This is a genomic window from Sphingopyxis sp. Root154, assembly GCF_001427105.1.
GTDB lineage: Bacteria > Pseudomonadota > Alphaproteobacteria > Sphingomonadales > Sphingomonadaceae > Sphingopyxis.
In genome coordinates this window covers 477,865-932,567 of sequence record NZ_LMGI01000002.1, presented here as the reverse complement: position 1 = coordinate 932,567, position 454,703 = coordinate 477,865, and the positions used below count along the sequence as shown (strand labels likewise).

General features: G+C 64.9%; 433 protein-coding genes, 3 tRNA genes, 1 pseudogene and 2 riboswitches (1 of these 439 running past the window's edge). Of the genes and pseudogenes, 265 read left to right on the top strand and 172 right to left on the bottom strand.

All coding sequences use genetic code 11. The annotated features are described in order from the left end of the window. Positions 1–1,876 carry the 3' portion of a GH92 family glycosyl hydrolase gene (locus tag ASD73_RS10155; protein WP_056371986.1) on the top strand. 446 nt of this gene lie to the left of the window's left edge, so only the last 1,876 of its 2,322 coding nucleotides appear in the window; its start codon lies off the left edge, out of view; it ends in the stop codon at positions 1,874–1,876. Here the strand turns inward: ASD73_RS10155 and ASD73_RS10150 are convergent. After that, positions 1,873–3,462 carry a Na+/H+ antiporter gene (locus tag ASD73_RS10150; RefSeq protein ID WP_056371984.1) on the bottom strand — a complete coding sequence of 530 codons (1,590 nt, stop codon included), beginning with the start codon at positions 3,460–3,462 and terminating at the stop codon, positions 1,873–1,875. The two genes, ASD73_RS10155 and ASD73_RS10150, sit on opposite strands and share 4 nt — an antisense overlap. A 381-nt stretch (positions 3,463–3,843) precedes the next feature. Here ASD73_RS10150 and ASD73_RS10145 point away from each other — a divergent pair, with 381 nt between their 5' ends. The 3 genes from ASD73_RS10145 to ASD73_RS10135 all read left to right on the top strand — a co-directional run bounded on the left by ASD73_RS10145 (position 3,844) and on the right by ASD73_RS10135 (position 7,353). Next, entirely contained in the window at positions 3,844–4,620 is a 777-nt protein-coding gene (locus ASD73_RS10145) for an SDR family NAD(P)-dependent oxidoreductase (RefSeq protein WP_056373468.1), read from the top strand. Further along, complete coding sequence (locus ASD73_RS10140) at positions 4,614–5,405, top strand: enoyl-CoA hydratase/isomerase family protein (RefSeq protein WP_156377413.1); 792 nt, start codon at positions 4,614–4,616, stop codon at positions 5,403–5,405. The genes ASD73_RS10145 and ASD73_RS10140 overlap by 7 nt, the downstream gene beginning before the upstream one ends. Positions 5,406–5,511: 106 nt before the next feature. After that, positions 5,512–7,353 carry an arylsulfatase gene (locus ASD73_RS10135; RefSeq protein ID WP_056371980.1) on the top strand — a complete coding sequence of 614 codons (1,842 nt, stop codon included), beginning with the start codon at positions 5,512–5,514 and terminating at the stop codon, positions 7,351–7,353. Here ASD73_RS10135 and ASD73_RS10130 read toward each other — a convergent pair. Continuing rightward, entirely contained in the window at positions 7,273–8,211 is a 939-nt protein-coding gene (locus ASD73_RS10130; protein WP_056371978.1) for a formylglycine-generating enzyme family protein, read from the bottom strand. The two genes, ASD73_RS10135 and ASD73_RS10130, sit on opposite strands and share 81 nt — an antisense overlap. Beyond that, positions 8,211–8,837 (bottom strand): TetR/AcrR family transcriptional regulator, encoded by a 627-nt coding sequence (locus tag ASD73_RS10125; RefSeq protein WP_056371976.1) that lies wholly within the window; start codon positions 8,835–8,837, stop codon positions 8,211–8,213. The genes ASD73_RS10130 and ASD73_RS10125 overlap by 1 nt, the downstream gene beginning before the upstream one ends. Positions 8,838–8,958: 121 nt before the next feature. Between ASD73_RS10125 and ASD73_RS10120 the strand changes: the two genes are divergently transcribed. Beyond that, positions 8,959–10,605 carry a sulfatase-like hydrolase/transferase gene (locus ASD73_RS10120; protein WP_056371973.1) on the top strand — a complete coding sequence of 549 codons (1,647 nt, stop codon included), beginning with the start codon at positions 8,959–8,961 and terminating at the stop codon, positions 10,603–10,605. A gap of 9 nt (positions 10,606–10,614) precedes the next feature. Here the strand turns inward: ASD73_RS10120 and ASD73_RS10115 are convergent, their stop codons facing one another. Continuing rightward, positions 10,615–12,240: a winged helix-turn-helix domain-containing tetratricopeptide repeat protein gene (locus tag ASD73_RS10115; RefSeq protein ID WP_082521470.1), complete on the bottom strand. Its 1,626-nt coding sequence runs from the start codon at positions 12,238–12,240 to the stop codon at positions 10,615–10,617. Between ASD73_RS10115 and ASD73_RS10110 the strand changes: the two genes are divergently transcribed. Both ASD73_RS10110 and ASD73_RS10105 read left to right on the top strand, forming a co-directional pair. Further along, positions 12,239–13,186, top strand: a complete 948-nt coding sequence (locus ASD73_RS10110; protein WP_235534299.1) for a class I SAM-dependent methyltransferase — start codon at positions 12,239–12,241, stop codon at positions 13,184–13,186. The genes ASD73_RS10115 and ASD73_RS10110 overlap by 2 nt on opposite strands. 158 nt (positions 13,187–13,344) lie before the next feature. Continuing rightward, on the top strand, positions 13,345–14,187 hold the full coding sequence (locus tag ASD73_RS10105) for an amidohydrolase family protein (RefSeq protein ID WP_056371970.1): 843 nt from the start codon (positions 13,345–13,347) through the stop codon (positions 14,185–14,187). On the opposite strand, the gene ASD73_RS10100 is transcribed toward ASD73_RS10105, so the two are convergent. Then, complete coding sequence (locus ASD73_RS10100) at positions 14,184–15,284, bottom strand: YeiH family protein (RefSeq protein WP_235534294.1); 1,101 nt, start codon at positions 15,282–15,284, stop codon at positions 14,184–14,186. The genes ASD73_RS10105 and ASD73_RS10100 overlap by 4 nt on opposite strands. A 157-nt stretch (positions 15,285–15,441) precedes the next feature. Between ASD73_RS10100 and ASD73_RS10095 the strand changes: the two genes are divergently transcribed. The 4 genes from ASD73_RS10095 (at position 15,442) to ASD73_RS10080 (ending at position 19,820) form a co-directional block, all read left to right on the top strand. Then, a complete protein-coding gene (locus tag ASD73_RS10095) occupies positions 15,442–16,446 on the top strand; it encodes a LacI family DNA-binding transcriptional regulator (RefSeq protein ID WP_056371968.1) in 1,005 nt (334 codons plus the stop codon). A gap of 95 nt (positions 16,447–16,541) precedes the next feature. Then, a complete protein-coding gene (locus ASD73_RS10090; RefSeq protein WP_056371966.1) occupies positions 16,542–17,795 on the top strand; it encodes an MFS transporter in 1,254 nt (417 codons plus the stop codon). 58 nt (positions 17,796–17,853) lie between these two features. Continuing rightward, positions 17,854–18,756, top strand: coding sequence for an aldo/keto reductase (locus ASD73_RS10085; protein ID WP_156377412.1), 903 nt, complete (start codon positions 17,854–17,856; stop codon positions 18,754–18,756). Then, positions 18,753–19,820, top strand: coding sequence for an LLM class flavin-dependent oxidoreductase (locus ASD73_RS10080; protein ID WP_056371964.1), 1,068 nt, complete (start codon positions 18,753–18,755; stop codon positions 19,818–19,820). Before ASD73_RS10085 ends, ASD73_RS10080 begins: the two co-directional genes overlap by 4 nt. Before the next feature lie 193 nt (positions 19,821–20,013). On the opposite strand, the gene ASD73_RS10075 is transcribed toward ASD73_RS10080, so the two are convergent. From ASD73_RS10075 to ASD73_RS10065, 3 genes are all read right to left on the bottom strand, one after another. After that, positions 20,014–21,180: an iron-containing alcohol dehydrogenase gene (locus tag ASD73_RS10075; protein ID WP_082521469.1), complete on the bottom strand. Its 1,167-nt coding sequence runs from the start codon at positions 21,178–21,180 to the stop codon at positions 20,014–20,016. A gap of 35 nt (positions 21,181–21,215) precedes the next feature. Then, positions 21,216–23,225, bottom strand: coding sequence for an alpha-glucosidase (locus ASD73_RS10070; RefSeq protein WP_056371962.1), 2,010 nt, complete (start codon positions 23,223–23,225; stop codon positions 21,216–21,218). A gap of 68 nt (positions 23,226–23,293) precedes the next feature. Beyond that, complete coding sequence (locus tag ASD73_RS10065; protein WP_156377350.1) at positions 23,294–25,624, bottom strand: TonB-dependent receptor; 2,331 nt, start codon at positions 25,622–25,624, stop codon at positions 23,294–23,296. 698 nt (positions 25,625–26,322) lie between these two features. Here ASD73_RS10065 and ASD73_RS10060 point away from each other — a divergent pair. Next, positions 26,323–27,219, top strand: coding sequence for an AraC family transcriptional regulator (locus ASD73_RS10060; RefSeq protein WP_056371959.1), 897 nt, complete (start codon positions 26,323–26,325; stop codon positions 27,217–27,219). Here ASD73_RS10060 and ASD73_RS22755 read toward each other — a convergent pair. Then, positions 27,216–28,136 (bottom strand): LysR substrate-binding domain-containing protein, encoded by a 921-nt coding sequence (locus ASD73_RS22755; protein WP_056376017.1) that lies wholly within the window; start codon positions 28,134–28,136, stop codon positions 27,216–27,218. The two genes, ASD73_RS10060 and ASD73_RS22755, sit on opposite strands and share 4 nt — an antisense overlap. A gap of 101 nt (positions 28,137–28,237) precedes the next feature. Here ASD73_RS22755 and ASD73_RS10050 point away from each other — a divergent pair, with 101 nt between their 5' ends. Next, positions 28,238–29,002 carry a phytanoyl-CoA dioxygenase family protein gene (locus tag ASD73_RS10050; RefSeq protein WP_056371956.1) on the top strand — a complete coding sequence of 255 codons (765 nt, stop codon included), beginning with the start codon at positions 28,238–28,240 and terminating at the stop codon, positions 29,000–29,002. 11 nt (positions 29,003–29,013) lie between these two features. Then, complete coding sequence (locus ASD73_RS10045) at positions 29,014–29,613, top strand: NADPH-dependent FMN reductase (RefSeq protein WP_056371954.1); 600 nt, start codon at positions 29,014–29,016, stop codon at positions 29,611–29,613. A gap of 54 nt (positions 29,614–29,667) precedes the next feature. Here the strand turns inward: ASD73_RS10045 and ASD73_RS10040 are convergent, their stop codons facing one another. Beyond that, entirely contained in the window at positions 29,668–32,718 is a 3,051-nt protein-coding gene (locus ASD73_RS10040; protein WP_056371952.1) for a TonB-dependent receptor, read from the bottom strand. 221 nt (positions 32,719–32,939) lie between these two features. Between ASD73_RS10040 and ASD73_RS10035 the strand changes: the two genes are divergently transcribed. The 9 genes from ASD73_RS10035 to ASD73_RS09995 all read left to right on the top strand — a co-directional run bounded on the left by ASD73_RS10035 (position 32,940) and on the right by ASD73_RS09995 (position 45,743). Continuing rightward, complete coding sequence (locus ASD73_RS10035; protein WP_200934929.1) at positions 32,940–35,078, top strand: chondroitinase-B domain-containing protein; 2,139 nt, start codon at positions 32,940–32,942, stop codon at positions 35,076–35,078. Then, positions 35,075–37,237, top strand: a complete 2,163-nt coding sequence (locus tag ASD73_RS10030) for a heparinase II/III domain-containing protein (RefSeq protein WP_056371949.1) — start codon at positions 35,075–35,077, stop codon at positions 37,235–37,237. The genes ASD73_RS10035 and ASD73_RS10030 overlap by 4 nt, the downstream gene beginning before the upstream one ends. Beyond that, positions 37,234–38,517: an MFS transporter gene (locus ASD73_RS10025; RefSeq protein ID WP_056371947.1), complete on the top strand. Its 1,284-nt coding sequence runs from the start codon at positions 37,234–37,236 to the stop codon at positions 38,515–38,517. Before ASD73_RS10030 ends, ASD73_RS10025 begins: the two co-directional genes overlap by 4 nt. 13 nt (positions 38,518–38,530) lie before the next feature. After that, on the top strand, positions 38,531–39,283 hold the full coding sequence (locus tag ASD73_RS10020) for an SDR family NAD(P)-dependent oxidoreductase (protein ID WP_056371946.1): 753 nt from the start codon (positions 38,531–38,533) through the stop codon (positions 39,281–39,283). Continuing rightward, on the top strand, positions 39,283–40,122 hold the full coding sequence (locus ASD73_RS10015; protein WP_156377348.1) for a rhamnogalacturonan acetylesterase: 840 nt from the start codon (positions 39,283–39,285) through the stop codon (positions 40,120–40,122). Before ASD73_RS10020 ends, ASD73_RS10015 begins: the two co-directional genes overlap by 1 nt. A gap of 114 nt (positions 40,123–40,236) precedes the next feature. Beyond that, entirely contained in the window at positions 40,237–43,101 is a 2,865-nt protein-coding gene (locus ASD73_RS10010) for a TonB-dependent receptor (protein WP_200934928.1), read from the top strand. A gap of 82 nt (positions 43,102–43,183) precedes the next feature. Then, on the top strand, positions 43,184–43,930 hold the full coding sequence (locus tag ASD73_RS10005) for a FadR/GntR family transcriptional regulator (protein WP_056371942.1): 747 nt from the start codon (positions 43,184–43,186) through the stop codon (positions 43,928–43,930). After that, positions 43,930–44,727 carry a hypothetical protein gene (locus ASD73_RS10000; RefSeq protein WP_056371939.1) on the top strand — a complete coding sequence of 266 codons (798 nt, stop codon included), beginning with the start codon at positions 43,930–43,932 and terminating at the stop codon, positions 44,725–44,727. Before ASD73_RS10005 ends, ASD73_RS10000 begins: the two co-directional genes overlap by 1 nt. After that, positions 44,724–45,743 (top strand): sugar kinase, encoded by a 1,020-nt coding sequence (locus ASD73_RS09995; protein WP_056371938.1) that lies wholly within the window; start codon positions 44,724–44,726, stop codon positions 45,741–45,743. Before ASD73_RS10000 ends, ASD73_RS09995 begins: the two co-directional genes overlap by 4 nt. Before the next feature lie 221 nt (positions 45,744–45,964). Here the strand turns inward: ASD73_RS09995 and ASD73_RS09990 are convergent, their stop codons facing one another. Continuing rightward, positions 45,965–48,169, bottom strand: a complete 2,205-nt coding sequence (locus ASD73_RS09990) for a response regulator (RefSeq protein ID WP_200934927.1) — start codon at positions 48,167–48,169, stop codon at positions 45,965–45,967. A gap of 42 nt (positions 48,170–48,211) precedes the next feature. On the opposite strand from ASD73_RS09990, the gene ASD73_RS23040 reads away from it, so the two are divergent. The 6 genes from ASD73_RS23040 to ASD73_RS23545 all read left to right on the top strand — a co-directional run bounded on the left by ASD73_RS23040 (position 48,212) and on the right by ASD73_RS23545 (position 54,355). Then, complete coding sequence (locus tag ASD73_RS23040; protein WP_200934926.1) at positions 48,212–48,688, top strand: hypothetical protein; 477 nt, start codon at positions 48,212–48,214, stop codon at positions 48,686–48,688. Next, positions 48,685–49,413, top strand: coding sequence for a DUF72 domain-containing protein (locus ASD73_RS09985; protein ID WP_056371935.1), 729 nt, complete (start codon positions 48,685–48,687; stop codon positions 49,411–49,413). The genes ASD73_RS23040 and ASD73_RS09985 overlap by 4 nt, the downstream gene beginning before the upstream one ends. Continuing rightward, positions 49,410–50,375: an NAD(P)/FAD-dependent oxidoreductase gene (locus tag ASD73_RS09980; RefSeq protein WP_056371933.1), complete on the top strand. Its 966-nt coding sequence runs from the start codon at positions 49,410–49,412 to the stop codon at positions 50,373–50,375. The genes ASD73_RS09985 and ASD73_RS09980 overlap by 4 nt, the downstream gene beginning before the upstream one ends. 80 nt (positions 50,376–50,455) lie before the next feature. Further along, positions 50,456–52,603, top strand: a complete 2,148-nt coding sequence (locus tag ASD73_RS09975; protein WP_156377347.1) for a catalase — start codon at positions 50,456–50,458, stop codon at positions 52,601–52,603. Between the two features lie 12 nt (positions 52,604–52,615). Continuing rightward, positions 52,616–53,848, top strand: coding sequence for an NAD(P)/FAD-dependent oxidoreductase (locus ASD73_RS09970; protein ID WP_235534293.1), 1,233 nt, complete (start codon positions 52,616–52,618; stop codon positions 53,846–53,848). Positions 53,849–53,962: 114 nt separating this feature from the next. Beyond that, entirely contained in the window at positions 53,963–54,355 is a 393-nt protein-coding gene (locus ASD73_RS23545; protein WP_443027959.1) for an SDR family oxidoreductase, read from the top strand. Here ASD73_RS23545 and ASD73_RS09960 read toward each other — a convergent pair. After that, positions 54,304–55,296, bottom strand: coding sequence for a M14 family metallopeptidase (locus ASD73_RS09960; protein ID WP_200934924.1), 993 nt, complete (start codon positions 55,294–55,296; stop codon positions 54,304–54,306). The genes ASD73_RS23545 and ASD73_RS09960 overlap by 52 nt on opposite strands. Then, on the bottom strand, positions 55,272–56,405 hold the full coding sequence (locus ASD73_RS09955; protein WP_056371926.1) for an aminotransferase class I/II-fold pyridoxal phosphate-dependent enzyme: 1,134 nt from the start codon (positions 56,403–56,405) through the stop codon (positions 55,272–55,274). The genes ASD73_RS09960 and ASD73_RS09955 overlap by 25 nt, the downstream gene beginning before the upstream one ends. A gap of 375 nt (positions 56,406–56,780) precedes the next feature. On the opposite strand from ASD73_RS09955, the gene ASD73_RS09950 reads away from it, so the two are divergent. Further along, positions 56,781–58,670: a CocE/NonD family hydrolase gene (locus tag ASD73_RS09950; RefSeq protein ID WP_056371924.1), complete on the top strand. Its 1,890-nt coding sequence runs from the start codon at positions 56,781–56,783 to the stop codon at positions 58,668–58,670. A 454-nt stretch (positions 58,671–59,124) separates the two neighbouring features. On the opposite strand, the gene ASD73_RS09945 is transcribed toward ASD73_RS09950, so the two are convergent. Next, positions 59,125–59,211 (bottom strand) — tRNA-Leu (locus ASD73_RS09945). 320 nt (positions 59,212–59,531) lie between these two features. Here ASD73_RS09945 and ASD73_RS09940 point away from each other — a divergent pair. The 15 genes from ASD73_RS09940 (at position 59,532) to ASD73_RS09870 (ending at position 75,991) form a co-directional block, all read left to right on the top strand. Beyond that, on the top strand, positions 59,532–61,094 hold the full coding sequence (locus tag ASD73_RS09940; RefSeq protein WP_056371922.1) for a hypothetical protein: 1,563 nt from the start codon (positions 59,532–59,534) through the stop codon (positions 61,092–61,094). A gap of 82 nt (positions 61,095–61,176) precedes the next feature. After that, positions 61,177–63,885 carry a TonB-dependent receptor domain-containing protein gene (locus ASD73_RS09935; protein ID WP_056371920.1) on the top strand — a complete coding sequence of 903 codons (2,709 nt, stop codon included), beginning with the start codon at positions 61,177–61,179 and terminating at the stop codon, positions 63,883–63,885. A gap of 274 nt (positions 63,886–64,159) precedes the next feature. After that, positions 64,160–65,041: a type II secretion system protein N gene (locus ASD73_RS09930; protein ID WP_082521465.1), complete on the top strand. Its 882-nt coding sequence runs from the start codon at positions 64,160–64,162 to the stop codon at positions 65,039–65,041. A gap of 6 nt (positions 65,042–65,047) precedes the next feature. Then, positions 65,048–67,261 (top strand): type II secretion system secretin GspD, encoded by a 2,214-nt coding sequence (gspD, locus tag ASD73_RS09925; RefSeq protein WP_056371918.1) that lies wholly within the window; start codon positions 65,048–65,050, stop codon positions 67,259–67,261. Next, complete coding sequence (locus tag ASD73_RS09920; RefSeq protein ID WP_056371916.1) at positions 67,258–68,751, top strand: GspE/PulE family protein; 1,494 nt, start codon at positions 67,258–67,260, stop codon at positions 68,749–68,751. The genes gspD and ASD73_RS09920 overlap by 4 nt, the downstream gene beginning before the upstream one ends. Next, positions 68,744–69,958 (top strand): type II secretion system inner membrane protein GspF, encoded by a 1,215-nt coding sequence (gene gspF, locus ASD73_RS09915; RefSeq protein ID WP_056371913.1) that lies wholly within the window; start codon positions 68,744–68,746, stop codon positions 69,956–69,958. Before ASD73_RS09920 ends, gspF begins: the two co-directional genes overlap by 8 nt. Before the next feature lie 3 nt (positions 69,959–69,961). Continuing rightward, the gene (gene gspG / locus ASD73_RS09910; protein WP_056371911.1) at positions 69,962–70,441 is read left to right on the top strand and encodes a type II secretion system major pseudopilin GspG; all 480 of its coding nucleotides are present in this window, start codon (positions 69,962–69,964) and stop codon (positions 70,439–70,441) included. Next, positions 70,416–70,898 carry a GspH/FimT family pseudopilin gene (locus ASD73_RS09905; protein WP_056371909.1) on the top strand — a complete coding sequence of 161 codons (483 nt, stop codon included), beginning with the start codon at positions 70,416–70,418 and terminating at the stop codon, positions 70,896–70,898. The genes gspG and ASD73_RS09905 overlap by 26 nt, the downstream gene beginning before the upstream one ends. Further along, positions 70,888–71,265, top strand: a complete 378-nt coding sequence (gspI, locus tag ASD73_RS09900) for a type II secretion system minor pseudopilin GspI (RefSeq protein ID WP_082521464.1) — start codon at positions 70,888–70,890, stop codon at positions 71,263–71,265. Before ASD73_RS09905 ends, gspI begins: the two co-directional genes overlap by 11 nt. After that, entirely contained in the window at positions 71,262–71,873 is a 612-nt protein-coding gene (gspJ, locus tag ASD73_RS09895) for a type II secretion system minor pseudopilin GspJ (RefSeq protein WP_056371907.1), read from the top strand. Before gspI ends, gspJ begins: the two co-directional genes overlap by 4 nt. Beyond that, positions 71,870–72,877, top strand: coding sequence for a type II secretion system minor pseudopilin GspK (gspK, locus tag ASD73_RS09890; protein WP_056371905.1), 1,008 nt, complete (start codon positions 71,870–71,872; stop codon positions 72,875–72,877). The genes gspJ and gspK overlap by 4 nt, the downstream gene beginning before the upstream one ends. Before the next feature lies 1 nt (position 72,878). After that, positions 72,879–74,024 carry a type II secretion system protein GspL gene (gene gspL, locus ASD73_RS09885; RefSeq protein ID WP_056371903.1) on the top strand — a complete coding sequence of 382 codons (1,146 nt, stop codon included), beginning with the start codon at positions 72,879–72,881 and terminating at the stop codon, positions 74,022–74,024. Further along, on the top strand, positions 74,021–74,503 hold the full coding sequence (gspM, locus tag ASD73_RS09880; RefSeq protein WP_056371901.1) for a type II secretion system protein GspM: 483 nt from the start codon (positions 74,021–74,023) through the stop codon (positions 74,501–74,503). The genes gspL and gspM overlap by 4 nt, the downstream gene beginning before the upstream one ends. After that, positions 74,500–75,216 carry a type II secretion system protein N gene (gene gspN / locus ASD73_RS09875; protein ID WP_056371899.1) on the top strand — a complete coding sequence of 239 codons (717 nt, stop codon included), beginning with the start codon at positions 74,500–74,502 and terminating at the stop codon, positions 75,214–75,216. Before gspM ends, gspN begins: the two co-directional genes overlap by 4 nt. Positions 75,217–75,223: 7 nt before the next feature. Next, positions 75,224–75,991, top strand: coding sequence for a prepilin peptidase (locus tag ASD73_RS09870; protein WP_056373454.1), 768 nt, complete (start codon positions 75,224–75,226; stop codon positions 75,989–75,991). On the opposite strand, the gene pal is transcribed toward ASD73_RS09870, so the two are convergent. The 15 genes from pal to ASD73_RS09795 all read right to left on the bottom strand — a co-directional run bounded on the left by pal (position 75,978) and on the right by ASD73_RS09795 (position 85,529). Beyond that, positions 75,978–76,496 carry a peptidoglycan-associated lipoprotein Pal gene (gene pal / locus ASD73_RS09865; RefSeq protein ID WP_171013523.1) on the bottom strand — a complete coding sequence of 173 codons (519 nt, stop codon included), beginning with the start codon at positions 76,494–76,496 and terminating at the stop codon, positions 75,978–75,980. The two genes, ASD73_RS09870 and pal, sit on opposite strands and share 14 nt — an antisense overlap. Positions 76,497–76,596: 100 nt before the next feature. After that, on the bottom strand, positions 76,597–77,967 hold the full coding sequence (tolB, locus tag ASD73_RS09860; protein ID WP_056376015.1) for a Tol-Pal system beta propeller repeat protein TolB: 1,371 nt from the start codon (positions 77,965–77,967) through the stop codon (positions 76,597–76,599). Positions 77,968–77,972: 5 nt separating this feature from the next. Further along, positions 77,973–78,776, bottom strand: a complete 804-nt coding sequence (locus ASD73_RS09855; RefSeq protein ID WP_235534291.1) for a hypothetical protein — start codon at positions 78,774–78,776, stop codon at positions 77,973–77,975. Between the two features lie 27 nt (positions 78,777–78,803). Next, entirely contained in the window at positions 78,804–79,313 is a 510-nt protein-coding gene (gene tolR, locus ASD73_RS09850; protein ID WP_056371892.1) for a protein TolR, read from the bottom strand. Further along, positions 79,313–80,011, bottom strand: coding sequence for a protein TolQ (gene tolQ, locus ASD73_RS09845; protein ID WP_056371890.1), 699 nt, complete (start codon positions 80,009–80,011; stop codon positions 79,313–79,315). The genes tolR and tolQ overlap by 1 nt, the downstream gene beginning before the upstream one ends. Further along, on the bottom strand, positions 80,005–80,484 hold the full coding sequence (locus tag ASD73_RS09840; RefSeq protein WP_056371888.1) for a YbgC/FadM family acyl-CoA thioesterase: 480 nt from the start codon (positions 80,482–80,484) through the stop codon (positions 80,005–80,007). Before ASD73_RS09840 ends, tolQ begins: the two co-directional genes overlap by 7 nt. 101 nt (positions 80,485–80,585) lie before the next feature. Further along, positions 80,586–81,614 carry a Holliday junction branch migration DNA helicase RuvB gene (gene ruvB, locus ASD73_RS09835; protein ID WP_056371886.1) on the bottom strand — a complete coding sequence of 343 codons (1,029 nt, stop codon included), beginning with the start codon at positions 81,612–81,614 and terminating at the stop codon, positions 80,586–80,588. Next, entirely contained in the window at positions 81,607–82,038 is a 432-nt protein-coding gene (locus tag ASD73_RS09830; protein ID WP_235534283.1) for a GFA family protein, read from the bottom strand. Before ASD73_RS09830 ends, ruvB begins: the two co-directional genes overlap by 8 nt. Next, on the bottom strand, positions 82,035–82,637 hold the full coding sequence (gene ruvA / locus ASD73_RS09825; protein ID WP_056371883.1) for a Holliday junction branch migration protein RuvA: 603 nt from the start codon (positions 82,635–82,637) through the stop codon (positions 82,035–82,037). Before ruvA ends, ASD73_RS09830 begins: the two co-directional genes overlap by 4 nt. Positions 82,638–82,794: 157 nt before the next feature. Then, the gene (gene ruvC, locus ASD73_RS09820; RefSeq protein WP_056373450.1) at positions 82,795–83,268 is read right to left on the bottom strand and encodes a crossover junction endodeoxyribonuclease RuvC; all 474 of its coding nucleotides are present in this window, start codon (positions 83,266–83,268) and stop codon (positions 82,795–82,797) included. Continuing rightward, positions 83,265–84,011, bottom strand: coding sequence for a YebC/PmpR family DNA-binding transcriptional regulator (locus ASD73_RS09815; RefSeq protein ID WP_056371881.1), 747 nt, complete (start codon positions 84,009–84,011; stop codon positions 83,265–83,267). The genes ruvC and ASD73_RS09815 overlap by 4 nt, the downstream gene beginning before the upstream one ends. Positions 84,012–84,070: 59 nt before the next feature. Continuing rightward, on the bottom strand, positions 84,071–84,562 hold the full coding sequence (locus tag ASD73_RS09810) for an arsinothricin resistance N-acetyltransferase ArsN1 family B (RefSeq protein WP_156377345.1): 492 nt from the start codon (positions 84,560–84,562) through the stop codon (positions 84,071–84,073). Continuing rightward, positions 84,559–84,879, bottom strand: a complete 321-nt coding sequence (locus ASD73_RS09805) for a YbjQ family protein (RefSeq protein ID WP_037514654.1) — start codon at positions 84,877–84,879, stop codon at positions 84,559–84,561. The genes ASD73_RS09810 and ASD73_RS09805 overlap by 4 nt, the downstream gene beginning before the upstream one ends. A 23-nt stretch (positions 84,880–84,902) precedes the next feature. Next, positions 84,903–85,145, bottom strand: a complete 243-nt coding sequence (locus ASD73_RS09800; RefSeq protein ID WP_037514655.1) for a DUF2312 domain-containing protein — start codon at positions 85,143–85,145, stop codon at positions 84,903–84,905. Positions 85,146–85,199: 54 nt separating this feature from the next. Beyond that, positions 85,200–85,529: a DUF1244 domain-containing protein gene (locus tag ASD73_RS09795; protein ID WP_056371879.1), complete on the bottom strand. Its 330-nt coding sequence runs from the start codon at positions 85,527–85,529 to the stop codon at positions 85,200–85,202. 119 nt (positions 85,530–85,648) lie between these two features. Between ASD73_RS09795 and pyk the strand changes: the two genes are divergently transcribed. The 7 genes from pyk (at position 85,649) to ASD73_RS09760 (ending at position 94,964) form a co-directional block, all read left to right on the top strand. Next, positions 85,649–87,103, top strand: a complete 1,455-nt coding sequence (gene pyk / locus ASD73_RS09790; protein ID WP_056371878.1) for a pyruvate kinase — start codon at positions 85,649–85,651, stop codon at positions 87,101–87,103. A gap of 198 nt (positions 87,104–87,301) precedes the next feature. Beyond that, complete coding sequence (locus ASD73_RS09785) at positions 87,302–88,075, top strand: arginyltransferase (RefSeq protein WP_056371875.1); 774 nt, start codon at positions 87,302–87,304, stop codon at positions 88,073–88,075. Positions 88,076–88,160: 85 nt separating this feature from the next. Then, complete coding sequence (locus ASD73_RS09780; RefSeq protein ID WP_056376013.1) at positions 88,161–88,556, top strand: DUF3060 domain-containing protein; 396 nt, start codon at positions 88,161–88,163, stop codon at positions 88,554–88,556. A gap of 249 nt (positions 88,557–88,805) precedes the next feature. Next, positions 88,806–91,241: a cyclic nucleotide-binding domain-containing protein gene (locus ASD73_RS09775; RefSeq protein ID WP_056371871.1), complete on the top strand. Its 2,436-nt coding sequence runs from the start codon at positions 88,806–88,808 to the stop codon at positions 91,239–91,241. Continuing rightward, positions 91,241–92,122, top strand: a complete 882-nt coding sequence (locus ASD73_RS09770) for a hypothetical protein (protein ID WP_056371869.1) — start codon at positions 91,241–91,243, stop codon at positions 92,120–92,122. Before ASD73_RS09775 ends, ASD73_RS09770 begins: the two co-directional genes overlap by 1 nt. Before the next feature lie 15 nt (positions 92,123–92,137). After that, positions 92,138–94,072 (top strand): cytochrome c3 family protein, encoded by a 1,935-nt coding sequence (locus tag ASD73_RS09765; protein WP_056371868.1) that lies wholly within the window; start codon positions 92,138–92,140, stop codon positions 94,070–94,072. 43 nt (positions 94,073–94,115) lie between these two features. Continuing rightward, complete coding sequence (locus ASD73_RS09760; RefSeq protein WP_056371866.1) at positions 94,116–94,964, top strand: metallophosphoesterase; 849 nt, start codon at positions 94,116–94,118, stop codon at positions 94,962–94,964. Here the strand turns inward: ASD73_RS09760 and ASD73_RS09755 are convergent. The 8 genes from ASD73_RS09755 to ASD73_RS09720 all read right to left on the bottom strand — a co-directional run bounded on the left by ASD73_RS09755 (position 94,961) and on the right by ASD73_RS09720 (position 113,517). Next, entirely contained in the window at positions 94,961–95,905 is a 945-nt protein-coding gene (locus ASD73_RS09755) for a D-2-hydroxyacid dehydrogenase (RefSeq protein WP_056371864.1), read from the bottom strand. The two genes, ASD73_RS09760 and ASD73_RS09755, sit on opposite strands and share 4 nt — an antisense overlap. A 7-nt stretch (positions 95,906–95,912) precedes the next feature. Then, the gene (locus ASD73_RS09750) at positions 95,913–96,269 is read right to left on the bottom strand and encodes a hypothetical protein (protein WP_056371862.1); all 357 of its coding nucleotides are present in this window, start codon (positions 96,267–96,269) and stop codon (positions 95,913–95,915) included. A gap of 38 nt (positions 96,270–96,307) precedes the next feature. After that, positions 96,308–97,753, bottom strand: coding sequence for a cysteine--tRNA ligase (cysS, locus tag ASD73_RS09745; protein WP_056373446.1), 1,446 nt, complete (start codon positions 97,751–97,753; stop codon positions 96,308–96,310). Positions 97,754–97,799: 46 nt separating this feature from the next. Further along, the gene (locus ASD73_RS09740; RefSeq protein WP_156377344.1) at positions 97,800–105,551 is read right to left on the bottom strand and encodes a hypothetical protein; all 7,752 of its coding nucleotides are present in this window, start codon (positions 105,549–105,551) and stop codon (positions 97,800–97,802) included. A 29-nt stretch (positions 105,552–105,580) separates the two neighbouring features. Beyond that, positions 105,581–107,404 (bottom strand): ShlB/FhaC/HecB family hemolysin secretion/activation protein, encoded by a 1,824-nt coding sequence (locus tag ASD73_RS09735; RefSeq protein ID WP_082521463.1) that lies wholly within the window; start codon positions 107,402–107,404, stop codon positions 105,581–105,583. Between the two features lie 183 nt (positions 107,405–107,587). Continuing rightward, positions 107,588–108,346, bottom strand: coding sequence for a hypothetical protein (locus ASD73_RS09730; protein ID WP_056371858.1), 759 nt, complete (start codon positions 108,344–108,346; stop codon positions 107,588–107,590). Next, positions 108,333–110,423, bottom strand: a complete 2,091-nt coding sequence (locus ASD73_RS09725; RefSeq protein WP_056371855.1) for an adenylate/guanylate cyclase domain-containing protein — start codon at positions 110,421–110,423, stop codon at positions 108,333–108,335. The genes ASD73_RS09730 and ASD73_RS09725 overlap by 14 nt, the downstream gene beginning before the upstream one ends. Before the next feature lie 4 nt (positions 110,424–110,427). Continuing rightward, complete coding sequence (locus ASD73_RS09720; protein ID WP_056371853.1) at positions 110,428–113,517, bottom strand: CHAT domain-containing protein; 3,090 nt, start codon at positions 113,515–113,517, stop codon at positions 110,428–110,430. Between the two features lie 210 nt (positions 113,518–113,727). On the opposite strand from ASD73_RS09720, the gene ASD73_RS09715 reads away from it, so the two are divergent. Genes ASD73_RS09715 through grxD form a run of 3 tightly spaced genes read left to right on the top strand, consistent with a single transcriptional unit; the run spans position 113,728 to position 114,681 of the window. Beyond that, positions 113,728–114,054 carry a DUF1476 domain-containing protein gene (locus ASD73_RS09715; protein ID WP_056371851.1) on the top strand — a complete coding sequence of 109 codons (327 nt, stop codon included), beginning with the start codon at positions 113,728–113,730 and terminating at the stop codon, positions 114,052–114,054. A 10-nt stretch (positions 114,055–114,064) separates the two neighbouring features. Then, entirely contained in the window at positions 114,065–114,298 is a 234-nt protein-coding gene (locus ASD73_RS09710; protein ID WP_037514674.1) for a BolA/IbaG family iron-sulfur metabolism protein, read from the top strand. Between the two features lie 50 nt (positions 114,299–114,348). Continuing rightward, positions 114,349–114,681 (top strand): Grx4 family monothiol glutaredoxin, encoded by a 333-nt coding sequence (gene grxD, locus ASD73_RS09705; RefSeq protein ID WP_056371849.1) that lies wholly within the window; start codon positions 114,349–114,351, stop codon positions 114,679–114,681. Between the two features lie 72 nt (positions 114,682–114,753). On the opposite strand, the gene ASD73_RS09700 is transcribed toward grxD, so the two are convergent. Continuing rightward, positions 114,754–115,203: a globin domain-containing protein gene (locus ASD73_RS09700; protein WP_056371847.1), complete on the bottom strand. Its 450-nt coding sequence runs from the start codon at positions 115,201–115,203 to the stop codon at positions 114,754–114,756. 35 nt (positions 115,204–115,238) lie between these two features. Then, positions 115,239–115,637, bottom strand: coding sequence for a group III truncated hemoglobin (locus tag ASD73_RS09695; protein WP_056371845.1), 399 nt, complete (start codon positions 115,635–115,637; stop codon positions 115,239–115,241). Positions 115,638–115,739: 102 nt separating this feature from the next. Between ASD73_RS09695 and ASD73_RS09690 the strand changes: the two genes are divergently transcribed. Next, a complete protein-coding gene (locus ASD73_RS09690; RefSeq protein WP_056371843.1) occupies positions 115,740–116,177 on the top strand; it encodes an Rrf2 family transcriptional regulator in 438 nt (145 codons plus the stop codon). A gap of 7 nt (positions 116,178–116,184) precedes the next feature. Here the strand turns inward: ASD73_RS09690 and ASD73_RS09685 are convergent, their stop codons facing one another. Both ASD73_RS09685 and ASD73_RS09680 read right to left on the bottom strand, forming a co-directional pair. Further along, on the bottom strand, positions 116,185–116,886 hold the full coding sequence (locus tag ASD73_RS09685; RefSeq protein WP_056371842.1) for an anti-sigma factor family protein: 702 nt from the start codon (positions 116,884–116,886) through the stop codon (positions 116,185–116,187). Continuing rightward, on the bottom strand, positions 116,883–117,371 hold the full coding sequence (locus ASD73_RS09680; protein WP_056371840.1) for an RNA polymerase sigma factor: 489 nt from the start codon (positions 117,369–117,371) through the stop codon (positions 116,883–116,885). Before ASD73_RS09680 ends, ASD73_RS09685 begins: the two co-directional genes overlap by 4 nt. A 138-nt stretch (positions 117,372–117,509) precedes the next feature. Between ASD73_RS09680 and ASD73_RS09675 the strand changes: the two genes are divergently transcribed. From ASD73_RS09675 to ASD73_RS09605, 15 genes are all read left to right on the top strand, one after another. Continuing rightward, a complete protein-coding gene (locus tag ASD73_RS09675) occupies positions 117,510–118,751 on the top strand; it encodes a S8 family serine peptidase (protein WP_235534463.1) in 1,242 nt (413 codons plus the stop codon). Between the two features lie 92 nt (positions 118,752–118,843). Continuing rightward, positions 118,844–119,695, top strand: coding sequence for a hypothetical protein (locus ASD73_RS09670; RefSeq protein ID WP_056371836.1), 852 nt, complete (start codon positions 118,844–118,846; stop codon positions 119,693–119,695). A gap of 426 nt (positions 119,696–120,121) precedes the next feature. Then, positions 120,122–120,490, top strand: a complete 369-nt coding sequence (locus tag ASD73_RS09665; RefSeq protein WP_056371834.1) for a BlaI/MecI/CopY family transcriptional regulator — start codon at positions 120,122–120,124, stop codon at positions 120,488–120,490. Beyond that, entirely contained in the window at positions 120,487–122,154 is a 1,668-nt protein-coding gene (locus ASD73_RS09660; RefSeq protein WP_056371832.1) for a M56 family metallopeptidase, read from the top strand. The genes ASD73_RS09665 and ASD73_RS09660 overlap by 4 nt, the downstream gene beginning before the upstream one ends. 153 nt (positions 122,155–122,307) lie before the next feature. Beyond that, the gene (locus tag ASD73_RS09655; protein ID WP_056373442.1) at positions 122,308–123,225 is read left to right on the top strand and encodes an MBL fold metallo-hydrolase; all 918 of its coding nucleotides are present in this window, start codon (positions 122,308–122,310) and stop codon (positions 123,223–123,225) included. Beyond that, complete coding sequence (locus ASD73_RS09650; protein ID WP_056371830.1) at positions 123,226–124,005, top strand: hypothetical protein; 780 nt, start codon at positions 123,226–123,228, stop codon at positions 124,003–124,005. Beyond that, complete coding sequence (locus tag ASD73_RS09645; protein WP_056371829.1) at positions 124,002–124,649, top strand: DUF4230 domain-containing protein; 648 nt, start codon at positions 124,002–124,004, stop codon at positions 124,647–124,649. The genes ASD73_RS09650 and ASD73_RS09645 overlap by 4 nt, the downstream gene beginning before the upstream one ends. Before the next feature lie 66 nt (positions 124,650–124,715). Continuing rightward, positions 124,716–125,426: a hypothetical protein gene (locus ASD73_RS09640; protein WP_056371827.1), complete on the top strand. Its 711-nt coding sequence runs from the start codon at positions 124,716–124,718 to the stop codon at positions 125,424–125,426. A gap of 71 nt (positions 125,427–125,497) precedes the next feature. Then, positions 125,498–126,487, top strand: a complete 990-nt coding sequence (gene nadA / locus ASD73_RS09635) for a quinolinate synthase NadA (protein WP_056371825.1) — start codon at positions 125,498–125,500, stop codon at positions 126,485–126,487. A 128-nt stretch (positions 126,488–126,615) separates the two neighbouring features. Next, positions 126,616–127,725, top strand: coding sequence for a DUF2853 family protein (locus ASD73_RS22265; RefSeq protein ID WP_082521461.1), 1,110 nt, complete (start codon positions 126,616–126,618; stop codon positions 127,723–127,725). A 1,000-nt stretch (positions 127,726–128,725) separates the two neighbouring features. Beyond that, positions 128,726–128,989 (top strand): GlsB/YeaQ/YmgE family stress response membrane protein, encoded by a 264-nt coding sequence (locus ASD73_RS09625; RefSeq protein ID WP_037512925.1) that lies wholly within the window; start codon positions 128,726–128,728, stop codon positions 128,987–128,989. Positions 128,990–129,109: 120 nt separating this feature from the next. Beyond that, positions 129,110–129,379 (top strand): GlsB/YeaQ/YmgE family stress response membrane protein, encoded by a 270-nt coding sequence (locus ASD73_RS09620; protein ID WP_056371821.1) that lies wholly within the window; start codon positions 129,110–129,112, stop codon positions 129,377–129,379. Positions 129,380–129,669: 290 nt separating this feature from the next. Next, on the top strand, positions 129,670–130,866 hold the full coding sequence (locus ASD73_RS09615; protein WP_056371819.1) for an efflux RND transporter periplasmic adaptor subunit: 1,197 nt from the start codon (positions 129,670–129,672) through the stop codon (positions 130,864–130,866). A gap of 48 nt (positions 130,867–130,914) precedes the next feature. After that, positions 130,915–134,331 (top strand): efflux RND transporter permease subunit, encoded by a 3,417-nt coding sequence (locus ASD73_RS09610; RefSeq protein WP_056371817.1) that lies wholly within the window; start codon positions 130,915–130,917, stop codon positions 134,329–134,331. Between the two features lie 70 nt (positions 134,332–134,401). Further along, a complete protein-coding gene (locus tag ASD73_RS09605) occupies positions 134,402–135,667 on the top strand; it encodes a DUF445 domain-containing protein (protein WP_056371815.1) in 1,266 nt (421 codons plus the stop codon). On the opposite strand, the gene ASD73_RS09600 is transcribed toward ASD73_RS09605, so the two are convergent. Further along, positions 135,664–136,455, bottom strand: a complete 792-nt coding sequence (locus tag ASD73_RS09600) for an SDR family oxidoreductase (protein ID WP_056373440.1) — start codon at positions 136,453–136,455, stop codon at positions 135,664–135,666. The genes ASD73_RS09605 and ASD73_RS09600 overlap by 4 nt on opposite strands. Positions 136,456–136,501: 46 nt before the next feature. Here ASD73_RS09600 and pepN point away from each other — a divergent pair, with 46 nt between their 5' ends. Further along, positions 136,502–139,093 (top strand): aminopeptidase N, encoded by a 2,592-nt coding sequence (pepN, locus tag ASD73_RS09595; protein ID WP_056371813.1) that lies wholly within the window; start codon positions 136,502–136,504, stop codon positions 139,091–139,093. Positions 139,094–139,274: 181 nt separating this feature from the next. On the opposite strand, the gene ASD73_RS09590 is transcribed toward pepN, so the two are convergent. From ASD73_RS09590 to ASD73_RS09570, 5 genes are all read right to left on the bottom strand, one after another. Further along, complete coding sequence (locus ASD73_RS09590; protein WP_056371811.1) at positions 139,275–139,595, bottom strand: DMT family transporter; 321 nt, start codon at positions 139,593–139,595, stop codon at positions 139,275–139,277. A 136-nt stretch (positions 139,596–139,731) separates the two neighbouring features. After that, on the bottom strand, positions 139,732–140,340 hold the full coding sequence (locus ASD73_RS09585) for an ABC-type transport auxiliary lipoprotein family protein (RefSeq protein ID WP_056371810.1): 609 nt from the start codon (positions 140,338–140,340) through the stop codon (positions 139,732–139,734). 14 nt (positions 140,341–140,354) lie between these two features. Beyond that, entirely contained in the window at positions 140,355–141,296 is a 942-nt protein-coding gene (locus ASD73_RS09580) for an MlaD family protein (RefSeq protein WP_056371809.1), read from the bottom strand. 9 nt (positions 141,297–141,305) lie between these two features. Next, a complete protein-coding gene (locus tag ASD73_RS09575) occupies positions 141,306–142,160 on the bottom strand; it encodes an ABC transporter ATP-binding protein (RefSeq protein ID WP_235534280.1) in 855 nt (284 codons plus the stop codon). Continuing rightward, positions 142,160–143,266: an ABC transporter permease gene (locus ASD73_RS09570; protein WP_056371808.1), complete on the bottom strand. Its 1,107-nt coding sequence runs from the start codon at positions 143,264–143,266 to the stop codon at positions 142,160–142,162. The genes ASD73_RS09575 and ASD73_RS09570 overlap by 1 nt, the downstream gene beginning before the upstream one ends. A gap of 101 nt (positions 143,267–143,367) precedes the next feature. Between ASD73_RS09570 and ASD73_RS09565 the strand changes: the two genes are divergently transcribed. Beyond that, positions 143,368–144,093, top strand: coding sequence for an HAD family hydrolase (locus ASD73_RS09565; protein WP_200934921.1), 726 nt, complete (start codon positions 143,368–143,370; stop codon positions 144,091–144,093). Here ASD73_RS09565 and ASD73_RS09560 read toward each other — a convergent pair. The 6 genes from ASD73_RS09560 to lgt form a co-directional block, all read right to left on the bottom strand. Continuing rightward, the gene (locus ASD73_RS09560; protein ID WP_056371807.1) at positions 144,090–145,382 is read right to left on the bottom strand and encodes a cystathionine gamma-synthase family protein; all 1,293 of its coding nucleotides are present in this window, start codon (positions 145,380–145,382) and stop codon (positions 144,090–144,092) included. The genes ASD73_RS09565 and ASD73_RS09560 overlap by 4 nt on opposite strands. Positions 145,383–145,470: 88 nt before the next feature. Further along, on the bottom strand, positions 145,471–146,880 hold the full coding sequence (locus tag ASD73_RS09555; protein WP_056371806.1) for an SLC13 family permease: 1,410 nt from the start codon (positions 146,878–146,880) through the stop codon (positions 145,471–145,473). A 7-nt stretch (positions 146,881–146,887) separates the two neighbouring features. Beyond that, positions 146,888–147,655 carry a peptidoglycan editing factor PgeF gene (gene pgeF, locus ASD73_RS09550; RefSeq protein ID WP_056371804.1) on the bottom strand — a complete coding sequence of 256 codons (768 nt, stop codon included), beginning with the start codon at positions 147,653–147,655 and terminating at the stop codon, positions 146,888–146,890. Beyond that, on the bottom strand, positions 147,652–148,170 hold the full coding sequence (locus ASD73_RS09545) for a GNAT family N-acetyltransferase (protein WP_056371802.1): 519 nt from the start codon (positions 148,168–148,170) through the stop codon (positions 147,652–147,654). Before ASD73_RS09545 ends, pgeF begins: the two co-directional genes overlap by 4 nt. After that, entirely contained in the window at positions 148,167–149,171 is a 1,005-nt protein-coding gene (locus tag ASD73_RS09540) for a class I SAM-dependent methyltransferase (RefSeq protein ID WP_235534279.1), read from the bottom strand. Before ASD73_RS09540 ends, ASD73_RS09545 begins: the two co-directional genes overlap by 4 nt. A gap of 52 nt (positions 149,172–149,223) precedes the next feature. Further along, positions 149,224–150,099 (bottom strand): prolipoprotein diacylglyceryl transferase, encoded by an 876-nt coding sequence (gene lgt / locus ASD73_RS09535; RefSeq protein WP_056371797.1) that lies wholly within the window; start codon positions 150,097–150,099, stop codon positions 149,224–149,226. A gap of 77 nt (positions 150,100–150,176) precedes the next feature. Between lgt and ASD73_RS09530 the strand changes: the two genes are divergently transcribed. From ASD73_RS09530 to ASD73_RS09510, 5 genes are read left to right on the top strand one after another with little or no spacing between them, the layout of a single operon-like run. Then, positions 150,177–151,883, top strand: a complete 1,707-nt coding sequence (locus tag ASD73_RS09530) for a class I adenylate-forming enzyme family protein (RefSeq protein ID WP_056371795.1) — start codon at positions 150,177–150,179, stop codon at positions 151,881–151,883. A 30-nt stretch (positions 151,884–151,913) separates the two neighbouring features. Continuing rightward, the gene (locus tag ASD73_RS09525; RefSeq protein WP_056373434.1) at positions 151,914–152,762 is read left to right on the top strand and encodes a cytochrome b/b6 domain-containing protein; all 849 of its coding nucleotides are present in this window, start codon (positions 151,914–151,916) and stop codon (positions 152,760–152,762) included. After that, the gene (locus tag ASD73_RS09520) at positions 152,759–153,538 is read left to right on the top strand and encodes a molybdopterin-dependent oxidoreductase (protein ID WP_056371793.1); all 780 of its coding nucleotides are present in this window, start codon (positions 152,759–152,761) and stop codon (positions 153,536–153,538) included. Before ASD73_RS09525 ends, ASD73_RS09520 begins: the two co-directional genes overlap by 4 nt. A 42-nt stretch (positions 153,539–153,580) precedes the next feature. Beyond that, positions 153,581–154,828 (top strand): SAM-dependent methyltransferase, encoded by a 1,248-nt coding sequence (locus ASD73_RS09515; RefSeq protein WP_056373432.1) that lies wholly within the window; start codon positions 153,581–153,583, stop codon positions 154,826–154,828. Between the two features lie 57 nt (positions 154,829–154,885). After that, a complete protein-coding gene (locus ASD73_RS09510) occupies positions 154,886–155,515 on the top strand; it encodes a hypothetical protein (RefSeq protein ID WP_056376011.1) in 630 nt (209 codons plus the stop codon). A 6-nt stretch (positions 155,516–155,521) separates the two neighbouring features. Here the strand turns inward: ASD73_RS09510 and ASD73_RS09505 are convergent, their stop codons facing one another. Then, positions 155,522–155,959, bottom strand: coding sequence for a DUF1801 domain-containing protein (locus ASD73_RS09505; protein WP_056371790.1), 438 nt, complete (start codon positions 155,957–155,959; stop codon positions 155,522–155,524). Between the two features lie 193 nt (positions 155,960–156,152). Between ASD73_RS09505 and ASD73_RS09500 the strand changes: the two genes are divergently transcribed. The 7 genes from ASD73_RS09500 (at position 156,153) to ASD73_RS09470 (ending at position 162,556) form a co-directional block, all read left to right on the top strand. Beyond that, a complete protein-coding gene (locus ASD73_RS09500; RefSeq protein ID WP_056371789.1) occupies positions 156,153–156,560 on the top strand; it encodes a DoxX family protein in 408 nt (135 codons plus the stop codon). Positions 156,561–156,676: 116 nt separating this feature from the next. Then, positions 156,677–157,894, top strand: a complete 1,218-nt coding sequence (locus ASD73_RS09495) for an argininosuccinate synthase (protein ID WP_056371788.1) — start codon at positions 156,677–156,679, stop codon at positions 157,892–157,894. A 42-nt stretch (positions 157,895–157,936) separates the two neighbouring features. Then, on the top strand, positions 157,937–158,407 hold the full coding sequence (locus ASD73_RS09490; RefSeq protein WP_056371787.1) for a hypothetical protein: 471 nt from the start codon (positions 157,937–157,939) through the stop codon (positions 158,405–158,407). An 81-nt stretch (positions 158,408–158,488) separates the two neighbouring features. Then, positions 158,489–159,241 (top strand): hypothetical protein, encoded by a 753-nt coding sequence (locus ASD73_RS09485; protein WP_056371786.1) that lies wholly within the window; start codon positions 158,489–158,491, stop codon positions 159,239–159,241. A gap of 41 nt (positions 159,242–159,282) precedes the next feature. Next, complete coding sequence (locus tag ASD73_RS09480; RefSeq protein ID WP_056371784.1) at positions 159,283–160,293, top strand: threonine aldolase family protein; 1,011 nt, start codon at positions 159,283–159,285, stop codon at positions 160,291–160,293. A gap of 50 nt (positions 160,294–160,343) precedes the next feature. Then, the gene (locus tag ASD73_RS09475) at positions 160,344–161,252 is read left to right on the top strand and encodes a DMT family transporter (protein WP_082521590.1); all 909 of its coding nucleotides are present in this window, start codon (positions 160,344–160,346) and stop codon (positions 161,250–161,252) included. Positions 161,253–161,287: 35 nt separating this feature from the next. Further along, a complete protein-coding gene (locus tag ASD73_RS09470) occupies positions 161,288–162,556 on the top strand; it encodes an alpha/beta hydrolase family protein (RefSeq protein WP_056371779.1) in 1,269 nt (422 codons plus the stop codon). Here ASD73_RS09470 and murA read toward each other — a convergent pair. After that, complete coding sequence (murA, locus tag ASD73_RS09465) at positions 162,543–163,826, bottom strand: UDP-N-acetylglucosamine 1-carboxyvinyltransferase (RefSeq protein WP_056371777.1); 1,284 nt, start codon at positions 163,824–163,826, stop codon at positions 162,543–162,545. The genes ASD73_RS09470 and murA overlap by 14 nt on opposite strands. Before the next feature lie 288 nt (positions 163,827–164,114). Between murA and ASD73_RS09460 the strand changes: the two genes are divergently transcribed. Both ASD73_RS09460 and ASD73_RS09455 read left to right on the top strand, forming a co-directional pair. After that, positions 164,115–165,236 carry a DUF3011 domain-containing protein gene (locus ASD73_RS09460; protein WP_056371775.1) on the top strand — a complete coding sequence of 374 codons (1,122 nt, stop codon included), beginning with the start codon at positions 164,115–164,117 and terminating at the stop codon, positions 165,234–165,236. A gap of 84 nt (positions 165,237–165,320) precedes the next feature. Beyond that, positions 165,321–166,244 (top strand): DMT family transporter, encoded by a 924-nt coding sequence (locus tag ASD73_RS09455; protein ID WP_056371773.1) that lies wholly within the window; start codon positions 165,321–165,323, stop codon positions 166,242–166,244. Here the strand turns inward: ASD73_RS09455 and ASD73_RS09450 are convergent. Continuing rightward, positions 166,241–166,843: a 2-hydroxychromene-2-carboxylate isomerase gene (locus ASD73_RS09450; RefSeq protein ID WP_082521460.1), complete on the bottom strand. Its 603-nt coding sequence runs from the start codon at positions 166,841–166,843 to the stop codon at positions 166,241–166,243. The two genes, ASD73_RS09455 and ASD73_RS09450, sit on opposite strands and share 4 nt — an antisense overlap. Then, positions 166,837–167,568: an SDR family oxidoreductase gene (locus ASD73_RS09445; RefSeq protein WP_056371769.1), complete on the bottom strand. Its 732-nt coding sequence runs from the start codon at positions 167,566–167,568 to the stop codon at positions 166,837–166,839. The genes ASD73_RS09450 and ASD73_RS09445 overlap by 7 nt, the downstream gene beginning before the upstream one ends. Before the next feature lie 91 nt (positions 167,569–167,659). Here ASD73_RS09445 and ASD73_RS09440 point away from each other — a divergent pair, with 91 nt between their 5' ends. Next, the gene (locus ASD73_RS09440) at positions 167,660–168,151 is read left to right on the top strand and encodes a winged helix-turn-helix transcriptional regulator (protein ID WP_056371767.1); all 492 of its coding nucleotides are present in this window, start codon (positions 167,660–167,662) and stop codon (positions 168,149–168,151) included. Between the two features lies 1 nt (position 168,152). Here ASD73_RS09440 and clpS read toward each other — a convergent pair whose 3' ends face one another. The 3 genes from clpS to ASD73_RS09425 all read right to left on the bottom strand — a co-directional run bounded on the left by clpS (position 168,153) and on the right by ASD73_RS09425 (position 171,374). Then, positions 168,153–168,515 (bottom strand): ATP-dependent Clp protease adapter ClpS, encoded by a 363-nt coding sequence (clpS, locus tag ASD73_RS09435; protein ID WP_443027974.1) that lies wholly within the window; start codon positions 168,513–168,515, stop codon positions 168,153–168,155. A 200-nt stretch (positions 168,516–168,715) separates the two neighbouring features. After that, positions 168,716–169,471 (bottom strand): phasin family protein, encoded by a 756-nt coding sequence (locus ASD73_RS09430; protein WP_056371764.1) that lies wholly within the window; start codon positions 169,469–169,471, stop codon positions 168,716–168,718. A gap of 124 nt (positions 169,472–169,595) precedes the next feature. After that, positions 169,596–171,374 carry a PHA/PHB synthase family protein gene (locus ASD73_RS09425; RefSeq protein WP_056371761.1) on the bottom strand — a complete coding sequence of 593 codons (1,779 nt, stop codon included), beginning with the start codon at positions 171,372–171,374 and terminating at the stop codon, positions 169,596–169,598. A 115-nt stretch (positions 171,375–171,489) separates the two neighbouring features. On the opposite strand from ASD73_RS09425, the gene ASD73_RS09420 reads away from it, so the two are divergent. Both ASD73_RS09420 and ASD73_RS09415 read left to right on the top strand, forming a co-directional pair. Further along, a complete protein-coding gene (locus tag ASD73_RS09420) occupies positions 171,490–172,704 on the top strand; it encodes an LL-diaminopimelate aminotransferase (RefSeq protein WP_056371760.1) in 1,215 nt (404 codons plus the stop codon). Further along, positions 172,704–173,186, top strand: a complete 483-nt coding sequence (locus tag ASD73_RS09415) for a DUF2721 domain-containing protein (protein ID WP_056371758.1) — start codon at positions 172,704–172,706, stop codon at positions 173,184–173,186. The genes ASD73_RS09420 and ASD73_RS09415 overlap by 1 nt, the downstream gene beginning before the upstream one ends. Positions 173,187–173,201: 15 nt before the next feature. Here ASD73_RS09415 and ASD73_RS09410 read toward each other — a convergent pair whose 3' ends face one another. Continuing rightward, entirely contained in the window at positions 173,202–174,794 is a 1,593-nt protein-coding gene (locus ASD73_RS09410) for an amidase (protein ID WP_056371756.1), read from the bottom strand. A 111-nt stretch (positions 174,795–174,905) separates the two neighbouring features. On the opposite strand from ASD73_RS09410, the gene ASD73_RS09405 reads away from it, so the two are divergent. After that, positions 174,906–176,219, top strand: coding sequence for a spinster family MFS transporter (locus ASD73_RS09405; protein WP_056371754.1), 1,314 nt, complete (start codon positions 174,906–174,908; stop codon positions 176,217–176,219). On the opposite strand, the gene ASD73_RS09400 is transcribed toward ASD73_RS09405, so the two are convergent. The 4 genes from ASD73_RS09400 to ASD73_RS09385 form a co-directional block, all read right to left on the bottom strand. Beyond that, the gene (locus ASD73_RS09400; RefSeq protein ID WP_056371753.1) at positions 176,216–176,806 is read right to left on the bottom strand and encodes an NADPH-dependent FMN reductase; all 591 of its coding nucleotides are present in this window, start codon (positions 176,804–176,806) and stop codon (positions 176,216–176,218) included. The two genes, ASD73_RS09405 and ASD73_RS09400, sit on opposite strands and share 4 nt — an antisense overlap. Before the next feature lie 9 nt (positions 176,807–176,815). Continuing rightward, entirely contained in the window at positions 176,816–177,316 is a 501-nt protein-coding gene (locus ASD73_RS09395) for a L,D-transpeptidase family protein (RefSeq protein WP_056371751.1), read from the bottom strand. A gap of 98 nt (positions 177,317–177,414) precedes the next feature. Beyond that, positions 177,415–178,107, bottom strand: a complete 693-nt coding sequence (locus tag ASD73_RS09390; protein WP_235534273.1) for a class I SAM-dependent methyltransferase — start codon at positions 178,105–178,107, stop codon at positions 177,415–177,417. A gap of 143 nt (positions 178,108–178,250) precedes the next feature. Beyond that, positions 178,251–179,540: an adenylosuccinate synthase gene (locus ASD73_RS09385; protein WP_056371746.1), complete on the bottom strand. Its 1,290-nt coding sequence runs from the start codon at positions 179,538–179,540 to the stop codon at positions 178,251–178,253. A gap of 133 nt (positions 179,541–179,673) precedes the next feature. Here ASD73_RS09385 and ASD73_RS09380 point away from each other — a divergent pair, with 133 nt between their 5' ends. After that, positions 179,674–180,051, top strand: a complete 378-nt coding sequence (locus ASD73_RS09380) for a DOPA 4,5-dioxygenase family protein (protein WP_056373431.1) — start codon at positions 179,674–179,676, stop codon at positions 180,049–180,051. Here ASD73_RS09380 and ASD73_RS09375 read toward each other — a convergent pair. The 3 genes from ASD73_RS09375 to ASD73_RS09365 all read right to left on the bottom strand — a co-directional run bounded on the left by ASD73_RS09375 (position 180,048) and on the right by ASD73_RS09365 (position 184,010). Next, the gene (locus ASD73_RS09375; RefSeq protein ID WP_056371745.1) at positions 180,048–181,160 is read right to left on the bottom strand and encodes an ATP phosphoribosyltransferase regulatory subunit; all 1,113 of its coding nucleotides are present in this window, start codon (positions 181,158–181,160) and stop codon (positions 180,048–180,050) included. The genes ASD73_RS09380 and ASD73_RS09375 overlap by 4 nt on opposite strands. A 54-nt stretch (positions 181,161–181,214) precedes the next feature. Next, a complete protein-coding gene (serA, locus tag ASD73_RS09370) occupies positions 181,215–182,801 on the bottom strand; it encodes a phosphoglycerate dehydrogenase (protein WP_056371743.1) in 1,587 nt (528 codons plus the stop codon). Between the two features lie 81 nt (positions 182,802–182,882). Further along, positions 182,883–184,010 (bottom strand): phosphoserine transaminase, encoded by a 1,128-nt coding sequence (locus tag ASD73_RS09365; protein ID WP_056371740.1) that lies wholly within the window; start codon positions 184,008–184,010, stop codon positions 182,883–182,885. A 171-nt stretch (positions 184,011–184,181) separates the two neighbouring features. On the opposite strand from ASD73_RS09365, the gene ASD73_RS09360 reads away from it, so the two are divergent. Together ASD73_RS09360 and ASD73_RS09355 are read left to right on the top strand one after the other, a co-directional pair. After that, positions 184,182–184,883 (top strand): extensin family protein, encoded by a 702-nt coding sequence (locus ASD73_RS09360; RefSeq protein ID WP_056371739.1) that lies wholly within the window; start codon positions 184,182–184,184, stop codon positions 184,881–184,883. Between the two features lie 38 nt (positions 184,884–184,921). Then, positions 184,922–185,797: an LOG family protein gene (locus ASD73_RS09355; RefSeq protein ID WP_056371737.1), complete on the top strand. Its 876-nt coding sequence runs from the start codon at positions 184,922–184,924 to the stop codon at positions 185,795–185,797. A gap of 88 nt (positions 185,798–185,885) precedes the next feature. Here ASD73_RS09355 and ASD73_RS09350 read toward each other — a convergent pair whose 3' ends face one another. Both ASD73_RS09350 and ASD73_RS09345 read right to left on the bottom strand, forming a co-directional pair. After that, entirely contained in the window at positions 185,886–186,314 is a 429-nt protein-coding gene (locus tag ASD73_RS09350; RefSeq protein ID WP_056371735.1) for a c-type cytochrome, read from the bottom strand. Next, positions 186,314–186,970 carry a c-type cytochrome gene (locus ASD73_RS09345; RefSeq protein ID WP_056371732.1) on the bottom strand — a complete coding sequence of 219 codons (657 nt, stop codon included), beginning with the start codon at positions 186,968–186,970 and terminating at the stop codon, positions 186,314–186,316. The genes ASD73_RS09350 and ASD73_RS09345 overlap by 1 nt, the downstream gene beginning before the upstream one ends. Before the next feature lie 181 nt (positions 186,971–187,151). Between ASD73_RS09345 and ASD73_RS09340 the strand changes: the two genes are divergently transcribed. Next, the gene (locus ASD73_RS09340) at positions 187,152–188,045 is read left to right on the top strand and encodes a prephenate dehydratase (RefSeq protein ID WP_056371730.1); all 894 of its coding nucleotides are present in this window, start codon (positions 187,152–187,154) and stop codon (positions 188,043–188,045) included. Positions 188,046–188,052: 7 nt separating this feature from the next. On the opposite strand, the gene ASD73_RS09335 is transcribed toward ASD73_RS09340, so the two are convergent. The 5 genes from ASD73_RS09335 to ASD73_RS09315 form a co-directional block, all read right to left on the bottom strand. After that, positions 188,053–188,727 carry a CDP-alcohol phosphatidyltransferase family protein gene (locus ASD73_RS09335; protein ID WP_056371728.1) on the bottom strand — a complete coding sequence of 225 codons (675 nt, stop codon included), beginning with the start codon at positions 188,725–188,727 and terminating at the stop codon, positions 188,053–188,055. 119 nt (positions 188,728–188,846) lie between these two features. Next, the gene (locus ASD73_RS09330; protein WP_056371727.1) at positions 188,847–189,350 is read right to left on the bottom strand and encodes a hypothetical protein; all 504 of its coding nucleotides are present in this window, start codon (positions 189,348–189,350) and stop codon (positions 188,847–188,849) included. Next, positions 189,347–192,157 carry a DNA polymerase I gene (gene polA, locus ASD73_RS09325; RefSeq protein WP_056371725.1) on the bottom strand — a complete coding sequence of 937 codons (2,811 nt, stop codon included), beginning with the start codon at positions 192,155–192,157 and terminating at the stop codon, positions 189,347–189,349. The genes ASD73_RS09330 and polA overlap by 4 nt, the downstream gene beginning before the upstream one ends. Positions 192,158–192,189: 32 nt before the next feature. Continuing rightward, entirely contained in the window at positions 192,190–192,657 is a 468-nt protein-coding gene (locus ASD73_RS09320; RefSeq protein WP_056373428.1) for an AAC(3)-I family aminoglycoside N-acetyltransferase, read from the bottom strand. Positions 192,658–192,739: 82 nt separating this feature from the next. Then, positions 192,740–193,549, bottom strand: coding sequence for a MipA/OmpV family protein (locus tag ASD73_RS09315; RefSeq protein ID WP_056371723.1), 810 nt, complete (start codon positions 193,547–193,549; stop codon positions 192,740–192,742). A 171-nt stretch (positions 193,550–193,720) separates the two neighbouring features. Between ASD73_RS09315 and ASD73_RS09310 the strand changes: the two genes are divergently transcribed. Further along, positions 193,721–194,461, top strand: coding sequence for a response regulator (locus ASD73_RS09310; RefSeq protein WP_056371722.1), 741 nt, complete (start codon positions 193,721–193,723; stop codon positions 194,459–194,461). Between the two features lie 25 nt (positions 194,462–194,486). Beyond that, on the top strand, positions 194,487–195,896 hold the full coding sequence (locus ASD73_RS09305) for a sensor histidine kinase (RefSeq protein WP_056371720.1): 1,410 nt from the start codon (positions 194,487–194,489) through the stop codon (positions 195,894–195,896). Between the two features lie 3 nt (positions 195,897–195,899). On the opposite strand, the gene ASD73_RS09300 is transcribed toward ASD73_RS09305, so the two are convergent. Both ASD73_RS09300 and purT read right to left on the bottom strand, forming a co-directional pair. Continuing rightward, a complete protein-coding gene (locus tag ASD73_RS09300; protein ID WP_056371719.1) occupies positions 195,900–196,562 on the bottom strand; it encodes a TVP38/TMEM64 family protein in 663 nt (220 codons plus the stop codon). 16 nt (positions 196,563–196,578) lie between these two features. After that, positions 196,579–197,760 (bottom strand): formate-dependent phosphoribosylglycinamide formyltransferase, encoded by a 1,182-nt coding sequence (purT, locus tag ASD73_RS09295; RefSeq protein ID WP_056373426.1) that lies wholly within the window; start codon positions 197,758–197,760, stop codon positions 196,579–196,581. 116 nt (positions 197,761–197,876) lie between these two features. Here purT and ASD73_RS09290 point away from each other — a divergent pair, with 116 nt between their 5' ends. Then, positions 197,877–198,359 carry a methylated-DNA--[protein]-cysteine S-methyltransferase gene (locus tag ASD73_RS09290; protein ID WP_056371717.1) on the top strand — a complete coding sequence of 161 codons (483 nt, stop codon included), beginning with the start codon at positions 197,877–197,879 and terminating at the stop codon, positions 198,357–198,359. Here ASD73_RS09290 and ASD73_RS09285 read toward each other — a convergent pair. Beyond that, positions 198,356–199,591: an MFS transporter gene (locus ASD73_RS09285; protein WP_056371715.1), complete on the bottom strand. Its 1,236-nt coding sequence runs from the start codon at positions 199,589–199,591 to the stop codon at positions 198,356–198,358. The genes ASD73_RS09290 and ASD73_RS09285 overlap by 4 nt on opposite strands. A gap of 135 nt (positions 199,592–199,726) precedes the next feature. Here ASD73_RS09285 and ASD73_RS09280 point away from each other — a divergent pair, with 135 nt between their 5' ends. Further along, a complete protein-coding gene (locus tag ASD73_RS09280; RefSeq protein WP_056371713.1) occupies positions 199,727–200,158 on the top strand; it encodes a YybH family protein in 432 nt (143 codons plus the stop codon). Positions 200,159–200,203: 45 nt separating this feature from the next. After that, positions 200,204–200,884 carry a helix-turn-helix transcriptional regulator gene (locus tag ASD73_RS09275; RefSeq protein ID WP_056376009.1) on the top strand — a complete coding sequence of 227 codons (681 nt, stop codon included), beginning with the start codon at positions 200,204–200,206 and terminating at the stop codon, positions 200,882–200,884. Positions 200,885–200,890: 6 nt separating this feature from the next. Here ASD73_RS09275 and ASD73_RS09270 read toward each other — a convergent pair whose 3' ends face one another. Together ASD73_RS09270 and ASD73_RS09265 are read right to left on the bottom strand one after the other, a co-directional pair. Further along, a complete protein-coding gene (locus ASD73_RS09270) occupies positions 200,891–201,373 on the bottom strand; it encodes a GFA family protein (protein WP_056371710.1) in 483 nt (160 codons plus the stop codon). An 87-nt stretch (positions 201,374–201,460) separates the two neighbouring features. Beyond that, positions 201,461–202,165, bottom strand: coding sequence for a glutathione S-transferase family protein (locus tag ASD73_RS09265; RefSeq protein ID WP_056371708.1), 705 nt, complete (start codon positions 202,163–202,165; stop codon positions 201,461–201,463). A gap of 103 nt (positions 202,166–202,268) precedes the next feature. On the opposite strand from ASD73_RS09265, the gene ASD73_RS09260 reads away from it, so the two are divergent. Continuing rightward, a complete protein-coding gene (locus ASD73_RS09260; RefSeq protein ID WP_056371705.1) occupies positions 202,269–202,622 on the top strand; it encodes a winged helix-turn-helix transcriptional regulator in 354 nt (117 codons plus the stop codon). Between the two features lie 18 nt (positions 202,623–202,640). On the opposite strand, the gene ASD73_RS23185 is transcribed toward ASD73_RS09260, so the two are convergent. The 3 genes from ASD73_RS23185 to ASD73_RS22745 form a co-directional block, all read right to left on the bottom strand. Beyond that, positions 202,641–203,237, bottom strand: a complete 597-nt coding sequence (locus tag ASD73_RS23185) for a YdeI/OmpD-associated family protein (protein ID WP_056371703.1) — start codon at positions 203,235–203,237, stop codon at positions 202,641–202,643. Positions 203,238–203,791: 554 nt separating this feature from the next. Beyond that, positions 203,792–203,968, bottom strand: coding sequence for a hypothetical protein (locus ASD73_RS22750; RefSeq protein ID WP_156377343.1), 177 nt, complete (start codon positions 203,966–203,968; stop codon positions 203,792–203,794). A gap of 2 nt (positions 203,969–203,970) precedes the next feature. After that, positions 203,971–204,567, bottom strand: a complete 597-nt coding sequence (locus ASD73_RS22745) for a DUF6338 family protein (RefSeq protein ID WP_156377342.1) — start codon at positions 204,565–204,567, stop codon at positions 203,971–203,973. 204 nt (positions 204,568–204,771) lie between these two features. On the opposite strand from ASD73_RS22745, the gene ASD73_RS09245 reads away from it, so the two are divergent. From ASD73_RS09245 to ASD73_RS09225, 5 genes are all read left to right on the top strand, one after another. Then, entirely contained in the window at positions 204,772–205,662 is an 891-nt protein-coding gene (locus tag ASD73_RS09245) for a hypothetical protein (protein WP_056371699.1), read from the top strand. 108 nt (positions 205,663–205,770) lie between these two features. After that, on the top strand, positions 205,771–206,010 hold the full coding sequence (locus ASD73_RS09240) for a hypothetical protein (RefSeq protein ID WP_056371697.1): 240 nt from the start codon (positions 205,771–205,773) through the stop codon (positions 206,008–206,010). A 204-nt stretch (positions 206,011–206,214) separates the two neighbouring features. Next, a complete protein-coding gene (locus ASD73_RS09235) occupies positions 206,215–207,654 on the top strand; it encodes a HEPN domain-containing protein (RefSeq protein ID WP_056371696.1) in 1,440 nt (479 codons plus the stop codon). Positions 207,655–207,800: 146 nt separating this feature from the next. Beyond that, positions 207,801–208,994, top strand: coding sequence for an XRE family transcriptional regulator (locus tag ASD73_RS09230; RefSeq protein ID WP_056371694.1), 1,194 nt, complete (start codon positions 207,801–207,803; stop codon positions 208,992–208,994). Then, entirely contained in the window at positions 208,994–209,476 is a 483-nt protein-coding gene (locus tag ASD73_RS09225) for a DUF4411 family protein (protein WP_082521456.1), read from the top strand. Before ASD73_RS09230 ends, ASD73_RS09225 begins: the two co-directional genes overlap by 1 nt. Before the next feature lie 79 nt (positions 209,477–209,555). Here ASD73_RS09225 and ASD73_RS09220 read toward each other — a convergent pair whose 3' ends face one another. Then, positions 209,556–213,167 (bottom strand): SIR2 family protein, encoded by a 3,612-nt coding sequence (locus ASD73_RS09220; RefSeq protein ID WP_056371690.1) that lies wholly within the window; start codon positions 213,165–213,167, stop codon positions 209,556–209,558. Between the two features lie 214 nt (positions 213,168–213,381). On the opposite strand from ASD73_RS09220, the gene ASD73_RS09215 reads away from it, so the two are divergent. The 4 genes from ASD73_RS09215 (at position 213,382) to ASD73_RS09200 (ending at position 216,947) form a co-directional block, all read left to right on the top strand. Beyond that, positions 213,382–214,554 (top strand): hypothetical protein, encoded by a 1,173-nt coding sequence (locus tag ASD73_RS09215; RefSeq protein ID WP_056371688.1) that lies wholly within the window; start codon positions 213,382–213,384, stop codon positions 214,552–214,554. Positions 214,555–215,042: 488 nt separating this feature from the next. After that, the gene (gene hemH / locus ASD73_RS09210; protein ID WP_235534272.1) at positions 215,043–215,990 is read left to right on the top strand and encodes a ferrochelatase; all 948 of its coding nucleotides are present in this window, start codon (positions 215,043–215,045) and stop codon (positions 215,988–215,990) included. Between the two features lie 148 nt (positions 215,991–216,138). Then, positions 216,139–216,567 carry a response regulator gene (locus tag ASD73_RS09205; protein ID WP_056371686.1) on the top strand — a complete coding sequence of 143 codons (429 nt, stop codon included), beginning with the start codon at positions 216,139–216,141 and terminating at the stop codon, positions 216,565–216,567. Continuing rightward, a complete protein-coding gene (locus tag ASD73_RS09200; protein WP_056371684.1) occupies positions 216,534–216,947 on the top strand; it encodes a response regulator in 414 nt (137 codons plus the stop codon). Before ASD73_RS09205 ends, ASD73_RS09200 begins: the two co-directional genes overlap by 34 nt. Positions 216,948–216,972: 25 nt before the next feature. Here ASD73_RS09200 and ASD73_RS09195 read toward each other — a convergent pair whose 3' ends face one another. The 3 genes from ASD73_RS09195 to folE (ASD73_RS09185) all read right to left on the bottom strand — a co-directional run bounded on the left by ASD73_RS09195 (position 216,973) and on the right by folE (ASD73_RS09185) (position 220,096). Further along, the gene (locus tag ASD73_RS09195) at positions 216,973–218,448 is read right to left on the bottom strand and encodes a phytoene desaturase (protein ID WP_056371682.1); all 1,476 of its coding nucleotides are present in this window, start codon (positions 218,446–218,448) and stop codon (positions 216,973–216,975) included. Positions 218,449–218,552: 104 nt separating this feature from the next. Beyond that, positions 218,553–219,485: an NAD(P)/FAD-dependent oxidoreductase gene (locus ASD73_RS09190; RefSeq protein ID WP_056371679.1), complete on the bottom strand. Its 933-nt coding sequence runs from the start codon at positions 219,483–219,485 to the stop codon at positions 218,553–218,555. Next, positions 219,485–220,096: a GTP cyclohydrolase I FolE gene (folE, locus tag ASD73_RS09185; protein ID WP_056371677.1), complete on the bottom strand. Its 612-nt coding sequence runs from the start codon at positions 220,094–220,096 to the stop codon at positions 219,485–219,487. The genes ASD73_RS09190 and folE (ASD73_RS09185) overlap by 1 nt, the downstream gene beginning before the upstream one ends. Before the next feature lie 131 nt (positions 220,097–220,227). Here folE (ASD73_RS09185) and ASD73_RS09180 point away from each other — a divergent pair, with 131 nt between their 5' ends. Both ASD73_RS09180 and ASD73_RS09175 read left to right on the top strand, forming a co-directional pair. After that, a complete protein-coding gene (locus ASD73_RS09180) occupies positions 220,228–220,815 on the top strand; it encodes a helix-turn-helix domain-containing protein (protein WP_056371674.1) in 588 nt (195 codons plus the stop codon). 148 nt (positions 220,816–220,963) lie between these two features. Then, entirely contained in the window at positions 220,964–221,668 is a 705-nt protein-coding gene (locus tag ASD73_RS09175; protein WP_082521454.1) for an SDR family NAD(P)-dependent oxidoreductase, read from the top strand. Positions 221,669–221,745: 77 nt separating this feature from the next. On the opposite strand, the gene ASD73_RS09170 is transcribed toward ASD73_RS09175, so the two are convergent. The 3 genes from ASD73_RS09170 to ASD73_RS09160 all read right to left on the bottom strand — a co-directional run bounded on the left by ASD73_RS09170 (position 221,746) and on the right by ASD73_RS09160 (position 224,528). Further along, positions 221,746–222,300, bottom strand: a complete 555-nt coding sequence (locus tag ASD73_RS09170; RefSeq protein WP_200934920.1) for a fasciclin domain-containing protein — start codon at positions 222,298–222,300, stop codon at positions 221,746–221,748. A gap of 142 nt (positions 222,301–222,442) precedes the next feature. Beyond that, on the bottom strand, positions 222,443–223,657 hold the full coding sequence (gene trpB / locus ASD73_RS09165; protein WP_056371670.1) for a tryptophan synthase subunit beta: 1,215 nt from the start codon (positions 223,655–223,657) through the stop codon (positions 222,443–222,445). A 292-nt stretch (positions 223,658–223,949) separates the two neighbouring features. Then, positions 223,950–224,528, bottom strand: a complete 579-nt coding sequence (locus ASD73_RS09160; RefSeq protein WP_056376001.1) for a CGNR zinc finger domain-containing protein — start codon at positions 224,526–224,528, stop codon at positions 223,950–223,952. 58 nt (positions 224,529–224,586) lie between these two features. On the opposite strand from ASD73_RS09160, the gene ASD73_RS09155 reads away from it, so the two are divergent. Next, positions 224,587–226,017, top strand: a complete 1,431-nt coding sequence (locus tag ASD73_RS09155; protein WP_056371665.1) for an amidase — start codon at positions 224,587–224,589, stop codon at positions 226,015–226,017. Next, on the top strand, positions 225,990–227,252 hold the full coding sequence (locus tag ASD73_RS09150) for an MFS transporter (protein ID WP_327196919.1): 1,263 nt from the start codon (positions 225,990–225,992) through the stop codon (positions 227,250–227,252). The genes ASD73_RS09155 and ASD73_RS09150 overlap by 28 nt, the downstream gene beginning before the upstream one ends. A 184-nt stretch (positions 227,253–227,436) precedes the next feature. Here ASD73_RS09150 and ASD73_RS09145 read toward each other — a convergent pair whose 3' ends face one another. Next, positions 227,437–228,330 carry a LysR family transcriptional regulator gene (locus ASD73_RS09145; RefSeq protein WP_056371662.1) on the bottom strand — a complete coding sequence of 298 codons (894 nt, stop codon included), beginning with the start codon at positions 228,328–228,330 and terminating at the stop codon, positions 227,437–227,439. 171 nt (positions 228,331–228,501) lie between these two features. On the opposite strand from ASD73_RS09145, the gene ASD73_RS09140 reads away from it, so the two are divergent. The 4 genes from ASD73_RS09140 to ASD73_RS09125 all read left to right on the top strand — a co-directional run bounded on the left by ASD73_RS09140 (position 228,502) and on the right by ASD73_RS09125 (position 231,823). Continuing rightward, positions 228,502–229,653 carry an MFS transporter gene (locus ASD73_RS09140; protein WP_235534269.1) on the top strand — a complete coding sequence of 384 codons (1,152 nt, stop codon included), beginning with the start codon at positions 228,502–228,504 and terminating at the stop codon, positions 229,651–229,653. Between the two features lie 15 nt (positions 229,654–229,668). After that, positions 229,669–230,784 carry an alpha/beta hydrolase gene (locus ASD73_RS09135; protein ID WP_056375999.1) on the top strand — a complete coding sequence of 372 codons (1,116 nt, stop codon included), beginning with the start codon at positions 229,669–229,671 and terminating at the stop codon, positions 230,782–230,784. Then, positions 230,781–231,311: a (R)-mandelonitrile lyase gene (locus ASD73_RS22260; RefSeq protein ID WP_327196918.1), complete on the top strand. Its 531-nt coding sequence runs from the start codon at positions 230,781–230,783 to the stop codon at positions 231,309–231,311. The genes ASD73_RS09135 and ASD73_RS22260 overlap by 4 nt, the downstream gene beginning before the upstream one ends. Before the next feature lie 158 nt (positions 231,312–231,469). Beyond that, positions 231,470–231,823, top strand: coding sequence for a cyclophilin-like fold protein (locus ASD73_RS09125; protein ID WP_056373418.1), 354 nt, complete (start codon positions 231,470–231,472; stop codon positions 231,821–231,823). 90 nt (positions 231,824–231,913) lie between these two features. On the opposite strand, the gene ASD73_RS09120 is transcribed toward ASD73_RS09125, so the two are convergent. Then, on the bottom strand, positions 231,914–233,764 hold the full coding sequence (locus ASD73_RS09120) for an alpha/beta fold hydrolase (RefSeq protein WP_056371658.1): 1,851 nt from the start codon (positions 233,762–233,764) through the stop codon (positions 231,914–231,916). Between the two features lie 134 nt (positions 233,765–233,898). Between ASD73_RS09120 and ASD73_RS09115 the strand changes: the two genes are divergently transcribed. From ASD73_RS09115 to ASD73_RS09085, 7 genes are all read left to right on the top strand, one after another. After that, on the top strand, positions 233,899–234,252 hold the full coding sequence (locus tag ASD73_RS09115) for a hypothetical protein (RefSeq protein ID WP_156377341.1): 354 nt from the start codon (positions 233,899–233,901) through the stop codon (positions 234,250–234,252). After that, entirely contained in the window at positions 234,249–234,647 is a 399-nt protein-coding gene (locus ASD73_RS09110) for a hypothetical protein (RefSeq protein WP_056375994.1), read from the top strand. The genes ASD73_RS09115 and ASD73_RS09110 overlap by 4 nt, the downstream gene beginning before the upstream one ends. A 284-nt stretch (positions 234,648–234,931) precedes the next feature. Then, a complete protein-coding gene (locus ASD73_RS09105; protein ID WP_162248141.1) occupies positions 234,932–235,759 on the top strand; it encodes a tetratricopeptide repeat protein in 828 nt (275 codons plus the stop codon). A gap of 31 nt (positions 235,760–235,790) precedes the next feature. After that, positions 235,791–236,303 carry a hypothetical protein gene (locus tag ASD73_RS09100; protein WP_056375992.1) on the top strand — a complete coding sequence of 171 codons (513 nt, stop codon included), beginning with the start codon at positions 235,791–235,793 and terminating at the stop codon, positions 236,301–236,303. Positions 236,304–236,357: 54 nt separating this feature from the next. Next, complete coding sequence (locus ASD73_RS09095) at positions 236,358–236,783, top strand: hypothetical protein (RefSeq protein ID WP_156377340.1); 426 nt, start codon at positions 236,358–236,360, stop codon at positions 236,781–236,783. A gap of 107 nt (positions 236,784–236,890) precedes the next feature. Continuing rightward, positions 236,891–238,015 carry a hypothetical protein gene (locus ASD73_RS09090; RefSeq protein ID WP_056371645.1) on the top strand — a complete coding sequence of 375 codons (1,125 nt, stop codon included), beginning with the start codon at positions 236,891–236,893 and terminating at the stop codon, positions 238,013–238,015. 302 nt (positions 238,016–238,317) lie between these two features. After that, positions 238,318–241,083, top strand: a complete 2,766-nt coding sequence (locus ASD73_RS09085) for a putative bifunctional diguanylate cyclase/phosphodiesterase (protein WP_056371644.1) — start codon at positions 238,318–238,320, stop codon at positions 241,081–241,083. A gap of 135 nt (positions 241,084–241,218) precedes the next feature. Here the strand turns inward: ASD73_RS09085 and ASD73_RS23180 are convergent, their stop codons facing one another. Further along, a complete protein-coding gene (locus ASD73_RS23180) occupies positions 241,219–242,553 on the bottom strand; it encodes a GGDEF domain-containing protein (protein WP_235534264.1) in 1,335 nt (444 codons plus the stop codon). Positions 242,554–243,116: 563 nt separating this feature from the next. On the opposite strand from ASD73_RS23180, the gene ASD73_RS09075 reads away from it, so the two are divergent. The 3 genes from ASD73_RS09075 to ASD73_RS09065 are packed head-to-tail and all read left to right on the top strand — an operon-like array spanning position 243,117 to position 245,985. Further along, complete coding sequence (locus ASD73_RS09075) at positions 243,117–244,556, top strand: ATPase domain-containing protein (RefSeq protein ID WP_056371642.1); 1,440 nt, start codon at positions 243,117–243,119, stop codon at positions 244,554–244,556. 45 nt (positions 244,557–244,601) lie between these two features. Continuing rightward, entirely contained in the window at positions 244,602–245,630 is a 1,029-nt protein-coding gene (locus ASD73_RS09070; protein ID WP_200934918.1) for a sensor histidine kinase, read from the top strand. Further along, entirely contained in the window at positions 245,620–245,985 is a 366-nt protein-coding gene (locus tag ASD73_RS09065) for a response regulator (RefSeq protein ID WP_056371639.1), read from the top strand. Before ASD73_RS09070 ends, ASD73_RS09065 begins: the two co-directional genes overlap by 11 nt. An 11-nt stretch (positions 245,986–245,996) precedes the next feature. Here the strand turns inward: ASD73_RS09065 and ASD73_RS23175 are convergent, their stop codons facing one another. The 4 genes from ASD73_RS23175 to groES all read right to left on the bottom strand — a co-directional run bounded on the left by ASD73_RS23175 (position 245,997) and on the right by groES (position 248,753). Beyond that, positions 245,997–246,167, bottom strand: a complete 171-nt coding sequence (locus ASD73_RS23175; RefSeq protein WP_235534263.1) for a hypothetical protein — start codon at positions 246,165–246,167, stop codon at positions 245,997–245,999. A gap of 341 nt (positions 246,168–246,508) precedes the next feature. Beyond that, positions 246,509–246,697 (bottom strand): hypothetical protein, encoded by a 189-nt coding sequence (locus tag ASD73_RS09060; protein ID WP_056371636.1) that lies wholly within the window; start codon positions 246,695–246,697, stop codon positions 246,509–246,511. 74 nt (positions 246,698–246,771) lie between these two features. Further along, on the bottom strand, positions 246,772–248,391 hold the full coding sequence (groL, locus tag ASD73_RS09055; protein ID WP_056371635.1) for a chaperonin GroEL: 1,620 nt from the start codon (positions 248,389–248,391) through the stop codon (positions 246,772–246,774). A gap of 47 nt (positions 248,392–248,438) precedes the next feature. Next, positions 248,439–248,753: a co-chaperone GroES gene (gene groES / locus ASD73_RS09050; RefSeq protein WP_056371633.1), complete on the bottom strand. Its 315-nt coding sequence runs from the start codon at positions 248,751–248,753 to the stop codon at positions 248,439–248,441. A 275-nt stretch (positions 248,754–249,028) separates the two neighbouring features. Here groES and ASD73_RS09045 point away from each other — a divergent pair, with 275 nt between their 5' ends. The 3 genes from ASD73_RS09045 (at position 249,029) to ASD73_RS09035 (ending at position 250,568) form a co-directional block, all read left to right on the top strand. Continuing rightward, positions 249,029–249,265 (top strand): hypothetical protein, encoded by a 237-nt coding sequence (locus ASD73_RS09045; protein WP_056373414.1) that lies wholly within the window; start codon positions 249,029–249,031, stop codon positions 249,263–249,265. A 257-nt stretch (positions 249,266–249,522) separates the two neighbouring features. Next, positions 249,523–249,783 carry a hypothetical protein gene (locus ASD73_RS09040; RefSeq protein ID WP_082521452.1) on the top strand — a complete coding sequence of 87 codons (261 nt, stop codon included), beginning with the start codon at positions 249,523–249,525 and terminating at the stop codon, positions 249,781–249,783. Positions 249,784–250,079: 296 nt separating this feature from the next. Further along, positions 250,080–250,568 (top strand): GFA family protein, encoded by a 489-nt coding sequence (locus tag ASD73_RS09035; RefSeq protein WP_056371627.1) that lies wholly within the window; start codon positions 250,080–250,082, stop codon positions 250,566–250,568. 361 nt (positions 250,569–250,929) lie between these two features. Here the strand turns inward: ASD73_RS09035 and ASD73_RS09030 are convergent, their stop codons facing one another. Then, a complete protein-coding gene (locus ASD73_RS09030; protein WP_200934917.1) occupies positions 250,930–251,586 on the bottom strand; it encodes a hypothetical protein in 657 nt (218 codons plus the stop codon). Continuing rightward, positions 251,522–251,788, bottom strand: a complete 267-nt coding sequence (locus ASD73_RS23030) for an NmrA family NAD(P)-binding protein (protein ID WP_200934916.1) — start codon at positions 251,786–251,788, stop codon at positions 251,522–251,524. The genes ASD73_RS09030 and ASD73_RS23030 overlap by 65 nt, the downstream gene beginning before the upstream one ends. 359 nt (positions 251,789–252,147) lie before the next feature. Between ASD73_RS23030 and ASD73_RS09025 the strand changes: the two genes are divergently transcribed. Continuing rightward, on the top strand, positions 252,148–252,588 hold the full coding sequence (locus tag ASD73_RS09025; protein ID WP_056373412.1) for a glycine zipper 2TM domain-containing protein: 441 nt from the start codon (positions 252,148–252,150) through the stop codon (positions 252,586–252,588). Between the two features lie 266 nt (positions 252,589–252,854). Next, positions 252,855–253,220, top strand: coding sequence for a hypothetical protein (locus ASD73_RS09020; RefSeq protein WP_056371625.1), 366 nt, complete (start codon positions 252,855–252,857; stop codon positions 253,218–253,220). A gap of 162 nt (positions 253,221–253,382) precedes the next feature. Here the strand turns inward: ASD73_RS09020 and ASD73_RS09015 are convergent, their stop codons facing one another. Continuing rightward, complete coding sequence (locus ASD73_RS09015; protein WP_156377338.1) at positions 253,383–254,006, bottom strand: retropepsin-like aspartic protease family protein; 624 nt, start codon at positions 254,004–254,006, stop codon at positions 253,383–253,385. A gap of 227 nt (positions 254,007–254,233) precedes the next feature. Here ASD73_RS09015 and ASD73_RS09010 point away from each other — a divergent pair, with 227 nt between their 5' ends. Then, complete coding sequence (locus ASD73_RS09010) at positions 254,234–255,103, top strand: alpha/beta fold hydrolase (RefSeq protein ID WP_056371622.1); 870 nt, start codon at positions 254,234–254,236, stop codon at positions 255,101–255,103. Positions 255,104–255,149: 46 nt separating this feature from the next. Further along, entirely contained in the window at positions 255,150–255,875 is a 726-nt protein-coding gene (locus ASD73_RS09005) for a DUF899 domain-containing protein (RefSeq protein ID WP_056371620.1), read from the top strand. Positions 255,876–256,126: 251 nt separating this feature from the next. Here the strand turns inward: ASD73_RS09005 and ASD73_RS09000 are convergent, their stop codons facing one another. The 4 genes from ASD73_RS09000 to ASD73_RS22250 form a co-directional block, all read right to left on the bottom strand. Beyond that, positions 256,127–256,534, bottom strand: coding sequence for a hypothetical protein (locus tag ASD73_RS09000; RefSeq protein WP_327196917.1), 408 nt, complete (start codon positions 256,532–256,534; stop codon positions 256,127–256,129). Continuing rightward, the gene (locus ASD73_RS08995; protein WP_056371618.1) at positions 256,522–256,899 is read right to left on the bottom strand and encodes a lysozyme inhibitor LprI family protein; all 378 of its coding nucleotides are present in this window, start codon (positions 256,897–256,899) and stop codon (positions 256,522–256,524) included. The genes ASD73_RS09000 and ASD73_RS08995 overlap by 13 nt, the downstream gene beginning before the upstream one ends. Before the next feature lie 46 nt (positions 256,900–256,945). After that, positions 256,946–257,350 (bottom strand): hypothetical protein, encoded by a 405-nt coding sequence (locus tag ASD73_RS08990; RefSeq protein WP_056375988.1) that lies wholly within the window; start codon positions 257,348–257,350, stop codon positions 256,946–256,948. Positions 257,351–257,456: 106 nt separating this feature from the next. Next, positions 257,457–257,630 carry a DUF1328 family protein gene (locus tag ASD73_RS22250; RefSeq protein WP_082521450.1) on the bottom strand — a complete coding sequence of 58 codons (174 nt, stop codon included), beginning with the start codon at positions 257,628–257,630 and terminating at the stop codon, positions 257,457–257,459. A 386-nt stretch (positions 257,631–258,016) separates the two neighbouring features. Here ASD73_RS22250 and ASD73_RS08985 point away from each other — a divergent pair, with 386 nt between their 5' ends. Together ASD73_RS08985 and ASD73_RS08980 are read left to right on the top strand one after the other, a co-directional pair. Next, positions 258,017–258,391, top strand: coding sequence for an OmpA family protein (locus tag ASD73_RS08985; RefSeq protein WP_156377337.1), 375 nt, complete (start codon positions 258,017–258,019; stop codon positions 258,389–258,391). 13 nt (positions 258,392–258,404) lie between these two features. Beyond that, a complete protein-coding gene (locus tag ASD73_RS08980; protein WP_056371612.1) occupies positions 258,405–259,016 on the top strand; it encodes a flavodoxin family protein in 612 nt (203 codons plus the stop codon). A 63-nt stretch (positions 259,017–259,079) separates the two neighbouring features. Here the strand turns inward: ASD73_RS08980 and ASD73_RS08975 are convergent, their stop codons facing one another. Further along, entirely contained in the window at positions 259,080–259,601 is a 522-nt protein-coding gene (locus ASD73_RS08975; RefSeq protein WP_056371609.1) for a lipocalin family protein, read from the bottom strand. Here ASD73_RS08975 and ASD73_RS08970 point away from each other — a divergent pair. Continuing rightward, positions 259,596–260,063, top strand: a complete 468-nt coding sequence (locus ASD73_RS08970) for a hypothetical protein (RefSeq protein WP_235534262.1) — start codon at positions 259,596–259,598, stop codon at positions 260,061–260,063. The genes ASD73_RS08975 and ASD73_RS08970 overlap by 6 nt on opposite strands. 24 nt (positions 260,064–260,087) lie before the next feature. Here the strand turns inward: ASD73_RS08970 and ASD73_RS08965 are convergent, their stop codons facing one another. From ASD73_RS08965 to ASD73_RS08950, 4 genes are all read right to left on the bottom strand, one after another. Next, positions 260,088–260,291, bottom strand: a complete 204-nt coding sequence (locus ASD73_RS08965) for a hypothetical protein (RefSeq protein ID WP_056375986.1) — start codon at positions 260,289–260,291, stop codon at positions 260,088–260,090. Between the two features lie 191 nt (positions 260,292–260,482). Next, the gene (locus ASD73_RS08960) at positions 260,483–260,746 is read right to left on the bottom strand and encodes a DksA/TraR family C4-type zinc finger protein (protein WP_056371603.1); all 264 of its coding nucleotides are present in this window, start codon (positions 260,744–260,746) and stop codon (positions 260,483–260,485) included. 86 nt (positions 260,747–260,832) lie between these two features. Beyond that, on the bottom strand, positions 260,833–261,090 hold the full coding sequence (locus ASD73_RS08955; RefSeq protein WP_056373407.1) for a hypothetical protein: 258 nt from the start codon (positions 261,088–261,090) through the stop codon (positions 260,833–260,835). Positions 261,091–261,311: 221 nt separating this feature from the next. Beyond that, positions 261,312–261,584: a hypothetical protein gene (locus tag ASD73_RS08950; protein ID WP_056371601.1), complete on the bottom strand. Its 273-nt coding sequence runs from the start codon at positions 261,582–261,584 to the stop codon at positions 261,312–261,314. 34 nt (positions 261,585–261,618) lie between these two features. On the opposite strand from ASD73_RS08950, the gene ASD73_RS23540 reads away from it, so the two are divergent. Next, positions 261,619–262,278, top strand: a complete 660-nt coding sequence (locus ASD73_RS23540) for a GFA family protein (protein WP_082521449.1) — start codon at positions 261,619–261,621, stop codon at positions 262,276–262,278. A 260-nt stretch (positions 262,279–262,538) separates the two neighbouring features. Then, on the top strand, positions 262,539–262,889 hold the full coding sequence (locus tag ASD73_RS08940; protein WP_056371598.1) for an ethanolamine utilization protein: 351 nt from the start codon (positions 262,539–262,541) through the stop codon (positions 262,887–262,889). Positions 262,890–263,213: 324 nt separating this feature from the next. Here ASD73_RS08940 and ASD73_RS08935 read toward each other — a convergent pair whose 3' ends face one another. Then, on the bottom strand, positions 263,214–264,011 hold the full coding sequence (locus tag ASD73_RS08935; RefSeq protein ID WP_056371596.1) for a DUF1206 domain-containing protein: 798 nt from the start codon (positions 264,009–264,011) through the stop codon (positions 263,214–263,216). 318 nt (positions 264,012–264,329) lie between these two features. Between ASD73_RS08935 and ASD73_RS08930 the strand changes: the two genes are divergently transcribed. Beyond that, on the top strand, positions 264,330–265,169 hold the full coding sequence (locus ASD73_RS08930) for a BON domain-containing protein (protein WP_200934915.1): 840 nt from the start codon (positions 264,330–264,332) through the stop codon (positions 265,167–265,169). 179 nt (positions 265,170–265,348) lie between these two features. Here ASD73_RS08930 and ASD73_RS08925 read toward each other — a convergent pair whose 3' ends face one another. After that, positions 265,349–265,645, bottom strand: coding sequence for a hypothetical protein (locus ASD73_RS08925; RefSeq protein WP_056371594.1), 297 nt, complete (start codon positions 265,643–265,645; stop codon positions 265,349–265,351). Between the two features lie 156 nt (positions 265,646–265,801). Beyond that, positions 265,802–266,239: a VOC family protein gene (locus ASD73_RS08920; protein ID WP_056371592.1), complete on the bottom strand. Its 438-nt coding sequence runs from the start codon at positions 266,237–266,239 to the stop codon at positions 265,802–265,804. Positions 266,240–266,466: 227 nt separating this feature from the next. On the opposite strand from ASD73_RS08920, the gene ASD73_RS08915 reads away from it, so the two are divergent. After that, a complete protein-coding gene (locus tag ASD73_RS08915; protein WP_156377336.1) occupies positions 266,467–267,039 on the top strand; it encodes a DUF4142 domain-containing protein in 573 nt (190 codons plus the stop codon). 309 nt (positions 267,040–267,348) lie between these two features. Further along, the gene (locus ASD73_RS08905) at positions 267,349–267,786 is read left to right on the top strand and encodes a pyridoxamine 5'-phosphate oxidase family protein (protein WP_056371587.1); all 438 of its coding nucleotides are present in this window, start codon (positions 267,349–267,351) and stop codon (positions 267,784–267,786) included. 79 nt (positions 267,787–267,865) lie between these two features. On the opposite strand, the gene pgl is transcribed toward ASD73_RS08905, so the two are convergent. Then, complete coding sequence (pgl, locus tag ASD73_RS08900; protein ID WP_056371585.1) at positions 267,866–268,618, bottom strand: 6-phosphogluconolactonase; 753 nt, start codon at positions 268,616–268,618, stop codon at positions 267,866–267,868. A 173-nt stretch (positions 268,619–268,791) separates the two neighbouring features. Between pgl and ASD73_RS08895 the strand changes: the two genes are divergently transcribed. The 3 genes from ASD73_RS08895 to ASD73_RS08885 all read left to right on the top strand — a co-directional run bounded on the left by ASD73_RS08895 (position 268,792) and on the right by ASD73_RS08885 (position 271,090). After that, on the top strand, positions 268,792–269,067 hold the full coding sequence (locus ASD73_RS08895) for a hypothetical protein (protein WP_056371584.1): 276 nt from the start codon (positions 268,792–268,794) through the stop codon (positions 269,065–269,067). Between the two features lie 523 nt (positions 269,068–269,590). Further along, the gene (locus tag ASD73_RS08890) at positions 269,591–270,115 is read left to right on the top strand and encodes an Hsp20 family protein (RefSeq protein ID WP_056371581.1); all 525 of its coding nucleotides are present in this window, start codon (positions 269,591–269,593) and stop codon (positions 270,113–270,115) included. A gap of 87 nt (positions 270,116–270,202) precedes the next feature. Further along, the gene (locus tag ASD73_RS08885; protein ID WP_056371579.1) at positions 270,203–271,090 is read left to right on the top strand and encodes an aldose 1-epimerase family protein; all 888 of its coding nucleotides are present in this window, start codon (positions 270,203–270,205) and stop codon (positions 271,088–271,090) included. Positions 271,091–271,268: 178 nt separating this feature from the next. Here ASD73_RS08885 and ASD73_RS08880 read toward each other — a convergent pair whose 3' ends face one another. Continuing rightward, complete coding sequence (locus ASD73_RS08880; RefSeq protein ID WP_056371577.1) at positions 271,269–271,931, bottom strand: alpha/beta hydrolase; 663 nt, start codon at positions 271,929–271,931, stop codon at positions 271,269–271,271. 178 nt (positions 271,932–272,109) lie between these two features. On the opposite strand from ASD73_RS08880, the gene ASD73_RS08875 reads away from it, so the two are divergent. Both ASD73_RS08875 and ASD73_RS08870 read left to right on the top strand, forming a co-directional pair. After that, on the top strand, positions 272,110–272,769 hold the full coding sequence (locus ASD73_RS08875; protein WP_162248133.1) for a hypothetical protein: 660 nt from the start codon (positions 272,110–272,112) through the stop codon (positions 272,767–272,769). Continuing rightward, entirely contained in the window at positions 272,766–273,731 is a 966-nt protein-coding gene (locus ASD73_RS08870) for a cation transporter (RefSeq protein WP_056371573.1), read from the top strand. Before ASD73_RS08875 ends, ASD73_RS08870 begins: the two co-directional genes overlap by 4 nt. Here ASD73_RS08870 and ASD73_RS08865 read toward each other — a convergent pair. The 9 genes from ASD73_RS08865 to ASD73_RS08825 form a co-directional block, all read right to left on the bottom strand. Next, positions 273,728–274,132: a response regulator gene (locus ASD73_RS08865; protein ID WP_056371572.1), complete on the bottom strand. Its 405-nt coding sequence runs from the start codon at positions 274,130–274,132 to the stop codon at positions 273,728–273,730. The genes ASD73_RS08870 and ASD73_RS08865 overlap by 4 nt on opposite strands. Beyond that, positions 274,099–274,488 (bottom strand): response regulator, encoded by a 390-nt coding sequence (locus ASD73_RS08860; protein ID WP_056371570.1) that lies wholly within the window; start codon positions 274,486–274,488, stop codon positions 274,099–274,101. Before ASD73_RS08860 ends, ASD73_RS08865 begins: the two co-directional genes overlap by 34 nt. Before the next feature lie 261 nt (positions 274,489–274,749). Next, the gene (locus ASD73_RS08855) at positions 274,750–275,115 is read right to left on the bottom strand and encodes a hypothetical protein (protein WP_156377335.1); all 366 of its coding nucleotides are present in this window, start codon (positions 275,113–275,115) and stop codon (positions 274,750–274,752) included. A gap of 26 nt (positions 275,116–275,141) precedes the next feature. Next, on the bottom strand, positions 275,142–275,708 hold the full coding sequence (locus tag ASD73_RS08850; protein WP_056371566.1) for a hemerythrin domain-containing protein: 567 nt from the start codon (positions 275,706–275,708) through the stop codon (positions 275,142–275,144). Positions 275,709–275,729: 21 nt separating this feature from the next. After that, on the bottom strand, positions 275,730–276,485 hold the full coding sequence (locus ASD73_RS08845; protein WP_056371564.1) for an SDR family oxidoreductase: 756 nt from the start codon (positions 276,483–276,485) through the stop codon (positions 275,730–275,732). 401 nt (positions 276,486–276,886) lie between these two features. Continuing rightward, positions 276,887–277,207, bottom strand: coding sequence for a hypothetical protein (locus ASD73_RS08840; protein ID WP_156377334.1), 321 nt, complete (start codon positions 277,205–277,207; stop codon positions 276,887–276,889). Between the two features lie 10 nt (positions 277,208–277,217). Then, a complete protein-coding gene (locus ASD73_RS08835) occupies positions 277,218–277,514 on the bottom strand; it encodes a hypothetical protein (RefSeq protein ID WP_056371561.1) in 297 nt (98 codons plus the stop codon). A gap of 119 nt (positions 277,515–277,633) precedes the next feature. Further along, positions 277,634–279,862: a hypothetical protein gene (locus ASD73_RS08830; protein WP_056371559.1), complete on the bottom strand. Its 2,229-nt coding sequence runs from the start codon at positions 279,860–279,862 to the stop codon at positions 277,634–277,636. A 96-nt stretch (positions 279,863–279,958) separates the two neighbouring features. After that, complete coding sequence (locus tag ASD73_RS08825; RefSeq protein WP_056371557.1) at positions 279,959–281,098, bottom strand: glycosidase; 1,140 nt, start codon at positions 281,096–281,098, stop codon at positions 279,959–279,961. A 178-nt stretch (positions 281,099–281,276) separates the two neighbouring features. Between ASD73_RS08825 and ASD73_RS08820 the strand changes: the two genes are divergently transcribed. Further along, positions 281,277–282,035: an HAD-IIB family hydrolase gene (locus tag ASD73_RS08820; protein WP_056371555.1), complete on the top strand. Its 759-nt coding sequence runs from the start codon at positions 281,277–281,279 to the stop codon at positions 282,033–282,035. Positions 282,036–282,681: 646 nt separating this feature from the next. Here the strand turns inward: ASD73_RS08820 and ASD73_RS23170 are convergent. From ASD73_RS23170 to xth, 3 genes are all read right to left on the bottom strand, one after another. Beyond that, entirely contained in the window at positions 282,682–283,002 is a 321-nt protein-coding gene (locus ASD73_RS23170; RefSeq protein WP_156407319.1) for a hypothetical protein, read from the bottom strand. A 108-nt stretch (positions 283,003–283,110) separates the two neighbouring features. After that, complete coding sequence (locus ASD73_RS08810; RefSeq protein WP_056371551.1) at positions 283,111–283,614, bottom strand: hypothetical protein; 504 nt, start codon at positions 283,612–283,614, stop codon at positions 283,111–283,113. Next, positions 283,611–284,417, bottom strand: coding sequence for an exodeoxyribonuclease III (xth, locus tag ASD73_RS08805; RefSeq protein WP_056371549.1), 807 nt, complete (start codon positions 284,415–284,417; stop codon positions 283,611–283,613). The genes ASD73_RS08810 and xth overlap by 4 nt, the downstream gene beginning before the upstream one ends. Before the next feature lie 249 nt (positions 284,418–284,666). Here xth and ASD73_RS08800 point away from each other — a divergent pair, with 249 nt between their 5' ends. The 5 genes from ASD73_RS08800 (at position 284,667) to ASD73_RS08780 (ending at position 289,541) form a co-directional block, all read left to right on the top strand. Further along, positions 284,667–284,846, top strand: coding sequence for a DUF3606 domain-containing protein (locus tag ASD73_RS08800; protein ID WP_056371548.1), 180 nt, complete (start codon positions 284,667–284,669; stop codon positions 284,844–284,846). Further along, the gene (locus ASD73_RS08795; protein ID WP_056371546.1) at positions 284,846–285,118 is read left to right on the top strand and encodes a hypothetical protein; all 273 of its coding nucleotides are present in this window, start codon (positions 284,846–284,848) and stop codon (positions 285,116–285,118) included. The genes ASD73_RS08800 and ASD73_RS08795 overlap by 1 nt, the downstream gene beginning before the upstream one ends. 68 nt (positions 285,119–285,186) lie before the next feature. Beyond that, positions 285,187–287,799, top strand: coding sequence for a PAS domain S-box protein (locus tag ASD73_RS08790; protein ID WP_056371544.1), 2,613 nt, complete (start codon positions 285,187–285,189; stop codon positions 287,797–287,799). A 30-nt stretch (positions 287,800–287,829) separates the two neighbouring features. Further along, positions 287,830–288,939: a catalase family protein gene (locus tag ASD73_RS08785; RefSeq protein ID WP_056371542.1), complete on the top strand. Its 1,110-nt coding sequence runs from the start codon at positions 287,830–287,832 to the stop codon at positions 288,937–288,939. Next, entirely contained in the window at positions 288,936–289,541 is a 606-nt protein-coding gene (locus ASD73_RS08780) for a DedA family protein (protein WP_056371540.1), read from the top strand. Before ASD73_RS08785 ends, ASD73_RS08780 begins: the two co-directional genes overlap by 4 nt. Position 289,542: 1 nt before the next feature. On the opposite strand, the gene ASD73_RS08775 is transcribed toward ASD73_RS08780, so the two are convergent. Together ASD73_RS08775 and ASD73_RS08770 are read right to left on the bottom strand one after the other, a co-directional pair. Beyond that, entirely contained in the window at positions 289,543–290,880 is a 1,338-nt protein-coding gene (locus ASD73_RS08775) for a PQQ-dependent sugar dehydrogenase (protein ID WP_056371537.1), read from the bottom strand. Continuing rightward, positions 290,877–291,287, bottom strand: coding sequence for a DUF2231 domain-containing protein (locus tag ASD73_RS08770; protein ID WP_056371536.1), 411 nt, complete (start codon positions 291,285–291,287; stop codon positions 290,877–290,879). Before ASD73_RS08770 ends, ASD73_RS08775 begins: the two co-directional genes overlap by 4 nt. Before the next feature lie 131 nt (positions 291,288–291,418). Here ASD73_RS08770 and ASD73_RS08765 point away from each other — a divergent pair, with 131 nt between their 5' ends. Both ASD73_RS08765 and ASD73_RS08760 read left to right on the top strand, forming a co-directional pair. Continuing rightward, a complete protein-coding gene (locus ASD73_RS08765; protein ID WP_056371534.1) occupies positions 291,419–292,135 on the top strand; it encodes a cytochrome c oxidase assembly protein in 717 nt (238 codons plus the stop codon). Beyond that, entirely contained in the window at positions 292,132–292,794 is a 663-nt protein-coding gene (locus tag ASD73_RS08760) for a cytochrome b (RefSeq protein ID WP_056373406.1), read from the top strand. Before ASD73_RS08765 ends, ASD73_RS08760 begins: the two co-directional genes overlap by 4 nt. Before the next feature lie 13 nt (positions 292,795–292,807). Here the strand turns inward: ASD73_RS08760 and ASD73_RS23535 are convergent. Next, a pseudogene (locus ASD73_RS23535) lies at positions 292,808–293,317 on the bottom strand (c-type cytochrome); the annotation flags it as partial. A 96-nt stretch (positions 293,318–293,413) separates the two neighbouring features. On the opposite strand from ASD73_RS23535, the gene ASD73_RS23530 reads away from it, so the two are divergent. Genes ASD73_RS23530 through ASD73_RS08740 form a run of 4 tightly spaced genes read left to right on the top strand, consistent with a single transcriptional unit; the run spans position 293,414 to position 297,525 of the window. Continuing rightward, positions 293,414–293,785 (top strand): c-type cytochrome, encoded by a 372-nt coding sequence (locus tag ASD73_RS23530; RefSeq protein ID WP_056373403.1) that lies wholly within the window; start codon positions 293,414–293,416, stop codon positions 293,783–293,785. Then, a complete protein-coding gene (gene coxB / locus ASD73_RS08750; protein ID WP_056371532.1) occupies positions 293,778–294,716 on the top strand; it encodes a cytochrome c oxidase subunit II in 939 nt (312 codons plus the stop codon). Before ASD73_RS23530 ends, coxB begins: the two co-directional genes overlap by 8 nt. Beyond that, on the top strand, positions 294,713–297,241 hold the full coding sequence (locus ASD73_RS08745; RefSeq protein WP_056371531.1) for a cbb3-type cytochrome c oxidase subunit I: 2,529 nt from the start codon (positions 294,713–294,715) through the stop codon (positions 297,239–297,241). The genes coxB and ASD73_RS08745 overlap by 4 nt, the downstream gene beginning before the upstream one ends. Continuing rightward, positions 297,241–297,525 (top strand): hypothetical protein, encoded by a 285-nt coding sequence (locus tag ASD73_RS08740; RefSeq protein WP_056371529.1) that lies wholly within the window; start codon positions 297,241–297,243, stop codon positions 297,523–297,525. Before ASD73_RS08745 ends, ASD73_RS08740 begins: the two co-directional genes overlap by 1 nt. Positions 297,526–297,536: 11 nt before the next feature. Here ASD73_RS08740 and ASD73_RS08735 read toward each other — a convergent pair whose 3' ends face one another. Beyond that, positions 297,537–298,223, bottom strand: coding sequence for an MgtC/SapB family protein (locus ASD73_RS08735; RefSeq protein ID WP_056371527.1), 687 nt, complete (start codon positions 298,221–298,223; stop codon positions 297,537–297,539). Between the two features lie 144 nt (positions 298,224–298,367). Here ASD73_RS08735 and ASD73_RS08730 point away from each other — a divergent pair, with 144 nt between their 5' ends. Further along, complete coding sequence (locus tag ASD73_RS08730; protein WP_056371525.1) at positions 298,368–299,327, top strand: cation diffusion facilitator family transporter; 960 nt, start codon at positions 298,368–298,370, stop codon at positions 299,325–299,327. Between the two features lie 96 nt (positions 299,328–299,423). After that, on the top strand, positions 299,424–300,149 hold the full coding sequence (gene gntA, locus ASD73_RS08725; protein ID WP_056373401.1) for a guanitoxin biosynthesis heme-dependent pre-guanitoxin N-hydroxylase GntA: 726 nt from the start codon (positions 299,424–299,426) through the stop codon (positions 300,147–300,149). A 30-nt stretch (positions 300,150–300,179) separates the two neighbouring features. Here the strand turns inward: gntA and ASD73_RS08720 are convergent, their stop codons facing one another. Next, positions 300,180–302,366, bottom strand: coding sequence for a catalase (locus ASD73_RS08720; protein ID WP_082521442.1), 2,187 nt, complete (start codon positions 302,364–302,366; stop codon positions 300,180–300,182). A 281-nt stretch (positions 302,367–302,647) separates the two neighbouring features. Here ASD73_RS08720 and ASD73_RS08715 point away from each other — a divergent pair, with 281 nt between their 5' ends. From ASD73_RS08715 to ASD73_RS08700, 4 genes are all read left to right on the top strand, one after another. Beyond that, the gene (locus tag ASD73_RS08715; protein ID WP_056371523.1) at positions 302,648–303,397 is read left to right on the top strand and encodes a Crp/Fnr family transcriptional regulator; all 750 of its coding nucleotides are present in this window, start codon (positions 302,648–302,650) and stop codon (positions 303,395–303,397) included. Further along, positions 303,394–303,588, top strand: a complete 195-nt coding sequence (locus ASD73_RS08710; protein ID WP_056371522.1) for a hypothetical protein — start codon at positions 303,394–303,396, stop codon at positions 303,586–303,588. The genes ASD73_RS08715 and ASD73_RS08710 overlap by 4 nt, the downstream gene beginning before the upstream one ends. A 123-nt stretch (positions 303,589–303,711) precedes the next feature. Continuing rightward, entirely contained in the window at positions 303,712–304,326 is a 615-nt protein-coding gene (locus ASD73_RS08705; RefSeq protein WP_056371520.1) for a PRC-barrel domain-containing protein, read from the top strand. Further along, positions 304,307–304,963 carry a DUF6766 family protein gene (locus tag ASD73_RS08700; RefSeq protein WP_056371518.1) on the top strand — a complete coding sequence of 219 codons (657 nt, stop codon included), beginning with the start codon at positions 304,307–304,309 and terminating at the stop codon, positions 304,961–304,963. Before ASD73_RS08705 ends, ASD73_RS08700 begins: the two co-directional genes overlap by 20 nt. A gap of 70 nt (positions 304,964–305,033) precedes the next feature. Here the strand turns inward: ASD73_RS08700 and ASD73_RS08695 are convergent, their stop codons facing one another. Continuing rightward, positions 305,034–306,065, bottom strand: coding sequence for a mannose-1-phosphate guanylyltransferase (locus ASD73_RS08695; RefSeq protein ID WP_056371517.1), 1,032 nt, complete (start codon positions 306,063–306,065; stop codon positions 305,034–305,036). Positions 306,066–306,073: 8 nt separating this feature from the next. Then, complete coding sequence (locus ASD73_RS08690) at positions 306,074–308,332, bottom strand: glycosyltransferase family 4 protein (RefSeq protein WP_082521441.1); 2,259 nt, start codon at positions 308,330–308,332, stop codon at positions 306,074–306,076. 518 nt (positions 308,333–308,850) lie between these two features. Here ASD73_RS08690 and ASD73_RS08685 point away from each other — a divergent pair. The 5 genes from ASD73_RS08685 to ASD73_RS08665 all read left to right on the top strand — a co-directional run bounded on the left by ASD73_RS08685 (position 308,851) and on the right by ASD73_RS08665 (position 313,818). Further along, complete coding sequence (locus ASD73_RS08685) at positions 308,851–309,534, top strand: SRPBCC family protein (protein WP_235534256.1); 684 nt, start codon at positions 308,851–308,853, stop codon at positions 309,532–309,534. Positions 309,535–309,544: 10 nt separating this feature from the next. Continuing rightward, positions 309,545–310,762: a zinc-dependent alcohol dehydrogenase gene (locus tag ASD73_RS08680; RefSeq protein ID WP_056371515.1), complete on the top strand. Its 1,218-nt coding sequence runs from the start codon at positions 309,545–309,547 to the stop codon at positions 310,760–310,762. Further along, on the top strand, positions 310,755–311,537 hold the full coding sequence (locus tag ASD73_RS08675; RefSeq protein WP_056371513.1) for an SDR family NAD(P)-dependent oxidoreductase: 783 nt from the start codon (positions 310,755–310,757) through the stop codon (positions 311,535–311,537). The genes ASD73_RS08680 and ASD73_RS08675 overlap by 8 nt, the downstream gene beginning before the upstream one ends. Positions 311,538–311,552: 15 nt before the next feature. Then, positions 311,553–312,359 carry a class I mannose-6-phosphate isomerase gene (locus ASD73_RS08670; protein ID WP_056371511.1) on the top strand — a complete coding sequence of 269 codons (807 nt, stop codon included), beginning with the start codon at positions 311,553–311,555 and terminating at the stop codon, positions 312,357–312,359. Positions 312,360–312,621: 262 nt separating this feature from the next. Beyond that, positions 312,622–313,818, top strand: coding sequence for a glycoside hydrolase family 130 protein (locus ASD73_RS08665; protein WP_327196916.1), 1,197 nt, complete (start codon positions 312,622–312,624; stop codon positions 313,816–313,818). 29 nt (positions 313,819–313,847) lie between these two features. Here the strand turns inward: ASD73_RS08665 and ASD73_RS08660 are convergent, their stop codons facing one another. Continuing rightward, positions 313,848–314,429 (bottom strand): DUF1989 domain-containing protein, encoded by a 582-nt coding sequence (locus ASD73_RS08660; protein ID WP_056371507.1) that lies wholly within the window; start codon positions 314,427–314,429, stop codon positions 313,848–313,850. 190 nt (positions 314,430–314,619) lie between these two features. On the opposite strand from ASD73_RS08660, the gene ASD73_RS08655 reads away from it, so the two are divergent. The 3 genes from ASD73_RS08655 (at position 314,620) to ASD73_RS08645 (ending at position 316,039) form a co-directional block, all read left to right on the top strand. Beyond that, positions 314,620–315,114, top strand: a complete 495-nt coding sequence (locus tag ASD73_RS08655) for a hemerythrin domain-containing protein (protein ID WP_056373396.1) — start codon at positions 314,620–314,622, stop codon at positions 315,112–315,114. Between the two features lie 4 nt (positions 315,115–315,118). Then, the gene (locus ASD73_RS08650; protein ID WP_056371505.1) at positions 315,119–315,637 is read left to right on the top strand and encodes a CinA family protein; all 519 of its coding nucleotides are present in this window, start codon (positions 315,119–315,121) and stop codon (positions 315,635–315,637) included. 108 nt (positions 315,638–315,745) lie between these two features. Beyond that, positions 315,746–316,039, top strand: a complete 294-nt coding sequence (locus ASD73_RS08645; protein ID WP_235534254.1) for a hypothetical protein — start codon at positions 315,746–315,748, stop codon at positions 316,037–316,039. A gap of 122 nt (positions 316,040–316,161) precedes the next feature. Here ASD73_RS08645 and ASD73_RS08640 read toward each other — a convergent pair whose 3' ends face one another. Then, entirely contained in the window at positions 316,162–316,764 is a 603-nt protein-coding gene (locus ASD73_RS08640; RefSeq protein ID WP_235534253.1) for an alpha-ketoglutarate-dependent dioxygenase AlkB, read from the bottom strand. Between the two features lie 188 nt (positions 316,765–316,952). Between ASD73_RS08640 and ASD73_RS08635 the strand changes: the two genes are divergently transcribed. Further along, positions 316,953–317,372, top strand: a complete 420-nt coding sequence (locus ASD73_RS08635) for a DUF1810 domain-containing protein (RefSeq protein ID WP_056371502.1) — start codon at positions 316,953–316,955, stop codon at positions 317,370–317,372. A gap of 14 nt (positions 317,373–317,386) precedes the next feature. Here ASD73_RS08635 and ASD73_RS08630 read toward each other — a convergent pair whose 3' ends face one another. Together ASD73_RS08630 and ASD73_RS08625 are read right to left on the bottom strand one after the other, a co-directional pair. Beyond that, the gene (locus ASD73_RS08630; RefSeq protein WP_056371500.1) at positions 317,387–317,719 is read right to left on the bottom strand and encodes a YciI family protein; all 333 of its coding nucleotides are present in this window, start codon (positions 317,717–317,719) and stop codon (positions 317,387–317,389) included. A gap of 495 nt (positions 317,720–318,214) precedes the next feature. Next, entirely contained in the window at positions 318,215–319,192 is a 978-nt protein-coding gene (locus ASD73_RS08625) for an arsenic resistance protein (RefSeq protein ID WP_200934914.1), read from the bottom strand. Positions 319,193–319,564: 372 nt separating this feature from the next. On the opposite strand from ASD73_RS08625, the gene ASD73_RS08620 reads away from it, so the two are divergent. After that, positions 319,565–321,334: a tetratricopeptide repeat protein gene (locus ASD73_RS08620; protein ID WP_056371498.1), complete on the top strand. Its 1,770-nt coding sequence runs from the start codon at positions 319,565–319,567 to the stop codon at positions 321,332–321,334. Positions 321,335–321,399: 65 nt separating this feature from the next. Here ASD73_RS08620 and ASD73_RS08615 read toward each other — a convergent pair. Continuing rightward, positions 321,400–321,474: transfer RNA gene (locus tag ASD73_RS08615), tRNA-Thr, on the bottom strand. Between the two features lie 102 nt (positions 321,475–321,576). Beyond that, on the bottom strand, positions 321,577–322,047 hold the full coding sequence (locus ASD73_RS08610) for an Lrp/AsnC family transcriptional regulator (protein ID WP_056371496.1): 471 nt from the start codon (positions 322,045–322,047) through the stop codon (positions 321,577–321,579). Between the two features lie 125 nt (positions 322,048–322,172). Here ASD73_RS08610 and ASD73_RS08605 point away from each other — a divergent pair, with 125 nt between their 5' ends. The 4 genes from ASD73_RS08605 to ASD73_RS08590 all read left to right on the top strand — a co-directional run bounded on the left by ASD73_RS08605 (position 322,173) and on the right by ASD73_RS08590 (position 325,673). After that, positions 322,173–323,225 (top strand): Leu/Phe/Val dehydrogenase, encoded by a 1,053-nt coding sequence (locus ASD73_RS08605; protein ID WP_056371493.1) that lies wholly within the window; start codon positions 322,173–322,175, stop codon positions 323,223–323,225. Beyond that, the gene (locus tag ASD73_RS08600) at positions 323,225–323,479 is read left to right on the top strand and encodes a hypothetical protein (RefSeq protein WP_056371491.1); all 255 of its coding nucleotides are present in this window, start codon (positions 323,225–323,227) and stop codon (positions 323,477–323,479) included. The genes ASD73_RS08605 and ASD73_RS08600 overlap by 1 nt, the downstream gene beginning before the upstream one ends. 145 nt (positions 323,480–323,624) lie before the next feature. Then, on the top strand, positions 323,625–324,338 hold the full coding sequence (locus ASD73_RS08595; RefSeq protein ID WP_056371489.1) for a glutamine amidotransferase: 714 nt from the start codon (positions 323,625–323,627) through the stop codon (positions 324,336–324,338). A 111-nt stretch (positions 324,339–324,449) separates the two neighbouring features. Continuing rightward, positions 324,450–325,673 carry an NAD(P)/FAD-dependent oxidoreductase gene (locus tag ASD73_RS08590; protein WP_056373389.1) on the top strand — a complete coding sequence of 408 codons (1,224 nt, stop codon included), beginning with the start codon at positions 324,450–324,452 and terminating at the stop codon, positions 325,671–325,673. A gap of 3 nt (positions 325,674–325,676) precedes the next feature. Here ASD73_RS08590 and ASD73_RS08585 read toward each other — a convergent pair whose 3' ends face one another. The 3 genes from ASD73_RS08585 to ASD73_RS08575 all read right to left on the bottom strand — a co-directional run bounded on the left by ASD73_RS08585 (position 325,677) and on the right by ASD73_RS08575 (position 330,789). Continuing rightward, positions 325,677–328,223, bottom strand: coding sequence for an autotransporter family protein (locus tag ASD73_RS08585; RefSeq protein WP_056371487.1), 2,547 nt, complete (start codon positions 328,221–328,223; stop codon positions 325,677–325,679). Then, positions 328,223–329,992, bottom strand: coding sequence for a beta strand repeat-containing protein (locus tag ASD73_RS08580; RefSeq protein ID WP_056371485.1), 1,770 nt, complete (start codon positions 329,990–329,992; stop codon positions 328,223–328,225). Before ASD73_RS08580 ends, ASD73_RS08585 begins: the two co-directional genes overlap by 1 nt. Positions 329,993–330,132: 140 nt before the next feature. After that, a complete protein-coding gene (locus tag ASD73_RS08575) occupies positions 330,133–330,789 on the bottom strand; it encodes a DUF4126 domain-containing protein (RefSeq protein WP_056371483.1) in 657 nt (218 codons plus the stop codon). A gap of 92 nt (positions 330,790–330,881) precedes the next feature. Here ASD73_RS08575 and ASD73_RS08570 point away from each other — a divergent pair, with 92 nt between their 5' ends. Together ASD73_RS08570 and ASD73_RS08565 are read left to right on the top strand one after the other, a co-directional pair. After that, positions 330,882–331,694: an NUDIX hydrolase gene (locus ASD73_RS08570; RefSeq protein WP_235534250.1), complete on the top strand. Its 813-nt coding sequence runs from the start codon at positions 330,882–330,884 to the stop codon at positions 331,692–331,694. A gap of 176 nt (positions 331,695–331,870) precedes the next feature. Next, positions 331,871–332,098, top strand: a complete 228-nt coding sequence (locus ASD73_RS08565) for a hypothetical protein (RefSeq protein ID WP_037517451.1) — start codon at positions 331,871–331,873, stop codon at positions 332,096–332,098. 116 nt (positions 332,099–332,214) lie between these two features. Here ASD73_RS08565 and ASD73_RS08560 read toward each other — a convergent pair whose 3' ends face one another. Beyond that, positions 332,215–333,078, bottom strand: coding sequence for a carbon-nitrogen hydrolase family protein (locus ASD73_RS08560; RefSeq protein WP_056371481.1), 864 nt, complete (start codon positions 333,076–333,078; stop codon positions 332,215–332,217). A 120-nt stretch (positions 333,079–333,198) separates the two neighbouring features. Here ASD73_RS08560 and ASD73_RS08555 point away from each other — a divergent pair, with 120 nt between their 5' ends. Further along, positions 333,199–336,105, top strand: a complete 2,907-nt coding sequence (locus ASD73_RS08555; RefSeq protein ID WP_235534248.1) for a M16 family metallopeptidase — start codon at positions 333,199–333,201, stop codon at positions 336,103–336,105. A 9-nt stretch (positions 336,106–336,114) separates the two neighbouring features. Here ASD73_RS08555 and ASD73_RS08550 read toward each other — a convergent pair whose 3' ends face one another. Both ASD73_RS08550 and ASD73_RS08545 read right to left on the bottom strand, forming a co-directional pair. Beyond that, on the bottom strand, positions 336,115–337,899 hold the full coding sequence (locus ASD73_RS08550) for a cation:proton antiporter domain-containing protein (RefSeq protein WP_056371477.1): 1,785 nt from the start codon (positions 337,897–337,899) through the stop codon (positions 336,115–336,117). Between the two features lie 66 nt (positions 337,900–337,965). Further along, a complete protein-coding gene (locus ASD73_RS08545) occupies positions 337,966–339,180 on the bottom strand; it encodes an NADP-dependent isocitrate dehydrogenase (RefSeq protein ID WP_056371475.1) in 1,215 nt (404 codons plus the stop codon). 136 nt (positions 339,181–339,316) lie between these two features. Between ASD73_RS08545 and ASD73_RS08540 the strand changes: the two genes are divergently transcribed. Both ASD73_RS08540 and ASD73_RS08535 read left to right on the top strand, forming a co-directional pair. Continuing rightward, positions 339,317–340,051 carry a phosphatidylserine decarboxylase gene (locus tag ASD73_RS08540; RefSeq protein WP_056371473.1) on the top strand — a complete coding sequence of 245 codons (735 nt, stop codon included), beginning with the start codon at positions 339,317–339,319 and terminating at the stop codon, positions 340,049–340,051. 1 nt (position 340,052) lies between these two features. Beyond that, positions 340,053–340,826 (top strand): CDP-alcohol phosphatidyltransferase family protein, encoded by a 774-nt coding sequence (locus ASD73_RS08535; RefSeq protein ID WP_056371470.1) that lies wholly within the window; start codon positions 340,053–340,055, stop codon positions 340,824–340,826. On the opposite strand, the gene ASD73_RS08530 is transcribed toward ASD73_RS08535, so the two are convergent. Continuing rightward, on the bottom strand, positions 340,810–341,070 hold the full coding sequence (locus ASD73_RS08530; protein WP_056371468.1) for a hypothetical protein: 261 nt from the start codon (positions 341,068–341,070) through the stop codon (positions 340,810–340,812). The two genes, ASD73_RS08535 and ASD73_RS08530, sit on opposite strands and share 17 nt — an antisense overlap. A gap of 323 nt (positions 341,071–341,393) precedes the next feature. On the opposite strand from ASD73_RS08530, the gene rpsB reads away from it, so the two are divergent. From rpsB to rpmE, 12 genes are all read left to right on the top strand, one after another. Further along, positions 341,394–342,281 (top strand): 30S ribosomal protein S2, encoded by an 888-nt coding sequence (rpsB, locus tag ASD73_RS08525; RefSeq protein WP_056371466.1) that lies wholly within the window; start codon positions 341,394–341,396, stop codon positions 342,279–342,281. 134 nt (positions 342,282–342,415) lie between these two features. Then, positions 342,416–343,342 carry a translation elongation factor Ts gene (tsf, locus tag ASD73_RS08520; RefSeq protein ID WP_056371464.1) on the top strand — a complete coding sequence of 309 codons (927 nt, stop codon included), beginning with the start codon at positions 342,416–342,418 and terminating at the stop codon, positions 343,340–343,342. A gap of 115 nt (positions 343,343–343,457) precedes the next feature. Next, positions 343,458–344,180, top strand: a complete 723-nt coding sequence (pyrH, locus tag ASD73_RS08515) for a UMP kinase (protein WP_056371463.1) — start codon at positions 343,458–343,460, stop codon at positions 344,178–344,180. 76 nt (positions 344,181–344,256) lie between these two features. Next, positions 344,257–344,811 (top strand): ribosome recycling factor, encoded by a 555-nt coding sequence (gene frr / locus ASD73_RS08510; protein WP_056371461.1) that lies wholly within the window; start codon positions 344,257–344,259, stop codon positions 344,809–344,811. A 34-nt stretch (positions 344,812–344,845) separates the two neighbouring features. After that, complete coding sequence (gene uppS / locus ASD73_RS08505; protein WP_056371458.1) at positions 344,846–345,538, top strand: polyprenyl diphosphate synthase; 693 nt, start codon at positions 344,846–344,848, stop codon at positions 345,536–345,538. A 3-nt stretch (positions 345,539–345,541) separates the two neighbouring features. Beyond that, the gene (locus tag ASD73_RS08500) at positions 345,542–346,219 is read left to right on the top strand and encodes a phosphatidate cytidylyltransferase (protein ID WP_056371456.1); all 678 of its coding nucleotides are present in this window, start codon (positions 345,542–345,544) and stop codon (positions 346,217–346,219) included. Position 346,220: 1 nt separating this feature from the next. Next, positions 346,221–347,387, top strand: coding sequence for a 1-deoxy-D-xylulose-5-phosphate reductoisomerase (locus ASD73_RS08495; protein WP_056371454.1), 1,167 nt, complete (start codon positions 346,221–346,223; stop codon positions 347,385–347,387). Next, positions 347,380–348,510 (top strand): RIP metalloprotease RseP, encoded by a 1,131-nt coding sequence (rseP, locus tag ASD73_RS08490; protein ID WP_056371453.1) that lies wholly within the window; start codon positions 347,380–347,382, stop codon positions 348,508–348,510. The genes ASD73_RS08495 and rseP overlap by 8 nt, the downstream gene beginning before the upstream one ends. Before the next feature lie 73 nt (positions 348,511–348,583). After that, positions 348,584–351,274, top strand: a complete 2,691-nt coding sequence (bamA, locus tag ASD73_RS08485) for an outer membrane protein assembly factor BamA (protein ID WP_056371450.1) — start codon at positions 348,584–348,586, stop codon at positions 351,272–351,274. After that, positions 351,274–351,972 (top strand): OmpH family outer membrane protein, encoded by a 699-nt coding sequence (locus ASD73_RS08480; protein WP_056371448.1) that lies wholly within the window; start codon positions 351,274–351,276, stop codon positions 351,970–351,972. Before bamA ends, ASD73_RS08480 begins: the two co-directional genes overlap by 1 nt. Positions 351,973–351,977: 5 nt before the next feature. After that, the gene (gene fabZ / locus ASD73_RS08475) at positions 351,978–352,457 is read left to right on the top strand and encodes a 3-hydroxyacyl-ACP dehydratase FabZ (RefSeq protein ID WP_056371447.1); all 480 of its coding nucleotides are present in this window, start codon (positions 351,978–351,980) and stop codon (positions 352,455–352,457) included. 110 nt (positions 352,458–352,567) lie between these two features. Next, complete coding sequence (rpmE, locus tag ASD73_RS08470; RefSeq protein ID WP_037517493.1) at positions 352,568–352,795, top strand: 50S ribosomal protein L31; 228 nt, start codon at positions 352,568–352,570, stop codon at positions 352,793–352,795. Between the two features lie 27 nt (positions 352,796–352,822). Here rpmE and ASD73_RS08465 read toward each other — a convergent pair whose 3' ends face one another. Next, complete coding sequence (locus ASD73_RS08465) at positions 352,823–354,295, bottom strand: glycerol kinase (protein WP_056371445.1); 1,473 nt, start codon at positions 354,293–354,295, stop codon at positions 352,823–352,825. A gap of 309 nt (positions 354,296–354,604) precedes the next feature. On the opposite strand from ASD73_RS08465, the gene ASD73_RS08460 reads away from it, so the two are divergent. From ASD73_RS08460 to ASD73_RS08450, 3 genes are all read left to right on the top strand, one after another. Next, the gene (locus ASD73_RS08460; protein WP_056371442.1) at positions 354,605–356,002 is read left to right on the top strand and encodes a DEAD/DEAH box helicase; all 1,398 of its coding nucleotides are present in this window, start codon (positions 354,605–354,607) and stop codon (positions 356,000–356,002) included. 154 nt (positions 356,003–356,156) lie between these two features. Further along, entirely contained in the window at positions 356,157–357,824 is a 1,668-nt protein-coding gene (locus ASD73_RS08455; protein WP_056371441.1) for an MFS transporter, read from the top strand. Positions 357,825–357,884: 60 nt separating this feature from the next. Further along, positions 357,885–358,925, top strand: coding sequence for an alpha/beta fold hydrolase (locus tag ASD73_RS08450; RefSeq protein WP_235534246.1), 1,041 nt, complete (start codon positions 357,885–357,887; stop codon positions 358,923–358,925). On the opposite strand, the gene ASD73_RS08445 is transcribed toward ASD73_RS08450, so the two are convergent. The 8 genes from ASD73_RS08445 to ASD73_RS08410 form a co-directional block, all read right to left on the bottom strand. Beyond that, positions 358,876–359,631, bottom strand: a complete 756-nt coding sequence (locus ASD73_RS08445; protein WP_056371437.1) for an alpha/beta fold hydrolase — start codon at positions 359,629–359,631, stop codon at positions 358,876–358,878. The two genes, ASD73_RS08450 and ASD73_RS08445, sit on opposite strands and share 50 nt — an antisense overlap. A 46-nt stretch (positions 359,632–359,677) precedes the next feature. Continuing rightward, a complete protein-coding gene (locus tag ASD73_RS08440) occupies positions 359,678–359,917 on the bottom strand; it encodes a hypothetical protein (RefSeq protein ID WP_056373385.1) in 240 nt (79 codons plus the stop codon). Positions 359,918–360,049: 132 nt separating this feature from the next. Next, positions 360,050–361,000 carry a DUF5996 family protein gene (locus ASD73_RS08435; RefSeq protein ID WP_056371435.1) on the bottom strand — a complete coding sequence of 317 codons (951 nt, stop codon included), beginning with the start codon at positions 360,998–361,000 and terminating at the stop codon, positions 360,050–360,052. Between the two features lie 61 nt (positions 361,001–361,061). After that, positions 361,062–361,364: a UBP-type zinc finger domain-containing protein gene (locus ASD73_RS08430; RefSeq protein WP_056371433.1), complete on the bottom strand. Its 303-nt coding sequence runs from the start codon at positions 361,362–361,364 to the stop codon at positions 361,062–361,064. Between the two features lie 17 nt (positions 361,365–361,381). Then, positions 361,382–362,053 (bottom strand): spermidine synthase, encoded by a 672-nt coding sequence (locus ASD73_RS08425; protein WP_056371432.1) that lies wholly within the window; start codon positions 362,051–362,053, stop codon positions 361,382–361,384. Then, the gene (locus ASD73_RS08420; RefSeq protein WP_056371430.1) at positions 362,050–363,300 is read right to left on the bottom strand and encodes an N-succinylarginine dihydrolase; all 1,251 of its coding nucleotides are present in this window, start codon (positions 363,298–363,300) and stop codon (positions 362,050–362,052) included. The genes ASD73_RS08425 and ASD73_RS08420 overlap by 4 nt, the downstream gene beginning before the upstream one ends. A gap of 3 nt (positions 363,301–363,303) precedes the next feature. Further along, positions 363,304–364,305: an arginine N-succinyltransferase gene (locus ASD73_RS08415; RefSeq protein ID WP_056371428.1), complete on the bottom strand. Its 1,002-nt coding sequence runs from the start codon at positions 364,303–364,305 to the stop codon at positions 363,304–363,306. After that, complete coding sequence (locus ASD73_RS08410; protein WP_056371426.1) at positions 364,302–365,513, bottom strand: hydrolase; 1,212 nt, start codon at positions 365,511–365,513, stop codon at positions 364,302–364,304. The genes ASD73_RS08415 and ASD73_RS08410 overlap by 4 nt, the downstream gene beginning before the upstream one ends. A 193-nt stretch (positions 365,514–365,706) precedes the next feature. On the opposite strand from ASD73_RS08410, the gene ASD73_RS08405 reads away from it, so the two are divergent. Next, a complete protein-coding gene (locus tag ASD73_RS08405) occupies positions 365,707–366,882 on the top strand; it encodes a GGDEF domain-containing protein (RefSeq protein WP_056373383.1) in 1,176 nt (391 codons plus the stop codon). Between the two features lie 2 nt (positions 366,883–366,884). Here the strand turns inward: ASD73_RS08405 and ASD73_RS08400 are convergent, their stop codons facing one another. After that, positions 366,885–367,184 carry a hypothetical protein gene (locus ASD73_RS08400; protein ID WP_056371424.1) on the bottom strand — a complete coding sequence of 100 codons (300 nt, stop codon included), beginning with the start codon at positions 367,182–367,184 and terminating at the stop codon, positions 366,885–366,887. A gap of 214 nt (positions 367,185–367,398) precedes the next feature. On the opposite strand from ASD73_RS08400, the gene ASD73_RS08395 reads away from it, so the two are divergent. The 6 genes from ASD73_RS08395 to trhO all read left to right on the top strand — a co-directional run bounded on the left by ASD73_RS08395 (position 367,399) and on the right by trhO (position 374,192). Continuing rightward, positions 367,399–369,492 carry a malate synthase G gene (locus tag ASD73_RS08395; protein WP_056371422.1) on the top strand — a complete coding sequence of 698 codons (2,094 nt, stop codon included), beginning with the start codon at positions 367,399–367,401 and terminating at the stop codon, positions 369,490–369,492. A gap of 197 nt (positions 369,493–369,689) precedes the next feature. Then, on the top strand, positions 369,690–370,112 hold the full coding sequence (locus ASD73_RS08390; protein WP_056371420.1) for a VOC family protein: 423 nt from the start codon (positions 369,690–369,692) through the stop codon (positions 370,110–370,112). Positions 370,113–370,179: 67 nt separating this feature from the next. Further along, positions 370,180–370,674 carry a hypothetical protein gene (locus tag ASD73_RS08385; RefSeq protein ID WP_056371418.1) on the top strand — a complete coding sequence of 165 codons (495 nt, stop codon included), beginning with the start codon at positions 370,180–370,182 and terminating at the stop codon, positions 370,672–370,674. 29 nt (positions 370,675–370,703) lie between these two features. Continuing rightward, the gene (locus ASD73_RS08380; protein ID WP_056371416.1) at positions 370,704–371,327 is read left to right on the top strand and encodes a DJ-1/PfpI family protein; all 624 of its coding nucleotides are present in this window, start codon (positions 370,704–370,706) and stop codon (positions 371,325–371,327) included. A 95-nt stretch (positions 371,328–371,422) separates the two neighbouring features. Further along, positions 371,423–373,438 carry a GMC family oxidoreductase N-terminal domain-containing protein gene (locus tag ASD73_RS08375; protein ID WP_056371413.1) on the top strand — a complete coding sequence of 672 codons (2,016 nt, stop codon included), beginning with the start codon at positions 371,423–371,425 and terminating at the stop codon, positions 373,436–373,438. Positions 373,439–373,466: 28 nt separating this feature from the next. Continuing rightward, on the top strand, positions 373,467–374,192 hold the full coding sequence (gene trhO / locus ASD73_RS08370) for an oxygen-dependent tRNA uridine(34) hydroxylase TrhO (RefSeq protein WP_082521440.1): 726 nt from the start codon (positions 373,467–373,469) through the stop codon (positions 374,190–374,192). 61 nt (positions 374,193–374,253) lie between these two features. Here trhO and ASD73_RS08365 read toward each other — a convergent pair whose 3' ends face one another. Beyond that, the gene (locus tag ASD73_RS08365; protein WP_056371412.1) at positions 374,254–374,550 is read right to left on the bottom strand and encodes a hypothetical protein; all 297 of its coding nucleotides are present in this window, start codon (positions 374,548–374,550) and stop codon (positions 374,254–374,256) included. A gap of 152 nt (positions 374,551–374,702) precedes the next feature. Next, the gene (locus ASD73_RS08360) at positions 374,703–375,326 is read right to left on the bottom strand and encodes a class I SAM-dependent methyltransferase (RefSeq protein ID WP_056371410.1); all 624 of its coding nucleotides are present in this window, start codon (positions 375,324–375,326) and stop codon (positions 374,703–374,705) included. Positions 375,327–375,419: 93 nt separating this feature from the next. On the opposite strand from ASD73_RS08360, the gene trxB reads away from it, so the two are divergent. Next, positions 375,420–376,385, top strand: a complete 966-nt coding sequence (gene trxB, locus ASD73_RS08355) for a thioredoxin-disulfide reductase (protein ID WP_056371408.1) — start codon at positions 375,420–375,422, stop codon at positions 376,383–376,385. On the opposite strand, the gene ASD73_RS08350 is transcribed toward trxB, so the two are convergent. From ASD73_RS08350 to ASD73_RS08335, 4 genes are read right to left on the bottom strand one after another with little or no spacing between them, the layout of a single operon-like run. Then, positions 376,382–377,179, bottom strand: coding sequence for a hydrolase 1, exosortase A system-associated (locus tag ASD73_RS08350; RefSeq protein WP_056371405.1), 798 nt, complete (start codon positions 377,177–377,179; stop codon positions 376,382–376,384). The genes trxB and ASD73_RS08350 overlap by 4 nt on opposite strands. Further along, positions 377,164–377,832: a hypothetical protein gene (locus ASD73_RS08345; RefSeq protein ID WP_056371403.1), complete on the bottom strand. Its 669-nt coding sequence runs from the start codon at positions 377,830–377,832 to the stop codon at positions 377,164–377,166. The genes ASD73_RS08350 and ASD73_RS08345 overlap by 16 nt, the downstream gene beginning before the upstream one ends. Before the next feature lie 14 nt (positions 377,833–377,846). Then, complete coding sequence (locus tag ASD73_RS08340; protein ID WP_056371401.1) at positions 377,847–378,113, bottom strand: acyl carrier protein; 267 nt, start codon at positions 378,111–378,113, stop codon at positions 377,847–377,849. Then, entirely contained in the window at positions 378,110–379,099 is a 990-nt protein-coding gene (locus ASD73_RS08335; RefSeq protein WP_056371399.1) for a GNAT family N-acetyltransferase, read from the bottom strand. Before ASD73_RS08335 ends, ASD73_RS08340 begins: the two co-directional genes overlap by 4 nt. A gap of 35 nt (positions 379,100–379,134) precedes the next feature. On the opposite strand from ASD73_RS08335, the gene ASD73_RS08330 reads away from it, so the two are divergent. The 20 genes from ASD73_RS08330 to ASD73_RS08235 all read left to right on the top strand — a co-directional run bounded on the left by ASD73_RS08330 (position 379,135) and on the right by ASD73_RS08235 (position 400,349). Next, positions 379,135–380,667, top strand: coding sequence for an acyl-CoA ligase (AMP-forming), exosortase A system-associated (locus tag ASD73_RS08330; protein ID WP_056371397.1), 1,533 nt, complete (start codon positions 379,135–379,137; stop codon positions 380,665–380,667). After that, a complete protein-coding gene (locus ASD73_RS08325; protein ID WP_056371395.1) occupies positions 380,664–381,893 on the top strand; it encodes a pyridoxal-dependent decarboxylase, exosortase A system-associated in 1,230 nt (409 codons plus the stop codon). The genes ASD73_RS08330 and ASD73_RS08325 overlap by 4 nt, the downstream gene beginning before the upstream one ends. A 173-nt stretch (positions 381,894–382,066) precedes the next feature. Continuing rightward, positions 382,067–382,723, top strand: coding sequence for an XrtA/PEP-CTERM system exopolysaccharide export protein (locus ASD73_RS08320; protein ID WP_056371393.1), 657 nt, complete (start codon positions 382,067–382,069; stop codon positions 382,721–382,723). Positions 382,724–382,769: 46 nt separating this feature from the next. Beyond that, on the top strand, positions 382,770–384,314 hold the full coding sequence (locus ASD73_RS08315) for an XrtA system polysaccharide chain length determinant (RefSeq protein WP_056371391.1): 1,545 nt from the start codon (positions 382,770–382,772) through the stop codon (positions 384,312–384,314). A 14-nt stretch (positions 384,315–384,328) separates the two neighbouring features. Beyond that, entirely contained in the window at positions 384,329–385,354 is a 1,026-nt protein-coding gene (locus ASD73_RS08310; protein WP_056373381.1) for a P-loop NTPase, read from the top strand. After that, positions 385,354–387,063 (top strand): hypothetical protein, encoded by a 1,710-nt coding sequence (locus ASD73_RS08305; RefSeq protein ID WP_235534244.1) that lies wholly within the window; start codon positions 385,354–385,356, stop codon positions 387,061–387,063. The genes ASD73_RS08310 and ASD73_RS08305 overlap by 1 nt, the downstream gene beginning before the upstream one ends. Positions 387,064–387,085: 22 nt before the next feature. Beyond that, entirely contained in the window at positions 387,086–388,369 is a 1,284-nt protein-coding gene (locus tag ASD73_RS08300) for an XrtA/PEP-CTERM system-associated ATPase (protein WP_056371386.1), read from the top strand. A 45-nt stretch (positions 388,370–388,414) separates the two neighbouring features. Beyond that, positions 388,415–389,275 (top strand): XrtA system polysaccharide deacetylase, encoded by an 861-nt coding sequence (locus tag ASD73_RS08295; RefSeq protein ID WP_056371385.1) that lies wholly within the window; start codon positions 388,415–388,417, stop codon positions 389,273–389,275. Further along, a complete protein-coding gene (locus tag ASD73_RS08290; protein ID WP_235534242.1) occupies positions 389,272–390,321 on the top strand; it encodes a FemAB family XrtA/PEP-CTERM system-associated protein in 1,050 nt (349 codons plus the stop codon). Before ASD73_RS08295 ends, ASD73_RS08290 begins: the two co-directional genes overlap by 4 nt. Continuing rightward, positions 390,321–391,526, top strand: coding sequence for a TIGR03087 family PEP-CTERM/XrtA system glycosyltransferase (locus ASD73_RS08285; protein WP_056371382.1), 1,206 nt, complete (start codon positions 390,321–390,323; stop codon positions 391,524–391,526). The genes ASD73_RS08290 and ASD73_RS08285 overlap by 1 nt, the downstream gene beginning before the upstream one ends. Continuing rightward, on the top strand, positions 391,523–393,001 hold the full coding sequence (xrtA, locus tag ASD73_RS08280) for an exosortase A (RefSeq protein ID WP_056371380.1): 1,479 nt from the start codon (positions 391,523–391,525) through the stop codon (positions 392,999–393,001). Before ASD73_RS08285 ends, xrtA begins: the two co-directional genes overlap by 4 nt. 11 nt (positions 393,002–393,012) lie before the next feature. Continuing rightward, positions 393,013–394,908, top strand: coding sequence for an XrtA/PEP-CTERM system amidotransferase (locus tag ASD73_RS08275; RefSeq protein WP_056371378.1), 1,896 nt, complete (start codon positions 393,013–393,015; stop codon positions 394,906–394,908). Between the two features lie 85 nt (positions 394,909–394,993). After that, on the top strand, positions 394,994–396,184 hold the full coding sequence (locus ASD73_RS08270) for a GNAT family N-acetyltransferase (protein ID WP_056371377.1): 1,191 nt from the start codon (positions 394,994–394,996) through the stop codon (positions 396,182–396,184). Next, positions 396,181–397,047: a cupin-like domain-containing protein gene (locus ASD73_RS08265; protein WP_056371376.1), complete on the top strand. Its 867-nt coding sequence runs from the start codon at positions 396,181–396,183 to the stop codon at positions 397,045–397,047. The genes ASD73_RS08270 and ASD73_RS08265 overlap by 4 nt, the downstream gene beginning before the upstream one ends. Positions 397,048–397,129: 82 nt before the next feature. After that, positions 397,130–397,348: a translation initiation factor IF-1 gene (infA, locus tag ASD73_RS08260; RefSeq protein ID WP_010162480.1), complete on the top strand. Its 219-nt coding sequence runs from the start codon at positions 397,130–397,132 to the stop codon at positions 397,346–397,348. Next, on the top strand, positions 397,345–397,935 hold the full coding sequence (locus tag ASD73_RS08255) for a Maf family protein (protein WP_082521438.1): 591 nt from the start codon (positions 397,345–397,347) through the stop codon (positions 397,933–397,935). Before infA ends, ASD73_RS08255 begins: the two co-directional genes overlap by 4 nt. Next, positions 397,928–398,911 carry a ribonuclease gene (locus ASD73_RS08250; protein ID WP_056371375.1) on the top strand — a complete coding sequence of 328 codons (984 nt, stop codon included), beginning with the start codon at positions 397,928–397,930 and terminating at the stop codon, positions 398,909–398,911. The genes ASD73_RS08255 and ASD73_RS08250 overlap by 8 nt, the downstream gene beginning before the upstream one ends. Next, complete coding sequence (locus ASD73_RS08245; RefSeq protein ID WP_056371374.1) at positions 398,901–399,095, top strand: DNA gyrase inhibitor YacG; 195 nt, start codon at positions 398,901–398,903, stop codon at positions 399,093–399,095. The genes ASD73_RS08250 and ASD73_RS08245 overlap by 11 nt, the downstream gene beginning before the upstream one ends. A gap of 95 nt (positions 399,096–399,190) precedes the next feature. Beyond that, a tRNA-Phe gene (locus ASD73_RS08240) sits at positions 399,191–399,266 on the top strand. A 150-nt stretch (positions 399,267–399,416) separates the two neighbouring features. After that, on the top strand, positions 399,417–400,349 hold the full coding sequence (locus tag ASD73_RS08235) for a hypothetical protein (protein ID WP_056371372.1): 933 nt from the start codon (positions 399,417–399,419) through the stop codon (positions 400,347–400,349). Here the strand turns inward: ASD73_RS08235 and ASD73_RS08230 are convergent. Both ASD73_RS08230 and ASD73_RS08225 read right to left on the bottom strand, forming a co-directional pair. Continuing rightward, positions 400,346–401,866 carry a lipopolysaccharide biosynthesis protein gene (locus ASD73_RS08230; protein WP_056371370.1) on the bottom strand — a complete coding sequence of 507 codons (1,521 nt, stop codon included), beginning with the start codon at positions 401,864–401,866 and terminating at the stop codon, positions 400,346–400,348. The two genes, ASD73_RS08235 and ASD73_RS08230, sit on opposite strands and share 4 nt — an antisense overlap. Before the next feature lie 48 nt (positions 401,867–401,914). Further along, positions 401,915–403,636, bottom strand: a complete 1,722-nt coding sequence (locus ASD73_RS08225; RefSeq protein ID WP_056371369.1) for a sulfatase-like hydrolase/transferase — start codon at positions 403,634–403,636, stop codon at positions 401,915–401,917. Positions 403,637–403,899: 263 nt separating this feature from the next. Between ASD73_RS08225 and ASD73_RS08220 the strand changes: the two genes are divergently transcribed. Continuing rightward, on the top strand, positions 403,900–406,455 hold the full coding sequence (locus tag ASD73_RS08220) for a TonB-dependent receptor (RefSeq protein WP_056371367.1): 2,556 nt from the start codon (positions 403,900–403,902) through the stop codon (positions 406,453–406,455). A gap of 111 nt (positions 406,456–406,566) precedes the next feature. Here the strand turns inward: ASD73_RS08220 and ASD73_RS08215 are convergent, their stop codons facing one another. Next, the gene (locus ASD73_RS08215) at positions 406,567–409,626 is read right to left on the bottom strand and encodes a TonB-dependent receptor (RefSeq protein ID WP_056371366.1); all 3,060 of its coding nucleotides are present in this window, start codon (positions 409,624–409,626) and stop codon (positions 406,567–406,569) included. Positions 409,627–410,061: 435 nt separating this feature from the next. Here ASD73_RS08215 and folE (ASD73_RS08210) point away from each other — a divergent pair, with 435 nt between their 5' ends. Then, entirely contained in the window at positions 410,062–410,664 is a 603-nt protein-coding gene (gene folE / locus ASD73_RS08210) for a GTP cyclohydrolase I FolE (RefSeq protein WP_056371364.1), read from the top strand. Between the two features lie 12 nt (positions 410,665–410,676). On the opposite strand, the gene ASD73_RS08205 is transcribed toward folE (ASD73_RS08210), so the two are convergent. The 6 genes from ASD73_RS08205 to ASD73_RS08180 all read right to left on the bottom strand — a co-directional run bounded on the left by ASD73_RS08205 (position 410,677) and on the right by ASD73_RS08180 (position 415,261). Further along, positions 410,677–411,333, bottom strand: coding sequence for a Fe2+-dependent dioxygenase (locus tag ASD73_RS08205; RefSeq protein ID WP_056371362.1), 657 nt, complete (start codon positions 411,331–411,333; stop codon positions 410,677–410,679). Beyond that, complete coding sequence (locus ASD73_RS08200; RefSeq protein WP_056371360.1) at positions 411,333–412,382, bottom strand: hypothetical protein; 1,050 nt, start codon at positions 412,380–412,382, stop codon at positions 411,333–411,335. Before ASD73_RS08200 ends, ASD73_RS08205 begins: the two co-directional genes overlap by 1 nt. Positions 412,383–412,474: 92 nt before the next feature. Continuing rightward, on the bottom strand, positions 412,475–413,098 hold the full coding sequence (gene rplI, locus ASD73_RS08195; RefSeq protein WP_056371358.1) for a 50S ribosomal protein L9: 624 nt from the start codon (positions 413,096–413,098) through the stop codon (positions 412,475–412,477). Between the two features lie 13 nt (positions 413,099–413,111). After that, entirely contained in the window at positions 413,112–413,336 is a 225-nt protein-coding gene (gene rpsR / locus ASD73_RS08190) for a 30S ribosomal protein S18 (RefSeq protein WP_037517582.1), read from the bottom strand. 12 nt (positions 413,337–413,348) lie between these two features. Then, positions 413,349–413,714: a 30S ribosomal protein S6 gene (gene rpsF / locus ASD73_RS08185; protein WP_056371356.1), complete on the bottom strand. Its 366-nt coding sequence runs from the start codon at positions 413,712–413,714 to the stop codon at positions 413,349–413,351. Between the two features lie 158 nt (positions 413,715–413,872). After that, a complete protein-coding gene (locus ASD73_RS08180; RefSeq protein ID WP_056371354.1) occupies positions 413,873–415,261 on the bottom strand; it encodes a Mur ligase family protein in 1,389 nt (462 codons plus the stop codon). Between the two features lie 90 nt (positions 415,262–415,351). On the opposite strand from ASD73_RS08180, the gene ASD73_RS08175 reads away from it, so the two are divergent. From ASD73_RS08175 to ASD73_RS08160, 4 genes are read left to right on the top strand one after another with little or no spacing between them, the layout of a single operon-like run. Next, positions 415,352–416,179 (top strand): LD-carboxypeptidase, encoded by an 828-nt coding sequence (locus tag ASD73_RS08175; protein ID WP_056371353.1) that lies wholly within the window; start codon positions 415,352–415,354, stop codon positions 416,177–416,179. A 44-nt stretch (positions 416,180–416,223) separates the two neighbouring features. Beyond that, positions 416,224–417,162, top strand: coding sequence for an ACP S-malonyltransferase (gene fabD, locus ASD73_RS08170; protein ID WP_056371351.1), 939 nt, complete (start codon positions 416,224–416,226; stop codon positions 417,160–417,162). Positions 417,163–417,187: 25 nt separating this feature from the next. Then, positions 417,188–417,928 (top strand): 3-oxoacyl-[acyl-carrier-protein] reductase, encoded by a 741-nt coding sequence (gene fabG / locus ASD73_RS08165; protein ID WP_056371349.1) that lies wholly within the window; start codon positions 417,188–417,190, stop codon positions 417,926–417,928. 33 nt (positions 417,929–417,961) lie between these two features. Beyond that, positions 417,962–418,501, top strand: coding sequence for a hypothetical protein (locus tag ASD73_RS08160; RefSeq protein WP_056371347.1), 540 nt, complete (start codon positions 417,962–417,964; stop codon positions 418,499–418,501). A gap of 61 nt (positions 418,502–418,562) precedes the next feature. On the opposite strand, the gene ASD73_RS08155 is transcribed toward ASD73_RS08160, so the two are convergent. Further along, positions 418,563–420,689: a TonB-dependent receptor gene (locus ASD73_RS08155; RefSeq protein WP_056371345.1), complete on the bottom strand. Its 2,127-nt coding sequence runs from the start codon at positions 420,687–420,689 to the stop codon at positions 418,563–418,565. A 193-nt stretch (positions 420,690–420,882) separates the two neighbouring features. Here ASD73_RS08155 and ASD73_RS08150 point away from each other — a divergent pair, with 193 nt between their 5' ends. The 31 genes from ASD73_RS08150 to ASD73_RS08000 all read left to right on the top strand — a co-directional run bounded on the left by ASD73_RS08150 (position 420,883) and on the right by ASD73_RS08000 (position 454,574). Continuing rightward, positions 420,883–421,872 carry a cysteine synthase A gene (locus ASD73_RS08150; RefSeq protein ID WP_056373375.1) on the top strand — a complete coding sequence of 330 codons (990 nt, stop codon included), beginning with the start codon at positions 420,883–420,885 and terminating at the stop codon, positions 421,870–421,872. Continuing rightward, positions 421,869–422,267 carry a hypothetical protein gene (locus tag ASD73_RS08145; RefSeq protein ID WP_056371343.1) on the top strand — a complete coding sequence of 133 codons (399 nt, stop codon included), beginning with the start codon at positions 421,869–421,871 and terminating at the stop codon, positions 422,265–422,267. Before ASD73_RS08150 ends, ASD73_RS08145 begins: the two co-directional genes overlap by 4 nt. A gap of 20 nt (positions 422,268–422,287) precedes the next feature. Continuing rightward, complete coding sequence (locus ASD73_RS08140) at positions 422,288–423,427, top strand: Gldg family protein (RefSeq protein ID WP_056373373.1); 1,140 nt, start codon at positions 422,288–422,290, stop codon at positions 423,425–423,427. A gap of 277 nt (positions 423,428–423,704) precedes the next feature. After that, on the top strand, positions 423,705–424,205 hold the full coding sequence (locus ASD73_RS08135) for a division/cell wall cluster transcriptional repressor MraZ (RefSeq protein WP_056371341.1): 501 nt from the start codon (positions 423,705–423,707) through the stop codon (positions 424,203–424,205). After that, the gene (rsmH, locus tag ASD73_RS08130; protein WP_056371338.1) at positions 424,202–425,170 is read left to right on the top strand and encodes a 16S rRNA (cytosine(1402)-N(4))-methyltransferase RsmH; all 969 of its coding nucleotides are present in this window, start codon (positions 424,202–424,204) and stop codon (positions 425,168–425,170) included. The genes ASD73_RS08135 and rsmH overlap by 4 nt, the downstream gene beginning before the upstream one ends. Further along, on the top strand, positions 425,164–425,778 hold the full coding sequence (locus ASD73_RS08125) for a hypothetical protein (RefSeq protein WP_056371337.1): 615 nt from the start codon (positions 425,164–425,166) through the stop codon (positions 425,776–425,778). The genes rsmH and ASD73_RS08125 overlap by 7 nt, the downstream gene beginning before the upstream one ends. Continuing rightward, a complete protein-coding gene (locus ASD73_RS08120; RefSeq protein WP_056371335.1) occupies positions 425,775–427,463 on the top strand; it encodes a peptidoglycan D,D-transpeptidase FtsI family protein in 1,689 nt (562 codons plus the stop codon). The genes ASD73_RS08125 and ASD73_RS08120 overlap by 4 nt, the downstream gene beginning before the upstream one ends. Next, positions 427,463–428,902 carry a UDP-N-acetylmuramoyl-L-alanyl-D-glutamate--2,6-diaminopimelate ligase gene (locus ASD73_RS08115; protein ID WP_056371333.1) on the top strand — a complete coding sequence of 480 codons (1,440 nt, stop codon included), beginning with the start codon at positions 427,463–427,465 and terminating at the stop codon, positions 428,900–428,902. The genes ASD73_RS08120 and ASD73_RS08115 overlap by 1 nt, the downstream gene beginning before the upstream one ends. Then, positions 428,899–430,275 carry a UDP-N-acetylmuramoyl-tripeptide--D-alanyl-D-alanine ligase gene (locus ASD73_RS08110; protein WP_056371331.1) on the top strand — a complete coding sequence of 459 codons (1,377 nt, stop codon included), beginning with the start codon at positions 428,899–428,901 and terminating at the stop codon, positions 430,273–430,275. The genes ASD73_RS08115 and ASD73_RS08110 overlap by 4 nt, the downstream gene beginning before the upstream one ends. Further along, positions 430,275–431,345, top strand: coding sequence for a phospho-N-acetylmuramoyl-pentapeptide-transferase (mraY, locus tag ASD73_RS08105; RefSeq protein ID WP_056371329.1), 1,071 nt, complete (start codon positions 430,275–430,277; stop codon positions 431,343–431,345). Before ASD73_RS08110 ends, mraY begins: the two co-directional genes overlap by 1 nt. Continuing rightward, the gene (gene murD / locus ASD73_RS08100; protein ID WP_056371327.1) at positions 431,342–432,646 is read left to right on the top strand and encodes a UDP-N-acetylmuramoyl-L-alanine--D-glutamate ligase; all 1,305 of its coding nucleotides are present in this window, start codon (positions 431,342–431,344) and stop codon (positions 432,644–432,646) included. The genes mraY and murD overlap by 4 nt, the downstream gene beginning before the upstream one ends. After that, entirely contained in the window at positions 432,643–433,878 is a 1,236-nt protein-coding gene (locus ASD73_RS08095) for an FtsW/RodA/SpoVE family cell cycle protein (protein WP_200934913.1), read from the top strand. Before murD ends, ASD73_RS08095 begins: the two co-directional genes overlap by 4 nt. Continuing rightward, positions 433,875–435,059, top strand: coding sequence for an undecaprenyldiphospho-muramoylpentapeptide beta-N-acetylglucosaminyltransferase (gene murG, locus ASD73_RS08090; RefSeq protein ID WP_056371325.1), 1,185 nt, complete (start codon positions 433,875–433,877; stop codon positions 435,057–435,059). The genes ASD73_RS08095 and murG overlap by 4 nt, the downstream gene beginning before the upstream one ends. Then, positions 435,059–436,489: a UDP-N-acetylmuramate--L-alanine ligase gene (murC, locus tag ASD73_RS08085; protein ID WP_056371324.1), complete on the top strand. Its 1,431-nt coding sequence runs from the start codon at positions 435,059–435,061 to the stop codon at positions 436,487–436,489. The genes murG and murC overlap by 1 nt, the downstream gene beginning before the upstream one ends. Next, positions 436,486–437,397, top strand: a complete 912-nt coding sequence (gene murB, locus ASD73_RS08080; protein ID WP_056371322.1) for a UDP-N-acetylmuramate dehydrogenase — start codon at positions 436,486–436,488, stop codon at positions 437,395–437,397. Before murC ends, murB begins: the two co-directional genes overlap by 4 nt. Beyond that, complete coding sequence (locus ASD73_RS08075) at positions 437,394–438,320, top strand: D-alanine--D-alanine ligase (protein WP_056371320.1); 927 nt, start codon at positions 437,394–437,396, stop codon at positions 438,318–438,320. The genes murB and ASD73_RS08075 overlap by 4 nt, the downstream gene beginning before the upstream one ends. After that, complete coding sequence (locus ASD73_RS08070) at positions 438,317–439,255, top strand: cell division protein FtsQ/DivIB (RefSeq protein ID WP_056371319.1); 939 nt, start codon at positions 438,317–438,319, stop codon at positions 439,253–439,255. The genes ASD73_RS08075 and ASD73_RS08070 overlap by 4 nt, the downstream gene beginning before the upstream one ends. Before the next feature lie 3 nt (positions 439,256–439,258). Beyond that, a complete protein-coding gene (gene ftsA / locus ASD73_RS08065) occupies positions 439,259–440,515 on the top strand; it encodes a cell division protein FtsA (RefSeq protein ID WP_056371317.1) in 1,257 nt (418 codons plus the stop codon). A gap of 152 nt (positions 440,516–440,667) precedes the next feature. After that, positions 440,668–442,128 (top strand): cell division protein FtsZ, encoded by a 1,461-nt coding sequence (gene ftsZ, locus ASD73_RS08060; protein WP_056371315.1) that lies wholly within the window; start codon positions 440,668–440,670, stop codon positions 442,126–442,128. A 60-nt stretch (positions 442,129–442,188) separates the two neighbouring features. Next, the gene (locus tag ASD73_RS08055; protein ID WP_056375982.1) at positions 442,189–444,063 is read left to right on the top strand and encodes an SPOR domain-containing protein; all 1,875 of its coding nucleotides are present in this window, start codon (positions 442,189–442,191) and stop codon (positions 444,061–444,063) included. After that, positions 444,060–445,232, top strand: a complete 1,173-nt coding sequence (locus ASD73_RS08050; protein ID WP_056371312.1) for a deoxyguanosinetriphosphate triphosphohydrolase — start codon at positions 444,060–444,062, stop codon at positions 445,230–445,232. The genes ASD73_RS08055 and ASD73_RS08050 overlap by 4 nt, the downstream gene beginning before the upstream one ends. Beyond that, on the top strand, positions 445,225–445,872 hold the full coding sequence (locus ASD73_RS08045; protein ID WP_056371311.1) for an NAD-dependent epimerase/dehydratase family protein: 648 nt from the start codon (positions 445,225–445,227) through the stop codon (positions 445,870–445,872). The genes ASD73_RS08050 and ASD73_RS08045 overlap by 8 nt, the downstream gene beginning before the upstream one ends. A gap of 58 nt (positions 445,873–445,930) precedes the next feature. Then, a riboswitch (glycine riboswitch) is annotated at positions 445,931–446,032 on the top strand. After that, positions 446,033–446,136, top strand: a riboswitch (glycine riboswitch). It begins immediately after the preceding riboswitch. Between the two features lie 55 nt (positions 446,137–446,191). Continuing rightward, on the top strand, positions 446,192–447,328 hold the full coding sequence (gene gcvT / locus ASD73_RS08040; protein WP_082521437.1) for a glycine cleavage system aminomethyltransferase GcvT: 1,137 nt from the start codon (positions 446,192–446,194) through the stop codon (positions 447,326–447,328). A 3-nt stretch (positions 447,329–447,331) separates the two neighbouring features. Continuing rightward, the gene (gcvH, locus tag ASD73_RS08035) at positions 447,332–447,703 is read left to right on the top strand and encodes a glycine cleavage system protein GcvH (RefSeq protein ID WP_056371309.1); all 372 of its coding nucleotides are present in this window, start codon (positions 447,332–447,334) and stop codon (positions 447,701–447,703) included. A gap of 81 nt (positions 447,704–447,784) precedes the next feature. Next, positions 447,785–448,567, top strand: a complete 783-nt coding sequence (locus ASD73_RS08030) for a glycosyltransferase family 2 protein (RefSeq protein WP_056371307.1) — start codon at positions 447,785–447,787, stop codon at positions 448,565–448,567. Positions 448,568–448,570: 3 nt separating this feature from the next. Then, positions 448,571–449,929, top strand: a complete 1,359-nt coding sequence (gcvPA, locus tag ASD73_RS08025) for an aminomethyl-transferring glycine dehydrogenase subunit GcvPA (RefSeq protein WP_056371305.1) — start codon at positions 448,571–448,573, stop codon at positions 449,927–449,929. Positions 449,930–449,961: 32 nt separating this feature from the next. After that, positions 449,962–451,470 carry an aminomethyl-transferring glycine dehydrogenase subunit GcvPB gene (gene gcvPB / locus ASD73_RS08020; protein ID WP_056373367.1) on the top strand — a complete coding sequence of 503 codons (1,509 nt, stop codon included), beginning with the start codon at positions 449,962–449,964 and terminating at the stop codon, positions 451,468–451,470. 145 nt (positions 451,471–451,615) lie between these two features. After that, on the top strand, positions 451,616–451,816 hold the full coding sequence (locus ASD73_RS08015) for a hypothetical protein (RefSeq protein WP_056371303.1): 201 nt from the start codon (positions 451,616–451,618) through the stop codon (positions 451,814–451,816). An 18-nt stretch (positions 451,817–451,834) separates the two neighbouring features. Continuing rightward, positions 451,835–452,281: an ABA4-like family protein gene (locus tag ASD73_RS08010; protein WP_056371301.1), complete on the top strand. Its 447-nt coding sequence runs from the start codon at positions 451,835–451,837 to the stop codon at positions 452,279–452,281. Between the two features lie 14 nt (positions 452,282–452,295). Next, the gene (locus ASD73_RS08005; RefSeq protein ID WP_056371299.1) at positions 452,296–452,913 is read left to right on the top strand and encodes a DUF938 domain-containing protein; all 618 of its coding nucleotides are present in this window, start codon (positions 452,296–452,298) and stop codon (positions 452,911–452,913) included. 101 nt (positions 452,914–453,014) lie between these two features. Next, positions 453,015–454,574 carry a fatty acid--CoA ligase gene (locus tag ASD73_RS08000; RefSeq protein WP_056371296.1) on the top strand — a complete coding sequence of 520 codons (1,560 nt, stop codon included), beginning with the start codon at positions 453,015–453,017 and terminating at the stop codon, positions 454,572–454,574. Positions 454,575–454,703: the final 129 nt, after the last annotated feature.

Genomic DNA, 454,703 nt, shown 5'->3' with positions numbered 1-454,703 from the left:
TATCCGCGCTGAACTCACCGCGGGCACGCGCGTCGGCATCCACCGCTACAGCTTTCCGGCGGGCAAGGACGCGCACTTGCTGCTCGACCTCCGTTCGTCGCTCTATGATTATCCGGGCAAGATTCTCTGGTCGGGGCTACATCTGCGCCCCGACGGCACGCTCACCGGCTTTCGGGAGACGCGCGGCTGGGCGCCGGGGCGCAAGCTCTATTTCGCGATGCGCTTCTCGGCGCCGCTCAAAACCCACGCCTTCCTCGATCGCGACGAGAAGGTCGCGTACAAGGGATTCCAGGCGCCGGGACGCGGCAGCGATGCGCTCGCCGAAAAGCTTGGCAAGGCGCTCGAAGCACGGCTCGATTTCGGTGCGCTGACTGCGCCACTCGAAGTGAGCGTTGCGCTATCCGGGGTCGACGAGGCCGGCGCCATCGCCAACCTCGATGCAGAAGGCGCCGGTTTCGACGCCGTCCGTGCGCGCACCGAAGGCGAATGGCGCAAGGCGCTCGGCGCGCTCGAAATCGAAGCACCCGCGCCGATGCGCACCAACCTCTATACCGCGCTCTATCACAGCCTGCTCGCGCCGAGCGTGTGGAGCGATGTCGACGGGCGTTATCGCGGTCCCGACGATCAGGTCCACGCCGCGAAGGATTTCACTTTCCGCTCGACCTTTTCGCTGTGGGATACATTCCGCGCGCAGCATCCATTGCTGACGCTTGTCCAGCCCGGTGAAACCAACAGCGACATCGTCAAATCGCTCGTCGCCAGCCGCAAACACAGCCCGCACGGCATCCTGCCCGTCTGGCAGTTTCACGGGCGCGAAACCTGGACGATGATCGGATATCACGCCGTCCCGGTGATCGCCGATGCCTATATGAAGGGCGTGGGCGATTTCGACGCGAACGAGGCGTTGGACGCGATGGTCGCGAGCGCCGAATACGCGCCTTATGGCGGGCTCGGCGACTATATGAAGCTCGGCTATGTCGCGATCGACCGCGAGCCCGAGGCGGCTTCGAAGACGGTCGAATATGCCTATGACGACTGGACGATCGCGCGGATGGCCGAGAAGATGGGGCGAAAGGATATCGCCGACCGCTTCTACAAACGCGCCGGTTACTGGCGAAACAGCTTCGACGCCAAGACCGGCTGGCTTCGCGCGCGCAAGACCGACGGCAGCTTCCGTACCCCCTTCGATCCGACCGCGATCAACTATGGCTCGGACTATACCGAGGGCAACGCCTGGCAATATTCGTGGTTCGTCCCGCAGGATCAGGCCGCGCTTTTCCGCATCCTCGGCGGCGACGCAAAGACGGTCACTAAACTCGACGCGATGTTCGATTACGACAATAGCAAGCTCGACTATAGCCATGCCGAGGACATTGCGGGGCTGATCGGCCAATATATCCACGGCAACGAGCCGAGCCACCATGTCGCCTATCTCTATGCCTATGCCGGCGCGCCGTGGCGGACGCAGGAGCGGCTGAAGCAGATCGTCGACAGCCAGTATAAGCCGACCCCTGACGGCCTGTCGGGCAATGACGACCTCGGCCAGATGTCGGCATGGCTCGTCTTCACCGGCCTCGGTTTCTATCCGGTCGCACCGGGGTCGAACCAATATGTGATCGGCCGGCCCTTCGTCGACCGCGCGGTGCTGAACCTGCCCGGCGGCAAGCGCTTCATCGTCGAGACAGCGGGGCTTTCCGATGCGAACCGCTATGTCGGCAAGGTCGAACTCAACGGCAAGCCGCTGACGCGTAGCTGGATTTCGGACGCCGAAATCCGGTCCGGCGGCACGCTGCGCTTCACGATGCAGGCAAAGCCCGACACCGCGTGGGGGAAGGCTCCCGCCGCGCGGCCCTATTCGCAGTCGACGACGCGCTAGGTCTGTTCGCCGCGCTGCAGCGTCATTGCGAGTTCCTCGACGTCGAGGTCGCGTTCGAGTTCGTGCAGAACCTCATCCTCGATCAGCCCGGCGCGGTGGATCCGGATCAGTTCGGCGCGCCCCGCAGCGATTGCCTGGAGCAGGACTTCGAAATGCGACTGTAGCCCGTCCATAGCGGCGCTTGCGTCGGCCTCGTAGCGCTCCATGAAATTCATCCGCTTGCGATGTTCTTCGAGCATCATTGGATGGATCAGCGTCCCATTTTCGTCATAGGCGAGCCTTTCGATGACCGCGAACCGCGCGCGCGCCATCGCGGCTTCGGCAGCGGGCAGCGCCATTTTGGCGGGCGGGTCGGTGTCGACGGGTTTGACCGCGCGGATGAGCATGCCCAGGCTCGATCCCTGCGCGACGACGGTCACAAAGATCACCGCAAAAGCGCAGATCAGCATCAGGTCGCGGCCGGGCATGTCGACGGGCAGGGTCAGCGGCACGGCCAGCGTCACGACGCCGCGCATCCCCGCCCAGCTCAGCACCGTCGCCTGCCGCCAGCCCAGCGGGCGCGCGCGTTCCAGTCCGGTCTTGCGGGCGATTCCGAGAATAGCCTCCGATCCGAAAATCCAGACGAAGCGCGCGATCGTCACGGTGATCACGACGGCGGCGATCACGATGGTCCACGACAGCGGCATCGCCGCGATCCCGCCGATCCGTTCGATCGCGCCGCGCAGCGAAAAGCCGATCAGGATGAAGACGAGCGCCTCGAGCACGAACACCATGATGAACCAACCCGAATTGGCGCGGAGGCGGACGTCGGCGGACAATATCTCATGCTGATACCAGCCCATCGCGAGGCCTGCGGTGACGGTCGCGATGACCCCCGACACATGCACGGCTTCGCCGGCGATATAGGCGGCCCAGCAGAGCAGGATCGTGACAAGCATGATCAGCATCCGGTCCTGGAGGCGCTTGGCGAGGAATATCCAGCCCGCGGCGACCAGCGCGCCGACGATCACCCCGCCGATCGCGACGAAAGCGAAGCTCTGGGTCGCTTCGCCGGTGTGGAACACCCCGCTGAGCGTCGCGGCGACGGCGAAGCGGAAAAGGATCAGCCCGGTTGCGTCGTTGAGCAGGCTTTCGCCTTCGAGCAGCGCTTCGAGCCGCCGCGGCAAATGGACGCCTTTCAGAACCGCGCGCGCGGACACCGCATCGGGCGGCGATACGATCGCACCCAATGCGAAGCAGGCGGCCCAGGGCAGGTCGGGGAGGATCAAATGCACGACCACGCCGACGACGAGCGTCGTGAACACCACCGCGCCGACGGCAAGCGACAGGATGCCGGGAAGGTGACGGCGAAACCGGCCGAGCGCGGTAAAATAGGCGCCATCCATCAACAGCGGCGGCAGGAACAGCACGAGCGCGAGTTCGGGGTCGAGCGAGATCGCCGGCAGCCCCGGGATGAAGGCGAGTGCGCCGCCGCCGACGAGCAGCGCGGTCGCGGGCGGCCAGCGCAGTTTCTGCGCCAGCCAGTGCAGCCCGATGACGAGCGCGAGCAGCCCGAGGACGAGTTCGAAGGTTTCGACGGCGTGCATCGGCTCAGGTCCGGTCCATGCCGAGGTCGAACGATGCTGTCATCTTGAGGCCCCTTGTTTCGTCCAATTCGACGAGGCCATGTGTGACGACGTTTGCCGCCGCGATCAATGCTGGAGATTGTGCCAGCTCAAAAGCCTGGCGGCCGGGCCACCCATCGGGGCAAAGCTGGATGCGGAATGCGAAAGGAATATCCTTTACCCCCCGTCCGCCGCGCTCGGCAGCCGCGACGGGGGATGAGGTTTGGTGTGCACAAGAGAACATTAGGAGAACAAATTATGTTCGTCAACAGGTTTCTTGCGGTTTTCCGGCAAGCATGGCCATCCGGTTGACGTGAACGTCAATCAGGGTCAATGCATAGCAAACGAAGGAAAGGGAGTATGATGGCGGAGCAACCGAAATTCGACCTCACGGGACGCGTGGCGCTGGTGACCGGGGCGTCCTCAGGTCTCGGCGCGGGCTTTGCCAAGGTGCTGGCGGCGGCGGGCGCGAAGGTCGTGCTCGCCGCGCGCCGCGCCGACAAGCTCGCCGAGCAGGTCGCCGCGATCGAGGCCGCGGGCGGGCAGGCGATTGCCGTCAGCATGGATGTCACCGACGAGGCATCGACCATCGCCGCCTATGATGCTGCCGAGGCGGCGTTCGGCACAGTCGACACGATCGTCGCCAACGCCGGCGTCGCGACCGAGAAGATGGCGATGAGCCTGTCGGTCGCCGACGTCGATTTCCTGCTCGCGGCCAATGTCCGCGGCGTCTTCCTGACCGCGAACGAGGGCGCCAAGCGGCTCGACAAGGCGGGCAGCCGCGAGAAACAGCACGGCCGCATCGTCCTGATCGGTTCGATCACCGCCGAAAAGGTTTTTCCCGCGACCTCGGTCTATGGCGCGACCAAGGCGGCGGTGCGCCACCTTGGGAAAGCGCTGGCGCGCGAATGGGCGCGGCGCGGGATCAGCGTCAATGTGATTCAGCCCGGCTATTTCGCATCCGAAATGACCGCCGAACTGTTCGAGAGCGATACTGGCGCGGCGATGGTGAAGAGCTTTCCGCGCCAGCGCATGCGCCCGCCGAGCGACCTCCACGCGCCGCTGCTGCTCCTCTGCTCCGACGCCGCGATCGGCATCACGGGCAGCGTGATCACCGTCGACGACGGACAGACATTGTGACCGAGCTGCTGGTCGAGGCGCGCGGCGCGGTCGAAATCGCGACGCTCAACCGCCCCGAACGCCTCAATGCGCTGAACGAGACGCTGGTCGACGAACTCAATGCCTATTTCGGCGGGCTCGCCGAGCGCCCCGATATCCGGGTTGTCATCCTGCGCGGCGCGGGGCGCGGTTTCTGTGCCGGGCTCGATATCCAGGAGGACCGGTCGTCGGACGAGACCCCGGTGCTCCGCACGCTGCGCACCCAGACGCGCATCGGCAATATCTATCGCAAAATGCGCGCCTGCCCGCAGCCGATCGTCGCGCTCGGCCATGGCGCCGCAGCGGGAGGCGGCCTGTCGCTATTGCTCGCATCCGACGTGCGCTATGCCGCGCCGTCGTTCCGCTGCAACGCCGCCTATATTCGCATCGGCCTCGGCGGATGCGACATGGCGTCGAGCTATTTCCTGCCGCGGCTCGTCGGCGCCAGCCTCGCGTCGGAGATGATCCTGACCGGCCGCTTCATCGACGCCGAGCGCGCGCTGCGCGCCGGCCTCGTTAGTGAGATCGTAGACGAGGAGGCATTGCTCGACCGCGGACTTGCGCTCGCCGACGAGATGCTCGCGACCTCGCCCTATGGTCTGCGCCTCTCGAAACAGGCGCTCAATCTCAACATCGACGCGCCGAGTCTCGACGCCGCGATGGCGATCGAGGACCGCCAGCAGGTGATCCTTTCGGCGACCGAAGACCACCGCGAAGCGCTCGCCGCCTTCCTCGAAAAGCGCGCTCCCGACTATCGCGAGCGATAAGGTTAAGCGGCCTTCATCACCCCCATTGACTCGCGAATATATTGACATAGTAAGTGCCATATCCCGAGGGGGTGGGAGTGATGGCAGTACGCAGGAGGACCACTAGATGCCGGGTCGCTTAGGCGGGTCCCGGCGTGCTGCCATCATCATTATCGCCGCCCTGATCGCGATAGCGCCCGCGCAGGCGCAGCGCGCCGCATCGGCGCCAAAGCATCCCAACATCGTGATCCTGCTCGCCGACGACTGGGGCTTTTCCGACGTCGGTTCCTTCGGTTCCGAAATCGCGACGCCGAACATCGATGCACTGGGAAAAGCGGGAATGCGCTTTTCGAATTTCCACGTCGCGGGGTCGTGCTCGCCGACGCGCGCGATGCTCCAGACGGGGGTGATGAACCACCGCAATGGCCTCGGCAACATGCCCGAGACGATCCCCGACCAGCATCGCGGCAAACCCGGTTACGACACGGTGATGAACCTGCGCGTCGTGACGATCGCGCAGCTTCTGAAGGCGGCGGGCTACCGCACCTATCTCACCGGAAAATGGCACCTCGGCAGCGATGCGAAGCGCCTGCCGCACGCGCGCGGCTACGACCGCGCCTACAGCCTCGCCGATGCCGGCGCCGACAATTTCGAACAGCGTCCGATCGAGGGCATGTACGATACCGCCGCCTGGACCGAGAATGGCAAGCCCGCGACCTTGCCGAAGGATTATTACAGCTCGCATTTCGTCGTGCAGCGGATGATCGACTATATCGAGGCCGACCGCAAAAGCGGCAAACCCTTCCTCGCCTCGATCAACTTCCTCGCCAACCATATCCCGGTGCAGGCGCCCGACAGCGACATCGCGCGCTATTCGGCGATGTACAGGGACGGCTGGACCGCGCTCCGCACCGCGCGGGCGAAGCGCGCGGCGGCGCTCGGCCTCGTGCCCGCGGGCGCGCCGATCGTGACGATGGCGACGACGCCCGACTGGAAAAAGCTCGACGCCGAAGAGCGCGCCGCCGCGGTCCGCGTGATGCAGGCCTATGGCGGGATGGCGACCGCGATGGACCGCGAGGTCGGCCGCCTCGTCGCGCATCTCAAAACCACGGGCGATTATGAGAACACGATCTTCGTCTTCCTCTCGGACAACGGCGCCGAGCCGACCAATCCGTTCGGCAGCCTGCGCAACCGCGTGTACCTCGATATGCAGTACGACCTCGCGACCGCGAACATCGGCCGGCGTGGCAGTTTCGCCGCGATCGGTCCGGGCTGGGCGAGCGCCGCGGCGTCGCCCTTGTCGGGGTACAAATTCAGCGCCACCGAAGGCGGGCTGCGCGTGCCGCTGATCATAACATGGCCCGGCCATGCGGAGATCCGCGCGGGCGGCATCAGCGACGGCCTCGCGCACGTCACCGACATCTTGCCGACGCTGACCGAGCTTGCCGGCGTGCCGGACCACGGTGGAAGCTGGCAGGGAAAAGCGGTCGAGCCCGTCACGGGCCGCAGCCTCGTGCCCGCGCTAAAGGGGCAGCCAGGCAGCGTCCATGGCGACGCGCCGCTCGGTTACGAATTGTCGGGCAATGCGGCGCTGTTCCGCGGCGACTACAAGCTGGTGCGCAACCTCGCGCCAACCGGCGACGGCAAATGGCGGCTCTACGATCTGAAAGCCGACCCCGGCGAAACGCGCGATCTTGCGGCGGCCGACCCCGCCCGCTTCGCCGCCATGATGGCCGACTACCGCGCCTATGCGAAGGCGAACGGCGTGCTCGACATGCCAGCGGGCTACACCGCCGACGAACAGATCAACCGCTACGCCTTCGAACAACAGGGCAAGCCGCGGCTAATCCGTCTCGGCCTGTGGGCGGGCGGGATCGCCGCTCTGCTGTCAGTTTTCGTCTGGAGCCTTCGCCGCCGGCGCCGGGCGCGCCGTGTCGATCAGGCGAAACCCGATATGGTCGGTGCCTAGGCTGCGTTCCTGAAACTGGCGCGCGGCGGGACGGTAACGCGCGCAATAATTGGCGGCACACAGGAAACTGCCGCCTTTGATCACATTGCTCTCGCCCCCCGCCTTGCTCGTCGTCCATTCCCACACATTGCCGATCAGGTCGTACACGCCATGCCGGTCGGCGGGGAAGCAGGCGACCGGCGCACGGCCGGTGAAACCGTCGGTGCCAAGGTCGCGCGCCGGAAAGGCGCCCTGATAATAATTGGCCAGCGGCTTGCCCGCCTTGTCGACCGGGACATTGCGGTCGGCGCCGCCGGTCCCCGCGGCCAGCTCCCACTGCTCCTCGCTCGGCAGCGCCTTGCCCTTCCATTTGGCATAGGCGAGCGCATCGTCATAACCGATCTGCACCACCGGGTCGCGGCCGCGTCCGTCGATATTCGTCTTCGGGCCTGCCGGATGCCGCCACGCGGCGCCAACGACCCACCGCCACCAGTTCGGATTGCCGTCGGTCGGCGCGGTGAACACCGCCGAGCCCGGGATCAGCATTTCGGGCGGTGCGCCGGGCAGCTTCGGCGGGTCCTGCTCGGCGAGCGTCTTATACCCCGTCGCCTTCACGAATTCGGCGAACTCGGCGTTGGTGACTTCGTGCGTTGACATCCAGAAGCCCGCGACGGTCGCGTCGCGCGCCGGGCCTTCCTCGGGCAGGTGCGCGTCGGCGCCCATCGCGAAGGTCGCACCCGGAATCCACACATAATCCTCTGCGGGCATCGCCGGACATTCGGGCGCCTTCGCTTCGGCCGGCGGCGCATCTTTCGCCTCGCCGCACGCCGCGAGCGCGCCGAACATTGCGAGCGACAACAGGGCCGAAGCGTCGCGCATCAATCTTCTTCGACGATCGTCGCCAGCATCGCTTCGACCATTTGCCCCATCACCGCGCCGGCCTCTTCGGCCGACAGGCTCTGGTCGTGGCGCAGCGTGCGCCACGTATGGAACGACAGCGCCGCACACAAAGCCTCGACGCCGATCCGGTCGGCGCGGACCGAAGCGGGGAGCAGGCGGACGATCAGCTCGCGCTCGAGCATCACGACGCGGCTATACTGCCCCATCAGGAAGGGTGACTGGTAACGCTTGATATTGGCGGCGAGGCGGAAGGGCAGGGTCGTCTCGAACACGCCGACGCGGCGGCGGACGAGTTCGCGGATATTGGCGCGCCACGGCTGGTCGGGATAGGGCGCCACGACGATCGGCATCACGCGTTCGGTGATCGTCCGCGTGATCTCGGCGTAAAGCGCGTCCATATCGTCGAAATGGCGGAACACGGTGCGCAGGCCGATGCCGGCCTCCTCGGCGACGCGCGCCGCGCTCGGCGACAGGTCGCCCGCGACGATCAGTTCCATCATTGCCTCGACGATGCGCTTGTAGCTCGACCGCCCGCGTTCACGGCGCCCGTCGACCCGGCCCGGCTCGATCTTTGGCGCGTCTATCTTCTTCACCCCTGTCGTCATGACCCCCCTGCTGGCCCGGCTTGGCGCCGGGGTCAAACAATCTTGCGTATCGGCCAATATAGTGACACATATAGTGTCAATAGTTTTGGAGCAAGCCGAGCGCACGGAATAGGGGCCGAAGATGAAGAAAACATGGGTTGCCCTGTGCGGTTTGGCCGCTGCCGGCGCGGGCGGATATTGGGCGTTCGAGGCGAATAAATACAAGCTTCCCGGCATCGTTCAGGACTGGCAGGACCCCGTGCAGCCGAACCGCGCGGTCATGTGGCAGCAGGGTCCGGCGAAGGCGCCTGCCACTCCGTCGGGAGACAAAAATCCCCCCAACATCATCCTGATCGTCGCCGACGATCTTGGTTATAACGACATCAGCCTGAACGGCGGCGGCGTCGCGGGCGGGATCGTCAAGACGCCGAACATCGACGCGATCGCGCGCGAAGGGATCAACTTCACTACCGCCTATGCCGCGAACGCGACCTGCTCGCCGTCGCGCGCGGCGATGATGACGGGGCGTTATCCGACGCGCTTCGGCTTCGAATATACCGCGGTGCCGGTCGCGTTCGCCGAAAGCGTTTCGCACGGCGAGGGGGTCGGGCCGCACAAGGCGATCTTCCACAAGGATCTGATCACGCCCGACATCCCCGACTATCCCGAGATGGGCGTGCCCGCCAGCGAAGTGACGATCGCCGAGGCGGTGAAGGCCGCGGGCTATCGCACGCTGCACATCGGCAAATGGCATCTGGGCGAGGCGCCGACGCTGCAGCCGCACGCGCAGGGCTTCGACGAAAGCCTTGCCGTGCTCGGCGGCGCGGCGATGTTCCTTCCCGAAGACGATCCCGACACGGTCAACGCCAAGCTGCCCTGGGATCCGATCGACCGCTTCATCTGGGCGAACCTGCGACATGCCGTCACTTTCAACGGCAGCAAGCGTTTCCATCCGAAGGGTCACATGACCGACTATTTCGCCGATGAGGCGATCACGGCGATCGAAGCGAACCGGAACCGGCCCTTCTTCCTGTATCTCGCGTTCAACGCCCCGCACACGCCGTTCCAGGCGACGAAAGCGGACTATGCAAAACTGCCGCAGATCAAGGATCACAAGACGCGCGTTTACGGCGCGATGATCGCGCAGCTCGACCGGCGCATCGGCGACGTGATGGCGAAGCTGAAAGAACTGGGCATCGACGACAATACGCTCGTCATCTTCACCAGCGACAATGGCGGCGCCTGGTACACGGGCATCGACGACCTGAACGCGCCCTATCGCGGGTGGAAGGCGACCTTCTTCGAAGGCGGCATCCGCACGCCCTTCTTCATGCGCTGGCCGGGGCATCTCGCACCGGGGTCGACGCGCGCCGACATGACCGGGCATATCGACCTGTTCTCGACGATAGCGGCCGCGGCGGGGGCGAAGGTGCCGGCCGACCGGATCGTCGACAGCGAGGACATATTGGCCGGCCCCGCAAAGCGCACGGCGCTCTACTGGCGCTCGGGCGATTATCGCGTCGTGCGCGCGGGCGACTGGAAGCTGCAGGTGACAAAACGGCCCGAAAAGGCGCGCCTCTACAATCTCGCGGTCGATCCGACCGAACGGCATGACCTCTCGGCGAGCGAGCCGCAGCGCGTCGCCGAGCTCCGCGCGATGATCGACGCGCAGAACAAGGGCATGGCCAAGCCGATCTGGCCAGGATTGGTCGAAGCGCCCGTGCGGATCGACGTGCCCCAGAATGCGCCGTGGAAAGACGGGCAGGATTATATCTACTGGACGAACTAGGTCCTGGCTCTAGAGCCCCGTGTCCTGCAGCGCCCGCTCAATCGTCTCGCGTCCGCTCGTCGCGGCGAAGGGGAAGGATCGCAGGAAAGTCGCGCGCGACACCTGCGGGTCGAGCTGCCGCGCCCGCCCGATCCACTGCGCCGCGCGCTCGTGATTGCCCGACGCCTCGGCGGCGATCGCGGCGATCACCGCGATATGCTTGTGCGCCCCGGGCGACTGCGCCGCGCGCTCGCCCCATTCGAGTGCGCTCTGATAGTCGCCGCGCATCAACGCGCTGACCGATCTTACCCCCAGCATCGCATAGCGTAGAGGATCGAGCGGGCTCAAGCGCAGCGCGAGTTTGGCATGTTCGTCGCTGTGCCCGACATCGCACTGCGTCATCTCGGCCCACGCTTTCGAATAGATCGCCTGCGCATAATTGGGGCTGAGCGCGATCGCCGTCGACAGGCGCTCCATGCTTTCGGGCACCGCGTCAGCGAACCATAAAGAGCGGCCGAGGTTGAGGTGCGCGAAGGGATCGAGCGGATCGAGCTGCACCGCGCGCTCGGCGAGCGACCGCGCCTGCTCGGCCATCGCGTCGGGGTCGTCCGAATATTGCAGGAAGCAATCCTGAAAGCGCGTGAAGGACAGGCCCGACAGCGCGCGTGAGAAATTCGGGTCGCGCGCCAGCGCCTGCGCGAACAAACCGGCCGCATGCGCATTGTCCGACCGGTTGAAGCGGAACATATGGTCGAGCCCGAGGTGATAGGACGACCAGGCGTCGAGCCCGGCCTCGGGCATGCGGCGCGCGCGCTCGACCTCGTTCTGGATGATCCGCGTTTCCAGATTGGCGATCACGGCTTCCAGCACCTCGCAGCGCAGCTCGTGCAATTCGTCGCGGCCGGTGGTGAAGCGGTCGGCCCACACCACGGCACTGTCGCTTGTTCGTGCAAGACTGACCGACAGGATGACGCGGCCGGCGGCTTCCTCGAGCGTGCCGGTCAGGCAATAACGAACGCCCAGCGCCGCGCCGACCTGTTCGCAGCTTACCTCCTGGCCGCGAAAGCGAAAGGTCGAGGTGCGCGCGATCACGAGCAGCCAGCGCAGCCGCGACAGGTCGCCGATCAGCTCGTCAGCCAGCGCATCGGCGACGACCGACAGTGGCCCGGGGCCGCCGACGAGATGGAAGGGGAGCACGGCGATCGACGGCCGCTCCTCTGTGGCAGGGGCGGGGGGCGATCGATCGGCGGCGGGCGCGGCGAACCGCCGTACGGGGCGGGGCGCCTGTTCGAACAGGACCTGCGCGCCGAACCGAAAGCCCTTGCCGTGGACGGTGCGGATGAAGCGCTGTTCCTTGCCGTCGTCGCCCAGCGCCTGCCGCGCCGCCTTGATGCGCGACGCCACCGCGGCTTCGGACACGATCCGCCCGCCCCAGATCTTCTCGATAATCTCGTCCTTGCTGACGAGGCGGTCGGCGTTGCTCGCGAGCAGGATCAGCAGCGACAGCACCTGCGGCTCCAGATGCTTCGCCTGCCCCTGCTCGCGCAGCTCGAACTTGCCGGGGTCGAGCTCGAAGCTTTCAAAGCGGTAGATCAGGGCGGCGCCGAACGACAAACCAGCATTTCTCCATATATTCTCCATGCCGTCTTCAAGCATGGGACCACGGAAAGCCTATGAACGCCTGATCGAACCGGCCCCCCGGTTCCAGTTCAAGGAGAATGTGATGACGCTCGTAACGACGAAGTCGGAGACGGCCCCCAGCGCGCCGCAGGCCGAAAGCCTATCAACCCCCGCCAACCCGAACAAGGCTCTTTGGGAGAAGGGGGATTTTACCCGTCTCGCGGCCTGCATGCGCGAAAGCGGCGATGAACTTGTCGAAAGCCTCGGCGTCCACGCCGGACTCGACGTGCTCGACCTCGGCTGCGGCGACGGCACGACCGCGCTGCCGTCGGCCGAACGCGGCGCGAAGGTGCTCGGCGTCGATATCGCATCGAACCTCGTTGCCGCCGGCAATGTCCGCGCCCGCGAAGCCGGCCTCACGAATCTGCGTTTCGAGGAGGGCGACGCCTCGCACCTGGGTGCGCTCGCCGATAACAGCTTCGACCTCGTCGTCAGCATCTTCGGTGCGATGTTCGCGCCGCGGCCGCTCGACACTGCGGCCGAGATGGTCCGCGTGACGCGCCGCGGCGGGCGCATCGTGATGGGCAACTGGATCCCCGGCGATCCGACCCTCATCGCGCATGTGCTCAAGATTTGCGCCGCCTACACCCCGCCGCCGCCCGAAGGCTTCATCAGCCCGGTGACCTGGGGACAGGAAGAGGCGGTGCGCGAACGTTTCGGTGCCGCTGGCATCGCGCAGGATCGGATCACCTGCGAACGCGCGACCTACACCTTCCGCTATGCCGGAAGCCCACGCGAATTTCTCGCGATCTTCCGCGACTATTACGGCCCGACGATGAATGCTTTCGCTGCCGCCGAGGCAAGCGGCCGGCGCGCCGAATTGCAGACCGAACTCGAACAATTGTTCGAACGCGAAAACTGCGGCGGCGCGGACCGCACCGAAATTCCGGCGACCTACCTCAAGGTCACCGTCCGCAAATAAGTCCTTGTCGATGCCGCTCCCGCATTCTCCCCCGCAGGGGCGGCATTCGCTCGCCTGTGGCCATTCGGCAATTCGAACAATGGCCTCCAAGGTAATTGGCCGGGCGCCGGCTTTGTGGCAGGTCGGGGGTATCCCACCTGTCCAGCTCCGGAGCCCTCATGCGAACCCTGCTGCTTTCGATTGCCCTTCTGGCGTCCACCGCGCCAGCTTTTGCGCAAGACGCCGTCGTCGATACCCACGTCCATCTCCACAAGGGCGAGGCGTCGCTCACCGAATATCGCGCGCAGCTGAAAGCTGCGAACCAGCCGGTTTCTTCCTTCGGCGCCATGTGGTTCGGCGGCCCCAATCAGGCACTCGCGGGCAACCCCGCCGACATCAGCAAACGCAACGATGCGCTAATCGCGCTCGCGGCAAAGAATCCCGACATGATCGCGATCGCGACCGTCCACCCGTATGACGGCGACGCCGCGCTCGCCGAGGTCGACCGCGTCGCCGCGCGCGGGATCAAGCTGCTCAAGATTCACCCGCATACCCAGAAGTTCGACGCCGCCGACGCGCGCGTACTGACGCTCGTCAAGCGCGCCGGCGACAAGGGGCTGATCGTCGTTATGGACAATGCGAACATCCTCCCCGGCGACAGCGAGAAATTGTTCAATCTCGCGCTCGCCGCACCGAAGACGAAATTCATCTTCGGCCATATGGGCGGCCTCAATTTCCGCTTCTGGAACATCCTCGCGCTTGCGCGCACTGCTGAAAATCTCTTCGCCGACAATATCTATTTCGACATTTCGGCGAGCGTCATTCTCGCCGCGGACTCGCCGATCGAGGCCGAATATGTCTGGACGATCCGCAACGTCGGCGTCGACCATGTGCTGCTCGCGTCGGACTTCCCGCAAATCTCTTTGCCCAAGACACTCGAAGCCTTCGCCAGGCTCGACCTCACCGACGAGGAGCGCGCAAAAATCCGCTCGGGTAACGCGCGAAAGCTGCTCGGGCGCTAAACGATCGCGAGCGCGAAAAGCAGCGACACGGCAAAGCTAGTCAAGGAAGCGAGCAACACCGGAACGCCCGCGCGCCAGCCCATATCGAGCAGTAGGTCCATCCGCGTGCGCATCGCGGTCGCGGTCACCGCGAGCAGCAGCAGCGTCTTCGACGCGGTCAGTGCGCCGCCGCGCAATTCGTCGGGGATCGGCGCGAGGCTGCCCAGCGTCACCATCGCAAAGAAAGCGACGATGAACCAGGGTAAGACAAGGCGCCGCCAGATGCGTTGCTCGCTCCCGTCTTCGGGCTTGAGCAGTAGCCCGACGAGCGCGACCACCGGGGCGAGCAGCGCGACGCGCGCGAGCTTGACGATCGTCGCGCTCGCCCCCGCGGCGTCGGAAAAGGCATAGCCGCCGCCGATCGCCTGCGCGACATCGTGGATCGACGCGCCGATCAGGAACCCCGCCTGCGCATCGCTCAGCCCGAAGCGCGCGGCGAGCAAAGGATAGATTGTCATCGCGAGCGCACTCGCGAGCGAAACGCCGACAAGCGTCAACGCGAACTGCGCCTGCGACAATCGCTGCCGCCCGATCACGCCATAGAGTGAGAGCGCGGCGCTCGCGCCGCAGATCGCCGTCGCGCCGCCCGTGAGCAGGCCGGCGTAAGGCGATTGCCCCGAAATCCGCGCGCCCAGAAATCCGGCGCCCATCGTCAGCGTCATGATGACGATCAGCGCGGCGAACGGCACCGGCCCGAGCACCGCGATCTGCAGGAAGGTCACCTGCAGCCCGAGCACGACGATCCCGAAGCGCAGGAAGGTGCGCGAGGCGAAGTCGAGCCCGCGGTGCGTCGCCTCGTTCGTCGAGATGAAATTGAGCGCGAGCCCGACGAGCAGGCCGAGCAGGATGATCGGAAAACCATAATGGTCGGACAGCCATGCCGCGGCCGCCGATGCGACCGCGCAGGCGGACAGACCGGGGAACAGGCTGCCCTTCGCCGCCGTCCCGGCTATCGTCTGCGAAAGATGCAATTCGCCGAACAGGTCGCCGCCGCTCGGCAGATTGTTCCAATGCGCGTGGCGCATCGAGGTCAAATCATCTCTGTCCAGCGCTGTCATAAGATCGCGCCATATCTCTAACCCGGCCGCACGCGCAAGGCTTCTCTTGCGGTGCGCGACGCGACGCGCCAATGCAGACAGCGATGGTCAACGGGCCGAACGGGAGATGCGCAGCCGTGACGAGGATTTGCCAGCCGGAGACGGAGCGAAGGCACGCATGACCCGGGCGACGATCAAGGACGTCTCGCGCGTCGCCGGCGTGTCGATCAAGACGGTATCGCGCGTGCTCAACAAGGAACGCTATGTCAGCGACGACATGCGGCAAAAGGTCGAGGAGGCGGTCGCGCGCCTCAACTATCACCCGAGCCAGGCGGCGCGAACCCTCGCGGGGCGCCGTTCGTTCCAGATCGGGCTGATTCACGACAACCCCAGCCCCTATTATATCTTCAACATGCAGGCGGGGGTCGGGCAGCGCTGCCGCGAGGCGGACTTTCGCATGATCGTCCAGCCGTGCGACATCAACTCGCCGGGCCTCGTTGACGACATCGGCGCGCTGATCGATCAGGCGCAGCTCGACGGCTTCATCATGACCCCGCCGGTGACCGACGTCGGCACCGCGCTCGCCGAATTGTTCCGCCGTAAGATCCCCGTCGTCCGCGTTCAGCCGGGCACCGATCTGACCGCGACATCAGCGGTTTACATCGACAATGTGCAGGCGGCCGACGATATGACCGCCTATCTGATTTCGCTCGGGCATCGGCGTATCGGCTTCGTCACCGGGCACGGCAATTATTTCGCGAGCGGCCAGCGGCTGACCGGCTATCGGCAGGCGCTCCAGCGCGCGGGCATCGGCTTTGATGCGGCGCTGGTCTTTCCGGGCCAGTTCGATTTCCAGTCGGGGACCGCCGCTGCCGAAGCGCTGCTGACGCTCGACCAACCGCCGACCGCGATCTTCGCGAGCAGCGACGATATGGCCGCGGGCGTGCTCGCGGCGGCGCACCGGCTGGGCGTCGCGGTGCCCGACCAGCTGTCGGTCGCGGGCTTCGACGACACCGACCTCGCGCAAGTCGTCTGGCCTTCGCTGACCACAATCCACCAGCCGATCCGCGACCTCGGCTACGCCGCCGCCGACCTGCTGCTCGAATTCGGCGAGACGATTGAGCGACGCCAGCTTCCGCACAAGCTGGTCGTGCGCGGCTCGACGGCGCCACCGCGCACTTAACGTCATTGCTTCGCTCGCAATGCCGAAGAAACTCCTTGTCCTCGCGTATGACAACGTTATCTTATCGTTAGGCAGATAGATTCGGAGAGACGACAGTGGCGCAAATCGCCGACAGACGCCGCTGGCTCGTGGTGGGGCTCGTCTTCATCGCGATCGTCCTCAACTATGTCGACCGCCAGATCCTCGCGCTGCTCAAGCCGACGCTCCAGCTCGAGTTCGACTGGACCGACCGCGATTACAGCCACATGGCTTCGGCCTTCCAGTTCGCCGCCGCGCTCGCCTTCCTCGGCACCGGCTGGTTTATCGACAAGGTTGGCCTCCGCTGGGGCTTTGCGATCGGCGTCGGGGTGTGGAGCCTTGCGGGCATGGCGCATGCCTTCGCCTCGACCGTATCGGGTTTTATCGCGTCGCGCGCGGTGCTCGGCGCGGCCGAATCGATCGGCACCCCCGCCGCGGTCAAGACCGCTGCGACTTACTTCAACGCCAAGGAGCGAAGTTTCGTCCTCGGCCTTGGCGGTATCGCGCCGAATGTCGGCGCGATCCTGACGCCTTTGCTCATCCCCTTGATGGCGCTGATGTGGGGGTGGCAGGCGACCTTCCTGATCGCCGGCGGGCTCGGGCTCGTCTGGGTCGTCGTCTGGCTTGCCGTCCGCATTCCGGAACAGCCGAACGCCGCACGCGACGCCGCGGCGCCGAAGATCGCGTGGAGCAGCCTGCTTCGCGACCGCCGCCAATGGGCGGTGATCCTGGGGAAAGCGCTCACCGACCAGGTCTGGTGGTTCCTGCTTTTCTTCATGCCTGATCTGTTCCACCGCGTCTTCGGACTGACGCAGGGCACGCTCGGGCTTCCCGTCGCCTTCGTCTATTTCATGGCCGCGCTTGGCGGTATCACGGGCGGCTATCTGCCTTCCTACCTGATGGGTCGTCGCGGCTGGACCGTCAACGCGGCGCGCAAGACGACGATGCTCATCTACGCGCTGCTCATCCTGCCCGTGCCCTTGCTCGTCGGCGTCGACAGCGCATGGACCGCCGCGATGATTCTCGGCCTCGCGCTCTTCGCGCACCAGGGCTTCTCGACCAACCTCTTCGGCCTTACCACCGACGTCTTCCCCGCGCGCATCGTCGGCTCGGCGATCGGGATCGGCGCCTTTGCCGGCAACCTCTCGGGCATGGCGATGATCGAGTTCGCGGGCTGGTCGCTCGACACGGGCAGGGGCTATCTCCCGATGTTCCTCGTCTGCGCCGTCACCTATCTCCTCGCGCTCGCCGCAATCCACCTCATCCTGCCGCGCATCGTCGCGGTCGACGAGGAGGAGGATGGCGAGGCCGCTCCGGTGCTCGCGCACTGAATAGCCAGTCACAACGAAGCCGCTTTCCACCCGACCGATTATGGAGTATATGACAGCGATGTCAGATTTTCTTCCCGCTCCCGCCAATGTGACCCTCGCCGGTCATGAAGTTTCTCCCGTCGCCTGGGGCATGTGGCGCTTCGCCGGTGTCGACGTTGCGACCGCGCGCGCGCGCATCGATGCGGCGTTCGAGGCCGGCGTCACGCTGTTCGACACCGCCGACATCTACGGCTGCGATACGCCGGGCGGCTTCGGCTCGGCTGAGGCGCTGCTCGGCGACGTCTTTGCCGAAGCCCCCGCCTTGCGCGACAGGATGGTGCTCGCGACCAAGGGCGGCATCATTCTCGGCGTGCCCTATGACAGCAGCGCGGCCTATCTCACCTCGGCGATCGACATTTCGCTGAAACGCCTGCGCACCGACCATGTCGAACTGTGGCAGATCCACCGCCCCGACCTGCTCACCCACCCGCAGGAAATCGCACGGACGCTCGAGGACGCGCACCGTGCGGGCAAGATCGGCGCGATCGGCGTGTCGAACTTCACGCCCGCCCAGACCGCTGCGCTCGCCAAATTCCTCGCCGTTCCGGTGGTCAGCCATCAGAGCGAATTTTCGCCGCTCCACCTCGCTCCGCTGTTCGACGGCATCTTCGACCAGTCGATGGCGGAGGGCATGCGCTTCCTCGCCTGGTCACCGCTCGGTGGCGGCCGGCTCGGCGATCCGGCCGACGAGCGCAGCCAAGCAGTCGCCGGACTGCTCGACGCCAAGGCCGCCGAATATGGCGTCTCGCGCGCCGCTGCGACCTGCAGCTGGGTGATGGCGCATCCGGCGCGCCCGATCCCGATCGTCGGCACGCAGAACGTCGATCGCATCAAGGAAATTCCGCAGGCCTTCGTCCCGCGCTGGACGCGCGCCGAATGGTATGCGGTGCTGCAGGTATCGATGGGGGAGAATCTGCCATGACCGACCCGTCGTGCGAAGTCAGCTGGTTTTCGGCGCTCTGCGACGACGACTATGAATTTCTCGGTGTTCCCGACCCGATGCTCGAATCGAGCTGGGAGCATTGCCGCGATATCGTGGTGCAGGCGGACACCCTCGGCTTCGACAATATCCTGCTCCCCTCGGGCTATGCGCTCGGCATCGACACCACCGCTTTCGCCGCGGCGATCGCGACGATGGTGAAGAATATCCGCCTCCTGATGGCGGTGCGGATCGGCGAAAGCTGGCCGCCGCAGCTCGCGCGCCAGATCGCGACGATCGACCAGATTCTCGGCGGCCGCCTGACGGTCAACATCATCTCCTCCGACATGCCCGGCGAGACGATGGACTCCGAACCGCGCTATCGCCGCACGGTCGAGGCGATGCATATTTTGAAGACGCTGCTCAATGGCGAGGCGCTCGACCATGACGGCGAGTTCTGGAAGCTGCAGGTCGCCCCCGCACGCGTCGGCACGGTCTCGGGCAAGGCGCCGCCGCTCTATTTCGGCGGGCTGTCTCCGGCCGCGCGCGACGCCGCCGCCAAGGGCTGCGACGTCTTCCTGATGTGGCCCGACCGCGAGGAGGTGGTGAAAGAGATCATCGCCGACATGACCAAGCGCGCCGCCGCTTACGGTCGCACCCTCAAATTCGGCTACCGCGCGCACATGATCGTCCGCGATACCGAAAGCGAAGCGCGCACCGCCGCCGACCGCCTGCTCTCGAAACTCGACGCCGCGAAAGGCGCCGAGATCAAGGCCAAGTCGCTCGACTCGCAGTCGTTCGGCGTGAACGCACAGGTCGCCTTGCGCGAAGCCGCCTCCGACGACGGCTATGTCGAGGACAATCTCTGGACCGGCGTCGGCCGCGCCCGCTCGGGCTGCGGCGCCGCGATCGTCGGCGACCCCGACCAGGTACTCGCGAAGTTGAACCGCTATCAGGACATGGGCATCGAAGCCTTCATCCTCTCGGGCTATCCGCACGCCGCCGAGGCCGACCTCTTCGCGCGCCATGTGCTGCCGAAGATGAAGCACGGGGCGCTCGAACTCTAAATATTCGTCACCCCGGACTTGATCCGGGTCCACGAAGGCAAGCGCCACCCTCGAAGTCATGGATCCCGGGTCAAGTCCGGGATGACGATGGCGGGGAGGATACCCCGCCCCCACGTTTGAGACGTAGGAGAGAAGGGGACGGGGCGAGCGCGCTTAAGCAGGACGCAGCTTACCTGTCGATGAACAAAAGATTTTATCCCGCCCAAACCTGCGCATAGAGCATCGCCATCTCCTCGGCATCGGGCACCCGCGGATTATTCGCGGGCGACCCCGACGCCTCCGCCTGCGCGCACATCGTCGGCACCAGCGCGTCCCAGCGCGCCGCATCAATCCCCCACGCCGCCGGCCCAGGCACTTCCAGTTCCCGGTTGAGCGCCGCCAGTTCGTCCAGCAACCGCGCTACCGCCGACTGGTCGCCCTCGCGGTCGTCCGCCACCCCCATCGCGCGCGCGCAATCACCATAGCGGTGCAGCGCCGCGGGCGCCGACCATGCCGTCACCGCGGGCAGCAGCATCGCGTTCGACAGCCCGTGCGGCACATGGAAATGGGCGCCGATCGGCCGGCTCATCCCGTGTACCAGCGCGACCGAGCTGTTCGAAAAGGCGATCCCCGCCTGCGTTGCGCCCAGCATCATCGCCTCGCGCGCCGCGGCGTCCATCGGGTCGCTGCACACCCGCCGCAAATTGGGTGCGATCGCGCGCATCGCGAGCAAGGCCATGCCGTCGCTGAACGGGTTCGCCCGCTTCGACACATAGGCCTCGATCGCGTGCGTGAGCGAATCGATCCCCGTATCGGCGGTCAGCCGCACCGGCTTGGTAAAGGTCAGCGCATAATCGACCAGCGCCGCGATCGGCAGATAGGCGAGCCCCGGGCATAGCATCTTCTCGTCGGTCGCCTCGTCGGTGATGATCGTAAAGCGCGTCGCGTCCGACCCCGTGCCCGCGGTCGTCGGGATCGCGATCACCGGCAGCCCCGGCGCGTCCTGCACATGCGGCGCCTTGTAATCGGCCATCGCCCCGCCGAACTTGCCGAGCAGCGCAATCGCCTTCGCGCTATCGAGCGGACTGCCACCGCCGAAGCCGACGACGCAGTCGTGATCGCCCTTCAGCAGATACGAAACCCCCGCATCGACCGATGCGACCGTCGGGTCGGGCACCGTATCGGGGAACACGCGCGCCGCGATCCCCGCCGCCGCCAGCCCTTCGGTCAATTCGGCCACGCGTCCGCTGCTTACCAGATAGGTATCGGTGACGATCAATGGCCGCGCCAAGCCCAGCGCGGCCAGCACCTCGGGCAGTTCTTTCGACGCGCCGCCACCTATGCGGAAGATGCGGGGCAGGGCAATGGTGGCGATACTCAACGGGCGATCTCCTCGCCCTGTTCCTAGGTGGGGTTTCAGGCCGCGACAATCCCGTCGAACAGCGCCGCGTCGGCCGATCCCGCGCGGTAAAACACCGGCGGTTCGCCGAACGGCGCCGCGATCGTCACATCGCTGCCGCCTGCGTAGGTCTGCTCCGACCACACATGCACCCACCCGGCCCCCGCGGGCAGGTACGTCGTCCACTCGCTCTTACCCGCCGCAATCACCGGCGCCACCAGCAAATCCGGCCCGAGCAGATAGCTCGTCTGGATCGCATAGGTTTCCGGGTCGTCCTCGAAATGCAGGAACAACGGCCGCTGCACCGGCAGCCCCGTCTCCGATGCCTCCCTCGACAGCCGCCGGATATACGGCGCGAGATGCGCATAAATCCGCGTCATCTTCGCAAAATGCGCGAGCAGTTCCGGATCGTCGTCATATTGCACATTCTGCCGCGGCCGATTGCCCTCATGCGTGCGCATCATCGACGTGAACGCCGACATCTCGGCCCAGCGCATCGCGAGTTCGGTGTCGCGCGTGGTGTCGAACAGGCTCGTGTAACCGCCGCAGTCGCTGTGATGATGCGCGTTGCCGAGCATCCCCGCCGACAGCGCGGCGCAGATCACTGTGCCGATACCGTCGTGGCGGCTGAAATCGACCGCCTGGTCGCCCGCCCACAGCATCGGTGAGTGCCCCTGCACCCCGGTCGCGCCCGAGCGCATGAACACCATCGTCTCGCCCGTCCGGCCGCGCCCCGCGATGCCCTTTGCGTTCACTTCGCCCCATAAGGCTGGCCAGCGATTGTGCGCGGTCATCCCGCTTTCGCCATTCGCCAGCCGCACATTGACGGGCAGATATTCGCCGAAGTCGGCCATCCAGCCCGACAGCCCGAAATCGATCATCTTCTCGCCGATGATCGTATCGGCGAACCATCCGGCGGCGTCGGGATTGGTGAAGTCGACATGCCCGCAATCGAACTCGCCAAAGTCGATGATATAGGGTTCGTCCTTGTCAGGGTGCATCACCATGAAACCCTCTGCCGCAGCCTCGGCATAGAGCGGCCCGTCGACCGCCAGATAAGGATTCACATAGCCGAGGAAGCGAATGCCGCGTTCGCGAAGTTCGGCGATCCGCGCCGGCAGCTCTGGATAACGCTCCGCATTCCACTGCCAGTCCCAGAACAGCCGGTTGCCGAAACTGGTGATGCGCAGCCCGACCCAATCCTCGCACCACAACCCCGACACCGCGACCCCGGCATCCTCGTACGTCTTCAATCGCGCAAAGCTCTTGTCGCCATCCTTCAGCCCGATCACCGCGCCCCTGAGCAGCCATTCGGGCAGCGACGGCTGGCGCCCGAAGCGGTCCGACAGTGCCGATACCAGGCCGGTGAAATGCGGCCGCGCCCACAGCTCGATCTTTGCCGGGATTTCCCAGACCTCGACCTCGTGGAAATCTTCATTGCGGAAATCGAACGCCGCATAGGCGAAGCTGTCGACATGCAGCGCATAGCGCCGCGAGCTGACGAAGGTCGGCTGCGGATAGTTGGTGTGCGCATAGCTGCCACCGCCGCCCTTGCGGTGCGCCTCGACCTGCTGGAACAAGGGCGATGCCGGATCGCGACCGACGCCGGGCTCGCTCGACCACAAAGGAAAATGCCGCCCGCGGAGGTCGAAATAAGAGAATTGCTCGCCGCCGCCCCACACATGCTCGCCCGAGTGAGCGGGAACGCGCAGCCACAGCCGGTTGAGCGACGGGTCGCGCGCCCTCAGCTCGATCACCGCATCGTCGCCATCGCCCGAAACCGTCGCCTCAAGCAGCCACGCTGCCCCCGGCGCCGCGGCAAAACGCACGACGTCGCCCGCGAGCTCGACATGCCCCAGCCCGATCCGCTCGATCACCTCCTGCGATACGTCGAAATGGCCGAGCTTCGAATGCACATGCGGCACGCCGCGCCCGACAAAGAAACAGGGCGCGCCCGCGCTATGCGTCAGGATCGTCTGCCCGCCGAGGCGGAGTGCAAAGCCGGTGTCGAGCGCGTCGAGCGCCATGGGAGAGGATCCTTTCGCACTAGTCATACAATCCTCCCCACCGCTTCGTGGCAGGGAGGATTTTACCGTCAGAAATTCATCCGCGCCGTCACCCCGAAATAACGCTCGGCATCGCGCGGCGTGATCTGGCGCATGAACGACGTTCCGTTCGGGATACGCTGGATCACGAACTGCTTGTCGGTCAGGTTCTTGACGATGAACGACAGGCTGTATTTGTCGTCGTCGGTGCTCACCTTGATCCCCGCATCCCAGATTGCATAGGCGTTTTGGAACGCGTTGGGGTTCTGGTTGATGTCGAACTGGGTGCGGCTCTGATAGACAAGCGAGCTGTTCAGATCGACGTTGAACCCGTCAATATTCAGCGGCAGGCGCCAGTCCATCGTCACCGTGCCCTTATACTTCGGCGCAAAGGGCAAGGGCTTGCCGTTGATCGCATCGGCGCAGGTCACCGCCGCGCCCGACGGGCAGATGAACTCGTTGATATGCGCGTCGGTGTAGTTGAAGCCGCCCGACAACGAGAAATCGTCGGTGATCGCCGCGTTGAAATCGAGTTCGATCCCGCGCGTCGACACCGTGCCCGCATTGGTCAGGCGCGTGACGACCTGCCCCGCGACGAGGTCGAGGAAGTTCGCCTGATAATTGTCGTACTTGGCGTAAAAGCCCGCAAGGTTCAGCGTCAGGCGGCGATCGAACAGCCGGGTCTTGAGGCCGACTTCATAGGCGTCCGACTTTTCGGGATCGATACGGCCGGTATCGCGCGCCAGCATGTTGAAAAACACGTTGAGCGCCGGGCCCTTATAACCGCGCGTATAGGTCGCGTAGGCGACCACATCGTCGGTCAGGTCGTACTGCAGGCCGGCATTGCCCGACCAGCCATTGTCCTTGATCGACCCCGCCGAAGCGAACGCCGGGTTCACGCCGGAAAAGGCCGCGAGCGAGGTCGAGCGGCGTGCAAAGTCATAGCTGACCTTGTCCTCGGTATAGCGCAGGCCAAGGATGCCGCGGAACGCGTCGGTGAAATTGAGCGTGCCCTGACCGAACGCCGAATAGCTCGTCAGCTTGGTCGTGAAATCGGCATTGCCTTCATTGGTCGTATAGGTCGACGATCCGGTTGCGCACGGGGTCAGTCCGCCGACGGTCGGCAGCGTCGACGCGGTGCAGGCGGTGACGGTGCGGTTGAAGAAATCGACTTCCTTCGTGTGATAATAATAGAGGCCCGCAACATATTCGAAGAATTGCGGATTCGCCGACGCGATGCGCAGCTCCTGCGTGAACTGGTCGAACTTCAGGTCGCCGCGATCGTGCGAACGCACATCGCCCGCCGCGGTACCGGTGTTGACATATTTCGGCGCATCCGACCGGAAATCGCCGTCGCGCTGCTGGAAATTATACCAATGGCGGTACGCGGTGATCGACGTCAGCGTAACCCCGCCGAGGTCGAGGTCGATCTGCCCCGACACTCCGCTGTTCTTGTCCCTGGTGTACGGATCAAGGTCGTTGTCGATGTCCTTGTTCTTGCCATCGAGCGTTAGCGGCGCGAGGCTCGGGATGAACACCGCATTGTTGAACGCCGACGGGAAGACGGTGCCGATGCTGTCGGCAAAACCATTGTCGCTGTTCTTTGAATAATCGGCGATCAGCGTGATCTTGAGGTTGTCGGTCGGCTCGGCGATCACTTTGCCGCGCACGCCCCAATGCTCGTATCCATTGACCTTGTGGTTGTTGAACACGTTGCGGGCGTTGCCGTCATATTGCGACCAGAAGCCGGCGAGCGAGGCGCGGATGCCGTCGCCGAGCGGGCCGCCGATGCTGCCGCGGATGCGATATTCATTGCCCTCATACCAGGCGGCATCGACATAACCGCCCAGTTCGTTGCCGGGTTCGCGCGACACGATGTTGATCACGCCGGCGCTGGCATTCTTGCCGAACAGGCTGCCCTGCGGGCCGCGCAGCACTTCGATGCGCTCGACGTCGAGGAAGTCCGACGTCTGCTGGCCGGTGCGCGCATAGACGACGCCGTCGATCACCGTCGACACCGACGGCTCGACGCCCGACGAGAAGCTGATCGTGCCGACACCGCGGATCGAGAGCGCGGAGTCCTTGTTGGTGTTGCCCTTGCGGAAGGTCAGCGTGGGTACGCGCTGGAACAATTGTTCGGCGGAATTGACGTTCGAGCGTTCGAGCTGGTCGCCCGACACGACCGAGATCGCGACCGGCACGTCCTGCAGATTCTGTTCGCGCTTCTGCGCGGTGACGATGATGTCGGTCGATGCGAACGGCGCGTCGGCTTCGGCCGGGGCCTGCGCTGCGGCGCCTTGGGCTGCGGCGGGCGTGGCGATCAGCGCCATTCCCAATGCCGTCGTGATTGTCAGATAGGCTTTGGCTTTCGACGAAAGCATATTCAGCTCCTCCCATGATGCGCTGCTGTCCAGTATGTCAATCAATTAAATTGACAATTTCAGGCCGACCCATGCGCGCAATTATTTTTGTGGTCCAATAGAGAAATGTCGCGATGCCATGTTCGAATGCTATGGCTTGCAGGACAGCGCGAGGAGCAGGCTGAGCGCTCTGTTTGCGTGTCGGCCCTGTTATCGGCAACATCATCGGCAGCCCTTCCCTCGTCATCGCGGATCGTGCGTCCGCTTCGACATCGGGCCGCGAACAGGTGTCGCGCGCGGCCTCGAATCGGCTGAAAGGCGCCATGCCAGTCGGCCATCTTGGGGATGCGCGTCAAAATCATTGCAGTCTAATCGAGAAATGTCGGTATACTATGTCCAAATGCTATGACTTTTAAGTGGCCGGCGTTGGGAAAAATCAAATGCGCCCTTTTATCGTCACCCCGGACTTGATCCGGGGTCCAGCTTGATCTTGAACGCCGGCGATGCGTCAAAAAAGCGGGATCCCGGATCAAGTCCGGGATGACGGAAGAAAATCGAGCAACGTCCGCTCACCACGCCATAGCGGACATGCACAGGCTTCGATGCCCGTTGGCGGGCGGGTCAGCCGAATTTCCCATTGATCGATTGCGAATAGCAAGATTGGTCGAGCATGTGACGGCTCGGAGCGACTAGCTGGTGCAGCCACGGAGAATGGATTTATGAAGGCGGCGCTTCGAAACTATCATAACCGGATGCAGCGGGTGCTGGACTATATCGACCAGCATCTCGACGGTGATCTCGACCTGGACACGGTGGCCGGCATTGCGGCTTTTTCCAAGTTTCACTTTCACCGGCAATTTACGGCGACCTTCGAGTTGTCGGTGAATCGCTACATCCAGCTTGCCCGTATGCGGCGCGCTTCGCACCAGCTTGCCGGTCGCGACGCGTCAAGCGTCACCGACATAGCGATGGACGCAGGTTATGATGCACCAGATGCCTTCGCCCGCGCCTTCCGGCGACGGTTGGGGCAGTCGCCTTTGTCGTTCCGGAAATCCCCCGACTGGGAACCGTGGCTTGTGGCCTTCGGGCCTCTCGACAACGCGAGGAACAAGCTCATGCAGATTATCTTTACCGACGACGACGTGACAATCCGCGATGTGCCGCCCACGCCGGTGGCGATCATGGAACATCGCGGCGACCGGGCGACGCTCGGCGACACTATTCAGCGCTTCAGGGACTGGGGGAAGGCGGCCGGCTTGGCGCCCGGGGCAAACCCGACCTTCATGGTCTTTCGTTCCGAAAGATGTCCGGCCAACCCGGCCGATTACAGCATGGACCTGTGTGTCGCGACCGACGCGCCGATCGAAACGAACGATCCGCAAATGAAGGCTGGCGTGATCCCCGGCGGGCGCTGCGCGGTGCTGCGCTATCCCGGCAACACGAACAATCTCGAGCCCGCCGCGCTCTACCTTTATCGCGACTGGCTTCCGACCAGTGGCGAGGAAGCGCGCGCATTTCCGATCTATTGCAGGCGCCGGCTCGCCCTCATTCCCGAGGTGCCGGCGCATGAGGTGGTTGTGGAATTGTTTCTGCCACTGGAACAGGTGATGGCCTAGCTCGACGCCACCACCTGCTTCACATGCGCGAGACACGCCTCGGTCTCGCGTTGTACATCAGCGTTGAGCCACGCGATGATCTCGGGCGTCGGCCCGATATCGGGCTCCAGCAACGCGAAATCCAGATACACCGGCGGGGTGATCGGGCGGACCGCGACGCCCAGCCGGTGAAAGCGCGGCGCGCTGAACGGCTCGGCGATCGTCACCCCCAGCCCGGCTTCGACGAACGCATATAATATCTGCGAATGCTGCGTCTCCAGCCGCCGCGATACGCTGATGCCTGACTCTTCGAGGGCGGTGTCGATCCCGGTCCACAGCGCATCGGCTTCGTGCATCGGGCCGACGAACTCCTCGCCCGCCAGATCGGCGATCTCCAGCCGTTCGCGCGCCGCGAGCGGGTGGTTGGCGGGCAGGATGCACACATATTCGGCGCGCGCGAGCGGCGTCGACCTGATGCCTTCGCGTCCCTGCATATCGACCCCGACGCCAAGGTCGGCCTGACCCAGGAACACGCGCTCCTCGATCGCGCGCTGGCCGAGCGACTCGACGATGATCTTGATGTCGGGATAGAGGATCCGGAAGCGCGCGATCACCGCGGGCAGGATCGCCATCGCGATCGCCGCCAGCGCCGCGATCCGCACGGTGCCGACGGGATGCGCGCGAATTCGCCGCGCCGCCTGGTCGAGCAGGTCGAGCCCGGCGTAGCTTCTTCGCACTGCCTCATACAGCGCCTGCGCCTGCGCGGTCGGATGCACGCGCGCGCCACGCCGGTCGAACAGCCGAAAGCCGACCGCGCGCTCCATATCGGCGATCAATCGGCTCACCGACGGCTGGCTGATATTCAGCATCGTCGCGGCGGCGGTAATGCCGCCGCTCATCATCACGGCGCGAAACGCCTCGACCTGTCTCATTCGCATCGGCCATAGTATGCACGTATGACTGCTGGATGCAATTCGATTGGATGCGATGGAAGAATTGGGCGTATAGATCGCCATTGAATAAATCCGGGAGAGACGAAATGGATTATGCGGCCCAGCGCGAACAATTCGCGACCGAAGGCTATGCGGTATTTGAACGCATCCTCGAAGGACCGCTGCTCGACCTGCTGCGCGCGGAATGCGGCCGTGTCATCGATCGCGAAGACGCCCGCCTCGACAGCCTCGGCGTCAAAGTCGACGGCATCAGCCACAAGGGCAAACGTTACTTCGCCGGCGAATGCCAGCGCCAGCAGCCCGATCTCCGCAAGATGCTGTTCAGTGAGACCATGGCCGACATCTGCCGCGCGACGCTCGGCGATGACGCTTACTTCTTCTACGACCAATATGTCGTGAAGGGCGCCAGCGAAGGCATGCCGTTCAGCTGGCACCAGGATTCGGGCTATGTCGTCGGCAACGGCGGCCCCGCCGACCACAAGCCGTACCTGACCTGCTGGTGCACGCTCGACGACACGACGGTCGCCAACGGCACCGTGCGCATCCTGCCCTTCTCGCAGGCGCCCGAGACGCGGGGTGGCATCGTCCCGCACATCCGCCAGCCGGGCAGCAACGACCTCGTCGGCTACACGGGCGACAGCGAAGGCGTGACGCTCGAAGTCCCTGCGGGCAGTGTCGTCGCCTTCTCCAGCTTCGCGCTCCACGCGACCGGATCGAATTCGACCCCGAACATGCGGCGCGTCTATCTCGCGCAATATTCGTCCGAGCCGATCCTCAATCCCGGCACCAACCATCTCCGTCGCAACGCGATCGCCTTTCTGCGCGGCGGCAACCAGGTGACCTTCAACTGAGGGAGATCGTCATGACCGCTCGCCCCCGCATCGTCGCACTCGGCGGCAACGCCACCGCTGGCGGCTCGGCCGAACGCCTGCTTCGCCACGCGCTCATGCGCTGCGAAGCGCAGGGCGCGGAGACAAAGCTCTTCGCGGGTGAAGCGATCGACCTGCCGATGTACGCCCCGCACCGCAGCGAACGTTGTTCGAAGGCGCAGGCGCTGATGGCCGCGCTGCGCGACGCCGACGGCATCATCGTCGCCTCGCCCGCCTATCACGGCACCGTGTCGGGCGTGGTTAAGAATGCGCTCGATTATGCGCAGGATCTCGTCTCCGACGCGCAGCCCTATTTCGATGGCCGCGCGGTCGGGTTGGTCGCGGTCGCGGGCGGGTGGCAGGCGGCGGGCAGCACGCTCGCGACGCTGCGCTCGATCACCCATGCGCTGCGCGGCTGGCCGACGCCGATGGCGGTCACCGCCAACTCCAGCCAGCCGCTCTTCGATCCCGACGGGATGCTGGCCGATCAGGGGATCGCGTCGCAACTCGACATCATGGCCGGACAGGTCGTGACCTTCGCGCGCATGAAGCGCGCCTATGCGGACGGGGGCAGGGTCGCCTTGACGGCCTGACGTCCGCCATCCCGGAAGGCAGTTTGCGATGCCTTCCGGTCCTTGCGGAAGCGTCTAGAACTTCACGCTGAGCCCCGCGGTGATCCGGCGATCGGTGAGGCCTTGGAAGCAGAGCAGCGCCTTGTTGTTCACGCAATATTGGTTCTGATCGCCGCGCAGCAGGTTGATGCCTTCGACCCCGACATTGATATTCTCCGTGATGTCGTAGTTGATGCTCGCGTTGAGCTGCCCGCGTGCGCCGTTGATCAGCGGTAGCCCGAAAAAGAACGGATCGTTCGACACATAGCTGGAGCGCCACGTGTAGCGCAGGCGCGCGTTCAGCCCGTATTTGTCGTAAAACAGCGTCGCATTATAGGCATATTTCGACAGGTTCGTCAGCGAGATCAGGTCCTGCGAACCCGGATAGCCGAGCTGGGTGAACACCGTCCGCGGGCCATCGGCGGCGCGATATTCGCGCGCCGAGCCGCCCGCCTTCTGATAGGTGAAGTTGCCGATGACGCCGAAGCCCGACGCAAAACCGAGCGTGTCTTCCCATGCCGAAAGATCGTGCTGGAACGCGACCTCGACGCCGGTTTGCGTCGTGGTTCCGGGAACGTTGAAGGTCGAGCTGCGCGGGACGCAGATGCCGACGCCCTGAATCGGGTTGTTGATGTTGCGGTTGGCGATCGGATTGTAGATGCCGCCGCCGGGGCAGGCCGGATCGATCGAAATGTTGAGATTGCCGTTCGCATCGAGATTGGGCGCCGGGTCTTCCTGCCGCTGCGCGAACAGGTTCGTGCGACTTTTGTGGAAGAAGCCGATGCTGATCAGGCTCGACGGCGCGAAATAATATTCGCCCGACAGATCGAACGACCACACCGCTTCGGGGACAAGATCGGGGTTGCCCACCGCGACCGGTGTGTTCGCGCCGGTGCCAAAGGAGAAGGACGTCGACAGCGTGTCGAAGTTCGGACGGCGAATGTCGCGCGCGATGCCCGCACGCACGACCAGCTTGTCGGCCGGCTCGAGGACGAGGCTGAAGCGCGGCAGCAGGAAATTATACGAACTCTTCGCGACCGTCTGCCCCGTGATCGCGCCATTCGCGATATTGTTGCCCGTCGACGACAGCCTGGTGTGCAGCCAGCGGAAACCCGCGTTGCCGCGCACCGGCATGCCGGCAATTTCGCCTTCCATATTGGCCTGGAAATAGGCGGCGTTCGTCGTTTCCTTGATGCTGAAGAAACCGGCGAAAGATTCGGTCGGGGTCGCAAGCGACGCGACAGCGGGGCCCTGCGTCCGCGCCGCGTTGCTCGCCGCAATTGCCTTGTTCAGCGATTCCAGCACCTTCGCCGGGTCGCGGAAGGACAGGCCGCCGTCGATCAGCAGGAAATCGGGGAAATAGAGCCTGCGCTTGTCGGCCGCATTGAAGTTGCTGGGCCCCGGAATCAGGACATCCGAAAACAGGTCGCCCGATGGCCGGTTCCACGCGCTGGTTGTGTTGGTCAGGCTGACATTGTTCGAAAATTCGCTGTTCTCGGCCGATGTCCGGTTCCAGCGATAGCCGAAATCGAGCGACGTGACGAAGGGGTTGAGGTTGGTCGTGTCGTAAGAGAAATCGAGGCGCGCCGCCCTTTCCTCATTGTCGGTCGAATTGGCGCCCTGCGTGACCTGCTGCAGCTGATAGTTCGCGGGGTCGAGCAATTGCGCCGTCGTCGGCGCAAAGGGGCTCGCCTGATCGATGCCGAATTGCAGCGTGCCGCCGCGCAGGTCGAATTCGATCGGCACGCCATTGTCGATGCTGCGCCCGATCACTGGCTGGGGGCCATTCGGATTGATGAAATCGAGCGTCGTCGAGAAGTTCGGGAAGTCGGATTTCGAGGTCGACAGCGATACTTCGGCGCGCACCTTCAAATTGTCGGTCGCCTGCCAATCGGTCCCCAGATCGAAGACGCGGCTTTTGGTAACGCGCGCGCCGGTGTCGCTCGACGTCCGAAGATTCGGGTCGATCACGCTTCCGGTCGTGCCGCCGATGCCGATGGTGCCGGCCACCGCAGCCTGAACGCTGCCCAGATCGATGGGGCCATTCGGTCCGTCGAGCCGCCCGAAATCGACCGTCTCGAAATCGGTGTTGTTCATCGCGTCGACAACCGACGGCGTCGCGGTGCCCGAAATCTGGACGCGGTGGCTCTGCTGCCCGCGGCGCTGGTTGTTCAGCGTCGCGTCGAAATAGAATTTCAGATCGTCATTCGGTTTCCATTCGAGCGCGGCCGTGCCGTTGTACGTCTCATATTCGTAATTCTCGAGCCCCTGTTGCAGGAACTGGATGCGCAGGAAGGGAAACGCCTCTGCGCTCGGGCCCGAGCCCGGCATGACGAGCGCGTCGCGGTCGACGCGCGGCTTGAACGACGCGACATCCTGCCGCGCGTAACTGCCGCTCAGCACGATACCGATTTCGCCGATGCCGGTGTCCCACCGGTTGCCGAGCGTCGCCGACAGTCGCGGCAGGGTCGATTTCGACAGATCGCTGTTTTCCATCTGCGCGCGCGCGGCGATCAGCGGTTCCTTGAGATCGAGCGGGCGGATCGTGCGGAGATTGATCGTGCCGCCGACCGATCCTTCGATCGTCTGCGCGGTCGGAACCTTGGTGACCTCGACCGAGGCGATCAGCGCGGCGGGCAAATCCTCGAAGCTGATGCCCGAACGGCCGGCGCCCGATCCTACGGTCGAAACGCCGTTGATCTCGGTGCGGTTCGCGTCGGTGCCGCGGATCTGCACCGCGTTGCCGACGCCGGCTTGTCGCGTGATCTGAACCCCGGTGACATTTTCCAGCACTTCGGCGAGGTTCTGGTCGGGCAGTTTGCCGATATCCTCGGCCTGAATGACCTCGACGATATTGTCGGTGGCGCGCTTTTCGCCCAGCGCGGTGGCAAGGGAGCTGCGAATGCCCGTCACGACGATCGCATCATCACCTGTCTCATCGGCGGTGGCTGTCGTGCTATCCTGTGCGGTGGTGTCCTGCGCAAAAACGGGGCTGCCAAGCATCGCCAGCGCTGTGGTGCCGAGCAGCGCCGCCGCAAGGTTAACTTTGCCGGCGCCCGATGCGCGAACGATGCTGCCCCGAATCATCCCACTCTCCCTGTTGATCTTGTTTGGAGAGAAGCTCGCTTTGTCAGACCAATATGTCAACCCGTGTTGTATACCGCAAACCGGTTGATATTGTCCTACCTCTTGTATAGTCCAATGAGCAAGAATCATAAAAAGGGTGAGGCGCAGTGCAGATAAGGGCGGTTTTGACGGTAGCGATGCTGGCCTCGATGGCGCATCCGGCATTGGCGCGTGATATGCTCGTGGCTGATCAAGCGCAGTATAGTGCGGCGGTGAAAAAGGCGCAGCCGGGGGACACGATCATCCTCGCCGATGGCGAATGGCGCGATTTCCAGATCGTCTTCACTGGCCATGGCAGCGCCGCCAAGCCGATCACGCTGACCGCGCAGACGAAGGGCAAAGTGCTTCTCACCGGACAGTCGAACCTGCGCATCGGTGGTCAGAACCTGCTCGTTTCCGGCCTTGTCTTCAAAAATGGCGCCAGCCCGACCGGTGAGGTGATCAGCTTCCGCCGCGATTCAAAGACGCTCGCGACCGACACGCGCGTCACCGAAGTCGTCGTCGACGGTTACAGCAAGGCCGATCGCCGCGCCGAGGACATCTGGGTCGCGCTCTATGGCACCGGCAATCGCGTCGATCATTCGCATTTCGAGGGCAAGACGAACAGCGGCGTGACGCTCGCGGTGATCCGCCGCGCCGGCGACCCGCTCGATAACCGCCACCGCATCGATCATAATTATTTCGGCCCGCGCCCGCCGCTCGGCTCGAACGGCGGCGAGACGATCCGCATCGGCACCAGCGAGGAATCGCTCTCGGCCTCGAACACGATCATCGAACGCAATATTTTCGACCGCACCAGCGGCGAGGTCGAGATCGTCTCGATCAAATCGGGCGGCAACATCATCCGCGAAAATCTGATACTCGAAGCACAGGGCGCCATCGTGCTGCGCCACGGCAACGGCAACCTCGTCGAACGGAACATCTTCCTTGGTAAGGGCGTGCCCGACACCGGCGGTGTGCGCGTGATCAACCGCGACCAGATCGTACGGAGCAACTATTCCGAGGGTCTCGCTGGCACCTCGTTCAAAAGCGCGATCAGCGTGATGAACGGCGTGCCCAATTCGGTGATCAACCGTTACCACCAGGTCGCGAATGCGCGGATCGAGGGCAACAGCATCATCGACAGCGCGCGCATCACCTTGGCCGCGGGTGCTGACGCCGAACGCTCGGCCGCACCGGCGGACAGCAGGTTCGAGCGCAATCTGATCGTCGGCGCCAAGGGGCAGGATCCGTTCCGTGCCGAGGGCGAGATCGGTGGCATCGCGCTCGCGGGCAATGTCGAGGCGAAGGTCGCCAAGCCGCTGCTAGGCGCGGGAGTCGAACAGCGCGACGTGGTGCTCGAACGCGCCGCCAACGGTCTGCTTTACCCGGCCGATCCGGCGCTTGCCGCGGTCGGCGCGCCGCGTGACCTGAAGCCGGTTACGCGAGGTGAAGTCGGTGCGAGCTGGTATCGCGGTGACGCCCCCGAAGCGGCATTCGGCAGCGGCAGCAAGCGGCCGCTCGCGGCGGGCGCGTCGCTCGCAGATGCGGTCGCCGATGCGAAGGCGGGTGATACGCTGACGCTCGCGACCGGCACCTATGACATCGCGGCGCCGCTGACCGTGCGGCATCGGCTGACCATCGCGGGCGCGACGGACGCGAAGCCCGTGCTACGCGTCACGTCGAGCCTTGCCCGGATCGAGGGCGGCGGCGGATTACGCCTCAAAAATCTCGCGGTCGATGCGAGCGGTGCGCCCGGCGACGGCGCGCTGATCGCAGTCGCGGGCGGCGTCGCTCCTAACTACAGCGTCGCGCTCGATGGCGTGTCGGTGCGCGGCCCCGGCAAGGGCCGTCTCGATGGCATTGCCATGGTGCCGGGCACCTTCGCTGACGATGTGACGATCCAGAACAGCGACTTCGCGGAGATGGGCGTCGTCGTTGTCGCGACCGGCGAACAGGAACCCAGAGGCTGGTATCCGATGGAGCGGCTGACGATCAGCGGTAGCCGCTTCGCGCGCGTCGCGATGATCGCCGACCTCTTGCGCAAGGGCACCGACGAAAGCACTTTCGGCCCTTGGTTCGCGATGACCGGATCGAGCGTCGCGGGCAGCGGCCGGGACGGCGCATCGCTGCGTATCTCGGGCGCACAGCACGCCGATATCGTGCAGAATAATTTCGCCAAGTCGGATGGCATCCTTGTCATTCATTCGGTCGGCGCTCCCGAAACGCGGATCGCGTCGAACGCCTTTGTCGCGACGCCCGCGCCGCGGATCGAGGAACTCGCGTGGAAAGGGCCGCCACGCGGTCAGATCGTTGGCAATGTCGTGGAGGCGCGGCCGTGACCCGGGCCATCGCACTTCTCCTCGCCGCGGCCGCGCTTCCGGCCATCCCCGTTTTCGCACAGACGCCGCCAGCCGCTTCGTCGCAGGCGTTCGCGCCGTTATTCTCTGCCGAGATCGAGCGCGCCAAGGCGGGCGTCGAGGCGTCGATCAAGGCGGGCATCAACGTGCCCGTGCCGAAGGACCCCGGCGGCGGCTTCACCCACGAACAGCATAAGCGCAATTATCGTACGATCTTCGAGGGCGGCCAGCTTTATCGCCTGACCGGCGACGTCCGTTATCGCGACCATGTCCGCGACCTGCTGCTCGCCTATGCCGACCTCTATCCGAAGCTTGGGCCGCATCCTGCGGCGTCGAACCAGGTTCCCGGCCGGCTGTTCTGGCAGAGCCTCAACGACAGCGTCTTCCTCGTGAATGCGGTGCAGGGTTATGCCGAAATTCGCGATGCGCTGTCCGCCGCCGACCGCAAGCGGATCGACGACAATGTCATCCGCCCGATGGCGCATTTCCTGTCCGACGGCTCACCCGAGGTCATCAACCGCATCCACAATCATGCGACTTGGGCTGCTGCCGGGGTCGGCCTGTCGGGCTATCTGCTCGGCGACCGCGACCTTGTCGAGAAGGCGCTGCTCGGGCTCGACAAGAGCGGCAAGGCGGGTTTCCTGCGCCAGCTCGACCTGCTCTTTTCGCCCGACGGCTATTATGCCGAAGGGCCTTATTATCAGCGCTATGCGCTGCAACCCTTCGTCGTCTTCGCGGCGGCGATTGCGGCGAATGATCCGGATCGCAAGATTTTCGACTATCGCGACGGCATCGTCCTGAAGGCGATCCGCACCGCGATCGATGTGACGCACGACGGCTATTTCCTGCCGATCAACGACGCGATGCCCGACAAGAGCCTGCGCACCGAGGAACTCTATCACGCCGTCGCCATCGCCTATGGCGCGACGAAGGATCCGACCTTCCTGTCGATCGCCGACTGGCAGGGCCGCACCGTGCTGACGCCAGCCGGGCAGGCGATGTCCGCCGACCTCGCCGCGGGCAAGGCCAAGCCGTGGCCGTTCGGCTCTCGGCTGCTCTCCGATGGCCCCGATGGCAAAGACGGTGCACTCGTCCTGCTGCGGACGAAAGCCGATCCCACCGGGCCGCTGCTTGTTGCGAAGAATACGGTGCAGGGCATGGGGCACGGCCATTTCGACCGGCTCGGCTGGCTCTATTATGACGAGACCGGCGCGGTCGTGACCGATTATGGCGCCGCGCGCTTCCTCAATGTCGAAGCAAAGCGCGGCGGGCGCTACCTCCCCGAAAACGACAGCTGGGCGAGTGCGACGATCGCGCACAACACGCTGGTCGTCGATGAACAAAGCCACTTCGCAGGCGACTGGAAGGCCGGCGAAAAATCGGGGACGCGCCAGCTCGCGGCGTCGCTCGAAGGCCCGACGCGCTACGCGATCGGCGAAATCGACGCCGCGTATAAGGATGTCAAAATCCGCCGCGCGCTCTTGCTGGTCGAGGTCGACGGCCTCGCCAATCCCCTAACGCTCGATATCCTCCACGGGACTGGCAGCGGCAGGCATCGTTATGACCTGTCGCTGCATTTTTCGGGGCAGATCATCGACAGCGACATCGCGTTCGACCGAAAGCTCGCCGAGCGGCCGGTGCTGGGCAAGGCGAATGGATATGAGCATCTGTGGGTTGACGGCGAAGGCACGAAGGCGGGCAAGGCACGGCTGACGTGGATGCAGGGCAGCCGTTTCTACAGCTATCATATGCTTCCGCCTGCAGGCGCGCGCTTCATCGTCGCCGAAAGCGGTGCGAACGATCCCGAATTCAACCTGCGGCGCGAACCCGCACTAATCCAGCGCGTCGATGGTGCGGCGAACGCCAGCTTCGTCAGCCTGCTCGAACCGCACGGCGCGTACGACGCGTCGGCCGAGACGGTCGTTGCGAGCAGCGCGCGCGTGACGGCGCTCGAGCATCGCAAGGAGAAGGGCGTCGATCTGGTCCTGATCACCTTCGTCGACGGGCGCCGCATCGCCATCGCGGTCGCCGACGATGTCACCGCCGGGGCCAAACACAGCGTCGCCGTCGACGGCCGAACGCTTGCTTGGACCGGCCCCGTCGGCCGCCTCGACCTCGCCAAAACCGGAGCGAAGAAATGAGCAATATCAAGGGCCGCTTCCGCTGGTGCGTCATCGCGCTGATCGCGCTCGCCACCGTCATCAATTACATCGACCGCAACGCGCTCGCGGTGATGTGGCCCGAGGTGTCGAAGGAGATCGGCGCCACCAAGGAAGATTATGCGCTGCTGGTGACGATCTTCATGATCTTCTACGCCTTCGGCCAGTCGATCTTCGGGCGCATTTTCGACGCGATCGGCACCCGCATGGGTTTCACCATCTCGATCGTCGTCTGGTCGCTGTCGATCGCCGCGCATGCATTGGTGCGCTCGATGCCGTTGCTCCTCGTCCTGCGCGCAACGCTCGGGATCAGCGAAGCCGGCAACTGGCCCGGCGCGGCGAAGGCGAACGCCTTGTGGTTCCCGTCGCGCGAGCGCGCGCTGGCGCAAGGCATCTTCAACGCCGGTGCCTCGCTCGGCGGCATCATCTCGGCGCCGCTGATCGCGCTGCTCTTCGTCCAGTTCGGCTGGCACGGCACCTTCCTGCTCATCGGCGTGCTCGGCTTTATCTGGCTCGTGCCGTGGCTCTGGTTCTACAAGGCCGATCCCGAAAAGCATCCGGGGCTCAGCGAAGAAGAGCGCGACTATATCCTGACCGGTCGCACCGAGGCGGGCCGAGACGACAGCCGCCGCGTGCCGCTCGGCGAGTTGCTGCGCTATCGCCAGAGCTGGGGCGTCATCCTGTCGCGCTTCTTCCTCGACCCGGTGTGGTGGCTCTTCGTGTCATGGCTGCCGATCTATCTCGCCGAAACCTTCGGCTTCGACGTCAAGAAGATCGGGCTTTTCGCTTGGGTGCCCTTCGTCGGCGCGATGCTCGGCAGCCTGTTCGGCGGCTGGTTCGCGGGACGGATCATCAGCAAGGGCGGCGGCGTCCACAAGGCGCGCACGCTGACCATCGCGATCGGCTGCGCGATCATGCTGCCCTCGCTGCTGTTCACGATCGGCGCGAGCGAGCCGCTCAATGCGGTGCTGCTGATCGCGTGCATCCTCTTCGGCTTCCAGATGGCGATCGGCAATATCCAGACGCTGCCGAGCGACTATTTCGGCGGCGGCGCGGTAGGCAGCCTCGCGGGGATCAGCGGCACCGCGGCGGTCGCCGGCACGCTCATCACCACCTGGCTCGTCCCGGTACTTACCAAGACCAGTTACGCGCCGATCTTTGCGCTCAGCGCGGCGATCGTGCCCGTCTCCTTCCTCTGTTTCTGGCTGATCGGCGGACGCGTCGAACCGGTCGTCACCAAACCCACCAACACCCAAGAATAAGGAATAGCATCACATGAACCTCCAGGGGAAAACCGCGCTCGTCACCGGCGGCGGACGCGACATCGGCCGATCGGTATCGATCGCGCTTGCGCGCGCCGGCGTCCGCGTCGCGATCAATTACAACAGCGACCGCGAAGCCGCCGAGGACACGCTGAAGACGATCAAGGATGCGGGCGGCGACGCCTTCCTGATCCAGGCCGACGTCACCGACAGCGATGCCGTGAAGGCGATGCTCGACGAGGTCGGCATCGCGTTCAGCGGCCGCCTCGACATCCTCGTCAACCTCGCGGGCGGGATGATCGCGCGCAAGACGCTGAGCGAGATGGACGAAGCCTTCTTCGACCAGGTCATGACGCTCAACCTGAAATCGGTCTTCCTCGTGCTGCAGGCGGCGCAGCCCTTCCTCGGCGAAGGTTCGGCGGTCGTGAACGTGTCGTCGCTCGCCGGCCGCGACGGCGGCGGTCCGGGTGCGTCGGTCTATGCGACCGCGAAGGGCGCGCTGATGACCTATACGCGCTCGATGGCCAAGGAACTCGGACCGCAGGGCATCCGCGTCAATGCCGTCTGCCCCGGCCTGATCGGCACGAGCTTCCACGACATTTTCTCGAAACCCGAAGGCCGCGCCGCGACCGCGGGCAACACGCCGCTGCGCCGCGAAGGCCATCCCGACGAGGTCGCCGACACGATCGTCTATCTGGCATCGCCAGCGGCGAGCTTCCTTGCGGGCGTCTGCCTCGACATCAACGGCGGGCTGGGCTTCTCCTGATGCGCCGGCTCATAGCGACGGCCGTCGTTGCCCTGCTCGCGAGCGGGGCGCAGGCCCAGACCCGCGAGCGGACCGATGCGCCGCCGCTCGAGCCATACAAGATCATCTTGGTCGGCGATTCGACGATGGCGCCGCACAGCGGCTGGGGTGGCGCGTTCTGCTCGCGCCACGTCAAATCGTCGGTCGCGTGTCTCAACGCCGGCCGCGGTGGGCGCAGCACGCGCAGCTATCGGCAGGAAGGCGGCTGGGACATCGCGCTCGCCGAGGCGAAGGTGCCCGGCTATCGCGGCACCTGGGTGCTGATCCAGTTCGCGCACAACGATCAGTCGAGCAAATCCGAACGCAGGACCGACGAGACGACCGAGTTCCCCGCCAATCTCCGCCGCTTCGTCGAAGAGGTGAGGGCGGCGGGGGCGACGCCGGTGGTCGTCACCCCGCTGACGCGCCGCGAGTTCAAGGACGGCAAGCTCAGGAACACGCTCGCGAGCTGGTCCGATCAGGTGCGCGGCGTCGCGAAGGCGATGGACGTGCCGCTGGTCGATCTCAACGCGCTCAGCGCTGCGCAGGCGCAGGAGATGGGCGCGGAGACGGCGACGAAGCTCGCGCAGGAACCGCCGACGGCTGAGGAACTTGCTGCGGCGAAGGCGGGCACGACGCTGACTGCGCGCCCGGCACCGCCAGAGCCTGCGCCGATCGCCGGCGATGGCGCGCGCGGCCAGGTGACGCGCAAGTTCGATTACACGCACCTCGGCGAGATCGGTGCCGAGGTCACCGCCAAGCTCGTCACACAGGCGCTCGCGCGCGCCGTGCCCGGGCTGCGGAGCCAGCTCGTCCGCTGATAAAACGTGTATGGCAAAATGGACTAACCAATTTGCCATACAGAGTGGTTGACAATTTTGCAGCCATGCCTGACAGCATTGGTCAGAACAGAATCGATATTTGGGAGAGACGACGTGAATTCTCGTAATCAGATCCGCGCGCGCATGCTGCGCGCCGCGTTGCTGGCCGGCGCCGGCTCGACGCTGCTGATCGCCGCAACGCCCGCGATGGCGCAGGACGCCCCCGAGCCGCAGGCCGAAGCCGAAGAAGACGCGATCGTCGTCACCGGTATCCGCGAGACGATCCAGAATTCGATCAATACCAAGCGTGAAGAGACGGCGATCGTCGACGCGCTGTCGTCGGACGATATCGGCGACATCCCGGCGATCTCGGTCGGGCAGGCGATCCAGACGATCACCGGCGCCACGACCCACCGCGAAAAGGGCGACGCGTCCGAAATCGCGCTGCGCGGCCTCGGCCCCTTTCTGTCGAACGCGACCTTCAACGGCCGCGATGCGTCGAACGGCAGCGGCGACCGTTCGGTGAACTTCAATCAGTTCCCGTCCGAGCTCGTCAACAATATCAAGATCTACAAGACGCAGCAGGCAAGCCTCGTCGAAGGCGGTGTCGCGGGCACGATCGAGATCGGTACGCTGCGCCCGCTCGATTTCGGCAAGCGCCGCCTGCAAGGCGAAGTCAAGGCGCAGTTCAATCCCTATGGCGACCGCATCACCGGCGGATCGGGCGGGATCGGCTGGCGCGGGACGCTGAGCTATGTCGACCAGTTCGCGAACGACACGATCGGCATCGCGATCGGCGTCCAGCGCAACGATACGAACAACCCCGAGGAAACTTACGCCGCGTCGACGACCTGGACCGCGTGCCAGGCTTCGCCCGTCGTCGCGAACGGCAATTGCAACGAATATGAGCGCGGCGAATATAAGCAGAACCTGCCCTTCTACCTCGTCCCGAACGCCTACACCTTTCGCCAGATCAGCGAGACCGACAAGCGCGACGCCGTGTTCGGCGCGATCCAGTTCCGCCCGACCGACACGCTCGACATCAATCTAGACGTGCAATATTCGGACCGCACCTACGTCGAGAGCCGCCGCGACCTCAACCTGTCCGAAGGCCGCGCTGGCCTGACCAACGTCGTCTATGACGAAAATGGCATCATCCAGAGCCTGAATGGGCTTTCTGCTATCGAATCGAACGGCTCCGAACTGTCGCGGTCGGAGAAATATCTGGGCGGCGGCCTGTCGGTCGACTGGGAGGCGAGCGACCGGCTGACAATCAAGCTCGACGGCAGCTATTCGCGCACGATCCGCAAAGAAATCGAACGCAACGTCCGCCTGCGCACGGCAGCGACGGACGTCAACGGCGTGCGCACCGTGTTCAACAATCGGCGCATCCCCTATAAATACGAGATCACGCCGGGCAGCTTCGTCCCGACGATCACGATCGATCCGCGCTTCGATCTCAATAATCATGATCTCTTCTGGGAGGACGCGCGCTTCCGTCGCGACGAAACCAAGCGCCACAACGAGATTTTCGCCGGCCGCTTCGACGCCACCTATGAACTCGACGGTTTCCTGAAGACGATCTCGGCGGGCGGCCGCTGGTCGCGGCTCACCTATCGCGACTACGACTTGCGCAACGAAGACCCCAGCCTGATTACGCCGATCGCCGAGGACAAGCGGATCAACAATGTCTGCCGCCAGGCCTTTCCGCAGACCGACTTCCTGTCGGCCGCCAAGGGCAACAGCATCAACAGCTGGGCGACCTTCGACGTCGACTGCCTGTTCCGCGAATATCTGGGAACCGAGGATCCGGGCCTGCCCGACGAAATGCGCTCGGTCGCGAGCCGCGACGTTAAGGAAAGCACGCTCGCAGGCTATGTGATGGCCGATTATGAAGGCGACCTTGGCAGCATGCCGGTACGCGGCAACATCGGCGTGCGCGTCGTCAACACCCGCGTCACGTCGAAGGGGCTGCGCAGCGACCTCATCGTCGTTCCCGACCCCAGCGGCGACGGCTCCTTCACGCTCGACGAAACTGGCGACTTCGTGACCGAAACGATCAAGAGCAGCAACACGCGCATCCTGCCTAGCGTCAACGCGATCTTCGAGGTCGCGCCGAACACGCTTATCCGCCTCGCCGGCTATCGCGCCATGTCGCGCCCCAACCCGAGCGCGCTCGGCGCCGGACGCACGATCACGCTGGAGGGCGGCGAGGAGTTCACGTCGATCGAGGATGCGATCGACAATATCCGCGCCAACGGCAGCCCGCGCCTGAAACCGCTGATGTCGTGGAACGGCGACCTGTCGGTCGAATGGTATCCGAACAAGGACAGCCTCCTGTCGGCGACCGTTTACTACAAGCAATTCAACGGCGGCTTCCAGCCGGTGGTGTTCAACGAGGATTTCACGATCGACGGCGAGACGGTGTCGATCCCGGTGACGCAGACGCGCAACAGCCCCGACAAGTCGCGCATCTATGGCCTCGAACTGACCGCGGCGACGCGCTTCAGCTTCCTGCCCAAGCCGCTCGACGGCCTCGGCGCGAAGGTCAGCTACAATTATGCCGATTCCAATTTCGAGACGCAGGACATCCGCCTCGGCGATGAATATGATCCGGAAACCGAAGACGTCAGCGAAGGGATCATCCCGCCGGCCGGCCTGTCGGGCTATTCGAAGCATGTGCTGTCGGCGCAGGCCTATTACGACATCGGCCCGATATCGTTGCAGGCGATCTACAATTATCGTTCGAGCTATTTCCAGGACTTCGTCGGCGGCAACAGCCAGCTGCGCTATGTCGGTCCGAGCGAGACGGTCGACTTCCGCGCGTCGATGAACCTGATGCCCGGCGTGTCGCTGCGCTTCGAAGCGCTCAACCTCTTCAACGAGCCGAAGGCGACCTACATGCCGGTCTATGGCAGCAGCCGTCAGTATCATTATTATGGCGCGAAATATTTCGTCGGCATCCGGGCGCGGATTTGAAACTAAGTTCGGTCATGGGCTTCAAACTTGTCCTACCGGATTGTATGGACTTCCTGACGCTTGTGCGGGGAGAAGATTGACCATGGCCGAACGCCGCCTTTTTGAAGATGTCGCCGACACGATTCGGCGTCTGATTCTCGACGGAACCTTTCCGCCGGGAACGCGGCTGCCCGGCGAGCGCGAGTTGTCAGAACGTTTCGAGGTGAGCCGGGTGACGATCCGCGAGGCCGAGATCGCGCTGCAGGCAACGGGGTGGATTCACATCCGCACCGGCGCGGGCGCCTATGTCGAGGCGATGCTGCCGGGCGATAATGCGATCCTGCCCAAGGTCAGCGCCTTCGAACTCACCGAGGCGCGCTCGCTGTTCGAGGCCGAAGCCGCGGCGCTCGCGGCGCCGACGATATCGGCCGAAACGCTTGCCAAGCTCGATGAATTGCTCGAGTCGATGGCCGACGACAGCAAGAGCGAGGAAGAGATCAGCGCGATCGACCGCGAGTTTCACATGACGATCGCCGCGGCGTCGAGCAACAAGGCGATCATCCATGTGATCGAAAGCCTGTGGCGGATGCGGATGGAGTTGCCGGAGGTACGGAGCAGCCATTCCTTGGTGTGCCGCAAGGACGGCAGTGCGCGCCAGGCCGAACATGCCGATGTCGTCGCGGCGCTGCGCAATCGCGATGCGACCGGCGCCCGGCTTGCAATGCGGCGCCACTTCAACCGCCTGATCGAGTCGATGCTGGACGAGACCGAGGAGCGCGCGATCGTCGAGCTTCGCCGCCAGTCCGCCGAAAGCCGCGAACGCTATCTTTTGAGCGCAAAACTGGCCTGATGCCCGACCATTCGCTTTCACCGGCCTCCCCGGATCCGGTCGCGGCGCTGCTCGGCGCACGCTTGTCGGGACATGCGCTGACCGCCTTTCCCGCGCCGGTGCCGGCCACGCTCGCCGAAGCCTATGCGGTGCAGCAGCGGCTGACCGCCGCGTTGGATGCACCTGTGCTCGGCTGGAAGGTCGGGCGCATCCCTCCGGCCTTGATCGAGGTCCTGGGTGCCGAGCGTGTCGCGGGACCCGTGCTGCGGATCGCCGAGCTCGACGGGGGCGTTCCGGGCGCGGCGGCGATTTTCGCCGGCGGCGCCGGTGCGATCGAGGTCGAAGTGATGCTGCGCCTTCGCGTGGTGCCTGACCGGCTGACGGGCGGCGATGATGGTGCCACATGGGTCGACGAGATCCGCGCCGGGTTCGAAGTCGCAAGCTCGCCTGCACCCGACGTCCACGACCATGCCCCCTACGGCATCATCGCCGATATCGGCATCAACAACGGGCTGCTGCTGGGTCCGAGGCTGGGCATCGACGATTTCGCGACGCTGGCCGTCGAAACGCAAATCGATGGCGTGGCGGTCGGAACCGGGCGTGCGATCGACGTGCTCGACGGTCCTTGGGGATCGCTCAATTTCCTCGTCGATCTCCATCGGCGCGGGGTCATCGAACTGAAGCCCGGGCAATGGATTTCGGCCGGTGCGATCACCGGGGTCCAGCCGATCGACATCGGTGAGACAGCGACGGCCCGTTTCGGCTCGGCCGTCCATATTGCTTGCACCGCCATTACGGAAACCGGATTCAAGCCATGATCGCGCCCCAGGGAACCATCGCCTGCTTCGGCGAAATCGTCATGCGCGTCTCGGTTCCGCACGGCGAATTGCCGCTACAATCGGCGCGATTCGACGCGCATGCCGGAGGCGCCGAGGCGAATGTCGCGGTTGCGCTGGCGGCGCTTGGCCATGACACGGCGATGATCAGCGCGGTCCCCGAAGGCGCAATCGGCGACGGCGTGTTAGGGGAACTGCGCCGCCACGGCGTCGATGTCGCACCGGTGCTCCGCCCCGCGGGCCGCATGGGTCTTTACTATTACCTCCCCGGCGGTCCGATGCGCCCGGCCGAGGTCGTCTATGACCGCGCCGGCTCGGCTTTTGCCGAGGCCCTAGCGCGCGATTGGAATTGGGAGCCTCTGCTGAACGGCGCCGGCTGGTTGCATGTGTCAGGGGTTACTCCCGCGCTCGGACCGAACAGCGCCGAAGCCGTGCTCGAAGCTGTTACACGTGCACGCGCGGCCGGGATTGGCGTGTCGTTCGACGGCAATTGGCGCGGACGCCTGTGGGAACGCTGGCAGTCCGATCCCGCGGCTATATTGAAACCGATCGTCGCGCAGGCGACAGTGCTGTTCGGCAATCATCGCGACGCGGCGCTGCTCCTCGGCCGCGAATTTTCGGGTGAAGCAGAAGACCGGCGGCGCGAGGCGGCCCTGGCGCTGCTCGATCACTTTCCTTCGCTCGAATATGTTGCCTCGACGGCGCGCGAGATAGTCGGCCCGGATGTGCACCGGATCACGGCGCGCATCGATACCCGTGACGAAGGGGGCGCAAGCGATCCCACTGTCGTCGCGCCGGTAATCGACCGGGTCGGAACGGGCGATGCGTTCGCAGCCGGTGTTCTCGACGGATTGTGGCAGGGGAGGTCGTTAGCAGACGCAGCGAAGTGCGGTCTCGCGATGTCCGTCCTCAAACATGGCATCTACGGTGATTTTGCGCCATTTTCGCGCGCAACGGTCGACCGCGTTTCCGATGTAGCGCAGGACATTTCACGCTAAATTCCGTCGGGCGAGATCCGGTTGAGTGGCCAATGTCCATTTATCGCTCGACGAACGGCGGAGTCCTCCTTCAGGTTCGCGAAACGGCGTGCGCTTTTGGAGCAGTGGGAGCAATTCCTGCTTGAATAGAGGAAGCTTAACCAGGGAAAGAGGTGTGCTTTGCGCCCCATCTACGCCATTTCGAGCATCCCTGATCGACACCTGAAAGCGGACGGCGCCAATCACCCCAGCGTTGCGATGACTACCCGCTCCAATTCCTTTTGACCAAAAGGCTTACCCAGACGGACAATCGCAAGATTGGCGTCGCTGGGGGTCTCGCCATAGCCGGTCGCCAGGATGATCGGCAGGGCAGGTTGCTCGCTACGGACCACCGCTATCAACTGACTGCCTGTCATGCCGGGCATTGCCTGATCGGTGATCATCAGATCGATATCCCGACGAGCTTGGAGGATCTGCAGCGCTTCCTCGGCCGAACTCGCTTCGACGACCACATGCCCAAGATCCTCGAGGAGCGCCGCCGTGTTCATCAGGATGATCGCGTCGTCATCGACCACGAGAATCGTACGACTGGTGCCAGCGGGCGGCGCAATTTCCTCGGTCTCGGCCGGTGCCTCGAGCATTTCCGCGTCACAGACGGGTAGCCATATATGCGCGTGCGTCCCCGCGTGGACCCGGCTTTCCAGCTGGAGTGCGCCGCCCAGTTGCCGGGCGAAGCCATGGACCATCGACAGGCCGAGGCCGGTTCCCTTGCCGATCCCTTTGGTGGTGAAAAAGGGATCCGCCGCGCGTGCCAGCGTCTCGGCATCCATCCCGTTTCCATTGTCCGCCAGCGTGAGGCGAACATAATGACCGGGCGCAAGGTCGACCACTTCTCCCGACCCGACATTTCGCTCTACCGCCGCGATTGAGATCGTCCCGCCCGCAGGCATCGCGTCGCGTGCGTTCACCGCCAGATTGAGCAGTGCCATTTCCAGCTGGTTGACGTCGGCCGATACCGCGGAAAGATCGGCCGGGAAGCTGGTTTCGATGACGAAACTCGGGCCGAGGGCGCGCTGCAGCAACTCCATGATCCCTCCCACAAGCTGCGGCAGCTTGACCCGCTCAGTCGCCAGTTCCTGGCGGCGCGCGAAGGCCAGCATGCGCTGCGTCAGCGCGGCACCGCGATCGGCAGCCTTCAGGCAATTGTCGAGAAGCTTCACGATCTGCGGTTCACGCGGGGCACGTTTGCGCAGTAATTCCAGGCTACTGCTGATCGCCATCAACAAATTATTGAAGTCATGTGCGATCCCGCCCGTCAATTGACCGATGGCTTCCATCTTTTGCGATTGAAACAAGGCTTCGCGCGCGAGTTCGAGCTCATGTTGCGCTTCCTCGCGTTCGGTCACGTCGCGGGTAATCTTGGCGAAGCCGATCGGATTGCCGGCATCGTCGTTGATCGCATCGATCACAACGCTGGCCCGAAACCGTGTTTTGTCCTTCCGCACTCGCCAGCCTTCGGCCGCAAAGCGTCCTGCCTGTCGCGCCGTTTCCAGCGCACGCTCGGGCTCTCCGGCGGCGCGGTCCTGCTCTTCGTAGAAGGACGAGAAGTGGTGACCGATGATTTCTTCGGGGCGATATCCCTTGATCCGCTGCGCCCCGGCGTTCCAGCTTGTCACCTTTCCGTCGTTGTCGAGCATATAGATGGCGTAGTCGGTGACGCCCTGCACCAGCAGGCGGAATTGCGTCTGGCTGCGTTCGAGTGCGGCCGAGCGCTCGCCGACCCGCTGCTCCAGCGTCTCGTTGAGCTCCTTCAGCCGGTCGGCGGCGGCGCGCAGTTCGGCCTCGATGCCGACGCGCTCGATATGGGCCCAACTACGTTCGGTCACTTCGCGGATTGCGGCCAACTCCTCGCTTGTCCATTGGTGGGCCAGGCGGTGATGGATCGCCATTAATGCGGTCAGCCGGCGATCTTTCACCAAGGGCATGCAGATGGTGGCGCCGATGCCGATCTTCTGGAAGCTCGCAGCGGCTTCTGGCGGGATTTCCTTCAGGTTGTCGTTGATGATGAGCGGCTTTCCGGCGCGCAAATTATTCACCGCCTTCTCGCCGAATGCCGCCAGACTATAGTGGCCGACGATCGAGGACGTGCCATCGCGCGCCCAATCGCCACGGATCGTGAACCCGTCCTGGTCGGCATCCATATAGGCATAGGCGCAGTTGGTGACCCCCAGCTCCTCGCCGATCAGGCGGGTCGTGATGGTCAAAATCTCATCGGCATCGGTGCTCGCGGCGGTTTGCTTGCCGAGCTTGTCGAGGAATCGCAGTCGCGCCTCGCTGGCGCGCAGGGCCGCGGTCGCCTTGACGGTCTCGGTCGTCTCGACGACGATCGCCAGCACGCCTGCAGGGGCGCCGTTGTCGCCATACACCGGAGAATAGTCGAGGTTCATCCAGACATCCTCGAAGGTGCCGGTGCGGTTGAGGCGGAGTAAATGGTCCTTGTAGGCAAGCGTGCTGCCTGCCAGCCCGACCTTCATGACATTGTCGTTGAAATCCGCGACCTCGGGCCATGCTTGGCGGACCGGGCAACCGAGGATGCGTGGATGATTATCAGCGGCGAATTGGGAATAGCCGTCATTATAAATCATGATGCCGTCGTCGCCCCACAGCATGACCATCGGAACCGGCGAATGAATGACGAAGGCGACAAGCGCGCGCAGGCTTTGCGGCCAGAAGGCGATCGGACCGAGAGGCGTGGAGCCCCAGTCATAATCCGCAACCCGCTGACCCATTTCTCCTCCATTTTCGAGGAAGAGGACATCTTCGGGTTCGGCAGCCAACGCGCTCAACACATGTTCGCTCCCCTTTTTGTCGACAGTGAAACGACGGGAGGGAAGATAGGGTTCCACAAACGCCAAATCGCACGCCCGTTGCATCCAGTTCACGATGCTCGCGTTCTCCGACAATGAGATGGCGGATCGGAACGGCTGGCTGGAGCATCGCGTCGCAATATGCCGGCCGATTTCCGGATACGGGCTTTGCTCTCGAACGTTATGCGCGTCGCTTTTCGTCCGTCGAGGTCAATTCCTCCTTTTACCGTTCGCATCGCCCCGCGACCTGGACGCGGTGGGCGGCGATCGTGCCCGACGACTTCCGTTTCGCGGTCAAAGTGCCGCGTGCGATTACGCACGAACGCCGGCTTCGCGATTGCGGGGGCCTGATCGCCCGCTTGATCGAAGAAACGGTCGGACTGGGTGCCAAACTCGGCGTCCTGCTCGTCCAATTGCCGCCCAGCATGGTCTATCAGTCCGATGTGGCCGAGGATTTCTTCTCCGAGCTTGCCGCCGCTACGCCGGCCCGCATCGTTTGCGAGCCGCGTCACCCGAGCTGGTTCGACGACGGTCCCGAGCGCATGCTCGTGGAACTTGAAGTGGCGCGTGTCGCGGCCGATCCCGCCCGCGTTGTAGCGGCCGGGTTGCCGGGCGGCTGGCGCGGGCTGTCCTATTGGCGCCTCCACGGATCGCCGGTGATGTATCGCTCGCCCTATGGCACGGAGCGGCTCGGCGCATATGCGGCGCTGATCGAGCGTGAGCATAAGGGAGCGGAGCCGCCCTGGTGCATTTTCGACAACACCGCGGCGATGGCGGCCTTGGGCGATGCGTTCGAACTCGCATCGCGGGCGCCGTCCGCGTGAAACTCGAACCGCCTTCCAACGGCGAGACGCCCGCGCTTGATGTACTGGTCGTGGGCGCGGGTCCGGCGGGCCTCACCGCCGGTATGTACCTCGCGCGCTACCGGCGCCGCGTGCGGATCGTGCATGACGGCAGCTCGCGCACGCTCTGGGTTCCGCGCTCGCGCAACGTTCCGGGCTTTCCCGACGGGATCATCGGGGCTGATCTCATTGCGCGCATGAGCGAACATGCGGTGCGCTACGGCGCCGAGATTGCCGAGGGCAGGGTTGTCGAGATCGTGCGGCGAGAAAATGACGGGGGCTTTCGCGCGCGTCTCGAAGGCGGTGCGACCATCGATGCACGCGGCCTGATCCTCGCGACGGGCGTCGACACCAATCTGGCGAAACTCGACAGCGGCGATCACAAGACAGCGGTTCAAAGCGGCGTGCTGCGCTATTGCCCGATCTGCGACGGCTTTGAACATAGCGAAGAGCGGATCGCGGTTCTCGGCTCCGACCTCCATGGCGCCGCCGAAGCGATGTTCCTGCGGCAATATTCGAGCGACGTCACGCTCATCCCGAAATGGCAGGTCGCGCTGACCGATGCGCAGCGCGCCGAACTCGAGGCAAGCGGGGTCGGCGTACTCGAAGGCCGGGTTCTGCGCCTTGATGCGGCCGGCACGACGATATCCGTCACGCTTGAGGACGAAGCCGCGCCGCGTCGGTTCGACATCCTTTACCCGGCGTTCGGATCGACGCCGCGCAGCGAGCTTGCGGCCATGCTCGGGCCGCTGACCGATCCCAACGGTTGCCTTCCCTTTACCGCCTATTCGGACGGGCTGCTTCCCGGCGTATATGCCGCCGGCGATGTCGTTGCCGGTCTTGACCAGATCAGCGTCGCGACCGGACAGGGGGCGATGGCGGCGACGCGCCTCCATAACTGGCTGCGCGAACAGGAGGGGCATGTGATGGCCGACCAGAAATAGCACGGGATGCGAGGTTCCGCGAAACTTAGGGGCGAGCGGGGGGTTGAAGACTCAAACCCCTCCGACCCAAGGAACCGATCATGGCCAAGAAGCCCGCGCCTTCCCCTGCGACCGACCACGCTCTTCGCGTCCATCAGCCGGGAGAGGGCCAAACAGCGCCAACCGATCACCGGGGCAATGGCGATGAACTGCACCAGCAAGTAGGCACCAACGTCGCCGACGCGGCGGCTTATCTCACCGACAATTTCGGCCACCGAATTTCCGACAACCAGAATTCGCTGCGCGCCGGCGAACGTGGGCCGACCTTGCTCGAGGATTTCGTCCTTCGCGAGAAAATCTTCCATTTCGATCATGAGCGCATCCCCGAACGCATCGTCCACGCACGCGGATCGGGCGCGCATGGGGTGTTCGAATGCACCAAGGCGATTCCGGGCCTGACCAAGGCATCGATCTTCCAGAAGACTGGCGACACCTGTCCGGTCTTCGTCCGCTTTTCGACCGTTGCCGGCGGTGCGGGGTCGGTCGATACGCCGCGCGACGTGCGCGGCTTTGCGGTCAAGCTCTACACCGACAGCGGCAACTGGGACCTTGTCGGCAACAATATCCCGGTCTTCTTCATTCAGGACGCGATGAAATTCCCCGACCTCGTCCACAGCGTGAAGATGGAAGCCGACCGCGGCTATCCGCAGGCGGCGAGCGCGCATGACACCTTCTGGGATTTCATCGGGCTGATGCCGGAGGCGATGCACATGATCATGTGGGCGATGTCCGACCGCACGATCCCGCGCAGCTTCCGCATGATCGAGGGCTTCGGCGTCCACACCTTCCGCTTCGTCAACGAAAAGGGCGACGGCAAATTCGTCAAATTCCACTGGAAGCCCGTGCTCGGCCTCCAGTCGACGACGTGGGACGAAGCGGTCAAGATTGCGGGCGCCGATCCCGACTTCCACCGCCGCGACCTGTTCGAAGCGATTGATGGGGGCGACTTCCCGGCGTGGGATCTCGGCGTCCAGGTCTTCGACGAGGCCTTTGCGGCCAAGCAACCCTATGACGTGCTCGACGCGACCAAGCTGATCCCCGAAGAGGATATTCCGGTCGAGATCGTCGGGCGGATGACGCTCAACCGCAACGTCGATAATTTCTTCGCCGAGACCGAACAGGTCGCCTTCCTGCCATCGAACATCATTCCAGGGATCGATTTCAGCAACGACCCGCTGCTGCAGGGTCGACTCTTCTCCTATCTCGACACGCAGAAGTCACGGCTGGGGACGACCAATTTCCACCAGATCCCGATCAACGCGCCCAAATGCCCATTCCACAATTTCCAGCGCGACGGGATGATGCAGACGCTCGTCCCGACGGGCCGCGCGAACTACGAACCGAATAGCCTTGCCGAAGCCGGCGAGAATGGCGGTCCGCGCGCGAGCGCCGAAACGGGGTTCACGACCTTCGCGACGAATGACGAGCGTAACGATCCCATGCAGAAGCTGCGCGTCCGGGCCGAGCTGTTCGCCGATCATTTCAGCCAGGCGCGGCTGTTCTACCTGTCGCAGACCGAGAATGAGCAGGCGCATATTGCCTCGGCGCTGGTGTTCGAGCTGTCGAAGGTCACGCTCGATCACGTCCGATCGCGCGTTGTCGGCCAACTGCGCAATATCGACGAGGAACTGGCGAAGCGCGTCGCCGCAGGCCTTGCCATCGACTTGCCGTCTAAGGAAAAGGCCGCGCGTGCGCCGGTCGATCTCAAACCATCCGAAGCGCTGTCGATCCAGAAAAATGCCGACGACACCATGGAAGGGCGCAAGGTCGCGATTCTCTTTGCCGAAGGATCGGACAAGGCGGCGATCGACAAGCTGAAAGGCGACATCGAAGGCGCTGGCGGCACCGCATTCCTCGTCGCGCCCAAGGTCGGCGGGATCAAGGTCAAGGGCGGCACGCTCAAGGCCGATGGTCAACTCGCGGGCTCGCCCTCGGTGCTGTTCGACGCAGTCGCGTCGATCCTCACCGACGAACAGGCCAAAGCGCTCTCGAAGCAGGGCGCAGCGGTTCAGTGGTTCATGGACGCCTTTGGCCATTGCAAGACGATCGCGCATGACCCGGCGACGCAAATCCTGCTCGACAAGGCAGGGGTCGAAAAGGATAGCGGCGTCGTCGCGATCGATGCGTTCGCGGGCGTCGGCACGCGGCGTCACTGGGCACGCGAACCCAAGGTGCGCGATCTTGCCTGATCGTGCATTTTGGTGAGCCGCACATCGGTCACCAATCATCGCGACCTTCGCACCGGCCAGTCGATCTGGTCGGCACGGCGTCGCCCCGCGATTGCCGCACAGCCGCTGACACGTGACATCGCGTGCGACGTGGTCGTCGTCGGGGCGGGCGTGTCGGGCGCCCTGATCGCCGAGGCGCTTTCGGATGCCGGGTTTAAGACCGTCGTCGTCGACCGCCGTGGCCCCGCGGAAGGATCGACCGCGGCATCGACCGCCATGCTGCAATATGAACTCGACACGCCGCTGTCGTTGATGGCCGAACGGATCGGGCGCGAAAAGGCCGAGCGTATCTGGCGCCGCTCGCGCCAGTCGGTCGACGCACTGCGCGAGCGGACCGAGCGGCTGGGTCTTGCCGCCGATGGCGCGACGCGAGGATCGATCTATCTCGACGGCAATGTTCTCGATGCCGACGGGCTTGCGCGCGAGGCCGACGCCCGGCGGCGCGCGGGCTTCGAGGTCGAATTGCTCAAACCCGCCTCCGTGCAGGAATGCTATGGAATCAAGGGGCGCCACGCTCTGATCGGCTTCGGCAATTATTCGGCGGACCCACGCCGTCTGACAACGGGCTATCTGAACGTCGCGCTGGCGCGCGGCGCGCGGCTCTATTCGCCGGTCGATATATGCGACATATCGCCGGCGGGCGATCGGGTGACGCTCTTTACAGCTCGCGGACCGACTATCCGTGCGCGCCATGTCGTCATGGCCACGGGTTATGAGATGATGAAGGGAATCCCGCGCAAGGGGAATAAGATCATCTCGAGCTGGTCGATCGCAACTCGCCCGCAGCCCCGCGCCATCTGGCCGACGGCCGCGATGATCTGGGAAGCCGCCGATCCCTATCTCTACATCCGTACCACGCCGCGCGGAGAGATTATTTGCGGCGGCGAGGACGAGGAAATTGGCGATGCGATGGTCCGCGACGCCAAGCTTCCCGATAAGGCCGCGACATTGTCACAAAAGCTTGCCGCCTTGCTGCCCGGCATCGACGCCGCGCCGGTATATAGCTGGGCGGGCAGTTTCGGCGACAGCCCGGTCGGTACGCCCACCATCGGTCCCATCCCCGGCATGCCGAACTGCTATGCCGCGATGGGATATGGCGGAAATGGCATCACCTTCTCGATGATGGCGGCGCAGATGCTCCGAGGCCTGATTTGCGGTTATGGCGACCCCGATGCGGACTTGGTCAGCTTTCATCGCAAGTTTTGATCGCTGGAAAATACGCTCCGCCTCAAAGCTGGTCGTTCGCCTCGTGCAAATCTTCGCTCCGAAGCGTCAGCCCTCCGCGCAAAGGGAATCTCTTGCGCGCCGGCTCGCGCGGGATTGGCGCAGCCATTGGCGAGCAGCTTGCGCGCGGAGGCTACGCCGTGGCCCTTACCTAATGTATCGAGCGAAGCCGCCGCACATGAAATCGAAGCAAAAATGAGTCCGCTGAAGCGCGTGGCACAACCCGAGGAAATCGCCGGTCTTGTGGCTGACGTAGTCAATGATGAAGCTGGCTATATGACGGGAGCCAGTCTCACGATCGACGGCGGATTTAATCTCCAAGTTTTGAAGGCGGCGTTCTCTGTACGCGCCGCCTCTCGACGTTCGCTTTTGCAGCATTTGCGCTCAAAATCTGCCTGCCTGCCATCGGCCAAATCCGGCGATGAGCGAACGCACTGTCACACGTGCGCCAGCGCAAAGTCCAGCGCCGCGCGCGCTGCTATGACCTGAGCTCGAATACATTTCTCCGGGGTCGTGCGCGGGCTGTCAGGATAGACTTCGGTGGTCGTCGTGTAGCGCGCGCCGGTGATCGAGGGACAAAGAGCCAGCTCATTGAGCGGATATTCGATCACGCCGTGCTCAACGACGGTCGAACCGATGATCTCTCCTTTTGAATCGGGGCGCGCGATATGGGTCACCTGTTCCACTGCGGCGATGATCGATCGCTGGAATTCGGGTTGCGGATTCTCGCTGTCGTCGACGAGGTAAAAGCCATCGGGGATGATGCCCGCCTCAAAATCCTTGCCGTCGCGCGCGGCTCGCGCGGGACCGAATTCGATTTCGTCGCTATCGGTCGTTTCGTGCAGGTCGATATGCACCAGGAACGGGCTTGGCATGGATCGAACGAGCTCGATAAGCGCGGTGGATTCGCGCGCCGGACCGTCGGCACGAAAATTCCGGTTGGGATCGACGGCGTCATAGTTCCAGCGATTGATGCGCTCATACGCCCAAGGGCTGACGCAAGGCACCACCAGAAGATTGACCTTGCCGGCGTAATCCTCCGCGCTCGTCTCGAGAAATTCGAGCGCGCCGAGGACTCCGCTGGTTTCATATCCATGCACGCCGCCGGTCAGCAGCGCCGACGGCAGGGCCGGATCGAGATACCGATCGCGCAGCGCCAGCAGTGCGAACTGCTCCCCGGCATAATCGAGCTTGCCATATGTGAGTTTCTCATAACGTTGCGCCAGAGCGTCGATCCGCGGCACGATGTCGACATCATAGCGGCGCAAGCGCGATTGGCGGCTGCGCCACTGGTCCAATTCGATGGCGTCCCAAGGTTGCCCAAGGTTGCCCACTGGATAAAAGCTGGAATCGGTCATCTCATTTTGTCCTAATAGATCGGAGACTCGCACAACAGGGCGGGAGGTCAAAGCGCCTTGGCAGCGAACCATGGATCTATACGCCGGATCGCCTCTTCGACCAGGTCGGTCGAAACGGCGAAGCTGAGGCGGATGAAGCCATTGCCGTCCACCGGATCGAAGTCCAGGCCGGGAGCCACGGCTACGCCCGTATCGTGCAGCAGGGCTTCGCAGAAGGACAGGCTATCGTTCGTCAGGTGCCCGACATCGGCATAGATATAAAACGCGCCATCCGGCGGCGCGATTCGACGCAGACCCATTTCTGGAAGGGCCTTGAGCAGGAGTTCGCGGTTGCGCGCATATGTGTGAATGTGGCCTTCCAGTTCGTCCCGGCAGTCGAACGCGATCAGGCCGGCATGTTGGGCGAGGGACGGCGGCGTCAGAAACAGATTGCCCATCCGGGCGCGGGCGGCGTCGACGAGGTGCTCTGGCACAACGAGCCATCCCAGGCGCCAACCGGCCATGCTGAAATATTTGGAGAAGCTGTTGACGATCAGTGCGTCGGGCGCGTGCTGCAGCATGGACTCGGCCGGAAGCGTGTAGCTGAGGCCGTGATAGATCTCGTCCGATACGAGAGCGATGCCGCGGCGCTTGCACACCTCTGCTATGGCCCGGAGCTCGTCGGGCGGAATGATGGTTCCGGTCGGATTGGCAGGGCTCGCGACGATCAGGCCGTCCGGCGCCGGCTCCAGCCGCTCGATCGCGTCGGCGGTGATCTGGTACCGTTCGACTTCGCCGCAGGCGAGTTCGATCGGCGAGAGATGGAGCGCCTTCAGCGTATTCCGATATGCGACATAACCGGGGCGCGCGAGGGCTACGCTGGCGCCGGGCGAAAAAAGACAGGACAGCGCGAGGACGAAGGCGGGCGACGCGCCGCAAGTGAGTATGACCCGTTCCGGATTTACCGCGACGCCATAGGCTTCGCCATAATGTGCCGCGATACGGGCTTTGAGATCCGGGCTTTCCCAATAGCCCATGCCATCGGCATCGAGAATGCGATGCGCAACCTCAATTGCGGCTTCCGGAGCACCCGTCGACGGCTGGCCGAACTCCATATGAATCACCGATCGTCCTTCGGCTCGCATCCGATGCGCGAGACGGCTGATGGCGATGGCATGAAAGGGATCGATCTCAACCGGCATAGCGAATTGGCTCCACTGTAATTATCTCAAATGCTTTGCGCATGGCCGATAGGGTAGTTCCATGCCACTTCCTTTGCGCACGACGTCTTCTTGAAATCGGGACAACGCCAGTGGATGCGCTGAACCTTCAGCAATCAGCGGGGGAGAGGGTTCGGACTATTCCCGGATCGAAATCATATTCTCATAACCTTGGCGCGGCGGCGCATCCTCGTGAAAGGAAGAAAAGACGCGTTTGGATGACCGCGAACCGCCCCTTAAATCAGAGAAAATGCACGCAAATTAGAAAAATTCAATCCCATTTGGAAAATTATTTGGACTTTCACGGTCAATCCGTCATGTCTGAGCCGTCCAAACAAGTCGAGGGGATTGGCGGTCATGCGCACAGGTTTGATCCGGTACGGTTTTGCATTATCCGCGCTGCTGCTCGGCGTGTTTGTCGGGGCGCCGGCGATGGTGCAATCGGCGGCAAGCCAGTCGGTTGCCGTCGCCCCAAGCCTCTCGGAGTACGAAGCGCAGGACGTGATGATTCCGATGCGCGACGGTGTTCGTCTGCACGCACAGGTCTGGCGCCCCAAAGGCCATATCGGTAAACTTCCTATTCTTATGACGCGGTCGCCCTATGGCTTTACCAAGGACCGCATCGACCTCGGCCTCAGCAAGGCGGGAGGCTATGGAGAACTGGCCGAGGACAAGTTTATCTTCGTCTTTCAGGATATCCGCGGTCGATTCGGCTCCGAAGGCGAGTTCGTGAACCTGCGCCCGCTCAAGAAAACCGCGGACGGCATCGACGAAGCCACCGACACTTTTGACACGATCGACTGGTTGGTGACGAACCTGCCCGACAATAATGGCAAGGTCGGTGTGTTCGGTGTGTCGTATGGCGGCTGGACCGCCGCGGTGGCGACAGTGAATCCGCACCCGGCGCTCAAGGCGGTGACCTCACAGGCTTCGCCCGAGGACATGTTCATCGGCGACGACTTCCTGCACAATGGTGCCTTTCGGCTCGACTACGCCTGGTCATGGGTGTCGGCGCTGGAAACGGACGGCCGGACGATGAACGCTTTCGATTTCGGGACCGACGATGCCTATGACTGGTATCTGAAACAGCCGGACCTCGCCAACATGGATCAGCGGCTGCTAGGCCGCTCGATGCCAAGCTGGCAAAACTTCGTTTCGCATCCGAACTATGACAGCTTCTGGCGCGATAGCCGTACCTCGCACATGATGCCTGCGAAGGTTGCCGTCCCCAATTTGATCGTCGCCGGCTGGTGGGATCAGGAAGATTTTTATGGCCCCATGACGATCTACGCCAATCAGGAGAAGGGCGACGATCGTGGCCTGAACTATCTGGTCGTCGGGCCGTGGAATCATGGAGGCTGGCGCGGCGAGGGCAGTAAATACGGCCCGTTCGAACTGGGCGGACAGACGGGGCAGTGGTTTCGCAGTTCGGTCGAACTTCCCTGGTTTCGTCATTGGCTCAAAGGCGTCGGCGAACTCGATCAACCGGAGGCGCTCGTCTTCCAGTCGGGCAGCAACCGGTGGCAGCGCCTTTCGCGCTGGCCTGCAGTCGAGGGCAAGCGACGCAACCTGTATTTGCAGGCCGACGGCAAGCTGTCCTTCGACGCCCCGCAGCCGCGCAAGGGCGTCAGTAGTTTCGTGTCGGACCCGGCGAACCCGGTCCCGTATCGCGATCGCGCCATACTGAAGCCGTTCATGCGGCCCGGATCCGACTGGTCGACGTGGATATCCGACGATCAGGCGCCCTTCGCGAAGCGAAAGGATGTGCTGTTCTGGCAGACCGAGCCACTGGCTGAGGATGTCACCGTCGCTGGCGACATCGCGGCGCGCCTGTTTGCCAGCACGACAGGCACCGATGCCGACTGGGTGGTCAAGCTGGTCGATATCTATCCGTCCGATGCGACGACGCCCGAGGTGTTACGTGGCCGTCAGCGGATGATCGCGAATGACGTGTTCCGTGGCCGCTTTCGCGCCAGCTACGAAAAGCCGGCCGCGATTAAACCGGGCAAGGTGTTAGAGTATAAGATCGACCTCCATTCGGCGTCCCACGTGTTTCGAAAAGGGCACCGTATCGGGGTGCAGGTTCAGAGCAGTTGGTTCCCGCTGATCGACCGCAACCCCCAGACCTTCGTACCCAATATCCTGAGAGCAAAACCGGGCGATTATCGGGCGCAGACGCATTCGGTCTTTTATTCGCGCGATTTTCCCTCCTCAATCTCGATGTCCGTGGCGCCCGACGCGAAATGAGAGTTTGTTCGGTGTCTGCGTTTCGGATCCGAAAGCGGACAGGCCACAAACAGCCACTGCACAGATTGGGAAGATTGAGGTCGTCTACAACTAGTCGGCCAGACGTGACGATTACGATAGGTGGCCAACGATCGCGGATGCAGCCCGCCGCAACGGGATATGGCGGGAACGGTATTACCTTCTCGATGATGGCGGCGCAGATGCTGCACGGCCTTATCTGCGGTTAAGGCGCTCCGGACGCCCACCCGCATCGACCAATTGCAAACTTTTGGGCCGCTTTGCCCGCGAATATCGACTTGGAAAGTCTTTCTGCTTCAAGGTCATGGCCTGTGGAAGCGCGCGGCCGGCGGGCTATTCTTCACCGCAGATTGTTGCGAGGGGTGGCCTAAAAGGTGGCCCAGAATTTTCTCAGAATTTCATTAATATCTGAAAACAAACGATAAATCAAAAATGATGGTGCGGTCGAGAAGACTCGAACTTCCACGGCCTTTCGGCCACAACGACCTCAACGTTGCGCGTCTACCAGTTCCGCCACGACCGCACATCATGATGGTCCGGACGGGTCCGGCACCAGGTAGGAGCGGGCGCCTAGCAAAGCTTTCCGGGTGATGCAAGCGAGCTTCGATGCATTTATTTTTGCAGGTGCGAACAAGCGGCCCCTAGCGCCGCTGCCAGTGTCATCGAACCGACTCAAAAGAGTCGCTCAACTGTCACCGCTCTGGCGTCAGACCGTCATCGAATCATCCTAGTGGCGGCGTCACCGGGGGCGAGTCAGCACATCTCTTCTCGTTCGCCGGTGATTTTTCATCAGGGGCGCCGCTCAACCGATATTGGGGGCGCACACCGGGAACGGAGATTTTCATGGCGGCTTTCGCACGCATTCGTTTGGTCATGCTCAGCGGCGTGGCCTGTTCCATTCTTGCGGCGTGCGGTGCCGACGGGGTCGCGTCGCCGGGTGAAGGCGTGATCGTCATTCCGACGCCCACGCCGACGCCGACCCCCACACCGACCCCGACCCCGGGGACCGTGACCCCGGCTGCGAACTGCCCGACCATTGCCGGCCCCGACCAGCTCGCGAACCTCGGCACCGTTTCAGGGCCCGGCGGCGAATGGCGCAACTGCGGCTTCCCGACGCGCTTCACCGCGACGACCGCAATTCCGAAGGTCGCGGGCGTTCTCTATTCGCTGCCGGGCCGTGTCGATGTCGGCACCGACCAGGGTGCGACGAGCACGAACAATGTCGTCACGCTGACGATCGACCCGGGCGTCACCATCTTTGGCGCAACGGGCGTTTCCTTCCTCGCAGTCAATCGCGGCAACCGCATCGACGCGGTGGGCACACCGACGCAGCCGATCATCTTCACCGGCCGCGGCAACGTCGTCGGCTCGGCCGGCGACCAGACGTCACAGCTGTGGGGCGGTGTCGTCCTGCTCGGACGCGCGCCGATCACCGATTGCCTTGCCCCGGGCGCGGCGCCGGGCACCGCGGCTTGCGAACGCGACACCGAAGGCACGTCGAACGCGCTCTATGGCGGCGCGCAGCCAGCCGATAACTCGGGCCGCCTGTCCTACGTCCAGATCCGCTATTCGGGCTTCATCCTGTCGGCGGCAAGCGAACTTCAGGGCCTGACCCCGTCGGGCACCGGTTCGGGCACCCAGATCGACCACGTCCAGATCCACAACAGCTCGGACGACGGCATCGAAGTTTTCGGCGGCCGAGTAAACATGAAGCATCTGGTGATCACCGGCGCCGAAGACGACGGTCTCGACACCGACGTCGGTTACAAGGGCAACATTCAGTATGTCATCGGCGTGCAGCGCGAAGGCGGCGCGGTCGGCGACTCGATGATGGAAATCGATTCGAACGGCAACGAAGATGCGGTTCCGCGCCAGAATGTCGCGATCTCGAACTTCACCTATATCCACCGCAACAATGCGGCGGGTAACGGCGTGTCGATCCTCGTCCGCGGCGGCGCGGACTATACCTTCGCCAACGGCCTGATCGTGGCGCCGGGCTTCCGCTGCCTGGGCCTCAACAGCGCGACGACGATCAACCCGGTCAACGCCGCTCTCGACGAAGCCGGTCCGCCGAAATTCTTCTCGGTCTCGCTGCAGTGCAACGCAACGCCGTTCCGCGGCACGAGCGGCGTCACCGACGCGCAGGTGCAGACGATCTTCGAAGCCGGCACGAACAACCGTTCGAACTATGTGCCGTCGCTGACCAGCCTGTTCATCAACGGTGCGACCGAAACCGGCTTCACACCCTTCGATGCGAAGACGCTGAACGCCTTCTTCGACACCACCGCCTATGTCGGCGCCGTCCGCGACGCCAACGACACCTGGTATCAGGGCTGGACCTGCAATTCGTCGACCGCGAACTTCGGCACGACGAGCCGCGCCTGCAGCGCCATTCCGACGACCTGATCGCTCGCGATCCAATTGGGGAGCGGGCACGCCTGACCGGCGGGCCCGCTCCCTTCCTGCATATTCTTGGGGACTTTCCATCATGACCAAGCGGCCGATCTTTGCCAGCCTGCTTCTCCTCAGCTCCGCTCTCGTCGCGCCCGCCGCTCTGGCGCAGGACACAGGCGCGCCCGCGCCTGATGCGCCGCCGGTCACGACCGAAGCGCCCGCGACCGAGGATGCCGCGGCTCAGGATGACGAACAGGGCGATGTCTCGATCCCCGGCGGCGCCGATCAGGAAATCGTTGTCACCGGCCGTTTCACCCCCAACGTCGTTCGCGCGACCCCCGAAGTCGTCTCGGTCCTCTCGTCGGCCGACATCGCGCGTACCGGCGAAGGCGACATTTCGGGCTCGCTGCAGCGCGTCACCGGCCTGTCGGTCGTCGGCGGCGGCTTCGTCTATGTCCGCGGCCTCGGCGACCGTTACTCGCTCGCGCTGCTCAACGGTTCGCCGTTGCCGAGCCCCGAGCCGCTGAAGCGCGTCGTTCCGCTCGACATCTTCCCGTCGAACGTCATCGATTCGACGCTCGTTCAGAAAAGCTATTCGGCGAACTTTCCCGGCGAATTCGGCGGGGGCGTGATCAACCTCACGACCAAGGCGATCCCGCGCGAACCTTTCATCACCTTCAGTGGCGGCATCGGCTGGGACAGCGAGACGACGAACCAGCTTGGCTATACCTATTATGGCAGCGACACCGACGGCACCGGCTTCGATGACGGCAGCCGTGATGTCCCGTCGCTCCTGAAAGCCGCCTTCGCGAGCGGCAAGCCGATCCTCGAAGGCGCCGATTTCTCCCAGGAAGATCTGGAATTCATCCAGATGGAGCTGGTCAACAGCGACACGACGTTGCTGCAGCAGAATGATCATATCCCGGTCAACTGGTCGGCGGGCATCACCGGCGGCACGACGATCCCCCTCGCGAACGGCGAACTCGGCATCATCGCGACCGCGGGGATCAGCAACAAGTGGCGCACGCGCGACACGTTGCAGCAGACTTCGTTGAACCAGGATCTGTCGGGCGATCCGCAGACGAGCTACAACCGCGTGATCACGGACAATCGCATCGTCGTGAACGCGCTGCTCGGATTCGGGCTGGAAATGGGCGAGCACAAGCTGCGCTGGACCAACCTATTTATCCGCGACACGTTGAAACAGGCGCGCCTCGGCCTGGGCACCGACGCGAACCAGGTTGGCCGCGACATTATGAAGCAGGACACCGCCTGGTACGAGCGCCAGCTGATCAACACGCAATTCGTCGGCGAATTCCATTTCGACGCGTTGAAGGTCGACCTGCGCGGGGCATATGCCAATTCGCAGCGCGAGGCGCCCTATGAGCGCGGCTTCACCTATGTCCGCACCAACCTGCCGACGACGCAGGACCCGACGGGCGACAAGTTCGTCAACGACCTGGGCGGCAACCGCGGCGACGCGACGATTGCCTTCTCGGACCTCAACGAGGATCTGTGGTCCGGCGGCGTCGACGTGTCGTACGAGCTCGCCCCGCAGATTACCGCGACGGTGGGTTACGCCTATACCGACACGAGCCGTACCGCCGTGCGCCGCGCCTTCCAGTTTCGCGCCTCGGGTCTGCCGGTGCCGGTGACGCAGTTGCGTCCCGACTATCTGCTCTCCGACGCGTCGATCCAGCTCTATGACATCACGCTGGTCGAAACGTCGGCGCAGGACGGCACGGCGGCGTTCGACGCCGGGCTGACCACTCACGCCGGATACGCCCAGCTTCAGGCCGAGATCGTGTCGGGCATGAACGTCAACGTCGGCGTGCGTTATGAAGATGGCAAGCAGACGGTGGTGCCGATCGACCTGTTCGGCACGGGCGGAAGTGCGATTACGGCAACCAATATCAAGAATGACTATTGGCTGCCGGCCATGACGCTGACCTGGGAAGTGGCGCCCGATATGCAGCTGCGCCTCAACGCATCGAATACGATCGCCCGCCCCCAGTTCCGCGAACTCATCGCGCAAATCTATCAGGATCCCGAATCGAACCGCCAGTTCCGTGGCAACCCGTCGCTGGCCGACAGCGAGCTGTGGAATAGCGAGCTGCGCTATGAATGGTATTTCGCCAAGGACCAGCGTTTCACCGCGGCGGGTTTCTTCAAGAAGATAGAGAACCCGATCGAGGCTTACACCTCGCTCAGCACGGATTCGATCGCCAACACCAGCTTCGCCAATGCGCCCAAAGCGTTGCTTTACGGTGGCGAGGTCGAGGTTCAGAAATATTTCGCGCTCGACAAATTGTCGGACTCGGCCTTCTGGGCAAGCCGCCGCTTGGTGCTGATTGGCAACTACACCTACACCAAGTCGGAAATTCAGGTCGGCGCGGGCGACACCACGGTGATCAACGGTGTCGTGCAGGATGCGAGCAACTTCTTCTTCGACGGCGCGCCGCTCACAGGCCAGTCGGACCACCTGGTTAACGTCCAGATTGGGCTCGAAGATCAGGACAATCTGTCGCAGCAGACGCTGCTCCTGACCTATGCCAGCCCGCGCGTCACCAGCCGCGGTCCGTCGGGTCAGCCCGATATCCGCGAAAAGCCGGGCATCTCGCTCGACTTCGTCGCTCGTCAGGGCATCTCGCTGCTGGACAAGGAAATCGAGCTGAAGTTCGAGGCGCGCAACCTGACCGGGCGTAACTATGAGGAAGTGCAACAAGCGGGCGACAACCGCATCTTCCTCAACCGTTACAAGCTGGGCCGGACCTTCTCGCTCAGCGCGTCGCTGAAGTTCTAACGTGAAAATCCTCCCTGTCGCATAGCGACGGGGAGGGGCGGCCCGCGAAGCGGCATTGGATGGAAGGATGCTGGTCGATCCCGACCCTTCCGTCAGCCCCTTCCGGGGCGCTCATTTCCTGCCCCCGCGGCAAAGGGAAGATACCTTCGGGTCGCCTCAGCAGACTCGCCCGTCTGTCAAAAAACTGTAATCTTCCGGTCAACTGATTGTCACCGTTCGCCCCTAGGCGATTCGCGAGACAGGTTTTTTCAGTCTGGGGGGACAGAGACATTTCATGGCAACGCTGATGTCCGGATCGGCCGTTCGGCTGCCGCGCGCGCTGCCAGCCTGGTTGCGCACCGGGGGGCGCTCGCCGCGCGAGATCTGGCCGATGCTGCTTGCCGGTCTGCTCGGCGCGCTGCTGGTCTGGCAATGCGTTCGCTTGCTCTGGACATTGCTCACGCCGCTGTCCCCGCTCGGCGCGTGGCAACCGCAGGCCGCGGTGATCGCATCGCCCGCCGAACGGCGCGCACTCTTTTCCCAGTTCGACCCCTTCTTTCGCAGCCATGCGCAGGGGCCCGCGTCGACCACCGTCACCTCGGCGGGCCTGACGCTCTTCGGCATCAACCTCAACGAAGCGACGGGCGGCGGCTCGGCGATCATCGCGGGTGCGGATGGCATCCAGACCAGCTATGCTGTGGGCGACGAGATCGCGCCGGGGCTGAAGCTTGCCGGCGTCGCCTTCGATCATGTCCTGCTCGACCGCGGCGGCGCGCGCGAAAGCCTGTTTCTCGACCAGAGCGGCGAAGCGCCGGTCGCAAACCCCACGACGCCGCTGCCCGCGCCGACGCCCGAGATCGGGGCCGCGTCGGGCGGGGCGTCGGCGAGCGGCGAAATGACCCCCGCAGCGATCAAGGCGGGCGTCGGTTTTGCCCCGCGCACTGAAAACGGCCGCGTCACCGGCATCGTCGTGCAGCCGCAGGGCGACGGCGCGGCGTTCCGTGCCGCCGGCCTGCGCCCCGGCGACGTCATCCGTTCGGTCGGCGGACGCCCGATCGGATCGGCAAGCGATGCCGCGGCGCTTGCCAACCAACTTACGCCGGGGGCGCGTATCGCGCTCGAAGTCGAGCGCGGCGCCAGCGTCGTTCCCGTCGCCATTTTCCTCTCGAAACAATAGAGACCTATGCGCCTCAAACTTTCCCTGATGCTCGCCGCCGCGCTGGTTTCCGCCACGCCGGGACCGGCGTTCGGCCAGTACACGCTCAACGTCCGCGATGCCGACATTCGCGCCTTCATCCAGGATGCGGCGCGGGTCACCGGTCGGACTTTCGTCATCGATGGCCGCGTGAACGGCAAGGTGTCGGTCGTCACCGACCGGCCGCTGTCGCGCAGCGAATATTTCGAGATTTTCCTCGCGACCTTGCGCTCGAACGGCCTTGTCGCGGTCCCCGGACCGAGTGGCAGCTACCGCGTTCAGCCGATCGACGGCGCCGCGGCGCAGCCCGGCCGGATCGGGAGCAGCGGCGCGGCGCAGAACCAGTTCGTCACCGAAATCATCCGCCTGCGTTACATCGACGCGGTCTCGGCGGTCGAAACGTTGCGCCCGCTCGTCAGCGCGCAGGGATCGCTGACCGCGAACCGCAACGCAAACAGCCTTGTCGTCGCCGATTTTGCCGACAATATCCGCCGCATCCGCGCGCTCGCGTCGAGCATCGACCGCGACAGCTCGACCAGCCAGATCGTTACCCTGAAAAATGCCGGCGCGCGCGAAATCGCCGCCGCGCTGCAGGCGCTCGTCCCGGCGGCGGGCGAGGGTGCGCAAAAGCCTGTCGCGATCGTGCCGATCGACAGCAGCAATGCGATTGCCCTCAGGGGCGATCAGGCGATGGTAGCCCGTTTCGTATCGATGGCGAACGACCTCGACGCGAAGGCGGCGGGCGGCACCGAACTCCGCGTCTATTGGCTCGAACATGCCAATGCCGAAACCTTGCTGCCGACGCTGCAACAGCTCATCGGCGGCGGCAGCGACCCCGTGCAGAAGGCCGGTCTGCCGCCCGCCTCCTCTTCGTCAATGTCGTCGTCCAACGGTAACAGCGCGCCGGCGGCTTCCGCCGCCCCCGCTGGTCCGACGTCGGTCGGTGGCGGCGGAACCGGCAGCATCTCGACCCGCGGCCCCGCGATCATCACGCGTTACGAAGGCGCGAACGCGATCATCGTCGCCGCCAACAGCGAAGTGCAGCGCATGCTCGGCGAACTGATCCGCCAGCTCGACAGCCGACGGCAACAGGTGCTGGTCGAGGCGATCGTCGTCGAGATCGGCGACGATGCGGCGAAACGCCTCGGCGTCCAGTTCCTGCTCGGCGGCAAGAATATCCCGTTCGTCGCCACGAGCTACAGCAATGCGCAGCCCAACATCCTGACGCTCGGCGGCGCCTATGCCGCGACCAAGCTGACGCAGGACAAGACCACGGTCGATGGCGAAACCGTCGTTACCCAGACCACCAGCTCGCTCGGCAACAGCTTGCAGGAAGCGGCGGCGGCGTCGCTGCTCGCGGCGACCGGCGGTTTCGCGGGTTTCGCGGGAGACATCGGCAAGAACACGATTTTCGGCGCGATCATCAACGCGGTGAAGTCGGACACCACGTCGAACCTGCTCGCGACCCCGCATATCGTGACACTCGACAATCAGGCGGCGAAATTCCTTGTCGGGCAGGACGTGCCGATCACCACGGGCGAACAGCTGGGCGACAATTTCGAAAACGCCTTCCGCACCGTCCAGCGCGAAGAGGTCGGGATCAAGCTGGAGGTGACGCCGCAGGTCAATGGCGCCGGCGAAGTAAAGATGTTCCTGCGCCAGGAAGTGTCAAGCGTTGCTGGCCCGGTATCGTCGCGCAACAGTGATCTCATCCTCAACAAGCGCTCCTTCGAAACCGTGCTAACCGTCGACGATGGCGAGATTCTCGCGATCGGCGGACTGCTCAACGACGACGAGCGCAAGACGATCGAGCGCATCCCGCTGCTCAGCGACATTCCGCTGCTCGGCGAATTGTTCAAATCGCGCAGCCGCACGCGGTCGAAGACCAATTTGATGGTCTTCATCCGTCCGACGATCCTGCGCAATCGCGAGGACAATGCCGCGCTCACCGCGCGCCGTTACGGCTATATCCGCGACTTCCAGCTCCAGCGTAATCCGGGCGAGGAACCCGCGATCGATACGCTGGTGCGCGACTATCTGGGGGCGGTGCCGCCCGCGCCCACCGCGCCGACCGCCGCCGACATCACCGTCGGCCCGGTCAACCTGCCCGAACTGCGCGGACCCGACGGCAGCGTCACCACGACCGACGTTCCGCCCTCGATTTCGCAGGCGCCCGCACCGCCAACCGGAGACTATCCGTGACCGACATCGAACCGGCGGCGCCTCCCCCGGCGCCGGTAGATATTCCCTACGGCTTTGCCCGCACGCACGGTGTCGTCATCGCGCAGGGCGAGGGCGGCGCCTGGCTCGCGACCTTGCGCGAAGGCGCCGACCCCGCGGTACTGATCGAGGTGAAACGTTATCTCGCGCAGCCGCTGCGGGTGGCGACCGCGAGCGTCGCCGATTTCGATCGCCTGCTCTCCGACCATTATGCCGTCGACAGCTCGGCAGCCGCGATGGCGGGGTCGCTCGACGGCAGCGACATCGATTTCAGCCTGCCGAGCGCCGAGGATCTGCTCGACAGCGCCGACGATGCCCCCGCGATCCGCCTGATCAACGCGATCATCGCCGAAGCGGTGCGGCAGGGCGTCAGCGACATCCATATCGAACCCTATGAAAGCGGGCTTGTCGTGCGGATGCGCACCGACGGTGTGCTGCGCGAACACCTTCGTATGCCGCCGCACGTCGCGCCCGTCGTCGTCAGCCGCATCAAGGTGATGGCGCGCCTCGACATCGCCGAGCGCCGCGTGCCGCAGGACGGGCGCATCGGGCTGACGCTTGCGGGTAAAGCGGTCGACGTGCGCGTTTCGACGCTCCCAAGCCGAGCAGGTGAGCGCGTCGTGATGCGGATCCTCGACAAGGATGCGGCGGGGATCGACTTCGACGTCCTCGGCCTGACCGGCGCCGCCGATCAGATCCTTCGCGAAGCGCTTGCAGAACCCAATGGCATCATCCTCGTCACCGGCCCGACGGGGTCGGGCAAGACAACGACGCTTTATGCCGCGCTCAAGCAGCTCAACGATGGCCAGCGCAATATCCTGACCGTCGAGGACCCCGTCGAATATGCCGTCGACGGCGTCGGCCAGACGCAGGTGAACTCCAAGGTCGGGCTCGATTTCGCTGCGGGGCTGCGCGCGATCCTACGCCAGGATCCCGACGTCGTGATGGTCGGCGAAATCCGCGACCGCGAAACCGCCGATATCGCGGTGCAGGCGTCGCTGACCGGCCACCTCGTGCTCTCGACCGTCCACACGAATGACGCGGTCGGCGCGATCACGCGCCTCAAGGACCTTAAGGTCGAGCCCTTCCTGCTCGCCTCGACGCTGCGCGCCGTCATCGCGCAGCGGCTCGTCCGCAAGCTTTGCAATCATTGCCGCGAACCCGTGCAGGCCGACAACAGCGTAGCGGCGATCCTCGGCCTCGACATCGGCACCGTCATCTGGCGGCCGAAGGGCTGCGAGCAGTGCAGCGGCACTGGCTACAAAGGCCGCATCGGCGTGTTCGAGGCGATTAAGGTCGACGAGACCGTGCGCCGCTACATCTACAATGGCGGCGACGAGGCGATGATCACGCGTCATGCCTTCCTGAAATCGCCGACGCTGGCGTCGGCTGCGCGGACGATGGTGGCGAAAGGGCTGACGACGGCCGAGGAGGCGATCCGCATCGCGCGGCGCGAGGAAATCGATGCCTGATTATCGCTATGTGGCGATCGATCCGCAGGGCCGCGAGCGCAAGGGACGGCTGACCGCCGCCAACGACGATGCCGCGCGCGCCGACCTGATTCGCCGCAAATTCCATATCGTCGCGGTCGAGGCGGCGGGCGCGAAGCCCGCGGGCCGTTCGTTGCTCGCTTTCCGCAAGAATAAATTGGGCAGCAAGGAACTTGCGCTCTTCACGCGCCAGCTCGCAACGCTTGCCGAGGTCGCACCGCTCGAAGAGGCGCTGCGTACGCTCACGCGTCAGAGTGAGGCCGAAAGCGCGCGCAATGTCATCGGCGACGTCCACGCGGGCCTGCTCGAGGGCCGCCGTCTCGCCGACGCCATGGGGCGTCAGCCGCGAAGCTTTCCGCCGCTGTACCGTGCGATGGTCGCGGCGGGCGAAACGACGGGCAGCCTGACGACGATCCTCGCGCGCCTCGCCGACCTGCTCGAACGGCAGGCCGAGGTGCGCGGCAAGCTGATCGCCGCGCTCGCCTATCCGATCGTGCTCGCGGTGGTCGCGATCGGCGTCGTCGCGGCGCTGCTGATCTTCGTCGTCCCGCGCGTCGTCGAGCAATTCACCGACGTCGGCCAGCAACTGCCCTTCCTGACGCGCGCAGTGATCGCGATTTCCAGCTTCGCCGCGAGCTGGTGGTGGCTGATCGCGCTGCTGATCGCTGGGGGGACCTTTGGCTGGGTCCGCGCGATGCGCCGTCCCGCGTTCAAGGCGCGTGTCGATGCGCGGCTGCTTCGGCTGCCGCTGTTCGGCCGCCTGCTCCGCGATCTTTACGCCGCGCGCTTTGCGCGCACGCTGTCGACGATGGTATCGAGCCGTCTGCCGCTCGTCGACGGCTTGCGGCTCACGCTGCCGACGATCCGCAATGCTGCGCTCGCCGGCGCGACCGCCACGATCGTCGATCAGGTGCGCGCGGGTGGCAGCCTGTCCGCCGCGCTCCGCGATGCCGGCGTCTTCCCGCCCTTGCTCGTCTATATGACCGCCAGCGGCGAAAGCGCGGGCCGGCTCGAACAGATGCTCGAAAGGGCGGCCGATTATCTCGAACGCGAATTCGACCGCTTCACGGCCGCGTCGATGGCGCTTCTCGAACCTGTCATAATTGTCGTTATGGGGTGGTGCGTTGCCCTTATCATCCTCGCCATCCTGCTTCCGATCCTTCAGTTGCAGAACCTTGCAGGTCTATAATAAATGTCCCTGATGCAGCTTTTCATTCGCCTGATGCTCGACTCCGGTCGGCCGCCCCGCAAGAAAGACGAGCGCGGCTTCACGCTGACCGAATTGATGGTCGTGATCTTCATTATCGGCCTGCTCGCCACGGTGGTGATGATCAACGTCCTGCCCAGCCAGGACCGTGCGATGGTGACCAAGGCCAGGGCCGATATCGCGACGCTCGAAAATGCGCTCGAGCAATACCGGCTCGACAACCTGACCTATCCGGCATCGACTGACGGGCTGAACGCACTGACCGTCGCGCCGCCGGCGCTCGCGCAGCCCGAACGCTATCGCCGCGGCGGCTATATCAAGAAGCTGCCCGCCGATCCGTGGGGCCGCCCCTATAATTATCAGGCGCCGGGGCCGAACGGAAAGGCGTTCGACGTCTGGTCGCTCGGTGCCGACGGCGCCCCCGGCGGGACCGACGACAATGCGGATATTCGCAGCGACGGCTGACGCGCGGACGCGCCGGGCGCCAAACGGCTTCACGCTCGTCGAACTGATGGTCGTGCTCGCGATCATGGCGCTCGCCGCGACCGCCGTCATCCTCACCATTCCCGGTGAAGAACGCACGGTCCGCAGCGAGGCCGACCGGCTCGCCGCGCGCCTTGCCGCCGCGCGCGACGTCGCGGTGATCGAGGGGCGCAGCGTCGCGGTCAATTTTGCGCCGTCGGGCTATGGCTTCGAACGGCGGATTTCGGGCGAATGGCAACCGCTCCCCGGCCGGGCGTTCGAGCAACGGAACTGGCCCGGCGACGTGCGCTTCGCGGCGGGCGACGGGCAGGGGGCGGCACGCATCCTGTTCGACCGCGTCGGCATCAGTCCGACGCCGCAGGCGGTTGTGCTCACGGGCGGCGATGCGCGCGAGATTGTGCGCGTCTCGGCGACCGGGGAGGTCAGCCGTGGGCCGTGATCGCGTCCAAGGCCGCGAAAGCGGGTTCACATTGCTCGAAATGCTGGTGGCCTTGAGCGTCATCAGCATCGCCGCGCTCGCGCTCATCCGCCTCGATGCCTATGCGGTGCGCACCGCCGGCGACCTCGACGAAAGCACGATGGCGGGCATCGTCGCGCAGAACCGCGCGGTCGAACTGTGGACCGATCCGGCGCCGCCGACGATCGGCAACAGTGCCGTCGGCGTCGCGAACGCCGGGCGCAACTGGCGCATCGAGCAGCGCGTCGCAAAGACCGCCGACGACGCCCTGCTGCGCATCGATTTGCTCGTCCGCCCCGAAAGCGGGCGCGGGCAGGCGGCGCTGACGATCATCCGGCCGTCGCGATGAGGGACGAGCGCGGCTTTACCCTTGTCGAGATGCTGGTCGCACTCTCCATCTTCGCGGCGATCGCGGCGATGGGCGTCGGCCTGCTGCGCAGCAGCATCGATACGCAGGATGCCGTGCAGGAACGGTTGAAGGCGATGGGTGGGATCAACCGCCTCCGCGCGGTGATGGCGAACGATCTGGCGCAAGCGGTCCAGCGTCCGACGCGCGGGCCCGCGGGGGAAGCGGTTCCTGCCTTTATCGGATCGTCGACCGGCTTTGCATTCGTTCACGGTGGCGCAGGTTCGCAGGACGGTAGCCCGCGGCCCGCGATCGAGCGCGTCGCCTATGCCCGCGTCGGCAACGAATGGCGCCGCGCGACGCAGCCCATGCTCGACGGCACCGCGCTCGGCGAGGGCGACCGGCTGATCGCCGACGTTGCCAGCGTCGCGGTGCGATACCGCGACGAACGAGGCAATTGGGGCGAGGTCTGGAGTTCGGAGCCGGGCGACCGCTTGCCGCGCGCAGTCGAGGTGCGGGTGACCCGCACGGGGCGCGAGGCGCTGACGATGTTGTTTCTGACCGCGCCCACGCTCCCGCCGCCGCCCGCGCAAGGGGTGCCCACACCATGAGCCCCGGCGCGAAGGACGAACGCGGGGCGGCGCTGCTCACTGTATTGCTGCTCGTCGCGGTGATGGCGGTGATCGCGGCGACCGCGCTCGACCGGCTGACGCTTGCGACGCGCATCGCGGGCAGCGCGGCGACAGTCGATCAGGGCCGCGCCTACGCCTTCGCCGCCGAACAGATTGCACTGCGCCGCGTCGCCGACCTTGTCGGGCGGGATCCGGCCAAGCTGACGCTCGCGGGAAACTGGCTCGGGCGTGACTTTACCCTGCCGCTACCGGGCGGTGAGGGGCGCGCGAAGCTGACCGACGCGAACAACTGCTTCAACCTCAACAGCCTGGTCGCCGAGACCGTGCCGGGGCGCTTCAGCCAGCGGTCGGGCTCGATGCGCCAGTTCGGCGAACTGATGGCCTTGCTGGGGATCGATCCGGGTCAGGCACAGGCGATCGCGGGCGCGGCCGCCGACTGGATCGACAGCGACAGCAACGATGGCCCGCTCGGCGCCGAGGACAATGCCTATCGGTCGATGCAGGGCGCTTATCTGCCCGCGAACCGCAAGATGGCCGATGTCAGCGAACTCCGCGCAGTGCGCGGGGTGACGCCCAAAATCTATGCACGCCTGAAACCCTGGATCTGCGTGCTGCCGGTGACCGATCCGGTGAAGCTCAACGTCAACACGCTCGCGCCCGAACAGGCGCCGCTGGTGGCGATGCTTTCCCCCGGCGAAATCGGCGTTGCGAAAGCGCGGGCGGTGCTGGCGGCGCGCCCCGCTGGCGGCTATGGCAGCAGCGTACGATTCTGGGAGGCGGGTCCGTTCGAAGGACGGAAACCGCCGAACGATGTTGCCGAACAGGCGGGCGTGAACAGCCGCTGGCTGGCGCTGACGACGAATGTGACGATGGGGGACGGTTTCTTGACCGCAGTTTCGCTGATCGATGCCAATGGCGGGGCGCCGTCCGCCGGCATGACGCCGCCGGTGATCGTGCGCCGCGATTGGGGCGAGAGCGACTGATATGACGCGCACGCTGGTTCTCTGGCTGCCCCCCGTGGCGGCGCTTGGCGAAGGCGATGGTTCCGATGCCGCTTGGCTGCGCGTCGATGATGGCGTGATCGTCGATAGCGGGCAGGACGACGGGTGGGTCGGCGCGTGGGAAAAGCCGCGCGACGATAGCGCCGCCGACCGGCTGGTCGCGTTGGCGCCGGCCTCCGATGTCCCGCTGCGCTGGCTGCATTATCCCGACGCCGCGCCCGCACAGGCGGCCGCGGCAGCGCGGATCGATGCGCTGAAGAACAGCTTGGGCGATGCTGCAACGTTGCACGTCGTCGCGGGGCAACCCGCGGGCGAGGGACAGGCGGTCGCGGTTGCGGTGACCACCCACGCCGCGATGACCGCCTGGACCGACTGGCTGAAGGCGCGCGATCTGACCCCCGCCGCGATTATCCCGGCCGCGGTGGCGGTGCCGCCGCCTGAACCTGACACGCTTTGGACAGCCGAGGTCGGCGGCGAGCGGATCGTCCGCACCGCCGACCGCGCCTGGGTCTCTGATCCCGAACTCGATCCGCTGATCGCGGGCGGGCACGCTGCGCTGCCGCTCGATGCCGACCGGATGCGCGAGGCGCTGCTGCTGACGCTCGCCGCGCCGCCGCTCGACCTGCTCAGCGGGGGGTGGAAGCCCAAGCGCAGCTGGTCGGTCGATCCGGCGATGCTGCGGCTGGCGAAGCGCCTCGCGATCGCGCTTATTGCCGTGAGCCTGCTCATCCCGGTCATCTATGCGGTGCGCCTGTCGTCCGACACCGGCCGCGCCGACGACGCGGTCGTCGCGATGGCAAAGAAGGCCGGGGTGACCGCGCCCGATGCGACCGTGGCGGAAGCGGAACTCGACCGCCGCCTTGCCGCTGCGGGTGGCGGACCGCTCGCCTTCTCGGTGCCGGCATCGGCGCTTTACGATGCGATGGGCGATGCGCCGGGCGTGACGCTGAGGACGCTGTCGCACCGCACCGACGGAACGCTGACGACGACGCTCGCGGCACCGCGCGTCGAGGATATCAACAAGGTGCTGCTGGCACTACAGGCGCGCGGGTATCGCATCACCGCGCAGCCGATGGCGGGCAGCGACGGGCAGCAAATGGCCAATATCACGATCCGGGCGGTACCATGACCGAGCGACTGCAGAACTGGTGGATCGCCCTCTCGCTCCGCGAACGCTGGCTCGTCGGTGTCGCCGGCTTGCTGGCGCTCGGCGTCATCCTGTGGGGGCTCGGCCGTCCGGCGGTCGCGCTGTTCGTCGATCTCGAAAATCAGCATCGCGCCGCGATCGAGCGCGAAGGGCGCGTGGCGGCGAAGGTGCAATTGCTCGCGCGGCGTCCGGCGAAATCGGTCGCCGCCTCGGTCGATGCGGTCGCGATCGACCAATATCTTGCGCAATCGGCGGGCGAGATCGGGCTGACGCTCGACCGCAATGAGGCGCGCGGCGCGGGGCAGGCGACGATCGCGATTGCCACCGCGCGCGCGACGGTGCTCACCGACTGGCTCGCCTCGCTCGAGGGGCAGGGTTTCGTCGTCGACCAGCTGACGATCACACCCGCCGCCGATGGCACCGTCGGCCTGACCGCCGAACTTCGGAAGGGCGGGCAATGAGCGCGCGCAGGCGTTGGGCGATTGCGGCGCTGCTGCTCGCGTTAATCCTCACTATCGCGACCTTCCCGATGCGGCTCGCGCTTGGCCTTTCGGGCGCGACCGATGCGGGCATCACCGCGCGTGAGGTTCGCGGGTCGGTCTGGTCGGGCGAGTTGGTCGACGCACGGCTTGGCGTTCTGCCGCTCGGCACGGTGCGCGCCAGCCTGTCGCCGCTCGCGCTGCTCGGCGCGCGCACCGAGCTCGCTTTCTCGCGCGCCGACGAACGGCTTGGCGCGCTCGCGGGCCGCCTCCACGGCAGCGACCCGCGCGGCGTCTCCGACGTCAGCGGCACAACGTCGATGTCGGGCGGGCTCGGCATGATCCCCGTCGATACGATCCGGTTCGAAGGCGCCACGATACGCTTCGATGACGCGGGCAAATGCGCCGTCGCAAGCGGCCGAATCCAGCTCTCGGTCACCGCCCCCATCGCGGGGCTCGACCTCTCGCGCGGCCTGTCGGGGCCTCTGGCGTGCGCGAACGGGCGTGCGCAGGCGTCGCTCGCCAGCCAGTCGGGAATGGAGCGGCTGACCTTGTCGTTCGATGGCAGCGGCGCGTACCGCGCGCAGTTCGCGATCAATGTCGATCGCGATCCGGCGATGGCGGGCGCGCTCGCCGCACTGGGGTTCAAGGCCGGAGCCACCGGTTTCGTGCTGGCGACATCGGGCCGCTTCTGACGTGACGATCCTCGATGCCTTGCCCTTCGGCACGGGCGTCGTCTTTGCCGCGCTGATCGGGCTCATGGCCGGCAGCTTTATCGCGACGCTGGTGCTGCGCTGGCCCGTGGGGCGCTCGGTGCTGGGGCGCTCGCAATGCGACGGCTGCGGGCGGCCGCTTGGCGCTCTCGATCTCGTCCCGTTGCTCTCGGCGTTGGCATGGCGCGGGCGCTGCCGGACATGCAACGAGGCGATCGATCCTTTCCACTGGCGCGTCGAGCTGGGTTCAGCGCTGATCGGTGCCATGGCGCTGGCTCTCATGCCCGGGACCGCGGGGGGCTGGCTCTGGGCTTTGTTCGGCTGGCTGCTGTTGCCGCTGGCGCTGCTCGACGCGCGCCATTTCTGGCTGCCCGACCGCCTCAACCTGCTGCTCGGGATTGTCGGCCTGCTCGTTGCGGGACCGATGCTAGGCACATCGCTCATCGACCGCTGGATCGGAGCGTTGGCCGGAGGCCTGATACTCGCACTGATCGCTTGGGCCTATCGGCGCGCGCGCGGTGCCGAGGGGATGGGCGGCGGCGATCCCAAACTGGTCGCGGCGATCGGCGCCTGGCTCGGCTGGCAGGCGCTGCCGCTGATGCTCCTGCTCGCGAGCCTCGGCGGGATCGTCTGGGCGCTCATCGCCCAAGGAAAAGGGGACCGACCGCTCGCCGAGCGACGGGTCCCCTTCGGTGTCTTTGCCTGCACCGCCGCCTTCGCGACGGTGCCTTTATGGCCGCTTCTTAGCGCCCGATAACGACCGTCACCGCGCGGCGGTTCTTGGCATAGGCTTCCTCGGTCGAACCGATTTCGGCCGGGCGTTCCTTGCCATAGCTGATGACCTGGATGCGCGACGGATCGACGCCGAGCGAGGCGAGATAATTTTTCGCGGCGTTCGCGCGGCGCTCACCGAGCGCGATGTTGTAATCGCGGGTGCCGCGTTCGTCGGCATGGCCTTCGAGCGTGACGCGGACTGCGGGGTTGCGCTGCAACCACTGCGACTGGGTCTGCAACGTCGCCTGATCCTGCGCGTCGACATTATACTGGTCATAGTCGAAGAAAACGCGGTCGCCCATGGCGCCCACGCTGGCGAGGAAATCTTCTTGCGATCCGGGGACCACGCCGGTGCCGGTGCCGGCGCCCGTATCGGTGCCGGTGCCTTCGGGGGCGGGGGGGAGCGTGTCAGGGGCCTTTTTCGCGCAGGCGCCAACAGCAAGCATGGTGATCGCCGCGATCATCGCGGTGCTTTTCCGTATCGTCATGTCTCTGTCCTCTTGTTGTTGAAAATATTCTTGCGGCCGAATTGGCCCGTTCAGGACGCGATAGTTGAACCCGATCGCGCCCCTTTGGTTCCGGTTTTCCTCAGGGAAGTACCGGCCCCCAGCTGGGGTCCGACCCGTCTTGCGGGGTCGGCAGGCGGCGCATGTTCACCCCGGTCAGGTCGACCTGCCACAGGCTCGATTTGCCTTCGCGCCCCGGGGTGGTGCGGAAGAACTGGATGACGCGGCCGTTCGGCGACCAGGTCGGCGCCTCGTCCTGCCAACTGTTGGTCAGCATCCGCACGCCGCCGCCCGACGGGGTCATCACCCCGATGCGGAACTCGCCGCCGCCCATGCGGGTGAAGGCGATCAGATCGCCGCGCGGCGACCATTCGGGGGTCGCGGCGCGCCCGCCGCCAAAGCTGATCCGCTGTTGGTTCGATCCGTCGATGTTCATCGTATAGACCTGCTGGCCACCCGACCGGTCGCTCTCGAACACGATCTTCTTGCCGTCGGGCGAGAAGCTGCCCCCGACATCGATGCCCGGGGTGCTCGTCAGTCGCACTGGGGTGCCGCCGTTCGCCGAGATGCGATAGATGTCGGTGTTGCCGTTCACCGCCATCGAATAGAGGATCTGCGTGCCGTCGGGCGACCAGCGCGGCGCGAAGGTCGCGTTCGAGCTTTCGGTCACCAGCTTCTGCGAACCCGCCGCGACGTCGTAGATGAAGACGCGGACGCGGTTGTTCAAATAGCTGACGTAGACGATCTTCTTGTAATCGGGCGAGAAACGCGGGCTGATGGCGAGCGCCTGGCCGTTGGTGATGAAACGGTGGTTGCCGCCGTCGCTGTCCATGATCGCGAGCCGCTTGATGCGGTTCCCCTTGGGTCCGCTCTCGGCGATATAGGCGACGCGGCTGTCGAAGAAGGGCGCTTCGCCCGACAGGCGCGAATAGATGGCGTCGGCGCATTTATGCGCGGCGCGGCGCCAGTCGCCGGGCTGGATTTCGAAGCCCTTGCGGACAAGCTCGCTGCCGAGCGCGGTGTCGTAGAGATAACAGCCGACGACGAGGCCGCCGGTCCCGCTCGCATCGACGAAGCCGTGGACGACATTTTCAGCATTGCGCGCTTGCCATTCGGCAAAACGCGGCGCCTGCACCTCGGCGCGGCTGATCGTCGGAATTCCGCTCGGGCCCATAGGGTCGTAAAGGCCGCTGCGTTCAAGGTCGGCGGCGATGACTTCGGCGATCTGGCGGCCGAGGCTGTCGGTACGGAGCCCGGCAACATTTTGCACCGACGATGTGGCGAGCGCGGGGATCGCAATGACCGTGCGGTCCTGCGACAGCGTGCCTTYGATTGTCTCGCGCGGCTCGGTCTGCGTGACCGCGGGCGGCGTCGGGGCGGCCGGGGTTTGCGCGAGGACCGGTGCCGCGGTGAGCAGCAGGGCGAGCGAAAGGCTGATCGGACGGAGGAGCATTTCTCTTACCTCTTGATGAAATCGAGCGTGTAATTCTGCCAGAAGCTGTAATTTTCCTCGGGCAGGTCGAAGGGTGCGGCGAGTTCCACCGCGCGTTTGGCGCATTCCTGGTGGCGCTGGATCTGGAATTTGTTGCTGTCGTTCTCGCCGCTGGTCGTGACGCTGGTGAAGCCGGCGAGCGCCCCCGACTGGGTCAGGCGGAATTTCACGACGGTTTTGAGCTGATCGACATCGACCCCCGAGATGCGGCAGCCGTTCCAGCGCGGCGCGACCGCGGACTTGATGCTGACGTCGATCGATCGCCGGACTTCGGCGGCTGTGGCTGCAGCGGGCGCACCTTTGCTCGCGGGCGATTTGGGCTGCGATTTGGAGAGCCCTTCGGCAATGCCATCGAGGCGACCGGTCGGGCGGGCAGGGCGGTTCTTTGCGGGCGGTGCTTTCGGTGCGGCCTTGGGCTGCGCCTTTTGCGCAGCGGGTGGCTGCTTCGGCGGTGTCGCCTTGGGCCTCGCAACCTGTTTGGGTGTCGGCGCGGGTGTCGGCCGTACCACCGGTTCGGGCAGCGGCGGCGCGGGCACCGGCTCGGGCGCTGCAACGTCGACATTATCCTCTTCGCCAAGCCGCGCGGCGGGGGGCGTCTCGCTGATCACCGGCGCGGTCGATTGGACCGCGGTTTCGGCGATCAGGTCGACTTCCATCGGGGGATTGTCGAACCGCCGGTCGCCCGCGGTCCACTGGACCGAGAGCAGACCGATGATGATGACATGCGCCGCCACCGCGATGGCGATGCCGCGTCCTTCATTCCCCCTCACTGCCCGTGTTTCGGCCATCGTCTTAGCCTAGGGCCGTGTTTCTGAACCGTCGGTGACCGCGGCGGGCTCGCTGTCGGCGGCGCCCTCCGATCCCGTCGTCACCAGCGAAATGCGCGTCAGGCCGGCGCGGTTGAGTTCGCCCATGACGCGCATCACGCGGCCATAGTCGAGCCCCTTGTCGGCGCGCAGCATGATCTGGCGCGGCTTGTCCTGCCCCTCATTCTCGCGCGCGATCGCGTCGAGCCGCGCGGGCAGTTCCGCCTCAGGCACGACCTCTTCGCCGATATAGAGCGTGTCGTCGGCGTTGATCGACAGCTGTACAGGTTCTTTGTCTTCGGTCTCGACCGGCTTCGCGCGGCTTTCGGGCAGGTCGATCGGCACGGCGGAGGCGAGCAAGGGCGCGGTGATCATGAAGATGATCAGCAGCACGAGCATCACGTCGACGAGCGGGGTGACGTTGATTTCAGCCATCGGCGCGCGGCGATGGCCACGTCCACGCCGTTCGCCGATGCCGCCGGAGGGACCGCTCATCGCCATCAGGCTTCAACCTCGAGTTCGCGGCTGAACGTCGCGTGCAGCCCGTCGGCGAAGCGGCCGAGGCGCGATTCAAGCCGGTTCAGTCGCTGGGAAAAGGCGTTGTACGCGATAACGGCGGGGATTGCGGCGAACAGGCCGATCGCGGTCGCGAACAAAGCCTCGGCGATGCCGGGTGCGACGACGGCCAAGCTGCTGTTGTTCTCCGCGGCAATCGCGGTGAAGCTGCGCATGATGCCCCACACGGTGCCGAACAACCCGACGAAAGGCGCGACCGAGCCGATGGTGGCCAGCGTGCCGATCTTTTCGGCGAGCCGGTCGACTTCGCCCGCGACCGCGCTGTTCATCGCGATGCCGAGGCGCTCGCGCGTACCGTCGCGGTCGACATTCTTGGTCTTGGTCGACCGGCGCCATTCGCTGATCCCGGCGCCGAGCACCTTCGCGCTCGGCAATTCCTCGCTGCCGTTTTTGTCGAAGAATTTGTCGATATTGTCGGCGCGCCAGAAATCGCGCTCGAAGCGCTCGGACGCGCTCATCAATTTGCTGACGCTCCGGCCGTGCGTGAAGATCACCGCCCAGACATAGATCGACGCGGCGAGCAGCCCGATCATCACCGCCTTCACGATGATATCGGCCTGCAGGAACAGCGCGACGGGGGACAAGGTCGCCGCGTCGGCGGCCAGCGAGATATTGTCTAGCAAGGGAAAGTCTCTCCATTCATGATGGCGGTAAATCGGTCGGCCCACCCAGCAGGCTGGCGGCGCGGCCGGCCTTCGGGCGACAGGAAGGCTGCGGTGACTTGCCCGTCGGTCAATGTCTCGCCGCTTAACGTGTCAGTTCCGCGAAGGATGCGCTGCGAAATAACCACGCTCGCGCCGCGCACCGCCTCGACCGTGCTCACCACGAGCAGATCGTCGTCGAGCTTCGCCGGACGGCGATATTTGATGGCGAGGTCGGTGACGGCCCAACTGCCTTCGCCCGCGTCCATCGCGGCGCGCTGGTCGATGCCCGCGATCCGCAACATATCCGAGCGGGCGCGCTCCATATAGCGCAGGTAATTGGCATGATAGACGATGCCCGACAGGTCGGTGTCCTCGAAGTACACGCGTGCCCGGAAATGATGCTCAGCCCCGACAAAGGCGCCGGGGATGAAAGGGGGCGGGACGTTTACCATTATCCCAACCGATAGCCTCGCAACGACTCGTCGCAAACCCCTCTTGAACGGTTCGTCGCAGATCGGGGCCGGTTGGTGGAATGAAAGCCGCGGAAATCCGTCTATTTTCCTTGATCGAAAAGTCCGTCCTGCGAACCCGCTGGCGGATTGAGCCCGAGATGCTTCCACGCGCTCGCGTTGAGCATGCGTCCGCGCGCGGTGCGCGCGATCAGGCCGACCTGCAGCAGATAGGGCTCGATGACATCCTCGATCGTGTCGCGCGGTTCGGATAGTCCCGCCGCCATCGTCTCGACCCCGACCGGCCCGCCGCGATAAATATCGGCGATCATCGTCAGGTACCGCCGGTCCATCGCGTCGAGCCCGAGCGCGTCGACTTCGAGCCGGTTGAGTGCCGCATCGGCCGCTTTCGCATCGACGATCGGGTGGCCGGCAACGGTCGCGAAATCGCGCACCCGGCGCAGCAGCCGTCCGGCGATGCGCGGTGTCCCGCGCGAGCGTTTCGCAATCTCCAGCGCGCCATCGGACGCGATCGGTAATGCCAGCAGGCGTGCGGCGCGCGTGATGACCTGCTCGAGCTCGCCATGCGTATAGAAATTGAGCCGCACCGGAATGCCGAAGCGGTCGCGCAGCGGGGTGGTCAGCAGGCCCTGCCGCGTCGTCGCGCCGACCAGCGTGAACTTCGGCAAATCGATCCGCACCGACCGCGCCGACGGGCCCTCGCCGATCATGATGTCGAGCGCGCGATCCTCCATCGCGGGATAGAGGATTTCCTCGACCGCCGGCGACAGACGGTGGATTTCGTCGATGAACAGCACGTCGCCATCCTCGAGATTGGTGAGCAGCGCGGCAAGGTCGCCCGCCTTTGCGATCACCGGCCCGCTGGTCGAACGGAAACCGACGCCGAGTTCGCGCGCGACGATCTGCGCCAGCGTCGTCTTGCCGAGCCCCGGCGGGCCATAAAAAAGCACATGGTCGAGTGCGTCCGCCCGCGACTTCGCCGCTTCGATAAAGATACGGAGGTTTTCACGCGCCGCCGCCTGTCCGACGAACTCGGCGAGCGTCTTCGGCCGCAGCGCGGCGTCGGCATCTTCGGGGATGCGGATCGGGGTGGTGAGGTCGGGCTCAGTCATAATGCTCTATTGCATCGCCAATGATCGAAACCCAAGGCTCCTTGCGCTCCTCATAAACCGAATAATCGGGCACAAAACCATGGCCGGGCTCGAAATTCCCGAGCGGTATCGCATAGGCTTCGTGATAGGGCCGCGCCCGGTACCAGACGCCCGAGCCGCAGGTGCCGCAAAAGAAGAAGTCGGCGGTGTTGCCGCTGTCGCCGGTATATTGCCACATCTTCGCATTCGCCTCGCCCTCGATGCGAACCCGCTCGGCCGGGAAGCGAACCTGCGCGGCAAAGGCGCTCCCGCTCCGCGCCTTGCACTCGCGGCAATGGCACACCGACACGCGGATCGGTTCGCCGGTGCAGGCGATGCGGACCTGGCCGCAGCGGCAGGCGGCATTGCAGACGCGATCGGTCACTTCGCAGACGCGATCGGTCACTTCGCTGCTTTCTTGAGCGCTGTCCGAACCAACGCATCCAGACCGGCACCCGCTCCCAATTCCTCGTTCGCGGCAGCTACCGCGGCGCTCGCTTCGCCGGGCTTAAAGCCGAGACCGGTGAGGGCGGTCACGGCGTCGGCGAGAGGGCCGGGGGCAACGGACAGCGACGCCGACCCGCCGCCCGAAATCCCGCCCAGCGCACCCGCCTTGTCCTTCAGTTCATGCGTAATCCGCTGAGCGAGCTTCGGTCCGACGCCGTTGGCGCGCGCGATCATCGCGCTGTCGCCGCTCGCGAGCGCGCGTTGCAGGTCGCCGATCTCGAGCGCCGAGAGGATCGCGAGCGCGACCTTGGCGCCGACGCCCTGGACGCTGGTGAGCAGGCGGAACCAGTCGCGTTCCTCGGCCTTGGCAAAGCCGAGCAGGCGGAGGAAATCTTCGCCGACGAGCATTTCGGTGTGGATGGTGACGTCGCCGCCAACCGGGCCCAAAGCGTCGAGCGTGCGCGCCGATGCTTCGACGAGATAACCGACGCCGCCGACGTCGATCACCGCATGGCCTGCGCCGCTCGAATCCAGCCGCCCTGTCAGTTTTGCGATCATGCCCCGTGCCTAACGCGGGGAGAACGAAAAGGGAATCAATTTCCCCTCCTCGCCGAACTCACTCCCTCGCCGAACTCACTCCATATTTCGTCATGCCGGACTCGGTCCGGCATCCATGACCGCGTGGACCCCGGATCAAGTCCGGGGTGACGAAATATCAGTGCCGCGGCCGATGGTTCGCATGGCAGATCGCGACCGCCAGCGCATCCGCCGCGTCGGCGCCGGAGACCTTGGCGCCGGGGAGCAGCACACGCAGCATTGCCTGCACCTGCTCCTTCGCCGCGCCGCCGGTGCCGACGATCGCCTTCTTGACCAGCCGCGGCGCATATTCGGCGACCGCCAGCCCGCCGCGTGCGCAGCCGAGCAGGACGACGCCGCGCGCGTGCGCGAGCTTGAGCGTCGATTGCGGGTTGTCGTTGACGAAGACCTCTTCGACCGCGGCGCACATCGGCGTATGGTCGGCGATCACCGCCGCGAGCACGGTGTCGAGATGCGCGAGCCGGTCGGGCAGGGACGCCTTGGCGTCGGTCTTCACCTGCCCGTTGGCGATGTGGCTGATCCGGCTGCCCTCGACGCGGATGACGCCCCAGCCGGTGCAGCTGAGCGAGGGATCGAGGCCGAGGATGATCAGCCGAGCTTCTCCATCACCGCGTCGGGGATTTCGTAATTGCCCCATACGGTCTGGACGTCGTCGTCATCGTCGAGCGTGTCGATCAGCTTGAACAAAGTCTGCGCGGTCGCTTCATCGGTGACTTCGCTTTTCAGCGTCGGGCGCCAGGCGAGCTTCACGCCTTCGGCCTCGCCCAGCTTGGCTTCGAGCGCTTTCGCGACTTCGTGCAGGCTGTCGACGCTGGTCCAGATGTCATGGCCGTCCTCGGACGATTCGACATCGTCGGCGCCGGCGTCGAGCGCGGCTTCGAACACCGTGTCGGCGTCGCCGGCCTTGGCAGCATAGCTGATCATGCCGAGCCGGTCGAAACCGTGGCTGACGCTGCCGCTGGTGCCGAGGTTGCCGCCGTTTTTCGAGAAGGCGGTGCGGACGTTGGTCGCGGTGCGGTTGCGGTTGTCGGTCAGTGCCTCGACGATCAGCGACACGCCGCCGGGGCCATAGCCTTCGTAGCGGATTTCCTCGTAATTATCGCCTTCGCCGCCGGCGGCCTTGTCGATCGAGCGCTGGATATTGTCCTTGGGCACCGATTGCGCCTTGGCGGCGTTGATCGCGGCGCGCAGGCGGGCATTCGCGTCGGGATCGGGCAGGCCCATCTTCGCCGCGACAGTGATTTCGCGCGAAAGCTTCGAAAACAGCGAGCTGCGTTTTTTGTCCTGCGCACCCTTGCGGTGCATGATGTTTTTGAATTTGCTATGGCCGGCCATGGCTCTCTTCTTTTCGGCTGGAAGGAACTGGAAGCGCGCGCTTACATCAGGACCGAATGTCAAAGCAACCGCTGCCACCACCCGACATCGCGCCAGCCGCCCATTTTCCAGCCGACCTCGCGGTAGATACCGATCGGCGTGAAGCCCATCGCCTCATGCAAGCCGATGCTGGCGTCATTCGGTAAGGCAATCCCGGCAAAGATGGCGTGGATATTGCGATGGGCCAAAATCGGAAACAGCGCCTCGTAAAGCCGCCGTCCAACTCCGGAACGTGCAAAGGTCACATCAAGGTAGACCGCGACATCTGCCGAGGTTGCATAGGCTTCGCGCGTGCGGTGAGGGGAGCCATAGGCGTATCCGGCAATTTCGCCTTGGACCTCCGCGACCAGCCAGCCATGACTCGCACCATAATTCTCTATCCGGCGCGCCATTTCCACGGCATCGGGCGGATCGCATTCGAAACTGACCCAATTGTCCGTGACGTAGGGCGCGTAAATCTCGGCACATCGCGCCGCGTCGGTTAAGGTCGCCGGGCGGATGTCGGCGCTCACGCCAGCGTCACCGCCGTCCCCGACGCGCTGACCATCAGCATCGAGCCATTCTGCCCGAGCACTTCATAGTCGAGGTCGACGCCGATCACCGCATTGCCGCCGAGGCGCGCGGCCTCGGCTTCCATTTCGCCGATCGCCTCTTTGCGCGCGCGGGCGAGGACGTCCTCATATTTGCCCGAGCGGCCGCCGACGATGTCGGTGATGCTGGCGAACAGGTCGCGGAACAGATTGGCGCCGACGATCACCTCGCCGGTGACGATGCCCAGATATTCGCGGACCGGACGGCCCTCGACATTATTGGTGGTGGTGCTGAACATCGTCACTCTCCTGGCTGGGGGCGTCAGTCGATTCCGAGCGCTGACTTATAGACGTCGAGGATCGCTTCCATTTCCTTGCGGTCGTGGACCGGCAATTTGCGCAGGCGAACGATCTGGCGCATGATTTTCGGATCGTAACCCTGCGATTTCGATTCATTATAGGTGTCGCGGATGTCGTCGGCGATGCCCTTTTTCTCTTCTTCCAGACGCTCGATGCGCTCGATGAAAAGGCGCAGTTGTTCGTCGGATACGGTGGCTTCGCTCATTTTTGGCTCCGGTGATTGGGATGATGCGGCGCGAGAATCGCGCCTGGCGCGTCCCTAATCGGCTCCGGGATTTTTGGCCATGCTTTCTTCCATCCGCGCGAGCTGTTCGGGCGTCGCGGCGGTATGATGCCGCGCTTTCCACTCCGCGGTCGGCATGCCGTGCACGATCGCGCGGCCTGCCTCCTTGTCCATGTCGCCCGCCTCGGCAATCCAGTCGCCGAGGCAGTTGCGGCAAAATCCGGCGAGGCCCATCAAATCGATGTTCGCGGCGTCGCTGCGATGCTGGAGCAGGCGGACGAGGCGGCGGAAGGCCGCGGCGGCGACCGCATCGTCAAGGCTGTCGAGCGCCTCATTACCGGTGGTCTGATCGTCGCTGCAGGACATGGTTCCTCCGTTGAATGATTGAATAGCTATACGGCGGTTGCCTTCCTATCATCAAGGCGGCATTGCCATCATCAGCAAGCCGGCATTGCCCTAGCGTCCCCCCTGTTATCGGAGCTTTTGTGGTCCAGAATTTTATTCCCCGCCAGCGCAAGGTGCGCATCCTGGCGACCCTTGGCCCCGCGAGCGCCAACCCCGAGATGATCGCCGCGCTGCACCGCGCCGGCGCCGATGCGTTTCGCGTCAACATGAGCCACGGCGACCATGCGGGTCATGCAAAGGTTATCGCGGCGATCCGCGCGCTCGAAAAGGACACCGGACGCCCGACGACGATCCTTGTCGACCTGCAGGGCCCGAAACTGCGCGTCGGCACCTTCAAGGACGGCCCGGCCGAGTTGGTGAACGGCAAGAGCTTCGCTCTCGATACCGACAAGACGCCGGGTGATGCGACGCGCGTTTACCTGCCGCACCCCGAATTGTTCGCGGCGCTTGAAGCCGGCACGCGCCTGCTGATCGACGACGGCAAGCTGGTGCTGCGCGTGAAGAGCGTTGCGCCGGACAAGATCGAAACGGTGGTCGAAGTCGGCGGCAAGATTTCGGACCGCAAGGGCGTCAATGTTCCCGATGTCGTCGTGCCGCTCGCGGCGCTGACCGAAAAGGACCGCAAGGATTTGACCTTCGCGCTCGAACAGCATGTCGACTGGATCGCGCTGTCGTTCGTGCAGCGCCCCGAGGACGTCGCCGAGGCGCGCACGCTGATCGGCGGCAAGGCGGCCTTGCTCGTCAAGTTCGAGAAGCCGTCGGGCGTGCAGCGGATCGAGGAAATTCTCGAACTCGCCGACGCGGCGATGGTCGCGCGCGGCGACCTGGGCGTTGAACTGCCGCCCGAGGCGGTGCCGCCGCTGCAGAAAAAGATCGTCGCCACCGCACGCCGCATGGGCAAGCCCGTCGTCGTCGCAACGCAGATGCTCGAATCTATGATCGTCTCGCCGTCGCCGACGCGCGCCGAAGTATCCGACGTCGCGACCGCTGTTTACGATGGTGCCGACGCAATCATGCTGTCGGCCGAAACCGCGGCGGGGGCCTTCCCGGTCGAGGCGGTGACGATGATGGATTCGATCGCGCGCTCGGTCGAAAGCGACCCCGACTATTTTCGCCGCCTGCATTTCACCGAGACCGCGCCAGACGCGACGACCGCCGACGCGCTCGCCGAAGCGGCGGGCAGTATTATCACGACGATCGCCGCCGATGCGATCATCTGTTTCACCGCGTCGGGCTCGACCGCGCGCCGTGTCGCGCGCGAGCGGCCGGGCGCACCTTTGCTCGTCCTGACCCCGAAGAAGGAAGCAGCGCGGCGGATGGGCCTGCTCTGGGGCGCGCACGCCGTGCCGACCAAGGATATCGGCAGCTTTGAAGAGATGATCGCCAAGGGCAAGCGCATGGCGCTGCGTCATGGGATCTGCAAGGCGGGCGCGAAGCTGGTGATGATGGCGGGGGTTCCGTTCGGCACCCCGGGATCGACCAACGTGCTGCATGTGGCGACGCTGACCGGCGACGAGTTGCGCGGCTACAGTTAGGATTCGGGCGCTAGTCGATTCAAATCGGCACATAAGTTACCGGCTGATTCACAAAATTTTCGACGTGATTCAGAACGGGACGTTTAAAAATGGTAAATGGACTTTGCACCATTGACGCCGCTTGGCATAGTTGGTGGATGTAGCGCGTCGGACCCGCGTCGGGGGGCTCCGCATTCGCCAGTCCGGAGGTTTTCCCGCGTGTCCGCACCGTTCCGTTTTCCGCGCTTTTTTGTCACCAGCCCGGCGCCCTGTCCCTATCTGGCGGGCAAGACCGAGCGCAAGGTGTTCACCGAGCTCAGCGGCAACTCGGCGAACGAGCTGAACGACGCGCTCGGCCGCATCGGCTTCCGCCGCAGCCAGTCGGTCGCCTATCGCCCGAGCTGCGCCGATTGCTCGGCCTGCGTATCGGTACGCGTCTGCGCGGGCGAGTTCACGCCGAGCAGCTCGCAGAAGCGCAACTTGCGCCGCAACGGCGATCTCGTCGCGACGGCGTGCAAGCCGTGGGCGACCGAAGAGCAATATGCGCTGCTGCGCTCCTATCTGGGGTCGCGCCATCCCGATGGCGGCATGGCCGATATGGACGAGCAGGATTTCGCCGACATGGTCGAGCAGACCCCGGTCGATTCCTATATGATCGAATATCGCGAACCGGCGGCGGATGGTGGCAAGGGGCGCCTTGTCGGTTGTTGCCTGACCGACCGGCAGGGCGACGGGCTGTCGATGATCTACAGCTTCTTCGATGCGGCACATCCGATGCGCGAGGGGCTTGGCACCTATATCATCGCCGACCATGTCCAGCGCGCGGCGCGGGCGGGGCTGCCCTATGTCTATCTCGGCTATTGGATCGAAGGGTCGGCGCGCATGGCGTACAAGGCGCGCTTCCGTCCGCTCGAAAGGCTCGGCCCCGATGGCTGGGCGCGCTTCGAGCCGACCCAGTCCGAACGTATCGCTGCGATGTTCGAGCTCGCCTGATCGTCGGTAGGGTCCGTTCCGTTGACGCGGCGCCATTTGCGCGCCATTGAATGCGAAGGGAATTTTGGGGCGGGGAACAGAGGAGATGGCTTTGTTCCGACATCATGGCGCCGTGAAATTCCTGTTTCCTGCCCTCACTATCAGTCTCATGCTTGCCGCGGTGCCGCTCTCGGCGCAGCCGCGACAGGGTACAGGAACGCGTGATGGCGCGTCGATCAATGGCGTTGATCAGGCGAACGAGGTCGATTGCCAGGGGCTCCCGGCGGAAGTGTCGGGTTCGGGCAATCGCATCAACTTTGTCGGCGACTGCCCCAGCCTGACGGTTAATGGGGTCGACAACCGGATCGGCATCCTCCTGTCACCCGGCGCCGACCTTCGCGTTTCGGGCGTTGACAATGTCGTGACCTGGCAGGTCCGCGGGAAGGGCAAGCCGCGTATTTCGGTGCAGGGCGTCGATAATCAGGTGCGACCTTTGCGTTAGCGAAAGAGGCGCCGACCCCCACGAATCCGCGGAGTTGCGAACGTCTCGCAAAGGCCAGTTTCTCGCCGCTTCCGGTTGACCTTTCCTCGCTTTCAAGGGCATAGCTTTGCGTCCAGGACATTAGTCCGGGTCGCATCCGTTATGAATTCGCCGGGGGGCTGGCGACAGGGGGAAAAGGATGCCCGTGCGCGATTTCGTCAGCATCACGGCCAGCGACCGGGGTAACGGTATTCGCCGGATGGCGCGCGCATGAGCGAGCCGGTCAAGGTTGCGATCATCGGGTCGGGCCCCGCGGGGCTCAGCGCCGCCTCGCGCGCCGCGCAGCTTGGGCTCAGCCACATCCTGCTCGAAAAGACCGACCATCTGTCGGACACGATCTTCAAATATCAGAAGGGCAAGCGCGTGCTCGCGACCCCCGAGCGGCTCGACCTCCGCTCCGACTGCCGCTTCGCTGAGGGCGCGCGCGAATATATCCTCGGCAATTGGGACGAGGACGCGGCGAACAACAAGGTGAATGTCGCCTATCACGCCGAGGTCGCCGAAGTGACCGGCGCGAAGGGCGCATTCGCTATCAAGACGGCGAAGGGCGATGTCTATACGGCAGAGAATATCGTGCTGGCGATCGGGACGCAGGGCAATCCGAACCGGATGCGCTGCGAGGGCGCCGACCTGCCGCACATCATCTATCAGGTCGACGATCCCGAGGATTTCAAGGACAGGCATATCACCGTCGTTGGTTCGGGCGACGCGGGGATCGAAAATGCGCTCGGCGTCGCCGAGGAAGCGCTCGAAAATACCGTCACCATCCTCAACCGCTCGAAAGATTTCGCGCGCGCCAAGGCGAAGAATGTCTCCGACATGACCGAGGCCGGCGAGAATGGCTTCATGTCGATCCGCACCGAGACGCAGCCGAAGAAGGTAGAGCCGGGCTGGCTGACGCTCGAAACCCCAACAGGCGAGGAGCGGATCGAATGCGACGTCATCGTCGCGCGCCTGGGCTCGGTCGCGCCGCGCGGCTTCGTCGAATCGATGGGGATCGAGTTCACCGGCCCTGACCGCGAGGCTTTTCCCAAATTGTCGCCGACCTTCGAGACGACGGTGCCCGGCATCTATGTCATCGGCGCACTCGCGGGTTATCCGCTGATTAAGCATTGCATGAATCAGGGCTATGACGTCGTAGAATTCCTCAACGGCAACAAGGCGCTGACCCCCGCCGACGAAAAGGATCTGGCGGCGATCTTTGCGGGGCTGCCGCAGCAAAAATCGGTCAGCGAATGGCTCGAATATCTGCGCACGCGCATCCGCATCTTCGCCGACGTCTCGCCGCTCCAGATGCGTGAATTCATGCTCGATTCGAAGGTCGCCTTTTATCGCAAAGGCGATGTCGTGTTCGAAAAGGGCGAGCCGGGGTCGTCGCTGTTCGCGATCGCCGACGGATTTGCCGAAGTCGAGGTCGGCCCATCCGTCACCGTGTCGATCGAACAGGGGTCGATCTTTGGCGAGGTCGGGCTGATCTCGGGTCGAAAGCGCGGCGCGACGATCCGCGCGGGCGAGGACAGCATCTTTGTCGAGGTATCGCGTACCGCGGCGCTCAAGCTGATGGCGGCGGTTCCGGGGGCGAAGCGCGTCATCAACCGCATCTCGCTCGAACGCCAGTTGCTCCAGATATTCAAAGGCGGGCTGACGGTGGAGGATCTCGAACCGATCGTCGAAGACCCCGCCATCGAACGCGTGCCCGCGGGCAAGGTCGTGCTCGCCGAGGGCGACGAGGGCGACGACGTCTATGTCATCCGGTCGGGTTCGATGGTGGTCGAAAAGGACATCGGCGGCAAACCGATCTTCCTGCGCTATCTGCCCGCGGGCAGCTTCTTCGGTGAAATGGCGGTGCTCAGCGGAGAGAAGCGCAATGCGACGGTCAAGGCCGCGGTCGCGAGCGAAGTGATCCGGCTGAAAGGCGAGCAGTTCAAGGCGATGCTCGCCAAGCGGCCGCAGGTACGCGAGGCGACCGAGGCCGCGGTCGCCGAACGCGCGGCGATGAACAGCTTCATCGAATCGCGCAAGGCGAGCTATTCGAGCGCGGTCGACCTCTACTCTGACACCGCCAGCTTCATCATGAAGGAAGGGCTGGGCGAGGCGACCGACGCGCTGCTGATCGACGAGAATCTGTGCGTCGGCTGCGACAATTGCGAGAAAGCGTGCGCCGACAGCCACGAAGGCCTGTCGCGGCTCGACCGCGAGGCGGGCAAGACCTTCGCCCATCTGCATGTACCGACGAGCTGTCGCCACTGCGAGCATCCGCACTGCATGGCCGATTGCCCGCCGAACGTCATCCACCGCGGTCCCGACGGCGAAGTGTTCATGGAACCCGGCTGCATCGGCTGTGGCAACTGCATGCGTAACTGCCCCTATGGCGTGATCCGCATGGAAGCAGCGCCGCCTGAGAAGCCGAGCCTGCTACGCTGGCTGCTCACCGGTTTCGGCCCAGGGCCGGGCGAACCGTCACCCAAATGGACCAAGAAGCAATTGGGCGACGAGAAGCCCAAGAAGATCGCGGTGAAGTGCGATATGTGCAAAGGCATTTCGGGCGGGCCGGCGTGCGTGCGCGCCTGCCCCACGGGCGCCGCGATCCGCGTTTCGCCCGAGGAATTCCTCTCCATCGCGCGGCTTCAGGAAGACGCCGACTGATGGCAAGCCTCTTCCCGCGCCGTCGCACCAAGGCGACCCAGACCGAGCGCGTCCGCGAGCGGCGGCATGAGGGCTTCCTACGCTATGCGGGCTTCCGCTGGGCCAAGATTTCAGGCGGGCTCTGCCTGTTCATTATCGTGAGTTACGCACTGGTCGACGTGACGCCGCGGCACAATGGCGGCAGCTGGTACGGCTATACTCTGGGCACGATCGGCGCGGCGTTGATCCTGTGGCTCACGGCACTTGGCTATCGCAAGCGCAAGATGACGAGCGACTACTGGTCGCTGAAGGCGTGGACCTCGGCGCACGTCTATCTCGGGCTCAGCCTGATCGTCGTCGGCACCTGGCACACCGGATTCCAGCTCGGCTGGAACGTGCATACGCTCGCGTGGGCGCTGATGATGCTCGTGATCCTGTCGGGTCTTTACGGCGTCATCGTCTATGCGACGCTGCCCGCCGCGCTCTCGAACAACCGCGACGAGATGACGCAGATGCAAATGCTCGAGGCGATCCGTGCCTTCGATCGTCAGCTGCACAGCGCGGCGCAGCCGCTGACGCCCGCCGATACGGCGCCGGTGCTCGCGGCGCTCGACGAGGATCCGTTCGCGGGCGGCGTCGCGGCGCGACTTTCGGGCCGCTATCCCAATTGTGCCACGGCTGCCGCGCTGCGCACGTTGTCGGCCTCGAACGGCGGCGACTGCGAGGCACGCGAGAAGGTAGTCGGTCTGCTCAAGCAGAAGGAGGCGGCGCTGACGCGCCTGCGTCGGCATCTCAGGATCCGCGCTCTGCTCGAAATCTGGCTCTATGTGCATGTGCCGCTGACCTTTGCGCTGATCGCGGCGCTGTCGGCGCACATCATCAGCGTCTTCTTCTACTGGTAAGGCGGGAGGGGGACCATGAGCTTCATCCTGCGCCGAATCTCGACGACGAAGACGGGCAAGCAGATCATCCGCGACACACCGCTGCCGGGTGACATCATCACGCTCGGCCGCGAGGGCAGCAATATCATTCACGTCGCCGATCTGGCGGTGAATCCGCATCATGCGACGATCAGCAGCACCGACGGGCGCCACGTCCGCGTCGCGGCGAACGAGGGGCTGGGCTTCGATCTCAACGGTCGCAGCGCAACGGCCGCCGATATCGACAGCGGTGCGGGCGGCGAGTTGCGCTTCGGCGGCCACCGGCTGACGATCGCGCGCGAGGGCGACAATGTCATCCTGCTCGTCGAGCGGATCGACGAGCTGTCGCAATCGTCCAAGGACGTCGACGAAGCGAAGGCCTTTTCGCTGCAGGGCGTGATGCTCGGCAAGCGAATGGGGGCGTGGCTGTTCGGCCTGCTGATGCTGCTCGCCTTCCTGATCGGGCCGATCTGGGCGTGGTACAGCTACAAGAATGTCAACGAGCGCCCCGACGGCTATCACGCCGACAGCGCCTGGCTCTCGGGGCCGCTGTCGAGCGCGCACGCGAGCCTGAAGAACGACTGCCAGTCGTGTCATGTCGAACCCTTTGTGGCGGTGACCGACAAGGCGTGCGTCGGCTGTCACACCGGCGAGCACAAGGCGATGAGCATGGCGCACGCTAGTGCCCCATCCGCAATGCTGCTCGCCGCGCGCCATCCTCCGGGGGCTGGCGAGAAGATTCTCGCGGGTTTTGCCAAGACCTTCAACAAACCGCAGGGGCGCTGTGTCGACTGCCATACCGAGCATGAGGGCGCGGGGCCGATGCCGGCGACGCCGCAGAAATTCTGTGCCGATTGCCACGACGGCATGTCGGCGCGATTGAAGACCGCGGGCCATCCGACGACGCTCGCCGACGCCGCCGATTTCGGAACGAGCCATCCCGAATTCCGCCCGCTCGTGCGTTCGGCGCCTGGCGCGAAATTGGTGCGTACTACGCTGGCGAAGGGCACGGTCGATTATAACGGCCTCAAATTCCCGCACGACATGCATTTGCAGGCGACCGGCGGGGTCGCGCGCATGGCGGCAAGTTTCCGCGGCCGTTATGATTTCGGCAAGAAGCTCGAATGCGAGAATTGCCACCGCGTCGAGGCCGACGGGGTGCGCGTCAAGCCGGTCGAGATGGAGCGCGACTGCGCGATGTGCCACAGCTTGGCTTTCGAAACCGTCGGCGGGGTGACACGCACCTTGCGACACGGCGAGCCCGATCAGGTGGTCGCCGATCTCACCGCTTATTATCGCTCGGCGCCTCCGACGCGGCCGCTCCAGCTCGGCGGCATGCAGCGGCGGCGGCCGGGCGCCTATGCCGAGGGGCAGGTCTACAACATCTATTTCAACGAAGTCGCGACACGGCCCAGCCGCGCGCAGGATGCGGTGCGCGCCGTCTTCTCGAAGGGCGGCGCGTGCTACGACTGCCACACGATCTTTGCACCGCGGGCGGGGAGCAGCTGGCGCGTCGCGGCGGTCAGCCAGACGCCGCGCTATCTGCAAAAGGGCTGGTTCGATCACGACGCGCACCGCGAGACCGAATGCGCCGATTGCCATACCGCCGCGCCGGCGTCGAAGGCGTCGACCGACCTGCTCGTCCCCGGCGTGCGCCAGTGCCGCGACTGCCATGTCGGCGAATCGGGGGCGCGGCTGGTTAAGGTCGAGACCGCGACCGAATCGCCGTGCGCGATGTGCCACGAATATCATTCGGACGGGGGCAAACCGTGGATGCCGCCACGCCAGCGCAGGAAAAACACTGCCGCAATCACAAATAAACGTCTTGGTGCTAGCTATGGTGTGAGCGTGATCACAGGAACCGGGGGGCGGGGCCTTTACGAAGTGACATGGCGCACACCTTCCTTGCACGCGGCAAGGCAGGGCGGATAGGTATTGGGTCGCCGGACCAGACCGGCGGGAGCAGGGGACGGATATGCTGATCGCACAGATCACAGATATCCATATCGGGTTCGATCCGGACAATCCGGCCGAATATAACCGCAAGCGCCTCGACGAGGTGCTCGACGTGCTGATCGAGGGCCCGAACCGGCCTGAACTGTTGCTCGCCACCGGTGACCTCACCGACCGCGGCGACGAGGACAGCTATCGCCGCCTCGCCAATGCCTTCTCGCGCTGTCCCTTTCCGGTGTGGCCCAGCGTCGGTAATCACGACCTGCGCGATAATTTTCACGCGCGCTTTCCTGGCTTCGACGACGGCAGCGGTTTCGCCCAATATACGATCGAACTTCCCGAACTGCGCCTCGTTACCATCGACACGCTCGAGGAAGGCCGTCACGGCGGCGCCTTTTGCGGGCAGCGCGCGGCATGGCTCGACACCGAACTGGCGAAGGACAGCGCCAAGCCGACCTATATCGTCATGCACCATCCGCCGGTCGAAAGCGGGATCGAGTGGATGAATACCGACCCTGACGAGCCGTGGGTCGCCGTCTTCACCGACGTGATACGCCGTCACCCGCAGGTTCGCGGGTTGATCTGCGGCCACCTCCACCGCTCGGTGACCGTTGCGTGGGAGGGGCGCACAATCGCAATCTGTTCGTCGACCGCGCCGCAGGTCTCGCTTGATCTGAGACCCATCGATGAGAACGAGCCCGACGACCGGCCGATGATCGTCGCCGAAGATCCCTCTTATGCGCTTCACCGCTGGAATGGGCGCGAACTCGTCAGCTTCTACGACCATGCCGGCGCGCATACGATGCTCGCCAAATATGACGAACGGCTCCAGCCGCTGGTGCGCGAACTAAAGGCTGAACGCCCGCGCTAATAGCCCAGCGTCAAATCGACCCGGGGTTCGACGGCCTCGCCCTTTTTCCAGCGATCGAGATTTTCGAGGAAGCGCTGCGCCGAGCGGATGAACATCTTGTCCTGCGCGCGGCCCGACAGGTGCATCGTGATATGCGCGTTGTCGAGGCTCCACAGCGGGTCGTCCGAGGGGAGCGGTTCGGGCGTCGTGACATCGAGGAAGGCCGAGGCGATCTGCTGGCCGTCGAGCGCCGCGACCAGCGCGTCCTGATCGACGACGCTGCCGCGCGCGATGTTGATGAGCGTTGCGGTCGACTTCATCGCGGCGAGCTCCGCCGCGCCGATCATGCCGTCGGTTTCGGGGGTCGCGGGCACCGCGAGAATCACCCAGTCGAATTCGCCGATCTGCGCGCGCCACTGGTCGGGGGTGAGTGTATTGGCGCCGGGTGAGCGGCGCACGATCGTGACGTCAACCGCGAACGCCTTCAACCGCTCCTCGATCAGCTTGCCGATCGCGCCATAGCCGAGCAGCAGCGCCTTCGACCCGAACAGCTCGACCTTGCCCGGCGAATCCATCAGCCACTCGCGGCGCTCCTGCGCGCGCACGACATCGCGGTAACCCTTGGCCACGGTCAGCATCCCCATCACGACATATTCGGCGATGGTGATCGCGTTGATCCCCGCACCATTGGTCACCACCGTGCGGCGTTCGCGCAGCAAGTCGAGCGGCATGCCGTCGACCCCGGCATAGATGGAGTTCAACCATTTGAGCTGCGTTGCGGCGGTGATGACCGCGGCCATGTCCTTCTTGTCGTACATGTCGAACCAGCCGATCTCGGCCTGCGGCGCGAGTTCGAGCGCCTCTTCCTTCGATGCGAAGAATTTGGGTTCGACCCAGCCAGGTAGCCGGTTTTCGACAAGCGGGCGGATAAGCCCCGAGAGGACGGTGACGGTCTTGGTCATGATTTTCCTACTGCTGAAAAGCGTGCCAGCCCGCCCACGCCAGCGGGACGAGGCCGATGAGATCGACGAGCGCGATGGTGCCGAGCGCAGCGGGGCGCCCATAGGACTGATACAGAAACAGGAAGCTGAGCATCGAGATCGCCGCGAGCAGCGTCGCAAGCTTGCGCCCGCCGGGGTCGAAGGCCGCCCACACGCAGGCGACGAGCACCGCGAAGAACAGCGCGGCGCGGTGGTGCATCAGCAAGAAGAGCGGGCTGTCCGGCGCGATACCATAGAGCCGCGTGATCAGCGCCGGCCGGAACAAAGCCAGCGCCGGGATCAGGTGGACAAGGCCGACGAGCAGCCAGCAGATCAGTTGCGACATGCAACGAGGCTAGCATCGCGCAAGCCCGCCGCAAGCCTCTAATTGGCTTGCAGTTGCCAGTCCCATCCGATCGGGTCGCCGTCCATCACTTCGACCCCGGCCGCGACGAGCTCGTCGCGCAGCGCATCGGATGCGGCAAAGTCCTTGGCCGCGCGGGCCTCCTTGCGGCGCGCCAGCGTGGCTTCGATCTCGTCCTCGCCGATGGTCGCGGTCTTCGGGCGGACGCGCAGGTCGGAGCGTTCGGTCGTCAGCAGGTTTAGGCCGAGCACGGCATCCATCGCGGCGAGCGCTCCACGCTTCTGGCCGGCGTCGATCTTTTTCATCGCCGCCGTTTCTTCGAGCAGCGTGAGCGCCACCGGCGTATTGAGGTCGTCCGACATTGCAGCGTCGAACTTTGCCTGCAGGTCCGTGAGCCGGCGGTCGGTCGGTTCGGCCGGTCCGGCATCGCGCGCCGGGGCGGCCGCCATCACCAGCCGCTTGAGCCGCGTCAGCGCCGCACCAAGGCCGTCCCACGAGAACTCCAGCTCGCTACGATAATGCGCTTGCAGGCACATCAGGCGATAGGCGAGGGGGTGATAGCCCTTGTCGATCAGCAGCTGGACGCGAAGGAACTCGCCGCTCGACTTCGACATCTTGCCGCTGCGGTCGACGAGGAAATTATTGTGCATCCAGATGCGCGCGCCGCTGGCGTCGCTGCAGCTGTGCGCTTGGTTCTGCGCGATCTCGTTCGGATGGTGGATCTCGCGGTGGTCGATGCCGCCGGTGTGGATGTCGAAGGGGAAGCCGAGCAGAGCCTCGGACATCACCGAGCATTCGAGGTGCCAGCCCGGCGCCCCGCGGCCCCACGGCGAATCCCATTCCATCTGGCGCGTCTCGCCCGCGGGCGTCTTGCGCCAGATCGCGAAGTCGGCCGGATGGCGCTTGCCATCGACCGGATCGATCCGGCTCTCGCCCTCATCGGTGCCGTGGCGCGCGAGGCGGCCGTAATCGGCGACCGTCGTGGTATCGAAATAGAGGCCGCCTTCGAGCTCGTAGCAATGCTTGCCCGCGATCGTCTTGGCGAACTCGATCATCGCCGGAACATAATCGGTGGCGATCGACCAGTGCGCGGGCTGGCGGATATTGAGCGCCTTCACGTCGGCCCAATAAGCTTCGGTATAATGTTTCGCGATGTCCCAGATCGACTGCGCGCGCTCGGCGGCCGCCTTCTCCAGCTTGTCCTCGCCCGCATCGGCGTCGTCGGTCAGATGGCCGACATCGGTGATGTTGATGACGTGGGTCAGCTTGTACCCCTTGTACGACAGCGTGCGGCCGAGCGTGTCGGCGAAGACATAGGCGCGCATGTTGCCGATGTGCGGATAGTTATAGACCGTCGGTCCGCACGAATAGACGCGGGCCTCGCCGGGGTGGACGGGCTCGAACTCTTCGAGGCTGCGCGTCAGGCTGTTGAACAGCTTGAGCGGGGAGGCAGGGGCGTCGGTCATAACCGCGCCCATGCCTTGCTCCGCCCGCTGGCGTCAACCGAAAGCCTTATTGCTGCGGCGGCGTCCACAAATCGTCATTGCCGGCGCCGGTGACCGGATCGTCGAGCAGCGGCTCGCCCGTCATCGGATCGATATCGCGCATCGTGATCAGCGCCTGCGGGAAATTATTGCCTTCGCCCACGCCGTCGTCGTCATCGTCGACCTCTTCGTCGATGATATCCTGGACCGGGAAATTATTCTCGAAATCGAAGGTGATGGTGGTGCAGGCGGTCGGACTGGCGATGAAGCAACCGTTGAAGGTCGACCGGCGATCATAGCTGCCGACGACGGGGGCCACGCCGTTGATCGTCAGGAGTGGGACCGCGTCGATGCCGGTAACCTGACCGTTGGCGCCAAGCTGGACGCCGTTAATGGCGATGCGCGATGGTCCCTGCGTCCGCACGTCGAGTCCGCCGGCGCCAAAGGTCAGCCCGCGGCGCTGCGCAAAGTCTGTCCCCGCGCCGCTGTTCTGGACATAAAAGCCGCCCGCGACGTTGGCGCGGATGCCGCGCGCGAACAGCGCCCCCTCGTCGAGGATGACGCCGTCATTCTCGCCGAGGCGCGTGTTGATGGCGTCGATCGTCGTTGCCGCGCCGACGGCAGTAATCGCTGCCTGCGTCGCGACGATGATATCGTCTGAAGCCAAGTTGAGCTGTCCGCCCGGCGCATTGTTCGCGCCGAGCAGCCGCACGCTGCCCTGACCGAGAATGACCTCCAGCGCGTCGCCCGCGGTAAGGTTGAGCGCGTTGGTATCGGTAAGGCCGGTCAGCTGGACATTGCCGATCACGCGCATCTTGCCCGGGGTGCGGATCGTCAGCGCGCCATTGGCGCCGAGGTTCGATCCCGCCGCGCCGCCGGTCATCGTGAACGTATCGACGACGACGTCGGGCTGTGCAGCCGACCCTATCGAACCGCCACTCGCAGCCTGTACCTCGGGCGCGAAGATTTCGATTTGAGTGCCGTAGAGGCGCGTCAGTTCGGCGGCATCGATGTGATAGCCATTGGGCCCGTTCGGTCCGGCCGTGCCGCCCACGAAAGTCTGGTTGTCGGAGTTATTGTTGGCGACCGACAGCTGCTGGGTCACCCCCGCGGTCCCGACGCGGCCCGTGGCAGCAATGTCGATCCCTGCCGAAGCGAGCGAGATCGACTGGCCGGTGACGACGCCATTGATCCCCAGCGATGTGCGCGCCGATGCGGTGAGGTTGCCCGCGACCGTAAGGGTGTCGAGATTGAGGAAGCCGCCCGCATTCTCGATGGTCGCATTCGCAGCCGTGAGGCTGCCGATGGTCATCGCCTCGCCCTGCGTGCGGAGGTCGGCGGTGCCGGCGACGCTCCCTGCGGCAACCGAAAAGTCACCGTTCCCGCGGACATAGGCATCGCCCACGTCGGTGGTCAGCGTGGCGAAATGCATATTGCCGCCGCCCTCGATGCGGATTGCATTCGCGCTGGCGTTGATCAAACCCGATGCGACCAGGCTGCCCAGCTCGATATTGCCGTCGCTGCTGTCGAGATTGGTCGTGCCGAGGACATAAGCCTCGTTCACAGCGACTCCGGTCGCGCCGGTGAGCGTGACGTCCTGCCCCTCGATCGAGGTGATGCCGATCGCGGTCACTGCGTTCAGTGTCGCATCGCCAAGCGCGCGAACGCCGCCGCCCGCGATCCCGGCGGACGAATTGACGACGACATCGCCGTCGGCCCGCAGCGTCGGGATCGCGGTGCCGCCGGTGTCGGTGAGCGCCGCGAGCGCTACGCCCTGCGCGGTGATCGTCGCGTTGCGTCCCGCCGCCACGGTGCCGGTCAGATTGGCGATGCCCGCCGCGTCGACGATGACGTCGCTAAAGGCATCGAGGCCGGCGAGCGTCGTGGCGCCGCCCTGCGTGCGGATGCTGCTGTCGCCGCCCGTGGTGCCGAGGCCGAGCGTCGTCGCGCCATTGACCGCGATGCTGTTCGCGGCGTTGAGCAGGATGTCGTCGCCGGCCGACAGCGTCGCCGCGTCGATCGCACCGGCGGTGGAAGCCATCACGATGTCGGCGCCGTTGATGCCTTGCGATCCTTCGCCCGTGCCGATGGTGAAGGTCGGGCTGCCCGACGCCGTCGAGAAATCGAGGATATGCGTGTCGGCGCCGGTGCCAGTGGTGCGGACATTGAGCGCGCCGATATTGCCCGCGGCGCGGACGGTGATGTCGTCGCCGCCCGTGACGTCGGTCAGGTTGGCCGTCGTTCCGGCGATGACAAGGACGTCCTCGCCCGCCGTGCCGCCATCTATCGACGCCGCGGTTCCGGCATTGACGCCGAACATGCGCGCCGCCGAGCTGTCGGTGAGCGTCGCATTGCCCGCCGCGATGACGAACAGATTGCCCTGCGCTGCGATACCGTTGCCGTCGACATAACCGCCATTCGCCTGCGCTGAGGCGGCGATATTGGCGTCCGAATTCAGGAAGATATTGCCACCTGATACATAGGTGCCGGAAAGGTCGGCGGCTGAGAAGATCGAGATATTCCCATCGACTTCAGCGCTATTCACCGAAACTCCGCCGCCCGTGCCGAAGGCGAAGAAGGACGCCGCGCCCGTGACATTGCCGGTGAGCGCGATGCTGTGGGCGAAGAGGTTGATGTCGCCGCCCGCAGCGATCGATCCGCCATTGATGCCTTCGGCGCCCGCTGCCGTCCCGTCCGCCGAAAGCCCGACCGAGAGCCCCGCGGTGATCGCGTTGAAGGCGATCGACTGGCCCTGGACCTGGACGAAGCCGCCCGCGGTCGAGTTGCCGAGGTCGACGGCGCCGGGCGAGGCGATCGAGATGTCGCCGCCGGTGATGATCGAATTCAGCCCGGTGCGGAAGCTGCCCGCCGAGGCAGTAAGGTCGTTCACCGCCTCGGCATGTTCGACGCTGGTGGCGCCAAGGCTGCTGAGCGCGATGTCGTTACCGGCGAGACGGTCGACCCCGATCGTTCCTGTGGGGCCGGTCACGGTCAGCGAAAGCGTGCCCCCCGCGGCGAGCAAGCTGCCCGGCGCACCGCTGATGCTGGTACCCGCGACGATGAACAGGTCGTCGGTCGTCTCGAGCGTCGGAGCGGCATTGGCACCGCGCAGGTCGTGGCGGATGTCGATCTGGTCGCCCGCCTGCAGCTGCGCCGTTTCGCCGACGATCACGCCCCCGCTGCCCTGCGCATAAAGGCCGATCGAGCCGTCGGTGCCGAGCGACATGCTCCCGGCCTCGATCGTCCCGCCCGTTGCGCCGAGGAAGATGCCCGCGGGCGCTTCGTCGGTATCGTTGTTGGTCGGATTGGCAAGGCCGCGCACCTCGACGTCGAGGCTGGTGAAGGCGATCCGGCCGTCGGTGCGAATTTCCACGCGGCCCGCGATATCGCCGCTGGCAAGAATGTTGGTGTTGCCGAGTTCGATCAGCCCCGGCCCCGCATTGGTCGTCAGCGCATCGATATGGACGCGCCCGCCGACGGTGCCTGCAAAGCCGCCGTTTGCCCCCGGCAAGCCGCCCCCGCCGCCTGCGAGACCGCCGGTGCCGCCGCTTCCCGACTGGCCGCTGACATCGATTTCCAGAGACTCGCCGGCGGTCGTGATCGTGCCGCCGTCGGCAATCAGCCGGACCGATCCGCCCACGCCGCCGCCGCCGAGGCCGCCATCTCCGCCGATATTGCCGGCGCCGAAATCGCTGGTGCCGCCAGCGCCACCGTTGCCGCCGACGCCGGTGTTGCCGAGTTCAACGGTATCGCCGGTAAACAGCCCAAGCGTCATCGTCGCGCCATCACGCGAAAGGACTTCGATGGCGCCGCCCTGCGCGCCGCCGCCATTGCCGCCCGAAGGCGCGACCGCTGCCGACGAGCCAAAGCCGAGGCGGCCGGCGCCGCCATTGCCGCCGGTTGCGCCGGTGATGAAATTGGCTTGAGTGACCTCGACGGTCGCATTGGGGCCGTCGGCGAGGACGCTCGACGCCCCGCCAAAAGCATTGCCGCCGTTGCCGCCGCGTCCGTCGCGGCCGTTCGCGCCGTTTCCGCCCTGCGCCGTCGAATCGAGCGCGATCGCGAGCGTGCCGGCGTCGAAATCGTCGACGATTGCCTGCGCGATGCCGCCATAGCCATCGCCGCCGTTGCCGCCGACATTGTGCGTGCCGCCAAGGCCGCCGATGCCCTGCGAGACCGCGCTGACATCTGCGATTGCGCCGGTCGCCGTCGCCAGCCCGATGCTCGCCCGCCCGCCCTGGCCGATGCCGCCCGCGCCGCCGACACCGACGCCGGTCGCGCTGCCCGAACTGCTCGAGAAGAAGGAGGAGCCGCCTTGGCCGCCAATACCCGATGCCTCGGCGGACACGTCGCTCGCCGTGACCGAACCGCCGGCAAGGTTGACGCTCGCGGTGCCGCCGGACCCGTTCCCGCCGTTGCCGGGCGTTCCGGGCAGCGAACCGAAACTCGACGCGTTGACGAAGCCGCCGCCGGTGCCGCCGGTGCCATTGGCATAAGCGGCGATGAGGCTCGCGTCGACGACGGCGGTGCCGCCGATATTGATGACCGCATTGCCGCCGACCCCCGCGCCGCCGGTGCCGCCCGCGATGATATTGGCCGGATCGTCATCATTCCCGTTCGTCCCCGAACGGCCTTCGCCGCTCGCCGATGCGATGATGTCGGCGGCGGTAATCGTCCCGCCCGACAGGTCGATCGTCGCGATGCCGCCGGTGCCGGTGCCCGACACGCCTTGGGCAATGCCGCCGAAGCCATCGGCGCTGACGCTCATGTCGCTGATCGATATGTCGCCGCCGGTCTGGGTGAAGGTCGCGGTGCCGCCGGTGCCGTTCGCGCTGCCGCCGCTGCCGAAACCATTGGCTGACAGTTCGATGACGCCGCCCGAGAGCGTGCCGCCCTGAACATCGAGGGTGATCGTGCCGCCGCGGCCGTTTCCGCTGGTATCGACCGGTCCGCCGGGGACTTCGAATTCCACGGCCGTGCGGCCGTCGGTCGAAGCAAAAAGCTGGCCATAGTCGATCGCGCTGGCGGAATCGGCCGTCGTCTGGATCAGGATGGTTCCGCCGGTGCCGGTGGGGGCAGGCGCACCCGCCGTGACCGCACCGCCCGAAGTCCCGCCCGCGGACAGGTCGGCGCCGAGGCCAAGGTCGATGCGGCCGGCGTTGGCGATCAGCTGGACCGTTCCGCCCGTCGCTGCCGTGCCTCCGGCGCTGCTGCCCGACGCCGCGCTGGCGTTGAGCTGGTTCGTCGCGTCGAGAGTCGCCCTGATCTCCCCGCCATTGCGCGCGAGCAGGTCGATGGTGCCACCCTGCGCGGTGCCGCCGGTGCCGATGACATTGACCGTGCCGCTGCTGGCGTTGACCTCATAGACCTCGGCCACGATGGTTCCGCCGTCGGCGAGGAAGTCGACATTGCCGCCGATCCCGTTGCCGGCGCTTTGCGCCATCGCGAAGGACGCGTTGCCGCCCATCGCTTGGATGGTGAGGCGATTGCCCGTGGTGATCGTGCCCCCGGCGGTCGCGTTGACGGCGACATTGCCGCCGGTGCCCGTCCCGAAATTCTCGCCGGCCGTTCCCATGCCGACCGCGGTCAGGTTGATACCGCCGCTGCTGGTGATCGTCGAGCCGCCTGTCGCAGCCAGCGTCACATTGTTCCCGCGGGCGTTGCCCGATTGCCCCGTCGTGCCGCTGGGGCTGAGCGCGCTTCCCGCCTCTGCCGATGCGACGAGCTCGATCGACGAAAATTGCGCGGTGGCGCCGCCGTCGGCCGTCAGGCTCGCCGCGCCGCCCATCGCATCGCCGCCGACCGAATTTTCTCCGCCCGCATCGCCGCCCCGTCCACTCGCATCGAGCGAGAGTGTGCCGAGCGATATGATCCCGCCATTGTCGCTGTTTATGACGAGAGCGGCGCTCCCCCCCGTTCCGTCGCCGCCGTTCAGCGTGTCATCCGGACCGGAGAAACTCCCGCCGTTGCCCAACGCTTCGATCGACGTGTCCGACGATTCGAACGCGGTGTTCGATCCGAGGATTTCGATGCGCGCGGTGCCGCCCGTTCCGTTGCCCGCCTGAACCGGGCCAAATCCCCCGCCGCCGTTTGCGTCGATCGAAACATTGTTCGTCGCGCGGAAGCTTGCGCCGTCGGAGACCGTCAGCGTTGCCGTGCCGCCTTGCGCGTCGCCGCCGACCGGGACGAAAATATTGGTTGGGCCGAAAGCCGACGCGCTGATGGTGACGGAACCGCTGTCCAGTATCGTGCCGGCATTCCGGACGGAAATACTGGCATTGCCGCCGCGTGCGTCTCCAGTCTCGCCATTTGTTCCGATATCGGCAGAGGCATTTGCGGATACCAAGATGGTCGGCGATGTCAGGGTGCCTCCGGTAACCGTCAGGCTGGCGGTCCCGCCCACGCTGTTGCCGGTTGCTGTGGCGGGCTGGCTCAGCGACGTGATCTGCAACAGATTACCTGTCGACAGCGTCCCGCCGCTGACATTCACTGCAACATTGCCTGCGGCGCCCGCGACGCCATCTGATCGGACGGTCAGATTGCCCGTCGCGCCGCCCTGCTGACCCGCGCCGATGGTCAGTGACGCACCGGCGTCGCCGCTGAAAACCCCGTTGCCTTCGACGAAGATTTGTCCTGCTGACGACAGAGGGGGCGGCGATCCCGGGATCTGTTGCAGCGCCTCGCCGACAAAGGTGCCGCTTGCACGGGCGACGGTGCTGCTACGGAACAGCGTGTCGTTGACGATGATATTTGCCGCTGTGGCGTTCGCGGGGTTCAAATTCTGTTCGCCGCTCGTGATATTATAGCCGGCGGACAGGCGTACCGCGCCGTCTTCTTCTGTTGCCGAGACGGCGTCGTCATAGCCGATCGCGCCCGACACCAGCATCGTCACCGCGTCATTCTTGGGAATGGCGACCATATAGATGCGGCTCTGGTCGGTATCGCCGTCCTGATGCGCAGGGCCGGTGGTCGTGCCGGTGTGGGTGATCGCGTTGCCGCCCTCGACCCCCCGGGTGACGTTGATGTCGAAGAGGCCGCCGTTGATGCGGATATCGGCCTGTTCGGCGGCGACATAGGCGGCCGATCCGTCGACGCGGACGGCACCCGCCTGGACGACGCGCGGCGCGACGAGCGCGATATAGCTGCTGCCGGGATTGCCGACATTGTTCGCGTTGATCGCGCCGTTGACGGTGATCGCCGACGTGCTGCCCGTCGTCCCGTTGAACCGGATCGTTCCCCCGGGACCGAACAGGCCGCCGGTCGTGACGATGTCGTTGGTGGTGAGGACAAGGCTGCCGACGTTGATCACGCCCGACGCGCCGATCAGGATGCCGCCGGCGTTATAGAACCAGATATTGCCGCCGCGCGGGCCGCTGGTCGATCCGACATAGCTGTTCACAATACCGTTCAGCGCGATCTGGTCGGTAATCGAGGTGCCCGCCCCGTCGACGAACCGGTTGAGAACGACATAGCCTGTGGTGTCGCCGACATAGTCCAGCGTGTTGCCTGTGGGCAGGAAGTCGATCACGCCCGCGATTGGCGTGTTGGACGGTGTCCAGTCGACAATGCTTTGCGGCCCGTTGACGTTGACCGTCGACGGATTCACGCCCGTGCCCGTGGTCGTACCCGAAGGGAGGGTCGTGATCGTGCCTGACCCCGCGACCTGCGCCAGCGCGGGGCCGCCATAGGCGAGCGCCATCATCCCGGCGGCGATTGCGCAGCTTGTCAGCAGCCGCTGCTTGCCGGGACCGCTGGGCGAGAGGGAAGCGATGGCACGCATGTCCGTTGTCCTCGATGCAAAATTCATGGTCAGCGCGCCCTCACGCCGAATAGCGTAGTCAGCGATATGAGCAGCCGCGGGTCGGGCCGCTCGGTGAGGAAGCCGCCGCGATTGAGTGGCACGGCGAGTGTCATGTCGAGCCGCGCGAGATCGCCGTAAGCGACGCGCACGCCGCCCCCCGCCGAATAAAGTTTCTGCGGATCGAGCCCGTCGAAGGCCGTATCCTTGTTCCACATCCACGCCGCGTCGAAAAAGACGAAGGGCTGAAAGGCGAAGCTTTCGGTATTGGCGGGAACGAACGAGCCGTAGCGTGCTTCTAAAGCCACCGCGACGCCGCTGTCGCCGATCACCGTGCCGGGGTCGAAGCCGCGTCCGACGGTAAAGTTGCCGCCCGAAAACTCTTCATAAGCGAGCAAGGGATCGTTCGCCCGCTGCGCGCGCGGCGCCGCCGAAAGCGTGAAAAGCTTTGCCGGTCGCCATTCGGCGAGCGCATTGGCGCGGACGAGGAAGGCGTCGGGCTGTCCCTCGACGCGCGTCAGCGGGATTGCGCCGGGCAGGAAGCACGCACTGCCGCCGGGACCGCAATCCTCGCTGGCGCCGAGGAAGGAGGCGCCCTTGCGTGCTTCGAGCGACGTGGAGAGTGACCAGCGCGGTTCGCTGGGGCTGTAGCCGCCGCGCCCGGCGATCGAGCCGGGGTCGATCCAGCTCGCGTCCGCACGCACATTGAAGACGCGTAGCCGGTCGCGGTTGATTGGGAGGCTGGCCAGGCCGATGTCTTGGTCGATGAAATCGAGCCCGCCGCCGAGGGTCACGCGCCGTGCCTGTGTCAGCACGAGCGGATAGGCGGTGAACAGGCTGACGATCTGGGTGTTCGACTTGACGGGAAAGCCGGTGATGTCGGGGCGCGTCCAGGCGTAGGTATAGCTGGCGCCGAAGCGCAGCCCTTCGCCGCCGACGCGAAACTCGTGCGACGCCTGCACAACCTTTTGTTCGTCTAAATCGGGGGTCGCATAAAAGCTGACGGTCGTGAGGTCGCCCATGCCGGTGAGGCCGGCGAAGCGCGCGCGCGCGATGCCGCCCCAGCGGCCGACGTCGCGCGAACCGAAATTCTGGGCGTTGAAGTCGAAGGTGAAGGGGGTGCGCGCGACGGTGACTTCGCCGACGACTTCGCCGGCAACTGTGCCGGGGCGCAGCGTCAGGCGCGCATCCATCCCGGGAATATCGCGGGCGAGGAGCAGATAGCGCTCGGCATCGACGATATTGAACACCGGCTGGTCGTCGAGCCGCGACAGATAGCGTTGCAGCAAGCCTTCGTTCGCTCCCGCGTCGCCGCGCACCTCGATGCGCGACATGCGCGCCGACAAGATGTCGAGCCGGACGACGCCGTCGCCGATCGTCTGCGGCGGCACGCGCACCGCCGCCAAATAGCCCTTTGACCGCAAGATTGTCGCGGCGCGGTCGCGAATGTCGCACACCGCTGAGATCGGCAATTCCTGTCCGACGCGGTCGGACCAGCTCGGCGCCAGCAACGCATTGTCGATGCCTTCGACGCTCGAAAATTCGACCCCGCGCAGGGCGAAGCGGACGTTGGCGAATTCGGGGTTGGCGAGCGGGCAGGGCGCGCGTTCGATGCCGTCCTCGACCGCGACGACTTGTTCATTGGGCTGGACCTGCGGCGTCGGCGGCGGGCGCTGGATTTCCTCGCGTGTCGGAATTTGCGGGGTCGCCTGCGCCCATGCCGCGGCGGGCAGGGCTGCGGCGATCAACGCCGCCGAGCCGGCTAATGCCCTGCGGATTGCGGCGCGCCTCGGCCGCATGATCGCATTAATTCCGAAGTCCCCCGACACGGTCATCACCACCCCTTGCGTATAGGCACGCCGCGACGATCGCGATGCGCCAACTCCACTGCCCTGCCGCAAGGCGGCAGGGCAAATTTCGACCCAAGGAAATGTTCCGTCACGCGACCGGCGGAATTTCCTTAGTAGATTATCAGACGGATAGGGTGGGGACAATGGCCGCCGCCCCATCCATTTACCTTATCCGGCTTCGGCTTCCGACATCGTGTCGACGAGGCGATTGAGCTGCGGCGAGCAGCCCTTCGCCATCAGCATGTCGACCGATCCCTCGACCGTGTCGGGCGCATTTTCCATCGCTGCGAAGCGCACCGTCACCGGCTTGGCGAGGCCGCCGCCCGACAGGCGATAGTCGGTGCTATATCGCACCGGCAGCACATCGGTCGGCCATTTGCGGAAATTCGCGCCGTCGACGATCGCGACCGTCGCCTTCTTGCCGGCGCTTTCGATCTCCAGCGCCGTGTCGCCTTCCATGTCGGGGCGCCACAGCATCAGCACGGCCGGATCGAGGACGCAAAAGGTCCCGGCCTCGCGATAATCGAGCAACCAGAGGTTCGGTGCACGAACATTGACGGGCGTTTCATCGCGTGGACCGCGCGAGAACCCGCCGCGCGACCGCATCGTAGGTCCCTTGGCGAGCATGCGCGTGACGTTGCCGCCGAGCGACTGGCTCGCCTGCACCGTGCCGGTGGCGCCAAAGGTGCCCGGCCCCGACAGCGTGCGGGTCTTGCCCGCCTGCATCAGCACGATCTTGTCGCCCGCGACGAGGGTTAGCTTGTCGGCGGACTTGAGCTTGGCACCGGCGGGATATTTGCTCGCCGACGGGCCGGTCGAGCGGACGACCATCGATTGGGCGGCGGCGGTGCCGACGCAGGCGATGGCGGCGATGGCCGCGGCAGCGGTGAGGCCGAGGCGGCGCATCCGGAAATCAGGAAAGGACATAGCTTTCTCCCTCTTTTGTCTCGTTAAGGCGTTCTATCAGAAACATGATGGATGCATCCTGACCGAAATCCGCCTGTATTGCTGTGGCACAGGTCACATAGGTTTTTTTGTCGCCCGCAGTGTGTGCGGCGACCAGCTCGGCGATGCGCGCGCGCTGGTCGGGGGCAAGGTCGGGGCGAGGAGTGAAGACATCGACGGGTTGCGCGCGGCCGCGCAGCGTGACGCGGCCCATCGGCACAAGGTCGTCGCGGCCCGAGCGCGCGCCGGCCTCGGCGGAGATCAGCACGCCCGTTTTCAGCCCCTTGTTCGCGGCCTCGAGCCGTGACGCGGTGTTCATGCTGTCGCCGAGCGCGGTGTACTGGATGCGCCCCTCGCCGCCGAAATTGCCGACGATCGCGTCGCCGACGTGCAGGCCGACGCGAGTCATCCCGATCGGCGGGAGGTCTTCGGCCGCCAGGTCGACGCGATATTTCTCGCCCGCCTGATACATGGCGAGCGCGGCGGCAGCGGCCCGCAGGCCGTCGTCGGGACGGCTGAGGGGCGCGCCCCAGAAGGCGACGACGGCGTCACCGACGAATTTGTCGATTGTCCCGCCATGTTCGAGCACGATGTCGGACAGGCGATCGAGATATTCGTTGAGCAGCCGCGCGACGGTTTCCGGCGTCACCGCGTGGCTGAGCTTCGTGAAGCCTTCGAGGTCGGTGAAGACGCAGAAGATGTTGCGCCGCTCGCCGTGGAGCGACAGCTGGTCGGGGTCGCGCATAATCTGCGCCGCGACGTCGGCGGGCAGATATTTGCCGAGCGCCGACTGCGCAAAGGCGCGCTGGCGCGATCCGACGGTGCGCGCGGCGGTGCCGACCGCGGCGTAGCCGAACAGCCAGCCGACCGCCCAGCCAAAGGTCGGCAGCGTCGTCGTGTCGATGCCGCGTCCCTGCAGCCAGAAGGGGAAGGCGATGAAGAAGGCCATTTGCCCAAGGAATGCGAGCGCGACCCAGCGCGCGCGAAGGTCGATGAGGCTCGTCAGCCCGCCCGCGAGAACGATCAGCACCGCGAGCACCCAAAGCGCGGGCGTGGCGATCGGCCGCGTCCATGCCCTGTCGAGCTGCTGCGCCAGCATATGCGCGTGGACCTCGAGCCCTATCATCGTCTCATGCTGCCCGGTGATCGCGTCGGGAAAGCGGCTCAATGGCGTGTTGAACTGGTCGTTGTCGATGATGTCGCCGCCGATCAGGATATAGCGTCCCTTGACCAACTCCGAAAAACCGGCGCGCATCTCGGCATCCATCGGCATCGCGAAGGTGTCGATCGGGATGTTGGCGAAGACGGGTTCCTCCTGCCCCGCCGCGGCGCGCGCGGGGACGAGGAAGCGGATATTGCCCTGGAAATTCGCATGCGCCGCGTCGACGGGAGCCATCGCATTGGACATCAAGGGCGGCAAATTCTTCGGCCGGTCGGGCCAGTTGCGGATCACGCTGTCGTCGTCGGTGCGGAACAAGACACTTGTCGGCTTCGTCTTTGCGGTCGTGACGTCGGCGATATAGGATTGGAGGAATTTCTGCTGTTCATAGAAGATCGTGTTCGGGTTGCTCGCCTGTTCGGCATAGGCGAGCCAGGTCGGGGTCTTCATCGCGCGCAGCTGCGCCTTCAGCAGATCGTCGTCGGGGCGCGGCGAGTCGAAGGCAATATCGATGCCGATCGCTTTCGCGCCCATCTGGTCGAGATTGCCGAGCGCATTGGCGAGCAAAGTACGGTCGAGCGGCGAGCGGATGCCCGTGTTGAACAAGGTCTCGTCATTATAGGTGACCAGAGTGATGCGTTTATCCTGCTCGACATGCGGCGCCATCAGCGTCGCGCGCGCGTCGTAAAGCGCGCGTTCGGCGGCGTCGATCAGCGGCATCTGCCAGCTGAAGCGCGCGATCAGGATCGCGACGATCAGGAAGACGATCGTCGCCGCCATCCGCGACGGGCCGAGCTGCATGACCAGCCGGCGCACCCGCTTGCGCAGCGGCACCGCGGCCTGCTGGCTGTCCTGCGCGGGCGCGTCGGCCGCGGGAACAAGGACGTCGGGTGCGTTCATCAAGTTAACGGGCGGCGCGCCCGGCAGCCTCGCCATTTCGGGCGGCTGTCGCGCCGCTGTGGAGCAGCGCCTGGCCGCCGTCGCCGATGATCGCAAAGCCCGCCCAATAATAGGGATGCGACGTCTGCTGGTCGTCCATCAGGCGCAGCTGCGTTCCCCACAGGGCGTCGGCGACGCTCGTGCCCTGACTGGCGGCGAACAGCCCGCCGATCAGCCGCTGGGTCGCGTCGAAATCGTCGGGCGCGGGCCAGTGGCTCGCGATCACCGACCGGCCGCCTGCGCCGATGAAGCTGCGCACCAGCCCATCGAGTGCATTGCCGCCGCCCGAAAGCCCGGCTTCGCGCGTTGCCGCGACGCTTGCCGCGCCGGCGGTGTCGCACGCCGACAGGATGACGAGGTCCGCGTCGATCTTGAGGTCGAAGATTTCCTGGAAGGTGAGCAGCCCGTCCGAATCCTGCCCGCCGAACGAGGTGACGAGCGCGGGGCGCGCCGGACAGGCGGCGCGCGGCGCGGTAACGAGGCCGTGCGTGGCGAAATGGATGATGCGATAGTCGCCAAGGTCGGCGCGATTTTTCACCGCGGTGTCGGTGAAGGCGCCGCCGGTGAGCAAAGTGCCCGCCTCGCGGCCCATCGCGTTGCGCGCGGTGACGAGTTCGTCGGCGGAGATCGGGCGTGCCCATTGCGCGGCATCCCACAGGCAATCGCCGTCGACGCCGCCCGCCACGGCGCCGCGGGTGCCGAGCGAGGGCAGCCGTGCGCCGACCGGCAAATTCTCGCCGAGGCCGAAATATTGGTTGGCCGCCTTCGACGGCGCGGCCTGCCGCGCGTTGCGAAAGCCGAGCGTCGAGACCGCGGTGCTCGGCCGTGAGGTCCGGCCGAGCCAGGCGATCTGGCGCATGTCGAACGGATCGGCGTCGGGATCGAGCAGGCGCTTTTCATAGGCGGCAAGCCCGGTGTCGGCGGTGACGAGGAGGTTGATCGGCAGCCGCAGCATCGCGCCGTCGGGCTCGAAGATCAGGTGCGCGATCGTCGGCAGGCGCGCCGCGACCGGGCCGAACAGCTGGCCATAAAGCTTGTAGGAGTTGGCGGCGTCGAAGGGATAGGTGACGCGGCGGCCATTTTCGACGATCGAAATGGTCGAGCGGATCGTGTCGACCGCGGTGTCGAGCCCCGACGCGCTGATGTCCGATTTCCAGAGCTGCGCGCCGCCTTGTTCGACCAGCATCGCATAAACGCCGTCGCCGACGACGAGCATCTTCAGATAGGCTTCGCCCGGACGCAGAACCTGCTGCAACTCGGCAAGATCGAGCTTGCCCGGCGCGACGACGCGATATTGCGGAAAGGCCGACAACGCGACGACGGTTTCGGACTGCTGGACCGACAGATTATCGAGCTGGGCCTTGATGTCGGCCCGCAAGGCGTTGATCTCGGGCGAGTCCGGCAGTTGGGCCAGCCGCGCATCCTCGATCCGCGCGCGTTCGAGATCGCGACCCAGCGTCGTCGCCTGGCGGAACAGGCGCGCGCCGTCGCTGCTGCCGCCCGACAGCTCTCGGGCGAGCACCGCCTGCGTATCGGCGACACCCGGGCGGATCTGCAGCTGGCTGGCGACGAAGAAATCCTCGATCGCCTTGGGGTCGGTCGCCGAACGCGCGGCGAGCAGTCGGTAATAGGGCGCCATCATATTCGCCATGCCCGCGGTCGACCGCTGCGTGCTGGCGAGCGCGGTGACGACCTCGCGATAGATGCCCATTGCCTTGTCGTTCTGTCCCTCGCGCGTGAGGAAGGCGGCGTAGCGCGCGCGCGCAGAGGCGAGTGCGTTGGTTTCGGGATATTCGACAGCGAGCAGGTTCACCGATTCACGGAAACGTGCGTCGGCCGCCGCCTTGTCGCCGCTCGCCTCTTCGGCCAGCGCAAGTTCGCCGAGCATCTGCGAACGCAGGCGGATGATCGACGTCACACGGCCTTCGCGCACCGCGATCGCGTCGGTCAGCCCCTTGAGCTGCGCGGTCTTCGATGCCTGCGCATTGCCGCGCAACCTTTCGACAGTGCCGAGCAGGTGGGTCGCCTGCGCATCGATGATCTGCGCGCGTTCGAGCGGCGACAGGCGCTCGCGATCATTGCTCTGACGAATGACGCGGGCATTGTCGCCGCTGTTGACCCCGGCGACGATCTGCGGGGTCAGCGTCACCGCGTCGCCTGACACCGTCACGCCGGTCGTGAGCGGCGGGATGGGTGTCTGGAGCCGCGCGGCGGCACCGTCATAATCGCGCTGGTTGAGCGCATTGATCGCACGGAAATTGCGGCGGAGGCGCAGCTGGACCGGATCGCCGGTCGGGATCGCCTCGACCTCGGCAAACAGCCGTTCGGCTTCGGCGAATTCGCCAAGGTTCGAGCGTTGCAGCGCGCGGTTCAGCGTGACTTCGGTCGGGTCGATGTCGGCGGCCGACTGTTCCTCGGCCGCACGGCGCGACAGCGCTTCGAAAAATTCGGCCGCCTCGGCATAGTCGCCGCTGTGGTTGCGGCGGTATCCTTCGGCTAGCGCCTTGTCGACGTCGATCGTCCCGGCAATCGTCCGGGCAAAGCCGTCGTTGCCGCCGACCGATGTCGTGGCGACCTTGATCACGCCCGGCATGACCTTGTGCTGGCGTACCGACTCGAGCGCGAGGTCGAGGGCATCGGAATAGGCGGCGAAACCCTCGACGCTATAGGTGACATTACCCATGGTCTCGATGCGCGTCTGCCACGCGATATTGCTGCCCTTGAGTGTGCAGGCGCCGTCGGTGGTGCAGATGATCGTACCGGCGCGGGCCTGTTCGATCCGCGCGAGCGCCTCGGCCGAGGTGGCGCGCAGTTCGCGAACGGTGCCGACCGGCTGGCCCGCGTCGCGGCAGACGATCGTCCAGGCGCGATCGAACATGCCGTTGACAACGCCGTCGCGGACGGTTGCCTGCACCTCACAGAGCGAGCCGCCCTGATCGCCGATCGAAAAGCTGTCGCGCAGTGTGGGATCGGTGCCCTGCGCCAGTGCGGTTCCGGGGGCGGCGAAAGCCAGCAAGCCCAGAATCGACACGAGTTGCGGACGTCGAATGGTCATCACAAATCCCCCAAACACGGACGCAGAGACGCCATGCCGATGCGACGCCGGCAGGGCGGAAACTTTATTGCTGCGGTGCGACCCATTCCCTTGGGACCAAACCCTAAACCCTTCGTAAGCGAAAGGGAAGTGATCTGCCGCACAGGCGGCTTGCGCCGCGGGGGTGCGCGACCTATCTGCAATGCAACATTTCATTCGGATGAGGACAAAATGAGCGGATTCGACGATCGTGAACGCGCCTTCGAGGCCCAATTCGCACGTGACCAGGAGGTCCAGTTCCGGATCACCGCGCGGCGGAACCGGCTGGTCGGCGAATGGGCCGCCGAACGCATGGGCCTGACCCCCGAGGAAACCGACGCCTATGCCAAGGCGGTGGTGCAGGCCGATTTCGAGGAAGCGGGCGACGAGGACGTCATCCGCAAGCTCGCGGGCGACCTCACCGCGGCGCAGGTCGAGATTAGCGATGCCGAGATTCGCGCGGCGCTGAACGACAAGACGGTCGAGGCGCGGCGCCAGTTCATCGACAGCCAGAACTGAGGCGACAACGATGGGTATGCGCGAAGATGATTTGCGGGCGATGATCGTTGCGGCGTTTCCCGATGCCGAGGTCGCGATCACCGACCTCGCGGGCGACAACGACCATTATGCCGCGCATGTCGTCAGCGAATCCTTTCGCGGCATGACCCGTGTCGCGCAGCACAAGGCGGTCTATGCCGCGCTTGGCGGACGCATGGGCGGCGAACTTCATGCCTTGCAATTGACGACCGCAATCCCCTCATAAGGGGCATGGATATTTTGGGGCGCCGCAGCGCGCCTGCCCGGAGACAGACAATGACCGACCCGACCACCCACGACCGCATCGCCAAGCTGGTCGCCGACAATCAAGTGCTGCTCTTCATGAAGGGCACGCCTTTGTTCCCGCAGTGCGGCTTTTCCTCGCGCGCGATCGCGATGCTCGACCGCCTCGGCGTCGAATATGACACCGTCGACGTGCTCCAAGACATGGAAGTCCGCCAGGGAATCAAGGAGTTTTCCGACTGGCCGACGATCCCCCAGCTGTATGTGAAGGGCGAATTTGTCGGCGGATCGGACATCATGATGGAAATGTGGGAAGCGGGCGAGCTTCACACGCTGATGACCGGAATCCCGGCCCGCGCCGAATAAGCTGCGCGGCTTTCGAACGACAAAAACCCGCCGGTGCTTAGGCTCCGGCGGGTTTTTTATTGGCCGAAAGGTTCAAGCCGCCTCGGCATCCTCATACGCCTGCGCCTCGGCGGCGATCAGGATGTCGGCGAGCATCCAATAGGCTTCGCCCCACGCCGCGAGCACCTCGTCGGTCGCGACCTCTTCGCCCAGCACGTCGCGGATCGCGGGCAGCAGGGCTTCTGCAACATGGGGATAATGCTGCGGCTTCACCCCGGTTTCGATATGCCGTGCGACCATGCGCGCCACCGCGGTTCCGAGGTTCTGCAGCTTGTCGATATTCTTGGCGTAGGCGAGGATCGCCGCCGCGAGGCGCTTCGGCTGCTCGCCGCTCGTCTGTGCGGCACGGTCGAACATCGCTTCGATATCCTTGTTCTCGAACAGCCGGGCATACATCGCGGTTGTGATCGCAAGGCCGTGCTTTTCGAGGGCCGGGGCCGTGGCCTTGACGATCTCCGTCGCGTGGGCGGAAGCGGTACGCATATGATATCCTTTGGTCAGAGGGGAGAGGGGAGGTTTCAGGCCGCGCGGCGCCCGGCGGGGTCGTCCAAGCGGAAGAAAAGGGCGAGCTGGAGGCTTTCGGCGATGCGCGCGGCCTTCGCCTGCAAAGCGGTCGCGGCGGCGGGCGCCAGCAGCTCGTTCGTGGTGTCGGCCCAGATCGCGAGCCAGCGGTCGAACATCGCGGGGGTGATCGCGGTCTTGTGCTTCAGATGTTCGGCGACCGGGCTGCCCTTGTAGCGGCCGGTCGTCAGCATCACCGAGGACCAGAAGGCGACGAGCTTTTCGAGATGGTGGGGCCAGTCGTGCACCGCGGCGTCGAACAGCGGCCCGATGTCGGCGTCGGCGCGCACGCGGTCGTAAAAGGCCGGGATCAGGCGCTCAAGCGCGGCTTCATCGATCTGGTCACCCTGCGTCACGACTCGCTCCAATCATGCATTTGAGGCGCATGTATGATCGCAATTTGAAACATGCAACAAAAATGCATATTATGGGATGGCGGACATTTTCGAAGGATCAGGATGCGCCTGACGCGCTACACCGACTATGCGATGCGCGTGCTCCTCTATGTGGGCGCGCAGGATGACGCGCGGCTGTGCCCGATTTCGGAGATTTCGCGCGCGTACGGCATTTCGCAGAACCATCTGATGAAGGTCGTCAACGACCTGGTGAACGCGGGTTATCTCGAAAGCGTGCGCGGGCGCTTCGGCGGGATCCGGCTGGCAAGGCCGGCGGCGGAGATCAAGGTCGGCGCGGTGGTGCGCCATACTGAGGAAGGCTTCGACCTCGTCGATTGCGCCAGCTGCATCATCGCGCCCGCATGCGGGCTGACGGGCGCGCTTGCCGAGGCGCTGGCGGCGTTCATGAAGGTGCTCGACGGCTACAGCCTCGCCGACCTGCTCGCCAAGCGCGCGAATTTCGCCGCGTTGTTCGGCATCGACCAACCGGCCGCCACCTGAAAAATCGTCAGCGGCGCGCCCAGCCCTTGGCGCGCGCTTGCCGTTCGGCCGCGGCGTCGAGCGGATCGCCCGTCATCATTTTCGCTGCGGCGGCGGCGAGTTCGCCCGACGACGCCTGACGATAATCGGCGCCCGCCTGTCCCGTCATCGTCCGTTCGAGATGCCAGCGTCCGCTGTCGCGGCAGCCAATGCCGTTCAGCGACTGGCTTTCGAAACTGCGGCAGTAGCGGCCGGCCTTGTCTTCGAAGCTGAGACCGATCCGCACCGCCGCATTCGTCGATTGACTGGAGGCAAGCTGCGTATCGAGTGCCTTGGCAAGCGGACCTGCGGCGATAATGGTGCCATTTGCTTCAGTGACGCTTGCGGGGGGCATCCACGGCCGTAGTCCCAGGGCCAGCCCCAGCGCGAGCGAGGCCGCGATCGCCCCAAAGTGGATCGGTGCGAAGCGTACCCGCTTCGCTTCGCGGCGCCCGGCGAGGCTGGTGTCGACCTTGTCGGACGTCGCGAGCAGCGCGCGGAGCCGCCCGGGCACCGCCTCATCGAGCACAGGGGCATAATGGGCAGTCAGCCGTGCTTGCAGCGTCCGGTGCCGCGCGATTTCGGCGGCAAGCGCGGGGTCGTTTGCCGCTTCGCGCTCGATGCGGCGTGCGGTCAGGTCGTCGAGTTCGCCGTCGACAAAGGCGGCGACGGTGGCGGGGTCGAAACTCATGCGGCCTCTCCCAGCAAATGCATCAATGTTTCGCGCCCGCGCGCAAGGCGCGAGGTGACGGTGCCGATCGGCACTTCCAGTATGTCTGCCGCCTCGCGGTACGCATAGCCTTCGACGAGGACGAGCATCACGACTTCGCGTTGTTCGTCGGGCAGGCGCGCCATCGCGCCATCGACATCGCCGCGCAGCGCGCCGGCCTCGACCTCGGCCGCACCGTCGCCGGCGACCTGCGTGGCGGCGTCATCGATCGGCGTGTGGATGCCGCGGCGCCCGGCCGCTCGGCGATCGTCGATCCAGAGGTTGCGGGTGATGCGGTACATCCAGCTGTCCAGTCTCGTTCCTTGTTGCCACTGTTCCTGCGATTTCAATGCGCGTTCGATCGCCGCCTGGCATAAATCGTCGGCGTCGCTGGCATCGCGCGCCAGTCCGCGCGCAAAGCGGCGCAGACGGGGCAGCAATTCGACCAGTTCTTCTTCGAAGCGCATTTTCGCCTTTCGGTTGTTCGAGGAAGAAACGAGTGGCTTCTATCGTTTCTTCCGCACCATGCTAAATTTTTTCGGGAACCGGTTGAGACGCCGATCCTTGTGAGACTTGCGATGCGATTTTGGACGACATCATTGGCAATGCTTTGCTTCCTGCTCGGCGGGACCGACGCGCGCGTCGCGGCTCAGATCGCGCTACCGCAAGTTCAGCTTCCCGATGCCGCGCGCACGCTGCCGTCGCTGCCCGAGATGGATGCAGGGCGGCTGGCCGGGATCGGTGATCGGTTGCTGGATGTCCGGCTCGACCGCATCTCCGCGCTGGTCCGCAGCAATCGCGACAGCATCGAGCTGGACGAGCGCGGCGAACCCGCGATACGCGGCGTCCTTGTCGCGAGCGGGGTCGATGCGGCAATGATCGCGCGGGCGGGCGAGGCGGGGTTCGTGCTGATCGACCGCGAGCGCATCGAGGGACTTGATCTCGATCTCGCACGGTTTCGCGTGCCCGACGGGCGCAGCCTTGGCCGGGCGCGCAAACAGCTCGCGAAGCTGCTCCCGGGCGCCGAGGTAGACGTCGACAATCTCTATTTCGCGAGCGGGCCGGGCGGCGTGTTGCCCGGCGTGGCGCTCGCAACGGCCCCGGGCAGCGGCAAAGCGAGCCTCGGGCTGATCGACGGCGGCGTCGCGGCGCATCCATCGGTCGCCGGGCGGGTCGAACAGCGCGGCTTTGCGGAAGGTGCGCCGTCGGCGAGCCGCCATGGCACGGCGGTGGCGTCGCTGCTCGTTGGAAGCGGCGCGGTGCAGGGCGCGGCGCCCGGCCAGCGCCTGCTCGCGGCCGATGTCTATGGGACCGACCCGGCGGGCGGCAACGCCAGCGCGATCGCGCGTGCACTCGGCTGGCTCGTCCAAAACAGTGTTGCGGTGACGACGATCAGCCTTGTCGGACCGGACAACAAACTGCTTTCGACAGCCGTTTCGCGGGCGCAGCAGCGCGGGATGCTGATCGTCGCGGCGGTCGGCAACGACGGGCCCGCCGCACCGCCCGCCTATCCGGCTTCCTACAAGGGCGTGTTTGCGGTGACCGGGGTCGACGCGAAAGCGCGCGCGCTGCCCGAGGCCGGGCGCGCGCTGCATGTCGATTTCGCTGCGCCTGGCGACGCGGTGCTGGCGGCGACGGGGGCAGTAGGCAGCGACCGGCTGCGCGGCACGTCTTTCGCCGCACCGCTCGTCGCCGGACGGCTTGCGCTTCGCTATCCTGCCCCCGCGATCGATCGCATCGGCCCCGCCGTCGCGGCGCTCGTTATGGAAGCACGTGATCTGGGCAAGAAGGGGCGCGACAAAATCTATGGCCACGGCCTGATTTGCGGGACTTGCGGAGGCCGCTGAGCGCCCCCGGGATTTTTCGGAAGAGAATCGAACGCGCCATCGTTCTCTCTCCAGGCCCATCCCCTCCGGGCCGAAAATTCAGGAGAAGACCAATGGCAAATCGCATCTTCATTTCGGCCATCGCGCTCGCCGCGTCGGCCATGGCCTTTTCGGCTCCGGCCAATGCGCAGCTGCTCGGCGGCAGTGGCAGTGGCGGCCTGGGCGGTAACCTCGGCGGCACGCTGGGCGGGACGCTCGGCAATCCGACCGGCCCTATCGGCGGCACGCTTGGCGGCGCGGGCGATCTGACCGGATCGGGCCGCGGCGACGCGCAGGTTGACCGCCGTTCGGGCCGTGTTCAGGGCAAAGGCAATGCCGATGCGAACGGCAAGGGCTCGGCGAACGGCAGCGGCGATCTGCTCGGCAACAGCCTTGGGGGTAACGCCAGCGGCTCGGGCAACGCTTCGGGCAGCGGCAGCCTCGATGCGCAGGCGGTGGGGACCGATTTCGTCGGCAGCACCGCGCGCGGCACCGTTGGTACTGCAAGGGGCGTGGCTTCGACCGCCACCGGCACCGCGCGCGGTGCGGTCGGGACTGCCCGTGACCGGACCGGCGCCGCACTGTCGAACGTCTCAGGCAGCGCCAGCGGCGCCGGGTCGGTCGCGGGCAGCTTCCAGGGCAGCCTCGGCCAGCTCGCCGCCGCCGGTAGCGGCGCGGCCAATGGCGCGGGGATGTTCGCCGTCGAACCCGGCATGGCGGTGACCGACGCGCGTGGCAAGGTGATCGGCCATGTCCAGGAATTGCGCCAGACGGGCGGCGGTGTCGTGCAGGCGGTGACGGTCGAGGTCGGTGACCGCGTCGCGACGCTGCCCGCAGCAAGCTTTGCGGGGTCGGGCGATGTCCTCGTCACCGGCATGACCAAGGGCCAGCTCAAGAAAGCGGCCGAGCAGCAGGAAGCCGAATAAGCGAATGGGGTGGCCGCCGTTCGCGGCGGCCATATCTGGACGGGCCGCCATTGCGGTCCGTCCTTTTTTCGTTCGGGTGATAAAGCTTCCGGGGGGCGGGGCCTTTCGGCCGCTCCGCCCCCCGTCTGCATCGGGGGCAAGTGGGGTTTTCCCGGGTGGGGGCAGGGGACATCAGGGACCAGACTGATGTCCCCCACCGCTCCAATGAGCGGAACACTCGGGAACATTAGATACTATACAATTGCCGTGCCAATTTACGGCGTTCGCCGATTTTGGCGCGAGACGCTGGTTAGCAATTCCTTACCGGGATCGCACGCTGTCAAAAATCCCGACACTTCGATGTTCGGCTTCGTTCAGGAAGCGTTCAGCCCTTTGACTACATTTGTAGTCGCATCGGTGACGACGACGCCAATGGGAGGGGTCCGCATGGCAGAACGAGCAAGCGAGTCGGAGATGCAGGTGCTGTCGGCGCTGTGGGACAAAGCCCCACAGACCGCCGCCGACCTGACCTCGCGGATCGGCAAGATCAACGGCTGGACACAAGCGACGGTCAAGACCTTGCTCGCACGGCTGGTCCAGAAGGGCGCGGTGACGGCGGAAGCCGACGGCCGGCGCTATCTCTACAGTCCCGCGATCGAACGCGCCGACGCCGTCGGTGAGGAATCGCAGCGTTTCGTCGACCGCCTGTTCGGCGGCCGCGTCAGCCCGCTGATCGCGCATCTCGCCGACCGCGAGGCGCTGACCGACACCGACATCGCCGAGATCGAAGCCTTGCTGAAGAGGCTGAAGTCATGAACGCCGGGATGCTGCTCCAGGCGTGGGCCGATACGCTCGTCGTCACCGCCATCCTCGTCCTGCTGGTTCTGGTCGTCCGCAAGCCGTTCGCGCGGCATTTCGGGCCGCGGCTCACCTATGCGCTGTGGGCCGTGCCCGCGCTGCGGCTGGTGCTGCCGCCCTTGCCCTTCGCCGATCCGATCGTGGTCATGCCCGAGCCGGCGGCCGAAATGGCCGTGACGGTGCCCGTAGGCCTGCCCGTCGCGGCGCCCGTCTCGGCCGAGCCGCTCTGGTCGCTCGCCGACCTGATCCCGCTCGCCTTCGCGCTCTGGGCGGCGGGGATGATCGCCGTGCTGGTAACCGCGATGGTGTCGCATCAGCGTTTCCGCCGCGCGGTGCTGGGCGAGGCGGTCGAGCTTGAGCCGATCGGCAACATCCGGCTGGTGATGTCCGACGCGGTCGACGGCCCGGTCGCTTTCGGGCTGTGGCAGCGCTACGTCGCTGTCCCGCAAGATTTCTTCGCGCGCTATGTCGCCGAGGAGCGTGCGCTGGCGATCGATCACGAGCTGTCGCACCACCGCCACGGCGATTTGTGGGCGAACAGCGCGGCGCTTGTGCTGCTCGCCGCCCAATGGTTCAACCCTTTCGCCTGGCGCGCCATCCGCGCCTTTCGTTTCGATCAGGAAGCGGCGTGCGACGCGCGCGTGCTGACGATGACCGACTGCGACGAACGCGGCGAGCGGACCGCGCGCTATGCGACCGCGATCGTCAAGGCCGCGGTCGGGCCGCGCCTGTCGCTCGCCGCGCCGATGGCGGTCCACGATAATCTGCAGGAGAGGCTGACGATGTTGACGCAAGGGGATATTTCAAAGAAGCGCGGCCTCGTCGGCCGATTGCTGATCGGCAGCGCGACGCTGGCCGTGCTTGGTGCGACGGCGACGCTCGTCCCCGCGGGTATCGTCATGGCGAAGGCGCAGACCGTCGACCTCGGCGAACCGCCCGCGCCGCCGGCACCGCCCGAACCGCCGCTTCCCTCCGAGGCACCCGATGCGCCCGGCATGATGGTCTTCTCCGAGCACAGCGACGACGCCGCAACCGACGACGGCAAGAAGAAGCGCGAAGTCCACCGCATCGTCATCCGCCGCGAGGGCGACGAAGGCCAGGCGCCCGCGGTGATGTTCGCTCCCGCCGACGGCAAGGACAAGCTACGCCGCATCGAAATCCGCTCGCCCGGCGGCTTGTCGCGCGACGATGTCATCGCGACGCTAAAGGAACAGGGCATCACAGGAAAACGCGCCGAAGCGATCGCCGACAAGCTCGAGGCGAAGCGTAAGGAGCGTATCCGCACCGTCATGGCCCCGATGCCCCCAATCCCGCCAATGGCCCCAATGCACGGCACCTGGAGCACTCACGGGCAGGCGATGATCATGGGCAAATGCGGTGACGGCAAGGCGGCGCCGATCGTCAACCGCGACGAAAGCACCGGCAACAAGCGCAGCCATGTCATGATGTTCGCATGCAGCGACGGGCCCGAAGCCAAGGCGGCGCGGCTGTCGGCGCTGAAGAAGGCGCGCGAGGCCTTTGTCGAGGGCGAACGCGCACGCAGCCTGTCCGAGGACATGCGTGCCAAGGTCGCCGCCGACCTCGAAAAGGCGATCGCCGAGATCGAGAAATCGGGGCACTGACCCGAGCAGCTTCACCGCCGGCCTTTACTCCCCGGTGGGGCCGGCGGCAGGGGCGGGGAAAGGGGGCGGCCCATGCCGCTCCCTTTCTCAGGCCTCCTCCCTTTTTCACGTCCATCCCTTTTCCTTCGTCCCGCGCGATGCCACATGGGCGGCATGAGCGAAGAAAAGCCCTGGCCCGACAGCATCCGCGCCGGCGAGTGCGAACAGCATGAGCCGCTGGTGCGGCGCGTGCTCGCGCCCAACCCGTCGCCCTATACTTTCACCGGCACCCAGACATGGATCGTCGGCGCGGGCAGCGATGTCGCGGTGATCGATCCCGGCCCGACCGGATCGGGGCTCAGCATCGGCGATCCTGCCGACACCAACGGCACCGGCCATGTCGACGCGATCCTGCGCGCGACCGAAGGCCAGCGCATCGCCGCGATCCTCTGCACCCACACCCACCGCGATCATTCGCCCGCCGCCGCGCCGCTGAAAGAAGCGACGGGTGCGCCGATCATCGGCTGCGCGCCGCTGGCGCTGTCCGACGACGGGCCGCGCGCCGATTCGGCGTTCGACCCCGATTATGCCCCCGACCGCGTATTGTCCGACGGCGAGCGGATTTCGGGCGATGGCTGGACGCTGGAAGCCGTAGCGACCCCCGGGCATACCTCGAACCATCTCTGCTTCGGCCTCGTCGAGAGCGGCGCTTTGTTCACCGGCGATCATGTCATGGCCTGGTCGACCAGCGTCGTCAGCCCGCCCGACGGCGACATGGCGGCCTATATGGCGAGCCTGTCGAAACTCTATGACCGCGAAGACCGCGTCTATTATCCGGCGCACGGCCCCGCGGTGACCAAGCCGCGGCAACTCGTGCGCGGTATGCTCGGCCACCGCAGGCAGCGCGAGCGGCAGATCTTGCGGGAACTCGAAAAAGGGACAAGCGTCATCCCCGAGATGGTGAAGCATATGTACAAGGGGCTCGACCCGCGGCTGACCGGCGCCGCGGGACGCTCGGTGCTCGCGCATCTGATCGACCTCCAGGCGCGTGGCGCTGTGCGCAACGATAACGATGAATGGATGCTCGCCTAGATGCTGATGCCGCTCCTGATCGCCGCCGCGCAGCCTGCGGTCGCATCCGATCCCGTCGTCATCGCGCTCGTCGCGGGCGAGGGCGATAGGAAATGCCTTCCCGACAAAAGCCTGTGCCTCGATCTGCCGGGTTCTGCGAATGCGGGCGAGGCCGATAGCGGGCTCGTTCTGACCGCGCCGGCGAGCGGCGACGCAAGGGATCTGCCGCTTCCGTACAACCGCGATGACGGTCAGTCGCTCGGCCTCTGGCCGTATCTTGTCGCCGTTCCGCCGCACGGTGACGCGGCGGCCGATGCGCGCCAATATCTGATGGGCGTCGTGATCAGCTACACCACGATGTATTCGGGCGGCGGCGGCAATGGCAGCCGGCTGCGCCTGCTGCGTCTCGACTCTACGCCTTCGAACATGCGCGTCGGCGATGAGGTGCTCGACGTCGTGTGGGACAGCTCGCTGATGATCCGCGCCTGTTTTTCGGAACAGGATATGAAAGACCGGCGCGAGGCGTGCCACGACGATTATAATTTCACCGGTACCCTGTCCGCCGGGCCGGTCGAGACCGGAGAGCTTCCCGCGCTGACCTATCGCGCGGTTGCGACCGCCTATCCGCGCACCTCTCGCCGGTCGCAGGACAATAGCGGCCAGCGCCTCAAGGCCGCCGACCTCATCCACGAAAAAGACCCCGAGTGCAGCTATGAACGCACGCTGCGTTACAACCCCGCGACGTCGCGCTATGAAATGGACCGGCCGGCGCCCGAATGTTCGGATTATACGACACCATGACCCAGTCTTTTTCCTCGCCTGCACCGCGCCTGTTGCCGCGCCTCACCCTGCTCGCCGCCGCGGCGTTGCTGGCACTCGCCGCCTGGTGGGCGGTTTCGGCGTGGCAGGACTGGCAGCGCGGCTATGACCCCGAAACCGTCGTCGCGGCGAGCCTGCAGGGATTGCAGGAGCAGAATGTGCTCGTGCCCTTCACCGCGCGCTATGTCGCCGTCGTGACGTCGACGCAGAGCCGCCTGGGGCTGAGCGCGAAGAAGACGATGATCATGCCGGGCACGGTGCGTTACGAACTCGATCTCGGAAAGTTGAAACAGTCCGATCTCGACTGGGATGCGACCACCAATGCGCTCACCGTCACCTTGCCCCCGCTGCGGCTCGCGGGACCCGAGATCGATATCGACGCGATCAGCGAATATCGCGATGGCGAAATTTTGCTGACTCTCACCGACGCCGAGCGCACGCTCGACGCCGCGAACCGCAAGCGCGCGCAGGAGGAACTGATCGCGCAGGCAAAGGGTGCGACGCCGATGCGCCTCGCGCAGGGGGCGGCGCGGACCGCGGTCGAGCAGAGCTTCGCGATGCCGCTGAAGGCCGCGGGGATCGATGCCAAGGTCACCGCGCGCTTCGCCGACGCGCCAGCTGGATAAATCCCGGCTTTCCGGAGTTTCGAGGCTGCGTTATTCTCTCTCCCGGTCGGGCAAGGGGGAACAGGCATGGCAACCAACGCAGAGGGCGCCGCGCGCGCCGAGCTTTTCTGGCATCGCATGGCGATCGGCCTCGCGATTTTTATCGTCTTCGGCTTCCTGCAATTCGCGCTCAGGGGCTTCGTCGATCCGGTCGCGGTGCCTTTCTGGGTGCATCTGCACGGGGTCGCCATGCTGGCATGGCTCGCGCTGCTGATCGTCCAGCCAACGCTCGTCTCGCGCGATAATCTCGCGCTGCACCGGCGGCTCGGGTGGATCGGCGCGGGGCTCGCGCTGTTCATCACCGGCCTTGGCATCTTCACCGGCCTCGCATCGCTGGTGCTAAACCGCTTCCCGCCCTTCTTCTCGCCGCCCTATTTCCTCGCGCTCATCACCGTGGAATCGCTCGTCTTCGGCCTGATGGTGTGGGCCGCGATCCGGCGGCGTCATACGACCGCGTGGCACCGACGGTTGATGATCGGGGCGACGATCGTCATCCTTGAACCCGCGCTCGGCCGCATCCTGCCGATGCCGCTGATGATCGGCTGGTCCGACATTCCGATCGGGCTGATCCAGCTTGGCGTCGTCGGGATCATCGCGCTGTATGATCGGCGAACGTTGGGCCGCGTCCATCCCGCGACAAAAGCGATCGCGGCGATTGTCATCGCGGTGCGCATCACCATCTATCTTTTGGCGATGACGCCCCCTGTCATCGCGCTCGCGGAGCGGCTTGCCGGTTGATAGCCGAATTGCCCTGTCGCGGGCGGCGGTGTAGGGGGTGCGCCAAGGCTAAAGCCATATAAGGAAAAGCGATGACTGCTCCCATTCGCGAGAATCTCTCGGGCCTCGACCTGCGCGCCGAAATCGAGCGCCTGCGCAAGGAACGCAACGCCGTCATCCTCGCGCATTATTACCAGAAGCCCGAGATTCAGGACCTCGCCGATTTCGTCGGCGATTCGCTCGAGCTGTCGCGCAAGGCCGCCGACACCGACGCCGATGTCATCGCTTTCTGCGGCGTGAAGTTCATGGCCGAGACCGCGAAGATCCTCAGCCCCGAAAAGATCGTGATCCTGCCCGACATGGACGCCGGGTGCAGCCTCGAGGACAGCTGTCCGCCCGAACAGTTTAAGCGCTTTCGCGAGAAGCACCCCGACCATATCGCGCTGACCTACATCAACTGCTCGGCGGCAGTGAAAGCGCTCAGCGACATCATCGTCACCTCGTCGAGCGCCGAGACGATCATCAGTCAGATCCCCGAGAGTCAGCCGATCATCTTCGGTCCCGACCGGCATCTCGGCGGCTATCTCAACCGCAAGTTCGGACGCGAGATGCTGCTGTGGCCGGGCGTGTGCATCGTGCACGAGGCATTCAGCGAAACCGAACTGATCAAGCTCAAGGCACAGCATCCGGGCGCCCCCGTCGCGGCGCACCCCGAATGCCCGCCGCATATCGTCGACCATGCCGATTACGTCGGTTCGACTAGCGGGATCCTGCAATTCGCCAAGACCTTCCCGGGCGACACGCTGATCGTCGCGACCGAGCCGCACATCATCCACCAGATGGAGCTCGCCCTGCCCGAGAAGAAGTTCATCGGTGCGCCCGGCGCCGACGGCAACTGCAACTGCAACATCTGCCCCTATATGGCGCTCAACACGATGGAGAAGCTCTACATCGCGCTGCGCGATTTGAAGCCGCAGATCGAGATGGAGGAAGGCCTCCGCCTCGCCGCGCGCAAGAGCCTCGACCGGATGCTCGAAATGGCGTCGGGCACGGTCGGCAAGGGCGATCTCGGCAAGCGATAGCCCCTATTTCTCGCCGCGATGTTTGCTTTCGCGGAAAATGATATAAGTTCCGCCTCCTAAGACGCGAGTCTCGCCCCCCGTGCGAGCGTCCGACGACGAACCCTTGCGTCTAAGCAGGAGGAAATCGCATGGCAGAAGATTGGCTGGCGGATGTCAGGAAATATGTCGCGGACGCCGACGAAAATGTGGTGTCGGGACTCGTCAAATATCTTGGCATCGCCCTCAGAAACCGTGATTCCTCGCTTGTTTCCTTTACCGACACAAAAGAAACCGACCGCGTCCGCGAAAACTTCCTCAAGAAAAAGCTGGGGCTCACCGACGATGACGCGACGCTCGATGCTGCGATCGCTGGCGTTGGCGAGCGGATGAAGGAGGACCGGACCAAGAACCGCGTCACCGTCTATTATCTCCTCGCGCAGCATTTCGGCCTGCTCACGCTCTTTGGCGGCGCGGCAGGCGCGGCTGGTGCCGCGGGCGCTGCCGCAGGGCTCGCCGCCGTCGGCGGGCTGGACGGCGATTCCGGCAAGGATGATGACACGACCTCCGCCGTACCGCTGGCAGCGGCGGGCTTGGCGGGCGCATCGGCCATACCCGCCGCCGCGGCCCCGCCACCGGCAGCCTCGCCTGCTGCACCGGCGCCGTCAGCAGCAAGTCCGCAGACCGCCTATTCGGGCGGTGATGACGAAAGCGAGAAGAGCGGCGGCATGGGCTGGCTGCCCTGGCTTCTGCTTTTGCTCGTTCTGGCGGCGCTGCTGTTCTTCGGCCTGCGCTATTGTTCGAAACAGGATGCGGCCGTTGCCCCGGCCACCGACCAAGCGGCGATCAGCGAGACCGTCGCGCCCGTGGAGGGCGCAGCGGTGCCAGCCCCAGCGGCTGCTATCCCCGCGGGCGCCGGCGTCGTCGCTGCGGACCGCGAGGGCAAGCCGATGCTGACGGTCTATTTCGACACCGGCAAATCGGACGTGTCGAACGATCTGACGACCGCGGCATCCTCGGTAAAGGCGTATCTGGACAGCAACCCCGCCGCGACGCTCGCGGTGTCGGGCTATAACGACCCGACGGGCAATGCGGCCGCCAACGCCGAATTGTCGAAGAACCGCGCGCAGAGCGTCAAGGCGGCGCTCGAGAAGCTCGGCTTCGCCGCCGACAAGGTCGTGCTCGAAAAACCCGCCGAGGCGACCACCACCGGCACCGACAATTCGGCGGCGCGCCGCGTCGAGGTCACCGTGAAGGGCTGATCGTCGATCCAACAGGAAAAGAGAGCGGGGCCTCCGGGTCCCGCTTTTTTTATACCGAGTCGCGACTCGCGAGCATGAAAATCGACCCGGATCGAATCGCAGTGCCCGCGAGACGGTTCGGTTTTGAATCCGAAAATGCTGCGCCGCTGTTACAAAAATGCTGCAGTGAATCCGCTTGTTGCTAATGCCGGACTTATCCACAAGCGCAGGCGGTTCATCCTGTCTTTTCGCGCATTTTTTGTTGGCGACCCGAAAGCTTCATGTCAGCTTCAAATCATCGGACGACAGAGACGACAGACCACCGGGACATCAAGGGTAGTTGCAAGACTAGCCAGAAGAGAACGGACGGATTGACGAGGAAATCGACCGGTAGCCTGATCACGGAACGTAGCGATTCCCACGAGTTGATACGGACCCGATTGGGTACAGGAAATGCAGTCCATCGCTTGGACAGCGACTGCTTCGGCGGACGCAAGAAGAGATGATGAAGGGCTTTCCAGGTGCGGCCGGCCCCCGAAAGGGGGCCGACCAAACCGTCGCCGGATTGTTCCGGCGTGCGCCGCAACGCATCGTTTTGCGGGCTGCTGATCGCAAGAGAAGCGGACCGGGATGAAGTGAGGCGGAGTGCGTGGGGCAAAGCCGGATAGTGGGGGTTGGCAGCGATGTCGGCCCCCATTTCGTATGCGCGGCTGCCGAAGTACCCCGCATCATGGCCGCACCGATGCCGCAGGCCGTATCGCATCCCATTTATTTTCGCCCCTGTGACTTTCGTCACACCAACGTCAAACGCGGCTGCTTAGTGGCGTCTTGCGACCCGGAGACGTTCCCGATCAGGAACCGATCCCACTTTCCCGGCCGAGCCCACGCGGGCCGGCCGGGAACCTTTCGCTCCCAACCCGCATTCTTTCATCATCGTTGAAACGATGTCCGGGCGCGACCGGACGTTCATATACTCGCCGGGTATCGGCGCTTGCCCGGCCGGTTCAGGGAAGGGAAAATCATGGGTCTGATCATTACATTGATCGTCGGCGGCATCATCGGCTGGCTGGCAAGTATCGTCATGCGCACAGACGCGCAGCAGGGCATTATCCTGAACGTCGTCGTCGGCATCGTTGGCGCGTTCCTCGGCAATTTCCTCGGCAGCTTTTTCGGCATGGGCGCAAGCCTCGACACCTTCAGTCCGATCGGGCTGTTATGGGCCTTCATCGGCGCGGTGGTGCTGCTTGGCATTGTCAACCTGGTACGGCGCGGCAGCGTCCGCTGAACGGCGTGGCGGCGGGCGTGATCGCGCCGCCGCCATTCTGCTAGGCGATATCAAATATTTGGGTTACCAATGCGGGGCCTGCAGGGTCAGGCGCCAACATCGATCGTAGGGGGTCATCATATGACTTGGATTATCGCTATCATCATGGGCGGCATCATCGGCTGGCTCGCCAGTATTGTGATGCGCACCGACGCTCAGCAAGGCATCTTCCTCAACATCATCGTCGGCTGTATCGGGTCGATCCTCGGCCGCTTCCTGCTGCAGGGCGTGCTCGGCGGCGGACATCTACGCGGCAACGCCTTTGATCCGATGACCTTGCTCACCGCCTTTATCGGCGCGGTGATCCTGCTCGGGATCGTCAACCTCGTGCGGCGCGGCCGGGTCCGCTGATCGCCTGCCAATAACGGCCGGCCGTTCGGGCCGGCCGGAAGAAAAGGGTGGCCGCCGCAAGGCGCGCCACCCTTTTTCATGGCGGTAACCACTGGAAATTGCACGAGGACAAGCCTATTAGCCGCGATCCGGGGCGCAGGGGGGATGGCGAAGTTTCGCCTCTTGCCAGTGGTGATTTAATTAGGTAATACACCTCGCAGTGGATTGATCCTTTCTTGCGGGGTCGAGGGGACAGGCGCGCTTGCGCCTGCCGCAGCATGATGCCGCGCAAGGCAGGGAGGGTTTTCGGCGTGAACTACGAGCGGAAAGTGGATGTGATGGACAGCCTGGCGGGCACGCAAAGCTTTTATGAAGACGCGGGCGACAGCCGGCGCAAGCGGACGTTTCTGATCGTCGCGCTGGTGCTGATCGCGCTCGCGCTGGCGGCCACCTATTACGCCTTCACGCAGAGCAAGGGCGCTGCCGCCGAAGGCGAAGGACAGGGCGGCGCGGCGATCCCGAACGTCACCGTGGTCATTCCCGGCCGCGTGTCGGTCGAAGCGGCGATTTCGGCCAACGGCACGATCGCGGCCCGCCGCGAAATGCCCGTCGGCGTCGCGGGCGAGGGCGGGCAGGTCGTGCGCGTCCTCGTCGAGCCGGGCCAGTGGGTCGGTGCGGGACAGACGCTCGCGGTCATTGATCGCTCGGTCCAGGCGCAACAAGCCGCGAGTCTCGCGGCGTCGATCCGCGTCGCGCGGGCCGATGCCGATCTGGCGCAGGCCGAACTCGAACGCGCGCAGGCGCTGGTCGGGCGCGGTTTCATCTCCAAGGCAGACATGGATCGCAAGCGCGCGACCCGCGACGCCGCCAACGCGCGGGTCCGCGTTGCGCAGGCGCAATATGCCGAAGCGACCGCGCGTAACGATCGGCTCAATATCGTCGCGCCCGCCGCGGGCCTCGTGCTGACTCGTCAGGTCGAGCCGGGCCAGATCGTCGGCGCCGGCAGCGGCATCCTGTTCCGGATGGCGCGCGGCGGCGAGATGGAAATGCTGGCCCAGATGGCCGAGGCCGATCTCGCCCGTGTCCAGGTCGGCACGCGCGCGACGGTGACGCCGGTCGGAAGCGCCGCCCAGATCGCCGGACAAGTCTGGCAGAAGTCGCCCATTATCGACATGGATACGCGTCAGGGCACCGTCCGCATCGCGGTTCCGTACAGCGAGGCGCTGCGTCCGGGCGGCTTTGCCGATGCGCGCCTGATCGCGGGCACGGCGGAAGCGCCGCTACTGCCCGAAAGCGCGGTGCAGAGCGGCCCCGAGGGCAATTTCGTGCTGGTGGTCGATGCCAAGAACGTGATCAAGCGCCAGCCGGTGAAGGTCGGTCAGGTAACCGACAACGGCGTGTCGATCGCGTCGGGCCTGACGGGCAACGAGCGGGTCGTCGCGCTGGCGGGCGCCTTCCTCAACCCCGGCGACAAGGTGAAGCCGGTGGTCCAGAAATCGTCGCAATAACCGGCCGAACGGCACAGGTAGAGATTTAGTGCACAAGGGCGTTTGATCATGAGCTTTCGCAACATTTCCGCCTGGTGCATCCGCAATCCGGTGCCGCCGATCGTGCTGTTCATCCTGTTGTTGCTGGCGGGCGTCGTCAGCTTCAACCGGATGGATGTCAACGACAATCCCGACGTCGAATTTCCGCTCGTCCAGGTCATCGTTGCGCAGCCCGGCGCCGCCCCGTCCGAACTGGAAACACAGGTCACGCAGCGCGTCGAGGCCGCGGTGCGCAGCGTCAGCGGCGTCGACGAGCTGTCCTCCTATGTCGGCGAAGGCAACAGCCGCACGATGGTGCAGTTCGCGATCGGCACGCCGATCGACCGCGCTTACAACGACGTCAACCAGGCGGTGCAGCAGATCCGCAGCGACCTTCCGGAAGGCATTCTAGAGCCGCAGGTCGTGCGCGTCGATGCCGCCGGCGGTCCGATCACCTATTTTGCGGTCGAGACGTCGGACATGACGCTCGAACAGCTCAGCTGGTTTGTCGACAATACGGTTGCCAAGGATTTGCTGTCGATCCCGGGCATGGCGAAGGTCAGCCGCTCGGGCGGTGTCAGCCGCGAGATTCGCGTCATCCTCGATCCTGCGCGCATGCAAAGCTATGGCCTCACCGCCAGCCAGTTGAACCAGCAGCTGCGCCAGACGAACGTCAACGCGGCGGGCGGCCGCACCGAAATCGCAGGCTCCGAACAGGCGGTGCGCGTGCTCGGCAATGCCGAAAACGCCTTCCAGCTCGGTGAAACGAACATCTCGATCGGCAATGGGCGGACGATCCGCCTCTCCGACGTGGCAAAGGTGACCGACGGTTACGCCGAACAGCGCAACCTTGCCAAGATCAACGGGCGGCAGGTGCTGAGCTTCTCGATCGAAAAGGCGAAGGGCTCGTCGGACGTCACCGTCCATGACGAGGCGATGAAGAAGCTCGCCGAGATCAAGAAGGCGAACCCGCAGGTCGAATTCAAAATCCTCTTCACCAAGACCGAATATGTGAAGGAGCAGTATCGCAGCTCGATGCTCGCGATGATCGAGGGCGCGATCCTCGCCGTCGTCGTCGTGTTCCTCTTCCTGCGCGACTGGCGCGCGACCTTGATCAGCGCGCTCGCGATCCCGCTCTCGGCCATCCCGACCTTCTGGTTCATGGACATGATGGGCTTTTCGCTGAACGGCCTGTCCTTGCTCGCGCTCAGCCTTGTGGCCGGCGTGCTCGTCGACGATGCGATCGTGGAGATCGAAAATATCGTCAGGCACATGCGCATGGGCAAGACGGCGTATCAGGCATCGATCGACGCCGCCGACGAAATCGGCCTTGCAGTGGTCGCAACGACGATGTCGATCGTCGCGGTCTTCCTGCCTGTCGCGCTGATGCCCGGCATTTCGGGACAGTTTTTCATCCAGTTCGGCATGACGGTTGTGTTCGCGGTGCTCGTCAGCCTTGCGGTCGCGCGCATGATTACGCCGATGATCGCCGCCTATTTCCTGTCGGCGCAGGGCGAGCAGGACCATGCCTCCGGCCCCTGGGTCGATCGCTACGAACGCCTCCTTGCGTGGACGCTCGACAACAGCAAGCATCATGCGATCCGCGCGCGTTACGAAGCGCATCCGACGAAGATCGCCTATCTGGCGGTGCCGCTGATCCTCGCCGGGCTGTCGGTGCTCTATGCGATTTACGCCTATTTCCAGCCTGTCCCAATCGGGCAGGATAAGCCCAATACCGCGATGTACTTCATGCTGAAGACGCCGGTTGAAGCGATCCTCACCTATATGGGTGTCGCCCTGCTGATCATCCTGCTCGGCGCGCTCGCGTGGCTGATCGGCATGCGCCAGCCGGTCTTTACCAATTGGGCGAAGTTCATGGTCCAGCGCGCCTGGGCGCGCGTGTTCGACCACCGTGTCTGGATCGTCGGGGTCGGCGCCGCGTCGCTCGCGATGAGCGTTATCCTGCTGATGGTACTGCCGCAGCAGTTCCAGCCGACGATCAACAGCGACTACAGCCAGATCCGCTATGAACTGCCGCCGGGTTCGACGCTCGCACAGAGCGAGAATATCTCGGACCAGATCACCGCGATCCTGTCGAAAGACAAGAATGTCGAAAACGCCTTTTATGAGGTGAATGTCAACGACGGCGGGGTCTATATCACGCTGAAGAAAACCCGTGAGATAAGCAGCGTCGAATGGGAGCGGAGTCTGCAGCCGCTCATGGCGGCGATCCCCGATGCGCGCGTGACCTTCCAGAGCCAGTCGGGCGGCTTTTCGGGCCGCGACATGACGATGGTCATCGGCGGCGACGATCCGGTCGCGCTCGAACAGCATGCGCGCCTGATCGTGTCGCAGATGGAAAAGCTGAAGGAAGTGCGGTCGCCGCGGATTGAGGGCGACATTCCGCGCCCCGAAATCATCGTGACCCCGCGGCTCGACCTCGCCGCCGAACTTGGCGTGACGACGTCGGCACTCAGCCAGACGATCCGTATCGCGACGCTGGGCGACATCGACCAGAATGCGGCCAAATTCTCGCTGTCGGATCGCCAGATCCCGATCCGCGTGCTCCTGTCCGAAGATTCGCGCCGCAGTCTTGCGACGATCGAGAATCTGCCGGTGCCGACCTCGCGCGGGACGACGGTGCCGCTGAAATCGATCGCCTCGATCGGCTTTGGCTCTGGGCCGACCGAACTCCGCCGTTACAACCAGACGCGACGTATCGTGATCGGGGCCGACCTCGCGCCGGGGCTGGTCACGGGCGACGCGCAGAAAAAGATCGACGCGCTGCCCGCGGTCAAGAATATGCCGCAGGGCATCCGCAAGGTCATCCAGGGCGACGCCAAGTGGCAGGCCGAACTGATCACCAACTTCATGATCGCGGTGGTCTCGGGCCTTCTTCTCGTCTTCTCGACGCTGGTGCTGCTCTATCGCCGCTTTCTGTCGCCGCTGGTCAATATGTCGTCGCTGCTGCTCGCGCCTCTCGGCGGGCTGCTCGGCCTCTGGATCACCGGCCTGGAGGTCTCGATGCCCGTCTATATCGGATTGCTGATGCTGCTCGGCATTGTCGCGAAAAACTCGATCCTGCTCGTCGATTTCGCGATCGAGGAGATGGACCATGGCGTCGAGAAGAACGCCGCGCTGCTCGATGCCGGGCGCAAGCGCGCGCAGCCGATCGTCATGACGACGGTCGCGATGGTTGCAGGCATGGTGCCGACAGCCCTGTCGCTGTCGGGCGACGGCGCCTGGCGCCAGCCGATGGGCGTCGTCGTGATCGGCGGTCTGATCCTGTCGACGCTGCTGACGCTGCTGATTGTCCCTGCGGGCTTCAGCCTGGCCGACAGTATGGAAAAGCGCCTCGGCCGCTTCTTCTCCGGCAACCTGCTCACCTACCGCAAGGGCGACGATACGAAGCCGCATGGGGCGCCCGCGCCCGAGCCGGCGGAGTAATGGGGGCGGGCCGGCGCGGTAAGCGACTGCGCCGGTTGCAACCTTTGCGGCATTTCGCCATTTGGTTCGTATGACCGACCGCACGCTTTCCCGGCCGATTGGCGTCGCCATCCCGGCAAGAGGATCGAACATCCGCGTCGTCGCGACGGGCCTGCTCATCGTCATGGCGTTCGTCTTTCTCGGCGCGAAATATTATCAGGATGTCCATCCCGCGATCGGTTTTGTGCGTGCCTTTGCCGAGGCGGCGATGGTCGGTGGGCTCGCCGACTGGTTCGCGGTCACCGCCCTGTTCCGCCACCCGATGGGCTTGCCGATCCCGCACACCGCGATCATCCCGCGCAACAAGAACCGTATTGGCGATACGCTCGCGCGCTTCCTGCTCACCAATTTCCTGCTGCCGCGCCTGATCGCGCGCAAGATGCAGACGGTCGACGTCGCGGGCGCGGTCGGCAAATTCCTGTCCGAACCGGGCGAGGGCGGCGGGCGGCTGCGGCTCGGCGCGTCGCGGATCATCGCCGACGGTTTGGGAGCGCTCGACCAGCAGCGCCTCGGGGGCATCGTCAAATCGGCGATCGCTGACCGCCTGCGCGAACTCGACGTTGCGCCGTTACTCGGGCAGGCGCTACAGGCCGCGCTTGCCGAGGGACGGCACCAACCCTTGCTCGACGCGATGGTCAAATGGGGATCGAAGACGCTCGAACTCAACGAGCATCTGATCCATCAGATGGTGCACGACAATTCGAACGCGATCGTGCGTTTCACCGGGCTCGACGAGAGTATTTCGAACCGCATCGTCGCGGGGCTGTCGAAGCTGCTCAGCGAGATGGCGGTCGACGAAACGCACCCGCTGCGCATCCGCGTCGAGGAAGGGCTCGCCAAGATGGCGCTCGACCTGCAGCACGACCCCGAAGTGAAAGCGAAAGTCGCCAAGGTTCGCGACGAATTGCTCGAAAACAAGGCGGTTAAGCGCTGGCTCGACGGCCTCTGGGAACAGGGGCGAACCGCGCTGCTCAAGGCCGCGCGCAACCCCGACACGATGCTCGCGGGACGAATCGGCGAACTCGTGACGCAATTCGGCGCGATGCTCGGCGAGGATGCGGCGATCAAGCGCACGCTCAACCGCTATGCCCGCCGTGCCGTCGTCGGCGTCGTCGACAGCTATGGCGAGACCGCGCTCAGGCTGGTGTCCGACACGATCCGCGGCTGGGATGCCAAGACGATCACCGACCGGCTGGAAAATGCCGTCGGCGACGATCTGCAATATATCCGCATCAACGGCACGCTGGTCGGCGGACTGGTTGGCGTGCTGATCCACACCGTCGATGTGCTGATTTAGCCGCTCGCGGCCAACCCCTCGCGAAAACTGGGATAGCGCGGGCTCCAGCCTAGCAGCCGCTTCGCCCTGCCATTGGCAACGCGGCGGTTCTCGGCATAGAAGGCGCGTGCAGCGGGTGACAGGCCCGCGTCATCGAGCGATTGTAGCGGCGGCAGCGGCGCGCCGAGCATCGCGCACCCCCATTCGACCAACTCATTCTGATGGCAGGGCTCATCGTCGGCGAGATTATAGACGCCCGCCGGTCCCCTGAACGACGCCATCACGCCGCCCGCGATGTCATCGACATGGACGCGGCTGAACACCTGTTCGGGCAGGTCGATGCGATGCGCGCGGCCCTCGGCGATACGACCCAGGATCGATCGGCCGGGGCCATAGATGCCGGGGAGGCGAAAGATGCGGACATCGCTGCGCAGGATGCTCCAAGCCGCGTCGGCGGTGTTGCGGTCGCGACGGCGGCCTTTGATGGCCGCACTTTCGTCGACCCACGCGCCGCCGGTATCGCCATAGACCCCGGTCGACGAAAGATAGCCGACCCAGCCCGCCGGGGCGAGCGCGAGCGCCTCGCCATAGCGCGCGAGTACCGGATCGGCCCCCTCGGCCGGCGGCACCGACGACAGGATGTGCGTCGCGCTGCGCAGCGCGCCAAGCACCGCTCCTTCATCGGCAAAGGCGATGCTCTCCCCGCGCCCGTCGCGTGACGTTCCCGTCACCTCCCAGCCGCGCGCGCGCAGCCGTTCCGCGAGGTGGCTCGCGGCATAGCCCAGTCCGAAAATTAGCATCTGTCCCATTGCGCCCTTATTGCGCGCCTGCGGCGCCGCGCCTAGATCGCTTATCATGACCGACGCCTCCTCAGCCCCCGCCATCCCCGTCACCATACATCGCAGCGACTATCGCGCGCCGGAATGGCAGGTCCCCGACATCACGCTCGATTTCGCACTCGGGATCGACGCGACGAAGGTCGGCGCGGCGCTGTCGGTCGTGCGGCAGGCCGATGCGCCGGTGCCGCTCACGCTGCGCGGTGACGGGCTGACCCCGGCGGCGGTGCGCGTCGACGGCGAGGTGTGGAACGACTGGCGGATGGACGGCAGCGATCTGATCGTCGATCTCGGCGAACGCACCGCGGCGACAGTCGAGGTCGACACGGTGATCGACCCCGCATCGAACACCCAGCTCTCTGGCCTCTATGCCTCGGGCGGGCTGCTCTGCACCCAGTGCGAGGCGGAAGGCTTCCGCCGCATCACCTTCCACCCCGACCGCCCTGACGTGCTCAGCCGTTACAAGGTCCGGATGCAGGGCGACAAGGCGGCGTTCCCGATCCTGCTGTCGAACGGCAATTGCGTCGATCAGGGCGAAGAGGGAGGCGATCATTGGGCGCAGTGGGAAGACCCGTGGCCGAAACCCTCCTATCTCTTCGCGCTCGTTGCTGGCGACCTTGTCGTTAACAAGGACAGCTTCACGACGATGTCGGGGCGCGAGGTCGAGCTTGGCATCTGGGTCCGCGACGGCGACGTGGAACGCACTGGCCATGCGATGCAGGCGCTGAAGGACAGCATGAAATGGGATGAGGAGGTCTATGGCCGCGAATATGACCTCGACCTGTTCAACATCGTCGCGGTCAGCGACTTCAACATGGGGGCGATGGAGAACAAGGGCCTCAACATCTTCAACACCCGCTACATCCTCGCCGATCCGGATACCGCGACCGACGTCGATTATGACGGGGTCGAGGGCGTCGTCGCGCACGAATATTTCCACAATTGGTCGGGCAACCGCGTCACCTGCCGCGACTGGTTCCAGCTCTCGTTGAAGGAAGGTTTCACCGTCTTTCGCGACCAGAGCTTTTCCGCCGACATGGGATCGCCGCCGGTCAAGCGCATCGAGGATGTCCGCCTGCTCCGCGCCGCGCAATTCCCCGAGGATGCGGGGCCGCTCGCGCACCCGATCCGTCCTGACAGTTTCCAGGAAATCTCGAACTTCTACACTGCGACCATTTATAACAAGGGCGCCGAAATCATCCGTATGATGGCGACGATGGTCGGCCCCGAACGTTTCCGCAAAGGTACCGACCTCTATTTCGACCGACACGACGGCGAGGCCGCAACGTGCGAGGATTTCGTCAAGGCGATCGAGGAAGGTGCGGGCATCGACCTTGCGCAATTCCGCCGCTGGTACGAACAGGCGGGAACGCCGCGGCTCAAGCTGTCGCTGGCCGAAGAGGGCGGTCACTGGTCGCTCGACATCGTGCAGACAGTGCCCCCGACGCCCGGCCAGCCCGAAAAGCAGCCGATGATGATGCCGCTCCGCCTCGCGGCCTTTGCGATGGACGGCAGCGGCGACGCGCTCGCCGACACGCTCGTCACCGTGACCGGCGCGACGCAGCGTATCGCGCTCGGCACCTTCGCGGCGCGCCCGGCGCTGTCGGTCAATCGCGGCTTTTCGGCGCCGATCATCGTCGATTTCGAGCGCGGCCCCGGCGAACTCGCGTGGCTCGCCGCGCACGACGACGATCCGTTCGCGCGCTACGAAGCGTTGCAGCAACTGATGCTCGATACGCTCGTTGCCGCGGTATCGGGCAAGACGGGCGATCATCAGGCGGTGATCGACGCGGTCGGCCAGACGCTCGCCGGCGCGGCAAGCGACCCTGCCTTCGTCGCCGAGGCGGTGCTGCTACCGAGCGAAGCCTTTATCGGCGACCAGATGGTCACGGTCGATCCCGATGCGATCCGCCGCGAGCGGCTTGCATTGCAGGCGGCGATTGGGACCGCGCTTGAAAATGAGTGGCGCGCGATCCTTGCGGGCAGCGCGCCGCCCGCGACCGATCTGTCGAGCAAGGCCAAGGGCGGCCGCCGCCTGCGCGGCGTCGCGCTCGCCTATCTCGCCGCGACGGGGATCGACGATGCCCCGGCGCTCGCGTTCCGCATCTTCTCCGACGCCGACGGCATGACCGAACGGCAGGCGGCGCTCGCGACGCTTGCGCATGGCGACAGCGACGAACGCGCCCATGCGCTCGACATCTTCTATCAACGCTATCGCGACAATCCGCTCGTGCTCGACAAATGGTTTCAGGTGCAGGCGTGGTCGCTGCGAGCCGACACCGTCGATGCGGTGAAGGCGCTGGCGCAGCACCCCGACTTCACGCTCGCGAACCCCAATCGCGTGCGCTCGCTTTATGGCGCGCTGACGGGCAACCAGGCGGCATTCCATCAGGCCGACGGTGCGGGGTACAAACTGATCGCCGACCTCGTCATCGCGCTCGACCCGAAGAACCCGCAGACGTCGGCGAAGATGATCCCGCCGCTCGGCCGTTGGAAACGGTTCGACGAGGGGCGGCAGGCGCTGATAAAGGCTGAGCTTGAACGCATCCTCGCGCAGCCCGGCCTGTCGCGCGACGTGACCGAACAGGCGTCGAAGAGTCTGCTGGGGTGAAGGCGGATTGGGGTGGGGAGCCGTCGATGCTTCCTTTCCCTTCGTCACCCCGGACTTGATCCGGGGTCCCGCTTGAGGTGGAAGCCTGCCAATGCCTTAAAAAGCGGGATCCCGGATCAAGTCCGGGATGACGAGAGTGTTGGAGTCGGCAACCGATCGAAAGCCGCCCTCACGGCCTTCGTCAGGCCGTCGAAAACAGCTTGGTCCCGGCGACGCCGATGACGATCAGCGCCATGAAGCCGATCTGGACCGCGTTCACCTTCTCGCCGAACCAGAATATGCCGCCGATGATTACCCCGATCGCGCCGAGGCCGGTCCAGATCGCATAGGCGGTCCCGGCCGAGATCCCGCGCATCGCGAACGCCAGCAGCGCCATGTTCAAAAAGCTGAGCGAGACGGGAACGGCCGATGCCTGCCAGGTCCCGAGCGTCGCAGCCCATTTCAGGCTAAGCGCCCAGATGATTTCGGTAACAACGGCGATCGCGAGGATGACCCACGCCATGGCATAGTCCTTTCGAGTCAGCGGGCTCGAAAGGAAAGGGCGCAGCCGGAAACCCGGAAGAGGCTGAGCAGATACAGGCGATGTGATGCGGCGCCCTCTAGGCGCAGCGGCACGAAATGGCAATGGGGAGGCGGATCTAGCCGCCCAGCCAGCCCGTAACCTCGACCGCGACCTTGTTCGCGGCGCGGGTCAGCGCCTCGCCGACGGGCTTGGCTTCCACCTTGCCGCCGATCGCCTCGCGCGCTTCGAAGCGGCGCTGCGTTACCGTCTTGCCGCCCGCCGACACCAGCATCGCCTGATAGACGACGACGACCTCGTTGGTCGCGGCGTCGACGCCGAATTCCATAAGCTGCCCCGCGAGCTGTTCGCCCGGCGCCGTCAGATACTGCCCCTCGTCGAGCACGACGCGCGACGTGCGCGCCGACACGGTTTCGGACACCAGGCGCTGGAACAGGCGCGAGGGTGCCTCGACCCATTGCGCGTCCTTGACATAGGTGACGCTCGATCCGTCCTGCTGCACCGGGATACGCGTCGTGCGCAGCTTTTGCGGCGCGGTCGGGATCAGGATCGTCAGCGTCGCGGCTTCGGCCGCGGTACGCGCACCGCCCGCGGTCGGCGCCGCGTCGGCGTCGAGCGAGAGGAGGAAGGGCGGGGTCTTGCCGCCAAGGCCGATGCAGCCCGACAGTGAGACAGCGGCAACAATGACGAGCAGCGGGGCGCGGAGGCAATGGAGGGAAATGGGCATGGGGGCTCTAATCCTCATTCTTTATAATCGGGCAGCTTGCTGCCGCCGATGACCGCGCCGGCGCCCTGCTGGTCGAGCTTGTCGGTCAGGCTGGACAGCGAGGCGGAGGTACGGCGCAGATCGCGGATCAGCGCATTGGCTTCGGGAATGGTCGTTTCGCTGAAGGTCTTGAGGCCCGGCCGCGCGTCGCTGATTGCGCCTTCCAGCGTCGCCATCGATGCGTTGGCGGATTTCAGCGTATCACGCAGGTTCGCCATTGCGGGGTCGACGTTGCGGTCGATCGTGCCCTGCGCCGACGCCGCGAGGTTGCCGACCTGTTCGGCGGCATTGCCCGCCTGCTGGATCGCGATGCGCGTATCGGCGAGCGCGCGTTCGATCGCCGGCCCGTTGCGCGCGAGCGTCGCTGTGGTCGTCTCGACATTGGCCAGTATCTTGGCAAAGCTTTCCTGATTCTTGTCGTCGGCAAGCTCGGCGAGGCGTTCGCTCAGCGTCGACAGGCGCTGGAGCAATTGCGGCGCAGTGTTGAGCAGTTCGCCAAGGCCGCCAACGCGCGTCGGGATGACGGGCTTGCCCGCGGGTCCCTTGTCGGCGATCGGCGGCGCGCCCTTGACCGCGCCATCGAGCGAGATTTGCGACACACCGGTAAAGCCGACGCCTTCGAGCGCGGCGGTCGTGCCTTGTAGCACGGGGACGCCCTCATTGACTTCGATCCGGACGCGGACGAATTGCGGATCCTCGGGCCACAGGGCGATTTCGCGCACCTGACCCGCGGGAACGCCGGAGAATTGCACCTGCGCGCCCTTGTTCAGCCCGTCGACCGATTGCTTGAAGAAGATGTCATATTCGCGCTTGTCGCCGCCGCTGTCGTTCGCCAGCCAGACGACGAAAAAGGCGAGCGCCGCAGTAAAGAAGAGGACAAAAGCGCCGACGAGGACGTTGTTTGAGCGTGTTTCCATCAGCTGTTCCTATCGCGGCTTCGCGGTTTGGTTCCCGCTTGCCGCAGCACGGCCGCGTGGCCCGTTGAAATAATCCTGTATCCACGGATGCTCGGTGGCAAGCAGTTCCGGGATTGTGCCCACCGCGATCACCTTCTTTTCCGCTAATACAGCAACCCGGTCGCAGGTCGCATAAAGCGAATCGAGATCGTGGGTGATCAGGAAGACGGTGAGGCCCATCGTGTCGGCCAGTTCGCGGATAAGCTCATCGAACTTCGCTGCGCCAATCGGGTCGAGCCCCGCGGTCGGCTCGTCGAGAAACAGCAGCGCCGGGTCGAGCGCCAGCGCGCGGGCGAGGCCGGCACGCTTGACCATCCCGCCCGACAGTTCGGCGGGATATTTCGGGCCGGCATCGGGGGGCAGGCCGACCATCGCAACTTTGTACGCGGCGATCTCGTCGAGCAGCCTCTGGTCGAGCCGCGGATAATATTCGCGCAAGGGGACCTGGATATTCTCGGCCACGCTCAGCGTCGAGAAGAGCGCGCCGCCCTGGAACATCACGCCCCAGCGCCGGCGCAGATCGCGCGATTCCTCTTCGTCGGCGATCGTATCTAGCGTCTTGCCATAAACCTCGATTTCGCCCGCGGTCGGCGTCTGCAGCCCGATGATCGAGCGCATCAGCACCGATTTTCCGGTGCCCGATCCGCCGACGACGCCCAATATCTCGCCCGAACGGACGTCGAGGTCGAGATCCTCGTGAACCACGGCATCGCCGAACTGGTTCTTGAGCCCGCGGATACAGATCGCCGTTTCGAACTTTTCGGGGCGCACCGCGTCGGCTGCGGCAAGCTCTTCCTTGATCTCCTGTTCGATCTCTTCGCTCATCAATTCCATCCCAGCGAAGAGAAAAAGACGGCGAACATCGCGTCGAGGACGATGACGAGGAAGATTGCGGCAACCACCGCCGATGTCGTGCGCTGCCCGACCTCCTCGGCATTCTGGCGCACTTGCATGCCTTCGTAACAGCCGGTGACGCCGATCAATATGCCGAACACCGGCGCCTTGATCAGCATGATGTAAAAATCGGTCATCGGGATGATTTCGCGCAGCCGCTGGATATAGGTCAGCGGCGGGATGTCGAGCCCGATCCAGACAAAGGCGCCGCCGCCCGCGATCGCGCACAGGCTGGCGTAAAAGCCGAGCAAGGGCATGGTGATCGTCGACGCGGCGACGCGCGGCAGCACGATCGCTTCCATCGGCGACACGCCGATCGTGCGCATCGCGTCGATTTCTTCGGTCAGCTTCATCGTGCCGATCTGTGCGGCGAACGCCGACCCCGAGCGGCCCGCAACCATGATCGCGGTCATCAGCAGGCCAAGCTCGCGGATCGAGGCGCGGCCGACGAGGTTGATCGTGAACACCTCGAGCCCGAATTGTTCGAGCTGCACCGCGCCTTGCTGTGCGATGACGATCCCGATCAGGAAGCTCATCAGGCCGATGATCGGCAGGGCGTCGACGCCGACGGTCTGGAAGCGCGTGACGACAGCATTCCACCGGAGGCGGCGGCGCGCGCGAATCTGGGTGCCCAGCGCTACAATCATCGCACCGAAGAAACCCACGATGCCCAGCAGTTCGTGCCAGATCGCGACGCTGGCGGTGCCGACCTGTTCAAGCATGCGCGCCCACGCCGGGCGGCGGTCGCGGTGGACGCGATATTCGCTCTTGTCGCTGGCGAGCGCGTCGAGCAGGCGCTGCGCCTCTTCGCTCGCGCCGACGACCTTCGCGCCATGTTCATTGACGGTCCGCGTCACAATCCAGGCGCCGACGGTGTCGATGCGTTCGAGCGCCGAGAGATCAAGCGTAGCGATCGGGCCGAGTGCGTCGAGCCGCGCAGGAACGTCACCCAGACGCGCGAGCGTCAGACGGCCAGTGAAGCGAACTTCGGCACCATCGGCACAGTCGCTATGTTCGAAATCCGCCCTGGCAACCATCGTGCGGGGACATTGTCTTATTTGCCCCGTGACGGCAAGTGAATCCATGGTTTGGCTTGCCGGGCCTTGGCCGCCATGCCGGGCCACACTATGGGTGAGTAATGGAAGACCCGCTCGCCACGCCGATCCCCAACTATACGCACCGCGTCGCGATGTACGACATGGATCGCACGATAACGCGTTCAGGGACTTACAGCGGTTTCCTCATGCATGTTGCGCAGCGGCGTCAGCAATGGCGGCTGCTGCTGCTGCCGCTCGTCGGGCTTGCCGGCGCGGCCTATTCGCTGCGCCTGATCGACCGCTCGCGGCTGAAGGCGATCAACCTCAGGCTGCTCGTCGGCAAGCGCTTTCGCCGCACCGAAATCGCGCCGCTCGCCGAAAGTTATGCCGACAAGGTCGTGGCGCGCGGGCTGCACTCAGCCGCTCTCGACCAGATCGCCGCCGACCGCGAGGCGGGGTATCGGCTGCTGCTCGCGACCGCATCGTTCCACCTTTATGTCGATGCGATCGCGCGGCGGCTGGGGATCGACGATGTGCTCGCGACGCAGCTCGACGAGCCCGACGGCGCCGACCATATCCACGCGCGGCTCGCGGGCGACAATTGCTATGGCGAGGCGAAGTTCGCGCGGATCGACGGCTGGATGGCCGCCAACGACATCACCCGCGACCGGGCGCATATCCGCGCCTATTCGGACCATGTCTCCGACCACCCGATGCTGCATTTTGCCGACGAGGCGGTCGCGACGACGCCGTCGCGCAAGCTGAAATCGCTCGCTCCGCAAATGGGCTGGCAGGTCGTCGACTGGCGCGCGCGGCGCGGTCGTTAAACCGCGTCGAGCGCCTGCGCGAAATCGGCGATCAGATCGTCGGGGTCCTCGATGCCGATCGATACGCGCACCAGATTGTCGGTGATGCCGAGCGCCTTCTTGCGCTCGATGGGCACCGAGAGATGCGTCATCGCCGCGGGATGGCTCGCGAGCGTTTCGGTGCCGCCAAGGCTGACCGCAAGCTTGGCGATCTTCAGCGCATCGAGGAAACGGAAGCTTTCTTCTTCGCCGCCCTTGATGAACAGCGAGAAGGTCGATCCGGCGCCGGTGCAATGGCGGTCGAAGATGTCCTTCTGGCGTGCGTCCTGAATGAAGCCGAGATAGCCGAGGCCCTCCACCTTCGGATGATCGCGAAGGAAGGTGCAGACCTTCAGCGCATTCTCGCCCGCGCGGTTCATGCGCAGTTCGAGCGTTTCGAGGCTGCGCAGGAGCATCCACGCGGTGTTGGGGTCGCAGATCGTGCCTATGGTGTTGCGCATCGGGCGGATGATATTGAGCAGCCGCTGGTCGCCCGAGACGCCGCCCGCGACGAGGTCCGAATGGCCGCCGGCATATTTGGTGAGGCTATAGACGACGAGTTCGGCGCCCTGGCGGATCGGTTTCTGCCACAGCGGGCCGAGGAACGTGTTATCGATCGCGATCGGCGGCTGCTGTTCGCCGGGGAAGGCGGCATCGCGTGCACCGCGCACCGCTTCGACATCGACCAGCGCGTTGGTCGGGTTCGCCGGGCTTTCGAGATAGACGAGCGCGACCTTGCCGCCCTTCTCATTGGCGAGAGTCTGCGCGCGCGCCAGAATGTCGTCGATCTCCGCGCGCGTCGCGCCCGCGGGGAAGTCGAGGAAGCTGACGCCGAAGCGCGACAGGATGCGCGCGATCAGCGTTTCGGTCGCGGCGTAAAGCGGGCCCGAGTGGACGATCACGTCATTCTGCCCGACGAGCGCGAGGAGCAGGGTCGCGATCGCCGACATGCCGCTTGAAAAGACGAGGCTGTCGTCGGCGCCGTCCCACACCGCGAGGCGGTCCTCGAGGATTTCCTGGTTCGGGCCGTTGAAGCGCGAATAGACGAGGCCGTCGGCGGGTCCTTCGCGCTTGCCGGTGATATGTTCGAAGAAACGCTTGCCCGCCGCCGCACTTTCGAAGGCGAAGGTCGAGGTCAGGAAGATCGGCGGCTTCAGCGAGCCTTCGGAGAGCACGGGGTCATAGCCGAGTCCCATCATCAGCGTGGCGGGGCTGAGGTCGCGATCGCCGATTTTCTTGGTGCTGTTCTTGGGTTTGCTGCGCATGGCCATGGGGATGCTCCTTGAGGTGTTGGGGCCCTGTATAGCACGCAGGTTTCGTTTGAAACTATATTGCGCGCGTCGGCCAGCTCGGCACTGGCTACGTCGTTATCGCCGCGATGGCCCAGATTACCCCGATCAGCAGCGGAACGCCGATAATGTCGAGCGCGAACCCCGCCTTCAATATGCGCGGCAGCGCGATATGGCCCGTCGCCCAGGCGAGCGCGTTCGGGCCGGTTCCCGACGGCAGCATGAAACCCCAGCTCGCCGCCATCGCAACGGGAAGCGCCAGCAGAATCGGGTCGACGCCGGTCGCCGCGATCAGCGCCGCGAGCACGGGCATGATCCCGCTCGCGGTCGCGACGTTGCTCGCGAATTCGGTGATCAGGATGGTGAGCGCGACGATAGTCGCGGCGAGAACGATCGTCGGCACGCTGCCGAGCGGTGCCAGCACGGCGCCGAGCCAGGCGGCGAGTCCGCTTGCGGTGATCGCGGCGGCGAGCGCGAGGCCGCCGCCGAACATCATGATGACGCCCCATGGCGCGCGGTCGGCTTCCTTCCAAAGCAGCAAGGGCCGGCCGGTGCCGTCGGGCAGAATGAAGAGCAACAGGCTGCCCGCGACGGCGATCGTGCCGTCGGTCAGTGCGCCCTTGGGCAGCATCGGTTCGAGCCAGGGCTGCGCGATCCATGCGACGAGTACGACAAGGAAAATCGGGACGACGCGGCGCTCGGCGGTCGACCATATCGCCTGATTGCCGAGCGCCGCTGCCGCCGCGGTGCCGTCGAACGGATGATCGGCAAGCCGCTGCACGCGCGCGAGAATCCACATGGCTATCGGGACCGAGAGCAGCACGATCGGCACGCCGTAGATCGCCCAGTCGAGGAACGAGATACGCAGGCCGAGCGCCTTTTCAATAAGCCCCGCGGCAATCGCGTTGGTCGGGCTGCCGACGAGCGTGCCCAGCCCGCCGAGCGAGGCGGCGAAGGCGATACCCATCATCACCGCGCCTGCGAAACCGGCGGTCTCACCCTCTTGCACGCCGCCCGCGCGCACAACCGCGAGCGCAATCGGGATCATGATCAGCGCGGTCGAGGTGTTCGAAATGAACATGCTGAGCAGCGCGGTCGCCGTCATGAAGGCAAAGAGCAGGCCGGTCGCGGTGGGTGCGGCGCGCTTGAGGAGCGCGAGCGCAAGGCGGCGGTGCAGTCCGACGCGCTCGATTGCGAGCGCCAGAAAGGCGCCGCCGAGGATAAGGAACAGGATCGGCGAATAATATTCCTTCGCGATCGCATTCGCATCCATCACGCCGAAGGCGGGCACGGTGAGGAAGGGCATGAGTGCGGTGACGGTGAGCGGCAGCGCTTCGGTCATCCACCAGATCGCCATCAACACGGTCAGCGCGGCGACGCGCCACGCGGTCACCTCCATTCCCGCCGGTTCCGGCAACAGGAGCATGGTGCAAAAGACGATGAGCCCGCCGATCAGCCCAAACCAGCGAGTGCGCGTCATCGGCCCCTTATCCTCCCGCCAGTCCGATCACCGACAATTGCCTGCCATAGGTGTTTTCCCCTTTATGGCACGCGCGGCGATAGCTGAAATAATCTTGCGGCAAGGCATAGGTGTCCTGTCCGCCGATGGCAATTCGCGTCACGCCCGCCGCAGCGAGCCGCGCTGCGACATAGGCGGCAATATCGAACATCGCATGGCCGGGCTTGCGTGCGGCGAAAAAGCGCTCGTTCGCGGGATCGTCGGCGACAAAGCGCTGCACGAAATTTTCATCGACCTCATAGGAGGCGCGCGCGATGCACGGGCCGATCGCGACGGCGATTTTGGCGCGGTTGGCGCCGAGGCTTTCCATCGCGTCCAGCGTCGCGTCGGTGACCCCGGCGATCGCGCCCTTCCAGCCCGCATGCGCCGCGCCGACGACCCCGGCCTCGCGGTCGGCGAACAGCACGGGGACGCAGTCGGCGGTCAATATACCGAGCAATATGTCGGGCGTGCGCGTCGCGAGTGCATCGGCCTCGGGCCGCGCGGCGAGGTCGGTTTCGCCATCGACGATCACGCAGCGATTGCCATGCACCTGATAGAGTCCGGTAAGCATGGCGCCGGGAAGGGTCGCTGCCGCCACGCGCCGTCGGTTCTCGGCGATTAGCGCCGGATCGTCGCCCGAACCGAGGCCGCAGTTGAGCGAGGCGAGTTCGCCCGTCGATACCCCACCGCAGCGGCCGAAGAAGCCGTGCGCGACGCCGTCCAGCGGCGCGGCGGTGACGAAAGGCGCCGTCACAGGTCGAGCCTGAAAAAGCGATCCTCGTCGATATGGTTGCCGACGCGAAACGCGTTGCGGCCGACGTCGTAAAAACCGTAGCGGCGGTAAAAGGCTTGCGCACGGTCATTCTCGGTGAAGACGGTGAGGTAGAGGATCGACGCGCGTTCGCGCGCCCAGGCGATGCCCCATTCCATCAGTGCGACGGCGACGCCCGTCCCCTTCGCGGCTTCGGCGACATAGAGCTGGTGCAGCTCGACGGCGTCACCCGTCGGTTGATCTTCGGGCAGCTCGAAATCGACCGGGCCCATCTTGATATAGCCGAGGATCGCCCCCGCTTCGCTGCGGACCAGCGCGATGTCATGGTCATCGCTCGCGATCTGCGCGCGAACGCGGTCCGGCGGATTCCACTCGGCGAGGAAGGTCGCGAGGTCGGCGGGGTCATAGATGGTGCCGAAAGTGTGCGTGAACGATCCATTGGCGAAGGCGGCGATCGCCTCCGCATCTCCGGCCTTTGCCAATTGGATGGCGGTCATACGGCGTCTCCTGTGAATCCTGCTGGCGCGGACCAGCCCGGTGCGGTGAAGGCCATCACCTTGAACAAATCGCCCATCGCCTGCGCGTCGACGAGGCGGTCGCGCTGGCCCTTCAATTCATCGGCGCGGGTCGGTGCGGCGGCGGCGAGCGATTGCAACCGCGCGTCGATGCCGAGCCGTCGCAGCCAGTCACCCTGCGTTGCGAGCGGGCTGACGAACACGCCCGCGCCATGAGCAGCTTCGGCGAGCGCGGCGAAATCGACATGCGCGGTCAGGTCGACTTCGCCCGGATCGGCGAAGGGATCGACGAACCGGTGCGCTTTGACCGCCTGCAACGTGTCGCCCGCAGCGGGTCCGGCATAGCCATAATCGATGACGAGCATCGCGCCGCCCTGCCGCGCGAGGCGAAAGGCGCAGCGCTGCATGATCGCCGCCGAGACCGGCGCGGTTTCGACAATCGTGCCTTCGGGATGACCGCGCAGCGACGCGGGTACGGCGTCGTCGGCCGGAATCTCGCCTGCGACCGGCGCCAGCAGGCCGTCACGGCGTTCGACCATGCGCTCGCGCCAGCCATCGGCGACGCGGACATATTGATGGATCGGCAGCGCGTCGAAAAATTCGTTCGCGACGACGATCAGCGGCGCGTCATCGGGCAGGGCGTCGACTTCGTCACGATGCTCGGCCGCGGGCAGGCGCGTATGCTGCGCCGCACGCAGCGTCGGGCTCGTCTCGACCAGATCGATGCCGGCCGGCGTGCATCCAAAACGCGCCATGGTGCGCAGCGCGTCGACGGCGAGAGTCCCGCGGCCAGGACCTAGCTCGACATAGCGAAACGCCGGGCTGCCCGCACGCGACCAGAGGTCGGCGATCCAGACGCCGATCATCTCGCCGAACATCTGGCTGATTTCGGGCGCGGTCGTGAAATCGCCCGCAGCGCCGAGCGGATCGCGCGTCGCATAATAATGGCCGTTCGCCGCAGCCATGAAATCGGCGACGGTCATCGCCCGCGCCGCCGCGATTTCGCTTATCAGCTGCTCGGGACTCGGAGGCCCGTCACGCAACGCTGTCGAGTCCGGCCACCGGCTCGATCCGCTTGCGGCGGCCCTTCGCGGTGGCGACGAGCCAGAAACCGATCAGCAGCATCGGCACGGTTAGCGTCTGGCCCATCGTGAGGCCCCACGACAGGGTGCCGAGCTGGACATCGGGTTCGCGCACGAACTCGACCGCAAAGCGGCTGAGACCATAGATGATCGCCGCCATGCCGAACAGAAAGCCGGGCTTGTAACGCGCATCGGTGCGCCAGAAGAAGAAGGCGAGGATCGCCATCATCACGATCCCTTCGAGGCCCGCTTCGTAAAGCTGGCTCGGGTGGCGCGGGTCCATCGTGCCGCTGCCCGGAAAGATGATCGCCCAGGGAACGGTCGTCGCGCGGCCCCACAGCTCGCCGTTCACGAAATTGGCAAGGCGGCCGAAGAAGAGCCCGAAGGGCACGACGCACGCGACATAGTCGCAGAAGCGCAGGAAACTGAGCTTTTCCTTCTTCGTCACATACCAGATCGCGATCAGCACGCCGATTACTCCGCCGTGCAGCGACATGCCGCCGTCCCACAATTTGAAGATTTCGAGCGGCTTTTCGAGATAATTGCCGAGGTTGTAAAAGAGCACATAGCCGAGCCGGCCGCCGAGGATGATCCCGAGCATCGCATAGAAGATCATGTCGTCGGCGTGCCGCCGCGCCATCGGGGCACCGGGCTGCGCGATCAGCTTCAAGAGATACCAGTAACCGACGAATATGCCGGCGAGATAGGCGAGCGCATACCACCGGATCGGCAGGCCGAAGACGCTGAACGCGATCTCCGAGTTTTCACCCATCAGATCGTGGAAGTTCACATATTGCGTTGCTTCGGCTAAGGTTGCAAAAAGAAACATATCGTCGCGCTGTCCTTCCCCAGGAGAGGCCTCCCCATAAGGGGTTAGGCGAGCGAGACCAAGAGGAGAGATAGAAGATGCCATCTGCGCTCGATTTGCGCCTGGAAGCCGCCTATAATCTGATCACCGGTCCGGGCGGACCGATCCAGCTCGGGACCGTCGAACGCTTCGGCCACCAGCTTCCCTTCATCTCCAACGCGCCGACCAACCTTGCCGACTATGTTGCGTTTTTTGCTGCGCAGCATGGCGATGCGACCTTCCTCGTCGAAGGCGATGAGCGGATGTCGTTCAAGCAGGTCTATGTGGCGGCGCGGCAAGTGGCGGCGGGGCTGGTCGAAGGCCATGGCGTCCAGCGCGGCGACCGCGTCGGGCTCGCGATGCGCAACGCCAATGCATGGTGCGTTTCCTATATCGGCATTTTGATGGCGGGCGGCTGTGCGACCTTGCTCAACGGCTGGTGGCAGGGCGGCGAACTCGCGGCCGGCATTCTCGACAGCGAGGCCAAACTAGTTATCGCCGACGTCCAGCGCGCGGCGCGGCTCGAAGAAGTCGAGCATGGTGCAAAGGTGATCACGCTCGACCTGACCCAGCCGATCGATCTGGCGATCGCGCCGATCACCGGCGCGGGCGGCAGCGCGGCGACCGTGCTTCCGACGCTGACCGGACAGGATCTCGCGACGATCCTCTTCACCTCAGGTTCGACGGGGCAGTCGAAGGGCGCCTATTCGCGCCACGAAGCGGTGGTGCAGGCGATCTTCAACTATGTCACGCAGACCGCGAGCATCGTGCATCTGCTGACCGAAGACGGCCAGATGTCGGACATCCAGCCCGCGACCTTGATCTGCACGCCCTTGTTCCACGTCACCGCCGAAATCCCGGTCTTCCTGCAAAGCTTCGCATTGGGCCGCAAGCTGGTGCTGATGCCCAAGTGGAACGCCGACGAGGCGATGCGGCTGATCCAGGACGAGAAATGCAATTATTTCGTCGGCGTCCCGCTGATGAGCTACGAGATTCTCGTCAGCCCGAACCGCAAGAACTACGACCTGTCGACGTGCAAAAGCTACGCCGGCGGCGGCGCGCCGCGTCCGCCCGAACATGTCCGGCGCCTCGCGTCGGAGATGGGCGAGGCGAAACCGTTGCTCGGCTACGGCCTCACCGAAACCAACGCGGTCGGCTGCGGCATCATCAACGAAAATTACGTCGCCAAGCCGATGTCGACCGGCCCCGCGTCGAAGCCGCTCGTCGATCTCGCAATCCTCGACGACAATGGCGAGCCGGTCGCAGAGGGCGGTGTCGGCGAGGTCTGCATCCGCTCGGTGTGCAATTTCGAAGGCTATTGGAACAATGAGGCGGCGACCAAGGCCGCCTTCTTCGAAAATGGCTATTTCCGTTCGGGCGACCTCGGCTATCTCGACGAGGACGGCTATCTGTTCATCGTCGACCGCAAGAAGGACATCATCATCCGCGGCGGCGAGAATATCAGCTGTCAGGAGGTCGAGGCGGCAATCTACGAACATGCCGAAGTCAATGAATGCGCAGTCTTCGGCCTGCCTGACGAGCGGCTGGGCGAGTGCGTCGGCGCGGTCGTCTGGATGAAGCCCGGCAGCAGCGTGACCGCCGACGACCTGGTCGCCTTCCTCGGCGGGCGGCTCGCGCCGTACAAGGTGCCGTGCCAGATCTGGATGTCGAACGATGCATTGCCCAAGCTCGGCAGCGAAAAGATCGACAAGGTCAGCTTGCGGAGCCACTATCGCGAGGAATATGCAGCGAAGGCCGTCGCGTAACCGGACGGGGTAATGGAGCGAACCGGGATCATGGCCGAGGCTGAAACTCCCGTCGCTCCCCCCCAGCCGGCACCGGTGCGCGTCTATCGCCACCGGCTGCCGGCGCGCATCTGGCATTGGGTGAATGCCGTCACCCTGCTCATTCTGTTGATGAGCGGGCTGATGATCTTCAACGCGCATCCGCGGCTCTATTGGGGCGAATATGGCGCGAATTTCGACCGCGCCTGGCTGGTGATTGGCTCGACGCCCGACAGCGGCTATTTGCGCGTCGGCGACTGGCGGATCAACACGACGGGCGTGCTCGGCCGCTGGACCGATGCGCAAGGCGCGGAAAAAACCTGGGCCTTTCCGGGCTGGGCGACGATCCCGACGAGCTACAGTCTCGCCGACGGGCGGCGCTGGCATCTGCTGTTCGCGTGGCTGCTGTCGACCGGGCTGACGCTCTACATGCTTTGGACGCTGATCGGCGGACATTTGCGCAAGGATCTGCACATACGCCGCGCCGAATGGTCGCCGCGCCATATCTGGCACGATGTGAAGGCGCATGCGCGGCTGCGTTTTCCACGCGGTGAGGCGGCGGCGCGTTACGGTATTCTGCAAAAGCTCAGTTACATCGGCGTGATCTTCGTGGCGTTGCCGCTGATGATCGCGACCGGCCTTACGATGTCGCCCGGCATGAACGCGGCGTGGCCGTGGCTGCTCGACGTCTTTGGCGGGCGCCAGTCGGCGCGCTCGATCCATTTCATCACCGCCTGGGCGCTCGTCGCCTTCTTCCTCGTGCATATCGCGATGGTGCTGCTGGCGGGGCCGATCAATGAAGTGCGCTCGATGGTCACCGGCTGGTTTCGCCTGCCGCCCGAGCGGGAGGAGGGCGCATGAGCGAGGTCATGCTGCCACGGCGCCAGCTCATCGCGCGCGCCGGTGGCCTCGTCGCCGCAGCAGGGGCGCTGCCTTTGCTCGCCGGATGCGATGCAATTAACGACGCGCCCGCGGTGCGCAAGATTTTGTCGATGGGCGAGGAAATGAACCTTGCCAGCCAGCGGGCGCTGATCGACCGCAATGCGCTCGCGCGCGAGTTCAGCCGCGCCGACCTTTCGCCCTATTTCCGCCCCAACGGCACGCGCCTGCCCGCGGGGGCCGCCTATGCCGCGCATGCGGCGAGCGGCTTTGCCGACTGGCGCGTCAAGGTGACCGGGCTCGTCGCGCGGCCGCTGTCGCTGTCGCTGGCCGACATTCGTGCGATGCCGCAGCGCACGCAGATCACGCGCCACGACTGCGTCGAGGGGTGGAGCGCGATCGGACAATGGACCGGCCCGCAACTGAGCGATATTCTCGCCGCTGCCGGCGTGAAGGACCGCGCGCGCTATATCGTGTTCCGCTGCGCCGACCGGCTCGGCGATGCGCTCTATTATGAAAGCTGCGATATGGTCGACGCACTGCATCCGCAGACGATCATGGCGTGGGCACTCAACGACAAGATATTGCCGATCGCGAACGGCGCACCGCTGCGCCTGCGCATTGAGCGCCAGCTCGGCTACAAGCACGCCAAATATGTGAATGCGATCGAGGCGGTCGCCAGCCTCGATCAAATCGGCGCGGGCAAGGGCGGCTATTGGGAAGACCGGATCGATTATGAATGGTATGCCGGGATCTGACGGCAACCATTTGACGCGATGGAGGTTTTTGGCGTTGCAGACATGTCGATCCTAGCTCCGTTTCTTTCCCGCGTGGTGCGTCAGGGGCGGCTGACCGTCATTGCACCCGATGGCGCCGAGGAGCATTTCGGCACGCCGACACCGGGATTTCCCGAACTCGTCCTTCGCTTCGCGACGCGCGCCGGGATGCGTCGCATCATCCTCGACCCGCGGCTTGGCGCCGCCGAATCCTTTATGGACGGCGACATGCGGATCGAGGGCGGCGATATCATGGACCTCATCGGTCTGATCCGCATGAACACGCCATGGGATCGCGGCGCGGCGCTCAAGGACAAGACGTGGCTCGGCCGGCGCGCCGACTGGGTGAAGACGCGGCTCGGCTCGATCAACCGCCAGCGCCGGTCACGCGCCAACGTCAAGCATCACTATGACATCGGCAACGACCTCTACCGCCTCTTTCTCGACGACGACATGCAGTACAGCTGCGCTTATTGGCCACGGCCGGACATGACGCTGGAGGAAGCGCAGACCGCGAAGAAGGCGCATATTGCCGCCAAGCTCGCGCTCAAACCGGGGCAACGCGTGCTCGACATCGGTTGCGGCTGGGGCGGGATGGCGATCACGCTGGCGAAGCTCGAGCAGGTCGAGGTGCTCGGGATCACGCTATCGGAGGAGCAGTTCGCGCTCGCCCGCCAGCGCGCCGAAGCGGCGGGCATCGCCGACCGCGTCAAATTCGAACTGATCGATTATCGCGACCTTGCGGCGCGCGAGGCGGGGCGGTTCGACCGCATCGTTTCGGTCGGCATGTTCGAACATGTCGGCGCGCCCAATTTCGATACCTTCTTTCGCGCCGCCGCGAACCTGATGACTGCCGACGGGGTGATGCTGCTCCACACGATCGGGCGCTTCGGCAGGCCGGGGGCGACCGACGCCTTCACGCGCAAATATATCTTCCCCGGCGGCTATATTCCCGCGCTCAGCGAGACGCTGGCGGCGAGCGAGAAGAGCCGGCTGATCGCCACCGATATCGAGACATTGCGCCTGCATTACGCGCTGACGCTGCGCCAATGGTATGCGCGGACGCTCGCACACGAGGCCGAAATCGTCGCGATGATGGGCGAGCGCTTCTTCCGCATGTGGACCTTCTACCTCGCGGGCGCGACGTCGGCCTTCGAAAGCGGCGGGATGGGCAATTATCAGATCCAGTTCGCGCGCAGCCGCCACGCGCTGCCATTGACGCGCGATTATATCGCGGCGGCCGAGCGGGATTTCGGCGCACGCGGCGTGTGACCACGATCATAGCGTTCGTGGTTCCGTCCGGCCAGGGCGGCCATGAAGGAGGGGGCAATGATCGACGACGACGACTGGGGCAAGCGCGACGAATTCAGCACCTACCGGCTGGGTAATTGCTGGTCGCTACGCCGCGCGGGGCTGAAAGGGTTGCGGGTCGAGGCGAAGATTGTGGGCGACGAGGCTCCGCACTTGATCCTGACCGGGTCGCGGCGCGGTCGCGCCGAAATTTCGCTCGCGGACATTCGCCGTATCCGCGCCGGGGTCGATCAGGGCAAAAGCCGGTCGCTCGATTACTATCGCTGCCTGATCTGGCGCGACGGCGAGCGAAAACTGGTCCTGCGTCCGATGTCGGGCGGAAAGCTGATCTATGGCCAGTTCGTCCTGCACCTCGCCGAGGAGATGAAGCGGATCGGTCATTTCGACCGCGTCGAACGCGGCCTGCAGCGCTGGGAAACGGCGCTATACTCGCTGCTGATGGTCGTCTCGGCCGTTTTCCTGGGCTATGTCGCCTATGAAACGCTGCAAAATCTGATCCGGCCGATCGAAACGAAAGACATGATCTTCGCTGGGATCACATGGGGCTTCTGCGCCCTCCTGCTCGTCGGCAGCGTCGCGATATGGCGCGACGCGAACTGCCCGCGCCCGGTGCGCGGCTTCAAGGATCTGGAACAGGTTCTGCCGTAACGCGCCTCAGCCCGGATACCTCTCGTTCATGACGTCCCAGCTCAGTGCGACGAGCTTTTCGAGAACCTCCAGGTCGACGTCGGCGAGCTTGTTGATGTAGAGGCACGATTTGCCGTTTCTATATTTGCCGAGCTTGGCGAGCAGCGCGTCTGCCTCTGGCTGGCGGTCGAGGTAATGGCCCATCAGATAGAGCGTCATTGCGGCCTTGCGCGGGCTGAACCCGGCGCGGCACATCGTGCCCGAGTGGCCGCTGTCATAGACATAATCATAGCTGCCATAGCCGATGATCGACGGGCCCCACATTTTCGGATCGAGCCCGGTGACGCGCCGGTGCATCGCGTCGATCACTTCGGCTTCGGCGCGGCGTTTCGCGTCGGGGACGTCGGCGATGAAGTCGGCGATGGCAACTTCGGTGGCTTTGGTCTTGATCTCGGCTTTGCCCATGACCTCTCTCCCGGGATGCGAGGCGCGAGGATAGCGATTTTGGTGGAGCGAGCCAATCGGCCCGTCGGCGTTTTCCGGAAACTTCCGATGGCAATTTACTTCATGAAATAACCATCATAGCGTTATTGTGTAGTGCGCTCGATCTCTGGTTTTCTCGGTAACCGGAATCGCGCAAATTCGACAGGAGAAGTGGATGGTCCGCGTCCCGAATCTGAAGAAGCTTGGCAAGTTCGAGGATATATTTTTGCTCGGATTTCGGCTGCTTGTCGGAATTTTTTTGATCTACGGAACGTGGGATAATATTTCCAGCGCCGCGCGGATGGCAGAGTTCGCAGCGTTTCTGAAATCAAATGGATTCATTTTCCCGAATATCATGGCACCCTTGTCGGCCTGGGCGCAGTTTCTTTGCGGTGTGGCATTTTGTGCGGGTGTTCTTGTCCGTTGGGCTGGCCTTGTCTGTGCATTCAATTTCCTGGTCGCCATTGTCATGGTGGACGGCGCTGCAGGGATCCGCGCCAGTTTTCCAAGCGCGATGCTGATCGCATTCGGGCTTTACATTGCGGCGCGCGGCGCGGGTTCGCTCGCGTTGCAGCGCAGCTAGGTCGCCGGCGCGTTCCACCGATGGGCGGAGGGGATTGACCCCCGATGCCGGACGTTGCGTTGAGCGGGCAGGCCTGCTAGCCGCGCCCGCGTCTTTCCCTCGCCAAAGGTGCCATCATGTCCGAGTCCTTCAAACGCGTCGTCCTCGCCTATTCGGGCGGCCTCGATACCAGCGTCATCCTGAAGTGGCTGCAGGTCACCTACGGCTGCGAGGTCGTGACCTTCACCGCCGATTTGGGGCAGGGCGAAGAGATCGAGCCCGCGCGCGCCAAGGCCGAACTGATGGGCGTGAAGCCCGAGCATATCTATATCGACGATGTGCGCGAGGAATTCGTCCGCGATTTCGTCTTCCCGATGATGCGCGCCAACGCGCGATACGAGGGCGATTATCTGCTCGGCACCTCGATCGCGCGCCCGCTGATTTCGAAGCGCCTCATCGAGATCGCCAAGGAAGTCGGCGCCGATGCGGTCGCACATGGCGCGACGGGCAAGGGCAATGATCAGGTCCGCTTCGAGCTGTCGGCCTATGCGCTCAACCCCGACATCAAGGTGATCGCGCCCTGGCGCGAATGGGACCTGACCAGCCGCACCGCGCTGATCGACTTCGCCGAAAAGAACCAGATTCCGGTACCGAAGGACAAGCGCGGCGAAAGCCCGTTCAGCACCGACGCGAACCTCCTGCATACCTCGTCGGAGGGCAAGGTGCTCGAGGATCCGTGGGAAGAAACGCCCGACTATGTCTATTCGCGCACGGTAAATCCCGAGGATGCGCCCGACACGCCCGAATATATCACGATCGATTTCGAACGTGGCGACGGTGTCGCGCTGAACGGGCAGGCGATGTCGCCCGCGACCTTGCTCGCGGCCTTGAACGATCTTGGCCGCAAGCATGGCATCGGCCGCCTCGACCTCGTCGAGAACCGCTTCGTCGGCATGAAGTCGCGCGGCATGTACGAAACGCCGGGCGGCGAAATCTATGCGCGTGCCCACCGCGGGATCGAAAGCATCACGCTCGATCGCGGCGCGGCGCATCTCAAGGACGAGCTGATGCCGAAATATGCCGAGCTCATCTACAACGGCTTCTGGTTCGCGCCCGAGCGCGAGATGCTGCAGGCGGCGATCGATCACAGCCAGGCGAACGTCACTGGCACCGTCCGCCTCAAGCTCTACAAGGGCAACGCCAGCGTCGTCGGCCGCAAGTCGCCGCTCAGCCTCTACAGCGAACGCCATGTGACCTTCGAGGATGACGCCGGCGCCTATGATCAAAAGGATGCGGCAGGCTTTATCAAATTGAACGCCTTGCGCTTGAAATTGCTCGCGAAACAGGGTCAATAGGGCGGCCGGGCACGGACCCGGCTGCGAAAGGAGCCTTGGTCCATGTTCTCGCTTTTGCTGGCCGCCGCCAGCTTGACCCCCGCGTTCAACGACGCCTCTTACGTTGATCTCGGCTATGTAAACCGCGCGGCGGGCGAATGTATCGCGCGCTTCGGCACCGGCTCGATCGAGATGCGCCAGGCGTTCAACGAAGCCGATCGCACGATGATCAATGTCGCAGTCGTCACCGGCAAACCGACGCGCGCGCTGCCTGTGGGCGCGAAGCTGTGGGCGAAGTCGAGCTATGGCCCCGCGTGGCGCGCGGTCGTGATCGAATCCACGCCGCAGCGGCTTCGTTTCGTGGCGCACAATCGTTTCGTCGGCGATCTGTTCAGCGAAGACTCGCTGACGATCGCGCTTCACGAGCGGCTCGATGCGGGGGATGCGGTGCTCGTCGACGCGGGATCGGACACCACCGGTTTTCGCGAAAAGCTCGCCTCGGCATTCGACTGCGCGGACGGCCTCGGCATCTGATTTTGACATCGATGAACGGCGACGCGGCGGCGGGCAGAAAATCGGTGGCGCCCGCGGGCGATCGTCGGCACATTCGGTAGCATGCGCTTCTTCGACTTCTCGTCATGGCAAAGCATCGGAACGACGCTGCTGGGCCTTGCGCTCGTCACGCTGATCGGCGTCGGCATCCGGCTGATGGTGATGATGACGATCCAGCAGCGCCGCGAACGGATGAACCGCCAGATCAACGAGCGGCTGCGCACGCTGATGGCTGCGTACAAGACGCTCGGCGGGTCGTTCACCGGCGATCTGATGGTCGATCCACGCCATCTTCGCGACATCAGGCGTCAGGCGGGCGAGCCGAAAGCGGAGCCCGCGATCGACCTGTCGGACGCGGCGGTGCCGGAGGATGACGAACCCGGCGAATCGGATCGCCCGCGCCGCATTCGCGACGCCGTCGAGGCCGCGCTTTCCGACATCATCCTGCTCGGCACCGAGACGCAGGTGCGGCTGGCCAGCCGCGCGGCGCAGGAACTGGCCGAGGGGCGGCCGGTGCATGTCCACGACCTCGTCGTCGAATTGCGCGATTTCATCCGCAAGGCGCTCGACCTCGATCCGGTCCCCGCCGACGTTATCATCCCCGCGCAGGGTCCGACGCGTCCGTCGGGCAGCGGCGGCAAGAGCGGCGGCCGCGGCAGCGAAGCGCGTGGCGGCGCTGGCGGCGGGCGCGGCGGCGGAGGAGGCGGCGGAATGGGCATGGCGGGCGGTCTCGGTGTCGCCGGCGGCGCGAGCCTCGCGCGCGGATCGACACCCGACGAGTCCGCAGACGTATCGGGTGAAGCGCAACAGAAATGAGGGGTTAGCAAGCGGCCCACACCTGCGCTAAGGCGCGGTCCATGACTGCGACCCGCTTTTTCTCCGACAACGCCGCGACCGTCCACCCCTTGGTGATGGAGGCGATGGCGGCCGCCAACCAGGTCGACACCGCCTATGACGGCGACGCGCTCAGCCAGTCGCTCGACGCGACATTCTCGGAGCTTTTCGAGACGACATGCGAAGTCGTCTGGATCCCGACCGGAACCGCGGCGAACAGCATCATCCTCGCGCATTTCGTCCGGCCGTGGCAGGGCATCCTCTGTTACGAGGAAGCGCATATCGAAGTCGACGAATGCGGCGCACCGACCTTTTATTCGGGCGGCGCCAAGCTGATGCCGCTGCCCGGACGCGGCGCGAAGATCGACACCGACGCCTTGAAAGCCCGCATCGCCGGGATCCGCAAGGATGTGCATCAGGTTCAGCCTGCGGCGGTCAGCATCACCAACGCGACCGAATATGGCCTTGCCTGGCGCGCGGAAGAAGTCGGCGCGATCAGCGAGATCGCCAGGGGCGCAGGCATGAAGCTCCACATGGACGGCGCGCGCTTTGCCAACGCCGTCGCTTTCCTCGGCTGCGCGCCCGCCGACGTCACCTGGCGCGCCGGGGTCGATGCGCTGTCTTTCGGCTTCACCAAAAATGGTGCGATGATGGCCGAGGCGATCGTCTTTTTCGGCGGCAGTGGCGGGCCGGGCGTGCGCGAACTCAAGAAGCGCGGCGGCCATTTGCTCAGCAAGGGGCGCTTCGTCGCGGCGCAGATTCGCGCGATGCTCGCGAACGATCTGTGGCTGGCGAACGCGCGCGCTGCCAACGCGGGCGCGGCAAAGCTCGCCGCGGCGTGCGGCGAGCGCTTGATGCACCCCGTCGAGGCGAACGAGCTGTTCGTGCGCCTCACCGCCGAGGAGGCCGCCAAATTGCGCGCGGCCGGGTTCGACTTCTACGACTGGGGTGAAGGCGCGGCGCGCCTCGTCGTCAGCTGGGATCAGGATGCCGAGGCGGTCGCACCGCTGGCGGCCGCGATCGGCGCATTGTGAGTAGCGAGCAGCCACCCACGCTGCTCAGCCCGCGCGTCCTGCTGCCCTTCATGCTGGTGACTTTGATCTGGGGATCGACCTGGATTGTCATCACGGGGCAGCTCGGCGTGGTCCCGCCCAGCTGGTCGGTTACCTATCGCTTTGCGGTCGCAGCAATCGCGATGTTCGCATTTGCCGCGATGCGGCGCGAGCCGCTTCTGCTCGCGCCGCGCGCGATGCTCTTTGCCGTGGTGCTGGGCATCGCGCAGTTCGCCTTCAATTTCAACTTCGTCTACCGCGCCGAACAGCATATCACCTCGGGCCTCGTCGCGGTGCTGTTCGCGCTGCTGATCGTACCCAACACGCTGCTTGGCCGCGCTTTCCTCAAGACCCCGCTCGAAGGGCGCTTCCTCGCGGGGGCTGGGATCGCGATCGTTGGTGTCGGATTGATGATCCTTCACGAATATCGCGCTGCCGCGGTCGGCGCGGGCGAGGTGCTGCTCGGCACCACGCTGACCCTCGCCGGCGTGATGAGCGCATCGACCGCCAACGTCATGCAGGGAACGCGCATCGCACGCGCGCAGTCGATGGTGGTGATGATCGCGTGGGCGATGCTCTTCGGTGCGCTCGCCGACGGCAGCTATGCATGGATCACCACTGGCCCGCCGGTGATCGAGCCGACCGTGACGTACATCGGCGGCGTCCTCTATCTCGGCGTGATTGCGAGCGCAGTGACCTTTCCGCTCTATTTCAACATCATCCGCGCGGTCGGACCAGGGCAGGCGGCATGGTCCAGCGTGCTGATCCCGATCATCGCGATGGGCTTTTCGACCGCATTCGAGGATTACCGCTGGGCGACCCTATCGATCGCGGGCGGCGTCGTCGCGCTGATCGGGCTGGTGATCGCGGTCGCAAAACGGCCCGAACGGCCGTCGGTCAGCGGCAACATGGTTTCCGTCCCCGTCGAGCCCGAGAGCTAGTTGCCATTGCTGTGTTATTTCTATAACACGGCTTCATGAAACATCTCATCGGCACCCTTTGTCTTCTCGCTACGCTTCCGGCAACGCCGGTCCTTGCGCAGACCGCCTGCACGCCGGGGACCTATGCCGCCCCCGACGGCGATTTCGTCGTGCTGGTGAAGTCGCCGGCAGTCGCGGCGCCCGGGCTGCGCTATCTGTTTCGCGACGGCCGCCGGGGCGCGACCACCGATGCCGGCGTCCCCCTGACGTGCGGGACCAGCGACGTTTCCGTCGGCGGCAAACATTGGAAGCCCGTCGCCTTTCGCGAGACGCAAGCGACCTTCGACAGCGTCGGCACGAAGATGACCGGCGTGCTGATCGAGCCGCCGGGCGCGCCCGACGCCAAGCGCCCGCTCGTCGTGATGGTGCACGGGTCCGAACGCACTTCGCCGATCGGCGGCGTCTATGGCTATGCGATGGCGGCGCAGGGCATTTCGGTCTTCGTCTACGACAAGCGCGGCACCGGCGGGTCCGAAGGCGAATATACGCAGAATTTCGAACTGCTTGCGGAGGATGCGGCGCACGCGCTGGGTCAGGCGCGCAGCATGACGGCGGGCGGCCATGGGCGCGCGGGCTTCTTCGGCGGCAGCCAGGGCGGCTGGGTCGCCCCCCTCGCCGCGACGCGGACCAAGGCCGATTTCGTCGCGATCGGTTTCGGCCTCGTCGCCTCGCCGATCGAAGAAGACCGCGAACAGATGGTGTCGGAGGTCCGCGCGGCGGGGCTTGGCCGGGATGCTGAGGCGCTCGTCGGGCGGCTGTCGGACGCGACCGGCAAGTTGCTGCTGTCCGGTTTCACCGAAGGCTACACAGAGCTCGACGCGGTGCGCGCCGAGATGGCGGGCCAGCCGTGGGCGGCGAAGATCGCGGGCGAACATAGCGGCGCGATCGCGCGTATGCCTAACGACGCGTTGCGCCGGGTCGGGCGCGCGCGTTTCGACAATCTCGAACTCATCTGGAATTATGACGCGCTTGCGGCGCTGAAGAAACTCGACGCGCCGTTGCTCTGGGTGCTCGCGGGCGAGGATCGCGAGGCGCCGATCGAAACGACGCGGGGCGCGCTGCTCGGGCTCGCAAAGGCGGGTAAGCCGGTCGACGTCTATCTCTTTCCCCAGACCGATCATGGCATGTGGGAATTCACCACCGACGCCAGCGGGGAACGTCAGATCACGCGGATCACCGACGGCTATCTGAAATTGCTCGCCGACTGGATCAAGCGCGATGTGCGCGGCACCTATGGCCGTGCGGAGCGGCTTACCCCGCGCTGATCCGCTCGATGTCGGCGCCGACGGCCTGCAGCTTTTCCTCGAGCCGCTCGTAACCGCGGTCGAGATGATAGACGCGGTTGACCTCGGTCGTGCCTTGTGCGGCGAGGCCCGCGATGATGAGGCTCATCGAGGCGCGCAGATCGGTTGCCATCACGGGCGCGCCGACCAGATGATCGACGCCGCGCACGACGGCGCTGCGGCCGCGCACATCGATGTCGCAGCCCATGCGTGCGAGTTCGGGGACGTGCATGTAGCGGTTTTCGAAGATCGTCTCGGTGAACAGCGACGCGCCCTTGCCGAGCGTGGCCATCGCCATAAACTGCGCCTGCATGTCGGTCGCGAAGCCCGGATAGGGCGCAGTTGACAGCGTGACGGGCTCGGCGCGGCCCGACATCGCGACGCGGATGCCGCCCTTGGTTTCCTCGACCGTTGCGCCCGCCTGGCGGAGCGCCGCGAGCGTCGCTTCCATCTCGTCGGCCTTCGCGCCGACCAACTCGACATCGCCCTCGGTGATCACCGCCGCGCAGGCATAGCTGCCCGCCTCGATACGGTCGGCCATCACGCGATAGGTCGCGCCGTGCAGCCGGTCGACGCCTTCAATCGTCAGCGTCTCGGTGCCGATGCCGTCGATATGCGCACCCATCGCGACGAGGCAGTTGCACAGATCAACGATCTCGGGCTCGCGCGCCGCATTTTCGAGCACGCAGGTGCCCTTGGCGAGCGACGCCGCCATCAGCGCATTTTCCGTCGCGCCGACCGAGACGACGGGGAAGGTGAACTTGCCGCCTGCAAGGCGCCCGCCCGGAGCAACAGCCTTAACATAGCCCGAGGTCAGCTCGATCTCGGCGCCAAAGGCTTCGAGGGCTTTAAGGTGCAGGTCGATCGGGCGGTTGCCGATCGCGCAGCCGCCGGGCAGCGACACGGTCGCCTCACCCGCGCGCGCGAGCAGCGGGCCGAGCACGAGGATCGAGGCGCGCATCTTGCGCACGATGTCATAGGGCGCGACGGTCGAGGTCAGCGTCGTCGTGCGCGCGGTCATCACGCGGCCGAAATCCTCGGGGCGCGAACCCTCGATCGTCGTCGAGCAGCCGAGCTGGTTGAGCAGGTGACCGAACCCGTCGACGTCGGCGAGCCGCGGCAGGTTCCTGAGCGTCAGCGGCTCGTCGGTGAGCAGCGCGCAAGGCAGCAGGGTGAGCGCGGCATTCTTGGCGCCGGAGATGGGGATACGGCCCTTGAGTCGCTGGCCGCCGCGAATGACGATTTGATCCATCGGCTGTCTTTAGCGCATGCGCATGCGCGCGCAAGCGGGCTGGGCAGGTGACTGCGGAAGATAAGCCGCCTCGCCCTTGGCTCCCCTGTTGCGGCGGTGCGATCCAGGGGGCGAAAGCCAATAGATCCGACCGAACAAGCGAAGTCGTCACCATGGTTAAGTCGTCCCCGATGACTACGGGCTTTCGCCGTGGCTTTCCGGTCCGAAATATGAAACTATTCAGGTCAATATTTGGGTCGAGCCAGGGCAAGCGTAAGCGGAAACGACTTTTCACAGGGGAGTAAGGTCATGCGGAATAATGTCGTCACGATCGTCACTACGGCCACGTTGATCGCCAGCCAGCTTGCCGTCCCGGCGATGTCCCAAGCGACGACCTTGCCTTATCCGCCGCCGGGCGGGCCGGTAGTCGTCCAGCCAACGCCGGGTGGCCCGCAGATTCAGCCGCCGCGTCCCGGTGGCCCACAGATCCAGCCTCCGCGTCCGGTGCCACCTTACCCGGGCGGCCCGCAGATTCAGCCGCCGCGCCCCGGTTACGGCGAATATACCGGAACTATCCGCTGCGAATCGCGGAACAACAAGCAACAGCGTTGTAACGTTCGCACCGAGAATCGTGTCGACCTGCAGCGCGTGATCGGCGGGCGTTGTTCGAAGGGACGCGACTGGGGCTTCACCGCCACCCAGATCTGGGTATCGGGCGGTTGCCGCGCCGAGTTCGCTTACGGCTATGGCAATGGGGGCGGCTACCCGACGCCGCTGCCGCAACCGGTCGATGATTTTGCAGGGACGGTCCGCTGCGAGTCGCGGAACAACGGCTATCAGCAGTGCAATGTCTCGACCAACAACCGGGTCGAGGTGGTGCGCACGATCGGCGGTCGCTGCAATGCTGGCCGGCAATGGGGCTATACCGCCAGCTATGTCTGGGTGGACAAGGGTTGCCGCGCTGAGTTTGGCTATGGATATCGCGGCTCGCGGCCCGACAAGGACAAGGACAAGGGGCCGAGCACCGGCCTGGTGATCGGCGGGGTCGTCGTTGCGGCCGGTTTGATCGCCTTGCTTGCGAGCAAGAAAAAGAAACCCGCCGAGCCAACCGCGCCCGAGACATCGGTGCCAGAAGACTCGACAACGCCGACCTATCCCGCCGGCCCGCCGGCAGCACTCAGCGCCAATCTCTCGGCCTTGCCAAGCGCGGCGCGGCCGTCGGTGCAGAATTGCATGATGGATGCGGCGCGCCAGATCGGCATCACCGGGGGAACCCGGCTGTCGTACGACCGGCTGGTCAACCTGGAGCAGGGCAATGGCGGCTGGCGGATTCGCGCCGCGATGACCGCAACCTATCCCGACGGCGCGCGCACGATCGAAATGTATTGCCGCGCGACGCCGAGCGACATCATCCAGCTCGACTTCACCTAGACAGGAGGCGCGCTTCCGATATCTTCTGCCGCCCCGGTGAAAGCCGGGGCGGCAAATTTTTGACGAACACGGGATCGAAACGCGATGCGAACGGATGGTGGGCTGGCGGCGACGCTGTGGTCGCGGGCCTATCCGCTGCTGACGACAACGGCGCTGTTCTGGGCGGGCAATTCGATCGTCGGGCGCGCCGCGCGCGATCTGGTGCCGCCCGCCGCTTTGTCCTTCTGGCGCTGGACCTTCGCGCTTGCCTTGCTGCTCCCGCTCGCCTGGCCGCATCTCAGGCGCGACTGGCCCATATTGCGCGCGAACTGGCCGATCGTAGCGCTGCTCGGTGCATTGGCGATCGGATCGTTCAACATCCTGCTCTACACCGGCCTGCAAAGTACCACCGCGCTTAATTCGATGCTGATCCAATCGGCGCTGCCGGCGCTCGTTCTCGTCGTCGGTGCGTTGGTGATGGGCGACCGCACCAGCCTGCGGCAGATCGCGGGCGTGCTGATTTCGCTCACCGGCGTGCTCGCGATCATCGCGCGCGGCGACCCCGCGATGCTGTGGGGATTGCAGCTGAACATCGGCGACGCGATCATCGGCGGCGCGGTGCTGCTCTGGGCGCTTTACTCGGTGCTGCTCCGCCGCCGGCCCGCGGTGCATCCGCTGAGTTTCCTCGCGGCGTCGATGGTGGTCGGCATCGCGGTTATTGTGCCCTTTTACGCACACGAGCTGTGGTCGGGGCGGCTGATCGTTCCCGCGACGGGTAGCGCGCTCGCCATCGCCTATGTCTCGATCTTTCCGTCGTTTCTCGCCTATCTTTTCTTCAATCGCGGGGTCGAGCTGATCGGCTCGGCGGCGACGGGGCAGTATATGAATGTGATGCCGCTGATGGGCGCGGGACTCGCGATGCTGTTCCTCGGCGAAGTGCTGCACCTGTTCCACATCATCGGGCTGGCGCTGATCGTCGCCGGCATATTGGTCGCCGGGCGACCGTCACAGCCCGCGGCGCAGGCCTAGGCGAGTGCTTCCTCGACCTGCGCCAGCCGGTCCTTGCCGAAGAACATCTCATCGCGCACGAAGAAGGTCGGAATGCCGAATACGCCGCGCGCGACCGCGGCCTCGGTGTTCGCGACCAGCTTCGCCTTGATCTCGGGCTCCTGCGTGCGCGCCAGCAGCGCGGGGCCGTCGAAGCCGTTCGCCGACAGGAAGGTCGCGATGACCTCGGGATCGTCCATCTTGAGACCATCCTCCCACATCGCGCGGTTCACCGCGTCGACATAATCGTCGAGATTACCCTCTTCGCCGGCAACGATCGCGCCGCGCATGATCGTTAGCGTATTGACCGGGAAGTGCGGGTTGATCCGAAATTTCGTGAGGCGATGCTTTTCGATAAAGCGCTGCATTTCGAGGTTCTCATAAGCGAGTTTTGCGGGGGCGTCTGCATATTGCACCATCGGCGCTTTGTTGCCCGTTGCCTTGAAGATGCCGCCGAGCAGGCACGGCGTGATGATCAGGTCGGCGCCGGTGCGGTCGAGCAGCTCGGGCAGCGCCTTCATGCAAAGATAGGCGTTGGGACTGCCGAAATCGAAGATGAGTTCGAGCGATTTGGTCACCATTTTTCTCCCCATGGCCGGAGGTCGAGTTCGTGGGTCCACGCGCTTTTGGGCTGTTTGTGCAGCATCACATAGTTGGCGGCGATGGCGTCGGGGTTCAGGATCAGGTCCTGCGCCTTGGCGTTATCGAAGTCGGGATGGCGGCCCTTGATGAATTCGGTGTCGATCGCGCCGTCGATGATCGTATGCGCGACGTGAATGCCTTGCGGTCCGAGTTCGCGCGCCATCGACTGCGCGAGCATGCGGAGCGCGCCCTTTGCGCCCGAAAAGGCCGAAAAGCCCGATCCGCCGCGCAGGCTCGCGGTCGCGCCGGTGAAGACGATCGTGCCACGGCCGCGCGGGGCCATGTGCTTCGCGGCCTCGCGCCCCATCAGGAACCCGCCGAGGCACGCCATTTCCCAGACCTTGGTGTAAACGCGCACCGTCGTCTCGCCGATCGGGAAATTGACGTTCGCGCCGATGTTGAACACCGCGACCTCGACCGGGCCGACCTCGGCCTCGACCTGGCCGAACAGCGCGATCATGTCATCCTCGCTGCGGGCGTCCCCGGGGAAGGCGCGGGCCTTGTGTCCGTCGTCGCGGATCGATTGTGCGAGCGCTTCGAGCTGCTCGGCATTGCGGGTCCGGCGGTTGACGCAGGCGGTGAGTCCCTCGGCGGCGAAGGCACGGGCGATGGCGCCGCCAGTGGCGTCTCCGGCCCCGATGATGACGGCTGCGGGATTGGGCATGAGCGACTCTCCTCTTGTGTTCAAGAGTAGCTATGATAATCATAGTTACAAGTGATTTCTGTTCCCTGCCGAAGGAGGCTAAGGACGCGAGATGCCCAAGCGCGCGGATCTTTCGGACACTTTATGCCCCGTGGGACGGTCGGCCGAACTGCTCGGCGACCGCGCGGTATTGCTGATCCTGCGCGAGCTATTTTTCGGGCGGCGTCGGTTCGAGCTGATTGCGGCGAACACCGGGCTGGGACCGCAGCTGGTGTCGGCGCGGCTCAAGATGCTTGTCGCGGAACGGGTCGCGGAGCGCCGTGCTTATAGCGAGCGGCCGGTACGGCACGATTATTGGCTGACCGACAAGGGCAAGGCGCTATTCGATGTACTCTACGCGATGCGCAACTGGTCCGAGCGCTGGGCCTATGCCCCGGGCGAGACGGGGGACGGACCCGCAATCCGTTATGTACACCGGACGTGCGGTGCCGATGTCGGGACGGCGAAAATCTGTCCAGGGTGCGGCGCGGAGCTGGGTTATGGCGATTTGAAAGGCGAACCGTCGCCGGCGCTCAGGGCCGAACAGGTCGGGCGAGCGAGCTAATTTAGGCTTTTTCCAGCGTGCATTGCAACGGGTGCTGGTTCTGCCGCGCGGCGTCCATCACCTGGTTCACTTTGGTTTCGGCCACTTCGTAACTGAACACGCCGCACACGCCGACGCCCTGTTGGTGGACGTGCAGCATCACCTGCGTCGCCTGTTCGATATCCATGTTGAAGAAACGCTGGAGTACCATCACGACGAATTCCATCGGAGTGTAATCGTCGTTGAGCAGCAGCACCTTATACATCGACGGCTTTTTGGCCTTCGCACGCGTACGCGTCGCGATCCCGACGCCGGGGGTGCCGGGCGAGCCGTCGTCCTTGTCCGCCATCGCGTGGGGCGGCTGGTTGGTTGCAGCAGGAAACATCATGGACAGGAATATCGCAAGCCGCGGGCGAAGCGCAAGAGGCGCGCGCGCGGATTTTAACCTCTCGTTCGCCAGCCGGATCGGGTGGCCGCAAAAACAAGAACCGCCCGCTTCCGGGGAAGCGAGCGGCCTTGGGGTGTCGGCGCAGGCGGGAGGGGAGGGGGAGGGTGCCCGCGCCAACGATGGAAGGTGAAAGCGCCTTAGGCGGCCTTCATCTTCGAAGTGATGACCGAAACGCGGTTCGAGATCGGCGCGAAGCTGTCGTTCGTCAGCTTGACGACGAGTTCGCTGGTCTTCGAGGTCTGCGCAACAGCGGCGTCGAACGCCTTCTTGCTGTTTTCGGCATAGAGCTTGAAGAAGTCGGCCGGGGTCTTGACGGAGGTGTAGCCCTTCAGCGCGGCGGTCGTGTCTTCAAAGCTCTTGCGAGCATAGGTCACGCCTTCCTGGCCGAGCGTTTCGATGCCCTTGGCAGCGATCTTGCCGGCTTCGACGAGCGCTTCGACGTTCGCCTTGTTGAACTCGACGGCTTCTTCAGCGAGCTTGCTGGTCTTGGCGAGCGCTTCCTTCGACTTCGCCTGGAAATCGGCGGTCAGGGCTTCGGTGCGGGTCTTCGCTTCGTCGGCGAACTTCTTGACGGTGTCGTTCATGGTCTTGAATCCTTTGGTAGCGGCGGCGACCGGCTTCGGTGCGGCCTTGAGGGGCTTGGATGCAATTTTCACGGCCGCCTTCTTGGGAGCGACCTTCCTGGCAACCGCCTTGGGGGCAGCAGCCTTCTTCGCGGCCGGCTTGGCTTTTGCCTTCACCGTCTTGATCTGTGCGGGGGCCGGGTCGGCCTTCGCTACGGCCGGAGCGGCAGCAGCGGGGGCCGGCGCGGCGGGAGTCGCCACCGGCTTGGCCGGGGTTTCCAGCGTCGCGGCTTCGAAAGCCTTTTCGGCACTATCCATCTTGGTAGCCATCGGTGGTACTCCTCTATGTTGCAGTGCACAATATAGGAGCGGCGTGGCGATTTCAAGGATATTTTTTGTGCACTGCACAAAATTCTTGTCACCACGCCCCGACGGAGAGGATATTCTCTAGATATTACCGCTGTTTGACATAGCGGCCGGGGGCGTCCTCGATCGCCTTTTTGGAGCCTTTTCCGGGGATTCGCGCGCCCTTTACGGCGGTTTTCGCGCCATCGCGTTCCGAAATCCAGCCGATCCAGTGCGGCCACCAGCTGCCCTTTGTCTCACTCGCGCTCGCGACAAAATCGTCGAGCGTCGCGGCTTCGCCGTCGCCGGTCCAATATTGATATTTGCCCGCGGCGGGCGGGTTGACCACGCCTGCGATATGGCCCGAACCCGCGAGCAGGAAGGTCTTGGGCCCCGACAGATGATCCATCAGCCGCCAGACGCTGGCGAGCGGCGCAATATGATCCTCGCGTCCTGCCTGGATATAGGCGGGGGTCTCGATCTTCCTGAGGTCGATCGGCGTCCCCATCACCGACAGGCTGTTCGGGATCACCATGCGATTGTCGCGATAGAGGTCGACCAGATATTGGCGGTGCCACTTCGCGGGCAGGTTGGTCGTGTCGCCATTCCAGTAAAGCAGGTCGAAGGGCGGATAGTCGTTGCCGAGCAGGTAATTGCTGACGACATAATTCCAGATCAGATCGCGCCCGCGCAGGCTGTTGAAGGTCGCCGCCATATAGCGCCCGTCGAGGAAGCCCGGCGCCGAAAGCTGCTGGAGCAGCGCCAGATAGCTGTCGTCGACGAACATCTTGAGGTCGCCGGCCTGTTCGAAATCGACCTGCGCGGTGAAGAAGGTCACCGACTGGACCTTGTCGGCCTCGCCGCGCGCCGCCAGCATCGCGAGCGTCGCGGCGAGCGTGGTGCCAGCGACGCAATAGCCGATCGTGTGGACCGCGGGAACATCGAGCGCGTCGCGCACCGTGTCGATCGCATCGACCTGCGCCGCGACATAATCGTCCCAGACGATCTCGCTCATCGACGCGTCGGCCGATTTCCACGAGACGACGAACACCGACAATCCCTGTTCGACCGCCCAGGCGACGAAGCTTTTCGCGGGGTTGAGGTCGAGGATATAGAAGCGGTTGATCCACGGCGGGAAGATCAGGAGCGGGACGGCGAGCACCTCCTTCGTCGTCGGGGTATACTGGATCAGCTGGTAAAGATCGGTCTCGTGGATCACCTTGCCCGGCGTCGTGGCGATATTGACCCCGACCTCGAACGCATCAGGATCAACATGGCTCAATTGCCCGCGCGACAGATCGTTCAGCATATGGCGGAGCCCCTTGAGCAGGCTTTCGCCGCGCGTCTCGACCGCACGCTTGATCACTTCGGGATTGGTAAGCGCCAGATTGGTCGGCGCCATCGCGTCGGCCATCGCCTTCGCGGCAAATTCCATCTTCGCGCGCGCGGCGGGGTCGAGCCCCTCGAACTGGCGCGTCGTCGCGAGCATCTGTTCGGCGAGCAGGCCATAGGTCTGGCGGATCATCGCGAACACCGGATTGGCGGTCCATTCGGCATCGGTGAAGCGGCGGTCCTTCACGCCCTCGGCCGGCACGCCGGGCCCGATCGGCTGGCCGATGCTGGCGAGCGAGGTCCAGAAGGCCACGCCCTGGTCCCACATCTTCGACGATTGCTCGGACCACAGCTTCGCCGCTGGATTGTCGAGCCATTTGGCAGGGTCGAACAGCGCCGCGGCACTCGCGTTGCCGTCGTTGGCCTGACCCAACGCATATTCGAGCATCATCTGCTGCGCGCGGCCGATCACGCTGGCCCAATGCTGCATGTCGTCGGGGGATGGCATGAAGGGATTTAGCGCTTCGGTCGTGCCGTCGTTACCCGTGTCGTTCATGCTCGTTCCTGCTGGTCAGTGCGGATATTATGCCTATAACAAGCCGCGATGCGGCTGGCGAGGCTGCCGCTCGCGTCAACCCACAAGTAACGTAAAGGAGTTGTTCTAGTTTCCCATGTCTGAAGATGAATTCTATCGCATCAAGCGCCTGCCGCCCTATGTCATCGCTGAAGTCAATGCGATGCGTGCGGCCGCCCGCGCCGCGGGGGAAGACATCATCGATCTGGGGATGGGAAACCCCGATCTGCCGCCGCCGCCGCATGTGATCGAGAAGCTGTGCGAAGTGGCAATGAAGCCCGACGCGCACGGCTATTCGCAGTCGAAGGGCATTCCGGGCCTCCGCCGCGCGCAGGCGAATTATTACGGCCGCCGCTTCAACGTCGATCTCGACCCCGAGACCGAGGTGGTCGTGACGATGGGGTCGAAGGAAGGACTCGCGAGCCTTGCGACCGCGATCACCGGCCCCGGCGACGTCGTGCTCGCGCCGAACCCGAGCTATCCGATCCACACATTCGGCTTCATCATCGCCGGCGCGACGATCCGCAGCGTGCCGACGACGCCCGACGAGAATTACTGGCGCGCGCTCGACCGCGCGATGGCCTTCACCGTGCCTCGCCCGTCGATCCTTGTCGTCAACTATCCGTCGAACCCGACCGCCGAAGCCGTCGATCTCGCCTTCTACGAACGCCTCGTCGCGTGGGCGAAGGAGAATAAGGTCTGGGTCCTCAGCGACCTCGCTTATTCGGAGCTCTACTACGACGGCAACCCGACGCCCTCGATCCTGCAGGTGCCCGGCGCAAAGGATGTCGCGATCGAATTCACCTCGATGTCGAAAACCTATTCGATGGCGGGCTGGCGCATGGGCTTCGCGGTGGGCAACAAGCGCCTGATCGCGGCGATGACGCGCGTCAAATCCTACCTCGACTATGGTGCCTTCACCCCGATTCAGGCCGCCGCCTGCGCGGCGCTTAATGGGCCGCAGGACATCGTCCAGAAGAACCGCGATCTGTACCAGAAGCGCCGCGACGTGATGGTCGAAAGCTTCGGCCGCGCCGGTTGGGACATCCCAAGCCCGAAGGCGTCGATGTTCGCTTGGGCGCCGCTGCCGCCTGCACTTCGGGAAATGGGCAGCCTCGAATTTTCGAAGCAACTGCTCACCCACGCCAAGGTCGCGGTCGCGCCGGGCGTCGGTTATGGCGAGGACGGCGAAGGCTATGTCCGCATCGCGATGGTCGAGAATGAGCAGCGCATCCGGCAGGCGGCGCGCAATATCCGCAAGTTCCTCGCGATGCACGGTGTGAACACGCCCTCGGTCGCCACCGGGGGATGATGAGCCTCGACGCCGGCGCGATTGCGCAGACGATCCAACTGTCGGTCACGCCGGTGTTCCTGCTGGTCGCGACCGGCAGCCTGCTCAACGTCATCGCGGGCCGTCTCGCGCGCGTCGTCGACCGGTCGCGCAATCTGATGGAGCGCTGGCCCGAGACCGAGGGCCTCGAACATGAGCGCATCGTCGCCGAACTGCGCATCGCCGACCGAAGGATGGGAATCATCAACAATTCGATCCTCTCCGCCGTTGCGTGCGGGATCGTCGTTTGCCTGCTCGTCGCGCTGCTGTTCACGCAGGCCTTTACCGGCATCAACCTCGGCGTCGCGGCGTCATGGGCCTTTGCGGTCGCGATGCTGTTGCTGCTCGTCTCGCTGATCCTCTTCCTCGTCGAGGTCCGGCTGGCAGTGCGCGCGATCCATGTGCCAATGGAATTGCTCGAGCTTGAGGAAATGGGCTGGAAGCGCCGCCGCGACCGGCGCTGACAGAGTGGGCGACAGCTACGGTGTCACGCTCGCCCGATAGCTTGGCGCGACGCGCTTCCGGCTCGCCTGTTCATAAGCATAGCCCGCGGCCAATATGTCGGCGTCGCTCCACTTGGCGCCGATGAACGAGAGCCCGATCGGCAGCCCCTCGACCGCCCCCATCGGCACCGTTAGGTGCGGATAGCCGGCGACCGCGGGAAGCTGGCTGGTGCCCGGACTTTTGTAGCTGTCGCCGTTGACCAGATCGCTGACCCACGCGGGGCCGTTGGTGACCCCGACGAGCAGATCGACGTCATGGGTTTTCAGCAACCAGTCGATGCCCTCGGGCCCGGCGAGGCGGGCCGCTTTTTCGCGCGCAGCGAGATAGGCGGGGCTGTCGAGGCCGCCCTTGGTCTCAGCCAGTTCGAAGAGGAGCTGGTCGAACCACTTCAGTTCATCGGGGTTCGCCTTGTTGAACGCGATGACGTCGGCAAGCGACCTCGGCGCAGTTGCGTTTGGCAGACCGCCCAGATAGGTCGCCATGCCGGCCTTGAGTTCGGTGAGCAATATTTCGAATTCGGCAGCGCCGAGCCCCTCATTGCCCTTCCGGCTGTCGGCGATCTCGACCAGCGTCGCGCCGAGCCCTTCCATCTGCGTCAGTGCCGCGTCGAACAGCGCCAAGATATCGGCACGGTCGCCGACGCGGTCGCGCATCACCCCGATGCGCTTGCCTTTCAGCGCGTCGGGCGACAGCGCGGCGACATAGTCGGCTTTCCGCGCATCGGCTTCGGCGGTTGCGGGATCGGTCGGGTCGCTGCCCGCGATCACGCTCATCACCGCGGCGGCATCGCGCACCGTCAGCGTTATCGGTCCGGCGGTGTCCTGGCTGTGGCTGATCGGGACGATATGCGTGCGGCTGACCAGCCCGACGCTCGGCTTGAAGCCGACGATGCCATTAATCCCGGCGGGGCAGGTGATCGATCCGTCGGTTTCGGTGCCGATCGCGAGCGGCGCGAGGCTTGCCGCGACCGCGGCGGCGCTGCCCGACGACGAGCCGCAGCTGTTGCGATCGAGCGCATGCGGATTCTTCGTCAGGCCGCCGACCGCGCTCCACCCGCTCGTCGAATTGTCCGACCGGATGTTCGCCCATTCGCTGAGGTTCGTCTTGCCGAGGATGATCGCGCCCGCATCGCGCAGCCGCGCGACGAGCGGCGCATCGCGGTTCGTCACATTGTCCTTGAGCGCAAGCGAACCCGCGGTCGTGGGAAGCGGCCCGGCGGCCTCGATATTGTCTTTGAGCAGGATGGGGATGCCATGAAGCGGACCGCGCGCCTTGCCCGCCATGCGCTCGTCATAAAGCCGCTTCCCCTCGGCGCTGAGGTCGGTCTGGGACATCGTCGCGATGACGGCATTGAGCTTGGGCCCATAATCGTCGATTCGTCCGATCCGGTCGAGATAGACGAGCGCGGTCAGCCCTTCGTAAATCCGCCCGCTCTCCATTTCTGCGCGCAGCGTCGCGGCGTCCTTTCCCTCGACCTCGGGAAGCGGCGGCGGCATCGCGGAGACCGGAGCGGCGGCAGGAGCGATGACGAGGAGCGCGGCAGCACCGAGCAGCGAAATTTTTTGCATAGGCTGCACGCTGGCAGCCGTAGCGGCAATTGCAAGCGGACAATTTCGGTTCGCCCCAACGGCGTTGACACCACTCCCCCCGGTCTGCTCCCTTGGCGGCGGGAGATCATAATGACCGATAAAGCTGCCTCGTCGCAGGGCATCGCCTCACCGGCCACCGGCGTTTCCGCAGAGACGCGGACGATGCTGTGGATCCTGCTGATCGTCTATATCTTCAACTTCCTCGACCGGCAGATCGTCAACATCCTCGCCGAACCGATCAAGGCCGACCTCGGCTTGTCCGACACGCAGCTCGGCCTGCTCGCCGGCCCAGCCTTCGCGGTCTTCTACGCGCTGCTCGGCATCCCGATCGCACGCTATGCCGACAAGGACGGCACGAACCGCGTCCGCCTGATCGCGCTCGCGCTCGCCATCTGGTCGGCGATGACCGCGGTGTGCGGGCTCGCGCAGAATTTCGTGCAATTGCTGTTTGCGCGCATCGGCGTCGGGGTCGGCGAGGCGGGGTGTACGCCCGCGGCGCACTCGCTGATTTCGGACAGCGTCGCACCCGAAAAACGCTCGTCGGCGATCGCTTTCTATGGCCTTGGCGTGCCGATCGGATCGCTGCTCGGGCTGATTATCGGCGGCATCGTCAACGATCTCTACGGCTGGCGTATCGCGCTGATGCTCGTCGGCGCGCCGGGCCTGCTGCTCGCGCTCGTCGTGCTGTTCGTAATGCGCGAGCCGCGGCACAGCCGCACCGCCGAAGCCGCCGCGACCGCTGCCGCGGTGACCCGGCTTTCGACCGGCGAGGCGATGCGCGAAATCTTCGCCTCGCGCGCGTTCATCTACATATTGATCGCATCGTCGGTCGTCGCATTCCTCGGTTATGGCAAGGCGCTGTGGACGATCAGCTTCTTCATCCGCAGCCACGGGCTGTCGACGACCGAAGCGGGGCTGTCGATGGCGGTCGTGCTCGGGCTCGCCGGCGTCTTCGGCACCTGGCTCGGCGGCAAGATGGCGGATAAGTTCGGCGCGCGCGACAAGCGCCACATCCTGACCTTCCCCGCCTTTGGCATGGCGCTCGCCGCGCCGATCCTGTTTCTCGGCTATTTCATGGAGGATTGGCGCGTCGCCGTCGCGCTGCTGATCATCCCGACAATCCTCAACTCGGCCTATTACGGGCCCGCCTACGCGTGCGTACAGGGGCTGGTGCGCCCGCAGGCACGCGCCGTCGCGGCTTCGATCATGCTGTTCGGGCAGAACCTCATCGGACTCGGCTTCGGGCCCTTCCTGTTCGGCGTGCTATCCGACGCACTTGCACCCGTCGCGGGGCAGGAAAGCGTGCGCTGGGTGCTCTACGGCGCCGCGTGGCTCGGCCTCATCCCCGCCTTCTTTTTCTGGCGCGCCAGCCTGCGGCTTAATGCCGAACTGAAATCGGGTTAATAGGGCGGCGCTTGCTTCGCCCGCTGCGCCCGCGCAGCATCGACCCACCAGTTGAGGTCGTCGGCAAAGCGCGGGAAGCTTTTTTCGAGCCGCGCGCCATCTTCGCCCGCGGGCTTGCCGTCGGCGTCGAACGCACCGCGGATCCGTCCGACGGGGAGGATCGAGGAGGTGACCGCCATTCCCATCTCGCCGAGCGTGTCGCGCCAGCCCATCATCGCGCGCACGCCCGACCACGGACCCGCCGAGTAACAGGCGATCGCCGCGGGCCGCCAGAACCATTCCTCGAGATAATGGTCGGTCAGGTTCTTGAGCCCCGGCTGCGGTCCCCAATTATATTCGCCGGTGACGAACAGGAAGCCGTCGGCGGCGCGGATCTTCTCCGCGAGCTCCTCCATCGCCGCCGGCGCCTCGCCCTTCGGATATTCCTTGTACATCCGGTCGAGCATCGGGAGGCCCACCGCCTTCGCGTCGATCAGCTCGGCGCTGTCGCCGCGCGCCGTGATCGCATCGACGATCCACTGCGCGAGCTTGATGCCCTGCCGGTCGCGGCGATAGCTGCCGTAGAAGATAAGGATGTGGCGGGACATGATGGGTTCCTAGGGTCGGATGGTGATCGGGATGCCGTCGGGGACCATGTCCCACAGCTGTTTTATCTCGGCGTTCGACAGCGCGATACAGCCGTCGGTCCAGTCGCGCGCGATCGGCGGTCCCGGCCACGCGTTCGGCTGGCCGTGGATGAAGATGTCGCCGCCGGGCGCGCGCCCTTTCGCCTTGGCAAAGGCGCGGTCGGCGGCGTTCGGATAGGATATGCGCAGCGACAGATGATAGGCGCTCTGCGGGTTGCGGCCGCTGATCGTGTAGCGCCCCTCGGGCGTGCGCTCGTCGCCCTCGAACCGCTTGTGCCCCGTCGGCATGTCGCCGAATCGAATGCTCGTATAGCGCGCGATCTCGCGGTTCCGGGCGTACACGATCAGCACGCGATCGCTCTTGTCGACGAGCAGCCGGTCGGCCTTGGCACCCGCGGGCAGCGACGGCTGTGAACTCGCGGCGCCGCACGCGGCAAGGAGCAGGCAGGCGAGGGACGAGGCGCGGCGCATCGCGCGACCCTACGCCTTTGACGCGGCCCGGCAAGTGGTTGCCAGTGCGGCGCGGCGGGCCGCCTCGCAGCGATCCGCGACGTGGCCACGACACGGCACTAGCCGGTCACCCGGCCGATCAGCGTGCCCTTTGTTCCCGACCGGTCATAGGCGAAATCGATCTGCGGCCATCTTTTCTGCCAGCGCCGCGCGACGAGGCGCTCGCCGGGGCGCGCGGCATCGTCGAGCAGGATCGTCGCGCCGTTGGCGAGGCGCGGAAACAGCGATTCGGCGGCGCCGCGAACCAGCGGATGCAGCGCCCACGGCGGGCCGTCGATCACCAGCAGGCCAATATCGGTCGGCAGGTCGGCAAGCTGATACCAGAGCCCCGGCCAGTCGCCCGGCGGCAAGCCGAGCGGCGCGTGGCGAAGGTCGGCTGTAACGCCCTGACTCGCCAGCCAATGCGCAGTGGCGGCGACAAACTCCTGATGCTGGTCATAGCTTATCAGCCGCCCGCCCCCGAACAGCGACAAGGCTTTAGCGATCACAAGGCTGCTCGCGCCGCAGCCGAGTTCGACGACCGTCGCGGGGCGGAGTTGCTCGATCGCGTCGACGATGTGCGTCAAAAAGCGCGTATCGGCCTTCCAGCTGCCGAGATGGGGCAAGGCATCGTCGGCGAGGCCCAGCCGATGCAGCAGCGCGGACTTGTCCGCATTGCGCCCGCCCCACAGCGAGCGCAACAGCCATGGCCACTGGATCGCGCCGAAGGCGAATGACCTCGATCCGTTCGCGCGCCGGGCGCGGCAGGGCATCATACATATCGGGACGCGCCAGAAGCTGCGTCGTTTCGCGACTTGTCATCCACAGCCAACTAGTGACGGCCGATGGCAGTTCGGTGACGGCGGCGATGCTTGCGTCCGGTCGCCGCGCTTATGCGACGACCGGCACCGGATCGTCAGTCGCTGAACGGGTCGCGGATCAGGATCGTGTCCTCGCGCTCGGGGCTGGTCGACACGAGCGCGATCGGGGTTTCAATCAGTTCCTGCACGCGCTGGATATATTTGATCGCCTGCGCGGGCAGGTCGGCATAGCTGCGCGCGCCCGCGGTCGATTCGTGCCAGCCGTCCATTTCCTCATAGATCGGCTCGACCTCGGCCTGGTCGGCCGAGTGCGCGGGGAAATAGTCGAGGATCTTGCCGCGGAGGCGATAACCGGTGCAGATGCGGATCGTGTCGAAACCGTCGAGCACGTCGAGCTTGGTCAGCGCGATGCCGGTGACGCCCGACACGGCGCAGCTCTGCCGCACGAGAACCGCATCGAACCAGCCGCAGCGGCGCTTGCGCCCTGTGACGGTACCAAATTCATGCCCGCGTTCGCCCAGCTTCTGGCCGATTTCGTCTTCAAGCTCGGTCGGAAACGGGCCGCTGCCGACGCGCGTCGTGTATGCCTTGGCGATGCCGAGCACGAAACCGACGGCCGAAGGACCGAGACCCGAGCCGCTCGCGGCGGTGCCGCTGACGGTGTTCGAGCTGGTGACGAAGGGATAGGTGCCGTGATCGACGTCTAGCAGCACGCCCTGCGCGCCCTCGAACAGGATGCGCGCGCCCGCCTTGCGGACCTTCTTCAGGCGCTTCCACACCGGCTGCGCATATTCGAGCACATAGTCGGCGATTTCGGTGAGGTCGGCGATCAGGCGTTCGCGGTCGATCGGCGGTTCACCGAAGCCGGCGCGCAGCGCGTCATGGTGCGCGGTCAGGCGGTCGAGCTGCGGATCGAGCTTGTCGAGGTGTGCGAGGTCGCAGACGCGGATCGCGCGGCGGCCGACCTTGTCCTCATAGGCGGGGCCGATGCCGCGCCCGGTGGTGCCGATCTTGCCGGCACCCGCGGCGGTTTCACGCAGCGCATCAAGGTCGCGGTGGAACGGCAGGATCAGCGCGCAATTGTCGGCGATCGCGAAATTCTCGGGGTTGATGGCGACGCCCTGGCCGCGCAGCTTGGTGATCTCGTCGCGCAGCGCCCACGGATCGAGCACGACGCCGTTGCCGATGATCGACAGCGTGCCGGTGACGATGCCCGAGGGAAGCAGCGACAGCTTGTACACCTGTTCGCCGACGACGAGCGTATGGCCGGCGTTATGACCGCCCTGGAAGCGGACCACGGCGTCGGCGCGGCTGGCGAGCCAGTCGACGATCTTGCCCTTGCCCTCGTCGCCCCATTGCGACCCGATGACGGTAACATTTGCCATGATGCTGTCCTGCTGAACGGGGTCATCCTGACCCGGCGCGGCCTTAGCGGATTTGGCCAGAGAGGCAAGGGTAGTGGCACGGTTGCACCGCTCTTTTTGGCGGAGTAGCGAGGCGGAAAGAAGGATGCCTGTGATGATCGACCCCGACGCCCCCTATCATGCCCATATCTATTTCGACGATGCCGAGCGCGCCGCCGCCACCGAACTGCGCGACGGCTTCGGCCGCGACTCGGCGATCCTGTTCGTCGGCGACATGACCGACGGCGCGGCGGGGCCGCATCCGATCGCGCAATATGAGGTGCACTTTTTGGGTGCAGCGGTTCCGGCGGTGATCGTGATGATCGAGGCGACGGGGCTGCGCGCGCTGGTGCATCCCCTCACCGACGACGATCTTGCCGATCATACGACGCTGGCACACTGGATCGGCGAACCTGTCGAACTCGATGTGACCGTGCTCGATCCGCCCGGAGTCAATCAGGGCATCCCGCGTTTCGGCGTATCGGACTTTTAGGCTTCGACCGGCCCGTCGGGACCGAGAATAAACCCGCAGCCGAGCGCCCGCGCATCGTCGTTTTCGGACAGCGCCGCGACCGTCTGCCAGTCGTCGGCGCGCAGGCTGGCAGCGAGCGCAGGATCGTGGCCGAGTGGCAGGAAGATGCGGCGGTCGGCATCGTCTTCCGCGCCGAGGCCCTCATCGATCAGCGGATCGGGATAGAGCGAGAAGCCGACGGCCGATTCTTCCTGCTCGCCAACCGGGATCGAATAGCCACCGCCGCGCCCGACCGCGTCGCCTTGTCCCGGAACGAAGATCTGGAAGCCGAACCAGCTTTGATAGGCGAAGCCATGGCGCTCGGTCGGATCGAGCGTCAGGGTCACGCGGTCGCGCACCGGGGCAGCGATCGCTTCGAGCGCGTCGATTCGCGCGGAAAGGACCCCGGTCGTGTCGAACGCGCGGAGGTCGGCAATCGCCTGATCGAAGGGGCCGGTCGCGCGCAGCAAAGGTAGATAGGCTTCGGCGCCGAGCCGCGTCAGCGCGCCGGCATCCTTGGCGTCGAGTTCGTCGCGCAGCTGCTGGATGTCGGCCTCAACAGGAAGCGGGCCGTTCGCGAGCAGGTCGACGACGTCGGGAAGGGTGAAATCGATCGTGACGGGGCCGATTCCCGCGGCCTCGAGTGCATCGATCGCGACAGTGACGATCTCGCGCGCCGCGGCGACGCTGTCGCTGCCGATCAGCTCGGCGCCGACCTGGAGCATTTCGCGCGCCGGGCGGAGCTGGCTCGCCCGCAGCTTCACCACCTGCCCGGCATAGCAGAGGCGCAGCGGGCGCGGCGCTTTGGCGAGCAACGACGTGGCGATACGGCCGACCTGCCGCGTGATATCGGGACGGAGCGCGAGCGTCCGCTGCGACACCGGATCGGTGAAGCGCAGCAAATCGCGGGTGGCGCGCTCGTCATCGCCGCCCAGCGTCTCGCGAAATTCCGCGAGCGGTGGCGCGACGCGACCATAGCCATGCGCGCGCATCGCATCGACGAGCGCGCGGGTGACGCGCGACGCGGCCTCCGCCTGTTGGGGGAGGCGATCGCGCAGCCCTCCGGGCAGCAGGGCAGGGGCCTTGGTCATCGATTGCGGCCTTAGGCGGGTGGCGGGAGCGTTTCAACCGCTCCCGCCGGATGATCAGAACTTGAGGCCCTTCACCGTCTTCACGCCGGGGAGCTGACATAGCTGCCACAGAAGCGGTTCGGGCATCGGCGAGTCGAGCGACAGCAGCAGCACGGCTTCGCCGCCCGCGGCGCGGCGGCCGAGGTGGAAGGTGCCGATGTTGAGCCCGGCCTCGCCAAGCGCGGTGCCGATGCGGCCGATGAAACCCGGCGCATCCTCGTTGACGATGTAGAGCATGTGGCCGTCGAGGTCGGCCTCGACCTTGATCCCGAACATTTCGACGAGGCGCGGGTCGCCGTTGCTGAACAGCGTGCCCGCGACCGAACGGTCGCCGTCGCTCGTCGCCACGGTGACGCGAACGAGCGTGTGGTAATCGCCGTCGCGATCATGACGAACTTCGCGCACATCAAGGCCGCGTTCGCGCGCGAGGTGCGGGGCGTTGACCATGTTCACGCTGTCCGAATAGCGGCGCATCAGGCCGGTGAGTACCGCGGCGGTGATCGGCTTGAGGTTCAGTTCGGCGGCGGCGCCCTCGACCTCGACCGAGATCGTCGTGAGATTGTCGTGCGCGAGCTGGCCGACGAGGCTGCCGAGCTTTTCGGCGAGGCTCATATAGGGGCGCAGCTTCGGCGCTTCCTCGGCCGAGAGGCTGGGGACGTTGAGCGCGTTGGTGATGCCGCCGGTGAGCAGATAGTCGCTGAGCTGTTCGGCCACCTGAATGGCGACATTGACCTGCGCCTCGTCGGTCGATGCGCCGAGGTGTGGGGTGCAGATGAAGTTCGGCGCGCCGAACAGCGGATGGTCGGCGGCCGGCGGCTCGGTCTGGAACACGTCGAGCGCCGCACCCGCGACATGGCCGGATTCCAGCGCGTCCTTGAGCGCCGCTTCATCGATCAGCCCGCCGCGCGCGCAGTTGATGATGCGCACGCCCTTCTTCGCCTTGGCGATATTTTCGGCCGACAGGATGTTGCGCGTCTGGTCGGTCAGCGGCGTGTGCAGCGTGATGAAATCGGCCTTGGCGAGCAAGGTGTCGAGATCGGCCTTTTCGACGCCAAGCTCGATCGCGCGTTCAGGAGTGAGGAAGGGGTCGAAAGCGACGACCTTCATGCGCAGGCCCAGCGCGCGTTCCGCGACGATGCTGCCGATGTTGCCGCAGCCGATCAGGCCGAGCGTCTTCGAGGTCAGCTCGACGCCCATGAAGTCATTTTTGGGCCATTTGCCCGCCTGCGTTCCGGCGTTGGCTTCGGGAATCTGGCGCGCGAGGGCGAACATCATCGCGATCGCGTGTTCGGCGGTGGTGATGCTGTTGCCGAAGGGGGTGTTCATCACGATGACGCCCTTCTTCGACGCCTCGGGAATGTCGACATTGTCGACGCCGATCCCGGCGCGGCCGACGACCTTCAGGTTCGTCGCGGCGGCGAGGACGTCGGCGGTAACTTTAGTGGCCGAACGGATGGCAAGGCCGTCATAGTCGCCGATCATCGCGATCAGCTCGTCCTTGGTCTTGCCGGTGATGACATCGACGTCGATGCCGCGCTCCTTGAAAATCGCGGCGGCTTTGGGGTCCATTTTGTCGCTGATGAGGACTTTGGGTGCGGTCATGTCTTGTCTCCGTGTCCCGGCGAAAGCCGGGATCTGTGGCGGAATGGGAAAATGGCCCCCGGCTTTCGCCGGGGTTCGCAATCAAGCGTTGAGCGAGGCGTAGGCCCAGTCGAGCCAGGGCCCGAGCGCTTCGATATCGGCAGTGTCGACGGTTGCGCCGCACCAGATGCGAAGGCCCGGAGGCGCATCGCGATAACCCGCGATGTCGTACGCCGCGCCTTCGGCTTCGAGCAGCCCCGCGAATTTCTTGATGAAGCCCTCGTCGGCGCCGGCAACCGACAGGCAGACCGAGGTCTTCGAGCGGCTGGCGGGATCGGCGGCCAGATGGCTCAGCCACTCGCGTTCCTCGACGATCTTGTCGAGCGCCGCGGCGTTCGCGTCGCTGCGCGCCTTCAGGCCGTCGAGACCACCGAGCGACTTCGCCCATTCGAGCGCGAAGATCGCATCCTCGACCGCGAGCATCGACGGGGTGTTGATCGTCTCGCCCTTGAACACGCCCTCAGCGAGCGCACCTTTCGATACCAAGCGGAACACCTTCGGCAGCGGCCAGGCGGGGGTGTAATTCTCAAGCCGTTCGACCGCGCGCGGGCCGAGAATCAGCACGCCATGGCCACCTTCGCCGCCGAGCACTTTCTGCCAGCTGAAGGTCGCAACGTCGATCTTGTCCCACGCCAGGTCGTAGGCGAACACCGCGCTGGTCGCGTCGGCGAAGCTTAGGCCTTCGCGGTCGTCGGCGATCCAGTCGCCGTTCGGGACGCGGACACCGCTGGTGGTGCCGTTCCAGGTGAAGAGGACGTCGTTCGACCAGTCGACTTGGCTGAGGTCGGGAAGCTGGCCATAATCGGCGCGGATGACGGTCGGATCGAGCTTGAGCTGTTTGGCGGCATCGGTCACCCAACCTTCACCGAAGCTCTCCCAAGCGAGCGTCGTCACAGGCCGGACGCCGAGCATCGTCCACATCGCCATTTCAAAGGCGCCGGTGTCGCTGCCCGGGACGATACCGATGCGGTGCGTGTCGGGGAGCTGCAGCATCTCGCGCATCAGGTCGATGCAATAGGCGAGACGCGTCTTGCCGATCTTCGCACGATGCGAGCGGCCGAGCGATTCGGTTGCAAGTTTCTCTGGGGACCAGACCGGCGGCTTGGCGCAGGGTCCGGAAGAAAAGTAAGGGCGCGCAGGGCGCAATTGTGGCGTCGGCACTTCACTCATTATAGTCTCTCCTTGCAGAGAGCTCGCGCGGCGTTGGGACCGCGTGGCCCGGCGCCGCGTTTAGGGTCGGGCGCGCAACTGTCAAACAAATTGCACGGGCCGGGCGAAATTTTCGACGAGTGGAGGAAAAGGTATACAGCTTATTAACCATTTCGCCGGTATTTTGACGTCATGGGGGTCCCTGCGTTCTTGAAGCTCCGGATATTGGTTGCCGCCAGTGCGGCACTGGCACTGTCCGCCTGTTTCGGCGCGCCCGAGGCGATGAAGAATGGCGGCGGGAAGCGCCCGACCGCGAGCAAGCCGAACCGCCCGCAAGCCGTCGGTACCCCTTCCTTTGCCAGTGCCGAGGCGCAGCAATGCGCGTTCGATCTCAAGCAAGCGGGCGTCCGCTTCACCCCGCTGCCGAACGAGGACCATGGTGGCGGCTGCACGTCGATCGATTCGGTGAAGCTGCTCGACATCGGCACCCCCGTGTCGGGGCTCGGTGCGATGACCTGTCCGCTCGCCAAGAATTTCGCCGCATGGGTGCAATATGCGGTGAAACCCGCAGCGCGAAAATATCTCGGGCAGGAGGTCGTGAAGATCGAGACCTTCGGAACCTACAGTTGCCGCAACATCTATGGCGGCCGGTCGGGCCGGATGTCGCAGCACGCCTTTTCGAATGCGATCGACGTATCAGGCTTCTTGCTCGCCGACGGCCGCCGCGTCATGCTCGACGGTGGATGGACCGGCGACAAATCGTCGCAGGATTTCCTCCGCGCGCTACACAAATCGGGCTGCCGGCGTTTCGGAACGGTGCTCGGTCCCGATTACAATGCGGCGCATTATAATCATTTCCACTTCGACATGAGCGGCAACGGCTACTGCCGCTAAGCTTGGCAAAGTCGCGCGGAACGGCTAGCCGTCCGCCAATGGCAGAAGACAAACAACCCCATCGCTCGCGTTTCCACAAAGCCAAGGACGACGCGCAATTCGCCAAGCAGGCGGTATCTACCCCGCAGACGCAGGATCCGGCCTATCGGCTGGCGTTCCAGGACACCGAATTCCTGCTGCGCGAAGATCTGCGCCCGGTGCGCTTTCAGCTCGAACTGCTCAAACCCGAATTGATGCTCGATGAAGCAAAGATCGAGTCGATGCTCGTCGTCTATGGCTCGGCGCGCATTCCGTCGCCGGAGACCGCACAAGCCGTACTCGACGCGGCGCGCACGCCCGAGGAGCAGCGGATCGCCGAGCGGCTTGCCGCCAAGGCCAAATATTATGAAGAGGCGCGCAAGCTGGCGCGGATCGCGAGCCAGGTGCCGCCGGACGAGAATGGTTGCCGCAACTTCGTCGTCTGTTCGGGCGGCGGGCCGTCGATCATGGAGGCCGCGAATCGCGGCGCCGACGACGAAGGCAAGGAATCGGTCGGGCTCAACATCGTGCTGCCGCACGAGCAGGCCCCCAACCGCTATGTCACCCCCGGCCTCAGCTTCCAGTTCCACTATTTCGCGCTGCGCAAAATGCACTTCCTGCTCCGCGCGCGTGCGGTGTGCGTGTTCCCCGGCGGTTTCGGGACGTTCGACGAGACGTTCGAACTGCTGACGCTGATCCAGACGGGCAAGATCAAGCCGATCCCGATCGTGCTGTTCAGCGAGGAATTCTGGACCCGCGTCATCAATTTCGACGCACTGGTAGAGGAAGGTGTGATCAGCCAGCGCGACCTGTCGCTGTTCCACTTCGTCGAAACCGCCGAAGAGGCATGGAAGATCATCCAGGATTTCTACGGCAACGTTCGGGATCCGAACTGACGGTTAGCGTCGCCCCTGCGAAGGCAGGGGCCGCTGGAAGTCTCGCGCAAGGTTGATCGCTGCCCCTGCCTTCGCAGGGGCGACGGGCTCACTTCGACTGTTGTTCGAGAAAGAGGATCAGCGCCTTGCGATCCGCCGCGTCGATCACGCCGGCGAACGCCATGCGGGTGCCCGGAACATCTTTCATCGGCGCCTTGAGATAGGCGTCGAGCGCGGCAGCGTCCCAGACGCCGCCCTTGGCCTTCATCGCGCCCGAATAGGAAAAATCGGGGTATGCCGCGACCGCGCGGCCAACGACGCCGTGCAGATTGGGGCCGATGCCGTTCGCACCGCCCTTGTCGACCGTGTGGCATGCGACGCAGCGCCGGAAGACCTGTTCGCCCATCGCCGCGGTGGGTTCGACGGTCGCTGTCTCTACGGCGGGCTCGTCGGCCGCCGGGGCTTCGGCAGGTGTTTCGCTTTTTCCGCAACCGGCGAGCGTCAGCGCGCCCGCCAGCAGGACGGGCGCGAGGCGCATTATTTCTTGGCTTCTGCCGGGGCGGGGGCTGCGGCGGCGGGGGCGCCGGCTGCGGGAGCGGCACCTTCCGTCGGTGCTGCCGCGGCGCCTTCGGCCGCGGCGGCGCCGTCCGCGGGTGCGGGTGCGGGGGCAGCTTCGGCCGCCGGCAACGGCAGGTTCGAACCTTGGCTGTTAAGGTAAACAATCAGGTTGGCGCGGTCTTCGGGGCTGCTGAGCCCGGCGAACGACATCTTCGTGCCCGGGGCATATTTACGCGGGCTCGTGATCCACGCGTTCATGCCCTCGAAATCCCAATTGCCGGCGACGCCCTTCAACGCATCCGAATAAGCGAAGCCCGGGACATGGCCGTGCGGCTTGCCCATCGCGCCGAAAAGATTCGGGCCGATTCCATTGGCGCCGCCCGAATTGATCGTGTGGCACGCGGCGCATTTCGCGAACACCGCCTCGCCCTTTGCCGGATCGGCGGCGGCGAGCAGGTTGGCGAGCGGCACGGCCGATTCGCCGCCACCAGCGCCGGCTTCGGCGTCTTCGATCGGATAACCGGGCTTTTCGGGATTGTGGCTTGCGAACAACATGCTCGACCCGATGGTCAGGCCCAGCGCGCAAATGCCGGCAAACAGCACCCAGCCGGCAATAGTATTGTTGCGATTGTCCATGCTCTAGCAGCCCCGTTTACGGACGCCCGCTTGCCGGGCGCATATTTGATTTGGACGCTCCCTTACTGGCGCGGCGACGGCGGCGCAAGGGGATGAAATCGCGCGAGGGACCAGCCGAGCGCCGGTTGCACGCGGGAGGCGGGGCGGCTATGCGCCGCGGCTCCAGCTTGGGAAGGCAATCATGGGCAGTTATTCGGCTTCGGCACAGCATCTGGTCGACGAAATGCGGACCGCGGCACTTGCCGAGCCCGCGCGCGGGCTGGCGTTTCAGGGCGCGCCGGGCGCGAACAGCGACCTTGCCGCGCGCGAATATGACGCGAACTCGCTGCCGATGCCCTGCTATGCGTTTCAGGATGCGATCGACGCGGTGCGCGACGGCCGCGTCGACCGCGCGATCATTCCGATCGAAAACAGCCTGCACGGCCGCGTTGCCGACATCCACTTCCTGCTCCCCGAATCCGGCCTGTCGATCGTCGGCGAGCATTTCCTGCCGATCCGCTATGGCCTGATGAGCCGCGACCTTGGCCCGGTGACACGTGCGATGAGCCACGAGCAGGCTCTCGGCCAGTGCCGCCACTGGCTGCGCGCCAACAATATCGCGCCGGTCGCGCACAGCGATACCGCGGGCGCCGCGGCGTGGGTCGCCGACAGCGAGGAGGTGGGGCTTGCCGCGCTCGCGCCGCCGCACGCCGCCGAACTTTACGGGCTGACGCTCCACGGTACGGGGATGGAGGACGCCGATCACAACACGACGCGCTTCGTCATCCTCGCGCGCGAACCGCTGGCCGACGTTGCCGCGATCACCGGCCCGGTGATGACGACCTTCATGTTCGAGGTGAAAAACATCCCCGCCGCGCTCTACAAGGCGCTCGGCGGCTTTGCGACCAATGGCGTCAACATGACCAAGCTTGAAAGCTATCAGACCGGCGACAGCTTCGCGGCGACGCAATTCTACTGCGACATCGTCGGTGCGCCCGGCGACGAGCGGATCGACCGGGCGCTCGAGGAACTCGACTTCCAGACGAAGTCGCTACGCCTGCTCGGCACCTATCCGCAGGCGCGGGCGCGCCGCTGAATTCTGGCTATCCGCCGCGGCGGCGCAGCATCCGCGCGGTGGCCGACGTCTGGACGATGAACAGCGTCACAAGGATGCTCGAGACGACCAGCGCGAACAGGTCGAAGGCCGAGAAATTGGTGCCGTGGATGTCGCCGCCGCCGATGATCGGCATCGAAATCGTCATCGCCATCAGCATCAGGCGCAGCTCGGTCGGGCCGCCCGCCATATAGGACAGGCGGAATTCGCCGACGACCTTGGCAGCGATGAAGGTGTGGATCGACAGCAGGAAATAACCGATCACCGCCATCAAGGCGACGTCGAGCCGCATATAGGGGCTCATCCCGATCGCGCTGATCATCAGCAATGTCGCGAGCGCGTCGACGCTATGGTCGACAAAATAGCCATAGTTGGGGCGCTCGATACCGCGCCAGCGCGCCAGGCTGCCGTCGAGCGAATCGCCGAACCAGTTGACGATATAGCCGACGAGCGAGAGGCCGAGCCATTCGCTGTCGAACCAACTGAGTACATAGCCCGCAGCAACCAGCACCGCGCCGGCAAAGCCGAGCGTGGTGAGCTGGTCGGGCGTGACCCAGCCGGGAAGGCGCGCGCATAACCAGTTGAGAAGACGGCGTTCGCTGCGCGCGAGGATATTCTGCTGGATGCGGACCGGCGCCTTGGCGACGGGTTCGAACTTGCTCATGAGGACCCTTTGTTGCCGACTGTCACAAAAGTGCCGGCCGGATGTCATCGCGGCGTCATAGAGGGAAAGTCGGGTTTGCGAAAGGGCAGGGCGGTCAGTGCGCCGCGTGCGTGCGACGATCAGTCCTGCCAGGGACCGATTTCGCCGAGGTCGCCGACTGCGCGATAGCGTACCGCGTCGTCGACCCAGGCAACTTCCCACATCGGCGCGGGGCGCGCCCATTCGCCGATCACGAACAAAGGCAGCTTGTTCGCGGCAACGAAGGCAAGATCATCGGGGGTCGGGCCGGGGAGGGTCGTTTCGTACCGCTGGTGAATACGGATGACTGCAAGCGTCGTCGCGGGCGGCGCCGGAAGCGACTGGCGCACGGGAAAGCCCATGCTCGCGGCGACCGCGGGATAGCCTTTGTCGCCCCGGGCGATCAGCAACACCTTGTCGGCGTTCGCATAGGGCCCGCCAACCGCGCGGCCGACCGCCTTGCGCCCCGCAATCGCGGCAAATTCGCGCAAGTCGGTATCGGCGATCGGCGACGGGCGCGCGGGCGCCGAGGCGACCGCAGCTTCGGGAGGCGCGGGGGCGGGATCGGCGGCGAGCGCCGCGACGAACAGCAGCGCGGCGATCAATGCGCTTCGCCCCAGCTCTTGCCGGTCCCGACCTCGACCTCGAGCGGGACCGAGAGTTTGAGCGCGGGTTCGGCGGCGCCCGACATCACCGCACGGATCACCGCGCCTGCGGCTTCGGCCTTGTCCTCGGGCGCCTCGAACACGAGTTCGTCGTGGACCTGCAGCAGCATCTTGACGTCCGAGAGTCCGGCATCGGCGAGCGCCTTCGGCATCCGCGCCATCGCGCGCTTGATCAGGTCGGCGCTCGTACCCTGGATCGGCGCGTTGATCGCGGCGCGTTCGCTGCCCGCGCGCTCATTCTGGTTCGCCGCCTTGATGCGCGGGAACCAGGTTTTCCGCCCGAATAGCGTCTCGGTATAGCCCTTCGCGCGCACGCCCTCGAGCGTATCGGTGATATAGTCCGAAATCCCCGGAAAGCGTTCGAAATAGCGCGCGATCAGCGCCTGTGCCTCGTCGGGCGTGACTTCGAGGCGGCCCGCGAGGCCCCAGCGCGAAATGCCATAGAGGATCGAGAAATTGACCGTCTTCGCCTTGCCGCGCGTGTCGCGGTTGACCTCGCCGAACAATTCGATCGCGGTCGCGCTGTGGATGTCGTCGCCGCGCGCAAAGGCTTCCTTGAGTTCGGGGACATCGGCCATATGCGCCGCGAGCCGCAGCTCGATCTGGCTATAGTCGGCCGCGATCAGCACATGGCCGGGCGCCGCGATAAACGCATCGCGGATCTGGCGTCCGGTCTCGGTGCGGATCGGGATATTCTGCAAATTGGGATCGGTCGACGACAGGCGTCCCGTTTGCGCGCCGACGAGGCTGTAGCTTGTGTGGACGCGGCCCGTCGTCGCGTTGATCTGCTGCTGCAGCGCGTCGGTATAGGTCGATTTCAGCTTCGCAAGCTGGCGCCACTCCAAAATCTTGCGCGCGATCGGCACACCGTCGCGTTCAAGACGTTCAAGTTCGCTGAGGTCGGTCGACCAGTCGCCCGACTTGCCCTTGCGCCCGCCCTTCAGGCCGAGCTTGTCGAACAGGATTTCGCCAAGCTGTTTCGGGCTGCCGATCGTGAAGGGCTGGCCCGCAAGGCCATGGACTTCGCCCTCGATGCGCAGCATTTCGGTTGCGAACTCACCCGACAGCTTCGCGAGATATTCGCGGTCGACCATGATGCCGGCGCGCTCCATCCCCTCGACGATCGACGCCAGCGGACGGTCGACCATTTCATAGACGCGCGTCCCACCTTCGATCGGCAGGCGCAGCTTGAGCAGCTTCCAGAGGCGAAGTGCGACGTCGGCATCCTCGGCGGCATATTCGGTCGCGCGGTCGAGCTGCACCTCGGCAAAGCTGATCTGCGATTTGCCCGTCCCGCACATTTCCTTGAAGGTCAGGCAAGTGTGGTCGAGGTGGAGCTTCGCCAGCTCGTCGAGCCCGTGCTGATGCTTGCCCGCGTCGAGCGCGAAGCTCATCACCAGCGTGTCGTCATAGGGGGCGACCGTGACGCCATGCTGCGCCAGCACGCCGATGTCGTATTTGAGGTTATGCCCGACCTTCAGCACCGCATCGTCGGCAAACAGCGCGTGGAGGCGCCCGATCGCGACGTCCATCGCGATCTGCTCGGGCTTCTCGGCGAACATGTCGGTGCCGCCATGGCCGAGCGGGATATAGCAGGCGCGGCCCGGCGCCGTCGCCATGCTGACCCCGACGAGGCGGCCGGTGACGCTGTCGAGGCTCGCGGTTTCGGTATCGATGCCAACCACATGCGCGGCACCCGCTTCGGCGATCCAGCGGTCGAGCGCCTCGACCGTCGTCACGCATTCATAGGCCGACCGGTCAATGGGCGGCATGGCGGGCAGCGTCGGAGTCGACGGCCCGGCGGGCGCGGCAACCGGCGCGGCGTTCGCGCGCGGGAAGGTCGGCGGGCCGCCCGGCGTGGCGCCAAGGTCGAGCTTGGCCGACAGCGAGCGGAAGCCATGTTCGTCGAGGAAGGTTTTGAGTGGCAGCGGCGGGATCGCGCCGAGCTTGAGCGTGTCGAGCGCGTCGGGCAGCGCGACATCGCGCTTCAGATCGACGAGGATGCGCGACAACTCGGCCATCGCGCGGTGCTCGATCAGATTGTCGCGCAGCTTCGACGCCTTCATGCCCGCGGCGCCATCGAGCGCGGCGGTGAGGTTGCCATATTCCTGGATCAGCTTCGTCGCGGTCTTCGGCCCGACCCCGCGCACGCCGGGCACATTGTCGACGCTGTCGCCCATCAGCGCGAGCACGTCGCCCACCAGATCTGGCGTGACGCCGAACTTCTCGTTCACCGCTTCCAGGCCGAGGCGGACATTCTTCATCGTGTCGAGCATGTCGACTTGCGGGCCTTCGCCAGGCTCGCGGATCAGCTGCATCAGATCCTTGTCCGACGACACGATCGTGACGTCCCAGCCTTCGCGCACCGCGGCCTCGGCATAGCTTGCTATCAGATCGTCGGCCTCGAAGCCTTCCATCTCGATGCACGGCAGCGAGAAGGCGCGCGTCGCGTCGCGGATCAGCGGGAATTGCGGGCGCAGATCCTCGGGCGGTTCGGGCCGGTTCGCCTTATATTGATCGTAAATCTCGTTGCGGAACGACTGGCTCGAATGATCGAGGATCACCGCGAGATGCGTCGGTCCGTCGGCGTCGTGCAGGTCCTTGGCGAGCTTCCACAGCATCGTCGTGTAGCCATACACCGCGCCGACGGGCACCCCCTTGGGGTTCGTCAGCGGCGGCAAGCGGTGATAGGCGCGGAAGATGTAGCTGGAGCCATCGACCAGATAGAGGTGATTCTTCTCGGACATGGCGCGGATGTAGCAGCCGAGTTGCGGGCGGCCTAGGGCCGCAAGCGCGGCGGCAGGTCGAAATGCATCACATCCTCGCGTGCGCCGAGCTTGGTGTAGAGCGCAACCGCCGGATCGTCGCCATGGTCGGCCTGGACGAACACCGCCCAGGCGCCGGTTTCGGCGGCGATATGCTGCAGCTCGGCGATCAGCGCGGTCGCGATGCCGCGGCGGCGATGCGCGGCATCGACCGCGAGGTCGTAGAGATAGATTTCGCTGCGCGCCTGTTCGAGCTTGGGAAGCTCGTAAGCGGTGAGGCCGCCGATTACCGTGCCGGCCGATTCTGCGACGAGCGCAAAGAGGGTGTCGCGCCCGAGCTGGCGGCGCAGCCAGTCGTCATCGGGCGCGTCGGCGGGGTAACTCGCCGGATCTTCGAACACCGCGGCATAGAGCGCATTGAGCGCGCGCATCGTATCGACGTCTGCGGCCGTGAGGCGGCGTATCGCAAATTCGCTTGTCATCGCGGCGACCCTATCGCGGCGCGCTGCCCTGCGAAAGGTGATACGGGCGCGGCGCGCAAAAACCGCGACCGCGCCCGCCGATTCAAAAGCGATACGCCACGAAAACACCGCCCTGCCACTGGTCGGGCGATCCGCGAAGCCGGACCAGCGGGGCGTTCTTCGCGTCGCCCAGCAGCCGCGTATATCCGCCGGTTGCGGCGATCATCCAGTGATCGCCGAGGCGGTATTGCAGACCGATATTCGCGCCCGCATCCTTGATGCCTTTTCCGGCCGAGAAGGCGGGAAGGCCGCTGCGCGCCGCCTGTGCGGGCGTCACGCCGAAATAGGTGCGCATATATTTATCGTCGGCCCAGCTCGTCGTGCCGCTCAGCGATAGCGACAGCTTGTCCGACAGATCGAAGTCGACGCCGCCCGTCGCGGTTCCCACCAGGCCGTCGTGACCGCCCGCAACATCCTTGACCAGCGAAAGCTCGAGCCACGCCGGACCGGCATCGAGCCGGGCAGCCCCGCCGACTTCGATCGCCATATCGACCTTGCCGAGCCCGGCGAGCGCGCGGTTGCGCTTTTCGGACCGGTCGCGGCGAAAGCGCGCGACGGGGCCGACGCTGATTTTCATATCCTCGGTGGGCTTTATGCGGATTATGTTCACGCCGATCTCGGGGCCGCGGAGATAGGCGATGTCCTTGTATCCGACCGAAACATAGGGGAAGGGCAGGACTTCATAATCCTTCGACCCCTCATAATCGGGCGCATAGATCGCGCCCGCGCCGACCATGACGGTCCAGTCATCGCCTTCGGCCGGCGGTTCCTGGGCGTGAAGTTCCGCCGGGGCGAAAAGGAAGGCGGCGGTAATCGCCGCGCCAACGGCGGCAATCGCCAGCGATTGTTTCAAGGTGGGGGGTGTTTCGCTTGATCGGGAGGTGTTCATAGGATCTCCGGGGGATGGATGATGCCTGCCGGACCTAGACGTCCGCCCGCCGCGCGCGATAACCCGCCCGTATCGATTTGTTTCAATATGTGTCGGCTAGAGACTTGGCTCCGGGCGGCCGCTATCGTCGGGGTCATGTCGACTGCCCGGCAATCCCATATCCTTGTGGTCGACGACGACCGTCACATTCGCACGTTGCTGGCGCGCTATCTCAGCGACCATGGCCTGCGCGTCACGATGGCCGACGGCGGCCGGCAGATGATGGAGATGTTTGCCGGCCACCAGTTCGATGTCGTCGTGCTCGACGTGATGATGCCGGGCGACGACGGTTTCGCCTTGTGCCAGCGGCTGCGCGCGCAAAGCCATGTTCCGATCATCCTGCTGACCGCCCGCGATACCGAAACCGACCGGGTGGTCGGCCTTGAACTCGGCGCCGACGATTATGTCGCCAAACCGTTCAACCCGCGCGAACTGCTCGCGCGGATACGGGCGATGCTGCGCCGGGCGACGATGGCCTCCACTCCGGCGGCGGCGGCCAGTCAGGCGCGATTGCGTTTTGCCGGCTGGACGCTCGATCTGACAAAACGCGCACTCACCTCGCCCCGCGGGACCCGCGTCGATTTGACGACGGGCGAATTCGACCTGCTGACCGCGCTTGCGCAGCACCCGCAGCACGTCCTCAGCCGCGACCAGCTGCTCGACCTTGTGCATGGACGCAGCAACCTCAACATCGATCGCAGCATCGACGTCCAGATCAGCCGGCTTCGCCGCAAGATCGAGGAAAATCCGCAGGAGCCGCTGCTCATCCGTACCGTCCGTAACGGCGGCTATTTCTTCACGGCCGACGTTGAGAGCGGGGCGCCATTACATGGGTAGCTTTGGGGCCAGGTTCCGGCCGCGGATGTCCCGGCTGAGGCTCGCGCCGCGGATCGGTCTTGCGATCGTGCTGACGGTCGCCGCGGCCTATCTTCTCAACCAGAGCCTGCAGTATCTGATCCCGCCACCGCCGTTCGTGATGGTCGAACGTGCGTGGCTGATCGATTCGGTGGTAAGCGGCGCCCGCCTTGCCGAGACCAGCGGAGGCGTGCGCCGCGACAAGGCGCTCGCGGCGATGGCCGCGTCGCAATATCTCGATTTTACCCTGACCCGCACCGCGCCGCCGATCGTGCACGAGCCCGGTTCGCTGTTTGCGCAAGGCCTGCGGCGATCGATCGCCGGTGGCCTCGGGGTTCCCGTCGAACGCGTCGCCGTCAAGACAGGGGTCTATGACGAGCAAAATATGGAACGCGCCGCCCACAATGCGATCGTGGTCATTCCCGAGCTTCCGGCGGTGCTCCGGTCGGAAACATTAGCGAGCAGCGAAAGCAGCGTGCTCGGTGAGCTCGTCATTTCGGTGGAGCTGGGCGGGGGCAACTGGCTGACCGTGACGCAGCGCAACCTCACCATATCGTGGCGCCATTATGCGCGCATCACCGCCGGTATCGTCGGAAATTTGCTGATCGTCGTCCTGTTCTCGGTTTGGATCGCGCGCAGCATCGTTGTGCCGCTGACGCGTCTTTCGGCCGCGATCGAATCGCTCGGGCGCAACCGCGAACCGGCGCTGCTCGCCGAAATGCGCTTGCCCGAATATGCCGCCATCGCCGACAGCTTCAACACGATGCAGCTGCGGCTGAAACGCTTCATCGACGAACGGATGGGGATGCTCGCGGCGATTTCGCACGATCTGCGCACGCCGCTCACCCGGCTTCGCCTGATGGCCGAATATGTCGAAAATCCGGAGCAGCGCGACCAACTGCTGCTGAATGTCAACGAGATGGAGACGATGGTCGGCGACGCGCTGGCGTTCATGGGCGCCGAGGCGCGGAGCGAGAAGGTCGAGGTCGTCGATCTGGCGGTTCTGCTGATCAGCCTGACCGACGAATATTGCGACTTCGGTGAGCATGTGTCCTACAGCGGTCCGGAACATGCCGACCTTCCGTGCCGTCCCGTCGCGCTGAAACGCGCCTTTTCGAACCTGATCGCCAACGGCTGCAAATATGGGGGGGCGGTCGAAATCCGGCTCGCCGTCATGGACGATGCTTTTGCGGTGGACATCCACGACGCGGGCGAGGGGATTCCGCCCGAATATGAGGAGAAGGCGTTCCAGCCTTTCGAGCGGCTCGAAACCTCGCGCAGCCGGGAGACGGGCGGGTCGGGGCTGGGCCTCGCGATCAGCCGCGACATTGTCAGCAGCCACGCGGGCGAGATCAGTTTCCAGCGGCCGGCGAAGGGCTTCATCGTCCATGTGTGGCTGCCGCGGCCGGCCGCGTGAAGATCAGCGGGCGTGCCGCGCGCGCCAGCGCTCGGTGCCCTGCCAGCCGAGCCATGCGGCGAGCGGTACACCGATCGCGCCGAGCATCAGCAGATCGGCAGAGGCGCTCTCGACCGCCGCGGCGCCGATCGCGGCGAACAGCATCGCGGCGCCGAAGTTGGCGAGCGCGATGACCAGCGCAAAGCGCCCGAAGGTCATTCCTGCGATGCCGGCGGCGATCACCGTGACTTCACAGAGGATCGGGACGAAGCGCGAAACGATCAGCGTGATGGGGCCGGCGCGTTCGGCGAGCTTGTGCGCCTTTTCGAGGTCGTCGGCGCCGAGGAGGCGCGCCGCGAGCGGCCGCGCGGCCCAACGACCGAGCGCATAGCCCGCGAGGCTCGCGCCCATCAGCCCGACCCAGATGACGAGCGTGCCGACCACGAAGCCGAAAGCCGCGCCCGCGAGCGTATTGGTCACGCCATTGGGCACCGGCAGGAACACATCGAGCGTCAATGCGCTGGCGATCAGCACCGCCGCCGCAACGGGCCGCTCGTCGGCCGCCGCGAGGATGCGGTCGCTCACCGCGATAAATTCTTCGCGAAAGATCAGCGGCACACCGACGACGGACGTCAGCAGCGCGGCGATGACGAGCCAGCGAAGGAGCGGGGCAGGGCGCATGGCCATGCCCCAGCTTAACGCGTCAGTCGCGGTAGTCGATGGCCAGTTTCGCCGCCGCCGCGACGGCTGCGGTGCGGGCATTGTCGGTCGTGCCGCCTGCGACGCGGGCCAGTGCGACACCCATGCGGCGGTATGGACGCGTGACCGGCTTGCCGAAGATGCGCGCGTCGACCGACGTTTCGGCATCGGGCGGCACCAGCGCATCAGCCAGGCCGGTGATCGCGAAATCCACCGCATCGCGGTCGGCGAGCAGGACGGCGCTCGCGCTCGCGTCGGGCACCGCGACCGTGGGAATCGGCAGGCCGAGGATCGCGCGCGCGTGCAGATCGAATTCGGACAGCGACTGCGAGATCAAGGTGACCATGCCGGTGTCGTGCGGGCGGGGCGAGAGTTCGGAGAAGATGACTTCGTCGCCCTTCACGAAATATTCGACCCCGAAGATGCCGTGGCCGCCAAGCGCATCGACGACCTTCGTCGCCATATCCTGCGCCGCGGCGAGCGCGGCATCGGACATTGCGGCGGGCTGCCAGCTTTCGCGATAGTCGCCGCGCTCCTGGCGGTGGCCGATCGGCGGGCAGAAGCTGACGCCATCCTTGTGGCGGACGGTGAGCAAGGTGATCTCATAATCGAAATCGACAAACGCCTCGGCAATCACGCGCAGCCGGTCGCCGCGCATGCCCGCGGCGGCATAATCCCACGCCGCGTCGATGCCGCCCGCGTCCCTGACGGTGCTCTGGCCCTTGCCCGACGACGACATCACGGGCTTCACGACGAGCGGAAAGCCGATGCGCTCCGCCGCTGCGACCAGTTCCTCGCGGGTCGTCGCATATTCGAAGGTCGAGGTTTTGAGGCCCAGTTCGCTCGCGGCGAGGTCGCGGATCGCGTCGCGGTTCATCGTCAGCTGCGCCGCGCGCGCCGACGGCACGACATGGAACCCCTCGGCTTCGACTTCGGCGAGGATTTCGGTGCGGATCGCCTCGACCTCGGGCACGATATGGTCGGGCCGGTGCTTTTCGATCGTGGCGCGCAGCGCGTCGCCGTCGAGCATCGAAAACACCTCATATTCGTCGGCGACCTGCATCGCGGGCGCGCCTGCATAGCTGTCGCACGCGATCACGCGGCACCCGAGCCGCTTCGCCGAAATCACGAATTCGCGCCCGAGTTCGCCCGAACCGAGGAGAAGGATGGTGGCGGTGGGGGTCATGCAAAAACTTTCCATCGACGTTGGGCGCAAGATTCGGGACGCATCGCTGCGCGGCCTCCGCCATAGGAATTTCAGCATCAAAGTGCGACAGTGAATGACATCCAAAGGAACATCCCGTGACCTATTATTGCAAAACCATCTGGTCGCCGGTCGGCGAATTGACCCTCGTCGCCGACGACCGGGGACTCGCCGCCATCCTGTGGGAGAATGACAAGCCCGACCGCGTCCGGCTCGGCACGCCCACCGAAAAGGCGGACCATCCGATCTTGCTCGAAACCGAACGGCAGCTCGCTCAATATTTCGCCGGCGAACGCCGCACCTTCGATGTGCCGCTGTCCTTCGCCGGGACCGATTTCCAGAAGCGGGTCTGGGCGGCCTTGCTCGCCATCCCGTTCGGCGAGACGCGCAGCTATGGCGAGATCGCCGACCAGCTCGGCGCGCCCGGGGCCTCGCGCGCGGTCGGCGCCGCCAACGGCCGCAACCCCATTTCGATCATTGCGCCATGCCACCGCGTCGTCGGGTCGACCGGCAAGCTGACGGGCTTTGCCGGCGGGCTCGAGGCGAAGCGGTTCCTGCTCGATCTGGAAGCGGTGGATTAAAGCTCGAGCGTGCGGATTTCGGGGATGAGCTTCCACCAGAGCAATGCCCCCAGCAGCGACAGCGCGGCGGCGGCCGCAAAGGCATAGCCATAGCCGCCGAGATAATCGACGATCAGCCCGGTGACGATCGGGCCGACGATGCCCGAGATATTGCCGAGCGCATTCTGCACCCCCATCCAGCTGCCCGCCGCACGCGGCCCCGCGAAAATCTGGCCGACCGCGAAGATATTCGTGGCGATCAGCCCGGCGCCGAAGCCTGCGACCGCCAGCCACAGCGCGAGCATCGCATAGCCGTCGGCGATCGCGATGCCCGCGGTCGCCGTGCCGATGGCGAGCTGCCCCGCGATCATCAGCCAGCGGCGCACCTCACCCTCATTGGCGCCCTTGGCGACCATGCGGTCGGACAGCCAGCCGCCCGCGAGCGCGACGACGCCTTGCGTCGTGAAACTCAGCGTCGTCAGCGCGGTCATTTCCCCGATCGAATAACCGCGCGTGTTGACGAGATAGAGCGGCAGCCAGGCGAGCAGGAAATAAAAGCCATAGTTCGACAGGAAATGGACGACGCTCATCTTCCACAGTGCCGGCACGCGGAGCAGGCGGCGGATCGACACCCGCTCGCTCGCCGGCACCGCTCGTGCGCGCGCCCGCATCGACGCTGCGGCGAATTGCCAGGGAATAAGCCACAGCAGCGTTACTGCGCCAAAAATCCAGAAGACCGGCCGCCAGCCCCATTCGCCGAGGATCGCGCCGCCCGCGAGCACGCCAATTGCCGGACCAAATGCGATCGCGGCGGCCACCGCGGCATTGGCGATCCCGCGCCGCTCGGCGGGGACTTCGGCGGCGAAAATCTTGGTGCTGCCGGGAAAGGCAATGCTCTCGCCCAGCCCGAGGAACAGCCGGAGGATGATCAGCGATACCAGCCCGCCCGCGAAACCGGTGAGTGCGGTGCTGATCGCCCAGATCGCGACGCCGAGCGCAAAGACGCGGTAGACGCAAAATCGGTCGCAGAGCCAGCCAACGAACAGGCAGGCGGGGGCATAGACCCAGAAAAAGGCCGAGACCGCGAGGCCGAACCCCGTCGCCGACAGCCCCAGCTCTTCCTTCATCAGCGGCGCCGCGACCCCGATCGCCCCGCGATCGACATAGTTCAGGAGCACCGACAATGCGATCAGGACGACGACCCACGTCACCCGTCCTCCGCCAGCCCGGCCCTCGATCGATTGTGTCGCCATAGTCAAGCGCTCCCCTGCCCGGGGGCAGGGCTACCAGATGGGCGGTCGCGCGCCAGCGAAAATTCGTCGCACGTTTGTTCAACGCGTTCGCCGGCCGGCCCGCTATTCTTCCCGCAACATTACGGGAGAAAGCATATGACCGCCACCGCACAAATCGAACGTCCCCTGTCCGTTGCCGCCCTGTTCGACCGCTACCATGTCGGCTGGGAAACGAAGGATCCCGATCTGATCGCCTCGCTCCATTCGCAGGACACGGTTTTCGCGCTCCACGACGGCACCGAGCCCGTGACGGGTCGCGAGCGGCTGCGCGAGCATTGCCGGCAATTGTTCGCGACCTTCGATTTCACGCAGGAAATGGGACGGCGGCTCTACGGCGACGACCATTGGGTGTTCGAATGGACGATGCTGCTTTCACTCACCGAACCGGGCGGTGCGCCTTTCACCGCGCGCGTCGGGATGCTCGATGTCGTCACGCTGAACGATGCGGGCGAGGTGGTGCGCAAGGATGTCTATCCGAACGGGCGCGAGATGCACGGCGCCTTCGTGCGCGCCGGGATCGACCGTTAGCGGCGGTGCTTGCGCCCGGCGCTCGACCGGCAGATAGTCCCAGCGATGCCCGATCCCGTCTCCCCTTTCCGGAATTCGCTGCTGCCGGTCGACGCTCCGCTTGCGCCGCACGCCAATCCGGTCACCGGGATTTTGATGGGGCGCGGCGGTCCGCTGCGGTTGACGCTGGATGGTGTGGTGGTCGAGGGCGACATGCTGCTGATCCGCCCCGGCGTCGTGCATGCCATCGCCTTGCCCGCGCGCGGCGCCGACATCCTCTATCTCGATGGCCTCGCCTTTCCGTTCGACGTTCCGCTGGCGCGGACGCTGGACGGCAAATTGGCCGAATTGGCGGGCACAGTGCTCGACGGTGCGGGCGATGCCGCCGACGAACTGCGTGCGCGCTTGACTGCCGCTGCCACTCCGCCATTGCCGCGCGTCGCCGATGCCGTGCGCGCTATCTATGCCGACCCGATGCGGCGGATGCCGCAGGACGAACTGGCGCGGCGGCTCGGCATGGAACGCACGCGGGCCTTGCGCCTTTTCAGGGGGGCGACCGGGCAGGGCTTTCGCGAATTCAAGCGCTGGTCGGCGATGCAATATGCCGCGCAGCAGATGAAGCAGGGTGCGCTGGTTCGCACCGCGGCGATGGACGCCGGCTTTGCCGACACCGCGCATCTGTCGCGCGCCTTTCGCGAAACCTTTGGCCTGACGCCGAGCGCCGCAATCGGCGCGCTCCCCTCATAGCAGGGGTCAGGCGGGCCAGCGGTCGGTGTCGTGGTCCGGATGCTGGTGGTTGCTCGCCTTGATCGCCCCGACAAGGTTGCTCATCACCTCCTCGGTCGTACCCTCGGCCTTGATCGGCAGATTTTCGAACAGCGACAGCTGGCCTTCGAGCCCGAACTGGACTTGCGGCGGGAACGCCGACGGATCGTCGAACGACCCGGTCGTCAGATTGATATGCTTGCTCCCCGCATAATCATAGGTCAGCGGCGTTCCGCAATCGCGGCAGAAACCGCGCGCGGCCTTGTCCGAACTGTTGAAGGTCGCAGGGCTCCCACGCGTCCAGGTGATCGCGTCGCGCGGCACGCCGATCAGCGCGATGAAGAAATTACCCGCCGCCTTCTGGCACATGCGGCAATGACAGATGTGCGACGTATCGAGCACCGCGGTGACATGATAGCGCACCGCGCCGCACTGGCAGCCGCCCGAAGCTTCGGTTTCGATCCTGTCCATGGCGCCTTGCTATCAAAGGTGGCGGGCGCTCACAATCTCGCAAACGGGGAAGCGGTGCGCGGCGGCGATGCGCCGCGCACCCACCCATCAGACACCGTAACGCTCGATCACCTCGGCGAGCGGGACATGGCCGAGGCAGAGGCCGCGTCCTGGCGCCGTCTCGCCGCTTTCGAGCGCGGTGGCATAGGCGACGGCCGGATCGGCCTCCAGCCTCGCGCGCAGCGCCGCGAGCTTCGGCCAGCGAACGGGCTCGGCGACCCCGTGAAACTCCAGCCAGCGCGCGACCCCGATGAACAGCGCATCGGCCAGCGTCGGCCGGTCGCCGACCAGATAGGGACCGTCGCCGACCATTTCTTCCAGCCTGTCGTGGCGTCCGATCACCGCCTCCTTGCCCCATTCGCGAAGCGACGATTGCAGCGCGGGCCGCGGCGGGTCCATTTCGAGTGCGACCCACAGCGGGGTGAACGACCCCGTGAAGCCCGTGTTGATGAATGCCATCAACTGGGTCATCCGGTCGGCCTCGGGCGACAGCGGGTCGAAGCTGATGCGTCCTTCGCTGTCGCGCGCCGCGAACCAGCGCGCGATCGCCATCGTCTCGGTCAGCACATTGCCCTGGTCGGTGATCAGCGCCGGGGTCTCGTGCCGCGCGTTGATGCGGGCATAGGCAGGCTCGCGCATTTCGCCGAGCATGTCGACGCGGCACAGGCGATAGGGCTTGCCCAGCCATTCGAGAGCCGCGACAAGGCCCATGGAACTTCCCAACGGGAAGCCATAGATAAGGATCGGTTCCAATGTATTGCTCCATCTTCTTGAGGGGGAGCTGCGCAGCGAAACCAGATATAGAGCGCGGCGCCCGCGCGTAAATTACGCACCTTTTTGTAACCATGAGGCCCCGATGAAAGATCTCGTTTCGCGCTGTCCGATCGAGGAAGTGATGCAGGTGCTGAGCGGCCGCTGGCCGACGCTGCTGATCTATTATCTCAGCGACGGGACCAAACGCTTCAGCGACCTGCGCTGCGACAATCCGACAATTTCGCACAAGATGCTGACGCTCGAACTGCGCAAGCTCGAGGATGCGGGGATCGTTCAGCGTACCGAGTTCGAAGGTTATCCCCGGCGGGTCGAATACGACCTGACCCCCGACGGCGAACGGCTCGTACCGCTGATCGATGCGCTCGGCGACTGGTGGGATGCGTCGGCGGGCGGTGCCGATGCCGAGGAGGCTGTCGTCACCGCAGGCGGCGGCTGACACCGCTCCGCAGCGCCGTCACTTCGCTTTTTGCGGGTGAAAAGTCTCGCCGCGCTTCAGCATCGCGACCATGTCGGCGATCTTCTTTTTCCGTCCGGCGACGGTCTTGATCGTACCGAGTCGAAAGATCAGCGCGAAGCGGTTCTGCGCGGTGAGCTTTTCCAACATGGCCCTGGCCTCGGGGTCGGCATCGATCGCCGCCTGCAGGTCGCCCGGAATTTCCGATCCCTTGACGCGATAGGCGCGGTCCCAGCGGCCATCGGCCTTGGCCGCCTCGATCTGTTTCAGCCCATGTTCGGTCATCCGCCCTTCGGCGGTCAGCCGTGCGACATTGTCGATGTTGATCTGGCTCCAGACGCTTTTCGCGCTGCGCGGCGTGTAGCGTTGGAGGAAGCTTTTTTCGTCGAAGGATTTGCGGATCGCGTCGATCCATCCCCAGCACAGCGCCGCGTGGATCGCCTGTTCGGGAGTGATCGACGCAAGGCCCGATTTGACCTTGTGGATTTTGATCCACACCTCGCGCTCGGTGGCGTGATGCGCGGCCAGCCAGCCGTAGAAACCGTCCATATCCACAAATTCGTGAACCTTGTCGGGGTCTACCTGGACGGCCGCCACGCTCCTATTCCCACTCAAATATTCGGGGCGCCGTAAGGTGCTCATAATAACAGAGAAAAAATATTTTCTCCAAAACCGCCGACAGGCGTCCCGTCAGATTCTTACGCTTTTGAAAAATAAGTGAAAATTTGGCCGTTTTCAAAAATCTCGCTTTCGAAGACAATCGGTAGAGCCACATCGTGAATCCGGCATTTTGCCTGTCTCTGCCCTACCAATCGAATCGCCGATGCCGAAGTTATGCTCTTATATCGACCAGTTCAATTGTTGCTTTACTGCCGGATGTACGGGGTGCAGCGAGCCGCAAATACCGTCAGTCGATTTGCCGCCATGCACGTCCGCTTTGCGCCTCATCTAAGTCATAGCAGCCGATAGCCTGGCAGCCCAAAAGCAGACGCGGGAGAACAACGGCTGTCGGCCCACCGCAACCGTGCAGGGGGTGTTGGAATCGGAGGTGCGAATCTCCTCGTCCCCGACCAATTTATTCGCCAAGAATGTATTTCAGCGTGGAACTAGCATAGAGTTAGGCCACTCCTGCCGGAGCTCCAGCGCATCACTTATTTCTTCGGCGGTGGCGGTGGCGTTACTGCGCTGCCACCCTTTGGCGGCGGAGCAGCAACCTGGCCCGTCGTCGGGACGTAACCGCCCTGCACGGCATTCGGATTGGGCGTATAACCCTTCTTCAGGGGAACATAGCCGTCCGTCAGGAAAACCGGGCGCTTCTCATCAGTCATTCCTACGCTCCCAAAAACTCAACATGACGAATGTCTTTACCACAGATGAGGATTGCCCGCGGCGGATTCAACGGTGTCCAATCGCTGTCGCCTGCGGGTACCTGCCACATTTCGAAAAGAAGCAGGTCGCGTTCCTCTTTGCTGGACGACGCAAACGAACCCCTTGCCCATTTTCCTCCTATTTGAGTTCCATCTTGGAGCGTAACGAGCAAATAAGTCGAATCAGAAAGACTCTCGAATGCATAATCCCAAGCAGCCGGCAGGTGATGGGCTATATGGAGGCGAAAATACTCGGCTACTCGATAGGATACCTTGTGTTGATACGCGTATGCAGCCGCGATGCCAACAATGACCGGAACGATAAAATACTGAAGCAGGCTCCAAAGCCAGTGCGGCACCTGCAGGCCAGCATCGACATGAAATAGTGGAGTGATAGCCGCAAAATAGCCGGTGGAGATGAGGCCGTATGTGATTACGCGATCTTTTAGGTCAGGTATCGACCCAGTGATCGCTCGGATGCGAATTGTCGAGATTATGAGACCAGGAGCAAGCAAGCTTGCGAGGTTCGTAATTTCTGCAGTCGTTGGAAGTTCCGCCATGTGACAATCGTAATATGTACTTTCGTCAGCGGCAGCAACTTGAATGTGAAATGCAATGCTCTGTTGGGGGCCGCATGGAGCAGTGCTGCCAGACTGTCCGCCTCTAGGGCGAACGGGATAAAGTGTCTGGCCGACAGGTTAGTAGCGGCAAGGTGCGTCTCTAGGTCACTTTCCGGGCCGCCAAGAACATGATAGCAACATGCCATGAAAGAAGAACCGAAAATCTCAGTGGGACTCGAAGCTGCGGCGGCGGCGCTAGAAGATACGGGCAGTAAGCAAAAGAGGCTGCTCAGGGAAGCGCATGCTGCAGCCGTTGATTTGCTAATCAACAAAGGCCTCTACGCCGGCATAGATGCGACTACGGAAATCGGCGACCTTGTCCAAGTCATCCTGGCAGAGGGCCAACCTGTCGTATTCGACACATATTGCGTCGGCTGTCGCGATAAATCGACATTTCGCGTGCAAACCGAACGGGTAGGAACAAAATCGATTTCTAGTCGGCCAGGGCAGATTATAATTCAGCCTCGCACTTTCGCCGTTCAGGTGGTGTGCCAGCGGGCGGCTCACATCTATTCTTACATCTTCACGAAAGCTGCGGATGACGTTGTGAAGATCGGCCAGTTTCCTTCCGCCGCCGATGTCTCGTTCGGCGAGCTGCGTTCGATAGACAAAGCGCTCGATCCCATCGACCGCCGCGAACTCGGTACGGCTCTCGGGCTATTCGCTCACGGCACGGTGCTGGGTGCGTTCGTCTATTTACGGCGAGTTTTCGAGCGAATGATTTGGCGCGCGCACGAGCGACAGACTCAAGCGGGTCACCCTATCGAAGGGTTTGCAACCATGAGAATGGATCAACGCATCGCTGCATTGAAAGATGAGCTGCCAGTATCCGTTGTCCAGAACAGCGGCGTATTCTCTGTGCTGAGCATTGGTATCCATGAACTGACCGAGGAACAATGTGGTAAGCATTTCCCTGTGTTGAAGTCGGTCCTGTTCCAAATGCTTGAGCAAGAAGAACACAAACGGAAGGCGGCGATCGCCGCCAGTGAGACCGAAGCGGCGCTGCAGCGCATACTCTCGGACCCGAAAGCATGATCCTACAGTTGTTGCCACGCCCACCTCGAAAATAAGAACTTACAGCGCCAAGTCGAGCCGCGGCTGTCACCGGACGACGCGACCGCCGACAGCAGGGGCATTTCGCGAATGAATGAGATCGACCTTACTATATTGAAGCACCTCGAAACGGCTCGCGGCCAGTCAATCGGAATGCCGTCGGTGCCGGAGGCGAGTGAGGACGAAATTTGGGAAGCGATCGAGCGGCTTTCCCGCCGTCGCTATATTCGCATAGTCGGGTCAAGTAATGCGCACAGTCCGGTTGGGAAGGACGTGGAAGAGCTCCATCTGACCGCGCTCGGCGCCCGCTTTCTCGTTGGACTTGCCTAGCGGGATGACGAGGCGATCCGCATGTAGCTTGAGAACCGCAATCGCTCTCGCTGCCTGCAGATCGGCCGCGACACCTTGAGCTGGAAAGGTCCCTATGCTTTTATCGGCCTCGTCACGGACTGATCCTCCGCTCCGGTGCGGCATTGGCGTTACCTACGAAAGAAATGAGTGGCGCTACAACACCGCAGCATCGAACATGGGGCCATGACCGGGAGTTCCGACTTTACCATCGCACAAAAGCTCGTCGACCATTTCTCGGCCGCTTTCGAGGCGACGGTCGCGGCGATCCACGTCGAGCTTGCCGCGGGAAAGAAACCGCGCGGCAAACGGAACCATCCGAAGCTAGATCATCGCGCCAACGGCATGCCCGCGTTGTCGGGAGGCAATAGCTGGGACAGCGATGGCGGCTTACAATATGCTGATCTCCTCGAACGCGAGTCCGACAGCACTAATCCTTTTCACCGTCCGCGGTTTGAACCCGGCCGCTTTGCCGAGGTAGACGCGCTTATTGATTTCATCCGCACCAATCCTGGCTGTTCGATGAACTATGCGCCGGAGCCCCCCGCCGAGGGCGGCATTTCCTTCGACCTGACGCGCGTCCAGATCGAACTGCAACTGGCGCATGCCGCGAACCGCTTCTTCCAGCGCTATGGCGAGGTCGCGTGCGATTCTCGCAAGCGGCGCGCGATAATGAAACCCTTCATCTATGGCCTTTTCGACGACCAGCTCCGCGTCACCAACATCATACCGATTGCACTGGTGAAATTTGATTTCGACCGCATCCGCCTTGCGCCCGACTCTTACGTGATCCGTATGAGCGATGCGCTGCAGCGCGCGCGCTGGGCCGCTAAGAGCTACGCCGCGAACGGTCACGACGGGGTCGTCTCGGCGGCGACCCATGCGTTCGTCTTGACGGGTTGGCATTGGCCGAACCAGAGCTGGATCGCCGTTATACACGATCTCGCCGCGCATACGCCTCCCCTTCGCGAAAAGATTGAGGAATTGTTCGGCGCCTTACGCTTGGTAACCGGCGTCTCGACCGGCTTCGCGCAGGAACTCCGGGTCGCGCGGGGCTGGACCCATTTCCATTCGGACGCGCCTCCCGAAGTTTTTGCGGCAGGGGCGCGCCGCTATCCCGAGGAGTTCGACAACTACGGATGGATGCGCGACGAAATTCCCGTGGTGACGCGCGATACGATGCACGAGGTCGCCGCTGATCTTGGGCGGTTGCGATCGATCCAAGACGAGCGTTTCGCGCTAGCACTACGCCGAATGAACAGCGCGATGATCCGGTCCGATGTGTCCGATGCCATTCTCGATTCGACCATTGCACTCGAAATATTGCTCGGCGACCGTGCCGGCGAGGCGATCAATTACAAGCTCAAGATGCGTGCCGCGGCGCTCGCAAACTTGGAGACCCCTGGGACGGGGGATGCCGTTCGCAAGGCGATCGGGCAAACTTATGACCTTCGTTCGCGCATCGTGCACGGATCGCGGGGGAGGAACCGGCCTAACGTTGAGGTAGATCTTGCCGCCGCGCGGCGGGTGGCGCTTGATACGCTCAGGCGTATTCTGCGGATTGTCGCAAAATACCCGCACTACCTGGACCCGCTTAGAATCGATTCCGAGCTACTACTGGGCTGAACCCACCTAGGTGGCAGGGTAGAAGCATTGCTTTTCTAAACCCAAGTGTGCGAGAATTGACTATGTCATTGATCATCGCCATTCCTGTCTCGGGGATCGCCCGGAGCGGCGCGGTAAAGCTGCGCCTGCGGTTGCGATAAGGGGCTATGACGAAGCGCATCAAGGCGGCAATTACCCCTTCGGTCCTTCTTTGGGCGCGTGAATCTGCGGGCTATGAAGTCGACGTTGCTGCCCAGAAACTCTCCGTCGACCCCGAGAAGCTGCAATCATGGGAGGCTGGCACGGACCAACCGTCCATTCCTCAACTGCGCAAAATGTCGACGCTCTTCAGGCGCCCCTTGGCAGTGTTTTATCTCCCGGATCCGCCCGTGTCGTTCCAGCCGATGCATGATTTTCGTCGGCTACCGGATCTCGGCGCCCCGCATTTCTCGCCGGCACTCACGCTAGAAATTCGCAAAGCTCATGAAAAACGCACGCTAGCGTTGGAACTGCTTAACGAAACCGGCGAGGAGGCACCGAAGTTTGCCTTAGCCACCGCGCTCTCGGCTAAAGTTGACGACCTGGGCATGGAGATCAGGCGACAACTCCAGGTCACGTATGATCTGCAGTCGTCTTGGCGCGATCCGCTAGCATCCTTCCGTGCGTGGCGTACGCGGATTGAAGACGCGGGCGTGCTAGTTTTCCAGGCAACGCAGGTCGAAAGCGATGAAGCATCGGGCTTTGCCTATTGGGCGGAGACGCTGCCTTTTATGGTCGTCAATCGAAAGGATGTGTACGCTCGTCGGACGTTCAGCCTCTTGCACGAACTGGCGCATTTGATGCTGCATCAAAGCGGCGTTTCTGACTTGGATCGACCAGGAAGCAGATCGCAGAAGAACGAGCGGATCGAAGTTTTTTGTAACCAAGTTGCTGCCGCGACTTTGATGCCTCGCCTCCAGTTCCTGAACGAGCCGCTAGTTGCTGCCCAAGGACTGGGCAGGCACGAGTGGACCGACGAGACCATAAAGGCGCTTGCCCATACATATGGGGTATCGCGTGAAGCCATTGTCCGTCGCCTCTTGACATTCGGCCTGGCCACGGACGCGTTCTACCGGCGAAAGCGTGACCAATATGCTGCGGAATATCAACAAGCCAAACTGCGACAAAAAGAGCAGAACGGTGATAAAGATATTCCCCGAAACATGCCGGTGGAAACGGTGGCAAATGTCGGTCGGCCCTTGATACGGATTATCCTCGACAATTATCATCAAGATCGCATGACCTTATCCGACGTTTCAGGATATCTCGGCGTCAAGGTTCGGCATATATCCGGCATCGAACGACAGTTGGGTTATAACTGATGACTGCGGGGGGCGTGGTCTACAGTATCGACACCAGTGCCCTGCTCCACGCTTGGAGACGAGCCTATCCTCCTCGCCGCTTCGCCGGTTTATGGGCTGCTCTTGACGGGTTGATCGACGATAGCCGTCTGATCGCGACCATCGAGGTATATCACGAACTTGAGAAGAAAGATGACGAGGTCTTCGCTTGGGCGAAGGACCGCAAAGAGACGCTTTTTTTGGAGATCGACGAGGACGTTCAAAGTCATGTCATCCGCCTGATGCAAAACTATCCGCGGCTTGTTGACACCAAGAAGGGAAAATCCGGCGGCGATCCATTTGTGATCGCGCAGGCTCTGGCGGGCAATCCGGCGTTAACAGTCATATCGCAGGAAAAAGGCGGCTCGCTGGCCAGACCGAACATTCCGGTCGTCTGCGCCGCCGAAGGGGTACGGGTGATCGAGCTTCTTGACCTCATCGAAGAAGAGGATTGGACGTTTTGATGTGTTGGTTTGCTCACCATTACACTTTCAAACGTTAGTGGCGCGGATTGCGGAATCTAAATGTCGAGTCGTGTCATTGCTAGCTGAACCGGAACGCGCGTTGGTCTAACGATTGGAGACGGCGATCGACTTCGAGCCCCGGTTCCGCGGCCTTGATGCGGTCGAGCAGGTCGGCGAGATCATATCCTGTGGGGCCGGCAGGGCCGATCAACGTCCACAGTAGGTCAAGCGTCTCGTGCGGATATGCCTCGGGCGCAGTGCTGGCCTTGATGGCGTGGAGGCTCGGACGTCGATCGCGGACAGGCTTAAAATACCAGCGCAGGCGCCTCAGCGCGACCGGGAAACGGCCGCCCGCACCTACCGCGATCGCAATGAGATGCTGATTCTGGGCTTCCACGACATATTTGGACTCTTTGGGCCAAATGCGTTGGAAGAATGGCTCGGCCATTCCGTCCCAGCCGGCTTCGGGGCCGGCGTCATCGGCTTTCATCCAAGTGCCGAGAACCGACAGCGCGCCGGTCCTGACCATGTCGGGCGCGCGCCGCAGCATGCGCGCGGCTCGCGGGGCGTCGATCCCCCATTGATGGGTCTCGTCCGCGCGAAGCTGTGCGATCGCGGGTCGGACGAACTGCGCGGCAATTGACTCGCCAGCATGACCAGAAGGGGCGCTTTCTTCCACCGCGAGTTCGATGATATCGGGGATCAGCATGCTGATCTCGGGTGTCACGGAACCATAGGCTATCATGACTCGGCGCAGCACTTGCGCTTCGTCCGACGGACCTTCCATCCTCGGCGCAAGGTCGGTCTCGACCAGAGGCCTGATCGTCCTGAGCAGATAGGCAATGCTCTCGGCAAAAATGACGCGTGCGAAGGTGCCGGCGCCGCCCGGCGCAGAGGCGAGCGACCGCAATCTTTCCATCTGCCGTGGGAGAAGGTCCGAGCCCGCTTCGATCGAACTGCTCAGCTCGCGGAGCAGCGCCTGCGCGAGACGGCCCGACCCCCGGTTGATCGCCATGCTATGGACGTCGCCGCTGAAGTCCGCATCCTCCTCGGTGGCTTGAAGCGCATTCCAGATCCGGTCGCACCAATCCTCGAGATTGGCGATCCGGTCGCGCGGGCCGAAATATAGGACGTCAGCCAGTGCTTGCGCGAGCAGCGCGATCTGCGCCGGCTCGGCCGCCCAAAGCGTGCCCATGGCGTCGACGATGACGTCGGCCCGCTTCTCCGCTTCGGTCTTATCGCTGAAACTGAGGGCGGCGAGGAGGACATTCCAGAGTTTGAGGTTCGGTTCGCTGAAGTCTGCCGCGGCAAGCGTTTGATACGCGCCGCGCGGGTCTGATCGACAGTACGCGTGCCACCCCTGCTGACGCTCGATATCGTGGCTCTGGACAAGCTTGTGGACGACTTCGAGCCTGTCGTCGGGCGCGGCCTCGACAATCGGCTCTGTGTCGCCGACCACCATTCGAACGCCGCTGCTATAGCTGTGGAAATAATCCCGGTCCTCGATCTCGCGGTCGAGATACTCATAGCGCGCGCGGATCGCGTCGAGTTCGGTCTTGCCCTCCGGCGACAGCACTCCGGCAGTGTCGAGCGCCGTCAGGCGCAAGCGAACCTCGGTATCGCGCGCATGTTGGCGCCAGTCCGCTTGGCCTTCTTCCACGGTGTAGCGCTTATAATAGGCCTCGCCAGTCTCGATGATACGCGTCTCGACTGTGGCGCGAAAGGCCGGGCTGGCGTCCGCTGCGCGATGCTCAAGGAGAAGGGCGATCTCACGCCGGATCGACCAGAAATCTCCGTCATCGAGCGCGAGGATGGCGTCGAAGGCCTCGTCTCCGGTCGCGGTCCTCTTGTCGCGAAGCGCGTGCAGGGTGAGCCGCTTACCGAGACGCCCGGGCATCCGCCACCAGCGCGCGTGCATCGTTTTCGCATATTCCGGCGCATCGGCGGCCGTGCGGTCATAGGCATCGACCAGCGCCCGGATCAGGAAGGGCGTACTGTTGTGATGTTCATTCTGCTCATGATCTTCGATCGACGGCACGGCAAAGTCGCTGGTGTCATAGTCTTCTGCGATTTCTTCGAAATCGGCGGCTTCGGCCGTAGCCCGCGCAAGGGCGCCGGTAGCGATATCGAGAATCTCATCTGCCCGGTCGGGCAATACCTTGAGGAGATTGATGATCTCTTGCGCATGGTAGGCTTCGGGCACGCTGAAATCTGCCCAGATCACGTCGGCGAACCGCGTCGGTTCACCTGCCTCCTCTGCGTCGCCCGTTTCGAGCGGCCGCCGCGGCCGCAAGGTCGGACGGGGGATGAGCCAATCGATCGCGGCGCGAAGATCGGAAGCCAGAATGAGGCCCGACTTGATCCGTTCCTCTATTGCGAAGGCACCGTCATCGTCGCCCCGGGGTGCGCTATTGCCGGCAAGGATGAGGCGCCATGCTTTACGATAGAAGGGTGTGAGCTCGCCAGCCTGCCGCAGCCGGCCCTCGAGACTGGTATTGAAGGTGGGTCCGAGCTTGGACTGCCAGACGGCCGCCAAGGCCAGTCTTTCGGGCCGCGCGAAATCACGCGCGATCCAGGCGGGGATCGCCCAGCGAGCATCTTCTTCCCGCCAGAACTGATTATCTGCAAGTACGTCAAACCAGCGGGCGTCGACGATCGCGCCGATCGCGGTTGGAATGAGGTCGCCAGTTTCGGTGAAGAGCCAGCGCAGTTCGCGCAGGTCAGCATCGGTAGCGTCGATACTCGGTTCGCTCATAATGCGCCGGGCCCGCGCCTCGCGCGTCGCTTTCGGCCTCTCTGCGAGGTCGGCGAGTTCGCGCAGGTCGTTCCAGAGCGGTGAGTGGTTTCGAACGCCGGTTACCGGATCGAAGCAGCAATAAGCGATCGGGGTGACGGCGACGGTGCCCCATGGCAATTCTGCTTGTTCCGAATTTACTTCATAGGAATCGAAGGCGTAAATGCGTCGCAAGTCGGGAAAGCGGGAACGGTCAGCCTCGAGTACGTTGAGGAAGTAGCGAACCGGCGCGTCGTTCGCGCTGTAGCCGACAAGAACGATCGTCTTGCAGCGGGCAAGATCGAACAGGAAGCGTGAGGCCCAACCCGATCGCATATAGGCATCGCCATAGTCCGAGCTTGTGAGGACGAGTGGGGTTGCCCCGAGCGCTAATTCCGGATCGACGAGCCGCCCGTGGATATGGATGATTCCAGAAAAGTCTGCTCCGCCAGGCGGCGGGAGGGCCTGTCCGGCGAAGCTAATCGAGGCGGCGTCGAGTTGCGGATCGCTTTGGTGAAGCGCCCGCTCAAGGAGTGTGTCAAAGTTCGTCGTGACCACCAGCACTCGGTTACTGAGATCGCGCGAAAGACGCGCGATCGTGCCGACCTGCCCGAGGTCCGGCTCGGCAGGGACTGTCAGCAGGGCGGCGGCGGCATCGAGCATCTCGGAAGGGTTGGCGAGATCGCGCGAAAGAGAACCAAGGACCTCTTCGAACCGTTCTCGGTCATAGGCGAGCGCTTGCGACGGAGATTTCTCGACGCCCAGCCGTTCGTAAATCCTGTCCACAAGCGTCCTGAAATCGGGGAGCTGCGGGGCGCTGATGCCCGTGCCGCAAAGAAACACGACATCTCCTGCGAGCAAACTGTTGACGAGTTCGCCCGGAAATTCGGGACCCGTTTCGGAAAAGCGAAGTGACAATTTCTATCTCGGCGATGGAGGACGGGCAGACTGTCTACCACCTGAAAAAGGTCAAGGCGACATGAAGGGGAGCCGGGGTGGGAGACGGGTGTATCATTTTGTCGATGGCCCGGTTCAGCTGACCAAATTAGCGACCGCTTTCGGTTCTCATTGCCGCAGGATAAAGACCGACATGATGGTATCGATTCTTGCGTCTGATCTCGGGCGATAGCGATTGGGCGAAACTAGCGTTCGGGCCGACATTCTCGCTCGGCCGTTCGCCGTTGCCGCGGACACTGCGCTGCTCGGCAACCTGGTGCGTGACGCCTCCTCGGGCGACCGGACGCGGCGCGCCGAAGCGGTACGCGTCGAAAAGGCGATGGAGGCGGCAGGTGCTGTTTTCCTTCTGTCGTTACATCATCTCGAGGAACTGCTTTCGCACGGCAACGATGCTGTCGTCATCCGCCGGGTCGCATGGCTGCAGGCGCGGCCGGTTCTCGCCTCAATCGCCTGCCATGTCGGACCCGGACCGGGGTCGATTTGCGATCTTTTGGTCACGGAACTTTGCGCCATTGCCGATGATCCGTCCGCGCCGGCGGCCGAGGCTCGCGATCGTGTCGTCCGTGACGCGATCATATTCCGGAGCGGCGCAGACCTTCTGGCCGGATATGAGCAATTCTGGCCGATCCTGCGCGAGCAATTCACGGCGCGGGCGCAGCGGTCGAGCGCAATCGCCGCGGTGGTCCAAGGCACATTGCCGAACGTGGGAAAGCGTAAGCTCAAGGAGTTTTTGGGTGGCTCGCTTCGCCGATCAGGCGATATGTTGGGTGAGTTCGAGAAAATGAAGGCAGCACTGGGCAGCGACATCGCACTACGTCACGACGGCAATGTCGCCGACCCTGAAGCGCTCGCCGCGGAATTCATGCACCATGTCGTCGCCGAGGCCTCGCACCTCGACCCGGCGTCGCGAAATGTCGTGCGCGACGATCTTCTCCGCAGGGGCCTCGATCCATCCGACCTAGACCCCGAGCGACCGATGGCCGACATCATCGATTTGCTCGAATTTCGTTCGCGCGTCGAAACAATCGCGGAATATTTGCCGCCAGATCTTTCGGAATTTCGCCACTGCGCGACTTTGGATCGGCTTCCGAGCTGGCGCATCGAGCGAGGGCTGCGCCGCTTTCGCCAGTCGCGCCCCAAAAATCCTGGCAGCGATATCGGCGACCGGCACCTCGGCTGCCTCGGAGCCTACGCCGATCTCACCTTTGTCGACCGGCGAACGCACGAGGATTTCATGCGCGCGCGCCGCGGCGATCCCGACTTTGCCGGCCTGCTTCGTCGGGTCGAGAAAAGCCGCACATGGCCGTCCTTTCTCGGAGCAATCGCGCGGATGGGATCGCAAGCGTAATGTGCACCTCGGAGTATCGTGGTCAGATAGCCGATCGAACCTTGCTGCTGGCTTGAAGATTTCGTCATCGTGAGACCGGGCATTGGTTCAACGGCGGCTATCGCCTGTCTGCGCCCGAAACCTGCCGGTCTGCTACCGGCCAGCCATGGCATTCCTCTCGCCGGATTAGCGATCGAGGCCTTGGCGCGGCCATGCGGCTTGCCATGCACCTTAGGACAGGATGACGTTCTGCGGCCTGAGCCCCATCAGCCGCTAGTGGCATTTCCAAGCTCGTCGCAAATCAGCTCACCCATAAGCGCTGCTCGCGCGGCCGCTACTGCGGCAGTGTGGGGTAGCGATCTTCGGAGCGTAAGAAGAGGTACCGGCAATTGCAAACTGATGCCCGCGACAACGCGCCCGAAGCGCGACGCGGTCTTTCGCGGGACAGGACGCGTCTCGCTGTCGCGCGCCCAGGCGATCACCCGCCGATTGCAGGCAGTCGCGTTGGCGTGCTGCTCGTCAATCTCGGCACTCCCGATGCGCCGACGCATGGAGCGGTCCGCCGCTATCTCGGCGAGTTCCTTTCCGACCGACGGGTAGTAGAATTGCCCTCATTGCTATGGCAGCCGGTACTTCGCGGGATTATTCTCAACGTCCGCCCGCAGAAATCGGCCCGCGCCTATGCCGAGATCTGGACCGAAGACGGGTCTCCCCTCGCAGCGATCACACGCCGGCAGGCTGCCGCATTGCAAAGTGCGCTGGGTAACCCGGTCGTCGTTGCGCATGCGATGCGCTACGGAACGCCCGGAATAGCGCCGGCAATCGACGCGCTCCTCGCGGCGGGGTGCCGTCGCATTCTCTTGGCACCGCTCTATCCACAATATTGCTCTGCGACGACGGCGACCGTCGTCGACGCCGTCAATGCGCACCTTGCCAACTTGCGCTGGCAGCCGGCGGTCCGCGTGATGCCCCCCTATTTTGACGAGCCGGCCTATATTGCCGCACTGGCTGAATCGGTTGTGACGGGCCTCGGCGCGCTGGATTTCGAACCAGACGTACTGCTCGCTAGCTTCCATGGCATGCCCGAGCGAACCCTGCGACTGGGCGACCCCTATCATTGCCAGTGCCGCAAGACGGCCCGCTTGCTTGGCGATGCCCTCGAACGCCCGGTCGCCGTTGCTTTTCAGTCGCGGTTCGGACGCGCGAAATGGCTTCAGCCCGCGACCGACGCAATTCTCGAAACTCTGGGCCTGGAAGGAAAAAGCGTCGCGATCGTTGCGCCGGGGTTTGCCGCCGATTGCCTCGAGACGCTCGAGGAACTCGCGATCCGCGGCAAGGCGCAGCACGCCGCCGCGGGCGGCAAGGCATTCGCCTATATTCCATGTCTCGGTGACAGCGCGCAGGGCAGTGCAATGATCGCGGCGCAGGTTCGACGCGAACTCGGCGGATGGATTTGATGCCGACGATCGACAGTCGTCTGGAAACTGCGCGACACCACCGGTCGACGCTCTCGGTTAGGCAATCGTGTCGCCAGCCCTTTGATGCGGAACATTGTATGATTGGCTTACGTTTAGAGAGTCTTGCCGCCTACGGGAGCACGTTCCGATGAACGGGTCCGAGATCGCGGCAGGGCAGGGGTCAACAGTGCGTACACAGACCATTCTCCTCGTCGAGGACGAGTTCATCATCCGCCTTATGTTGGGTGATGCGCTGCGAGACGCCGGTTATCATGTTCTAGAAGCCGGCGACGGCGCGGAGGGACTGGCGGTGCTTCTGTCGGGACAGCCGATCGATCTCATGGTGACGGACGTTCGCATGCCCGGCGATATCGACGGCATCGAACTGTCGAGGAGGTCGAAGGCGAGCGACGCGAGCCGCCCCGTAATCGTCTGCTCGGGGCATTTGCTGCCAGAGGAAGCCGATCCGGCGGATGCCTTCGTTTCGAAGCCATATTTGGCTCAGCAGCTTATCGACATCATCGAACGGCTGATAGGGAAGCCATGTCCAGACCAATCGCAGACGCTCACTGCCTGATCGTCGCCGATGGCGACGTCCTCATCCGAAACGCCCTCGCCGAATATCTCCGCCATTGCGGATATAAGGTCATCGAGGCGGCGAGCTCGGACGAAGTAATGACGGCGCTCGACCTCGGCAGCGCAAAGGTCGACGCCATTCTTGCAGACGCGAGCCTACCTGGCCGCTTCAATGCGTTCGAGCTGCGTCTCCAGGTCAAGAAACGCCTGCCCACCGTCGAAATAGTTCTTGCGGGGAATGTCAATTCGGCGGCAAAGGCTGCGGGCGAATTGTGCGACGAGGGCCCGCATCTCAAACGACCATATGAGGCCGAAATGGTGGTCGCCCATATCAAGCGGTTGCTTGCCGCTTCGCGCCGCCAGGATCGTCCCGAAAACTAGAAGCAGCGGTTCGATAATTCGTGTGTCAGTCGGCGCCCGCCAGCATCAGCGAAGCGGTGGCCTTGGCGCTCGCAACTACGCCGGGGATGCCTGCACCCGGATGCGTGCCCGCGCCCACGAAATAGAGATTGTCGATCACATCGTCGCGATTGTGGGTCCGGAAATAGGCGCTTTGCGTGAGGGAGGGGAGGAGGCTGAAGGCGCTCCCATGATGCGCGGCGAGGTCGGTTTTGAAGTCGGGCGGGGCGTAGCTGAACTGCGTGACGATCCTCGACCCGAAGTCCGGGGCAAGCCGCTTTTCGATTTCGGCGATTATCCGCTTCGCGAGGCGTGGACCCTCAATGGCCCAGTCGAGCGGGGCATCGCCAAGATGCGGGACCGGTGCCAGGGCGTAGAAGCTGCTGTGCCCGGGAGGGGCCAGCGAAGCGTCGCTGGTGCTCGGGTGATGGAGGTAAAGCGCGAAATCCTCCGCGAGCACCCCCTTGTTGTAGATGTCGTCGAGCAGCCCCCGATAGCGCGGACCAAAGAGGATCATGTGATGGGGAATATCGGGGAACAGGCCTTGGACCCCCATGTGGAGTACGAACAGGCTCGGCGACCATTTCTTCCGCGCCAGTCGCTTTGCGCCGCGCCTTGCGCTCGGATGGTCGACGAGGTCGCGATAACTGTGGAGCACATCGGCATTGCACACTGCGGCATCGACTTGCATCCGAAAGCCCGCGCGCGTTTCGACCGCGCACACGCGGTCGCCCTCGGTGGCAATTTGCACCACCGGGTCGCCGAGTCGGAGTTTGCCGCCCAGGCGTTCGAACTGCCGGACCATTGCCGCGACGAGCCTGTTGGTTCCGCCGCGCGCGAACCAGACGCCGCCGTCCTGTTCGAGCTTGTGGATCAAGGCATAGATGGCGCTCGTGGCCATAGGGTTTCCGCCGACAAGCAGGGTGTGAAAGGACAGGGCCTCTCGCAGCCTCTCATTCTCGACGAAGCCCGAAACGGTTTTATACACCGACCGCCACGCGCGTTGCCGCGCGAGCGCCGGTGCCGCCTTGAGCATTGAGCGGAAGTCGAGAAAGGGCACCGCGCCCAGCTTGACATAGCCTTCCTCATGCACCGCAGCGGAATAGGCGAGGAAGCGCGCATAGCCGGCAACGTCGCGCGGGTTCAGCGCTGCAATTGCGGTCTCCATCGCGGCTTCATCATTGCCATAATCGAAATTGGTGCCGTCAGGCCAGTTCAGGCGATAGAAGGGTGTCACGGGAATGAGATCGACATCGGCTTCGATGACATGTCCGCTCAGTTCCCAAAGCTCGGCGAGGCACGCGGGATCGGTGATGACGGTCGGCCCGGCGTCGAAGGTGAAACCCTCCTTCTCCCATACATAGGCCCGGCCGCCCGGCCGGTCGCGCGCCTCGAGGATCGTGGTCGCCACCCCGGCGGATTGCAGGCGGATCGCCAGCGCGAGGCCGCCAATTCCCGCACCGACAACGACTGCATTCTTCACGAAAGCACCTCAAATGAAGCAGGGAAGGGACGTCTGCGCGCGCATAGTGGCGCCGCAGTAGCGCCGCCACCTGTCCTTTGGGGCGAGGGCACACGTCAATGATGCTAACCGGCGATCGCCCGTCCCAGTGCCGAGCCGCTCTGCCATGCATATTCGACGAAACCATGCGCAAGCCAGTCCCCGCAGGCTCCGAGACGGATGTCGCTGTTCCACTGCAACTCCGGGTCGCGGCCCGAGGGCTGGCTGAAGAGCCAGCGATGGGCGTCGGAATGCAGCGGTTCGGGCATTGCCGTCCCGCCCGCTTCGCCGAGTGCGCTGAGCAGGAGATCGCAGACGCGTGCCGGATCGCGCGTCAGATGCGTCTCCGACCACGTCCAATCAGCCTGCACCACCCATGTTTCGCCCGGCGCACGGCCCGGCTTGGCGCTGTTTCGGACCGCATAAGTAATCGGACCCACACCCCGGATGAAATCGGGCAGCGTGTCGATCGGCTTTGCGAAGAGATACATCGCGCTCCAGCTGGGATGAGAGCGGACCGACATCGCGGCGCGGGCCATGTCGAAATCATGGAGCGACAGCAGCGGCGCCGCCTGTTCGGCGGGTATGGCGACGACGGCCGCATCATAGGGCCCGTGTCTGACAGACTCGATATGGACCCACCAGCCTTCACCATTGCGCGTGAGCGCGGTGACGGCCGAAGACCACCAGACGTCGTGTGCGCTCGCCTGTGCTTTCAACGGGGCATTCATCGATGGCGTTCCGACCCAGGCGTGCGCGCCGGCCAACGGCCATGGCGCGACCAGGCCCTGCGCGTGCCATTGATCGACGATCGAGCGGAACTCGCGCGAGCGCGCGGTGAAATGCGTCGCGCCATGATCGAACGCAATGTCACCGCGCGGGGTGAACGTCCGCCGCGTGGACATCCGCCCCCCGGCGCCGCGCGCTTTGTCGAAGAGCACGACCTTGTGTCCCGCGGCGCGCAGCCGGTCGGCACAAGCGAGCCCGGCGATCCCGGCGCCGACGATCGCGACGCGCATCAGTAACCCATGAGCGCGAGCAGTTCGCGGCGGCTGCCCGGATCGTCGAGAAAACAGCCCAGCAATCGGCTCGTCACCATGCCCACGCCCGGGGTTCGCACGCCGCGTCCGGTCATGCAGCCGTGCTGCGCCTCGATAACCACAGCAACGCCGTGCGGCTGCAGATTGTCCCAGATGCAAGTCGCTACCTCGGCGGTCAGCCGTTCCTGGATCTGCAATCGCCGCGCATAGGCTTCGAGGACGCGCGCGAGCTTGGAAATTCCGACGACGCGATCTTTCGGTAGATAGGCGATCGATGCCTTGCCCGTGATCGGCGCAAGATGGTGCTCGCAGTGCGAGTGAAAGGGGATATCTTTTAGCAGGACGATCTCGTCATATCCGCCTACCTCCGAGAATGTCCGGGCGAGATGGGCAGCAGGTTCGTCGCGATATCCGCCGCAATATTCGCGCCACGCGCGCGCCACCCGCTCCGGGGTGCCTGCGAGACCCTCTCGTTCGGGGTCATCGCCGGCCCAGCGGAGAATCGCCTTCACCGCCTCGATGACATGGCCCGGCACCTGCTCGTCCGGATATTCGCCGGGTGCGAAACTGTCGTGGGGAACAAAATTCATTGCTCGGAACCTCTTGGGGAGTGCTCGCAAATGGCGCTCCTGCAGGATGGGGGTTGCATGAGCGCGGGCAGATGGCGCAACATGTCCATTGGGGCATGTGGCCCCGGCTTGGTGCAAGGTTCGTTTCCCGCATGTCTCTCAAGGCGATGATCGCGACGAGCCCCATCGCGGCGGTGATCAGCGATCCCCGGCTCCCCGATAATCCGATCGTCGAGTGCAACGATGCTTTCCTCGCCCTGACGGGCTACGGCGCCGATGAAATTATCGGCCACAATTGCCGTTTCCTGACGGGGCCCGACACCGAGCCCGAACTCAGCGAGATGCTTCGCGCGTCGATCCGCGAGCGGCGCCCCGTGCTCGTCGAAATTCTCAACTACAAGAAGGGCGGCTCCCCATTCCGCAATGCGGTGCTGGTTGCGCCCATCTTCGGGAGCGACGGGGCACTCGAATATTTTCTTGGCTCGCAAATGGAAGTCGGCGACGATGCGGCTCTCTTGTCCGAGCGAAGAGCCCTTGCGCTTCAAGCCGTAGAGCGGCTTTCTCCGCGGCAGCGTGAAGTCCTGCTGCTGATGGCGCGGGGCAGTCTCAACAAGCAGATCAGCTTCGAGCTCGGGCTGTCCGAGCGGACCGTCAAGATGCACCGTGCAGCTCTTTTGCGCTCGCTCGGAGTGGAGACGACTGCGGATGCCATCCGGCTCGCCGTGGAGGCCGGTTTCTAGCGCTTCGGTTCCAGCCCGGGACGCACGCTGCACCTTAGGCCATCTATCGCCACCTGTAGCATCGTGGCAGCGCAACTAAGGCGCGCTGCAAAGCAGCGACAGGGCAGGATAGCTAGGGGCGTACGGCGTGACGGACAGGCGAGCTTGCGTGCTAGGGGCGAGCGGCGGCATCGGCGCGGCGCTTGTCGAGGCGCTGGCGACGTCGGGTGACTTCGCGAAAATCTATGCCGGGTCGCGGAGTGGGTTCGAGCCGAGCCGGCTAAAGGTCGAGAGTCTCAATTTCAACTTGGCCGATGAGTCAACTCTGGCAGCAGCAGCGGACCGCATCGGCGCCGAAGGTCCGCTGGATCTGATCCTGGTCGCGACCGGCCTGCTGCACCGCGGTACGCATATCCGGCCAGAGAAGAGCTATCGAGAGCTCGACGCTGAAGTCATGGCGGAAATATTCTCAGTGAACACGATCGGCCCAGCGATTGCCGCCAAATATTTCCTGCCGCTGCTGCATCCCCGACGAAGATCGGTGATCGCGTTCTTGTCGGCGCGGGTGGGGTCGATCGGCGATAACCGCCTCGGTGGATGGCACAGCTATCGCGCGTCCAAGGCGGCGCTCAATGCCCTAGTGCGCTGCTTTTCGATCGAGACGCGCGTGCGGAACCGAGACGCCATCGCGGTCGCGCTTCATCCCGGGACGGTCGATACCAGTCTCTCGATGCCCTTCCAGCGCAACGTCCCCGCCGGTCAACTCTTTTCGGCCGAACAGGGCGCCGCGCATCTTCTCGACCTCATCGACGGCCTGACCCCGGCTCACAGCGGGGGCTTCTTCGCTTGGAACGGCGACCCTATCATTTACTGATACTGAGGAAGGCGATCGGCAAAGCTCGCCCGAGATAAAGGCTCGCCGGGATAATCCCGGCGAGCCAATCATTTTCGTCACGAAGGCAGGAGCACGCCGTCGACCACATGGATGACGCCGTTCGATTGCAGAACGTCGGCGGGCCCGATCTTGGCCACGCCGCCCTTGGCATCGGTCACATAAAAAGCGCCGTCCTTCTGCCAAACGGTAAGTTTTGCGCCTTGCACGGTGGTAAATACCGCCTTGCCGCCGTTTGCCTTCGCCTGCGCCGCGATGTCCGCAGCGGTCAACCGGCCGGGGACGACGTGATATGTCAGCACGGCAGTGAGCGTGCCCTTGTTTTCCGGCTTGAGCAGAGTCTCAACCGTTCCCGCCGGCAATTTCGCGAATGCCGCATTGGTGGGGGCGAAAACCGTGAAGGGGCCAGACGACGCGAGCGTGTCGACCAGCCCGGCCGCCTTCACAGCAGCGACGAGGGTCGTATGATCGGCGGAGGCAGCGGCATTCTCGACGATATTCTTGGTTTCATACATGGCCGCGCCCCCGACCATCGGGTTCTTGGCGAGAGCGGCGCTGCCGCTTGCAATCATGGCAGCGGCCGCGAGCGGAAGGGTGATAAGCGAAAGCTTCATCGAACAGTCCTTTCAATTGCCTCATGATCTGTGGGGGAAATAGGTTCACGAGGATGGGGAGGACATGCGGTTGATCGGGAAGACTGCCAATATGACCCTTCGGGCAGAATCGTGTGATATTTTCCCCCCCTTGTCCGAGCCCCTAGAGGTCGGCTCCAAGATGCTTGGCGACAGAAAAGATGTCCTTGTCCCCGCGTCCACAAAGGTTAGCAAGAATGATGCTGTCCTTCGACATCGCAGGCGCCACCTTACCGACGGCGGCAATCGCGTGACTCGGCTCCAGCGCGGGAATAATGCCCTCAGTGCGGCAAAGCAGCTGAAAAGCGGCGAGCGCTTCGGCGTCGGTCGCTGAGGTATATTCTACCCGGCCGGTTTCCTTCAGCCATGCATGTTCAGGCCCGATGCCGGGATAGTCGAGACCGGCGCTGATCGAGTGACCTTCTACAATCTGACCATCGTCATTCTGCAACAGATAGGTCTTGTTGCCATGGAGGATGCCGGGACGGCCGCCGGCCAGCGACGCAGCATGGTCCTTGTCCAGCCCGTGGCCGGCCGCTTCAACACCCAGCATCTTCACCGACGCATCGTCCAGGAAGGGGTGGAAGAGACCGATCGCGTTCGATCCGCCGCCGACGGCTGCGACCAACAGGTCGGGCAGCCTGCCGGTGCGCGCCAGCATTTGTTCGCGCGCTTCCTCTCCGATAACGCTCTGAAAATCCCGGACCATTTCCGGATAGGGATGGGGGCCGGCAGCGGTTCCGATGATGTAGAAGGTATCGTGCACATTGGCGACCCAGTCACGCAGGGCCTCGTTCATGGCGTCTTTCAACGTTGCGGCGCCGGCGGTCACGGGGACCACCTCGGCGCCCAGCAGCTTCATGCGGAATACATTGGGGGCCTGGCGCGCCACGTCCGCGGCGCCCATGAAAACGACGCAGGGCAGGCCGAAGCGCGCGCAGACCGTCGCCGTGGCGACGCCATGCTGGCCCGCGCCGGTTTCCGCGATGATGCGGGTCTTGCCCATCCGCATCGCCAGCAAGATCTGGCCTACGCAATTGTTGATCTTGTGGGCACCCGTGTGGTTGAGTTCGTCGCGTTTGAACCAGACCTGCGCGCCGCCCAATTCTTCGGTCAGACGAGGGGCGAAATAAAGCGGGCTTGGCCGGCCCACATAATGTTCCAGGAGGTCGTCGAAGTCGGACCGGAAGTTAGGGTCGGTCTTCGCCGCGTAATATTCGCGTTCCAGATCGAGGATCAATGGCATCAATGTTTCCGGGACAAAGCGGCCGCCGAACTGACCGAAACGCCCGTTCACATCCGGCTGGTTTCGCAGGCTGTTCGAGAATGGAGGTGCCATGCCAACAAGGCTGCTCTTCGGGGGCGTAGCGCGCGTCATGTCTCGAGGGCTCCAACTGCATTCGTCATGGGCCCAGTTGATGAGGTGCAACCCGCTTATCGACAACCTGTCCATAGGTGCGCCGAGTTCCGACCTTGCCGATCCAGGTATACCAACCACCGGAAATCTCTGCCTCATGTCGCAGTTGGTCGATAGGATGGAGGTCCGCTTTGCATCACCGCTGCTCCGAAAGCAGACCGTCTCTAATCGGCCAAGTTCGGAAATGGATATCGGATTGGCAAGCCCTGGTGCGCTAAACGGAGGATACGTTCGGCTGGCTTCGGCGCGCGCGATACGCTCGCGTCTTTTGACGGTTGCCGCAGCCGGTCGAAGAACACCAGCGGCGCGAACCCGGTTTTGATCGATCAAGAAACACCCATCCGCAATCTGGATCGGCGCACGCTTTCAGCCGGTCGAGTTGTCCCGTGATCGCAAGCAAATGGAACTGGACCAGCACCATGCCAAGGGTATCGGCGCCCGCCTGCGGAATGAGGTTTACTCGGCCTTCTGCATCAGTCTCGACCCTCAGTCCGTAGATCGATGCCGCAGTGTCGAGTGCCGGCGCGGCCGCCCTCCGCTCGGGTGGTGGAAGTTTCAGATAGGATCGCAGCGCGTTCCTGAGCGCAACGGCGTCGTGCCAAGCTCCGGCATCCACGTGTTCGCTCAGATCGTGCTGCTTGAACCAAGCGCCGAGACGAGCCGGCGTCTCGATTGCATCGCCACCGGTAAGGCGCATGTGGTCGACAACATAGCGCCGCTCGTCGAGCGTGTTGGCGAAATCATAGAGCAGCGCGGCGCCGGGCGGCACTTCATATCGGTCGGACAGCCTCATGACACCAGTATAGGAGTTTTTGTGGTTGACTCCAAGAGACACTATTAAATATGTTTAAATGGTGTCAAAGATTGTCTCACCCATTTCGACCCCAAGCCGTCCGTTCCACTTTCTGGAACTGCACGAGCTTGCCCATTCCATTCGCAGACGCGACATTTCGGCGACAGAGGCAACATCCTGCCTGCTAACTCGAATCGACGCACTGGACAGTCAGCTGCACAGCTTCGCCGCGGTGATGGCCGCAAGCGCTCTTGACCAGGCAGCGCATGCGGATGCGAGGCTCGCAGCCGGTGAAGGGGCGGGGCCGCTCCTCGGCGTCCCTGTGGCGGTCAAGGATTTATGCTGGACTGCTGGCCAGGCGACCGCTGCAGGCATGCCCCTTCATCGCGACTTTGTGCCGACCATCGACGCGACCATCGTGTCTCGCTTGCGCGCCGCCGGGGCGGTCATCATCGGCAAGACACAGCTCACCGAAGGCGCCTATTCGGATCACCATCCCGACATCGCCGCCCCGCGCAATCCTTGGGGAGGCGACTATTGGCCGGGCATTTCCTCAAGCGGCTCCGGGGTCGCGCTCGCAGCGGGCCTCTGCTACGGCGCGATCGGCACCGACACGGGCGGATCGATCCGCTGGCCGTCCGCGGCAAATGGTGTGACGGGGCTCAAGCCGACGTGGGGTCGGGTTAGCCGCCACGGCATATTTGCGTTGGCGCCATCGCTTGATCATGTTGGTGTGATGGCGCGCAGCGCCCGCGATGCAAGCTATCTGTTCCAGGCGATCGCGGGTTCCGACCCTCTCGATCCCACGGCCGTTCAGGCACCGGTCGCCGATTATGTCGGCGCGATCGATGCGGGCCTCGCTGGACTGCGTGTCGGCATCGATCCGGACTGGGTCGAGGCCAGAATTGATCCGGAAGTCGCGGCGGTCGTAGCAGACGTCGCCAGAGAGTTGGCAGCTTTGGGTGCGACCCTGATCGATGTGCGGCTGCCCGACCCTGAACCGGCCGTTGCGGCCTGGTTTCCGATCTGCGCTGTCGAAGCCGCGGTGGCGCATGAGGCGACTTACCCCAAGCGGGGCGCAGTCTATGGTCCGGTTCTTGCCTGGGTTCTCGACGCGGGCCGCGCGCTCTCCGCAATGGCCTATCAGCATGCACTCCTCGAACGTGCGACGTTCCGTGGGCGGTGGGCGGCCGCCACGCAGGGTGTCGACATGGTGCTGACCCCTGCGCAGCCAATGGTGCCGCTTACGCTCGAAACGATCAGCACCCTGGGGACGCAGCCCGAGCTGGTGGCGGCGCTTCAGCGCTTCACCTGTCCGTTCAATTTGACGGGCAGCCCCAGTCTGACCTTTCCCGGCGGCGCGGCATCTTCCGGCCTGCCCATCGGCGTCCAACTCGTCGGTCAAGATCTGGACGAAGCAAGCTTGTTTCGCGCTGTCGGCGCCTATCAGTTGGTGACGGCATGGCACCGTCGCCATCCCCAGCTATGACGGTCCCCGTTTTATCCCAGCCCTTTGCTGAGAGCTCGCGTGGTTGGATCGTGGTCTCTGCGGCATTCGCTATCACTTTCGTCGGCTTTGGAAGCGCATATAGTTTCAGCGCTTTTATGGCGCCGTTGGCGGCGGAGTTCGGCGGGTCGCGCGCGAGCATCTCTCTTGTGTTCAGTTTTGCCGGATTTCTCTACTTCGGACTGGGTGCGATCAGCGGACCGCTTGCCGACCATTTGGGTGCGCGCCGGTTCGCGATCGCGGGAATGGCGTTGCTCGCCGCCGGGTTGATGCTGGCAGGATGCGCACGAAGCCTCGGCGAGGTTTATCTCGCATACGGGCTGGGCGTCGGCGGGGGCATAGGCCTTGCCTATGTACCCGTTCTGGCGGCCGTACAGCGATGGTTCGTGGCTCGCCGGGCGCTTGCTTCGGGAATTGCGGTAAGCGGCATCGGGGTCGGTACATTGGTGGTCGCGCCGCTGGCGGCCTTGTCGGTCGAGCAGTTCGGTTGGCGCCCGACATTCTGGATACTCGGGGTAGGGGCGGCCATCGTCGGCGTCGGTATGGCGCTCCTCGTGAGGGATGCGCCCCGGGATGCCACGGCAAACGCGCATGATCGCGACGCAAGCTTGCGAACTATGGTTCTTACGCCGACATTCCTTCGCCTCTATCTTGCTTGCCTCGCCTGCGGCCTTGGAACCTTTATCCCGTTCGTTCACCTCGTTCCCTATGCGCAGGACCATGGCATGACGGCAAGCGGCGCAGCAGCGCTCATCGCACTGATCGGCGCAGGAAGCACCGCCGGCCGCTTCCTGCTCGGCGGGGTCGCCGATCGGATCGGTCGCGACCGCTTTCTCGTTGCGACCTATATCGCGATGGCGCTCTCAATGGGGCTATGGGTGTCGGCTTCGAGCAGCATCGGGCTCATCATCTTTGCGGTCTTCTATGGAATTTTCTACGGCGGGTGGGTCGCGGTGCTGCCGTCGGTCGTCGCCGATCGTTTCGGTACCGCGAAACTGAGCGGGGTTATCGGTCTGCTCTACACCAGCGTGGCGATCGGAACCCTCGTCGGCCCGGTCGCGGCCGGGCTGCTGTTTGATGCAACGCAAAGCTATCACCTCGCCATCGTCGCCTGCCTTGGCGCCAATTTGATGGCCGCGGCGATCGCCGCCTTCGACAATTTTCGATCGTCGCCCGGACCGGATTTGCCGAACATGTCCACGACCGTGGACAGCTAGGCTCGCCGCCCGCATAGGTCCGGAGGTCTAGACAGCGTCTGCTTTCCTCGTTTCACGACTGAAAGCCGACAATCAACAAACGGCCATCTGGCGAAGTCCCCTTCCGCAAGAACTCGAAACAAGGAAGCACTGCCAGTGGCTGGTGTCCCGCTCACATCGAGCAATCTCGCGACAATAATCGACTTCAGCGTCGATATCGCACGGCGGCAATGAACGCCACCAAAGCAGCCGATTGCTGGCGACGGCTCGGATAGTAGAGATGATAGCCGGGGAAGGGCGGGCACCAATCTTCGAGCACTGGCGCAAGTTCACCTGCGTCGATGTGGGCCTGCAGATAGTCGCGAGGCAGGTAACATAAGCCGAGCCCATCGACCGCAGCCTGGCGGACGATGGCGATGTCATTCACAACCAGCTGTCCCTCGACGCGCACGTTCACGGCGCGACCGTCCTTCTCCAAATCCCAGACCGAAACTCCCCCCTTCGCCTGGTGCCGGAGGTTGATGCAGTTGTGATTGGCGAGGTCGTCGGGCGATTGCGGCGATCCGTGAGTGACCAAATATCCCGGTGATCCGGCGATCGCCATTTGCATGTCGGGACCGATGCGTACCGCAACCATATCTTGAGCGAGCGTCTCGCCCAGGCGGACGCCGGCGTCGAAGCGCTCGGCAACGATGTCCACAAAACCATTGTCTACTGTCAAATCGACAGTGAGGTCCGGATAGAGCGGCAGCAACTTCGCCAGGGCGGGCAACAGGATGCTCTCGGCCGGCTGGTCACCTGTCGTGATGCGCAATGTCCCTGCCGGTTTATCGCGGAGCTCGGTGATTTCTGCGAGTTCGTCAGCGATTTCATCGAAGCGCGGGCCGACGCGCTCCAGCAGTCTCTCACCCGGCTCGGTCGTCGAGACGCTTCGGCTGGTGCGCGTCAACAAGCGCACACCGAGCCGCTCTTCCAGCTTGCGGATCGTATGGCTGAGGGCAGACGGCGAGACACCCAGCTTGGCCGCTGCGCGGGTGAAGCTGCGCTCGCGCGCCACCGCCAGAAAGGCGACAAGATCCGCCATGGTTTCGCGTTGCATCGTTGAATCCTGCTCACAGCCGCATGCAGATCATAGCGGGTAATCTGCATGATGTAGATGGCCTAAATGGGCGGCATGGAAACGACCCACTCTCAAATCCACCCAAGTGAACCAGGGGTTCAGCCTTCCGTAGCTGGCGGTTGGAAGGCGGTGTTCGCACTGACCCTGTGCGTGTCGACGCTGATCGCGTCGGAGTTCATGCCTGTAAGTCTGCTCACGCCGATCGCCTCCGACCTTAGTGTGCGCCAAGGCCAAGCAGGACAGGCCATCGCGATTTCCGGCATCTTTGCCGTGATCACGAGTCTGTTCATTGCCTCGGCCACCAAGGACGTCGATCGACGTACTCTTCTCCTGGCTCTCACGGCCTTGATGATTGCCTCTGGCGCAATCGTCGCGTTCGCACCCAATTATGCGATTTTCATGGTCGGCCGCGCGCTGCTCGGGGTGGTGATCGGTGGCTTCTGGTCGATGTCGACCGCCACCGTCATGCGACTGGTATCGGAGGATGCCGTCCCACGCGCGCTTGCTCTGCTTAACGGCGGCAATGCGCTGGCGACGACAATCGCTGCACCATTGGGGAGCTATCTCGGACAATATATCGGCTGGCGCGGCGCCTTCTTCTGCGTTGTGCCCCTCGCGGCGGTGACGCTCGCCTGGCAGTTCATGACCCTTCCGAGCATGCCGAGCCGCGAGCGGGCGAGTGGCGTCGCGGCCTTCAAGGTGCTTCGTCGCCCGCAGGTGCCGCTCGGCATGCTCGCGGTCGCACTCTTTTTCATGGGACAGTTCGCGCTCTTCACCTACCTGCGGCCGTTCCTGGAGACGGTCACCGCGGTCGACGTGACCACCTTGTCGCTGATGCTGCTTGGGCTCGGTGTTGCGGGCCTCGCCGGAACTTACGCCATCGGTATCGCGCTCAAGCACTCGCTGCACGGACTGCTGATTTCGATGCCACTCGCGATGGCCGCGATCGCCGGCGGGCTTGTCGCCGCTGGCGCATCTGCCCTTGGCGTCGCCATCCTCCTTATGATGTGGGGCTTGATCGGCACGGCTGCACCCGTCGCCTGGTGGACCTGGGTGAGCCGAGCGTTGCCGGACGAAGCCGAGGCCGGCGGCGGGCTCATGGTCGCAGTGGTCCAGTTGGCGATCACTCTTGGCGCCGCATTCGGCGGAATGTTGTTCGACGCTTGGGGTTACCAGGCCACCTTCCTCGCAAGCGCAGCGCTGCTCATTTCATCCTCGCTCATCGCGGTCCTCGCCGCGCGGTCCTCGCTGGCCGCTATCGATCATGCTGCTCAATCCGACGCTGCCACGGCGGCTTCCTGAAACCGGAGAAAACTCATGCAACTGTCCTTGATCACCCGCTCGCCGCTGGCTCGCCGGAACGTCATGCGAGGCGGCCTGCTGGCGGCCGCGACGCTTTCGTTCGCGATTACCCAGCCGGTGGTGGCGCAATCTGATCCGAACAAACCTGAAGGAGCAACCATGCAACTGACCCAGACCTGGGACAAAGTTTTCCCCAAGAGCGACAAGGTCGATCACCAGAAGGTTACCTTTACCAACCGCTACGGCATCACCCTCGTCGGCGACCTCTATCTGCCGAAGAACCGCGGTGAGCGTCGCTTGCCGGCGATCGCGGTCGGCGGCCCCTTCGGCGCGGTGAAGGAGCAGTCCTCTGGCCTCTATGCCCAGACAATGGCTGAGCGCGGCTTCGTCACTTTGGCCTTCGATCCATCTTACACCGGCGAAAGCAGCGGCTCGCCCCGCAACGTAGCCTCGCCCGACATCAACACCGAGGACTTCAGTGCGGCGATCGACTATCTGGGAACCCACGCTTCGGTAGATCGCGGGCGGCTCGGTATGCTCGGCATCTGCGGATGGGGTGGGATGGCGCTCAACGCCTCCGCAGTCGACAAGCGGGTCAAGGCGGTGGCGGTCAGTACGATGTACGATATGACGCGGGTCATGTCGAAGGGCTACAACGACAGCGTAACGCTCGAGCAACGTACAGATAACCTCGAGCAACTCAGCCGCCAACGGTGGGAGGATGCGGACAAGGGTACTCCTGGTTATGGCCCGCCGATGAATGAGCTGAAGGGCGGCGAGGCGCAGTTTCTCGTCGACTATCATGACTATTACAAGACGCCGCGCGGCTTCCATAAAAGGTCGGTCAACTCGAACGGTTCGTGGACGATCACTACCCCGCTGTCGTTCATGAACATGCCGATCCTGAGCTACATCAAGGAAATCTCGCCGCGGCCGGTGCTGTTTGTGCACGGCGAAAATGCCCACTCGCGCTACTTCAGCGAGACGGCGTACGCCGCGGCCGCCGAACCCAAGGAATTGGTGATTGTCCCGGGAGCGAACCACACAGACTTGTACGACCGTGTCGATGTGATTCCCTTCGACAAGTTCACGACCTTTTTCCGGCAGCATCTCGGCGGGGGCCAGGGATGAGCGTTCTGACGGCAGTCGCCTGCATACTTCCCTTGCTGGCTTGTGCGCTGGAGCCCGAGCGAGCCACGCCCGCACCAAGCGAGGCGGCAGATGCGCGTGGGGCTGCCACTGACGGCGCTGCGATGGAAGTCAGTCGAAGCGCAGCGCGAGCACCCGCCCGAGGCCCAGACGCATGGTTCACTGGTGTCGTTACAATCACGCCGCTGTTCAATCCAAAAGCCCAGTCAAAGGTTAGTGCGGCGCTGGTACGCTTCGAGCCGGGCGCCCGCACCGCTTGGCACAAGCACCCTTTGGGGCAGCGTCTCGTGGTTCTCGAAGGGAGTGGGTGGACCCAGGTCGAAGGCGGTCCGATCGAGGCCATCCGTGCCGGGGATGTCATATGGTGTCCGCCCGACGTGCGCCATTGGCATGGCGCGACCCCGACCAGTTCGATGGCCCACATCGCCATACAGGAAGCCGAGAACGGCTCACCCGTCGAGTGGATGGAGCATGTACCCGACGATCACTATGGGAACGGGCCGGCATAATGCGCCGAGCGGCGATTCTGATAGGTGCGATGGCGCTGAGCGCTTGCAGCTCTCCTGCCGCGTCCAACGCTTCGGGTGTCGAACCTGTGGGTGAGGACTACAGGGCGACCGCCGTCCCTAGCGGATCGGGGCAAACTCAAATCGACAAAGGGATTAGCATGCGCCCGATAGAGATACTGATTACATCCGATCGCGCTCAGGTGAGCGCCAAGCTAGCTGACAACATGGCGGCGCGTGCGCTCGCAGAGATGCTGCCCCTGAATATTCAAATGCGCGATCATCTTCGTCAGGAGAAAACCGGCGTTCTCCCTTCGGCGCTGCCCGGCGGCGACCGGCAAGCCGAATTTTCGGCAGGCACGCTGGGGCTATGGGGCGACCGGGATTTTGTGATCTACTATCGGGCGGGGCATGTTCCCGCGCCGGGTATCGTCATCCTTGGGCACGTCCAGGGCGACCTCTCTCTGTTCGACAATTCTGACGGCGTCACGATTTCCCTCCGGCGCGCCGACTGACGAGGGTGCGGCTCCTCACGGGGAATGTCCGCTTCTTTCAATCTGAACCTAAAAGCCGACCGACCGCAACCGGCCAACTTTGCGTTCCGATCAACTCCTGAGGCGCGAGACAATCAGGTCGGGGTCAGCATAGGCGAGTAGCCGTCCATGGTCTGGCAGTATTTCAAACTCGCCTCGGGGTAGTAGTTCACGCCAGTAGGCCAAGGCGTTGGCGGGATCGGAAAGTGTATCGTGCCCGCCGATGAGAATCGACCAGCCGGAGCCGTCGACGGGATATTCGAATGTCTTGCCGCGGGCAAAATAAAGCTGTTCGCGTACATAGCCCTCGAGCCGCCCGGTGGCGAACATTCGGACGGCGCGGTAATAATCGTCAACGACATCATCATCGGCCAGCAGAGCCTCGTCCGGCGGGCTGCCGCGCATCGATTTCAGCAGCACCTTCCCGAGATAGTCGCGCGTCATCGCCCGCGCGATAAGCCGGGCGGCGGGAAGGATCAGCCCGGGGCGGCGCTGATAGGCTTCCTTGAAAGAACCGAGCACGCCCCACCGGCGCTCGTCGCGCGATGATATGGGGTCGGGATTGACGAGGACGACCTTTCCGCAGCGGTCTGGATAAAGTCCCGCGAACGCGACCGCGGCCTGTGCGCCGCCGCGCCCGATGACGTCGATCCGGTCTATCCGCAGCTTGTCGAGCACGAGCGCCATGTCGTGCGCGGCGTCGGCAAAAATGTCCTGCCCGACTGTTCCGGCTGCCGGTTCGCTCGGATCGGTCAAACCGAAGCCGGGGCGATCAATGGTAATCACCCGATAGTCTTCGCTCACCAACCGTGCGACCAGCTGCCGGGGCGGGTGCCGCGTCGTCATGCTGCTGTGGAGGATGACAACCGGCCGGCCTTTGGGACGGCCATATTCGGAGACCGCAATTCGCCGCCCGCCCGCGGCATGGACGAAGCGGAGCGGTTCGGAACTGCCGTCGATCCAGCCTATTCGCCCATGGCTTGCGGACGTCAGCGCCTGCATGACGGTTGCGACGCTGATCAAGCGGACCATCTCGGCCGCGCCCGACACGCCCAGGATCTGGAAGAGGATGTCGGCCTGCTTTTTCACCGTGGCTTCGGAAATTTCCATGGCGCGGGCGGTTTCGGCGCGGGTAAGCCCCTGCGCCAGCAACATCGCGATCTGCGCCTGTCGCGGCTTCAGTCCCCAGCGATCGACGAGTATCGCCGGCGCCTCTTCGCCTGTCTGAAAAATGCCGAAGGCGAGGAGCGAAAGGCTGTGCAGCAAACCGGGCAACCGCCGGGCGCCGACCTTGACGAGCGCGGATGACGTGGCCTCGCGCGCGGTCGCATAACTTACGCGCGCAGCAAGCGCGCCGTCGCGGATACTGCCTGCTTTCAGCGTCGCTTCGGTCACGCGCGTCTCGAGGCCCGTCATCGCGAACGCCTTGCAGGCGCGCCGCAACGGCCGTTCGGGCGTCGCCGGCGTGGCGATGACAAGAATTCGGTCTTCGGATTTGTCCGTAAGTGCGTTCGCGATGACATCGGGAAGATCCCACGTCATTGCCTCCCGGCCGGGTACATAGATGAGCGACGGCAGCCCTATCGGTCTGCTTCCGAACGGTTCGACCCGAACCTCCGCCTGCACTTGGGCGACTTCCGCTGCGTCCCAGTCGATGTGGCGAGCGATGTCCGGAAAGTCGAAGCCGGTCGACGCGATAAGTTGCCGGGTGCCCAGTGCGGCGACGGCCAGATGTAGTGCTTCGCTGTCGACCAGCGAGGTTGCCGTAAACGCATGCGCAGCGTCGAGCCCGTGAAAATAGGCTTCGAGCGCGTCGGGCTCCGCTCGGGCCCGATCGAGCAGCCGCTCGGGCTCGCTCAGCCAATCGAGCGCATAATCGGCATCCGCGGGTCTCGTCCCCTCATTCGAATCGCTGCGTGGCATCGGTCTTTCGATAGCGAGCGGGCCGATACCCTACAAATGGGGATATGCGTAGCCAGCCGCCCACGGCAATTAGCCCCGAAAATAACGGCTTGAAGAGGGGTATGGGAAAAGTCGGGACGATAGGCGCAGGCGTATTGGTTTCGCTGACGGGCGCAGTCACCGCCGGAGGGGGCGCGGCGACTGCGGGCGAGGGAACAGCGATCTTCTACTGGTATAACGGCCTGCCTGCCGGACCCGACATGATCGTGCGGCAGTCGCGCATCTATCGTGCGCGTCTGACGCCCGACGGGATTCCCGATGCCGGAGGCGCGCGTGATGCATTCCAACGCGACCTGGAACGCAGCGGCGTCACCGGCATCGGGATCCTCAACTGCCTTGGCCCCTTCGACACTTACCGCGAAGCGGTCGCCGACCGCCTGCGCAAGGCTGAAATCGGACGGATCACGGGCTGGACGGTGATTTCCGCCAATGGAGGAGTTGAACGATGAATATGGGCAAGCGCTGTTTATTCCTGATGGCTGTCCTTGCAGCAGTGAATCCGGCGGCCGCCATGGCGCAGACCGGCTTCTCGAAATGGTATTTCCAAGACGAGAGCGACAGGGTCGAGGTCTACTACGCCGTCAAGGTGGACCGCGACGAAATCAGGGTGGCGTGGAAATGCGTCAACACAGGGTCCGAGGCGCGCGCCTGCTCGATCGGTGCCGGCGGCGAAAAGACCTATCTCTGCCGCCGCGATGGCGTCGGCGTGGGGGTGACATCGTCGCTGGGCGAGCGAGCGGCGGTCGGCGCTGGACGTGAATATGTGTTCCCGTCCGACTTTGCATGCCGCGGCAAAGCCGCAAACGAGGTGCAGCCTTCGGTGCGGATCTCGATCGAGCGCTGACGGGCGGGCGCTGCAAATCAATCGATCGATTGTCGGGGGACACCAATATTATGGGAATACGCATTCCTTCAGCAGCGATGGTGCTGGTCGGCGCTCTTGTGGCAGCAATGCCGCCCGGCGCGGCGCCTGCGGCCGCGCAATCCGCTGTCGTGGCAAGTGACGCCTGGGGCATCGTCAAGGCGCAATGGGTCCGGCTTCCAGCACCCGAACTCAGGCGGCTTGCGGGGCTTCCAGCGTCGGCGCCTCAGCTTCTCGCGGCCGCTGAGCGAGGCGATGCGCATGCGATGGCCCTCATCTCCAGTGCCTATGCCACCGGGGCGGGGGTGCCCAAGGATCCGTCCCAGGCGTTTCGCTGGGCGCAGCGCGCCGCCGACACGGGCCTTCCCTTTGGCCTCCACGCGCTCGCTCTCGATTATTTCTATGGCACCGGCGTCCCCGTCGATCACGGCCGATATCTCGATATTCTGCGCAAGGCCGCCGATGCGGGATCGATCCTGGCAGCCTCGGAATATTCGCAGGCGCTTTTCGTCGGCGCGATTACCCCCAAGAATGTCACTGCGGCGAAGCCTTATGCGAAGATCGGAGCCGAGGGCGGCGATGCGAAGAGCAAGATGCTCTATGGCACGCTGCTCTTCGATCGCTCGATACCCGGATCGGATCCCGTCGCGGCGGCCGAATGGATACGCGCCTCGGCGAATGACGGTTTTGCTTTCGCGCAGCAGGCGGCCCGCGCTCTCGGACTGCAGGAGCAATTTTCGGAGACCTCGGCGAAACTGTTCGTTTCGAACTTCGGCAATGCGCTCGTCGGCGCCCATACCCTGTCGGCGCGGCCCGAGGACCCCTGCGTGACCCGTATCGTCGTCGATCACAACGGGACGACGGGCGTGTTTCTCGTGAACTGGCAAGAAACCTCGGTCGCCACCGCCGGCGACAGCTTCCTCAATCTGACGGGCGCAATTCTCAACGGAACCGATCCCGTCGGCGGCGATGTCCGCACCAGCCTGGGGCTGTCGTTGCACCGGGAACAGTTGGACGTGCCCGAGGAGCGTGAGCGCGTGGCTATGCTGGGCGACACGGCGCGAGCGCTGTCCGCCACATGCCAATCGCTTTGAGAACAGGATCGGTGGGAAAATGGCCTTTCGGATGAAATATTTTGCTGTAGTCGCAGTCTGGCTGACCGCATTGACCTCCGCGCCCGTCGCTGTCGGGCAAGAGCAAACGCAGGAAAATGCCGTTCGCTTCCTGAACCTGTTCGCGTTGCAGAACCAGCTTCCGATTGGATTCACGGCGCGTTTCGATCGACTGGACGCCATGCAACGGCTTCAACTGGCGGTTCCGGGTACGAGGCTGGTCGGGGCCAGCACATTTGATCAAGAAGCGCCTTGTGTCACCGATATCAAGACCTCCGATGGCAAAACCACCTATCTCCACTGGGCGAAGTCTGAAGTCTATTTCTGGCCGCGCTCGGGTTGGTCGGAGGCGCTGCTCGCCTCTGACTATGGCCCTTCGGTCACGACGATGATCGAAGTCCGCCGCCTTGACCAAGGCTTCAGCGACGTGTTCTGGCCGGCCGACGAGGCGCAGGGAGCACGGCTTTTCAAGGCGATGCAATTTCTCAGAGACAGCTGCGATCCGATGAAGACCACGGGCTTTTAGCTTCATGACACGAGAGGGAAAATGATGCGAACTGCGACTTTAATGATAGCTCTGATGCTTGCAGCAGCGCCTGCTACCGCCCAGACGGTGCCTGACTTGCCGGCGGATCCCGTCAAGACGATCGACGGCGAGTGGTACGGCGTCGATCACAAGCTGAGACTATCGGTGGCAAATGGCGTCGTCACGGTGGTGGAGAATGAGACGGCGGACCTCCATCTGAAGAAGATCACGGCCCCTGCGGGAACAGTCATCGCGCGTCTCACCGGCGCCGAGGCGACCGGACCGAAATCGGCGCGGTTCGTGGGTCAATGTCTTGAGCTGATCGACACTTCGCGTTCGCAGATGCTCCCGTGTCCGACCCACGCCTTCGTGCAGTCTGCGGCCTATGGCGGCAAGCCCGGACTGATGCTTCATTTCTGGACTGCGGACTTCCTTCGCAAAGACAATATTCCTGCCTACCAGTGGCAGTACCGCAAGTAATCGGCCAGAGGCAGTCAGCATCCCCCGAGGCATCGGCCGCGGCAGAAATCCTTGCCAAAGGCCCCGCACAGTGCCCCGGGGGACGCGCGGTAACGATTGGGAGTTCGATGACGAGGGTCTATATGCCGCGGCGCAGCTGTCGAACGACGCAGCGCGTGAAGGTTTCGGCGATGCGATCCGCGCTGCTGCGGCGAACGGCTGTCGCCGCGCTGCTTCTCGTCGCAGGCAGTGCATCCATGACCTGGGCAGCCAATGCGCCTCCTCCCCACGCGGGCAGCCAAGCCGAACGCGACGACGGTTCGGCGCGACTTGCCGCCCAAGCCATCGGCGCGGGCCACCCGGCAGAGGCGGCCGGCATCCTCGAGACCCTCGTGGCGCCGCGGCATCATATGCTCACGATAGGGCCCGGCTGGCATCGCGATCTCGCGCGCGCCTATGTGGCGCTCGGGCTGATCGACGGGGCCCAGGGACAATATCGGCTCGCGTTGGCCGGGACGGCTGGCGACGAAGGCGCGGCCGGCGAAGAGCTTACCGCGCTCATTGCCAGAGCGGGGCGGGCAGACGTCGTGCCGGACACGCTGGGGCCAAATGGCGCCAAATATTTCGATCTCCGCTGGGTCGATCGTGGAAACGCGACGATCGATTTTGTCACCGCCTTTGTGCTGCCGCAGGATGATGCCGACGGTGGGGCGTTCACGACGGCGACCTACCGCGCCGACTGTGCCGCGCAGAAGACACAGTTGCTCGGCGGCGCGGCCTTTTCCGCCGCGGGCAAGAGGCTGCGATCGTTCGGCGAGGGCGAGGCCGCAAGGCCCGCCAACGACCTCGCAGACCATAGCCTGAGAATGATCTGCCGGCGCGATCCGGCCCTGCAGGTGAAGCGCGTGCCCTCGATCGATGGCCGCACGCTGCTCACAAGCTACCGCGCGCAGCGTCTCCGGCGGACGGCCCCGCCGTCATCCCCAGGCGAGCGCGGCGCGCGCGAGGCGGCGTGCCGCGCGCATGTCGAGATGTTTGTCGGTCAGCTCGCCGCCGACGGGCAGGTGTCGGGGCCGAGCTGGCAGGTCCGCGATTGGTGGGACATGCGCACTGAGGGTCTGCCCAAGGAACGACTCGCCGCGGCGACGTCGGCGGTGGCGGCGCTGGCTCGCGCCGATCCGGGCGCCGCGCGCGCTTTCCAGCCGGCCTGCGTGCAGGACGCGCTGGCGGGCGGAGCCGTGCCCGGACTGTAGCCGTCTACCGAAGCCGGACTTGACGACGCCGGACGTGAAATCACTCCCCCGTGCAAGAACAAGAATTCGCGCCGCGTTCCAAACGCCTGCTTCCCTCAATTTGGGCCTTAAGCCGCCTGGCCGCTCACGGCCAATCGTTCTGCTTGTGGTCGCAGAAGACTGAGAAGTTCGGAATTTTCTCTAAGGAAAGCCTCCGAAGAAGGCTGCAAGCAATTTCAAGCTGGCGCAACGAGCGGTTAAACGCTTCGTTAAACGGGAGAGCTATATCCTCCGTCATCACTATTTGCGGGATTGCAGTGAAAATGGCCCTCGGCGCCGGCGGTAATTTGTCCGTTCAATCGGAAGCTGTCCTACGCGAGCAATATGCGAGCCTGGCGCGGCAGGTCCCGCTCATGTACGCGCTCATGTTCCTCAACGTCCTGTTTCTCGCGATCGTAACCGCCGACGGCGGATCCTGGGCCGTCAGTTTTGTAGCGCCGCTGGTGTTGACGGTAATCATCGCAGTCCGCGCGGCGGCTTGGTATGCTCGCAGGGGCGCCGTCGCCACCGATGATCATATCCGCCGATATCTGCGCTTCACTATCTTTCGGGCCGGTGCCTTCAGTCTCTTGTTTGGCGGTTGGGGCCTCTATCTCTTCCTGGCAGCCGACCCATTCCACACGACCGCCATCGCGCTGTTCATTTTCGTAGGTTCGATCAGCTGTTGTTATTGCCTGCAGGCGCTACCCTCCGCCGCCCGGCTTGTCCTCCTGTTCGGAGCGATGCCGGTCACCATCGGCCTCCTCGTCTCGCGTGATTGGTACTTCACGGGCATGGGCCTGACGTTCCTTCTGGGGGCCGGCGTCATCCTGCGGACGATCGCGACGACGCGCTCGGCGGTATTCGAGTCGCTTCGGTCGCGTTCGGAAATGGCCACACTGATCGAAGCCCTTAGGCGCAGCGAGGAACATTATCGCTATTCCGTCGAACTCAATCCCCAGATTCCGTGGATCAGCGATCCCGAAGGCCAGATCGTCGAAGTCGGACCCCGCTGGGCCGAGCTGACAGGCGTGCCCGCTGAAGACGCGCTCGGCCGGGGCTGGACCGATTTCCTCCACCCCGACGACCTGCCCGAGGTTCTCGCGCACTGGAACGAGGCGCTGACGTCGGTCGATAACGCCGTCGCAGATGTGCGATACCGAGTCCGCAATACGGACGGCAGCTACCGATGGTGCCGGGCGCGAGCCAACCCGCGTCACGACTCCGACGGGCGAATCGTCAGCTGGTATGGAACGCTGGAAGATATTCACGATCAGGTGACCGCGGAACTGGCATTGCGGGAGAGCGAGGAGCGCTACCGCCTGGCTTCCCACGCGACAAACGATGTGATCTGGGACTGGTCGCACCGCACCGACCGCATCGAGTGGGGCAACGGCGCGGTAGAAGTATTCGGTTATCCGGAAGCGTCGAACGGCACGGCGGTCAGCTGGTGGAAAGAGCGGGTTCATCCGGAGGATCTGCCCGGCGTGGAAGCGACATATGACAGGGTGCTCAGCAATCTCCAGGACAGCTGGAGTCACGAATATCGGTTCCGCGCCGCGCAGGGCAATTTCATCAACCTCTTTTCGCGAGGCTATGTTGTGCGCGACGAGGAAGGGCATGCCGTGCGTTCGATCGGCGCCCTACTTGACGTCACCGCGGCGCGCCGGGCGGAAGAGGAGCTGCGTTGGGCGGCGAACCACGATCCGCTGACCGGCCTGCCGAACCGCAAGCTCTTCGCCGAAGTGCTGGAACAGGCGCTGGCGACAGCAGCCGCCGACGCTTCGTACGTTTGCGTCATTGTCATCGACGTCGATGGCTTCAAGCTCCTCAACGATAGTATGGGGCATGCGGCGGGTGACGAGCTTCTCAGAACCATAGCGCGGCGTCTGCAAGGGAACCTTCCTGCCGAAGCAACGGTGGCCCGGCTTGGCGGTGATGAATTCGCGGTAATCGTGCCAGGGCTGGCTCCTGGTTCCGCGCGCGCGGCTGTCGACGCAGCCCTCAAGGGCGTAGCCGATACGCTGACCATTGATGAGAGCGTCTTGCCCGTCAGCATTAGCGCGGGCGCCGCTGTGTGGCCGGCCGACGGCGATGACGCCGAGGAGATACTGAAGAGCGCAGACCTTGCCCTTTACGCGGCCAAGGCAGAGGGGGCAGGGGTCGTTCGAGAATTTCGCCCGGAAATGCGCGAGTCCGCGGAGAGCCGAAAGTCGATGCTGCGCGAGGCGCGCGAGGCACTTCGCGACGATCGTATCATCCCCTTCTATCAGGCGAAGGTCGACCTTCGCAGCGGCGACGTCATCGGTTTCGAAGCCTTGCTGCGCTGGCACCATCATCGGCGCGGTCTTCAGCCCCCCGACAGCATCCAGGCCGCCTTCGATGACAGCCTGCTCGCGAGCGAGCTGACCGACCGGATGATCGATCGCGTGCTCGCCGATGTTGTGGCGTTTAGCGAGAAGGGCGTTGCTTTTGGCCGTATCGCGATCAACGGTTCGCTTTCCGATTTCCGGCGGGATGACTTCGCGGATCGTATCCTTGGAAAGTTTCAGCGGGCGGGGCTTTCGCCGACGCTGCTCGAGCTCGAGGTGACCGAAAGCGTGTTCGTCGATCATCTTGCGCTTAACGTCGAGCGCGCCCTGCGGACCTTGGTGGCGGAGGGCGTCTCAATTGCGCTCGACGACTTTGGCACGGGCTATGCTTCACTGACGCACCTGCAGCAGTTTCCGGTCCACGTGCTCAAGATCGACCGATCGTTCATCTCGAGACTCGACAGTGCCGACAGCGCCGATTTCGCAATCGTTCATGGCGTGATCGATATCGCGCATCGCATGGACATCGTCACGGTTGCCGAGGGCGTCGAAAACGACAACCAACTTGCCCAACTCCGCAATCTCGGCTGCGACATTGCCCAAGGCTATCTTTTTAGCCGTGCGATAAGCGCCGAACGGGTACCAGCCTGGCTAAGGAAATGGACCCAGAACCTACCCGTTTGGTCGGATGCAGCAGACAACCGGACCACGGCTGATCCGCCGACCCGCTCGGCATGACCGGATGCAGCTTTTCCCGGCTCCTCGTGCCGAGGCTGCTATCCCGCGTGTCGGGTTCCCTCGCTTGAAGAAAAGCTTCATGGCCGTTTTCGGCGACAATCTGCGGCTCAAATCCGCCATTCGCCATGCGCTGTTTCAGGCCGCCATGTCGGCAGCAATCGCATCCGCATCCAGACAGAAGAGGGCGCGGGCCTTGCCGCCGGCTTTGGCCCGGTAGAGCGCGGCATCGGCGCAGGCGAGCAGGCGCTCAAGCTCGAGGCCGAGCTTGGGCGCCGTCGCAATGCCGACGCTGACCGATATCGACATCGAAACGCCCTCAACGAGATAGGGCTTGCTGATGTCGCGGATGATCCGGCGTGCCAGCAATTCTGCTTCTGTCTCCGCGGCTATGCCGGCCTGCAGCACGATGAACTCGTCGCCGCCAAGGCGTGCGACAACATCGTCGGCCCGAACCATGTCTTCGAGGCGCCGCGCCACCTGCTCAAGCAAAATGTCGCCAGCGGGGTGACCATATCGATCATTGATCGCCTTGAACCCGTCGAGGTCGAGGTAGTGAAGAGCCACGAGGCTTTTCGCACGCACGGCGTTCGCGGCGCGATCCTGGAATAGTTCGCGCAGCAGCAACCGGTTCGAGAGCCCAGTGAGTGCATCAGTTCGGGCGAGCTTGGCCATATCGTGCCGGGCCGTGTGATGCTCGACCGCGGATCGATAGAGATGCGCGACGGTCTGAAGGCTCAGCCCCATGATCGCCGCGACGATGAAAGCCTCGATCAGAAACATTTCCTGGTGGAGCGACATCGCATTGGGCTCAGCGGTGTGCATTGCGAGCGCGACCACCGTCGGCACGGTCGCCGTCAGGAGCGCCGCGACGCACATGCCAGGCCTGACCGACGTTCGCGAAACGATCCCGGCGCCGAAGCCAAAGACAAGACTGACGGTAATGAGATGCAGCAACGGATTATGGGTCGATATCGCGGTGATATTGATGAGCGCGAGGAGCGCTGCCGACGCGAGGTTGCCGACTGCGTAGCGTCGTTCCCATAGTCGCAGCTCTTCGAAGGCGAGGACAGGCGCTACCCGGCGATAGGCGCGGATCGTCAAAAGGCGCGCAAAGGTCGTGACGGCACCAAGGCCTCCGAGACAGAGCAGGAAAGGGCTACCGAGCTCGCGGCCGATCAGGATGCAAATGCCAACAAAGACTGCGCCCAGCCCGACTATCGGCAATCGCATACTGAAGAGCATGTCGACGAAGTCGCGGTAGACCGGAAGCGGCAGCGTCGCAGGATCCGGGAAAATGCGCAGGCGAAACGGGTGCGCGATCGGTGTGGGGGCGTCCGATCTTCTCATGCGGTCAACTATAATCCCGTAAAACTTAACGCGCCGTAACGCGCGTCGAATGTGCAGAATTAATGAACAGCGCCTTGCGAAGTTCCGGCTGACACCATGCGGGACGGGGTCGCACGGCGACAAGCTTACATCCGATCTTGTCCATCGCAAAGCGAGCGAGGTGTCCGCGTAGGCCGCGCCTTCGAATTCCGGCCAAGACGATGGCCGGGAAGGCGGCGGCCGGGACCAGCGACCGCCGCCCTGACGGTGCCGCGCGTGCGTGGGGGGCACGGGAGGTGCGGCACTTCGACTTCGTCGCGCAATGTGTAATGCCATGACTAACAAGTCGTTAATTTCCGGCTTGTTTGCGCCGGGCCGAGGGACTCTGCAGCGTGCACCGCGATCAATGTCCCGCGCTATAGCGGAGGCGCCCGTCAGGCGGCTCCTCTGCATGACGCCCGCCTCCTGCCGGAGACGTGAAACGGCAGGAGGCGCGGCTTGCTGAATACGCCGCGCGTTAAGCCTGGTTCCATGCTTACGCAGAATATCCGAGAACTCTGCTTTCATCAGAGGAAATGAGGATCGCGTGACGATTTTTAAGTGCATCGCGGGAGCACGGCGCGCCCGGCATATCCTGCTTCAGAAGGCAACGGCACCAAATGGAGCGGTGAGCGTTAGATGCTGAAAGACACAAGTCAGAGGTGGATATGAGCGAATTTCCAGCACGAGAGACGGTGAGTTCGGGCGTCGAGGGGCTCGATGAGATCTTGCGCGGCGGGCTGCCGGCGTCCAATCTCTATATTCTTCAGGGTGCGCCGGGATCGGGCAAGACCACCGCGGCGCTCCAGTTTCTGCGGGCCGGCGTCGCCAAGGGCGAGCGATGCATCTACGTCAGCCTTTCCCAGACCGAAGCCGAGCTAAAGGCCATTGCTCAGTCGCACGGGTGGACGCTCGATGGAATCCGTGTTGAAGAGCTTTCGGCCTCGGAGTCCGTAAACGGCGCCGCTGACCAGACGATTTTTCAGACGGTGGAACTTCGCCTTGACGAAACGCGCAAGGCGATCGAAAGCGCGATCGAGGAGCATAAGCCCGCACGTCTCGTCTACGACTCGCTGCTGGAAATTCGCCTCATCACGGGCGATTCACCGCGGTTCCGCCGCGAACTCATCGCCTTCAAGGCGTTTCTGGCGCAGCGCAACGTCGTGGCATTGCTCCTCGATACCCAGACGCAGGAGAATGACCGGTCGGGAGAGGAGGTCGACGGCATCGCGCACGGCGTGATCCGTTTCGACAAGTCGCTCGAGGAATATGGCGCGGTTCGGCGCCGGGTCGAAATAAGCAAGATGCGCGGCGTGCCTATCGCGGACGGATATCACGACATGGCGATCCGCGAAGGCGAAGGTGTCGTCGTCTTCCCGAGGATATTGGCGGGCGCGGCCGTGGGCCCCTCGAAGCCGCACCTCATCAAATCGGGTGTCGAAACGCTCGATGAGATGTTCGGCGGAGGGCAGGAAGCGGGGACGACGACGCTCGTGATCGGGCAAGCCGGAACCGGCAAATCGACGATGGCGTCGCTCTATGCGACGGCAGCGCTAAAGCGCGGTGAAAGCGTTGCCCTCTTCCTGTTCGAGGAGCGGATCGAAACATTCTTCCGGCGATCCGAGGGCCTCGGCATGGACCTGCGTCAATTCCACGCCGATGGCCAGCTGATCATCAGCGATTTCAACCCCAACGAAATTTCGCCGGGCGAGTTCGGCCAGATCGTGCAGAAAGCGGTCAGCGGCGAGAAGGTCCGCGTCGTCGTGATCGACAGCTTTACCGGCTATCTCAACTCGCTGCCGCATCGCGACAAAGCGGTCCGCGACATCCAGTCGCTGCTCAAATATCTCGCGCGGGCCGGCGTGCTCACGATCCTGATCGTCGCGCAGCATGGTCTTCTCGGGCAGAACGTCGGGATCGACGTCGATGTGAGCTTTCTCGGCGATACCGTGCTGCTGCTCCGCATCGCCGAGCATGAAGGGCGCCTGCGGCGCAGCATCTCGGTGGTCAAGAAACGGCATGGGCCCCATGATCTCGACGTGCGCGAACTGTTCATTCAAAGCTCGGGGGTCACCGTCATCTCGTACAATCCGATCCCCGAGGCGTAACCGCTCATGCACCGGGATGAGGGTTCTCTCGACTGGGTGCTTGCGTTGGCTCCCTACAGGCGCGACGCCGATTATCTCGAATCCCTGCTCAGCGAGCATGGGCTGCTTGTCCGGCGCGCGGCAGAGGCTGACGACATTCGCCGTCAGCTGGAAGAGCTTCCCGGTCTTATCGTCGCGACGCACGAAGCACTGACCCCCGAGGTGCTGGAGATCGTGCATGCGCATCTGGTCGGCCAACCCGCCTGGTCGGAACTGCCGATTGTCATCCTTCTCGACCGGGCCGCGCCGCAGGCGCGGATCCGGGCCGAGCTTGATGCAGTCTGGCCGGGCTCGCGGCACATCTACTATCAGCGACCGGTAGCGACGCTCGACCTTGTCAGCGGTGTCCAGTCGGCGCTGCTCGCGCGCCTGCGGCAGCGCGACGTGCGCGATCATATCGAGCGCGAAGTCGAGCTGCGCCGGGAACTCAATCACCGCGTGAAGAACATGCTCGCTAGCGTGTCCTCGATCTTCGCGATGACGCGCCGCGGCGCCACGTCGCTCGACGATTTCACCGAGGATTTTTCCGGTCGCCTGATGGCGCTGGCCAATGTCCACACCGCGGTATTCGAGATGGACGGGGAGGCATTGGATCTCGCGCATGTCGCGGACCTGACCTTCAAACCTTATCGCTCGGGCGATCAAAGCCGGATTAGGGCCGCAGGACCCTCGGTCATGCTTGGCCGGGAAGCCGCGACGACGCTCGCTCTCTGCTTCCACGAACTGGCGACAAACGCGCTTAAATATGGCGCTTTGTCGGTCCCCGGAGGTCATGTCGGACTAGACTGGACGGTATCGCGCCCCGACGAACTGCTGACGATCCGGTGGGTCGAAAGCGGCGGTCCGCCAGTGACGGCGCCTTCGCGAACGGGCTATGGAACGCGGTACCTCACCGCTGCGCTGCGCAACCTGTTCGGAAGCGCCCCGTCGATAGCCTATCCGCCACACGGGCTCGAATTTGCCGTATCTGGCCTTCTATCGCGACCTTCGCTGAACCCTGACGCCCGGAATGTGTTGATAGACCATGACCGATGAATCGCAGCCGCTTCGCATATTCTACCTCGAAGACAATCCGCTGATCATCTTTCATGTCGAGGCGATGATCGAGGATCTCGGCCACATCTTCGCGGGTTCAGCGGACAGTTTCGCAGAACTGAAGCAAACGATCGATGCGTACAAGTTCGACGGGGCGCTCGTCGATATCGACCTGGCCGACGGTCGAACCGGCCCGGCCGCTGCGGCCTGGCTGCGCGACAAGGGGATACCTGTTCTCTTCGTGACCGGACAGGAGGCGATCGCGGACGAATTTTCCGGCGCCGCTCTCGGGCTGGTTCGCAAGCCCGTCGCCTCGGCCGATCTCGCGGCCAAGCTCGAACTGTTCCGCCGCTAGCCCGATTGAATTTAGCGGCGGAAGGCGATCATTTCGCAGGCCGCGAAGGCCGGCTGCATCATAGCCGCGAGCGCATCGGAGCGGAACCCGGGAAGGCCGCTCAGATGGGCGATCAGCAGGTCCCAGCCGGCCAAGGCCTCGTGAACATCCACGTTTTCCCCGCGATCTTCACGTCGCAGCATATGAGCTCGCTGGTCACTTCGTCGCGCTTGTAGAAGACCACCGTCTCGATATCGCCAAGCGGAAGATGATAAAGCAGTCCTGCGTCGATATCAGCCATCTGTCTTGCCCAAAAGTCGCCCCGCCGAGGCGGGGCAAGTTGTGAGGGTTCCAAGGAGCCCCGCCGCGCAAGCGCCTGGAAAGCGCAAGGGCGCGACAGGGTGAATTCAAAACGCACTCGACCTTCCGACGTTCCCCTGACCCCGGGGCTGCAGGTCCCGCGCAACGCTTCAGCGCGGGCCTGGAGGCCCTGGAACGGGGCACGGGCGTCTCTCGAACCCGAACGTCCGGCAGCAAAGGTGGGTCATCTGGACCGGCGTGGTCCGTTCGCGAGATCGTCGAGGACCGCGCTCCAATAGGCGATTTCCTCGTCGTTGCCGCGTTCGCATGCCCATTTGACCTGCCGCGCGACGAGAAGTTCGGCCCCCTGTCCGTGCCGCAGCTTCAGTTGCGCCGAACAGCCGCGAACGCTTTGGCTACCGTAGAAGGACATGACTGCTCTCCCGTGATCTTCGTGGTCAAGCGTGCAGGTGGTGGGGGCGGCGGCGACCCGCCGCCCCCCGCCGGTCAGAAGTCCATCGCCGGCATCGGCGCGGGCTTCTCCTCCTTCGGCAACTCTGCGACGAGCGCCTCGGTGGTGATCAGTAGCGAGGCGACCGACGCCGCATCCTGCAGCGCCGTGCGCACGACCTTCGCGGGGTCGATCACGCCGGCCTTGACGAGGTCCTGATATTCGCCCGTCGCGGCATTGAAGCCCCAGCCATAGTCGTCGCTCTCGAGCAGCTTGCCGACGATCCATGCGCCGTCCTCGCCGGCATTGTCGGCGATCTGGCGGGCCGGGGCGCGGAGCGCGCGGCGAACGATGTCGATCCCCGACTGCTGGTCGTCGTTCGCGGCCTTGAGGCCTTCGAGCGCCTTCAGCGAGCGAAGGAGCGCGATGCCGCCGCCAGGCAGAATGCCTTCCTCGACCGCAGCGCGCGTCGCGTGGAGCGCGTCATCGACGCGGTCCTTCTTCTCCTTGACCTCGACCTCGGTCGCGCCGCCGACGCGGATCACCGCGACGCCGCCTGCGAGCTTGGCAAGCCGCTCCTGCAGCTTCTCGCGGTCATAATCGCTCGTCGTCGTCTCGATCTGCTGGCGGATCTGCGCGACACGGCCGTCGATATCGGACTTCGCGCCGACGCCGTCGACGATCGTCGTGTTGTCCTTGTCGATGACGACCTTCTTCGCGCGGCCGAGCATGTTGACCGTGACGCTCTCCAGCTTGATCCCGAGTTCTTCGCTGACGACATTGCCACCGGTGAGCACCGCGATATCCTCGAGCATCGCCTTGCGGCGGTCGCCGAAGCCGGGCGCCTTCACCGCCGCGATCTTGAGGCCGCCGCGCAGCTTGTTCACGACGAGCGTCGCAAGCGCGTCGCCTTCTACATCCTCGGCGATGATGAGCAGCGGCTTGCCCGACTGCACGACGCTCTCGAGCAGCGGCACCATCGCCTGGAGGTTCGACAGCTTCTTCTCGTGGATGAGGATATAGGGATCGTCGAGCTCGACCTTGAGCTTCTCGGGATCGGTGACGAAATAGGGCGAGAGATAACCACGGTCGAACTGCATGCCCTCGACCGTCTCGAGTTCGGTCGCGAGGCTCTTCGCCTCCTCGACCGTAATCACGCCCTCATTTCCGACCTTCTCCATCGCCTCGGCGAGGATGCGGCCGACTTCCTCGTCGCCGTTTGCCGAAATCGTGGCAACCTGCGCGATCTCGCTGTTCGCCTCGACCGACTTCGCATGCGCCTTGAGGTCCTCGACGACGGCATTCACCGCGAGATCGATGCCGCGCTTGACGTCCATCGGGTTCATGCCCGCAGACACGGCCTTCGAGCCTTCGCGCACGATCGCCTGCGCGAGCACTGTCGCGGTCGTTGTGCCGTCCCCGGCCTGGTCGTTCTGCTTGTTTGCGACTTCGCGCAACATCTGCGCGCCCATATTCTCGAACTTGTCCTTGAGTTCGATTTCCTTGGCGACGGTGACGCCGTCCTTGGTGATGCGCGGCGCGCCGAAGCTCTTCTCGATCACGACATTGCGGCCTTTCGGGCCAAGCGTGACCTTCACCGCATTCGCAAGCGTGTCGACACCGCGCAGCATGCGATCGCGGGCATCCGACGAAAACTTCACTTCTTTGGCAGCCATTGGTCCAACTCCTTTCCTGTTACTGGCTGAACTTTGAGATGGGCCGCTCAAGCGGCCTGCTTGAGGGCCTCGGCCTGCTCGATCACGCCAAGGATGTCGCTCTCTTTCATGATGAGCAGATCTTCGCCGTCGATCTTGACCTCGGTCCCCGACCATTTGCCGAACAGGATCCGGTCGCCGGCCTTGACGTCGAGCGCGGTCACCGTGCCGTCCTCGGCGCGGACGCCGGGACCGACGGCGACGACTTCGCCTTCCTGCGGCTTTTCCTTGGCGGTGTCGGGGATGATGATGCCGCCCGAGGTTTTCTCCTCGGCTTCGATGCGGCGGACGACCACACGGTCGTGCAAGGGACGGAAATGCATGCATAACCTCCATGATTGCATAACGATATGATAGCCTGCGCGCCTGTCCGGGACGCGCGGCGCCGAAGAGCTAGGAAGCGGATTTTTTCGCTTCAAGAGGGTCCCGCAAAATTTTTTGGCACTTGCAGGCGATGACTGCCAGCACGCCGCATTTCAGCGGCTTGGTAGCGATTTCGCCTCTTGACGCGACTCGATTCGCTTCCAAAATTCATGTGCGCGCGGCAAGCAGGCCGCGTCTGGTGAAAAGGAATGGCGACAAGGAAGGAGGCACGATCATGTCCGAGCCATTTTCCCGTTTTCTGCATCCGTTCGACGTCGCGCGTCACCCGAGCCTCGAGCCCGAGGTCAAACGCGCACTCCTCGCATCCTGGGCGTCCGACCGTTCGGCGGTTCGCGACAAGCCGGCGCTCCGGAAGCCGCCCGGTGCGCGTCGCGCCGTGCCCGTCGACGACGTTCTCGCCGCGCTGCGCTCACTCGACCGAAGCAGCGAGCAATGCGCGCAGGGACGATGACCGACGCGGTCTTTTGCCGGTGCTCTTTCGATTTCCTCGATCGCTGACGGCACGAGATCGGGACCGCGCTCCATTCGGCGGGCCGCGCACGACGCGCTGATCCGGCCGGCCGAGTAGTGTGCGGTGGGCGGTATCATCGAGGTCCCGTGAAACGGGTGAGTGCGCGCCGCGGTATATTGCCGGCGCCGGCCGGCGCATCGGCACTATTTGGCTGCCGGCGCGTTTCATCACCGCCCGTTCTTGCGAAGGAGATGGCAATGGCGACTGAATGCACAGCCTATCGCGATACCAAGGGAGGCCTTCACTCGACCCCGGAAAAGGCGACGCTCGCCGATCTCGCAGGCGTGCTCGGGCGCGTCGGTGAAGAGGGCGGCATGACCGCGGGCGTCGCCAAGCTCCTGTTCGACAAGCGCGAAGAGATCGAACGCGTCTTTCTCGAACATGACGCGATGCTCGCTTCGCAACCAGCCCACGCCGCCGAGGCGCACGCGAAACCAAACGGCGCTGCAGCGCGATAGGGAAGGGGAGGACGCGCGGCGTGCGCCTTAGGGGCGGTTTTCGTGAACGCGGTTGGCAACGCTGCGGTCGCAGGTACGGTACGTCGTGCTGACCCAACAATGGCGATGGCACCGAACGGCCTCACCTCATAGCGTGCTGACGATATGGCGTGCTGACGATCGCGAACGGCCGCTTTCCCCAAATCCACCCTGAAGCTGACTGACTTGAAGCGGCCAGCTCCAGCGGTTAATTTTCGACGCGTAGCCGAGGCAACCGCACTCCGTTTCGCAAGTTTCCGATGTGAAAGGAGCCGAGTATGCCCCTCAAGCTCAAAGGGTCGTGCCGCTGTGGAGAGGTCCGTTTCTCCGCTGACAGCCACGCGCCCGTCCCATTCATGCGCTGCTATTGCTCGATATGCAGGAAGACCGCCGGCGGCGGAGGATACGCGATCAATCTCCACGCCGACAAGCGAACGCTGAGAGTGGAAGGCGAGACTGCGGCCTTTCATGCCGAGCTGAACAACGAGCGGGGCGGGTGCGAGCTCAGCGCGGCCGAGCGCCGTTTCTGCGCTAAATGCGCCAGCGCGCTATGGGTGTATAGCCCGGAATATCCTGATCTGTTTCATCCGTTCGCCTCAGCAATTGACAGCGACCTGCCCAAGGCTCCGTCGAGCGTGCACATGATGCTCGCGTCGAAGGCATCCTGGGTCGAACCCCTGATCGGCCCGGACGACCAGTGCTTCGAAGAATATCCCGAGGACGCGTTGGAGGAGTGGCACCGGGCCCGGGGCCTCTGGGTCGATTAGCGCTATGGGCTGCAGCGGCTGCTCCATGCAGGGAAGCAAGTGATCCCGCGGACCCGACGGTATTTCTCGGCTGCGGCCCTCGCACTCCTATGCGGTGTCGTTGGACTGAGCGAATTATATCTCAGCCGCGATCTGTCCGATGATTGGCATGGGCCGGCGTGGGTTCTGATTGGGCTAGTGTGGCTCTATATCGTGTATCGCGGATCAGATAACAGGCCGGAAAAATAGGATGAAGAAGTCGACAATCCAATAGCGCTTCGGGCCATGATTTGCTTAACTTTCGCCTTGGAGCGGACCATCCCAATACGGTCAGTTCCACTTTGCTCCGTATCCTGAGTAGCGGCCGAGCCCGGCGAGACCATTATGATCGCGCCACCAGCTGCCGAATATACTCGCCGAGCGTTGTTGCTCCCCGGATGGACCTCTCGTCGTAATCGAACCCGCCGTCGAGGCTGACCGCGGTCATCCGGGCGTAGGAATTGGCGGCAGGCTCCGAAAAGCCGAGTTTGCGAAAGGCCGCCTCCCATTGTTCGCGCGGCGTCACGACGACCTCGACCGGGATTCCGAGAGCATCGGAAAATGCCTGCGCCACGTCGTTCGAGGAATAGCGATCCGGTCCTTCGACATAACGGACGCCGGCGTCGGCGGCCGGGGCTAGCAGCCGATCCGCAGCAGCCTTTCCCAGATCGCGCGGCGCGGCCATCGGCAGCGCGAGGTCGGCAGGGTACATCGTCTGCAGCTTTCCGGTTGCGCGTATCGAATCGAGCTGCTCGTCCCAATTGCTGAAATAATAGGGCGCGCGGTTGATCGCCGCGGGAATATCCTGGCCGCGCAATCCTTCCTCGAACTCCCACAAGACATTGAGGTCGCCGATACGGTTCCCCGGCTGCGCCCCGGCAGTGGATTCCGCGACGATTTTCTCCAGTCCGGAACCGGAGAGTGCGGCAAGAATATTAGCGGCGGTGCTCCGCTCCTCGCTGTCGGTGTCCGTGCTTATGTCGGCGGGCGGATTGAGCAAGAAGGCGCCGTCCGCGTTGGAAGGCCGCGCGCAGCGACGGCACATCGTTCACATCGGCTTCGATGATCTCGGCCTTCGTGTCGCGCCAGCTGTCGGCATGCTCCGGATCGTGCGTGATGATTCCGACCGGTTCGCCCAGCGCAAGGAGCGTCTCCGCCACTGCGGATCCGACGTGCCCGGTAGCCCCCATAACGATATGCATCAACCTTCTCCAATCGATCATGCCAACGGACAATTATACGGATAGTTTCCGTGCCCTAGCCCCTGATCGCGCAGCTACCGAACGGGAACAGGCTGGCCTGTGCGTCCAGCCGGGCAGTCCGAAACGTCCGCTATTGGGCATTTCGCGCCGGGGCCAGCTCGATCGCGATAGGTTAAATCCGGAGCCGGAGAGACGCACGTGTGAAGCGCGACGGAGGGCCGGAACACTATCGCGCGAAGGAGTCGTCGATCACTGCCGCTAAATGGAACCTGCTCGACCCTCACGGGTCTAAGGGAGTGAGGGGCGAATGCATGCCCCGCCCGCTTGGCCCGGCACGCAATCCAGATGGAGTGATGTCGATGAACAAGCTGATCATCCTGCCCCTCGCCGCCGCGACCCTGCTCGCGGGCTGCGCCACGACCGGCGACGGCTACGCCTATGACGACGGCGGCTATGGCTATTACGATCGCGCCTATTACGACCAGTACGGCCGCTACGATTATGACCGGCCAGATCCCCGCCATGGCGGCTATTATGCCGACCAATATTACCGCAACGACCGCCGCTATCGCGAACGCCGGCTGTCGAACAACGACCGCGTCTATCGTGGACGCGACGATAAATATTATTGCCGCCGCAACGACGGTTCGACCGGACTGATCGTCGGCGGCATTGCGGGCGCTGTGGTCGGCAACGTCGTCGCGCCCGGCCGCTCCGAAACGCTCGGCACGATCCTGGGCGCGGTCGGCGGCGCAGCGGTAGGCACCGCAATCGACCGCAACAATGTTCGCTGCCGTTAGGGGCGGAAGCTTCGGTTTGAAGCCGTCGACAGCGGCTCTAAGCCGGTACCGCAAAGCTCGGCTGCAATAAATGATTGGCGGATTTCGGAGCGACCGCGCCACCCGGATCACCAGGGCTGAATATGGCACACGGATCGCCCGACACCCGGCGCAATGTCGGTTCCCGGTTCCGGTCGTAATCGCCCGAACCTGGTTGTGGAAGAAACCACACATTTCCTTTGCGCGTTGTGGGTCAATCGACTTCTCCATCGCGAAAAGGATTGGCCATGTCGCTTGAAGAACAGCTCTTCGAAATCGAGCGAGGTTTCTGGATCGAGGAGGAGGACTATTTTCTGGCTCACCTCGACGAGCAATGTCTGCTCGCCTTTCCGCAGTCGGGAGAGATGCACGGCCTTTTTTCGCGCGAGAAGGTGGCGTCGACCGCCACCGGCGCCAATCGTTGGCGTGACCTCAAGATGAGCGATCGGCATCTTTTGAAATTGACTGAGGATGTAGCGATCATCAGTTACAGGGCCGATGTCACCAGGGCGGATGGTGTTGCCTATTCCGCACTCATCGGATCGGCTTATGCGCGGCGATCTTCGGTCTGGCTGCTGGCATCGCACCAGCACTCGCCGATCACCGCGGAATAGAGATCATAGGTGCGAGGCCGGATCCTCGCTCGTGGGACGCCCATAATGCGGGAATTGTCGATCGGCACGGCCTGAGGGTCCAGTCTGCTCGCGCCGTTCTCGTGGCGCCGCAAGGATGTGGGGGCGCAGGGCACCTTTGGTCTCTCCGCCCGGGAAGTTCGCCTACGCGGCTATGGCCTTCGGCTTGGGCACGAGAATGAGCGTCCGGCCTTCGACACGCCACGAGCGGAGCTCGGAGAGGAAGTTCATGCCGAGCACGTCGGTGCCGCCCAGCCCAGGCGAAATGACGACCTTAAGCCTGCGCGCCTCGATCCCGCCGACAACGAGCCGCTCGACGGTGCCGGCCGAAGCGCGGATGGTGCCGTTCGCTGTCCGCATCAGCAAGGGCATAAGGGTCGCATCGGTCTCGATACCCGCAGCTTTGGCAGTCGCTTCCGAGAGCGCCGTGATCGTCGCGCCGCTGTCGACGAGCATGCGCCGCTCGGTGTCGTCGAGGCGCACCGTCGCCCAGAAATGACCGTCGCGCGCCATCGGAATGCGGACTTCGTCGCCGACGACTTCCTGCCGGTCGAGGCCAAGGCTGGCCGTGATACGCGAGAGGTTGGGATCGAACGGGGCGTGCTGCAGGACGAGGAAGATACCAAAAGCAAGGAGTGCGAAGGAAAAGAGCGCGCGCAGTGCCCGTCCGACATAAGGAATCTGGAATAAGAGGATCAGGATCAGTGCCGCGCCGGCGGCGTAGACGGCAAGTTGCTGCCAGGGCAGGTCGGTTGTGATGGCGGACATGCAAGGCATATAGGAAATTGAGATGCGGCTTCCACTCTCCAGTACCGAAAAGCGGACTGCCGGAAACAGCCGGATTTTATCCCGTTTCGCGATCTGGCATTCGACGACGTAAGCGTTGCGCCGCGACGCCGTGATAGCGGATTGCGACGATCAGATGGGCGTTTAGCGGCGGAACGAGGAACGGCCATCGCGGCCGGGCGTTTTTGCATGCGCAGCCCGGAGGCGACATGCCCGTTCCCTTATTTCATCGCCGGACGAGCATTGACGGCGTCGACGTCTTTTATCGAGAGGCGGGGCCGCCGGACGCGCCGGTCGTCCTGTTGCCACACGGCTATCCCTGCTCATCCTATGAATTCCGCAACTATATGCGCCGCCTCGGCGACGATTGGCGGTTGCTCGCACCCGACTTCCCGGGCGCGGGCTATAGCGCGACTCCCGACGACTTCGCATATGACTTCGACGGTTTTGCCTCTTTCCTCGGGGATTTCACCGACGCGTTGGGCGCGAAGCGGTTTGCGCTCTACCTCCACGACTTCGGATCGCAGATCGGGTTGCGGTTCGCCATAAGCGATCCCGCCCGTATAGCCGCGCTCATCATCCAGAACGGCGATATCTACGAAGATGTCCTGGGGCCCAAATATGCCGGGCTCCAGGATATATGGAAGTTGGAGCGCGACGAAGGGGTCGCCGAACTGCTCGGGTCCATTACGAGAGGCCATTTCCGCGACGAGTTTCTGAACGACGTCCGTCCCGAGCTCGCCGAGCGCATCCCACCCGATCTCTGGGAACTGCACTGGTCACTGATGACCGAACGGCGCCGGGAGATTGCGGCGCGCCTTATCTATGATCTCAAGGACAATCTGGCATGGTTCCCGCGTTATCAGGCCTATCTACGTGAGCATGCGCCGCCGACGCTGATCCTCTGGGGTCCGCAGGACGGCTATATGCCCGAGGAAGCGGCGCGCGCTTACCTGCGCGATCTGCCCGAGGCCGAACTCCATCTCCTCGATGCGGGGCACTGGCTGCTTGAGACGAGCCTCGACGAGGCGGTCCGCCTCACGCGCGATTTTCTGAAGCGAGTGCATCCGTCGGCCTGAGCGCGAGGTCGTGGGCGGGCGTTCACCCAAGTGAGGAGCAACAGTCATGGCCGCATCGACTGACAAAGATCGAAAGAGCGAACTGGCAGGAATGGAAACGCCGCCGGTCGTGTCCCATGAAGAGTGGGAAGCGGCGCGCGAAACGCTGCTGGTGAAGGAAAAGACGCTGACCAAGGCGCGCGATGCGCTGGCGACCGAGCGTCGGCGGATGCCCTGGCTGCAGGTCGACAAGAACTACGCATTCGAAGGCCCCGAAGGGAGGGTAGGCCTGCTTGACCTGTTCGAGGGCCGGCGGCAGCTCGTCGTCTACCGCTTCTTCTTCGAACCCGGCGTGGAGGGCTGGCCGGATCGAGGCTGTATCGGCTGTTCGACGATCGCCGACCAGGTCGACCATCCGGCGCATCTGAACGCGCGCAATACCAGCCTCGCCTTTGTGTCGCGCGCACCGCAGGAGAAGATCGAGCGCATGAAGGCACGGATGGGGTGGGACTATATCCCTTGGTACACCCTCACCGACGAGTTCGATGCCGATATGGGTGTCGATCAGTGGCACGGCACGAACGCCTTCATCCGTGACGGCGACACGATCTTCCGGACCTATTTCCTCAACGGCCGCGGGGACGAGCAGATGGGCAATCACTGGAACTATCTTGATATCACCGCGCTCGGCCGCCAGGAGCTGTGGGAGGATTCGCCTAGAGGATATCCGCAGACCAAGCCTTATGAGTGGTGGCCCTGGCACGACACGCTCGAGACAGTTCCCGACCGCTGATGGAGCAGCACATGAAAACCAGGCATCCCGGCCGAAATCGACGGGGTGAACCTCTTCTATCGCGAGGCCGGGCGCGCTGATGTGCCGCGCTGCTTCCAACTCATAAGGGTGAGCGCGCGCTCCGCAAGTCCGGCGGGGGACGGAAAAGGCAGTCATCGGGGAACGCGGCGTTCCGTCGCCGAGCCTCCAGATGGTCGCGGACCGCCGCATGGGTTGCGCCGCCGACTGCAACGGCGACCGATCAACATGGATTAACTTCGGCGGGTATCATTCGAAGTTGAGGACGACGCGTGCGAACCCAGCGCGGCGAACCATTCGGCATAAGGGGTATTGCGTGCCATATGCCGGTTATAGTCGGGCGCGCCATCGTCCCACCACGCAGGTCCGCGCTCGCCGAGCGCGCGCTTTGTCCGGTCCACTTCGGCGCGCGCGCCGCGCGCTGCGAGCGTGTCGCCCGAACCCTTGGCGGCGGCGATCGCGCGGCGCGCGGTCATCAGCCTGTCGACCAGACGGGTGCGTTCTGCGCTACCGAGGACCGGATTGGACAATCGCCACAGGCGCCCGCAGACGACAAAATAGCGGCCGTCGGGCGTCGCGGGATATTGCCCCGCGTCTCCCGTTGCCGCGCTCGTCGGGGCAGGCGCGCTCAGCCTTGCCAACGAAGCGCGGCGAGCCGCTTTCCGCGCTCGCGGCTGAGATCGGCCAGGCAGCCGAAGCGCGCCGTAGCCTGCATCGACCCGCCCGCGAACTCGCCGCCTTCGATGGCGCACTGGCTGTCGCGATATTTGAGCCAGGCGCGCTGGCTTGCGAGCAGGGCAGCCGCATAGCCGAACCCGCCGCCTCGCGAGCGGTCGGCGCTGTCGCGTTTCTTCATGAAGCTGTTGGTCGCGTTCCATTCGCGCGTCATCGCCGCGTCTGCGGATTTGTAGCCTTGCTCCGCGGTGCGCGTCATTTGTGCTTGGGTCTGCGCGCCCGCGGGCATGGCGGTGAGCGCGAGAGCAAGGACGAGGCCATGTTTCAGCATATCGTCTCCGATCGTTCGAGAACGGTGTATTCGACGCCGCTTCGCCTCACGGGGCCGGCAGCTTCACTTCGGGCAGCGCCGCGATCTCGGCCTTTGTCATCGTGGTCACCAGATCGGTGTCATCGCCTTTGACCACCGTCTTGAGCCCGAGGATCGGGACATGGACATAACGATCGGGATTGCTGTCCTCGATTTCGACGAGCAGGCGGTCGACCTTGTCGTCCGGGCCGCGCACGACCTGCGCGACATCGCCGAGTTCCTTCCCATCGGTGCCGACAAGATCGGCGTCGAGCAATTGGGCTTCGCTAAGGCCGAGCGCCGCGGGCACCGGGCCGGCGACGGTTGCGCTGGTCTCGGCCGCCTTTTCGAGCTTGTCTTCGGCGGCTTCATTCTTGTCGGTGCAAGCGGCGAGAAGCGCGGCCGAACAGCCGAGGAGGAGGAGCGTGCGCATAGTCTGACCTTTCAGAAACGAGTTGCCGGCGATCCATGGGCAGACCGCCGGCACAATATGGGATCGCGTCGCGCGGGCGCCCGACCCCGGGTCCAAGGGCGGGGCCTCAGGGCAGGGTGCGCCGTCCGCCGCGTCCGAAGACGAAGCCGAGAACAACGAGAACAACCGCAACCACCAGGAGGATCTTGGCGAAATCGGCCGACAGCCCGGCGATGCCGCCAAAGCCGAGAAGCGCCGCAACCAAGGCGACCACCGCGAAAATAATTGCCCATCTGAACATGTCATTTCTCCCTTTCCCCGGCGCGCGCTCCCGCACCGGCGCATGCGCGCTGATACGGCGAACGAGGCCGCCGATTCATCCTGTATGGATATTGCGTCAACGCCGTTTTGAGACGAAAGTTCCTGCCAGAATCCCGGCAACGGCCAAGCGAGACGGGCGTTTCATCATTGTGGCGCGGGGGCGTTACAAGATCGGATTCTCGTTGATGCTGCGTTCCCTCCTTCTCCTTTCCAGCGCACTTCTGGCCGGCGCCGCCGCGCTCTCGCTTCAGTCGCTCAAGGGCGAAACGGAAGTCGCGGTCGAGCGCCCCCGGAAGCAGCGACGATATTGTGGTTCTCCCCGATGGCGCGACGATCGTCGCCCGACGCGGCTCGCGGGACCGCGCCATGGCCGAATGGCTTACCGCCGCGCGAGGCGAAGGCGAGGCATTCGTTTTTGGCAATGGAACCTTTGTACCCGGCACGGCGCGCCTGACCCGCGACGGCCTTGGCGAAGGCGCGACGCTCGCGACCCTGTTGCGCGCCACGCCCGACGCCGGCTTGCGCCTTGTCGGTCAGGCGTACGCCGCGCAATCCGCTGCCGGCGACGACTCTCTTGCCCATAAGCGGGGTCAGGCGCTCGCCGCCTTTCTGGTGGATCGCGGTATCCCCGCCGACCGACTCGAAATCGCGTCGTCGGCGAGCGGGCATGGCCCGGCTCAGCTTGTTCTGTTCGCGCGCCGGTCCGCACCCGCCGTGCCGCTTCTCACCGCCTCGAATTGACAGGGGAACATCGATGACCGCTCGACTGACCGCCGCCGCCATCAATTGCTCCTTGTCGGCGAAGGGACGCGCTTCCTCGACCGACGCCATGCTTGGCGTGCTCGCCGAGCATTTCGCGGCGCATGACGTCGTTGTCGGCAAGCCGATCCGGATCGCTGCGCACAATGTAAAGTGGGGCGTCACGTCGGACGAGGGAGCGGGGGATGACTGGCCGGCCATCCGCGAGCAGATCCTTGCGGCAGACATCCTCGTCTTCGGCACCCCGATCTGGATGGGACAGCCCTCCAGTGTGGCGAAGCTCGTGCTCGAGCGGATGGATGCCTTCCTCGACGAGACCGACGACCAGGGACGTATGCCCAGCTATTCGAAGGTCGCCGTCGCCGCGATCGTCGGCAATGAGGACGGCGCGCATCATGTGTCGTCGCAGCTTTTCCAGTCGCTGAACGACGTCGGATGGACGATCCCGGCCGTGGCTGCCTGCTATTGGGTCGGCGAGGCGATGGGGTCGGTCGACTTCAAGGATCTCGAGCATCGCCCGCGCAAGGTAACCGAAACCGCGAAGATGGTTGCGGCCAATGCAGCGCATTTGGCCCGCCTCTTGCGGGACGCGCCCTATCCTGGATGACCGCGGCATCCGCCATCCAACGACTGTCGGTAAACCCCGGCTTCAGCGTCCGGGCAGCTTGCGTCAGGTCTCTTCGAAAGCGCTGTCGGGGACCATCCGGCCCGACTGGCGCGGCGTGATCAGACGGTCGAGGTCGAAACCCTGCGACTTGGCGACCGCGAGATAATTTTCGACCGTATCCGTCGGTACTGCCGCACTGCGTGCGATCAGCCAGAGATGTTCGCGGTCGGGGGTGCCTACGAGCGCCACCGAATAATCGGAGGCGATGGCAAGTACCCAATAATCCCCCTGCGTGAACGGGATCCAGCGAAGATATTCGGGGAGGAAGCTGACCTTGAGCCTGGCATTTGTTTCGTCTTGCGGAACCGCGACGCCGATCGAGCGATCGGGCTTTCCATCCTTGTCGAGGCATCGGTTCTCGACCCTGATGCGGCCGTCCGCGGTCTCGCTATAGGACGCGCTGATGTCGCTTGCCTCGGCATCTTCCCATTTGAGCGGAAGCCGGCATATCTCGAACCAGCTGCCCAGATAACGCTGGAGGTCGACGCTCGGTACCGCGACAACATCCTTTTCTGAATCATGCATATTGTTTCCTATCCCTGGGGAAACTTCGCAGCGCCTGACTCGTTCCTTTCCTGTCCGGCGCGCGACGAACGCGCGGTTGAATTATGGCCGGCCGGCTTGTGGCCGACCGGGGAGAGCGCGATGAAAATCTTTATTCTGGCTATAACTCCAGCAGTGCTTCTCGGCGCTTGTCAGGGCCCCAAGGCGCAGGCAGGGGCCGAAAAGGACAAGGCGGCCGCCGTGGCGGCCGGCCAGTCCTATGATGGCGATGGACCCAATGAGCGCATCGGCGCCGCCCGCGACCGCGCGGCCGATGCCGCCGAGGACGCCCGTGAGGCCGAAGCCGAAGCAATCGAGAAGGAGCGCGATAGCATCCGCTCAGCGGCCGACATTGAAGCTGAACGCCTGGAGCAGGAGGCGAAGGCCGTGCGCAAGGCGGCGGACGAGCGAGCCGACGCGGTCGAGGGCGGCCCCGGCAGATAGGCGATGGGCGATGCCCCGCCTGCGTCAGTTCGACCGGCCGGTCATTCCCCGGCTTTGTGCCCAACCGTAAAGGTCCGCGATCATTCCGCGCTCGGTCTCGGCCTGAAGAAACACCACGACCGCCGTTTCCGCTTCATGGTCGATAAAGCGCATCGTCGCATAGCTTTGACCGTCGCGTTCGGTATCGCCACCTTCAATCTCGTCCGGCCAGATTTCAATCGTCCGCACCTTTTCCTCCCTTCCGATGGTCAAACTCAGCGAATGGTCCGAAAATGCGGCTGGTCAAAAATGGTTGCAAGGGCAGTGTCCGACCTTGAGGGCAGGTTGCCGACGCCTGTGTGAGTTGGCGCATAGGGAGGGCGGGATGAAAATCAGGGCGCGCGTGCCTCCGGAGGCAACGGCCGCCGCGATCTCCGTCGTTAGCGGAGCTGGCTGTCCTTGCTTCCGCGGCGGTTGAACCCCGCGGGCCGTATCGCAGCATCTCGCTTGGACTTGCAGCCAACACAGGTTCGAATGCCCGGAAGCGCCTTTCGTCGGCCCTTCGGGATATCCTCGCCGCAATCGTCACAATATTCTGCCCCGTCGCCGGCAGGCAAGCGCGCGCGGGCACTCTTGACCGCGTCCGACACCGTATCGTCGATTTGATCCTGCACCGCGCCGTCGCGGGCCCAGCCGTTGGCCATATCCTGTCTCCAGCCAGCAAAACGCCCGACCGGGGCATAAGCTCCCGCATATGGGACAGGGCGCGGCGGCCGGTCAGGACAACCGCCTACAAGCCGGCTTTTGCGAGCGCGGAAGCCAGTTCGGGGTCCATCACGCCGCTGCCCTTCGGTGTCAGGCGGTTGAGAGCGGTTTGTACGCGTTTCTGCGCCACTTGCAGCGTCTTGTGACGTACTTCGCGAATCTGGTTGGTTCGCCACGACCGGCTTTCGCCGAGCAACGCCGACCATTTGGCTTCTTCCGCCGCGAGCACCGCGAGGGCAAGTCGCAGACCGTCCCGCTGGCCATGAGCATAATCTTCCGACATCGCGCACATCTACAAGAGATCATGATCCCGCAGCAATGGCGCGCGGGCGCACACGCGCGGTCGACGATCGGGCGGCGGCCTCGGCATTAGAGGCGCGCGCTCTTCATCTCGGCCGACAAACGGGTCAGCACCGGCTTGGCCGTGCAAGGACCGCTTGCGAGTGGAAACGCCGCGGAAACCGCGATCAAGGCTGCGGGGGCGAGCGCGATCCCGCGGTCAGGCTATTTTCTGAACTTCGTACGGCGTTTCGGCGTTTCCGCTTCTGTGCTTCGGGCGTCCGTCCCGCCGGTCTTTGGGGCAGGGGAAGACAAGGGCGCGAGCCGCTCGATCATCTCGGCCCGCTCGGCGACGCCGTCCGCGAGAAATGCAATCGCTTGCTCGCGGGTCATGCCCCATGTCGGCGCCAGCGCGCCACTCTCGATGTCGGCCATGAGCCGGCGGGCAAAGATCAATTCCAGCTGCGTTTGCGCAAGAAATGTATCGAACAGGCTCATCGCAACATCAACGCTCTAACCCACAAAGCGTTCAATGCTGGCTGCGCAGTTCAGACCCGGCCTGGCGGGACGATCGAGCCGAACCCTATGCACGCGCTTCAGAATCGAGGGGAACGATGCGGTGTCCGGTGAATTTCTGAATTCACGGTCGCGTCGGCCCAATGACTGTCGCGAGGTGGAGGTTTTGCACCCAAGGCAAGGGCAGAATGGCATGACGGCAGGGACGGACAGAAAGCAGGCTCGGAATGAATATGCACCCCTTGAAGGTGGGTGCGCATGTGGCACGGTGCGCTATCGGCTGGACGAGCCGCCCTATGACACGGGCTGGTGCCATTGCCGCGTCTGTCAGCATGTATCGGGGTCGGGCGGGATGGTGTTCACCACGGTGCAGTTCGACCGGTATCGCGTCATCCGGGGCGAGGAGCATGTCGGCAGCTTTGCTTCGACCGATTTCGGTGCACGGACCTATTGCCGTCAATGCGGCTCGCCGCTCACGATCCATGTCCTCCATCAGCCGGACGAGATCGATATCGCCGCCGGCACGCTCGACGATCCCGAAGAGGTGGCGCCGAGTTTTCATCTCTATGCCGCCGAAGCGCCGAGCTGGATGCCGATGATGGCGTTCCTGCCGCGCCACAAGGCGCTGCGACCCAAGACCCGCGGATTAGAGGAAGGGCAGACCGAAGCGAACTGAACCAAATGTCCGCTGTCGCGCAATTGCTGTGACCGCGCGATGTTCGTTCCTTACGAGCGCGAGTCGTGACGGCATCGCGATCGATCAGTGCCCGAACCCCGATGGCGACGGCAAGGACGAGCAGTCGTCCGGCGGATGTGACACTTTGACCGCGTCTGCGGCGAAAAAGGATCGGCCAGAAAGGATCGAGCGAACCATTCGACTGCACCGTGCGTCGCACAAGGTGCCATGCAAGGCGTTGGCGCCGATGGAGATTTGCCATGATTGTTCGAAAATTTGCCATCGCCGACGCGGCATTCGAGCGTTCGCCCGGGCAAAACGGCGATGTGTTCGCCGGCAATGTGATCGATCAGCGCGGCGGCGGTCCGATCACGATCGGCTATGGCCGGTACGGGCCAGACCAGAGCCTGGAGGAAACGCTCGCTGTCGACGATGTGATGCTGATCCTCGAAGGGAAGGTCTCGGTTGAGAGCCGCGCGGGTTCGATCACTGCGGGTCCCGGCGAAATCGTCTATATGCCGAAAGGCGAGACGGTCATCATCCGCTCTCACGCCGAGGGGGCCGTCACCGCCTATGTCACCTATCCGCACTGGCAGGAGGCGCGTGACTGAGTCCCGGCCTCAGCCGGGATCGGCTATCCCTTTTCCGTATCGAGGCTCGGCGAGCGCCAACCGCGTCGCGTTGCGCGTTCTTTCGCATCAGATCGGCGTCCCGAAAAAAACGGCGCCCGCCGATCGGAACCGGGCGGGCGCCAGATGAAGATCTCTGGTTTCCTGAAAGGAAAGAGCTCTCCTGGGTCGCAGGGCGCGGATAGCCTCGCGCGTCGGCCGATAATTGTACGGCAGCGCCAAAAGACACGCTTTCGAATGGGCGCCCAAAGATTTGCAGGCTGCGATGGCAGTGTTGCCTCGCCGAATTCCGGTGCAGCGCGATCCTTAGCGCGCCGCGGCTCTGAGCCGGGCGACGACATCCTCATCGCGGATGCGGCGCCAGCGGGCCTCGACGAGGCTGTGGATCCCGAACAGGAACAGCCCCGCGGCAACGAGCATATAGAGCGTGCTGTTCTCGGTGAGCGAGGAAAGGGCGTCGCCGAGCCCCTTCACCTCGCCGGCTGCCCCGAACCAGCCCGCGCGGACCAGGGAATAGCCGATGATCGCAAAGACGATCGCGCGTGCCGCTAGCCCGGCGCGACCGACCGGAACGACCCAGGCGGGCGCCTCGGGTGCGACGCCCTTCATGAACTCAGTGGTCCATGCCTTGACCGCCTGCTGCGCAGCGCCCGCAAGGAAACCGAGCCCGATAACGCCCAGCAATGTTTCGCCGAGCGGCATGTCGAGCAGCATGCCGGCAGCCTCCTGCTCGCGCTCGCCGCCGCCGCCCGATTTGCCGGTGGCCAGCCGCAGCGCCGCCCAAGCGAGGATGAAATGCGCCAAACCGCTCGCGGCATAGCCGATGCGGATCGCTATCCCTTTCGCCTCCTGTCCCTTGCCTTCGCTGTCGAGCGCGGCACCATAGAAACGGTAGGCCCCGTAGAGCGCGAGGCCGATGGCGAGCAGCATCAGCAGCAAGGGTCCGCCGGGCATGTCGCGAACCGAGCGGAACACACCCTGCGGGCTCGCGTCGTCTGCCCCCGCGCTGGTCAGCGCGATATAGGCGAGCAGGCAATAGACGATCCCTCTTGCCAGCCACCCGGCCCGCGCGAATGTTTCGAGCCGCCGAAGTCTGTTCATCATGCCTGCTCCCTGATTGCCAACAGGGCGAACGTGCCGCGCGCGCCGCAGTTCCTTGGCGCGCGGTGAAGCGAGTTGCCTCGGTCCCGCTTCACGCGCCGTCGCTCGCCAGGCGAGCCGCGGCATGGCGATCGGATCGACGCGAAGAACCCGCGAGGGAAGGGAGGATGCCGGTCGAGGCCGCCGGCCCGTGCAAAAGTGCGACGAGCCGCGATGGCCGGAGGGAACCGGGCACGAGGTCATTCGTCACTTGAACAGGCTGGGGGTCGTCGCACACTCCGGCGACTGCCCGCCGCTCACACGATGCAAAGGAGCAGGATCATGGACAGATATGACGACCGCACCCCGCTGTGGGACTATTCGGACAACCGGGCCCCCGACGACCAACCCAGGGGCCGCTGGGATAGCGCGCGCGCCGAAGAGGCGGCGCGAACCTATGTCGCGGCCGAAGACGGCGAACGATCGCGCTACGGCAATCGCGGACGCGACGAGCGCTATGGCGATCGCTATTCGCAAAGAAGCTATTCGCGCGACGATGGGCGAACCGCGGCGACGGCGGGCAATTATGGCCGCGTTCCCCGCCGTGACGATAGCCAGGCCCCGGCTTATTCCGGTTATCGCGAGCCGCGTGGCAATTATCACGCCGATCGTGGCTTTCGTGACTATCGCGGTGCGCAAGACGAGCGCTACGCCGAAGATCGCGGCATGCGGTTCTGGCCGAGCGAATTCGGGTTTCCGCCGATCGGCTATTCCCCTTATGGCGACTATGGGCGCGCCGGGCCCGCCGGGCGAGCGGATGATGACAGCGATCATCGCGGCTTTATCGACCGTGCCGGCGACGAAGTCCTGTCGTGGTTCGGTGATCGCGACGCGCGCCATCGCCGCGAGCTCGACCACCGAGGTCGCGGCCCCAAAAATTACGCGCGTTCGGACGATCGCATTCGCGAGGATGTGAACGATCGGCTGACCGAGGACGTGTGGGTCGACGCCTCGGAAATCGAAGTCAGCGTCACCGATGGCGAGGTCACCCTCGCCGGTACGGTTGACGACCGGCGGACCAAGCGGCGCGCCGAGGATTGCGCCGATGCGGTCTCGGGCGTCAAGCATGTCCAGAACAACCTGCGCTACACCTCGGGCGTTGTCAGTCCGAAGATCGACTGACTATCTGCAAGGCCGCGGCGGGACCTCGCCCCGCCGCGGCCTTGGCCGCAATATGACGGGACTCTAAAGTCCGAAGGGAAATCTATCGCGCACACCGCGCGCGGCGCTTGGTCTCTAACCATCGACGCCCGGCGTTTCGTCATATCTGGCATGGCGGCATCTTGGGCGCGCGGATCTCGTTATCCCTTCGCCTGACGGCGCCGGGTTTCCCAACCCTTCTTCGCCGCAGCTGACCGCGATGCGTGGCTCTGATCCGCTCCGCTTTTGCGGCCGCCCTTGCGCGCCGAGGCGTGATTGTCCGGCTTGCCGCGGCCCGATCCCGACTTGTTGCCGCCGCCCGATTCCTTGTTCACCGTTGCCCAGGCGCGGCGCTCGGCCACATCCTTGCTCACGCCGCGATCCTCATATCCTTCCTCGATATGTTCGGCCTTGCGCTTCTGCTTGTCGGTGTAACTCGACTTGTCTCCTCGGGGCATGACGCTCTCCTTCGCATCCCCCTCGTCTATTCGAGAAACCGCTTTCGGTGCGCGAAGTTCCGCGCGCACGTGCCCGCGCGGCGAGGGCGGCCGGCAGGAAATCTTCGGCCCGCATCTCAGGCAGCCGCACGACGAACAGCCGCAGCGAGGGAGGGGTCAGCCAAGCTCCTGGGCCAGTCCGATGAGAAGGCCCTCGGGTCCGCGGATGTAACAGAGCCGATACACGTCCTGATAATCGACGACTTCGCCGACGAGCTCGGCACCATGCGCGCGGAGGCGCTCGAGTGTGCCGTCGATGTCGTCGACCGCGAACATGGCACGGAGATAGCCGAGCGCGTTGACAGGCGCGTTTCGGTGATCGGCGACGACTGGCGGACGGACGAAACGCGAAAGCTCGAGCCGGCTGTTGCCGTCGGGCGTGCGCATCATGGCGACCTCGACATGTTGGTCGCCGAGACCGGTGACACGGCCCGCCCATTCGCCTTCGATCGTCGCGCGCCCTTCCAGTTCGAGGCCGAGCTCGACAAAGAAATCGACCGTCGCATCGAAATCTTCGACCACGATACCCATATTGTCCATCCGCTTGACCGCCATCCGATCCGTCTCCTCGCTAGCCCCCCTCCGTCTACAGGGTCTCCCCTGGTCGAACAACGGCGGTCCTCGCGCTTTTCGATGCGCGGGCGCGCGGCGGCATCGGGGTCGGATCGGCATCCGGCGCCAAGGAAAAGGCCGAAAAGAGGCGAGGGCGGGTCGGCGGAACTTCGGGCGGCAGGCGGTGTTGCTGGATGGCGGGGGGACGACATTTCGGGATGGAGGTTCGCATGAAACGCCCATATATTTTATCCCTCGCTCTCATTCTCGCCGCGTGCGGCGGACCCGATGAAACGGCCCCGACCGAAACACCGACCGTAGCCGACGCGACGGTCCCCGAAAGCGACGCCGCGCCGCCGGTCGCCGTCGCGCCGGTCGACGCGGCAGGCTATATCGCCAAGGCGGGCGCCGGCGATCTCTGGGAAATCGAGTCGTCCAAGGCATTGCTGGCCAAATCGACCAACGCCGAGGTGAAGAAATTCGCGCAGATGATGATCGACAATCATGGCCAGTCGACCGCGAAGGTGAAGGCAGCAGCCACCGAGGCCAAACTGACCGTCGCGCCGCCCAAGCTCGATGGCGATCAGCAGAAGATGCTCGACGAGATCAAGGCCGCCGATGCGGCAGGCATCGATGCCGTCTATATCGCGCACCAGAAGACGGCGCATGATGCGGCGCTTGCCTTGCACCAGGGCTATGCCGCGAGTGGCGACACCGAGAGCCTCAAAAAGGCGGCGGGCGAGATCGTGCCCGTCGTCGAGGCACATCGAGCCGAACTCGCGAAGCTGACGCCAAAAAGCTGACGCTAAATCCGAGCCGGGTGTTTGCACCCGGCTCGGGAACGGCGAGCTTTTGCGAGTCGCTAGGCAGCGCCCGCCGGTCGCTACGGACGACCTCCCGCGGCCGGTTCGAATACCGCGATCGACCGACCGCTGGCGCCAGCGAACCGTCGCTCCGCCAGCGTTCGGGGGTTGACGGTGCGCGCGGCTGCCGCCGCCGGCTCGCGGTCGGCTCTCTCGACCGCGGCACTGTGATCGCTACCTGGCTCGCGAGAACGGGCGACCTTTGGCCGATCTGAGCGTTGACAAAGCATCAGGCAAAGGAACCGACCGATGACAATGACCCTCGAGCGACTCTCCGAAAAAATGAAGGACATCGATTTTGCGATGCTTGCGACAATTGCCCCAGGCGGCGCGACCGGATCGCGCCCGATGAGCAACAATCGCGAAGTGGATTATGATGGGGACGCGTGGTTCTTTACCGACGAAAGCGCGCAGATGGTCGCCGACATCGCCGCGAATCCGGTGGTCAATCTGGCCTATCAGGGAAAATCGGCACTGCTCGGCCATCGGCCTTTCTTCGCAGCGATTGAGGGGCATGGAGAGCTGATCCGCGACAAGCAGGCATTCGCGGAGCATTGGACCAAGGGGCTCGAACGCTGGTGGCCGGATGGGATCGAAACCCCGGGCATCGTGCTAATCAAGGTGAACGGGAAGCGCGCGCATTATTGGGACGGCGAGGATGAGGGCGAGCTGCTGCTTTCCTCCTGAGCAGCCAGGCATTGTCAGAAAAAAACTTCGACGTGGCGCAGCGCAGTACAAGCCGGATCCACATCCGCTCGCCAGTCGTTCAACCAGGAGCCCAATGGATGTCGACGGGCAGTTCCGTCCCCGCGAGTGCGCGTCCGATCGGATAGGGCGAGGCTTTTCCTTGCTTGATAGCGGTCTCGATCACGGCGCGCTTGTCGTCGCCCTTTACGGCGATCATGAGGGCGCGCGCCGTGGTGATCGCAGCCAGGCTGAGTGTGACGCGCGGAACTGGCGCTTCTCGCGGCATCGGGTCGGGCAATACGCCCAGAGCCCGTCGCTCCTTTGGCCCGTTCACGGCTTCGTCGAAATCTGGCCCCGCGAAAATCGAAGCTGCATGCCCGTCAGTCCCAACTTCCAGAAGACAAAGGTCGAGCGGCCAGTGCAAATCCTGCATCAGGGCATCGGCTGAGCGTCCGGCCGCCTTGTAGTCGGCGATCGCGTTGGGAACGATCGGAATGACGCGTGCACCCTTCGGTAGGAAATATTTCGCAAGCACCGTTACGTTGCTGAGTGGATCGCCGAGCGGGACGATGCGCTCATCCCCGGGAACGATCGTGACGCGCTTCCATTCCAGCTTCGTGGCTGCAAGCTTCTCGTAAATCGGGATCGGTGTCGTTCCGCCGGCAAGCGCGATTACCGCAGCGCCGCGCGCCTCGATCGCGCTTTCGATAATGAAGCCGATATCGCCTGCGACCGCGGCCGCCATCTCGGCAGCATCGTCATATTCCCACCATTCGACTTCTTCGCTCACATGCTTTTCCTTGAATAGCCTCAGCCAAACGCAGTGCCGCATCGAAGGCTACGCGGCGCCCGGTTCGACGGCCTCTATTCGCTGTTATGCTCGGCCGCCAGCAGGGACGCGGAATTAGGCAATCGAGCTGGCCGGAATGGCGAGCCCGCATGGGCTGCCGGCAACCGTATCGGACCTCTGACGTTATCCCTTTAGTCAAACTTGGGAGAGCCACGATGAAACGGATCTTTGTAATTCTCGCCGCCACCTCGACCCTCGCACTCGGCGCTTGCCAAAGCCCGGCCGCGGACAAGGTCGAGGATCAAGCCGAAGCGCAGGCGGAAGTGATCGACGATCAGGCCGATGCCATGCCGGAAGGCGCGGCGAAGGAGGCGATGGAACAGAAGGCTGATGTCGTCGAAGAGCAGGGCGAAGAAAAGGCCAATGCCATGGACGACAAGGGCGAGATCGCCCCGTCCGAATCGGGTGTTGGCGACACCCAGAAGAAATAAGTGTGCCTCCCCTAAAGGGCAGGGTGAAGGGCGCCGGCATCGGCGCCCTTTTTCGTTTGTCTCGTCCGTTCGCCTTCGGCAGCTTGCCGTCCGTGATACCACCCGTTAGTCTAGGAAAAACAGGCGCACATCCGTCGATCGCGGTGGCACTGTGAAAGGAAGACCCCGCCGATGGAGCGGAGCCTCCCCCTTCTCTCACAATGGCTACGCAAGAGAAGCCTACAGACCAGCTGGATGGCACCGCCGGCCTTCACAAACGATGATATAAATTGGTCATTGGCTGTCAATGTCGGACGAAGGCCCGGGGATGATGGCGGTCGATAATATCGAGCGCCATGGCGGGGACAGCTTTAACCGCCGGGAAAAATTGCGGCGGACCGTTTCCGGACGTCTTGAACCCGGGTTTGGCCGACCTAATTATTTTCACCGGACGCCAATTCGGGTCCGGCTGGACATGGAGAGCGCCGGCTCTGCGTTTCCGGCGCGTCTCATGCCCATGTCGCTTCAATAGGAGGATCTGGAAATGAGGAATGCATTTGATTTTACCCCCTATCGCCGTTCGACCGTCGGCTTCGACCGGCTTTTCGACCTGCTCGAGACGGGCATGCGGGCCGACGCGCCCGATCCCTATCCGCCCTTCGATATCGAGATGGACGGCGAGGACAGCTACCGCATCACGCTCGCCGTCGCAGGGTTCCGGCCCAACGAGATCGACATCGTCGCGCAGCAGAACCTGCTCAGCATTTCGGGCAAGCGCGCCGAAGATGAGGACACGGGCCGTTACCTCCACCGCGGTATCGCCGCCCGCGCGTTCGAGCGGCGCTTCCAGCTCGCCGACTATATCGAGGTCGGCGAAGCGCGCTTCGACCACGGCCTGCTCAGCGTAGATCTGAAACGCGTCGTGCCCGAGGCGATGAAGCCGCGGAAGATCGCGATTGCCGGGCCGTCCGGCACGGGCCGGCGCATCGAGGCGCCGCAGCGCGAAGCGCCGGAAAACGAGACGCCGGGCAACGAGGCGGCGAAAGACGGGCTGCACGAAGCCGTTTGAAGCAATAAGGAATGGCGGCGCATCGCGCGCGTCGCCATTCCCGCAGATGGGCGCGCGCGAGCCCAGGCGAACCGGAAAGGGGAGGGAGTGACGAGCGGTCTGATTGCGATAGCGAACGAGTTCTTGGAGGCCGATATCGCGCCGCTCGGGGCCGAACTCTTTTCGCTTCGCGATGCCGCCGGCCGCGAGATGATGACCGACGCCGATCCGCGCTGGTGGACGGGGCGCGCGCCGCTGCTTTTTCCGATCGTCGGCCGGCTGGCGGGCGATCGCTATCGCCTGGGCGCGGCCGAATATGCGCTGCCGCAGCATGGTTTCGCGCGCCGCCGCGAATTCGCGCTGATCGACAAGCAGCCGTCGCGCGCCCGCTTTCGCCTCGAGGCCGATGCCGAGACGCGTGCCGTCTATCCCTTCGCATTCGAACTCATCGTCGATTTCGCGCTTGAGGGAGCGGCGCTCGCAATCTGTGTCACCGTCGCCAATCGCGGCGACGAGGATATGCCGTTCAGCTTCGGCTTTCATCCGGCCTTCGCCTGGCCTCTCCCATTCGGCGCACGCGCCGACGCGCACCGCATCCGCTTCGATACCGACGAGCCCGCGCCCGTTCGCCGGGTCGCGCCGGGTACGGGCCTGATCGGCCCCGGCACCGAGCCCTCGCCGGTGTCGGGGCGAGAGCTTGCGCCCGCTTCCGGCATGTTCGAACGCGACGCCTTGATATGGGATCGGCTCGCGAGTCGGGGGCTGTCTTGGGGCGCCGACGGGACGCCAGGCCTGCGCATCGAATATCCCGACACGCCATGGCTTGCGTTGTGGCAGAAGCCGGGCGCCCATTATCTTTGCATCGAGCCATGGGCCGGAATGGCGGACCCGCTCGGCTTTACTGGCGAGATCTGGGAGAAACCCGGCATCATGCGGCTGCGTCCGGCGCAGCAGCGCCAATTCCGCCTGCGGATCGCGATCGCGCTTGCTCCTTAGCTCCGGCCTCTCGGATCGATCAGCGGATCGCCACGGCGCCGCATAAGAAAATGGTGGTGACCAGACGCCGCTTCGCATCAGGAATTTCGGGTATTGCCGCCAAGCGGGCATTACGCGCCCTCGGTCGAGAGGACCTTGGTGGACGCGTTCGATTTTCCTTGGGGTTTGGGCTGAGAAATCAGGCCGGGCGATCGAAGGCCTCGGCTATGAAATCCCGGCCAAGCTGCAAGCCTACCGGATCGACGCTGTGCGCTACCCCGTAGGATATGTGCGTTTTGACGTCGACGCCAAGTCGCTTGAGCTCGCTCTCGGACATATGCAGCGCCGCGATCGGCACCACCGGGTCGGCAGTTCCGTGCACCAGCAGCACCGGCGGTTTCGCGAAATCACCATGTCCGAGCCCGGCCGTCTCCGCGAGCATTCCCGAATAGCCGACCACGGCAGCGACCGCTCGCGGTCGGCGCAGGGCGACATGAAGCGCCATCATCGTTCCTTGGCTGAAACCGACCAGCGCGAGGTCCGCATCGGTCAATCCATATTGAGCGAGCTTGCGGTCGATAAAGGCGTGGATAGCGGGAGCGGCCGACGCCGCGCCCGCCGCCAGCGCCGACGGCGCAAAGCCTGACAGGCCCCACCACTGATAGCCCGCACCCATCATTCCGCAGCGCTGCGGCGCGTGCGGCGCAAGGAATAATGTACCGGGAAGGGCATCCTGCCACTGCGGTGCCAGCGAGATCATGTCGGCGCCGCTCGAACCGAAGCCGTGAAACAGCAAGACGATCTTCTCGGGTGCAGTGCCGGAGCGCGGCTGCAGGCTGGCGCCGTTGACTATCTTGGACAAAGTTTTTCTCTTGGTTCCGTTGGAGCTCGTCTGGCGGGGTCGCCGTGACGGGACGGCAAGACTAGGGTCATTGCATAGGTAGAAAGGCCGAGGGCGCTTTCCCACCCGGCGCCGGATATTTTCGCTCGCATGGGACAAGGAAAGGGGTTTCGTTCCGAGATGCCGGCGGAGGCCGCATTTGGCGTGGTGGAATGGAAGGTCGCCGCGCCGTTCTGATAGGCCCTTCATTTTTCGGCCGGCGAGCAAGTGCGCGCGGCCTAACGGATCGACCCCCGAGGCCAGAGAAGGAACCGCGCGGCGCGCCGGGCGTAACGGCAGGGCAATCAAGTGCTGCGTTCTGGAGGGTCGATTGACCGAAGCTGCGAAGATCGAGCCCGCTCGCGGGCTGCATGGCACGGTGGTGCCCCGCATCGCGATAATCGCGATTGTCACGCTTCTGCTGGCTGCCTGCGACCGGTTCCCCAGCGATCCCGAACAGAGCTTGGAGAGCATTCGGTCGCGCGGCACGATCCGGCTCGGAGCTCCGGAGAATATTCCGCCCGAAGCGTCCGCGCTTCTGCGGCGGCTAGAAAAGGAAACTGGCGCGCGGACGCTGCGCAGGTCGGGCGAAATCGAGCCGTTGTTGCAAGCCGTCGAAGATGGCGACATCGACCTCGTGATTGCGCCGTTCCGCAAGGATACGCCTTCAGCCACCGCCAACGCCCTGTCGCCGCCGATCCGGACCGACGGAAGGGGCGACAAGGCGATCGAGTGGCGCGCCGCCATGCCGAGCGGCGAGAATCGCTGGATATCGCTCGTCGAAGTCAATGCACGGCAAGTCGCCGGGAGGGCGAAATGAGCGCGCCGACCGTGACGACCGGCGAAACGCTGCCGCCGCCATTGCTCGAAACCCTCAAGCGCGCCGAGCGCCTCGAATATTGGAACATCTTCTGGACGATCACGATCGTCATCGTGATGGGGCTGGTGCTCGGGCAGAGCCAGACGATGAAGACCGCGTGGATCGAGGACACGCTCGGGCTCGTCCCGCCGATCGCCTTCCTGATCGCGGCGAAAATGGAACGCAGGGGCCACAAGTCCCACAAATTTCCTTTCGGGTTCGAGCGGGTCAACGGCCTCGGCTTCTTTCTCGCGGCGGTCGCACTCGCCGCCACCGGCGCGCTTCTGCTCTGGGATTCGGCCATGACGCTGGTCAAGGCCGAGCATGCGACAGTCGGCACCGTGCGCCTCTTCGGCCAGGATATCTGGCTGGGCTGGCTGATGATCGGCGCACAATTCTACGCGATGATCCCGCCGATGATCATCGGCCGCAAGGAACTGCCGCTAGCCGAAGAGCTTGCCGACAAGCTGCTCCATACCGACGCGCTGATGAACAAGGCGAACTGGATGACGGGCGCCGCAGGTATCGCTGGCATCGTCGGCCTGGGTCTGGGCTGGTGGTGGGCGGACTCGGTTGCTGCCGCCTTCATCTCGTTCGACATCCTGCATGATGGCCTGAAGGCGATTCGATCTTCCACCGCCGAGTTGGTCGACGGCACCCCGCGCGGCCTTTCGAGCCCCGCGATTTCGGAAGAAGCGGAAGCTTTGCAGGCCATGCTCGAAGAGCGCTATCCCGGTGCGTCGATCCGCCTGCGCGAAACGGGCCGGCTCATTCGCGCCGAAGTGCATGGGTGCCATGCACCCGAGCCATATCCCGGTACCGCCGACCATTGGCCGGGTAAGGTTGAACGAAGCTGGCGGCTTGCCCAGATCAGTTTTGTACCGGTGGAATCCAATCGCAGTGAGCCCGAGGGGACGCGCTAAAGTCTTTGCCGCCGCGTCGCCGCCAGCAGCCGCTTGACGTGCGCCGCGACGCTTTCGGGATCATAGGGCCGCTGAAGGTGCGGGCCCTCATCGCATAAATGACCCGCCGCCTTGGCCGCCGAATCGATGTTGCCCGCAAGGACCACGTCGACATCGGGATAATGGTCCCTGACCCAGATCCGCAGCTCGAATGCGTTATATCGCCCCGGCAGCTCGGCATCTGCCAGCAGCGCGTCGATCCTCAAGGCGCCTTCCTCGAGCGCTATGACAACCTCGTCGGACGTCGCCGCCTCGAATACCTTGTAGCCGCAGTGCCGCAGATATTCGGCAAGCGCGTTGCGGATCAGGACGTCGGCGTCCGCGACGATCAGGCACCGTGGTTCTGGGAGCTCTTCTGCCATGGATCTCCTATCAGCCTTGCGATCAAGCCGGCGAGCGCTTCGATGGTATAGGGCTTTGCAAGAAATTCGTCGGCCGGATGGGATTGGGATTTGAACAGGTCCGCCGAGCAGACGATCACGGGGCGAGCGGGCGCCAGCGATTTCGAGCGGCGCGTCAGTTCCATCCCGTCGATGGCGCCGGGCATGCGAACATCGGTGATGATCAGGTCGATGACCTGACCGGACATGAGAATTTCGAAGCCCTCATCGCCGTCTGCGGCTTCCAGCACCTGATATCCGATCTCGCGAAGGGAATCGGCCAGCATGAACCGGATGAGAAACTCATCTTCGACGACGAGTATCGTTTGTGCACCCACCTTCGGTCCTCATCCACAATCCGAACCAGCGGCTCCGATTGGACCCGCACCTCGCCGCATTGTGGATGAGAGCTAAACGTCTGTCGATAAAGGCAGGTTCCGAAGCGCCGCCAGCGGGCGAAGAAATGGCCAGCGACGATCGCGAGTCCAAGCTGGCTCGGCGTCTCATCGGCGACTGTCGAATGTCGCGATGGCGTTCGTTGCCCGTCGGCATGGCCCTCTCAGCGGAGCCAACGGCGGCGCTTAATCCTTCCTCCGCCGTTAGCGGCTGCCGCCGACGGGGGCGTCAGCACCGGTCTTCGGGCCGTGATCGGTGCGGATAGGCTTGTGGCCGCCGCCCGCCTGCGGATCATCGTCATAATCCTCGGGATTACCGCCGCCGCCGGCTCCCGCGCCGCTGCCGGTAACCGGGCCGCTGCCTTGCTTGTTCGCTCGCTTGCCGCGGTTTTGCGCGGCGGTGACGTCGCCATCCTCGCGCTCGCCGACCGGATAATCTTCGGGCTGCGCGGTGCCGACATTGTCGCGGTCTTCGACCTTCTCCTGTTTGCGCGACCCGGGGGTAGGCGCGCGCGGTTCCTTGTCGGGGCGGGCATCGCCAAGCGGGCCGCGGGGAGTGGTATCGCTCATCTTCATTCTCCTTTGGTCGTGCGCGATCAGGCGGCGGCGAAGCCGGCCTTGTTCATCTCGGCGGTGACATGCCTGTTGCCTTCGGCGCCGAGCGCGGCGCGCAGGCGCGGGAAGAGCTCGCTTTCCTCCTGTTCGATATGCGTCTCGATATCCGCGCGGAATTCGCGGATCTTGGCGATCCATGTGGGATCGTCGTTTGCGATCTCGCTGAGATCGTGAAGATATTGCTTCACATAACCATGGTCGTGCACGAGCTGGTCGGCATCCTCGACCTGGCCATGGTCGCGCATCGCCGGATAGACGACATTCTCCTCCTCGAATGCATGCTTGCCGAGCGCATGCTTGAGCTGGGTGAGCAGCATGCCGCGCTTCCACGTCTGCGTCGCGTCGGTCTTCTCGATCGCATCGAAGAGCCTGAGCGTCAGCCGGTGCTCGGCCTTGAGGCCTTCGTCCCACTCGCCTTGTGCGGCGGTAATCCCCTGGACCACCGCCTTACGGCCGAAATTGGCGGCGAGACCGACGACGAAGCCTGCCGCGGCGGCGCCGAGAAGAAAGGCGGGGCTCTTGCTACTGGACAGAATATTGGTCGACATGATCGGCTCCTTCGGTCTGGATCAGGGATGTTCGAGCCGCGTCTCGACGCGGATCAGCGAGACCGCGGTGCGTCGCGGCTGCGTCAGCATGAAATGCGTTGCCACTGCGATATCCTCGGCGCGGAGCATCTTGCTCGCGTGGATCAGCTCTTTCTGCTTCTCGGGCGGGAACTCGGGATATTGGAAGTCGGCGCCGGTGAAGCCCGGTTCGATAAGCCCCACCTTGATATCCTCCTCGGCGAGCTCCTTGCGGAACGCCGGCACGAAGCCCTCGATGCCGGCCTTCGCGGCCACATAGATCGAGCTGCCGGGCTTTTGCGATACTGCCGACATCGATCCGATGAAGATGATATCGCTCCCGCTTTCCATACGCCGCGCGGCTTCCTGCGCGCAGATGAGATAGGCGCTGAAATCGGTCTCGAGCTGGTAGCGTGTCTCGCTCTCACCCGAATCGGCAAGCGCAGCCGCGGGAACAGCGGCGTTGATGACCGCGATGTCGATACCGCCGAGAAAATCGGTAGCGGCGTCGAAAAATCGGTCGACATCTTGCGGGATCGAGAGGTCGACATTGATGCCGTCGCCGTGACCGACTTCGCCGATGCGCTGCAACGCATCGTCGAGATGCTCGGGCGTCCGCCCGCAGATGAAGACCTTCACGCCTTCGCTCGCAAGCAGCACCGCGATCGCGCGGCCGATCCCCGTCGTGCCGCCGGTCACGATCGCCCTGCGCCCCTTGAGATCGGGTGCCTCGGTATGCGCGTCGCTTTCGTCGATCATCGTGCGTCCTCTCCGGTTCGAGCGGGGAGCGAACGGGCCGGGGCCAGCAAGGAGAGCCGCGGTGCCCGCTCCCCTTCGTCTACTGACGCCCGTCGATAGTCGGGGTTCCMCCCCGGCCGCCGGTGCGCGAAAAATATCTGAGACGTCGAAACACGCGCGTCGCCGCGCAGCTTTCCCGACGCTCTCTCTTCGATGGGGAATTCATTCGGGAAAAAAGAAGCGTCATGCATGATCGTCGAACCGATGCTGTTCGCACGCGTCTCCGGCTTGAGGATGTGCAACAATCGCCGCTCGCGTGCTGAAATCTGGCGCGGCGACGAGACCAAGCGCATCGGGTGCGAGGACGAGCATCGGGACGCGAAGACGCGCGTAGAGGCTGGACCGGACGGGCGGGGCGCGGCTCATCGGGCGGCCCCGCCGGTCGGATCGTTACGCGCACCATCGCGCGCGACGATCCAGAAAGGCGCAGGGTCGGCCGCGGCCTTCACCAGCTGGCAGAGCGGCTCGCCGTCGGCGAGCAAGAGCGCTCGTCGCCCTTCGGCTTCGCCCATCGCGATCTCGAGCGCCGCCGCCGGGCTCTCGGCCTCGAACTCGATCCGCTTCGGCAGGCCGAGCGCATCCTCTTCATAGCGTAGCGTGTAGGTGCGCCGCCGGCCCTTGCCGGTCACCGGTGCCTGTTCCGCGATCGCTTCGCCAGCGAAGCGCAAAGTCTCCCTCGCCATGACTGCGCGCTCAATAGGCTGGCGGGTCGCTGGCGGGGAAGGATTCGTCGGCCGCCTGGTCGATGCGGTCCCACGTCCGGCGCGGCTGAGAGCGCATCCCGCCCGGACCCGCCGAGCGCGTCTGGTCGAAGTTCTCGGGGTCGGTCTCGTTGTCGGCAAAGGCCGTCGCATGGTCATCCTGCTTCGGCGGCTCGCCCGGCTGCCTGCGCGTAAACCATACGAGCGCCCCCAGTACCGCGACGCCGAGGAGCTTGCCGAAACCCGATGTCCTCGTCCCGTCCGCGCGGGATGCTGCTGTCCTGGCCATGATCCAATCTCCTTCCTTCGTTCAAAAAATTACGGTGCCGAAATCATCCTGCCGGCTCCGTGGGCGTGGTAGTCTTGCGCGCCCACTTCGTGCCGATTGTCTGCGACCTTTGCCCATTCTCAGGCCTCCCAGCGCAACACGAGGCGGCCGCTCGCGGGCACCAGATAGTCGATCCGGTCGGCGCTCGTCGCATGGGGGCGCAGCACGTCGCCATCGACCGTCGCCACATGGGTGCGCGGAAGCTTGCGGCGCTTTGCACGCACGAAGCTCAGCCGCGCCGTACAGGTCTCGCCGCCGTCGAGCGTGACCGACAGCGCCTTCGTATCGGTGCGCTCGCTCGCGCGGACGAAATGATCGCAATAGAGGAGGAAGGGGGCGCCTTCGACCTTGTGGAACGACCGGGTCGCGAACACGAACGCCGCGCCGGCGCCGTAAATCTCCTGCCCGACCTGGCCCGCTTCCTGCCCGTCGGGATAGAGATCCTCGAGCGGGAAGGAGAGCTTGCGGTCGATATGACCATTATGCTCGCGCTGTTCCTTCGCGATCGCCTGCGGCGGGAGCGCATCTGGATAGTAGAACCAGGCGCGGTCGAGCGCATATTTGCAATATTCCGCGATCAGCATCCGCGCCGCGGGCTCGAGGTCGGGGCCGCTGTCGTCCAGATAATGTTCGAACGCCGAGAAGCTGTCGAAGCATTCGTAAATCGCCATATAGGGTGCGTCCTGGAGGCAGGTCACCCCGAGGAAATTGCGGTAGTGGACCGCGTGGCCGAGCTCGCTTTCCCATATCTCGCAATTGTGGAAGAAGCTTGCGAGATAGACATAGCTCTGGTCGCGATAGACGTCGCGGTCGGTGATCCGCCACAGCCGCATGCACGCCGCGGCGCCCCAGGCGGTGAGATTGGCCTGATAGTTGATGCCGAAGCCAAGGCCGATCGCCGCATCGATCGCAGCGCGCGCCTCGTCGAGATAGCGCTTGTCGTCGGTGAGGTCGAACGCCTGCAGCATCACCCAGGCATAGACGCCGCCGACGTCGGTCTGCCCGCGCCCGTCGGCGCCTGCGGTCTCGGTGATCACCGAGAAGTCGGTGATCTTGTACTGGATCGGCCATTTATAGTCGAAATGGCGCGCCGCCTTGATCGCATAGTCCATCGACTTCAGGAACAGCGTCCTGGCCTGCTTGTCGCCGCCGTGGGCGAGGCGGCCGAGATTGAGGAGCGGGTGGTAAAGATACCAGCTGTCGACCGCATCGGCATCCTTGTCGTCTCCGACATTGGGCAGATAGCGCCGCAATGTCTTCAGTTTCGGATCCCAGAATTTGTTCAGCCCTGACTTGAACTCGGCCTCGAGCGGGTGTGGCTCGCCCTGCCATTTGCCCCAGTCGTGGATCGCCTGGACGATCGACATCTGCACCATGATGTCGGGATATTCGGCCGCCGTATAGGGATGCACATAGCGATGCCCGTAATGGCGGATCGTCGCCTCGGGCGCGCTGTCCAGATCGTCGAGCGTGCGGCCCGCGCGATTGATCCAGTCGCGAAACTCGGTCGGCGGCAGGTCGAGAAGCTGGTACGCGCCACCGAGCATCTGGAGGAAGTGGCGCGCGCAGTCGCGTTCGTCGCTCGGCCCGTCGGGGCGGCACAGCAGGATCGCGTCGGAAAGGATGATCTCCTTGCCGGCAGCGAGCGGTTCTGTCCCGGTTCCGGCGCCTTGGTCGGGGGTCGGAAGGAGAAAGCCGAGCTCGGGCCACTCGCCGCCGACGACATCTTCGGGCTTCGTGCCTGTCGCGCGGCAATAATCGTTGAGCGCGGTCAGATTCTGGAAATAGAAAAAGCTGCCCGCTGCCGGATCGTCGAGCTGAAAATAGAGAAGGCCCGTGTTGAGGCCGCGCTGTACCGCATGAACGCGGCCGCGCGCACCGAGAGGCTCATCATGGCGATCGAGAGGATAGAGATCGCGGGGCACGAAAGGGAGCCGTGTCGGCACGCTGGGCGTGAAGCGCGTGATGAGGCGGAAATAGGGCAGCGTCCGCGCGCCGGACTTCACCGAGACGATATGTACGCCAAGCCCGCTCGTGACGCGAATACGGGCGATCTCGCCAAGCTCGGGCCTCATCGCCCTGGCGACGGTCTCGCCGGCCCATGCTGCGGCGCGAAGCGCAATCCCGCCCTGGCCCGGTCGGCGAACGATCAACCAGAGGGCATCGCCGAGAATGCGCACCTCGGCGGCGAGTTCGCCTGCGGTGAAGGCCGCCAGTGGCTTGCCGCGCATGCGCGCGAACGCGTCGCCGAGAGTAAGGAGATAGGGGGTGACCGGCGCGGTGCCGTCTTGAAGCGCGCTCGATTTCATGCGGGTCGTTCCCTGCTGGACGTCTCATTTCTGCCGATTTTGTTCCCTGTTAAGGCGCGACAGAGGCAAATGTTCCCGGCGCTTGATCGAGGTTAATCATATTGTCCTCGCGGCGCCCCGGAGACCAAAAGCCGCTTTGGGAATATGGGTGATGCGGCACGCGAGATCGGCTTCGCCCGAGGCAACGACATAATGATCGCCGGCATCGGCGATGCCGGTCGTGAACACGACATCACGCACATAGAGCTTGTCCTCAAGCGGCCGCGTGAGTTCGGGGTCGGCCTCGAGCAGCGGTGCATGTTCGGTGCGCACGACGCACGCCGGGTCGTCGCGGTCTAGAAGCGACCAATAGGTTCGGTAGATGCCGACGATCTCCTTGGGCTCGACCCCGTGCCAAAGGCTCAGCCAGCCATCGTCGGTGAGGATGGGCGGGGTCCCGCCGCCGATCCGCGCCGTCGCCACGGTATCGGCATGCGGGCGGATGCCCGGCGCGCGATGGGGTTTCCAGTGAAGCGCGTCGGGCGAAGTGGCGAGGTTTATCGAGGGGCCCGCCCGCCACGCCGATCCGGGCGGATAGGCGAAATAGAGATCGCCGAGCGGGCGCGTCTGCGCCCAATACCGGCCGTCGATCCGGCCCTCGAAGATCAGCATGTCCTTGTTCTGATGGTCGAGAACGATATCCTCGAAAGTCCAGTCGAGGCCGTTATCCGAGCTGTAGAGCGTCGTCGAATGCCGCTCGGGGCTTACCGAGCAGCTCGTCATCAGCCAGCGATCGCCGACACGACTGATCCGCGCATCCTCGACGCCGTAGCATTGAAAATCGCCCGCGGGCGCGATCGCGCGATCATAATGGACCGCAACCACCTCGAGGCCGTCGGGTGACAGCTCGACCGGGAGAAGCCAGGACAGGGAGGTCAGCGCCATCACCCGCCACTTGCCGCCGCGGACCATGAACTTGCGAGGGTCGGAGGTGTCGCACAGATCGAGCGGCCAAGCGTCGAGGAGATATCGACCCTCGGCCCAGCGTATGCAGTGGACATGGCCATCGAATATCGGGCTACGGAGCGCCTCGGCCACGCGCACCAGCATCAGCAGATTGCCGCTCGCGAGCCGCGTCAGCCCGGGATTGAAGGCGCCGAGCACATAGGTCTCGGCATCGAAATGGCCCGCGAGCGGCGAGCGCGACAGATCGACATCGTCGGGGCCGAAGATGAGACGGTCGACAGCAAAACCCATTGTCGGTTCCTTCCCGTTGGAGGCGGCGGCACGCTGGCCGATGCCGCTATCAAGTCGCGGCGCGCGGCATCGTTCCGCAGCACCGCGGCGTGGAACTATCGGCAGTGCCGATCGATTGCTTTGGTGTCCTTGGCGACCGCCAGGGATGATGATCCCCCCATCAGGAGCATTTTCCGCCATGAAGCAACTCGTCGCCTTCGATCTCGATGGAACCCTTGCCGAGAGCAAGCAGCCGCTCGAGCCCGAGATGGGCGAGACGCTGGCCGATCTGCTTGGCGTCGCCGACGTCGCGGTGATCTCTGGCGGCGACTGGCCGCAGTTCGACAAGCAGGTGGCGAGCCGGCTCCCCCCGCGCGCCGACCGCGCGCGCCTGTGGCTGATGCCGACGACGGGAACAAAACTCTATACGCACAGCGTGAATGGCTGGCAGCCCGTCTATGCCGAACTCTTCGAGGACGGGCAAAAGCGCGACATCCTCGAAGCGTTCGATGCGGCACTCGCCGCGACGGGGTTCGTGCCCGAGGACGTGTGGGGCGAGCGCATCGAGGATCGCGGCAGCCAGATAACCTTTTCGGCGCTCGGCCAGCAGGCGCCGATCCATGCCAAGGAGATCTGGGATCCCGATTTTGCGAAGCGCAAGATCATCCAGGCCGACCTGCGCAGGCGCCTGCCGGGGCTCTCGATCAACATGGGCGGAGCGACCTCTATCGATATCACGCGCGAGGGTGTCGACAAGGGTTATGGCCTCGCGAAGCTTCGCGATGCGAGCGGTATCGCGCTGGATGACATGCTATTCATCGGCGACGCCATCTTTCCCGGCGGCAATGATTATCCGGCTCTGGAACTCGGGCTCGACACGGTGCGCGTTCGCGACCCGCAGGAAACGCTTGCGGTCATCGCAGCGATCGTCGCATGCCAAAGACCAGCCCGGCTTTGACCGTTCGTTGAGCGCCGGGGCCCAACAACGATCGCTTAGCCGGGCTGCGGCCCCGGGATATCTGCCGCGGGCGCGCCCGGCTCGTTGGAGCGCGGTGCGCGCATCCGGGCGAGGCGATCAAGCACAGCGCTCCAATAGTCGATTTCGCCTTGTGCGGAGCGCTCGCGAGACCAGCTAATTTGCTGTTCGACGACGCTCTCGGCCCGGTCGGCGTAGCGCTGCCTTACGTCGGTGGCTGCGGCCCAAATCATATGCTCCGAACAGGATGACATCTGCCATCTCCATTAACGATCAAGCCCCGTTCGCAGAGAATTTCCGATTCCTAAATCGACCGACGGCGGCGGTTGGTTCCGCGCCGCGCGCATGCTCTTTGCTTGTCGGTGTCGTCGATGACCGAATTCGATGAATGCCGCGGCCTTCGGGCGTATTCCGGCCGCGGCAGACGCCGCCCGTAGCAGGCAGACGCGGGGGCGGACGCGGCTATCTGCCTCGGCCGCCAGGAGTGACGATCTCCGGTCCGGCGCACCGGCAGTCAAATCGTCAGCGATTGAAACGGGTAAGCCCCGTCGCATTTCTGCGGCGGGGCTTTCCTAAAGTCCGTCCGAAGACAGGACTTAAATTCTGACCATATTTTCATATGGAGAGGTTAATGAAACACGCGGGCTCCGGCTTTGGTTCCCGCGCCGCGCATCCGGTATGAATTTTCCTCGATTTTATGCGGACATGCCGCGGGCCGTCTTTCTGTGCCGGGTCGAGCCTTGAGCGACGGCCCGTTTTTGCATAAAATCACCTGGCTGCCGAAGGATGCGCGAGTCTTATCGCGCCCCGGTGGCTGGTCGCAACGAGGGTGGAGCATGCCATGCACCGCTTCTATCTGGTAATCAGGCCTGCCGGAGGTGCCGGCACCCGGCGTGTCGCGCTTGACGCCGCCGATAGCGACCACGCGCTCCATCTTGCCGAGGGGCACGCCCGCGGCGCGGACGTCGAGCTTTGGGATGGCGACCGCATGCTCGCGAAAATGGGAGCGAGTACGCCGCACCTCTGGACGGTGCCGCCCGCGCCGGTCGGCATTGCGTCAGGCGTCGCCGCCGGCTTCGAAGGGATCGGGAAGGCCGGTGACGGGATCGCGATGAGGCAGGGGTAGCGCTGTCATTCGGGCGCGGGTTTGGGCCGAGGGTGCCTCGGTGCAAATATCCCAGTTCATCCCATCGGGATAGGCGCCCACAACCTGGAAATCTTCGCTGCCCGCGACGCGGCGGTGCCCGGTCCCGACCGGGAGCAAGAGCGCGTCGCCGGCCTGCACGTCGATGCTTTTGCCGCCGGGGCCGCCGAGCTGGAGCGTGGCAAAGCCGGCAAAGACGCCGAGCGCTTCGTGCGTCGTCGAGTGATAATGATGATAGTCGAATATCGTATCGCGCCACTGCGGCCGCCAGCCATGGTCAGCGAAGCGCTGTTCAAAGGCTTCGGCAGCTTTCCTGCCTTCGGCTCTGACCGCGCCGCGGTAGAGGAGGACGGGGAGCCGCTCGTTGTTCGGAACCCAGCCCTGCTGGTGGAGGATGAAGGCTTCGGCTTGGGTCATGATATCTTCTTTTTGGTTTTTCGGCCCGGGGCGTCGCCGAGTTCGACCCATACCGGGGTGTGATCGCTCGTTTTTTCCCAGCCGCGCGGGCGAAGGTCGACTTCGGCAGCCGCAAGGCGTTTCGTCGCGGGCTTATTGAGCAGCAGATGGTCGATGCGGATGCCCGCGTTGCGTTCGAAGCTTTGGCGCCAGTAGTGCCAGAAGGTATAAATGGTCTCCTTGGGGTGGAGATGGCGGATCGCGTCGACCCACCCCTGGTCAAGGAGGCGCCGGTAGGCGGCCTTTGCTTCGGTCGCGAAGAGCGCGTCGTCCTTCCAGCGCTCGGGCTTGTAGACGTCGACTTCGGTCGGGATGACATTGAAGTCGCCCGCGACGACGACGGGCGCCTTGAGGTTGACGAGCGAGCGGAGGTGCGCATGAAGTCGCTCCATCCAGTCGAGCTTGTAATCGAACTTGGGGCCAGGGCAGGGGTTGCCGTTGGGGAGATACAGGCCGGCGACGAGAATGCCGCCGACCGCTGCCTCGACATATCGGCTCTGCTCATCCTTGGGATCCCCGGGCAAACCGCGGCGCGTCTCGTGGATCTCGCCGACGCGGCTCAGGAGCGCGACGCCGTTCCACCGGCTCTGGCCGTGCCAGATCGCCTGATAGCCCGCTGCCTCGATCGCGGCCTTCGGGAATGCTTCCTGCGGCGCCTTGAGTTCCTGCAGCACGACGATGTCGGGCTCGGCAAGCGCGAGCCAGCGGAGCAGCACGGGCAGTCGGCCGCTGATCCCGTTCACATTGTAGGTCGCGATCTTCACAGGGCCGGGAGCTCCCGGTCGGCGGCGCCGCCCCAGCCGGCCGACGCTTGCGGTTGAGCGCGGTAGAACAGAGTTCCGGTATCGCCGCGTTCGCTCCGGAGGGTTCGCTTGTTGCGGCAGGAGGCGGGGGAGCGGATCATGGAGTCTCTACTCGACGAGGCCGCCTTCGTTCCCCGGCCGGGGCAAGCTGCGTTGCTGCAACCCGCGCGGCGCGCAGGCGTTGACCGAGGATAAACGAAGGAGTGGATCATGGCCGACGACAAGACGCATGTGGGATCGCCCGACCGCGACAGGATCAGCCTCGGCGAAGACTATGAAGTGCGCGACTGGACGCAGGGCCTCGGCGTGAGCGAAGCAGAACTGCGCGAAGCAGTCGACGCCGTCGGCCATTCCGCGGATGCTGTGCGCGCCTATCTGAAGAAATCCTGATGGCAGGCGACTTCGACCGCGCCGCGACTGCACCGGTCGAGCGCGTCGCCCGCACGCTCGCGGCCCACGCGCTGAGCAAAAATGGCGAGGGCGACATGGCATCGGCAGCAGAAGCGGTCGATGCGCTGTGGCCCGACCATGCCGATGCGGCGCTCGCGGTGCTGCGGACACTGCGCGAGCCGAGCGGTCGCATGCTTGCCGTCGGCGATGCGGCCGTCTGGGACCGGATGATCCGCGCCGCGATCGAGGACGAGACGATTTCCGAAAGCTGAAGCGCTGGCCGGAACTGTCCCGCGGGACCGTCCGTTAGGACAGGCGAAAAAAAGCAGGGGACAAAAGCATGTGGAGCGTCTGGAGAAAAGGAAACGGCGATGGCGACCGCGACTTTCTCCGCCACGACGGAGAAATGGGCCGGTTGATTGCCGCCTATGACTGGTCGGAGACCGTGCTCGGGCCAATCAGCGGCTGGTCCCCGAGCCTGAAAGCCATCGTTGCCTTCCTCATCCATTCGCCGGTGCCAATGGTCATGCTCTGGGGCAAACCCGGCACGATGATCTACAACGACGGCTATTCGGTTTTCGCCGGCGAAAATCATCCGCGCATCCTCGGTTTGCCCGTTCGCAAGGCCTGGCCCGAGGTCGCCGATTTTAACGACAATGTCATGAAAGTCGGCCTCGCCGGCGGCACGCTTGCCTACAAGGATCATCTGCTCCAGCTCGACCGTACCGGCGGGCTCGAGGACGTCTGGATGAATCTCGACTACTCCCCGGTTTTCGGTGACGACGGCACACCGGCGGGCGTGCTCGCGATCGTCGTCGAGACCAGCGAAGCAATCAAGGCGGCCGTGGCGCTGCGCGAAAGCGAGGCGCGGCTGCGTTTCCTCGATGCCCTCGGGCGCCAGACGATGACGATTACGGATGCTGACGAAATATTGGCGACGACCACCCGGATGGTCGGCGAGGAACTGGGTGTCTCGATCTGCGCCTATGCCGATATGGACGAGGATGGCGATGGCTTTTCGATCCGCGGCGACTGGGCGGCCGAAGGCTCGGCCTCGATCGTCGGCCATTATCGACTCTCGGACTTCGGCGACCTCGCTGTGCGGAACCTGAATGCGGGCGAGCCGCTCGTTGTTCACAACAATAGCACCGAACTGCCCGCTGCTGCGGCGGCGACCTTTCGCGATATCGGCATCGCGGCGACGATCTGCATGCCTTTGGTGAAAGAAGGGCGGCTCACCGCCCTGATGGCGATCCATCACCGCGACCCGCATGTCTGGAGCGACAATGAGCTCGCGCTCATCCGCGATGTGACCGACCGGAGCTGGGCGCATATCGAGCGCGTCGGCACCGAGGAGGAACTGCGCAAGACCGCCGAACGGCTGCGCGATCTTAACGAAACGCTCGAGATGCGCGTTGCCGACCGTACCGCGGCGCTTGAGCGCAGCCAGACCCAGTTCCGCCTGCTCGTGCAGGGGGTTACCGACTATGCCATCTACATGCTCGACGGCGAAGGCCATGTTTCGAGCTGGAATGCCGGGGCCGAGCGGATCAAGGGCTATCGCCCCGATGAAATCATCGGACGCCATTTCTCTTCCTTCTACCAGGAGACCGACCGCGCGGCGCAGGAACCGGAGCGAGCCCTGGACACGGCTCGGCGCGAAGGCCGCTTTGCCGCCGAGGGCTGGCGGATCCGCAAGGATGGAACGCGCTTTCGCGCGAGCGTCGTGATCGATGCGATCCACGACGACGACGGCACGCTGATCGGCTTTGCCAAGATCACCCGCGACATCTCCGAGCGCGAAGAGGCCCAGCACGAGCTCGAGCTGGCGCGCGAGGCGCTGTTTCAGTCGCAGAAGCTCGAGGCAATCGGTCAACTCACCGGCGGGATCGCGCATGACTTCAACAATCTCCTGATGGCGATCCGAAGCGGCCTCGAACTGCTACGCAAACGGTCCGATCTCGAACCCCAGGCGGCGAAGCTTCTCGACAATTGCCTCCTGGCAACAGATCGCGGCGCCGCGCTCACCCAGCGCATGCTCGCTTTTGCGCGGCGCCAGGAACTCTCGACCGAGGCGGTCGTGTTGCCGCAGCTCGTTGGCGGCATGATGGAATTGCTGCAGCGTGCGCTCGGGCCCGCATTCATCATCGAGACGAGCTTTCCCGCCGGGCTCGCGGCGGTCGCTGCCGACGTCAACCAGCTCGAAATGGCGCTTCTGAACCTCGCGGTCAACGCCCGTGACGCGATGCCGGGCGGCGGTGCGATCGCAATCGGCGCGGTCGAGCAGGATGTCCGGCGCGGCGCGGTCGCGGATCTCGCGCCGGGTCGTTATGTCCGGCTGTCGGTGGCCGACAATGGCGCGGGCATGGACGCCGCTACGCTCGCGCGCGCCGCCGATCCTTTTTTCACCACGAAGGGCATCGGCAAGGGCACCGGTCTCGGCCTGTCGATGGTCCATGGTTTCGCGCAGCAGATCGGCGGCGCGCTGCAGATGGAGAGCGAGGTCGGACGCGGTACGAGCGCGCATATCTGGCTGCCATTGAGCGACGAGAAAACCGGCACTGCGTTGCCTGACGCCCAGCCTGCCGAAGCGGCGCAGACCGCGAGCCGACGTATCCTCGTCGTCGACGACGATGCGATCATCCTCATGAACACCGCCGCGCTGCTCGAGGATCTCGGCCACCAGGTGGTCGAAGCGGGATCGGGCGACGAAGCGCTCGAGCTGCTTCGCGCGCATCCCGATATCGCGATCCTGATCACCGACCAGGCGATGCCCGGCATGACGGGCAGCGAATTGATCGCCGCCGCGCGCGCCGAGCGTCCTGCGCTCCCGGTCATTCTCGCCACCGGTTATGGCGAGACCCCTGCCGACGTGGCGCAGGGACTACAGCGCCTCGGCAAGCCCTTCGGGCAGATGGAGCTCGAACGCGCGGTCGCGCAGGCGGCGGGGTGACGGAGCGCTGCGGGGGCACGGGAGACGATCATGAAAGTTCCACCGCTTGCATATTCCCCCGCCGTCGAACGGATCGAGCCGGACGAAGCCGAGACAATCGCGAAACTCAACGCGGCTTTCGATACGATCCTCGAGCGAACGTCCGCGGATTATGGCCATGCCGTTCGCGCAGTCCATGCCAAGGCGCATGCCATTCTCGCTGGCGAACTGATCGTCGAGCACTCTCTTCCGTCCGAGCTGGCGCAAGGCCTGTTCGCCACGCCCGGCACGCATCGCGCATTCATCCGCGTCTCCACCAATGCCGGCGATATGCTTCCCGATGCGATCAGCTTGCCACGGGGCGTCGCGGTCAAGATCCTCGACGTCGAGGGCGAGCGGCTCGAGGGCTCCGAGGGCACAGCGCAGGATTTCATCTTCGTCGCCGCGAAGACCTTCCAGGCGAAGACCGCCCATAAATTCCTCGGCCGTCTCAAGCTGCTCGCACGGACGACCGATCGCCTCGAGGGCACCAAGAAGGCGATATCGGCGGTGCTCCAGGGCGTGTATCATGGTTTCGAGGCGGTTGGGCTCGATCCACCCGCGGCGGTCGACGCGCTTGGCGGCGCTCCCAATTTCGAGCCGCTCGGATTGACCTATTATTCAGTCACCCCCTTTCGATACGGCGATCATGTCGCGAAGTTCAGCCTCGCGCCGGTTGCGCCTGCGATGACCGCGCTCGCCGGCGAGACGATTGCCGTCGCAGGACGCGACGATGCCATCCGCGAGGATGTGCGCGCCGAGATGCGAGCGATCGACGCGGTCTGGGAAGTGCGGGTCCAGCTTTGCCGCAATATCGCGCGCCAGCCCGTCGAGGATCCGACCGTCGAATGGGATGAAAGCGAAGCGCCTTTCGAGCGCATGGCGCTGCTGCGTGCCGCGGCGCAGGACAGTTGGACGCATAGCCTCGTCGAGCGTGTCGACGAGGCTATGCGGTTCAGCGTCTGGACGGGTATCGAGGCGCATCGGCCGCTCGGCAACATCAACCGCGCGCGCCGCGACACCTATCGCCATTCGGCCGATTATCGCGCCGCCTTCATCGGCTGCCCATATGCCGAGCCAGGCGCACCGACGCCGTGGAAAGATGGAGGGAGGTGCGGATGACCGACTGGATCACCGATCTTGTCGAGGCGATGGGTTATGCAGGCATCGTCCTGCTCATGTTCCTCGAGAATGTCTTCCCGCCCATCCCCTCGGAAGTGATCATGCCGCTCGCCGGCTTCGGTGCCGCCGATGGCAAGTACAGTCTTCCCTGCGTCATCCTCGCCGGGCTCGCCGGAACGCTCGCAGGCGCACTTTTCTGGTACGCAGTCGCGCGCCGCATCGGCGACAAGCGCCTGCGCCGCTGGGCCGACCGGCACGGCCGCTGGATCACCTTGAGCAGCGAGGATATTGCGTCGATCGAGAGATGGTTTTGCCGCCACGGCAGCTGGGCGGTGCCGCTCGCACATCTCGTCCCCGGCCTTCGGACGCTGATCTCGATCCCGGCGGGGGTGTTCGCGATGCCGCCGACGCGCTTCATCCTCCTGAGCGCGATCGGCGCGGGCGTCTGGACGGGCGCGCTCGCGGGCGCAGGCTATATGCTCGGCGCGCGTTTCGACGGCGTAGAAAAATATCTTGGCCCCCTCAGTACGGCGATCATGGCGGCGCTGCTGCTCTATTATGTCTGGCGGGTGATCCGCTTCGAGCCGGCCAAGGCGGGCTAGATCATTTCTGACCTGCTGCCGGCCCGACCGGCAAGGCAAGCGCGAGGGGTGTTGGACCCGTGACGCGCCACACCGTGTTCGAAAGATCGTCGGCGATCCAGAGCGCGCCGCGCGCCGCATCATAGGTGACCCCCACCGGGCGGCCGCGCGCGCGTCCGTCCTTGATGAAGCCGGTCACGAAATCCCTCGGCTTGCCGGCGGGTCTGCCGCCCGCAAACGGCACGAAGCTCACCTTGTAGCCCGCGAGATGCTGGCGGTTCCAGCTGCCATGTTCGCCGATAAAGGCGCCTTGCGCGAAGCCTGGAAAGCCGGTGCCGCTGGCAAAGCTGAGGCCGAGCGGGGCGACATGCGAGCCGAGCCCATAGTCGGGCGCGATCGCGCTTTTAACGAGGTCGGGTTTCTGCGGATGCACCCGTGGATCGACATGCTTACCCCAATAGCTGTACGGCCAGCCGTAGAAGGCGCCCTCTTTCACCGAGGTCAGATAATCGGGGACTAGCTCGGCTCCGAGTTCATCGCGCTCATTGACCACCGCCCACAGCATGTTCGATGTCGGCTCGAAAGCGAGCGCAGTCGGGTTGCGAATACCCGAGACATAGATGCGGCTCGCTTTTGTTGCGGGATCGACCTCCCAGATAACCGCCCGATCTTCCTCGAGGCTGAGGCCGCGTTCGCCGATATTGCTGTTCGAGCCGATGCCGACATAGAGCTTGCTGCCATCGGGGCTCGCGGCGAGCGACTTGGTCCAGTGGTGATTGATCTGTGACGGGAGCTTGGTGACCTCTTCCCCTTTTCCGGAGATGCTTGTCGCCCCGTCGCTATAGGCGAAGCGCAGCAGCGCGCCCTGGTTGGCGACATAAAGGCTGCCGTTCACCAGCGCGAGACCATAGGGCGCATCGAGATCCTTGATAAAGGTCGTGCGCAGCTCGGGCTTGCCGTCGCCGTTCGCGTCGCGCAGCAGCGTGATGCGATTGCCGCTCTTGACGCTGCTCTTGCCGAGGCTCTTGATATAGCCCGCGATCACATCCTTCGGCCGCGATTTCGGCGCGTGACCGCCCGAGCCTTCGGCGACAAGGACGTCGCCATTGGGCAGGACAAGAATCTGGCGCGGTATCTTGAGATCGGTCGCAACGGGCGTGATCGTGAAGCCCTTCGGAACGGTCGGACGTTCGCCGTTCCAGCCTTGCGGCTTCGCGATCTTCATCGGCGGGACGAGCGTCTCGTCGAGCGCGGGAAGCTTGGGGCTCGCGCCCGTCTGGTCGAGGCTTTCGTCGCCGCCGCTGCACGCCGCGAGCGCGCTCGCGGCGAGGAGGCCGGTGAGGAGAAAGCGCGAGCTCATCGGGCGATCCTTTCGCCGCTATAGGCAATCCATCCCGCGGCGAGCGCGGTGAGCGCCGAGACGATCGACAGGGCCACCCCTGCGGCGCCGACCGAGCTCCAGGCGTCCTGGCTATGCTTGAAGGCGTTGATCAGCCCGGCAATCCACATGACGAGCAGGAGCAGGAAATAGACGAGCGCACGGGTCCGCTCGGGGTTGCGGCGCCGGCGGAAGAGGCCGATCGCCGCCCAGAGCAGGACCGGGGCGCCGAAGACGAGCGCGCCGACGATCAGCCAGGCCGAAAAATTGCTCCACTGCATCTCGGCGCTCTTGAGATAAATGATGTCGGAGAGAAGCGCGCTGGCGAACAGCGCGATCGGGAAAGCGAGCAGGATCGCGTGGAGCGGGTGGACGGACCGTCTGCTCATGGAAGATTGTGTCGCCAACCTCATTCTCCGCCTGCTCCGCCCCCTCGAACAATGCACCGGCTGGCGATTGGTTTCGTGGACGCGCGCGGAACTCGCGCGCGGGCGCGACGTTCGAATGGCAGAGGAAGGGCATGTTGGACCGAGGCTGGATTCCCTATTGCGGCGCGGCGCCGCTGCCCAGCGACTGGCTCGGGCGCTGGAACGGCGAACCCTGGCTGTTGCTCGGGCTCGGACTGGTCGCTTCTCTTGCCTGGCGCCGCGATGCTGCTCCTGCCTTTTGGGCCGGGATGGCGGTATTGGTGCTTCTTTTCGTATCGCCGCTCTGCGCCCTGTCCTCGGCGCTCTTCTCGGTACGCGTAGTGCATCATGTCATATTGACTGCTGTCGCCGCTCCGCTGCTTCTATGGGGCCTTCCGCGTCTCGTCGTCTCCGGGAGCGCGGCGCTGTGGGCGGGGGGGCATATCCTCCTCTTCTGGGTCTGGCACGCGCCCGCGCCCTATGCGGCAGCGTTCTCGAACGACCTGATTTTCTGGACGATGCAGCTGTCGCTGCTCGTCAGCGCGATGACCTTCTGGGGCGCGCTGCGGCGCGCGTCTTCGCTCACCGCGATCCTGCTCCTGCTCGCTATGATGGTCCAGATGGGGCTGCTCGGGGCGCTGATCACCTTCGCCGGATCGCCGCTTTATGCGCCGCATGCTGCATCGACATTGGCCTGGGGCCTGACCCCGCTCGAGGACCAGCAACTGGCCGGGCTCATCATGTGGGCGCCCGCCGCCGTCTTCTATCTCGCTGCGGCACTATGGCGCGGCTGGCACATGCTCGCGCCGCCGGCCGCAGCGGCGCGATGATCGCGGCGCTCCAGGCCTGGGCGGCGCGCTACGCCGCCGACCGGCGCTACTCGCCTGTCGGCCAGACCTTCCACTGGGTGATGGCGGCGCTCGTCCTCTTCCAGCTCTGGTGGGGATGGCACATGAGCCGGATTCCCGCGGGCGGCGACAAGATCGAGGCCTTTCGCACCCACGCCGAGATCGGACTTCTTATGCTTGTCCTCGCTGCGATGCGGGCGCTGTGGAGGCTGGTGATCCCGGGTCCGGTGAACGATGCCGACCGGCTCGGCTGGCAGACGATGGCGGCCTACGTCACCCACATCCTCTTCTATCTCTGCTTCTTCGGGTTGCCGCTCAGCGGCTGGGCGATGTGGTCGGCGGTCGAGGGCGAGCCGCTGAAGATCGCGGGACTCATCCCCTTTCCCTATATGCCTTTCGATACGCTCACGCCCGCGGTGCAATGGTGGATACTCGACTGGGCCGAGGGCATCCACGCCTTACTCATCCTCCTCCTGGTGGCGATGATCCCGATCCATGTCGGCGCGGCGCTGAAGCATCATTTCTGGGATCGCCACGACGTGCTGCGCGGGATGCTGCCCAATCTGGAGGGGGAGACGGAGAAAGGCCCGCCGCATAAGCCGAAACCGCGCGCGCCTCGGAAGGCGAAAGCCGGCGGCTGATTGCCCGCATCTCGCCGAGCGGATCATTGTTCCGCTTGCCCATGCGCCATGCGGCAAGCTGCGCCTCGAGATAGGCCGCAGGCTGCCCCGAAAGCGGCGGGTTCGCCGCATCGCCTTCGCCGTTCGCACCGTGACAGCTTGCGCAGGGCGCGAGACCGCGCGCGGTATCGCCGCGCAGGTAGAGGATCGCCCCCTCCACAGCGGGTTTCGCGGGAGCGCGCGGGGGCGCGGGGAGGGCGGCATAATAGGCCGCGACCTTCGCGCGGTCGGCGTCGGACAGTTTGAGCGCGATCGAGTGCATCAGTGGATGCTCGCGCCGCCCGTTGGCATAATCGGCGAGCTGGCGGTGAAGATAGCCGGGGTCGAGGCCGGCGAGGCGCGGGCTGGCTTGGCCGTCGCCTTCGCCGCCGAGACCATGACAGGTGAAGCAAGCCGCTTGGGCGCCCGCGTCGCCGCCGCTGAACGCCAGCGTTTCGCCGGAGGCGCGAAAGCGGTCGTCATGGGTCGGCGCGTCGCATCCCATCAGCGGGAGGAGGAGGAGAAGGGAAGCGGCGCGCACCTTGCGGGAACCATTGTCGGCGTGCGGTGGTTCCCGAAGCGTGACGCAAGAGGATGTCGGATGATCTGGAAAGGGGGATTTGCGGGATCGATGCTGCTGATGCTGACGGCTTGCGATCCCGCGCCCATCGAACCGCCGCTCGCGGATGCCGCCGCGATCGCACGCGGCAAGGCCGCGGCCGCACGCCTGGGCTGCGGCGCCTGTCACGACATGCCCGGCATCGACTGGCCGAAGGGGCAGGTTGGCCCGCCGCTTGCGGCTTTCGGAAAGCGCGGCCTGATCGCGGGGCAGCTCCCGAACGATCTGCCTCTGCTAGCCGTCTTCATACGCGACGCGCCTGCCGTGGTGCCTGGAAGCGCGATGCCCGCTATCCCGATGACCGCGCGCGAAGCGCGTGACATCGCGGCCTGGCTCCAGAGCTTGCGTGACTAGCGCCGGCTCGGGCTGGCCGCCGGCGGTGTTCGACCCGGCGGGCCCCTATTCCGAGCCGGTGACGACGCTCGCCTGGGCCTTGCTGCTCGGCGGGACCGCAGTGCTTTTGGTGGTGCTTGCGGCGCTCTGGGCCGCGCTGTTCGGTTCGGCGAAGCTCAAGGCGCGGCTCGGCGGCGAGCGCGCGATCTGGATCCTCGGCTTCGCCTTTCCGGCCGTGGTGCTCACCGGCCTTCTTGTCTGGGGACTGATGCTCACCAGTTCGCTCTCGGCGACGCGCGTCACCGGCCAGGAAATGCGCGTCAAGATCATCGGCGAAATGTGGTGGTGGCGCGTGCATTACCAGGACGCGGAAGGCCGCGAGACGCTGCGTGATGCGAACGAGCTTCATATTCCCGTCGGTACGCCGGTGCTGCTCGAACTCGAGGCGGCCGATGTCATCCACAGCTTCTGGGTGCCGCGCCTCGGGGGCAAGATGGACATGATCCCGGGGCGCACCAACCGCCTCCTGATCCAGGCCGACAAGCCCGGCATCTACAAGGGGCAATGCGCCGAATATTGCGGCGGGCCGCACGCTTTGATGGGCTTCATCGTCGTCGCGCATGCGCCCGCCGACTTCGCGCGCTGGCGCGCTTCGCGCCTGCCGGCAAGCGAGGGGGAGGGCCCGGGGCTCTCGCTCTTCCTGTCGAGCGGCTGCGCCGCCTGTCACACCATCCGCGGCACGCCCGCAAACGGCCTGGCCGGGCCCGATCTAACCCATGTCGGATCGCGCCAGACGCTCGGCGCGGGTATCCTTCCGAACAATCCAGGCACGATGGCCGGCTGGATCGCCGATGCGCAGGCGATCAAGCCGGGCAACCGCATGCCCGCCTATCACCAGTTCAGCGGCGAGGAATTGCGCGCGGTCAGCGATTATCTGGTGACATTGAAATGAGGTCGGAGACCGGGTTCGATCCCGCGCTCTACGATCGCTTCCCCACCAAGGGTCGCCGCCCGAAGGGAGAGGAGGACGCGCTTCGGCGGATCTGGTGCAAACCCAAGGGCTGGGAATATCTGACCGTCGTCAACAATAATTATGTCGGCATCTATTATCTCGGCACCGCCTTTCTCTTCTTCCTGATGGCGGGGGTGCTTGCCCTGCTGATGCGCGCGCAGCTCGCGGCGCCGATGCTCGAGATCCTGCCGCAGGGCACCTATAATCAGGTCTTCACCATGCACGGCACGGTGATGATGTTTCTCTTCGCGGTGCCCGCGGTCGAGGCGGCGGGCGTGTTGCTGCTGCCCCAAATGCTGGCGGCGCGCGACCTGCCGTTTCCGCGGCTCTCGGCCTATGCCTTCTGGGCTTATGCGGTGGGCGGGCTCTGCTTCTTTGCCTCGATCTTCGTCGGCCTTGCTCCTGACGGCGGCTGGTTCATGTATCCGCCGCTTACCTCGAAGGCCTTCTCGCCAGGGATCAATACCGACTTCTGGCTGCTCGGCATCGGCTTCATCGAGATCAGCGCCATCGCGGGCGCGATCGAGATCATCGTCGGCGTATTACGCACGCGCGCACCGGGCATGTCGCTCGACAAGATGCCGATCTTTGCCTGGTCGATGCTCGTCTTCGCGGTGATGATCGTGATCGCCTTCCCGAGCATCATCCTCGGTACCCTGCTTCTCGAGATCGAGCGTGCGTTGGGCTGGCCCTTCTTCGACGCGACGCGCGGCGGCGATCCGATGCTCTGGCAGCATCTGTTCTGGTTCTTCGGCCATCCCGAGGTCTACATCATCTTTCTCCCCGCGGCCGGCATGATGAGCATGATCGTCGCCGCGGTCGCGCGCGAGGAGCTCGTCGGTTACCGGCTGATCGTGCTCGCGATGCTCGCGACCGGCTTCATCAGCTTCGGCGTCTGGGCGCATCATATGTTCACGACCGGCATGCCGCCGATGACGACCGGCTTCTTTTCGGCTGCCTCGATGGCGGTGAGCGTGCCAGCGGGCCTCCAGGTCTTCTCATGGATCGCGACGCTTGCCATCGGCAAGCGCAGCTTCAACGCACCGGGCCTGTTCGTGCTCGGCAGCATCACCATCTTCGTGACCGGCGGACTCACCGGGGTGATGGTGGCGATGGTGCCCTTCGACTGGCAGGCCCACGACAGCTATTTCATCGTCGCGCATCTCCATTACGTTCTGATCGGCGGCATGGTCTTCCCGCTCTTCGCCGCCTTCTATTACTGGATTCCGATGGTGAGCCGGCGGGCGCTCTCGGAGCCGCTCGCCAAATGGATATTCGGCCTGATGTTCTCCGGCATGAACATCGCCTTCCTGCCCATGCATCTCGCCGGGCTTCAGGGCATGCCGCGGCGCGTCTATACCTATCTGCCGGGGCAGGGGCTCGAGCTGCCCAATCTGATCTCGACGATCGGCGCTTTCATGCTGGCTGCCGGCGTGCTGCTGTTCCTCATCGATCTTGCGCGCAACTTCCGTCTCGCCCCCGGCGGAGGCAATGCCGGCAATGTCTATGACGGCGGCACGCTCGAATGGCTGCCGAGCGAGCTCTATTCGACGCGTTCGATCCCGGTCGTGCGGAGACGCGAGCCGCTGCGCGACGATCCGAAGCTCGCCGACGACGTCGCGGCGGGGCGCTATTTCCTTCCGAGGTCGGCGACGGGGCTTCGCGAAACGATCGTCACCAGCCCGCTGCTCGCCGAGCCCCAATATCTGCAGATCATGCCCGGCCCCTCGGCCTGGCCCTTCGCAGCGGCCGTTTTCACGGCCGGCTTCTTTCTCGCGCTGACAGTGCAGGCCTATATGTTCGGGTGGGTGAGCGGCGTCCTGGCGGTTGCGAGCGTGCTTCGCTGGCTATGGGAGACTGATCGCCCGGTCGAGCAGGCCCAGGTCGATATCGGCGCGGGTATCATGGTGCCGACCTATGTCACGGGACCTTCGAGCCACGGCTGGTGGGCCATGGTCATCCTCCTCGTCGTGATGGCGATGATCTTCATCATGGCGCTCTTCAGTCTTGCTTTCCTCTGGTCGAATCAGCCCGGATTTTGGACGCCGCCACCGAAGATCGGCGCGGCGCTGCCGGTGGCGCTCCTCTATGGCACCGCGCTGGTCGCGGCTCTCGCGGCGCGCCGCCTGCTGCCGCGCGGCGCGGGCAGGTCCGCGGGCTTGCTCCTCCTCTCGGTGCTCGCGGCCGGCGTCGCTCTATGGCTCGACTGGAGCAGCTGGCGCGCGAGCGGCCTCGTTCCGCAGGCGAGCGGGCAGGGCGCGACGATCTACGCGTTGCAGGCGCTGCAGGCCTTCGCAACTGGCACCGGACTGCTCATGGCCGCCTTTTGCGCGGCGCGCGCGCTGCGCGGTCTCGTCAGCCTGCCCCGCAACAACAGCGTCGATCTCACCATGTTGTTCCTCGCCTACACCGCGGTGCAGGGCCTCGTGGCGGCTTTGTTCGGCCGCGCGTTCGGCATGCCCTGATGCGCAGCTGGCTGATCCTCCTCGGCGGGCTGCTGCTCTGGGCCGTGCATTTCTTCCTGCTCTACGGCATCGGCGAATTTGCGGGCGCGAGCGCCGCCTCGCGCGGCGCAGTCCTGCTGCTGAGCGGGCTCGCGCTTGGCGCCGTTGGCCTGCTCGCGCGGCGGCTGCTGCCGCTTGACCGGTCAGACGATTTCGCACGCTGGCGCGCGGCCGTCGCCCTCGGCGGACTCGCGCTGAGCGCGCTCGCCATCGCCTGGCAGGCGCTGCCCGCGCTGATCGGCTAGCGCGCCCTGGCCTAGGCCGGCTGCGGCCTGATCTCGAAGCCTTCGACATCGGTGTCGGCCGAAAGCTCGGCCGCGAGGCGTTCGGCACGCTCTTCGTCATAGCCGTCGGCGATCGCGCCATATTCGAAAATGCCGCCCTCGAGGCTCTGGTCGATCGTGATTGGGCGCAGGCCATGTTCGGCGAGCAGGGTTTCAAACGCGCTAGCGGGTTTTGCCTTTGCGCGCGCATAGCGCGCTTTCAGATGCACGATGCGGCGCTGCGGCGCGCGGCGTTCGGTGATCGTGACCGCCGCGAGCACGAGCAATGTCGCGGCCGCGCCGAAGATCGCCAGCTCATAGAAGCCGATCCCGAAAAGGATACCGAGCGTGGCCGTCATCCACAGCGATGCCGCGGTCGTGAGCCCGCGAACATTGAAGCCTTCGCGAAAGATCACGCCGCCGCACAGGAATCCGATGCCGGTCAGGATGCCATGCGCCATGCGGACGGGATCGATACGGACCACCTCGAGCGGCGCGTCGTTGAGCCAGGCCATCTGGTGGACCGCCGAGAGCATCAGGAGGCAGCAGGAGAGGCTGACGAGGATATGCGTGCGCAGCCCTGCCGGGCTCGCGCGATATTCGCGTTCGGCGCCGATCACGGCGCCGGCGACGATCGCGCCCACGATCGGCCAGATCAGGTCGGGGCTCAGCAATTGCATATCGTGTCTTTCGTGGAAGATGCGGGTGCGGGCCGCGAGACTGCTTCCTAGCCGAACCCGCGAAGGGCATGCTTGGTTTCGCGGCGTGGGAACCGACCGGTCAATCGATCGCTTCTGAGAGCGAGGGGCCCCGTCGGAGACGCCATGCAGACCGCTTCCGCCTACCGTCATGTGAAAGCGAACATCGTGCTCTACGGCGCGCTGTTTGCCAATCTCGGAATCGCGATCGCGAAATTCGTGGCGGCGGCGATCAGCGGATCGTCGTCGATGCTCACCGAAGGCGTCCATTCGCTCGTCGACAGCGGCAACCAGATGCTGCTGCTCTACGGCCAGTCGCGCGCCAAGCGGCCGCCCGACGCCTATCATCCGTTCGGCTACGGCCGCGAACTCTATTTTTGGGCCTTCGTCGTCGCGATCCTGATCTTCGCGATCGGCGCGGGCGTGTCGATCTACGAAGGCTGGCGCCATATCGCCGATCCCGAGCCGCTGCGCGATCCGACGATCAACTATATCGTGCTCGGCGTCGCATTCCTGCTCGAAGGATCGTCCTGGGCGATCGCAGTTCGCGAATTCAATGCCGGACGCGGAGAGCAGAGCTGGTGGAAGGCGGTCAAGCGCTCGAAGGATCCTGCCGGCTTCATTGTGCTCTTCGAGGATAGTGCGGCGCTGCTCGGGCTCGCGATTGCGGCCTTCGGGGTCTGGGCAAGCCATTGGACCGGCGACGCGCGGATCGACGGCATGGCATCGGTCGCGATCGGCTGCGTGCTGGCGGCGGTCGCGGTGCTGCTGGCGCGCGAGGCGAAAGGCCTGCTGATCGGCGAAAGCGCCGAGCCCGAGCTCGTCGTCGCGATCTGGCGCCTGCTCGAACAGCGGCCCGAAATCACTGCGATCAATCATGTCCGCACCATTCACACCGCCCCCGATTCCATCTTCGTCGCGGTGAGCGCCGATTTCGAGGACGCGCTGCCGATGGGCCGCGCAGAGAGCCTGATCGAGGAGATGGAAGCCGAGCTCAAGGCGGCCGAGCCGCGCCTGAGCTCGATTTATATCCGCCCCGAGAAGCAGCGCGATGCGGTTGTCTATCCAGCCCCGCCGCGTGACTGAGTTGCGAGCCGGGCGGGCTATATTCGAGGCCGCAAAATCGTCACAACCTGGATCAATGAGGTGCAACCCGGCGCCGGTTTCAGCCGTTTTTCGGGCATGCATTCACCGGCTTATGACAATGACCACCCGCTCGCCCGTCGCTTCGCGTCCTTCATAAGGGATGAGCATTTCCCGTGCGTCGGGGCGAAGTCCGCGCTCGCCAAGAGCCAGCTTCGCATTCTTGTCGGACGCGACATGCGATCGGCGTGGGACGATTTGCGTATTTATCCGACGCTGCTCGATCTCGCCTGGTCCTACGCACGCGAGCCGACCCTTTTCCAGTCGTTGGCGGTTGTGTTCGAGGAGGACAGCGGGTTCGACGAAGTGGACTTCGAGGCATGCCTGTGGGAGCGGCTCGAATCGCTGACCCACAAGGATGCCTGGCACGGCCAACCGCTCGATCGCCGCGTCAGTGCCGATCCGGGCGATCCGCACTTTTCGCTGAGTTTCGGCGGCGAGGCATTTTTCGTCGTCGGCCTGCATCCGCGCGCCAGCCGACCCGCGCGGCGCTTCGAGCGCCCGGCGCTCGTGTTCAATCTTCATGACCAGTTCGAACAGCTCCGCGCGCAGGGCATGTACGACAAGATGCGCGACACGATCATCAACCGCGATGTCGCGCTCGCGGGGGATGCGAACCCGATGCTGGCGCGCCATGGGACAACATCCGAAGCGCGCCAATATTCTGGGCGCGCCGTCGGCGCCGACTGGGTTTGTCCCTTTTCCGGGCGGACGGACGGCGCGGCGATGCGCGACCCCCTGCGCGGACGCACCGAACGCAGTTGATCGCGCAGGGACGCGCGGCCCGCGCCGCGGCTAGCGGGCAGCGGGTGCCGGCTTGGCGTCGAGATCGACCTTCAGTTCGCGTTGCCAGAAACGAAGAGCGCCGCACGTTTCGACGAACGGCGCAGCGTCGCCAGCCTTTTCGAGCAGGATGCAGGCCTCGTCGAGATCTTCGGCGAGGCCTGCCGCGGCGAAGATCGCCTCGGCCTCCGGGGTCATGCCGATGAACTTGCAATGCGCGAAGGCGTCGCTGGCGAAGTCCTTCGCCGTTGCATCGGCGGCAAGTTCGGCGGCGCCTTCCTCCGACACGAGGAAGGCGACGGCATCGAACAGAACCGAAGGGCCGCCGTCGATCTTGTGCCTTGCGGCTACCTTGGTCCCGTCGGCAAGCGTCACCCCGCCGATCTTGGGCGCGACCACCTCATAGACCGCGCCCTCGGCGTCGAGCGCCTTGACCAGCGCCTTGAAGATCGTCGGGTTGGCGCCATCGCTCATCAAGATGCCGAGCTTGCGGCCCTTGAAGCTGTCGGGACCGTTTTTGACGATGCTGAGCGGATCCGACGCGGGAAGATCGACGATCGGCTTGCGCGCTGCGGGGGCTGCATCGGGAAGCGGCAGGCCGAGACCGTCGGCGACCGTTGCAGCGAGACCCTCGTCGATGTTGCGCAGGTGCGAGACGGTGCGCGAGCGGATATCGGGCCGCTCGACCTTCGACAGCTCGAACACCAGCGCATCGCCGATATGTTTCTGTTCGATCGGCGTCTGGCTGACGAAAAATTGCCGCGCCTGGCTGTAATGATCGGCGAAGCTTTCCGAGCGCACCCGCTGCTTGGATCCGTCGGCGTCCTCGGCGAAGCTCCGGAAACCGCGCGCCGGATCCTCGCGCGGGCCGCCTTCCGTCGGCCCCCAGCTGTTCGGCTCATAGTTCACCCGGCCCACGGGGTTGCGCATCACCATATGGCCGTCCTGCTGGAAATGCGCCATCGGGCACTTCGGCGCATTGATCGGTATATGGGTAAAGTTGGTGCTCCCCAGGCGTTTGATCTGCGTGTCGAGATAGGAGAAGTTGCGGCCCTGAAGCAGCGGATCGTTCGAAAAATCGATTCCCGGCGGGACATTCTGGGTCATGAAGGCGACCTGCTCGGTCTCGGCGAAGAAATTGTCGACAACACGGTCGAGCACGAGGCGGCCGACGACGCGGATCGGGACCAGTTCCTCGGGGATCAGTTTTGTCGCGTCGAGGACATCGAAGTCGAAGCTGTCCGCGAAGTCGTCGTCGAACAGCTGGACGCCCAGCTCCCATTCGGGGAAGTCGCCGCTGTTGATCGCGTCCCAAAGATCGCGCCGGTGAAAATCGGGATCGGCGCCGTTGATCTTGACCGCCTCGTTCCAGACCACCGACTGCAGGCCCTGTTTGGGCTTCCAGTGGAATTTGACGAAGGTCGACTTGCCCTTGGCATCGAGCAGGCGGAAAGTGTGAACGCCGAAGCCTTCCATTGTGCGGAACGAACGCGGGATCGCGCGGTCGGACATCGTCCACATGATCATGTGGAAGCTCTCGGGCATCAGGCTGATGAAATCCCAGAAATTGTCATGCGCCGAGGCGGCCTGCGGAAAGGCGCGATCGGGCTCGGGCTTCACCGAATGGACGAGGTCAGGGAATTTGATCGCGTCCTGGATGAAGAAGACGGGGATATTGTTACCGACGAGATCCCAATTGCCTTCCTGCGTGTAGAGCTTGACCGCGAAGCCGCGCACGTCACGCGCGAGATCGAAGCTGCCCTTCGACCCGGCGACGGTTGAGAAGCGCACGAAGGCGGGGGTGCGTTCGCCGACGCGCTGGAAGATATCGGCGCGGCTGACATCCGAAAGGCTGTCCGTGAGCTCGAAGAAACCATGCGCGCCATAGCCGCGGGCGTGGACGACGCGCTCGGGGATGCGCTCATGGTCGAAGTGGAAGATTTTCTCGCGGAAGTGGAAGTCCTCCAGCAGGGTCGGACCCCGTGCGCCCTGTTTCAAGCTGTTCTGATCGTCGGCGATTGGCGTGCCGTGCTGGGTGGTCAGCGTAGCGATGTCGCCCTCGGCCACCTGATGCGTTTCGCCGCCTTCGGCCGACGGACCGTCGAACGTAAAGCTGATTGCGGCGTCGCCGGGAAAGGCGGGCGCCTTCTGCGGGCTCTCGCCGCCGATGTCGGCGCCGGAAATATCCGCCGGGGTCATGGTGGACCCCGAACGGCCCGAGGGATTTTTCGAAGAAGGATTTTTGGCCATGGTGCACTCTCGCCGATCATTGAAAGGAAGACAGGACGCCCCGCGTCGTTCGCAGCGAACGATGAGGCGGATGCACAGGCTCAACCGGCAAACGCGCTGCGAGTTGCGCTATTTGCCGCGAAGTTAACCTGCATCATCACGATTGCGGGTCGCTGCGTGCAACGCGTCGCCGCATCGACCGTTTGGAGACAAGGTTAAGCCATTCCACAAGATCCCGAGGTGCGTCATTCATGTTCACCGAACGCTTTTTGAGAGACAAGCGCGGCGCGAGCCTGACCGCCGACGAGCGGGCACGGATCGAGGGGGCAATCGGCGAAGTGAAGACCATCGCGCCGCGCAAGATCATCGCGCGCGCCGGCGAACCGCTCCATCAAAGCACCTTGCTCATCGAAGGCGTCATGTCGCGCTATCTCGACGACCGCCAGGGCCTTCGCCAGCTCGTTGCGATCCACCTGCCAGGCGATTTTCTTGACCTTCATGCCTTCCCGCTCAAGGTCCTCGATCATGACGTCGCGACGCTGACCTCCGCAACCGTTGCGACGATTCCGCATGCCGAGCTCGAAGCGATCACCCAGGACATGCCCGAGCTCACGCGCAAACTGTGGTTTGCCACGCTGCTGGACGCGGCGATCCATCGCGCCTGGCTGTTCCGGCTGGGGCGTCTCGACGCAACCGGTCGCATTGCGCACTTTTTGTGCGAAACCAACGCAAGGCTCTTCTCGGCGGGACTGAGCGACGGCCGGCGCTTCGCGCTCGCGCTCACCCAGGCCGACCTCGCCGAAATCTGCGGCTTGACCACGGTTCATGTGAACCGGGTGATGCGTCAGCTGCGCGAGGAAGGGCTCTGCAGCTTTCGCGCGTCGCTCGTCGAGATTCCCGATCCCGTCGCGCTCGCGGCACGGGGCGAGTTCGATCCCGCCTATCTCTATATGGAAACGATCCCCGATTTTCTCTCAAACGTGAAAAGGTCACGATCATGACACCAGATACCGCCGGGCCGCAGCCCGAGACCGAACCCGGTATCGCCACCGCCGAGGGAGGCCTTGTCTTTCTCGAAGGTCCCGACGGGGTCGCGGCGACCATGACGGCGGACGCGGCCGCGCGGACGGGGCAGAACCTGATCGATGCCGCTGCGGTCGCGGCGACGCAGAGGGCGTCCGACGAGGATTGAGACTGAAGTCGGTCGCGCCCGACGGCTTTCGCGAGGAAGTGGGTGACGGGCTCACGCAGTCCGGCTGCCGGAAAGGAGAGAACGCTGGAGGACACCGCCGGTTTGATCGCAGCCATTGCGACCATGATCGCTGCGATGATGACCGCCTCGAACCTTGGTGCGCGCATCACGGGCTGGGGCTTTGTCGTTTTCACCATCGGATCGATTTGCTGGTCGATCGTCGGGCTATGGTCGGGGCAGACCCACCTCGTCACGACAAATGTCTTTTTGACCGTCGTGAACATGGTCGGCATCTGGCGCTGGCTCGGTCGGCAGCGCGCCTATGAAGAGGGCGCCCGGACAGCGACGCGGGCAAGCCGCGCATCGGCTGCGCCGACGCTGATCGCGGCAGCAGGCGTGCCGGGCATGCAGGTGATCGATGTGCGCGGCGAGGCGCTCGGCCACGCCGTGGATGCGCTGATCGAATGCCGGACCGGTCATATCAGCTATTTCGTCGTCGCAACGGGCGGCATTGCCGGAATTGATGAGAAGCTGAGAGCGGTCCCGATGGCAGCAGTCGACTGCCGCGCCGATGGCTTCATGGTGCTCGAAACCGGCGCAGAATTCGAGCGGCGCCGAACCCTCGAGCCGGGGGAATGGCCGGGCCGCGAACCGTCCCACAAGCGTTCGAGCGGCAAAGATGCGGCGCGCGTGGCCTCCCCGGCAAAGGAGACAAGCGATGCGGTGGCTCAAGGATAACAGCCTGACGATCGTCCTGCTGCTGCTTTTTGCGGTGAGCATTGCAGGCCAGTGGCTCACGGGCTGGCATGTCGCTCTCGAAGATGCAGCGCGGCACGGCGAGCCTGCCATGTCGCTTGCGCGCTACACCATAAGCGCTGAATTTCTTTCGAGCGTCTTCGAAAACTGGGAGAGCGAATTTCTCCAGATGTCGGCCTATGTCGTCCTGACCGCGATGCTGATCCAGCGCGGTTCTTCCGAATCGAGGGATCCCGAGAGCCCACCGCGCGACACGAATCTGGAAGCGCAGGCGGTGAAGACCGGCGCGCCTGCAATCTTGCGCAAGGGGCCGCTTGCGCGCGCGCTTTATGCGCGCTCGCTAGGACTTGCCCTCTTCCTGCTATTCCTCCTGTCCTTCGTGATGCACTGGACGCAGAGTGCGCATGCCGCCGCAGCGGACGCCGAGGCGCATGGCGAAGTGGCGCGCTCGACCATCGCTTACCTCGGCGATCCGCAGCTCTGGTTCGAATCCTTCCAGAACTGGCAGAGCGAATTTCTGTCGACGGCGGTGCTCGTCCTGCTGTCGATCTTTTTGCGACAAAGGGAGTCGCCGGAGTCGAAGCCGGTCGCCGCGCCGCACTCGAAAACGGGAAGCTGATGTAGGTTGCAGCGCAGGCGGCCTGGTTTCCCGCGCGCTGCCATCCGCCCGAACCGAAGGGAACCTGCCGTTACTCGCGCGCCTGCGCCGCAGCCCGGACGTCCTGCGACCGCGCGAGCGGCATGACGAGGATATCGTCGCCATCGACGACCACCGCGACATCCTCCATGCCGATGAGCGATACGCGGCGGCCGCCGGCGCGCACGAGGCATCCGCGGCTGTCGTGGAGAAACGCATCCCCGTTGACGGCGTTTCCGGCCTCGTCGCGCATGGTGAGGTTGTGAACGGCGTTCCAGCTGCCGAGATCCGACCAGCCCATCGAAACGGGTACGACCGCGACTCGGTCGTGCTTTTCCATCACCGCATAATCGATCGAGTCCGCCGGGGCTGACTCGAACGTCTCTCGATCGGCATAGATTGCGGGGCCCTCGACCCGGCTCGCGGCAATCGCCCATTCGGCAGCATCGAGAATCGCCGGGCAATGCGTGCGCATGGCGTCGCGCATCACGCGCGCCCGGAACAGGAAAATGCCCGCGTTCCAGCTGTAGTCACCGGTCGACAGCATCGCCTCCGCTTCCGCGCGCGGGGGCTTTTCGACAAAGCGTTCGACGGCGAAGCCGTCTTGACGCAGCGCTGCGCCACTCTTGATATAGCCGAACCCCGTTTCGGGCCGGTCAGGCGTAATGCCAAAGGTAACGAGCCAGTTCTCGCGGGCGAGCGACGCGCCGCGGTCGATGGCGGCGTGAAAGGCCGGCACATCGGCGATGACATGGTCGCTGGGCATCACGAGAAGCAATGCGTCGGATGGCGCGGCAACCACCGCGAGCGCGATCGCCGCGGCGGTGTTGCGCGGCGCGGGTTCGACGAGCAGGCGTATCGGCCGGTCACGCGATTGTTCGCGCGCGGTCGCGACATGGCCAGGACCGCAAACCACGAGAGGATCGGCGAAGTGGCGCCCCGAAACGCGCGCCAGCGTGCTGGCGAAGAGGCTCGCATCGTCGACGATATCGAGAAACTGCTTCGCGCGCTCGCCGCGCGAGGCGGGCCAAAGACGCGTCCCTGCGCCGCCGCACAGAATGACGGGCTGAATCTGTTCCTGCATCTGGCGGCTCAACCCGCGAGCGCAGGCACCGAAGCGGTGAGGGTCCGCGCCGGCGTCTCGGGAACTGCGTCGCGCCAGAATATCGTCGCCATGGTGCGCGAAGCGATCTGATAGGCGAGGACCGATTCCGCGCCGCTGTTGCGGTTGATCCCGCGCGGGGTCAGTCCGTCGAGGCAGCGACCCGACTTCGGGTCTGCAAGAGCGATACCGCGATCGTTCCGGCCAAGAAACCAGGCGTAGGCGGTCTCGGCACGGGCGCGCCATACCTTGCCCCGCGTCGCATCGTAGGCCGTCGCGCAGGCGTCGATCGTCGCCCAGGCTTCGAGCGGCTGCTGGTCGAACGGCAAGCTCTCCTGAGGACGATTAAAGCTGTCCGACCCGACCGGACGAAAGTGGCCCTCAGGGGCGGTCTGGAAACCGGCGAGCCAGTCGAGCGCGGCAAGACCGGCTTCCTCGAGCGGGAGCGAGCGGAGCCGTTGCCCGGCGCGGATCAGCGCCTCTGCCAGACGCGCATTGTCGTAGGATAAGCCCGCCTCGAACCAGTCCCAGCCGGGCCGGCGCGTCGATTTCCACAGCGCGCACAGAAATGCGCCGCCGCGCTCGACGATCGTCCAGGCGCGGGCGTTGGCCGGCTCATGCGCCAGCCGCGCAGCTGCGCCGAGGAGCGCGAAGGCGATGGCACGCGGGCTCTTGAAGCGCTCGGCCATCGGTGCGGCGAGATCGAACAGGTCCGCGGCCCAGTCGCGCATGGCGGGCGAGGCGGCATGCGCCGCTGCATGCCCGAGCGCCCAGAGCGTGCGCCCGTTGCTGTCCTCCGAGCCTTCGTCTTCGAGCCAGCGGCGGTCATAGCCCATGAAATTGCGAAACACGCCGCGATCGGGATTCCAGCCATGCTGGAGAAAGCTCGCGAAGGATAGCGCGCGCGATTGCGCCAGTTCCTGCGCGCGCGCCGGTAGAAGATGCACGAGCATCAAGGCGCGAGCATTGTCGTCGATACAATAGCCGTGCCGCCGGTCGGGAACGAGGTGGATGCTGTGCTGAAGCATGCCGACATCATCGCAAAGCGCCCAAGCGCCCTCGATCGTGGGCATGCGCCGCGTCCCCGCGGCGAACTCCGGCAGGGCAACCCTATCGACGAGGGTAGCGCACGCGCGCGCGATCACCTTCCATGCCGTGCGGCGTCCCCGCGCATAGGCGCGCCGCTGAAACGCACGGCGTTCATCGGGAATCGCGAGCAACAGGAGGACCGCTTCGGCGATCGCCTCGCTGTCGGTTCCGGGAAGCAGGATACCCACATCGTCGGCAAGCAGCTCGCGGGCGTGGACGAAGGGCGTCGAGACGACGGCGCGGCCGAGCGCCACGGCATAGGCGAGCGTGCCCGAGGTGATTTGCTGCAGATTGGGATAGGGCGCGAGGTAGATGTCGCAAAGCTCGATCTGGTCGAGCAATTCCTCGGTATCGAGGAAGCGGTTCTCCCACGCGATATTGTCCGCGACGCCGAGGCTCTCCGCGAGCCGCTCCAGGCTCTCGCGATAGGCCTCGCCTTCGGACGCAACGAGATTGGGATGGGTCGCACCAACGATCCGGTAGAGGATATCGGGATATTGCGCGACGATTGCGGGCAGCGCCCGAATCGCGGCTTCGAGGCCCTTGCCGGGCCCGATCAGGCCGAACGTCGAGATAACGGGACGATCGGCAATCCCGAGAGTCTCGCGGAGGGGCGCGATATCGACGAAGGACCGGTCGGGCGTGCCATGCTCGATATGCACGATCTGGTCGGCGCTCGCGCCATAGACGTCGCGCAAAGTCTCCCGGCCGTAGTCGCTCATGACGACCAGCTTGCTGGCGCGCGCGACGAGCCGGTCCATAACCCGGCGCTGGTCCGCATTAGGTTCGGCGAGAACGGTATGCAGCGTGACGATCAACGGCGCGGCGATGCGATCGACAAGCTCGAAAATCATCTCGCCGGCGGCGCCGCCGAAAATGCCGAATTCATGCTGAAGCCAGACGACTTGTGCGCCGCTCGCGTTGATCGCCTCGGCCGCGGCGCGGTAATCCGTCGGCGCCTGTTCGTCGATCGCGAGCGCAACCTCGCTGCCCATATCCGGGTCGGTCCGGCTCCGCATCGCATAGATGTCGATCGCCAGATCGGCGCGAGCGGCGCGAAGATGATCATAGGTGTCCGCGGTGAAGGTCGCGATCCCGCATTGGCGCGGGCGGAAGCAGCCGACCAGGGCAAGGCGGCGCGCCGTGACGCTCCGCTTCATGCCGGGAGGAGGGGAGACGGAAGAGGGCGAAAGATCGTCAAGGGAAATATCGCGGAAAAACCGGCCATCGCTGTCGTGCTTCATATCCATCCTCATTATGACATGCCACGCGCGCGCCATCGGCCTCACGTGCGCGCACGCGGGTCCGCAGCCGGTCGTTCGACCGTGCTCGCGAGCAAACTAATTGTATGCGGGAGCAACGCGCCTCGCGGCTCCGGGTTGCAGTGCAGCATGCCAAGATCGACGATTTTGGTGCCCGATTAACACAGGTTATATCGATTTTTCCGTGTAGACGGGAAATCGCCGCGATGCTGCTTCTCGGGTGTGCGTCGGCGGGTGTTACGGCCGTAGCCACACGCGAATCGTCTATCCGATCCGGGAACTATCGGACCCCGCATGCGTCCCTTTGCCATCGGCTGCGCAGCTGAACAGAAATCCTCACCACCACGACGGGGCCGGGTGATCCGGCATCCCGTCGGCAATGAACGCCCGCCGGCATCGCGGGCGGGGAGATGTTTATGCGCGACTTTTTCAGTCCTTCCGCTGGTCGCGGCACGCCGGATCCGCTCGCCCTAGCCGCCGTTGGAGCAGGTCTCGCGTTCGCCGGTATCGGCTATGCCTTCTGGCGTCGCATGCGAAACGCCGAGACCGATCGCGACGATATTGCGACCGACGCGCCCCATTGGACGCTCGACAAGCCGTCGGCACGCGCGCTCTTCGGCAAGTCGGTGCTGGTCAATCGTCCGCGCACGGACTTGTTTGCGGCCTGGAAGGTCGAGCGCTTCCCCGAATTCATGGAAAATGTCGTCGCCGTCGAGCCGCTGGGCGGTGGCACCGCACGGTGGACGATCAAGGGCCCGATGGGGCGCGAGGTCCATCTGGTCAACAGCATCACCGAGAGCATCGAGAATGAGACGATCAGCTGGCAGAGCGAGCCCGAAAGCGAGATCGCGAACAGCGGCGAGGTCCGCTTCGCAGATGCCCCGGCGGGCCGCGGCACCTATGTCACCCTGATCCTTGCCTACGATCCCCCCGCGGGAAAGCTTGGGCGCCTCGGCGCGAAGCTGCTCCAGCGCGAGCCCGAGGTGCAGGCGCGCCGCGATCTTCACCGCTTCAAGCAGCTGATGGAAACCGGCGAGGTGACCAGCAACGCCTCGCCATCGGCGCGAAAGTCCGAATCCCCCGTCGAACCCCATATTTGAGGATCAGACCATGCGAGCAGTTACCTGGCAAGGCCGCCACAAGATCAGCGTCGAGACAGTACCCGATCCCGAGATCGTCAATCCGCGCGATGCCATTCTTCAGATTACATCGACCGCAATCTGCGGTTCGGACCTTCATCTCTACGATGGCTATATTCCCGGCATGCGCGTCGGCGATATCGTCGGCCACGAGTTCATGGGCGAGGTCGTCGAGGTCGGTTCGGGGTCGACCCTCAAGAAAGGGCAGCGCGTTGTCGTGCCCTTTACGATTAGCTGCGGCTCCTGCTTCTTCTGCGAAAAGCAGCAGTTTAGTGCTTGCGACAATAGCAACCCGTCGGAGACGCGCGACGCATCCGAACTGCTGATGGGGCATGCGATGGGCGGCGCGTTCGGATACGCCCATCTGACCGGCGGCTATGCCGGCGGGCAGGCGGACTATGTGCGTGTGCCCTATTCCGACGTCGGCCCGGTCATCATCCCCGACGATCTTCCCGACGACGATGTCCTGTTCCTCTCGGACATCCTGCCAACCGGATGGCACGCCGCGGTCAACGCCGATATCGAGCCCGGCGACACCGTCGCGGTGTGGGGCTGCGGACCGGTCGGGCTGTTTACGATCCAGTCGGCCTTGCTACTCGGCGCAGGGCGCGTGATCGCGATCGACCATTTTCCCGCGCGTCTCCGGCTGGCGAAGCAGCTCGGTGCCGAGATCCTTGACTATAAGCAGGTCGACGTTCGCGAGGCGCTTAATGAAATGACCGGCGGCATCGGACCCGATGCGTGCATCGATTGCGTCGGCATGGAAAGCCACGGCTTTACCCCGGACAACATCCTAGACCAGGTCAAGGCGCAATATTATTCGGTAACCGAGCGCCCGCATGCGCTGCGCCAGGCGATCCTCGCTTGCCGCAAGGGCGGACGTGTGTCGATCCCCGGAGTCTATGGCGGCTTCGCCGACAAATTCCCCTTGGGACAGCTTATGGAGAAGGGGCTCACCGTGAAGAGCGGCCAGACTCCAGTCCAGAAATATAGCGGCGACCTGCTGAAGATGATCCAGGACGGCAAGTTCGATACGACCTCGCTCGTCTCGCATCACGCCCCGCTCGAGGATGCCGCCGAGATGTATCGCCACTGGCACGGCGAGCAGAACGAATACACCAAGATCATCTTGAAGCCCGGGCTCGAAAAGGGCGCTATCGAAGCAAAGAAGGAAATGGCCCATGTCTGAACACAAACTCGCTCTCATCACGGGTGCTTCGAGCGGCATTGGCCGCGAGATCGCCAAGCTTGCCGCCGCTGAGGGCTATGACCTCATCGTCGCCGCCGACGAGCCTTTCGTTGACGCGGCCGTCGGCTTGGGAGAGGGCGGCGTCGAGGTGCAATCGATCGAGGCCGATCTCTCGACATCGGCAGGGGTCGAGGAATTACTCGCCGCCGCCTCGGATCGCGAGATCGATGTGCTCGTCGCAAACGCCGGCCATGGCCTCGGTCATGGCTTCCTCGACCAGGATGTCGCCGCGTGGCGCCACGTCATCGACACCAACATCACCGGCACCTTGCTCCTGCTCCAGCCGGTGCTCAAGCAAATGGTCGCGCGCGGCGAAGGCAAGGTGCTGATCACCGGCTCGATCGCGGGCCATCTCGCAGGCTCTTTCCAAGCGGTCTATAATGGCACCAAAGCCTTCGTCGACAGCTTCGCCGCTGCGATCGGCAATGAGCTCAAGGACTCGGGCGTCACGATCACCTGCCTCAAGCCCGGTGCCACCGATACCAATTTCTTTGCGCGCGCGGGCATGCTCGATACCAAGGTCGGACAGGCGAAGAAGGACGATCCGGCCGACGTTGCGGTCACCGGCTGGGAAGCGATGAAGAACGGCGAGCATTCGGTCGTCCATGGCCTCAAGAACAAGGCGCAGGTGCTGGCTTCGGGCGTGCTCAGCGAAGCGACGACCGCCGAGATGCACCGCAAGCAGGCCGAACCCGGCTCGGGCAGTACGCACTGACGGGAAGGTTTCACCATGACCTTTGCAAAGCTGCCCACGATCGCTGTCGAGAAGCCGTGGGGCGTCGTCGGCCTTCCCGAACCTTTTACGTCCTCGTCTCCTGAGCGCATCGGTGAAATCTGGTTCGATCCGCCCGCCGACTGCCCGCTGCTCGCCAAATATCTTTTTACGAGCGAGCGCCTTTCGATCCAGGTTCATCCTGACGACACGGAGGCGCGCGCGCGGGGCGAACCCTCCGGCAAGGAAGAATGCTGGTATATTCTCGATGCCGAACCGGGCGCGAAATTGGGACTCGGCACGGTCCGTGCGCTCGGCGCGGCCGAACTTCGCGCGGCAGCGTTGTCGGGCGCGATCGAGGAGCTGATCGAATGGCATCCGGTGGAACCGGGAATGTTCTTTCACGTGCCGCCGGGCACGGTCCACGCGATCGGCGGCGGCATCTCGCTTGTCGAAATCCAGCAGAAGAGCGATGTCACCTACCGGCTCTACGATTATGGACGACCGCGCGAACTGCATCTCGAAGACGGCGCCGCGGTGGCGCGCGCGGCGCCCATGCCGGCGTCGCTGCAACGCATGATATCCCCGAACCAAAGCGTCCGGCTGCTCGCGGGCGCGCGCCTCTCGGTGGCCTATATCGCCGGAAACGACCTTGGACCGATCGCGAGCGAGAACGGTCCGCTGTTGATCGTTCCGCTCAAGGGCAGCGTCGACGTCGATGGCGTTTCGGTCGGCGCGAGCGAGTGTCTTTGGGGCGCACGGGCGGCGTCGATCGCCGCCGGGGGCGACGCCCGCTTTCTGGTCGCCGGGCAGGGCGGGGCGTAACCGCGCCCTGCGGTTCGCCGCAGCATCCGCATAGCTTGACCCCGAGCGGGGAACGTCGGTCCGCGACCGGCGTTGGATCTTGTCCTTGCCCGGCGCACGGAGCGCAACCTATATGGCCCCGGGGGCGAGGTAAGAAAGGTCGACGTCTTCCATGCTGATTTGCCGACCCGAGCAGTCGCCTCTTCGCATCCTCCATGACAAATTGAGCGCGGACCCGAGCCGCGTCGTGCTTCGCCCGTTTCACCTCGCTTGGCAGTCCAACGTGTCCGAGCCGCCGCGTGCGGCGCAGCTTGTGGCCGACGTCCTGGGCCTGGGCGAGGATCAGGCGGAACTCGAACTTGGCCTGATCTGGAAGGATTTCTCCGAGCGGCACTGGCAGATCGGGCAGATTTTCGACGAGCGATATCGCGAGATATCGGAAGATCTGTCGCTCGACGACGCGGCGGTCTCGCCCGTCAAGCGCCGCCTGATTGGCGCCTATTTTTGTCATGAATATAGTTACGCCGCCGCAGCGCTCATGAATCCGAGCGTCGTGCCGCATCCCGATCAGACCGGTGTTGATCCGGACCAGTTGCGCTTCGTCATGTCGATGCGCGCCGTTGGCGAAGGCCATATATCCTCGGTCGCCTTTCGCGAAGGTATCGTGGGTCCGGGTTCCGAGTTCCTGCTATGGCCGCAATCCGGCCCTGCCATGGCCGCCGTCGCCAACGATCGCCACAGCATGCATCCCGACGCGCCGGTGCTTGTGCACCGCCAGCCCGATAGCGCGATTTCGAACAGCGTGCTGTTCCCGATCACCGAGGCCCAGCGCAACGGCCTCGAAGACCTGCGGCTCGTCCAGTTCGTTCATGACGACGGCAAGACCGAATATATCGGGACCTATACCGCCTATTCGGGGCGGGAAATCCGCTCGGAGCTGATGCGCACCCAGGATTTCAGCAGTTTTTGCCTGCAGCCGCTTGCCGGGCTTGCCGCCCGCCACAAGGGGATGGCTCTATTTCCGCGACGGATCGACGGCCGTTACCGGATGATCGCCCGTCAGGACGGAAAGAATATCACGATCCTGTCCTCGGACGAATTGAGCCACTGGGACGATGAGGGCGAAGTGCTGATGCGACCCCAATTTCCCTGGGAGTTCATCCAGATGGGCAATTGCGGCAGCCCGATCGAATGCGACGCGGGCTGGATCGTGCTCACGCACGGCGTCGGCGCGATGCGTAAATATAGTCTCGGTGCCGCGCTACTTGACCGCGACGATCCGTCGCGGGTGCTCGCGCGTACATCCTGTCCGATCCTGTCGGCAGCCGAAAGCGACCGCGAGGGATATGTTCCGAACGTCGTCTACACCTGCGGCGCGGTGCGCGTCGGCGACCGTCTCTTCATTCCCTATGGCATATCGGACAGCGCGATCGGCTTTGCGATGACGAGTATCGACGGCCTGATCGCAGCGATGGACTGACGGCTTGGCCGGCGGCTGGCGAGCCTCTTTCATCGCTCAATCTCATAGTGGATCGGTTTGAAACTCCCGCCGCAGCTGTCATAGGCCGAGCAGGCCGTGAGCCCGATGATCAGATCGTCGAGCGCGCGCAGGCGGATGAAATCGCCCGGTGCGGTGGGCGGCGCGAGTACCTTGATGCGGCCGTCCGGGCCGACGGGAACGTTCATGAAGATATTGAAAGCGACCGGAATGGCGTCGGCCTCGATCCCGAACGGCGCGAGCGCTTCGGCGAGGTTGCCGAAGCATCCGCGATGCACGGGCTTGTCTGCATAGAAATGACGGAAAGTCGCCTCGCTGCACGGCGTGAGCAGAAAGTCGTGGGTGCCGGCGCTGTCCTCGACGATCTCGATCATGGGGTTCGACCGGTTCGACCAGAGCCGGTTGCCCTTGGTGAGCTGGATAGTCTCTTCATAATCGAAGGTCCGCCCATTGGAAATGGCTTCGCGAACATCGGAGGCGTTATAGGCGAGCAAGTCGCTGACCTGGCCGCCTTCGGGATCGATGACGCGCAGGATCTGGTCTTTCGACAGCCGGAAAGCGACGCCGCTGCGCGGCGCAATCACCGTTGTCATCGCTGGTATCGCGCGGACGGAAAATCGAACCAGTGTTTCGCTTCGGACATTTTGTTCACCTCGCAATGTCGTCCCCTCGCGCTCGCAACGGTTGCGCGGTGCAAAGGCTCCCCGCGCCCTCGTTTCATACGCAACCTTCGGCAAAATTCTCCGTTTATCAAAGCAAGCGGGCGGGCAGATGGAGACTGCAATGAAACCGATCGACACCGACGCTACCCATATTCTGACCAAGGATCATCGCGAGGTCGAGGCGCTGTTCGCCAAGTTCGAAAAGGCCGGCGGCTCGAAGGAGAAGGGGCAGATAGCCGACAAGATCTGCACCGAGCTCAAGATTCATGCCCAGATCGAGGAAGAGGTCTTCTATCCGGCGCTCAAGGGCAAGATCGACGACGATCTCCTGAAGGAAGCCTATGTCGAGCATGACGGCGCGAAAATCCTGATCAACGAGATCGTCGCATCGAGCCCCGACGACGAGTTCTTCGATTCCAAGGTCACGGTGCTCAAGGAAGAAATCGAGCATCATGTGAAGGAAGAGGAAAAGCAGCACGACAACATGTTCCAGCAGGCGCGCGCCGCCGACGTCGATCTCGACGCGCTTGGCGAGCAGATGCTCGCGCGCAAGGAAGAATTGAAGGCGCAGGCCGAGACGACCGGGCTTCCGCCCGCCAAGACCACCACGATGTAAGCTCATGTCCGCGCAGCGCGATATCGACCGGCATATACAACGGCTGGCTGCCGCGCTCGCGGGCAGCGAGCTTCGCTGGGCGATCGCCGAGAGCTGCACGGGCGGCCAGCTGGCCGCCTTGATGGCTCGCGAAGCCGCGCTCGGCTCGCATCTCGAGCGCGGCTACGTCGTCTATTCAATCGACGCGAAATGCGAGATGCTCGGGGTCGACCGCGCCGACGCCGAGCGCTGCGAAGCCGTCAATTCCGAGGTCGCCGAAGCAATGGCGGCGGGCGCACTCGCGAACGGCCCGGCCGATTTCGCGATAGCCATCACCGGCTTTTGCGGTCCGCGCGAGAAGGACGAGGAAGTCGGCCTCGTCCATCTCGCCTGCGCGACCCGCGAAGGACGACGCTTCGCGCAGGAATGTCATTTCGGCGATCTCGGCCGCAGCGCGGTGCTCGACCATGCCGTCGCTGCCGCGCTTGCCATGATGACGGAAGCCGTTGAGGCGCACGGCGCGCCGGTGCTTCATTCGGCTTGAGCGCGCGACCTTGGTATCGAGCCTCCCATCGTGACCGCGACCGGATGGAAACTCGATCCCGCGTGCCGCGAGCTTCTTCTCGATCTCTTTCCGCCGCACTGGCATGACATGATCGCCGACCATATCACGCTTGCCGGGCATGCCGCCAAAGATGCGCCGCTGCCGACCGAGACCACGGCTACGGTCATTGGCCATGCCGACGACGGGGAAGGGCTTGAAGCCCTCGTCGTCGCAATCGCCGGCTCCGCGAAACGGCCTGACGGGAGCATCTTCCACATCACCTGGTCGCTGGATCGGGCGCTCGGACGCAAGGCGGTCGAAAGCAATGAATTGCTGACGCGTGACGGATGGCGCCCGCTCGCGGTGCCGATCGAAATTACCATTATTCCGGCCCGTTTTTGACCAAAGAAAATATCAGCAGAGCCGCAGCAATCCACGTCGGCAGCGACGGTCAGAGTTGTCGGAACCGCCAAGGAGGTAACGCCTCGGCGTCCTGCCTTTACCTCTTCAGGGCAGGCGCCGACCTACCGGAGGCTGCGAAAGGTGACCGACCAGCGCGGTTCCGCCATCGCGGCGATGCTATGTTCCCAGTCGTCGCGCGCCTCGCCGCTCAAATGATAGATCGATCGCGGCGCAAGCTGGGCGGTCGCACGCTCGAACTTCGCCCCGGCGCGGCGACGAAACCGCATCGTCGCCGGTGCGCCGAGCGAGATGCCGACGACATGTTCGAACACGGGCCGATCGCGGTGCCAGCCGATCCCCGCGCCCGTTCCATATTGGATGAGGAGGAGCTGCTCGAAATCTTCGGGCGCGAGACCGGCGAAGCACGCGGCTTTCCGGCGAAGCGGCGCGATCCAGTCGGGGATCGGTTCGCCCGGCGCGAAACGACCGGTCTGGAAATCATAGGTCCAGCCGAAGGAACGGGTGAGGCGTTTTCCTTCCCATTGCTGGAACTGGAAGGGCGTGAGCTCGGCGGCTTGGATACCGGCGATCAAGGCTGCTTCTTCGGCGTGCGAGATGATGTCATCGCAATAGGTGAGGCCGGCAAGGAGAGGCGGACCGAACAGGTCGGGCTGCGGTGCCCGGGCAGCGGCATTGTCGGCGTCGCGATGCACGAGCGCTTTCACGCCGCAGCCAAGTGCGTCCGGGTCAAAAGGGGTTGCGTGATCGTCACATATGGAACATAATAAGAACGAAGATGAGGCGCAAGAGCCAGCGGCGGCAAGCAAATGTGCAATGACAGGCTCGAAATCGATATGGCCGAACGCATCATTGAGATTTATGGCGAGCCGGCCGCGCAGGCAGCGCTCGCGCTGTGAGCGGTGAGCAGGGACTTGAGCGATTCGTTGCCGCGCAGGAGGAGATTTATCCGCGCGCGCTCGCCGAGATAAAACGCGGCGCCAAGCGCTCGCACTGGATGTGGTTCATCTTCCCTCAGTTTACGGGCCTCGGGCGCAGCGCAATGGCGGAGCGGTTTGCGATCCGTTCCGCCGACGAGGCTCGTGCTTATCTCCGGCATTCGCTGCTCGGTGCACGCTATCGCGAATGCGTCGAAGCTCTCCAGGATCTGGCCGCGAGCGATCCGGTGGCTGTGTTCGGAAAGGTCGATGCGGTGAAACTGCGGTCGTCACTGACATTGTTCGAGGCCATCGATGGCCATCCGTTGTTTGGCGCCGCGCTGGATCGCTGGTTCGGCGGTGCGCGTGACGCGCGCACGCTGGACTTGCTCGCATGACGATTTCGGACGTGTTAGCCGCTTTCTACGAGCGGCCAGACTTCGATCACGCCGTGCGCGACCGCGCAGGGTGAGTGCTGCGCCAATTGAATGGCTTCGCCGAGATTGGCGGCCTCGATGAGCGCGAAGCCGGCGACCGGGAGCGATGACGACAGGTAGGGGCCCGTCGTGGTCTGCACGATCTCGCCTTCGGGATTGCGCACCTGAACCGGCAGACCGGCTATTCCCATGATCGCGCCGCCTTGCTTCAGCTGGTCGTCATGAGCATGGGCTGCGTCGCGAACGTCTTGCGGCGTCCGCTGATAGCCCGCTTCGTCGCCATAACCGATCGTTACGAATTTGGGCATGTTGCACTCCTTCTCCCTCCACAACCGGGGACAAGGTCGCTTGTTCCATGGCAGCGCGCGCCATCGCAAAGACAGCCTTCGGGCGTCGAAATATTCTGCGTACAAATTGGCGGTGCGGTCACCCGGGGCTTTGCATCCATCCATGGTTGAATCAGAAGCCAGCAGGGTTGCGACGATCCACCTGGTGCGCTATGAGATTTTGCGAGCGTTTGTTGAGTACTCCAACACTCGAACCACTCCAGTAAATGTTGACGCGGGCCATCGAAGGGGCCATCATTTTATCTGTCGAAGAGAAATATTTTTCTTTTCAAAATCATAGACTTAACTATAGATTCCTCTTCTGCACCATTTACCCCTCTCATGACATCCAAGAACCATCGCACGGCGGAAATGTCGTTGTGGCCGCATGATCCTTGCTCCGGGAGGCACCCGGGCAGGGCGTCTCAATCGTCGGCTGGGCCGAGGCTTTCGATTATTCCGCAGTGCCCGATGGGCTTACGCACTTGGCGCGGCGCCGCGTCCCATTTGCGCGATCGTGCGAACATACAGGAGTTCGAATAGCAGCTCGACGAGCGTCTGCGTGACGATGATAGCAGGCAACACCGGCATCGCGCCGGGTACGGCCAACGCCAGCGGCAACACCACGAGCGAATTGCGTGTGCCGGCGCTGAACGCGACCGCACGGCCGCCGGGCGCATCGAGCTGCGCCGCGCGGGCGACGAACCACCCCGCGACGGGAGCGATCACCGCGAAGGCGATATAGAACGGCAAGACGCTAAAGGCGGCCGGGATCGCGGCGCCAAGCCGCGGCAGGACGGCGGCGATGACGATCGACAGCACCAGCGCGGTTGCCGGGACGGGGAGCAGGCCGAGCGCGGCCGCAGTACGCGCGCCCGCGCGGCTGCGCGCCGCCCAGAGCTGGCACAGGATCGCAAGCGCGAGAGGCAGGGCGATAAGCGAGGCGAAAGCGCGGATGAACGGGCCGACCTGGACTAGGCCCGCAGCGGCCTCGCCGAGAAATGCGGCAAGATAGAGCGGCAGCAAAAGCATTTGGACGATCAGCAGGGCCGGAGTGGAGGCAAGCAGCAGCCGTGCATCGGCGCGGCCGAGGTGCGCGAAGGTCACGACATAGTCGATACACGGGCAAAGCAACACGATCAGCACCCCGAGCCGGATGAGCGGATCGTCGGGCGCGAACTGGATCAGCGCTGCCACCAGCAGCGGCACGACAAGGAAGTTGGCCGACAGCAACGCGGCGAGAAACCGGAGATCGCGCAGGGCCCGGCCCAGCGCCGCCAGCGGCACCTGGAGAAAGGTCACGAACAGCATGAACGCGAGCGCGGGGTTGATTGCCTGTTCGAGCGCTTCGGCGCCGGGTATCAGCGCGCCCGCGAGCGCGCCGAGCAGCACGGCACCGAAGTAGATGGCGACCTGGCGCACTTCCATAAGGCCGCGCAGTTCGCCGCGCGTCACTGCCAGCGCCCCGCGGCGCCGATCATCATTTCACTGGCCATCGAGCGTTCGATCTTTCGCTTGTGCCTCAAAATTGCTGGAGGCTGCATCGCCGTGCAACTGCAAGCCGGAAGCAGGAAATCGGTGGCTAACGGTCATCGAAACATCGTTCCGCCGCGATCTCTATGGATTGCGGCGGGGCGGAGGGCGTGTCCGCGGCGGAAATTCTCCAAGTTATTCGGGGCTGAGCAGGCGCGCACGAATAGATGTGATCCGAACTTGCGTTGAATATTAGTGGATTAGAATGCGCTGAAGATTCGGTTTTGGCGCGTAATATATTCGTGATATTTTGGCGATGCTGTTTCTGGTCACCTTTGGGGAAAGGGGATTGTGATGCTTGGCCCATTCAAAGCGGCGGCGATAGTGGGAATCGGGATTTCGCTGACGAGCTTTGCGCCGCCGCCGGCTTTTTCGGCGGCTGCCCTCGAAGCGCTGGATCCGAACCGGATTGCCACCCTGTTCTGCGGCGCGAGGCGCGCGGGTTCGTCATTGGCGCAGAATCTCCTCGTCGCGGCGGCGTTCGCGGCGCCGGCGAGCGAGGGCAGGCCGATCCCGCTCTTTCCGGACCTTGCCATTTCGCCGTTTCCGGTCTCGACCGACAAGGATCAGGCCCGGCGCTATTTCAGCCAGGGCCTGCTCCTGACCTATGGTTTCAACCATGCGGGTGCGGTGCGCTCCTTTCGCGAGGCGCAGCGGCTCGATCGCGATTGCGCGATGTGCTGGTGGGGCGAGGCCGTCGCGCTCGGCCCGAATATCAATGCACCGATGGACGAGCGCGATCGCGAGGCGGCGCTGGGCGCGATGGACCGGGCGATGGCGCTTCGGAGTACTTCCACGCCGATGGAGCGGGCGCTGATCGAAGCTGTCGCAAAGCGATATTCGCGCGATCCCAAAAGCGACCGCGCTGCGCTCGATGCCAGCTACGCCGATGCGATGCTCGACGTCGCGCGCCGGTTTCCGGGCGACGACGATGTGGCGGTGCTCACGGCCGAAGCGGTGATGGGCACGAGCCCGTGGAACTATTGGGAGGCCGACAAGACGACATCGGTTGGCCGGAGCGGCGAAGCCGTACGGCTTGTCGAGACGGTGCTCCGGCGCAATCCCGGCCATGTTCAGGCGAACCATCTCTATGTCCATCTGATGGAGGCGAGCGATCCGCAGCGCGCCGAGGCGGCGGCCGACCGGCTGGCGAGCCCGTCGGCGCCCAGCGCGGCGCATCTCGTCCACATGCCCGGGCATATCTATCAGCTGCGCGGTCGCCACGCCGATTCGATCCGCGTCAACATCGCCGCCGCGCGCGCGGACGAGGAATATATCCGCAGCGCCGGCGACGACGGGCTCGTGCGCTACGGCTATTATCCGCACAATATCCACTTCATCGTGACGTCGGCGCAAATGGCGGGTGACATGCCCACCGCCATTCGCGAGGCACAGCGGTTGCGGACCGTCCTCGATCCCAAGACCTCGGCGCAGATTGCGTGGATCCAGTCGATCGATGCGGCGCCTTATTTTGCGATGGCGCAATTTGCCGATCCGAAAACCATATTGGCGATGCCGGCGCCCGACCCGAGCCTCGCCTATCCGACGGCGATGCGGCATTTCGCCCGCAGTATCGCCTATGTCGGGCTCCGCGACCGCAAGTCCTTCAACCGCGAACTGGCGGCGATGGCCAAGATACGGACGTCGGATGCCATGAAGGCCATGATCGAACAGGGCGTGCCGGCGGGGGATCTGGTCTCGCTCGCCGAACTGGTGGCGCGCGGCCGGTTCGCGAGCGCGCAGGGCCGCATCGACGACGCCATCGGCTTCTACCGTCATGCGATCGAAATCGAGGCCCGCATTCCCTATCAGGAGCCGCCCTATTGGTATTATCCGGTGAAACAGTCGCTGGGCGCGTCACTTTTCCGGGCGCGGCGCTACCGCGAAGCGAGCGACGCCTTTCGCGCCGCGCTGACGCAGACGCCGAACAACGGCTGGGCGCTCTACGGGCTTGGCCGCAGCGAGGCGGCGCAGGGAAACCGGCTGGAGGCGGCGGCCGCCGACAAGGCCTTGTCGAAGGCGTGGATCGGCGACAAGGCTTGGCTGCGCATGGATCGATTATAGTGCGGCACCCGGAAACGCGGCGCGAAGCCGTTCGGTTTTTCGCTGGTGATTGTCAGGGAAGACGATGGTGCCGCTTCAGGACTCGAACCTGTGACCCCATCATTACGAATGATGTGCTCTACCAACTGAGCTAAAGCGGCAACGAGGGGCGCCACTAGCAGCGCCTTGGGATGAAAACAAGCGTCCTTGCGCAGGATTCGGCGTTCGCATTCGGTACCGGCAAAGCGGGGGCGGTCCGCCGCCTAATCCTGACCCAGCGGCAGTTCGGTCGTCGCCTTGATTTCGGACAGCGCCACCGTCGAATTGATTTCCTGTATCCCCGGCAATTTGCTCAGCTGATCGAAGAAGAAGCGTTCATAGGCGTCGATGTCCTTCGCGACGATCCGCAGCATGAAATCGGTCGTGCCCATCAGCACATAGGCATCGAGCACTTCGGGGAAGCCGCGGATCGCGGCGCTGAATTCGTCGAGGTTGGCGCGCCCGTGGGCGTTGAGCTTGACCTGTGCAAACACATGCGCGTTGAGCCCGACCTTGCGCCGGTCGATGATCGCGACGCGCTTCTTGATGAAGCCCTCGCGTTCGAGGCGGTCGATGCGGCGCCAGCATGGCGACACCGACAGTCCGACACGCTCGGCGATCTCGGCCGTCGTTTGATTCGCGTCGCGCTGCAATTCGCGGAGAATCTTTATCTCGAATGGATCAAGATCGGTCATTTCATCCTCATATCGCAATTTTTCGGATCATAACATGCAAAAATTGCCATAGGCGGCCGATAATCGATCAAGAATGCCCAAGGCGGAAATGCGACAAGGCACGCTCAATCAAAGGAGTATGTTTCATGGTCGTCCGTCTTGCCCGTCTGGCCCCGCCGCTCGAATGCGTGCGGCTCTATGATCTCGAAGCGGGGCTCGACGGATTCATTGCGATTCACTCGACGGCCTTGGGGCCGGGGGCGGGCGGCTGCCGCCTGTGGTCCTATCCCGACATGAAGCAGGCGCTGGGCGATGCCGTGCGGCTTGCCGAGGGCATGAGCTACAAGAATGCGCTCGCCGGGCTGCCGCTCGGCGGCGCGAAGGCGGTGCTCCGGCGCCCCGAAGGCGAGTTCGACCGGGTGGCCCTGTTCCGGGCTTTCGGCCGCGCGGTCGAAAATCTGGGCGGGATGTACGTCACCGCCGAGGATGTCGGCACATCGGTCGAGGATATGCAGGAGGTCGCATCGGTCTCGCGCCATGTCGCCGGGCTGCCCGCGGTCGCCGGGCGCGCGGGCGGCGACCCGTCGCCGTGGACCGCCAGAGGCGTGTTCGAATCGATGCAGGTCGCCGCCGAGTTCGCACTGGGGCGCGATCTCGCCGGGCTGACGGTGGCGGTGCAGGGCACCGGCAATGTCGGCGCCGACCTGTGCCGCCGCCTCGCCGACGCCGGCGCGCGCCTGATCATCGCCGACGTCAATCCGGCGCGCCGCGACCGGCTGAAAGCGGTGCATGGCGCCGAGGTGGTCGACGTTGCGGACATCGCATCGGTCGAGGCCGACATTTTCGCGCCCTGCGCGCTCGGCGGCGCGCTCGACCGGGAGACGGTCGCCAGGCTGAAGGCGAAGCTCGTCTGCGGTGCGGCGAACAACCAGCTTGCGACTCCGGACGTCGCCGCAACGCTGCTCGAACGCGGGATTGTCTATGCGCCCGACTATGTCGTCAACGCGGGCGGGATCATCAACGTGTCGGCCGAATATCTGGGCGAGGGTGAAAGCGATGTGAAGGCGCGCGTCGCCGAGATCGCACCGCGCGTCGGTGCGCTGTTGGAGCGCGCAGCGCGCGAAGGCCGCTCGCCCGCGCTGGTGGCCGATGAAATGGCCGAAGAGGTGATCGCGGGCGCGCAGCGCGAGGCGGCCTGATGCATTGCTTCCGGGTAGACGCGATCCTCGATCCGCAATCGCTGCCGCGCGTCGCCAACTATTTCGCGCAGCGGTCGATCGTGCCGAGCGCGATGGCGATGCAGGTCCTGCCCACGCATATGCGGATCGAAGTAACGGTCGCGGGGCTCGCCCACGGGCAGGCAGCGATCATCGCGGCGAAGCTGGGCGAAGTCGTCGCGGTGCTGCGGTCCGAGCTCGAGGACCCCACTGCCGAATTGGTGGCTGCCGCCTGATGGCGGCCCGTAGCGAACGGAGCCAAGCTCAGCTACGGGCCGCAACAGTATCTCTACTGCTTTGGTAGAGTGACATCGGGGCGATGGCTTGGCTAGACAGGGTGCGTTCGAAACAGCGCAGCAACCACTCGATTCATCGCCCGAAATGCCATCGCAGCAAAAGACCAGAACCGGACTCATCATCCGCCACGTTCCCCACGAAGGGATCGCCGGATACCGCGAACCGATCGAGGCCGCGGGATATGCGCTCGCGCGCATTGACGTCGCCGACCCGGGTTTTGGCGCGGTAGACCTGAGCGAGCCCGACCTGCTCATCATGATGGGCGGTCCGATGGGGGTTTACGAGCAGGACGCGCACCCGTGGATCGCCTGCCAGCAACGGCGGCTTGCGCGCCGGCTCGACGGGGGGCGGCCGACGCTCGGCGTGTGCTTCGGGGCGCAAATGATCGCCGCGGCGATGGGCGCGCGCGTTTATCCGGGGTCGGCGAAGGAGGTCGGGTTTCACCCGCTGAGCTTCGTCGACACCGCCTCGCCGCTGCGGCATCTGGCTGATGTGCCCGTGCTCCATTGGCACGGCGACACCTTCGACCTTCCCGATGACGTCGAATTGCTGGCGTCGACGCCCGCCTATCCGCATCAGGCATTCCGGCGCGGCAACAATATATTGGCGCTGCAGTTTCACGGCGAAATGGGGCTCGATCCGCGGTTCGACGAATGGCTGCGCCAATGGCCCGATGCGCTCGACGAAACCGGCGGAAGCGTGAACGGAATGCGCGACCTCCATCGGCGGCATGGACCCTCCGCGGTGGCGGCGGGACGCACGATGATCGCCGAATGGCTCGCCGGGCTGACGGACTGAACGGCCTTCGCCGACCTTCAAGATTTTCTTTCGTGATGACGAGGCCGCGGCGGCTTGCCTCGCCCGCGGACGCGTGCGAGGGGCACCGGCGAGCAGTCGGAGACGAAGACGATGCAGTTCGACGTGGTGATAGTGGGCGCGGGTCATGGCGGGGCGCAGGTGGCGATTATGCTGCGTACGCAGAAATTTGCAGGGACCATCGCGATCATCGGCGACGAGCCCGAGCTTCCCTACGAACGCCCGCCGCTGTCGAAGGAATATTTCGCGGGCGAGAAGGAATTCGAACGCATCCAGCTGCGCCCCGCCAGATATTGGGACGAGCGCGAAGTAACGATGCTGCTCGGCAAGCGCGTCGTGCGCGTCGATCCGGAGGCGCACACGGTGACCATCGATGGCGGCGAGACGATCGGCTATGGCAAGCTCGTCTGGGCGACCGGCGGCCAACCGCGCATGCTGCCGATCCCCGGCGGCGACCTGCCCGGCGTGCAGGGCGTGCGCACGCGCGCCGACGCCGACGCGATGAAGGCGGCGTCGGAGACTGCGGGCCAGATCGTCGTGATCGGCGGCGGATATATCGGGCTCGAAGCCGCAGCGGTGCTCAACAAGGCGGGCAAGAAGGTCGTGCTCCTCGAAGCGCTCGACCGCGTGCTTGCGCGCGTCGCGGGCGCCGACCTGTCGCGCTTCTATGAAAAGGAACATCGCGATCATGGCGTCGATCTGCGGCTCGGCGTGTGCGTCGATGCGATCGAAGGCACGGACAGCGTTACTGGCGTGCGGCTGTCGGACGGCGAACTGATCCCCGCCGATCTCGTCATCGTCGGCATCGGCATCGTCCCAGCGGTCGAACCGCTGATCGCCGCGGGGGCCGAAGGCGGCAACGGCGTGCTCGTGGATGGCCTGTGCAAGACCAGCCTGCCCGACATCTATGCGATCGGCGATTGCGCCGCGCATGAAAACCATTTTGCCGAAGGCGCCTGCATCCGGCTGGAATCGGTGCAGAACGCCAATGATCAGGCGAATGTCGTCGCGAAGGGCATCGTCGGCGACGAAGCACCTTACCACGCCATCCCGTGGTTCTGGTCGAACCAATATGACCTCAAGCTCCAGACCGCGGGCCTGTCGACCGGGCACGATCAGGCGGTGCTGCGCGGCGATCCCGGCGCGCGCAGCTTCTCGGTCGTCTACCTCAAGGCGGGCAAGGTCATCGCGATCGACTGCGTCAACGCGACCAAGGATTATGTCCAGGGCCGCATGATCGTCACCGCGGGGCTTCGAGCGACGGCGGAGCAGCTCGCCGACACCGAAACCCCGCTGAAAGCATTGCTTCCCGCCTGACCGCTACCAGCGGATCGTCACACCCACCGTGCCGCCGTAGCGACGGCTGCGCGGGCCGTCGGCGTCGAAGCCATAGTCGCCCTTCACATGGACCGCGACGCTTTCGCCGATGCGCGCGATAACACCGGCACCGACCTCGGCCTCGGTCCGGCCCAGGTCGGTTCGGATCGGGTCGGTGCCGAAACGCGTCGTCTGGTCGCCCGACAGGCCGTGCCACAGGCTGGCGTGGAGATAGGGCTGGAAGCCGCCATATTCGCCCTGCAAGCGCAGCCCGACGCGCCCGGTGAGCGAATCGCCCGCGGCGAAATCGATCACCGAGAAGGCATCAGCCTGATCGTCGAGCTTGATCCGCTGCCACACGATCTGCGCCTGCGGTTCGAGCGTCCAGCGGCTCGACAGCGCTAGCGGATAGCCGGCTTCGAGCGACGCGGCCCAACCCTTGCCATCGACGTCGATCGCCTCGCCGCTACTCGCGGCAGCATTGCCGTCAAACCAGCTGTGCATGACGACCGCGTCGACATACCAGCCGCTTTCGCCGACCAGCGTCGCATAGCCGGCCAGGCTCGTGGCTTTGACGTCGATCTGGCCGACCGTCAGGTCGTTCCAGCCGATCGCGCTGCCGCGGACGGTGCCGTCGGTCGACGAGCGCCCGACGAAGGCGCCAAGGCGGATGTTGGTTCCGCCCTCTTCGCCCCAGCCGGCGAAATCCTGGCCGATCTGGAAGCCGGAGAGGTCGCCGTCGAGCGAGGGGGCGACGTCGCCGTTCCATTTGATATCGCTATCCTCGGCGAAGACGCGGCCCCACGTTGACGGGAGCACGCCGCCGCCGCGCAGCAGCGCCTGTTCGCCGCGGCGTTCGTGGAAGGTGCCGAGCGTCGCGGCGGCAAGAAGATGCGCGACCGGGACCGCCGCGACAAAGGCGGGCACTTCGGGTCGATAGAGCGGCACGACTTCGCCGGCCTCGGCGACGGCCGGGGTCGCGCCCGGTGTCGGTGGCGGGGCCTCGACCACGGGATCGGGCGAGGGGAGCGGTGCCGGCTCGGCCGGTGGTTCGGGCGGCGGCGGGGGCGCTGCGGGTTCGGGCGCCGGGGGCGGCTCGGGTGTAGGTGCCGGCGGCGGATCGGTCACGGTCACCGGCGGCGCGGGGTCGACCGGATCGGGATCGGCCGGCGTCGGCTCGGGCGGCGGCGGCGGCGGATCGGGCACGGGCGGCGGCGGCGGCGGCGGCGGTTCGGGTGGCACGGGCGCCGGTGCGGGTTCGGCCGGCGGCGTCAGGATCGGCGGCGCGGGCGCCGGCTGCGGCGGCGGCGGGGTTTCGGGCGCGGGTGCGGTCGGCGGCGGGGGCGGCAGCGTCGAGCGCAGATACCAATTATCCCCCGTGCCGGCGGACGTGCCGCCCCGGAACAGGAAATATTCATAGGCGCCGGCCGCGACGCGATGGTTGAGCGCAAAGGCGCCGCTCGCGGTGGTGGCGCCATTGATCGCATCGACGATAAGGATGCCATTCTGTGTCGTCACCGCGCCGGCGCCGCCGGCGTTGAGCACGGTGATCCCCGTCGTCCCCGACGCGGCACCGCCGTCGATCACCAGCTTGTCGGATAGCGACGCGTCGTTGCCGAGCACCGTGTCGACGAGCAGCAGGCCGTTGTTGCCGATATAGTCGCCGCGCACGGTGAAGCTGTCGCCCGGCGTGTTGCCGCCGTTGGTCAGGTCGATCCGCCCAGCATTGGTCAGCGTCGCGCGCTGGCCCGCGGTAAAGGCGGTGATTCCGCCATTGGCGCCGCCGCCGAAAATGGTGCTCGACGCGTCGAGCGTGAAACTGCCGGTGCCGGTCCCGGCGTCGCCGAGGGTCAGGAAACCGTCGAAGGTCAACTCGCTATCGTTCGTCGCGTTGATCGTTTCCCAGCTGTCGAACCGCGCGATACCGCCCGTCGTCACATTGTCGAAAACAAGCGCGTCGGTGCCGGCGCCGCCGGTGATCCGCGGCGAGGCGCCGAGGTTGGCATTGGTCAGATTGGCGAGCAGCGCGCTGTCATTGTCGCCGCCCATATCGATTGTGCCGTGCACCACCCCGCCGCCGTCCCAGACGACGCGGTCGGTGCCGACGCTCATCAGCACGTCGCCGCCGACCGACCCGCCGGTGATCGTCACGCTGTCGGTGCCGCCCGACACACTGATATTACCGCCAATCGTGCCGCCTGACAGGATGATCGTATCATTGCCGAACCCGGCGACGAGGTTGCGGTCGATCGTGCCGCCCGACATGTCGAACAGATTGTCGGCAAGCTTCATGTTGACGCGGCCGATGCGGCCACCGGTCATCCGCGCGGTATCGCCGTCGTCGAAGGCGTCGACAATGCGGCCGCCGGTCATCAGGAAGGTGTCCATCGAACCGCCCTGATTGAGCGTATTGATCTCGCCCCCCGTCATCACGAAATCGTCGATGCCTTCGCCCTGCTGGACCTGTCCGGTGATCGTCCCGGCACTGATCTCGAACCGATCGTCGCCATTGCCCTGATCCACCGATCCGTTGATGGTGCCACCGGCCATCACGAAATTGTCGATGCCATCGCCCTGCTGGATCTGGCCGGTGACGGTCCCGGCGCTGATCTGAACCGGTCGTCGCCACTGCCCTGATTGACCGGGCCGTTGATGGCGCCGCCATTGACGACAACACAATCATTACCCGCCCCCTGCGAGACGCCGGAAACCTGGCCAGCAGTCTCCACCGTCAGGCAATCGTCGCCGGCGCCCTGATCGACCAGGCCCAGCACGTTTCCGAAGACACTGAGTGTGTCGTTGCCGAGCCCCTGCACGAACTGGCCGCCCTGAACGATGCCACCGGCGCGTATGATGGCGCTGTCGTTTCCAGCACCTTGATCGAGATTGCCGTTCACGGTGCCGGCGATGTCTAGCACATCATCGTCATCGCCCAGGCTGGCGTTGCCCGTGTAGACCGCGTTTATGATCAGCGTCTGGGCGCCGGCGCCCCCGGTGATGTTCGCCGGAGCGCCGCCTGCACCCGTAAGAGACCCGTCTATTTGCAGCGTCGTCGCGGTGCCCATCGTGACGCCGGACGTGGCGAGCGTCCCGCCGCTGGCGAGGAGCAGCGATCCCTCATTCAGCCTCGTGTTTCCCGCTATATTGGTCGCGCCGCTAAGCGTCAGTGTGCCGGCGCCGGTCTTTTCGATCGCGCCGCTGCCGGTGATCGCCCCCGCATAGGTTCCACCATCGGGCTGCGCGAACCGCACGAGCCCGTCGTTCGTGACCGTCGGCGGCAGGCTTTGCGCGCGAGCCTCCAGCGTACCGGCAGCCCGGACCAGGACCTGACCAGTATAGTTCGCGTTGTCGCCTGTGAGTACCAGCGTGCCCTCCTGAACGTCGGAGACCGTGACACCGGTGATCGTGCCGGTCAGCGTCCAGGTGCCGGTCTCGTTCTTGACGAGCGATTCAAAGCCCACGAAATTGCCGGGCAGGGTCGATTGCCCGACGCCGCTCAGAAAAATCTGGTCGTTGCCCGCACCGCCGCTGAAACTGCCGGTTACCGTCGAGCCGGTGAAGAGCCGCAGGATGTCATTGCCGCCGGCGAGGCTGATGCTTCCCCTGACAATGCCCCTGTTGGTGAAATCGAGAGCGCCGTTGCCGGAGCCGCCGATCACGGTGCTCGTCGTGCCGTTGCCGGCCTCGATGATGCCGGTTGCGTTGTTGACGACGGTGTTCAGGCCGCTTGTATTCTGCGACCAGATGGCGACGGCTCTATCGGCGTCGATGGTGCCGTTGTTGATGATCGTATTGCCGGCGCCCTGAAAGTTCACCGCTTCGGCTTGTCCCTGGGTTCCGGTGGCAAGAAGCTGTCCCGTCGGCGCGATCGTTATCGTTCCGTTGTTGCGGATTTCAATTGTGTTGCCGCCCGTGCCGAACTGCCCGTTGGAGGTCGTGGCAGCATTGCGGACGGTCGCACCGCTTTGAATCGTGATATTGGCATTGTCGCGCAGGCTGATCGCGTTGTCGTTGCCGGTAGAGATTTCGCTGCCGCCCGAGACTTCGACGGTGCGATTGTCTCCAGTCGGAGTATTGCCCTCGCCAACTCGGGTCGTCCAGGGATTGGGAGCGGCCGTATCGCAAGTGGTTACACTGCCAACAGTCGTGCAGGCAGCCTGGACAGGACTGGAGGAGAAAAGAATAGTTCCGGAAACAAGGGCTGTTCGGGACAAAAGGCGACTTGTCCAGGAAAAGGTGCGCGGCTGCTTTAGCAAGCGCGTGCGCAGCGACCGATTGATGGCGAACGAAGAAGCATCGGGGGCGGTCGAGGCAGGCATGGTTTTCCCTTCTTCTATGGGTGCAGCCTGGTCCCTTTTCTCTCGTCGAATTGCCGAGAAAAATTGCACTGTTTCCGTAGAATAACCTATGCGGCGATGGTTATACAATCGCTAACGGGCCATCGTTTCAGCCCGTTTTTCTAACGGTCCAGGGTCGGAACCTGAGCGGGCGGCAATTCGCCTGCCGCCGGCGGTTCATCGCCCAAAGCGCGCTTCAACGTCGCCTTGATGTTGCGCAGCAGCCGGCGCAGCGCGATGATCACGATGACCGCAGCGACCGCGAGCAGGATCGCGATGACGATGGCCAGCGGCGGATAGGCGATGGCGAGCGCCAGCAGGCCGCCCGTGGCGACATCTTCGCCGGTCGAGACCACGGCGTTGCTGAACGGTTCGGGGCTGACGTTGACGACCGCGCGCGTCGTCGCCTTTGCGCCATGGCTCAGCAAGGCGCCGCCGCCGCCCAGCAGGAAGGCGATCACCTGCCACGCCGGATCGGACGAATCGACCAGCGCGAGCGCGAGCAGCGCGCCGCCGAGCGGGCGGATGATGCTGTGGATCGTGTCCCAGATCGAATCGATCCAGGGGATTTTGTCGGCGAGGAACTCGGCGATGGTGCCGACCGCGGCAACGCCGAGCACCCAGGGATTGGCGAGCACCTGCAAGGCGGCGAGATGTTCGGGCAGGGGGAGCCAGCCGAAATGCATCGCGGTGCCGGTCGCCAATATGGTGAGGTAGAGCCGCCAGCCGGCTAGAAGGCTCAGGCTGCCCGCGACGCCCAAAATCTCGACGATTCCCAATGCCGTGCTCCCCGTTCCGGATCCCTTGGCCGGGCTTCATCTTGCACCCGTCCGCGCGCCGCCGCAATGCCGGGATGACAAGGGGGTGCGGCATGGTTATCGCTTGGGTCATGATCGATACCCCCACGACGCCATCGCCAGAGACCTTGCCTGACGGCGCCATTCCTGCCGCGACGCTGGTCATCATGCGGCCGGCGGACGACGGCGGCGCTGACGAGATATTGATGGTCAAGCGGTCGGTCACCATGGCCTTCGCGGCCGGGGCGGTCGTGTTTCCCGGCGGCCGCGTCGATCCCGACGATTATCGGGTGGCGCGCCTTTACGGGCTGGGCATCGACGAAGCCGACGGCGCTGCGCGGGTCGCGGCGCTGCGCGAGACGCTGGAAGAAACGGGCCTCGCGGTCGGTTGGCCGGCGCTGGCCGAAAGCGACGTGGCCAAGGTGCGGCGGGCGTTGCTGTCCGGAACGCTGCTTTCGGACATATTGGGGGCGCGCGGCGACCGAATCGCACTGGAATCCTTCGTCCCCTTCGCGCGATGGTGCCCCAATTTCAAAGAGGCGCGGACGTTCGATACGCGATTCTATGCCGTCGCCGCCCCGCCGCACAGCCATGAACTGACGGTCGAGGAGGCCGAGCACAGCCATATTTTCTGGGCGAGCGCGAAGGCCACGCTGGCGATGGCCGACCGCGGCGACGTGTCGGTGATCTTTCCCACCCGGCGCAATCTCGAACGCTTGGCACAAGTTGCAGATTTCTCCAGCTTTTCCGAGCATTCCGGCCAGTTTCCGGTCGAGCTCATCACGCCATGGATCGAGGAGCGTGAGGGGCAGGCCCATCTCTGCATCCCCGGGCATCTTGGCTACCCTGTCACGAGCGAATCCTTCGAGCGCGTACGGCGTGGATAAGTAGCGTTCGATGCGACAACTTTTCCCCTATTTATGATTTACTAAGATTTGCCGGGGTACGGCAAAACGTCGTTGCAATTGCTGAACGCCGTGCCTAAGAAGGCGCTGCAGAAGCAGACCGGGGGAAACTTCGCCGGTGTGATTCGACAAAAGTAATCCAGTGGACGGAGAAAATGATGAACCTGCTTAAGAAAGCTGCGATCTCTCTCGCAGCGACCTCGATGATTGCGGCGCCGGTTGCCGCGTCGGCTGCTCCCGCAGCCCGCGCAGCTTCGGCCGTTGACGGCCAGAGCGAACTCGAAGGCAGCACGAGCTGGATCATCGCTGTCCTCGCTCTCGTTGCTGTCGTTGGCGGCATCATCATCGCGTCGGACAACGACGACGACAAGCCGACCAGCCCGTAATAACGGCTGATCTGGCTAGCCAGACTTTCGCAAAGGGCTCCGAGCTTCGCTCGGGGCCCTTTGTTCGTTCCGGGTGGGGATACATCCACGCGTCGCCACGGCGCGGCGATGCAGGGTCAGAGTGCGATGGTGCGGTTCGTCCGCGATCGCGCGAGCGGGATCGCCTGCCGGGCGCGTTGGGCCGCCGCCGCGTCGATGGGGGCGAGCGTCAGCGCATAACCCTCGGCGTGCGCATCGCCCGGCGTTGCGGCATCGGCCAGAACGATACCCCAGGGATCGACGGCTAGGCTGTGACCAAAAGTCTGCCGGCCGTCTTCATGCGTGCCGCCCTGCGCCGCCGCGACGACATGACAGCCCGTTTCGATCGCCCGCGCGCGCATCAGGACATGCCAATGCGCTTCCCCCGTCGACACAGTGAAGGCGGCGGGTATGGCGATCACCGTCGCGCCGCGATCGACCAGCGCGCGGTAAAGTTCGGGGAAGCGCAGGTCGTAACAGATGCTCAGTCCCAACTGTCCCAGCGGCGTATCGACGACCGTCACGGCGTCCCCGCCGGCATAGGCGGCCGATTCCTGCCAATTTTCGCCCGAGGGCAGGGTGACATCAAACATGTGGACCTTGTCATAGCGCGCACGGATGCTGCCGTCGGCTGCGATGACATGGGCGCGGTTGACGCGTCGTTCGCCGTCGTCGGCGAGGAGCGGCATCGATCCCGAATGCAGCCATATTCCGTGCGTTTGCGCCATCGCCTGCAGCGCCGCGGGCCAGGGACTGTCGGCTTCGCGGGTCATGTGCGCGCCCGATCTCGCGCGGTCGCGGTCGAGCAGCAGCGACATTTCGGGAAGAAAGGCCATCGCGGCACCGTGCGCCGCGGCTTCGCTCATCGCGCGGTCGATCGTCGCCAGATTGACGGCGGGGTCGATGCCGCTCGTCATCTGGACGAGCGCGGCGAGCGGGGCGGCTGGTGAAGGGATATCCATCGTATCTGGCTAAGCCCGTGGCGTCCGCAGGACAAGCCGCATGACAGTTCAGTGGCCAGCAAGGTTCGAAGGCGATAAGATGAGCCAATGTCCTATTTCTCTCGGCACACGCCGCTTCGTTTGACCCGATCCATTCTCCTTGCCGGCGCCGCTGCTGCGTTGCTGCTGGCGGGGCCGTCCGTAGGCGCCCAAGGGACAGCATCGAAAACCCTCGGCACGCAGGCGAAAAGCGGCGACTGGCTCTATGTCGGCAGCGACATTCCGCGCGATACGGCGTGGCAATTTGGCGTTCTTCCCAATGGCGTACGCTATGCGGTGCGCAACAATGGGGTGCCCCCGGGGCAGGTGTCGATCCGCGTCCGCATGGACGTCGGCTCGATGTTCGAAACCAATGAGGAGCGCGGTTACGCCCATTTGCTCGAGCATCTGACCTTCCGCGGATCGGAGCATATTCCCGACGGCGAAGCCAAGCGCATCTGGCAGCGGTTCGGCGTCACCTTCGGCAGCGATTCGAACGCCCAGACGACCCCGACGCAGACGGTCTATCAGCTCGACCTGCCGAGCGTCACGCCGGCCAATCTCGACGAAAGCATGAAATTGCTGTCGGGCATGGTCCGCGAACCGCGCATCTCCGAACTCGCGGTCGCCGCCGAGCGCGGCGTTGTGATGTCCGAGCTTCGCGAAGCGGATGGTCCGCAAAAGCGGATCGCCGACGCGACCAACGCGCATCTGTTCGCAGGGCAATTGCTCGGCGACCGCTCGCCGATCGGCACCACCGCGTCGCTGGGCAAGGCGAGCGCGACCTCTGTCGCGGCCTTCCACAATCGCTGGTATCGCCCTGACCGGGCGGTCGTGGTCATCGTCGGCGATGCCGATCCCGTGGTCCTCGCCGGGCTGGTTGCGAAATATTATGGCGACTGGAAAGCCGACGGACCCAACCCCGCCAATCCCGATTTCGGCAAACCCGACCCGACCAAACCCGCGGCGCGCGAAATCGTCGAGGCGAACCAGCCGCTCGCACTGACGCTCGCGATGGTGCGCCCTTGGAAGAAGCGCATCGACACGGTGGAAAATACGCGGCGGCTCTATCTCGAATTCATCGCGCAGGCGCTGGTCAACCGCCGGCTGGAAAACCGCGCGCGCAGCGGCGGTAGTTATCTGGTCGCGACGGTCGAGCAGCAATATGTCAGCCGCAGTGTCGATGTGACGATGGCGTCGATCGTTCCCCTGAGCGACTGGAAAGCCGCGCTCGCCGACGTGCGCGGCGTGATCGCCGACGCGGTGAAAAACCCGCCGTCGCAGGCCGACATCGACCGCGAGGCAAACGAGATCCAGGCGTTCCTCGTCAAGGAACTGGAAAATGCGCGCAACGAGCCCGGCGCGCGGCTCGCCGACGACATGGTCCGGGCAGTCGATATCAACGAAACGGTGACGAGCCCGCAGGGGCAGGTCGACATGTTCAAGGCGATCCGCGCATCGGCGACGCCGAAAGTGATGCTCGACATCAGCAAGGCGATCTTCGCCGCGCCGGTAACCCGCGTCGTGCTGACCACACCGACCGCCGCAGGCGGCGACGCGGCAGTGCTTGCCGCGCTGAAGGCTCCGGTGACTGCGCGCGACGACCGGCTCGCGACGGTGAAGGCCGATTTCAAGCAGCTTCCTGTCGTCGGCCAGCCGGGCACGATCGCCGCGACCAGCCCTCTCCTCGGTCTGCGCGCCGAGCGGATCGAATTCGCCAATGGCGTGACCGCGCTGGTGTCGAACAACAAGGTCGAGCCGGGCAAGGTTCGCGTCAATGTGCGCTTCGGCACCGGCAACCGCAGTGTTGCCGCCGACGCGCCGAACCTGCTCTGGACCGGTGACTATGCGCTGGTCGCAAGCGGCATCGGCCCGTGGGGGCAGAACGAGATCGACCAGTTGACCAACGGCCGGCAGATCCAGATGAATTTCGCGATCGACGACGATGCGTTCGAACTGTCGGCCGAAAGCCGGCCCGCCGACCTGGCCGACCAGATGCGGCTGATCGCTGGCAAGCTCGCCCAGCCCCGCTGGGATCCGGCGCCGGTCGAACGGCTGCGCATCGGTTTCCTCACCGGATATGATCTCAACGACGCGACGCCGAATGCCGTGCTCGACCGCAATTTGCGCGGCTGGCTGACCAACAATGACGCGCGCTGGGCCGCGCCGGACAAGGCGCAGATCGAGGCGCTGACCCCCGCCGCCTTCCGGGCCTTCTGGGAACCGCGGCTCGCGAGCGGGCCGATCGAGGTGCAGATTTTCGGCGACCTCGAAGCGGTCGATTACAAGAAAATCCTCGCCGAGACGCTCGGCGCCCTGCCGCCGCGTCAAACCCTCGCGCCGCCGGCCGGCCAGCGCGTCGATTTTGCGAAACATGTCACGGTTCCGGAGATCGCCTATCACCGCGGCGAGCAAGGGCAGGCAGCGGCAATGACCGCCTGGCCGACCAGCGGCGGGCTCGCTAATCCGCGCGATGCGCGCGGGCTCGAAGTGCTCGCGGCAATCTTCAACGATCGCCTCTTCGACCGCCTGCGCGCCGAACAGGGGGCGAGCTATGGTCCTGTCGTCGACAGCCACTGGCCGACGGGCTTCGACACCGGCGGCTATCTCCTCGTCGGCAGCCTGCTGGCGCCGAAGGATCTCGATCGCTTTTACGGTATCGCCCGGGATATTGCCGCCGACCTCGTCGCAAAGCCGATCACGGCCGACGAACTGGCGCGCAACGCCGGCCCGATCCGCGAACAGGTCGCGCGCGCCTCGACGGGTAATGTCTATTGGATGTTCCTGCTCGAAGGTGCGACCCGCGATCCCCGCGTCACCGCCGCCGCGCTGTCGATCCAGGATGATATTTCAGCGGTCACCGCCGCCGATGTTCAGCGGCTGGCGCGGCAATATCTGACGCCCGCGCGCCAATGGTCGCTGGCGATCCTGCCCAAGGGGATGACGCTGGCCGATGCATCGGCCTTGGGCGCGGCGCCGGCTCCGGCGCCCGCGGCGGGCGGGCGTTAGGGTCCTGACCTAAGCCTTCTTGCTGCTCTCGATGGGGCGGCGGGTCTTGCGGATACGCGGCTCGCGTTCCAGTTGGCCCTTGGTCATGATGTCGTGCCGCATCTTGGCGCGCACGTCGTGGATCGACGCGATCACCGGCCCCATCGCGACACCCAGATCGATCAGCACCGCCTCGGCGAGTTGAAGCGAGCTTTCGAGCGTCTCGGGCACCGCATCATTGGCGCCCGCCTGATAGAGCGCGGCGGCGTGGTCGGCGTCGCGTGCGCGGCTGATGATCGGCAAGTCCGGATATTTCTGCTTGAGCTGGCGCGTCATGCGCAGCTGCTGGACGGGATCGTCCATCGTCAGCACGATCGCGTTCGCGGTTTCGATCCCCAGCCGGTCGAGGCTGCCCGGGCGGGCGACGTCGGCGAAGCGGACGATGAAGCCATCGCGCCGCGCCGCAGCGACCGTGTCGATGTCGGCGTCGACCGCGACATAGGGCCGGCCATGTTCGCGCAGCAGTTCGGCAACGGTGTGGCCGACGCGGCCGAACCCGACGATCACCGTGCGGCCCTCGGGCGTTTCCTCGGGCTTCGCGCCTTCGCTGCGCATTTCGATCCGCCGCGCGACGTCGTGGCCGATACGCGCGAGCAGCGGCGTGATCGTCAGCCCGATCGCGGTGACGAGCTGCCAGAATTCGGCGGTGCTGCGGCTGATGATCTGCGCCTGGAGCGCCGTCGCGAGCACGATCAAGGTCGTTTCGGACGGGCTCGACATCAACAGGCCGACCTCCGCTGCCGTCCCGCGCCTTGCGACGTTCGAAAAGCGCAGCAGCGCCGCGGTGACGATCGCCTTGATCGCGACGACGCCGACCACCGCGGCGACGAGCTCCGGCCATTGTTCGGCGATTGTCTTGAGGTTCAGCCCCATGCCGACGCTGATCAGGAACACCCCTAGCGCGAGGCCCTTGAACGGTGCGGTGATCGCCTCGACCTCGTTATGATATTCGGTTTCGGCGATCATCAGGCCCGCGAGCAGCGCGCCAACGATGGGCGACAGCCCGACCGCGGCGGTCGCGAGCGCGGCGACGATGACGACGAGCAGGCTCGCCGCGAGAAAGAGTTCGGGGTCCTTGGCGCGTGCGGCCTGCGCGAAGATCTTCGGCAGCAGGAACCAGCCGCCGATCGCGAGCGCCGCGACCACCACCACGCCCTGCCACAATGTAGTCAGCAGCAGTTCGGCATTGTCGCCCGTCGCACTGGGCGCCAGCGCGCCGAGGATGAAGATGATCGGCACGATCGCCAGATCCTCGAACAACAGCATCGCGAAGGAGGCGCGGCCGACCGCCGATTTGGTGCCCGCGATCGGGAGCACCAGTGCGGTCGAGGAGAGCGCGAGCGCGATGCCCAGGCCGAAGGCGGCGGGGGTCGAATAACCGCCGAAGAGCCATAACGCGCCGCCGAGGATCGCCCCGCCGAGCAGCAGTTCGGCCGCGCCGATGCCGAACACGAGTTTTCGCAGTTGCCACAGACGCCGGAACGACAGTTCGAGCCCGATCGAGAAGAGTAGCAGAATGATGCCGAATTCGGCAAAGAGCGCGATGTCCTCGGTCGATCCGATGGTGATATGCTTGAGCCACGGATAGTCGCTCGCCAGCGCCCCAAGCCCCGAGGGTCCGACCAGCAGCCCGACGAGAATGAAGCCGATCACGGGTGGCAGGCGGAAGCGCGCGAACGCCGGGATCACGATTCCAGCGGCGCCGAGGACCACCAGCGCGTTGCCGATGGCGGATGTTTCTGTTTCCGATACCATAAGGGCCGACCTTATGCAGGCCGGCCCCGATTGGCTAGAGGACTATCCCAACCTTTTTGGTTGTTATCAGCCGCCCATCTTGGCTTCGAGATTTTCGACGATCGCCTCGAAGAAACCTTCGGTGGTCAGCCAGTTCTGGTCGGGACCGATCAGCAGCGCCAGATCCTTGGTCATCTTGCCGCTTTCGACCGTCGCGACGCAGACCTTTTCAAGGTCGTCGGCGAATTTGATCAGCGCGGCATTGTCGTCGAGCTTGCCGCGGTGCTTGAGGCCGCCGGTCCAGGCAAAGATCGACGCGATCGGGTTGGTCGACGTCGCCTTGCCCTGCTGGTGCATGCGGTAATGGCGGGTGACGGTGCCGTGCGCGGCTTCGGATTCGACCGTCTGGCCGTCGGGGGTCATCAGCACGCTGGTCATCAGGCCGAGCGAGCCGAAGCCCTGCGCAACGGTGTCCGACTGGACGTCGCCGTCGTAATTCTTGCAGGCCCAGACGAACTTGCCGCTCCACTTGAGCGCCGAGGCGACCATGTCGTCGATCAGGCGATGTTCGTAAACGATGCCGACTTCGTCGAACTGCGCCTTGAATTCGGCGTTGAACACTTCTTCGAAAATGTCCTTGAAGCGGCCATCATAGGCCTTCAGGATCGTGTTCTTGGTCGACAGATACACGGGCCACTGGCGCGCGAGGCCATAATTCAGGCTGGCGCGGGCGAAGTCGCGGATCGAATCGTCGAGATTGTACATGCCCATCGCGACGCCCGACGAGGGGAACTGGAACACTTCCTCGTCGATCAGCGTGCCGTCCTCGCCTTCGAACACGAGGCGCAGCTTGCCGGGGCCGGGGACGCGGAAATCGGTCGCCTTATACTGGTCGCCGAACGCGTGGCGGCCGACGACGATCGGGTCGGTCCAGCCGGGGACGAGGCGGGGGACGTTCTTCATCACGATCGGTTCACGGAAGACGACGCCACCGAGGATGTTGCGGATCGTGCCGTTCGGCGACTTCCACATCTTTTTCAGGCCGAACTCCTCGACGCGCGCTTCGTCGGGGGTGATCGTCGCGCACTTCACGCCGACGCCATATTTCTTGATCGCGTTCGCGGCCTCGACGGTGATCTTGTCGTCGGTCTCGTCGCGCTTCTCGATGCCGAGGTCGTAATAATGAAGGTCGATGTCGAGATAGGGGAGGATCAGCCGCTCGCGGATCCACTGCCAGATGATCCGGGTCATTTCGTCGCCGTCGAGTTCGACGACCGGGTTGGCTACCTTGATCTTGCCCATGCGTTCAGCCTTTGTCCTTGGGGAGTCGGAGTTGCGAGCGCCTTAGGCAAAGCGGGGCGATTGATCAACTGCCGGTGGAACTGGCCCTGCGCCTTATCCATTGTCAGTATAGAAGCTGCCCCCTAGAAGAACGGCCATGTCCAATATCATATCCTCGAACCGCCCCGGCGGCGGTATCAAATGGCACTGGCCGTCGATCCATCCCGAAGGCCGCAAATTCCTTTTGATCGCCGGTATCGTCACCCTCTGTTTCTGGCTGCTCGGCTGGGAAATCATCGGCTGGCTCATGCTCGGCGTGACCTTGTGGGTCGGTTCCTTCTTTCGCGACCCGGTGCGCGTGACCCCGGCGGGGAGCGACGTCATCATCGCGCCCGCCGATGGCCTCATCACGCAGATCGCCGAAGTGCCGCCGCCGCCCGAAATCTCCGGACCCGACGGACTGGGCGCCGCGCCGATGCTGCGCGTGTCGATTTTCATGAGCGTCTTCGACGTCCACATCAACCGCACCCCCGTCGCGGGAACGCTGCGCAAGCTCGTCTATATTCCCGGCAAATTCGTGAACGCCGACCTCGACAAGGCGAGCGAGGAGAATGAACGCCAGCATTTCGTCGTCGAGCGCGCCGATGGCGTGCGCATCGGCTTCACCCAGATAGCGGGCCTTGTCGCTCGCCGCATCATGCCGTTCGTGACGATGGGCAACGAACTCACCACCGGTCAGCGTGTCGGCCTGATCCGCTTCGGCAGCCGCGTCGACGTCTATCTGCCTCAGGGAACAACGCCGCAGGTTCTGCTCGGCCAGCGCACGCTCGCTGGCGAGACGGTCGTCGCGCGGATCGGCACCGCCGAGACGATCGACGGGATCGGTCAATAAAATGACCGAGGACGAGCAGGTCATCCCCGATGCCGCGGGGCGCCGCATCGCCGGGGTGAGCCTGCGCGCCTTCGCGCCCAATGCGATCACCATCCTTGCGCTCTGTTCGGGGCTGACCGGCGTCCGCTTCGCGATCGGCGGCGAATGGGCCGCGGCGGTGACGATGATCATCGTCGCCGGGGTGCTCGACGGCATGGACGGGCGCATCGCGCGGCTGCTGCGCGCGCAGAGCAAGTTCGGCGCCGAGCTCGATTCGCTGTCCGACGTGATCGCGTTCGGCGTCGCGCCGGCGATGATCCTGTTCCTCTGGTCGCTGGCCGACGCGCCGAAATTCGGCTGGACCGCGGCGCTGGCGCTCGCGGTGTGCTGCGCGCTGCGTCTCGCCCGCTTCAATTCGCGCATGGATGCTGATTTCCAGCCGCACAAATCGGCGGGCTTCATGACCGGCATTCCGGCGCCCGCGGGCGCGGGGCTGTCGTTCGTTCCCGTCTATCTGTGGATGGTGACCGGGAACGAGCTGTTCCGCGAATGGTATGTCGTGATGCCCTGGGCGCTCGCCATCGCGATGCTGATGATCTCGGCGATCCCGACCTATAGCTGGTCGTCGATCCGGCTTCGCCGGTCGTGGCGCCTGTTCGCGCTGGCGGGCGTGGGCCTGCTCGGCGCCGCGCTCGTCACCGCGCCCTGGCAGACGCTGCTCGCGGTATGCGCGCTCTATCTGGTGATGCTGCCGTTCGGACTGGCGAGTTACGCGAAGGTCAAGCGGCGCGGCTGAGTGCCGGCTGCATACGCGTGGCAGCGCGGACCGGGCGCGGGGCATCGCGGCGCGCCGGCGAGCGGCGCAGCGTCATCTTCTGCGGAAGCGGACCCGACTGCGGGGCGGCATCGACCGGGAAGGCGCCTTCGCCGAGCAGCGCCGAGAGAATCGCATTTTCGTTATTCTTGAGCATGGCCAGGATCACCGTGACGCCGAGCCCGGCGGCGAGAGTGAAGAGGAGAGCGGCAGCGACCTGAACCATGATCTTGTCCTTTCGGCTTCTGTGTGCGAAACCTTTGTTAACCAGCGACGGTTTCGTTGGACTTTTTGTTCCATGTTCCCGTTTTGTTCTCAATACTTTTGCGACGAACGGAGTCGCTTTGTCGCCGAGTTGAGACTGGAGCGCCCGGCTCCTTGAGTCTCCACTGAACGCGAAAAGCCACGCAGACCCCTTGCTTTTGGCGGCCAAGGCGGCTAACGGCCCGCCCATTCCACATGGAAGGCGCACATAAACCGGTGCCGGAACGTCCGCTTGCGGGCCTTCGGTTCTTGCTTTCCAGAGGACCAACCGGAAGGAGAAAGACTATGGCGGCACCTGTCGTCACGATGCAGAATCTTATCGAAGCTGGCGCCCACTTCGGCCACCAGACCCACCGTTGGAACCCGCGCATGAAGCCGTATATCTTCGGCGCGCGCAACGGCATCCACATTCTCGACCTGTCGCAGACCGTGCCGCTCTTCGCGCGCGCACTCGACTTCATCGCGTCCTCGTCGGCCGCCGGTGGCAAGGTCCTGTTCGTCGGCACCAAGCGCCAGGCGCAGGGCCCGATCGCCGACGCCGCGCGCGCTTCGGGTCAGCATTTCGTCAACCATCGCTGGCTGGGCGGCATGCTCACCAACTGGAAGACGATCTCGGGCTCGATCAAGCGCCTCAAGACGCTCGAAGAGCAGCTCTCGGGCGACACCTCGGGCCTCACCAAGAAGGAAGTGCTCAACAAGACGCGCGAGCGCGACAAGCTCGAAATGAGCCTTGGCGGCATTCGCGACATGGGCGGCATTCCCGACGTGATGTTCGTGATCGACGCGAACAAGGAAGAGCTGGCGATCAAGGAAGCCAACGTCCTTGGCATCCCCGTCGTCGCGATCCTCGATTCGAACGTCTCGCCCGACGGTATCGCGTTCCCGGTTCCGGCGAACGATGACGCCGCGCGCGCCATCCGCCTCTACTGCGATGCGGTCGCCCAGGCGGCGACCCGTGGCGGCCAGCAGGCCCGCGCGAACCGCGGCGAAGATCTCGGCGCCGCTGTCGAGCCCGTCGCCGAAGCTGCACTGACCGAAGAAGCGACCGCTCCGGTTGCTGAAGAAACTCCGGCCGTTGAAGCCGCTCCCGTCGTCGACACCGCTCCGGTGACCGAAGACGAACAGGTCCCGGCCGAAGCCGCTGCCGAAACCGAACGTCAGAGCGACGCCTAAGCGCGCCTGAATGACGGGGCGGCGCGCTGCAACGGCAGCCGCCGCCCTTCGTCATCGTTTTGACTTATCGCGCCGCCACGCGTGCGGCGCAGCAGTCCCGTTACCGGACTGCTCCACATTGGAAAGGATCACTCATGGCTGAAATTACGGCCGCTCTCGTCAAGGAACTGCGCGACCGCACGGGCGCAGGCATGATGGACTGCAAAAAGGCGCTCGCCGAAAACAACGGTGACATCGAAGCGTCGATCGACTGGCTGCGCACCAAGGGCCTCGCGGCCGCCGCCAAGAAGGCCGGCCGCGTTGCCGCCGAAGGCCTCGTGGGCGTCGCCACCGACGGCACGCGCGGCGCGATGGTCGAAGTGAACAGCGAAACCGACTTTGTCGGCAAGAACGAGCAGTTCCAGGAATTCGTCCGCGATGTGACGCAGGTCGCGCTCGCCGGCAATATCTCGGACATCGAAGCGCTCGGCGCTGCGGCCTATCCGAGCGGCGGCACCGTCGCGGAGAAGCTGACCAGCAATATCGCGACGATCGGTGAAAACCAGTCGCTGCGCCGCAGCGTCATCGTCTCGGTGAACTCGGGCGTCGTCACGGGCTATGTCCACAATGCCGCCGCACCCGGCATGGGCAAGATCGGCGTGCTCGTCGCGCTCGAATCGACCGCCGGCGCGGACGTTCTCGAGCCGCTGGGTAAGCAGCTGGCGATGCACGTCGCCGCCGCGAACCCGCTGGCGCTGAACGGCGACGATCTCGACGCCGACCTCGTCGCCCGCGAACGCGCGATCGCCGAGGAAAAGGCCGCCCAGTCGGGCAAGCCCGCCGACATCGTTTCGAAGATGGTCGACGGTTCGATCGCGAAGTTCCGCAAGGAAAACGCGCTGCTGTCGCAGCTGTTCGTGATGGACGGCAAGACCCCGGTCGCCGAAGTCGTCGCTGCAGCCGGCAAGGATGTCGGCGCGGACGTGACGCTCAAGGCCTTCGTTCGCTTCCAGCTCGGTGAAGGCATCGAGAAGGAAGAAAGCGATTTCGCGGCGGAAGTCGCGGCGGTCGCCGGCGTCTGAAAAAGAAGATTCGGATTGCCGCGTTCATCGCGGTAGTCCGCTTGGCAATGGCGCGTGCCCGCTCTAGGGTGCGCGCCATTCGCTTATTCATCGATTACACAAGGTTCCCCCGATCATGGCTCTGCCCGGCATGAAACGTATTCTGCTGAAACTGTCGGGCGAGGCGCTGATGGGCTCCAGCCCGTTCGGCATCGACCCCGAAACCGTCGCGAGCATGGCGGCCGAGGTCAAGGAAGCCAAAGACCGCGGGCTCGAAATCTGCCTCGTCATCGGCGGCGGCAATATCTTCCGTGGCATGGCAGGCGCCGCCAAGGGCATGGACCGCGCGCAGGCCGACTATATGGGCATGCTCGCGACCGTGATGAACGCGCTCGCAATGCAGAATGCGCTTGAGCAGCTTGGCGTCGAAACGCGCGTCCAGTCTGCGATTGAAATGGACAAGGTGTGCGAGCCGGTGATCCGCCGCCGCGCCGAGCGCCATATGGAAAAGGGCCGCGTCGTGATCTTCGCCGCGGGTGTCGGCGCGCCTTATTTCACGACCGACAGCGGTGCCGCGCTCCGCGCCGCCGAGATGAAGTGCGACGCGCTGCTCAAGGGCACCAGCGTCGACGGCGTCTATAACGCCGATCCCAAGAAGGACCCGACCGCGGTCCGCTATGACACGCTGAGCTATGACCGCGTGCTCGCCGACAATCTGAAGGTGATGGACGCGAGCGCGGTAGCGCTGTGCCGCGACAACCATATCCCGATCGTCGTGTTCAACATCCGCGAGCCGGGCAATCTGGCGCGCGTGCTGGCGGGCGAGGGGGTTTCCACCATCGTCGGCGATGCCGACTAGCGAAATCACGCTCGGCGATGCCGACTGAAGACATGCCCGGCGACGCGGCCTGACAAGAATAGAAGAGGAAAAGACGATGGCGAAATATGACAAGGCCGACCTCGAGCGCCGCATGCACGGCGCGGTCGAAGCGTTGAAGAGCGACCTTTCGGGCCTCCGCACCGGCCGCGCGCACACCGCGCTGCTCGATCCGGTAACTGTCGAGGTCTATGGCAGCCAGATGCCGCTGAACCAGGTCGCCTCGGTCAGCGCGCCCGAACCGCGCATGCTGTCGGTACAGGTGTGGGACAAGTCGAATGTCGGCCCGGTCGACAAGGCGATCCGCTCGGCGGGGCTCGGCCTCAACCCGATCGTCGACGGCCAGATGCTGCGCCTGCCGATCCCCGAAATGACGCAGGAGCGCCGCAAGGAGCTGTCGAAGCTCGCCGGCCAATATGCTGAAAAGGCGCGCATCGCGGTGCGCAACGTCCGCCGCGACGGCATGGACAATCTGAAAGCCGACGAGAATAAGAAGGAAATCAGCGAGGACGAGCGCAAGCGCCACGAGACCGAGGTGCAGAAGCTGACCGACGCGACGATCGCCGAACTCGACGCCGCCGCGACCGCCAAGGAAAAGGAAATCCTGGGCTAGTGGATCGGTTGGTTTCCGGGACCTTGTACAGACTATGACGACACCAGCCGCCAGCCACGGCGCACGCCATGTCGCCATCATCATGGACGGCAACGGCCGCTGGGCCAAGAAGCGCCTGCTGCCCCGCGTCGCCGGTCACAAGGCCGGGGTGGAGGCGGTGCGCACCATCGTGCGCGCCGCGGGCGACCTGGGCATCGAGGCGATGACGCTCTATGCCTTCAGTTCCGAAAACTGGAAACGGCCGGAGGAAGAGGTCAGCGACCTGATGGGGCTGATGAAGCGCTTCATCCTGTCGGATCTCGACGAATTCGCAGCGAACGATGTGAAGCTGAAGGTGATCGGGAACTGGCGCGCGCTCGCGCCCGATGTCGTCGCGCTGATCGAAAATGCACTCGAACGCACCGCAGGCAACAAGCGTACGACGCTCGCGGTCGCGCTCAACTATGGTGCGCAGGACGAGCTGGTCCGCGCCGCGACCGCCGCCGCGGCCCAAGGCGCGATCAGCGAGGAAGCGATCGCCGCGCATCTCGACACCGCCGACATGCCCCCGCTCGACCTGCTGATCCGCACCTCGGGCGAGGTGCGGCTGTCGAATTTCCTGCTCTGGCAGTCGGCCTATGCCGAACTCTATTTCACCGATACCTTGTGGCCCGATTTCAAACCGGCCGACCTCAAGGCGGCGCTCGACCAATTTGCGCGGCGCGACCGCCGTTACGGGGGACTTTAGGGCATGGCGGCAGCGGGTAAATCGGACCTTTGGGTGCGGATCGGGTCGGCGATCGTCCTGTTTGCAATCGCGGGCACTGCACTTTGGTTCGGGGGCATTGCTTTTGGCCTGCTGTTGCTCGTTGGCGGCGCTTTGGTCCTCGTCGAATGGTTTCAGCTCGTGAAGGCGATGACAATCGGTGGCGGCGCCAGGACGGGCCTCAATGTCCTCGGCCCGATCCTCGTTCTCGGCGCGATGGCGGGGCTTTGGTTCATCCGCGACACGCTCGGCATGACGGCGGCGCTGTGGGTCTTCGGCATGGTCTGGGCGACCGATATCGGCGCCTATTTCGCGGGCCGCGCCTTTGGCGGCGCGCGCCTTGCGCCCAAAATCAGCCCGTCGAAGACCTGGTCGGGGCTCATCGGCGGCATGGTTGCCGCGCTGATCGCCAGCGCGACGATCGGCGACCGCGCGGGCCTCGTCGGCGTCCCGCTGTGGATCGGCCTGTTCATGGGGCTGCTCGCACAGCTCGGCGACCTCGCGCAAAGCTGGATGAAGCGCCGCGCGGGGGTCAAGGATTCGGGTAAGCTCATTCCCGGCCACGGCGGCCTGTTCGACCGCGTCGACGGCGTGCTGCCGGTCGCGCTGCTGCTCGGCGCGCTGGCGTTTGCCGGGCAGATCGCCTTGCGGGCGGCGGGCTGAGATGACGCAGCGCCGCCTCTCGCTGTTCGGTGCGACGGGATCGGTCGGGCAATCGACCCTCGATCTGGTGCGGCGCGATGGCGAGGCGTGGCAGATCGGCGTGCTGACGGCGAACAGCGACGTTGCCGAGCTTGCGAAGCTCGCGCGCGAATTTCGCCCTGACATTGCGGTGATTGCCGACGAGGCGCGCTATGGCGAGCTCGCTGAGGCGCTGGCCGGCACCGGCATCGATGTGGCAGCGGGCGCCGAGGCGCTCGTTGAAGCGGCGCAGCGCCCCACGGACCTCGTCATGGCGGCGATCGTCGGCACCGCAGGGCTCGCGCCGACCATGGCGGCGCTAGCCGCCGGGTACGATGTCGCGCTCGCCAACAAGGAAGCCCTCGTGTCATCGGGCGAACTGATGACCGCGGTAGCGCGAACCTCGGGGGCAACGATCCTGCCCGTCGACAGCGAGCATAATGCGATCTTCCAGTGCCTCGCCGGCGGGCGCATCGACCAGGTGCGCCGCATCATCCTGACCGCCAGCGGCGGCCCGTTCCGCACGATGAGCGCCGACGATATGGCGCGCGTGACCCCCGCACAGGCGGTCGCGCATCCGAACTGGTCGATGGGCGCCAAGATCAGCGTCGATTCGGCGACGATGATGAACAAGGGCCTCGAGCTGATCGAGGCGCATCACCTGTTCCCCGTCGGGCTCGACCGCATCGAAATCCTCGTCCACCCGCAATCGGTGATCCACAGCCTCGTCGAATATATCGACTGCTCGACGCTCGCACAGCTCGGCTCGCCCGACATGCGGATCCCGATCAGCAGCGCGCTCGCCTGGCCGCAGCGGATGGCGACGCCGTGCGCGCCGCTCGACCTCGCCAGCATCGCGCGGCTCGATTTCGAGGCGCCCGACGAGGTGCGTTTCCCCGCGACCGCGCTCTGCCGCGCCGCGATCGCCGAAGGCGGTGCGCGTCCCGCACAGCTCAACGCCGCGAACGAAGTGGCGGTCGCCGCCTTCCTCGCGGGCCGGATTTCCTTTCCCGCGATCGTCGATACGGTGCGCCGGGTGATCGACGCCGCGGAACCCTTGGTGCCCTCATCGCTTCAGGACATATTCAGCGTCGATGCCGCATCGCGCGCGGCTGCCCAGCATTTTGTGGACCAATATGAACATGCTTGACGTACCGCTTTGGCTCTATCCGATCGCGTTTCTCGCGGTGCTGGGGCCGCTCGTCTTCGTACACGAATATGGCCATTACATCGTCGGCCGCTGGTGCGGGGTGAAGGCCGATACCTTCTCGATCGGTTTCGGCCGCAAGGTCCTCGGCTGGACCGACAAACGCGGCACCGAATGGAAGATCGGCTGGCTGCCGCTTGGCGGCTATGTCCAGTTCGCGGGCGACCGCGATGCGGTGAGCCAGCCCGACGCAACCTGGCAGAAACTGCCAGCCGACCAGAAATCGCACACTTTTCCTGCGCAACCGGTGTGGAAGCGCTCGCTGATCGTTCTCGCGGGGCCGGTGACCAACTTCCTGTTCGCGATCGCGATTTTCGCTGCGTTCAACATGACCTATGGCGTTGCCACGGTTCCGCCGGTGATCGGCGGCGTGCAGGCAGGCAGTGCGGCCGAGGCGGCGGGGCTCCGTATTGGTGACCGCATCGCCAGCATCAACGGACAGCCGGTCGACAGCTTCGGCGATATACCGAAGATTGTGGCCTATGATCTCGGCAGGCCCGCGAGCCTCGATATCGCGCGCGGCGAGCAGCGGCTTGCGATCACATTGCGCCCGCGGGTCACGACCGAAACCGACGGTTTCGGGAACAAGGCCGAGGTGGCGATCATCGGAATCCAGTCGGGCGCGCTGACATATGCGCGCGTCGGCCCGTTGGAAGCGGTGAAGGCGAGCGCGGGGCAGACCTGGAACATCGTCCAGCTGACCGGCAAGATACTGGGCCAGTTCGCGACCGGCCAACGTTCGGTCAAGGAAATGGGCGGGCCGATCAAGATCGCGAAGCAGTCGGGCGAACAGGCGACCTTGGGCGTCGCCGCCCTGATCGTGTTCGTCGCCTTCATTTCCATCAATCTGGGGTTCATCAACCTCTTGCCATTGCCGATGCTCGATGGCGGCCATCTGCTCTTCTACGCCTATGAAGCGATCCGGCGCCGCCCCGCGCCGCCGCAGGCGCAGGAATGGGCGTTCCGATTCGGCTTTGGGGCCATCGTGACCCTTATGCTGGTCGTGACTTTCAACGATTTGGGCTCAATTGGCGTGTGGGACAGGATCGCCCGCTTGATTGGCTAGCGAGTCTGGGGCAGGGAGTGGCGCGCGAACCCGCGGTCAGGCGGGTTTGGCGCTTTTGAGTTATTTTTTCGGGATGAACAGCGTGGCTTCACACAAATTCTCGGCGCGGACGCAGCTGTCGGTACTTCTTTTGGCCGGCACGATGCTTGCGACGCCGGTGATGGCGCAACAGGTTGCGCCGCCAGTCGTCCCGGCTCCGGCTCCCGAAGCGGCCCCTGCCGCGACGACGGTCAAGTCGATTACCGTCGTCGGCAACCAGCGGCTCGAGGCGCAGACGATCCTGTCGTACCTGCGCCTGCGCGTCGGTCAGCAATATGATCGCTCGATCCTCGATCAGGCGCTGAAGGATCTGGCCGCGACCGAATTGTTCAAGGATTTCCAGATCACCGACAACGCCGGTGCGCTGACGATCCAGGTCACCGAAAACCCGGTGATCAACCGCGTCATCCTCGAAGGCAACAAGCGCCTGAAGGAAGACAAGATCCGGCCCGAGATCAAGCTCGCGCCGCGTCAGATCTTCACCCGCTCGAAAGTCCGCGCCGACGTCGCGCGCATCATCGAACTCTACAAGCGCCAGGGCCGCTTCGCTGCGACGGTCGAGCCCAAGATGGTGTCGCTCGACCAGAACCGCGTCGACGTCGTGTTCGAAATCAACGAAGGGCCGAAATCGAAGGTCCGCCAGATCAACATCATCGGCAACGAGAAGTTCAGCGACGGCGATCTCAAGGACGAGATGGCGACGAAGCAGTCGAGCCTGATGACGATCCTGTCGTCGAACACCAGCTACGACCCCGATCGCCTCGCCTATGACCAGCAGAAGCTCAAGCTCTTCTATCTCACCAACGGCTATGCCGATTTCCGCACGATTTCGGCGGTGGCCGAGCTGACGAGCAACAAGCAGGACTTCATCATCACCTATGTGGTCGAGGAAGGCGAACGCTACAAGTTCGGCGACATCGACGTGAAGAGCGAAATTCGCGACTTCCAGCCCGAAATGCTGAAGAAGCTGCTGCCGATGAAGACCGGCGACTGGTATGACGCCAAGCAGGTCGAGGACACGATCGAAAGCCTCAGCGAAACCGCGGGTCTGTTCGGCTACGCCTTTGCCGACATCAACCCCGAATTCCGCCGCGACCCCGAAACGCGAACGATGGCGATCACCTTCAACGTCGCCGAAAGCCCGCGTACTTACGTGGAGCGCATCGACGTCAACGGCAACACGCTGACCCACGACAAGGTCGTGCGCCGCGAATTCCGCCTGAACGAAGGCGACGCCTTCAACAGCTTCGGCGTCAAGCGCACCGAAAACCGCATCAACAGCCTCGGTTACTTCCAGGAAAATCTGGAAATCGAACGCAAGGAGGGCAGCGCCCCCGACCGCATCATTCTCGAAACCAATGTCGAGGAAAAGCCGACCGGCGAACTTTCGCTGTCGGCCGGGTTCTCGTCGATCGAGAATTTCCTGCTCCAGGCGTCGATCCGCCAGCGCAACTTCCGCGGTCTCGGCCAGCAGCTCCAGGCGTCGGTCAACTATTCGAGCTATTCGAAGTCGATCGAACTCGGCTTCACCGAACCCTATCTGTTCGACCGCAACATCTCGGTGGGCGGCAGCATCTATCGCCGCGATTTGAACTCGTTCAACTTCATCAACAACGACCGTCGGACGACCTTCCAGCAGGTCACGACGGGTGCGCAGATCAACGCCGGCGTGCCGCTGACCGAATTCATGTCCTTCTTCGCCCGCTACAGCATCAACTTCGATGATGTGACGCTGGATAAGGGGGTCTATTATTTCGGCGACCAGTGCGACCCGCTCGTCGCCGGCCGTTACCTCTGCGATGCGATCGGCAACCGCACGACCTCGCTGCTCGGCTATACGCTCGCCTATGACGACCGCGACAATCGTCTGCGCCCGACGCGCGGCCAGTCGCTGTCGCTCAGCCAGGATTTCGCCGGCCTCGGCGGCAGCGTCAAATATGTCCGCACGCGCCTGTCGGGAAGCAAGCATTTCAACCTCGGCAGCCGCTTCATCCTTAACCTCTCGGCTGAAGGCGGGTATATCTATCCGTTCGGCGGCCGTCCGACCCCGACCAGCGACAAGGTCCGCCTGACCGACCGCTTCTTCCTTGGCGAACCGCAGATGCGCGGCTTCGACATTCGCGGCGTCGGCCCCCGCGTCATTCGTTATGGCGTCGACAACAGCGATCCCGCCAATCCGATTGTGGTCACCGACGGCGACAGCGATCGCGGCCAGATCGACGACGCGCTCGGTGGCCGCGCTTATTACCAGGGCCGGCTCGAACTCGATATTCCGCTCGGCACCGGCGCGAAGGAAATGGGACTTCGCCCGTCGATCTTCCTCGACGTCGGATCGGTGTTCAGCGTCCGCCGGCCACAGTTGACGACGCTTGCCAATTTCCGGGAAACCGACCCCAACGCGCCCGGTTTCGGCCTGACCAAGTCGCTTTGCCGCAACGCGAACACGGGTGTCACCCAGTTCGCAACGGAAACGACAGCGACGCCGCCGGGCGGCGTCCCGACGGGGACCGGCCAATACACGACCTGTCCGACCGATTTCTCTCGCCTCGATCCGTTCGAGGAACGCTTCTTCGGTGACACCTGGATGCCGCGCGTCTCGATCGGCGCCGGGGTGAACTGGAACTCTCCCTTCGGTCCCTTCCGGATCGACTTCGCTTACGCCCTTCGCAAAGAAGAGGGTGATGATACCAAACGCTTCTCATTCAATGTAGGAACCCAATTCTGATGAAGAAAATCCTTGCCGCCTCGGCGCTGGCGATTGCCACGCTGTCGGTTTCGCCCCTCCTGTCGGCTCCCGCCATTGCCCAGGCAAAGGGTGTCGGCGTTGCCGACGTCCGCGTCGCCGCTGCCCGCTCGAACGCGTTCCAGACCGCCTCGACGCAGATCGAAACGACCTACAAGGCGCAGATCGACCAGCAGCAGTCGCGCGGCCAGACGCTGCAGGCCGAAATCAACGTCCTGATCGCGAAATATAACGAAGAAGCGAAGAAGACGCCGGTGAACCAGACTGCGCTGCAGGCTGCCGCCAAGGCCGTTCAGGACAAGCGCCAGGCCGCGCAGACCGAACTGGGTCAGATCGGCGCGCCCGTCGACCTTGCGATCGCTTATGTCGAAGACCAGATCAGCGTTCGCATGAATGAAGCGATCAAGGCCGCGATGACCGCGAAAAAGGTCGACCTGCTGGTCAACCCCGAGGCGGTGATCGCGCGCGAAAACAATGTCGACATCACCGACGCGGTGGTTGCCGAACTCAACCGCATTCTGCCCAACGTGTCGACCGCGGTTCCGGCCGGTTACCAGCCGGGCCAGCTCGTCCAGCAGCGCAACCAGCAGCTGATGGACCAGGCACGCGCCGCGCAGGGCGGAACGCGTCCGGCAACGCCCGCTCCGGCGCCGACGGGCACCGCACCGACGACCCGCTAAGATCGATGACGGACGGGGAAAAGTCGGACGGCGCCTTGGGTCCGGTGGATATCCGCCGGATCCTGACGCTGCTGCCGCATCGTTATCCGATGCTGCTCGTCGACCGGGTGGAATCGATGGTGAAGGACACCTCGATCCACGCGGTCAAGGCGGTGACGATGAACGAGCCCTTTTTCCAAGGGCATTTCCCCGGCCGGCCGATCATGCCCGGCGTCCTCATCGTCGAGGCGCTGGCGCAGGCCGCCGGCATTCTCGCAATCGAATCGATGGGCCTCGCGGGTACGGGCAAGCTTGTCTATTTCATGGCGATCGACGGCGCGAAGTTCAGAAAGCCGGTCGAACCCGGCTGTCTGCTCGACCTGCATGCCACGATCATTCAGGCCAAGCGCAGCGTTTGCCGTTTTGAAGGCAAGGCGATGTTGAATGGCGTGCTCGCCGCGGAATGCCAGTTCACCGCGATGATCGCCGATCCGCCGGGCGATTAACCCACCCTTGCCAAATCCGGCATTCGCCGTTAGGGGACGCCGCTTCGCGTCCCCGGACGCACGGACTCACAGCTAGCTGGTCGGTAACCAGCGGCACAGGAGCTAAAGACATGAAAAACGACATTCACCCCGACTATCACATGATCACGGTCAAGATGACCGATGGCACCGAATATCAGACGCGCTCGACGTGGGGCAAAGAAGGCGACACGATGACGCTCGAAATCGACCCCACCGCGCACCCGGCCTGGACCGGCGGCACCGGACGCATGCTCGACGCGGCGGGTCAGGTCGCAAAGTTCAACAAGCGTTTCGGTGGTCTCACCCTCAAGCGCTAAGGACGCCCGCCTCCGCGAAAGCGGGGGTCAGCTCAAAACCTTTGCAAGCGCGCTTTGCCAGCCGGCAAGGCGCGTTTTGCGTTTCTCGGCATCCAGCGCCGGCGTGAAGCGTGTCGCGGTGCCGCGCATCGCCTTGGCTGCGCTCGCGAGGCCCGGATAAAGGCCCGCGCCGGTTGCCGCGAGCATCGCGGCGCCGAGCGCGGTGCTTTCGACGAAATCGGGCCGCTCGATGCTGATGTCGAGAATGTCGGCAAGGTCCTGCGCCATCCAGTCGTTCGCCGCCATGCCGCCGTCGATCCGCACCTCTGCCCAGTCGACCCCATCGGCGGCGAAGGCCGATTTCAGGTCGTGCGCCTGATAGGCTTGTGCTTCCAGCGCCGCGCGCGCGACATGCGCCTTCGTGGTCGCGAAGTTCAGTCCCGATATGGCCGCGAGGGCATCGGGGCGCCAGTGCGGCGCGCCGAGCCCGGTGAGGGCAGGGACGAGATAGACGCCGCCATTGTCGGTCACCGAGCGCGCCAGCCCCTCGCTCTCTCCCGCATTGGCGAGCAGACCCAGCCCGTCGCGCAGCCATTTGATCAGGCTGCCGGCGACGAACACCGATCCTTCGAGCGCATAGGAGCGCACGTCGCCCTCCTGCACCAGCACCGTCGCGAGCAGGCGATTTGCCGATTGCGGCCGCACCGTGCCGCTGGCCGATAGAATGAAGGCGCCGGTGCCGAAGGTCGCTTTGGTCTGCCCCGGCGACAGGCACGCCTGTCCGATCGTCGCCGCCTGCTGGTCGCCCGCCATGCCGCAGATCGGGATAGCGCCGCCGAACAGCGCCGGATCGGTCGTGCCGACGCGCGTCGTGCAGCCGGTGATTTCGGGGAGCAGGCGCATCGGCACGCCGAGCAGGTCGCATAGCTCGCTGTCCCAACCGCCTTGGCCGTTTATGTCCATGAGAAGCGTGCGCGATGCGTTGCTCGCGTCGCTGATGTGGACGCCGCCGGTCAGGCGATAGATCAGATAGGATTCGACCGTCCCGACCGCGAGCCGGTCGCCCGCGTCCTTCAGTTGCGGCCAATTCTTCAGCGCCCAGCCGATCTTGGTCCCCGAAAAATAGGGATCGAGCAGCAACCCGCTCTTCGCCTGCGCCATGGGCTCATGGCCGGCCTCTTTCAGCGCCACGCAATCGGCGGCCGAGCGCCGGTCCTGCCACACGATCGCGCGCGCGAGCGGCTCGCCGGTCGTGCGGTCCCAGAACACCACCGTCTCGCGCTGGTTGGTGATCCCGATCGCGGCGACATGATCGGCGCCGCCGGCCTGCGCGATCATTTCGCGCGTGCAGGCAAGCGTGGCCTCCCAGATTTCGGCGGCATCATGTTCGACGAGGCCGGGGCCGGGATAGTGCTGCCGGATCTCGCGTTGCGCGCTGCCGAGCGGGGTGCCGTCGGCGCCGAAAAGCATCGTGCGGGTCGAGGTCGTGCCTTCGTCAATAACGATGATTTTCTCGGCCATATCGCTCTCCCTCTTTTGCCTTTGATGCAAAAAGAACGGCGCCTCGACAAGACGCGCGACACATACATTCGTAATCACCTTGCAAAATTGCGGGCACTATGCCATATATTGTGCAGCGCAGCATGGCGGGACCTCCCGCCGTAACCACCGGCAGCGTGATTTTCCCGCCCAAATCAGGCGCGGGACGAGCCGGACCAGCGCTTTGTCCCCAGAGGCACCCTTTCACGCGGGTCGTTTCGAACCCGCGGCCGTGCGCCGTCCGTTCGATCCGAACGGATGCGCCTGCGCGTCGCCCTATGTGAGTATTCTATGACGACTTTTAACGACTTTGGCCTGCACGCCGACATCAATCGCGCGCTTGCCGCCAAGGATTATACCGTCCCGACCCCGATTCAGGTCCAGGCGATTCCGCCGTTGATGAAGGGCCGCGACCTGTGCGGTATCGCGCAGACGGGCACCGGCAAGACCGCCGGCTTCTCGCTGCCCTCGATCCACCATCTTTTGACCTATCCGCACCGCCCGACCCCGCGCGGCTGCCGCATGCTCGTCCTCGCCCCGACGCGTGAGCTTGCCGCGCAGATCGCGCAGAGCTGCCGCGACTATGGTCGCTTCACCAAGCTCAGCGTCACGACCGTCTTCGGCGGCGTGCCGATCAACAAGCAGATCCGCGACCTGTCAGGCGGCGTCGACATCCTCGTCGCCACGCCGGGCCGCCTGCTCGACCTGATCGACCAGCGCGCGCTGCGTCTCGACGATGTCGAAATCTTCGTCCTCGACGAAGCCGACCAGATGATGGACATGGGCTTCATCCACTCGCTGCGCCGCATCGCCAAGCTGCTGCCGTCGCGCCGCCAGAACCTCTTCTTCTCGGCGACGATGCCGAAGGAAATCGCGCACCTCGCCGAACAGTTCCTCGAGGACCCGGTGACGGTGTCGGTGACGCCGCAGGCGACCACGGTCGAAAAGATCCGCCAGTTCGCGACCTTCGTCGAACAGAAGGAAAAGCAGGCGCTGCTTCACTCGGTCGTTGCCAGCGAAGATATCGACCGCGCGTTGATCTTCACCCGCACCAAGCATGGCGCCGACCGCGTCGTGCGTCACCTCGCGGGCGCGGGCATCAAGGCGATGGCGATCCATGGCAACAAGAGCCAGTCGCAGCGCACCCACGCGCTGCAGGCCTTCCGTTCGGGCGACATCAAGCTGCTCGTCGCGACCGACATCGCCGCGCGCGGCATCGACGTGTCGGGCGTCAGCCACGTGATTAACTTCGAGATCCCGAACGTGCCCGAACAATATGTACACCGCATCGGCCGCACCGCGCGCGCCGGCGCCGAGGGCAAGGCGATCAGCTTCATCGCGCCCGACGAGCGTCCGTACATGCGCGATATCGAGCGCGTGACGCGGAGCAAGTCCGAGCCGATGCCGCTGCCCGAGAATTTCAACGAGATGGTGCGCAACTTGCCCAAGCCCGTTGCGCCCCCCCGCGACACCGGCAGCCAGGGCCGCGACCCCAATCGCCAGCGTCAGGACGCGCATCGTCAGCGTGATGGCGGCCACCGCGATGGCCAGCCGCGCGGCGAACGTGGTCCGCGCCGTGATGGTGCAGCAGCAGCCGGCGAAGGTGCCGAAGGCCAGCGCAAGCGCCGCTTCCGCCCGCGCAACAAGAGCGTCGGCGCGCATAAGGGTGCGGTGAAGCGCGTCGGTTGACGTAGCTCTCCGCGCCGCTACGTTCCCCTCTTCTTCGGATGAGGGGATGCGAAAGCTCGGTGCAAGCCAGTTTTGCTAACCCCATCTCGTTCTGGCGAGGTGGGGTTTTTTATGCCCCTCGAAGGACAGAAAAAACACAGGAGAGGGGTGAAGGATGGCCGAAGGCGAAGCAGCAGTTGCGGTCGATACCCGGCAGAGCGAACGCAAGGTCATCCTCGCCTCGTCGCTCGGAACGGTGTTCGAATGGTATGATTTCTACCTCTACGGCCTGCTCGCGACGATCATTTCGGCGCAATTCTTTTCAGGCGTCAACGAAACCACCGGTTTCATCTTCGCGCTCGCGGCCTTTGCCGCGGGTTTTGCGGTCAGGCCGTTCGGCGCGCTCGTATTCGGGCGCATCGGCGACCTCGTCGGGCGCAAGAATACCTTCCTCGTCACCATGGGCCTGATGGGCGCGTCGACCTTCCTCGTCGGCGTCCTGCCCAGCTATGCCTCGATCGGCGTTGCGGCGCCGATCCTTCTCGTGCTGCTCCGCCTCGTCCAGGGGCTCGCGCTCGGCGGCGAATATGGCGGCGCCGCGACTTACGTTGCCGAGCATGCCCCCGACGGCAAACGCGGCCTGTTCACCAGCTTCATCCAGACCACCGCGACGCTCGGCCTGTTCGCGGCGCTCGGCGTCGTCATCGTCATCCGCTCGGCGATGGGCGAGGCGGCGTTCGCCGACTGGGGCTGGCGCATTCCTTTCCTCATCTCGGTGATCCTGCTCGGCGTGTCGCTGTGGATCCGCCTCCAGCTCGAGGAAAGTCCTGTCTTCAAGCAGATGAAGGAGGAGGGTACGACGTCGAAGGCGCCGCTCACCGAAGCCTTCGGCCGCTGGGAGAACCTCAAATGGGTGATCGTCGCGCTGTTCGGCGCGGTCGCGGGGCAGGCGGTCGTCTGGTATTCAGGACAATTCTACGCCCTCTTCTTTCTCGAAAAGACGCTGAAGGTCGACGGCGCGACCGCGAACATATTGATCGCCATCGCGCTCGCGCTCGGTACGCCCTTCTTCATCCTTTTCGGCTGGCTCAGCGACAAGATCGGGCGCAAGCCGATCATCCTCGCGGGCTGCGCGCTTGCCGCGATCACCTATTTCCCGGCGTTCCACATGCTGACCACCGCCGCCAACCCCGCGATGGCGAAAGCACAGGCGAGCGCCGCGGTGACGGTCAACGCCGACCCCGGCGCCTGCGCCTTCCAGTTCGATCCGGTAGGCAAGGAAAAGTTTGAGAGCACCGGCTGCGACATCGCGAAATCGGCGCTGGCCAAGGCGGGCGTCAGCTATACGAGCGTCACGCGACCGCGCCGCACCGGCGAGGCTGCCGACGTGTGGATCGGCAATCGCGTGCTCGTTGCCCCGGAACCCTGGCGGCTTGCCGAGGAAGATCGCGCCGCCGCCGCCGACACCTTCCGCAAGGAGCTCGCTGCCGCGACCGCCGCTGCGGGCTATCCGGCCAAGGCCGACCTCGAGGCGATGAACAAGCCGCTCGTCGTCGCGATCCTCTTCTACCTCGTGCTGCTGGTGACGATGGTATACGGCCCGATCGCAGCATTGCTCGTCGAACTCTTCCCCAGCCGCATCCGCTACACCGCGATGTCGCTGCCCTATCATATCGGCAACGGCTGGTTCGGCGGTTTCCTGCCGACGACCGCGTTCGCGATGGTCGCGGCGACGGGCAATATCTATTACGGCCTATGGTATCCCGTGATCGTCGCGGTGATCACATTGATCGTCGGGCTGCTGTTCCTGCCCGAAACCTTCCGCCGTTCCCTCCACCCTTAGGATGGATTGAACCCCGCGCGCCCGCGCGTTAGGGTTGGCTCGAGCCTTGAGGGGGGCATGATGATTGCCGACGACATAGATTTCGACCCGCCGCCACCGCGTCGCCCGTTCTTCCGGCGCAAGCGGGTGCTGATCCCGCTCGCGCTGATACTCGCGATCGTCGTCGGCTTCCTCCTGCTTCTGACCCCTGACACCGACCGCGACGCGATGATCGCGAAATATGGCGGACCGGACGCGGCGTTCGTCGCGGGGCCGGCGGGGCAGCGCATCCATTACCGCGATCAGGGCAAGGCGGGCGGCCCCGCGATCATCCTCGTCCATGGCGCTAATGCCAGCCTTCATACGTGGGAACCGCTGGTGAAGCGGTTAGGGGCCACCTATCGCATCGTCACGCTCGACCTTCCCGGACATGGGCTCACCGGCGCGACCCCCGACACCGATTATTCGGCCGAGGGCATGATGGACGCCGTCGACGTCGTCGCGGCGAAGCTCGGGCTCGATCATTTCATCCTCGGCGGCAATTCGATGGGCGGCTGGGTCAGCTGGCGCTACGCGCTCGCGCAGCCAACACGCGTCGATGCGCTGTTGCTGATCGACGCCGCGGGCATGCCGCTGCGGTCGGGCGAGAAACGGCCCGAATCGAACGTCGGTTTCCGCGTCCTCGAATATCCCTTCGGCCGCTGGCTCGCGACGCGCGTCACGCCGCGGATGCTCGTCGAACAATCGCTGCGTGGATCGGTCGAGAAGCAGGCGATCGTCGATGACGCGATGATCGACCGCTATTGGGAATTGCTGCGCTTCCCCGGCAATCGCGAAGCGACGGTGCTGCGCGCGCGGATGGACCGCGAACCCGCGATGGCCTCGCGCGTGGGAGAGATCGAGGCGCCGACGCTGATCCTGTTCGGCGACAAGGACCGGCTGATCAACCCGAGCGCCGCAAAGACCTTCAACGAACGCATCGCGGGGTCCGAGGTCGTGATGCTGCCGGGTATTGGCCATCTGCCGATGGAGGAAGCGCCCGATGCGACCGCTGCGGCGATCGCCGACTTCCTCAAGCGGCGGCTTGTTTCGCCGCCGCCGGCTGATCCAGAAACGCGCTGATCCGCGCCGAGATGGCGGCGGCATGCGTGAAGGGGAAGAGGTGCGATCCCGGTACGACTTCCAGCACCGCGTCCTCGATCTGGTCGGCGAGCATCTCCCCATAGCAGGCGGGCATCACGCCATCCTGCTCGCCCATCAGCACCAGTGTCGGAAGGCTTTTCAGCCCCGACAGGAAACCCACGCTGCTCCATCCGATCATCGCGGCACTCTGGTACGCGATGCCGAGCGGGGTCGCGGTCTGGATCTTGAGCCCGCTCGCCAGCATGTCGTCATCGAACATCGCGGCCCATCCGATCCCCGGCGCGCCCATGACCGGCGTCGTCGCCATCAGCACCAGACGGCGCACGCGCCCCGGAAACTGGATCGCGATCTGCTGCGCCAGCGCGCCGCCCCAGCTGAACCCGGCGACGTCGATCACCTTGTGCCCAAGGCGGTCGGCAATCTCCATCACCACCGCCGCGATCGTCGGCGCGCCATAGGGCAGCAGCGCGTCGGGCGAACCGCCGACGCCGGGCATGTCGAGCGTCCACACCTCGCGGCCATGGATTTGCGCGAGCAGCGGCGCGGCGGCGGCCAGGTCGGCGCCGATCCCGTTGAGGAACAGCAAAGGCACACCGGACGCGCCCTCACGCCAGCGCGCGACGCGCAGGCTCAGGCCGTAGATATGCTCGCTGCTGATGGCCGGGCGGCCGCTGATCCTGCTCATGGCCGGTGCCTTCGCATATCTGGATGACCGGCGAAAGACCGCTGATCTACTCCGCCTGCCGCGCGGCCTCCGCGGCTTGCTCGAAGCGCAGGCAGTCGAAAATCTTCGCGCCGGCAAGGAACACCGAGCCGGTGCACGCGAGCAGCAACAGCTTGCCGCCGGTCCCCGGATATTCGTGCAGATAGGCGGCGCCGCGCGCCATCGCCCCGACGGCGAGGGCATAGATGATGAGGCACGCTTCGAAGCGCGTCTTGATAACGAACAGGCGTCCGATTTTTTTCAGCATCACCATAGCCTAAGCAAGCGCCGTGCCACTGGCGCAAATGCGGGATTCGGTGCGCCGGGCTTATGGTAAACTGTAAGTTAATCCGACAGATGGGGGCAAGCCACGAGAGCCTCCGTTCGGCGAAAAGGCGGTTCAATTCGTCTCGCGAACGCGCGCCGGCGCGCCCAGCGGACACTCCAGCGCGGCGCGGTCCCAGCCCGCGGCGTCGGCCGCCGCGCCATAGCTGCGCTCAAGGAAATCGAGCAGCAGCGCGTCGGGCGAAGCCGCGGTCCGCACCGCGTCATAGGGCAGGATATATTCGCCCATGCCCGCGTCGAAGCGCGCCTCGGCTGGCACCGGATACTGCCGAAACCCGGGCGGCTCGGGATAGGCGTAGGAATAGAAGGCCGGCTCGGGAAAGCTGTCGCCGCCCGGCCAGAAACCCGCGCTGCTGACCTCGTGCGAATAGGCTTCGCGCGTCACCGGGTCGGGCAGGCCGGGCACGCCGCCCGGATGCGGCGGCGCCGCGCGACCCGAAAAGCGCGTGACGGCCAGATCGAAGCTGCCCCAGAAGAAATGCACCGGGCTCGCCTTGCCGAGGAACCCGCTACGGAACAGCTTGAACACCCGGTCGACCTGCATCAGCGCGCGCCAGAAACGATGCGCGGCATCGGCGTCATAGCTCGCGTGGCTCTCGTCGCGCGCGAACGGGATCGGGTCGGGCACCTCGTTCGGCACGCCATAGATATGCACCGCGATGCCGAGGTCGGCGAGCAGCCCCTGCAGCCGGTCGTGGAAATCGGCGACGCTGCGCGGTTCGAGCACGAGTTCGCGGGTCTGCCCCTGGCTGGTGCGGCAAATCAGCCGGTGGACGATGAAGTCGAATTCGATCTCGAGCAGCTCGTGCCCGACGGGGATCGGCGATGTGGTGAGGCCGCGCGCGCTGACATAGAGCGGCACCTGCCAGCCATGATTGAGCCACGGCGTCAGCGACAGGCGGATCTTGCCGACGATCTGCGTCCACAGCTGCAGCGTGATCGCGGTATCGCGCCAGTCGGCCCAGCGCAGTTCGGGCCAGATCGCGGATTGCTCGGCCGATGACATCGCGGCTTTCCTTCGACAAATATCGTGCGCCGCCCCCGCGCGATGTTAGCCGTTTCTGTGTTTAAAAATAGCGCGGAATCGGTCCGACCTGCGGCGTCTGGTCGGGAAGTTCGACCATGACGTCGTCGATATAGCACCATCCCCAGCCTTCGGGCGGGTCATATCCCTCGATGATCGGGTGTGCGGTTTCGTGAAAATGCGCGCGCGCGTGGCGATGCGGCGAATCGTCGCAGCATCCGACATGGCCGCACGAACGGCAAAGGCGCAGATGAACCCAGATGCCGCCGACCGCCAGGCAGTCCTCACACCCCTTGGCGCTCGGGATGACGTCCTCGATCGCGGACATGTGCTGGCAGGATGTCATGGCGTTTCCTTTGTGCTTCAGTTCGACCGCGCGAACCAGATCACGTGCCGCGGGCCTTTGCCATTGCTTCGTGCGCGCACCCCGACCTCTTCGACCTGAAAGCCCGCTGCCATCAACCGACGGGTGAAGCGCGCGTCCGGCGCCGCCGACCATATCGCCAAGATGCCGCCGGGGCGCAGCGCCGCCTTGGCCTTGGCGAGGCCTGCCGCCGAATAGAGACCCTCGTTGGCGTCGCGCGTCAGGCCATCGGGGCCATTGTCGACGTCGAGCAGGATCGCATCATAGCGGCGCGTCGCCGCTCCGATGGCTTTCGACACGTCGCCGAGGATCAGCTCGACCCGCGGATCGTCGAGACAGCCCGCCGCCAGTTCGGCCATCGGTCCGCGCGCCCACTCGATGATGCCCGGCACCAGTTCGGCCACCGCAATCTTCGCGTCGGGCCCGAGCGTCGCCAGCGCCGCGCGCAGGGTGAAGCCCATGCCATAGCCACCGATGAGCAGGCTGGCGCCCTTCGGGCTGCGCAGCCGGTCGCAGGTCATCGTCGCCAGCGCTTCTTCGGAGCCGCTCATCCGGCTGCTCATCAATTCGTTGCGATCGATCGCGATGATGAAATCGTCGCCGCGCCGGTACAGGCGCAGCTCGTCGCCGCCCGGCACCTCGGCCGTGCCGATCAGCTCGCGAATCTTCAATTCAGCTCGCCGAGATCGAGCGTTTCGAGCAGCGCCGCGCGCGCCGTGCGCACGTCGCTCGCCAGTGCCGCCGATACGAGGTCTCCCGGCGCGATCGCCTCGGGCCAGTGCTTTGCGACGACGCCCGCAATCCGGTCGAGCTTCACCTCATCGGCGATGAAACGCGGATCGACCGTCGCCGGATCGGCCACGACACGAAGGCGGAGGCACGCCGGACCGCCGCCGTTCGCCATCGACTGGCGGACGTTGACGGGCAGAAGGCGGCGGATCGGGCCGTTGCCCGCGACATGCGCCTCCAGCCAGTTCCACACCGCAGGCGTCGCCTGCGCCTCGGTCGGCAGCACCAGCCCCATGCCGCCGCCGTCGGGCAGGCTGACGAGCTGCGCATTGAACAGATAGGATTTGATCGCGTCGGGCAGGCTCACCGCGCTCGCGGGCACCTCGACGATCTCCACCGCGGGGAAGGCGGCGCGGATTTCGGCGTGCGCCGCGTCGCGGTCCTCGAACGCGGTTTCGTGCGTGAAGAGCACATGCTCGTTGGCAACCGCGACGACGTCATTGTGGAACGCGCCGCCCTGGATCGCGGTATCCGACTGGCGGATGAAGAGCGTGCGCGCGGGATCGAGCCGGTGATTGCGCGCGATCGCCTTCGACGCGTCGAGATGCTGACGCGCCGGGAAGCGGCCGCCGCCGACGCCGTAGACGAAGATTTCGACGCCTTGCCCGTCATGCCCGTTGCACAGCCGCATATGGTTCGCCGCGCCCTCGTCGCCGAACGGCGCGGGGATCGGCGCATGCACCGCAAAGGCGGGGTGCGCGAAGGCGAGCCGAAGCTGCGCCAGCGTGCCCGGCCATTCGTGGCTGCGGTGCGGCATCGTGACGAGGTTCGCGACGGTCAGGTGGCATTTGTCGTCGGCGCTGTCGGGCGCGGGCGACACGGTCGCTGCGTTCGCCGCCCACATCGACGAGGCCGACCACGCCTGCGCGCGCAAATGCCCCTCGGCGTCTTCCGGGGTCGTGCCGAGCGTCGCAAGCCACGGCGCGTCGGGGCGATCAAGCGGGGTGAAAAAGCCCTGCGGCAGCCCGAGCGTCAGATTGTGGCGCATCTTTTCGATGCCCTGCAGCGCCGCGGCGCGCGGCTGCGACAGGTCGCCTGCATTGCTCGCCGACGCGATATTACCGCGGCTGAGCCCGGCATAATTATGGCTCGGGCCGATGATCCCGTCGAAATTGATTTCGGTCAGCATGGTTTAGCGCCCGATCCAGCTGATACCGCTGCCCTTGCCGACACCCAGCAGCTTCGCCGCCTCGCTGTCGAGCGTCGCGCCGTCGCCAACCTTGCCGAAACAGCAGCGAAAATCGGCGAGCTGTCCCGTCGCGACCAGCGCGTCCTCACCCTTTTCGGCGATCGCCGAAATCTCGATATGTTTCGCGTCCTTGATGCTCGCGACCTGATCGGTGCGCGCGGTCATCGTCGGGCCGCCGTCGAAGATGTCGACGTAATTTTCGAAGGCGAAGCCCTCATTCTCGAGCATGCGCATCGCGGCGCGCCCGGTGGGATGCGGCACGCCGATGACGCTGCGCGCATGCTCGCCCAACATCGCGATATAGACGGGGTGTTTGGGCATCAGGTCGGCGATGAACTGATTGCCGTGGACTGCATTGAACTGATCGGCTTCCTGGAAATTCATGCCAAAGAATTTGCCCGCGACCCCGTCCCAGAAGGGCGACCCGCCCGCCTCGTCGATCACGCCGCGCAGCTCGGCGAGGATGCGGTCGCCGAAGCGCGCGCGGTGCCGCGCGATGAACAGGTAACGCGAGCGCGCGAGCAGCAGCCCGAGCCCGCCGGCACGCGCCGCGGGGTGCAGGAACAGCCCGCCGACCTCGCTCGCGCCGTTGAGGTCGTTGCTCAGCATCAGCACCTGCGCGTGGAAGGTGCGGTCGAGCTGCTCGCTATGCTTGCTGTCGGTGCCGATGCGGTACGAGTAAAAGGGCCAGCGCTGGCCGACCTGCCCGAAGATCTGGCAGGTCCCGCGCACTTCGCCGCTGTCGGTGTCCTCAAGCACGAGTAGGTAAAGCTCGTCCGACGGATACTCCTTGTCGCTCGCGAACGAGGCTTCGGTGCGTTCGAGCTTGGCACGCAACGCATTCTTGTCGGGGGGCAGGTTGGTGAAGCCGCCACCGGTCAGCTTCGCCATCTCGTAAATGCTCTGCAAATCGCCCGGCTTGGCCGCCCGGATCACATAATTCACACCGTCCCCCGTTCCGCTATTCTTATCATGGTGAGTGCCGACAGCTGCGCGCGCTCGGCAAGGCTGTCGACGATCAGAAACTCGTCCGACGAGTGGATCGCGCCGCCGCGCGGTCCCATCGTGTCGACGACAGGCACGCCGCATGCCGCGATATTATTGCCGTCGCACACGCCGCCGGTCGCGTTCCAGCTGATCGGCGGCAGGCCGAGCGCGGCGCCGCAGTCGCGTACCAGTTCGAACAGCCGCGTCGCCGCGGGGTCGAGCGGTTTGGGCGGCCGGTTGAAGCCGCCGTGGACGTGGCAATGGACATCATGCTCGCGCGAGATTGCGGCGATCGCATCGCGCATTGCCGCTTCGGCTGCCGCCATCGCCTCGGGGGTCGACGGGCGCATGTTGACGCGCAGGATCGCGCTGTCGGGTACGATATTGTTCGGCCCGCCGCCGTCGATCTTCGCCGGATTGACCTTGAGCGTATCGGACTTCAGCGCGCCGAGCCGCAGCGCGAGATCGGCGGCGGCGAGCAAGGCATTGCGTCCGTCCTGCGGATTGCGCCCCGCATGCGCCGCGCGGCCATGGACGATCACCGAGAAATTGCCGCTGCCCGGCCGTGCCCCCGCGAGGGTGCCGTCGGGCAGCGCGGGTTCATAGGTCAGCGCCGCGGTCTTGCCCTTCGCCAGTTCGGCGATCAGCCGCGCCGACGCCTGGCTGCCCGTTTCCTCGTCGCTGTTGATCATCACGTCATATCCGACGCGCGCCGCGAGGGGAGACGCCTCGAGCGCCGTCAGTGCCGCGAGGATCACCGAAATCCCGGCTTTCATGTCGGCGGTGCCGGGGCCGTTGAGCACGCCGTCTTCCAGCCACTTCAGCGTCTGGAACGGATGGTCGGCGGCGAACACCGTGTCCATATGTCCGGTCAGCAGCAATTGCACCGGCGCCTCGGGGCGCACGCGCACATGCAGATGGTCGCCGCGCTGGATGGTGTTGACGGTGCCGGCGCTGTCGACGCTCTCTACCGGATCGGCGGCAACCAGCCCGACCTCGCCGGGCAGCGCCGCAAAGGCGTCGGCCAGTTCGCCCGCGACGGCCTTCAATCCCGCCAGATTACCCGTGCCGCTGTTGATCGCCGCCCATTTCTCCACCTGCGCGAGCATCGGCGCATCGGCGGCGCGTTCGAGCGTCGCATTTTCTGTCGCGGTGAGACGGACCATGGGGTGGCTATAGCGAGCGACGATGGCCTTTTGCACCCCCGGCCGGCTATTTTGTCTTCGCTGTGCGGCAAGTCACTGTTCCGGGCCGTTCTCTTCGGTAATGGGGCAGTCGAATTGCACCGAATCGCAACGCATTAACCGAAAGTTCGGAACAGCCTCGCTACGCTGGCCGAACCGATAAGTGAGTGAGCCGATGACCGCCGCCTTTGTGCTTGGCATCAATATGTCCGTCGCCGGCATTTTCGCCGTTGCGTTCGCCGTGGTCGCGGCGACGAACCGCGGCGCGCGCGGTGCGCGGTGGCTTGCGGCGGGTTATGGCATGGGCATCGTCTATGTCGCGCTGGAGTTTCTGCTGACGCGGCAGGTCGATCCCACCCCGGTCGGCATTGGCATATTCCTCGTCTTCCTGATCGCGCTCAGCTTTGCGCTGATCGGCGTCGCTTATCATTATCGGGCGCAGCCGCCATGGCGGGCCATGGCCGTGATCTGGGTTCTCACGATCCTCGCTGTGCCGGTGATCTTCAGCATGACCTATGGCTCGATCGTGCGCCTGATGGTCTACCAGCTTCCCTATTTTGCGATGCAGACGCTGCTCGGGCTCGTGATCTGGCGCTCGGGCCGGCGCCAGGCGCTCGACGTGCTGCTGATCGCGCTTCAGGTGCTCGCGGCGACCATCTATGTCGCCAAACCCTTTATCGCGGCGATCGTGGGGACGGCGAGCGCGCCGCAGGGCTATATGGCGACGACCTATGCCGCGATCTCGCAGAGCGGGAGCGTCGTCACGCTGATGGCGATCGCGCTCGTCATGCTGCTCGTGATCATGCGCGACACCACGGCGGAGATGGTCGCGCGCTCGGAAACCGATCCACTATCGAGCGTGCTCAACCGGCGCGGTTTCGAACATCATGCCGAGCTGGCGTTGCTGCGCGGCGGAGACGTGACGGTGCTCGTCACGGCTGACCTCGACGACTTCAAGAAGATCAACGACAGTTTCGGCCACGCCGCGGGCGACGGGGTGATCGCGCATTTCGCGGCGATGCTGGTCGATGCCGCGCCCGCGGGTGCGATCGTCGGCCGGATCGGGGGCGAGGAATTCGCCGTCCTGCTTCCCGACGCGCTGCTGTCCGACGGCCGCCTCTACGCCGAAACCGTGCGCACGACCTTTGCGGCGGCGCAATTGCCGGTGCTGGGGGTCGACCGCGGCTTTACGGCGTCTTTCGGCGTCGCGCAGCGTACCACGGGCGATTCGCTGTTCGACCTGTCGCGCCGCGCCGACGCCGCGCTGTACCGTGCCAAGGCGGGCGGGCGGAATCAGGTGCGGGTCGCGATCGGCGAACTGGCGCCTGCACCCGCCGTGGGTGTTGCCTGATTTCAGACCGCGAGTAGCGGCGTGTCTTCGGGTTGCGGCGGCGCCGCTTCGAAGTTTGGCAGCGGATCGAAAGTTTCTTCGATCAGCTCGATCGACGCGAGGCCGCCGAGCTTGAAATGGCCGAGCCGCGGCTCCTCGTCCGACCGCCAGTTCTTGTTGAGGTTCAGCGCGCTGATGAACAGATCGCCGCGCCGTTCGAACAGAAGATGCGGCGCCAGCGTCAGGACTTGCCCATTGTAATGCGCGGTCACCTTTCGCTTGCGGGCGATTGCTTCCATCAATTTCAGTCGTGTGTCGTCCATGGTTTCAGAGCCGTTCGGGGGAGAAAGGTTTTATTGTGCAATGCAGCATAATCACATGCGGGCGCGGTGGGCAAGTGCCGAAAGTCCGCGCAGCGGCTGAAAACCTATGCGGGAAACACCGCCCATTGCCAATCGAAATCAATCGCGGCATAGGGCGACGGCCCTTTCCTCCCCGGGTCCACTGGCGCAGCCGCGCCGACCAGAGGGTGCTTGCATGACTGAATTTCTCGATCGCTCCGGCCTGTCCGTCGATTCGCGACTGGCCGACTTTATCGAGCAGCGCGCGCTGCCGGGGACGGGGCTCGACGCCGCCAAATTCTGGAGCGATTTCGCGGGGCTGCTCGGCAAATTCGCGCCCGAAAATGTCGCGCTGCTGGCGAAGCGCGAGGACTTGCAGGCGCAGATCGATGCCTGGCACGAAGCGCGCGCCGGACAAGCGCATGACGCTGCGGCCTATCAGGCGTTCCTTCGCGACATCGGCTATCTGGTTCCCGAACCCGCAGCCTTCAAAGTCGGCACGCAGAATGTCGATCCCGAAATCGCAACGATGGCGGGACCGCAGCTCGTCGTGCCCGCGCTCAACGCGCGCTTCGCATTGAACGCCGCCAACGCGCGCTGGGGCAGCCTCTACGACGCTTTCTACGGCACCGACGCGCTCGACGCGCCGCCCGCCAGACCCGGCGGCTATGACGCCGGCCGCGGCGCCGCGGTGATCGCGCGCGCCAAGGCGTTTCTCGACGAAGCGGTGCCGCTCGCGTCGGGGAGCTGGACCGACTGGCAGGGCGGCGAGCCCGTGCTCGCCGATCCGGCGCAATGGGTCGGCAGCAAGCCCGGCGGCATCCTGCTCCGCCACAACGGCCTGCACATCGAACTGGTGATCGATCCCGCGAGCGCGATCGGCAAGACCGACCCCGCGGGGATCGCCGACGTCGTGCTCGAAGCCGCACTGACGACGATCATCGATCTCGAAGACAGCGTCGCGGCGGTCGACGGCGAGGACAAGGCGCTCGGCTACGCCAACTGGCTCGGCCTGATGCGCGGTGATTTGACCGAAAGCTTCGCCAAGGGCGGCAAGACAGTGACGCGCGCGATGGAGCCCGATCGCGAATGGACCTCGCCGTCGGGCGAAGCCTTCACGCTCCACGGCCGCAGCGTGATGTTCGTGCGCAACGTCGGTCATCTGATGACGACCCCGATGATCAAGCTGGCGAACGGTACCGAAGCGCCCGAGGGGCTGTGCGACGCGGTCATCACCAGCCTCTGCTCGCTCCACGATTTGAAGGGTCTCGGCACGCTCCGGAACAGCCGCGCGGGCAGCATCTATATCGTCAAGCCCAAGCAGCATGGCCCCGAGGAATGCGGCTTCACGAACCGGCTGTTCGACGCGGTCGAGGATATGCTCGGCCTCGCGCGCCACACGATGAAAGTCGGCGTGATGGACGAGGAGCGACGCACCAGCGCGAACCTCGCCGCATGCATCGCGGCGGTGAAGGACCGCATCGTCTTCATCAACACCGGCTTCCTCGACCGCACCGGCGACGAAATCCACACCTCGATGCGCGCAGGGCCGATGATCCCGAAGGGCGAAATGAAGGCGAGCGACTGGATCGCCAGCTACGAGGACCGCAACGTCCGCATCGGCCTCGCCTGCGGCCTCAGCGGCAAGGCGCAGATCGGCAAGGGCATGTGGGCAATGCCCGACCTGATGAAAGCCATGCTCGACGCCAAGATCGGCCATCCGAAATCGGGCGCGAACACGGCATGGGTCCCGTCGCCGACCGCCGCGACGCTGCACGCGCTGCACTATCATCAGGTCGACGTGTTCGCGCGGCAGAGGGAAATCGCGGGCGAAGCGGTGCCGTCGCTCGACCGTCTGCTCAACATCCCCGTCGCCACCGGCCGCAACTGGAGCGAGGCAGAAATTACCCGCGAGCTCGACAATAATTGCCAGGGCATCCTCGGCTATGTCGTGCGCTGGATCGATCAGGGCGTCGGCTGCTCGAAGGTTCCCGACATCGACGACGTCGGTCTGATGGAGGATCGCGCGACGCTGCGCATCGCCAGCCAGGCGCTCGCCAATTGGCTGCTCCACGGCGTCTGCACCCCCGAACAGGTCGACGCCGCGCTGACGCGCATGGCGGCGAAGGTCGACGCGCAGAATGCGGGCGACGCGCTCTACGAGAAACTGACACCCGACGGCATCGCATATCAGGCCGCGCGCGCGCTGATCTTCGAAGGCGTGACGCAGCCGTCGGGCTATACCGAGCCGCTGCTCCACAAATATCGGCAGACGAAAAAGGCGACCTGAGCGGCTGGCGGGGCGTCTGTCCCGCCGCTGATTGAATATGCGCCGCTGCCGCGATAGGATCGCCACGTCAGAAAAGGACAGGCCGGTGCGGTTGGCCCGGCCCCCGCATCCGCGGGTCCTGGCAGCCGCTTCGGCGACGAGCCCCATGGCCTGGAGCGGCGGCGCATTTCCGTGCCGCCGCATCGAAAGGTCGTGTCATGCAACAACAGATTTCGGTCATCACGCTCGGTGTCGCGGACCTCGCGCGCTCGCGGCGCTTCTATGTCGAGGGTTTCGGCTGGACCCCGGTGTTCGCGAATGAGGAGATCATCTTCTACCAGATGAACGGCCTCATGCTCGGCACCTTCCTGCAATCATCGCTCGAGGAGGATATGAACCGCCGCGGGCTCGTCCGGCCGGGCGCCTTTACACTTGCGCACAATGTCGAAAGCGCGGCCGCGGTCGACGCCGCGATCGCACGGCTGCGCGCGGCCGGCGCGACTTTGCTCCGCAGCCCCGATGTGCCGCCGCCCGGCGGCTATCGCGGCTATGTCGCCGATCCCGACGATCATGCATGGGAAATCGCGTGGAATCCCGCCTGGACGATCGACGCGCAGGGGCTGGTGACCTTCGGCCTGTGACGGACGGCAGGGTTGCATCGCGGCGGAAAATGAATAGAACAGATAGTGAACAAAAGGAGTCTCGCACATGTCCGCCGCCGTCGATCCTGCCTATCGCCACTATCCCAAGCGCGCCGAATTTCGCGGGCTCGTCGAGGCCGGCGGCGCGGCGCTCAAGCTCTATCACCTGACCACCGCCGATGCGCCGGTGCCGGACGATGTGGCAAAGCTCTGCGCAGATTGGTTCGCCGAACAAGCGTCGGCGGCGGTGGCGCCGGGCGATTGCGGCTTCGTGATCCTCCACCGCTGCGGCGCCGATTTCTATTTCCTGCTCGTGTCGGTGTGGCGCGGGTCGAACGAGCTCTGGGAAGCGGTCTGGTATCGCCATGGCGACATGCCCACCTTCGCGCCGTTCGATTCGGCCTATCCGCCGGACGCCGGCGCCCCGCGCCCGACCTTCTGCGTCTGGGAGCTCGGGATCGTCGCGCACGAGAGCGCAGCATGGGGCCGCTACCTCGCGTCGCCGCGCGACGACACCGCGAGGTCGCGCTGGGTTGATGATATCTTCGAAGGCGCTGTATAGGCGCCGCTCGTTTCAAGGGGAGTTTTGACGTGCAGATTGCGGTGCTGACCTTCGACGGCTTCAACGAACTCGATTCGTTCGTTGCGGCTGGAATCCTGAACCGTTTGCGCGGGCAGGGCTGGGAAGCGCACATCACGTCGCCGACGCCGCAGGTCACCTCGATGAACGGCGTAACGATCGAGCGCCAGCAACCGCTCGATTTCGTGGCAAAGGCCGACGCGGTGATCATCGGCAGCGGCGTCAAAACGCGCGAGATCGCCGCGGACCCGCTGATGCTCGGGCGCATCCGGCTCGACCCGTCGCGCCAGCTGATCGGCGCGCAATGTTCGGGGACGCTGCTGCTCGCGAAGCTCGGGCTGGTCGGCAATCTGCCCGCCTGCACCGACCTCACGACCAAGCCGTGGGTGATCGAGGCCGGGGTCGAAGTGCTCGACGCGCCCTTCGTCGTGCATGGCAATGTCGCGACCGCGGGCGGCTGCCTCGCTTCGCAATATCTGGCGGCGTGGATCATCGCGCGTCTCGCCGGGACTACCGCGGCCGAGGAGGCGCTGCACTATGTTGCGCCGGTCGGCGAGAAAGCGGATTATGTGACGCGCGCGATGGCGGCGGTGCGGCCGTTCCTTGCGGAAGAAAATCTCGCGCGTACCGCTTAGAGTCCAGACGCTGATTGGCGATCCCGTACAATACAACTTGCCCGGGCCTGCTATAATCCGGCATTTTGCGGCGTGCGCAAACCGGGGGCAGGGCGATGACGGCACCGTTTAATTTCGGGCAGCTCAAATTTCTGAAGGCGCTGACCGAGGCGCTGTTCCACGAAGCCGAGATGGTGATTTCGGCCGATCAGGTCGTCGCAAACGTCTGCGACTTGTTCGACAAGGTCGGCGGCACCAAGCTCGACGAGATCCGCCTGTCGTTGACCGCGACCGAACTGGTACTCGGCGGCCCCTTCTTTACTGAGAATGATGTCGCGGACCGCGTCGAGAGGCTGACCGATCGCCTCAAGAACAGCCAGATCGACCTGTTCCAGGACATGGCGCGGCTGCGCGGCGTCATCTACGCCTGCTACTACGGACATTGGCAGCCGGGGCTGGAACCCGGCGACCAGGGTGCCAACGTCAACAACCCGGTGCACCGTCAGATCGGCTTCACCCTTCCCAAATTCCGCCAGCGCGGCAGTTATGATGTGCCGCTGGAGCCGGTACGCGGGCGCGAGATCGACCCCGCGCATATCCTCGATGCGTCGACGCTCGAGGACGAATATGACGTGATCGTCATCGGCTCGGGCGCTGGCGGCGGGGTGGCGGCGTATAATATCGCGGCGCAGGGCTATAAGGTGCTGATCGTCGAGGCGGGGCCTTTCTATCCCAGCCACGCGATCACGCATCACGAACTCGACATGATCGCCAAGCTCTACAAGCATGGCGCGCTGCAAACCTCGACCAACCGCGATTTCGTGGTGTTTCAGGGGCGCTGCGTCGGCGGATCGTCGACGATCAACAACGGCATCTGTCTGCGCGTCAACGAGGCAGGGCGCACGCATCCAGATGCGAAGGATGTGCTCGCGAAATGGGCCAGCATCGGCGCGCCGATCGACGCCGCCGCCTTTCACGCAAGCTATGATGCGGTGCGTGACAAGCTCGGCATCGCGCCGATCGAACCGCGCAGCGGACGCCACAACGGCCCGCACCTGATCGAGGGCTGGCGCACCTATGCGCGAGGGTCGACCAACCCGCGTGACCAGCGCGCGATCGCCGACTGGTTCGCGAAGAATTTCGGCCCGCCGAACACGGCCAGCGCCTGCGCCTATTGCGGCTATTGCAATTCGGGCTGCGCCTATGGCCGCCGCATGGGCATCGCGCAAACCTATCTGCCCGAGGCGTGCCGCGATTTCGGCGCGCGCATCCTGCCGGGGACAAAGGCCGACCGAATAGTCTGGCAGACGGCCTATGACGGCCGGCGCGAGGCCGAGGCGGTGAAGCTGGTTCTCCCCGACGGATCGAAGACGCTGGTCCGCGCGCGCGTCGGCGTCGTCGTCGCCGCGGGCACGATCGCCTCGTCGAAGCTGCTCGACCGCAGCGATATCGACCGCACCGGCTATCAGGTGTCGCTCAACGTCGCCTCGCCCGTCGTTGCCTTGATGCCCGACCGTGTCGGCGGCGATGCGTGGGACGAGGACCAGATGTCGAGCTATGTCGATTGCGGCGACTTTCTGCTCGAAAGCCATTTTCAGCCGCCGATGTCGATGGCGTCGCTGATGCCCGGCTGGTTCGGCGACCATGCGACGCGCATGAAGAATTTCGGCCGGGTCCATTCGGCGGGCATCCTTTTTCCTGCCGACCGGCGCGGGCAGGTGAAGGACGGAAAACTGGAGTTCCGGCTGGACGTGGACGATGATCTGCCGGTGCTGCGCGACGCGATGGCGACGCTGACCAAGGTCCATTTCGCCGCTGGCGCGCTCGAATGCTATCCCGCGCTGGCCAAGGGGCAAAAGATCACACCTGACATGGATGTCGATGCGTTTTTCCGCGATGCGATCCGCGAACAGGACGATGTCACGCTGTCGAGCAGCCACCCGCACGGCGGCAATGCAATCAACGAGGATCCGGCGTACGGCGTCGTCGACCTCGACTGCCGCGTCCACGAAACGACCAATGTCTTCGTCACCGACGCGAGCACCTTCCCCAGCTGCATCCGCGTCAACGCGCAATGGACGACGATGGCGATGGCGCAATATGCGACCGGGCGGCACGATCCCTTTCGCTAAGCCGCAATCGCGCCTACATGGCGCCCCCATGTTCCAGGTTGCCGCCCTTTATCGTTTCGCATCGTTCGACGATCCCGCCGCGCTGCGCCAGCCGTTGATCGACCTGTGCGCGGCGCACGGCGTGATGGGCACGCTGCTGCTCGCGCGTGAAGGCGTGAACGGCACAATCGCGGGAACCGCGGCCGGCATCGCCGCGGTGCTCGGCCATATTCGCGGCCTGCCCGACTGCGCCGAACTAGATGTCAAATATTCGGCCGCGACCGAGATGCCGTTCCAGCGGATGAAGGTGCGGCTGAAAAAGGAAATCGTGACGATGAAGGTGCCGGGGCTCGATCCCGCGCGCGACGCCGCGCCCTATGTCGACCCCGCCGACTGGAATGCGCTCGTCGACGATCCGGACACCGTGTTGATCGACACGCGCAACGGCTTCGAGGTCGGCTATGGCAGCTTTGCGGGGGCGGTCGACCCCGAGACGAAAAGCTTCGGCGAGTTCCCCGACTGGTGGCGCGCCAACGCCGACCGTTTTGCCGGCAAGCGCGTCGCGATGTTCTGCACGGGCGGCATCCGCTGCGAAAAATCCACGGCGTTTCTGCGCCATGAAGGCGTCGAAGACGTCGTCCACCTGAAGGGCGGCATCCTCGCCTATCTGGAGCAAGTGCCCGAGACCGACAGCCGCTGGCACGGCAGCTGCTTCGTCTTCGACGAGCGCGTGAGCGTCGGGCATGGGCTGGTCGAGGTGGGGGAGAAGGAATAGGCGAGCTGCCGTTGCTCCATTTCCTGTCGTCATCCCGGATGGATGGGGGGCTTTCCCATCGCTAGCTGACCGTCAGCGTATAAGTGACCTTGCAATCGCTCGCGTCTCCATCAGGCGTCCTGGCGAACCTCCCCGGCGCATCGCCGATATGGTCGAACTCGCGCAGCTGGAAACTCACCGGCTGGTCGAACTCGAAGCTTTCGGACGCCACCCAGCTCTCACCCTTCTTGATCGAATAAATCTCGCTCTTGCGCTCGGGAAAGCACTGCCTCGTGTTGAAGCGCAGGAACAGCTGGTCGGGTAGTCTGAGCCCCAGGCGTCCGGTCAGCTTGACGCATTCGACGCGGACATTCGACACGATGGCAAAGCGGGGGCGGAAGGCGGTGCCACGGCTGAGGTCGAGAAGATGGGCATGTCTGCGGGCGGGTTCTTGAGCGGGCGATTGATGTTGTCGCTCGCCTGGCTGGCGAACTTGCCCGACGGAAATTCGACGAGATATTCCTCTCTTCGCTAGGCAGGACGCGCCTCGCCATATTCGTACCAGCCGAATGGCCGCGGCGTTTTGGGGATATAGGCGGCCGCCTGCCGGTCGACCGCAAAACCCGCCTTTTCATAGGCGTCGCTGATCGGCCGGGTCAGGTGGCAATTGCCGCCGATGCGTTTCCATATTGGCTCGATCCGCCGCTGCCATTTCGCGACCGTGGCGTCGGGCGCGGCGCCATGTTCGAGGAAGAGCGCGGTCCCGCCGGGCTTCAGCACGCGGCGGATTTCGTTCAGCACCGCCGCCTGATCGTGAACCGAGCACAGCGTGAAGGTCGTGACGACGGTGTCGAACCGCCCGCTCTCGAACGGCATCGTCTCGCCGACGCCTTCGCGGATATCGGACTTGATCCCGCGCGCCGCCGCCGCCGCGACGCTCATCGCTAGCAGTTCGGGCGACGGGTCGAGCCCGCTGAAGCTGTCGATCTGCCCCGGCCGGTAAAATTCCATATTGATCCCGCCGCCGCACCCCAGCTCGAGTACATGGCCCCGCGCATGCGGCACGACCTTGCTGCGCACCTTCATGATCTGCCCCTGCGAACAGGCGCATTTGATCAGCCGCGGCACCCCATGACGTTCCCACCAGCTTGCCATTCGCCAGTCTCCCCTTGGCGCGGAACGTGACCCTTGCTAGCGCAGATGGCAACACCCATCTGTGCCTGTCCGCACCGCCAACGAAAGATCGTCATGCCCGCCGTCCATCACACCAAGATGCTCATCCTCGGTTCCGGTCCCGCCGGCCTGTCGGCCGCGATTTACGCGGCGCGCGCGGGCATGATGCCGATCGTGGTGCAGGGGCTGCAACCCGGCGGCCAGCTGACGATCACCACCGACGTCGAAAACTATCCGGGCTTTGCCGAGGTCGTGCAGGGCCCCTGGCTGATGGAACAGATGACCGCGCAGGCGATGCACGTCGGGACAGCCATGATCTGGGACACGATCGTCGACGTCGATTTTTCGCGCCGTCCGTTCAAGCTGACCGGCGACGGCGGCGACGTCTATATGGCGGAAACGCTCGTCATCGCGACCGGCGCGCAGGCCAAATGGCTCGGCGTCCCGGGCGAGCAGGAGCTCGGCGGCAAGGGCGTGTCGGCGTGCGCGACGTGCGATGGATTCTTCTATCGCGGCAAGAAGGTCGTGGTGATCGGCGGCGGCAACACCGCGGTCGAGGAAGCACTTTACCTCACCAACCACAGTGAAGACGTCACGCTGATCCACCGCCGCGATCATCTCCGCGCCGAAAAGATCCTGCAGGATCGGTTGATGGTCAATCCGAAGATCAAGGTCCTCTGGAACAAGCGCGTCGATCGGTTCGTCGCGGGCGAAGGCGTGTCGGGGCTCGTCGGCGTCGACCTGATCGACACCGTCACCGGTGAGGCGAGCCACGAGCCCACCGACGGCGGTTTCGTCGCGATCGGCCACAGCCCCGCGACCGAACTGTTCAAGGGCAAGCTGCCGCTCGACGAAGACGGTTATCTGCAGATCACCCCCGGCACCTCGCTGACCTCGATCCCCGGCGTCTTCGCCGCGGGCGACGTCGCCGACAAGGTGTATCGCCAGGCGGTGACGGCGGCCGGCATGGGCTGCATGGCTGCACTCGATGCCGAGCGGTTCTTGGCCGAGGCCGAATATCACGCGATGGCGACGGCCTAAGCGGCAAGAACCGCCAAAATCCGGTCGGCCAACCATGCGCCGTCATCGCCGGCAAAGCTGTGCGACGGGCTGGCGAGACGTTCCACCGGAAGGCGGTTTAGCGCCGACGGGCAGTTTTCGATGAACGCCTGCGCCGTCCGGTCGTTGGTCGCGAGCAGGATTGTAGCGGGCGGACCGAGTTCGGCCACCGCATGATCGATCCGCGCCGCGAGACTATCGGGAGCGGCGGTGGGCGTAGACGCCTTGAGCGCCGAAAGCCCGCGGAACAGTTTCCGAAAATCGACCTCGCCCTTGATCAGCCGCAGCAGGCTTTTCGGATCCTTCAGCCGCGCCAGATAGCGCGCGCGGATCGCCGAAGCTGGCGGCAGCGCGGGCTCCTCGGTTTCGTCGGCGTCACTGTCGTAAGTCCACGGATTGGCGACGATCAGCCCATCGAGCGCCAGCGGCTGATGCAGCAACAACGCGCTCGCCGCGTCGCAATTGCCGAAGCCGATGATGCGCTTCACGTGCGGCGCCGCCTCGCGAAACGCCGCAATCGCCGCGGCGATATCGGGCCCGCTGCCCTCGAAGCCGCCGTTCGCGCCTTCGCTGTCGCCGACCCCACGCCGGTCGAAACGAAACACCGGATGCCCCGCGTCGGCGATCCGCGCCGCCAGCATCGCCATCCCGCGGTGCGCGCCGCTGCGGATTTCATTGCCGCCCGACACGATCAGCAGCCCGGTCGTGCCCGGCGAGTCGTCGAGACTCGCGGCGAGCGCCGCGCCGTCGCAATCGAAACTCAACTGATGCCGCATGTCTTGCTCCATGCCGCGATGTCGGCGGCAATCGCCGCCGACATCGCGGCATCCTCGCCCGGCTCGGCGCGGAGCCACAACGGCGTTCCGGCGATGCCGTCGGCGCCGAGGCCGGCGCTGCGCAGAGGCTCCACCACTTGAGCCTCGCTCGCGCCGAGTTGCATGATCATGGCGGATGACAGGCGATTGCCAGCGAGCAACAGCGGCGCGGTTTTCGCTTCTTCCTGAAGACCTTCAAGCGAAGAGGCGATGCCGGCTTCACGGTCGGCGCTCACGCGCGCGCGCATCAACGTGCGGAGCAGCGACGCGCCGCCGACGGGGGCAAGGCGCCACCATGCCGCGGCTTTCGCCTTATGATCGATCAGCGCGCCTCCGCGGAGCGAAGCGACGATCACCGGGCCAGCGATTCCGGATACGGCTTTGGCAAGCGCATCCTGCCAGCGAACCAGATCGACCTCGACCAGCGGAACAAGGCTCTCATTCTGCCCTGGCAGGTCGGGCAGTACCGCCGCGAACCCGTCGGTCGCCAGCGCGCGCATTGCGAGCACCAGCGTGCGGCGCGTACGGTTCGCTTCCTCGAACAGCGGCGGGACGATCAGGATGGTGGCGCGGGGCGTGCCCGCGGGGTCGATGCGCAATCGATGTTCGCTCATGCGCGCATCCGGGCTCAGCCGGTCACTTTGCGCTGCGAAAAGGCGAGCAAATTTCCGTAGGTTTCAAAGATTTCGCCATCGATCTCGTCATCGTCGATGAGGATGCCCAGCCGGTCTTCCATTTCGGTCAGCACCGTCGCGACCGCCATCGAATCAAATTCGGGCAGCTCGCCGAACAGGCCGCTGTCTTCGGTCAGCGCGGCGGCGCGCGCTTCGCCGAGCCCAAGCACGTCGGCAAGCAGGGCGCGAAGAGTGGCGTCGACGGTGTTGGCTTCGGTCATGAGTTTTTCCTGAGCAGCGAACGGGCGAATGCCTTCAATGCCGGACCCCATGCCGCGACGCGCGACGGATTGAAAGCCTCGATGCGCCACAGCGGGTCGTGCCGGTTCATCCAGTCGCGCTTGTATCCGTCGTTGCCGGTGCCGAAATCGACGCGCTTCACGCCATCGACTTCGATCACATGGCGGAACAGCGCCGCCGACAGCAGGGTGCCGGGCGAGGCTTTCAAACTGTCTTCGACATGCGCCAGCTTGTGGATGAAGGCGGTGCCGTCCTCGACGGTCCAGAACTGCGCGGCGACGGGTATGCCATCGATGCGCGCGATCCCCATGCGGAAGGTGCCGCGCGCATTTTCCATTTCAGCAAAGGCGCGCAGCAGCGCGGGGTCGCCTTCCTCCGGCTTCCAGCTCGCGGCATAGATTTGTTCGTAAGCAGCCCAGCTTCCGGGATCGAAATCGGTGAGCAGCTGGATATCGACCACGCCCTTCTTCGCCTTGCGCTGGACGGTATTGCGCAGCGCGCCGGGCCGGCTCGCCCACCAGGCGTCATGATCCATCTCGCCCAGATCGAGCCAATGCCGGTCGCCGCCAAGCGTCGCTTTCGCCCACCAGCCGGCGTGGCGCAGCGCCGCGACGATGTCTTGATGCTCATCGTCGCGGACCGGATGCAGCGACAGCTGTGCGGCTTGGCCCCGCAGATTGTGAAAAAGCTGCACGAGCGCGATATCATGGTCGTAGCCGCCCGAATAAAGCGGTCGGATCGCAAAGCTGTACCAATTCGTCAGACCGGCCAGATGCCCCGGCTTTTCAATACGGAGCGGCAGCCAGGCGGTCGTCGTCCCGACGTCTCCGCGCGCATCGAACCGGCCCGCACCCGCAAAGCCGTGCGCCGCCAGCAGATCGAACCATAGGGCGCGATCGAAGGGCGCGGCGAAGCCTGCGGCATGCGCCGTATCATCATTAGCGTGATGTTCACCGTTCCCTTGCATGGTGCCGCCCTCTATCACTCCTGTCCTAACAGCCGATGACCAAAGCCGAAAACACATCTTCCAAGCCGATCGACCATCTCGCCCGCCGCGGCGCGCCGGACGCGGCTGCGCTGCTGATCGGCGATCGGGTCACGACCTTCGCCGAACTCGACGCCGGCGTCGGACGGCTGGCGTCATGGCTGCTCGAACAAGCCGGCGGTCCGGGCGAGCGCGTCGCGAGCTGGAGCGCCAAGACGCGGCTCGCCTGCCTGATGCCGCTCGCCGCGGCGCGCGCCGGGCTGATCCATGTGCCGGTCAATCCGCTGCTCAAGGGGCCGCAGGTGACGCATATCCTGTCGGACAGCGGCGCGAAATTGCTCGTTACCAATAGCGCGCGCGCCGAGATGCTCGGCGATGGCCTGCCCGGCGAATGCGTGGTGCAGGATCTGAAGGTCGGCGAGGAAGTGATTGATTCGGGCGGGCAGGGGCTGCCGCCCTCGATCGCCGAGCCCGACGATCTCGCCGCCATCCTCTACACCAGCGGCTCGACCGGGCGGCCCAAGGGCGTGATGCTCAGCCATGCGAACCTGTGGCTCGGCGCCGAAAGCGTCGCCTCCTATCTCAAGATCGTTCCGGACGACCGCGTGCTCGCCGTTCTCCCGCTCAGCTTCGATTATGGGCAGAACCAGTTGCTTTCGAGCTGGTATGCGGGCGCGGCGGTTGCGCCGCTCGACTATCTGACCGCGCGTGACGTCGTGAAGGCGGTGGCGCGGCACGGGGCGACGACGCTCGCGGGTGTGCCGCCGCTTTGGGTGCAATTGGTCGAGGCCGAATGGCCCGCCGAAACGGCCGCCTGTCTGAAACGCCTGACCAACAGCGGCGGCGCGCTCACGCCGTCGCTGATTGACGCGATGCGGACGACATTTCCGGCTGCCGATATTTATCCGATGTACGGGCTGACCGAGGCGTTTCGTTCAACCTATCTCGACCCGAAATTCGTTGCCGATCATCCGACCTCGATGGGCCGCGCGATCCCGCATGCCGAAATATTGGTGTGCCGGCCCGACGGGACGATCACCACCGACGACGAACCGGGCGAGCTCGTTCATTGCGGGCCGCTCGTCGCCAAAGGCTATTGGCAGGACGACGAGCGCACTGCGCAGCGTTTCAAACCCGCGCCGCGCGCGTCGCGCTATGGCGGCATGGCGGTGTGGTCGGGCGACACCGTGCGCCGCGACGCCAATCACCTTCTCTATTTCGTCGGCCGCGATGATGCGATGATCAAGACCGCGGGCAATCGCGTCAGCCCGACCGAGGTCGAGGATGTCGCGGTCGCATCGGGCCTGATCTACGAAGCTGTCGCGTTCGGCGTGCCCGATCCGCGGCTCGGTGCCGCCATCATCCTGATCGTGCGCGGCAAGGACGGCGTCGCCGATGCGGAAGGGCTGGCGGCCTACCTGCGTCACAATCTGCCCAATTTCATGCAGCCGCAGGCGATCGAATGGCGCGAGGCCCTGCCGCGCAATCCCAATGGCAAGCTCGACCGAGTGGCGATTGCCGCCGATTGGGCCAAGGAGTTGACGGCATGAAACCGCATGGCCCGATCCCGCCCGGTTTCCGCGCCGATGTCAGCGGAATGCTGCTCATCGGCGGCGACCGTGCCGAGGCGCTCGCCGACGTCGCGGGCGATACGCCGCTGTTCGCTTACGACAGTGCGATGCTCACCGCGCGCGTCGCCGAATGGCGCGCCGCGATGCCCGGCGGGGTGCAGCTCCATTATGCGATGAAGGCGAACCCCTACGCGCCCTTGCTCGCCTTCATGGCGCGGCTGGTCGACGGCTTCGACGTCGCCTCGGGCGGCGAGCTCAAGGCCGCGCTCGCCAGCGGGATGCCGGCGGGCGACATCAGCTTTGCCGGCCCCGGCAAGCGCGACCGCGAACTCGAAGCGACGATCACCGCCGGCGCGACGCTCAATCTTGAATCGGCGGGCGAGGCGGTGCGCGCGCTGTCGATCGCCGATCATCTCGGCCTCACGCCCAGCCTCGCAGTGCGCGTCAATCCCGACTTCGACCTCAAGGGGTCGGGCATGAAGATGGGCGGCGGCGCCAAGCCCTTCGGGGTCGATGCCGCGGAGGTTCCGGCATTGGTGCGGCGCCTGATCGATACGGGTGCCGACTGGCAGGGCTTCCATATTTTCGCGGGATCGCAGGCGCTTGACGCTGCCGCGATCGCCGATACGCAGGCGCAGACGGTCGCGCTCGCGGCGCGGCTCGCAAACGAGATCGGCGAGACCCCGCCGCTCGTCAATCTTGGCGGGGGGATGGGCGTGCCCTATTTCCCCGGTGACAAGCCGGTCGATGTGCGGGCCGTCGGGGACGCGCTCGGCGAGACACTGGCGGCGCGCGATCCGGTTCTCGCAAAAAGCCATTTCGCGATGGAGCTCGGCCGCTGGCTCGTCGCCGAGGCGGGGGTCTATCTGACCCGCATCGTCGACCGCAAGACGAGCCACGGCGAAACCTTCCTCGTCACCGACGGCGGCCTCCACCACCAGCTCGCGGCGAGCGGCAATTTTGGCACCGTGATCCGCCGCAACTATCCGATCGCGGTTGCGAGCGCCTTCGGCCGCGAGCCCGTCGAAACCGTTTCGGTCGTCGGCTGCCTCTGCACCCCGCTCGACCGCCTCGGCGATCAGGTCGCGCTGCCGCGCGCCGAGGTCGGCGATCTCATCGCGATTTTCCTCGCCGGCGCCTATGGCGCGAGCGCGAGCCCCGCGACCTTCCTGGGGCAGGGACCGGCGCGCGAAATGCTCGTCTGAGCTGCGTGAATCTGTTCCTTATCAGGACAGTTTGCGACGAGCGCGGTCCAAACTTAGTTCAATACTAACATTATGTTCACCCTTTTCGAGCAATGGCGGAAGCTGACGCAATGGCTGTCGCCGCGGAGTTTCCGGACCGCGGTTCCCCTGACGGCTCGAAAGGTTGATGGATTATGGCTTCGTTCCCCTCGCTCCTTATCGCGCGCGCCGCGCTCGTGTCGGGCATCGCCGCGACCGCGCTGACGGGCTGCATGGGCGCCGGCGGCAACGCGCCGCAGCTGCCGAGCGCGAACTTCGTCCAGAATCAGGAAGGGCCGGGCGAGGAATATATCATCGGCCCGCTCGACGAGCTCCAGATCTTCGTATGGCGCAACCCCGAACTCGGCGGCAAGGTGCAGGTCCGCCCCGACGGCCGCATCACCACCCCCCTGATCACCGACATGCCCGCGGTGGGGAAAACTCCCACGATGCTGCAACAGGACATCAAGCTCCAGCTCAGCCAATATATCACCGATCCGATCGTCAGCGTGATCGTCACGAGCTTCAACAGCACCTTCTCGCAGCAGGTGCGTATCGTCGGCGCGACCGAAAAACCCGCGTCGATCCCGTTCCGCGCCAACATGACCGTGCTCGACGCAATGATTGCAGTCGGCGGCCTCGGCGAATATGCCGCTGGAAACAAAGCGCGACTCGTCCGCTTCGACAAGGGCAGTGGGAAGCAGCAGGAGTTCGGCCTGCGGCTTAATGACCTGATCAAGCGCGGCGACATCAAGGCGAATGTGCGGCTGCAGCCCGGCGATGTGATCATCATTCCCGAAAGCATGTTCTGACCACAGGCCGCCAACCCACCCATCTCCCAAGGATCGATTTCGAGCGATGAACAGCCTTTACGACGAATTCCGGGTAGCGCTGCACAGCGTCTGGACGCGCCGGTGGCTCGTGCTGGCGGTGGCGTGGGGGATCTGCATCCTCGGCTGGCTGGCGATCGCGTCGATCCCGAACCGCTATGACAGCCGCGCGCGCCTGCTCGTCGACGTCAACCAGATCCTGCCCGACGACGCGCAGGCTGGCGGCGGGCGTCCGCAGCTCGACCAGATTCGCGAAACGCTGACCAGCGCGCGCAACATGGAAAAGGTCGCGGCGACCACCGGCCTGCTCCCCCCCGGCGCGAACGAGCGCGAAAAGGCCGGCGCGGTCGGCATGCTGCAAAAGAATATCAAGGTCATCCCGCAGCAGGACAATATCTTCGAAATCACCTCAAGCGTCGCGGTCGGCAGCCTGTCCGATGCCGACAATGCCAAGCTCGCCTCGGGCGTGCTCGACAGCCTGATCACCGTGTTTCGCGACGATCAGCTGCGCGGCGGCCGGATGAACGCGCGCGAGGGGCTGAAATTCCTCGACGCCCAGATCGCCGACCGCGAAAAGGCGCTGCGCGAAGTCGAAGCGCGCCGTGGTGCGTTCGAGGCGCAGAATATCGGCCTGATCCCGGGCGGCAGCGGATCGCCGGCGCAGCGCGTCGAAGCCGCGCGCGCCGAACTCGGCCAGATCGATTCGCAGCTCGTGTCGGCGCAGGCGCAGCTCGCCGCCGCCAACGGCCAGCTCTCCTCGACTCCGGCGACGATCAATATCCCCGGCATGGGCAGCGTCGGCGGCGGCGTCGCGCGCCAGCAGCTTGCCGGTGCGCAGAACGAACTGTCGTCGATGCGCGCGCGCGGACTGACCGACGCGCACCCCGACGTCATCGCACTCAAAAGCCAGATCGCCTCGCTGAAAGCCATGGCTGACCGTGAGGGCACGGGGGGCGCGGGTGGCGGCGGCAATTCGCAGAACCCGGCCTATGCGTCGCTGTCCGCGATGCGCGCCGAGCGGCAGGCGACGGTCAGCGCGCTGTCGTCGCGCAAGGCGCAGCTCACCGGCGACATCGCCAAGATCACCTCGCAGCAGATCCAGAACCCTGGCATCGCCGCCGAATATGACCGGATCAACGGCGAATATACCGCGTTCAAGGCGCAGTATGACAAATTGCTCGCGCAGCGCGAACAGGTGCGCATGCGCGGCGAGGTGCAGACCGAAACCGACGCGATCAAGATCGAACTGCTCGACCCGCCGTCGAAACCGACGAGCCCCGCCGCGCCTAACCGGCCGCTGTTCCTGACGCTCGTGCTGCTCGCGGGCATCGGCGGCGGCATCGGCGCCGCCTTCGGTCTCGCCCAGGTGCGCACCAGCTATGCGACCGCGGCGAAGCTCGAACGCGCCAGCGGGCTGCCGGTGATCGGATCGATTACCGAAGTCGTGACGGCTGAACGCCATCTCGACCGGCGCAAGAAACTCGTCTGGCTGGCGAGTGGGGGGGGCGCGCTCGTCGGCCTCTATGCCTTGCTGCTGGTCGTCGAATTCATCCAGCGCGGCATGGTTGCGTGACGGGGGATGATGACATGAACGACCAACGCAAAGTCAAGCGCCCGCCCTCGCTCCTCGAACGCGCTGCCGACATGTTCGGCCTCGATCCCGCCGCCAATGCGCCGACGATCGACGTGTCGAAGCTGCCGCCCGAAGCGCCCAAAAAGACGAAGATGGCGAAGCCGGAACCCGCCGCGGACGCGCCGCAGCCTGAAATCCTCGACCCTGTCGTCGAGGCGGCGCCCGTCGTCGAGGCCGCGCCCGCGGCGCCCAAGCCGTCGCCGCGCAAGGATGTCGCCAAGGCGGCGCCCGCGGTCGTCCCGACGCGGCAGGGAACGATCGATCGTGCGCGCCTCGCGTCGCGCGGCATGATCGTGCCCGGCACCCCGGTCACCGGCATTTCCGAAGAATATCGCATCGTGAAGCGCGAGCTGATCCGCAATTTCGGCGGCGTCGGCAATCGCCCGATCCTGCCGCGCGGCCACCGCGTGCTGATTGCGTCGGCGAACCCGGGCGAGGGCAAGACCTTCTCGGCGGTCAATCTCGCGCTCAGCCTCGCTGTCGAGGCCGATCACGACGTGCTGCTGATCGACGCCGACATCGCCAAGCCCAGCGTGCTCGAAGCGCTCGGGCTCGATGATGGCCCCGGCCTGATGGACGCGCTCGCCGATCCGCATCTGCCGCTCGGTGACTGCCTGATCCAGACCGACATTTCGGGGCTGAAAGTCATGCCCGCGGGCACCGGGCATATGCACGACACCGAACTTCTCGCCTCGGCGCGGACCGAGGCTTTGCTCGCGCAGCTCGAAGCCGGCGCGCCGGGCCGCATCCTCATCATCGATTCGCCGCCGGTGCTCGCGGCATCGCCCGCCGCGGTGCTCGCGGGGCATGTCGGCCAGACGATCATGGTCGTGCGCGCCGACGAGACGCTCGAATCCGCACTGCGCGACGCGATCGGCCTGATGGGAGCGTGTCCGCATATCCAGCTGCTCCTCAACGGGGTCAAATTTTCGCCGGGCGGCCGCCGCTTCGGGACTTATTACGGACAGGGAGGCGCATGATGCGCAGCACCACCATGCGTACCATGGGGACGCTGGCGGCCCTTTTGCTCGCCGGGACGGCGACGAGCGCGCACGCGCAATTTTCGGGCGATCCCGGAACGGGCAGCGGCAACGCGCCTGCGGCCGGCGCACCGGCCTCCGAAGGCCGCGCGGCGAAACGCGCCGAAGGCCGCCGGTCGCAGCGTCAGGTCGACGTCAGCCCCTATCTCGAAATCGGCCAGGTGCTGACCGCCGACCTCAAGAACGGCGGCGACGTCCTCACCTATACGAACCTCGCGGTCGGCGTCGACGCGTCGATCGTGACGAACCGCGCCGAACTCGCGGGTACGTTGCGCTACGAACACCGCATCGGATGGAATGGCGGCCTCGGCGATTCGGACACGATCAGTGGTCTGGCCCGCGGACGGATCGAGGCGGCGCGCGGCCTGAATCTCGAAGGCGGCGCGCTCGCCACCCGCTCGCGCGCCGACGGACAGGGCGCCGCGAGCGGTCTGTTGATCGGCGACGCCAGCAATGTCGCGAACCTCTATTCGCTCTACGCCGGTCCGACCTTCGCGCGGCGCATCGGGGGGCTCGACGTCGGCGCTGGCTATCGCTTCGGTTATACCAAGGTTGATGTGGACCAGCCCGCGATCCTGTCGCCGGGCACGCAGCCGCAGGATATTTTCGACAGCTCGACCAACCATGTCGCGTGGGCCAGCCTCGGCGCACGGCCCGGCGATTTGCCGTTCGGATGGCAGGTGTCGGGCGGGTACGAGCGCGAGGATGCGAGCCAGCTCGACCAGCGCTACGAGGGCAAATATGCCCGCGCCGATGTGACGGTGCCGATCGGCCCGACGGTCGCGCTGCTCGGCGGGGTCGGCTACGAGGACATTGAGATCGGCCAGCGCAATCCGGTGGTCGACGCTAATGGTGTCCCCGTGCGCGACGCGAGCGGCCGCTTCATCACCGACAAATCGACCCCGCGCCAGCTGTCGTTCGACACCGACGGGCTGATCTGGGACGCCGGCGTGATGTGGCAGCCCAGCCGCCGCACCTCCCTTACGGCGAGAGTCGGCCGCCGCTATGGCGACACCATCTACACCGGCAGCTTCACCTATCGCGCCGATCACGCGACCTCGATCCAGGTCGGCGTCTACGACGGATTGTCCAGCCTTGGCCGCGGCTTGTCGAGCGGGCTCGCCGCGCTGCCGACGCAGTTCGACCCGACGCGCAACCCGATCGGCGGCGACGTCAATCCCTGCGTCTTCGGCCAGCAGGGCGGCGGCTGCCTCAGCAACCAGCTCGGCAGCGCGACGTCGGCGCAATATCGCAGCCGCGGCGTGCAGGCGACTTTGTCGTCGCGCTTCAGTGGATGGAGCTACGGCGTCGGCCTCGGTTACGACCAGCGCAAGCTGCTCGCGCCCTTGCTGTCGCCGATCGCCAATCTCAACGGGATCAAGGACGAGAATTATTATCTCTTCGTGTCGGCGGCGCGTCAGCTCGACGCCGATTCCGACCTCTCCCTGTCGGGTTATGTCAATTATTTCGACAATGGTGCGCCGGGCGCCAGCGATGTCCAGTCGGCCGGCCTGACCACATCCTATTCGCGGCGCTTCTGGCGCGGTCTCACGGGGACCGCGGCGGCCAGCCTCAACGCCTTCGACCAGGAAGGCTTCAACAGTCAGCTTATCGGTTCAGCTTTGGTGGGACTTCGTTACAACTTCTGACCAGGCAACGGGAATTTTTGTGATGTACGATCAGTTCTATGGTTTCACCGGGCGTCCGTTCCAGCTGACGCCAGACCCGCATTTCTATTTCGAAAGCGGCACCCACCGGAAGGCGATGTCCTACCTCGGCTATGGCCTTGCGCAGGGCGAGGGCTTTATCGTCATCACCGGCGATGTCGGCGCGGGCAAGACGACGCTCGTCGGCCATCTGATGAACACGATCGACGCCAACCGCCTGACCGCGGTCAAGCTGGTGTCGACGCAGGTCGAGGGCGACGATCTTCTCCGCCTCGTCGCCGAACAGTTCGGCATCGAATGGGAAGGGCAGAGCAAGGCCGAACTGCTGCGCTCGATGGAGCAATATCTGCGCGAACAGGCGCGCGCCGGCCGCCGTACTTTGCTGATCGTCGACGAGGGACAGAATCTCGCGATCTCGGCGCTCGAAGAGCTGCGCATGCTGTCGAACTTCCAGCTCGGCGGCCATTCGCTGCTCCAGATCTTCCTGCTCGGCCAGCCCGAATTCCGCCAGACACTCTTCCATTCGCCGGCGCTCGAACAGCTCCGCCAGCGCGTGATCGCGACGCACCACCTCGATCCGATGGAGCCCGAGGAGGTCGAACCCTATATCCTCCATCGTCTCGGCAAGGTCGGCTGGACGGGCAACCCCAGCTTCAGCCCCGACGCGTTCGAGGAAATCTTCGACTATAGCGAGGGCGTGCCGCGCAAATTGAACGTGCTCGTCAGCCGCCTGCTGCTTTACGGCGCGGTCGAACAGATGCACCGCATCACCGCGCAGAATGTGCGTTCGGTCGTGGCCGAGATCGAGGCCGATCGCGGCATCGACGCGTCGACACTCGCACCGCTGCCCGTCGACCAGGTCGTTGCGGCGGCCGCCGCTGCGGTGGCACCGACCCCCGCGCCGTTCGCCGTTCCGACGCCCGCCAACGAAGCGCCGCTCGAATGGCCGCAGCGCGCCGCCGAGCCCGCCGCCGATGGACCTCCGCCCTTCGCAGCGCCCGCCGAACCGGCGCGCGTCGTCACGCTGACCCCGCCGAAGCCGGTGGAGCCCGAGGCCGAGGTTCTGGAACTCGCGCCCGACGCCGCGGCCGACGCACCCGCTCCGGCGGCACCCGCGATCGACCCCGAACATCTGGCGGCGCTCGAAAAGCAGATCGCCTCGCTCGAGGCGCGGCTTGTCGAACAGGATGCCGCGCTCCGCCGCGTGCTCGACCTGTTGATCGAATGGGTCGAGCGCGATCCGGACAATGCCCCCAACCCGCAGAATTCGCGGACCTGGGCTGCCTGACAACCCGGCCAAAATCGGCTATCTCGCTGATGAAGGTGAGGAAAAATGCAGAACGGCCTGTCGGTCGATGTCGAGGACTGGTTCCAGGTCGGCGCCTTTGAGCGCACGATCGACCGCGCCGACTGGCCGAGCCTCGAATGCCGCGTCGAGGCGAATTGCGACGCGGTGCTGCAGATTTTCGCCGATGCCGGCGCCAAGGGCACCTTCTTCACTCTCGGCTGGGTGGCCGAACGCTATCCCGCGCTGATCAAGCGCATCGTCGCGGCGGGGCACGAACTCGCCAGCCACGGCTACGATCACAAGCGCGTGTTCAATATGACCGCCGACGAATTCGCCGCCGACCTCAAGCAGACACAGGTGATCCTCGAAGACCTCGGCGGTGTCGCGATCCGCGGCTATCGCGCGCCCAGCTTCTCGGTCGATACGCGCACGCCGTGGGCGCATACGGTGCTCGCCGAACAGGGCTATGCCTATTCGTCGAGCGTCGCGCCGGTGGTCCACGATCATTATGGCTGGCCGCAAAGCCCACGCCATGCGTGGCGCCCGCTTCCCGACAGCGACCTCGTCGAATGGCCGGTCACGACCGCGCGCTTTGCCGGGCGGACGCTCGCGGCGGGGGGCGGCGGCTTCATGCGGATGCTGCCCTATGGTTTCACGCGCTGGGCGATCGCGCGAATGAACGCAGAGGGGCATCCGGCGATCCTCTATTTCCACCCATGGGAAATCGACCCCGGCCAGCCGCGCGTCGCCGATGCGCCGATCCGGTCGAAGATCCGCCATTACAGCGGCTTGTCGGCGATGGCTGGCAAGCTGAAGAAATTGCTCGCCGATTTCGAATGGACCCGCGCCGACGCCCTGCTCCCCGCGCAGCAGCAGCGCGCGCAGCCCTGGCGCGCCGCGGCGTGAACGCGCCTGTGTCGAGCCTCACCGCCGCACCGCTGTCCGACGCCACTGCGTGGGACACCTATGTCGCCGCGCACCCCGACGCGACGCCCTTCCACACCCGCGCCTGGTGCGAGGCGATCACCAAGGCGACCGGCCACCGCTGCCACCTCGTCACCGCGCGCGATGCGAGCGGCGCGCTGACCGGCCTGCTGCCGCTCCACCATGTCCGCTCGCCTCTATTCGGTCAGGCGTTGGTCGGCAGCGGCTTCGCGGTGGACGGCGGCATCCTCGCCGACAATGCGGCGGTCGCGGCAACGCTCGCACAGGGCGCGGCGGACATGGCGAAGTCGCTCGGTGTCCCGTCGGTCGAACTGCGCGGCGGACCGCAGCCCGCGGGCTGGCAAGTCGAGGAGGGCACCTACGCCGGCTTCGCCCGCGACCTCGCCGCCGACGACGACGCCGAACTCCTCGCCATCCCGCGCAAGCAACGCGCGGAGGTCCGCAAGGCGCTCGAAAGCGGCCTCACCGTCACCACCGGCCGCTCCGAACAGGACCGCGTCGACCACTATCGCATCTACGCGACCAGCGTCCGCAACCTCGGCACGCCAGTTTTCCCTAAATCATTGTTTTCATGTGTAATTGATGCTTTCGGCAACGACGCGGACATCCTCAATGTGCGCAACGATCGTGAAGTTGTCGCCAGCGTCCTCAGCCTGTACTGGCGCGGCACCGTCATGCCCTATTGGGGCGGCGGCACCGTCGACGCCCGCCGCCTCCGCGCCAACGAACTCATGTACTTCGCCCTGATGCGCCACGCCCGCGCCAAGGGCTGCACCCGCTTCGATTTCGGCCGTTCGAAACTCGGCACCGGCCCCTTCGCCTACAAGAAGAACTGGGGCTTCGAACCCCAACCGCTCACCTACGCCCGCTGGCTCGCGCCGGGCGAAGCCGCGCGCGACACCAACCCGAACAGCGCCAAATACCGGCTGCAAGTCGACCTGTGGAAAAAACTGCCGCTGTGGGCGGCGAACCGCATCGGCCCGCTGATCGCCCGCGGTCTCGGCTAGTGCCCGAAATCCTGTTCCTCGTTCACCGCGCGCCCTGGCCCCCCGACCGCGGCGACCGGATCCGCAGCTGGCATATGTTCGAGGCGCTGACAAAGCTCGCGCCCGTGCATGTCGCGGCGCTCGCCGATAATGCGGAAGACGCCGCCATCGCTCGCGAAAAGATGGCGCCGCTTTGCAAAAGTTTGGCGATCGAAGTGCGTAAGGTTTCGCGTCCGCTGGCGTTGATGGGGGCGGTGCGCAGCGGCGAGCCGGTATCGAACCGTTTGTTCCGCAATGCCGTGCTGCAGCGCTATGTCGAAGGGTTGCTGGCGCAAGGCGATATCAGTCATATCGTAGCCTTCTCCGGCCAGATGGCGCAATATCTGCCCGCCTGCTTCGATGGCCCGGTCCTGATGGATTTCGTCGACGTTGATTCCGCCAAATTCGCCACCTACGCCGAGCAGGACAAACGCCAGCCGTTGAGCTGGGTCCATGCGCGCGAGGCTCGCGTGCTGCGCGCCTATGAGGCGGCGGTGGCACGCCGCGTCGATGCCAGCCTGTTCGTGAGTGAGGCGGAGGCGGCCTTGTTTCGTAAGCAGAGCGAACTCGGTGCAGACAAGGTGCGCGCAGTCGAGAATGGCATCGACACCGACCGGTTCGACCCGGCGATCCGGCTCGACGCGGTCGAGGCAGGCGAAGGACCGCTTGCCGTCTTCACCGGCCAGATGGATTACCGCCCCAATATCGATGCGGTGCGCTGGTTCGCAAATGACATCCTGCCGCTCATCCGTCAGCGTCACCCGCAAGCAAGCTTCGCAATCGTCGGTCGTGCACCGGTCGACGAGGTACGCTCGCTTGAAAAAATGCCTGGCGTGAAGGTCACCGGCGAGGTTCCCGACGTGCGGCCGTGGCTCGCCGCCGCCGATGCCGTGGTCGCGCCGCTGTTGCTCGCGCGCGGTGTCCAGAATAAGCTGCTCGAGGCGATGGCGATGGCGCGTCCGGTGGTCGCGAGTGCCGCCGCCGCCACGGGGATCGACGCGACACCGGGCGAGCATCTGCTCGTCGCCGGCGATGCGGCCACGATGGCCGATGCGGTGTGCTCGCTCTTCGACGACCGAGCCGCGGCGGCAACGATTGGTCAAGCGGCGCGCGCGCGGATGATCGCGCGCTATGGCTGGGACGCGCGTCTCGCGCCGCTCGGAGAATTGCTGGGGCTGTCCGCATGACGCGCTGGCAAAGCCATCTTGCGGCGCTCGCCTTCTTGTCAGCGGCGATCTTCGCGATCTTCTGGCGCGAGGCGGCCGACGTGGCGGGTATCTGGTGGAACAGCTCGACCTTCACCCACTGCCTGCTGATCGTGCCGATGATCGGGTGGCTGGTGTCGCAGCGGATGGCGCTCCTGCGGCCGCTGACGCCGGCCTATTGGTGGCCCGCGCTCCTGTGGATGGCGGGCGCGGGGCTGGCGTGGCTGGTTGGCGAGGCCGCAGGGGTCGGCCTGTTCCGCCAACTGGGTCTCGTTCTCATGTTGCAGGGTGCGGTCGCGGTAACGCTCGGCGAAAAGCTCGTGCGCGCGTTGCTCTTCCCGCTGGGCTATGCACTGCTGCTCGTGCCGTTCGGCGAGGAACTGGTGCCGCTGCTCCAGACGTTCACCGCGCATATGAGCATGGTCCTGCTCCACCTCTCGGGCATCCCTGCGGAAATGGAGGGCGTGTTCATCACGACGCCCGCCGGTTTCTTCGAGGTCGCCGAAGCCTGCTCGGGGGTCAATTTCCTGATCGCAATGCTGGCTTATTCGGTGTTCGCGGTGCATCTGTGCTTCCGTAGCTGGAAGCGGCGGATCGTCTTTGTCGTTGCTGCGCTCGCGACGACGATCCTTGCCAACGCGCTGCGCGCCTATGGCACGATGGTCGCGGCAGAAATCTGGGGGATCGAGGCGGCGGGCGGGATCGACCATGTCTTTTACGGCTGGTTTTTCTTCGGCGCCGTGATCCTGATCATCATGCTCGTCGCGCGCCGCTGGTTCGACCGGCCGGCGAACGACGCTGCGGTCGATGTGCGCGGACTGGGCGGGGCGCCGCGCTTTGCCGGGCCAGCGAAAGCGGTGCTGCCGGTCGCACTCGCGGTGCCGTTGCTCTTTGCCGGTTGGGGGATATTTGTCGGCGGGCGCAGCGCGCCTTTACCCGATACGCTGACGGTCGAAGCACCGCCGGGATGGGGCGAGGCGCGCGTCGAAACCATGGAATGGCAGCCGCGCTTCGATGGCGCCGATCACCGGCTGCTGCGCCAGTTCGCGAACGACAGGGGGCAGGTGGTGACCGTCGCGATCGGCGGGTATGAGCACCAGGCGGAGGGGCGCGAGGTCGTTGCCTTCGGGCAAGGCGCGATCGACCCCGATAGCAAATGGGCGTGGAGCGCTGCGCTGCTCGCGATTGAGGGCGCGAAGACCGAGCGGCTGCTGCATCCCGGCCCGGTGCTGCGCGATGCGGCGACCTGGTATGTCGTCGATGGCGAGGTGACTGGCAGTCCGCGCGGCGCCAAGCTCGCGGGGCTCAAGGCGCGGTTGCTCGGCGGCGACCCGCGCGCGCTGTCTTTGATTATATCGAGCGAGGAGCGCCGGGGCGGGCGCAATGCGATAGTCGATTTCGTTTCCGCGTCGGGCGGAGTCAACGCGATGGCTGACCGCGCGCTCAAAACCCGCTAGGCCTCGGTAATATGTGTGGGATCGCGGGCATCTATCATCTGGAGACGGCCAAGCCGGTCGACCCCGCACGCCTCCGCGCGATGCTCCAGCCGATGCAGCATCGCGGCCCCGACGGATCGGGCGAATGGACGGCGCCCGGCGTCGGTCTCGGCCACCTCCGCCTCTCGATCATCGATATCGCGGGCAGCCCGCAGCCGATGGCGAGCGACGATGAACTGGTCACGCTCACCTATAATGGCGAAATCTATAATTTCCGCGAGTTGCGCGCCGAGCTTGAGGATCGCGGTCACCGGTTCCGCACCAGCGGTGATACCGAGGTAATCATCGCCGCGTGGCGCCAATGGGGACCGGACTGTCTGTCGCGGCTCAACGGCATGTTCGCCTTCGCGATCCACGATCACCAGCGCGGCTGCCTGTTCCTCGCGCGCGACCGGTTGGGGGTAAAGCCGCTCCATTATGTCCGCCTGTCGGATGGATCGGTCGCTTTCGCGTCGGAACTGAAAGGGCTGCTACGCAATCCGCTGCTCCGACAGGAAGCCAATCTGACCGCGATCGAGGATTTTCTCGCCTTCGGTTATGTCCCCGACGACAATTGCATCGTCGCGGGGGTCGAGAAGCTCCCCGCCGGCCATTATCTGATGCTCGAACGCGGCAAGCCGGTGCCCGCGCCAACGCGCTGGTGGGCGCCCGATTTCTCTAAGCGTATCCGCGCCAGCGAAGGCGAGGCGGCCGAGCATCTGGTTCACCTGATGCGCGCCGCGGTGACCGACCGCATGGTGTCGGACGTGCCGCTCGGCGCCTTCCTGTCGGGCGGGGTCGACAGCAGCGCGGTTGTCGCCTTGATGGCCGAGGCGAGCGCGAAGGCGGTCAAGACCTGCACGATCGGGTTCGATCAGGCCGCGCTCGACGAAACGGCCTACGCCCAGCAGATCGCCGAGCGTTTCGCGACCGACCATCGCACGCGCACCGTGTCGTCGGGCGACTTCACGCTAGTCGACAAGATCGCCGATCATTTCGACGAGCCCTTTGCCGACGCGAGCGCGCTGCCGACCTATCGCGTGTGCGAACTCGCGCGCGAGGATGTCACTGTAGCCCTCTCAGGTGACGGCGCGGATGAGGCGTTCGCGGGATACCGCCGTCTGGTGTTCCAGCATCAGGAAGAGAAGCTGCGCGGGCTCATCCCCGGCTTCCTGCGCCGCGGTGTGCTCGGCCCATTGTCGCATGTCTGGCCGCAAATGGACTGGGCGCCGCGCCCGCTCCGCGCGCGCGCGACGCTCGCCAGCCTGTCGAAGAGCGGAGCCGAGGGCTATGCCGAAGCCGTTAGCGTGACCGGCGTGGCCCAACGCTCGCGCCTGTTCAACGATGCGGCGCACCACGCGCTCGGCGATCATGTCGCCGAGACGCGCTATTGGAAGGCGATGGCGGAGGCGCCCGCGCGCGAGCCGCTCGACCGCGCGCAATATGCCGACCTGATGATCTGGCTCCCCGGCGACATCCTGACCAAGACCGACCGGATGAGCATGGCGGTCAGCCTCGAGGCGCGCGAGCCGCTGCTCGATTACCGGTTGATCGAATTCGCGGCGAGCCTGCCCGCGTCGATGCGCGTCAAGCGCGGGACGGGCAAGGCGATCATGAAGCAGGCGATGGAGCGCTATCTGCCGCACGACATTCTTTATCGCCCGAAAATGGGGTTTGTGACGCCGGTGTCGCAGTGGTTTCGCGGCCCGCTCGTCGAGGCAGCGAAGGGCCTTGCGACCTCGTCAACGCTCGCGCGCTCGGGCTGGTTCGACATGGCCGAAATCGAACGCATCGTCGCCGCGCACCAATCGGGACGCCGCGATCATGGGCGGCTGATCTGGCAATTTTTCATGCTCGAAAAATCGCTGGCGAAGCTTTTCGGGATTTGACGAGTGATTCATCGCCCCCGCGAAGGCGGGGGCGACGGTTATTGCAGCCACCCCATTTTAACGCTTCCCTGCTAACCTCCACCCGATGACGGTCCACCCTGCCTTTCCCGACAATGTCGCTCCGGCCGCCCCGCTGACGGTCCGGGTTGTCGACCCGCTGGCGCTGTCACCCGCCCTTGCCGCGCAGTGGGACCGGCTGGCCGAGGAGGCAAGCGAACCCAATCCCTTTACCGAGCGCTGGAGCCTGCAATCGGCCTTGCACCTGCTCGATCCCGAGCGCCAGGCGCGGCTGGTGCTCGTTCGCGACGGCAGCGACGGGCCGGTGATCGGCATCATGCCGCTCGCGCCCGCCGCGAATTATGGCCGCATACCGCTGCGCCACGTCACCGGCTGGACGCACCACAATCATTTCCACGGTGCCCCGCTCGTGCGCGCGGGTTTCGAAAAGCTGTTCTGGTTGATCCTGCTCGGCTGGTGCGACGCGGCGCCGTGGGCGCGCACGCTGGTGCATGTGCCGCGGCTGACCGAAGGCGGCCCGCTCCATCGCGCTCTTGTCGATGTCGCGCGGATGCGCGGCGGCGGGGCAGAGGTCGTGCATCGCGAGGAACGCGCGCTGCTCGAAAGCAATTTGTCGCCCGAGGAGTATTGGGACGCCGCCGTACGCGCGAAAAAGCGCAAGGAATTGCGGCGGCAGGCAAACCGGCTGGCCGAGCAGGGCGCGGGCGCGGTGCAATTTCGCCGTTGGCAACCGGCCGAGGCGATCGATCCGTGGATTGATGCCTTTCTCGACCTTGAAGCGCGGGGTTGGAAAGGGCGCGCCAAATCGGCGCTCGCGAGCCAGAGCGACACGCAGGCCTGGTTCCGCGCGATCCTTACTGCGTCGGGCGATGCGGGTCGGCTCGACATGCGCGCGCTCTATCTGGATGATCGCCCGCTCGCCATGCTCGTCAACTTCCTTTGCCCGCCCGGCGGCTTTTCGTTCAAGACCGCGTTCGACGAGGACTTTGCCCGCTTCTCGCCCGGCGTGCTGCTGCAACAGGCGAACCTCGACCTGCTCGACAACCCGCAAATCGACTGGGTCGACAGCTGCGCGGCGCCGGGCCATCCGATGATCGATAGCGTCTGGCGCGAACGCCGTGCGCTGGTCTGGGTCAATGTTCCCTTGTCGGGGGCGTCCGACCGGCTGCGTTTCGCCGTGCTGACGAAGACCGAGCGGCTGTGGCGACGCTGGAAGGGTGCCAATGCGCCTGAAAATGAAGTAGAAAGCCCGTCATGACCGCGCACCAGCCTATCACCCGCCCGGTATTCCCCACCGAAACGCTCGGGCGGATGGCCGCCCTCTATCCGCTGCACGCGGGGCTGCTCCACCATCATCTGCCCGACCATCCGCTGCTATCGCTCGAAGCGCTCGCACAGCTTGGCGAGGGCCTGCCCGCGAGCGAGGTCGAGTATAATCCGGGCAATGTACCGATCGGCATCCGCCCCGAAGATGTCCCGTCGAACGGCCTGTCGATCGGCGAGACGATCCGCACGATCGATAGCAACGGCAGCTGGGCGGTGCTCAAGAATATCGAAAATGTGGACGCCTATCGGACGCTGCTGATGGACCTGCTCGGCGAACTGAAACCCGTTGTCGAACCGCGCACAGGCGCCATGCTGAAGCCGCAGGGTTTCATCTTCATCTCGTCGCCCGGATCAATCACGCCGTTCCACTTCGATCCCGAACATAACATCCTGCTTCAGCTCAGAGGTACGAAGGTGATGAACGTCTGGCCCTCCGGCGACGAACGCTTCGCCCACCGTCGCGAGCATGAGCGGTATCACACCGGTGGCCACCGTAATCTGCCGTGGCAGGACGAATATCATGGCGACGCCCAGCAGGTGCCGCTCGGCCCCGGCGACGCGGTGTTGGTGCCGGTGATGGCGCCGCATTTCGTCGCCAATGGCGATGCGCCGTCGATCTCGCTGTCGATCACCTGGCGCAGCGAATGGAGCTATCGCGAATCCGAGGCGCACGCCGCCAATGCGACGCTCCGGCGCATGGGCCTCGACCCGGCAATGCCGCCGCGCTGGCCGAGCTATGCCTGGGCCAAGACGGTCGGCTGGCGCATCGCGCGCAAGCTGCGGCTCGTGTCGTAAAACGCCTGTGACAGATTGCTTTCAATTGGTACAAATTGGCGTTATGGGCCCGCATCCTTGATTTCGAGACCATAGAGGACTGATGGCGAAAGAAGAACTTCTGGAAATGCGCGGCCAAGTGGTCGAACTGCTGCCCAACGCGATGTTTCGCGTCAAACTGGAAAATGACCACGAGATTCTGGGTCACACCGCCGGCAAGATGCGCAAGAACCGAATCCGCGTTCTGGTGGGCGACGAAGTACTCGTCGAACTCACCCCCTATGACCTGACCAAGGGTCGGATCACCTATCGCTTCAAGTGAGCAGTGCGGCGAACTTTCCCGTGCTGGTGCTTGCTTCGACATCGCCGCGCCGGCGCGAGCTGCTGGCGCGGATCGGCCTTGTGCCGTCGCGCATCGCAGCCCCGGAAATCGACGAGACACCGCACAAGGCCGAGCTGCCGCGTGACTATGTCGCGCGGCTCGCCAAGGGCAAGGCGCTGGCGGTCGAGCGCGCGCCGGACGAGGTCGTGCTCGCGGGCGATACCACAGTGGCGGTTGGCCGCCGGATCCTGGAAAAGCCGGTCGACGAGGCCGACCTGCGCCGGATGCTCGGGCTGCTGTCGGGCCGGCGGCACCATGTCTATTCGGGGATTTGCGTTGTCGGAACCGATGGAAAAGCGCGCGTGCGCGTCGTCGATACGGTCGTCGCGTTCAAGGCGCTGAGCGCCGCCGAGATCGACCGCTATGTCGAATCGGGCGAGGGCATGGGCAAGGCCGGCGGCTATGCGATCCAGGGCCGTGCCGAAACCTTTGTCCGTTTCCTGTCGGGCAGCCACTCGAACGTCGTCGGCCTGCCATTATTCGAAACGCGCGCGCTGCTGACCAGCGCGGGAATCGCGCTTGGCTGAGTGGCTCTACGAGGCCGGAATCGGCGAAGCGCGCGCCGCGCTGGTCGAGGATGGCACTATCGTCGAAGCCCGGATCGAGCGTGACCATGAAGGACCGCCCGTCGGTACCGTGCAACATGCCCGGCTGGTCGAGGCGGGGAAAAAGCCGCTGGCCATGCTCGACGGGCCCGGCGAACAGCTTGTCTCGCTTGCCCGATTGCCGCCCGGCATCCCGATCGGTTCGCAGTTGAAGGTGGAAATCACCCGCGCGGCGTTGATGGAGCGCGGCCGCGACAAGCCCGGGCGGGTGAAGATCGCCGATCCCGACGCGGCAGTGGGCCCCGGCCCCGACCTGCGCGCGCGGATCGCGGCGACGGAGGTGAAGGTCGTCGATCTCGGGGCACCGGGATCCGATCGGTTGGAAGAAGCAGGCTGGTCGGAGATCGTCGGTCATGTGCGAAGCGGCCATTGGCCGTTCGGCGACGGCGCGCTGTGGGTCGACGCGACCCCGGCGATGGTCCTGATCGACATCGACGGCGATGGTGACCCGCTGGCGCTGGCCAAGGCGGGTGCCGCCGCCGCGGTGCGGGTGATCCGCTGCTGCGACATCACGGGATCGATCGGGATCGATTTTCCGTCGCTGGCAAGCCGGGCGGATCGGCATGCGATCGACGCGTTGATCGATACGCTTTTGCCGCAGCCCTTCGAGCGCACCGCGGTCAACGGGTTCGGCCTGATGCAGATCATCCGTCGCCGTGTGCGGCCCTCGCTGATCGAGCAGATTCGGCTCGATCCCGTCGCCACCGATGGCGCCCTGCTGCTGCGGCAGGCGGAACGCGCGGTGGGGGCGGGGGTTTTGAAACTGACCGCGCGCCCCGCGGTAATCGATCATATCGGCGGCCAGCCGCTCTGGATCGAAATGTTGCAAAGACGTACAGGCCGGCCGGTTGAACTGATCGCCGACGCCCAGATCAAAGGAATGGGCCATGCCCAATAAGCCATCCGCCAAATCGCCGGCGTGCCCGCTGTGCGGCAAGCCGCGCGAGCCCGAATATAAGCCCTTTTGCAGCCGCGGCTGCCGCGACCGCGACCTGTTGACCTGGTTCGGCGAAGGCTATCGCATGCCGGCCGATCAGGCGCCCGACGGCACCGCCGAGGACGATCGTTTCGACGAAGGCTGACCCCGAAATCGAGCGTCACAAAGCCTCTGGACAGGATGCAAACCCCTGCCTATAGCCGCCGCTCGCCAGCGCGACCGACCGGTCGCAGCGGCCGTGCCCGGGTAGCTCAGTTGGTAGAGCATGCGATTGAAAATCGCAGTGTCGGCGGTTCGACCCCGTCCCCGGGCACCACTTCCTCCTCCTGGATATGTCGCGCGCCGCACGCCGATCGCTATCGTCCGTAAACACCCGAATATTGCCGGCAAGAAACGTCCTGAAAGGGCGCAAATGCGTGGATTTTCGCCTCTACCAAAGGGTTGTCGTGCGTGTTACTGCCGCAGCATGAACAGGATCGTGAACAAACTCAACCGGTTGTGGAAGGAGCGCGCGCACCGCGCCGCGGCACGGGCGGTACTGGATACGCCCCCGATCGTTCCGGCCAATGACGGACTGGTCCTGTTTTCCATGATCGGCACGCGGGTGCTGCTGCCGTATCTGGTCGCGGTCAAATCGCTGCACGCGCAGCTTCGCAAAGGGCGCGTCGTCATCCTCGACGATGGGACACTAACCGACGCCGACCGGCGGATTTTGGCGGCACATCTGGGAAAACCGCATATTGTGTCGATCACGGATATCGACACTGCACCTTGCCCGCGCGGCCAAGTCTGGGAACGCCTCCTCGCGCTTCTCGACATGCGGGCGACTGATTATGTGATCCAGCTCGATTCGGACACGGTAACGCTGGGCGACGTGCCGGAGATCGCCGCCGCGATCATGCAAAATCGCAGCTTCACGTTGCGCGGCGATCCGGATTCCGAGCTGTTGTCCTTCGCCGAAATGGCGGCAAAGTCCGATGACGACGAGTTTCTAAATAATCCCGAAGCGCACGTGCAGGGCGCGATCGAATGCGGTCTCGACCGGGTTTCGCTGCCCACGCTCACGAACCCGCTCTATGTGCGGGGATGTGCGGGCTTTGCCGGTTTCGCGCGTGGCGGCGACGGTCGCGCGCTTGCTGAGGCGTTTTCACGTGAGGCCGAACGATTGCTCGGGGCCGAGCGCTGGGCGCGCTGGGGCAGCGAACAGGTGACGTCGAACATCGTCATCGCCAACGAACCCGATCCGTTGCTGCTGCCTTACGATCATTACCTCAACTTCTGGGACGAAGGCGTGCCCGCCGACGCACGGTTCGTCCATTTCATTGGCAGCTATCGCTTTAGCGGCAATGCCTATATCGACGCGACGCGCACAGCGATCGCGGCGCTGGGCCGGATCTAGACGGCGACGGCAGGATCGGCCGGCATGCGTCGTCCGCGCACCAGTTCGATCAGGTCCCGTACCGTTTCGCGCGCGAACAACGCCAGCCACAGGCAATAGATCGGCCCCCCGGTTGCGACGAGCACTGCCAACCGGATGGGCTGCGGCAGCGTAGGCAGCATGCGATCAACCAGCATCACCACTGCGGCCATTGCGGTGGCCGCGAGAATCGGCGGTGCGACCGCGCGCAACAGCTCGCCCGCCCGGACGCCGACAACGGGCAAGCTCCGGACGGCGGCAAAGATGAGCAGCAACGGATAGGCGATCAGCCAGGCCCATGCGATGCCGATGATTCCCCACTGCGCGCCGACCAGAAATACGGCCGGCATCAGCAGCGCCCCTGCCGCGGCATTGCCCGACGCGATACCCGGGCGGCCTACCGCGTCGGTTGCGGGGCGAAGCAGGGTGAACAAGGTCCAGAAGGGCATGGCGAGCGCCAGCGGTAGCAGCAGCGGCACGATCTCGCGCCATTTTTCGCCGAGCAGGGTAAGAACGAGCGGCTCCGCCACAGCGGCGAGGCCGAAGAAGAACGGCATGGCCGCGACCATGATGGCACGCGTCGAGCGCGTGAAGCCGGCGGCCAGCGCCGGACGGTCGTTCTGCATTCGCGAATAGGCGGCAAAGGCCACCTCGTTGAGCGGCGGCACGACCTTGTTGTTGAAGATCTGCGTCAGCAGCAGCGCCGTTGTATAGATGCCGACCAGATGCGCCTCGAACCAGCGGCCGGCAACCAATATGTCCGCCTGGCTCTGGACGAAGCCGAAAAACTGCGCGACCGCGATCAGCCCGCCATAGCGCGCGATCGAACCCGCGCCGCGGAAGTCGAAGCTGGGCCACATCCAGCTGCGCGCCGCGATCGTCAGGCCCAGCGCTCTTGTCGCGAACATGGCGATCGGCGCCCAGACCAGCGCCCACACGCCCCAGCCGGCCAGCGCGCCACCGAGCGCCACGCCCGCGCCGATCAGCGCGGAGACGAGGTTGACCTGCGCCTGACGTTGAAACTCCAGCGAGCGTGCGAGCTGCGCATAGGCGAGCGCGGAGAAGGGGATGGTGAGATAGATCAGCGCCTGCACCCGCAGCAGATCGGCGACCATCGGCTGGCGATAATAGGCGGCCGCCAAGGGGGCGCAGGCAATTTGCGCCACCGCGAGCGCGCCGTTGAGCAGCAGCAACAGCCCGAAAATCTGTCTCAGCTCGTGGGTCGTGACCTCGTCGCGCTGGATGACAGCACTGGCTAGGCCATAGCCGTTGAGCAGGTTGAACAGCATCAACATCACTTGGGTGAGCGCGAACAGGCCATAGTCTTCGGGCGTCAGGATGCGGATGACGAGGAAGGTGGAGGCCCACGCGACGATTTGCCCCGCAATCTGCGACCCGGAGCGCCAGATCACGGCACGGCGGATCCGCTGACCGAAATCGGGTTCGGTTGCGGTATCCCGGCCAAGTGTCGTTTCGGGGGGGATGGAAGGGCCTGACATGACGGCGAACCTAGCAACTATTCGTTGGCAAAGCATTGCACGCGCGTGTCATCGCGGTGCGGCGCCATTCTTGCGCGCGGCATAGTCGCCAACCGGCGGCCGGGCCACCGATGCGCGCTCGACCTTGACCCATATCGGCTTGCGCCCCAACCGCGCGTTGAAGAGGCTGTTGAACGTCGCCGGATCGGAGACGGGCGAGTCGAGCGTTTCGCCATATTCGCGGCGCACCGCCGCCGGATCATAGCCCATCGCATTCAGCAGCGTGGGAAAGATGCGATAATGGCTCAATGCATCGAAATGACGCTTAGCGGCGGCTTGCCAGCGGCCGGACGTGCCGATGATCGCGAGGGGCACTGCGCCCTCCTCGCTGGCGGGCGACGGGCTGCAATGCGTGGTCGTTCCCGAATCGCCGCGTTCGTGCAGATTCTGTCCGTGATCGGACGTGTAGATGATTAGCGCCCCGTCGAGCTGGGCGCCGGCGAACAATCGGTCGAAAAAGCCGCCCACTGTCCAGCCGACCGTGTTGCGATAGGCGTTGCGATAGAGGCGCCAGCTTTCGGCGCCGCTGTAAAGATTTTCGGGAAGCCGGGTTTCGGTCACGGCGGCGGATTCGTCGCGTGGCAGCGCGGGGCTGAAGATATGCGCTCTGTCGGGATATTTGTCGGCAACGGGGAAATGCGCGCCCATCTTGTTGACGAGGATGAATTCGCGCCGGTCGTTGCCCAGCGCCGCGATCAACGCATCCGCCGCGGCCATGTCGCGGTCGACGACGGGTATATCGTCGAACTGGACGAAGCGATCGATCTGACCCCGCTCGGCATCGTCCATGCCGTTCTGATACGCGCCGCCGGTTCGCTGCGCGTCGATATAGACCGTCGCGAATCCGGCGTGCTTCGCATAGGCGAAGATCGACGGCATCGTCGCATTGATCCGGTGATAGGCGTCGCGTGTTCCGCCATATCGAAGCGTCAGGTTGCTTCCGAAACTGCAATTGGCGATCGAGGCGGCGAGGCCGAAATTGCTGACGACCACGCCTGGCGGCGGCGATGCCAGCCCGGATCGCACGCCCGCGACATCGTTAATGTCGAGATATCGGCCGGCAATGCTTTCGTCGACAATCAAGATGATGTCACCCTGTTCGGGCTCCGGGCGATGCGCGATGCTCACTGGTTGGCGCGCCATCGAAGGCTGCGTCGCGGCTTCGTATGCCGCGAGCGCCGAATAGGCGGTTCCGACCCAGGCGTTAGGCAGCCCGCGGCCGCCTTCGCCCCCGCGCACGAACAGCAGGATGGTCAGTATCGCGAGCCCCGCCAGCGGCGCGAGCGCCGCAGCGAGGCTGGGCAGGGGACGCCTGGCACCGGGCTTCAACCCGACTCCGACAAAGAGGAAGAATGCACCGGCGGCCGCCCATGCGATCGACGTGCCATATTGCGCGAGGGCGTCGTCGGCGAAGCCCGCCGAATGGACCATGGTGACGAAGGCGTCGTAGCTCATCGCATCGGCCGTGGCATCCTGAAAGCTGCCGACGAGGATGGTGGCGAGAGCAAATACCGCGGCCCAGCCCCAGCGCAGCAGCGGTCCGCGGATGAAAGCCGCGCCCCACAGGCAGGCGATCAGCCCGGCATACAGGCCGGCATAGAGCATGAGAGGGGGCGACAGCCCCAGCATGGCTATCCGCGCGGCGACCCCGGGGAGTTCAAAAGCCAGGCCGAATGCCAGCAGCACCGTTTTGGCCAGCGTGTTCGGGCTCGGCAAACTCGGTGCCCGCATCGCTTATCCTTCGTCGTCCGGCGCTGAAACTTTAGCAAACTGCCTCATACACGTTTAACATTTGACACATAACTGTAACCGACCCGAACGTTCGCCGTAACGTAAACTGTTGCTTTTTAGTCACGAATTCACGGAAAATCGGCCATTCCACGCGTGCGCGCGTTGACGCTGCCGGGGCGGGCGTTAGACCGGGCGCTTACCACCGGGCATCTCCCGATAAGCCTTTGGCTGCGCTTCGGTGGGTTTGGAGAGAGAGACTGATCATGACTTTGCGCAACATTCTGTTGGGCGCCACCGTGCTGTGCGCCGCCACCACCCCCGTTTATGCCTTTGCCCAGGATGCCGCGCCCGCTGACGCCGGAACGACGGCCGACGACGCCGATTATGGCAACGACATCATCGTCACCGCCAGCAAGCGTTCGCAGACACTGCAGGACACGCCGGTCGCGGTCTCGGTGACCTCGGCAGCGCAGCTTGAAGAAGCGCAGATCCGCGACCTGATCGACCTGCAATCGTCGGTCCCCAGCCTGCGCGTGTCGCAGCTTCAGTCGAGCGCCAACACCAACTTCATCATCCGCGGTTTCGGCAACGGTGCAAACAACGCCGGTATCGAACCGTCGGTCGGCGTGTTCATCGACGGCGTTTATCGGTCGCGTTCGGCCGCCCAGATCGGCGACCTTCCGAACGTCGAGCGTATCGAAGTGCTGCGCGGTCCGCAGTCGACGCTGTTCGGCAAAAACGCATCGGCGGGCGTCATCAGCATCGTCACGCAAAAGCCGCAGTTCGAATTCGGCGGCTCGGCCGAGGTCACCTATGGTAATTATGACGCGATCACCGTCAAGGGCGACGTCACCGGCCCGATCAGCGACACCATCGCCTTCTCGATCGGCGGCAGCTACAACCGCCGCGACGGCTATGCGCAGGACCTGAAGCTCGACACCGACGTCAACGACCGCAACCGCTGGGGCGTGCGCGGCCAGCTCTTGTTCGAACCGACCGACGCGCTGTCGATCCGCCTGATTGGCGACTATGACAAGATCGACGAAAATTGCTGCATCGCGGGCAATGTCATCGCCGGTCCGACCGTCGCGATCACCAACGCGCTCGCCGGCGGACCCAGCGTCGATGCGAATGATCCGTTCTCTTACGACGTGTACAATAACTTCCTGTCGTCGAATAAGATCAAGAATTACGGCGGTTCTGCGCAGATCGACTATGATCTCGGCAACATGGCCCTGACCTCTATCACCGCCTATCGCCAAGTGCGCGCCGACACGAACCAGGATTCGGACTTCACGGGTGCCGACCTGATCGGCGAGAAGAGCGACTATGTCGACATCGACACCTTCACGCAGGAAGTCCGCCTGACCTCGGACTTCGACGGTCCGCTCAACTTCCTGATCGGCGGCTATTATTTCAACGAAAACGTCGATCAGCAGAGCGCGATCAAGTTCGGCACGCAGTTCCGCCCCTATGGCGATGCGTTGATCCGGGCGGCGAGTGGCAACGCGCTCAACGTCGCGATGCTCGAAGGTACATTCGGCGCGCTCGAAGGCAATCCGGCGAAATATCTCGACACCTTCTTCAAAGCCGGCACGGGGCTCGACGAAGCCTACAAGATGAAGAACGAGGCATTCTCGATCTTCGGCACCGTCGATTTCGAAGTCACCGATCGCCTGACGCTGACGCTCGGCGGTAACTATACGAAGGACCGCAAGCGCTTCTCGACTGACGTCGTCAGCAGCGACGTCTTCTCGGGCGTCAATCTCGACGCGGCCGCCTATACGCCGTTCCGTCAGGCGTTGCTGATCGGTCAGGGTGTTCCGGCGCCGACCGCCGCCTTCCTGGCGGCTAACCCGACGTTGACGCTCCCCGATGGACGCAGCGCGAACCCGCTGGCCGGCCTGAAGGCGTTCCAGTTCCTGCCGCCGTTCCTCAACGTTCCCAACGCGGTCGAAAGCGGCAAGACCAACGACGGCGACTTCTCGTACAGCGTCCGCGCCGCCTATGAGCTCACCGATACGGTCAATATCTATGCGACCTATGCGACGGGTTTCAAGGCGAGTTCGGTCAACCTGTCGCGCGACAGCCGCCCGCTTGCTTCGGATCTTGCGGCGATCACCGCCGCCGGCTTGCGGACCCCGAACCTGGTGGCAGGCTCGCGCTTCGCCAATCCCGAAGAGTCGACAGTCTACGAATTCGGCCTGAAGGGCCAGTGGGATGTCGCCGCGGTGAACGTCGCGGTGTTCAAGCAGTCGATCAAGGGCTTCCAGTCGAACGTCTTCACCGGCACCGGCTTTGCGCTCGCAAACGCCGGCAAGCAGTCGACCTTCGGTATCGAGTTCGACGGCTCGGTGCGTCCGGTCGACGGGCTCAACCTGACGCTCGCGGCGACCTATCTCGACGCCAAGTACGACAGCTTCATCAACTCGGCGTTCGGCGATATTTCGGGCTCGACGCCTGCGGGCATCCCCGAACTGTCGCTGTCGATGGGCGGCACCTATACGCACGAGTTCGCCGGCGGGACCAAGGCGATCGCGCACGTCGACTATAGCTATGAAAGCCCGGTCCAGATCGTCGAGGGCCTGTCGGGCTTCCCGGCGAGCGTCGCGCAGAATCTGAAGCGCGAAGTGAACTCGCTCAACGCGTCGTTCACGATCCGCCTGACCAACGGCATCGATGTCGGCGTGTGGGGCCGCAACCTCACCAATGCGCAGTATCTGACGACGATCTTCCCGGCGGTGGCGCAGGCGGGCAGCGTCTCGGGCTACCCGAGCCAGCCGCGCACCTATGGCGGGACCATCCGCTACAAATTCTGATCGTGAGCGCCGGGGGGCGTTGCTCCCCCGGCTGCCGCACGAAAGGCAAAAAGAAACCCCGGCCTCTCGATCGAGAGGCCGGGGTTTTTTGGTGGCGTTGCCGCCTGCGCTTTAGAACTTCACGCCCGCCGCGATGCCATAGCGGCGAGGTTCGAGCGTGAAGATATTGGTGTAGTTACCCGACGACTGGTCGGTGATGTACAGGCCGGTGACGCTGTTGGCGTCGAAGACGTTCTGGATGAATCCCCGCACATACCATTTGTCGTCGGCGCCGTTCAGCTGCACCTGGGCGTTGACCTGAGCATAGCCTTTGATCTTGTTCACATTGCCGTTGAAGATGCTGCCATAGCTTTCACCGGTATAGGCCAGGTCGACGCGGGGAACGAGCGTCATGTCGCCGCCGCCCAGTCGCATCGTATGCTGGATGCCGGCGCTGAACTTATAGTTCGGCGCCTGGGGCAGCTGGTTGCCTTTGAGGTTGACCGGAACGCCGGCGGAAAAATATTCGATCCCGCCGAAGTTTGCCGGATTCAGCCCCGCCGCGGCGAAAGCGCCGGATGCCGCCGCGCTCATGACGGCGCAGATGCTAAAGGCGCCCGTCGAAGCGATGCCGCCATCCGCCGGAAACGTCGTTGTCGGCCGCAGACCGGCGCCAGCGGCCACACCGGGGACGAAGCCCCCGTTGATGACCTGCTGGACCCCGTTCACAAAGGCGTTGACCCCTGCGACATTGCCCGACGTCGATGCCACGGCGCAGTTCGCGGCGTTGGTGATGTCCTTGATGATCACCGCATCGCTGCGGCCGCCGCCAAAGTCGCGCGGGTTGCTCGTCAACTTGTCATCGGTGACCTTGCTGTGCAGATAGCTGAAGCCCAGGTTGACGACGACATCCGGGTCGGGCCTGACGATCGCTTCGGCCTCGAACCCATAGACGTCGGCGCTGACGTTGTCGTTGACCGCGGTACGGGCTACGATCTTGCTGAGCTGCAGGTCCTTGTACTTGTAATAAAAGGCCGTGAGGTTGAGCTGCAGCGCGCCATTGCCGAAGCTGTTCTTCGAACCGATTTCGAACGCATCGACCTGTTCGGGACGGAAGCTTTCGGGCACTTCGAAGATCGGCTGCAGCGGCGGATTGATACCGCCCGATTTATAGCCACGCGAATAGGAGGCATAGAGCAGGTTGTCGTCGGTGACCTTGAAGTCGATCACAAAACGGCCGGTCAGCTTGTTGAACTTGACCGAACGCTCCTGAAAGGCTTCGCAGCCCGCGATCGATCCGATCGGCCCCACCGTGCTCGAGGTCTCGCTGCTGTGAACGGGGCAGGGCGTGCCGGGGTCGGCATCAAAACCCGCCGCGGTCGGCGATGCAAAGGCATCGGTCGAGCCGTGCGGGACGAGGAAGCTTGCCAGCGTCGAGCGGGCGACCACGCTCTTCTTGTCATTGTTGTAGCGCAGGCCAGCGGTCAGCTTCAGCCGGTCGCTGATCTCGAAATAGGCTTCGCCGAACAAGCCGTAGGATTTGATCGACAGATCGGCCGTGTTGTTGCGGAAGAAGGGCGTGCCGAGGTAGCCAGGCGCTAGCGGATTTGCTCCCGTGATCACGCCCGCCGGAGTCTTGTTCACATTCGCGATCGACGAAAAAGCTCCGAGAACGCCCGTCAGATAGTCGATCGGGAAGGCGTTCACATAATAGCTGTTCTCGGTCAGATGGTAGTCGGCATAGATGCCGCCGACGAGGAAGTTGAACGGCCCGTCGAAGTCGCTGGTCAGGATCGCTTCCGCCGACCAGCTACTGTTATACTGGTTTGACCGGTCGAACTGCAGCGACTGGTCGCTACAGATCTTGTTGCCGCCATAGGATCCGGTGCCGCTTTCCTCGGCTAGCGAGGTGCAGAGCTGGCCGGTCGGGCCGTTCGGAATCAGCGCCGCGGCAACCGGAGCGAAATAGCCCTGCAGTGCAGGGCCGAGCGCGCCGCCTGCCGCCGCCGCCAGCGTGGCAAGACCGCCGGCATAAAGCGCGCGGTTGCCAACGTTGCTGTTATAGTCCTGCGACGCGTCGAGCTTGACCTTCTGATACTGGCCCGAAACCTGCAACGCCACGGGACCGAAATTATGTTCGATCTGGCCCTGCAAAGTCAGCTCGCTGGTGAAATAGCTCGGCGTATAAGCCGTGTTCACCTCGCGTGGGTCCGACGGAATCGTAGTGTTGGCATAGACGTCGGGGCCATAAAGGCTGCCCAAAGCGAAAGCGGTCGGAATTCCCTGCGTCGCCAGGAATTCGCGCGACGTCAGCGCCGCGGTGAAGGTCGCGTTGCCGTTGAAGGGCGAGTTGTCGAGGCGGCTGTTCAAACAGCCGAGAATGCCGGTCGGGTCGCGCTGGCAAAGCTGCTTTTGGATGCGCGTGCGCTTGTCCTTTTCGCGGAAATAGGAGGCGAGCAGGTCGATCGTGGTGTCGGGCGACGGCTCCCAGCGGAACGAGCCGCGGACCGAGTACAGGTCGCGGTCGTCGATGCGCGTGTCGAGGAAGCTGTTCTTCGTATAGCCGTCGCGGTTCAGGTAAATGCCCGCAACGCGGATGCCGGCGGTGTCGCCGAGCGGGATGTTGACCATCGCCTTGCCCTTCATGGAATCATAATTTCCATATTCGGCTTCGGCGGCGGCTTCGAAGACGCCGAGTTTGGGTTTGGCGGTGATGACGTTGACCACGCCCGACGTCGCGTTGCGGCCGAACAGCGTGCCCTGCGGGCCGCGCAGCACTTCGACGCGTTCGAGGTCGAAGAATTCGGTTTCGAACAGGCGGGTCGAAAACAGCGGGTCGCCGTTCAGATGGATCGCGGTTGCGCTGTCGCAGGTCGTGCCGACGCAAAGGTCGCCAATCCCGCGGATCGTGAAGCTGGCGCCCGTGAAGTTGGTCTTGGTGAAGGTGACGTTGGGCAGGGTCAGCTGAAGATCGGACGGCGTCTTGATCTGCTGCGCTTCGAGCGCCTCGGTCGAGAAGGCGCTGACCGCGATCGGCACGTCCTGCAGACGTTCCGACTGGCGCTGCGCCGTGACGACGATTTCGCCGCCGAAAGCATCGCGTTCCACTTCATCCGCCGCGTCCTGCGCGAATGCCGGTGTCGCCACCGTCATCGCAAGGATCGAGGTTCCGATCAGTGCCTTGAACTTCATCTATAGCCTCCCTTTTTCGATCCCGCGCGATGCGGGGCCGCCCAATTTCAAATTGTGGTAAGGGGAGGGGAAACGACCAGACATGGCAAAGGGCACCCGGCCAGAACGACCATGTGCCCTCGTGAATCCCACTTGCCAGCTATGCTGGTCATCGTCCTCTCCCACCGGCGTCGGGGAATACGCCGGCCTCTCCGGAATACGACCCGCTTGAGCGAGTTCTGTATGGTGTCGAAGGTGCGCCGAGTTGACGAAAGCGTCAAGTGACTTGTTCGGCCCAAAAAAGGACGCGAAACCGCGCCTCTCGCAAAAGTGAAAAAGCCAAGATTCCGCAACGTAAAGTTGATGAGGGAGGACAATTTCTTGTTTTCCGGCTCTTGCTTATCGGTGCATTGACGCCGAAATGTGCGGCATGATGGCAACAGTGAAAGCGGGGCGATGAGCGACAACAACACCGAGTTGGGACCGGACGGCAAGGTGGTCGTCCCCGACCATGTCGCGGACGCCGTGCGGACGTTAATCGAGTGGGCGGGCGACGATCCGGCGCGCGAAGGGCTGCTCGATACGCCGCGCCGCGTCGCGCGCGCGTGGAAGGAATATTGTTCGGGCTACGCCGACGATCCCGCGCTCCACCTGTCGCGTACCTTCCAGGAAGTCGGTGGCTATGACGAGATCGTGTTGCTGCGCGACATTCCGTTCCAGTCGCATTGCGAGCATCATATGGCGCCGATCACTGGCAAGGCGTCGATCGCCTATCTGCCGCGCGACCGCGTCGTGGGCATTTCCAAGCTAGCGCGCGTGCTCAACGGCTATGCGCGACGGCTTCAGGTGCAGGAACGCCTGACCGCCGAGGTCGCAAAGTGCATCTGGGACAATCTCCAGCCGCAGGGCGTCGCGGTGGTCATCGACGCGCAGCATGGGTGCATGACCGGGCGCGGCGTGCGCACGCCGGGCGTCGGCATGGTGACGAGCCGTCTGCTCGGCAGCTTCCTCAACGACCAAAGCAGCCGCAAGGAAGTGCTGAGCCTGATGGGCTATTGATGGGCGTGCGGCCTAGCGCCGCCACATCCTGAGCAACTGATACTGGACCGCCTGCAGCCGCGTGAAGTTCGCAGGCTCCATGTTGCCGCCCTCGATCGCGGCAATCTCGTTCAGTTCGTACATCAGGTTCCGATGCCCGACGTCGGGGATCAGACTCTGGATGAAGGTGATCGCGACGAGCCGTTCGCCGCGCGTCACCGGTTCGACCTCGTGCAGCGTGTGCGAGGGATAGATGATTGCGACGCCTGGCGCTTCCTTGAAGCGCAAGTCGGCGCCCCCCAGCTGCACATGCAGGGCACCGCCTTCATAATCGGCGGGATCGTTCAGGAAGATGGTGCAGCTGACGTCAGTGCGCAGCTGGCCGTCGGGTAACGGAATATAGGCGGCATCGGGGTGCAGCCCGTAGTGCATGCCCGGCGTGTACCGCGTCATCAGCGGCGGCGCGATCCGCGCGGGAAATGAGAATTCCATGAAATCGGGGTTCTGCACCATCGCATCGAGCAGGATCTTCGACGAGCGTTCATAAGCGCCCGCGTCGTGAAGCTGCAGGTTGTTCTTCACCTTCGAATGCGGGTTGCTGATCTTTCCGTCGACGAAATTGCCGCTGGCGGCAATGTCGCGCAGCGCGCGGACCGCGCCATCGTCGAGCAGCTGGACGAGCTTGAACATTATATGCTTTCCCGGTCGCCGTGGATCGGCAGGTCGCCAAGGCTTGTATAGCGTGCGGCGAGCGCTTCAACCCACGCGATCGCTTCGGCGATCGCCGGCGCGTGGCCGGCCGCTGCCTGTGTCTGCAACTCGCGGCGCAGATCGGGGCTGTAGCCATGCTCGGGCGCCTTTGAATATTGGCGCATGACGGGGCCGGCGAGCGCGGCGTTGATCCGCGCTGCGTCGACCGGAAGCCCGAAATGTTTGCACTGCGCGGCGAGTGCGGCGGCGGGATCGGCCAGCACGCCTTCGAAATCGGCCCACAGATGCCGCGGATCGGCGCGCGGCAAAGTCCGCTGCGCCGTCGCCATCTCGCAAAGCCAGCTCATCGCAATGCGCGTCACCGGCGGCAACTGCCATAAGGCGAACGGGAAATCGGGCAGCATTCCCGCCAGTCGCGCCATGCGCGCCGGGGCTTGCGCCAGCGTCTCGGCCGTCGATGCCTCGCCGGCCAGGATCGTCTCGATGTAGCGCGCGAGTGGGACGTAGAGGAACAGCGCGCGGCCATCGGCGCCCGTCAGCTTGTCGGCAATCGCCGTGATCACGCTCGATGCCTTCACCAACGCACGCTGGCCGGGGGCAAAGCTGCGGCCCAGCCATCCGACCGTCTGCGTCAGACGTTGGTGATAAAGCTCGGGCGACCAGACCGACTCGGGCCGGTCGATCCGGTCGGCGACCTGCGCCAACGTGCGAAGCAGCATTGGCTCGCGCAGCGGCAGCACATCGCTGGCCTCGGCGTGCAGGCGCGACACGAGCGTCGAGCCGACATGGCCGATATGGAAGATGAAGTGCGGCGCAGGGACCGCGGCGTTCGGGTCGGGCAGGTCGGTCCACGCCATCCATTCACGCCCGATGCGATCGGTGAGCAGCCGCTGGTCGAGGAAGCTTGCGGCGCGATAATCGGCTTCGGTCAACAGTGCGATCAGCACGCGGTCGTTCGCAAGGTCCGCCATATGCGGCAGCAGGCTCGCATCGGCGGCAAAGCGGCGCTGGAAAGGATCATCGGCCATCGCCGAGCCATAGGAAAGGGCGGGCCATAAGAAAAGGGCCGCGCTCCCTTTCGGAAACGCGGCCCTTTCAAAAGGCTTTGGCCAGAGGAAGCTTAAGCTTCTTCGGCTTCGTCCGCAGCAGCTTCCGGAGCGAGTTCCGAAGGCGGCGTCGCGTCTTCGAACTCGTCTTCGCTGTCGGGTTCCAGTGCCGTGGCGACTGCCTCGGCCTGTTCTTCCTCGAACATCGCCGCGATGACGTCGATGCCCTGCTTCTGCATTTCGGCTTCGTCGGGCGAACGAGCGACGTTGACGCCGACGGTCACGATGACTTCGGGGTGCAGCTTGACCTTGACGTCGACCAGGCCAAGCGACTTGATCGGGCGTTCGAGTTCGATCATCGACTTGCCGAGACCCTCGACACCGTCTTCGGTGAGGGCGTCGACGATGTCGCGGACTGAAACCGAGCCGTACAGCTGGCCGGTGTTCGATGCCTGACGGATCAGGACGATCTGCTTGCCGTCGATATCCTTGGCGCGGCCTTCGGCGTCGGTGCGACGCTCGGCGTTGTCGGCCTCAATCTTCGAACGGTTGGCTTCGAACAGCTTGCGGTTCGCGTCGTTCGCGCGCAGCGCCTTGTTGTTCGGGAGCAGGTAGTTACGGGCAAAGCCGTTCTTGACGGTGACGACGTCGCCGATACCGCCCAGTTTCTCGATGCGTTCGAGCAGGATGATTTCCATCGGTCAGCCCTCCTTACTTAACAATGTAGGGGAGCAGGCCGATGTGGCGCGAGCGCTTGATCGCTTTCGCCAGCTCACGCTGCTTCTTGGTGGACACCGCGGTGATCCGCGACGGGACGATCTTGCCACGCTCCGACAGGTAACCCTGGAGCAGACGGACGTCCTTGTAATCGATGACCGGTGCGTCCTTCTGGCTGAAGGGGCAGGTCTTGCGGCGGCGGAAAAAGGGTCGTGCCATGGTGCTAGTTCCTTATTCTTCGCCGTCGCGGTCACGGCCGCGGCCGCCACGACGTTCCTGCTTGCGCATCATCACCGACGGACCCTTTTCGAGTTCGTCGACCTTGATGGTGAGCCAGCGGATGATATCTTCGTTGATCGCAGCCTGACGCTCGATCTCTGCGATGGCTTCGCCTGCGACTTCAGCCGACAACATCACATAATGACCCTTGCGGTTCTTCTGGATCTTGTAGGCGAGCTGCTTGAGGCCCCAGGTCTCGGTCTTGTGAACCGTGCCCTTGAATTCGCCGATGACGTTGGTGACGGTTTCCGCCAGCGCGTCGACCTGAGCCTGGCTCAGGTCCTGACGCGCGATAAAAACATGCTCGTAAAACGGCATGGTGCGCTTCCTTCGATTTGGCCGATCGCTGGTCCCGCGCCAATCGCGAAACCCCTCCGGCTGTCGTCAAGCTCTACGGATTGGTGCAAAGCAAACGGGGCGATGGCAACGTGGCCTCGCCCCGAATGAGCGCGCCTATACAGATTCGCGGGAGGAAATCAAGCGCGGACGGCCAGCTTTTCCAAGAGTTCGCGCCCGAATTCGGTGAGCGTGTCGTCGCGCGCGCCGAGGATGAGGATGCGGTCGCCCGCCCTGGCCTCGTCGAGCATCGCTGCGCCGCATGCCGCGCGGGTGGTCATGTGCACCGCATCGGCGCCACCCGCGACGATGTCGGCGACGAGCGCCTCGCTGCCGATGCTGCGGTCGACGGTGCCGCCAAAATAGACGGGGTCGCAGACGAACAACCGGTCATCGGGGCGCATCCCGGCCGCGAAGCTCGTCGCCAGTTCCTTGCCCATCTGGCGCAGCGGGCCATAGCCGTGCGGCTGGAAGAAGAGCAAAGCGCGGCCGGGCAGTTCGGCGACGGCCGCCAGCGTTGCGGCCACCTTGTCGGGGTTGTGCGCGAAATCGTCGATCACCGTGATCCCGCCTGCCTGTCCGAGCACCTCGTAGCGGCGCGCGAGGCCGGCGAAGTCCGCCAGCGCCTCGACCGCCTGCGTTACGGTCGTGCCCGCCGCGTGCGTGGCGGCGATGGCGGCGAGCGCGTTGGCGGCATTGTGGCGGCCGGGCATGCGAAGATTCACTCGGTAGGCGGTGCCGTCGGCATGGATGGCGAAGCGGCAGCCGTCGGGCAGCGCCTCGAAATCGCTGCCACGGATCGTCGCCGCATCGTCGAAGCCAAAGGTCACGACATTGCGCCCCGACAGCAGCGGCTCCGACTCGGCATCATCGGCATTGACCACCGCAACGCGCGCCTTCGCCGCAAAATCGCCGAAGAGCTGGTGCAATTCGGCGAGGCTCTTGTGGTCGAGGCTGATGTTGGTGATGACCGCGACATCGGGGCGGTAGAGCGCGATCGATCCGTCGCTTTCGTCGACTTCGCTGACGTATATTGCGGCCTCGCCCACCATTGCGCTCGCGAAGGGCCTGTCGTCGCTCGAAAAATTGCGCATCACCGCGCCGTTCATTACGGTCGGTTTCCGGCCCGCGCTTTCAAGGATCCAGCCGATCATTCCGGTCACGGTCGATTTGCCGCTCGTCCCGCCGACGCCGATCGCCTGATCGGCAGCGTTGAACAGCGCGGCATTCAGGTCGGCGCGCGTCATCCGCGGCAGGCCGAGCGCATTGGCCGCGGCAATATCGGGAACGCTATCCTCGATCGCCGCCGACGCGACGAGAATCTGGCCGGCTTTGGGCCCGCTGCCGTCCTGCGGATAAAAGGTGATGTCCTGGCTTTCGAGCCATGCGAATTTCTCGGGCGTCCGGCCTTGATCGCGGCTGCGGTCGGAACCCGAAACCGCGTCGCCGCGCGCCGCGACGATCATCGCGAGCGGCAGCATCCCGGACCCGCCGATGCCGCAGAAGAAATAGGATTTGTTTTCGGCCATCGCGGCGCGATATGGCTTTGACGAAGGCTTTGCAACCGCACCCGCCGCAATAACCGCTCGTACCGGGCGGATCGAGGAATCAGCCAGTCCATGCGCATAGGCATCGTCGCCCCGTCGACCCCGATCCTGCCGGATGATGCGGAGGCCGTGCGCGCGCTCGCAAGCCTCGGCTACCCCGACGTCGAACTCGTCTTCGACGCGCAATGCTTCGCCGTCCACGGCCATTTCGCGGGCGAGGATGGCCACCGCTTCGCCGCGCTCGTCGAGATGGCGAACCGCCCCGACATCGACGCGATCTGGTTCGCGCGCGGCGGTTATGGCGCGTGCCGGATCGCCGAGGATGCGGTCGCGGCGATGACCGACGCGGCGCGGGGCAAGGCGTTCCTCGGCTATTCGGACCAGGGCAACCTGCTCGGCGCGCTGTATCGCGAAGGGTTCGACCATGTCGCGCACGGACCGATGGTCGCCGACATCCGCCGCGAAGGCGGCGATGCGGCGGTGCTCCGCGCGCTCGACTGGCTCGTCGCGCGCGATCCTGGGGCATGCGAGGGGGGCTTGCAGCACGGCGCGCGCCATGCTGCGTTCAACCTGATGACGCTGTCGATGCTGCTCGGCACCCCGCTCGAGCCCGACCTTGCGGGCCATGTCGTGCTGGTCGAGGAGGTGAGCGAATATCTTTATGCCTTCGACCGCGCCTTCTTCCATGTCGCGACCTGTCTGGGCCCCCGCGGGCTGGCGGGATTGCGGCTTGGGCGGGTCGGCGACGTTCCGGAAAACGACCGCCCCTTCGGAATGGAGGCCGACGAGATCGCCCGTGATTGGTGCGGTCGCACCGGCATCCCCTGGCTCGGCCGGGCGGACATCGGCCACGATGCGGCGAACAAGGTCGTGCCCTTCGGCTTGCATCGCGCGGGGTGAAGGAATAGGCGCGCGGTAACGAATATCACCGCAGGGGACGCATCATGCGCGCATTTATTTTTCCGGGTCAGGGCAGCCAGGCCGTCGGCATGGGCAAGGCATTGTCGGATGCTTCGCCGGTCGCGCGTGAAGTGTTTCAGGAGGTCGACGACGCGCTCGGCCAGAAGCTGTTCCAGCTGATGAGCGAAGGGCCCGAGGACCAGCTCACCCTTACCGAAAACGCTCAGCCCGCGATCATGGCCAATGCCATCGCGACGCTCCGCGTGCTCGAAAAGGAAGGCGGCGTGACCCTCGCCGCCAAGGCCGATTACGTCGCGGGCCACAGCCTTGGCGAATATAGCGCGCTCTGCGCCGCAGGCGCGTTCGACCTCGCAACCACCGCGCGGCTGCTCAAGACGCGCGGGCAGGCGATGCAGGCGGCGGTGCCCGTCGGCGTCGGCGCGATGGCGGCGCTGCTCGGCGCCGATATCGACACCGCACAGAAGCTCGCGGACGCTGCGGCCGAAGGCGAAATCTGCACCGTCGCCAACGACAACGACCCGTCGCAGGTCGTGATTTCGGGCCACAAGGGCGCAGTCGAGCGCGCGGTCGCGCTCGTCAAGGATTATGGCATCAAGCGCGGCGTATTGCTGCCGGTGTCGGCGCCTTTCCACTGTCCGCTGATGCAGCCGGCCGCCGACGCAATGGCCGAAGCGCTCAGCGCTAATCCGCCCGTCGCGCCGCTGATCCCGGTTGTCGCCAATGTGACGGCCAGCCCCGTCAGCGACCCCGACGCAATCCGCGACCTGCTCGTCCAGCAAGTCACCGGGCGTGTCCGCTGGCGCGAAAGCGTCGGCGCGATGGAGAGCATCGGCGTCGGCCAGTTCGTCGAATTTGGCGGCAAGGTGCTCTCGCCGATGGTGAAACGCAGCGCCGCGGGCGAGGTCGAGACGGTCAGCGTCATTTCGATGGATGACATCGAAGCGCTGCTCAAGACGCTCTAATCAAAAGATTTCAGGAGAAATTCAGATGTTCGATCTCACCGGCATGACCGCCCTCGTCACCGGCGCCTCGGGCGGCATCGGCTCGGCCATCGCGCAGGCGCTCGCGGCGCAGGGCGCGCGGCTCGCGGTGTCGGGCTCCAACGCCGACAAGCTGAACGCCTTTCGCGATACGCTCGGCGGCGATCATGTCGCGCTGCCGTGCAACCTCGGCAACGCGGCCGCGGTCGACGCGCTCGTGCCGTCGGCGGTCGAAGCGCTCGGCCAAATCGATATCCTCGTCAACAATGCCGGGGTGACGCGCGACAATCTGATCATGCGGATGAAGGACGAGGAGTGGATGGACGTCATCCGCATCAACCTCGAGGCCAATTTCCGCCTCGCGCGCGCGGCCGCAAAGCCGATGATGAAGGCGCGTTTCGGCCGCATCATCTCGATAACCAGCGTCGTCGGCGCGACGGGCAACCCCGGGCAGGCCAATTATGCCGCGTCAAAGGCGGGCGTGACCGGCATGACCAAGGCGCTGGCGCAGGAACTCGCGAGCCGCGGCGTCACCGCGAACTGCGTCGCGCCGGGCTTTATCGCCACCGCGATGACCGACGACCTGCCTGACGCGCAGAAAGAGGCACTCAACCAGCGCATTCCGGCCGGCCGGATGGGTGCTGGCGACGATATCGCCGCCGCCGTCGTTTATCTGGCGTCAAAAGAAGCGGGCTATGTCACCGGTCAAACGTTGCATGTGAACGGCGGGATGGCCATGCTGTCCTGACAGGTCGCACCTTAAGGGCGGAAGGATTCGTCGATGCACAAGGGTCTGACGGCGGGCGTTGCACTTGCCCTGGTGATGCTGCCGGGCGCCGCCCGGGCACAGGAGGGCGAGAAGTTCGATTGTGTCGTCACGTCGGTTCCGATCGGCGCCAAGAATTCGATCGGCGCTGCGATGGCGGGTGGCGGCGACGAAGCATCGCGTGAGGCCCTGTTCAAACAGCTTGGCGCGGTCACCGACGATTGCGTGACGCGCCATGGCATCGCCGCCGAGCAAAAAAGTATCTATTTCGACTACAGCCTCGCGCGCATTTCACGCGAATGGCTGATGAGCGACATCGCAAAACTCGGACTGGCGAGTGTGATCGTCGACAAGGCGCTCGATTTCGGTCCCGGCGGCGCGAACCCCGATCTGTCGGGCGACATGACCGAGGATCAGATCATGAAGATCGTTCAGGCCTATATCGAAAGCGGTGTCGACATTGAAAAAGTCGACGGCGCGGCGTGGGAAAAGGTCGGCGCCTATGCCGCCGCGACCTCGATCTACTGGAACAAGCGCAAGCGACTCGCCTTCTGAATCCGAACGGGCCGGATCCGGCTGAACCGGACCCGACCCTCGGGACGAGCGGAGAGAGGGGTTAGAAGCTCGCCCGGGCTGTCAGCCGGAAATCGCGTCCGGCCAGTGGCACATAATCCTTCGTAAAGCTGGCATGACGGCGCGCCTCGACGTCGAAGATATTGTTCGCCGAAAGGCTCAGCGTCAGATTCTTGGTGTCGGGAAGCGGGCGCCAGCTGATCGAGGCGTTGACCAACGTGAAGCCGTCGGTCGGCGTCTCGAACTGCGCGACGCGCGTCTGGTCGTCGGTCCATTCGACCTCGACGCGCGCATCGATGCGTTCGCCCTGCGCTTCGAGTCCGCCCAGCACCCGCAGCGCCGGAATGCGCGGCACGTTGCGGTCGAGGCCGGCGTTCTTGATCTTGGCGCGCGTCATGTCGGCGGTCACATCGCCGACGATGTTGAACCCGCCGATCTGCGCCAGCCGTGCGCTCGCCTCGGCTTCGAAGCCATAGACGCGCGCGTCGCGCTGGAAATATTGGAAGACGGGCAGTTCATCCTCTTCCGCGCCGGTCGCGGCCGAATAGATGAAATTGTCGAACCAGTTCGAATAGCCGGTCAGGCTGAGGTTGAAGGCGTCGGTCTTGATCTTGAACGAGGCTTCGGCGCCCCAGTTCGATTCGCGCTTGAGGTTCGGGTCACCGAGCTCGAAGCTCTGCGTCGCGATGTGCGGACCGTTCGACAGCAGTTCCTCGGCTGACGGTGCCCGGACTGCGCGCGATACCGAGACGCCGAATTTCGCGCCGTCGAATATGTCGTAGGTCGCACCGAGCGCCCCCGAGAAGCCGTCGAAGCTGCGCTCGAAGCCCACCGTCTGCGCGCGCACATTGGTCTTTTCATAGCGCGCCGCGGCTTCGAGGCCGAGCGAGCCCATCGTATATTCCTGCAGCGTAAAGAGCGCGAACTGGTCGGTCAGGTTACGCGGCACAAACGCCTCGGCACCGACCGCGTCGAAGTCGCGGTGGCTGTACTGCACGCCGCTCGCGCCGCGCCAGCCGCCGCGGTCGTTCTGCGCCAGCTCAATCCGGCCTTCGACGCCCTGGTTGGTAAAGACGGTGCCGACCTCGTCGCCTTCGAACTCGGTGTGCTTGTAATCAGCAAAGCCCGCACGGATGCGCAGCTTGTCGAAGAAGCCGTCGCCCAGCTCGACCTCGCCGCGCAGGTCAGCGCGCCATTGCTTCATCCCGATCGTGACGGGGCCTTCGCCATGCTCATGGCCGCCTTCTTCTTCCTCGCCGCCATGGTCATGCGCGGTGTTCGGCCGGTCGGGCACGCCATAATTGGTGTCGAAATAGCCGATCGAAATGCCGAGCTGCCCGCCGTCGTTGATCAGCGAGATGCCGCCGCCGGCGGTCCATGTCTCGCTTTGGGTGTTGTCGATCTTGCCGCGCTTGCCCGCCTGTGCGGTCAGTTCGGCCGCTTCGTCGGGATGCCCGTCCTCGACCGCATGTTCGGCGAGGTGGAGCAGGTCGCCGCGAATATCGGGAGCATAAACGAAGCCGCCGCTGCGCGTGTCGCCCGTCTTGCGCCAGCTGCCGTCGAGATGCGCGACGATCTGCGGGCTCAGCGCGACGTCGATCGAGCTGCCGATGTTGCGGTCGTTCGCCGCGGTCGCATAGCCGCCGATCGCGTCGATATGGACATGATCGGCGGGCACTTTGCGCGGGATGCGGCGGTCGAACATGTTCACCGCGCCGCCGATCGCCTGGCTGCCGAACAGCAGCACTGCGGGGCCGCGCAGGATTTCGATGCGCTCGACGGTCAGCGGGTCGATCGTCACTGCATGGTCGGCGGAGGTATTCGATGCGTCGATCGACCCGATGCCGTCGGTCAGCACGCGCACACGTTCGCCCGAAAAGCCACGGAGGACGGGACGCGAGGCGCCCGGCGAGAAGCTCGTCGCCGACACGCCCGGTTGCCGTGTGAGTGTGTCGCCGATCTGCCCGCGAATGTCGCGCGCCAGCTCGTCGCCTTCGAGCACCGACACGTTGCCGAGGATGTCGAGGCTGCGGACATAGGGTGCAGTGACGACGATCGGCTCGCCGGTGTGCACATCGTCATCGCTGCCCGCGGCGGCGCGGTCCTGCGCAAAGGCGGGGGCGGCGAGGAATAAGGCAAAGGTAAAACCGGCGGAGCAAAGCAAACGCATGAGGGGAGAGTCCTGTTGTTATGGCGACCTGTCGGCGCTCCAGTAATGATATACTGTTACAATCGCAACCCTTGACGTAACCCTTGGCTGTCGTTCGTCGGACTTCGATGGCCGTTGGTCGACAAAGGTCGAACATTGACAGGGCAAGCGAAGCTGTCTTGCGGGGCTGCGGGCGGCGCCCTAGATCATGCGCATGACTATTGCTGCAAACAGCCTCGACCTCATCGGCAACACCCCGCTGGTGCTGCTCAAGGGGCCGAGCGAAGCCACCGGCTGCGAAATATGGGGCAAGTGCGAATATGCCAACCCCGGCGGATCGGTGAAGGACCGCGCCGCGCTCTATATCGTCCGCGATGCCGAAGCGAACGGCAGCCTGCGCCCGGGCGGGACGATCGTCGAGGGGACCGCTGGCAATACCGGTATCGGACTTGCGCTCGTCGGCAATGCGCTCGGCTACAAGACGATCATCGTGATGCCCGACAATCAGAGCGCCGAGAAAATGGCGACGATCCGCGCCCTGGGTGCCGAGCTGGTGCTCGTTCCGCCCGCGCCGTTCGCCAACCCCGGCCATTTTGTCCACACCTCGCGCCGCATCGCCGAAGAAACCGACAACGCGATCTGGGCGAACCAGTTCGACAATATCGCCAACCGCAAATCGCATATCTTCGGCACCGCCGAAGAGATTTGGGAGCAGATGGGCGGCCGCATCGATGGCTTTACCTGCGCCGCGGGGACCGGCGGTACGATCGCGGGAACCGGACTCGGCCTGAAGGCGCACAATGCCGACATCGTCATCGCGCTCACCGATCCGCACGGCGCGGGGCTTTATAATTACTATCAGTGCGGCGAGCTGCGCGCCGAAGGCAATAGCGTCGCCGAGGGGATCGGTCAGAATCGCATCACCGCCAATCTCGACGGCGCGCCGATCGACACCCAGTTCCGCATTTCCGATTCCGAGGGGCTCGCGGTGGTCCGCCAACTGCTGGATGACGAGGGGCTATGCCTCGGCCTGTCATCGGGGATCAACGTCGCCGGCGCGATGGCGCTGGCGCGGCAGCTGGGTCCGGGCAAGCGCATTGCAACCATCCTCTGCGACAGCGGATTTCGCTATCTCTCGACGCTCTACAACCCCGAATGGCTGGCGAGCAAAGGACTGGAGACGCCAAGGGAGGCGGTGGCATGAGCGTGCGGATCGAAATCCCCTCGTCGCCCAAAGAGGCGCCATCACCACCCGCCACCGCTCCCGTCAACGACACGATGCGCCGCTTGCAGATCGGCATCGCCGGGGTGCTCACGGTGTTGCTGCTCGTCGGCATGGCCGGGTTGATCGGCGATCGCGCCCGGCAAAGCGCGGCCGGAGACACGACGGCTGCCGCCGAAGTCAAGATGCCGGGAGAGGAAGAGAAAACCAGCGGCGCGCCGCTCGAGGAATTGGGCGTCCAGGCGGTGTCGCCCTCGTCGAAGGATGAAAATGCCGCGACCCCGGTAAAGGTGCCGCAGGCGACACCACCATCGTCGACCGTGCCCGACCTTGAGCCCGATCCTGCACTCCAGCGCGCGCGCCAGTCGAACCAGTGACGGCGGCGTCGCGCCGGCCCATGCTGCGCGCTTTCATAATTGCCGCCACGATCGTTGCGCTGGCGTGGGTCGCGGGTGGACAGGCGCTGCTTGGCCGCATCGATCCCGCGCTCGCGATCCCGTTGCTCGCGCCACCGATGCTGCTTTTGGCCTGGTGGCAGCGCGGTCAGTCCGTCGCAGCGCGGCGGCGCGCCTGCCTCCTCACCCTCGCGCTTGTCGCGATAATACAGGCCTCGCTCGGCATCATGCTCGCCGGATCGGCGGCGTGGTTGCAGCTTCTCCTGGCGATCCTTGCGGGGGGCGTCGCGGCTTGGCTCGCGGACCGGCTCATCCAATGGCGCAGCCGGTTTAAATTGCTGCCGTGGCTCGCCGGATTTCTGCTCGTGATCGGCTGGTTCGGGGCGGTGCACGCGCTGCTCGGGGTCCTCTATCGGCCCGCATCGGCTTCGGCGGACGCGCCCGCCGTCACCATGCTCACCGGCCTGCCGCTGCGTTGGTCGGCAAGCCAGGGCATCGCGGCGATGATCGCCGAAGGGACGAATGACGATCCGGGGCTCGCGCGGCTGACGACGGCCGGTCCGGTGTCGCTGGTCGACAGCATCGCCGATCATGTGCCGCCGCCGGGCGGGGCGCTGTTGCTCGCACACCCGCGTGCGCTCGCGCCGCAGGAACTGGTCGCGATCGACGCGTTCGTGCGGGGCGGCGGGCGCGCGGTCATACTCGCCGATGCGCTGTCGGGCTGGCCCGCGCGCCATCCGCTCGGCGATCCGCGCAACGCACCGGTGACGAGCCTGCTCACGCCGCTGCTCGACCATTGGGGCGTGACCTTGGGCGCCGTACCCGCGCAGGAGGGCAAGCCGCTGCCGGTCGATGTCGATGGCGCGCGCCTGCGCCTGTTCAGTGCGGGACGCCTCGATCGCCTGCCGTCGGCGTGCCGCGCCTATGCCGATCGCCGCCTTGCGCAATGCCGGATGGGGCAGGGTGAGGTCTGGCTCATCGGGGATGCCGACCTGCTCTTTGCACCGCTATGGCGTCCGCTCGTTCCGGGCGCACATCATCTGCGCCAAGCCGATACGATGGAATGGCTTTCGGCCCGTCTGTGGCGCGGTGCCGGAAACAGCTTGCTGCATCCGCTCTGGATTCGCGCCCGCACCGCCTGAGTCGGGCGTATCCGCCCCAATTTACCCCGATCGAAGCATGTCTCGCGGTGCCGCTTTGCGCCGTGGGGCCGGTATTTACCCAATTCGGAGGGCATTTTGCGGTAAATGTGGGTTAGATTCCCTATTCCACCCTAAATTACCCCTTTCCACCCCGATCTATAGTTGATACTCAGGAATCGGAGAGGGGCATTCTCCACCCGTGCCGAACTAGCTGGAATCACGTGATTCCGGGGACGGGGAAGTTTTGCCCGGTGGCGCGAATACGGGGGGCAGAGCGATGGCGATTGTGACGCCCGGCCAGTATGCGGGCACCAGTTTCGCCGCGATCGATGGCAAGGGGCGCATCGCCGTCCCCTCACAGTTCCGCAACAATGTGCCCCTCATTGCGGACGGCCAGCGCGTGCTTTGGGTCGGTTTCCACGAAAAGCTGCCTTGCCTCGTCGCCTATGGCCAGGATCAGTACGACCGGCTGAACGGCGAGATCGAACGCGACCGCGAGACCGCGCGGCTGCGCAACCTCGACTTCGACGAAGATGCCGAGTTCAAGAAGCGGTTCAGCTATACCGAGCCTTATACGCTCGACGACAGCGGTCGCTTCCTTCCCAGCTTCATCCACCGCGACCGCGTCGGCGATGCCGGCGCGACAGCTTTTGTGGGCTCGGGTCGCCGCCTCGAAATCTGGTGGCTGCCGGCGCTCGCCGAATGTGCCGAGGCCGACCCGGTGCTTCAGCGCCTCGCGGCGTCATGGGACGCGACCAAGGGGAGGGGGCGAAAATGACCGATCTCCCGCGCGACCCGCGCCACGATCCGGTCCTCCGCGATGAAGTCCTTGCCGCGCTCGCCATTGCTCCCGGCGAGCGCCATATCGACGCGACCTTCGGTGCCGGCGGCTACACCCGCGCGATGCTCGCTGCGGGCGCCGACGTCATCGCGTGCGACCGCGACCCCGATGCGATTGCCGGAGGGCAGGCGCTGGTGGAGGAAGCCGGCGGCAAGCTGACCTTGATCCGCGGCCGCTTCGGCGAGATCGACCGGCTGCTTGCCGAGCGCGGGATCGATGCGGTCGACGGCATCACCTTCGATATCGGCGTGTCGTCGATGCAGCTCGATCAGGGCGAGCGCGGCTTCTCGTTCCAGAAGGACGGCCCGCTCGACATGCGCATGGCGCAGGAAGGCGAAAGCGCCGCCGACTGGCTAAACAGTGCCGACGAGCATGTCATCGCCGACGTGCTCTTTCATTATGGCGACGAGCGCCAGTCGCGCCGCGTGGCACGCGCGATTGTCGCTGCGCGTCCGCTGACCCGCACCGGCGAACTCGCGACGGTGATCCGCAAGGCGCTCCGCCATCCGCCCGGCGCGCCGAAGGATCCGTCGACGAAGAGCTTTCAGGCGATCCGCATCTACATCAATTCCGAACTCGACGAACTGATGGCCGGCCTCAACGCCGCCGAACGGCTGCTGCGTCCCGGCGGCCGGCTCGCGGTCGTGAGTTTCCACAGCACCGAGGACCGCATTGTGAAGAACTTCCTGCGCGAACGAAGCGGTGGCGATGCTGCTGGTTCGCGTCACCGGCCCGCGCCTACCCCTCTGGCGCGGGCCGCAACTTTCGAAACCCCGGCGCGCAAGGTGCGGCCGGGCAAGGCCGAAGAGGCGCGCAACCCGCGCGCCCGTTCGGCGACGCTGCGCAGCGCAGTCCGGACCGCAGCTCCGGCCCATTCGATGAAGGAGGCGATGTCATGCTGATGGCGGCCCGCAAGCTCCAGGGAATCGGCCTGGTCCTGCTCGTGCTCATCTTCGCGATGATGCTCTATCCCGTGTCGCTGAAAGTCGCGGCGACGCGCAGCGAGCTGACGCGCATCGAAAAGCAGATCGACCGCACGCGCGACAACATTCGCTACCTCGAATCTGAACTCGCGGTACGTGCGTCGATGCGCCAGCTCGAGCAGTGGAATGCGGACACCTTCGGCTATTCGGCGCCCGACGCGGGTCAGTATCTGGCAAGCGAACGCCAGCTTGCCTCGCTCGACCGCCTGCCGCGCGCCCGCGGCGCGAACGAGGTCGCGCCGGTGTTGATGGCTATGGTGTCGCCCGTCGGTACGCCTGCTGTTAGCGCGCCGAAAGAAAATCCGGTCGCCAGCAAGCCCGCGGCCGCGAAGCCCGTCGCCGCCAAGCCGGTCGTGCTCGCACAGGCCGACACCGCCATCCGCAGCGACGTGACGCCGCGGATGGCGCCGACGCGCCGCCGCGAACAGCTCAAGATGATCGAGGACCAGTTGCTCGCCGAATCGACGCTTGCCGACCTCAAGCGCGCGGCGGCCGCCGAAGCGGCAGGAGGCAAGCCCGGCCGATGAACACGCTGGTCGTCCGTCCAACGAGGGTCCGAACCGCCGGGGTGCGGCAGCAGATATTGCTGACCGCACAACAGCGTTTGATGATCCTGATGCTGCTGTTCATGGCGGCATTTTTCGTTGTCTCGGTGCGTCTCCTCTATTTCGCGCTATTCGATACCTCGTCAAGCGCCAACGCGGCGACCGCCTTCGTTCCGGCGCGCGCCGACATCGTCGACCGCAACGGCGTGCCGCTGGCGCGCACGATCGACGGCTATTCGATCCGCGTCGTCCCGTCGAAGCTGCTCAACAATCGGCAATACCTCGCCGATGAACTGCACAAGATTTTCCCCGACACCCCGCGCGAGGAACTGCTCGCCAAGGTCAGCGGATCGCGCCCGACCTATATCCGCCGCCGCGCGTTGCCCGATCAGGTCGCGGCAGTGAACGCGATCGGCGACGTCGGCTTCGACTTCCCGCGCGAAAAGGAACGCCTCTATCCGCAGCTGACCTTGGCCGCGCATGTGCTTGGCTTCACCAATGCCGAAGGGCACGGCGTCACCGGCGTCGAAGGCGCGTTCGACCAGCGGCTGATCGACAAGGCGACACGCGGTGAGCCGCTGGCGCTGTCGATCGACGCGCGCGTGCAGGGCGTGCTCGAAAGCGAGCTGAGCTCAGCGGTGGCGAACCTCGAGGCAATCGGTGGCGCGGGGATCATCCTCGACGTCCACACCGGCGAAGTCGCGGCGATGACCTCGCTACCGACCTTCAATCCGAACAAGCTGACCGGCAGCGACCCGGCGACGCGCCGCAACGCCGTCACCTATAATCTCTACGAGCTCGGTTCGACCTTCAAGCCGCTGTCGATCGCTGCCGCCATCGATGACGGCACGATCACTAGTATGGCGCGCCGCTACGACGCGTCGGCACCGCTGCCGATTGCCGGCTTCCGTATCCGCGACAGCCACCCCGGCCGCTGGTACAATGTGCCCGAGACGCTGATCGAAAGCTCGAACATCGCAACTGCGCGCATCGCTGACGAACTCGGGCGGGAAAATCTGGAGCGGCTCTTCCGCAACCTCGATTTCGACAAGCGCCCGCAGATCGACCTCAAGGAACGCGCTTTCCCGCTGTGGCCGAGGGACTGGGGCCGCGTGACCACGATGACGACCAGCTATGGCCACGGCATCGCGGTGACCCCGATGCATCTCGCGAGCGCCTATGCCGCGCTCGTCAACGGCGGCATCTACCGCCCCGCGACGCTGATGAAGCTCGGCGACAAGGCGCCGCCGCAGGGTCGCCGCGTGTTCAAGGCGGCGACCAGCGCGCGGATGCGCCAGCTCCTGCGTCTCATCGTCTCGGACGGCACCGGCAAGCAGGCGAACGCGCCGGGCTTCCGCGTCGGGGGCAAGACCGGTTCAGCCGAAAAGCCGGGCGCGGGCGGCTATCGCCGCCATTCGCTCGTCTCGACCTTCTCGGCGGCTTTCCCGATGGACAATCCGCGCTATGTGGTGATCGTGATGATCGACGAGCCAAAGGGCAACGCGTATAGTTCGGGCCAGCGCACCGCCGGCTGGACCGCAGCGCCCGTGGTGCGCAAGGTCGTGACCCGCGCGGGGCCGATGTTGGGCGTCTTCCCCGACGAAAGCCGCGACGTTGATGTCTCCGAACTCATCCCCTTGCTGCGGAGAAACGAGGAAACGCACTGATGCGTCTCACCGCGCTGCTCGAAGATCAGGCGCTGGAGGGCAGCGATCCCGTTGTTACGGGACTCGCGATCGACCATCGCAAGGTCGCGCCGGGAACTATCTTTGGCGCCTTCGTCGGTGAGAATTTCAACGGCGAGGATTTCATTGACGCCGCAGTGGAGGCGGGGGCCGTCGCGGTCGTCGCGCGGCCTGAAGCGCGTGTAGAGGGCGCGGTGCATGTCGCCGATGCCAACCCGCGCCGTGCCTTCGCACACATCGCCGCGCGCTTCTTTCACCGGTTTCCCGCGACCTGCGTCGCGGTGACGGGCACGAACGGCAAGACGTCGACGGTCGAAATGACGCGCCAACTGTGGCGGATGGCCGGGTTCAACGCCGCGTCGATCGGTACGCTCGGCATCACCACCTCGCAGGATAGCGCCTCGACAGGGCTGACGACCCCCGACATCGTCACCTTTCTCTCGAACATGTCGGGTCTCGCCGCCGAAGGCATTACCCACGCCGCCTTCGAGGCATCGAGTCACGGGCTTGATCAGTATCGCACAGAAGGTCTGTCGGTGAAGGCGGCCGCATTCACCAATCTCAGCCACGATCATCTTGACTATCACGGCACGATGGACGCCTATCTCGCCGCCAAGCTGCGGCTTTTCTCCGAAGTCGTCGCGCCCGGCGGCGCGGCGGTGATATGGGCCGACGACGAATATTCGGCGCCGGTGATCGACGCGGTGAAGGCACGCGGCGTCCGTCTGCTGACCGTCGGCACCAAGGGCGAAACGCTCCGCCTCGTTTCGCGCGAGCCGACCCAGCTTGGCCAGGCGCTCGTCATCGCGGCGGGCGACCTCACGCAAAAGGTCGACCTGCCGCTGATCGGCGCCTATCAGGTCGCGAACGCGCTCGTGTCGGCGGGGCTCGTGATCGCGACCGGCGGCGACGCGGCGCAGACGCTCGGCAACCTCGCGCGGCTGCAGCCGGTGCGCGGCCGCCTCGAACGCGCGGCGATCACCCGGACCGGCGCGCCCGTTTATGTCGATTATGCGCATACGCCCGATGCGATCGAAGCCGCGCTCGACGCGCTGCGCCCGCACGCAACCGGCCGCCTGATCCTCGTTTTCGGTGCCGGCGGCGACCGCGACCAGGCGAAGCGCCCCGAGATGGGCAAGGTCGCTGCTGCCAAGTCCGACGTGCTGATCATCACCGACGACAATCCGCGCGGCGAAGACCCCGCCGTCATTCGGGGCGCAATCGCTGCCGCTGCACCCGCTGCGCAGGTCATCGGCGACCGCCGCGCCGCGATCGCCGCCGCGATCGTCGAAGGGCGCGCCGATGACATCATCTGTATCGCGGGCAAGGGGCACGAACAGGGCCAGATCGTTGGCCGCGGCGACGCGATACGCGTCATCCCCTTCGACGACGTGACCGTCGCGCGCGAGGAGGCGGCATGAACCCGCTCTGGACCGCGCGCGCGATTGCAACTGCTACCGGGGGCGAGGCGAGCGCCGACTTCACCGTGCAGGGTGTCGCCTTCGATTCGCGCGAAGTGACGAAGGGCGACCTCTTCATCGCGATGAAAGGTGAGGCGACCGACGGCCACAAGTTCATCGACAAGGCGATTGCGGCTGGCGCCGCGGGCATTGTCTGCGAAAATGAAATCGACCATCCCCGCGTTCGCGTCGCCGATAGCGCCGAGGCGTTGAACGCACTGGGTGTCGCGTCGCGCACGCGCAGCCATAGCCGCATTATCGGCGTGACCGGCTCGGCCGGTAAGACGGGCACGAAAGAAGCGCTGTTCGCCGCGCTCGACCGCTTCCGCCCCGGCAAGGCGCACCGCTCGGTCAAAAGCTACAACAATCATGTCGGCGTGCCATTGAGCCTCGCGCGCATGCCCTCAACTGCCGATTTCGGTGTGTTCGAAATGGGGATGAGTCACGCGGGCGAGCTTGCCGAACTGACGCGCATGGTGCGCCCGCACGTCGCGATCGTCACCACCATCGCCCCGGCGCATATGGAATATTTCGGCAGCGAAGAGGCGATTGCCGACGCGAAGGGAGAGATTTTCGAAGGACTCGAACCCGGCGGCACCGCGATCGTCCCGTTCGACAGCCCGCATTATGAAAGGCTGCGCGCCAAGGCGGAAAAACACGCTGCGCACATCGTCAGTTTCGGCCTTGGCGCCGGCGCCGATGTGCGCGCGGTCGACTGGCTATCCGACGGGCGGGGCGGCTCGCTCGTCACGGCGCAGGTCCAGGATTCGCTTCTCTGCTTTACGATCGCGCAAGCGGGCGCGCATTGGGTGTCGAATTCGCTTGCCGTGCTCGCGGCCGTCAGAGCGGTTGGCGGCGACCTTCCCGCAGCCGGCCTCGCTTTTGCCGAGATGGGCGGGCTTGTCGGTCGCGGCGCGCGCCATCGCGTCGAGGTTCCGGGCGGTCACATCCTCGTCATCGACGAAAGCTATAATGCGAACCCCGCCTCGATGGCCGCCACGATCGGGCAGCTCGCGACCGAATCCGCCGACCGCAAGGTCGCGATTCTGGGTGCGATGAAGGAACTCGGGGCCGGCGGCGAGGCGTATCACGCCGATCTCGCGGCTCCGCTCGTCGCGGCGGGGGTGCAATTCGCCCTGCTTGTCGGCGAAGAGATGACGCCGCTCGCCAAAGCGCTTGAGGGACGCATCGATTTCGAGCATGTGCCCGCCCACTCGGCCGCGGTAGGGCGGCTGAAGGACCTGATCCGTCCGGGCGACGCCGTGCTGGTCAAGGGGTCGAACAGCGTCGGGCTGTCGCATGTCGTGACGGCGCTGACCAACGGGGATTATTGATGCTTTATTGGCTGGCGGAATGGCTTGGCTTTCCGGGGGCTCTCAACCTCATTCGCTACCTGAGCTTCCGCTCGGGCGCCGCGGTCGCGACCGCGATGATCCTGGGGCTGTGGATCGGCCCACGCTTCATCCTGATGCTGCGGATGCGACAGGGCAAGGGTCAACCAATCCGCGAGGATGGCCCGCAAAGCCACCTCGCCAAAAAGGGCACGCCGACGATGGGCGGGCTCATGATTCTGATCTCGCTGATGATCTCAGCCTTGCTGTGGATGGACCTTTCGAACCGATTCGTCTGGGCATGCATCTTTGTGACCGGCGGGTTCGCCGCGGTCGGCTTCCTCGACGATCTCGACAAGGTCACCAAGGCCAGCCACCGCGGGATTCCGGGGCGCGTGCGCCTGCTCATCGAATTCTTCATCGCGGGCGTCGCGGTGCTGCTGATCGTCTCGCGCACCGGAACCGACCTTTATCTGCCCTTCTTCAGCGGCGTCGTTATCCCGCTCGGGCCGCTTTATTATGTCTTTGCGATGATATTGATCGTCGGCTTCGGCAACGCTGTGAATCTGACCGACGGGCTCGACGGCCTCGCGACCTTCCCGGTGATCATCGCCAGCCTGACCTTCCTCGTTATCGTTTATCTGTCGGGCAACGTGAAGTTCGCGGGCTATCTCGGCATCCCGCACGTCCCCGGCGCGGGTGAGCTCGCGGTGTTCGCCGCTGCGATCATCGGTGCGTGCCTGGCCTTTCTGTGGTTCAATGCGCCCCCCGCGGCCGTATTCATGGGCGATACCGGCAGCCTTGCGCTCGGCGGCGCACTCGCCACGATCGCGGTGACGGCGCAGCATGAGCTTGTCCTCGTGCTCGTCGGCGGGCTGTTCGTGGTCGAGGCGTTGTCGGTGATCATCCAGGTCTTCTGGTACAAGCGCACCGGCAAGCGCGTGTTCCGCATGGCGCCGATCCACCATCATTTCGAACAACTGGGCTGGCCCGAATCCACCGTCGTCATCCGCTTCTGGATCGTCTCGATCGTCCTTGCGCTCGCCGGACTCGCGACCTTGAAACTCCGGTGATCTCCTCGCGCGCCTTTGCCGGTCGCCGCTACGCGGTGCTGGGACTGGCGCGCTCGGGTCTGGCGACTGTCGAGGCGCTCGTCGCCAGCGGCGCGGGCGTGACCGCGTGGGACGACCGTGAGGACGCGCGCGACGATGCGATGGCATTGGGCGCCGACATCGGCAATCCGCTCGAGATCGACCTGATCGGCTTCGCGGGCGTCGTCGTGTCGCCCGGCGTGCCATTGAATCGTCACCCGATCGCCGCGCACGCACGCGAGGCGCATGTGCCGGTGATCGGCGACATCGAGCTTTTTGCTGAGGCGCGTGACGAGCTGCCCGCGCACAAGGTCGTCGGCATCACGGGCACCAACGGCAAGTCGACCGTCACCGCGCTGATCACGCACATGCTCGAAAGTGCGGGCATCCCGGCGCTGATGGGCGGCAATATCGGCCTGCCGATCCTTTCGCGCGATCCGCTTCCCGAAGGCGGGGTCTACGTCCTCGAACTGTCGAGCTACCAGATCGACCTTTCACACAGCCTTGCGTGCGATGTTGCGGTGCTCACCAACCTGAGCCCCGATCACCTCGACCGCTACGACGGCTTCACCGGTTACGCCGCGTCGAAGGCGCGGATCTTCTCGCTCCAGCACCGCGATCAGGTCGCGATCGTCGCGATCGACGACGATCCGTCGAAGATGATTGCGAGCCGGATCAATCACCGCCTCCACCGCGTGTCGGCAAAGGATGTCGACCCGGTCGATCAGGCGCGCTGGCCTGCTTTGCAGGGGCCGCACAATGCCCAGAACGCCGTGTGCGCGATCGCCGTGTGCCGCGTGCTGGGGCTGAATGACGAACAGATCGAACGCGGACTCGCGACCTACAAGTCGCTGCCGCATCGTATGGAATTGGTCGGCGAAGTCGGGGGGGTCAGCTGGTTCAATGACAGCAAGGCTACCAACGCGGCTTCCGCTGCACCGGCGCTGGCGGCTTTCCCGCCGGCGCCGGACCAGCGTTTGCACTGGATCGCGGGCGGTAAGGCCAAGGGCGATGGACTCGCGGCATGCCGTCCGTGGTTCGGCCATGTCAAACGCGCCTATCTGATCGGCGAGGCGATGGAGCCGTTCGCGGCCGAAATCGGCGATGCGATTCCGGTCGAACGGTCGGGCGACATCGCGACGGCGGTGAAACAAGCCGCGGCCGCCGCGAAGCCCGGGGACATCGTGCTGCTTTCGCCGGCCTGCGCGTCGTTCGATCAGTTCAAGGATTATGAGCAGCGCGGCGATGCGTTTCGCGCCGCCGTTCAGGCGCTTGGGGCATGAGCGGGGGAGACAATATGGACAGCGCGACCGAAAGGCCGGTGATCGCCGCCACGCGCACCACGAAACGCCGCGGCCCGCGCCTCAGCCGCGCCGACCGCACGCCGCTCGGCCTGTGGTTCTGGGAAATCGACCGCGTACTGCTGCTGCTCGTGTCGATCCTTGTCGCGGTCGGGCTGGTGGCCGTGGCGGCCGCCTCGCCTGTTGCCGCACAGAAGCTGTCGACCTCGATCGCGTCGCTCGACCCGCTCTATTATTTCTACCGCCAGCTGATGTGGGTGATCGTCGGCGTGCCGGTGATGCTGATGGTGTCGATGCTGCCCAAGCCGCAGGCGCGCCGCTTCGCCATTTATGGCACTGTCGCCTTCCTGTTCCTGCTCTTCCTCGTACCGCTGGTCGGCACGTCGGTGAATGGCGCGCAGCGGTGGATCGGCAGCGGGGTATTCCGCCTTCAGCCTTCGGAGTTCCTCAAGCCTTTCTTCGCGGTCGCGCTCGCCTGGGTGCTGTCGCTTCGGCTGCACGACCAGAGCCTGCCGGTCGTGCCACTGGCGCTCGCGCTCACCGGCGTCATCGCGCTGCTCCTCATGGGCCAGCCCGACTTGGGGCAGACGGTCATCTTCGTCGCAACCTGGCTGGTGCTGGTGATGGTCGCTGGGCTGTCGATGCGGATTCTGGCCGGTCTCGCGGGAGCCGGGGTGGTCGGGCTCGTGCTCGCCTATTTCTTCTACCCGGTCGCGCAGCAGCGCATCAACATCTGGCTGTTCGCCGAGGGTGACAGCTTTCAGGTCGACAAAGCGCATGCGACGCTGACCGCCGGCGGCCTCATTGGCACCGGCCCCGGTGCGGGGCTCGCCAAGTTCCAGCTGCCCGAGGCGCACACCGACTATATCTTCTCGGTCATCGGCGAGGAGTTCGGGATGATCGCGTGCATCGCGATCGCGGTCCTCTATCTCGCGATCATCGTCCGCGTCCTCGTCCGCCTGCTCGATGAGGAAGACAGCTTCCTGATCCTCGCGGTCGCGGGCCTGATCGCGCAGTTCGGCGGGCAGGCGGTGATCAACATGGCGGTGAACACGCAAATCTTCCCGTCGAAGGGGATGACCTTGCCCTTCATCAGCTATGGCGGCTCTTCGTTCATCGCTTTGTCGATCGGCATGGGTTTGCTCTTGTCGCTGACCCGGCGAAACCCCTATGCGGCACGGGTGTCGATGACCCGAAACTGGAACAAGAAATGACCGCAACTCGCCACTTCCTTCTCGCCGCGGGCGGGACGGGGGGACATATGCTGCCCGCCTACGCCCTCGCGGGCGAACTGATTTCGCGCGGGCACCGCGTCGCGCTGGTCAGCGACGACCGCGGGCTCAAGATTCCCGGCGCCCCTGCCGAGATGGAAACGCACGTCCTGCCTGCCGGTCGCGTATCGGGCGGCCCTGTCGGCTGGCTCAAGGCCGCGCTCGCGATCCGTAAGGGTCGCCGCATGGCGATCGACCTGATCAACGAGTTCGACCCGGCGGTCGTCGTCGGCTTCGGCGGCTATCCGTCGCTTCCCAGCCTGCTTGCCGCGGGCGCGATGAAGCGGCCGCGCGTGCTCCACGAACAGAATGCCGTGCTCGGCCGCGTCAACCGGATGATGTCGCCGCGCGTCGACGCGGTTGCGGTCGCCTATCACAACATCCAGCGCTACCCCGAGGGGTATGAACTCAAGAAGCATATCACCGGCAATCCGGTGCGCGACGAAATCATCGCAATCCGCGAAGATGGCTACCCGCCGCTTCCCGAGGACGGCATTGTTCGCCTCCTCGTCGTCGGCGGCAGCCTTGGTGCGACGGTGCTCAGCGAGGTCGTTCCCGCCGCCATCGCGATGTTGCCCCCCGCGCTGCTCAGCCGCCTGCAAGTCGTGCAGCAGTGCCGCGAGGCCGATCTGGAAACGGTGCGCGCCAAATATGCCGAACTCGGCGTTGCCGCCGAATGTGCCCCCTATATCGCCGATTTCCCCGAGCGGCTGCGCTGGGCGCATCTCGTGATCGCGCGGGCGGGCGCTTCGACCGTCGCCGAGCTCGCCTGCGCGGGTCGCCCGGCGATCTTCGTCCCCTATCCGCACGCGATGGACGACCACCAGACATATAATGTCGTCGACCTCGTCGAAGCGGGCGGGGCGATCGCGTTTCAGCAACCCGATTTCACCCCGGCCGAGGTTGCGAAGCATATCCAGCGCATGGCGCTCGAACCCGGCGCGCTCGAAGCGGCGGCCGAACGCTCGGCGAGCTGCGGCCTTCCCGACGCGACGCGCGATCTTGCCGACCTTGTCGAATCGCTCGTCGCGCCGCCGATGATGGACGTGATCCGCGTCGGTGCGTCCTCTGGCCAGCGCGCGGCCGCAAGCGGCATGGCCTCCGCCCGCACGGGAGATAAATGATGCGCGGCGTCGCGACCGACATCGGCACCATCCATTTCATCGGCATCGGCGGCATCGGCATGTCGGGCATTGCCGAGGTGATGCACAACCTTGGCTATCAGGTGCAGGGCAGCGACATCGCCGACAGCTACGTCGTCGAGGGTCTGCGCAAGCGCGGGATCAAGGTCGCGATCGGGCATCAGGCGTCGAACGTCGATGGCGCCCAGGTCGTCGTCACCTCGACCGCGGTCAAGCGCGGCAATCCCGAGGTTGAGGCGGCGCTCGCCGGCCGCATCCCGCTCGTCCGCCGCGCCGAAATGCTCGCCGAGCTGATGCGCCTGAAATCGACCGTCGCGATTGCGGGTACGCACGGCAAGACGACAACGACCAGCCTCGTTGCGGCCTTGCTCGACGCGGGCGGGATCGACCCGACCGTGATCAACGGCGGCATCATCAACAATTACGGCTCGAACGCGCGCCTCGGCGCCAGCGACTGGATGGTCGTCGAGGCCGACGAGAGCGACGGCAGTTTCCTGCGCCTCGACGGCACGATCGCGGTCGTCACCAACATCGACCCCGAACATCTCGACCATTATGGCAGCTTCGACGCGATCAAGGACGCGTTCGTCGAGTTTATCGAGAATGTGCCCTTCTATGGCGCCGCGATGCTCTGCCTCGACCATCCCGAGGTGCAGGCGATCATCCCGCGCATCCGCGACAGGCGCATTATCACCTATGGTTTTTCGGCGCAGGCCGACGTGCGCGGCACCAATGTGACGCCCGGCCCCGACGGCAACCGCTTCGACGTCGTCGTTCGCGACCGCGACGGTCACAGCCGCACGATCGAGGGCATTCATTTGCCGATGTCGGGCCGCCACAATGTCCAGAACTCGCTGGCGGCGATCGCCGTCGCCCTCCACATGGGCGTTTCCGACGACAAGATCGTGTCGGGCTTCGACGGCTTCGCCGGGGTCAAGCGCCGCTTCACCAAGGTCGGCGAGATCACCGCGGGTGACGGCGTTGTAACGGTGATCGACGATTATGCGCATCATCCCGTCGAAATCCGCGCTGTTCTGTCCGCCGCACGCGAAGGCGTCGGCGCGGGCCGCGTCGTCGGCGTCGTCCAGCCGCACCGTTTCACGCGTCTCCGCGATCATATGGACGATTTCCAGCAGGCGTTTAACGACGCCGACATCGTGCTGGCGCTGCCCGTCTATGCGGCAGGTGAAGCGCCGATCGACGGCGTGTCCTCGGATGCCCTGGTTGAAGGTCTGCGCGATCGCGGCCACCGCCAGGCGAATGTCGTCGCCGATGCCGAGGCGCTGGCCTCCGCCATCGCTGCGAGCATCGCCGCGGGCGATCTCGGCGCAGGCGATAAGATCATCTGTCTCGGCGCAGGCGACATCACCAAGATGGCGGCGGGCCTCGCCGCCGCGGTGGAGGCGGCATGAGCATGGCTGATACCCTTCCTGCCGTGCGCGGCAAGCTGACGGCGAAGGCGCCGCTGGCGCCGCTCGTCTGGTTCAAGTCGGGCGGCCCTGCCGACTGGCTGTTCGAGCCGAAGGATGTCGGAGACCTAGCAGATTTTCTTCGCCACCTCGATCCCGCGATCCCTGTGATGGCACTCGGTCTCGGATCGAATCTGATCGTCCGAGATGGTGGTTTTCCGGGCGTTGTCGTCCGATTGGGCAAGCCATTTGCCAAAGTGACCCGCGATTGGGATCCAGACGACCATGTTACGCTTGAGTGTGGCGGAGGCGCATCGGGCATCTTGGTTTCCTCGACGGCGCGTGATGCCGGAATCGCGGGGCTGGAATTCCTGCGCTCGATACCCGGCACGGTCGGCGGCTTCGTGCGCATGAACGGCGGCGCTTATGGTGGTGAGGTCAAGGATATATTGGTGGACTGCGAAGTCGTGCTGCGTTCGGGCGAATGCCGGACGCTGTCGCTCGCCGATCTGGATTATAGCTATCGCCATTCCGAATTGCCCGATGGCGCGATTGTCGTGCTGGCCCGTTTCCGTGGACATCGCGGCGAGAGCGAAGCCATCCAGGCCGAAATGGATCGTATCTCGGCGAGCCGCGAGGCCTCGCAGCCGTTGCGCTCGAAAACCGGCGGCTCGACCTTCAAGAACCCCGACGGCCACAAGGCGTGGCAGCTTGTCGATGAGGCCGGATGCCGCGGTTTCGCGGTCGGCGGCGCGCAGGTCAGCGAGAAACACACCAATTTCCTCATCAACACCGGCGATGCGACCAGCGCCGATATCGAAGCACTCGGCGAGGAAGTCCGCCGCCGCGTGAAGGACAAGAGCGGCATCGAACTGCAATGGGAGATTCAGCGCGTGGGAGTGGCGAAGTGAGCCGGGGTCCGTGGCATGTCGCCGTCCTGATGGGCGGCTGGTCGGCCGAACGCGAAGTGTCGCTGATGAGCGGCAATGGCGTCGCCGACGCGCTGGAAAGTCGCGGCCATAAGGTCACGCGCATCGATATGGACCGCGACGTTGCATTGCGGCTGGCCGAGGCGAAGCCCGATGTCGTGTTCAACGCGCTCCACGGCGTTCCGGGTGAGGATGGCACCGTGCAGGGCATGCTCGACCTGATGAGCCTTAAATATACGCACAGCGGCCTCGTGACCTCGGTGATCGCGATCGACAAGGAATTGACGAAGCAGGCGCTCGTGCCGCATGGTATTCCGATGCCGACGGGGACGATGGTCGACAGCGAAAGCCTCTTTACAGTCGACCCCTTGCCGCGCCCCTATGTGCTCAAACCCGTCAACGAAGGCTCGTCGGTCGGCGTCGCGATCGTTAAGGACGACAGCAATTACGGCAACCCGATCGCGCGCGAAGCCGTGGGCCCTTGGCAGGAATTCGACCGGCTGCTCGCCGAGCCCTTTATCAAAGGCCGCGAGCTGACCGTCGCGGTGCTCGGCGGCACGGCGCTTGCCGTCACCGAACTGCGTGTGAAGTCGGGCTTTTACGACTATGACGCCAAATACACCGAAGGGCTGACCGAACATGTCTGCCCCGCCGACGTGCCCGATGAGGTGGCGCAGCGGATGAAGGATCTGGCGATCCAGGCGCACCGCCTGCTCGGCTGCAAGGGCGTATCGCGCTCGGATTTTCGCTGGGACGACGAACATGGCCTCGCGGGGATATTCCTGCTCGAGGTCAACACCCAGCCGGGCATGACAGCGCTCAGCCTCGTGCCCGAACAGGGGCGCGCGGTAGGCATGGATTATGCCGAACTGGTCGAACGCATCGTGGGGGAAGCGTTATCATGAGCAAGACACAGATCAAGCGGGGGAAGGCGCCGCCGCGCCGCCCGGCGCGTGCGCCGAAGAAGCGGCGGAAGGTCCAGGCCTCGCGTCTCAACGCGATCATCAACGCGCTGCCGATCAGCCCGCAGCGGCTGCAGAAGGTCGCCAACTGGACGATCGGGCTCAGCCTGTGCGCTGTCGTCGCGATCGGCGCGCATGCCACCGGCGTGACCGCAAAGATCCACGAGGAATATGCGCAGGCGGTCGGCCGCGCCGGTTTCCAGGTCAAGAAGGTCGAGGTGGTCGGCGCCGACCGCATCGACCGGCTGAAAGTCTATGACATCGCGCTGGCGCAGAAGGACCGCTCGATGGCGGCGGTCGACCTCGAGGATGTCCGCGGCGACCTGATGCGCTACGGCTGGATCAAGGATGCGCGCGTGTCGCGGCGTCTGCCCGACACGCTCGTTGTCGATATCGTCGAGCGCACCCCTGCGGCAATCTGGCAGCATAATAACCGCCTGTCGCTCATTGACGAAAAAGGCGTCGTGCTCGAACCCGTAACGGTCGCGACGATGCCCGACTTGCCGCTCGTCATCGGGCCGAAGGCGAACCAGCGCTCGCAAGACCTCGACCGGCTGCTGACCGAGGCGAGCAGCCTCAAGGAATTGCTCGCGGGCGCGACCTGGGTCGGCAATCGCCGCTGGGACCTGCGCTTCCGTAGCGGCGAAACGCTCTCGCTTCCCGAAGGCGAAGCCGAGGCGAAGGCGGCGCTCGCCAAATTCGCGCATATGGACGGCGCCAACCGCTTGCTCGGGCGCGGCATATTGCGCTTCGACATGCGCGATCCCGCGCGGTTCGTGCTACGCCTTCCGCACGAAGGGCAGGTAGCACCCGCAAAGCTCGACGATGCGCGCGCCGCGGTCGACGCCGTCGCCGAAGCCTCGGCGGAGAAGGGATAAGCCATGGCGCCGCCGCGCATCGAAAAGATCATCACCGCGCTTGATGTCGGGTCGTGGAAGGTCTGCGCGCTGATCGCGGGGCAGACCGCCGACGGCCAGCTGCACGTGCTCGGCACCGGCCAGCGCGAGAGCCGTGGGGTCCAGCGCGGCTATGTCGCCGACATGGAGCAGACCGAGCATATCGTGCGCGAGGCGATCGAACAGGCCGAGCGCATCGCGGGGCTCAACATCGACGATGTGTGGGTCAGCTTCTCGGCGGGTGGGTTGCTCAGCGACGTCGCCCCGATCGAAAGCGAACTCGGCGGCCATCGCATCGAACAGGAGGATATCGACGACCTGCTCGCCGCGGGCCGTGCCGGTATCGACCCCGAAGGCCGCATGATCCTCCACGCGCAGCCCGCGCTCTACACGCTCGACGGGCTCAACGGCGTGAAGAACCCGATCGGCCTCCATGCCGACCGGCTGGGCGTCGATATCCACATCATCATGGCCGACGGCGCGCCGGTGCGGAACCTCGAGGCCGCGGTTCGCCAGGCGCATCTCGACGTCAACGCCGTCGTCGCCTCTCCGATCGCCGCGGGGCTTGCCTGCCTGTCCGACGAGGAACGCGACCTCGGCGTCGCGCTGGTCGAGCTCGGCGCGGCGGTCACCACCGTCTCGCTCTATGCCGGCGGCATGCTCGTCGAAATGGCGTCGCTGCCCTTCGGCGCCAGCGACATCACCGACGACATCGCCTCGGCCTTCGGCATTCGCCGCAGCCAGGCGCAGCGGCTGCAGAGTTTCTACGGCTCGGCCTCGGCCAGCCCGCGCGACAATAACGAGATCATCGAACTCGAACCCGGCGCCCCGACAAACGGCGACTCCCCGCGCATCACGCGCGCGCAATTGATATCGGTCATCCGCCAGCGCCTCGACGCGATGATGGGGGAGATTGGCCGGACGCTCAAAGACCTGCATTTCGTCGGCCCGATCGGGCGTCAGGTGGTGCTCGTCGGCGGCGGCGCCGACCTGAAAGGCATCGCCGACTACACCCAAAGCGCGCTCGGCCGCGCCGCGCGCGTCGGGCGACCGCGCGGCTTGCACGGCCTGCCCGATGCGCATAGTGGCCCCGCTTTCGCGACGCTCGCAGGTCTGGTTCTCTATGCCGCGTCGGACCCCGTGGACCTCCGCGACCTGCCGATGATGTCGCAGGATGTGTACAAGCCCGCGGGGACTTCGATCCTCCACCGCCTCATGGCGGCTCTTAAGAGCAGTTTTTGAATGATACGCGACGAAAAGGTTAATTTTTTGGGTGATTCCCACGTCACAATAGTGCAATGCGGTAGTAGAAAACCGGGCGGACGGACTACCGCCCGGCTGGGTCGCAAGGTTGGGGAAGCGGCACCTGTCCGCCGCTGCAGGGAGACTATTTGATGAGCATCAATATTGGCCCGCCGCAGGTCGATGAGCTGAAGCCGCGCATCGCGGTGATCGGCGTCGGCGGCGCGGGCGGCAATGCCATCGCAAACATGATCGCGGCACGCGTCGAGGGCGTCGATTTCATCGTCGCGAACACCGACGCGCAGGCGCTCAACGCCTCGCCGGCCGAACGGCGCATCCAGCTGGGGACGCAGATCACCCAGGGTCTGGGCGCGGGTTCGCGGCCCGAGGTCGGCCGTGCGGCCGCCGAAGAAAGCATCGCGCAGGTCGAGGAAGCGCTGAACGGTGCGCATATGTGCTTCGTCGCGGCGGGCATGGGCGGCGGCACCGGCACTGGTGCGGCGCCCGTCATCGCCAAGGCGGCGCGCGATCGCGGCATCCTGACCGTCGGCGTCGTGACCAAGCCCTTCACCTTCGAAGGCCAGCGCCGCATGCGTTCGGCGGACTCGGGCATCGCCGAGCTGCAGGATCACGTCGACACGCTGATCGTCATTCCGAACCAGAATCTCTTCCTTGTCGCCAACCCGAACACGACGTTCAAAGAAGCCTTCACCATGGCGGATGAAGTGCTCCAGCAAGGCGTGCGCGGCATCACCGACCTGATGGTCATGCCCGGCCTGATCAACCTCGACTTTGCCGACGTTCGCAGCGTGATGCGCGAAATGGGCAAGGCGATGATGGGCACCGGCGAAGCCGAAGGCGATGGTCGTGCGCTCGAAGCCGCGCAGAAGGCGATCGCCAATCCGCTGCTCGATGGCGTGTCGATGGCAGGTGCCAAGGGCGTCATCATCTCGATCACTGGCGGCGAGGACATGCGCCTGATGGAAGTCGACGAGGCGGCGAACCATATCCGCGAGCTGGTCGATCCCGACGCCAACATCATTTGGGGCAGCGCGTTCAACGATAACCTCGACGGCAAGATCCGCGTCTCGGTGGTCGCCACCGGAATAGACAGCAACGGCGAAGCGGCGGCGCAGGCATCGCCCGCGACGCGCAGCTTCTCTTTCGCTCCCGCGCGTGCGGCCGCTCCCGCTCCGGTGGTCGAAGAGACTGTCGAGCCGGCGGTTCAGGAAGAAGCTCTCGCCGAAACCGCGTCGGTGGAAGATAACGATCCGGCCCCCGGCTTCTCGCTGGGCGACACCGCCGAGCGCGATGCTCCGGCCGCCGCTGCCGAAGAGGAGCCGATGGAATTGTCGCAGGTCGCCGCGACCTATGACGATACCTCCGACGAACTCGTGCTCGACGCGCCCGAAGCGCCGGCCGAATATCGCTCGTCGCCCGCCGCGGATCCGACGCCGGCGGACGAATCGCCCGCACGGTCGGTCGGTGGCGGAACCTTGTTCGAGCGCATGTCGCGCCTGTCGCGCGGGGCTTCGGCACCCGAAAGCGATGAAGGCGCCAAGGAGGACGGAGTCGATATTCCGCGCTTCCTCGGGCGGCAGAACAACCAGTAACAGGGCTATCGAGCGGCCGCCCGCCGGGCATGGCAGGCCGGAAATCGGGATGAGTTGCCCATGCGGCAAGTGAAATTGACGGCGAGGCCGGCGCGCGCGCGCTATTATGTTCGCGCGCTCGGTGCGCTGTTGCTTGGGACGGCGGCGCTGTCGTCCGTTCATGCGCAGGTGACTCCGCCGGATCCCGCGACGAAAGCGGCGATGGAAAAGCGGACCGCGGCGCGGTCGCTCCTGTCTTCCTCCCTCGCGCGCATCGCCTCGAACAACAGCGACACGTCCGCACTGCTCAATGCCGGCCGCGCGTCGATCGAGCTCGAGGATTATCGCGCCGCTCTGGGCTTCCTTGTCCGCGCCGAACAGGCGAACCCGCGCGACGGCGCGGTCAAGGCCGCGCTGGGTTCGGCGATGGTCCATATGGAAAACCCGACGCGCGCGCTCGATTATTTCGGCGAAGCGCAGCTGATGGGCGCGCCCGAACGGCTGTTCCTCGCCGACCGAGGTCTCGCGCGCGACCTGCTCGGGCAACAGGACGCGGCGCAGCGCGATTACCAGCTCGCGCTGTCGATCACTCCCAACGACGAACTGACGCGGCGCTATGCGCTGTCGCTCGGGATCAGCGGCGATGCCGATCGCGCGATCCAGTTGCTGACGCCGCAATTGCGTGCGCAGGATCGCGGCGCATGGCGCCTCCGCGCGATGATCCTGGCGATGAACGGCCGCGACAAGGAGGCGATCGATATCGTCAACGCGACGATGCCGCCCGCGATGGCGCAGAACATCATGCCCTACCTGACCCAGATGGACCGGCTCAATCCTGCGCAGCAGGCCGCCGCCGCGCATTTCGGGCGCTTCCCGAACGGACAATTGGGACCAAAGCGAAAGCCGGTGCAGGTTGCCGCCGCCACGCCGCCGCCGGCCACTCCGCCGGCTGCAGCGACGGGCAAGCGTCAGGTAACGGGCGACCAGCGGCGGCCCGTCATGTCGGCGACGCCCGCGCCGGTAGGCCGCAAACCCGTTTCGGAACCGGTCGCCCGGCCGCCTGCCACAACGCCCGCCGCGGCGCCCGCGCCCGCGACGTCGACACCGCCCGGTTCGTCCGCCGCGAATGCCCCGGCGCTGCGTTCGCCGTTTCAACAGGCCATTCGCACACCAATCGAAGCACCGACCCCGACCCCGAGTCCGACCCCCGCCCCGACACAGGCGGTTCGTCCTGTTCCGCCGCCCGCCTCGATACCTGCCGCCTCTGCGCCCGGGCCGATCGGCGCGGCCGTCGATGCCGGAAAGGGCCCGGTCGGCCCGGGCTTTTCGATCGCCGACATGGGCCGTTCGACAGCAGCCGTGTCGACCCCGGTGCCGCCCGCCGCGACCGAAGCCGTTGCGCCTGCCTCGTCGCCGGCGGTCAGCGCGGTAGCCGCCACGCCAGCATCCGTTTCGGCGGCGCCGCTCGCGTCGCTCGCCGACATCGTGGGATCGATCGATATCCCGGCTGAGGAACTGGCGCAGAGTGACAATGCGGTCGGCGCCGACACGCTCGCCAAGCTGCTGGCAGACAAGCGGAAGGCTGAGGCAGCCGAGGCGGCGAAACGCGAGAAAGACAGTGCTGCCGCGAAATTGAAGGCAGAAGTCGACGCGAAGGCCAAGGAAGAAGCCGCCGAGAAAAAGGCCAATCCAGCGCGCATATGGGTGCAGGTCGCGACAGGTGCCAATGCCAAGGCGCTCGCGACCGACTTCGGAAAATTCGCTAAGAAAAGCCCGGCCGTGTTTAAGGGCAAGTCGGGTGCAACGACCGAATGGGGCAAGACGCGGCGTCTGCTCGTCGGCCCGTTCAAGGACCGCAAGGCGGCGCAGGATTGGCTCGCCGACCACAAGAAGGCTGGCGGCGACGGTTTCCTGTTCAACAGCGAGGCGGGCCAGTCCGTCGATCCGGTCAAGTGAGCGTTGCCGACTGCGCCAGCGATCCCGCATATAGCCGCGGGCGGCGTCATGCCGAGCTCGGCCGCGTCGTCCGGGGCCCACGCGACGATTTCCAACGCGACCGCGACCGCATCATCCACTCGATCGCGTTCCGCCGACTGCGCCACAAGACGCAGGTGTTCGTCGCCCCCGATGGCGATCATTATCGCGTCCGCCTGACCCACAGCATCGAGGTGGCGCAGATCGGCCGCGGCATCGCGCGCGCGCTCGGGCTCAACGAGGATCTGACCGAGGCTTTGTGCCTTGCGCACGACATCGGCCATCCGCCCTTCGGCCATGCCGGCGAGGATGCGCTGAAGGCCGCGATGGCGGCGCATGGCGGCTTCGACCACAACGGCCACACGCTGCGCACCTTGGCGCGACTCGAATGTCCCTATCCGCTTTTCGATGGCCTCAACCTGACATGGGAAACGCTCGAAGGGCTCGCCAAGCATAATGGCCCCGTGACGGTGCCCGGCTGGGCGCTTGCCGAAATCGATGGCGATTTCGGACTCGACCTCGGCAGCTACGCCAGCCTCGAGGCGCAGATCGCGGCGGTTGCCGACGACATCGCCTATGACAATCACGATATCGACGATGGTCTGCGCGCGGGGCTGCTCGATCTTGACCAGTTGATGGAACAGCCCTTCGTCGCCGCTAATTTCCGCGCCGTGGAAGGCCGCTTCCCGGGGGCGCCGCGCGACCGGCTGCTGCGCGAACTCGTGCGCGACCAGATCGGCGTGATGGTCAACGACGTGATCGCCGCGACGGAGGCCAACGTAGCCGAAGCTGGCGTCACAAGCGTCGACGAAGTGCGCGGCGCAGGCCGAACGCTTGGTGGTTTCTCAGCCGAACTCGCGGTGGAGGAGCGTGATCTCAAACGCTTCATGTATGCCAATCTTTATCACCACCCCGAACAGGTCGCCGCCGCCGAGGCTGCAAACCAGGTCGTCGGGCGGCTGTTCGCCGCTTATGCCGACGACCCGCGGCTTATGGGATCGGACTGGTCGGCCAGGCTGCCCGGCGAAGAATGCGCGACAAACCGACATATCGGTGATTATATCGCCGGCATGACCGACCGTTTCGCCATCGACCGTTATGCTGAAATCTTCGGCCGCGATGCGGTGCCACAGGCGCTGGCGCATGCCTGACGCGCTGATCGTCGGCGCGACGGGGCTGATCGGGCGCGCGGTGATCGAGCACTTCGGTTCCAGACCCGTCACCGTCCTTGCGCGCCGCGAAGTCGAAGGGCTGGCGGCGCAGCACAAGCAACTGGTCGCACCGCCCGAACGCTGGGCCGACATTCTCGCCGCCGAAAAGCCCGCAGTGCTCATCTCCTGCCTCGGTACGACGATCCGGCAAGCGGGGTCGCAAGCCGCCTTTCGCGCGGTCGACCATGATCTCGTACTCGCCGCCGCGCGCGGCGCGAGGGCGGGCGGCACCCCGCATATGATTTCGGTGAGTTCGGTCGGCGCCGCGGCGAAAAGCGGCAATTTCTATCTGCGGACCAAGGGCGAGACCGAGGACGACCTCCGCGCGCTCGGCTTCGACCGGCTCGACCTGATCCGCCCCGGACTGCTGCGCGGCGCCCGACCCGGCCCGCAGCGGCTGGGCGAAGGGATCGCGACGATCGCCGCACCGCTGACCGATGCGCTGCTGCACGGCAGCTTCCGCCGCTATCGCTCGATTTCGGGCAACAGCGTTGCCGCGGCGATTGTTGCGCTCGCTGGGCATGGCGGTTCGGGCGTGCATATCCACGAAAACGACGCCATCCGCGCGCTCGCCGATTGACTCCGTAAATCGGCAGCGCCAAGGCTCGCAGCGTCTGTCGGGCCTCGCAAGAGATTCGACCGGCCGCGCGGGAGAGCGTGAGGGCAGGGCAACCGGCGTCTCACCACCGAAGGAGCAACCGCCCCGGAAACTCTCAGGTCAGCAGGACCGCGCAGGCTGGAACGGACACTCTGGAAAGCGTTCCGGCCCTAAACCGGAACCACCGAAGGGGTAACCCCATGATATGGGGGAAAACTCTCAGGTTCCCGTGACAGAGGGGGCATGGCGACAGGGCGCGGCGATGGGCCGCGCTTACGCTATGCAACCGCGGGAGACTGGCATGACCGACACGGAATTTACGGGCGACGAAGCGGCGATCGACACCGCGACGCTGCCGCTCGACGCCTGGCACCGTGCGAAGGGCGGCCGGATGGTCGAATTCGCCGGCTACTGGATGCCGATCCAATATGAAGGCATCATGGCCGAGCATCTGTGGGTCCGCGAAAACGCCGGCCTGTTCGACGTCAGCCATATGGGACAGCTTGCGTTGTCGGGCGACAATGTCGCCGAGGCGCTCGAAACGCTCGTTCCCGGCGACATCTCGGCGCTGAAGCCCGGCCGGATGCGCTATTCGCTGCTGCTCGACGAAGACGGCGGGATCCTCGACGATTTGATGATCACCAACGAGGGCGACCAGTTCGGCATCGTCGTCAACGGCGCGGTTAAATGGGAAGATATCGGCCATCTGCGCGAAAATCTGCCCGACGACATCACGCTCAATCACAACGAAGATTATGGACTCCTCGCATTGCAGGGGCCGAAAGCGGTCGATGCCCTGGCGCGGCTGGTGCCTGAGGCCGCGACGCTCGTCTTCATGCAGGCGGCGCGCGCGACCTGGGCCGGCCATGCGATTGCGCTCAGCCGCTCGGGCTACACGGGCGAGGATGGGTTCGAGATTTCGCTGCCGAATGAGGCGCTTGAGGCCTTCGCCGATGCGCTCTGCGCGATGGACGAAGTGAAGCCGATCGGGCTCGGTGCGCGGGATTCGCTGCGGCTCGAAGCAGGTCTGCCGCTCTACGGCCACGACCTCACGCCCGCGATTGACCCCGCCGAAGCCGATCTCGGCTTCGCCGTCAGCAAACGCCGCCGCGAAGAAGAGAATTTCCCGGGTGCCGCGCGCATCCTCGGGCATCTCGAAGACGGCCCGCCGCGGAGGCGCGTCGGCCTGCTGGTCGACGGCAAGTTACCCGTGCGCGAGGGCGCCAAGCTGTTCGACGGCGAGGACGAGATTGGCGTCGTGACGTCGGGCGGATTCGCCCCCAGCGTCGGCGCGCCGATCGCGATGGGCTATGTCCCGCGCGACCATGCCGTGCCGGGCACCGCGGTTGCCGCCGAAGTGCGCGGCAAGCTGGTCCATTGCACCGTCGCTGCCATGCCCTTTGTGCCGCATAATTATGTTCGTAAAACAGGAGGTTGAGTGATGCCGCGTTATTTTACTGAAGAGCATGAGTGGATCGACGTCGACGGCGATGTCGCGACGGTCGGCATCACCGACTTCGCTCAGGGCCAGCTTGGCGACATCGTGTTCGTCGAAGTTCCCGACACCGGGGCGGAACTCAGCAAGGGCGGCGACGCCGCGGTGGTCGAATCGGTGAAGGCGGCGAGCGACGTCTATGCCCCCGTCGACGGCACGGTGACCGAAGGCAATGCGCAGCTCGAGGAAGATCCCGCGCTCGTCAATTCGGATCCCGAAGGCGAAGGCTGGTTCTTCCGCATGACGCTCGGCGACAAAAGCCAGCTCGACGCGTTGATGGACGCCAAGGCGTACAAGGCTTTCTGCGACGCCCTGTAATCATCCCCCGACCCCTCCCGCACGCGGGAGGGGGGAGATAATCTGATCGCAACCGATCCCGCCCTCGCCAATTGCCGCCTGATGGTGGCGACTCCCATCTATGAGGGGGCGCAGGGTACCTATGTCCGCGCGGCGCTCGACCTCGCGCTGCGCGCGCAGGCGATCGGCATGGTGGTGCGGTTCGAATTCATCCTCTATCAACCGTCGATCACGCGCGCGCGCGACACGCTGACCGCGATGTTCCTCACCAGCGACTGCACGCACCTGCTGTTCGTCGACGCCGACATCGACTTTTCGGTCGATGATGTTTTTTCGCTGATCAAGGTCATGGCGGAGCATTCTGAATGCGGCGTGCTCGGCGGCGCCTATCCGCGGCGGATGATTAACTGGCGCAACGTCGCGCGCGCGGTCGAATTGGGGCTGGCGAAGGATAATCCCGCCGACCTTGCCCGGTTTTCGGGCGATTTCGCGCTGCATTTCCTGCACCCCGACCAGAATTTCAAGATGACCGATCTGGTCGAACTGGCGCGGCTCGGCACCGCGATGATGCTGATCCGCCGCGAAGTGCTCGAAGGCATGCGCGCCGCTTTGCCCGACCTCCTTTTCCGGCCCGATCCGGCCGAACGTGACGCGCACGGCGTCGGCGAACTCGAACCCGCTTTTTTCTGCCCGCTGATCGAGCCCGAAAGCCAGGCGCTTCTGGCCGACGATTACGCCTTTTGCCGCCGCGTCCGCGATGCCGGGTTTCGCATCTGGCTCGCACCCTGGATCCGCACGACGCACGCCGGTCCCGCGGTCTTTTCGGGCACCTTAGCCGACACCATCCAACTTTTTTCCGCAAAACCGGCCTCTTCTTCGGAGTAGTTCATGCGTTATCTTCCTCTTACGTCCGACGATCGCACAGAGATGCTCGCCACCATCGGCGCCGTGTCGATCGACGACCTGTTCGCCGATGTCCCAGCCGAGGCGCGGCTCGCCGGTCCGATAGCGGGCTTGCCGATGCACGCTAGCGAACTTGCGGTCGAGCGCCACATGGGCGCTCTCGCACGCCGCAGCCGCGCCGCGGGCGAGGGGCCCTTCTTCCTCGGCGCCGGTGCCTATCGCCACCATGTGCCCGCGAGTGTCGATCATCTGATCCAACGCGGCGAGTTCCTGACCGCCTACACTCCGTACCAACCCGAAATCGCGCAGGGCACGCTGCAGATGCTGTTCGAATTCCAGAGCCAAGTTGCGCGCCTGCTGGGCACCGACGTTGCCAATGCGTCGATGTACGACGGCTCGACCGCCTGCTGGGAAGCGATCGTCATGGCGCGGCGCATCACCAAACGCGCCAAGGCTTTGCTCTCGACCGGTCTCCATCCGCATTATCGCAGCGTCGCGCGCACGATGGCGAAATATACCGGCGATATACTCGTCGACGGCGACCCGAGCCTCGACGCCGGCACCGACTGGGCGGCGCTGGCGGACAGCATCGACAAGGAAACGAGCTGCGTCGTCGTGCAATATCCCGATATCCTCGGCCGCATCGACGATATGGCAAAGCTGGCCGAAGCGTGTCAGGCTGCGGGCGCGTTGCTGATCGCCGTCGTGACCGAACCCGTCGCGCTCGGCCTGATCAAATCGCCCGGCGAAATGGGAGCCGACATCGTAGTGGGCGAGGGGCAGTCGCTCGGCGTCGGCCTCCAGTTCGGCGGGCCCTATGTCGGCCTCTTCGCCTGCAAGACCAAATATGTCCGCCAGATGCCCGGGCGCCTCTGCGGCGAGACCGTCGACGCGAACGGCAAGCGCGGTTTCGTGCTGACCCTGTCGACGCGCGAGCAGCATATTCGCCGCGAAAAGGCGACGAGTAATATCTGCACTAATTCAGGCCTTTGTGCACTTGCTTTCAGCATCCATATGACCTTGCTCGGCGAAGCGGGGCTGCGCCAGCTCGCCGCGATCAACCATGGCCGCGCGAAGGCGGCGGCCGCCGAACTGGCGAAGGTGCCCGGCGTGTCGGTGCTGAACACCAGCTTCTTCAACGAGTTCACGCTGCTGCTGCCGACCGCGGCGCGCCCCGTGATCCACCAGCTCGCCGAGAAGGACATATTGGGCGGCGTCTCGCTCGGCCGTCTTTATCCCGACAACGCGGGCCTCGAAAATGGCCTCGTCGTCGCCGTGACCGAAACCGTGACCGAGGCGGATATCGCCGCCTTCGCCGCTGCTCTGAAGGAGGTGCTGGCATGACCGCGCTCAATCGCGCCGGCTGGCGCCCCGAAATGAACGTCGCCGGCGGCGCCGACGATAGCACGACCTTCACCGGCAACCGCGCGCTGATGCTCGAGGAAGCGCTGATCTTCGAGATTGGCGGCAGCGAGACGACCGGCGTCGACTTCGACGAGGCTGCGCCCGCCACCGACCTCGGCGCGCTCGCGCGCACCGCACCGATCGGCCTGCCGGGACTCAGCGAATCCGAAACGGTGCGCCATTACACGCGCCTGTCGCGGCAGAATTACGCGATCGACCTCGGGCTCTTCCCGCTTGGCAGCTGCACGATGAAGCACAATCCGCGCCTTAACGAAAAGGTCGCGCGGATGCCCGGCTTCGCCGATGTCCACCCGCTGCAGCCGCAGGAAACCGTCCAGGGCGCCTATGCGGTGATCCACGAGCTCGCCGAATGGCTGATCACGCTCACCGGCATGCACAGCGTCGCGATGTCGCCTAAGGCGGGCGCGCATGGCGAGCTGTGCGGCATTCTCTGCATCAAGGCGGCGCTCGAAGCGCGCGGCGAGGACCGCCGCGTGATTCTCGTCCCCGAAAGCGCGCATGGCACCAACCCCGCGACCGCGGCCTTTGCGGGCTTCACGGTCGAAGATATCCCGGCGACCGAGGCAGGCCGCGTCAATCTCGAGGCATTGAAGGCGCGCCTCGGTCCCGACGTTGCCGGCGTGATGATCACCAACCCCAACACTTGCGGCCTGTTCGAGCGCGACATGAAAGCGATCTCGGACGCGGTCCACGCCGCGGGCGGCTATGTCTATTGCGATGGCGCGAACTTCAACGCCATCGTCGGCCGTGTGCGCCCCGGCGACCTCGGCGTCGACGCGATGCACATCAATCTCCACAAGACCTTCTCGACCCCGCACGGCGGCGGCGGGCCGGGTTCGGGACCGGTGGTGCTGTCCGAGGCTTTGGCTCCTTTCGCGCCGCTGCCCTTCGTGACGAAGCAGGGCGATGCGTTCCGCCTGATCGAAGAGGAAAGCGCAGGCGAGGATCATCCGCAGACCTTCGGCCGCATGACCGCCTTCCACGGTCAGATGGGCATGTTCACGCGCGCGCTGACCTATATCCTCAGCCACGGCGCCGACGGCCTCAAGCAGGTTGCCGAGGATGCTGTGCTCAACGCCAACTATGTGCTGCGCAGCCTCGAGGGCGTGCTCGATGCGCCATTCGGTGGTCCGGGTCCGTGCATGCATGAGGCGCTGTTCAGCGACAAGGGCCTCGCCGAAGGCTTCTCGACGCTCGACATCGCCAAGGGGCTGATCGACGAGGGTTATCACCCGATGACGGTTTATTTCCCGCTCGTCGTCCACGGCGCGATGCTCGTCGAGCCGACCGAGACCGAAAGCAAGGCGGCGCTCGACCAGTTCATCGGGGCGCTGCGCAGCATCGCGCTGCGCGCGAAAAACGGCGACCCGGCGCTGAAGACCGCGCCGCATTTCGCCCCGCGCGCGCGCCTCGACGAGACGCTGGCGGCGCGGAAGCCCATCCTCGCCTGGGAGGGCTGATGACCGAACCCGCGCCCGGCCTCGAACGCCCCGAAACGCGTCCGGTGCCGGGTGCGTCGCGGCCGGCGCGCTGTTCGCGATCGTCGCGATCCTCAGTTGGCTCGTTGCGATCACCGCCTACGGCCTCGTCGTCGAGCAATGGGAGATGATCGAGGTCCGCCGCGAGTTCAGCTATGACTGGGCCTTCGTCTATGCGCCGCTGTTTGCGATCGGGTTGGGTTCGGCGGCGGCGTTCGCGGCGTCGCGGCGCGCTTCGGCGGCGCGAATGACCTTGCTGATCGTCGTTACGGGGGCCATTGCGCTGCTCGGCGGCGTCGTCCTGTTTGGGCTCGGCGGGCTGATCTGAACAGGTGAGGGGCAAGACATGAGCTGGGACACGATTTTTCTGCTGGTGAATTACTGGGCGTTCGCGAGCTGGTTCGCGCTCGTTTTTCTGCCGCGCGGCCCGAAAACCCTCGCAGCAATTCTCTATGCCGGCGTGTTCCTCCTCTGCCTTGCCTATACGGTGATGATCGTGGGCTACCTGACCGGCAGCATCGACCCCGGCGGGCCAAGCAGTAACGATTTCACGACATTGGCCGGGGTGATGAAGCTGTTCGACAGCCCGGGCGGCGCGACGCTGGGGTGGACGCACTATCTGGCGTTCGACCTGTTCACCGGCATGTGGATCGCGCGCGATGCCGACCAGAAGGGGTTTAGCCGCATCGTGCAATTTCCCTTCCTGTTCCTGACGCTGATGGTCGGTCCGGTCGGGTTGTTCGCATGGCTGATCGTCCGCGAGCGCCGCGCGCGAGCGCAGGCGAGAAAGTGACGCCGCAGCCCTGGATGCCGGACGATGGCACGCCGGCCGACAAGCGCCACGCCCCCGCGACGCTGCGCAATCGTGACGCTATCGTCGCGGTGCTCGCCGGCTGGTTGCCCGCGACGGGGACGGTGCTCGAGGTTGCGAGTGGATCGGGTGAGCACGCCGTCCACTTCGCCGCCGCCTTTCCGCAGCTGGACTGGCAGCCGAGCGACCCCGACCCCGCCGGGCTGTGCTCGATCGCGGCGTACCGTGCCGAGGCCGGTCTCGCGAATATCGCGCCACCAATTGCGCTCGATGCGGCGTCAGCTGTTTGGCCCGCCGATCTCGCCGATGCGATTCTCTGCATCAACATGGTGCATATCAGCCCGTGGGACGCCACGCTGGGCTTGTTCACGGGCGCGGCGCGGCTGCTCTTGCCCGGCGCGCCGCTGATGCTCTACGGCCCCTATATCGAATCCGATGTACCGACTGCGGAAAGCAATCGCGCCTTCGACGCCAGCCTGCGCAGCCGCAATCCCGCGTGGGGCCTCCGCGACACCGCCGCCGTCAAAGCCGCCGCCGCCGATGCCGGCTTCGCCTTCGCCGAACGCCGCGCGATGCCCGCGAACAATCTGATGTTGCTCTTCCGTCGCACCTGACGTCCCTGACAGGTCGAGCGATCGGCGCTTTACGCCGCGCCCGCAGCCGCTAGCCTCGCGCCAATTGCACGAAAGAGATGCGATTCGAGGAGAGAGAGGCCATGGGCCGCGACGTTTCGGACCTTTTCACATTCGACGAATTCCTGACCCATTGGGCCCGCGAGCGTCCCGATCGCGTGGCGCTGCGCGAGGAGGATCGCGTTTACACCTATGCCGAACTCGACGATCGCACCGCGCGCGCCGCCTCGGCGCTGATCGCGGCGGGGCTCAGGAAGGGCGATCGCATCGCGTGGATCGGCAAGAACAGCGATCTTTATTTCACGCTCTTCTATGGCGCAGCGCGCGCGGGCATTGTGATGGCGCCGATCGGATGGCGCCTGTCGCCAACCGAATGGGCATTCATCGTCAACGATACACAGGCGAAGATCGTCTTCGCCGGACCGGGGTTCGACGGGCTGGCCGATCAGCTTGCCGGCAAGCTCCAGAACGCCCCGGCGATCGTCGGGGCTGCCGATGCCTGGGCGATGATCGACGCGGCCGAGCGCGTGTCCTTCGATCCGTCGGGCGCCAACGACGCGGTGCTCCAGCTCTACACCTCGGGCACCACCGGCAATCCCAAGGGCGCAGTGCTGTCGAACCACAACCTCTTCGCGCTGCGCAAACATTCGAGCACGCTCGATCTGCCGTACACCAAATGGGAGGATGACGAGGCGGTGCTGGTCGCGATGCCGTGCGCGCATATCGGCGGCACCGGGCTCGGTATCATGGCGCTCGCGTCGGGACTCCCCGGCGTCATCCTCGCCGAATTCAACCCCGACGGGGTGTTCGACGCGGTCGAGCAGCATGGCGTCACACGCTTCTTCATCGTCCCCGCCGCGCTCCAGATGCTGCTCATGCACCCGCGCTGCGCCAGCGTCGATTACGGCCGCCTCAAATATATCCTCTATGGCGCCGCGCCGATCCCGCTCGAACTGCTGCGCCAGTGCATCAAGGTCTTCGGCGCGCAGTTCATCCAGGCTTACGGCATGACCGAGACAACGGGCACCATCTCGATGCTGCCGCCCGAGGATCACAATCCCGATGGCAATGCGCGCATGCGTTCGGCGGGCAAGGCGCTCCCCGGGGTCGAAATCGTCATCCTCGGGCCGGACGGCCAATCGGTTCCGACCGGCGAAGTGGGCGAGGTCGTCACCCGCTCGTCGAACAATATGCTCGGTTACTGGAACCTGCCCGACGCGACCGCGAAGACGATGACCCGCGACGGCTGGATCCGCACCGGCGACGCCGGCTACCTCGACGCGGACGGCTATCTTTTCATCCACGACCGGATGAAGGACATGATCATCACCGGCGGCGAGAATGTCTATCCCGCGGAGGTCGAAAGCGCGATCTTCGGCCACCCCGCGGTGCAGGAGGTCGCGGTGATTGGCATCCCCGACGACAAATGGGGCGAGACGGTGAAGGCGGTCGTCGTCGCCAAACCCGGTACGACGGCTGACGAAGCCGACATCATCGCCTGGGCGCGTGAACGCATCGCGCCGTTCAAATGCCCGCGCAGCATCGACGTGATCGAGGCGCTGCCAAGGAACGCGAGCGGCAAGATTTTGCGTAAGGACCTGCGTGCGCCCTATTGGGAGGGCTATGAGCGGATGGTGAATTGAGCGACCGCTAACGACCGATTGCAGACGTTAAGTGGGGATGGCATCATCCGGGCATGGCGAGACGGCGGCGCGAATTTTGGAAGTATGCGGAAGAGCGTTGGCCTTTGCTCCATAATCTGATGGCGGTTC

Bases quoted from the DNA above. Each gene is read 5' to 3' on its own strand.
- ASD73_RS10150 (WP_056371984.1), bottom strand. From the start codon at position 3,462: ATGCACGCCGTCGAAACCTTCGAACTCGTCCTCGGGCTGCTCGCGCTC.
- ASD73_RS10145 (WP_056373468.1), top strand. From the start codon at position 3,844: ATGGCGGAGCAACCGAAATTCGACCTCACGGGACGCGTGGCGCTGGTG.
- ASD73_RS10135 (WP_056371980.1), top strand. From the start codon at position 5,512: ATGCCGGGTCGCTTAGGCGGGTCCCGGCGTGCTGCCATCATCATTATC.
- ASD73_RS10130 (WP_056371978.1), bottom strand. From the start codon at position 8,211: ATGCGCGACGCTTCGGCCCTGTTGTCGCTCGCAATGTTCGGCGCGCTC.
- ASD73_RS10125 (WP_056371976.1), bottom strand. From the start codon at position 8,837: ATGACGACAGGGGTGAAGAAGATAGACGCGCCAAAGATCGAGCCGGGC.
- ASD73_RS10120 (WP_056371973.1), top strand. From the start codon at position 8,959: ATGAAGAAAACATGGGTTGCCCTGTGCGGTTTGGCCGCTGCCGGCGCG.
- ASD73_RS10110 (WP_235534299.1), top strand. From the start codon at position 12,239: ATGGGACCACGGAAAGCCTATGAACGCCTGATCGAACCGGCCCCCCGG.
- ASD73_RS10115 (WP_082521470.1), bottom strand. From the start codon at position 12,240: ATGCTTGAAGACGGCATGGAGAATATATGGAGAAATGCTGGTTTGTCG.
- ASD73_RS10105 (WP_056371970.1), top strand. From the start codon at position 13,345: ATGCGAACCCTGCTGCTTTCGATTGCCCTTCTGGCGTCCACCGCGCCA.
- ASD73_RS10100 (WP_235534294.1), bottom strand. From the start codon at position 15,284: ATGACAGCGCTGGACAGAGATGATTTGACCTCGATGCGCCACGCGCAT.
- ASD73_RS10095 (WP_056371968.1), top strand. From the start codon at position 15,442: ATGACCCGGGCGACGATCAAGGACGTCTCGCGCGTCGCCGGCGTGTCG.
- ASD73_RS10085 (WP_156377412.1), top strand. From the start codon at position 17,854: ATGTCAGATTTTCTTCCCGCTCCCGCCAATGTGACCCTCGCCGGTCAT.
- ASD73_RS10080 (WP_056371964.1), top strand. From the start codon at position 18,753: ATGACCGACCCGTCGTGCGAAGTCAGCTGGTTTTCGGCGCTCTGCGAC.
- ASD73_RS10070 (WP_056371962.1), bottom strand. From the start codon at position 23,225: ATGGCGCTCGACGCGCTCGACACCGGCTTTGCACTCCGCCTCGGCGGG.
- ASD73_RS10065 (WP_156377350.1), bottom strand. From the start codon at position 25,624: ATGCTTTCGTCGAAAGCCAAAGCCTATCTGACAATCACGACGGCATTG.
- ASD73_RS10060 (WP_056371959.1), top strand. From the start codon at position 26,323: ATGAAGGCGGCGCTTCGAAACTATCATAACCGGATGCAGCGGGTGCTG.
- ASD73_RS22755 (WP_056376017.1), bottom strand. From the start codon at position 28,136: ATGCGAATGAGACAGGTCGAGGCGTTTCGCGCCGTGATGATGAGCGGC.
- ASD73_RS10050 (WP_056371956.1), top strand. From the start codon at position 28,238: ATGGATTATGCGGCCCAGCGCGAACAATTCGCGACCGAAGGCTATGCG.
- ASD73_RS10045 (WP_056371954.1), top strand. From the start codon at position 29,014: ATGACCGCTCGCCCCCGCATCGTCGCACTCGGCGGCAACGCCACCGCT.
- ASD73_RS10040 (WP_056371952.1), bottom strand. From the start codon at position 32,718: ATGATTCGGGGCAGCATCGTTCGCGCATCGGGCGCCGGCAAAGTTAAC.
- ASD73_RS10025 (WP_056371947.1), top strand. From the start codon at position 37,234: ATGAGCAATATCAAGGGCCGCTTCCGCTGGTGCGTCATCGCGCTGATC.
- ASD73_RS10020 (WP_056371946.1), top strand. From the start codon at position 38,531: ATGAACCTCCAGGGGAAAACCGCGCTCGTCACCGGCGGCGGACGCGAC.
- ASD73_RS10015 (WP_156377348.1), top strand. From the start codon at position 39,283: ATGCGCCGGCTCATAGCGACGGCCGTCGTTGCCCTGCTCGCGAGCGGG.
- ASD73_RS10005 (WP_056371942.1), top strand. From the start codon at position 43,184: ATGGCCGAACGCCGCCTTTTTGAAGATGTCGCCGACACGATTCGGCGT.
- ASD73_RS10000 (WP_056371939.1), top strand. From the start codon at position 43,930: ATGCCCGACCATTCGCTTTCACCGGCCTCCCCGGATCCGGTCGCGGCG.
- ASD73_RS09995 (WP_056371938.1), top strand. From the start codon at position 44,724: ATGATCGCGCCCCAGGGAACCATCGCCTGCTTCGGCGAAATCGTCATG.
- ASD73_RS09990 (WP_200934927.1), bottom strand. From the start codon at position 48,169: ATGAACCTCGACTATTCTCCGGTGTATGGCGACAACGGCGCCCCTGCA.
- ASD73_RS23040 (WP_200934926.1), top strand. From the start codon at position 48,212: ATGGTCCTTGTAGGCAAGCGTGCTGCCTGCCAGCCCGACCTTCATGAC.
- ASD73_RS09985 (WP_056371935.1), top strand. From the start codon at position 48,685: ATGAGATGGCGGATCGGAACGGCTGGCTGGAGCATCGCGTCGCAATAT.
- ASD73_RS09975 (WP_156377347.1), top strand. From the start codon at position 50,456: ATGGCCAAGAAGCCCGCGCCTTCCCCTGCGACCGACCACGCTCTTCGC.
- ASD73_RS09960 (WP_200934924.1), bottom strand. From the start codon at position 55,296: ATGGTTCGCTGCCAAGGCGCTTTGACCTCCCGCCCTGTTGTGCGAGTC.
- ASD73_RS09955 (WP_056371926.1), bottom strand. From the start codon at position 56,405: ATGCCGGTTGAGATCGATCCCTTTCATGCCATCGCCATCAGCCGTCTC.
- ASD73_RS09950 (WP_056371924.1), top strand. From the start codon at position 56,781: ATGCGCACAGGTTTGATCCGGTACGGTTTTGCATTATCCGCGCTGCTG.
- ASD73_RS09940 (WP_056371922.1), top strand. From the start codon at position 59,532: ATGGCGGCTTTCGCACGCATTCGTTTGGTCATGCTCAGCGGCGTGGCC.
- ASD73_RS09935 (WP_056371920.1), top strand. From the start codon at position 61,177: ATGACCAAGCGGCCGATCTTTGCCAGCCTGCTTCTCCTCAGCTCCGCT.
- ASD73_RS09930 (WP_082521465.1), top strand. From the start codon at position 64,160: ATGGCAACGCTGATGTCCGGATCGGCCGTTCGGCTGCCGCGCGCGCTG.
- gspD (WP_056371918.1), top strand. From the start codon at position 65,048: ATGCGCCTCAAACTTTCCCTGATGCTCGCCGCCGCGCTGGTTTCCGCC.
- gspF (WP_056371913.1), top strand. From the start codon at position 68,744: ATGCCTGATTATCGCTATGTGGCGATCGATCCGCAGGGCCGCGAGCGC.
- gspG (WP_056371911.1), top strand. From the start codon at position 69,962: ATGTCCCTGATGCAGCTTTTCATTCGCCTGATGCTCGACTCCGGTCGG.
- ASD73_RS09905 (WP_056371909.1), top strand. From the start codon at position 70,416: ATGCGGATATTCGCAGCGACGGCTGACGCGCGGACGCGCCGGGCGCCA.
- gspJ (WP_056371907.1), top strand. From the start codon at position 71,262: ATGAGGGACGAGCGCGGCTTTACCCTTGTCGAGATGCTGGTCGCACTC.
- gspK (WP_056371905.1), top strand. From the start codon at position 71,870: ATGAGCCCCGGCGCGAAGGACGAACGCGGGGCGGCGCTGCTCACTGTA.
- gspL (WP_056371903.1), top strand. From the start codon at position 72,879: ATGACGCGCACGCTGGTTCTCTGGCTGCCCCCCGTGGCGGCGCTTGGC.
- gspM (WP_056371901.1), top strand. From the start codon at position 74,021: ATGACCGAGCGACTGCAGAACTGGTGGATCGCCCTCTCGCTCCGCGAA.
- gspN (WP_056371899.1), top strand. From the start codon at position 74,500: ATGAGCGCGCGCAGGCGTTGGGCGATTGCGGCGCTGCTGCTCGCGTTA.
- pal (WP_171013523.1), bottom strand. From the start codon at position 76,496: ATGACGATACGGAAAAGCACCGCGATGATCGCGGCGATCACCATGCTT.
- tolR (WP_056371892.1), bottom strand. From the start codon at position 79,313: ATGGCGATGAGCGGTCCCTCCGGCGGCATCGGCGAACGGCGTGGACGT.
- ASD73_RS09840 (WP_056371888.1), bottom strand. From the start codon at position 80,484: ATGGTAAACGTCCCGCCCCCTTTCATCCCCGGCGCCTTTGTCGGGGCT.
- ruvB (WP_056371886.1), bottom strand. From the start codon at position 81,614: ATGACTGAGCCCGACCTCACCACCCCGATCCGCATCCCCGAAGATGCC.
- ruvA (WP_056371883.1), bottom strand. From the start codon at position 82,637: ATGATCGCAAAACTGACAGGGCGGCTGGATTCGAGCGGCGCAGGCCAT.
- ASD73_RS09815 (WP_056371881.1), bottom strand. From the start codon at position 84,011: ATGGCCGGCCATAGCAAATTCAAAAACATCATGCACCGCAAGGGTGCG.
- ASD73_RS09805 (WP_037514654.1), bottom strand. From the start codon at position 84,879: ATGTTCAGCACCACCACCAATAATGTCGAGGGCCGTCCGGTCCGCGAA.
- ASD73_RS09800 (WP_037514655.1), bottom strand. From the start codon at position 85,145: ATGAGCGAAGCCACCGTATCCGACGAACAACTGCGCCTTTTCATCGAG.
- ASD73_RS09795 (WP_056371879.1), bottom strand. From the start codon at position 85,529: ATGTCCTGCAGCGACGATCAGACCACCGGTAATGAGGCGCTCGACAGC.
- ASD73_RS09780 (WP_056376013.1), top strand. From the start codon at position 88,161: ATGGCTTTGTTCCGACATCATGGCGCCGTGAAATTCCTGTTTCCTGCC.
- ASD73_RS09775 (WP_056371871.1), top strand. From the start codon at position 88,806: ATGAGCGAGCCGGTCAAGGTTGCGATCATCGGGTCGGGCCCCGCGGGG.
- ASD73_RS09770 (WP_056371869.1), top strand. From the start codon at position 91,241: ATGGCAAGCCTCTTCCCGCGCCGTCGCACCAAGGCGACCCAGACCGAG.
- ASD73_RS09765 (WP_056371868.1), top strand. From the start codon at position 92,138: ATGAGCTTCATCCTGCGCCGAATCTCGACGACGAAGACGGGCAAGCAG.
- ASD73_RS09760 (WP_056371866.1), top strand. From the start codon at position 94,116: ATGCTGATCGCACAGATCACAGATATCCATATCGGGTTCGATCCGGAC.
- ASD73_RS09755 (WP_056371864.1), bottom strand. From the start codon at position 95,905: ATGACCAAGACCGTCACCGTCCTCTCGGGGCTTATCCGCCCGCTTGTC.
- ASD73_RS09750 (WP_056371862.1), bottom strand. From the start codon at position 96,269: ATGTCGCAACTGATCTGCTGGCTGCTCGTCGGCCTTGTCCACCTGATC.
- cysS (WP_056373446.1), bottom strand. From the start codon at position 97,753: ATGACCGACGCCCCTGCCTCCCCGCTCAAGCTGTTCAACAGCCTGACG.
- ASD73_RS09740 (WP_156377344.1), bottom strand. From the start codon at position 105,551: ATGCGTGCCATCGCTTCCCTCTCGCCCAGCGGTCCCGGCAAGCAGCGG.
- ASD73_RS09735 (WP_082521463.1), bottom strand. From the start codon at position 107,404: ATGACCGTGTCGGGGGACTTCGGAATTAATGCGATCATGCGGCCGAGG.
- ASD73_RS09730 (WP_056371858.1), bottom strand. From the start codon at position 108,346: ATGTCCTTTCCTGATTTCCGGATGCGCCGCCTCGGCCTCACCGCTGCC.
- ASD73_RS09725 (WP_056371855.1), bottom strand. From the start codon at position 110,423: ATGAACGCACCCGACGTCCTTGTTCCCGCGGCCGACGCGCCCGCGCAG.
- ASD73_RS09720 (WP_056371853.1), bottom strand. From the start codon at position 113,517: ATGACCATTCGACGTCCGCAACTCGTGTCGATTCTGGGCTTGCTGGCT.
- ASD73_RS09715 (WP_056371851.1), top strand. From the start codon at position 113,728: ATGAGCGGATTCGACGATCGTGAACGCGCCTTCGAGGCCCAATTCGCA.
- ASD73_RS09710 (WP_037514674.1), top strand. From the start codon at position 114,065: ATGGGTATGCGCGAAGATGATTTGCGGGCGATGATCGTTGCGGCGTTT.
- grxD (WP_056371849.1), top strand. From the start codon at position 114,349: ATGACCGACCCGACCACCCACGACCGCATCGCCAAGCTGGTCGCCGAC.
- ASD73_RS09700 (WP_056371847.1), bottom strand. From the start codon at position 115,203: ATGCGTACCGCTTCCGCCCACGCGACGGAGATCGTCAAGGCCACGGCC.
- ASD73_RS09690 (WP_056371843.1), top strand. From the start codon at position 115,740: ATGCGCCTGACGCGCTACACCGACTATGCGATGCGCGTGCTCCTCTAT.
- ASD73_RS09685 (WP_056371842.1), bottom strand. From the start codon at position 116,886: ATGAGTTTCGACCCCGCCACCGTCGCCGCCTTTGTCGACGGCGAACTC.
- ASD73_RS09680 (WP_056371840.1), bottom strand. From the start codon at position 117,371: ATGCGCTTCGAAGAAGAACTGGTCGAATTGCTGCCCCGTCTGCGCCGC.
- ASD73_RS09675 (WP_235534463.1), top strand. From the start codon at position 117,510: ATGCTTTGCTTCCTGCTCGGCGGGACCGACGCGCGCGTCGCGGCTCAG.
- ASD73_RS09670 (WP_056371836.1), top strand. From the start codon at position 118,844: ATGGCAAATCGCATCTTCATTTCGGCCATCGCGCTCGCCGCGTCGGCC.
- ASD73_RS09665 (WP_056371834.1), top strand. From the start codon at position 120,122: ATGGCAGAACGAGCAAGCGAGTCGGAGATGCAGGTGCTGTCGGCGCTG.
- ASD73_RS09660 (WP_056371832.1), top strand. From the start codon at position 120,487: ATGAACGCCGGGATGCTGCTCCAGGCGTGGGCCGATACGCTCGTCGTC.
- ASD73_RS09655 (WP_056373442.1), top strand. From the start codon at position 122,308: ATGAGCGAAGAAAAGCCCTGGCCCGACAGCATCCGCGCCGGCGAGTGC.
- ASD73_RS09650 (WP_056371830.1), top strand. From the start codon at position 123,226: ATGCTGATGCCGCTCCTGATCGCCGCCGCGCAGCCTGCGGTCGCATCC.
- ASD73_RS09645 (WP_056371829.1), top strand. From the start codon at position 124,002: ATGACCCAGTCTTTTTCCTCGCCTGCACCGCGCCTGTTGCCGCGCCTC.
- ASD73_RS09640 (WP_056371827.1), top strand. From the start codon at position 124,716: ATGGCAACCAACGCAGAGGGCGCCGCGCGCGCCGAGCTTTTCTGGCAT.
- nadA (WP_056371825.1), top strand. From the start codon at position 125,498: ATGACTGCTCCCATTCGCGAGAATCTCTCGGGCCTCGACCTGCGCGCC.
- ASD73_RS22265 (WP_082521461.1), top strand. From the start codon at position 126,616: ATGGCAGAAGATTGGCTGGCGGATGTCAGGAAATATGTCGCGGACGCC.
- ASD73_RS09625 (WP_037512925.1), top strand. From the start codon at position 128,726: ATGGGTCTGATCATTACATTGATCGTCGGCGGCATCATCGGCTGGCTG.
- ASD73_RS09620 (WP_056371821.1), top strand. From the start codon at position 129,110: ATGACTTGGATTATCGCTATCATCATGGGCGGCATCATCGGCTGGCTC.
- ASD73_RS09610 (WP_056371817.1), top strand. From the start codon at position 130,915: ATGAGCTTTCGCAACATTTCCGCCTGGTGCATCCGCAATCCGGTGCCG.
- ASD73_RS09605 (WP_056371815.1), top strand. From the start codon at position 134,402: ATGACCGACCGCACGCTTTCCCGGCCGATTGGCGTCGCCATCCCGGCA.
- ASD73_RS09600 (WP_056373440.1), bottom strand. From the start codon at position 136,455: ATGGGACAGATGCTAATTTTCGGACTGGGCTATGCCGCGAGCCACCTC.
- pepN (WP_056371813.1), top strand. From the start codon at position 136,502: ATGACCGACGCCTCCTCAGCCCCCGCCATCCCCGTCACCATACATCGC.
- ASD73_RS09590 (WP_056371811.1), bottom strand. From the start codon at position 139,595: ATGGCGTGGGTCATCCTCGCGATCGCCGTTGTTACCGAAATCATCTGG.
- ASD73_RS09585 (WP_056371810.1), bottom strand. From the start codon at position 140,340: ATGCCCATTTCCCTCCATTGCCTCCGCGCCCCGCTGCTCGTCATTGTT.
- ASD73_RS09580 (WP_056371809.1), bottom strand. From the start codon at position 141,296: ATGGAAACACGCTCAAACAACGTCCTCGTCGGCGCTTTTGTCCTCTTC.
- ASD73_RS09575 (WP_235534280.1), bottom strand. From the start codon at position 142,160: ATGAGCGAAGAGATCGAACAGGAGATCAAGGAAGAGCTTGCCGCAGCC.
- ASD73_RS09570 (WP_056371808.1), bottom strand. From the start codon at position 143,266: ATGGTTGCCAGGGCGGATTTCGAACATAGCGACTGTGCCGATGGTGCC.
- ASD73_RS09565 (WP_200934921.1), top strand. From the start codon at position 143,368: ATGGAAGACCCGCTCGCCACGCCGATCCCCAACTATACGCACCGCGTC.
- ASD73_RS09560 (WP_056371807.1), bottom strand. From the start codon at position 145,382: ATGGCCATGCGCAGCAAACCCAAGAACAGCACCAAGAAAATCGGCGAT.
- ASD73_RS09555 (WP_056371806.1), bottom strand. From the start codon at position 146,880: ATGACGCGCACTCGCTGGTTTGGGCTGATCGGCGGGCTCATCGTCTTT.
- ASD73_RS09545 (WP_056371802.1), bottom strand. From the start codon at position 148,170: ATGACCGCCATCCAATTGGCAAAGGCCGGAGATGCGGAGGCGATCGCC.
- ASD73_RS09540 (WP_235534279.1), bottom strand. From the start codon at position 149,171: ATGACCGTCGCCGATTTCATGGCTGCGGCGAACGGCCATTATTATGCG.
- lgt (WP_056371797.1), bottom strand. From the start codon at position 150,099: ATGTTTCTTTTTGCAACCTTAGCCGAAGCAACGCAATATGTGAACTTC.
- ASD73_RS09530 (WP_056371795.1), top strand. From the start codon at position 150,177: ATGCCATCTGCGCTCGATTTGCGCCTGGAAGCCGCCTATAATCTGATC.
- ASD73_RS09525 (WP_056373434.1), top strand. From the start codon at position 151,914: ATGGCCGAGGCTGAAACTCCCGTCGCTCCCCCCCAGCCGGCACCGGTG.
- ASD73_RS09520 (WP_056371793.1), top strand. From the start codon at position 152,759: ATGAGCGAGGTCATGCTGCCACGGCGCCAGCTCATCGCGCGCGCCGGT.
- ASD73_RS09515 (WP_056373432.1), top strand. From the start codon at position 153,581: ATGTCGATCCTAGCTCCGTTTCTTTCCCGCGTGGTGCGTCAGGGGCGG.
- ASD73_RS09510 (WP_056376011.1), top strand. From the start codon at position 154,886: ATGATCGACGACGACGACTGGGGCAAGCGCGACGAATTCAGCACCTAC.
- ASD73_RS09505 (WP_056371790.1), bottom strand. From the start codon at position 155,959: ATGGGCAAAGCCGAGATCAAGACCAAAGCCACCGAAGTTGCCATCGCC.
- ASD73_RS09500 (WP_056371789.1), top strand. From the start codon at position 156,153: ATGGTCCGCGTCCCGAATCTGAAGAAGCTTGGCAAGTTCGAGGATATA.
- ASD73_RS09495 (WP_056371788.1), top strand. From the start codon at position 156,677: ATGTCCGAGTCCTTCAAACGCGTCGTCCTCGCCTATTCGGGCGGCCTC.
- ASD73_RS09490 (WP_056371787.1), top strand. From the start codon at position 157,937: ATGTTCTCGCTTTTGCTGGCCGCCGCCAGCTTGACCCCCGCGTTCAAC.
- ASD73_RS09485 (WP_056371786.1), top strand. From the start codon at position 158,489: ATGCGCTTCTTCGACTTCTCGTCATGGCAAAGCATCGGAACGACGCTG.
- ASD73_RS09480 (WP_056371784.1), top strand. From the start codon at position 159,283: ATGACTGCGACCCGCTTTTTCTCCGACAACGCCGCGACCGTCCACCCC.
- ASD73_RS09475 (WP_082521590.1), top strand. From the start codon at position 160,344: ATGCTGGTGACTTTGATCTGGGGATCGACCTGGATTGTCATCACGGGG.
- ASD73_RS09470 (WP_056371779.1), top strand. From the start codon at position 161,288: ATGAAACATCTCATCGGCACCCTTTGTCTTCTCGCTACGCTTCCGGCA.
- murA (WP_056371777.1), bottom strand. From the start codon at position 163,826: ATGGATCAAATCGTCATTCGCGGCGGCCAGCGACTCAAGGGCCGTATC.
- ASD73_RS09460 (WP_056371775.1), top strand. From the start codon at position 164,115: ATGCGGAATAATGTCGTCACGATCGTCACTACGGCCACGTTGATCGCC.
- ASD73_RS09455 (WP_056371773.1), top strand. From the start codon at position 165,321: ATGCGAACGGATGGTGGGCTGGCGGCGACGCTGTGGTCGCGGGCCTAT.
- ASD73_RS09450 (WP_082521460.1), bottom strand. From the start codon at position 166,843: ATGGTGACCAAATCGCTCGAACTCATCTTCGATTTCGGCAGTCCCAAC.
- ASD73_RS09445 (WP_056371769.1), bottom strand. From the start codon at position 167,568: ATGCCCAATCCCGCAGCCGTCATCATCGGGGCCGGAGACGCCACTGGC.
- ASD73_RS09440 (WP_056371767.1), top strand. From the start codon at position 167,660: ATGCCCAAGCGCGCGGATCTTTCGGACACTTTATGCCCCGTGGGACGG.
- clpS (WP_443027974.1), bottom strand. From the start codon at position 168,515: ATGTTTCCTGCTGCAACCAACCAGCCGCCCCACGCGATGGCGGACAAG.
- ASD73_RS09430 (WP_056371764.1), bottom strand. From the start codon at position 169,471: ATGGCTACCAAGATGGATAGTGCCGAAAAGGCTTTCGAAGCCGCGACG.
- ASD73_RS09425 (WP_056371761.1), bottom strand. From the start codon at position 171,374: ATGAACGACACGGGTAACGACGGCACGACCGAAGCGCTAAATCCCTTC.
- ASD73_RS09420 (WP_056371760.1), top strand. From the start codon at position 171,490: ATGTCTGAAGATGAATTCTATCGCATCAAGCGCCTGCCGCCCTATGTC.
- ASD73_RS09415 (WP_056371758.1), top strand. From the start codon at position 172,704: ATGAGCCTCGACGCCGGCGCGATTGCGCAGACGATCCAACTGTCGGTC.
- ASD73_RS09410 (WP_056371756.1), bottom strand. From the start codon at position 174,794: ATGCAAAAAATTTCGCTGCTCGGTGCTGCCGCGCTCCTCGTCATCGCT.
- ASD73_RS09405 (WP_056371754.1), top strand. From the start codon at position 174,906: ATGACCGATAAAGCTGCCTCGTCGCAGGGCATCGCCTCACCGGCCACC.
- ASD73_RS09400 (WP_056371753.1), bottom strand. From the start codon at position 176,806: ATGTCCCGCCACATCCTTATCTTCTACGGCAGCTATCGCCGCGACCGG.
- ASD73_RS09395 (WP_056371751.1), bottom strand. From the start codon at position 177,316: ATGCGCCGCGCCTCGTCCCTCGCCTGCCTGCTCCTTGCCGCGTGCGGC.
- ASD73_RS09390 (WP_235534273.1), bottom strand. From the start codon at position 178,107: ATGCCCTGCCGCGCCCGGCGCGCGAACGGATCGAGGTCATTCGCCTTC.
- ASD73_RS09385 (WP_056371746.1), bottom strand. From the start codon at position 179,540: ATGGCAAATGTTACCGTCATCGGGTCGCAATGGGGCGACGAGGGCAAG.
- ASD73_RS09380 (WP_056373431.1), top strand. From the start codon at position 179,674: ATGATCGACCCCGACGCCCCCTATCATGCCCATATCTATTTCGACGAT.
- ASD73_RS09375 (WP_056371745.1), bottom strand. From the start codon at position 181,160: ATGACCAAGGCCCCTGCCCTGCTGCCCGGAGGGCTGCGCGATCGCCTC.
- serA (WP_056371743.1), bottom strand. From the start codon at position 182,801: ATGACCGCACCCAAAGTCCTCATCAGCGACAAAATGGACCCCAAAGCC.
- ASD73_RS09365 (WP_056371740.1), bottom strand. From the start codon at position 184,010: ATGAGTGAAGTGCCGACGCCACAATTGCGCCCTGCGCGCCCTTACTTT.
- ASD73_RS09360 (WP_056371739.1), top strand. From the start codon at position 184,182: ATGGGGGTCCCTGCGTTCTTGAAGCTCCGGATATTGGTTGCCGCCAGT.
- ASD73_RS09355 (WP_056371737.1), top strand. From the start codon at position 184,922: ATGGCAGAAGACAAACAACCCCATCGCTCGCGTTTCCACAAAGCCAAG.
- ASD73_RS09350 (WP_056371735.1), bottom strand. From the start codon at position 186,314: ATGCGCCTCGCGCCCGTCCTGCTGGCGGGCGCGCTGACGCTCGCCGGT.
- ASD73_RS09345 (WP_056371732.1), bottom strand. From the start codon at position 186,970: ATGGACAATCGCAACAATACTATTGCCGGCTGGGTGCTGTTTGCCGGC.
- ASD73_RS09340 (WP_056371730.1), top strand. From the start codon at position 187,152: ATGGGCAGTTATTCGGCTTCGGCACAGCATCTGGTCGACGAAATGCGG.
- ASD73_RS09335 (WP_056371728.1), bottom strand. From the start codon at position 188,727: ATGAGCAAGTTCGAACCCGTCGCCAAGGCGCCGGTCCGCATCCAGCAG.
- polA (WP_056371725.1), bottom strand. From the start codon at position 192,157: ATGTCCGAGAAGAATCACCTCTATCTGGTCGATGGCTCCAGCTACATC.
- ASD73_RS09320 (WP_056373428.1), bottom strand. From the start codon at position 192,657: ATGACAAGCGAATTTGCGATACGCCGCCTCACGGCCGCAGACGTCGAT.
- ASD73_RS09310 (WP_056371722.1), top strand. From the start codon at position 193,721: ATGTCGACTGCCCGGCAATCCCATATCCTTGTGGTCGACGACGACCGT.
- ASD73_RS09305 (WP_056371720.1), top strand. From the start codon at position 194,487: ATGTCCCGGCTGAGGCTCGCGCCGCGGATCGGTCTTGCGATCGTGCTG.
- ASD73_RS09300 (WP_056371719.1), bottom strand. From the start codon at position 196,562: ATGGCCATGCGCCCTGCCCCGCTCCTTCGCTGGCTCGTCATCGCCGCG.
- purT (WP_056373426.1), bottom strand. From the start codon at position 197,760: ATGACCCCCACCGCCACCATCCTTCTCCTCGGTTCGGGCGAACTCGGG.
- ASD73_RS09285 (WP_056371715.1), bottom strand. From the start codon at position 199,591: ATGGCGACACAATCGATCGAGGGCCGGGCTGGCGGAGGACGGGTGACG.
- ASD73_RS09280 (WP_056371713.1), top strand. From the start codon at position 199,727: ATGACCGCCACCGCACAAATCGAACGTCCCCTGTCCGTTGCCGCCCTG.
- ASD73_RS09275 (WP_056376009.1), top strand. From the start codon at position 200,204: ATGCCCGATCCCGTCTCCCCTTTCCGGAATTCGCTGCTGCCGGTCGAC.
- ASD73_RS09270 (WP_056371710.1), bottom strand. From the start codon at position 201,373: ATGGACAGGATCGAAACCGAAGCTTCGGGCGGCTGCCAGTGCGGCGCG.
- ASD73_RS09260 (WP_056371705.1), top strand. From the start codon at position 202,269: ATGAAAGATCTCGTTTCGCGCTGTCCGATCGAGGAAGTGATGCAGGTG.
- ASD73_RS22750 (WP_156377343.1), bottom strand. From the start codon at position 203,968: ATGACTGATGAGAAGCGCCCGGTTTTCCTGACGGACGGCTATGTTCCC.
- ASD73_RS22745 (WP_156377342.1), bottom strand. From the start codon at position 204,567: ATGGCGGAACTTCCAACGACTGCAGAAATTACGAACCTCGCAAGCTTG.
- ASD73_RS09245 (WP_056371699.1), top strand. From the start codon at position 204,772: ATGAAAGAAGAACCGAAAATCTCAGTGGGACTCGAAGCTGCGGCGGCG.
- ASD73_RS09240 (WP_056371697.1), top strand. From the start codon at position 205,771: ATGAATGAGATCGACCTTACTATATTGAAGCACCTCGAAACGGCTCGC.
- ASD73_RS09235 (WP_056371696.1), top strand. From the start codon at position 206,215: ATGACCGGGAGTTCCGACTTTACCATCGCACAAAAGCTCGTCGACCAT.
- ASD73_RS09230 (WP_056371694.1), top strand. From the start codon at position 207,801: ATGACGAAGCGCATCAAGGCGGCAATTACCCCTTCGGTCCTTCTTTGG.
- ASD73_RS09225 (WP_082521456.1), top strand. From the start codon at position 208,994: ATGACTGCGGGGGGCGTGGTCTACAGTATCGACACCAGTGCCCTGCTC.
- ASD73_RS09205 (WP_056371686.1), top strand. From the start codon at position 216,139: ATGAACGGGTCCGAGATCGCGGCAGGGCAGGGGTCAACAGTGCGTACA.
- ASD73_RS09200 (WP_056371684.1), top strand. From the start codon at position 216,534: ATGTCCAGACCAATCGCAGACGCTCACTGCCTGATCGTCGCCGATGGC.
- ASD73_RS09190 (WP_056371679.1), bottom strand. From the start codon at position 219,485: ATGCGCGTCGCGATCGTCGGCGCCGGGATCGCCGGGCTCGCTTGTGCC.
- folE (WP_056371677.1), bottom strand. From the start codon at position 220,096: ATGAATTTTGTTCCCCACGACAGTTTCGCACCCGGCGAATATCCGGAC.
- ASD73_RS09180 (WP_056371674.1), top strand. From the start codon at position 220,228: ATGTCTCTCAAGGCGATGATCGCGACGAGCCCCATCGCGGCGGTGATC.
- ASD73_RS09170 (WP_200934920.1), bottom strand. From the start codon at position 222,300: ATGAAGCTTTCGCTTATCACCCTTCCGCTCGCGGCCGCTGCCATGATT.
- trpB (WP_056371670.1), bottom strand. From the start codon at position 223,657: ATGGCACCTCCATTCTCGAACAGCCTGCGAAACCAGCCGGATGTGAAC.
- ASD73_RS09160 (WP_056376001.1), bottom strand. From the start codon at position 224,528: ATGAGGCTGTCCGACCGATATGAAGTGCCGCCCGGCGCCGCGCTGCTC.
- ASD73_RS09155 (WP_056371665.1), top strand. From the start codon at position 224,587: ATGGTGTCAAAGATTGTCTCACCCATTTCGACCCCAAGCCGTCCGTTC.
- ASD73_RS09150 (WP_327196919.1), top strand. From the start codon at position 225,990: ATGGCACCGTCGCCATCCCCAGCTATGACGGTCCCCGTTTTATCCCAG.
- ASD73_RS09145 (WP_056371662.1), bottom strand. From the start codon at position 228,330: ATGCAACGCGAAACCATGGCGGATCTTGTCGCCTTTCTGGCGGTGGCG.
- ASD73_RS09135 (WP_056375999.1), top strand. From the start codon at position 229,669: ATGCAACTGTCCTTGATCACCCGCTCGCCGCTGGCTCGCCGGAACGTC.
- ASD73_RS22260 (WP_327196918.1), top strand. From the start codon at position 230,781: ATGAGCGTTCTGACGGCAGTCGCCTGCATACTTCCCTTGCTGGCTTGT.
- ASD73_RS09125 (WP_056373418.1), top strand. From the start codon at position 231,470: ATGCGCCCGATAGAGATACTGATTACATCCGATCGCGCTCAGGTGAGC.
- ASD73_RS09120 (WP_056371658.1), bottom strand. From the start codon at position 233,764: ATGCCACGCAGCGATTCGAATGAGGGGACGAGACCCGCGGATGCCGAT.
- ASD73_RS09110 (WP_056375994.1), top strand. From the start codon at position 234,249: ATGAATATGGGCAAGCGCTGTTTATTCCTGATGGCTGTCCTTGCAGCA.
- ASD73_RS09105 (WP_162248141.1), top strand. From the start codon at position 234,932: ATGGCCCTCATCTCCAGTGCCTATGCCACCGGGGCGGGGGTGCCCAAG.
- ASD73_RS09100 (WP_056375992.1), top strand. From the start codon at position 235,791: ATGAAATATTTTGCTGTAGTCGCAGTCTGGCTGACCGCATTGACCTCC.
- ASD73_RS09095 (WP_156377340.1), top strand. From the start codon at position 236,358: ATGCTTGCAGCAGCGCCTGCTACCGCCCAGACGGTGCCTGACTTGCCG.
- ASD73_RS09090 (WP_056371645.1), top strand. From the start codon at position 236,891: ATGACGAGGGTCTATATGCCGCGGCGCAGCTGTCGAACGACGCAGCGC.
- ASD73_RS09085 (WP_056371644.1), top strand. From the start codon at position 238,318: ATGGCCCTCGGCGCCGGCGGTAATTTGTCCGTTCAATCGGAAGCTGTC.
- ASD73_RS09075 (WP_056371642.1), top strand. From the start codon at position 243,117: ATGAGCGAATTTCCAGCACGAGAGACGGTGAGTTCGGGCGTCGAGGGG.
- ASD73_RS09065 (WP_056371639.1), top strand. From the start codon at position 245,620: ATGACCGATGAATCGCAGCCGCTTCGCATATTCTACCTCGAAGACAAT.
- ASD73_RS23175 (WP_235534263.1), bottom strand. From the start codon at position 246,167: ATGCTGCGACGTGAAGATCGCGGGGAAAACGTGGATGTTCACGAGGCC.
- ASD73_RS09060 (WP_056371636.1), bottom strand. From the start codon at position 246,697: ATGTCCTTCTACGGTAGCCAAAGCGTTCGCGGCTGTTCGGCGCAACTG.
- groL (WP_056371635.1), bottom strand. From the start codon at position 248,391: ATGGCTGCCAAAGAAGTGAAGTTTTCGTCGGATGCCCGCGATCGCATG.
- groES (WP_056371633.1), bottom strand. From the start codon at position 248,753: ATGCATTTCCGTCCCTTGCACGACCGTGTGGTCGTCCGCCGCATCGAA.
- ASD73_RS09045 (WP_056373414.1), top strand. From the start codon at position 249,029: ATGTCCGAGCCATTTTCCCGTTTTCTGCATCCGTTCGACGTCGCGCGT.
- ASD73_RS09040 (WP_082521452.1), top strand. From the start codon at position 249,523: ATGGCGACTGAATGCACAGCCTATCGCGATACCAAGGGAGGCCTTCAC.
- ASD73_RS09035 (WP_056371627.1), top strand. From the start codon at position 250,080: ATGCCCCTCAAGCTCAAAGGGTCGTGCCGCTGTGGAGAGGTCCGTTTC.
- ASD73_RS23030 (WP_200934916.1), bottom strand. From the start codon at position 251,788: ATGCATATCGTTATGGGGGCTACCGGGCACGTCGGATCCGCAGTGGCG.
- ASD73_RS09025 (WP_056373412.1), top strand. From the start codon at position 252,148: ATGAACAAGCTGATCATCCTGCCCCTCGCCGCCGCGACCCTGCTCGCG.
- ASD73_RS09020 (WP_056371625.1), top strand. From the start codon at position 252,855: ATGTCGCTTGAAGAACAGCTCTTCGAAATCGAGCGAGGTTTCTGGATC.
- ASD73_RS09015 (WP_156377338.1), bottom strand. From the start codon at position 254,006: ATGTCCGCCATCACAACCGACCTGCCCTGGCAGCAACTTGCCGTCTAC.
- ASD73_RS09010 (WP_056371622.1), top strand. From the start codon at position 254,234: ATGCCCGTTCCCTTATTTCATCGCCGGACGAGCATTGACGGCGTCGAC.
- ASD73_RS09005 (WP_056371620.1), top strand. From the start codon at position 255,150: ATGGCCGCATCGACTGACAAAGATCGAAAGAGCGAACTGGCAGGAATG.
- ASD73_RS08995 (WP_056371618.1), bottom strand. From the start codon at position 256,899: ATGCTGAAACATGGCCTCGTCCTTGCTCTCGCGCTCACCGCCATGCCC.
- ASD73_RS08990 (WP_056375988.1), bottom strand. From the start codon at position 257,350: ATGCGCACGCTCCTCCTCCTCGGCTGTTCGGCCGCGCTTCTCGCCGCT.
- ASD73_RS22250 (WP_082521450.1), bottom strand. From the start codon at position 257,630: ATGTTCAGATGGGCAATTATTTTCGCGGTGGTCGCCTTGGTTGCGGCG.
- ASD73_RS08985 (WP_156377337.1), top strand. From the start codon at position 258,017: ATGGCCGAATGGCTTACCGCCGCGCGAGGCGAAGGCGAGGCATTCGTT.
- ASD73_RS08980 (WP_056371612.1), top strand. From the start codon at position 258,405: ATGACCGCTCGACTGACCGCCGCCGCCATCAATTGCTCCTTGTCGGCG.
- ASD73_RS08970 (WP_235534262.1), top strand. From the start codon at position 259,596: ATGCATATTGTTTCCTATCCCTGGGGAAACTTCGCAGCGCCTGACTCG.
- ASD73_RS08975 (WP_056371609.1), bottom strand. From the start codon at position 259,601: ATGCATGATTCAGAAAAGGATGTTGTCGCGGTACCGAGCGTCGACCTC.
- ASD73_RS08960 (WP_056371603.1), bottom strand. From the start codon at position 260,746: ATGGCCAACGGCTGGGCCCGCGACGGCGCGGTGCAGGATCAAATCGAC.
- ASD73_RS08955 (WP_056373407.1), bottom strand. From the start codon at position 261,090: ATGTCGGAAGATTATGCTCATGGCCAGCGGGACGGTCTGCGACTTGCC.
- ASD73_RS08950 (WP_056371601.1), bottom strand. From the start codon at position 261,584: ATGAGCCTGTTCGATACATTTCTTGCGCAAACGCAGCTGGAATTGATC.
- ASD73_RS23540 (WP_082521449.1), top strand. From the start codon at position 261,619: ATGCTGGCTGCGCAGTTCAGACCCGGCCTGGCGGGACGATCGAGCCGA.
- ASD73_RS08940 (WP_056371598.1), top strand. From the start codon at position 262,539: ATGATTGTTCGAAAATTTGCCATCGCCGACGCGGCATTCGAGCGTTCG.
- ASD73_RS08935 (WP_056371596.1), bottom strand. From the start codon at position 264,011: ATGATGAACAGACTTCGGCGGCTCGAAACATTCGCGCGGGCCGGGTGG.
- ASD73_RS08930 (WP_200934915.1), top strand. From the start codon at position 264,330: ATGGACAGATATGACGACCGCACCCCGCTGTGGGACTATTCGGACAAC.
- ASD73_RS08925 (WP_056371594.1), bottom strand. From the start codon at position 265,645: ATGCCCCGAGGAGACAAGTCGAGTTACACCGACAAGCAGAAGCGCAAG.
- ASD73_RS08920 (WP_056371592.1), bottom strand. From the start codon at position 266,239: ATGGCGGTCAAGCGGATGGACAATATGGGTATCGTGGTCGAAGATTTC.
- ASD73_RS08915 (WP_156377336.1), top strand. From the start codon at position 266,467: ATGAAACGCCCATATATTTTATCCCTCGCTCTCATTCTCGCCGCGTGC.
- ASD73_RS08905 (WP_056371587.1), top strand. From the start codon at position 267,349: ATGACAATGACCCTCGAGCGACTCTCCGAAAAAATGAAGGACATCGAT.
- pgl (WP_056371585.1), bottom strand. From the start codon at position 268,618: ATGCGGCACTGCGTTTGGCTGAGGCTATTCAAGGAAAAGCATGTGAGC.
- ASD73_RS08895 (WP_056371584.1), top strand. From the start codon at position 268,792: ATGAAACGGATCTTTGTAATTCTCGCCGCCACCTCGACCCTCGCACTC.
- ASD73_RS08890 (WP_056371581.1), top strand. From the start codon at position 269,591: ATGAGGAATGCATTTGATTTTACCCCCTATCGCCGTTCGACCGTCGGC.
- ASD73_RS08870 (WP_056371573.1), top strand. From the start codon at position 272,766: ATGAGCGCGCCGACCGTGACGACCGGCGAAACGCTGCCGCCGCCATTG.
- ASD73_RS08865 (WP_056371572.1), bottom strand. From the start codon at position 274,132: ATGGCAGAAGAGCTCCCAGAACCACGGTGCCTGATCGTCGCGGACGCC.
- ASD73_RS08855 (WP_156377335.1), bottom strand. From the start codon at position 275,115: ATGAGCGATACCACTCCCCGCGGCCCGCTTGGCGATGCCCGCCCCGAC.
- ASD73_RS08850 (WP_056371566.1), bottom strand. From the start codon at position 275,708: ATGTCGACCAATATTCTGTCCAGTAGCAAGAGCCCCGCCTTTCTTCTC.
- ASD73_RS08845 (WP_056371564.1), bottom strand. From the start codon at position 276,485: ATGATCGACGAAAGCGACGCGCATACCGAGGCACCCGATCTCAAGGGG.
- ASD73_RS08840 (WP_156377334.1), bottom strand. From the start codon at position 277,207: ATGGCGAGGGAGACTTTGCGCTTCGCTGGCGAAGCGATCGCGGAACAG.
- ASD73_RS08835 (WP_056371561.1), bottom strand. From the start codon at position 277,514: ATGGCCAGGACAGCAGCATCCCGCGCGGACGGGACGAGGACATCGGGT.
- ASD73_RS08830 (WP_056371559.1), bottom strand. From the start codon at position 279,862: ATGAAATCGAGCGCGCTTCAAGACGGCACCGCGCCGGTCACCCCCTAT.
- ASD73_RS08825 (WP_056371557.1), bottom strand. From the start codon at position 281,098: ATGGGTTTTGCTGTCGACCGTCTCATCTTCGGCCCCGACGATGTCGAT.
- ASD73_RS08820 (WP_056371555.1), top strand. From the start codon at position 281,277: ATGAAGCAACTCGTCGCCTTCGATCTCGATGGAACCCTTGCCGAGAGC.
- ASD73_RS08810 (WP_056371551.1), bottom strand. From the start codon at position 283,614: ATGACCCAAGCCGAAGCCTTCATCCTCCACCAGCAGGGCTGGGTTCCG.
- ASD73_RS08800 (WP_056371548.1), top strand. From the start codon at position 284,667: ATGGCCGACGACAAGACGCATGTGGGATCGCCCGACCGCGACAGGATC.
- ASD73_RS08795 (WP_056371546.1), top strand. From the start codon at position 284,846: ATGGCAGGCGACTTCGACCGCGCCGCGACTGCACCGGTCGAGCGCGTC.
- ASD73_RS08790 (WP_056371544.1), top strand. From the start codon at position 285,187: ATGTGGAGCGTCTGGAGAAAAGGAAACGGCGATGGCGACCGCGACTTT.
- ASD73_RS08785 (WP_056371542.1), top strand. From the start codon at position 287,830: ATGAAAGTTCCACCGCTTGCATATTCCCCCGCCGTCGAACGGATCGAG.
- ASD73_RS08780 (WP_056371540.1), top strand. From the start codon at position 288,936: ATGACCGACTGGATCACCGATCTTGTCGAGGCGATGGGTTATGCAGGC.
- ASD73_RS08775 (WP_056371537.1), bottom strand. From the start codon at position 290,880: ATGAGCTCGCGCTTTCTCCTCACCGGCCTCCTCGCCGCGAGCGCGCTC.
- ASD73_RS08770 (WP_056371536.1), bottom strand. From the start codon at position 291,287: ATGAGCAGACGGTCCGTCCACCCGCTCCACGCGATCCTGCTCGCTTTC.
- ASD73_RS08765 (WP_056371534.1), top strand. From the start codon at position 291,419: ATGTTGGACCGAGGCTGGATTCCCTATTGCGGCGCGGCGCCGCTGCCC.
- ASD73_RS08760 (WP_056373406.1), top strand. From the start codon at position 292,132: ATGATCGCGGCGCTCCAGGCCTGGGCGGCGCGCTACGCCGCCGACCGG.
- ASD73_RS23530 (WP_056373403.1), top strand. From the start codon at position 293,414: ATGATCTGGAAAGGGGGATTTGCGGGATCGATGCTGCTGATGCTGACG.
- ASD73_RS08745 (WP_056371531.1), top strand. From the start codon at position 294,713: ATGAGGTCGGAGACCGGGTTCGATCCCGCGCTCTACGATCGCTTCCCC.
- ASD73_RS08740 (WP_056371529.1), top strand. From the start codon at position 297,241: ATGCGCAGCTGGCTGATCCTCCTCGGCGGGCTGCTGCTCTGGGCCGTG.
- ASD73_RS08735 (WP_056371527.1), bottom strand. From the start codon at position 298,223: ATGCAATTGCTGAGCCCCGACCTGATCTGGCCGATCGTGGGCGCGATC.
- ASD73_RS08730 (WP_056371525.1), top strand. From the start codon at position 298,368: ATGCAGACCGCTTCCGCCTACCGTCATGTGAAAGCGAACATCGTGCTC.
- gntA (WP_056373401.1), top strand. From the start codon at position 299,424: ATGCATTCACCGGCTTATGACAATGACCACCCGCTCGCCCGTCGCTTC.
- ASD73_RS08720 (WP_082521442.1), bottom strand. From the start codon at position 302,366: ATGACCCCGGCGGATATTTCCGGCGCCGACATCGGCGGCGAGAGCCCG.
- ASD73_RS08715 (WP_056371523.1), top strand. From the start codon at position 302,648: ATGTTCACCGAACGCTTTTTGAGAGACAAGCGCGGCGCGAGCCTGACC.
- ASD73_RS08710 (WP_056371522.1), top strand. From the start codon at position 303,394: ATGACACCAGATACCGCCGGGCCGCAGCCCGAGACCGAACCCGGTATC.
- ASD73_RS08705 (WP_056371520.1), top strand. From the start codon at position 303,712: ATGATCGCTGCGATGATGACCGCCTCGAACCTTGGTGCGCGCATCACG.
- ASD73_RS08700 (WP_056371518.1), top strand. From the start codon at position 304,307: ATGCGGTGGCTCAAGGATAACAGCCTGACGATCGTCCTGCTGCTGCTT.
- ASD73_RS08695 (WP_056371517.1), bottom strand. From the start codon at position 306,065: ATGCAGGAACAGATTCAGCCCGTCATTCTGTGCGGCGGCGCAGGGACG.
- ASD73_RS08690 (WP_082521441.1), bottom strand. From the start codon at position 308,332: ATGAAGCGGAGCGTCACGGCGCGCCGCCTTGCCCTGGTCGGCTGCTTC.
- ASD73_RS08685 (WP_235534256.1), top strand. From the start codon at position 308,851: ATGCGCGACTTTTTCAGTCCTTCCGCTGGTCGCGGCACGCCGGATCCG.
- ASD73_RS08680 (WP_056371515.1), top strand. From the start codon at position 309,545: ATGCGAGCAGTTACCTGGCAAGGCCGCCACAAGATCAGCGTCGAGACA.
- ASD73_RS08675 (WP_056371513.1), top strand. From the start codon at position 310,755: ATGTCTGAACACAAACTCGCTCTCATCACGGGTGCTTCGAGCGGCATT.
- ASD73_RS08670 (WP_056371511.1), top strand. From the start codon at position 311,553: ATGACCTTTGCAAAGCTGCCCACGATCGCTGTCGAGAAGCCGTGGGGC.
- ASD73_RS08660 (WP_056371507.1), bottom strand. From the start codon at position 314,429: ATGACAACGGTGATTGCGCCGCGCAGCGGCGTCGCTTTCCGGCTGTCG.
- ASD73_RS08655 (WP_056373396.1), top strand. From the start codon at position 314,620: ATGAAACCGATCGACACCGACGCTACCCATATTCTGACCAAGGATCAT.
- ASD73_RS08650 (WP_056371505.1), top strand. From the start codon at position 315,119: ATGTCCGCGCAGCGCGATATCGACCGGCATATACAACGGCTGGCTGCC.
- ASD73_RS08645 (WP_235534254.1), top strand. From the start codon at position 315,746: ATGATCGCCGACCATATCACGCTTGCCGGGCATGCCGCCAAAGATGCG.
- ASD73_RS08630 (WP_056371500.1), bottom strand. From the start codon at position 317,719: ATGCCCAAATTCGTAACGATCGGTTATGGCGACGAAGCGGGCTATCAG.
- ASD73_RS08620 (WP_056371498.1), top strand. From the start codon at position 319,565: ATGCTTGGCCCATTCAAAGCGGCGGCGATAGTGGGAATCGGGATTTCG.
- ASD73_RS08610 (WP_056371496.1), bottom strand. From the start codon at position 322,047: ATGACCGATCTTGATCCATTCGAGATAAAGATTCTCCGCGAATTGCAG.
- ASD73_RS08605 (WP_056371493.1), top strand. From the start codon at position 322,173: ATGGTCGTCCGTCTTGCCCGTCTGGCCCCGCCGCTCGAATGCGTGCGG.
- ASD73_RS08600 (WP_056371491.1), top strand. From the start codon at position 323,225: ATGCATTGCTTCCGGGTAGACGCGATCCTCGATCCGCAATCGCTGCCG.
- ASD73_RS08595 (WP_056371489.1), top strand. From the start codon at position 323,625: ATGCCATCGCAGCAAAAGACCAGAACCGGACTCATCATCCGCCACGTT.
- ASD73_RS08590 (WP_056373389.1), top strand. From the start codon at position 324,450: ATGCAGTTCGACGTGGTGATAGTGGGCGCGGGTCATGGCGGGGCGCAG.
- ASD73_RS08585 (WP_056371487.1), bottom strand. From the start codon at position 328,223: ATGGCCGGTGGCACCATCAACGGATCGGTGGATCAGGGCAATGGCGAC.
- ASD73_RS08580 (WP_056371485.1), bottom strand. From the start codon at position 329,992: ATGCCTGCCTCGACCGCCCCCGATGCTTCTTCGTTCGCCATCAATCGG.
- ASD73_RS08570 (WP_235534250.1), top strand. From the start codon at position 330,882: ATGGTTATCGCTTGGGTCATGATCGATACCCCCACGACGCCATCGCCA.
- ASD73_RS08565 (WP_037517451.1), top strand. From the start codon at position 331,871: ATGAACCTGCTTAAGAAAGCTGCGATCTCTCTCGCAGCGACCTCGATG.
- ASD73_RS08560 (WP_056371481.1), bottom strand. From the start codon at position 333,078: ATGGATATCCCTTCACCAGCCGCCCCGCTCGCCGCGCTCGTCCAGATG.
- ASD73_RS08550 (WP_056371477.1), bottom strand. From the start codon at position 337,899: ATGGTATCGGAAACAGAAACATCCGCCATCGGCAACGCGCTGGTGGTC.
- ASD73_RS08545 (WP_056371475.1), bottom strand. From the start codon at position 339,180: ATGGGCAAGATCAAGGTAGCCAACCCGGTCGTCGAACTCGACGGCGAC.
- ASD73_RS08540 (WP_056371473.1), top strand. From the start codon at position 339,317: ATGTCCAATATCATATCCTCGAACCGCCCCGGCGGCGGTATCAAATGG.
- ASD73_RS08535 (WP_056371470.1), top strand. From the start codon at position 340,053: ATGACCGAGGACGAGCAGGTCATCCCCGATGCCGCGGGGCGCCGCATC.
- ASD73_RS08530 (WP_056371468.1), bottom strand. From the start codon at position 341,070: ATGGTTCAGGTCGCTGCCGCTCTCCTCTTCACTCTCGCCGCCGGGCTC.
- rpsB (WP_056371466.1), top strand. From the start codon at position 341,394: ATGGCGGCACCTGTCGTCACGATGCAGAATCTTATCGAAGCTGGCGCC.
- tsf (WP_056371464.1), top strand. From the start codon at position 342,416: ATGGCTGAAATTACGGCCGCTCTCGTCAAGGAACTGCGCGACCGCACG.
- pyrH (WP_056371463.1), top strand. From the start codon at position 343,458: ATGGCTCTGCCCGGCATGAAACGTATTCTGCTGAAACTGTCGGGCGAG.
- frr (WP_056371461.1), top strand. From the start codon at position 344,257: ATGGCGAAATATGACAAGGCCGACCTCGAGCGCCGCATGCACGGCGCG.
- uppS (WP_056371458.1), top strand. From the start codon at position 344,846: ATGACGACACCAGCCGCCAGCCACGGCGCACGCCATGTCGCCATCATC.
- ASD73_RS08500 (WP_056371456.1), top strand. From the start codon at position 345,542: ATGGCGGCAGCGGGTAAATCGGACCTTTGGGTGCGGATCGGGTCGGCG.
- ASD73_RS08495 (WP_056371454.1), top strand. From the start codon at position 346,221: ATGACGCAGCGCCGCCTCTCGCTGTTCGGTGCGACGGGATCGGTCGGG.
- rseP (WP_056371453.1), top strand. From the start codon at position 347,380: ATGCTTGACGTACCGCTTTGGCTCTATCCGATCGCGTTTCTCGCGGTG.
- bamA (WP_056371450.1), top strand. From the start codon at position 348,584: ATGAACAGCGTGGCTTCACACAAATTCTCGGCGCGGACGCAGCTGTCG.
- ASD73_RS08480 (WP_056371448.1), top strand. From the start codon at position 351,274: ATGAAGAAAATCCTTGCCGCCTCGGCGCTGGCGATTGCCACGCTGTCG.
- fabZ (WP_056371447.1), top strand. From the start codon at position 351,978: ATGACGGACGGGGAAAAGTCGGACGGCGCCTTGGGTCCGGTGGATATC.
- rpmE (WP_037517493.1), top strand. From the start codon at position 352,568: ATGAAAAACGACATTCACCCCGACTATCACATGATCACGGTCAAGATG.
- ASD73_RS08465 (WP_056371445.1), bottom strand. From the start codon at position 354,295: ATGGCCGAGAAAATCATCGTTATTGACGAAGGCACGACCTCGACCCGC.
- ASD73_RS08460 (WP_056371442.1), top strand. From the start codon at position 354,605: ATGACGACTTTTAACGACTTTGGCCTGCACGCCGACATCAATCGCGCG.
- ASD73_RS08455 (WP_056371441.1), top strand. From the start codon at position 356,157: ATGGCCGAAGGCGAAGCAGCAGTTGCGGTCGATACCCGGCAGAGCGAA.
- ASD73_RS08450 (WP_235534246.1), top strand. From the start codon at position 357,885: ATGATTGCCGACGACATAGATTTCGACCCGCCGCCACCGCGTCGCCCG.
- ASD73_RS08445 (WP_056371437.1), bottom strand. From the start codon at position 359,631: ATGAGCAGGATCAGCGGCCGCCCGGCCATCAGCAGCGAGCATATCTAC.
- ASD73_RS08440 (WP_056373385.1), bottom strand. From the start codon at position 359,917: ATGCTGAAAAAAATCGGACGCCTGTTCGTTATCAAGACGCGCTTCGAA.
- ASD73_RS08435 (WP_056371435.1), bottom strand. From the start codon at position 361,000: ATGTCATCGGCCGAGCAATCCGCGATCTGGCCCGAACTGCGCTGGGCC.
- ASD73_RS08430 (WP_056371433.1), bottom strand. From the start codon at position 361,364: ATGACATCCTGCCAGCACATGTCCGCGATCGAGGACGTCATCCCGAGC.
- ASD73_RS08420 (WP_056371430.1), bottom strand. From the start codon at position 363,300: ATGCTGACCGAAATCAATTTCGACGGGATCATCGGCCCGAGCCATAAT.
- ASD73_RS08410 (WP_056371426.1), bottom strand. From the start codon at position 365,513: ATGGTCCGTCTCACCGCGACAGAAAATGCGACGCTCGAACGCGCCGCC.
- ASD73_RS08405 (WP_056373383.1), top strand. From the start codon at position 365,707: ATGACCGCCGCCTTTGTGCTTGGCATCAATATGTCCGTCGCCGGCATT.
- ASD73_RS08400 (WP_056371424.1), bottom strand. From the start codon at position 367,184: ATGGACGACACACGACTGAAATTGATGGAAGCAATCGCCCGCAAGCGA.
- ASD73_RS08395 (WP_056371422.1), top strand. From the start codon at position 367,399: ATGACTGAATTTCTCGATCGCTCCGGCCTGTCCGTCGATTCGCGACTG.
- ASD73_RS08390 (WP_056371420.1), top strand. From the start codon at position 369,690: ATGCAACAACAGATTTCGGTCATCACGCTCGGTGTCGCGGACCTCGCG.
- ASD73_RS08385 (WP_056371418.1), top strand. From the start codon at position 370,180: ATGTCCGCCGCCGTCGATCCTGCCTATCGCCACTATCCCAAGCGCGCC.
- ASD73_RS08375 (WP_056371413.1), top strand. From the start codon at position 371,423: ATGACGGCACCGTTTAATTTCGGGCAGCTCAAATTTCTGAAGGCGCTG.
- trhO (WP_082521440.1), top strand. From the start codon at position 373,467: ATGTTCCAGGTTGCCGCCCTTTATCGTTTCGCATCGTTCGACGATCCC.
- ASD73_RS08360 (WP_056371410.1), bottom strand. From the start codon at position 375,326: ATGGCAAGCTGGTGGGAACGTCATGGGGTGCCGCGGCTGATCAAATGC.
- trxB (WP_056371408.1), top strand. From the start codon at position 375,420: ATGCCCGCCGTCCATCACACCAAGATGCTCATCCTCGGTTCCGGTCCC.
- ASD73_RS08350 (WP_056371405.1), bottom strand. From the start codon at position 377,179: ATGCGGCATCAGTTGAGTTTCGATTGCGACGGCGCGGCGCTCGCCGCG.
- ASD73_RS08345 (WP_056371403.1), bottom strand. From the start codon at position 377,832: ATGAGCGAACATCGATTGCGCATCGACCCCGCGGGCACGCCCCGCGCC.
- ASD73_RS08340 (WP_056371401.1), bottom strand. From the start codon at position 378,113: ATGACCGAAGCCAACACCGTCGACGCCACTCTTCGCGCCCTGCTTGCC.
- ASD73_RS08335 (WP_056371399.1), bottom strand. From the start codon at position 379,099: ATGCAAGGGAACGGTGAACATCACGCTAATGATGATACGGCGCATGCC.
- ASD73_RS08330 (WP_056371397.1), top strand. From the start codon at position 379,135: ATGACCAAAGCCGAAAACACATCTTCCAAGCCGATCGACCATCTCGCC.
- ASD73_RS08325 (WP_056371395.1), top strand. From the start codon at position 380,664: ATGAAACCGCATGGCCCGATCCCGCCCGGTTTCCGCGCCGATGTCAGC.
- ASD73_RS08320 (WP_056371393.1), top strand. From the start codon at position 382,067: ATGGCTTCGTTCCCCTCGCTCCTTATCGCGCGCGCCGCGCTCGTGTCG.
- ASD73_RS08315 (WP_056371391.1), top strand. From the start codon at position 382,770: ATGAACAGCCTTTACGACGAATTCCGGGTAGCGCTGCACAGCGTCTGG.
- ASD73_RS08310 (WP_056373381.1), top strand. From the start codon at position 384,329: ATGAACGACCAACGCAAAGTCAAGCGCCCGCCCTCGCTCCTCGAACGC.
- ASD73_RS08305 (WP_235534244.1), top strand. From the start codon at position 385,354: ATGCGCAGCACCACCATGCGTACCATGGGGACGCTGGCGGCCCTTTTG.
- ASD73_RS08300 (WP_056371386.1), top strand. From the start codon at position 387,086: ATGTACGATCAGTTCTATGGTTTCACCGGGCGTCCGTTCCAGCTGACG.
- ASD73_RS08295 (WP_056371385.1), top strand. From the start codon at position 388,415: ATGCAGAACGGCCTGTCGGTCGATGTCGAGGACTGGTTCCAGGTCGGC.
- xrtA (WP_056371380.1), top strand. From the start codon at position 391,523: ATGACGCGCTGGCAAAGCCATCTTGCGGCGCTCGCCTTCTTGTCAGCG.
- ASD73_RS08275 (WP_056371378.1), top strand. From the start codon at position 393,013: ATGTGTGGGATCGCGGGCATCTATCATCTGGAGACGGCCAAGCCGGTC.
- ASD73_RS08270 (WP_056371377.1), top strand. From the start codon at position 394,994: ATGACGGTCCACCCTGCCTTTCCCGACAATGTCGCTCCGGCCGCCCCG.
- ASD73_RS08265 (WP_056371376.1), top strand. From the start codon at position 396,181: ATGACCGCGCACCAGCCTATCACCCGCCCGGTATTCCCCACCGAAACG.
- infA (WP_010162480.1), top strand. From the start codon at position 397,130: ATGGCGAAAGAAGAACTTCTGGAAATGCGCGGCCAAGTGGTCGAACTG.
- ASD73_RS08245 (WP_056371374.1), top strand. From the start codon at position 398,901: ATGCCCAATAAGCCATCCGCCAAATCGCCGGCGTGCCCGCTGTGCGGC.
- ASD73_RS08235 (WP_056371372.1), top strand. From the start codon at position 399,417: ATGAACAGGATCGTGAACAAACTCAACCGGTTGTGGAAGGAGCGCGCG.
- ASD73_RS08230 (WP_056371370.1), bottom strand. From the start codon at position 401,866: ATGTCAGGCCCTTCCATCCCCCCCGAAACGACACTTGGCCGGGATACC.
- ASD73_RS08225 (WP_056371369.1), bottom strand. From the start codon at position 403,636: ATGCGGGCACCGAGTTTGCCGAGCCCGAACACGCTGGCCAAAACGGTG.
- ASD73_RS08220 (WP_056371367.1), top strand. From the start codon at position 403,900: ATGACTTTGCGCAACATTCTGTTGGGCGCCACCGTGCTGTGCGCCGCC.
- ASD73_RS08215 (WP_056371366.1), bottom strand. From the start codon at position 409,626: ATGAAGTTCAAGGCACTGATCGGAACCTCGATCCTTGCGATGACGGTG.
- folE (WP_056371364.1), top strand. From the start codon at position 410,062: ATGAGCGACAACAACACCGAGTTGGGACCGGACGGCAAGGTGGTCGTC.
- ASD73_RS08205 (WP_056371362.1), bottom strand. From the start codon at position 411,333: ATGTTCAAGCTCGTCCAGCTGCTCGACGATGGCGCGGTCCGCGCGCTG.
- ASD73_RS08200 (WP_056371360.1), bottom strand. From the start codon at position 412,382: ATGGCCGATGATCCTTTCCAGCGCCGCTTTGCCGCCGATGCGAGCCTG.
- rplI (WP_056371358.1), bottom strand. From the start codon at position 413,098: ATGGAAATCATCCTGCTCGAACGCATCGAGAAACTGGGCGGTATCGGC.
- rpsR (WP_037517582.1), bottom strand. From the start codon at position 413,336: ATGGCACGACCCTTTTTCCGCCGCCGCAAGACCTGCCCCTTCAGCCAG.
- rpsF (WP_056371356.1), bottom strand. From the start codon at position 413,714: ATGCCGTTTTACGAGCATGTTTTTATCGCGCGTCAGGACCTGAGCCAG.
- ASD73_RS08180 (WP_056371354.1), bottom strand. From the start codon at position 415,261: ATGGCCGAAAACAAATCCTATTTCTTCTGCGGCATCGGCGGGTCCGGG.
- ASD73_RS08175 (WP_056371353.1), top strand. From the start codon at position 415,352: ATGCGCATAGGCATCGTCGCCCCGTCGACCCCGATCCTGCCGGATGAT.
- fabD (WP_056371351.1), top strand. From the start codon at position 416,224: ATGCGCGCATTTATTTTTCCGGGTCAGGGCAGCCAGGCCGTCGGCATG.
- fabG (WP_056371349.1), top strand. From the start codon at position 417,188: ATGTTCGATCTCACCGGCATGACCGCCCTCGTCACCGGCGCCTCGGGC.
- ASD73_RS08160 (WP_056371347.1), top strand. From the start codon at position 417,962: ATGCACAAGGGTCTGACGGCGGGCGTTGCACTTGCCCTGGTGATGCTG.
- ASD73_RS08155 (WP_056371345.1), bottom strand. From the start codon at position 420,689: ATGCGTTTGCTTTGCTCCGCCGGTTTTACCTTTGCCTTATTCCTCGCC.
- ASD73_RS08150 (WP_056373375.1), top strand. From the start codon at position 420,883: ATGACTATTGCTGCAAACAGCCTCGACCTCATCGGCAACACCCCGCTG.
- ASD73_RS08145 (WP_056371343.1), top strand. From the start codon at position 421,869: ATGAGCGTGCGGATCGAAATCCCCTCGTCGCCCAAAGAGGCGCCATCA.
- ASD73_RS08140 (WP_056373373.1), top strand. From the start codon at position 422,288: ATGCTGCGCGCTTTCATAATTGCCGCCACGATCGTTGCGCTGGCGTGG.
- ASD73_RS08135 (WP_056371341.1), top strand. From the start codon at position 423,705: ATGGCGATTGTGACGCCCGGCCAGTATGCGGGCACCAGTTTCGCCGCG.
- rsmH (WP_056371338.1), top strand. From the start codon at position 424,202: ATGACCGATCTCCCGCGCGACCCGCGCCACGATCCGGTCCTCCGCGAT.
- ASD73_RS08125 (WP_056371337.1), top strand. From the start codon at position 425,164: ATGCTGATGGCGGCCCGCAAGCTCCAGGGAATCGGCCTGGTCCTGCTC.
- ASD73_RS08120 (WP_056371335.1), top strand. From the start codon at position 425,775: ATGAACACGCTGGTCGTCCGTCCAACGAGGGTCCGAACCGCCGGGGTG.
- ASD73_RS08115 (WP_056371333.1), top strand. From the start codon at position 427,463: ATGCGTCTCACCGCGCTGCTCGAAGATCAGGCGCTGGAGGGCAGCGAT.
- ASD73_RS08110 (WP_056371331.1), top strand. From the start codon at position 428,899: ATGAACCCGCTCTGGACCGCGCGCGCGATTGCAACTGCTACCGGGGGC.
- mraY (WP_056371329.1), top strand. From the start codon at position 430,275: ATGCTTTATTGGCTGGCGGAATGGCTTGGCTTTCCGGGGGCTCTCAAC.
- ASD73_RS08095 (WP_200934913.1), top strand. From the start codon at position 432,643: ATGAGCGGGGGAGACAATATGGACAGCGCGACCGAAAGGCCGGTGATC.
- murG (WP_056371325.1), top strand. From the start codon at position 433,875: ATGACCGCAACTCGCCACTTCCTTCTCGCCGCGGGCGGGACGGGGGGA.
- murC (WP_056371324.1), top strand. From the start codon at position 435,059: ATGCGCGGCGTCGCGACCGACATCGGCACCATCCATTTCATCGGCATC.
- murB (WP_056371322.1), top strand. From the start codon at position 436,486: ATGAGCATGGCTGATACCCTTCCTGCCGTGCGCGGCAAGCTGACGGCG.
- ASD73_RS08070 (WP_056371319.1), top strand. From the start codon at position 438,317: ATGAGCAAGACACAGATCAAGCGGGGGAAGGCGCCGCCGCGCCGCCCG.
- ftsA (WP_056371317.1), top strand. From the start codon at position 439,259: ATGGCGCCGCCGCGCATCGAAAAGATCATCACCGCGCTTGATGTCGGG.
- ftsZ (WP_056371315.1), top strand. From the start codon at position 440,668: ATGAGCATCAATATTGGCCCGCCGCAGGTCGATGAGCTGAAGCCGCGC.
- ASD73_RS08055 (WP_056375982.1), top strand. From the start codon at position 442,189: ATGCGGCAAGTGAAATTGACGGCGAGGCCGGCGCGCGCGCGCTATTAT.
- ASD73_RS08045 (WP_056371311.1), top strand. From the start codon at position 445,225: ATGCCTGACGCGCTGATCGTCGGCGCGACGGGGCTGATCGGGCGCGCG.
- gcvT (WP_082521437.1), top strand. From the start codon at position 446,192: ATGACCGACACGGAATTTACGGGCGACGAAGCGGCGATCGACACCGCG.
- gcvH (WP_056371309.1), top strand. From the start codon at position 447,332: ATGCCGCGTTATTTTACTGAAGAGCATGAGTGGATCGACGTCGACGGC.
- ASD73_RS08030 (WP_056371307.1), top strand. From the start codon at position 447,785: ATGGTGGCGACTCCCATCTATGAGGGGGCGCAGGGTACCTATGTCCGC.
- gcvPA (WP_056371305.1), top strand. From the start codon at position 448,571: ATGCGTTATCTTCCTCTTACGTCCGACGATCGCACAGAGATGCTCGCC.
- gcvPB (WP_056373367.1), top strand. From the start codon at position 449,962: ATGAACGTCGCCGGCGGCGCCGACGATAGCACGACCTTCACCGGCAAC.
- ASD73_RS08015 (WP_056371303.1), top strand. From the start codon at position 451,616: ATGATCGAGGTCCGCCGCGAGTTCAGCTATGACTGGGCCTTCGTCTAT.
- ASD73_RS08010 (WP_056371301.1), top strand. From the start codon at position 451,835: ATGAGCTGGGACACGATTTTTCTGCTGGTGAATTACTGGGCGTTCGCG.
- ASD73_RS08005 (WP_056371299.1), top strand. From the start codon at position 452,296: ATGCCGGACGATGGCACGCCGGCCGACAAGCGCCACGCCCCCGCGACG.
- ASD73_RS08000 (WP_056371296.1), top strand. From the start codon at position 453,015: ATGGGCCGCGACGTTTCGGACCTTTTCACATTCGACGAATTCCTGACC.